Consider the following 461,373-nt stretch of genomic DNA (forward strand, 5'->3'; position numbering starts at 1 on the left):
CGTACTGCTTATCAAGCCGATATGATTTTAGGTTCTGCCAATTTTACGGCACGTAACTTGAAAAATTATAATTTAGAAACTGATTTACGCGTGATCGGTGTGAAAGATGTTCAAGTTTTTAAAGATGCATCACAGTACTTTAATACCGCTTGGTCAAATCTGGATGGTAAACAAATGAGTGTCGATTATAGTAAATATGCGGATGAATCGACCTTGAAATATGTGTTGTATCGCTTTATGGAATGGAGCGGAATATCTACTTTTTAGAATTGTCTTAATCTCCCAAATCCCTCTTTTTTAAAGAGGGGCTTTCCTCCCTTTTTTAAAGGGAGGTTAGGAGGAACTAAATCAGTTTTAATTCTTCGGTACAGGATTCGGCGGAACGATTTGATCTAAATCTTTATCTGTCATTTGATCCAATTCTTTAATATCGGTTTTGATTTTCCATTTATCGGCATCATCTACTGGTTGTGGCAAACGAGCTTCTAACCAGTCACAGATGACATCTGGTGGAAAATCGGCGTGGTTACATTGAATCACCCAAGACAAGAATTGTTTTGCTTCGCCATTCATATATGGTGGCGGAGAAACCGGTAAAAATTGAGTCGGTAAGCGTTCATTTTTAGAAATATAGTTCAATACATGGCCCAATTCTTGAACAGTTTGCCATGCTAAAGGGTGATCTACATTAATTTGAAATTTAAACCACCAAGCAGTTTTACCATCGGTTCCGTACGAGTCAATCAGTTGTTCTTGAATACTTGGAACTTTAGAAAAAAATTGATGAAGTCGGTCAAAACTTAATTCAGACACAGCGTTTGATCCACTACGAAATAAAATCAATCTTAGCATAATCCAATGAAAAACAGGCTAGCCTGAAGGTGCGATCAGCTTGGTCGGAAAATTAACAAATTCTTGCACTTGATGGATTTTTATTCATTTTTTCTCCTACAATGGAATTTATACTGAGCGTATAAACCGTCGAGGAGAGCTTAAGTGAAAACCACATTATTCTATGCGATTGCAGGTGTGATGCTGATCAGTGCTTCAGCCAGTACTTTTGCGGAAAACAAATGGGCAAACTACCAAGGTGTGGATACATCAAAACCACAACACCGCCCACCGTCGATGAATCGGCCTGGCTATCCGCAGCATGCGCCGAATTATCCTCAACATTATCCTCATTATTCAAGTCGCCCGCCGGTTTATCAGCAATATCCAAATCGACCTTATCCGCAGTATCCACAAAGTGGTATTAGTATTCAATACAATGCGCCGACCACCATTACTCAAAATTCGCAGAGCTATAGTTGGGTGAATGGTGATCCTGCCAGCGCGAGTATTTCGAGTTCGACCTATACGTTTATCAGTGATTGGCAGCGTTTAGGTTTACCTGCACCCCCAAGTGGCATGTACTGGATCTTTGAAAATGGTCGCTATGTGCTGGTGCCTAATCGATAAGGTTTATAACCTCTCCCTTGCGTAGCAGTGCTACTCATCTCCTAAAAGGAGAGGGAACGATTTAGTGTTTAAGCCAATTCATCATCTTGTGGGCGAGGGGTTTTTCCTTCAGGCAGTGGCTTTTCGGAATGCTTGTCTCGAATAACCGAAGGGTAAGTCCAAGAGGCATAGCGCACAATCAAAATGGCCACAGCAAGAATGAGGATCGAACCTGTAGTAATGACCAAGCCCATATCTGCTTTATGGTCATGTTGAATGTCCGAAATCAGTAAACGGGTCAGGGCAGTAATGGCAATATAAATCAGGAAGCGTACTGGCATGTGGTTGGTTTTAAAATAAATACCGACCATGGCACCGAGTTCAAGGTAAATAAACAATAATAAAATATCGTCAATCGTGGCGAATTGTTTAACCGTAATAATTTCAAAAATGGTATGACCCGCAGACCATAAAATCATACAGCCGATGACAAACAGCGCAAGATAATGAAAACCTTCTACAGCAATATTGCCAAGTCGGTCGAGGAGGGCTTCGATTTTTTCTACTTTGGGATCACGATGTGTCATATATATTCCTCCTGTGTAAATTGCGTGAATATTCAATGAAGAACAAGTCATTAAATACCAAGCAAATTTCATGCACATGAAGCGCATATGACAAAAATATTTTTTAGGTTCAATAAAGGTTTTAATGTTAAGTTTGAGCTTAAATTTTGTCCTATAAGAATGAAGCGACGATGTATCAACCAACGCATTTTAAACATGATGAACTCCCTGATCTGATTGATCTTATGCGTAAGTATGCTTTGGCGACAGTAATACTGACTGCACCCAATGGTGAGTTGGAAGTGAATCATTTACCACTAGAATATGACGCTGAGTCAGGCGAATTGGGCATATTGCGCGGTCATATTGCCAAGGCTAATCCAATGTTTGAATTGCTAAATCAGTCAGCGCAAGCCTATGTGATTTTTCATGCCGATGATGCATATATTTCGCCAAGCTGGTATGAGGGAAAACAGGAGCATCATCGCGTTGTACCGACATGGAATTACCGCGTGGTACATGTCAAAGGCAAGATACGTAAAGTTGACGATGAAAAATATTTACGAGGAGTTTTGGCTCGGCTGACTCGACAACATGAAGCTAGCCAACCTGTGCCATGGAAAATGGGCGATGCGCCTCATGATTTTATCGCGGAACAACTGGAAAAAATTATAGCGATTGAAATCGAAATAGACTCAATTTTGGGTAAGTTTAAAGTGAGTCAAAATCGCAGCGTTGTAGATGCAATGAATGTGGCAAAAGCTTTGGAAATGTCGAATGCTGAAATGGTTGAGTCGATCAAAAAATTTTATCCCATGAAATAACAGGCTAAATAATCATGCCCAATAGGATTGAAACTGAACGTTTATGCCTGAGAAAATATCAGTTAGGAGATGAAATTTCATTATTTGATACATATTTTTCGAATATACAAGCAACTCGTTATCTGCAGCGGTTACCACATTTAACGATTCAACAGACCAAGAGTGTTTTAGAAAAGTGGGCAGATTATTATTGGTCGATAAATAATCCTGATTTTGCATGGGTGATTAGTGATAAGAATACGCAGTTAGCGATGGGCTTACTGTATTTCTTCAATCAAGAAAACCATGGAGAAATACATTTTGGGTTAGGGGTGAATTTTCATGGTTGTGGTTATATGACTGAGGCCTTAATTGAGGTAATTAAGTATTTAAAGCAGAATCATGTCACGAAGGTTGTTTCATCGTTTTGTGCTGAGGAACATCTAGCATCACAAAATGTCTTAAATAAGGCCGGATTTAAATTAGATAAAGATAAAACGCATTGGGCGAAATTTCCAATGCTAGACGATCAGTTCCATCCTTGTTTTACATATCGAATGGAATTAGGAGATTGTGAATAAGTAAGTATGCTTATGATTTTTTGAAAAAGTTGCACTCAGTGTTTATGTAATAAGAGCAGTAAAATAAAAAAATGCCCGATAAATCGGGCATTTTTGATTTTGTACGACTAATTAAGCTTGGTTGGTAAAGTAATCTTCAGAGAAGTTCATGATCACTTCAGAACCTGCTTTTACTTTAGCAATGCGTAATGCCAATTCAGGTAAAATACGCTGCGTGAAGTAAAGAGTCAGTGCAAGTTTGTTTTGGTAGAACTCGCCATCTTTGTCTTTTGCTGCATCTGCAATGCGGGCAAACATATAGGCAAAGCTGAGTAAGCCTACAGCATGTAGGTAATCAACTGCTGCTGAGTTCGGGAACTCAATGTTTTCACGAGCAGCTTCAAGTACATATTGAGTCACCGCTTCAACTTCAGCTGCTGCATCTAATGTTGCATCTTTGATGTAGTTCAAGCTGGCATCTAAGTTATTGGCAAAATCACGAATTTCTTGGATATATTCAGCAATGAATTCACCATTGCACTTAATGGTTTTACGACCAATTAAGTCTTGCGATTGAACACCGTTGGTCCCTTCGTAAATCTGTGCAATACGCAGGTCACGGATACATTGTTCCATACCCCATTCACGAATAAAGCCGTGACCACCGAAGACCATTTGGGCATCTAGCGTTGCTTGGAAAGCTGTATCTGTTAAATACGCTTTCGCAATAGGTGTTAACAGCGCAACACGGTTATTGGCTGCTTTGACTGCTTCTGGGTCAGTAGAGAACTTGGTAATGTCCAGTTGTTGACCAACATAAACCGCAAATGCACGAGACGCTTCATTGTTGGCACGTGCGTTCAGCAACATACGACGTACATCACCATGAACTAAGATGCTGTCTGCAGGTTTTGCAGGCGATTGAACGCCAGAAGCGCTACGGCCTTGTAAACGATCAGTCGCATATTGCGCTGCATTTTGATAAGCAAATTCAGAAGCACCTAGGCCTTGAATACCCATAGACAGACGTTCGTAGTTCATCATGACGAACATCGCTGCAAGGCCTTCATTTTCTTTACCAACCAGGTAGCCTTTCGCGCCATCAAAGTTCATCACACATGTTGCAGACGCTTTGATCCCCATTTTATGTTCAATAGAACCAGGGCCTACAGCATTACGCTCTCCCAATGAACCATCTGCATTCACCAAGAATTTAGGTACGATGAATAGTGAAATTCCGCGTGAGCCCGCAGGCGCATCAGGCGTTTTCGCTAAAACTAAGTGGATGATATTTTCAGAAAGGTCGTGGTCACCGCCAGTGATGAAGATTTTCGTACCAGTAATGTTATAAGTACCGTCTTCATTACGTTCAGCTTTAGTTTTGATAATACCTAAATCTGTACCTGCATGCGGTTCAGTTAAGCACATCGTGCCTGACCATTCGCCTGTATACATTTTTGGCAAATAAGTTTCTTTTTGCTCTTGTGATGCATAGCTGTTTAATGCCATGCCTGCACCTACAGAAAGAAGCGGGTAGAGCATGAATGATGGGTTGGTTGCAAACAGCATTTCGTCAGACAGAACAGTCAGCATTTTTGGCATGCCTTGACCGCCCCATTCTTCATCTGCGCCTAGACCAATCCAGCCGCCTTCTGCATATTGTTTAAATGCTTCTTTGAAACCAGCAGGAGTCGTGACATTGCCATTGCTATAGGTTGCGCCTTCTTCATCACCTGTGCGGTTTAAAGGATGAGTGACGTTTTGCGCAAATTTTGCCATTTCTTCAAGAATGGCTTCTGCAGTTGCAGCATCAACGTGAGCAAGATTTTCGTTGTTTTGCCAGAATTGTTCTGCTTTAAAAACATCATTTAAGATGAATTTCATATCTGCAAGCGGCGCATTATAAATTGGCATGTTCGTTCACCTGTTTATTGTTTGAATCTATGGACTTGGGGCAATTTATATCGACACAAAGCGTGGAGAAAATTGACCAAAGTAAAATTATGGGACTATTTATAAAGAAAAAGGACTGCCAATGCTATGACCGTCCTTTCTCTATTTCTGCACTCAAGAGTACAATTTTTTGAATATGTTTTAGATATTCACATTAGAATGCAAAGTGTTCTGCATCCAATGCCATAAGAGGATCTAGGCCACCTGCGATCACTTCTACATGAGAGCGAACGCGCGGTAAGATTTTCTTGAAGTAGAAGCGAGCAGTCGTTACTTTCGCATTGTAGAAATCAACATCTGTTGTTCCTGCAGCTAAAGTTTCTTGTGCAACTAGCGCCATGCGAGCCCATAAATAAGCAAGCGTTACATAACCAGAGAAGTAGAGGTAATCGACTGCAGCAGCACCCACTTCTTCAGGGTTTTGCATTGCTTTCATACCAATCTGCATGGTTAAGTCGCCCCATTCTTTGTTTAGCGCAGCAAGCGGCTCAACAAATTCTTTCATGGCAGCGTTGTCTTTGTTAGCTTCAACAAATTTATGGATGATCTTGGTGAAGTCTTTCAACATTGCACCTTGAGTACCCAATACTTTACGACCTAACAAGTCAATTGCTTGAATTTCAGTCGTACCTTCGTACAAGCAAGAGATACGTGTATCACGTACGATTTGTTCCATACCATGTTCAGAAATGAAGCCGTGGCCACCAAATACTTGAACACCGTGTTTTGCAGATTCAGAACCTGTTTCAGTCAAGAATGCTTTAGCAATTGGGGTTAGTAGAGACAAGATGTTGTCAGAGAATTTACGTTCTTCTTCCGTTGCACCTTGTTCCACGATATCGGCATGGAAAGACAATAAGTAAACCAGAGCACGACCAGCTTCAGCAAATGATTTTTGCGTAAGCAGCATGTTGCGTACTGCAGGGTGCACGATAATTGGATCTGCTTCTTTTTCAGGTGCTTTAGGGCCTGAAAGTGAACGCATTGCCAAACGGTCTTTTGCGTAAGCAAGTGCACCTTGGAAAGCGCCTTCAGAAGCTGAAAGACCTTGTACAGCAGTACCGATACGTGCCGTGTTCATGAATGTGAACATGCAGTTTAGACCGCGGTTTTCAGGGCCAATCAAGAAGCCTTTTGCGTTATCAAAGTTGATGACACAAGTCGCGTTACCATGGATACCCATTTTGTGTTCAATCGAACCACAACGTACAGCATTGCGCTCACCAATTGAGCCATCAGCATTTACATTGAATTTAGGTACGATGAATAATGAAATACCTTTCGTGCCTTTTGGTGCACCTGGAAGACGAGCAAGGACGATATGGATGATGTTTTCAGCCATGTCGTGTTCACCAGCAGAGATAAAGATTTTCTCGCCAGAGATTGCGTAGCTACCGTCTGCTTGTGGTTCAGCTTTAGAACGGATAATACCTAAGTCAGAACCTGCATGAGATTCTGTTAAGCACATCGTACCGGTCCATTCACCTGAAACAAGTTTAGGAAGGTAAGTGTCTTTTTGCTCTTGAGAACCGTGATGTTCTAATGTACGGACAGCACCATGAGATAGACCAGGGTACATACCCCATGCCCAGTTCGAAGTACCCACCATTTCTGAAATGATGTTGCCTAAAGAAACCGGTAAGCCTTGACCGCCGTATTGTTCTTCAGCAGATAAAGATGGGAAACCGAGTTCGATATATTTTTGATACGCTTCTTTAAAACCAGTTGGTGTTGTTACAACGCCATCATTCCAAGTACAACCTTCACGGTCGCCGACTTGGTTAAGAGGAGACAGTTCATTTTCACAGAAGTCAGCAGCAGCTTCTAGATATTGGTCAACCAACTCACGACTTACGGTGTCAGAAAATGCAGGCAGTTGTGCGTAGTGATCTTCTGCTTTTAAAAGTTCATGCAGAACAAATTGCATATCACGTAAGGGCGCTTTGTATTGTGGCATATCGTTTTCCTCAATACTGGTTTCTACCAGCGTTAGTAATCCTAAATAACATTTGAACGTGTCTTCAATGACACGTATTGGAATGGTTCTAATCGTGCAACATCTTCTTATTGGGTACAAGCATTTCAGGGTGATTTGTTGGTGACTGTAAAGTCAAAGAAATATCCCTTGAAAAAGCTAAGTACATTGAGTGTAAACGCTTTTAGATGAAAATGAATGACACAAATAGTCAAAAAGCGTAAAAAGATATGTCCAATAAAAAAGGCACTCATGGGAGTGCCTTTTTTACGCAATGATATCGCGATCTAAGTTTGGATTATTTTACTGGTGCTGGCGTTGGGGCAACAGGGGCTTTAGGTTGGAAGCGAACTTCACATTTACCATTGATCTGCTGTTCGCCAACTTTAATCGCAACCGCGCTGCCATCGGTTTTGCCTTGGCATGCTTTCATAATCGCTTGTTGTTTGGCTTGGCGTTCCGCTAAACGCTGATCAAACTGTTTAGTCAGTTCTGTACGTTTTGCATCAGTCAGTGGCTCACCGCGTTGCATCTGACCACGCATGTCGCCACGCATTGGACGATGTTCACCGCGCATTGGTTTGTGTTCACCATGTGCTTTTTTCATGTCTTGACGATCTGCTTTGAACACCATGGTACATGTACCATCAATATTTTTATCGCCAGCTTTTACTTGAACTGTTGAACCTGTAGCCTTACCATCGCAGGCTTTTTGCATATCAGCAAACACTTGACGTTGCTCGGCACGCATTTGTTTAAAATGTTCACGTTGCTCAGGTGACATACGACGATCTTGATCACCATGATGTTGTTTCATCATACGGCCATGATCGTTATCTTTTGGTGCGGTTGTCGATTGACAGGCAGTTAATGCACCCATGCTCAGTACGCTTGCACCGATTAAAGCCATTTTGGTCATTAGTTTCATAGTCTTTACCCCACCAGATTAGATCTTTTTCCGATGGTTAAAGATTAAATAATAAAGATGTAGAAACAATGGAGAGTTTTTTAGTTGCGTGTTCGCTACAATAATGAATATAGAAGAAAAATGAGAGTTCTCGTTTGAAAATACGTCGTATCCCGATTGCCCTACGCTTGTTTCTGACTGTGCTGTTGACGACGCTCGTCATCACAACGGTAAGTCTTGGCGTTTTGCATTGGAATATGCAGCGTAATTTCACCAAATATGTGGCCGATGTCGAGATGCAAAAGCTTGACCATGTCATTGAAAATTTAGCCGATGTGTATACGGTCTATCATGATTGGGGCAATGCGATTCAGGCACAGATTCTGCAAATTGAAGGGCAGGCAGCGCCAGATGACTATGATCGTCTCTCTCGGTGGTGGTTACGTCGTCAATATGACATTGCATTGCAGCAGCGCTATTTCCAAGATCATAGTTTAAATGCAGCATCGATGCTGGCAACACCACAGCATACGGCAGAGCAAAAAATTGAAGAGCTGAAATGGCTGGAACAAAACTTACCATCTGAGTTCCAACCCTTTGAAGGTTTAAAATTTCCTTTAAGTACGAACCAAAATGTATTCCGTCCAAAAGAGTCGAACACAGATGAAAAAGATGCAGATCAATCCTCACAAAGTAACAGTAATAATGGTGGTAAGAAACAATTTATCCAAATGCCTGACCGCTTGGGCTTGAGTTCGCGTTTATCTTTATATGATGCACATCGCCAATTTGTTGTGGGTGAGCCGACAGATGAACAAATCTCTTATCGTCCGATTATGGTGAATAATCAAATCGTGGGATATTTGGGGCTCAAACCTGTCCTCGATCAAGATGATGCGATCAGTATTAACTTCTTTAGTAAGCAAAAACGTTATTTATTATTGGTTTATGCGCTTACGTTTATTGCAAGTTTGATTGCAGCATTGTTATTGGCAACATACTTTAAAAAACCGATTCAGCGTTTGTTAATGGGAACACGTGAATTAACCAAGGGCAATTATCAACATCAAGTTGCAGTGAACCGTAATGATGAGCTTGGTGATTTATCGAATGAATTGAATCAGTTGGCCGTAATTCTCGATCAGCATGAAACGTCACGTCGTCAATGGGTGGCTGATACTTCACATGAATTGAAAACGCCATTGGCCGTGTTACAGGCTCAAATTGAGGCGATGCAAGATGGCATCCGCAAACCAACGCCAGAGCATTTTACTTCGATGTTGAATCAAGTCAGTAGTCTGAAAAAATTGACCAAAGATTTGGCTGATTTGGCGCAAGCTGATGCACAGCAATTAAATTGTTATCTCACTACGATTAATCCGTGGGATGTAGTGATCCAAGAGGTTGAAAGCTTTAAGCCGAAGTTTGAGCAAGCAGATTTGAAAATTACCGCAATGGGCGAAGGGACTTCATTACAATTAGATATAGACCGTTTTAAACAGATTATGGTCAACTTATTGGGTAACAGTATTCGTTATACGGAAGCTGGTGGTGAAGTGCATGTTCATACTGAGCAAGATGAAACCCAGTGGACCGTGTATGTTGATGACAGCCCATTTGGTTTAACTGATGAACAGTTGGCACGTTTAGGTGAGCGTTTCTATCGTGTGGATGATTCACGTACGCGTGCAACTGGTGGTACAGGATTAGGATTGGCGTTATCCGTAAAAATAGCTAGAGCATTGGGTGGAGAGTTGAGTTTTGATCATTCTCCATTGGGCGGTTTGCGTTGCAAATTGACATTTCCCAAACAGATGAAATATTAAAAGGAAGCATGCATGAAACATATCATGTTGGTTGAAGATGAAGTGGAACTTGCACAGCTAGTGCGTGATTATCTAGAGGCTGCAGGCTTTGAAGTCAGCATGTTTCATGATGGTCAAGAAGCCTATGAGAGCTTCACGCAGCGTAAGCCGAGTCTAATGATTTTGGACCTAATGGTGCCACGTATGGATGGCTTAACCATTTGCCGTAAAGTCCGTGAGCAGTCTGATCTGCCAATTATTATGGTGACTGCACGAACTGAAGAAATCGACCGTGTATTGGGGTTGAATATGGGTGCTGATGATTACGTCTGTAAGCCATTTAGCCCGAAAGAATTGGTGGCACGTGTACAAGCAGTTCTGCGCCGTTTAGACCGTAAAGCAGAACCCGAAGTCAATGATTTATTCCGTATGGACAAAGCACAGCAGCGCATTTGGTATCAACAAAAAGCGTTGAGCTTAACGCCAACGGAGTTTCGTTTACTAGAGTTGTTCCTAGAGCATGTAGGGCAGGTGTATTCACGTGCGCAATTGCTAGATCATATCAACCCAGACAGTTTTGAAGTAGCGGACCGTGTGATTGACAGCCACATTAAAAACCTGCGCCGTAAAATTTCGGATGCAGCGGAAACCGGCAACCGTCATGAGTGGATTCAAGCCGTGTATGGCGTTGGTTATCGTTTTGAATATCCAGAAGATTAAAATAGATTGTAAATATTAAAAGGACAGGCTTCGGCCTGTTTTTTTTGCTACGTGTATAGCTAGTTGCATTAATTTTAAATACAAAAAGAACCGAAAGCCATAAAGGCATAAAATGCGAAACTTGCGCATTTTGTGAAAATTGGTTATTATTTTGCTGGAATATTAACCAGTATGTTTGAGCTGGCAAAGTTCAATGTGGACATAACAATTTTTAAAAATGGAACAGCCAGAGGGCAGAACAGATGAAAAATAGCGCTTTTGTAAAAATAATAATGGTAACGGGTGTCTTGGGTTTAACGGCATGTGGGGGTAGTGATCGTGATGAGACAGGGAGTGTACCGCCAGAGCCAGTTGCCGATGCTATGGTACAAAAAAGTGTAGAAGAGCTGACTTTATTAGATGTGAATAATCTTGCTTTAAATGCTGCGTCGATTCAGATTTTAAGTGATGAAGAATGGCAGAAAGTACAAGCAGGCAGTCTGAAAATAGCAACGAATACAATTACAGCAGATGATTCTGAGCAGTTCTTTCCACCGATCAATAGTTTACCGACAGCGGCACATTTTAAAGGTCAAAATTATCTTGCCAATGCTCAAGGCATCGTTAAACTGCCTAAATTGGCTGCAGGGACATATTATGTTTTGGTCACTAAAAATGGACAGTCTGCAGTTTCGGCATTCTTGATCCATCCTAAAAATACCAATAAGAGCATTGTGTTGAATGTGGTTCTCAACTGCTTAGACCAAGACTGTCAGACACTAAGTGATGCACCAGTCAATGATGCAGTGGTCGGAACATTCTCTGGTCAAGTGATTTTTAAAGGGAAACCTTTGGCGAATGCGCAAGTGTCATTGTCTGGCGGTACAGCGACCAATGGCGCATTTGTTAGTGCTTTGACTGATGCCAATGGATATTTCACGCTTTCATTTAATGTGAGCAATGATCTGCTTGAAGCATTGAAAAATGCCACGCTAACCATTAACGGTGCAGGAATTAACACTATTACGAAAAAAGTTACGGTCATTGCTTCTTCTGCATCGGGCTATCAATTTGAAGTGCTACCTGAAACAGTGTCTGCAGATGCAGTTTGGCGTGAAACTTTTGAAGTGGACTCAGCAACCCGCAATGCATGGACAAGGTCGCAACCAAGTGTGGCTAATGTCGATTGGCAGTTGCTAAACAAAGGTCACAACATTCGTAATTATCAAGTGAATCAGCGTGTACGCTTAGCGCCAAATGACCAAAGTCAAGGCAAGGTGCCTGAGCCACTGCAAGGCAATACTGCGTATTGGTATGGTGACAAAGTAAATGGCAACTTTATTGGCGCTTTAAGTGATTCATCCACGGCTCTAGAGTTTGATGGCGGCACCTCGCAGTATGACAATAGGGGTGAATTGATTTCACCTGCCATTAATCTAAGCCAGTATCAGGCGCCTTTGAGTTTAAGCTTTAAAACATGGTGGGAAATTGAGTCGGTCAATCCAAATAATCAGGGATTCGATTTGATGAATATTTTAGTTTCTACCGACGGCGGCAATAGCTTTAAGACTTTGGCTCGTTTAAACCCGCTGGCAGATCCATCCTCTGCATATGAGCGCGCGCCGATTCCATACAGTAATTTAGGCTTTAACCTCGCACCGGCTGCTGTTCAACAAGAAGCAATTTCATTAGATGAATATGCAGGCAAGGCCAATGTTCAGCTGAAATTCCAATTTAGAACGGTCGATGGACTTTATAATGGTTTCCGCGGCTGGATGATTGATGATGTGGTGATACAGAAAAAAGCCGGAACTTTCCCATTATTTGATGGTGCGAGTTTTGATGAAAATTCGGATAGTTTCTCTCAGGACTATAGTGGCTTCGCTGCAAAACAAGCGGGCGCTGTGCTGAAAAGCACGAAGAGTTATGCACGGTGGGCTGAAGTGCCACAGCGAAAATAAAGATTTACATGACACCGCAGCATGAATAAATAGGTTTAGACGTTCTGCATTCACTATCAATCATCCATCAAGTGAAGTGAATGCTAAAAAGCAGCTCTCTATTGAGGGCTGTTTATATTTAAAGGGACAATATATTCAGCCACTTTAGTATACTGGCGCCTAAAGCTTCCGGCTGTTCGAATGGAATCTTATGGCCCGTATTGTCCATCCTATCAATTTGACCAAGTGCTATGGAGAAATGCAGCTCACGCGCTGTATTCCATAATGATTCATACAGAAATGATCTGCGAATATTTGGCTGCAAAGAGCTGCACAGGCTACAATCCACTTTTTTATAAGATGAGAACGTGTTGTGAGCAGCGAAATGCCTCAACTGCAGCGCCGATTAAAGAACCGTCATATTCAGCTGATTGCAATGGGTGGCGCAATCGGGACAGGGCTATTTTTAGGCTCTGCGCATATTATTGAGTCGGCTGGACCATCGATAATTCTGGGCTATTTGATTGGTGGCTTGATTGCTTTTATGATTATGCGCCAGTTGGGCGAGATGGTTGTACAAGAGCCAGTCACAGGTTCATTCAGTCATTTTGCTTTTAAATATTGGGGCAAGTTTGCTGGCTTTTTAACGGGCTGGAACTACTGGATTCTCTACATTTTAGTGGTGATGACCGAGCTGACTGCGATAGGCAAATATATCAATTACTGGTGGCCGCATGTGCCTGCTTGGGTTTCAGTTCTGGTGTTTTTTGCTGTGATTACGCTAGCCAATTTAGCCAATGTCAAACTGTATGCAGAATCTGAATTTTGGCTGTCGATGATTAAAGTTGTGGCGATTGTTGCCATGATTATTTTTGGTATATACCTGCTACTTACAGCAGGCGCAGACTCTACCGCTTCGATTAGTAATTTATGGGTACATGGCGGCTTCTTCCCGCACGGTTTTGAAGGCTTATTCTACATGCTAGCCTTTATGATGTTTGCTTTTGGCGGCATTGAATTAATCAGCATGGCGGCGGCTGAAACTGAAAATCCTGATCAAAATATTCCCAAAGCGGTGAATCAGACCGTGATCCGCGTGTTCTTATTTTATATCTGTTCCTTGGCGGTACTGCTGTCGCTGGTGCCGTGGAATCAGTTGAAACTTGGCGGTTTGGATCATAGTCCTTTTGTGATGATTTTTAATCAGATGGGGATTGATTGGGCGGCACATTTGCTGAACTTTATTATTTTGACTGCATCCGTTTCGGTCTGTAATAGCGGCATGTATGCCAATAGCCGCATGCTGCTGGGCTTGGCAGAACAAGGCAATGCGCCAAAAGCATTTAAGCAGGTGAATAAACACGGGACACCGATTGCTGCAGTTTTATTTTCTGCTTTGCTGATTTTTGGCTGTGTGCTGTTGAATTATTTCTTACCTGAAAAAGCATTGAGTTATTTGATTTATATCGTGGTGAGCGCTGCGGTGCTGAATTGGATGCTGATCAGCTTGATTCATTTGAAGTTTAGAAAAGCGATGCAGCAACAGGGCATACTGACCAAGTTTCCTGCTTTATTTGCACCGTTCACCAACTATTTTGTTTTGGTGTTCATGCTGATGATTTTATACATCATGTGGAATCAGGGCTTTATGCTGTCGGTGCTGATGCAGCCCGTATGGATTTTACTGCTGTATGTGCTGTTTAAAGTGATGCAATTGAAGAAGGTTTAATACCATGAAGGCTTAGGGATGAGCCTTTGTTCACTGTCACTAAAAAATGATTTTGAAAAATCCTGACAAAATACGCAAATTGAGTGAATATTCATATAAAAACTGCTCTAGTGCACTCAATTCTAGGGCGAATTTATATAAGATTATGATTTATATTGGATAAAACAAATTATTTCGTATAACGTGTATTATGCTGATTTTAGAAAACTTAATCTATGTTATATGACAGAAGCTTGGAATATTAATTCAATAAAAAATTATTTAATTTTTCAAAAGTCTTCGATGATTTTTTACTTCAATAAACCTAGGTTTGTATAAATTTTCTCACGCTGAGTAGCATTTGTTTGATTACGACCATTGTTAAGATAATTTTGTTCTATAAATATGGCCGCTTCTTTCTCTGACATAGGTTTTTTCATGCTAGAAGCAGCTAATAATATGCTATATAGATTAAAGCGATCTTCAGGATATATACAAGCATTATTAACGGTATCCATTGTCATTAAGCCTCTTTCATAAATCAAAAAACGAACAGTCTCTTGCTGATTATTTGTACCGAAGAATTTTAAATATTCATGCATAATCTGCGGATGAAATATATCGATTCAAAGAAGCTTTCTGAAACACAATTTAAGCGATACACCGGCATATCATGGTCAACCTTTGATTTAATGGTTGAACAACTGAAAATGCATGTTCCTGCTAAAGGTAGACCAACTAAATTGAGCATAGAAGATCAAATCCTTCTGTGCTTAAGTTATTGGCGTGAATACCGAACCTTGTTCCATGTTGCAACAAGTTATGGTGTGTCAGAGCCGACTGCTTCAAGAATTGTCCGTCATGTAGAGGACTGCCTGATCAAGTCCAATTTATTTAATTTACCGAAGCATTTGCCTGAGGGCGAAGGCATCGACTGGAACGTGGTGATTGTTGATGCCACAGAAATTCCAATACAAAGACCTAAAAAAACAGAAGAAAAGCTATAGTGGCAAAAAGAAGGCACATACTTTCAAAGTTCAGGCCATCATTCATTATAGAACTCAGCAAATTATGAGTTTATGCACTGATCGTGGTGCTGTACATGATTTCGAACTCTTCAAACGAAACTTACATCAGATTCCGGCAGGTGCCTTTATCCTTGCAGATAAAGGCTATCAAGGGATTTACGCAGTGTATCCAAATAGCTTGTTGCCATTAAAAGCAAAAAAGCGCTGTAAATTGGATCCTGAACTAAAAATCTATAATCAAGAAATCAACAAAAGAAGAATTGGGGTTGAGCATGTATTTGGTAGTTTAAAAACTTTCAAAATCCTTGCCGAGCGATATCGTAATCGAGGAAAAAGACTGGGCTTAAGATTCAATTTAATTGCGGGAATCTATAATTTAGAGCTGAGCAAAAAATGAATTATGAAAGAAGTCTATTGCTTGATCTGCATCAGGATACATAAGCTTAAGTTTGCTTACAGTATCTTGGATGCAATATTGATATAGACCTTGGGTTTGTGCAGCACCTTCCATAATTTCAGATTCAGTTAATATTTTATCGCTGAGTTGGTTTTTGAGAATTGAAGAAATTTGATTATTTTCAGGTAATGCAGACCATGCTAATGAATTGAAGCTTAAAGTAATGCCAATGATTATTAGTAGTTTCATTTTGATTATTGGTTTAACTAAAGTAAGAGATTAAGAATTATATAGAAAAATAATATTCCAGTCTGTTAATAATACACCGATTAAACATAATTGCGATTATACTAAATTTGCAAAATCAACCAGATCGAAAGGGAAATATTATCTAAACACTTCTCAGCAATTCAATCCTCTGCCGTTGTCCTTTCTTTAACTTCGACACCACCAATTCATAAGAATTTAGCACCAAATCTTGCAGCAGTTCTTCTTCCAATTCTTCATCTGCAAATACAGAAATCCAATGCTGCTTATTCATATGCCAACCCGCACGAATAAAGGGATAAATATCTCTAAACATTGCGCCATTGTCTGGCAGCACTTTCAAATTGATCGCTGCTTTGCCTTCTAAGTGAAAACTCAGCAAAAAAACCTTATCCATCACTTTAAACACATCACAGCCTTCACCAAAAGGCTGGCTGCATGTGGTTTCAGGCAAGGCTAAGGCCGACTTAGCTGCTGCAGCGTGTAATGCAATCATAAGAAATAACCTAAAAATAAGCTTGAACGTTAAAGTCTAAGGATGAATATGAATAACGGTATCATTATTTACCAATTGCCAAATTTCATCCATATCAATATTACGCACTGCAATACAGCCCCAAGTCCAATCTTTTTGTGGGAAATACGTCATCAGTTGTGGTGCAGCTTTCATTTGTAAACTGGTCGCCGAACCATGAATCATAATGTCACCACCTGCAGAAACCCCTAGATTTTTAGCCTTCTGTTTATCGGCCGCATTGGGGTAAGAGATATGCAAAGATTTATAAAATGCGCTTTGCGGATTGCGCCAATCTATATGATAAGTTCCTTCTGGCGTCTTGCCATCACCTTCTTGAACTTTATGTCCAAGCGGTTGAAAACCCAGACGCATCGGGTAACGCCGAATGACCTGATCCTGATGTTTTAACTCTAAATAACGCTCAGCTTTATGTACCTGAATATTGTCGATCGGCGTTTCTGTGCGAATTTTTTGAATTTGCAAATCACTTAATTTAGGTGGAAAGGCCAGTGCATTGGCAGGTGTAGGTAGATATTTTTCAAATTTTTGATAGCCCGAATAGCTTGCAACAAGGCAGATTAGGATAGCGAAACTAAAGATCGTGATATTTTTTCTTGTCATTGTAATTTAGTGGATAAACTGCTTTCGCAGTCCATCGATTTCTGAATTGTGGATAATGTTTAAATTATCCACAATTTTGATTCGAGTGAAATGTGGATTTGTGGATAATTTTTTAAGACGAGCAGCTGACCATCACTTCAGGCACATCACTTGGTAAAGGTCCTAAATCTTCAGTTTTTTCTAGGTCAAGTTGTTTAGTAAATGGTTGGCTCAATAATGTAAACAAACGCTCAACTTCTGAAAAATCATTACGTTCAGCAAGCTCAATCGCCTTTTGCGCCATATGGTTACGCAAGATATATTGCGGATTGGCCTGTGCCATTTCCGCATCTAAAGCATCGGTGTCCTGATGCTCACGGATACTTTCATATTGTGCCAAGAAACCTTCAAAGGCGCGGCGGTCTAAGCAGTCATCTTTAATGGCTTCATATTCATGATTTTGCAGACGAATAAAGCTTTGCGTGTAGTCCAGCTGTTCACTTTGCAGAATACGCAAAAAGGCCATGGCGCAGTCAAAGCTGTCTTTATGGAAACTTGGCAAACCCATTTTCTGAGCTAAGCCCAATTTATAATGTTCCAAGAAGGTCAGTTCAAAATGCTCTAAGCACTTAGCTAAATCTTCTTTCCACTGTTCTTTGTCATAGTCCGTAGGGCAGAGCGGAATGAGATTATTCAGCCATTGCCATAAATTCCAATGCCCGATACTTGGCTGCTGCTGATAGGTATAGCGGCCTTGGTAATCCGAATGGTTATTGATCCAGTTTGGACGGAAGCGTTCCATAAAGCCATAAGGGCCAAAGTCCAAAGTTGAACCGGTAATATTCAGATTGTCAGTATTCATCACGCCATGTGCAAAACCAATCAGCTGCCATTTGGCAATCATCACTGCGGTACGCTGAATAACTTGAGTGGCAAAAGCCAAAATGGGCTGTTCAGCATCCAAGCATTCAGGGTAGTGCCACTCAATACATTTTTGCGTGAATTCAGGTAGTAAATCACCCTGATATTGATTGATCCATTCAAAATGTCCCAATCGGATATGACAGTCAGATGTACGCAGCATCATCGCGCCGAGCTCGAGTTTTTCGCGCTGTACACCTTGCTCAGAACTGGTAAAACCCACCGCATTGCTGGATGCAACACCTAAGCTGTTCAGCGCATGTCCTGCCAAATATTCACGAATAGTCGAGCGCAATACTGCACGACCATCGCCCATGCGTGAGTAAGGGGTCGAGCCGGCGCCTTTAAGGTGCAGGTCAATGGTTTGCCCATGTTTATCGATGATTTGCCCAATCAATAAGCCGCGTCCATCGCCCAATTGGCCGGCCCATTGTCCAAACTGGTGACCTGCATAGACCATGGCCAAAGGTTCAAATTCAGCAAAGGTTTTTTGACCGCTGCAGATTTCAACCCACGCAGCTTGATCTTCTGCCGACCATTGCAGCTCATCTGCAAGAGCCGCATTAAAATGCCCAGCTTTTGCGCCTTTTAAAGGTACAGGCTGCTGATGATGGTACAGGCGAGGTGGCAGGGTGTTATATCGGGCATTGAACAGCATAATGATCTTTAAAAATTCAAATTATGTTTAAACTATAGCAAAGACCAGATAGAAAAACTGTAGCTTAAAATCAATAAAGCCTCCACAAGGGAGGCTTTATCATTTGAGGAGCTTTAAAACAGTTAAGCGGTTTTCTTTTTCAAATTACGCATTAATTGATTCAGTGTTTCACGGTGCTGAGATAGGCGTTGTTCAACTTGCTGGAATTCAAGTTTGAGTTTGTCATCCATTTGATGAATTTTTTCAGCAACTGCTGTTTTCTTCGCTTGAATTTCCTGTTCTTTTAATTTTGCCCAGTCATTCAAAGTTTGCGAAAACGCATCATATTCTTGAGAAATACGTTGTTTTGCTGTGGCGATGTCATCGGTCATATTCAGACCATAGATCGCAAGGTCTTGTTCAGCATATTTGAACTTCATAGCCAACTCAGCTTTTTTAATATTAAAGCTAGGAATACGGCGTAAATTTTTAGCAAGACCTAATTTAGAGCAGCTCCAAATCAACCATTTAGTGGGATCGTATTGCCACCATTTCACACCATTACGGTAGTCGTATTGGAAAATGTGGTGATAGTTATGATAACCCTCACCCCAAGTAGCAATAGCTAGAACAAAGTTATCGCGTGCCGTATTTTCATCAGTATACGGACGTTTTCCCCACATATGGCAAAGTGAGTTAATAAAGAACGTCACATGATGGCTCAAGATTAGGCGCATTAAACCGCCCAATAATAGAACGCCCCACATGTCGCCAACAGCCCAACCAATTGGTAACAAAATAGCTGCGTGAACGGCAATCACTAAAGGGATGTAATATTTGTCTTGGAACATCACGACTTTATCTTTTAATAAGTCAGGTGCATTTTTATAGTTTGGTGCTGCTGCTGGATAATCACGAAGCATCCAACCAATGTGTGCATACCAAAAACCACGGTTGATTGAGTATGGATCTTGATCCACATCATCAACATGACGGTGATGTGTACGGTGGCCTGAAGCCCAAAATAAAATACTATTTTGAACTGCAAAAGTACCCATGAGCATTAAAATGATTTTTAAAGGCAAGGTTGCTTCATAAGCACGGTGTGCCCATAAGCGGTGATAACCTGCGGTAATACCTAAACTACTGACACCCAGTAAAACAAACATACTGATCCAAGCAGCGGCACTAAAATCATGATTAATGGCATATAACGGAATTACAATAACTGCGACAATAGGTAAAAACACCAATGCAAAAATGGCAATCCAGTTCATTGGGGCTTTGGGTAGGGGAGCATTCATCTCCAACAGCACTCCTGAAACCTTGGGAGGTATAGATAGGACGAATCCCATTAAACTTTTAAGGGATTTTAAACGTACAGAATAGTAGCACGGGAAAACCCGTTTTCACCACTGTTATTGTACAGTTGTATTGTTCTAGACAGTAACATAATACGACTGAAGTTATTTGACTTTTTGTGGAGTAAGAAGATGCCAAAAAAACAGCAAATTTGTCAAAATAATCTGAAATTACTTATCAAATACTGCATCTGGGGCAGCTTTCTGATCAGTTGTCTTGGACTGATGGCTTGTCAAAATTCTCCGACGCAGACGGTGACTACAAAGTCACACGAAAAATCACTGGGCAACAGTATTGAGCAGCCATTAAAAGTTATTCGCGTGAATGATGGGATACAAGATATTCCATGGGAGATTGTGCAAATTGCAGGGCAAAAAGCCAAGTTCTTTCATCATCAACCTTATCTTCAGTTCAATTCGCAATTTCGACAAATTCAGGGAAATACGGGATGTAACAATATCAGTGGCACTTATGTGATTGATACCTTAAAACACAGCGTTGATCTGAATGCCCGAGCAGGTTATTTCAGCTGTGATTCGGCTTTGGCTCAAGAGGCTGAACTTTCAGATGCCTTGCAAGCCGCAACACAATTCCAAATAAAAGGGAAACAGATGACGATGCAAAACAGTCTGGGAAAAACTGTATTGGTTTTAGAAAGAAAATAGACCGATTGAAATAGCGACGTGTTGATCGAGAAGTGAATTACACAAATCTAGGTGAATAAAGCAGCATTAAAAATGCTGCATCATTAATTTAGGATAGTCGGTAATTAAGCCGTTAATGCCCCAATCTTTAAGCTGTTTAGCACGATCAACGTCGTTGACAGTCCATACGCTCACATTTAATTTTGCCTGCTGCGTGGCCTGAATAATGTCTGAATTGGCAAGTTGGTTCATCCAACCAATTTGGATACAACCTAATTCAAGTGCTTGTTCAATCGCTTTAAATTTTACGTCCGTTTCAACTAAAAGCCCGCGTTTGAAGCCGGATTTTTTTGTTGCAAAGCAAGATGAATTTTAGGGTCAAAACTGGTGATCACCGCGGAATGTTCGAAACCTTGGAGCTGTTGTTCCAAGGTTTCAGTCAGCGCTTCAGCTTCAGTCTGTGTCTTCACTGCTTTCACTTCGACTTCAATATGATCGAAGTTATGAATAATTTTGAGCGTTTGTTCGAGCAGTGGCGTCGGCTCAACTTTATTCCATTCTGACCAAGTCACAGCATGGTTATAGGGTTCTAACTCTTGGGAACTACATTCATATAGATGTTTATCTTGACCTGTCGTTCGCATAAATTGGTCATCATGCATGATCACTAGCGCACGATCTTTCAATTGCCGAACGTCAAATTCGACAGCACGAATTCCTAAGTCTTGAATATATTGGAAACCACCTAGGGTATTTTCAGGTGCTTCACCACGAGCGCCACGGTGACCGATTATGCGCATACGAGGCCTACAAAAAAAGATGTTAAGAACATAATGTCCTGTAAGAATGACAGGGAGATGACACTGTTATTCTGATCCGATCATCCTGAAATACAAGAATGATCGGACGAAATGTTTCGATTTATTTCAATGTAAAATAGACTTTTAATTGGTCAAAGGATTTGAGCAATTTTTGAATCCAAAAATTATTGATCAATCGTGTCGTTAATATTTTTCTGCCACAGCACCTCAGAACCACCTTCAGCGCGTTGTAATGTACGCGATGCGACAAATAACCAGTCAGAGAGTCGGTTAAGTAGCTGCAATGACGGTGCTTGAATGTTCTGGTCACGGTTATGTACAGCCATTAAACGACGTTCTGCACGGCGGCAAACTGCACGCGCTTGATGGGCAAAGCTGCACACCAATGTTCCTGATGGCAGGATAAAGTCTTTGAGCATTGGCAGCGCTTCATTCATACGGTCAATGTCATTTTCCAAAAACTCAATTGACACAGGTTGTACCAAGTTGAAGTTTGGAATGCAGACTTCACCGCCAAGGTCGAATAACCAATGCTGAATCAGGCTGAGCGATTTATCCCAAGCCGCTTTGTCTTCAATACTGCTAAGTGCGATGTGCGAACGCAGAATACCAATGCTTGAATTGAGTTCATCGACATCGCCTAGGGCTTCAATACGTAAATCATCTTTGGCTACGCGTGATCCGTCGCCAAGACCTGTCGTACCTGAATCGCCTGTGCGGGTATAAATTTTACTTAAACGGTGGCCCATTTTAATTGTCCATTTTTTGATTAAAAGTTGAATAAAGTGATGTGTATTAATATTTAACAGTGACACCGATAGAGGCTAAACGCCCGCCATTCATATAATACAAACCTGAACCATACGATGAGGTTTTGTATTCGACATCACCGATATTTTGTAAATTGGTAAAGACTTTGAGTTTGGGATTGATATTCCAAAATGCACTCATATCAATAGTGGCATAACCGGGATTGCGTGCTTGATAGTCCAAGGTATCTGACTTGGCATTTAAGGTTGCATTCATGCCATAAATGTCATTGCTCCAGCCAGTAGTCAAGCTTAAGTTCTGACGTGGTCGGCGCTGTAAATCTTGTTTTTTCTCATTATCTTGAGCTTTCACATAATGATAGCTAAGTTTGCTGGACCATCCCCCATTTTGCCATTGCAGATAGGTTTCCACACCTTGATAAACCGCTGTATTTAGATTTTCTAAAGTGTAATGAGGACCATTCACAATCAGATGGTCGATTTTGGTATGGTACACGGATAGACCGGTACTTAGCCCATGATTCAGCTTTTGGTCGACGCCAATTTCATAAGAAATACTTTCTTCAGGCTTTAAGTTTGGATTGCCTGACCAGCTATTATAGCGTTCATCTAAGGTTGGCGATTTAAACGCAGTACCAATATTGGCATATACACTGGTAAGAGGCAGTGCTTGCAGACGAATTGCAGCTTGACCAATGGTATGGCTGCCATACTTCGCATCGTCTTCTAGACGAATTCCGAGTTGTGTATTAAGACCATCTTGATGATATTGATGCTGCAAGTAATAACCTGTGCTGCGGTTATCATCTTGATAAGCCGTGCCATAAGACACAATATCACCGCTGATTTTACGGTGTGTGATCCCACTTAGAAGCGTTTGTTTTGGTGTCAGATCAAATTTGGAATAGATTTCCGCTTCTTGGGTTTTATTGTGGGTGAAGTCGGTGGTTGTGACCTGATCTAGCTCATCTTTAAATTGAGAAAGTCGAGCATGTAATTCTAAAGCAGGTAAAAGTCGCATTTCACCACGTAGGTTGATCATTTCATTGTTAAAGTCTTGCGCGACATTGCTGTAGTTTAGGCAGTTATAGTCTTTATCTTCATTGCTACAACTGACATAAAAGCCGCGACCATCGTTATGACTATAGTCCAATGAATATGCATGATTTTCTTGTTTTGATCCGACTTTTGCACTCCAGCCTTTTTGGTCATAGCTTGCTGTGCTCAGTTCATCTAAATCAAAAACTTTGGTGGCATCTGATTCTAAGCGTTGCCCTCGAATCTGTGCATAATAGCCATTTTTTGCGGCATCTGTGCCAATAATACTTTTATAGGTTTTGTGTTCACCCACTTCTGTACTGGCAAAGGCGATATTTTCTGAGGGCGTCTTGGAAATAATTTGTACCACACCACCAATCGCATCTGAGCCATACAATACAGAAGCTGGCCCTTTTAAAACTTCGATTTGCTGAATATCGGTGGTGTCTAAAAACTGTAATGGCGCCATGCCTGATGTTGCTGAGTTCAAGCGCACGCCATCGCGCAGTACGAGGGTATGGTCGGATTCTGTGCCTCGCACAAAAATCGAAGCCACTTGTCCTAAACCACCGTTTTGCACCATATTGATAGAAGCATCGTTACGCAGTAAATCGCTCATTTGGGAAATAGGAGATTGCGCTACGGTTGCAGGTTCAATAATGGAAATACGCGCAGGCACATTTTCTAATTTTTCTTGTGAGCGTGTTGCCGTGACGACAATGGTATCTAATTTAGGTTGTGCAATAGAATCTGCTGCAACAGACAGTTGGGAGTTAAAAATACAAAGGGCAGATATGCCAGCTGCAAGCGCAGTCGGCTGAAAAGGAAAAGGCATACAATGCTCCATGCATTTACCCCACGTAAATGATTGAGTGATAGAACACAGTGAGCAGGTATCGGACTGGCAAGGCATTGCTTGCACACCGTTGCGGGGGCAGTGTTGTGGAAACTTCCCATGCCAACTGTTGTGAATGGCTTAAGTATAGAGAACTCCGATTTATCGAACAATCGAAACTATGGGGTATTTGAAGATAGGTACATATACAGCTTGACTTGCTGTGGAGCAGAAATTAATCTGCCTGCGCTTCAGGTGCTTCCTTAATTGAGAAGTGAAACTGGGAAGTCAGTCTAAACATTGAAAAGTGATTTGAATCTGACACTGCCCCCGCAACGGTGAATAGGCTTTATTTCGATAAATCCTTAAGTCCGGAGACCGGCCTGATGCAGACCTATACATAATGCGGCGGGCGTTATAGCGGGATTGCATCATTACGCCAATATAGGCCTTGCATTGCTGCCCCTGAATCCGCCTGCGTTATCCATTTTATTATTCGCACGGGCGGTGCGATCGGGGAATACAGCATGCATTCTTTTTCTAAGACTCTTATCGGGTCACTTTTTGTTTTATCTCCACTTTCTGCTGCGATGGCAGCAGACCAAGTTTATCAACTTCCAGTGATTACCAACACGGTTGCCAATATTGTTGAGCAAGACGCACAAAAAACTTTGGCAGCAGTCACAGTCATTAATCGTGAAGAAATTGAACGTAAGCAATTTACTTCTTTACAAGAATTGCTTCGTACAGTGCCGGGCGTAACGTATACCAACTCTGGTGGTTTAGGTCAGCCAACCAGTATTTCCATTCGTGGTACAGGTTCTACTGCGGTATTGGTATTGGTGGATGGTCAAAAACTGGGTTCGGCAACTTCAGGCCAAACTTCTTTTGAGCATTTGCCAGTTGATCAAATTGAACGTGTAGAAGTGGTCAAAGGTCCGCGCTCAAGTTTATATGGTTCTGAAGCTGTAGGCGGTGTGATTCAAATCTTTACCCGTAAAGGTACGCAAAATGGCGTAAAACCATTTGCTTCGCTCAAGTATGGTTCACATGAAACTTACGATGCGAATGTCGGTGTGAATATTCGTCAGGATAATTCTTGGGCGACGCTAAGTTTGGCTGGCTTGAAAACACAAGGTTTAGATGTAACAACTTTGCCGACTGAAATAGATAAAGACGGCTATGATAACTATTCTGCGTCAATTAAAGCGGGTCATCAGTTTAATGATCAATTTGCAGCTGATTTTAATGTTCTCTATGTAAATGGCGAAACAAATTACGATAGTCCATATAACGTAAATCCTTATAACAAGGTTGAGCAAAATGTGTATGGCGTTGGCTTTAGCTATTCTCCTGTAGAGCTTTGGAAAACGCAGCTTAAATTTGGCCATTCAGAAGATAAATACGAAACCTTTAGTGCAGATAAATCGACGGGTGTATTTGATACCACAAAAGACAGCATCAGCTGGTTAAACACATTATCTTTCAATGCAAACAACACACTATTGGTGGGTGTGGATTACTTAAATGATCAAGTCGACAGCACCACCAATTACGATGAAAAAGAGCGTGATAATGTCGGTTACTATGCGCAATATCTTGGCGATTTTGGTCGAGTGAACCTGCAAGCTGCTATTCGTTTAGATGATAACGAACAGTTTGGTGATCACACCACAGGCAATGCCGCTGTTGGTTATTCATTTAATGACAACTACAGCACTTATGTTTCATACGGTACAGCTTTCCGCTCACCGACATTTAATGACTTATATTATCCGGGTTGGTCAAATCCAAACTTAGTCCCTGAAGAGTCTGAAAACATTGAAATTGGATTCAAAGGGTCGCATTGGCTGAACTGGTCTGTTTCTGCCTTCCATAATGAAATTGATAATATGATTTCAGGCGGAACCAATATTGCAAAAGCAAAAATTAAGGGTGTGGAAGCTGAGTTCGGACAGTCACTGGACAACTTCACGTGGAACTTAAACTATACTTATCAAGAGCCTGAATATAATTCTGGGGCGACCAAAGGTAATCAAATTGCGGGTCGTGCAGGCCAATTATTAAATGTATCTGCAGATTATACGATGGATAAATGGACGCTAGGTGGCTCTGTACACGCAGAAGACCAGCGTTATAAGGATGCCGCTAATACAACAAGCTTTGGCAGTTTTGCGACAGCAGATGTACGTTTAACCTATCAAGCGACTCCTGAATTTTCTGTACAAGCCAAACTTGCCAATATGTTTGATAAAGAATATTACACTGTGTATGACTCATGGAGTGATTACTACTACCGTCAAGACGGCCGTACTGCTTGGCTAACCTTACGTTATGCAATGAAATAATCGATTCAATAATTCAAAAAGCCCTGATCATTCAGGGCTTTTTATTTTTGCGCAGTAATCATGCTGAAAATCCACGCAATGCATGAAAATTGCATTACAATGATTCGCCTTCATATTCATAGATAGGCTATGAATAGGGCGGAGTCAGAGCCAAAACAACATGCGAACCCGTGCCAAAATCTGCGGAATTACACGTATTCAAGATATTCAATCTGTCGTCCAAGCTGGTGCAGATGCGATAGGATTCGTATTTTTTGCGCCAAGCCCGCGCAGTGTAACGGCAGCGCAAGCTGCTGAGCTGATTCAGCATGTGCCGCCGTATGTGCAGACAGTGGGTTTATTCGTGAATGCATCGGCTGCAGACATACAGAATATTTTAAAAATTTCACCTGTAGATATACTGCAGTTTCATGGCGATGAAAGCCCTGAACAGTGCCAAACAATTGCGCAGACCGTTGGACGCCGCTGGTACAAAGCCATTCAAGTCAAGCCTGATTTGGACGTGATTAGCGAGATTCAAGCCTTTCAAGAAGCAGGGGCAAGTGCCGTACTATTAGATGCATGGCATCCAGAGCTGAAAGGCGGTACAGGGCATAGCTTTGACTGGGCGAAGTTCCCAAAACTCGATATTCCTTTAATCTTGGCAGGCGGTTTAAAGCCAGACAATATTGAAGATGCGATTCGAACCACAGGTGCTTACGCCGTAGATGTGAGTGGTGGTGTAGAATCGGCAAAAGGTATTAAAGACCAACAACTCATAGAACGCTTTATGCAAGGAGTCCATCGTGGATCAGCAAAATAAGATTGACTATACCCAATTCCCTGACGCACAAGGGCATTTCGGTATTCATGGCGGGCGTTTTGTGTCAGAAACTCTAATGGCAGCACTTGAGGACTTAGAAAAACTCTATTTCCGCATGAAAGATGATGCTCAGTTTTTGGCAGAATTCGACCGTGACTTGGCGTATTACGTCGGTCGTCCTAGTCCTTTGTATTATGCTGAGCGATGGTCGAAAGAGTTGGGTGGTGCGCAAATTTATTTAAAACGTGAAGACCTGAACCATACAGGTTCACATAAAGTGAATAACACCATTGGTCAGGCTTTGCTGGCTAAACTTTCAGGTAAAAAACGTATTATTGCGGAAACAGGCGCAGGTCAGCACGGCGTAGCAACGGCAACGATTGCAGCGCGTTTAGGCCTTGAGTGTGTGGTGTTTATGGGTGCTGAAGACGTAAAACGTCAAGCCATGAACGTATACCGTATGCGTTTGCTTGGCGCAACGGTCGTACCTGTGGAAAGCGGTTCAAAAACATTGAAAGATGCGATGAACGAAGCAATGCGTGACTGGGTAACCAATGTTGACTCTACTTATTATGTGATTGGTACTGTGGCTGGCCCACACCCATATCCGCAATTGGTTCGTGATTTCCAATCGATCATTGGCCGTGAAGCACGTAAACAGATTCAAGAACAAGCAGGCCGTCTGCCAGATGCCTTGGTGGCATGTGTGGGCGGCGGTTCAAATGCAATGGGCTTATTCTATCCATTCTTAAATGATGAAGATGTGAAAATGTACGGTGTTGAAGCGGCAGGCTACGGCATTGAAACGGGCAAGCATTCTGCACCATTAAACGCAGGTCATGTCGGTGTACTTCACGGTAACCGTACGTACTTGATGTCAGATGATCAGGGTCAAATCATTGAAACACATTCAATTTCTGCAGGTCTAGATTATCCAGGTGTAGGCCCTGAGCATAGTTTCCTCAAAGATATGCACCGTGTGAACTATGTGCCTATCAATGACACTGAAGCGTTACAAGGCTTCCGTGATTTAACCCAAATTGAAGGTATTATCCCTGCGTTAGAAAGCTCACATGCGATGGCTTATGTGACGAAACTTGCACCGACCATGGACAAAGACCAAATCATTATTGCGACTGTATCAGGCCGTGGCGATAAAGATTTAATGACCGTTGCCCGCATTGATGGCGTGGAAATGGTTGAGATGTAATTTCGCTTTTCAGCCTCTCCCTTTGGGATGAGAATCTCGGAATATATTCTGAGTTCGCAAGTGGAGATGGTCAAGAAAAAATCGCGCAGAAGTCATTCCGCGCGATTTTTTTTGGGCTGAAAATTTTATTGAGGCAAATCACTACAAAACAGATGCAGAATAAAAGTGTGAAATAAATCACAATACTGCGGAAATTTTATCGCTTTAGAAAGACTTTATAACAATGACGTTTACCCAATTGGTTCGTGCAGAATCCTTTCCAACCCATATTTCTTGGCAATGGCGTGATACTTTTGCGCTGTGTATTCTTCCGCTGATCTTGCTCAACAGTTATCTCTTAGACCAATTTTTTGGTGTTTCAGCTCAGGTTGCTTTGGGTGATTCGATCTTTCGCGGTATTTTATTTATTGCCGTATGTTGGCTCTATAAAACGATGCTATATACGCACTGGCAAAAGTATAAGCAGGCCTTTTGGCGCTCAAGCCTGTTGGTGGTTGTTGGTGCAGTCGCTTTACAAGTAGTGATTTCTTTTACACGCAGTCTGTTGCCCGTTGGTGAGAACATTGAAAAAGAATCGACCATTGATCCCAATACGATTGCGTTTTTTAGCTTGCTGATCATCAGTCTTGGGCCATTATTTACCGCTTTGCTTGAAGATATTATTTTCCGCTATACCTTGCTGCAAAAGCTGTTTGTACAGCCGTGGCTGTGGCGAGTGATTTTGGTCTTGCTGAACTCAATTTTATTCGGCTTGATACATTATCATAATTTTGATGGCGATTTGATTGCGACCATCAGTTTTATGGCGGCAGGCCTATTTCTCAACCTCATCTATTTGTGGACGCGTAACATTTGGCATGTCTTACTCATTCATTTCGTCAACAATGCAGTACTCTCTTTAGGCGGCGTGATTTTGTTGAAATTACTTCAGCCCTATGTGGGCAGTTGAAGTCAAAAATAGGGGGAGATTGTGTCCAGTTTATTTATGGTGATGCTCGGCGGACGCCATCCAAGAGCAAATATCGAAGTGCATGATGTCATTCTTGCAGTGGGTAACGCATTAGAAGAGGTTTATCCGCAACTGAGAACGGCATGGTTTGGTGAGCAAAAAGGCTTACATATTGATGCTTGGGCACAGGTACATACAGTCAGCACTGAAAATCGGCATTATCGTATCCAATTTTGTGATGCCGCGCCCCGAGCTGAAGATGAAAAATTATGGCTGATTAATCTCGGGGGATATGATGCCCGCGAATTTGGTGAATTACATCGTTATGTTTTGGTGACGGGACAAAATGCCAGCGTTGCAAAACAACGGGGCAAGGCTTTTTTTGAGTCACATTGGCAAAAACAACATACCGACCGAACCCTAGATGTCGATGATTGTATTGCGATTGATCATGTCTATGGGCGCTATATCGAATTGGTTGAAACCCCGCATAGCCAGCAAAATTCATGGAAAAATGATTACATCTTAATAAATGAACATTTGTGATGATTAAGAGCTGAAATGTCAGCTTTTATATTTTTTTGTGATATTCGCCTGAAATCAGATGGATTGTCTTTTCAGGCGTTAAATAATAGGCATAATAACATTCAGGATTTAGACCTTAAACCTCAATGGAATGGCGTATATGGATTTAATACGGCCGAATGGACAGCCGCATTATGGGCGTTTTAGTGAACTTCCCAATCGCATCGATTTAAGTAAGTATGAATATAAGACACCGTATGGAAAACGACTTCAAGGTTGGCGTAAGCGTTTAAAATATAAAAAATTTAAATTTTGTTGTATTCAGCATGAACATTATACGATTGGTCTAGCGATCGCCGATATCGCGTGGGCGGGGCACGGTTTTGTCTATGTGTATGATCATATTACGAATGAAGTGTTGGAATGGAATTCGATTAATTTCCTGTCACGCAATACCGTTTTAGATGAACAACCTTTATTTAATCAGAGTCATTTTATTAAGTCAGGGATTCAACTGGACATTCAGCATGCCAATGGTGTGCGATACATTCAAATGTCGAAACATGGCGAACTCAAACTGAGCGCTCGAGTGTTTTGTGCAGGGACTGATCCGCTAAGTATGTGTAGCCCCACAGGGATTAATGGTTGGACCTATACTCAAAAACTAACGACGTTAGGCTGTGAAGGTTTCTTTATCAATAAGCAAGGCAAGACCATTCAATTCCATGACCGGACATTGGTGTCTTTAGATGATACCTGTGGTTTTCTTCGTCCTGAAACCGCATGGTTCTGGCTGTCGTGTAACTTTTGGGACAGTCAAAATCGACGCGTTGGGATCAATCTTGCCTCTGGGGTAAATGAAAGCTTTGGCAATGAAAATTGTCTGTGGGTCAATGGACATCTGTATGCCATGTCTGATGTGCTGTTCCAGCAACAAGGCGATAATCAATGGAATATTAGTTCATTAGATAACAGCTTAAATTTGATCGTCACCACAGGTTGGCGGCGCTATGAAAACCTGAATTTAAGATTGGTCGGTAGTCAGTTCAGTCAATGGCAGGCAAAAATTAGCGGTACAATTCAACGTGATGGCGAAGAAATTGTATTCTTAAATGAATATGGTTTACTTGAGCAGCACTATGCCAAATGGTAAGTCTAAGCCTATAAAAAAGCCGCAATCGATGCGGCTTTTTTTTATTCAATTTTTATTTTGCAGCTTGCCAAAACACTTCAGCTGCTTGTATCGGATCATTGGTTTCTTCATAAGTTTTTAACCAAAGATCATAATTTTGCACAATGGGATGCTGACTCGGATGGAAGTCTTTTTTAAACCAATCTCGATATGGTTTGCTCATTCGGGTGAGGGTGCCATTTTTACCAAAGAACCACGGTAAGCCTTTCATATTTAATTTTAAACGTTCAGTGAAGCTGAACCCGTCATGTTTCAGCATCACATTGGCACGGTATAAGGTAAAGCCAAGCATCAATCCACTGGTCCAGACCAAAGTAAATTTCTTTAGACTTTCATCGACCTTAGCCACATCTTTCATCACATCAAAAGCCACATCGCGATGTTCCATTTCTTCTATCGCATGCCAAATAAATAATGCACGGACATAAGGATGCGCAGATTCTAGTACGGACTTTTGGCTACAAAAGGTTTCAGCCATCAATGCAGTCAAATGCTCGGCAGAAGCCGTCATGGCAATGTTGTATTCAGGTGAGCGTTTGCTCAGTTCAAATTTAAAAATTTTATTTAGACGTTTAATGAACGCATCGACAGGCATGCCTTGTTGTTTCATCAACATGTTCATTTTGTCATGCGCCATACCGTGCTGCGCTTCTTGACGAATAAAGTCAGCGACACGTTGTTGTAAATCAGGATCTTGAATTTGACTGCGGAACAGACGTACAGATTCAATAAAATAGCGCTCGCCATCAGGAAAGGTCAGGCTTAAGGCATCAAACATACGTGTTAAAAAGGGGTCTCCGCCAAACCAATAGCGCGGGATTTCTTCCAACTTAAAATTCAGCTTTGTGCGAACAATAGGTTCGACTTGATATTTGACGATAGCATTCATGATATTTTTTCTGTGCGAGTCGTGTTGATTGCAGTATGTCGGAGAAATTGCACTTTGTTTTGACAGATATTGCCAATTTTTATACATTTTACGCCATGATGAAAATATAAAATGTCAGAATTGGCAGGTCAGAAAGAGGGGCGAGATGGCTGAAATTCAGATCCCAAATGGTTACTTCCAACTGTGGAATATGGTCTTAATTGAGCGTGAATTAAACTATACACAGCTCGAATGGATTGCGCCGTATGCTGCGCAAATTCAGCATGTGCTGTCTTTGCCGATCGACTCTCAATCGCCGAATTCTTTTTTTAACAGCATCATGCAACTGACTCAGCAGCATCTGGATTGTCCGCAATTGGTTTTTGAAATGGCCAAGTATATTCGTGCGGAGCATTTTGGGGTGTTAGGCTATATGGCGACACTGAGTAATAGCGTTGCAGATGCTTTGCAATATGTGATGCGATTTAGTCGTTTGGTGATTGATGGGGCGCAAATTGTGCCAATGAATATGAGCCATCAAGATCATCAAATTATTCTGTCTTGGCCACAGCATGATGATGAATATGCTTTGGTGAATGAGTTGACCATGGCCTGTATGGCACATTTGGCCAAGCAAATTTTTCCAGATTCTTTAAAGTTACTCTGCATTCATTTTGCCCATGCGCCGCGGATGGCACGTTATCACTATGAAAAGTTTTATGGCTGCCAAATGGAATTTTCGACCCTTAAATATTCATTTGTGATTCATGCCGATAGTTTGGATTTAAAGTCAGAACTTGCTGATCCGTCACTGATGCAATTGTTATTACGTCAAGCCGAAGAGGCGATAGCTGCTCGTTCGCAACATTCAGATCCAATTCAACAGATGCAACAATGCATAGCAGATTATCTCAAATTACAGCAGCAAGCCCCTAAAATAGAATGGTTAGCAGAGGAGTTACATCTGTCAGTCAGAACCCTGCAACGACAGTTACAGGAGAAAGGCACTTCGTTTAAACGGCTTTTGGAGCTTGAACGGATGAAACGCTGTGAATATTTACTTTCACAACAAACCAATTTGACGGATATCGCGTTGCAGTTAGGATATTCAGATCAGTCTGCTTTGGCACGTGCTTTTAAGGCATATAGCGGAGAGACATTATTAGCGCGAAAAAAAGCCTTGAGATTAGAATAAAACTTGCAGATTGCTCGTTAAGAAAAGCCTTTCAAACAACATTAAAAAAAGCGGTCAAACGACCGCTTTTCTTTAAGGCCAAACTTATGCCGCAGCTTTTAATTTTGGATACCGAAGTAAAATGGCAAGGATGGCAAAGATTGCCAAGACCCAACAGTAATACACACTACCAATCAGTTCCACAGGCGAAAGTTTTGCGATCGAACAAGCCAGTAACAGCTGTGCACCATAAGGAATGAGACCTTGGACTACGCAAGAGAAAATATCCAAGAGCGCAGCAGCACGTTTAGGGTCTACACCATATTCTTTGGCGACTTCACGTGCCATGTCACCAGATAAAATAATTGCGACAGTGTTATTTGCTACAAATAGGTTGGAGAAAATCACCAAGAAACTGATACCAATTTCACCTGCGCGTTCAGCACCAACTTTAAAGCAGCGTGTCATGCTGTAAATACGTTGAATCAGCCATTCTAAACCGCCTTCTTTTTGCATAATGGCAGAAATACCACCCAAGAAAATAGAAAGCAGGGCAACTTCAAACATGCCGGTAAAGCCGTCATAAATAGAATTATTTAAGCTTAAAAAATTAAATTCAGGTTGAATCACCAAACCAATCAAACCAGACAGTAAGACACCAATAGTCAGCACAGCAAGCACGTGCAAACGTGAAAAGGCCAAAATAAATACGGCTAAATACGGCAGGATTAGCCACGCATTATAAGCTTTGTGTTCAATCGCTTGTGAACCTTGACTCATAATTAAATAGATACAAATGCTAACGATCGATGCAGGAACAGCAATCCAGACATTGACCTTAAATTTATCGCGAAGTTGAACTTTTTGACTGTTCGTTGCAGCAATGGTGGTATCTGAAATCATCGACAGATTATCACCAAACATAGCACCACCGACCACAGCACCAATGGCATACACCACTTCAATTTCGGTGACTTGTGTAAAACCAAAGGCAATTGGCGCGCAGGCTGCAATGGTGCCCATGGAGGTTCCCATCGCTGTGGCAATAAAGGCCGCAATAATAAACAGCATAGGCAGCACGAACTCAGGCGCAATTACCGATAGTCCGAATTGCACTGTTGCATCGACACTACCGATGGCACTGCTGACACTGGCAAAAGCACCAGCGAGCATAAAGACCATGAACATTAAGATCAAATTCGGGTGGCTGGCACCTTTCATAAATGTGTCAATCGCGTCATTGATCTTGCCGCGATAGAGCAAAATTGCCAATACAATTGCAGGAAGAGCAGCGACTGGGGCTTTCACTTGATAGAACGCAAACTCAGTTCCAATGATGGAATGGTAAATACCACTGCCCAAAAAAATGGTCAGAAAAACAATAAGCGGGAGCAGTGCAAATGCCCGAGCAGGCACTTTCACTTGTGAATCGGAGGACATAGGAGATAAAAAAATAAAAGTATGCGGCTAGTATAAAGCAGGTTTTGCAATTTAAGGAAAATTAAAATGTAAATGCTAAGCCTGTTATTTTTAACATTTTTTTGATGATAAAATTAAGTTAGTCTAAAACCTTATAATTTTGCCAGATCCTAAAATTAGGCATCTTTGATCATTGTGAAAAAAACTGAAATATCGGTAAATGATGCTTTCGGGTTGTTCTGGAAAATTATGTTTGCATGAGAAATGCCGACTGAGGATTGTATGCCCTGTTCAATGGGTAAAAAATAGCGTTACAATGCGATGTCTTGTATTTCGACAAAACCCACATCATAGTTTTGATTCATTCAAGGAAAGTATAACCCTATGTCACGTTTAGCCACTCGATTTGGAACGCTTAAATCTCAACAGCGTAAGGCCTTGGTTTCTTATGTTATGGCTGGTGACCCTCATCCACAAGTAACGGTACCTTTGTTACATCAAATGGTTGAGGCAGGTGTAGATGTGATCGAATTGGGTCTTCCATTTTCAGACCCAATGGCGGATGGTCCTGTTATTGCACTTGCCGCGGAGCGTGCGCTTGCTGCAGGAACCAATACTCTAGATGCCTTGAACATGGTGAAAGAGTTCCGTAAAAACGATTCAGAAACACCCGTGGTACTGATGGGCTATTTAAACCCCGTTGAAGTAATCGGCTATGAAAAGTTTGTTGCCTATGCACATGAATGCGGTGTAGATGGCGTGCTCTTGGTGGACCTTCCACCAGAAGAAGCAAAAGATCTAGATGTAGTATTGAAAAAATACGACATGGATCAAATCTTCTTACTTGCGCCAACATCCACTGATGAACGTATTCAGCATGTGGTGAAACAAGCCAGTGGATTTATCTACTATGTTTCTTTGAAAGGTGTGACAGGTGCAGCGACGTTAGACGTTGCTGAAGCTGCGGCACGTATTCAAAAAATCAAGTCGTATACTCAGGTACCTGTCGGCGTTGGCTTTGGTATTAGTGATGCAGCATCGGCGAAAGCCATGGGTGTTGCTGCAGATGCGGTGATTGTAGGTAGTGCTTTTGTTAAACAATTTGCAAACTTAGCGCCAGAACAAGCTGTAATCGAAACAGTGAATAAAGTGAAGGAGCTTCGAGCTGCGCTCGATGAGTTAGTATGAGTCAAGACGCAAAAACAGGCAAAATTCTGAGCGCATCTACGCCATGGACAGAGCGTGCGGTACCAGGTATTCATGTACCTGATGAACAGCAAGCATTAAAGGCGACATTTACTGAGCCGACGATTGAATGTCCTGAGTGTCATGCACTTGTGACTCGTACTGCAATGTCATTTAATGCCTACGTTTGTCCGCAGTGTGATGAACACTTGCGAATGAAAGCGCGAGATCGTTTGAACTGGTTCTTTGACCAAGTACAAAAAGAATTGGGTCAAGAATTTAAAGGCAAAGATCCACTTAAATTTGTAGATAGCAAAGCGTATCCAGACCGTATGTCTGAAGCGCAGAAGAAAACCGGTGAAACAGAAGCTTTAGTGGTGATGCAAGGAACGCTGAAAGGCATTCCAATGATTGCAACCGCATTTGAATTTGATTTCATGGGCGGTTCAATGGGCACTGTGGTTGGTGACCGTTTTGTTCAAGCGGCTGAACTTGCGATTAAAGCAAAACAACCGCTTATTTGCTTCGCTGCCTCTGGCGGTGCACGTATGCAAGAAGGCATGTTGTCACTCATGCAAATGGCGCGTACTTCTGCTGCCATCCAAAAAATGAAAGATGCTGGCTTGCCTTATCTAGTGGTGCTGACACATCCAGTCTATGGTGGTGTGACTGCATCATTGGCAATGCTCGGTGATGTTCACTTGGCTGAACCGAAAGCCATGATTGGTTTTGCTGGTAAGCGTGTGATTGAGCAAACTGTACGTGAAAAATTGGAAGAACCGTTCCAACGTGCAGAATACTTGCTTGATCATGGTGTAGTCGATCAAATTGTCCACCGTCATGCATTACGTGATACAGTTTATCGTATTGTAGCGAAATTGATGAACTTGCCTTGAACACAGCACCACTTGCAACTGATTCTTTAAACACATGGCTCGATTATTGGAGCCATGTTCATGTTACGGGTATTGATTTAGGACTGGAGCGGGTAATTCCTGTTGCGGAACGACTAGGTGTAACCCAGCCTGATGCGAAAGTGCTGACGGTCGCGGGAACAAACGGTAAAGGTTCAACCACGACCACTTTGGCTGCAATTTTAAATGCCCAAGGGTATAACGTGGGGCTCTACCAATCACCGCATATCTATCGATTCAATGAACGTGTAAAGCTTCAAGGTGTTGAAGTGGCTGACAAAACCCTGATTGATGCTTTTGTAGCTGTTGATCAGGCGCGTCGTGAATGTGAATTAAGTTTATCTTTTTTTGAAGCGACCACTTTGGCCGCTTTTGTTATTTTTAAACAGCAACATTGCGATGTATGGGTACTTGAAGTAGGTCTCGGTGGTCGACTTGATGTGGTCAATGTCGTCGATCCAGATGTTGCAGTGATTACCAATATTGGTTTAGACCATACCGATTGGTTGGGCGACACCATTGAAAAAATTGCTTTTGAGAAAGCAGGGATTATTCGTCCAAATATTCCCGTAATTTTTGGTGGGCAGCAAGTTTTGCCTGAAGCCATTCGTCAAAAAGCAGAAGATTGCCAAGCCGCTTTACATGTACTCAATCGTGATTATTTTTATCAGTACAGTGATGATGGACAATCTTGGATGTTTGCCTCATCAGGTTCAACCTTAAAACTACCCGTGGGTTCTTTGGCACTCGAAAATATCTCTACGGCTGTAGCGGCAATATTGGCCAGTGGTTTGGTGGTCTCTCAGCAGTCGATCGCTCAGGGGATTATCAATGCCAAGTTACAAGGCCGTTTTGAAGTTAGAGAAATTGCAGGTAAAACGGTGATTTTCGATGCGGGACATAACCCGCATGGTGTTGAATTTTTGTTAAAGCAATTGCGAAATTTCCTCCAGTACAATAAACAATACACAGAAGTGATCAGCGTTTTCTCCATGCTGACTGATAAAGACATAAATTCTGTCGTTAACTTATTGAAAGATACGGTAAGAATGTGGAAAATTGCACAATTAAATGTGCCACGTGCGGCATCTATCACACAATTGGATAGCGCACTGCAGCATCAAGTCGTAGAACATTATGACAATGTGCAATTAGCTTTTAAGTCCGCGCTGGAAGAAACAAAGAATAATCAGCTGATTCTGGTATGTGGTTCATTTCATACCTTAGAAGCGGTATGGGAGTATCTGGAAGAATGTCAATGAATAACAAACAACGCTGGATGGGTGGTGTTGTTTTATTAGGTGGTGGTGTACTGCTGGCCGCACTTTTACTTAAAGGCAAAGAAGAAATACATCAAAATCAAAGCCAAACCCCTGAAATGGCTCAAGTTGAGCAACAAGGTCAGGGTGCGGGTAAAATGTCATCATTGACTGTTGATGTTGAAACTGAAAAGCGTTTGCTCGAAGAACAACGACGTACCCGTGAAAAATCGGTTGCGGAGCAAGAAGCACGTGCAGCAGAATTTTTAGCGATGCAACAACAAGCGGAAGCGGATGCAGCACGTAAAGCAGCAGAAGAATATGCGGCTTTAAACGCACATCGTTCAGCTCAACAAAGTTCGGATAATATTCCGCCCGAATTGGTTGAAGATGAAAAAGCAAAGCAAAAGCGTTTAGCTGAGGATAAGTTGGCGGCTCAAAAAAAGTTAGAGAGTCAGTCGGCGCAGCAAAAGGCTGATCAGGCACGTATCGCAGCAGAAAAACAAAAAGCTGAAGCAAAACGTAAAGCGGACGCTCAAAAAGAAGCTGAACGTAAAGCACATGCTGAAGCTGAGAAAAAAGCTGCAGATAAGAAAGCAGCCGAAGCGAAGCAACAAGCTGAAGAAAAGCGTAAAGCCGAAGAAAAACACAAGGCGGAAGAAAAGCGTAAAGCCGAAGCCAAGAAAAAAGCTGAAGCTGAAAAGGCACGTGATCTGTTGGAAAATGGCGATAAGCAATGGATGGTACAAGTTGCTCTAGCTGCCAATGAAGCCAATGCAGATGCCGTCGCTGCAAAATTACGTGCAAAAGGCTATAAAGTGACGAAGAGTCCTACATCTAAAGGCATTCGTATTATGGTCGGCCCTTCGAAGGACCGTGATGCTGCGGACGCAACACGTAAAAAGATCAATTCAGATGCAAGTTTGAATATGAAATCGGCGTGGGTAATTGACTGGGTACCACTCGATAAACGCTAAGTTTATATGAGGAATGACCTTTAATAAGATGGATTCAGTAGTTGCTGCTGAATCCATTTTACATTTTCAGGGCTGAATAATCGGTCTATATTTTTCCAAATAGGGTGGAAGCCATAGCCACCTTGTTTCATTTCACGTTTTGCTTCCTCAATGGACCAATGCTGAAAAATAATACGGTACATGGCCACACTCACGCCTGTACGGTCTGAGCCGTGGTAGCAATGGATTAAAACTTTTTGCTGCTGTTGTTCAGCTTCTTTTATGGTTTTCATCACCGCCAGTAAATCTTCACGATCGATTTGCCATGTGTGTATCGGAATATGTACAAATTTAATCTTTTGCATATCAATAGCATTTTTTAAGCGTTCTGGGTCATGATGCCGCGAACGTAAATTTATGATCACATCGATGTGCTGTTCTCGTAGAACAGGGGCGAGATCTGCATCAGGTTGTTCACTGCGAAATACTGTTGGGCTGATTTGATAAAAATTATGCTGTTGATGAACGACTTTGCCCCAATGCTGAGGACGTTCATTTAAAGGTAATGGATTTGATGTCATGCAACCCGTGAAGATGAAGCTAACACTGAGTAGGATCATTGGTAGGATTTTAGCGGTCATAGCTTATATTCTGATAGCGAGCGAATTCTAATGGGTCATGTGCACAGATGAGATCGATGTCCGGATGCTGCGCTAACTGCTGAATCTTATGAAGGGAGTGCAGTCGCTGTGTATTGTCGGTGGCAAATAAACGCTCAAGCTGATTTAAGGCCCGCGAATGAAAATTTGGATTTAATTGATGCTGTGAGTAATAAGCATCGCCACAATATAACAACCAGCGCTGGTTATTTTTAATCGCAATACCGGCATGACCCGCGGTATGTCCCAAAAGTGGAAGCATTAAAATGTCATCTTGAAAAATAGACAGACCGGCAGTGTGTTCTAAGTTAAACCATGCTTGCGTCCCGATGCTTTCGATAAAATTCCAATAACGATGCAGTTGGAATTGCTGTGATCGATAGCGCAGTCGTGATTTTAAGCTATGAAGGTTTTGAGTGGCGTTATATTCACTGGCTAGTACATGCACGGTCGCCTGCGGAAAATCAGAGATCCCGCCAGCATGATCAAAATCTAAGTGTGACAACAAAATGTGTTGAACATCTTGAGCCTTAAAGCCTAATTTTTGAATTTGATGAATCGCACTCAGTTGCGGATTAAATTTGATCTGCGCTGTGCGTGAAATAAACCGACCTAAACGATTTTGTGGATGCAAATAATCTTGTAAGCCCAGTCCTGTATCGACTAAGACGAGCCCTTTATCGGTTTCAATGAGCAGGCAATGACAGACCAAATGTGCGCGAAAGCCTTTCTGTCCAAATAAAGGGGCACACGTTGGACAAAAACTACCACAATGTAAATGATGAATTTGATGAATCACGGTTTGTTGTTTTTAAGTTTTTCTTAGTTATAACGGAATTGTGATGTTTAACCAATCTAATCCCTGAGAGGAATTTGTAATCAAAAAAAAGCTCATCCGAAGATGAGCAGGTTGGAGAATGCCAGAACGGGCTCGTCATTCGTTCTGAGGGGAAAACTATAAGTAACTATAAGTAACTATCAGTAACTATGGTTATAATTCTGAGTTGGGTCAGGTGCTGCACTTAAAAATGGTTAAATTTGTACCTTCGCTTTGGTCACTCACAGCAGAGCTTCTTATCTTGCGCTCGGACAGTGTAATGCTCCGTTTTATCCTCACTTAGGTTGAGGCGTTAAACGAAGGTAAGGCGTAACTGCGTTATATCCTTGAGGAAAGCGTTGTTTGATTTCCTCTTCATCTTTTAATGACGGCACAATCACCACATCTTCACCTTGTTGCCAGTTGGCCGGTGTTGCAACTTTATGGTTGTCTGTCAGTTGCAAAGAGTCAATGACACGTAAAATTTCATGGAAGTTACGCCCTGTAGATGCAGGATAAGTAATGATTAAACGGACTTTTTTATGTGGATCGATGATCACCAAAGAGCGAACAGTTAATGTTTCGCTGGCATTGGGGTGAATGAAATCATAAAGGGTGGACACTTTAAGGTCTTTGTCTGCAATGATCGGGAAGTTGACCGTGGTATTTTGAGTATTATTAATGTCGTTAATCCAACCATGATGCGACTCAACATCATCAACAGACAGGGCAATGGCCTTGACACCACGTTTGCTAAATTCATCTTTTAGTTTTGCGGTAAATCCAAGTTCTGTGGTGCAGACTGGGGTGTAATCGGCAGGATGCGAAAATAAAATGCCCCAACTGTCACCTAAAAAGTCATAAAAATGAATGCTGCCTTCGCTTGAGTCTTGAGTAAAGTCTGGTGCAGTATCACCTAAACGAATCGTCATGGAATATCCCCGTATTTATTGGATTTGTTTAACTTGAAAATAAATATGAAGGATTTTTTTTATGATTAAAAATAGTGTTTTTTCATTTCTTTATGAATATATTTCATATAAAACAGTTTTATTGGGGGATAAATGCGAAATATCTCACGACAGAGTCACTATGTTGTCTGCAGAAAATTTGTTACATTAGCTTGCCTTAAGTCTCCGGGGCTAGAACCCGAGCGCAGAATATTTAAGGGGATTTTTGTGCAAAACCCTTGTACTTCGAATTTCTAGCACCATAATAACGACTAAGAAAATATATTCATTTGACAAGCAAGATTTAGAGAGTCTATTCATGTTGGCAAGTCTGATCGGAGGAATCTTCGGTACCAAAAATGAGCGCGAACTCAAACGCATGCGTAAAATCGTAGAGAAGATTAATGCGCTCGAGCCGACGATATCTGTTCTAAGCGATGCAGACTTATCTGCAAAAACTGAAGAATTCAAAGAACGTTATAAAAAAGGCGACAGCCTTGATAAATTATTACCTGAAGCGTTTGCTGTTTGTCGTGAAGCTGCAAAGCGTGTCATGGGCATGCGTCATTATGACGTACAGCTGATTGGTGGTATTACTTTACATGAAGGTAAGATCGCAGAGATGCGTACCGGTGAAGGTAAAACCCTCATGGGAACGCTTGCTTGTTACCTCAATGCGATTAGTGGTGAAGGTGTTCACGTGATTACGGTGAACGACTATCTCGCACAGCGTGATGCTGAATTAAACCGTCCATTATTCGAATTTTTAGGTTTAAGCATTGGGATTATTTACTCAATGCAAGACCCAACTGAAAAAGCTCAAGCGTATCGTGCTGACATTACTTACGGTACCAACAACGAATTCGGTTTCGATTACTTGCGTGACAACATGGTGTTTTCTGCTGCTGAGAAAAAACAGCGCAGCTTAACCTATGCCATCATCGATGAGGTCGATTCGATCCTGATTGATGAAGCACGTACACCGTTGATCATTTCTGGTCAATCAGAAGACTCATCACAGTTGTATGCTGCCATTAACAGCATTCCACCAAAACTTCATGCACAAAAAGAAGAGAAGGTACCAGATGGTGGTCACTTCTGGATTGACGAAAAACAGCGCTCTGTAGAAATGACCGAAGTCGGTTATGAAACTGTTGAAGCTGAATTGATTCAAATGGGCTTGCTTGCTGAAGGTGAAAGTCTATATTCATCTGCTAATTTAAACTTGGTACACCATGTTTCTGCGGCCATTCGTGCGCATTACCTATACCAACGCAACGTGCATTACATCATCCACGAAGGTGAAGTGATCATTGTCGATGAAAACACTGGTCGTACCATGCCGGGTCGCCGCTGGTCAGAAGGTTTGCATCAAGCGGTAGAAGCCAAAGAAGGTTTGGAAATTCAACCTGAAAACCAAACACTAGCAACCACAACATTCCAGAACTATTTCCGTCTTTACAAGAAATTATCGGGTATGACGGGTACTGCAGATACTGAAGCTGCAGAGATGAAAGAAATTTATGGCTTGGATGTTGTACTTATTCCAACCCATCGCCCAATGATTCGTAATGACCAAAACGATTTAATCTATTTAAACCGTGAAGGTAAATACAACGCCATCATTCAAGAAATTCAACGTATTCATGAAGCGGGTGTTGCGCCGATTCTGATTGGTACAGCAACCATTGAAGCCTCTGAAATTTTATCAGATAAGCTGAAAGAAGCTGGTATTCAACATGAAGTACTTAATGCGAAACAACATGAGCGCGAAGCGGATATTATTGCGCAAGCGGGTTCACCTCGTGCAGTAACCATTGCGACTAACATGGCTGGTCGTGGTACTGATATTCTGTTAGGTGGTAACTGGAAAGCGTTGCTGGCGAAGATTGAAGAGCCGACTGAAGCAGATGAAGCACGTTTGAAAGCAGAGTGGGAACAAAATCATGAAATGGTGCTGAACTCTGGTGGTTTACACATCATTGGTTCAGAACGTCATGAATCTCGTCGTATCGATAACCAGTTACGTGGTCGTGCGGGCCGTCAAGGTGACCCAGGTGTATCACGTTTCTACTTGTCGCTTGAAGATGACTTGATGCGTATCTTCGCAGGTGATCGCGTGGTTGCAATGATGCGTGCCATGGGGCTGAAAGAAGATGAAGCCATTGAGCATAAAATGGTTTCACGCTCGATTGAAAATGCACAACGTAAAGTTGAAGCACGTAACTTCGATATTCGTAAAAATCTATTGAAATACGATGACGTAAACAACGAACAACGTAAGATTATTTACTCTCAGCGTGATGAAATTCTTGTTGAACCGTCTTTACAAGATTACATCGAAACGATGATTCAGGATGTGACTAAAGGCATGATCGAAATATATATTCCACCTGAGTCTATTCACGATCAGTGGGATATAGAAGGTCTTGAAAAGGCGCTACGTGAAGATCTATCGATTGAATTGCCAATTTCGCAGTGGTTAGAGCAAGATCGTCGTTTGGATGAAGAGGCTTTGGTTGAACGTATTACTGATGAAGTTCTTCAGCACTACCGTTCACGTCGTACGCAAATGGGTGACGAAACGGCTGCAATGCTCGAACGTCACTTTATGTTGAATTCATTGGACCGCCATTGGAAAGAGCATTTGGCAGCAATGGATTACTTACGTCAGGGGATTCATTTACGTGGTTATGCGCAGAAAAATCCTGAGCAAGAATACAAAAAAGAAGCCTTTAATTTATTTGTAAACATGCTTGCTGTGATTAAGTCCGATGTCGTGACAGATTTATCTCGTATTCATGTGCCTACAGCCGAAGAACTTGCAGAAATGGAAGCTCAAAAACAGGCTCAAGCTGAATCAATGAATCTTCAATTGTCACACAATGACTTTGATAATTTGTTGGCTGAAGCCAATGGTAATGATGTTATCGATGCGCAATACACACCTGCAGAGCAAGTGATTGTTCCGCCAGAAAGTCGTAACTCGCCTTGCCCATGTGGTTCAGGTCTAAAATATAAACAATGTCACGGTAAAATCTAAACAGCATTGTTTAATTTCAAATAAATCAGAGCCTTCGCGCTCTGATTTTTTATTTACACTACTAATCTGACCTGAATAGTATTTGCAGTTCAGTAGATTAAATGTTATTTAGTTTCTATCAATAACCGTAAGACGGAAAAGACAATGAAAAAAGTACTAAAACCGTTCATGATTGCTGCTTTGGCTTTGCCAACTTTTGCCTTTGCAAACGCTCCTAAGACGACTTCTTTAGAGAAAGTTCAACAAGCAGTTGGTCCAACAACAACTCAAGTACAGGTTGGTACTGACGGTCAAGTGACTGTAGCAAGCCCGCGTACGGGTATTCGTTATACCTTTGCCAATCCAAATCGTCCAATCGTATTGCAAACTGCAAAAATTGCAGCAGCCAATGCGGCGAATGCTGACCGTATTGTGGCTGAAAACCCAGCCCTTTCTGCTGCGAGTCAACAAAAAGCGAAACAAGTGCTTCTTGATGAAGCAACTCAGCTGGCGCGTAACTAATTTACGACGAACAGCGATAAAGACCAGTCGAAAGGCTGGTTTTTTTATGTGCAAAAGAAATCCACAATAAAATTACAGCAAAACCGTGCTTCTGCTCGATTTTTTATAGATTTTGCACTAAGCTGTATTTTTTATAACTCATATAGTTGGACGTTGAAAAATGGCAGTTGGTGACGTATCTATGCCACAGATGCATGTGGTGAAAGGTGTAAAAATCGGTTCGGCTGAAGCGTATGTGCGCTATCAGAACCGACGTGACCTTGTCATTTTTGAATTTGCTGAAGGCTCTAATGTCGCAGGCGTTTTTACTCAAAATGCATTTTGTGCAGCACCGGTGCATATTTCGAAAGCGCACTTATTGGCAGGTAATCCACGTTATTTAGTGATTAACACCGGAAATGCCAATGCCGGTACTGGCAATATCGGCATGGCAAATGCTGAGGCGACGTGTGCGAAACTGGCAGAACTGACAGGTGTTCAAAATACAGAAGTTCTTCCATTTTCAACGGGTGTAATTGGCGAGCAATTACCTATTGATCGTTTGGTTCAAGGCTTGCAACCAGCATTAGATAGTTTGCAGGAAGATGCATGGTTGGATGCGGCAACGGGCATTATGACCACAGATACCACACCTAAAGGTGCATCTGAACAATTTGAGTTAGATGGCGTCCTGTATACCATGACAGGTATTTCTAAAGGCGCAGGCATGATTCGTCCAAATATGGCGACCATGTTGAGCTATGTGGCAACTGATGCACCCATTAGCCGTGAGCTGGTGCAACAGCTTTTGAAAACCACAGTTAACCTGTCGTTTAACCGTATTACGGTGGATGGTGATACCTCAACGAATGACTCATGTATTTTGATTGCAACGGGTCAAGCTGGTGGCGTAGAAATTACTTCAGAAACAGATTCACGTTATGCTGCTGTTTTAGACGTGTTAACACGTGTGATGAAACGTCTTGCACAGCTCATTGTCCGGGATGGTGAAGGTGCGACGAAGTTTATTACTGTGGCAGTAGAAGGCGGCGCAGATACTCAAGAATGTTGTGATATTGCTTATAGCATTGCACATTCACCGTTGGTTAAAACTGCAATCTTCGCATCAGATCCAAACTGGGGCCGTATTTTGGCAGCTATTGGTTATGCAGGTGTGCCAAACTTAGATGTTGAAAAAATTCAGGTCTGGTTAGGTGATGTTCAAATCTGTAAAGACGGTGGTGCCGCAGCAGATTATAACGAAGCAGCAGGGGCTGCAGAGATGGAGAAATCTGAGATCACGATCCGTGTAGATTTAGGACGTGGCAGTGCTCGAGATACTGTGTATACCTGTGACCTGTCGTATGATTATGTCAAGATTAACGCAGATTACCGTTCATAAAATATTTGATGTTTTTGAAAAGCCTCCGTTGTGAGGCTTTTTTATAAGTGGAACTTTTTAATGACCGGTAAAAAATAGCCAAGTGCCATATTTATGGGTCAGTTGTGAAGCACCTGTGTAGTAGCAGGCATTAAGGGTAGAGAAGACGTTGTGATGAATAATGCAAACAACTTAATTGCAAATGAAGCAAAATCAATTGTACAAGCGCATTTGGATCGTTTGGGTGATGTTAAAGAGCATCACTTAACGGAAGCTGCAAAGCTTGAAAAGTTTGAATTAATTAAAGCGGAACTCAAAAAACGTAACGCTGTCCTTGTTGCACACTATTATTGTGATCCTGAAGTGCAGGAACTAGCAGAACAGACCGGTGGATGCGTTTCGGATTCACTTGAAATGGCACGTTTTGGTCGGGATCATGAAGCAACGACGTTGGTGGTTGCAGGAGTGAAATTCATGGGGGAGACCTCGAAGATTTTATCTCCTGAGAAAACCGTACTGATGCCTACTCTAGAGGCAACGTGCTCACTTGATTTGGGTTGTCCTGTCGATGAATTTACCAAATTTTGCGATGCACATCCGGATCATACGGTTGTGGTATATGCCAATACCTCGGCGGCAGTGAAAGCGCGTGCAGATTGGGTGGTAACCTCGAGCTGTGCTGTTGAAATTGTTGAGCATTTAGATAGTTTAGGTGAAAAAATTATTTGGGCACCCGATCAGCATCTCGGTCGCTATATTCAAAAGAAAACCGGTGCAGACATGTTGCTATGGGATGGGGCATGTATTGTCCATGAAGAGTTCCGTGCACGTGGTATTGCCAATATGAAAGCGCTGTATCCTGATGCAGCAGTTTTGGTACATCCAGAGTCACCAGAATCTGTGGTGGATATTGCAGATGCCGTCGGTAGCACCTCGCAATTGATCAAGGCTGCACAAACCTTGCCACACGAACGTTTAATCGTGGCAACAGATCGCGGTATTTTTTATAAAATGCAGCAAGCTGTGCCGAATAAAATTCTCATCGAAGCACCGACGGCAGGTGAGGGAGCGACTTGTCGTTCATGTGCGCATTGCCCTTGGATGGCGATGAATGAATTAGATGGCATTCTCGAAGTTTTACAAAAAGGCGATCAGGAAATTTTTGTAGATCCGGCATTGGCTGAACGTGCTAAATTGCCTTTAGATCGGATGTTGAATTTCAATGCCAGTTTAAAACGTTAATTTTTGCTTGAAAAATGATTAAAGTGCTTGATAAATAATCGCTTGAAATGATTTTTTATGTTTTTTTGAAGATAGGTGTTGACGTTAATCAACGTCACGCCTAGAATGCACACCGTACCGCACGATATGCGATACAGCGAAAGCTGAGATGAAACGGAGCATAGCACAGCCTGGTAGTGCACCTGGTTTGGGACCAGGGGGTCGTAGGTTCGAATCCTACTGCTCCGACCAATTTCTCAAGGCAAAAATCGCGTGATAGTCTATGTCATCGGTAATGCGCCTGTAGCTCAGTTGGATAGAGCATCCGCCTTCTAAGCGGATGGTCACAGGTTCGAATCCTGTCAGGCGCGCCATTTTAATGGTGTTCTGATACTAGAATCTGAAACTTGTTGTGATGGTGGATGTAGCTCAGTTGGTAGAGCCCCGGATTGTGATTCCGGTTGTCGTGGGTTCGAATCCCATCATTCACCCCAATTCGGAGCATAGCACAGCCTGGTAGTGCACCTGGTTTGGGACCAGGGGGTCGTAGGTTCGAATCCTACTGCTCCGACCATTTTCTTAAAGAAAACGGTCGATAAAAGATACCGCATACAGCGGTTTTTTTATGCCTGTAATTTAAAATGCGTTATATTGGTTATTCACAAGCAAGAACATGATGGTGGATGTAGCTCAGTTGGTAGAGCCCCGGATTGTGATTCCGGTTGTCGTGGGTTCGAATCCCATCATTCACCCCAACTTTTAAAGTTGAAAGCGGAGCATAGCACAGCCTGGTAGTGCACCTGGTTTGGGACCAGGGGGTCGTAGGTTCGAATCCTACTGCTCCGACCATTTATCTCAAAAGCAATACTGTAAAAAAAGATGCCGCATTTAGCGGTTTTTTTATGCCTAAAATTTATAAACACAATAAAAAAGCCACCTTATGGTGGCTTTTTTATATTTCATTATTTAGGGAATGATCGTGACATTTACACGACGGTTTATGGCACGATTTGTTTCGGTGTCATTAGAGACAATCGGCTGTTCAGCCCCACGGCCAATAATTTGAATATTTGAACTGTTATAACCTTGCTTTAAAAAGACGTTTGCGACGCTTTGCGCACGTTTTTCTGACAGTTGTTGGTTGTAATTGGCTTGTCCAACATTATCCGTATGACCAATAAACTTAATTTTGTTTAGGTCATATTTAATCAGTTGAGTGGCAAGTGTATTTAACTTGCCTTGTTGGTGGGGTTGAATTTGATAATCATCAAAGCCAAATAAAAGTCGTTCTGGTAGGGCAAGTGTCCAACCATCATTGGTCAAGACAAAACCTTCTTTTTTAAGCATGCGTGCTTGTTTGTAGCTTAAGTTACCTAAACTCATGCAGGCTGTCATAGTGGCCGTGAATGCAAGTATAAATAAAACTTTAAATGCGTTCTTTAACATAGCAAATCCTATGAGTTGGGGCGTTGTGGTGCAATGCACCAATGATTATTCGAAAGTTTAGCATCATACATGGCACGATCCGCATCTGCGATTAGATCTTCTGGCGATTTCGCATTTTGGATCAGTGCCATACCAATATTAGCTTGTAATGTAATATTATGTTGCTCATAAACAAATGTTGAACCATAGCATTCATGTATTTTGTGACAAAAGACTTCGAGTTCTGTTAGGGAATTTAAATGATTGATAATAATTGCAAACTCATCACCACCAAGTCGCGCAACGAAAGCATCATCTGGCAGTGCTTGTTTTAAACAATGTGATGAGGCACGCAGTACTGCATCTCCAGCTAAGTGTCCATATTGGTCATTCACATGTTTAAAATTTTCAATATCGACAAAGAACACAGCAGCGTTCGCTTTTAAGTCAAATAGCTCAAACAGCTTTTCATAAAAATAATTACGATTTGGCAATTGGGTTAATGCATCATGACGTGCTAGATGAATTAGCTTGTCATTTTCTGAAATCAAGTTTTTATTTGACTGTTCAATTTCACTAAGTAAACCATTAAAGGCGGTACTGAGTGCGTGTAATTCTTGAATATCAGAGTTTGAAACCCGCATTTTATAATCTTTCTTAATACTAATGGTTTGGGCTGATTCAACAATAGAGCGAACAGATTGCATTAAGTATTGATAAACAGAATTCACCGACCAAAACACGGTAGCCAATAAAAGAATAAAACCTAAAAACAAGCCCAGCAAAATTTTATGGAAGAAACTAACTAAATCTGAAGAGTTTCCATATACGACCAGTTCGCCGTAACTTTTCTGATCATGATTAATATCTAAACGAATCGGTTGGCTAAAAAAGAAATAATCTAAAATCGCTTGGCTAGAGAATGTTGAAATTTCTTGTTGCTCAGTATGAGCAAGCGACGCATTTTGATGGTTGGTAATTTCAATCGATCGAATGGGATACAGTTGAGTGTATTCATTTAAAATTTGACGCATCGTTGTTTGGTCATTAAAGACCACAGCGGGTTGAACACGTTCGTTTATCGCATTTGATAAAATCGTTAAGCTGTTTTTTGCATAGGTATGCATAGTATAAGTGGAAATCACTAAAAAAATCGCAGAACAAATCGTAAAAGTTAAAGCAAAGATGGTGAGCTGCGAACGCGTAAATAATTGGTGTAATGTAATTGGGTTATAGAGTTGTTTCATTCAGCTGACTCCGATGACTTCGCCAGTAATAAAACGCGTGGATCAATATGTATTTGTGACTGCGTTAAGCTTTCCATATTAACTTTAAACGAATAACTCTGATTTTTTTTATACAAACAAAATGCACTGCCAGACTCACACTCACTATTGTTACTACTTAGAGAGAGGGCGGGGAAATTAACATGGTTGTTTAAAATACTTTGTTCTTCTTTTGCTGATAGATTGGAAAAAAATAAAACTTGGCAATGACTGGATTTGATGTCATTCACATTGATGGCTGTAATTTTATAAGTGCTGTGGGTTGGCGCAAGTTTTTTAAAATCATTGACTAAACTTGAATTATTAATTACGCAAAATTTGGGTGAAGTGGTTTCCCACTTGGCATAACTCAGAATAGAGAAAGTGGTTGTGAAAATATTTGCTGTGGGAGCTGCATATAATAAGGGTGAAATGGAGCACGCCATTATTAAATAGGCAGTTTTTTTAAAAACAACCATACGAAATTAAAAATGTCTTAAATTAAATGGAATGAAAATTGGGTTTATATACGTTTTATTATATGAAATAGGGCGTATATAGCCCAATAATAATACAAAAGAATGTTCATGTGTTTAAAAAAACGACATGCGTAAAATAAATCATAAAAAAGGTGTTGCAACGGATGTGAAATGCTGTAGAATGCACATCCATCGGCGGTGATGAAGATTAAAACTTCTGATAAAACAATGACTTGGTTGAATTGATTAAGTTAGGTTTTATTTGATAAGTTTAAAAATAATTTGAATTACTGGTTGACTCTTTAGAAATAAAGAGTAATATAGCCGACCTAGCTTGATGGTGACGAACCAACAAGAAGATCATTAAGAGATTATGAAGAACAACTTGTGTGGATTTTTACTGGTTGATTGATCGAAATTATTTTCATTGATTGATGGTAGAAATTACTCGAAGTTTATTTGAGCAAATTTTTGTCAGTAATTGATGAGCCAAGATTGGTACACTATATGTACTATTGATTTTAAACTGAAGAGTTTGATCATGGCTCAGATTGAACGCTGGCGGCAGGCTTAACACATGCAAGTCGAGCGGGAATAGGTAGCTTGCTACCGATTTCTAGCGGCGGACGGGTGAGTAATGCTTAGGAATCTGCCTATTAGTGGGGGACAACATTTCGAAAGGGATGCTAATACCGCATACGTCCTACGGGAGAAAGCAGGGGATCTTCGGACCTTGCGCTAATAGATGAGCCTAAGTCGGATTAGCTAGTTGGTGGGGTAAAGGCCTACCAAGGCGACGATCTGTAGCGGGTCTGAGAGGATGATCCGCCACACTGGGACTGAGACACGGCCCAGACTCCTACGGGAGGCAGCAGTGGGGAATATTGGACAATGGGGGGAACCCTGATCCAGCCATGCCGCGTGTGTGAAGAAGGCCTTTTGGTTGTAAAGCACTTTAAGCGAGGAGGAGGCTACTTTGGTTAATACCTAGAGATAGTGGACGTTACTCGCAGAATAAGCACCGGCTAACTCTGTGCCAGCAGCCGCGGTAATACAGAGGGTGCGAGCGTTAATCGGATTTACTGGGCGTAAAGCGTGCGTAGGCGGCTTTTTAAGTCGGATGTGAAATCCCCGAGCTTAACTTGGGAATTGCATTCGATACTGGGAAGCTAGAGTATGGGAGAGGATGGTAGAATTCCAGGTGTAGCGGTGAAATGCGTAGAGATCTGGAGGAATACCGATGGCGAAGGCAGCCATCTGGCCTAATACTGACGCTGAGGCACGAAAGCATGGGGAGCAAACAGGATTAGATACCCTGGTAGTCCATGCCGTAAACGATGTCTACTAGCCGTTGGGGCCTTTGAGGCTTTAGTGGCGCAGCTAACGCGATAAGTAGACCGCCTGGGGAGTACGGTCGCAAGACTAAAACTCAAATGAATTGACGGGGGCCCGCACAAGCGGTGGAGCATGTGGTTTAATTCGATGCAACGCGAAGAACCTTACCTGGTCTTGACATAGTAAGAACTTTCCAGAGATGGATTGGTGCCTTCGGGAACTTACATACAGGTGCTGCATGGCTGTCGTCAGCTCGTGTCGTGAGATGTTGGGTTAAGTCCCGCAACGAGCGCAACCCTTTTCCTTATTTGCCATCGGGTTAAGCCGGGAACTTTAAGGATACTGCCAGTGACAAACTGGAGGAAGGCGGGGACGACGTCAAGTCATCATGGCCCTTACGACCAGGGCTACACACGTGCTACAATGGTCGGTACAAAGGGTTGCTACTCCGCGAGGAGATGCTAATCTCAAAAAGCCGATCGTAGTCCGGATTGGAGTCTGCAACTCGACTCCATGAAGTCGGAATCGCTAGTAATCGCGGATCAGAATGCCGCGGTGAATACGTTCCCGGGCCTTGTACACACCGCCCGTCACACCATGGGAGTTTGTTGCACCAGAAGTAGGTAGTCTAACCGTAAGGAGGACGCTTACCACGGTGTGGCCGATGACTGGGGTGAAGTCGTAACAAGGTAGCCGTAGGGGAACCTGCGGCTGGATCACCTCCTTAACGAAAGATTGACGATTGGTAAGAATCCACAACAAGTTGTTCTTCATGACGATGTATCTGAGGGTCTGTAGCTCAGTTGGTTAGAGCACACGCTTGATAAGCGTGGGGTCACAAGTTCAAGTCTTGTCAGACCCACCATTCTGACTAACGAAGTATTTGAATAAAATACGGAAGCAAACAGAGAATCAGAAACATTGACTTATTGATAAGCTGGGGACTTAGCTTAGTTGGTAGAGCGCCTGCTTTGCACGCAGGAGGTCAGGAGTTCGACTCTCCTAGTCTCCACCATACATTCCTTCGGAATGTATAAAGAACGAAGCTAAAATAAACAATCAAGCGATTGTTAGCTTAGTCCTTAAGCGATCAAGTGCTTAGGTTATAGAGCTTAGCAACAAAGTGGCGTATGATTCGCTGCATTGTTATTAAGCTCTGTGATTTATCACAGTTTCCTGACCTGACGAAGGCTGGAAAAATCATTAACAGAATATATTTGAGTTGAAATAATTTGTTCATACTCGTTTGATTTAACTTAACAAGCAATTGTGAAAGTTGAATGAAATGAGTTACTAGCGAAATTAACTGAATCAAGCGTTTTGGTATATGAATCTAATTGAAGCTGTACAGTGATTAAATTCACGAAGCTCTAAACTGTAATGTTGGTTGATCTACTTGTAGGATCAAACGACTGTTTGGGGTTGTATAGTCAAGTAATTAAGTGCATGTGGTGGATGCCTTGGCAGTCAGAGGCGATGAAAGACGTAATAGCCTGCGATAAGCTCCGGGGAGGCGGCAAATATCCTGTGATCCGGAGATTTCTGAATGGGGAAACCCACCCGCTATAAGGCGGGTATCATAAACTGAATACATAGGTTTATGAGGCGAACGAGGGGAAGTGAAACATCTCAGTACCCTTAGGAAAAGAAATCAATTGAGATTCCCTCAGTAGCGGCGAGCGAACGGGGAAAAGCCCATTAAGTTATCTAAGCTTTAGTGGAACGCTCTGGGAAGTGCGACCATAGTAGGTGATAGTCCTGTACACGAAAGGGCTTAGATAATGATGTCGAGTAGGGCGAGGCACGTGAAACCTTGTCTGAATATGGGGGGACCATCCTCCAAGGCTAAATACTCCTGACTGACCGATAGTGAACCAGTACCGTGAGGGAAAGGCGAAAAGAACCCCTGTGAGGGGAGTGAAATAGATCCTGAAACCGCATGCATACAAGCAGTGGGAGCCAACTTGTTTGGTGACTGCGTACCTTTTGTATAATGGGTCAGCGACTTACATTCAGTAGCAAGGTTAACCGATTAGGGGAGCCGTAGAGAAATCGAGTCTTAATAGGGCGTTTAGTTGCTGGGTGTAGACCCGAAACCGGGTGATCTATCCATGAGCAGGTTGAAGGTTGGGTAACACTAACTGGAGGACCGAACCCACTGTCGTTGAAAAGCCAGGGGATGACTTGTGGATAGGGGTGAAAGGCTAATCAAACTCGGTGATAGCTGGTTCTCCCCGAAAGCTATTTAGGTAGCGCCTCGGACGAATACCATTGGGGGTAGAGCACTGTTTCGGCTAGGGGGTCATCCCGACTTACCAAACCGATGCAAACTCCGAATACCAATGAGTACTATCCGGGAGACAGACTGCGGGTGCTAACGTCCGTAGTCAAGAGGAAAACAATCCAGACCGCCAGCTAAGGCCCCAAAATTATAGTTAAGTGGGAAACGATGTGGGAAGGCATAGACAGCTAGGAGGTTGGCTTAGAAGCAGCCACCCTTTAAAGAAAGCGTAATAGCTCACTAGTCGAGTCGGCCTGCGCGGAAGATGTAACGGGGCTAAAACTATATGCCGAAGCTGCGGATTTACACATTAGTGTAAGTGGTAGGGGAGCGTTCTGTAAGCCGATGAAGGTGGATTGAGAAGTCTGCTGGAGGTATCAGAAGTGCGAATGCTGACGTGAGTAACGACAAAACGGGTGAAAAACCCGTTCGCTGAAAGACCAAGGGTTCCAGTCCAACGTTAATCGGGGCTGGGTGAGTCGACCCCTAAGGCGAGGCCGAGAGGCGTAGTCGATGGGAAATTGGTTAATATTCCAATACTTCAGTGTAATGCGATGAGAGGACGGAGAAGGTTAAGTCAGCCTGGCGTTGGTTGTCCAGGTGAAAGGAAGTAGGCATGTATCTTAGGCAAATCCGGGGTACTCTATGCTGAGATCTGACAGCAAGCTGTACTTGTACAGTGAAGTGGCTGATACCATACTTCCAGGAAAAGTCTCTAAGCTTCAGTTACACTGGAATCGTACCCGAAACCGACACAGGTGGTCAGGTCGAGTAGACCAAAGCGCTTGAGAGAACTCTGCTGAAGGAACTAGGCAAAATGGTACCGTAACTTCGGGAGAAGGTACGCTGCTTTTGGTGATGGAACTTGCTTCCTGAGCTGAGAGCAGCCACAGAAACCAGGCCCCTGCAACTGTTTATTAAAAACATAGCACTCTGCAAACACGAAAGTGGACGTATAGGGTGTGATGCCTGCCCGGTGCTGGAAGGTTAATTGATGGGGTTAGCGTAAGCGAAGCTCTTGATCGAAGCCCCAGTAAACGGCGGCCGTAACTATAACGGTCCTAAGGTAGCGAAATTCCTTGTCGGGTAAGTTCCGACCTGCACGAATGGCATAATGATGGGGGCGCTGTCTCCAGCAGAGGCTCAGTGAAATCGAAATCGCCGTGAAGATGCGGTGTACCCGCGGCTAGACGGAAAGACCCCGTGAACCTTTACTGCAGCTTGACATTGAACTTTGATCTTACTTGTGTAGGATAGGTGGGAGGCTTTGAAACCGAGACGCTAGTTTCGGTGGAGCCAATCTTGAAATACCACCCTGGTAATATTGAGGTTCTAACTCTGCTCCATTATCTGGAGCGAGGACCATGTCTGGTGGGTAGTTTGACTGGGGCGGTCTCCTCCTAAAGAGTAACGGAGGAGTACGAAGGTGCGCTCAGCGTGGTCGGAAATCACGCGTAGAGTATAAAGGCAAAAGCGCGCTTAACTGCGAGACCCACAAGTCGAGCAGGTACGAAAGTAGGTCTTAGTGATCCGGTGGTTCTGTATGGAAGGGCCATCGCTCAACGGATAAAAGGTACTCTGGGGATAACAGGCTGATACCGCCCAAGAGTTCATATCGACGGCGGTGTTTGGCACCTCGATGTCGGCTCATCTCATCCTGGGGCTGAAGCAGGTCCCAAGGGTATGGCTGTTCGCCATTTAAAGAGGTACGCGAGCTGGGTTTAGAACGTCGTGAGACAGTTCGGTCCCTATCTACCGTGGGCGCTGGAAATTTGAGAGGATCTGCTCCTAGTACGAGAGGACCAGAGTGGACGAACCTCTGGTGTACCGGTTGTGACGCCAGTCGCATCGCCGGGTAGCTATGTTCGGAAGGGATAACCGCTGAAAGCATCTAAGCGGGAAGCCTACCTCAAGATAAGATTTCCCTTGGACTTTATGTCCACTAAAGAGCCGTTGAAGACTACGACGTTGATAGGTTGGATGTGGAAGTGCGGTGACGCATGAAGCTGACCAATACTAATTGCTCGTGAGGCTTGACTATACAACACCCAAACAGTTGTATGTAAAGCATCAATTGATTCGATATTAAGCAAAATAACTTGATTTAGTTAACGCTTAAGAACAAAATACTGCAACTCAGATATGATCTGTTAATAACTCATTTGGTAGAAAACTTAGCACGAAGAGCACTGCTCTGAGATTAGACTAAGCGAGTATCCATAAACAGTTGTGCTGGCGACAATAGCAAGAGTGAACCACCTGATCCCTTCCCGAACTCAGAAGTGAAACCTCTTAGCGCTGATGGTAGTGTGGGGTTACCCATGTGAGAGTAAGTCATCGCCAGCTCATTATTCGAAAACACCCCCTGATATCTCAGGGGGTGTTTTTTTATGTCGGAAGAAAAAGGGGAAGCTGAATGGAGAGGGAATTAGAGTAAAATTAATAATAAATCTAATTAAATAATTCATTTATAAGGCGAATTGTTCCTAATAGAAGAATGAATTAGCTGAATAATGAGTCTAAAAAAGACAAAAAATCGGGCGTTCTCTTCGAAATTATGCTATAAAAAATAAAACGGCATAAAAATTGCTTATAAAGTGCGGTTAATTATAGGGGGAGTTATTAATGAAATTAGCGATGGGGTTAAAGGTTGCCAATTCCTTATCATTAACACCTCAATTACAACAAGCCATTCGTTTATTACAGCTTTCAAGTTTGGAATTGGAACAAGAAATTCAAATCCAACTCGACAGTAATCCTCTATTAGAGAAAGTTGAAGAACAAAATACCGTTGAAAGTTTAAATAGCTTACAAGAACAAGAAAGGGAAAATAAAGACTTAACCAATGAATTAAATGCCGATCATTTACCTGATGAGTTACCAGTGGATACAGAATGGGATGATGTATATACCCATCAATCCACAAGTTTAGGTGCTGCTGAATTTGAAGAGCGCGAAGATAATCGGCAGGGGCATCAAAGTTTACAAGCGCATATGCTTGAGCAAGTTAATCTTTTACACTTTTCTATGATCGATAAACTAATTGCACACTGTATTATCGATGCTTTAGATAACAAAGGTTTTTTAGATTGTGACTTAAATGAAATTACCCAATCGGTTCAGCATCTTTTAGACTCTATGGATTATGAAGAAGAAGTCGAAGATGACGAAGTTTTAGTAGTTTTAAAGCATATTCAGCGTCTAGATCCTGTGGGGGTAGGCTCACGCAATCTTGCCGAATGTTTAATGGTGCAAGTTGAAAATCTTCCTGAACATGTTGAATATCGATATGAAGCTATTTTATTATTGAAAAATTATGAGTTGCTGATTACCAATGAATTACCCAAGTTGATTAAGCAAACGGGATTAAATACAGAACAGCTCAAACTAGCCATTTCTTTGTTAAAAACATTAAAAGCGCATCCAGGGCAAGAGTTTGAAGATAAAGATTCAGACTATCAAATACCAGATGTTGTGGTCTTAAAAAAGAATGAACATTGGTTGGTTCAATTAAATCCTGATGTAATGCCAAAACTACGGGTAAATTCTTTTTATGCCAATATGATCAAGCGTGCAGATCAAAGTGACGATAATCAATATTTACGAAATCAAATGCTTGAAGCAAAGAATTTCATTAAAAGTATTGATGAACGACATAAAACATTATTAAAAGTAGCGACATGTATTGTTGAGCATCAACGAGCGTTCTTTGAACAAGGTCCTGAGGCAATGAAGCCTTTGGTACTACGAGACATTGCCGAAGAAGTCGAACTCCATGAATCCACAGTTTCCCGTGTAACCACAAATAAATATATGCTCACACCACGTGGATTATTTGAGTTGAAATATTTCTTCTCAAGTCATGTTGGAACGTCATCGGGTGGGGAAGCGTCTTCGACTGCAATTCGTGCAAAAATTAAAAAGCTGATTGCAGAAGAAAATACACGTAAGCCTTTGTCTGATAATGCAATTGCAGTTTTGCTTAATGCGGAAGGTATTGATGTTGCTCGTCGTACGGTTGCGAAGTATCGTGAATCGTTACATATTCCATCATCTTCAGAGCGAAAAGTGTTGATCTAAATTTGAAAATCTGACTATTCTAGAGATTCATTATGACGAAATAATGAATCTCTTTTTTATATAAGGAATAGCCGAAATGATCTGATCGTGTAAATGTATGCTTCGCATATTGAGTTGGATAATTCGGCTTGAACTTTTCCAGTCCTGAAAGAAGGTGAGGGATAGAATTATGCAGATTACAATTCGTGGCCACCATTTAACAATTACGCCAGCAATAGAAGAAAATATTCGTCTTAAATTTGCGGAAATGACCAAACATTTAGATCAGGTCAATAGTATGCAAGTTAAATTGACCAAAGATCATCAAGTTGATAAACGTTCAAAAAAAGGCAGTGATAATCATATTGCAGAAGCGATTATACGATTACCCGGGACCGAACTTTTTGCGCAAGCTTGCGCTGATGATATGTATACCTCGATCAAAAAATTGTCTGAAAAATTAAAAAAACAATTGCATAAACATCGAAAAATGCAGCTCATTTATATGCCTTTAACGGTTTAGATTGTACATTGTACAAAAAGAGGTTTTTTATAACCTCTTTTTTTATATATATAATGTATGTGACTAATGAATTATTTTTTAGATTTATAGTAAAATGACGGGTTTTACACCGTTAGTCCTATATGGGGTCTTGTGATGAATAGTGAACAGCTCACTGAAATTTTAAAAGCTGCTTTTCCAGAAGCTGAGGTTGCAGTTAGTGGGCAAGGCGGCAAATTTGATCTACGCATCGTCGATGATCAATTTGAAGGGAAACGTCCTGTTGCTCGTCAACAATCTGTTTATGCACCTTTGAACTCCTACATTGCCAGCGGTGAAGTACATGCAGTAACAATTCGTGCAATGACCAAAGAAGAATGGCGCAAAGCAAGCTTATTCGGAGCTTAATAATTAATGGATAAATTTCTGATTCAGGGCGGTACTAAGCTCGAAGGTGAAGTTCGTATTTCTGGTGCGAAAAATGCTGCATTGCCATTACTCGCTGCAACTATCCTTGCGGATACACCTATTACATTAACCAATGTTCCAAATCTAAAAGATGTGAACACCTTAGTGAAATTGATCGCAGGTTTAGGTGTTCAAATCAGTTATGAAGGTGATACGGTTAAGGCAGATACATCTAGCTTAGATAACCAATTTGCACCATATGAACTCGTGAAAACCATGCGTGCATCTATTTTGGTGCTTGGGCCGTTATTGGCGCGCTATGGTAGTGCAAAAGTATCTTTGCCGGGTGGATGTGCAATTGGTTCTCGCCCTGTAGATCAACATTTAAAAGCTTTAGAAGCACTTGGTGCTGAAATTGAAGTTGAAGCTGGCTATGTGCATGCCAAAGTGGATGGTCGTCTAAAAGGTGGCGAAGTTATCTTTGATATGGTCACAGTTGGTGGTACTGAAAATATTCTAACTGCTGCGGTTCTTGCAGACGGTGTCACCACGATTCGTAACGCGGCTCGTGAACCCGAGATTACTGATCTTGCTAATATGTTGATCAAGATGGGTGCAAAAATCGAAGGTTTGGACACTGATACTTTAGTTGTTACAGGTGTTGAAAGCCTACATGGCTGTGAATATGCCGTTGTTGCAGATCGTATCGAAACAGGTTCTTATCTTGCTGCTGCGGCAATAACTGGCGGTAAAATCAAAACCACGCATACAGATCCAAACTTGTTGGAGTCTGTGCTGGATAAATTTGAAGAAATGGGCGCGGAAGTTACGCGCGGTGAAGATTGGATTGAACTGGATATGATGGGTAAACGCCCGAAAGCAGTAAGTTTCCAGACTTTACCACACCCAGAATTTCCAACCGATATGCAAGCACAGCTTATGGCGGTGAATGCAATTGGTCGTGGTTTTGCCACAATTTCAGAAACGATTTTCGAAAACCGTTTCATGCATGTACCTGAATTAGCACGTATGGGTGCCAATATTCAGGTTGAAGGTAATGATGCTGTTGTTACAGGTGTAGAGAAATTATCTGCTGCACCGGTGATGGCAACTGATTTACGAGCTTCTTTCTCATTGGTTTTAGCAGCACTTGCCGCTGATGGGGAAACGTTGATTGACCGTATCTATCATATTGACCGTGGTTATGAAGATGTTGAAGCGAAGTTACAAGGTTTAGGTGCCCAAATTAAGCGAGTAAGTTAATGAGCGATATGAGAAACGATGATCCCAATTTTGACGTAATGGGCAATTTTGATCATGGTTTAACTTTAGCATTAAGTAAGGGACGTATCTTAAAAGAAACTTTGCCATTATTGGAGACAGCTGGCATTAACTTATTGGAAGATCCGGATAAATCTCGTAAGTTAATTTTTCCAACGACCCATAAGCACGTACGTATTTTAATTTTACGTGCTTCTGATGTACCAACTTATGTTGAAAATGGTGCTGCAGATATTGGGGTGGCAGGTAAAGATGTGCTGATGGAACATGGTGCACAAAATGTGTATGAACCATTGGACTTAAAAATTGCCAACTGTAAGTTAATGACGGCTGGTAAAGTTGGCATGGTTCGTCCAAACGGTCGTTTAAAGATTGCAACCAAGTATGTCAATTTAACCCGTCAATATTATGCAAGCTTAGGCGAGCAAGTTGATGTGATCAAACTGTATGGTTCTATGGAACTTGCACCATTGGTTGGTTTAGGTGATTACATCGTCGATGTTGTGGATACCGGGAATACTTTACGTGCCAATGGTTTAGAGCCTTTGGAAGAAATTTGTAAAGTGTCTTCTCGGTTAATCGTGAACAAAGCAAGCTTTAAACGTAAACAAACTTTGTTGAATCCGATTCTTGCACAGCTAGAAAAAGCCGTGGAAGAACGCGAGCAAGCAAAGAAAGCATAATTTGTTAAGTTGCTAACTATGCTGATCAAACCGCTCAAATTTGGGCGGTTTTTTTATGAAAACTAAAAAATAATGATAAAAACTGTATTTTCACCAATTTTAACGAAAGTTATTTTCAATAAAACTCCACATGAACACATGCGATAGATGTCCACAAGCTGCGCTAAAACAGGTAAACTAATCTTTTCCAATAGATTACCTTGTGGGTAAATTGATGCGACGTTTATCGACTCAAGATCAAAACTTCAAGCAAGCTTTTGCTGACTTGTTGGCTTTTGAAACTGTGAATGATCCAGAACTTTTAAAAACCGTTGACCAAATCATTGCTGATGTTCGTCAGTATGGTGATGCTCATGTTCTTAAATTGACACAGCAGTTCGATCGACATCCAGCGCATCAATTCTCAGAATTAGAGCTGACGCAAGAACAACTGAAAGCAGCATTTGAGGGTTTAAGTTCAGAAGTGCGTGAAGCCTTAGAACTTGCTGCGAACCGTGTTCGTGAATTTCACCAAGCGCAAAAGCAAGACGGCTGGACTTATGTCGATGCTTTAGGTAATACGCTTGGTCAAAAAGTCACACCGCTGGACCGTGTGGGTATCTATGTGCCGGGCGGTTTGGCTTCTTATCCGTCTTCTGTATTGATGAATGCTGTGCCTGCGCATGTCGCTGGCGTGCCTGAAATTATTATGGTGGTGCCTGCACCGAATGGTGATTTAAATCCATTGGTTTTGGCAGCAGCCTACTTAGCTGGCGTACACCGTGTTTTTACTATTGGCGGCGCGCAAGCGGTTGCAGCATTGGCTTATGGTACACAAACCATTCCATCTGTGGATAAAATCACTGGCCCGGGCAACCGTTTTGTTGCTGCAGCAAAACGTGCAGTATTCGGTCAAGTTGGCATTGATATGATTGCAGGGCCATCCGAAATTTTGGTCTATGCAGAAGGTCAAAACAACGCTGAATGGCTGGCGATGGATTTATTGTCGCAGGCGGAACATGACACAGTGGCTCAAGCGGTGTTCATTACGCCAGATGCAGATCTTTTAGATCAAGTAGAACAATGGATTGAAAAGCATTTAGAAGCTTTGCCTAAAGCAGATATTGCGCGAACTTCAATCGAAAACCGCGGCGCATTGGTTTTAGTCAAAGACCGAGCGGAAGGCGCCGAATTGATTAACCAAGTTGCGCCTGAACATTTGATGCTGTGCTTAGATGAAGCGCAGGAAATGGCTGAAGATATCCGCCATGCCGGCGCAATCTTCATGGGGCGTTATACACCAGAAGCGATTGGTGATTATTGTGCAGGTCCAAACCACGTGTTGCCAACCTCCGGCACAGCGCGTTTCTCATCGCCGCTCGGTGTTTATGATTTCCAAAAGCGCTCAAGTTTAATCATGTGTTCTGAAGATGGCGTGAAAACTTTAGCGAAAACGGCTGATACATTAGCGCAGCAGGAAAACTTAGATGCGCATGCGAGATCTGCGAGATATCGTTACCAGTAATAAAATATAGACTAGGTGAAAAACTTAGTTTTCCAAAACTATAAACCTCTCCCTAACCCTCTCCTGAAAGGAGAGGGGAAATCTCATAAAATGAATATTCCTCTCCCTGAACGAGCTTTAAGGATTCCTTTAAAGCGAAGTGCAAGAGGGGTTAGGAGAGGGTGAAAAAGAGCAAAATAAAATGCCAAATATTACCTCTGAACAAATGCGTTTTTGGAGCCCTGATGTACGTGAATTAGAACCGTACACACCGGGTGAACAGCCTAAAATCCAAAATATTTTAAAACTCAATACCAATGAAAACCCATATCCGCCATCGCCAAAAGTGGTGGACGCAGTACAAAAAGTGTTAGCAAATTCTGCTGATGTTTTACGTTTATATCCAGATCCAGATGCGTCTGAGTTAAAGCAAGCGATTGCAAAACAGCAGCATGTGCCTGTTGAACAGGTCTTTGTTGGTAATGGTTCGGACGAAGTGCTGGCGCATATTTTTAAAGCCTTTTTTGTGCAAGAGCTGCCGGTTTTGTATCCAGATATTACCTACAGTTTTTATCCGGTATATAGCCAATTTTTTGGCATTGCGGCCAATACTAAAATTTTACCCCTGAATGATGCCTTTGAAATTGTGGTGGATGACTATAAACAGCCGAATGGCGGCATCATCATTACCAATCCGAATGCGCCTACTAGCATTGCTTTAGGTTTGTCTGCAATTGAAGAAGTCCTGCAAGCCAATCCGAATTCAGTGGTTGTGATTGATGAGGCGTATGTCGATTTTGGTGCGGAATCTGCTGTGGCTTTGGTTGCCAAATATGAAAACCTTGTGGTTTGTCAAACCACGTCTAAGTCGCGTTCATTGGCCGGTTTGCGTGTCGGTTTCGCGATTGCGCAGCCGCATTTAATCGCAGCGCTTGAGGCGGTAAAAAACAGCTTTAACTCTTATCCGATGGACCGTTTTGCGATTGCAGCAGCCGTGGCGTCATTTGAGGATCAAGCCTATTTTGAAGAGCAAAATGCCAAGGTGATTGCGAGCCGTGAAAAACTTGTAGGTCAGCTGTCTGAGCTGGGCTTTAAGGTATTGCCGTCTGCGGCAAACTTTATTTTTGCCTCATTGCCAAATAAAGATGCAGGTGAGTTGGCTGCTGAATTACGCGAACGCGGGATTATTGTGCGTTACTTCAATAAGCCGCGGATTAATCAATTCCTACGTATCACCATTGGTACAGATGAACAAAATCAGCGCCTTGTGGATACGCTTAAAAACGATATTTTGGCTTGATTGCTGCAAGCTACTATAAATTTAAATCTACCCTAATCTTCCTTTCGAAAAGGTGAGAAGCACTGCTTCGCAAGGGGAGGGTTATAAAAAAGCGATTCAATTGAATCGCTTTTTTTGTTTAATCTTCCGTATACCACGTGTTTAACAAATCCAGCATCGCTTCGACTTTATCAAAGCATTCTTGATATTCAGCATCGCAATCAGACGCGATGGTGATTCCGCCACCAGCCCACAGCGAAACCTGATCTTGGTATTTTTGAATAGAGCGGATTAAAATATTCCAAGAGCCCGTGCCATCGTGATTAAAATAACCCATCGAGCCGCAATAGGCGCCGCGAGGAGCACCTTCAAGTTCATCAATGATTTGCATCGCACGAATTTTAGGCGCGCCGGTAATCGAACCGCCCGGCAGTGCTGACATCAGAACCTCAAAAGGGTTTACATCGGTTTTCAGCACGGCCTCAACTTCACTGACCATGTGATGCACCTGATTAAAGCTTTCAATATCAAAAAGTTTTGGTGTTTTTACAGAGCCTGTTTCAGCATAAACACTCAAATCATTACGCAGTAAATCGACAATCATGACATTCTCAGCCATATCTTTTTCAGATGATTTTAATCGTTGTTTTGAGTGCGCATCTAAAACTGGATCTTCATAGCGAGGCATCGTGCCCTTGATTGGCTTAGTAATAATCTTGCGTTTAGGCTTAAAATCTATAAAAAGTTCAGGCGAACAACTTAAAATTTCAAAATCATCAATACGTAAGTAGCCTGAATATGGTGCATCAGTCAGTGACCAAAATTCTTGAGCGGTATCTAAGAGTGAACCGTTTGCTTGAGCTGTGAACTCTTGGGTTAAATTAATTTGATAGCAATCGCCTGCTTTAATATATTCCTGCACTAGATCAAAGGCTTTGGAGTAGTCTGACTTGGACCATCTTGCAGTACATTTTTGCGTTAATTTAAATCGATCTTGAGCGATCTCTGTTTGAATGAACTGATCAATGTAGTCGTAAATCTTAGCTGCAGAATGATCTGAACTATAAAAATACCAACCATCATCCTCTAATTTTAAAAAACTGGAAAATTGTCCTAAAAACAAGCGAGGTTGGGCTTTGGCGTGCAAGGAAATTTGTTGCTGCGCTGCATAATCAAAGCTAATAAAACCAGCCCAGCCCCCAGAAAAACCGCTGCCTAAGTTTGAACATAAATCTTGGAAGGCAATATTTTGCAAGGGCTGAGTATCAGATTCCTCATATTGATCTAAATTGGTACGGACATAAGCTTTAAGTTCATCATTCTTCAATTGTTGATATTGATTTGCCAAAAAGCAAATAACAGGTTGGTTTTGATCTTCTAAAAAAATCACATGTGACAAGGGTGCAAGCGCTTGCAAAATTTTTTGAGCACTAACAGTTTGTTTGAGAATAATTTTTTTAAAAGAAATTGGCTTTTGCATCAACAGAAAAATTAACTTTAAAGAATAAAATGGATTTTATACCATTCCTAATTCATTTGGTTTGCAAATACCGTTTATCGGTAAGAATTAGATTGCGACCAACAACAGTTGAACAAATTTCAGCTTGGATATAATTTAATCGAGCGAGCAAACAACTCAAGGAAAGATTTAACAGTTGTCACAAAATAATATTACAGCTGAATAAATCGAGTGGTTGAAAATCAAAAAAAATAAATACTCTTGGGAGAGTACCGTATGAAAAATTTCACTAAATTAGCTCTAGTTTCTTCAATCGCATTTAGTGCGAATGCTATGGCTATGCAAGCAATGGACGATGCTGCACTTAGTTCAACCACTGGTCAAGATGGTATTAACATCGGGATTGGTATCTCTAAAATTGAAATTGAAAAACTTTTCATTCACGATAACGACGGTTTAACGGATACAGCTAAGGGCGGTACAAGTACTGCTGGTGCGATCGTTATTCAAGGTAATAAGAAAGCTGGTGATCCTTTAGAAAATAAAGGTATCGTTATTGGTGCAAACTATGATCAAAATGGTAAGTTTCTTTTAGCTTCTCGTAATTTGGCTGATTTACGTATTGATACTGATGCTGGTACTGGTGCAAATGGTGCATTCATTAACATCGCAGCGGATGTGTCTGGTTTAGATATCAAAATCGGTGAAATTGGCGTAACAGCATCTGGTACAGCGGGTACTACAGGCATTCGCCGTGGTGGTGACGATAACAACTACAATGCAATTTTATCTGGCCTTTCTCTAAAAACGGGTCCAATGACTGCAAATGTTCAGTTGGGTGCTGCTCCACAAGGTGCAATGATTAAACTGAGTACAACTATGGTTGGTGGCTTAGAAATTAAAGATCTAGGTATCCTTGATGCATCAACTAAAACGGCTACACGCGAAGCAGGTGAAATCTTTATCGAAAGCATCAAAGTTGCTGATGCTAATAAAACTGACTTAACGATTAACCAAGATGTTCGTGTTTATGGTAAAGAAGGCACAAACAATGGTTATATTCAAATGGTAAGCAACTCTGGTCCAATTGATAACTATGTGAAAGGTATTCACCTAGGTAGTAAAGATGCTGGTTCGATTGGTGACATCGAAGTTCAAGGTCTACAAACTTTCTACAGCCCAGCTATGGGTGTTTACAACCAAGGTTCTGTAATTACGATTTCAAGCAAAAACTAATTAACGGCTAGTAAAAAGCGCGTGTAGATCACGCGCTTTTTTTTACAAAAAATGCAGAATGACCGCAAATATCATAAAAAAAAGCTGTTTTTTTATAAAAAAGAAGGTATCTTGCATAATACATGGATGTAGAGCAATAGCTCTAAAAAATAATGAAAAAAGGCACATCATTGCCGATAACTAAAAGTTAGAAGATATGTTAGAGATAGCAGTAGGCTCGGCATTGATGTATTACTTTGCCAAAGAGTCCTTTGATTTAAAAGAAAAGCCAGTCGGAACAGTTCACTATACCGAAACATTGGATTCACGAAATGATTCCTTTACTCGGATGCACCGTGAATCTGTAAAAATTAAACCTGCCATAGAAGATCAATTTCGAGGCATCGTTCGGCAAGCTTATGACTACAGTTGTGGTTCAGCAGCCTTAACCACTTTATTAAATGGTTATGTAGGGACACAGCTAACTGAGCAACAGACCATGAATGGTTTGCTGAAATTTGGTGAAACTGAAAAAATCATCGAACGTCGAAGTTTCTCCTTATTAGACATGAAACGTTTTGTCGCTGCTGTGGGGCTAGACAGTGGGGGCTACAAAGGTGAGTTTTCAGATCTAGTTAAGCAAGGTCAGCCTGCGATTGTTCCTATTTCATATGCTGGTTTTAAACATTTTGTGGTTTTTAAAGCCTATAAAGATGGGCGTGTTTATGTTGCAGATCCAGCTCTGGGTAATATCAGTTTCGATGAAGTTAGATTCCAAGAAATATGGGAAAACAACACATTATTCTTAATCAACGTTGCGCCTGAGCAACGTAAAAATTTATTGGCTTTGCAAGATTCAGACTTGCGACATGTTGAAGATGCAACCGTGAACCGTTATGCATTGGTTGATATTCAATATCCGCAGTTTTACATGGAAAAAATTGCAGACAAGGCATCTACGATACGACTTGATAAAAACATGAATGAAGAGTCGGAGTCTTATGGTAAATCGAATTACAACTTTCTAAGGCTTTACTACAAGAGTAAATAATTAGATGAAAGCGTATAACAAAGTGTCAGGATTAAAAAAATAACAACGGTGGGAAGGAACATGAATCGTAAATGGATGAACAAAACACTACTAGCCATGAGTATTCAGGTGGTGATGGGGGTTGCCTATGCAGCTGAAGAGCCAAGCCTTGGAGAATATGATCCAGTTGAACAAGAGACAGTCGTAGAAGAGTCTGTATCTCCTGCTACTGTAAACCAAGCTGATACTGCACAAGAAGCTGCTGCCGAGCCTGAAATTGGACAGTATGAATCTGTTGAAGAGCCAGTACAATCTGAGGCACCACAAGTCGAAAGTGCTACTGCCACTGAAAAGGCATCGACAGCACTTCAACAGCAAGAGGGTGATGCGAGTCAAGAAGCTAACTTACAGGAAGTATTTAGCTCGAATGAACGTCAGTATTCATTGATTAAAAAAGGTGAAATATCATCTTTTTACGATATCGATTATACCTATTACCGTGATACTCAACTTGATATGGAAATGGCACAAGGCCAACTTTATCAACTCCGTGTACAAGAGAATGCCACACACTCAATGACCAATACATTTACCGTGCAATACGGTGTAATGGACAATTTGACATTCTCTGCATCTGTGCCTTTAGTGGCGAAAACTGATTTATTAAAAGATACTTCAACTGCTGGATTAGGGGATATTTCTTTAGGCGCACGTTGGGAACCCTTCCCATTGAAGCAAGGTCGTTTACCACTGATTTTATTTGGTAACTTGTCTACGAAAACAGGTGATAGTCCATACGAAGTCAATGCAGTAAATGATCTAGCAACAGGTAAAGGTTACTATTCGGCAGGTATCGGTGCGAGTACGCGTAAATATATTGACCCCGTTGTGTTGTTTGCATCTGTTTCAGCTAACTATGGTTTCAAAGAAACGGGTTTAAACCAACGTCGTGGTACGCGTGTCATTGAAGAGTTTGAACCGGGAATTAGTGGTGGTTTTGCATTCGGTTTTGCATACTCGTTTAACTACGATGTTTCCCTCACCATGTCATATCAACAAAGTTTCAACACTGGCGCAGAATTTACGTATAGCAGTGGCGAATCCTATTCACCTGCAGACCAAACCAGTTCAACTCTAGCAATTTCTTTAGGTGTACGTGTATCTCCAGATACGATTGTGAATGGTACGGTGGGGCTAGGTTTAACTGAAGATGCACCAGATGTGTCATTAGGACTTTCTTTCCCGTTAGATATTCTAGGTTTTGGAAAAAAACTTCGTTAAGAGGGCTGTCGTATGCGTAAAATTCGACTCAGCCCACTTGTTAGTGCGATCGTTTTAACGGGCTGTTCTAGTGCTGCTTTTGCACAATTGGGTACCAATCTTTCAGTTGATGTACGGTCACTTGCATTAGGGAATGCAGTAACTGCTGATCCTCCGGGGATTAGTGCCGTGCATTTTAACCCTGCAGCATTAACGAAAATTGAAGGTTTGCAAACCGATATGCAGGGGATCATTGCAAACTTTGATATTCAACGTGAATTTACCGTCCCTGCGGGTTATAACGTCTTTGGTTATTCTGATGACCCAATGGTCTGTAATGATGGCCCTGAAGTAACGGCAGATATATGTACGGACTTTAAAGATAAGGTTTCTGGTGATGTTGAATATGCATCCCTGTATGTACCTGTCTTAAAAAAAATGGTGGATTTTGGTGCTGGCCAACCCATTGCCGCACCAACGATGGGGATTGCCTACAATCCACCGGGTTCAAAAGCAACATTTGCATCAGCCGTTTATGCGCCTTTGATTGCAGGTTTTGGTGCTGAAAATGGCAACCCAGGTAATTTCATGGGGCAACAAGTTGCTCTAGAGCGTATTACTTATCTATCGCCAACTGTGGGTTATCAAGTTAGTGATGAGCTATCGATTGGTGGTGGTGTAGGGATGTCCTATCAAGCCATTGGATTGAAATCAGATCTACGATTTCCCAATGAGTTGATCGGCATGTTAAGGATGATTGATGAAGTCGTCTGTACACCATTCAAGGAAAATTCGGACATTATTACCGACATCTTGCTATTGGGGATGTGTAATACCGAAGAAGGGATGAACCCATTTGGCAAATTTGGTCAGATGGAATTGGCTTTAGAGCAGTCACTGAGCCCAAGTTATAACTTAGGGGTTTTGTGGGAGCCACGCGAAGATTTTAGTTTTGGTATGGTGTACCAAAGCGCTGCGAAAATGCGCATGAAAGGCCGTTATCGCATTCATAATGCAAAAGCGCCTCAGGAGATGATTAAGGGATTAATGTCATCACCAACAGGTCAAATTTTAGCTGCCATTTTAGGTTTCCCAAATGCCGTGCCTAACTCGGAGTCGGGTTTGGTTTCGATGGATTTTGAGTATCCCCAGCACGTACAGGCCGGGATCAAATATAAGGTCATGCCTGATTTACAAATCAATTTTGATGTGGGCTGGACCGATTATCGTGCTTGGGACAAATTCCGTTTTGAATTCGACCGTCAAATTTCAGCGCTGAAAATTGCAAAATTATTATCTGAAAATGTGACCGATAATTCTTTGGCCTTACCTTTGAAATTTACATCGCCTTGGAATTGGGGTATTGGTATTGAATATTCTGCAACAGATCGTTTGAAATTACGTGCAGGCTATGAACCACGAAGTACGTCTATTCCTGATGGTAAGCGAAATACCATGGTCCCAATTAATGGTGCGCAGCTCTTTGGTATGGGGATTGGATATCGTTTTGATGCAGATACGGATTTAGATTTATCAATCGGCTTTTTACGCAGTAAAGATAACATTCCAGCGAATACTAGTAGTCTTGCAAACTTAACCGGTGTGAATAACTTACTTTTAAACCCATATGCTGGACTGAATGTAAAAACCGATACGAAAATCACCATCCTAGGATTAAATTACAGAACTCGTTGGTAGGATAAGCAGACAGAATGAAAAGGATTTTATTCATAAAAACGTTACTTGCACTGTCTGTGGTGCAAGTGTCGTATACCAACGCTGGGGCGTTTCATACCATTATTGGGCCAGATGGGCGCCCAATGGTGGTACAAGTGCAAGAAAAACCAGCAAAGAAACCTAAAGAAAGTCCAACTGCTAAAACGATAGACTCTCAACCTGTACAACAAATTATTCAACCATCCGTAAGCATTAGTCCGTCTCAAACCAAGACACCGATGACACGTCAAATGAGTCCAACAGCACAGGCTGTTGGACCGGTGAATTCTCAACATTTAAGTATACGCGAGCCGGAAAAACGGGATGAAATTAAAGCTGTCACAGTAGATAAAATTAAAGACGTCTCAGGGGATAAAGTTCGCAAATCTGAAAAGTCAGCACAAGCGGCAGATACGACAGCAAAAGTCTTGCCTTCAACCGCATGGACAGAAAATTTACAGCAATCAGAGCTAGCCCAACCTCGTGAAGCGTATCAGTCCAAAGTTCTAGCTGGAAAAGATAAACCTGTCGTTGAGAAAAAGATCCTTGCTGAGAAAGTAGTCAGTACTGATCAATCCGTACGATCTTCAGGTGAAAACTTAGAAAATAATCCTTCAAAACAATCGGCTAAGGCAAAACAAGAGCAAGGCTTTTCGACCATGGCTGGTGAAAAGTATGTCAATAATGAATATCTTGAAGATAAAGAGTTTAACTTAGAAGGCAAAAAGCGCTTTTACACCATGCCCGAAGGCGTTATTGATAGCAAGATGGGGCAAACGCGGATGCAAACCATTGAACGTGAAAAAGGTGTCAGTCGCTCCGTCATTGATAATTTATTTAAACGTAATCAACCCGAAGATACAGGCCCAATCACTTTAGCCACATCATATTATCGGGTGTCACAAGCTGACACCATTCAAGGTTTAGGTCAGCAATGTTTTTCGAATAAAAAAATGAAGAAAGCCAAAGAGCTTGACTTGGCACAAGATATTAACTTATGGCCTCGAGCACCATTGTCTGACGAATTTGACTATGAAGTCGTAAAACTAAAATCACCATTACAAAATATTCGTATACATTCATTTGCATCCAAAGAACAAAATCCTACATTTTATTGGCCATTTGCGGTATTTTTAGACAAAAATGGATGTGTCATGGAAGGCGCAGGTGGATTCAAAAATAACCAAGGTGAAGCGGATCATCTTTACCATGAAAAAATTGAAGGCGTGATTCAAGTGCCTAAAGGTAGCCAGTACTTATTCTTAACGCCTTTAGCAACAGCAATTGACGTCGATGGCCGCGTATTAACCAATCAAGGCCAACTTAAATTAACAGCAATCCGTTAAGGACATAAGAAAGAGAATTAGGATGAAAAATAAAATTTTATTACCGTTTGCTTTAACGGCATTGGTTGCAGCGCTCAGTGGCTGTGGCGGTGAAAGTGCAAGTGTGAATCCTGAAATTTATGATACCAGTACGACCAATGGTACTTGTAAAAGTAATACCGAAGGCTGTGTTGAGTTCGTTTTAGATTATCCAATTGAAGGTCTGAATTTTAATTGTTCGAGCGACGTTAAAAATACCTACATTACTTTATTTGATCTAAAAGAAGGTGTTTCGACAGGTGCTTGTAAGATTGGCGATATGGTAACTTTCTTTATCCAAGGTGAAAAATCACGTCGAATTGATTTGGGTAAAGTAGATTTGAAGCAAATTTCCAATGTAGCCAGTGGTACGACACCTCCACGCTTGACCTTATTGGATTTGGCAGCTGGCATCGCGGGTAAACCTGCTGCAACGATTTCAAATACCGACCCAACGGTTAAAGTGGCCATGCGTTTAGCTAAAATTATTCAATCCTTGGCTTTGAAAAATAACAGCGCAGTTACAGCTACAGATATCCAAGCGGTTTATATCAACAATGCAGATAAAGTATTGATTGATCAAATCACGCGGAATGTCGCGACAGCAGATTTCAGTATCAGTTCAGATACGGAATTTAATGACCTGTTTACACCTTGGCTAGACTTGTCCGAAGTCAGTAATGAAAATGCATTTACCTTAGTTTCAAAACTCATGAATATCTCAACGGCTGCGGTTTACCAGCCAGAGTTTGCGTTGTTTTCAACTGATGGCGTGATTACCAATGCCAGTGGTTCAAATGGACTGGTCGGCTGTGACAAAAATGAATGTTCGCCGACCGATAGTTCAAAAGTCAATTTATTTGGTCATTTCATGTTAATGACTGACCGCCAAGGCATGACTTTTGGTAGTGGTTTACAGTGGAAGGGCAAAGTTGATCAACAGTTAAGTACCATTGGTGGTGTGAATGTCTTGCTCTTGACGCAGGTTCGACCAACACGTTTAACAGCAACGCCACAGGACAATTGGATTGATCCGCTTACCAAGCAAATTGATAAACCTGGCATTCTGGGTTTCCGTTTTGATGCAGAAGAAGCCAACTCTGGCCCGCTGATTATTAAACAAGGGACGCTACTTGCCGACAAAATGGTGGTTGGTACAGGTGGGAGTTTATATAAAACGTTAATGGCTAAAAAAGATGATTATGTTCTGACGGCCGATGATAAGAAAAAATTAGGTCTTTGGGAGCAAAACATTAACCAAGTGCAATTTAAAGGCACGATGGATTTATACAAGCTTTATCCGCTGTCGTATTTAGACAAAAAAGTCTTTAAGTCTGTTGAAAATGTTGCTGCTGGACAAAATTATATCTTCCCCTTGTATGCAGATTTAACCTTTAAATTTACCGATACTTCGATTAAAACAGTGAAATTGGGTGTGGTGATTGACCGTAATGGTGATATTCGCACAAATATAAAATCTGGCGTGCCAGATGATGTATTTACTCGTCAAGATAGCCAAATTGTCGACTTGTCTACACACGCGACGGAAGGCTGTAGCGGAAAAGATGTGCTTGACCCACTGTTAATGAAAGATGACAAAGGTGTACAGCAATATCGTATCGGAACGACAACCCGTACCTTTACGCCTGAAGGAAATATCAATCCAAATACCATTTCGATTCGTATGATTTTAGCTGACCCATATTTCCATACGCTTGATGGCGCGCTGATTGGAATGAACTCAAGTGTGAAAACTTCAGCGGATACATCAATGGTTGTAGGCGGTGCTTTAGTGCAGTTACATAATATGATTAATGCCAATGCAGGCACACGTCCCTCTGGCGTTGCTTTGACAGATTCGGATAATAAAGTGGTGAAGTGGGGGAATAGTTTGGCCAGCTTTAGTTATATTTACAGCTTAAAAAATCCAAATGATACTGCTGCGGCTCAAACGGCGAAGTTAAGCGGTGGTGATATTTCTTTAGAGTTGGCCCCGTGTTACACCATCAAGGCTAAATAATCGTCAAATATGAGTAAAATAAAAAAGCCCATCAGTGATGGGCTTTTTTAATATTGAGAGCAGCAAATTAACCTGTGTGATCGAGTCGCGTACCAAGGGTTTCGAGATGCATTGCAAACTGACCTGTTTTGCGGTCAGCAAAATAATGCCGCAGCGTTCTTTCCACACTTGGAAAGGCTAAATCATCCCAAGGAATATCTTCTTCACTAAACAATCGTGATTCAATGGTTTCATCACCCGCACCAAATTCACCATTGATTAATTCAGATTTGAACAAGGCATAAATTTGCCCAATACGGGGAATGTTATACATGCAATACAGTTGCTCAATGTTGACTTCTGCTTCAGCTTCTTCGCGAGTCTCACGCGCTGCACCTTGCTCCATCGTCTCATAGAGTTCCATATAGCCAGCAGGTAATGTCCACAGCCCATAACGTGGCTCAATCGCACGACGGCAAAGTAAAACTTGATTGTCCCAAACTGCTAAAGCACCACAAATGACTTTAGGATTCACATAATGAATAAACCCACATGCGGTACAAATACGGCGTATCTGATGATCTCCAAGCGGGATCGCTTCTTTTGTTTTTTGTCCGCAGTTTGAGCAAAAGTTCATATTCATCGTCATGGATTGTGTGAACCGTCAGAATAACTTAAAAATAAAACTTTGGCATCATTTCTAACCAGCTTGGCCGAAATTCAGCTATGATGACAACAAGATAATTATAAGGATGTAATGTGGATGGATGAGGGTTTATTGACTCAGCGATTGCAGCAAAGTTTACGTTTTTCTAAGCGTATTCAACCTGCGCATGCTGCTGTATTGATTGCGATTACCCAAGAAGATAATCCACGTATTTTATTGACCCGCCGCTCGCTCTATATGAATAATCATGCCGGTGAAGTGTCCTTTCCCGGTGGCAAACGTGATGCCCAAGACACCAGTAATATCGTGGTGGCGTTAAGAGAAGCTCAAGAAGAAACCGCTCTAAATCCATTTGATGTGCAACTTTTGGGTGATTTACCAATGCAAAAAGCACGGAATGGAATGTTAGTTAAACCGATCGTGGGATTGATCCCGCCTGACGTAAATTTGATACCTCAACCAACTGAAATTGATCGTATTTTTTTTGTATCATTAAGGCAGCTTTTAGAAACGCCGCCAACGCCGTATGAAGTTCGTTTTGCCCAGCAATCGCTTTATTTTCCCAGTTTAAGAGTCGAAAACGAAATCGTATGGGGCTTGACTGCACGGATGCTGATTTCCTTATTTCAATATGGTCTGAACTATCAAAAAGAATGGCCTTTTTTATTAAATTCTCCTTCATTTCATTTGGGCCGTGAGCCATAAATCATTTTTAGAAAGTCAAAATAGGATGTTTGATCATGTTGTACAAATTTCAAGGATATAGCCCGAAAGCTACGCATCAACCATGGGATGGTTGGGTTGCAGAAAATGCAACGGTCATTGGCCAAGTTGAATTAGGTCGAGAAGTGAGTGTCTGGTTCGGAGCCGTCATTCGAGGGGACAACAGTCGTATCAAACTGGGTGATTTTACCAATGTACAAGAAAATGCGGTTCTGCATACCGATGCCGGCATTGCAATGACCATTGGCGATTATGTCACGATTGGGCATCAAGCCATGCTACACGGATGTACTGTAGGTGATAATAGTCTGATTGGAATCAATGCCGTGGTCCTAAATCATGCCGTGATTGGTAAAAATTGCATCATAGGTGCGAATGCTTTAATTCCCGAAGGGAAGGTGATTCCGGATAATTCTGTTGTGATGGGTTCACCGGGTAAAGTCGTCAAGACTTTAGATGAACAAGCGGAAGCACGTCTAAAAATGAGTGCCTTGCACTATGCTGCTCATTTTAAACATTTTACTCAACTCGAAGTCGCTGAACTTTAAAACGCTATACATGGCAAGCAAAAAAGCCTCGACGTTTGTCGAGGCTTTTTTATGGATTAAATACAGAAAGCGCTGAGTCTGAGGTGGAAAATCTCGCGAACTGCGGTGGAGTGGAGTATCATATTCAACGTTTTTTAAGATTAAATTTAATTAAGGTTGCGCATGAAATTACTGGCATTGGAAACTGCCAATGAGCAGTGTTCCGTCTCGATTGTAGATGAAACTCAAGAGCTTTATTTTCAACTCGATTTACGGGCAAAAGCGCAGACGCAAACCATTCTCCCAATGATTGAGCAAGGGCTTAATCAAACTGCTATTGAGTTAGCGGGTTTAACTGCGATTGCCTTTAGTCGTGGGCCTGGCTCATTTAGTGGTGTTCGTATTAATGCAGCGGTAACACAAGCCTTGGCATGGGCCCATGACGTACCTGTTGTTCCAGTCTCGACTTTGCAAGCTTTGGCTCAAGCGGCGCATCGTGTACATGGTTTGACTGAAGTAACGGCAGTCCTTGATGCTCGCATGCAAGAAGTGTATATCGCAAGCTATCAACTCGATGCCAATGGCATTATGCAGGCTGTAGATGAAGAACAACTATTAAGCTACGCAGATGCCACACCACAGATCAAATTTACTGTCGTGGGTTCTGGTAGTGAGCTCATTCAATCAGAACAAACACAATACAAAGACTTAAGTGCAACAGCACAAGATATTGCTACTATTGCCCGCGAAGCGGCGCAAAGAAAAGCATGGGTGAGTGCTGAACTTGCATTGCCCGTATATTTACGAGATAACGCCTGGAAGAAAATTTCAGAACAAGGCAAGCCATAATTAGGGTTATATATGGATCTTTTACTGCTGCTCAAAGCGGCAATCATGGGTATTGTTGAAGGTATTACCGAATTTTTACCGATTTCAAGTACAGGGCATTTGATTCTAGCCTCAGAATTAATGAACTTTTGGACCAAAGAAAAAAGTGATGTTTTCGTGATCGCAATTCAAATGGGTGCGATTGCTGCGGTGATTTATGAATACTGGGGCCGCCTGTGGGGCGCAGCAACCGGTATGGTGACTGGTGAAGAAAAAGGGCGCCGTTTAGGTTTTGGCTTAATTCTCGCTTCGATTCCAATCGTGTTGATTGGTTTGACGTTCGGTCAGACAGTGAAAGAGCTACTGTTCAATAATATTGCGATTGCTATGGGGTTGATTATCGGTGGTTTGATCATTATTTGGATCGAAAAAAATCCACCGCAGGTGCGTGCCAAAGAAGTAGAAGATTTAACCATTAAAGATGCGATTTGGATTGGTTTAATTCAAGTTTTGTCTTTAATTCCAGGGACTTCACGTTCAGGTGCAACCATTATTGGTGCTATGTTCTTGGGTGTTTCTCGTAAAGCAGCCACTGAGTTTTCATTCTTTTTGGGTATTCCTGTTATTGTCGGTGCAGGTTTGCTGGATTTATATCAAAGCTATGATGTATTTCAAGGCACTCAAGATTGGACTGTGATTGCAGTCGGTTTGATTGTTTCGTTTGTCTCGGCATTACTTTTGATTCGTGCGCTTGTCGCTTATGTGGCAAAACGTGATTTCATGATTTTTGCGTGGTATCGAATTGTTTCAGGTTTATTGATTTTGTTGTTCGCATTTACAGGCTGGAAATTATGGTAAGCGAAATCCGCTTATACACAGAACAAGAGTTTTATGAGAAAGCACAGCAGTATTCTGCTGTGCTTTCTTCACGTGGTGTATCTGTAAATATTGAATTGATTGAAAAATTAAACGCGCGTTTTTTACGTTTAAACCCTGAACTCAGTTTGTGTGTCGATGCAGATGGTTTGTGGTTGGCGGCCAATGGCATGAAGATGCAACCCGATTGGAAAGCAGAAGTTGGACGTTTAAAGCGAGCATCTTTAAAGTCTGAGATGATTGCACGTGCGTGTAATTTGGCAGAAAAACCACAGCTTGTGGATGCAACCGCAGGGCTAGGGCACGATAGTTTATTGATGGCCCATTTGGGTGCTCATGTGACCCTTGTGGAACGTCATCCGATTTTATTTACCCTATTGGAAGACTCACATCAACGTGCGCAGCAAGATGTATTTTTAAGTTCGGTTGTGGCTCGAATTGAATTGGTCTTTTCAGATTCGGCAGATTATTTGAAACATTTATCGACGACCAATCAAATCTTTGATGTGGTTTATCTCGATCCGATGTTTCCACAGCGAGATCAAAACCAGCAAGCCGTCAAAAAGCAAGCTCAGGTCAAAAAACAAATGCAATTGTTGCATTTGCTGTTACCTGAAGATGGTGAGATGGATTTAGGTGATAATTTACTGGATTTAGCACAAAAAATTGCTAAACGTGTCGTGGTTAAACGTCCACGATTGGCGGTTTTTTTAGCGAATCAAGAGCCGCAACATCAGTGGCAAGGTGATGCTTGTCGCTTTGATGCATATTTCCAACATGATCTTGTGACTTAAAATGATATTTGCTTCAATATTGTTCAAAGATTTGTTATATAGTTAAAAAATAGCATTGCTAAAAACGACATCAGGCATAAAATTATTTGTGCAATTAAGCGAGCCAAGGCCACCATTAGAACTCTATGATTGATTTCAAACCCTCCATCAATTTTTGGCATGATTTTAAAAGCAACCAAACTGCGGGGATGTGGTTATTTTTTGGGTCTCGTCGTTCTTTACAAATCGTTCGTCCATCGATTTTACAATTGGTGTTTTGGGGGATTTTAGGTGGTTGTGCTAACAGTTTATTTAGTTGGCTGAGCACGGGGCGTATTGGTGAATTTAACGCTCAAGGTCTTATAAGTTATGCATTGTGGCCATTTATTGCTTTAATTGTGGGGATTTTCCTATCACAACGTGTAAATAATCCACGGTTAATGTTGGTCCCTGCATTGCTTTGGTTGGTGCTTGATACGCACATCATGTTGTTTCAATGTTTGATTCAATATTTGGGAGATCTCGATTTTCTCCCATACTTTCTGTATGACTACATTCCAACGTTATTCATTATTCTATTTGTTTGGCAAAGTTTGGCTGTCGTTTGGGTGTTTTCACGTGAGCTGAAATGGCCATGGTGGGAGCGTGCACTGATTATGGGTGCGACGCTATTTACTTTGGTCGTGTGGCAAGTCTCAGTCAAAGATCAGCCGATTTGGAAAGTAGAAGAAGTTCCTCCAAGCTTTGCTGAAGATGCATTTTATGCACAAAGCCGTTTACTCAATAAATCCTTGGATGCAGTGGAATATGGTGAATTTGCCCAATCCCATTGGTACTTCTTAGGGGTGGCAGGTGCGAGTTATCAAGATGTCTTTAAACTGGAAATTGAACGGATTAAAGAACAGTTTGATACACGTTTTGGCACCTATGGGCGTTCGGTTGAGCTGATCAATAACCCTGCAACGCGCACTGAAATTCCGCTGGCATCTAAAACCAGTATGGAGTTGGCGCTGCGTCGTATTGGTCAACAGATGAACCGAGAAAGTGACGTCTTATTTTTATATATGACCTCACATGGTTTACCGAATGTCTTTGAAATGGAAAATGCACCTTTGGATTTGGCGCAAGTCGATCCTAAATGGTTAAAAGAAGCCTTGGATGCATCCGGAATTCGTTGGCGTGTGATTGTCATTTCTTCATGTTATTCAGGAAGTTTTATTCCAGCACTACAAAATGATAATACTTTAATCATTACTGCATCGGCAGCTGATCGACAGTCTTTTGGCTGTTCGAATGAAGCTGAATACACCTATTTTGGTCGTGCGTTCTTTGATCAGGCGATGCGTGAGCAGACCAGTATTCAAGCGGCATTTAATGAAACCAAAGCGACTGTAGCGAAATGGGAAGCCGCGCAAGGTTTCGAACCTTCTGAACCGCAGTGGTCGATGGGGAAAAACATGGCATTAATGTTGCCTCAATTAGAACAACGATTGTTCCCGCCGACAACTACTGCACCGGCTACGACGGTTACGCCTTAAAAGATTAAAAAAGTTTAGGATAAAGATCATGGAATTAGTACAACGAAATACTTGTTTTGCGGGTGAGCAGCGCATTTATCAATTGGATTCTTTAAGTCTAAAGACCGCGACAAAGTTTGGTATTTTTTTGCCAGAAGCAGCCTTACAAGGCCAAGCGTGTCCTGCATTGTTTTATTTGGCGGGATTAACCTGTACTGAAGAAACCTTTGCCATTAAAGCGCATGCTCAGCGTTTAGCTGCCCAGCTTGGCCTGATTTTAATCAGCCCTGATACTTCTCCACGTGGGGAACAGGTAGCGCAAGGCGATCATTGGGATATTGGGCAGGGTGCGGGCTTTTATATTAATGCAACGGAACAACCTTGGGCCGAGCATTATCAAATGGAACGTTTTATCACTGAAGAATTGTATTCGCTGGTACAGGCTGAATTTCCGGTACAAAAAGGTGCGATTGGCATATTCGGACATAGTATGGGCGGTCATGGTGCATTAACTTTAGCGTTGAAGCATCCGGACCTGTTTAAATCGGTTTCTGCTTTTGCACCGATTTGTGCGCCGAGTCAGTGTCCATGGGGTGAAAAAGCCTTTAGTCAATATCTAGGTTCAGATCGTCAGCAGTGGCTTCAGCATGATGCAACAGCTTTAGTGCAAACAAAAGGGGCTTTGTTTAAAGCCATTTTGATTGACCAAGGCATTGATGATCAATTTTATAGCCAGTTAAATCCGGCGTTGTTTCAGCAAGCGTGTGAGCAAGTTGGACAGCCACTCGAACTGCGTGAACATGCAGGCTATGATCATGGTTATTATTTTATTCAAAGTTTTATGGATGATCATTTGCAATTTCACGCTGTCCAATTGCAAACAGTAGTTCATTAATTCTAAAGCCAGTGGTTAAAAGTGTTGAGGCATAGCTTGCTTTGATACACGTATAAATAAAGCATGGTGATAAGCATTGCCATGCAAATGAATAAATTCGACATACCAAAAAAAATAATTTAGGGTACTTATGCAAAATTCACAAATGGAAACGCCGCTTCCGCCAGAGCTGCCCGTGATGAATCCACCGAGTCTATTTGGTGAGACAGAACAGGCTAATGTTTTGGGACGAAATTATCATTTTAAGTTTAAAGGTAATGCATCTGAATATTTCGGTATTTGGATCGTGAATATCTTACTGACAATTGTCACGCTTGGACTTTATGCGCCTTGGGCAAAGGTCCGCCGTTTACGTTATTTTTATGGTAATACTTGGGTGTTTCAGCGTCGTTTTGATTTTACTGGTTTGCCTACAAAAATTTTAGTTGGACGAATCATTGCATTAGTGGTCTATGGTGGTTTCTCTTTTGCTATAAAGTATTCTTGGGAAGCTTTCTTAGCGGGATTTGTCCTGATTTTCTTTGCGGTTCCTTGGCTTATTCGATCTACGATTCGTTTCCGTGCTCGCAACAGTAAATTTAGTAATAGCCGATTCTTTTTTTCAGGGACAAATAAAAGCGCGTATTGGTGTTTTGTCAAATGTCTTGCGGTGGTTGTCTTTACCCTTGGTTTGTTTACACCAGTTGCGATCTGGCTATATAAACGTGAATGTCTGAATCATTTGTATCTGGGGCAGTTGAAATTTAATCTGAATAATACTTGGGGCGATTATATGCGTGCCATGTATGTGCCTTTATTTCTGTTTATGGGCTTTGGTGCATTGCTGGCGGTGATCTTTGCGATATTGTTTGGTAGTTCAGATGGTTTAAATGACGCATCTTATGTCTTCATTATTTTTGGTATGTATTTGATTGGCTACATGTTTATTTGGCCACTCACAGCTGCACGTATTTTTATTACCACATGGAATAACACCACGTTGAGCCGCAGTCAGTTTCATACGGACTGTAATCAATGGCGCTATGCATGGATTGTCTTGAGCAATTGGTTGGCTAAAGTGGTTAGCCTCGGTTTACTGACACCATGGGCAGTTGTACGACTATATAAATATCAGACTGAATCTTTACACTTAATGTTGGTCGATGATCCTGACCAATTACAAAATCAAATGCAGCAAGATCACAATGCGATTGCTGAAGAATTATCCGATATTTTTGACCTAGATATTTCCTTATAACGCAGGTGAATTACATGAAAACATCAGTAGTGAATGCAACCTATTATGATGGGAAAGTGTCAAAACCCTTTGTTGCTCAAATCAGTGCAGATGGGGAGCATGCTGTGATTGTGCGTTATGGTCAAGACCTAGAACTAACACAGCATTACACCTATCAAGATATGACGCTGATCGGTGCTTTGGGTGATATTCAGCCAGTGATCGAGTTAAAGGATGATGCTCGTTTAGAGTTTCATCAACCTTTGCCAGAGTGGTTTAATCTCGACGTAAAGTCGCGTTGGCATTCGATTTGGAAGTTAGAGCGTTCACCTTCTCTAATCATTTTTAGTGTAATTTTCGTGGTGGCATTTGCTTTTGTATTGATTAAATGGGGCATACCTGCGGCGTCGCATGTAGTGGCTAATCAACTTCCTGAGACAGCTTTAAAAAGTTGGGGCGATCAGGCGGAAAAATATATTATCGATATGACTGAACCTACAAAATTGCCACAAGCACGCCAAGATAAGTTGAAGCAAGAATATCAACAATTGGTGGCTGAAAATCGACCTGCGAAGTTGTTATTCCGTGGTGGTGGCAGTATTGGTGCAAATGCATTGGCAATACCCAATAACACCATTATCGTGACAGATGAGTTGGTTAAATTAGCGAAAAATGATTATGAGCTCATAGGTGTGCTTGCACATGAGCAGGGGCATTTAGTCCAACGCCATAGTTTGCAGCAAAGTTTGTCAGGTTTAGGCATCAGTATTATTTTGTTGATGATCACAGGGGATGGCTCTGACATTCTCACCAGTTTGCCGGTGGCTGCGGTGGGTGCGAGTTACTCACGAGACTTTGAATCTGAAGCAGATTTATATGCCTTAAAACAACTTTCAAAACATCAAATTCCAACGGCACATTTTGCAAATTTCTTACAACGTATGGAAGATGAAGCTGATGGTGAAACAGCAAAAGAGAAAGGTGAAAAGGATGAAACTGCCAAAGATCAGAGATCTTGGACAGACTTCTTTGAGTCACATCCAGCGACGAAAGCCCGTATTGATGCAGTTAGAAATTATCAATCACATCAGCATTGAGTGAAAGGCTTTGGCAACATGGCGACGTAGACTACGGTTCACGTTGCCATGTTGCACTGAGTTCTTCTTGCCCCATGCGGATCAAATGATCTAAAACCACATGTTCCAATTGATCTAGATTTGCACTTGGATCTTGGGCTGAAATCACCACATCTAAAAATGCAACTTGTGGTAAAAGACTGACCTCTGCAGAGGGCAGTTGAATCTTGAATGCAGTATTTTCTCCAATGAGCTGTTCATTGACTTCAAATTTATGTTTCCAATGATTGACTAAGCGTTTAGCAACACGTGCTGCTTGGGCGGTGGTGATTTGTGTTGAACTTTTCATAAATGCAATTTTATTATTAAGCCGTCAGTCCTTTAACTTAGCAAAGTACATAGATGCTCGTTAAGTCTAAATATGCAACGCTGTGTTTCTATCCCTGAGATCTTTATCCATATTAATCACTGATGTTACGTAAGCAAAAAATAATTTTGCATTTTTTAAAATGATATTTAAGTCAATTCGACGGAGTCTTACATCTAGGACTTAAATAAAGGGATTAGCCTTCGGCTGGAGGTACTCTACGAAACGATGTTTCTCATTAGGCAAAATGAGAAGCGAAGCTTCGCAAGGAAACCATCTTGCGGAGCAATGCTCCTCACCGCAAAACTCGCTCTCTAGCGTCTATTTATTTAAAGTATTGCAAAAAAAAAAATTTGATGAGAAGTCGTTCTATCTCAAACAATTGCGGATGACGTTACCGCGTATCGTTTTTTATTTGAATCAAATTTCGCTTCTGATATTACTGCGTAACATCAGTTCATCCTAGGTTTTTTTATTATAGAGATATCAATCATCAGTATCGAAAAAACGACTTAGGGCGTGGGCAGCGAATAGGGGGACAATTTGCTATAATGCGTCAATCACTCCCTTTTCAAAGCTAGGTTTTTCATGTCCAAGCCATTCTTAATCGCACCTTCAATTTTGTCAGCAGACTTTGCGCGCTTAGGTGAAGAAGTTGAAAACGTTCTAGAAGCAGGTGCAGATGTTGTTCATTTCGATGTCATGGATAATCATTATGTACCGAACTTAACTTTTGGTGCGGGCGTTTGTAAGGCATTGAAAAAATACGGCATTAAGGCGCCAATTGATGTACATCTAATGGTTTCACCGGTAGACCGTATGATTGGTGATTTCTTGGAAGCTGGCGCAGATATCATCACTTTCCACCCAGAAGCGACTGACCACATTGACCGCTCTTTACAGTTAATCAAATCTGGCGGTGCGCAAGCGGGCTTGGTGTTTAACCCTGCGACACCTCTGCATTATTTAGACTACGTTTTAGATAAAGTTGACCAAGTCTTGTTGATGAGTGTGAACCCAGGTTTTGGTGGTCAAAAGTTCATTCCAATGACCTTGGAAAAGCTGCGTCAAGCACGAAAAATTATTGATGCTTCAGGTCGTGATATTCGCTTAGAAGTGGATGGTGGTGTTACTCCAGCCAATATTCGTGATATTGCTGAAGCCGGTGCAGACATGTTTGTTGCAGGTTCAGCGATTTTTGGTAAGCCTGATTATAAAGCTGTGATTGATGACATGCGTTCAGAGTTGGCAAAAGTGCATGCTCAAGAGGCTTAAGCCTTTGGGTATAAGTTATTCCTCACTTGTGGATAACTATATGGATAACTGTATGGATATCTGTGTAGATAACTATATGGATAACTTGGGTAAATTATAAACGATTGTGCATCAATGGTTTAATAATTAGACGTATTAAGTATAAAAAGGACTCAATTGAGTCCTTTTTTTTATGGGGTAAAGTGTTTGAAATGCTGTATGTTTATTAATCTATGGTAAATAATTAATCAGTTTAAAAAATAACTTTTATGTTTTAACTGGAAGATATGCGCTGATTTTTATGACAGCGCAATAAATTTAAAACTGTTGTGAATAACTGCACAATTAATTATGCTGTTAGCAACTATTGAGATACGCTGTGACTGGCAAAACACATCATCGATCGCACTAGATAGTGCTTTTAGATATTTCTGAATGTATCGTTCATGATGGATAAATCGGTCGAGCTGCATGTCATGTTGATACAAATGTCATGTGATTGCATTTGAATCGTAAATAATATCTTCATGGTGTTTCATGCGGATTTCGGCTGAGCCGATCGCGTGATGTTTCTAAAGATGTGTTAATAGGGATATATTGTCACAGTGCATCATTGGGTTGAATTAGGATACTAAATTGTTTAATTTTTTGCGTAAGCATCTTGGCTTTGCTTGGCTCATGGCGTTTGTCATGGGGTGGAGCAGTGTGGTCAGTGCACAGCAAAATTTTCAACATCAACAAATGATGACTGCGAATGCCCATCAGGCATCAGTTCATGCAGCACATACTGATCCTTCACATTCAAATATAGCAAATTGCCATCAAAATCAGCGGCAAGCTGTTCCAGAGCATGCAGCACATCATGGCAAGCAGACGACACCTGAAGTCATTTCAATGATGGACTGTCATCAATCTTTAGATTCGCCATCTGCACTGCAAGATGGTCAGGTGCATCATTCAACAACACAAAGTACAGACTGTCAGGACTGTACACTCGCACATTGCCAAATCAGTACCTCTTATGTCGATAGCGCCTTGGTCGCATTGCAGACCTTCCATGTGCATCACTATGCAGAACCCCCTCGTTTCATTTTTGCTGGACAGCATTTAAAAGGCTTTTGGCAAGAAATTCTAAGACCTCCGCAAGCTTAACCTGAGTATTAAATACGTTTTTTCGTTATTTTATAAAGGTTAAGTCATGTCTAATTTATCTAAATCATGCCTCGTGCTCGGGGTGTGTCTGCTGTCTCCAACGTGGGCGTTTGCAGCCATTAAAGAATATCATCTGAATATTGATGAAAAGACCATCAATTTGACTGGTAAAGCGGTCAAGAAAATCAGTGTCAATGGTCAGTTTCCAGCGCCTATACTGGAGTTTGAAGAAGGCGATGATGCGGTCATCCATGTGCATAATCTGCTCAAAAAACAAAATACCTCGGTGCATTGGCATGGTCTATTGCTGCCCGGTTTAATGGACGGTGTACCCGGTTTTAATGGTTTTAATGAAATTCAGCCTGATGGTAGCTTTACTTACAAATTTAAAGTCCGTCAAAGCGGAACCTATTGGTATCACGCGCATTCCAAAGGCCAAGAACAAGACGGATTATATGGCGCTTTGGTAATTTATCCGAAAGGCAAACAAGCACTTGCCGCACATGAACAGACTCAACGTGATTATGTGGTCATGTTGTCGGATTTTCATGAATCATCTAGCGCTCAGATTATGGCAAATCTGAAAAAGTCTGCCGAATACTATCAAAATCAGCGTGAAACAGTTTCAGAAGTATGGACGCAAATTCAACGAACAGGTTTAAAAAGCACTTGGAAAGATCGTTCGATGTGGAATCAGATGCGTATGCTGAAAACGGATTTGTCTGATGTCACGGGTTATACGTTTTTAGTGAATGGCAAAACACCACAGCAGAACTGGACAGGGATGTTTAAGCCCAATGAAAAAGTCAGACTTCGTTTTGTAAATGCTGCGGCTATGTCGTTTTTTGATGTGCGTATTCCTCAGCTCAAAATGACGGTGGTCAGTGCAGACGGCCAAGCGGTAAAACCGGTCAATGTCGATGAATTCCGCATTGGTGCTGCGGAAACCTACGATGTGATTGTAGAGCCTAAATCTGCGCACTATCAGGTTGAAGCTGAGTCGATTGATCGGACTGGATTTGCGATTGGCACTTTACATGATGAAACGCAGCCTCAGCACTCAGGTATTCATATACCAAAAGCACGGCCACGCGCTTTGCTGACCATGGAAGATATGGGGCATGGTTCAATGTCAGGTATGGACCATAGCAATATGGGACATATGGCTACAGGTTCAACCCAAACTTCAGCAATCCAGCAAGTGAATGCTCATGAGCACAACATGCATACTGTCGATCCGTCAAAGATTCAGCCGAATCAAGCACATGATCATGCTGCAATGGGGCATGACATGGACCATTCCCCAATGCCTGCGCATACTACTATGCAGCATCCAGAGATGCATAAACAGAACATGTCTGATTCAGCGCATGCCAATATGGATCATAGTGTGATGGATCATTCATCTATGAACCACTCCTTAATAGATTCATCTATGAAACATGATACGCATGCAGCGATGGAGCATGCACAGTCTAAAGGAGAGATGCGGGCAGTTGAAAATTCAGCAACGGTTATGGGTTGGGCCAATGCTTCAACACCTGTCGGTGATAAGGCACTGCAATATAGTGATTTAAAAGCGTTAGCACCGCAGCCTGATACACGTGAACCGACGCAAGACTTGGTCATTCATTTGGGTGGAACGATGGAACGCTATATGTGGACCATGAATGGCAAAAAATTCAGTGAAGCTGAACCACTAAAGGTGAAATATGGTGAGCGAATTCGACTGAAATTTGTCAATGACAGCATGATGGCGCATCCGATGCATTTACATGGCATGTTTATGCAATTGGAAAATGGGCAAGTATCTTCTGAAATGCCAAATAAACATACGGTGATTGTGCCGCCAGGGAAAACAGTGACTGCTCTGTTAACGGCCAATGAATTAGGGGAATGGGCGATTCATTGTCACTTGCTGTATCACATGTCTGCAGGGATGATGAATAAACTTGTGGTCGCAAATGTCGCGGAGAATACGAAAACGGCATCTGTGCCGCAAAAGGAGGTGTCTTATGCGCACCATTAAACCATGCACATATACGGTACTGAGTTTAGCATTGGCATCGGTCACTCAAATGACCATGGCGCAAGATGCACATCACAGCATACCGATATCATCTCAACATGAATCGCATTCCTCACATGATTCGTCGCATCAAGTGATGCAAACAATGATCGAATCGAACAAGATGGAGCATACTGCAGAACATGCAGAACATGCAGAACATGCAGAACATGCAGAACATGCAGAACATGCAGAACATGCAGAACATGCAGAACATGCAGAACATGCAGAACATGCAGAACATGCAGAACATGCAGAACATGCAAATGCATCATCTATTGCGTCACGTGCTGCTTCTGCGCAGCATCCCATTGATCATAAGCGTGAACATGGTGGACAGATTTATCAAGCGACTGAGATAGACAATCGATGGCTCAATAATGCCGATGGCAGTGGAAGTTTAAAGACCGAAATTGAGAGTCGAATCGGGACCGATGAAAATAAGCTTTTCATCAAATTACATGCGGATAAAGCAGAATCTCAAGACGCTGATTATGCGGCTCAAGTGATGTATAGCCGTATGATCTCAGACTTTTGGGATGCGCAAATTGGTGCACGTTATCGGGTAGATGAACATCAAGTGACGGACAAAGAACAGTTAGATGCTGCGGTGGGTCTGCATGGTCTGGCACCGTATTTCTTTGAAACCGATGCTTATTTATATCTTGGTGCAGATAAACAGGTCAGTTTTTCTTTAGAAACCGAACGTGATTTGCTGCTGACGCAAAAATTGATTTTAAAACCATATTTGAACCTAGATGTGGTGCTGAGTGATGACTCTGCTTATGCACAAAAAACAGGACTCAGTTCTGTATGGCTAGGGCTAGAAACACGCTATGAAATCAATAAAAAGTTAATGCCATTTATCGATGTTGCTTACAGCTACGAAAAAGGAAATCAGCATACGGCATGGCAAGCTGAAACTGGAAGTGAAAAACAATGGTGGTATGGCGCAGGACTTCGTCTGAAGTTCTAATCGGCCAATAGACCGAATAAAGAGGGCATCATCAACAGGTTTTGCTGATGCCTTTTTTATTTATGAATCTGTCCTTTGAACAGACATGCTATGTTTTGGCGCAAATCATCTGCACTAGAGTTTTACTCAACTGAATAACGCCCTGAATTTGGTCAAAAAATGTAAAGACTGCACTAAAATTCAGCATATTTGCTATACTGAGACAATATTCGGAGGAACGACCTCCCTTACATCTTTGATCAAAGCCAGTAAGAAAAATCGTCAGGACGACCTGACTCTACTAATATGGAGGAAGGCATTATGGCCTGGGTTGTTCTGGTATTCGCTGGTATTTTTGAAATCGTTTGGGCCTATTCGATGAAGCTCTCAGAAGGCTTTACAAAACTTGGCCCAAGTTTAGTTACTTTATTTTTTATGATCCTGAGCTTTGGTTTATTGGCCTATGCCATGATAACGTTGCCTCTAGGAACGGCTTATACCATTTGGACAGGAATCGGTGCGATTGGCTCATTCCTCGTGGGTATTTTTATACTCGGTGAGCCTGCAACTGCCATGCGGATGTTAGCCGCAATACTGATCATTTCTGGTCTAATCTTGATGAAATTATCTTCAAGTTAATATGTTCTAAAGCACAGAGCTCATTGACCTCTGTGCTTTTTTTATGGGTAAAAATATGGCTTGGGTTTTATTAATTGTAGCGGGATTGCTTGAGGTGGTTTGGGCCTATTGTATGAAAGTCTCTGAAGGCTTTAGCAAACTGACGCCAAGTATTTTGACCATTGTTTTCATGATCGCAAGTTTCGCTTTATTGTCTTATGCAATGAAATCCTTACCGCTGGGTACAGCCTATACAGTGTGGACAGGCATTGGTGCAGTGGGTTCATTTATCCTCGGCATCGTTGTATTGGGTGAGCCCGCAAATGCCATGCGCATGCTAGCTGCGGTCCTGATTATTTCAGGACTAGTCTTGATGAAATTATCGTCCTCCTGAATAATGAAGTGCTGCGATTTCGAGCTTGGAGTATGTCATGCAATTTTCTTATCAGTTTTTAGATTCGCCCGTTGGACAACTAAAACTTGTTGCACATGAAACCGCATTGGTGGCCGTTCTTTGGGAAAATGAAAATCCAAATCGTGTGCGATTGGCGGCTTTGGTTGAAGATCTGCAACACCCGATTTTGCTCAAAACCGCACAGCAATTAAATGAATATTTTGCAGGTAAAAGACAGCAATTTGACTTGCCGCTAGACTTTGAAGGCACCGCATTTCAGCAACAAGTTTGGCAAGCTCTACTGACGATTCCTTTTGGAGAAACTCGCAGCTATAAACAAATTGCAGAGCAGATCGGCAATGTCAAAGCCGTACGTGCTGTCGGTGCAGCCAATAGTAAAAATCCAATTTCAATTATTGCACCCTGTCATCGTGTCGTGGGGGCGAATGGAAAATTAGTGGGTTTTGCGGGTGGTCTAGAAAATAAAGAAATATTGTTAAAAATTGAGAAATTACAATAAAATAGAAAATATAATTATTTAAAATAATGAATCAAATTAATGAATATTTCTCAAATCTTTGCACCCTTCATTTCGACGTTGTGGTGGCTAATTCCATTGTTACTGATTGTGGGGGCAATCAAAGCATTTAAACCTTATTTAAAGGGGAAAATGGGGGAGTTTGCTGTCGCCGTTCATGTCAAACTTTATTTGAAAGACCATTATATATTGTTAAATGATTTGACCTTACCAGATGGCGAAGGAGCTACAACTCAAATTGATCATCTTCTGTTAAGCCCATTTGGTGTGTTTGTGATTGAAACTAAAAACTATAAGGGCTGGATTTTTGGGAGCGATAGACAAAAACATTGGACGCAAAAAATTTATAAAAAAAGTTTTAAATTTCAAAATCCAATTCACCAAAATTATAAACATATGAAAGTGTTAGAACAGGTGTTGAGCGATATTGTGGATAAAGACAATATGCATTCTGTGATTGTTTTTATGCCTGAAGCAGTGTTTAAAACAGAGATGCCGTCGAATGTATTTCGGGGTACAGCTTGGGTGGACTATGTTCAAACCTTTCAGCAACCCGTGATCTCTGAAATGAAACTTAAACGAATACAGTTGCGTTTAGAAAAAGAAATTTTAGAAAAATCGTGGAAAACAAATCGACAGCACGTTGAAGATTTAAATCAACGGCATAATTCATAAACTTCCTGTATGCTGTGGATTGTGAACAGTATCTGACTGATAAAAATAGACGGACAATAACAATGAACGACACGCTTCAACATCTTTATGAATCGACTTTAGATCATCCTGAGCAATACCAAGACTTTTATCAGCAACTTTTAGCCAGCCAAGTATATTGTTTGGGTGAGCGTGATACAGAGCAGCATTTACATTTTCAATTGATGGAAACGGAACAGGGCGAACAAGCCATTCCATTTTTTCTGAGTCTTGCGATGCTTCAACAGGATGTTGGTGCAGATGCAGAGTTTGTCATGATCAGTGCTGAAAAATTATTTGCGATTACCAAAGGCGCAAGCTTGGTGATGAACCCGACTTCGGAACATCCTAAAGAGTTCTTGGCAGATGAGATCGACGCAATTTTAGAGTTTGCCAAACAACAAAGCCTTTGAACACTGTAGGTATAATCAAAGGCTCTGCGGCTACGCTTAGATAGGTGTTTTCACACTTTTTCGTTTTCATATTAGGCGATGTGCTTTAAAACTTACATACCGGCTTTGAGTTTTTCCACGATTTCATCAAGTGGTTTGACACGTTTTACTTCATCCCAAAGGACTTTGGCTTCTGGGTAATGTTTCGACATCATACCGAGCCATTGTTTATAACGACCGACCATATTCATTTCTTTTTTATACGAGCCGTTTAAGAAACGAATTTGTAATCCAAGTAGTTCATGCCATGTAATCAGCGGTTCATCGGTATTACGACGGATACACTGTGTAATGTCAGGAGTGGTCACCGCAGCACGACCAATCATTAGGTCTTCACAACCAGATTCGAGTTGGCACTGTTTGGCATCGGCATTATTCCAAATTTCACCGTTGGCAATCACATTGATTTTCAATGCTTCACGAATGGGTTGCAACTGATCCCAAAAGGCAGGCGGGGTATAACCATCGGCTTTGGTTCGCGCATGGACTGTAACCCATGCAGCTCCTGCATCTTCGATGGCATGCGCATTTTCCATAGTGAAGTTACGGTCCATATAGCCCAAACGCATTTTTGCCGATACAGGAATATGACTCGGAACAGCATCACGCACAGCTTTGACTAACTCATACACCACTTCAGGCTCATCTAGCAGAACTGAACCACCACGGTGGCGGTTGACGGTTTTTGCAGGACAACCAAAGTTCATATCAATCGCAGGGGCACCAAGTTCTACCGCGCGTACAGCATTTGCCGCGAGCATAGTGGGATTGTTACCTAAGAACTGCACATGAACCGGTGTTCCTGCTGCAGTTTTGCCTTCATTGTTTAGTTCAGGACAATAGCTATGATAAATATGATCGGGCAGGACAGAGTCCGTGACACGGATAAACTCGGTTACACACCAGTCAAAACTCCCCACATGCGTCAACACATCTCGCATAATTGGGTCGGTTAAGCCTTCCATCGGCGCAAGAACAAGTTTCACGGTCATACAGCCAAAAATTGAAAAACGGAGTTATACGTGGTTTTGAAAGGGATGTCTAGGTTTTGTGCTTATGGTGACGCGGAATACGAAATGACAAGATTTTATGTAACTATTTGGTGAAATTAGGACCAAAGTCGTAAAGTATTGACTGACATAAAACTTTAACAATAAAATGAGTAAATACATATGGATAGTAATAATAAGAAGATGGCTTTTACTGTTGTTTTTTAATGGAATCAACAACATATACTGTGCTTGAATCTTTTAAGATTTCATGTATGATGGCTGCAACTAGAAAAAAAGTATTGTTTCGTAAATTTTCTTTAAGTATCGCAGTGTTAGTCATAATCCTTCGTTTTTTACAGAAATGAAGTTCAATTCTTTATTATTTTCCAAGTTATAGTCAGTCATCATCCAATGGCTAAATCAACAAATTAATAGGTATTATTATGTCTAATACAGTTACTGGTACAGTTAAATGGTTCAACGAAACTAAAGGTTTCGGTTTTATTGCACAAGACAACGGTCCTGACGTTTTTGCTCACTTCAGCGAAATCACTGGTTCTGGCTTCAAAACTTTGCAAGAAGGCCAAAAGGTTTCTTTCAGCATCGCTCAAGGTCAAAAAGGCCCAAATGCTGTAAACATCGTTGCTCTATAATTTAGACGTAATGAAAAAAAAGCGCTGTATAGCGCTTTTTTTATGCCAGTTATTTCTGTGTGAATAATCAAGCTATAATAAAGAGAGCCTTAGCTCCCTTCTTAATAAAACTTAAGATAATTTCATAATCGACTTAGCGGCCCAAAACCATTTCTAAAATAAACTTAGAACCAATAAAGCCGACTGCCAAGAGACAAAAACCAATGATGGTAAAGCGAATGGCTTTTTGACCACGCCAGCCGAATCGATAATGCCCAATGAGCAAGGCACCATAGACGAACCATGAAATGATGCTAAAGGCAGTTTTATGCGCCAAATGCTGTGCAAAGAAGTTATCGATGGTGAAGAAACCAAACCCAAGCGCCACGGTCAGTAGTGCAAATCCAGCAATCAATAAATCAAATAGCAAAGATTCCATGGCTTGGAAGGATGGAAGTAGGCTCACCCATACACGCTTTTTCTGCTTGTTTTTTAGTTCACGGTCTTGTAAACGCAAAATAACCGCTTGAATTGTTGCCATCAGCAGGACGGCATATGCGGAAAGTGACAAAATAATATGGATGTCTAAACCCAGTGAATGTTGTTCTATAAATTGATTTTGTCGACTAAATGCAAAGCCCAAAATCAATCCCGTCGCTGCCACAGGAATGCCCAACAGGTTCATCGCAAGCACAGGCCGATAGGTACTAAATAATACACTGAGTAATAGCATGAGACCTGAAGTAAAAGACATCAGGTTGAACACGTCATAGTTGACACCCATAGGCGTCAACATATCGTTATATAAAACACCTGCATGCAATAACATGCCTAAACCAAGTACAACACCAATAAACCAATGGTTCGGCGCACGTTTAGACATTAAATGGCTGAATAAATACCAAAAAGACGTGGTATAAGCGATTAATGCTAGGATCGTGTAAACCAAGGGGAGACTGATCATGTCAAACCTTTTTCAGGATGTTGAATATTCATTTATATAAATTCTGCAAGAACTAAAGTATCCTATAGCATTCTATGCATAAATTTTCTATTTTAAGAAACAATTTTTTGCTCATGGCTATTTTAAGCGGATTTTGCAATGTTTGATACCTTAACAGAACGACTCACGCAGAGTTTAAGAAATGTTACTGGCTCAGGGCAGCTAACCGAAGACAATATTAAAGATACGTTACGCGAAGTACGTATGGCACTTCTTGAAGCCGATGTTGCGTTACCTGTAACTCGTGAATTCATCGCGAAAGTTAAGGAAGAAGCATTGGGCCAAGAAGTGATGACTCAGTTATCACCGGGGCAGGCTTTCGTCAAAATCGTTCATGACGAATTGACCAAAATGATGGGTGAGGCGAATGAAAGCCTAGACCTAGCGGCAAAACCACCAGTTGTTGTGCTTCTTGCAGGTTTACAAGGTGCGGGTAAAACAACCACTGCGGCAAAACTTGCACGTTTCTTACAAGAACGTCAAAAGAAAAAAGTAGCAATGGTGTCTGCCGACGTTTATCGTCCAGCAGCGATTAAACAGCTACAAACAGTTGCGGGTGAAGTTGGCGCGATTTTCTTTGAATCTAGCGCAGACGAAAAACCGATTACCATCGCAAATCGTGCGATTGAGCAAGCAAAAATTCAATTTGCTGATGTCTTGATTGTCGATACAGCAGGTCGTTTACATGTAGACGACGAAATGATGGATGAAATTAAAGAGCTTCATGCAGCGATTAAGCCGACTGAAACATTGTTCGTGGTTGATGCCATGACCGGTCAGGATGCGGCGAATACGGCAAAAGCCTTTAATGATGCCTTGCCGTTGACGGGTGTGATCCTGACAAAAACGGATGGTGATGCACGTGGTGGTGCGGCACTTTCTGTTCGTGCCATTACTGGCAAGCCAATCAAATTCTTGGGTATGGGTGAAAAACTCGATGCCCTAGAGCCATTCCATCCTGAACGTATCGCACAGCGTATTTTGGGTATGGGTGATGTACTTTCTTTGGTCGAAGAAGTTGAACGTAAAATCGACAAAGAAAAAGCCGAAAAAATGGCGAAAAAACTGCAAAAAGGCGGTAGCTTCAACTTTGAAGATATGCTTATGCAGTTTGAACAAATGAACAAAATGGGCGGCATGATGGGCTTCTTGGATAAACTTCCAGGCATGAGCAACTCAGGGATTCAAGATGCAATTGCACAAGCAAATCCTGAAAAGCAAGTGAAGAAAATGGAAGCGATTATTCAATCGATGACCATTAAAGAACGTCGTAACCCAGACTTGATGAATCCAAGCCGTAAAAAACGTATTGCAGCAGGCTGTGGTATGGATGTTGCGGAAGTGAACAAACTCATCAAACAACATGCGCAAATGGCGAAAATGATGAAGAAATTTGCCAACCCAACGGGTATGGCAAAAATGATGAAATCATTAGGTAACATGCAAAAGCAATTTGGCGGCGGTGGCATGGGTCCATTGTTCGGCAGTAAAGATCCGAAGTAATTTGGACTTAAAAAAGGCGCATTCAGCGCCTTTTTTTATGGCTAAAACTTGATAAGACCGCATTCAAAAAATTGCTACGAGAATTATAAGTAAGCACTGGATGAAGGAATTTCTATACGAACTGATAAATACCAATTGAGCTAAATCGTTACAAAAACATGCCAAATTGAGATTGAGACCGTGTTGATGACAGGCCTAAAACAGAGGTGAAAGTTTGCCTAACTGCAAATTGAAAGCTTTACCCAAAATAAGCATCAAATAATGAATACACCTCATACGCCAGAGAGCCATAACATCTATCTGATTCATGCTCATCAGGCTTCCCTTAATGAGTATTAGTTTCCTTATTGAGACAAAAGCAGCAAGGGGTAGGACATTATTCTTGGCGCATTGATATGGCAAATGCAGTATAACCAGATTTTGACCATTGTTAGAAGTTTATTTCCCTGCAAATACCTAAGCTCGATGAAAATAAAATTATTATTGTGCACAGTTTGGGTTGTCTGACAGCGCTGTATTGTTTGACAGCGCATTTCAGCCAGCGGTAAGGCAAGATTTAAGCGGGCATTTTTATTTCTAGATTTGTGTATTCCTTTAATTTTTTTCTGAATTAGGCAGCTTTATTTTAAAATGCAAATTGAACCGTCATATGCTGCATCAGCATTTGCCATTGGCCGTGCGCATGCTGTCCAGTGATGATCCTTTTGTTCCGCCACCGTTCACGCTGAAGTTATCAATAGTGATCCAAAGGTAGAACACTGAAGGGAAAATACAGGACTTTTACGGCTTCATAATGTTTCCAGAATTGCTGGATATTTTGAATCAGCTCATGAAAGTGTTCTAGCAAATAGTCAAGTTTTGCAAAAATTCACAATTGTTTACCCTCAATCTCTAATTTTTATTTCAGACTGAATTCAAAAAGAGGAATGGAGCATGAAATGGCGCAAGTAATTGTGGTGCATGGCTATACCGCGAGCCCTGAAGAGAATTGGTTTCCGTGGATCGCGCAAAAGGCAAAAAAAGCGGGCGTCAGCCTCAAGGTGCTTCGGCTTGATCCATCCGAAACACCCGTCTTAAATGTGTGGATGAAGCAAATGGATGCGCAGATTGACGCATTAAATGAAAACTCTATATTAATTGCCCATAGTTTGGGGTGTATCGCTGCACTGCATTATCTGTCGCAAAAACTGCAGCATCAGAACATAAAAGCACTTGTGCTTGCGGCCGGTTTTAATGGCCGCTTGGGACGTCTAGAGCAGGTGAATCCTTTTATTGATGCGGCTAAAATAGATTTTGACTTGCTAAAACAGCAGGTTGAGCATCGGGTAGTGATCTATTCAAAAGGCGATGAGCGAGTGCAACCCGAATTCAGCTTGGCTCAGGCAAAAAGCCTAGATGCACAGGTGATTGAAGCGCGTCATCAGGGGCATTTTATTGACTCTGAAGGCTGTACCGAATTGCCCGAAGTCTGGGATGCTGTGGAGCCGTATTTGATCCGGGCTTAATCTACGGTTGTTGGCCAATATAGCTTTGCAGGCCTTTTAAGAGCAGATCATTATGGACTTCAGGCGTAAAGCGCTGCAGGTATTTGGCAAATAGCGCAGCATCGCCCCCAGTTAAAATTAAGCGACTGGGATATTTATCAAGCACCTTTTCAATGGTGCTGACCAAACTGAGCAATATGCCATGATGAACAGCGTCGATGGTATTTTTACCAGGAGACAGCTCGTCAAAGAGGGCATCTGGTATTTTAATGCCTTTGGTGTTTTGGATGAGCGAATCACGTTGCAAATATAAATTTGGCAAAATATAGCCACCTAAATGTTGTAATCCATCCGTTAAGTCAATGGTGAGTGCTGTTCCACAGCTAATCACACAGTATTTTTGTGTAGGGTCTTTGACCACAGCCAGCATTTGCAGCCAACGGTCGATCCCGAATTTACTGGTATCTTCGTAGGCACAGCGCAAGCCCGCATATTCGGCATGAACTTTGGCAATGGTGACAGGAACGGCTAAAAATTTAAGAATTTTTTGAATCCGATCATTATTTTTCTTGTCGAGTACCGAGGAAATCCCCACCTGATCTAAGTTCAAACTTTTAAAGTGCTGGATCAAACCGAGTAGGAGTTCGGCAGGCGACTGTAAATGCAGTTCCGCAGCATGCTCTATGATTTGATCGTGTTCGGTAATCCAGTATTTCAGTCGTGTATTACCGACATCGAGCCATAATTTTTTCATCAGTAGGCCTTTGCAATCCTGTTTATGATTGATCTGCTAAACGTAAGCGACCTTGGAAATGATTTTCTAAGCGCTGCGAAGTTTGGATATTGATCGAACCATCATTTTCAATGCCGAGAAAGCGGCCTTGGCTTTTGCCTTGCAGGTGTTCAAGTTCAACGGGCTGTTGCATAAATGCAGCATAATGGTTGAATCGTGCAGCGAGGTTATAGCTGTTATGATCGAACCATTCACCTGCAAGTTGAATCGCGGCATATAGTTCAGCAATTAACTGCAAACGGTTTGGCGAGGGAAGTCCGAGTTCAGATAACGAGGTTGCGCGCTGCTCAATTCCTGCGGATGGAATCGGAAATAAGTTCATGCCCACGCCGACAATCGCTTGATGTGGCGAAATTGGTTCAATCAAAATCCCGCCCCATTTGCCTTGTGGGCTATATAGGTCATTGGGCCATTTCACTTGTAATGCGAGATTTTGCAAACTAGGCATTTGTAAGATATTTAAGGCTATTTCGAGTGCAAGCCGCCCATCTATAGCTGTCTGTAAATTCAGCAATGTGCTTAAATAGATATTACCAACGGGTGAGACCCATTGATGATCGCGTTGCCCACGCCCCTGAGTTTGCTCTTCACTGCATACCAAAACATGTTGAATGCCTTTTTTGGCAATCTCACGGACATCGTCATTGGTCGATGTTGTTATGGGCTTCAGTAATAAAACTTCAGGCGGTTGAGGTGCTGTGCTCAGCAATTGCTGTAAGTGTCTGGTCTCTAAATCCATTTGAATCTGAGAGTTGTGGAATAATATTGATGGAGTTAATCATATATTTACTGATTGGTGCAATCGCTGGTTTTGCTGCGGGGCTATTTGGTGTGGGCGGTGGTCTGATTATTGTGCCGATTTTATTCATCGTCTTTACCCAACTTCAGTATGATCCCAGTGTGATTATGCACATGGCGGTGGGCACATCTTTAGCCACGATTATTGTCACCTCACTTAGCTCGGTTTCGGCGCATCATAAAAAAGGTGCAGTGCTGTGGAATGTCTTTCGGAATTTGTCACCGGGTTTGGTGATCGGTTCATTTCTCGGTGCAGGCATTGCAGATTATTTATCAGGGCAGGGTTTACAACTGTTAATTGGCTTTTTTGCGGTCTGGGTGGCCTTTAAAATGTTTCGCGGTGCAGCGACACCAGTCGATCCGAATAAACATTTACCCTCACAAGCCATGCAAATGGCAGCAGGCGGTGGTATTGGGATTGCCTCTGCGATCTTCGGTATTGGTGGTGGTAGCTTAACCGTCCCGTATTTGAATAAAAACGGCGTCATTATGCAAAAAGCGGTCGCGACATCTGCTGCATGTGGTTTACCGATTGCGATTGCTGGGGCCCTCGGCTTTATGTGGTTTGGTTATCAAGCCGATATCCTGGTTCCCAATACCATTGGTTATATCCATATTTATGCATTTATCGGGATTAGTGTAATGAGCTTCATCACTGCGAAATTGGGTGCGAAAGTGGCTCATATGTTGTCGCCATTTATGCTAAAGCGTTGTTTTGCATGTTTATTAACAACAGTCGGCTGCTATTTTATTTACCAAGGTGTGCAAGCCTTTGGCGCTTGATTGTCCGTTTTGACTGAAAAAATTGGCTTTGTTGACACAAGATTGTCAGACAATGTCATGTTCAATTAGGTTGCTTATCGTTTCTAATGCAAATAGATTGAGTGTAAATCTGAACATTGCATCTTATAAAAAAAAGATAGGAACAGTATGCAACAACAAGAAGCGGACAGTTTGTCAGAACAAATTGCCAAACACATCGGTGAACAAATCATTCGCGGTGAGTTGGTCGAAGGCGAGCGTATTCAGGAACTCAGAATTGCGGCCGAATTGGATGTGAGCCGTGGCTCTGTTCGTGAAGCTTTATTGATTTTAGAACGGACCCAGCTCATTGAAATCTACCCGCGACGTGGCGCCTTAGTCTCTGAAATGTCGGCTTTACAAGTGCGCTCATTATTTGATATTGCAGCATTATTGTTGGGCCAAATTGTGCATCGTATGGCGGAAACGTGGCGCAGCCATGAAGCTGAGCGTATTCAGTTATTACTTGAACAATTAGACGTGGAAACTCGCCAAGGCAATACTGAAAAGTTTTATGATCTGATTTTTCAGGGCATGGCTCGTCAGCATGAAATGGTGGGAAATACTTACCTGATGCGTTATTACCAAGAATTGTTGCCATCACTCAGACGTAGTTATTTCCTGACACTGAATATTTCACGACGTGAATTACAAGAATCTTTTGATTTGTTTAAATTAGTGACTGATGCAGTTTTAATCAGAAAATCACATCAAGCCACTTTATTTATGGAAGATTTTTGTCGACACTTACGCAACCTTGTGTTGGAATCACTAACACGGATGAAACAAATCGAATTAGCGTGGGCGAGACGTTCACGCCGCTGATCAGGACATTATGCGTTTAAGCAGTTTAAAACTTTCCGGCTTCAAATCTTTTGCCGATAGCACAACTCTAAAATTTGAAGGCAACCGTAGTGCGGTTGTTGGACCGAACGGCTGTGGTAAATCCAATGTGATTGATGCCATTCGTTGGGTTATGGGGGAGTCCAGTGCCCGTCAATTGCGTGGTGGCACCATGCAAGATGTTATTTTTACCGGAACGGCAAAGCGTAAACCAGTCGGGATGGCGAGTGTTGAACTGCGTTTTGATAATACCTATGGCAAGCTAGGTGGCGCTTATAATGCCTATACTGAACTAGCAGTTCGTCGTCAGGTCAATCGTGATGGTAAATCCGAATATTTCCTCAACGGCACCAAATGCCGCCGTCGTGATATTACCGATATTTTCTTAGGTACCGGTTTAGGTCCACGTTCGTATGCGATTATTGAACAGGGCATGATCAACCGTTTGGTCGATGCCAAACCTGAAGAAATGCGTGTGTATATTGAAGAAGCAGCTGGGGTTTCTCGCTATCAAGCTCGTCGTCGTGAAACTTTACAGCATCTAGAACACACCACTCAAAACTTAGAACGTCTCGAAGACATTGCATCAGAACTGAAATCTCAGCTGAAAACCTTAAAACGCCAGTCTGAAACGGCGGTGCAATACAAAGAATTAGAAACCCAAATTCGTACTTTTAAGATCGAAGTGCTGTCTTTCCAATGTGAGCAAAGTACGCGTTTACAGCAAGAATACACGCTTCAGATGAATGAGCTCGGGGAAACTTTCAAACTGGTGCGTTCTGAGCTGAACACCTTAGAACATGATTTATCTTCCACCAGTGCTTTATTTCAACGGCTTATTCAACAGTCCACGCCATTACAAAGCGAATGGCAACAGGCGGAAAAGAAACTGTCTGAGTTGAAAATGACACTGGAGCAAAAGCAGGGTTTATTGGCACAAAATTCGGCAAGTTTGGTTGAGCTTGAGAAGCAAAAAGCTCAAACCAAAGAACGTTTACAGTTATTAGAGTTACAACTGGAAACGCTACAAGAACTGCAAGATGGATTTGTTGAACAATTACAGCGTCAAGAAAGCAGTAGTCAGGAACAGACCCAGCAGTTAGCCGATTTGAAAGCTCAGCATCAACAAGCGGTTCAACAATTTGAACAATGCCGTGGGCAAGTCGAAAAGCAGCAACAGCAAAAGCTACAGATGTTGGCGCAGAGTGAACAATTGACCAAAAATATTGGTCGAATTGAGCAACAGCGCGAGACCCTACAACAGCAACGAGGTCAAATTCAGCATCAGGCGCAGCAAGATGAGTTGGAGCAGTATCAGCAAGATAAGCAACAACTCGAACAGCAAATTGTGCAACAAGAGCTGGTGATTGCCGAAACGCAAACACTGCTTGCAGCTGCACAAGAACAGCAGGCACAGCATAAAAATATGGTGCTGCAGCTAAAGTCAGAAATACAGGTGCTGTTGTCAGAGCAGAAAAACCTAAATCAATTGATGATTAAAGCTAGTCCAAAGCAGCAAAGTCAGCGTCAACATTTAATGCAGCAGTTGCAGTTGAGCACACAAGGTAAACAGCATGCACAACTGGTCGAGAAATTTTTGTCTAAATGGCTGAGTGCCCAAGTCTTGGGACACAGTGATAATTTTCAAGACAGTGTTGCACGTCAGGTCAAAGGCAGTCACCACACCGCAGCACAAATCGTTGGATTGGATGCTTTGGCGACGTGGATTGAAGCACCACAGCTTTCAATCTGGCAGCAAGTCGCAATTGCCGAAACATTGCCGATGGCATTGAGCCATCAGGCTAAACTGGCTGCTGGTCAGTCGATACTCACGCTCGATGGTTATCATGTCGGTGCGGATTGGGTGATTGGTCTGGACTATGATGAGGACAGCCAAGCAGGGCAAGGTGCATTGAGCCACCGTATTCGTTTAGATGAATTGACTGAATTACTTGCAGAGCAGCAGCCAAAGCTGGCGCAACTAGAAGGCCAATTGCCTGAGTTGCAAAATGCCGTACAGGCTTTACAGCAAAATCTGCAACAGCAACATAGCCAATTAAAAAATTGGCAAAAAGACATTCAAAATGCTGATGTTGCCATTGCGAAGGTACAAAGTTCCAATCAGGCTTTTGCCTTACAAAAGCAGCAGTTAGAAGATCAATTGCAGCAACTTGAAGCACAGCTTGAAGAAGATGCCATGCAAAAAGACGATTTGGAAATTGATTTGCATGCGCTGACGATGAAGCTTGAGCAAGCTTTGCCCAATTATAAAACCTTGCAATTCCAAGTTGAAGAATTGAGTCTAGCACTGGAAAGTGCTCAGCAAGTGGCATTACACAGTCAGCAAGAATTGGAAATCGTGCGTCGTCAGTCTGTACAGACGAAACAACAGATTGAATTATTAGAAAAAGACACGGTCTTTTTGAAAGCGCAAACTCAGCAAATTATTGGACAGATGGAACAGGCAAAGAAATTTGTCGATCCGGTACAGTTAGAATTGCCTGCGCTTGAGTCACAGTATTCAGAGCAGGCTCAAGTCACTGAACGTTTACAAAAAACCTGGAATGACTGGCAGCTTGAACTCAATAATGTTCAGAGCAAACAACAGACATTGACGGAACAACGCCATTCACATCAACAGCAAGATGAAAAATTGCGTACGCAATTGGAAGAAAAGCGTCTGGCTTGGCAATCCGCGCAGTCTGATTTACAGCATTATTCTGAACAGCTGAAAGAAATGAACAGCGAAATGCTGACAGGTTTAAGCATTGATGTGGTATCCCATCAGCAAAAACTAGAAAAAGCACAGCAGCAGTTTGATAAATTGGGTGCAGTCAACTTGGCTGCGGCAGAAGAATATACTGAAGTTTCTAAACGCTTTGATGATTTAAGCCACCAAATTGATGACTTGCAAAAGACCGTTGAACAACTGCAAGCTGCGATGAAAAGCATTGATCAGGAAACGCGGAAGCTGTTTATGACCACTTTTGATAAGGTCAATACAGAACTTCAAGCGTTATTTCCGAAAGTATTTAATGGTGGTGAAGCAAGCTTAAGCCTTGAAGATGGTTGGCAATCGGGTGTAAAACTGATGGCACGACCACCGGGTAAACGAAATAGCTCTTTGGCATTATTGTCAGGTGGTGAAAAGGCACTGACCGCATTGGCTTTGGTTTTTGCGATTTTCCGCCTAAATCCTGCACCATTTTGCGTTTTAGACGAAGTCGATGCACCTTTAGACGATGCAAATGTAGGAAGATTTTGTAATCTTGTAAAAGAGCTTTCAGAACAAGTGCAATTTATCTACATTACACACAATAAACTGGCTATGACAATGGCAACTGACTTACTTGGTGTGACCATGCCAGAACCAGGAACTTCAAAATTAGTGACTGTGAATATAGAGCAAGCCAAAGAATACGGTTTAGCTGCGGAGGCATAACATGGAAATCACCACTATAGTTGGGATTGTAATCGCTGTAATTATCATGGTTGTGGGCATTCGAATGATGTTTCGTAAACCTGCAGATGCAGCGCCATCACTTGACACCGAATTACATATTGATCCTGATAGTCAGCAACCTGTTATTCCGCGCCATGTACGAAATCAGTTAAATACATCTGAAACCACGCAACGTGTTGAGCCGACTTTGGCTGAGGAAAAAGTCACAGCGGTTGAAGCGACTGAAACTGTTCAAGCGAATGTAACGCAAGAAGCAACGGCAGCTGAGCAGAGCGCTGAGACGACGGCAAAGACTGAGACGACTACGACGGATCCTATTTCAGTTGAAAACGCTCAAACTGCGACAGAAGACAGTACCTTGTCTACAGAAGCCACTGAATCTACGACAGATAAATCTGTAGCAGATTTAGCCAATGAAACAACGACTCCCGCGACGGATGTTCAGGCTGAAGTTGTCCCTGCAGAAAAAACGCCAGAATTTAGTGTAAATAGCGCAATTGAAAAAGCTGAAATTAGCGATTTTGATGAAGAAAGCAGTATTTTGGATGCTCATTTACATGAACAAAAAATTGTCGATGAAGAAAGTGCTTTAGCAACTGCGGAAACTTATATCGCCTTAAATGTATTCCCTGATAGCCGTGCCTTGTCGGGTGAAAAAGCATTAAAAGTGTTACTGAAATACGGTTTACGCTTTGGCGAAATGGCTTGTTTCCATCGCTATGATGAAGAAGGTACAAAGTTATTATTCTCTGTATTGCAAATGAATAATGATGGCGCTGCGCAAGGTTTTGATCTTGAAACTTTATCGACTGAAGAAGTAAAAGGTTTGGCTTTCTTCTTAGCGCTGCCACACAGCGATGTACAAAATGCCTTTGATACCATGGATAGCATTTCACGTCTAATTGCCCGTGAAATTGACGGTACTGTGTATGATCAAAATAACCAAGAATTTACACCGCAGATGCGTGAACATTGGCGTCATCAAGCGATTGATTATCGTCAAGGTCAAGCTATCGAAGTCTAAGCGTCTTTGATTGAAACTCACCGAGTGGGTTTCTATAATAGCAACAGATAATGAAATTTGAGGGCGGAGCATGAACCGCCCTTTTTTATGGTGAATGTATGACACAACAATCCACTGTCGTTGCACAGATGCGACAACTGATTCAACTCTTGGCGAAGCATAACCATGCCTACTATGTCATGGACACGCCAGAAATTGAGGACAGTGAATATGATCAACTTTTTCACCAATTAAAAGCTTTAGAAGAGCAATACCCTGATTTAGTGCAACCTGATACACCAACTACAAAAGTGGGTGGAAAGGCCTTATCTAAGTTTGAATCTGTAACCCATGCAGTGCCTATGTTGTCATTAGGTAATGTGTTTAATGCAGAAGATTTATTTGCCTTTGCCCGTCGTGCGGAAGAACGCTTACCGAATCAAAAAATTGAATATGATGTCGAATTAAAATTTGATGGACTGGCCATTTCTCTCTGGTATGAAAATGGCATTTTAGTCCGTGGTGTGACACGGGGTGATGGTGAAACTGGGGAAGACATTACCCAAAATGTAAAAACCATTCGTAATTTACCTAAAGTACTGACTTCTACACAGACTGAAATTCCAAGTCTGCTTGAAGTCCGTGGTGAAGTCCTGATGCCAAAGTCAGGTTTTGAAAAGCTTAATGCTGAAAATGAAGCCAAAGGTGAAAAAACCTTTGCCAATCCACGAAATGCAGCAGCAGGAAGCTTACGTCAACTCGATCCTGCAATTGCGGCTTCGCGTCCTTTGGCTTTTTATGCCTATGGCATTGCACAGTGTGAACCACATCATGGGCAAACCACCATGTCTGCAAGTCTTGAGTGGCTGACACAGTTTGGTTTTGCTGTCGGTGAACGTCACTTTATATGTGACAGCATTCAGGACGTACAAGCTGCGTATGAGCAAATGATCATTGATCGTCCAAGCCTGAGCGTTGAAATTGATGGCATGGTGATTAAGGTAAATAGCCTGAAGCAGCAGCAAACATTGGGTTTTTTAAGTCGTGAACCACGCTGGGCAACGGCATATAAATTCCCTGCAGTCGCAGCGCTGACGACAGTTGAAAATATTGATTGGCAAGTGGGGCGTACAGGGACTTTAACCCCAGTCGCGCGTTTAAACCCTGTGGCAGTCGGTGGCGTAACGGTTTCCAATGTCACTCTACATAATATTGGTGAAATTCACCGTTTAGATGTCCGTGTAGGCGATACCGTGAGTGTTTACCGTAGTGGTGATGTGATTCCCAAAGTGGAAAAAGTTTGGCCTGAATTTCGACCTGTAGAAACAGTTGAAGTTCAATTGCCCGAATGTTGTCCTGTCTGTTCTTCACCTGTGGTGATGCCCGAAGGTGAAGCCTTGGCACGTTGTTCAGGTGGTTTGTACTGTGCTGCACAGCGTATTGAGGCGATTCGTCACTTTGTATCGCGTAAAGCTATGGACATTGAGGGCTTAGGCGACCGTTGGGCGGAATCTCTTTTACATCTAGATCTGCTCAAAGATGTTGCTGATATTTATAGCTTGCCTGAGCATCGTGAAAAATTACTGACTATTGAAAAAATGGGTGAAAAGTCGGTTCAAAACCTCATCGATTCTATTGAAAACAGTAAGAAAACGACACTAGGTGCATTTATTTATGCACTCGGCATTCGAGGCGTGGGTGAAACCACGGCACGCATGCTCGCCAATACCTTCCAAACCTTTGATGCGATTCGTCATGCAGATCTCGAATCCTTGAAAAAAACGCCAGACGTTGGTGATATTACCGCTGAATGGATTGTCGATTTTTTCCAAGCGCCGCATAACCTCGAAGTGGTTGATCGTTTGTTGGCAGCTGGGATTCATTGGGATGCACCTATTGCACCAAGTCGTCAGCCGCTGAATGGCGAGAGTTGGGTGATTACTGGGACATTGAGTACCATGGGTCGTGATGAAGCGACGCAAATGCTTCAAGCCTTAGGCGCACGTGTCAGTGGTAGTGTTTCGGGTAAAACCAAATGTGTAGTTGCAGGTGAAAAGGCAGGTTCTAAATTAGAAAAGGCCGAAAAGCTGGGTGTACCTGTGATGAGCGAACAGGAGTTTATTTCCTTTGTACAACAGCATAATGCTTCTTAAGTATTGAAAAACTTAACCTGAAAACGTAGTTACTTTTGAACAAACGCCTGACGCATTGCATTGGGCGTTTTTATTTTTGGTGCTTAACATGATTGCGTCAGCCTATCAGTTGTTGATGATAGATCAGACATCATTCCTCAACATCACTCACGAAATATTTTGTTAAAGCGTGAATGTATTGAGATACAATTTTAGCTATAAAAAAGCAGCCCTTAGGCTGCTTATTTTTATTCAGTGATCACATTATTCTTGATCAATTTTCATTGGTTTTACATCCATTTCTTGATAGGAAACCAACTTAGTTTTGTGTTTCCACTTATAACCGAACCAAATGGCAAGGAATAAGAAAATACCAATATAGGTAGAAACAACGGCCAACCATTCACCATCTAAAACGGCTTGATAGTTCTGACCAAGGACCACGATGGCACACAAAACAAAGGCAAACCACGGTGCAAATGGGAAGAATTTTGCACGGTAAGCAAGATCTTCCAATTTATTGCCTTGAGCCAAGTAGCCTTTACGGAAGCGATAATGTGAAACTGCAATACCGAGCCACACAATAAAGCCACACATACCTGACATGTTCAGTAACCAGTTAAATACCGCTTGTTCACCGATAAAAGTGGTTAAGAAGCACAGTGCCGCAATCGCCGTTGTTGCATAAAGCGCATTCATCGGTACGCCACGTGCATCTAAGCGACCAAAGACTTTCGGCGCACTGCCTTTACGTGCCATATCAAACAGCATACGAGTAGAGGAGTACATACCAGAGTTACCCGCTGATAAAATCGCAGTTAAGATCACCGCATTCATCACCGATGCAGCAAAAGCAAAACCTGCTTTTTCATACAGTAAGGTAAATGGTGATAGTGCAATATTTTCAGTAGATGCTGCTTGTAATAAACGTGGGTCATCATAGGCAATAAGAGTGCCGATAATGAAAATACACACGATATAAAACAACAAGATACGCCAGAAAATTTGCTTGATGGCAATAGGAATGGTCTTTTCAGGATCTTTCGATTCACCTGCAGCCACACCAACCATTTCAGTCCCTTGGAAAGAGAAACCGGCAATCATGGCCACACCAATCAAGGCAGATAAACCGCCGACAAATGGGGCTTCACCCTTGGTCCAGTTGGCAAATGTTTCTACGCCCGGTGTCAGCATGATTTTGCCAATCATAAACAGGCCGATAATGATAAAGGCAACAATTGCGAGCACTTTAACAAGCGAGAAGAAGAATTCGGATTCACCGAAGCCTTTTACGGTCAGTGCATTAATGGCAAAGACGATTGCGAGGAAAATCGCACTCCAGTAGAAGCCCGGAATATCTGGAAACCAGAATTTCATAATGAATTGGACAGCAACCAATTCAAATGCTACGGTAATCGCCCAGTTATACCAATAGTTCCAACCCAAAGCGAAGCCGAAACCACCCTCGACATATTTGGTGCCGTAGGTAAAGAATGCACCCGAAGTTGGGTTATGTGTTGCAAGCTCACCTAAGCTGGTCATCAAGAAGTAAATCATGATACCAATTAAGCAGTATGCAAGCAGGGCGCCACCCGGGCCTGCATTGGCAATGGTTGCTCCAGAGGCAAGAAATAAACCTGTACCAATTGATCCACCAATTGCAATCATGTTGAGATGGCGAGCACCCAACTTACGCTGAAGCTGAGCTGGTTTTTGAGTTTCGCTCATCATTGTTCCTTAAGATTTTTTTGCGTGCTCGCAAACAAGACTTTAAATCCTTGTTGGTCGGCTTTGATTGTACATTGACCATAATGCTGCTCAATTAAAGTCGGATAATTGAGGAATCGGTTGGCAACAATCCAAAGCTCACCCCCAGACTTCAAATGTCTGCGCGAAGTTTTGCATAGATTTTCACTGGCATTGTAGTCGGTTTGAATCCCTTGATGGAAGGGTGGATTGCTGACTATGGCATGTAAAAATAGTGGTGCATCCTCGATTCCTGTGACCGCTTTAATCTCAAGTTGTTCAGGTTCAAGCAAATTTTGTTCAAATGTCATTTGTGTAGACGCCAGTGCAAAGGCATCTACATCCATGGCAAAGATACGATTTTTAGGATTTAGTTTGGCTAAATAAGCACTGATAACACCCGCACCACAGCCAAAATCTGCAATTTTGCCCGAAGTGACTTGTGATAAATAAGGCAATAACGTAGCCGTACCCACATCTAAACGGTTCTGGCTAAATACGCCAGGCAGTGCGCAAATCGTAAGCTCACCATTTGGGGTTTCAACTGGATATTTTTGCACCCAATCTTGCAATGGCTTCAGTGCGACAGTTTTTTCCAATAGGGTTTGCCACATTTGGCAGTGACGCGCGCTATCAATTTTTAGGGTTTTACCAAAGGGCTGTAATTGTTTTGCAGCGCGTTCAACACCGCCTTTTTTCTCACCCACGAGGAAAATAGACGAACCTTGAGCAAGATGACTTGCGACATTGTGTAATAAATAATTCAGCAGCTCTTTTGATTTCGGAACAAAAATAACCGCTTGATCAAACTGACCTTCAGGAAAATCGACACCAAAATGGACATTTGACTGTTGATTTTGAAAGTACTGAAAATCATTAAAATTCCAGCACCAAATCGATGGCTTAATATTGTCATTCAATTGACTGAGTAAGTCATCTGTCGGTGCATTTACGAAAAGCACGCGATCTTGTAATAAATCGATCTGTCGTATAACGACTTCACTTGTGAGATCCATAGATTTCTCCATCATAAAAAACACTGCCTAGGGCGGAACCTAGGCAGTGTTCTTTGACAAATGAACTTACTTCTTCACTTCAGGAAGAACAATATTCAAAATAAGGGCAGCGATACCACCAGTGGCAACGCCTGAACTGAAGATATTACGGAACAATTCAGGAAGATGTTCAAGGATTTGTGGTACTTGTGCAACACCTAGACCCAATGCCAATGAAATCGCAATGATTAATAGTGCGCGGCGGTCTAAATGAATGCCTGACAAGATATTAATACCCGAGGCAGCCACGGCACCGAACATGACCATTACAGCACCACCAAGCACGGCTTGTGGAACTGCCTGAATGACACCTGCTACAGCAGGAAGTAAGCCTAAAATAACCAATAGGGCAGCAATCCAAATGCCTACATAGCGGCTTGCAACACCTGTTAACTGAATGACACCGTTGTTTTGCGCGAAAACAGAACTTGGGAACGTGTTAAAGATACCGGCAAGGAATGAGTTTGCACCATTCACCAATACACCACCTTTAATACGCTTCATCCATTCAGGGCCATCTACAGCTTGATTTGAAAGCTTAGAAGTCGCGGTAATATCGCCAATCGCTTCCAAAGATGTCACAAGGTAGATAAATGCCATTGGAATAAACAAGCTCCAAGAGAAGCTTAAGCCAAAGTGCATCGGTGTTGGAATTTGAACCAGTGGCGCATCTTTTAAGCCATCAAAGTTTAAATGACCCATAAAGCCTGCAAGGATGTAACCCACGACTAAGGCAATTAGGATGGCAGAACTTTTTACCCATGTAATACGCACACGGTTCAATAAAATGATCAGTGCCAAAACGGTACATGACATGATGAGGTTGTCTGCATTGGCAAATGTTTTATCGCCCATAGCTTGATAACCACCACCCATGCTGATCAGGCCTTCTTTAATTAAAGTCAGACCAATCAATAGCACCACAATACCTGTTACCAATGGGGTAATCAGTTTTTTCACCCAAGGTAAGATCCGTGACACACCCATTTCAATGAATGAACCCGCGATCACCACACCAAAGATAGATGCCATGACTGCTTCTACAGGTGTGCCTGCCGCAACCATCGCAGAACCAATACCGATAATAGGACCAATAAAGTTAAAGCTGGTTCCTTGTACAATCAGGAGACCTGCACCAAATGGACCGACTTTTTTACATTGTAAAAAAGTTGCGATACCAGAGATCACCAATGACATCGAAAGAATCATATTGGTGTCTTCTTTTGATACACCAAGTGCTAAACAGATCAGCAGACCCGGCGTCACAATCGGGACAATAATGGCCAATAAATGTTGGAACGCAGCGAGAAAAGCAATAAAAGGTTTTGGTCGATCATTCAATCCATAGACTAAATCGAGTTGATCTTTTGCTTCGGGAGATTGGTTTAAATCAGACATGCGGCACTGAAAATTAAGGCTAGGTGGCGCTATTCTAATCTGTTTACACAGCTTTACAAAACCAAAAGCGTACCAGTCGTCAAAAAAAATGCGATTGTCAATAAACTGTCACTACTAAAATCTATATTTTTTCTGTATAATTTGCCCTCAAACTTTAGGCGTATCGAATTCACATGTCAGATATTAAAACTCTCCGTAACATTGCCATCATCGCGCACGTCGACCATGGTAAAACTACTCTTGTAGACAAACTTTTACAGCAATCAGGTGCTCTTGGCGATCGCGCAGGCGAGATCGAACGTGTAATGGATTCTGGCGCTATTGAAAGTGAACGTGGTATTACCATTCTTGCAAAAAACACTGCAATCAAATGGTTAGACAAGCGTACTAACACTGAATACCGTATCAATATCGTGGATACCCCGGGACACGCCGACTTCGGTGGTGAAGTAGAACGTGTAATGTCAATGGTTGACTGCGTACTTCTTCTTGTTGACTCTCAAGAAGGCCCAATGCCACAAACTCGTTTTGTAACGCAAAAAGCGTTCGCACGTGGTTTGAAACCAATCGTAATTATTAACAAAGTCGACAAGCCAAACGCTCGTCCAGACTGGGTAATTGACCAAGTATTCGATTTGTTCGACAACCTTGGTGGTTCTGACGAACAGTTAGACTTCCCAGTTGTATATGCTTCAGGTCTTCGTGGTGTGGCTGGTCCATCTCCAGAAGAACTTGCTGAAGACATGACTCCATTGTTCGAAACAATTGTAGACATCGTTGAACCACCAGCGGTTGACGTTGACGGTCCATTCCAAATGCAAGTGTCTTCACTTGACTATAACAGTTTTGTAGGTGTTATCGGTGTTGGTCGTATTCAACGTGGTTCAGTGAAATTAAACACTCCTGTAACTGTAATCGACAAAGACGGTAAAACACGTAACGGTCGTATCTTAAAAATCATGGGTTACCATGGTTTAGAGCGTATCGATGTTGAATCAGCTTCTGCTGGTGACATCGTTTGTGTAACGGGTATTGATGAACTTCATATCTCTGACACAATCTGTGATCCAAAAGCAGTTGAAGCTTTACCTGCACTTTCTGTAGACGAACCTACAGTATCGATGACTTTCCAAGTAAACAACTCACCGTTTGCTGGTAAAGAAGGTAAATTCGTAACTTCACGTAATATCCGTGAACGTCTAGATCGCGAATTGATTCACAACGTAGCATTACGTGTTGAAGATACTGACAGTCCTGACCGTTTCAAAGTATCTGGTCGTGGTGAGCTTCACCTTTCAGTTCTTATTGAAAACATGCGTCGTGAAGGCTTCGAAATGGGCGTATCACGTCCACAAGTAATCATCAAAGAAATTGATGGTGAAAAACAAGAGCCATACGAAAACGTAACGTTTGACGTTGAAGAGCAGCACCAAGGCGCTGTAATGGAACAAATGGGTCACCGTAAAGGTGAAATGACCAATATGGAAGTTGACGGTAAAGGCCGTATCCGTATTGAAGCAACAGTTCCTTCACGTGGTTTGATTGGTTTCCGTTCTGAATTCTTAACTATGACTTCAGGTACAGGTATCATGACTTCAAGCTTCTCGCACTACGGTCCAATGAAACAAGGTACTGTTGCGAAACGTCAAAACGGTGTGTTGATTTCTATGGTTCAAGGTACTTGCTTGGGCTATGCACTATTCAGCTTACAAGACCGTGGCCGTCTATTCGCTAAACCTCAGTTAGAAGTTTATGAAGGTATGATCGTTGGTATTAACTCACGTTCAGACGACATGACTGTTAACCCAACTAAAGCGAAACAGCTAACTAACGTACGTGCTTCTGGTACTGATGATGCGTTGACTCTTGTTCCGCACATTGAATTTACGCTTGAACAAGCGCTTGAATTCATTGAAGACGACGAATTAGTTGAAGTAACGCCTAAGTCAATCCGTATCCGTAAACGCTGGTTGACTGAAAACGAACGTAAACGTAACCGTAACGTTTAATTTTACAGTTTCAAAAAAACCGCTGACTTAGGTTAGCGGTTTTTTTATGCATGGGCGTTTTGAATAAAAATGCAAAAATTGAATGACTTTATTCATTTAATTCGACATGCATAATTTTGATAAATCCTTTTTAATAGAATGTATTACCAAAATCAAAAATGTTTTGTGTGAATTTTTATACATGGTATTTAGAATCTAATATAAACCAAGTAAATTAGGTGGAAATAGTTATACAGACATAATGTATACTTCGTCACAAAATTAAAGCTGAAAAAATTTCTGGAGATCACATGAGTATTATTCAAGAATTTAGAGAATTTGCCGTAAAAGGCAACGTGATGGACTTGGCTGTAGGTGTCATCATTGGTGGTGCTTTCGGTAAAATCATCGATTCAATGGTAAAAGACATTATCATGCCTTTTATTTCTTGGATCCTTGGTGGTGACGTTGATTATTCAAATTGGTTCTTAGTATTGGGTGATAACCCAAACAATTTAACCACGCTAAAAGCAGCACAGGATGCAGGCCTTAATGTTTTGGCTTACGGTAACTTCTTAACTATCTTAATCAACTTCTTGCTTTTGGCATGGGTCGTATTCTGGTTAGTGAAATTGATGAACAAATTGCGCCGTCAAAAAGTTGAAGAGCCAGCTCCAGAGGCGACTCCAGAAGATATCGAATTACTTCGTGAAATTCGTGATGAATTAAAACGTAAAGGTTAATCCTTTAGCAGTGAAAACGGCGCTTAAAGCGCCGTTTTTTATTGTGAATTTTGTTGAGGCGTCATTTTCATAAACTTAGGTTCTGATGTCGAAAAAACAATGCCATTTCGAATGCCTGTAAATACTTCATTTGCTTCTTCAGGTGATTCGGGTGCGCAGGCTTGTTGACCTAATATAAATAAGACTAAAGGGTGATTTTTGGATAATTTGCTAATTTGCTGTATCGCATCATACCATTTTGATTCATCGTTACGATTCCCATCTAAATCTAGTGCCAACTGGACTTCACCATGAGGGTTCATATCTTGATCATCATATAATGCTTGGATAAGAGCATGCTTTCGTTCACCTCGAATGATTGTAAAATCTGTTGTATCGACAGTGCCAAGACGAAAATAGTTGTAATAGCCCAATGGAATGTCCTTTATTTATTATTAAGTAGAATTGATTTAGTGCAATGTTATCTGGTTGCTATGATTTATATTATATGATTGAAAACCGCCAGCCAATGTTCTGAACGATTGAAAAAAATACTGGGATTATGTGCTTTAAGATGAAAAGCACATATTCACGATATACTCGTTATAGCATGTTCAATGTGGGTGCTATGTTACATCCGAAACTTAATTTCTAACAAATGCCAGCCAAACTGGCTTTTGATCGGGCCATGCAGTTCACGTTCGGGTAGGGTAAATACTGCTTTATCAATTGGGCCAACCAACTGGCCTTTTTTAATGTCGCCAAGCTCACCGCCTTTTTTACCCGAAGGGCATGTCGAATGCTGCTTTGCAATTTTGGCAAAGTCCGCACCGCCTTTGATTTTCTTTTTCAGTTGCTCACATAGTTCTTTATCTTTAACTAATATGTGGCGAACAATCGCAGACTTCATGCGTTATTTCCTTTCACGGTTTTCTTAGTCAGCATTTTAACCTTTTTTAAAGGCTGACACTCTGGGCAAAACACCGATGCACGTTGCCCTAGTTTGATATTGTGCAAGATGGTTTCACAGTTGATGCACATTTCACCGGCACGTCCGTAGGCGAGCAGAGTTTGTTGGAAATAACCATTTTCGCCCATCGCATTGGTGTAATCACGTAACGTCGAACCGCCTAAATCAATTGCCTGTTTTAAAATACGTTTGATTTCGATGACCATTTTTTCAACTTGTTCAAAACTCAAACTCGATGCTGGCTGCGCAGGGTGTATGCCGAGGTTAAACAGGCTTTCCGTTGCATAAATATTGCCCACACCGACTACGATATGATTGTCCATGATCGATACTTTGATACTGGTCTGCTTATTTTTAAATTTTTGGAATAAGTATTCAGCATTAAACGCATCACTCAGCGGTTCAGGGCCAAGCGTGTCAATCAGTTTGCTTTGAGATGATGCATCTAACCATAAAATACAGCCAAAACGGCGCGGATCATGATAGCGTAATTGCATATCTTCAAAATGAATCACCAGATGATCATGCTTTCGTAATGCTTCATCACCTTCACAAATCCGAAAACTGCCAGACATGCCCAAATGCCACAACATGCTGTCCTGTTCAAATTCAGCCAAAATATATTTTGATCGACGGCTGAGCTGAAGCAGCTTTTGTCCGACGAGTTTTTGAATGTCGTCAGGAATAGGCCAACGCAGGCTCGACTGAAAAACCTCAACTTTGAGAACCTTTTCATTCAATAATGGCAATAAACTGGTTTTAGTGGTTTCTACTTCTGGTAATTCAGGCATAAAGGTCGAAGCAATGGATCATTCAAGTTATGCATACTATTGGGTCTAGCCCTACAGAATGCAAGTTTCATCGCGGCCTAAGGGAGTATATGAATAGGTTATTGATTATTAATTGTGAGAATAATAAACCAACAAGTCACAATAATGAGTTTGAAAAAGCGATCAGAAGTTAAACAATTGAATTAATAGATATATAAGATATTGAAAAATAATCACTAAAAATATTACATAACAATAGATTTATTTAAAGTCACTTATTGATAAATTAAAGTTTTGTGAATGATAAAAATAATGCTGAGATAGAACGTGAAAAATTATGTAATTTTTCTCTGTACACGACAAATTTCACAGAACCCTTATCCTATCAGGATTCTGCTTTCTTAAAATTGCCAAAATTTCCTTAAACTCTTCTTTTTTCCCAAAACCAATTAAACGCTGAATCGCCATTTGAACATAGTCTAAACCATAGCGAAATAAACTCATTGAGAGTCGTCCATGCTTCTTTATTTTTATCGCTTTTTTTTGATTATGTTGCCATTCACCCGTTAAGTAACACCAACAGAAGCTTATAGCTAACACCGCAATCAATTTTTTCACTCGTCTAGGGTCTGTCAAGCGCGTATTTTCAAGATTAAACCCGCGTCCTTTGAGACAACTGAATAAGGTTTCAATTTCCCAGCGTAATGCATAATCCTGAATAGCATTGGCATTAAACTGAGGAGAAACGACGAGTAAAAGCTCTCCATTTTCTAACTGTAGTGCACTTATATATAGTTTCACCCGACCAACCAAAATCCGTCGTTTACGACATTCAATTTGACCAACTTTAAGATGGCGAAATAAATCACTAATTTTATGATTCTTTCCTAAATGATTGGTGACAATGAAGTTTTTTTAACACGAATGCAGAAGTTGATGTCTTGTTCAATTAACCATGTAAACCACTGCTCACCGATAAACTCTCTGTCTGCGAACACATTCACAATACGGTCTTTACCAAAAATGGCTATAAAGCGTTGAATCAAAGCAATACGCTCTTTCGTATCTGAATTTCCACGTTTATTAAGCAATGTCCAAAGGATAGGTATCGCTATTCCACGATAAACGATTGCGAGCATCAGGATATTAATATTTCGTTTTCCCCATTTCCAATTGGTTCTATCTAAAGTCAGTTGCACTTGGTCGAATGAAAACATATTGAAAATCAACTGAGAAATTTGACGATAATCAAAATACTGACCTGCAAAGAAGCGCTGCATACGTCGATAAAATGATTGTGGTAAACACTTGATGGGCAAGGCTTTAGATGCAGAAGAAAGATTACATGTTTGCTTTAAAATAATCACAAGCATGATGAGCGCAAAGCACTTTAAATGTGACTTGTTCCATTTTAGAGATTTGTTTAAGATAAGATATAACTCATTGAGATGTGTCATAGTATTCGTCGTTAGAAAACAATTATTGTGACATTATTTCAATGAGTTATCTATTTTTGTCGTGTACAGAGGTAATTTTTGTGACATTAGATTTCAAGCCATGTGGCTTGTCTAGAGACTCTCTCCAGATTTAGGTTTTACCATGAAAAAATACAGTCTAGCTCTTCTACCTGCATTTGTTGCAGCAGCCATGACACATGTTCACGCCACAGAAGCATTCGACACTAAAGGTCAGTACATGCTCGGGGATTGGGATGGTAAACGTACCGAACTTGCACAACAAGGTGTGAAGTTTGAGGCCAATATTGCTGCTGATGCTGCCTATCTTGCCGATGGCGGTCGTAATCCGGAACATTCAGCAACGGTAGCCAGCCAATTGTGGTTAGGGACACAGCTTGATATGGAAAAACTTGCAGGTTGGGATGGCGTGACTGTGCGTGCTGTAATGACTGCTCGTCAAGGTCAAAGTACCTCAGTTCGTGATTTGCAAGGGGATGTTCCTCAATTGGCAAATGCACAAGCCAATTTTGGCCGTGGTAACCAAGACAGCCGCTTAACCGAGCTTTCGATTGAAAAGAATTTCAAAGAACAAGGCATTAGTGTAAAAGCAGGTCGTTTAGGTCTAGGTATGGACTTTAACGTGATGGCATGTGACTTTGCCAGCACCGCATTTTGTGCAGCGCAAATGGGTAAATGGCAAGGCACAATTTGGATGAACACACCTGTAGCACAATGGGGTGGTCGTGTTAAATATCAAGCAACGCCAGAACTTGCTGCACAAGTCGGTGTATACGAATTCAATCCTGATAATGGTAATGGTAAAGCTGAAGGACAAGGTTGGAGTTTGGACACCGACAATGCTGATGGTGTAAGTATTCCTGTCGAATTGATTTGGACACCTAAACAAGCTGTAAATGGTTTGCCTGGTAGCTACCGTATCGGTGGTATGTATAACACGGCAGATAATGCTGAAAACCAATTTGATATTGCTAAAGGAAAGGTCGATGGAAAAGGGGTAAGCCCTGAAGATCGTACCTTTGGTGGTTGGATTGCGATTGAGCAACAGTTGACTTCTACGGGTTCAGGCCGTCAAGGCTTACATAGCTTTGCAAACTTCACTTGGCATGATCGTGTAACAACTAAAGTCGATAATTCACAACAAGTTGGTGTGAAATATATCGGTCTTGTTGATAGCCATCCAAATGATATTCTTGGTTTAGGTGTGAACCGTGTTCATGTGAATAACCGTTTGAATCAAAAAACTTTCGATGCAAGTGCTGAATATAATGTCGAGTTGAACTATAGCCATAACCCGACAAAATGGTTGATGATTCGTCCAAGTTTACAATATGTGATTAACCCAGGCTCAACAAATCGGGTTGATGATGCTTTCCTAATTGGTTTAAGCTCTAAGGTAATATTCTAATGTCAAAATAGGTGCTCTATGCAAAGTAAATTTAACGTCACATCATTTAAGACACATTTACTTTGCCTAACGGCATGTATTAGCCAGCAGCTGTATGCAGAAACAGGTTCTACGGAACCTGTTTTACTTCCTGAGATTACCATTGAAGCACCACGAACCAATACCACGTGGTTAAAAACACCGGCATCGGTATACCGTGTACAGCAAGCTGAAAATAATAACAATACGGGTGTGAATCTGTCTGAAACCTTAAAAGGTGTGCCCGGACTACAACTGAATAACCGTGAAAACTATGCACAAGACTTGCAACTGTCTATGCGAGGCTTTGGCGCTCGTTCAACATTTGGTGTGCGTGGTATCCGTTTATATGTTGATGGAATCCCTGCGACCATGCCGGATGGTCAGGGACAGACGTCAAATATCGATATGAGTAGCTTAAATCATATCGAGGTATTGGGCGGGCCATTTTCCTCTTTATACGGTAATTCTTCGGGTGGGGCAATCTTAACAACAACCAAGCAAGGTACTGGAAAAGACTCTATCGAACTCGGCTATTCAGGCGGCAGTCATCATAAAAGCCGTGCTGACATTGTGCTGCAAGGTGGCTCAGAACAGGCCAATGAACCTAGCTATGTCGTGAGTTCTTCTTATTTTGAAACTGATGGTTACCGTGATCATAGTTCCGCAAATAAGGTACTTAGCAATGCAAAACTGACTTGGGATCTGGATGATGGTTCCAAGGTCAATTGGATTGTGAATCATGTGGATATCAATGCCGATGACCCACAAGGTCTGAATCGGGAGCAATTGCGTCAAAATCTGAAACAAGTTAATGATGCCAATAATACTTATGATGTACGTAAGGAAATTAGCCAAACTCAAACTGGGTTGACGTGGAAAAAACCATTGAATGATCAGCATGAACTTAATGCAATGGTATATATGGGGCAACGTAATGTCACCCAATATCAATCAATTCCAAAATGTGCTTTAAAAATAGGTACAAAAGATTGTATCCCTAATACCATTCAATTAAATCGAAGACATGCAGGTGGTGTGATTGATTTTAGCCGTGATTATTATGGAACAGATATTCGCTGGACAGGCAAAGACCTCTTGCCGAATACGCGTTTAACTGTAGGCCTTGCCTTTGATTATATGGATGAAGACCGTAAGGGCTATGAAAATTTTGATGCCAATGGAAATTTTGGCAAGAAAGGCAATATTCGTCGAAATGAAAATAACACCTTGTGGAATTTAGACCCCTATGTCCAAGCTTCGTGGAATTTTTTACCCAATTGGACTTTAGATACAGGGCTACGATATAGCAATGTTCATTATGAATCCGACGATAAATATGTCGTGGGTTTAAATAAGGATGACAGCGGTAAAACTGACTATGACAAAGTTTTACCTTCAGCAGCAGTAAGCTGGAATATTGCGCCTCAACTGAATGCCTATGCCAGTTATGCCAAAGGTTTTGAAACACCAACCTTTACAGAAATGGCCTACTCCAAAGATGACGGCATGAATTTTGATTTAAAACCAGCCAGTAGCGATAACTACGAGCTTGGGCTTAAATCACAAAATGCATGGGGGAATTTCACTGCAGCGGTATTCCAAAGCAAAACTCAAGATGACATCGTCTCTGCAGGAAGTATCAATGGTCGTTCAACCTATAAAAATGCCGATAAAACCTTACGTGAAGGTGTTGAGCTTTCGTGGAATAAACAACTATGGCGAGATTTAAGCGCGCAAGCAAGCTACAGTTATATCGATGCCACATTTGATGCTGCAATTCCTGACAGTGATGTCGTCAAAGGCACTTATATACCGGGTATTGCCAAAAACCAAGCGTTTGCCGCACTGAATTGGCAGCCAGATATTGGCTTTAATGCCGGCCTAGATGTTCGCTATATGGATAAAGTCTATGTCGATGATGCCAACAGTGATGCCGCGTCGAGCTATACCGTGGTTTCTGCCAACGCAGGTTATGTGTGGAAACAAGCAGATTGGAAAGTCAAAACCTATGTACGTGCAGATAATTTGTTTGATGAGAACTATGTCGGTTCAGTGATCGTCAATGATGGAAACGGACGCTTCTTTGAACCCGCGGATGGGGTGAATTGGAGTGCAGGATTGAGTGTGACCAAAGCCTTCTAAAAGGAGAGTAATGTGGCGTTGTTATTTCAACCAATTCAGTTTGGAACATTGGGGCTGACTAATCGAATCGTGATTGCACCCATGTGTCAATATTCTGCCAATGAGCAAGGAGAGTTAAGCTATTGGCATGAACAACAATGGGCGAATTATGCCTTGTCAGGTGCTGGACTTTGTATCGTCGAGGCAACGGCTGTACAGGCAGAGGGGCGCATTAGCTATGCAGACCTCGGCCTTTGGAATGATATGCAACGCGCACAGATGAAGGCACTATTGGCCAAGGTGAAATCACTTTCACCTATGCCTTTTGCAATACAGCTGGCACATGCGGGTCGTAAGGCATCGACAGATAAACCTTGGGCAGGACGTGGACAATTACCCCCAGATCACCCTCAAGGATGGCAAACTGTTTCAGCAAGTGAGTTGCCCTTTAATGCCACAGATCATGCACCCCATGCTTTAAGCCGAGAAGAAATCCAGCAGATCATTCAAGACTTTGCCGATTCAGCAAAACGAGCGGTAGATGCAGGCTTTGACTTAATTGAGCTACATGCCGCACATGGTTATTTGCTGCATCAATTTATGTCGCCATTGTCGAATCAGCGTAGCGATGAATATGGTGGCAGTCTGGAAAATCGCATTCGGCTGACGCTTGAAGTGTTCCAAGCCATGAAAAATGCCGTTCCTGAAGATTATCCAATTGGGGTACGTATTTCTGCAACTGACTGGATGGAATATACTGAAGCACCGAGTTGGGATCTAGACTCGGCTGTTGGCTTGTCAAAAGCGCTTGCACAACTAGGCACAGCCTATATTCATGTTTCTAGTGGCGGCTTAGATGTTGCGCAAAAAATTCAATTACAAGCCAGTTATCAAGTGCCTTTTGCTGAAGCCATTAAGCAAGCCGTTCAGGTTCCCGTAATTGCTGTGGGTTTAATTACCGAAGCAATGCAAGCCGAAGGCATCTTACAATATGGCATGGCAGATGCGATTGGTCTTGCTCGTGCAATTCAATATGACCCGCGTTGGCCATGGCATGCCGCTGCTGAACTCGGTGAAAACCTAAAAATTTCTCCGCAGTATTTACGCTGTCAGCCGCATGCACAAAGAAGTCAATTTACGGCTTTCTAATTTTCAAAATAGAGGTCCGATCTACACTCTCAGGTTGAGGGTGTGGATGGAAGAGTCTATTACACAGGATATTTCGTATGGTCTTTGAGGTGATTGGTCCAATCTTTTTTCTTTTGGCCTTGGGATATCTGTCGGTAAAATGCAGTTTATTGAGTAAAGAACAGGTCGGAACCATTGGTGCATTTGTGATTAAAATTGCACTGCCGGCTTTGTTTTTTCAGTCATTAGCTTCTAAAGATTTGTATCAAATTTGGTATCCCGGCTATTTCTTTGTTTATACCGGAGTCACGTTTTTACTGTATGGCATGGCCTATTTGCTATTGTCGACACATTTTAAAAATAATATGTCGCAAACAGCGGTACTGTCACTAGGCGCTGGCATGTCAAATACAGGTTTAATTGGCACTGCAGTCCTAAGCTTGTTGGTCGGTCAAAATGCGATGACCTATACCTCACTAATCGTCATTATTGAAAGTGTGCTACTGATTCCAACGGTGCTGGTCCTTGCGCAATTAGGAAGTTCACAGCAAAAAGCCAATATTGGCGACATCATCAAAAATACCTTAATGACCCTGTTAAAAAATCCATTGTTTGCAGGGGTAATGTTAGGGATTGGATTTGCAATTTTCCAAATCCGTTTGCCACATCAAATCAATGATGTACTGGCGATGTTAGGTCAAACAGCTTCACCATTGGCGCTGTTTGCAATTGGTGGGGGAATTGTCGGTATGAGCTTAAAGTATGTGAATGCTCAGAGCTTCTATTTGGTGATTTCAAGCAACTTGGTGATGCCTTTACTGACTTATTTAGGCTTACGCTATTTGACCGATGTCAGCCAAGAGATGTTATATGCAGGGACGATTATTGCCGCATTACCGATGCCAACGATTTTTGCCATGCTAGGACAAGTTTATGGCTTAAATGAAAAGACCTTAACGCCTTTGTTGATGAGTACTATCTTGGGCTTTGTCGTAACAGGTGTATTAATAAGTCTGTGGTGGGCGTGATTTTGATCAGCTCAAGATTTGCTTAAATCCATGAAAAAGCCCTGCATGTGCAGGGCTTTTTTTAATACTTAATTAACTCTTTTTCGCATTGGCTTTAGGTGCTTTGGCTTGTTCAGCAATCATTTTATCCACGGTTGCTAAAGATTCTTTGGCTTGCGGAATATTTTCTTTGGCTAAGGCACTAAATATTTTTTTAGCTTCAGGCAAATTTTGTGGGATGATATTGCCATTTACAAACATATTGCCCACTGCCATCAATGCAGGGACATAGCCTTTTTTCGCTAACTCTTGAATGCTATTTAGACCTTGTTGAATAGGCTTTTCATTTTTAGCTTTAAAGCCAGCACTGATGTCATAAAGTGCTTTGGCATGAATCGCAGGGTAGTTGCCTTTTTTAATCAGCGGATCCAGTTTGCTGAGTGCCAATTTATCTGACTCAGGTTTATTTTCTGCAAAAAGTAAAATGGCATAGTCGATGGAGGCATCGTCAAACCCTGCCGAAGATGCGCGTTCTAAATATTGTTTGGCCTTATTGGTGTCTTGTTTTAAGCCCAGTGTACCCGTTGCATAATTTTTACCTAAAACATAGTTTGCAACAGGGTAGCCTTTGGCTGCAGCCTGTTCATAGAGTTGGATGGCTTTTTTCTCATCCTTCGCTACGCCTTGACCTGTTTGAGTAAGATAGCCCAAATTATAAATGGCCTGAGCATTACCTTTTGCTGCAAGCTTGCTCAGTGTTTGGTAGGCACCATTCATATCTTTGGCCTTGACCATGGCTTCCACTTTAGCAAATTCAGGATCGACGGCATCTGTTTTGGTTTCAGCAAAAGCCAATTGAGTGCTCATTGCTAAAATGCTTGCGAGTAGGATTTTTTTCATCTTAAAACCTTTTGTAAATCATGCACATAATTCCATTTATGTGTTTTGGTGGTTATTTTTGTCGGTTTTTACATCATAGGTAGATTTACGTAAATGTAAAGTGAGGAATTGTGATTTAAAGCGTTTTTATAAAATAATGTTGATTGCCCTTAGCGCTTTAAATGCCACGACTTTATTGCATCAAAAGCCTTTGCAAAAAAGCAGGACTCTGATTTAATCGCGCATTGTTATTTTCTCTGAGGCAGCGCGATGTTTATTAAAGGCATTAAACGCAATTACGATAAAATTAATGCAGATGAATCGATTGCAGATGAAGATAAAATCGATGCGCTTTTGATGAAACTGGGCGCAGAGTTTTTAGTCAGTAAAGAGGATCGTGTTTATATTTTCAAAAAAGGCGATTTAGAAGCTAAATTTGATGCCAAACATGCGCGCGCCTATCATTTTAAAGAATATGTATGCAAAGACATGAATAAGTTGTTTCATGGATTTTGATTAAAATCATGATTTAAAAACGAAGACGTGAGGGGGAATAAAGTTCCTCCTTATTTTTGACTGTTGTGTACTGCACCAGCGTATATGATTTAAAAAACCTTAATTTTCAAAAGTATAATATTTTCTAAAAATATAAATTGAATAAAATAGATACAAGGCATCTATGATGAATACAGATATACATGATTCATTGAGATGTATTTAAATATGATAAAAATAAGTGCCATCTTGATCCTTAGTTTCGTCTGTTCAATAACCAGTTGGGCTCAACAACCCAAGCTTGTTCCGCATCCAATCCATTTAAAAAATGGCAAGCAGTTTTCTTTAAATTTGCCTGCAAATTTCGAGATCATTCCTGCTGCTGAAGGTCTCAAACGGGTACGCTTTTTTGCACAAGCACCTGATCGCAGAATGTTTGTCACGGATATGTATGATCTAACAGATAATAAAAAAGGTACTGTGTATATATTGGATGATTGGAATGCTGACACCGGTAAATTTGGCAAAATCATTCCTTATCTGACCGGTTTGAGAAATCCAAATTCAGTTCAGTTTTATACTGATGCTCAAGGACAGGATTGGCTCTATTTGGCGGAAACGCACCAACTGACACGGCAAAAATTTAGTAGAGGAGAAACTCAGCCTTCGAGTAAGGCTGAAGTTTTAGCGACATTTCCAGATTATGGTTTGAGTTATAAATACGGTGGTTGGCATCTGACGCGGACGATTGCTATCGGTGGAAATGGAAAGATTTATGTGTCGGTTGGTTCGAGTTGTAACGCCTGTGTTGAAAAAGAAAAAGTACGAGCCTCCGTCATTGAGATGAATCCTGATGGTTCAGAGCAACGGATTTATGCGACAGGTTTGCGTAATGCTGTTGGGCTAAAATGGATCGGCAGATTTCTATTTGCAACTAATCAAGGTTCTGATCATTTGGGACGTAAAAAGCCAGATGAAACTTTTTATGCGCTAAAACAGGATGTCGATTATGGCTGGCCCGCATGTTATTCATGGCAGGGCAAAGTATTAGCGGATCCTAAATTTAAACGTGCATCTGGCTGTAAAAATATTCCATCGCCCTATACTTATTTCCCTTCACATTCCTCTGCATTGGGTTTTGATTATTTTGATGACCCTCATACCGATTCCACCATTAAAAATGCTTTTTTAGTGGCTTTGCATGGCTCTACCGACGAGGCGATTGGCCATGGCTATCAAATTGCAATGATGCGTAAAGGACAAAAACTTGAAACCTTTATGGATGGTTTTTTAGTCGGTAAAAAGGTGTATGGGCGACCTGCAGATATTTATAAGATCGATGAAAAATCTTTTTATTTTTCAGATGATCGGGCAGGGGTAATTTATTATGTGAGGGAAAAATGAGTGATAAAAAGCCAAAGTTTTAGGCTTTGGCTTTGAGTGCTTAGGGATGGTCAGACCAGATGTCAGAATTCTAGTTTATATACGGTCAAAAATGGCTAATCATAGCGTTTCAGTTCTAAGTCTTCATTCTTGAAATGGGCAATCGAAATATGATTATTTGCTGCAATATTCTTAAAGCGTAACCATAGAAAAAATTCAATAAGATTGATTCCAATTCCCCAAAAAGATGTATTTAAGAGGGTGAGTTGGGTGTCGTAGGCAACATGAAACTCGAAGCCTGTGCTACTGAAGCCAAAAGAGCTTTGCATAAAGAGAAAAAAGCCAGTTGTTACTTTTGGATAGTAAATGACTAAGGGTGTGATAATAATCGGGACAAGGCTTAAGCTGATCCAAAACAGTATTTTCAAGCCTAGAACATCTCTTTTCCAATATTTGATAGCGCCCATTAGCATGAAAAAGAGTTGGGCATACAGTACAAGAATAATAATCAAAACAAGTAGAGATAGCTGAATTGAAAGCAATTGATTGCCGAGTATGACCATGCCTAGAAGGGCAAAAATTCCGTAATAAAGGGCAATGATCTTGTGCTTTGGGTCTTGAAATTGTGTCTGATGCATCGTTATATAGTTTATTGTTAAAATTCGGAGTGCATTTTAGTTTAAAAATAGTCAAATTAACATGATGAATTTTAAAATTTAAAACTTAGATTTATTATAAAAGAAGATAGCTAAATGTAGCTATCTTCTGAATTTATTTAAGCTGACTGCGGACGTGCCACATCACCATTCAATGCTTCAGGCAAGGCTAAAACAGTCACATCTAACTCTTCTAAAGCTTCTGGACGAGCAACCACTAAAGCCACATAACCATTTTCTACAGCCGCGCTATTGACGACTTGTACGCCTTTATTCAGCTGTTCGCCTTGTGCAGGAGCAGTACCCGTGCCTTGAATTGCATGCAACCAAGCTTTTGGTTTGGCTTTAAACCATAAACGTGCAATCACTTCCTGACCCAAATAACAGCCTTTGTCATAGTGGACACCTTCACGCTGATGTAGACGTAACTCTTGTGGTTGGAACACATGTTCAATGGCTTGGTCGATATAGGCCTGACCCGCTTGAATCGCTTGAATTTCCCATGCTGCAACATCCGTCGGTTCCGAAGAAAATGTCGTTTCATCACCGACTAAACTTGGAAAAACTGTACCAGTTTCTTCAAGTTTCATCTTAGAAAATGCACCAAATTTTTTAATATGTTTGGCAAATTCTTCGGCTTGATCTGCTGTAGTGACAATAGAAAAACTTTCAGCACTGTGTTTGGTGAGCCATAAACCAAAATGAATACGGCCTTTGAGGTCGCAGATTGCGGTATAGCGTGTTGCATTTTCTTCAAGGCGTTCAACATGCAAAGTCACTTGCCCTTGTAGAAATTTTTGTGCATCGACACCGTTGAGAGAAAAAGATGTGAATGCCATAGACGTTGTCATGACCAGCCTCAGTATAAATTTTAGATATCATTAATCATGTTATTTTGCAGCAAGCCGCAGTGTTAGGCAAACAAAAAGCCCATATTGATATGGGCTTTTGTACAGCAGAGATCTGTCTTAGTGATTGTGTGTAGGCATATCGCTTGCAGTCATATCCATAGTGGAATGATGTGAAGGAGGCTCACTATTACAATCATATTGGTCGCCACAAATACGCACGGTTTCCATCATGCCTTGATCTTCATGGTTTAAAATATGGCAGTGCAGCACAAAGTCGCCTTCAAATTTTTCGTATTTACTGCGTACAAAGATTTTATAGCCCTGTTTGACGAAGAGCGTATCTTTCCAAACGCCTTTCATTCCATGATATTGCGAGTCAATATTTCCTGCACCATCTTTATCTGAGCTGCCGATGGCACTGACATCGACACCATTTTCATTCAATATTTTCACCACTTGGAATGGATTGACATGAATATGGAAGGGATGACTGGCAACATTACTGCTTAACTCCCACTCTTGAGTTTGCCCGATTGGAAGCTTGCGGACATAGCTATGGTGGGTATGGTCTTCATCATGGTAGGCATCGCCAAAGCTGATCAAGGTACCTTCTTCGGCATGACGAATACCAAATTTAAAGCTGCCATCTGTATTGAACAGAATGTCAAAGTTGGTGATTTGCTTCGCCATCGTTTTGAGCATTTCATCGACTTCAGCAGTCATTAAACTCGCATGCGAGATAAAGGCTGATAAATCACCCTGTTCGAGCTGTGCAATCACTTCTGGTGCCAGTTTTAGTTGGGTGGCCTGACTTTTTAAGAAGTTAAACGGCGTTTGCTGCGGTAGTTGAGTTGCTTGCACATTGACCCAACCGAGGAGCTGTGTATTGAGTTTTTCTTCTGGTGCGCGACGAAGTAACGGACTTGATTCAGGCGCATTAATTTCATCTTCTAGATTCAGCTTGGCATCGTATACACAGTATTTATTGGTGGTCGGGAAGGAGAGCATGGCATCAAAGCGATAACCTGGCTGAAAAATTTCAATCCCTTGCTTTTGGATTTTCCCCATGGTCAAGCCATCTTGTGCCAGGGTATATAACGGTAATGTTTTTAGCGTCTTAAACTGTGAAGACATCGACTTGCTTTGATACTTTTGACATTCACTCAGGGTTTGCTCTGCGGTAAAGAGCGCAGAATCAGGCAGTTCCTTAATCGTCAAACCAATGGTGTCACGGATACCGCCATGAATCATGCGCCAGCGGTGGTATTGGTTCTGATCCACCTTAATTTCACCAAACATTTTGCCATTGATACTGGTAAAACGATTTTCATCCGCCCATGAGGTTGGTATATCGAGTTTTGAATAATCTTCTAAGCTATAGATGCAGGGTGTGCCATTTACTTGGCTTAATTTGCTGTCGCAATCTTCGTTGTATTGAATCTGCTGGAACAGCATGATTTTTTCATGGTCATACTGCTGGTTTTTTTGATTTTTCCATAAAATATCCAAATCTCCAGTCTGTTGAATTTGCCCCTGACGAATGACAGGTTTCCGCTCGCCCTCAATAATCAAAGGGCCAGCCATGCCACTTGAGACCTGAATCGCGGTTGAACCATGCACATGCGAGTGATACCAAAATGTTCCCGCAGGATGATTCGGTTCGATCTTAAATTCGTAATGAAAATCTTGCTGAGGTTTTAAGCTCAAAAATACGTTGTCACTATTTCCTTGCGGGCTAACCCAAAGACCATGTGTATGTAAATTTGTGGTGTTAAAACAGTTCCCTTGGTTAATATTGGTCACTGGACTTGGACAGGTCTCCGTCGATTCAACAGGGAGATGATTAACCAGATGAATTTTTAAATTGTCACCTTGTTTCGCACGAATTTGTGGGCCAACCAACACATCCGAAACACTGCCATCGCTATTTTTCGAGTTCCAGAGTTCAGGTTTAGTCAGATAGCCTCTGACCTGTAATAGATCATTCTCACCCGTTTCAGGGTCGTATAAGGCTTGGCGTTTATACGCTATCAGTAGTTCATGTTGACCTTGTGCATTGGCTTTCAAACGTGGTGGATTCGAGACGACAGTCGGTGAGTCTACTTCCTCTTCTTGAATCGTCGAATCCGTTGTCGATTGGTCGTTGTCGCCACAGGCAATGAAGCTGAGACAGCTTAAGAGGCAGCCAGCCCCAATGATGGTTTTAAATTTTGTCATGATCTTTCCCCAAAAGCATAATGACGGTAGAACAGTAGTCGCTGATTTATTTAGCTAAGGTTTTGTAAATATTGTGATTATTTTGGCGAGTACAGCGAATTACTGTGCTTGTATGTCGTGCTTTTATTATCTGAGAGAGGGGTGATTCGACGCTATCCCTGCAAATAGGGATAAATTGAGAATTAAGATAAAATAAATAATAAAACCGTGTTTTGATTCACATTATGACTTTGAGGCGCAATGAGCTAATAAAATAATTTAATACCTTGATTATTAAATACTAAAATTGATAAGACTGATTTTTAACCAAATTGGTTGATATTTAGATTAAATATTATGCAGTGCAATTTTCCTTAGACTAAAGAATGAGGCGGATTTGCAGCTATTTTTCAAAAAAATTCACATTTAGAGCGAATATTCCAAAGTTAGTGTAACTAAATATTTCAAAAACCCCTGTTTTTGTATTTAACTCTATGAAATATATCAGATTTGGGAAATGGGTTTTCGGCAGTGTAGTATGCCTATCGAACAAAGATGAATTGTCTATGAAAAAGACAACGCAAAAAAATGAAAGACCGAGGGCAGGAACGCTATGAACAACAACTACCGTAAACCGCTGCAAGGCACCCAGCTAGAATACTTCGATGTACGCCAAGCCGTAGAAGATATTCAGCCAGGCGCATACGCAAAACTCCCATATACATCTAAAGTCCTTGCAGAGCAGTTGGTTCGTAAATGCGACCCTGCAATCTTAGAACAGTCTTTAAAAGAACTGATTAACCGCAAACAAGACCACGATTTCCCTTGGTACCCTGCACGTGTGGTGTGCCATGACATCCTCGGTCAAACCGCATTGGTTGACCTTGCAGGCTTGCGTGATGCGATTGCTGACCAAGGCGGCGACCCGTCAAAAGTCAATCCTGTTGTTCCAACGCAGCTGATTGTTGACCATTCTCTTGCTGTAGAGTTTGGTGGTTTTGATCCTGATGCATTTGAGAAAAACCGCGCGATTGAAGACCGTCGTAACGAAGACCGTTTCCATTTCATTGAATGGACCAAAACAGCCTTTGAAAATGTCGATGTGATCCCTGCGGGCAACGGTATCATGCATCAAATCAACTTGGAGAAAATGTCTCCAGTGATTCAAAACCGTGATGGTTTAGCTTTCCCTGATACTTGCGTGGGTACAGACTCACATACGCCGCATACTGATGCATTGGGTGTAATTTCTGTTGGTGTCGGAGGACTCGAAGCTGAAAATGTGATGCTTGGCCGAGCATCTTGGATGCGTCTGCCAGACATCATTGGTGTAGAACTGGTGGGCCAGCGTCAAGCAGGCATTACCGCAACTGATATCGTGTTAGCGCTTACAGAATTCTTGCGTAAAGAACGTGTCGTCGGTGCTTATTTAGAGTTCTTCGGTGAAGGTGCAGACAGCATGTCTGTAGGCGACCGTGCAACGATCTCGAATATGACCCCTGAATATGGCGCAACGGCTGCGATGTTCTACATTGACCAAAACACCATTGATTACCTGACATTGACAGGCCGTGAAGCGGATCAAGTGAAATTGGTTGAAACCTATGCCAAAGAAATTGGTCTTTGGGCGTCGGATATGACAGCGGCAGAATACCCGCGTGTACTACGTTTTGATTTATCACAAGTCACTCGTAATATTGCAGGTCCATCGAATCCACATGCACGTGTATCAACTGCTGATTTAAAAGCCAAAGGCATTGCAGGTAACTTAGAAGCGGCTAAAGCTCAGGAAGCTGAAGGTTTAATGCCTGATGGCGCAATCATCATTGCAGCAATCACCTCATGTACAAACACTTCTAACCCACGTAATACCGTGGCAGCAGGCTTACTTGCACGTAAAGCTAATGAGTTAGGACTTGTGCGTAAACCTTGGGTGAAATCATCATTTGCACCAGGTTCTAAAGCAGCAGCTTTATACCTAGAAGAAGCAGGTGTATTGGGTGATTTAGAAAAACTAGGCTTTGGTATCGTGGCATATGCATGTACCACGTGTAATGGTATGTCAGGTGCTTTAGATCCAAAAATCCAACAAGAAATTATTGATCGTGATTTGTACGCAACTGCGGTACTTTCAGGTAACCGTAACTTTGACGGCCGTATCCATCCATACGCAAAACAAGCATTCTTGGCTTCTCCACCTTTAGTTGTGGCGTATGCAATTGCAGGGACGATTCGTTTTGATATCGAAACCGATTCACTGGGCAATGACAAAGACGGTAATCCAATTTACTTAAAAGACATTTGGCCGTCTGATGCTGAAATTGATGCATTGGTGAAAAAAGCGGTGAAGCCTGAACAGTTTAAGAAAGTGTATATCCCAATGTTTGATTTGGGTGAGCGTGAAAAAGCGGCAAGCCCACTATACGACTGGCGTCCGCAAAGTACTTATATCCGCCGTCCGCCGTATTGGGAAGGGGCTTTGGCTGCACCGCGTACACTTGCAAATATGCGTCCGCTTGCGATCTTGCCTGACAATATCACCACTGACCATTTATCGCCTTCAAATGCGATCATGATGGATTCGGCAGCGGGTGAGTACCTGCATAAAATGGGCGTGCCTGAAGAAGACTTTAACTCATACGCAACCCACCGTGGCGACCATTTGACTGCACAACGTGCAACATTTGCTAACCCGAAATTGTTTAATGAAATGGTGGTTCGTTCTGACGGTACGATCAAGCAAGGTTCAAAAGCGCGCGTAGAGCCAGAAGGCGAAGTGATGCGTATGTGGGAAGCGATCGAAACTTATATGAATCGTAAGCAGCCGCTGATTATCATTGCAGGTAAGGACTACGGTCAAGGTTCGAGCCGTGACTGGGCTGCTAAAGGTGTGCGTCTTGCAGGTGTAGAAGTGATTGTGGCGGAAGGTTTTGAGCGTATTCACCGTACCAACTTGGTGGGTATGGGTGTGCTGCCGCTTGAGTTTAAAGCAGGGACTGACCGTAAAACCTTGAAGCTGGATGGTACTGAGCTGTATAGCGTGATTGGTAATATTGCACCGCGTTCTGACCTGACTTTGGTGGTTGAGCGTTCAACAGCAGACGGCAAAAATGAAATCATTAAAGTGCCTGTGACTTGCCGTTTGGATACCGAAGAAGAAGTGCATGTGTATGAAGCGGGCGGTGTATTGCAGCGTTTTGCACAGGATTTCTTGGAAGGGAATGTGGCTTGATGTAATTCTTTAAATCCTCCCCAGCCCTCCTTTTTCAAAGGAGGGAGTACCCCTCTTTTATAAAGAGGGGTTAGGGGAGATTAAAGTCATTGATATTGTTTAAAAAACGCTCTAATGTGAATTGGGGCGTTTTTTATTTATTGGAGTATAACTTTGGAAATCTATAAAGATATTGATAATGATTCTAATGTAACGCATTACGAAATTGGAGAAAATTATATTAGGGTCAAATTTAATGGTACTGCCAAAATTTATACCTATAGTTACTTTGGAAAAGCAGGAAGGCTTCACGTAGATAGAATGAAAATATTAGCCAAATCAGGTGATGGATTAAACTCATACATAATGCGAAATGTTAAGTATTTATATGATTGAAATAAAAGAGATTGTGATTAATGGGCGATAAAAATTTTGGAACATGGCTAAATAGTCTTACAGAAGCTCAAATTAATGAAATTAATGAGAAACAACACGAAGAGCACATACGTCAAGTTGATGCTTTTAAAGATGGTTATCAGAAAGAACAATGTTATCTATGTGGTAAAGATTTTAAAACAATTAGTAAAGAGCAGCCGTGCTTACACTGGTTGTTACGCCGAGGTAAATTTAAGAAAAATGATTTCAAATTAATTTATACAAAGTTTGGTTATCATAATATTGCATCTTTTTTAAGGTGGTGCGCAAATCAAGAAAAACTATTGTCGAATATTAATGATTTAGAAAGTGAAAGATCCGATAGAAAAGTTTTATCTTCGACTATTAAGTGGAAAAATATTGAATGGACTTTTGACTGTTCACAAAATGATGCTAGTGGGCATAAAGGCAGTCAAATTGAATATCCACATTATCATTTTCAAATGAGGATTGATGGCAGGCCATTTATAAATTTTAATGAATTTCATGTGCCATTTTCAACAGAAGACGTGGAAATACTAAAATTAAGAAACAACTCTAGAGTTGTGCAAAATTTTGGTGTGGCTGGTTCAGGTATGCAGGATGCTGTGAATGTTGATCCCGAGAAACTTATAGAATTGGCTTCTCCATCTGAAAATGAAGATGATGCAACTTATCACTTTTCTACTTTTGTCGATATGAGTGATCATCCAATTTCAGGAGAGGAGCCTTATGAAATTCAGATGGAAGCTCAAGCTCAGGGTAAATCATTTACTTACATGTTAAATAAAAAATTAGGTGATCGAGTGAAAATACAAACGGTTATTAGTCCAGCAGAATCGATCCCAGATATTGCTGTTAGAACAGAACATAAAAGAAGGTAGAAGCTTGGATTAAGCTATGCTAACTAATATTTTTGGTTGAAAATAATACAATAAATACCTATCATAAGATATATATCAAAACTGATGGAGTAGTACTATGACTACCGCAAAAGTTTTTATGACAGGGCGTAGTCAAGCCATACGCTTACCTAAAGAGTTTCGCTTTGAGGGTAAAGAAGTTGAAATCTTCCGCCGTGGTGATGAGGTTATACTGCGAGAAAAACCAGTCACAGCAGATCAGTTATTTAAGGTTTTGGCACAAATGCCAGACGACTTTTATGCAGAAACAAGAGTGGATGAACCACCGCAAGAACGAGAAGAGGTCTGATGCCAACACAATATTTATTGGATACAAATATTTGTATCTATATCACCAAGCATCAACCCGAAATTGTACGTCAGCATTTTGAAAGACATTTACCTGACGGCAATATTTTTATTTCAGTGATTACTTTAGGTGAACTTCGCTTTGGTGCGGAAAAAAGCCAATGGAAAGACAAAGCTTTCAAAGTGATTGATGAATTAACTTCAATCATTCCTGTTATAGAGTTAGATGAACACACCGCCGTACACTATGCTCAAATTCGAAAACAGTTAGCGCTTCAGGGGCAAATAATTGGCAATAACGATTTATGGCTAGCTGCTCATGCACGATCAAATAATTGGGTCATGGTCACAAACAATGAAAAAGAATTTCTGCGTGTAGACGAACTGCAAGTAGAAAACTGGCTCAGCAAATCGCTGTAAACCCACCAAAATTTCCATTCGAAATTATGCTTTGCCTAAATGCCATTATCAATTGTCGAAATGACCAATAGACATTCATCACAAGAGGGTTATACTGAATCTACCATTTCTAAAAACATATGGAGAACAAAAATGGTTACTGCTGGTCAAAAACCCGGAACAGGCTTCTATTTTTGTGTTCAATGCGGACACCGCGTCTACTTAGAAATTGGTACTGATCGTTTACCACCGTGTACCAAATGCCAAGGCAATCAATTTAACAATAAGAATGCCTAAGCTGCAAAACACTAACAGTTATCCGCTGTTTAGAAAGAAAAGCCCTATCACTCGATAGGGCTTTTTGCTAACGTATAACACTGCATATATAAAAACAAATTGCACATTTAACTGTTCGGAGAAGCCCATGGAAACAATATTAGGACTGTGTATTGGTATTGGCTTAAGTGCTGCTTGTGGCTTCCGTGTCTTTGTACCTTTATTGGTGATGAGTGTTGCTTCCATTTTAGGATTATTCGAACCGATGAAAGGATTCGAATGGTTGTCTATGCCTGCGGTTTGTATTGGCTTAGCAATTGCGACTGTCTGTGAAATCGCCGCGTACTATATCCCTTGGGTAGACAATGCCCTCGACACTATTTCAACACCCGCAGCTATGATTGCAGGGACGATTGCCACAATGGCAGTAAGCTCAGGTGAAATGTCACAGTTTGCCAGTTGGGCGGCAGCAATTATTGTCGGTGGTGGTACAGCAACAGCAGTGCAAATGAGTACCGTCGCTGCGCGTGGTGTATCTACCGCAACCACAGGTGGCGTTGCAAATCCGATCTTATCTACAGGGGAATGGATTGGCGCGGCTGTCTTGTCAGTATTGGCCTTTTTAGTCCCATTTTTTGTGGTGATCTTAGTGATTGCGATCGTGATCTGGTTGGTTCGCCGTATTCGCCAAAAACGAACTGTACAGGTCGACACCCCTTTATAAACCAATCAACATTTCACTCTAAAATGAATCCATCTTTTAGAGTGAATGATCTGCATTTTGTTTAATAAATATAGAAATAAAAATCCGAAACTGAGTTTTTCATTGTTTGATAAAGATTATAAAAATTATAAGAAGTGATACAAAAAAATGAACAATCAGAGGAATTTAAAAGGTTTGGGCGGGTGGCTTATTGTGTTGGGGATAAAAATTGTCCTATCACTACTATTGCTTTCATTTGATATTTATAGCCTATATCAACTTTTTCAAAATGAGGCGTTAAGTCAAATAAGTGATCAAAAATCGGAACTTTATTATCCAACTCTGATGTATTTACTCTATATAGAAAGCATCTTAAATATTGTATTTTTCTTACTTTCAGTTTGTGCTGTCTACTTATTTTTTAGTAAGCATCTTTACTTTCCAACATTCTATATTGCGTTTATGGCAAGTTTTTTATTGGTACAGTTATGTGATAGTGCCATTTTGAGTGTGCTATTCACTGATAAAAATGCATTTGATACAGAGACCATCATACAGTTAGCGACGAGTACTATGGGTTGTCTGATTTGGACGCCGTATTTGTTAATGCCAGTTCGAGTGAAAAATACCTTTACTCAACATTCCAAGCACTTGGCTTAAGCGCAAAAAAATACTATCGAGCAATTTCACCTATCCGTCCTAAAAGAGCACATCATTCTGCGATTGAGTCGTCCAAGAGGCGGCTAAAAAAATCTTTAAATTACGATTGATTTTTGAACAATAAAGGCATAATTTTATTATGTGATTATAAATCACATATTTTTTATATGGATTTATTAATCTTTTGAATTTTATAAAAAATAATGAGGGGAATGGTAGATGATTAAATTTATAGTGGATGAAAATGCCTTAACGAATGGCTCGCATTTAATTCACAATGGTACGCAAGGATGTGTAGACATGCCGCAATTTGACCAGCAAATATTGATTGGTTATTTTGCCAATTTCGAACTCGCTTATAAGCGTGCACGAATGAGCTGGCCAACAGAAAAAGTTGTTGGTTGCGATAAATGCTGTAGTCAAAGCTAGAAATTCAACATGCATTAACCTTGAAATAACGCTGTATATCCAAGAAAAATGGCGCAGAAATTGCTAACTAAAACAGGTAATCGCGTTATTAATAGGATATACAGCATGACCACAGAAACCATCCGTTCTACAAAATATCCAGCAGAGGCACATGCCTATGCAGCATGGCCTTTGATCCTGATCATCATTGGTGGTGCGATTGGACTGGTATATGCTGTGATTGCTTATTTGATCAATCTCAAAATATATGCATCAGACCTCAGCCGAATGAATAAAATTTTGGCCAATTTACTTTGTGGTATGGCGGCATATAGTGGTTGGTGGTTTAGCGCACAGTGGATACAAAGCTATTTAGCTCAATGACCAATCATGCGTTGAATAGATCAAGCCTAATATCTGCAGAACATGGATAGGCTTAGATCTCTACTCAAAGGGCGGAGTTTTGTATGAAGTTAAGGGATGAATGTTCAGCGGCGATATATTTTTAAATTTGACGCTGTGTTTGGACGTTTTGTCTGTTGTAAAAGAAAATTTTCTTATAATTGGGCAAATCTGCAGATAAAAAACGCTGAAATGAGCTGAAAAGATAAAATATCCTGCTAAACCTAAAATGGCTGAAAAAATTTGCTGAATTTGCAGAAAATTAGAAAAACTTAGGAAATTAATCCCGATCCTCTTTGGTTAAAGTATATCTCAAGGGTGTGATAGAGATTGAAAAGAGTAGCATGCTGTCAGTGGTGCAAAACACGTGTACAGTACTCACCCAAAAGGTCTCGATTCAGCTTAGGACGCTATAAACCAGAAGTTTATAGGCTATAAGATCATGACTTACAAAGTGATGATAGTTGAAGTAAACAATATTGTTTTCTCTTATACCACCCCAAAATTTTAAGCCAAAATAAAAAAGAATAATGAATCATTACTCCTTTAATCCGCATAAAACAAACCACACCAATTTAATCACCATAAGCTTAAAGATCATCAGGCATCTCCCATAAAAATAGTCCTAAGCCAAGTGTTAAATCTGAACGAATTTCATTTTCATCGCATTGAATAGCTTCTGTGCTTTTTGCTACTTTTTTCAAGCACACCTCAATTTTCAAATCTCGCTGTGGTATGCATTATTGACTCTTAATCCAATTGGAGAACTCATTTCAATACAAGTTCTCATTGGTTAAAAGTCCTGTCTAGAATTCAAATGATCCCGATGGTTTGAGTGCTAAGCTATGGCGAAAATTCTCGGGAAAAGTCATTTATCAGATGGAAAAAATGCTAAAACATGATACAAGAAGAAAATATTTTCAATATATCTTTAAATGTGAAAAATATTTTTAAAATAAGTCAAAAATAGTAATTTTCAGGGAAACAATCCCTCATCGATACCACTACTATATATCTCAAGGGTGTGATAGAGATTGAAAAGAGTAGCATGCTGTCAGTGGTGCAAAACACGTGTACAGTACTCACCCAAAAGGTCTCGATTCAGCTTAGGACGCTATAAACCAGAAGTTTATAGGCTATAAGATCATGACTTACAAAGTGATGATAGTTGAAGTAAACAATACTGTTTTCTCTTACACCCTAAAAAATTTTTAAGAATTAAATCGAATAATAAATCCTTCCATCTTTTTCAAAATTCCAAACTTCGCATTCATTCCAGACAAACTTTGATCACTGCTGATGTAATAAATATCACGTAGAACAACTCAAACTTAATCTAAGCTTCGGATTGTCCTTTTTCACAAAGTTGTTATGCTTAACTATCTAAATTTTAAATAATTTTGTTATGGGTTATCTGGATCAATTGATACAGGATTGTCTGCAGGCACAGCAGACTAAAGCTGAGCGTATATTTGAGTTTTCAAGTTTTGATCATCTTGCTCAACACGCACATTATATTTATGTGATAGAACAGGTTGGTGGCGATATACAGCAGACATATCAGGACTATGCTGCATTTAAGGCATTGAAAACCCATGCCTGTGCCAAGTTAAATCAACCCAATCACATTCTGTATGTTGGATCATCACGGACAGGTATAAAGAATCGTTTAAAACAGCATTTAGGTCTTGGGCCTAAACAAACTTATGCCTTGCATTTGTCGCAGTGGTTTCAGGGCATATATCGCATCACACTACATCAGTATCCTTTAACCACGAGTGCAAGCATCTTACAGTTACTGGAGGATGATTTATCTCATTCATTAGCACCAGCCTTTGGTAAATTGGGGACCAATAATCGTTAGGGTTAGACCTGATCGGTTAAAGTCGATTGACAGCGAATTAGTCAGTTGTTATTTTGCCGACATTCTCCCAGTACACAGTCTATCCATGCCTTTAGATCCCAACTTTGTCTATGCGCCGCCTCAAGGTCCTCTACGTATTTTGTATGAAGATGCAGACTTGGTTGTCATCGAAAAACCGGCGGAATTGCTGTCGGTTCCGGGACGTTTGCCTGAGCATCATGACAGTGCCTATCTTCGAGTTTTACAACAGTATCCGGCGGCAAAGATTACCCATCGTTTAGACATGGCAACATCAGGCATTTTGATGTTTGCGAAACACCGCGATGCAGAAGTGGCAGTGAGTAAAATGTTCCAAGCGAGGACGGTTCAAAAGCAATATGTGGCTTTGGTTCAAGGCAAACTTGAAGGTGAGGGTAGTGTTGAAGTGCCCCTCATTACGGACTGGGAAAATCGCCCACGACAGATGGTGCATTTTGAATTGGGCAAACCTTCAAAAACCTTGTATCAAGCCATCAGCTATGACGCAAGCAAGGATATTAGCCGAGTATTATTAACACCAGTGACAGGGCGTTCTCATCAGCTACGTGTACACATGATGCATATTGGGCACCCAATTACAGGGGATCAACTGTATCACCCAAATGCCAAACAGAGCTCACTCGGACGGATGGCGTTACATGCTTGCGATCTGGCATTTACCCAGCCTTTAACGCAGCAAGCTGTTCATATTCATTGCGCAGCAGAATTTTAAAGCATATTCATGTGAATGCTCACTGTTCATAAAATCTGCTGTGTTGAATTGAAATTTTTAGGCAGCTTAGCAAGCTAAGAATAATTACAGCTTTAAATAGGTTTTTCTGCTTAAAAATGAATCATGATATACACTAAATCCCCAATTCTGGGGATTTATAATTACTCCAAATATCTCTATAACATGTATGAAATATTTACAAATAATGGTATTAAGTTGATTTGTATCTTTTAGTAAATAAACACCTTTTTTAAATTATTATTCTATTTTCTAAAGTATATTGATTGATTATTTTTTATTATGAAAATTTTTATTAAATTGATTTAAAACAGTATTTTAGTTGAATTGTGTGCAAGTGTGTATTTGGTTGGATAAATACGGTTTTTGCATTTGTTCTGCTAATATGAAATGAATTATAGATTTTAACTTTTGTAACTTAGGTTTGTTTTGGGGAATAAACTTAAATTATTAAAGCTTATTTTGAGGATTAGCAAATGATCAATATTGCTTTAATCGTCCTTATCATCCTATTAATTGTGGCTCTCCTTTTTGTTTATAACCGCAAATTGAAAAATGATAAAACCCTACGTTCACTGCAGGAAAACTTCGATCGTACGCGGCTAAAACTGGCTGAAACAGAGTCCCAGCAAGATGAATTGAATTATGAAATCAGCCAATTACATATTCAAAATAGTGGGCTCAAAATCCAAGTCGATAAAGTAGCGAAATATCAACATATTGTGGATATTGAACAATATGTTGAGTATCGAACTTTACAGGCTGATGGTTTGGTGGAAGTCACCAAAGCCAATGCCGATATTATGTTGAATGATATTCGCGCACAGATCGAACAAGTGCGTCAGTATTTGAGCAAATATCAAGAAAGAGCTAAATCACAAATACAGGAACAAGCCCGTGCCGAGTTAAAGGGTTTGTATAGCCAAGCGCTGGATCAGCAGCATTTGGAAAACATCAACCGTGCTTTGGACAACAAAATACGGGGCTATCAGTCAGCATTCTTTTTACCTTTACAGAGTATTTTAGATCAGCTGATGGATGGCATGAATGAATCTGCGGCAAAGCAAAATTTGACTGCGGTACGTTGTAAAATGATTGATGCGATGGAGCAGCAATCGACTGCAAACTGTAATTATGTTGATGAAGAACGTCGTTTGGCTGCGATGCAATTATTTACATTGGTGTTTAATAGTCGTGCTGATTTGTATTTAGCCCAATTAAATACCAAAAACTTAGGTGAGTTATTGCAGGCTTTGGCGGATGATTTCACCTTGCTCAATGCGCATGGTGTACATTTTAGTCAGGCACGGGTACTCGACAGTTATCTACAATTACGCTTAGAAGAATTGAAAATGGCAGCTTTGGTTTTACATCTCAAAGAAACTCAGGCCAATATGGACGTTGCGGTTTAATTTGAATTGTTATCAGAAAGATCACTTCGGCGGTCTATTTCTGATTAAAGAGATTTAGCTAATGCAAATTGCAACAATTATCCGTTAATCTAAGTCAACAGAATAAAATTCATAAACGATAAGGGAAAGTACAATGACTCGTGATTTTAAACAATTTCCAGATGATGATAATGGCAATGTGCTGTGGCAGATGCAGCAAGATGGAGACGATCTATCTGTGCCGCACGAAATCGAATATTCAATTGCCTTTTCGAACGAAGCGCAGGCTGAACAGTGTGCATTGTATTTATTGAAAGAAGAGCAAAAAATTTCGTTGTTCCAAGATGAAGAATCAGATCGCATGGAATGGATTATCACAGTCTATGTTTATATGGAGCCTGATTATGAAGATATCGTCGATTTAGAGCAGTGGTTTATTAAAATTGCAGAACAACATTCGGGCGAATATGACGGCTGGGGTTGTATGGCTTATATCTATGAAGATGATGATCTGGATGAAGATGAAGCACAATTGAGCTAAGTCTCACTATTGCATCTTTAGCAACAAGAACCCAGTGATTCAACTGGGTTTTTTATTATTTAAATTTTATAAAAATTTTGTAAAATTTTGATTTTTAAATATTTTTAATCAAAATAAATATGAATGCAGCTCACAAAACATAACACTGCATTGCGTTAAAGTGATGGGATCAATCTGTAGGATTCGCTATAGTATTGAACAGCAATGACCTTTCTCGCACGTCTCAAAGCTGTCTCATTTAGAACGTTTCAATGTGATAAAAATGGACGATAAAGCGAGGGTGAATGCATGTGGATGATTCAGTGAAAACAATGACAAAAGGACATCATCATGAGCAATACTGTTCGTTTACATCGTGTTTTTAGTGCGCCTGTAGAGCGCGTTTATCGTGCCTTTGTGGAGCCAGATGCTTTGGTTAAATGGATGGCACCGCATGGATTTACTGCCCATGTGGAACATTCGGATGTGCGTGTAGGTGGCTCGTACCGCATGTCGTTTCAAAATTTTTCAACGGGAACCACACACGCTTTCCATGGTGATTATCATGAAGTCGTGCCGAATCATTTACTGCGCTATACAGACCAATTTGATATGCCAGAGTTGGCCGGTGAAATCGAAGTCACTGTTGAGTTTAAAGCGGTCTCAGTCGGAACCGAAGTGACGATTGTACAGGCAGGGTTGCCGAGCGTTATTCCACCTGATGCCTGTTATTTGGGTTGGCAGGAGTCTTTACAGTTGCTGGCTTTTTTAGTGAATCCAGCGATCCCCGATGAATAATCTGACGAATGATTGAAAAACTGCAAATAGGCGAAGGAGGGCTTAATGACTGTACACATTAAACGTATTTATGATGAGATAAGCCCAGACGACGGTAAACGCATATTGGTCGATCGCTTGTGGCCGCGTGGTATCAGTAAAGTGAGCGCAGAGCTAGATTTGTGGCCGAAGGCATTGACGCCATCTACAGATTTACGTCGTTGGTATCATCAAGATGAGGCAATGGCTTCTCGATGGGACGAGTTTAAACAGCGCTATTTGCAAGAAATACAGCCACATCAAGCCGAGTTGGAACAACTGCGGGCATGGGAAAAAGAGGAGCCACTAACCTTACTCACAGCGGCTAAACATACGGATAAAAATCATGCGCATATCTTAAAAGCGTTAATATTAAATACCTCATTAGAGATCTAAAATTTAAACCTTCAAGTGCTGTAGCGTTGTGAAATTTACGACCTTCACAAGGTGATTAAACCATACGAAATTTATGGTTTTTAAGTTTATGAAATACATAAAAATGTTATATTAAGTTTTTATGGATTTTTGCGTCCATCTTTTTTTGAGGTCTTTTATGTCTTTACCCAATTGTCCCCAATGTAATTCTGAATATACCTATAATGATGGTGATTTACTGATTTGTCCCGAATGTTCACATGAATGGCGTGAAGGCGAAAGCGCTGCAGATGAACAGGTAGTGATTAAAGATGCCAATGGCAATGTATTGACCGATGGTGACACGGTTACTGTGGTGAAAGACCTTAAAATTAAAGGCTCATCCTCAGTGGTGAAAGTGGGCACCAAAGTTAAAAATATCCGTCTTTTAGCCGATGCAACAGATGGTCATGACATTGATTGTAAAATTGATGGTATTGGGGCTATGAAACTCAAATCTGAATACGTGAAAAAAGTTTAAGTTTCGTTATTGTTCGCTTTAAAGCAATCTTCAATCATCCTAAGCCAAGGCCACACTTGGCTTGGGATGTCTACTTAAACATGAAATAGATAACTAATCCGCTATAGATTTTATTTTTCAGCCTGCATAATAGACGCATTACGGGTTTGAAATGTCTTTACTATGCCGCATATTCATTTGGAATATTCCAATAACCTTGAGCTTGAGGCTCGTCCTTTACTTAAAGCGCTAAACACTGCCTTATTTGAATCGGGTCATGTTAGTGCTATCAATGATATTAAAAGCCGCGCTGTCGCTCAGGAAGAGTTTGTTGTGGGTTTGGATGAACACGCTCAACATGCGTATATGCATGCCAAAGTTTCATTATTGACGGGTAGAACGGTTGAAGTTCAAAAGCAAATTTCATTGTTACTATTGGACGTGTTGAAACAACATGTCACAGCTTCAGCAGTAGAGGTGCAACTTTGTGTAGAAATTTTAGAAATGAATAAAGCGACGTATTCAAAGCAGATCCTCAGTCCTTAAGGCCTTTATTCAATACGTTGAGTAAAGCGCATCTATTCACAAATACATCATGATGAAAGAATGATGAAATCCGACTTCGGTCGGTTTTTTTTGATTGGAATTATTTATTAAAAATCTTTTTTCTAATGATTAAATTACAACCTTTTACCCTGATCAAAAAAGACATTGAAAAATGTGACTGGGTTCATTTATATTCTGTAGATCAGGTTCAATTTCCAATAATAAATCCTGATCGAATAAAACTTAAAAAATGAAAATGACGGGGTAACATATGTCGGGATGGTACGAGATCACTCAGTCTAATGATCAGCAGTTTCGTTTTCTATTAAAAGCATGGAACGGTGAAATCATTTTAACGAGTGAATTATATAAAGTGTAAGCATCATCACAAAATGGGATTGAGTCTGTACAAAACAACAGTGCAGATGATAGTCGCTTTGAACGATTGAATGTTAATAATGGTAAACCATATTTCAATCTGAAAGCGGCAAACCATCATATTATTGGGATCAGCCAATTTTATGCCAGTGAGCAATCGCGCGATAAAGGCATTTAGTCAGTTAAAACCCATGGTGCGAATACCCAAATTAGAGAATTAACAGCTTAAATTTGAAACAACCTGATTAAGACAGCCAAAGCGAGATGAAAAAACCAGAAGGCTCGTCAAAATCACAAGATCAAAAGCTATATGGTTCTCAAATAAGTGCTGTTAGGTTGGATGCTATTCAACCTAGATCAGGCTTATTTAACGGTACAAGGAAGTACCACAACTTCACTGGCTAGAGTGGTGAACGATGAATAAGCAGAATCATATTTTGTATTATGGGCTCATTGCGATCTTGATCATCGTCTTGGGTTGGATGATTGCGTCTCCGTATTGGGTGCTGTACCAAATACGTCAAGCCTATGAGCACAATCAACCTGAAAAAATTGCTCAATATATCGATTTTGCCGCAGTCAAATCGAGTCTAGAACCACAAGTTAAAGACCTCATTCAACAGAAAACTGGGATGCAGCATTTACCCGAATTCGCTCAGTCGTGGGGTGGGCAGCTCAGCACAGTCCTCAGTGCAACGCTGGTCGACAGTCTGGTCAATCCAAACAGTATCATGCTGCTTTTACAAGGCAAAGCATTAAAAGAGTCGATCCAATTACCAGAAATAACCCAACTAACCAATCCGAGCATGATTAGCTCAGGGATTGAACTATTCACTCATGCTGAAAATAAGGTCGCAGAACAACCTCATACATCAACATCATCCAAAAAGGATGCAACTCCAACTACTGTCGCTTTAAAACAAAGCCAGTCACTTAAACCCAAAGCAAGCTATAGTGCTTGGAATCGATTTGATCTGTATGTGCCGTTCCAAGGCCTTAGCGAAGCAACATATACCGTATTTAGGATGCAACGCCGAGGTTGGAGCTGGAAGATCGTTGAAATTCAACTTCCAAACGCTTTCCAGAACAATGCTTCATAAAAAATAAAAGAAATAGGTGCCAGAGATGCAAGATAAAATCAAAATAGTCGGTGACCAACAGGCCGCTGACGAAATTCTGCAATTTTTAGCCAATTGGGATGAGGTCATCTGCCAATTGAAAATTGAAAATATTGCTGAATCCTGCGCAGCAGATGTGAACTTTTTTGATGCCAGTTGTGAAATGCGCGGCTTAATGGCATATCAAAAAATGTGGGAATTTTATAGAGAGTATTTTCGTGAAGGTTTAAAGGTGTTTAGGCGGGAACTGGTCATCCATGCAGAACCTGATATTGCCTTTCTGCACTGTTATTCCAAAATTGATGATAAGAGTGGGATACCAACGCCAGGGATCTCGTGGTGTCGTAACACCATTGGGATGAAAAAAACGCAGTCTCTATGGAAGATCGTTCATCAACATATTTCTGTTCCAGTGGATATTGTGACTCATCAAAGTAAAGTAATTATCTTTTAATTCATCTCAAAACACAGTATGAAAACAGAGCCATGTCGCTCTGTTTTTTTCTTTGCAAATCATTACATGAAATGCGTATGCAGTTCTAAAACTTCAGCCTAAATTAAAAAATAATGACCATCGTTCAGGATAAGAAAATGGATCATAAAAATAATAAATTAGCGCAAGATTTTGAATCATCACCATCAGGTCAAAAGCAAGGCTTACAAGACCTGAACGCCTCGAAGCAAATGCCTCCCGCAGATTTACATAAAGTGATTCGAATCACGGCAGGATTCATCATCTGCAGTTTGCTGATTGCAGCCTTATATCTTGGTAAAGATATTTTTATTCCATTGGCACTCGCAATCTTATTGGCTTTTTTAGTTGACCCTTTGGTGATGAAACTCCGAGGTTGGGGACTACCACAGATGCCATCGATATTTATTGTGGTCGGTTTGGCTTTGGCGATTTTGTCCGGCGCGGCCTCTTATTTGGGTTATCAACTGGGGCAATTAAGCCAAGAGTTACCGCAATATCACGGTACGATTCAAAAGAAAATGGATTCTATTCGTCAATTTGCACGCGGTCCAAGTGTTTGGGATGGCGCAAAAACCACCATAGATACTGTTGAAAACTCAATAGATGATGTGGTGCCTGAAGAGAAAAATCCTAAAGTTCAGCAAGTTGAAATAGTGGGGCAACAACAAACCACGGCTGAAGCGGTCATGGCTTGGAGCGAGCGGGTGCTCAATCCTTTGGCAACAGCGGGTATTGTATTTTTGTTTGTGATTCTGATTTTGGTCAATCGGAAAGATTTGCATGACCGTTTCCTTAAGCTGCTGGGCGGCAATTTAAATATCGGAACAGACGCACTCGATGAAGCGGCCAATCGTATCGGTAAATATTTACGTATGCAGCTGATGGTCAATGTGACCTACGGTATTCCGATGGCCTTGGGACTTTGGTTTATTGGGGTGCCGGCAGCAATTATGTGGGGAATGGTGGCGATAGTGATGCGCTTTGTTCCCTATGTCGGCCCAATGATTTCTGCGATTTTCCCCATTGCATTGGCTTTTGCGGTAGATCCCACATGGAATATGGTGCTATGGACAGTGGGTTTAATTTTGCTCTTGGAATTGGTCAGTAATAATATTATTGAGCCTTGGTTATATGGGGAAAGTACCGGACTTTCAACCTTAGCCATTATTATTGCTGCCATGTTTTGGACGGCTGTGTGGGGGCCGATTGGTTTGATTTTATCGACGCCTTTAACCGCGTGTTTATTGGTGCTTTCGAGCTATGTACCATCCTTAGGTTTTATTAAAACCCTGATCGGTAGTACGCCTGCATTGGCACCGCATGAGCGCTTCTATCAAAGATTAGTCGCTGATGATGTGCAAGATGCCGTGGATGTCGCACAAAATTTTATTGCTGAAAAGTTACCGAAGGAGGCGAAGGATGAAATCAAGGCACGTCGGGTTAATGCGTTTTATGCCAAAGTCGCGATTCCAGCCATACGGATTTTTTCGAGAGGCCACAACACCGAGGCCAGTGCTGAACATCGACTACGTTTACATCAGGGATTAAAACTGTTTAATCATAGTTTTCAAAGGGCATATCCAGTAGCACAGCAGGATCAGAAAACTGGGGTTTTGTGTATCGGCGCACGTTGGGAAATTGATGTTCAAGTATCGGCTATGTTGGCGCATGGCCTAAGCTTAAGCGGTATTCAGGCTCAGGCTTTTAGCGACGTCTTAATTCAAAATCAGCATCAAAGTATAGATGATATCCAAGAGGATATTCAGATCGTATGTATTTCGATTTTTCATACAGCACCAGAAGCTCAAATTCGTCTATTAAGCCATTTTTTTAAGGCACAGTTTCCAGATAAAAAACTGATTTTTGCACTGTGGAGCTGTGATGAAGTAAAGCAATTAGATGCGATCAAAGAAAATTTTACCGTCGATGCTGTAGTCAATAATATGAATGATTTGATATTAACCATTGAAGCTTTTCAATTGACGCATGGTGAGTCTTGGTTGGATGAGCCTGATCCTAGCGTTGAAGCGCAGCGCTTAAAAGCATTAGAAGAACTGAATGTTTTGGATGATCGGAATTTACCGATTTATGAACAATATATTGAAGAAGCCCGACAAGCCTTCGATGTGAAATATGCACAAATTTCTTGGGTCAAGCAAGACTGGGTCTATACACCAGGTAGCCCTTTGGCTAAGGCTACCGAGCAACCGATGCAGGTGCGCCAGTCGAAACAAGACTCAATCTGCAGCCATTTGGTATATCAAAATGAACGCTTGATTATTGAAGACTTACAACGTGACCCACGCTTTGCGCATTTACCTGAATTGATGCATAACCGCATTCGCTTTTATGCAGGCGTTGCACTTAGAGACCGTAATGGGGTGGCATTGGGAAGTTTCTGTGTTTTAGATCGGCAGCCGAATCAAATGACCGAAGATGATATGAGTCTTTTAAAAGACCTAGCGGCAGATTTGATGAATACGCTCAGTGATGAAAATGCGAAACGAATAAAATGTGAAGAGATACAGCAACTGAATGATTCACCTCTATAAATTTAAATCATGTAGCAGATCCATTTAAACTGGAGTTTCAGTGAAAAGCATTCTAAGATGGCTCTAATATAATTATTCGAGCCAAAGACATGAACAAAAATAATGTCATCTGGCAACTTTTATTGGGCTACATTGCTGCATTGGGTTGTAGTGTGAGTTTTGCTCAAATTCAAGGAAATTATTTTTCACATAAGGATTGGGAAATCGCTTGTGATAATACGGGGACATGTCGCGTTGCAGGTTATCAAGCGGAGGGCAATCAGCCCGCTATTTCCTTGTTATTACAACGTGCCGCGGGCGCTCAAGCCCAAGTCAGCGCACGAGTGAAACTCGATCCTGAAACCTTCAATGCGGCAAAAAAACCACTTCAACTTTACATTTTAGGTAAAAATCAGGGAACTGTGCAGCTTGATGCCAAAACTGCGGAAGGTCAGTTAAGTGCAGCTCAAACTCAAAAACTGATTCAAGCCTTACAAGCCAATCAACCGATTGTGTGGAAAGGCAACAATAAAACATGGTTATTGTCTGTGCAGGGCGCAAGCGCCGTATTACTCCGTATGGATGATTTTCAAAAGCGCATAGGGACAAATTCGGCATTATTGCGTAAAGCCAATAGCAGTTCGGCCAATGTACTCAAACCGAAAAGTATTCCGAAAGTGTATATTCAAAATTATAGTAAGGGTTTACAAACGCGGTATGCCGTCAATGCGCCCACAGCCAAACAATTATTTGGATTGATAAAGAAAAAAACCATAGTGGAAGATTGTCCTCAACTCTTTGATGCAAATTTCTTAGAGGATGACCGGGTGGTGGTATTTCCAATCAATGGAAAAAATGCCTTGGTCGAAGTGCCATGTTGGCGCGGGGCATATAATAGTGGCAATGGCTATTGGTTAATGGATCGAAATTTAAAGCAAATCAAACAATCCGTGACCTTTTCTGGAAGTGGGTTTAGTGAAGGACAAATTTTCTCCAACCAACGTGGACGAGGCATTGGCGATTGTCAAAGTAAAGGGGAATGGTCGTGGAACGGTCAGCGCTTTATCCAAACTTATATGGCAAAAACCACACAGTGCAAAGGATTTGCTGGCGGTGCATGGGAAATTCCAACCTTAGTATATTGGGTTCAACTCGACTCTTAATTACAAAAAGCCCTGATATACAGGGCTTTTAAATCATATAAAGTAGTTTTTATCGGCTTAACATGAATAACCAACAATACTAAAAACGTTTTGGAATTTTTTGTCCGCCCACAACAGGTGATTCAGCGATTTTCAACACACCAAATAGCCATGTTTCGGCATGATGAACAGCCGCTTTGAGCTCATCACCTAAGGCTAAACGCCCAGCTATAAAACTCGCCAATGAGCAGCCTGAGCCGTGATATTCCCCATCTAGTCGTGGACAACGGGTTTCAGAAACTAATTCACCCTGAATGTACAACGAGTTTTGGATATAGTCTGGCGTATTTTCATGCCCACCTTTTACTAATACCGCTTGAGCGCCCATCGCAAAAAGTTTTGCTGTAGCTTTAGATATGTCGTCTTCACCTGTGAGTGCGCGTAATTCTACGGTATTAGGTGTAAGCACTGTGGCAAGTGGAATCAATTCCGCAAAGGCTTTGACCAACGTTGCTTGATCGCCCAAAGAACCACCACTATTGGCAACTAAAACGGGGTCGAGAACATAATGATATTCGGGATGTTCACGTAAAAACTCAGCGAGAGCCGCGATATTTTCAGTCGTTCCTAACATTCCTGATTTTACACAGCGAATAGGGAGGTCACCGACGACAGCATGTGCTTGGGCCAGCAATAACTCACGAGAGGTTGCTTCAAACGAATACACTTGTTGTGAGTTTTGAACGGTTAATGCTGTACACGCAATGGCAGCATGTGCACCACTTTGACCAATGGCTTCAATGTCCGCTTGCAGTCCTGCACCACCTGAAGGGTCAAGACCTGAAAAGCACAGTACAGTAGGGCGCACAATGATGTCCTTATTACACAAAATTTACGATAGTATAGGCAACTTTGAGCGAACACTCGATAGTATTTTTGCAGAAGTGAATGGATAAGGTAAAAGCTGTGATTAAGAATATATTGATCGATCTCGATGGAACATTAACAGATCCAAAAGTTGGCATTACCACTTCAGCACGCTATGGACTGGCGAAAATTGGACATCCCATTTCGGATGAGACCAATATCGATTGGATCATTGGACCACCTTTGAAAGCCTCTTTGGCCAAAATCCTCAATGTCGATGTGCATAATGTACTTGCAGATCAGGCTTTACTAGGTTATCGCGAGCGCTTTGCCGTTACCGGTTTATTTGAAAATAAAGTCTATCCTGCCGTTGCCGAAACTCTAGCAACTTTACAACAGCAAGGCTTTCACTTGTACGTCGCTACAGCAAAGCCGACGGTCTATGCTCGCCAAATTTTAGAACATTTTGATTTGGCAAAATATTTTACTGTGATCTATGGCAGTGAACTAAATGGCGAGCGCACCAACAAAGGCGATTTAATTGAATACATTTTGCAGCAAGAACAGTTGGATGCGAAGGAATGTGTGATGGTGGGAGACCGTGAGTACGATATTTTAGGCGCACGCCGTAATGCTGTGCCGAGTATTGCTGTGAGCTATGGTTATGGTAGCGCAGAAGAAATTCAAACGGCTGCACCGGCTTTGGTGATTGATCGTTTTAACGATTTGATTTCGAGTATTGAGCAATTGCAGCAGCAGAAAGTGTCATAGTTTGATTTACCCTTGCGAATGAAGCTGATTATTTAAAGATAATCAGCAAAATCAGAAAGATCACCCCACAGAAAAACCATTTGAGCAAAGGTGACTCATCATTTTTGATGGTTTCTGCTTCGAGTGCGATACCATGTTTGTCGTAAACAAATACAAAATGCGCATTTGCGCTTAGAGCCATTTCTTGAATGGCTTGTAGCTCGAGTGCGCTGACTTCTTCACTTAAGCGTTCTTTTAACTGAATAAAAATAACCGGCTGTCCAAACTCATACCACTTGAAGTGGATCTGTTGTATGAGTTGGTTGAAGCACTGTTCTGCAATATGATAGTTTCGGACAAAACTTCCGCGTTCTATAAAAGCCAAAGGGCAGTTTTGTTCAGCTACAATTTGATGATCACGCGTTAAAACTTGCATTTGATCATAATGAATCTGTACCCAAACTGCGTCAGGAAAAGACGTTAATTTTTCTTTTAACATCACTTTTAGGTTTCATTATTGTTTTTAGTGGCTAGCAGTATGTCATTAAAATTTAGAGAAAAATATAGTTGAGATATAAAAAACACATCGATCTATCGAGTTTTTGTTTAAAACATCTTTCGTAGTTTTGTCACTTTGAATTTTTACTTCCATGATTGAAATATCAAACGCTTAAGTAGGTTTTTAAAGCCATTATCCTTTTTCTAGAAAACTGTTTCTCATCTGATATATGTAATCGACCTTGTAACTATTTCAGGCTTTTGAAAAAATTCAGATAGAAAATAATAAAGCTGAATGCTATGTCCAAATCATTTTTATTCCCTAGTCAGTGGCTCAAACCATTGCACCCACGTGATCCACATGAGCATCATCGTGTTGCGACCTCTTTAGAATTGCTTTTTGACTTGATCTTTGTTGTCGCGATCGCAACAGCAGGGCAGCAACTGCATCATGCCATTGTTGAAAATCATTTGGCTCAGGGTTTAACGCTGTATGGCATGGTGTTTTTTGCTTTGTGGTGGGCGTGGATGAACTTTAGTTGGTTTGCTTCGGCGTATGATAATGATGATGCGCTCTATCGAATCTTAACTTTTGTTCAGATTATTGGCTCTTTGGTCATTGCTGCTGGTATTCCAAGCGCTTTTCAAAAGCAAGATTTTGATGTGATTGTGATTGGCTATGCCATTATGCGTCTAGGCTTAGTTACGCAGTGGTTTCGCGTTGCAAAGCATGATCTGTCCCGTCGGAAAACTGCATTACGCTATGCTTTTGGCATCATACTGGTACAAGTCGGGTGGCTGTTCTTTCATTTTTCACCGCTGCATTTCACCGTTTATCTTTTCATTTTGCTCGCAATTGCTGAACTGTCTGTGCCAGTTTTTGCAGAAGCTGCAAGCCGTACACCGTGGCATGCGCATCATATTGCTGAGCGATATTCACTGCTCACCATTATCGTTTTAGGCGAATCTATTGTCGGATGTTCGATTGCCATAACCGATGCATTAACAAATCAGCGTTTTAGTACTGAACTGATCTTTTTGATGGTAGGCGGCCTCATGATGATGTTCACCATGTGGTGGTCTTATTTTGATACCAGTATTGCAGAGCGTTTAAATAGCCGAAAAATGGCATTTACTTGGGGGTATGGACATTTCTTTGTCTTTATTAGTATTGCAGCGATTGGTGCTAGTTTAGCTGCCGCAGTCGATGTGGTTTCGCATGAGGCACTGATTAGTTCTGAAAAAGAAAGCTACTTTGTGGCGATCAGCCTCGTGATTTATACGACAAGTTTATATTTACTCCATGAATTGCATCATCAAAGTGGCTTTAGAAAACTTTTATATCCTTTAACCGTGGTGATTGTTTTGTGTATTCCGTTGTTTATCACTCCTGCAGGTTATGCGATATTTGCGATGGCAGTGGTATACGCACTGCGATTGATGTTTACAAAATGCTATTTGGCAAGATAAGTTAATGATATGACATTGATCAATAATTCGTTATATTGCTGATGAAAATAACGTCCAAGAATCATCAAATAAAGATAAAACATAGAGGATTATATGAAAGGGCAAATACTCGATTTTTCTGTTCAAAATAATACAGGCATCATCAGCGGAGATGATCAGAATCGTTATCAATTTTCTGGAAGCGATTGGAAAGGACAAACTGTTCCTGCTCGTGGACAATTTGTTGATTTTGAGACAAGTGGAATGGGTTACGCAACCGATATTTACTTAGTCGCTGTGCCGAATGCTTTAGGCACGCAATACGGTCAAAAGAGTCGAATTGTTGCTGCACTCTTAGCATTCTTCCTTGGTGGATTTGGTATCCATAAATTCTATTTGGGTCGTATTGGATGGGGGATTGTGTATCTACTATTCTGTTGGACCTTTATTCCATCCATTGTTGCTTTTATTGAATTTATTATTTATCTATGCACTTCAGATGAAGATTTTGCACGTAAATATGGCTAAATTTTTGTGTTAAAAGATAAGGCGCATTGTGCGCCTTATTTTATTGTTGCAGATCTCTAGCGGGTTGACCCCATTGGTTGTTCTCGGCTTTGGTGTCTGTAGCCCACCATATAATCAGTGGGATGATCCCAATGATTGTGAGCATTAAAAGTTGCCACCAACCCGAACGTCCCGTGTCATGTAGTCGACGTGCGCCAACAGCTAAGCTAGGAATGAGTAAAACGATATTGGTAATATTTTCTAGCCAAGGTTCACTGCCAATTACGAAATCGCAAACAGAGGCAAGTATAGTGACCAATATACAAAATAGCCAAAAGAACCAGAACTCTTTACGTCGAGCACGTCCTTCAAATTCAGCAAACTTTTTCAGTGGTTTGAATGACCACGCGAAAAAGTCATAGTTTTCCTCTTCTTCACTGTAGTTTGTTCGCGTATTGGTGGAAAAACTTTGTTGGCGTAATGCAATATAGACTTGAATCGCTTGCCCACTTTCATCCAAAGCAAAATCAACCTGTTCTCCACGTGTAGGTGGTCTTTGACCTCGCCATTCATGACCAGCAAATTGATAGTGTTTTCCATCTTCAGCACTAATCACCCCAGTATTAGTTTGAATCGAAAAATCTAGTATTTGTCCTTTCATATTTTTCCTGAGTTAATGTGCTGTTGATAGTGTGGCTAGATGAACAGTAGCCACGATTTTTTATTTATTTTGCAGGTTGTCCCCATTGGTTTACTTCAGGTTTGGTTTCCGTTGCAAGCCAAATTAGAACCAGAATTGGTCCAACGAGCGGAATCATTTGTATTAACCAATACCAACCAGATTTATTAATATCATGCAAACGGCGTACTGCAACAGAAAGGGAAGGAATAACCATTGCTAAGATGAAAATACCTGTGAATATTCCTCTGGTTCTAAGCACGGAATCTACAATTAGAGTAATAATCATTGCGATAAGATAGACCAATACAAAAAACCAATATTCTTTACGGCGTGCACGTCCAGTAAAGTTGGCATAATTTTTTAGACATTTGACAAACCAATCAATCATGTTGAATTTTGATTCAGCTTGGTCTTGGTTTGAAATTTTATCGAGTTGCTGTGAAATTTGTTGAATAGGATTACTGCTGCCAAGAGCATTGAATACTTGAACAGCTTGACCTTCTGGACTGATATCGAAATCTACATGATCGCCGCGTTTAGGTGAGTTTTGGCCACGCCATTCTGCACCTGTAAACTCATAACGGTTTTGATCATCTCCACTGATAATGCCTGAATTGGTTTGTACTGAATAATCTAAAATCTGACCTTTCATTCTGTCCTCTTTTATTATGTGATTTTTATTAATTGATGTATTTTTATACCGTTTTATATTAGCAGAATATGAATTAAATTAAATGCATAGATGAACCGTACCGGGTTTGTCGGAGACCACTTTTCTTGAGAGAATGTCCCGATGAAAAAAGTAAAATACACCCCTGAAATCAGAGATAGAGCGGTTCAATTATTGATTGAATCCGAAAAAGATTATCCATCGAATTGGGCTGCGATCACAGCAATTGCGCCTAAGATTGGTTGTACTCCTGAAACACTTCGTGTTTGGTATCAAAAATATTTAGATAAACAAAATCCAGTTAAAGTACAGCAGCTTTCAGACCAAGAACGTATCAAACAACTCGAACGCGAAAATAAAGAACTGCAACGCGCCAATGAGATTCTACGTAAAGCAGCCGCTTTTTTCGCCCAGGCGGAGCTCGACCGCCCACACAAATAATGGTGGATTTTATCCATAACAATAAAGATCGATATGGTGTTGATGCGATTTGTAGGATTTTACCGATCGCAGCTTCAACCTATTACCGAACTTTAGATCTCGCTGACAATCCAGAACATCGAGCGAAACGAGATCTACATGATGAGCATCATGCTGAACAAATTCAACGAATTTGGAAAGAAAGTTCAGGTCGATATGGTGTGCGTAAGGTCTGGCAACAATTGAAACGTGAAGGTTATGTTATCGCACGTTGTACAGTTGCTCGATTGATGCAGAAGCTAGCTATACAAGGTGTTTGGCGTGGTAAGAATAAACAAACCACCCGTAGCCGAGATGATCAAAAAAGAGCAGATGATTTAGTGAAACGTAATTTTAATGCTGATCATCCTGACCAACTGTGGGTGAGTGACTTTACGTATATTCAAACTCATTCAGGCTGGGTCTATACCGCCTTTATTATTGATGTATTCTCACGAGCAATTGTTGGATGGAAAGTATCTACACGGATGAATACAGATATGGTGCTCGATGCACTTGAGCAAGCATTGCACGATCGAGGCATGCCAAAGAATGTGATTCATCATTCCGATAGAGGTGTTCAATATCTTTCTATTCGCTATACCAATCGTTTAGAAGCTGCAAATTTACGAGCATCAGTCGGTACGACTGGTGATTCATACGATAATGCTTTGGCTGAAACGGTGAATGGCTTATACAAAACAGAGGTGATTGAATATTTAAAAGCAGATTGGCAAGGTTTAGCAGATGTACAACTTGCGACACTAAACTGGGTAGATTGGTTCAATAAAAAGCGTGTACACAGTGCACTGGGTTATGTATCGCCTTTTGAGTTCGAAGCAATGTACTATGATAAGATTGACCCGTTAGGTCAGGTGGCCTAACTTAAATAAAAAAGTCTCCGACAAACCCGGTACGGTTCATTTTAAGATATACGGACGATCTGTCAATACATTTGAGGATATTTTAGAAGCAGTAGATGCAGCTGGTCAACGCCTTTGTATACGTATTCCAATCGTAATTGATGGGCTAAGTGAATCTGAAGACCCAAGAAATTGGAGAAATGAAGTAGCTAAAGCAAATGCATTATTAGACCACTATCCAAATGTATTACTAGTGCTAACTTTGAGAAGAGAATTTCATCAAGATTGTATCCCTGAAAATATTCCAACTCTTAAGTTGAATTGATGTGTGCTTAAAAAACAGGAGGGTTTAACTTGGTAAACTATACATACTCATTAGGAGTTTACCATGAGCAAGAAACAGAAGACTTACACCGCAGAATTTAAAGCTGAAGCCATAAAAGCCATTGAAGAGAACCAAGGTAATGTATCGGAATCCGCTAGACAACTTGGCATTTCAATGCAAACCCTTTCGAACTGGAATAACAAAGCAAAGGCTGGAACTTTAGCAGGCACAAAACAGTATTCGCCCGATCTAAACGCCTTACTCGAAGAAAATAAGAAGCTTAAACAACAGCTCAAAACAGCTGAAATGGAACGTGAATTTTTAAAAAAGGCAGCAGCGTACTTTGCCAAAGAAAGTCAGTGAGGTACGCCTATATGAAATCGCAAAGCCACTTATTTCCGATTATTTTAATGGCTCGATTACTTCGTGTATCCGTTTCTCGCTTTTATGATTGGCTAAAGCGAGGCATGAGTAAAAGATCAATTCAGCGAAATCAGCAGACAATTTTGGTCAAAATAGCCCATGAAGAAACCAAACAAAGCTATGGCTATGTTCGATTAACCAAGCATTTACAAGCGCAAGGTATCAAAATAAGTACGTATGCTGTGCGCCAAATAAAAAAATCAAATCAGTTGTATTGTAAGCGCCATAAGCGTTTCAAAAGAACCACGAACAGTGATCACAACCGTTCTATTTATGACAATTTACTCAAGCAACAGTTTTCAATGACGAAGCCTAATCTTGCGTGGTCGAGTGACATTACCTACATTTGGACGGCTGAGGGCTGGTTGTACTTGGCAGCTGTCAAAGATCTTTACACGAAACAGGTTGTTGGCTATAGCTTAAATGAGCGCATGACAGCCAAGCTTGTTTGTGATGCATTGAATATGGCTATTCGCAATCAGAAACCTGCTAAAGATCTCATTGTACATTCAGATAGAGGCAGCCAATATTGCAGTAATGAATATCGAAACTTACTTGAGAAATTTGATTTTCAGGGTTCAATGAGCAAAAAAGGCGACTGCTTTGATAATGCACCGATAGAGAGTTTCTGGGGCATACTCAAAAATGAACTAGTCCATCATCGCAACTACAAAACAAGGGAAGAAGCCAAAGCGGATATTACAAAATATATAGAGTTATTTTATAATCAGCGAAGAATTCAAAAAGGCTTGGATTTTAAGACACCAAATCAAATGGCAGAAGACTTTTATCGGTTAGCTGCCTAGAATCTCCCAAGTGAAAGTCTCCTGCTAATTCAGCACACATCAAATGGATTTGGAGATAATCCAATTGAGGCGATACATAGTTACTTTGAATATTACAAAATAGATGCTTTAGATGCAGATATACCAATCGAGTTGCTTACACATCCTTTAACATTAAGACTTTACTGTGAGGCAGCAAATTCAGAAAGACGAATAGTTGTAGGTGTAGAAGCATTACCTCGTTCTCAAGTTGCTATATTTGAGAAATATTTTAAAAATGCAATTGACCGTATTGTGGCTTTATCTTCATCAAATCAAAGGCTATACCATGAGGATATTGAAGATGCTTTATTGAATATTGCTGAAGTATTATGGAAAGAAAATCGTAGAACTTTAGAGTTTAGACAGGCTCGTAGAATTGCTAATGATATTGTGGATTGGGGGAGTAGTTTAATAAAAAGTCTTGAATCTGAAGGTGTTCTATTAAGATATAGATCGCAGAGTGGTAGCCAAGAGATTGGTTTTACTTATGATTTAATGGCGGGCTTTAAAATAGCTGAATACTTATTGAAAGGCGATTTTAATAGTTGGATTACGCAAAATATAAATAAAATTCAGTATAACCAACCACACTCAAATACTTTAGCTTATGACATTTTTAACTCATTGGTTGGTTTATATCCTAAATTTAATTCTAGAAAACAATTTTGGCAATTGTTGGATGGTGATTACAGGGAGCAGGCTCTTTTAAAAACTACCCAAGAGCAAGCGGCTCTTATCAATAGAGAAACAATAGATCAATTTCAGACGTATTTATTATCCTCAGAGCAATTTACTTCTAAAGCATTTGCAAAGCTGAAAACTACTCGGTCGGCATATGCTCATCCATTTGATGCAAATTTCTTAGATAAATCTTTAAGAAATATGGGCAATACATACCGTGATTTAACATGGTCTGAATGGATAAGAAAAAATTCTAGAGAACTTAGAAATGACTTAGATGTCCTTGAAAAAAGATGGTCCCAAACAGAAATTGGTTCTACTGAGAAAGGGCGAGCTATTTGGGTTCAATGGTTATTAACAACCAACCATAGAGATTTAAGGGATCAAGCAACAAAAGTACTGTCTATATATGTAAAAAAAGATCCAAAAGCATTCTTTGAGATGGCAATTAACTCATTAGATATTACGGATCCCTATGTTCCAGAAAGAATTTTTGCTGCAGCGTATGGGGCAATTTTGAGTGCTGATTTTATTGATGCAGAAAAAATAAATGCAAATGTTTGTGAGTTTTCTAAAAAAATCATAGAAAATTGTTTTCTACCTAATGCAAAATTTTCAACTACTCATACAATTCTGAGAGAATATTTCATAGGTATTATTAATTATGCTTTAACGGTCAAGCCAAATTTTTTCAGTCAAGAATATTTGGGATATTGTCAAAAGCCTTATAAACATTTACCTAATCTGTTTGATAGTCTACCTGAGGTAAGTGAAGAAAAAATAAATGACGTCAAGAAAACAGCACTACGTATGGATTTTAATAATTACACTATTGGGAGACTAATTACCGATCGGGCTAATTATGATGATTCACATCCTGATTATATTCTGACGCGTAAGACTATTCTAAAAAGAATGATTCAACTTGGATATGAACCTAAAAAATTTCAAGAGATTGATCGAGATATAAGTTCGAATTCTTACTATAACCGTGATGAAAAAATAGATAGGTATGGAAAAAATATAGCTGGATTGCTTTCTATGAAATGTATGGATGGAAGGCTGATAGAGGGCTTTTAGATGATTGGCGTGATAATGAAAGATGTAGTGATGTAAGTATCGATCCAACGTTCCCTAAAGTTGATAATTCTTGGAGTCCTGAACTTACAGATATATTTATTGATTCTCCAAATGATATTGGTGAGTGGATTTTAAATGGACCAACCCCGAATTATTTGGATCTTTTAGAGACTCAGCAGTTTACCCAAACTGCTAGCTGGATTTTACTGAATGGATTTCTGCAAGAGGGCTCAAAAGCGGATTATCGTGAAATACTTACATTCATGAGAGGTTTTTTTGTTGCTAATGAACACGTTTCCACAATAAGTGACTTTGTTTTTAATGAAGATTATCTTGGTAATAATGCTCTGCCACAAATTCCTGAAAACCATTACAAATACGCAGGTGAAATGGTTTTGGGAAATACATTTTTGAAACTGAATTATAATGTAAGTAGTCGAATGAATTTTGATGGATCGGATGAATCTAGCTTTTTAATAGAAATTCCTGTGCAATCTTATTCTTGGGAGTCTTATCACAGTACTTTGAATCAAGCAGGAGGAATTGATTTTCCAACCCCCGAGCTATGTCAGAGACTTGGTTTAAAATATCATAATGGTGATCCAGACTTATATGATCTTAATGGAGTAGCATCTATTTTTAGAACATTCAAATCTGATAATGATAATTTACGAGGCAATTTATCATATTTAAGAAAAGATCTTTTTAAAAAATATCTGGCGGAAACTGAACAAACTTTTATGTGGATATTGTGGGGGGAGCGGAGACAAAACTATAACGGTGGTGTAGAGGTGTATGAATATTTCAGAACTAACGAACATCGGCATAAACAAGTTTATATTTGGAAAGATGATCAAATAGTTAAATTAGATTAACTCATGTGATTAAAATTTAATTTGGATTAAAGAAAAAACCGCCATTGATGGCGGTTTCTCAATGACAACTTATGTGTCGCGCAATGACATTTTATGTGTCGCAAATGACAACTTATGTGTCGCGTGACGTGAAAAATTTATTACCAGCTTAACGCACCACCAGTTTGGTAATCCGTTACGCGAGTTTCAAAGAAGTTCTTCTCTTTACGTAAGTCCATCATTTCTGACATCCACTGGAATGGGTTATTCACACCAGCAAATTGTTCAGGCAAGCCCAATTGGCTCAAACGACGGTTACAGATGAACTTCAAGTATTCTTCCATCATGCCTGCATTCATACCCAATACACCGCGTGGCATCGTGTCACGTGCATATTCGATTTCAAGCATTGTACCTTCAAGAATCATTTGAATGATTTCTTCTTGGAACTCAGCAGTCCATAGGTGAGGGTTCTCGATCTTGATTTGGTTGATCATGTCGATACCAAAGTTCAAGTGCATAGATTCATCACGTAAGATGTATTGGAATTGCTCAGCAACACCATTCATCTTGTTACGACGACCCATAGACAAGATTTGGCTGAAACCACAGTAGAAGAAGATACCTTCAAGTACGCAGTAGAACGCGATCAAGTTGCGAAGCAAGATTTGGTCGTTTTCAGGTGTACCTGTTTTGAACGTAGGATCACTTAAAGATTGTGTATATTTCAGACCCCAAGCTGCTTTACGAGCCACTGAAGGAATTTCACGGTACATGTTGAAGACTTCGCCTTCGTCCATACCTAAAGATTCGATACAGTATTGGTAAGCGTGCGTGTGAATCGCTTCTTCAAATGATTGACGTAAGATGTACTGACGGCATTCAGGGTTGGTAATGTGACGGTAGATTGCAAGAACCAAGTTGTTTGCAACCAATGAATCCGCAGTCGAGAAGAAACCTAAAGAACGCATAACAATGGTACGCTCATCTTCGGTTAAGCCATTTTCAGACTTCCAAAGTGCGATGTCATGGTTCATGTTCACTTCTTGCGGCATCCAGTGGTTTGCACAACCGTCTAGATATTTTTGCCAAGCCCATTCGTATTTGAACGGTACAAGTTGGTTTAAGTCAGCGCGGCAGTTGATCATCGCTTTATCGTCAACTTGAACACGCTGAGCACCCATTTCTAGCTCTTCTAAGCCAGGTGCAACGTCTAGATTTTCTAGAGCGTTAGATGCTCTTGCCAACGGATCGGTTGGATCTGTTGGTCGATTTGTACTGGTTCGAGCGGGTTGTGCAGCTGCCAAATTCGGCGATGAGTGCTGTGCATTAGATACCACTTGCGAATCAGTCGTTTTTTGCGGTTCGACGGGCGCAGGCTGGTGAGCTTGTGCAGCTTGTTTCGGTTCATCATCTTCGAAATCGTCCCAACTTAGGATAGACATAAACAGTTCTCTCTTCGTTGCTTTATATCTTTTATAGACATCCAGCGTCGCTGAGATGTCCTACTATACGCTCAATTTGTGTAAGCAAAATTAAGTTTTGTCGATCACTGCTCTAAAAGTGTTCGGTAGAGCAAATATCCCCACTACTTATTTTGATTACGCGATTTATATGCCTTGAACCAGAAATAGGCGATCGGGACATAAAAAGTCAAAATAAAAGAAACCACCAAAGCAATAAGCCCTAACTGATAGTTATGCGTCATATGTGGCATGGGGGTTTTCCTTTTTTCCTAATTTAATGGCAGAAGTTATGCCCCAAGTGGGGCATAACTGAATTAAACAACAATTTTTAGGGTTAATACTAAGAAGCCTGTTGAAGCTACTAATGCTGCTAACGCGTAAATAAAGTTAGATAAGTCTGCCATTTGTAAAGCTCTCCTTATTGACAAGCTTCACAATCAGGGTTGTCAATTGAACATGCCATTGGCACTGGAGCCGCTTGACCAAAACCTTCTTCTTCAGCAGCAACTTCAGCTTTAGGTTCTTCTTTTGCAACTGCAGTTACAGGTGCTGCAACAGTAGCAGGCTTAACCGCGTTCAATGCACCAGTGTTAATGGTTGATTTCTCAGCAGAAGTCGCACCCAATGCACGTAGGTAATAAGTAGTTTTTAGACCACGTAACCATGCCATTTTGTACGTCATATCAAGTTTCTTACCGTTTGCACCAGAGATGTAAAGGTTAAGAGACTGAGCTTGGTCGATCCATTTTTGACGACGTGATGCAGCATCAACAATCCAACGTGGCTCAACTTCGAACGCAGTCGCGAAGATTGCTTTAAGCTCTTCAGGAATACGTGCAATTTTTTGAACCGAACCTTCGAAGTGTTTCAGGTCGTTCACCATTACAGAATCCCAAAGACCGCGATCTTTTAACGCACGTACTAGGTACGGGTTGATCACAGTGAATTCACCAGAAAGGTTAGATTTCACATACAAGTTTTGGAATGTTGGTTCGATTGATTGCGATACGCCACAAATGTTCGAAATGGTTGCAGTCGGTGCAATCGCCATCACGTTTGAGTTACGCATACCGTCTTTTTGAACTTTAGTACGTAAAGTATCCCAGTCCAAACGTGTTGTACGGTCAACTTCGAACATACGGTCAGGACGAGCTTTTTGTACGATATCTAAAGAGTCAATTGGCAAGATACCTTGATCCCAAAGTGAACCTTTAAATGTCTCGTAAGTACCACGTTCAACTGCCAAGTCGCTAGACGTTTGGATTGCGTAGTAAGAAATCACTTCCATAGATTCGTCAGCGAACTCAACCGCAGCATCAGAACCATAAGCCAATTTCATTTCGTATAAAGCATCTTGGAAGCCCATGATACCCATACCCACTGGACGGTGTTTCAAGTTCGAGTTGCGTGCTTGAGGAACAGCGTAGTAGTTGATGTCAATCACGTTGTCGAGCATACGAACAGCAGTTTTAACTGTACGAGCAAGCTTTTCACGATCTAACACACCGCCTTGAACGTGTTGTACAAGGTTGATTGAGCCTAAGTTACATACTGCGATTTCATCTTCGTTCGTGTTCAGCGTAATTTCTGTACACAAGTTAGAAGAGTGAACTACACCCACGTGTTGTTGTGGTGAACGTAAGTTACATACGTCTTTGAATGTGATCCAAGGGTGACCAGTTTCAAACAACATAGACAACATTTTGCGCCATAAGTCTTTCGCACGGACTTTCTTATGTAGCATGTTGGTTTCTTTCGCAATGCCTTCATAGTAAGCATAGCGTTCAGCAAATTCTGCACCTGTTAGGTCATGCAAATCAGGTGTTTCAGATGGTGTGAACAGAGTCCATTCAGCATCTTCGAATACACGTTGCATAAACAAGTCAGGAACCCAGTTCGCTGTGTTCATGTCGTGTGTACGACGACGGTCATCACCTGTGTTCTTACGAAGTTCTAGGAATTCTTCGATGTCCAAGTGCCAAGTTTCAAGGTATGCACATACTGCACCTTTACGTTTACCACCTTGGTTGACTGCAACAGCAGTATCGTTGGCAACTTTAAGGAACGGTACAACACCTTGTGACTTACCATTTGTACCTTTGATGTACGAGTTAAGCGCACGAACTGGTGTCCAGTCATTACCTAAACCACCCGCCCATTTAGACAACATTGCGTTATCACGCATTGCGCCATAAATGTTGTAAAGGTCATCTGAAATCGTTGTTAAGTAACAGCTAGATAACTGTGGACGTAAAGTACCAGAGTTAAATAGAGTAGGCGTAGACGCCATGTAATCGAAGCTAGACAATAAGTTATAGAATTCGATTGCACGTTCTTCACGGTTTGCTTCGTTCAATGAAAGACCCATTGAAACACGCATGAAGAATAATTGTGGTAATTCGAAACGTACACCATCTGAGTGGATGAAGTAACGGTCAAATAAGGTTTGTAGACCTAAATAAGTAAATTGGTTTGAGCGTTCTGGTTGAATCGCAGCAGCCAATTTTGCAAGGTCAAAGTTAAGTAGTTCTGGAGAAAGAAGATCAAGCTCGATACCTTTCTTCAAGAAAGTTTCTAAAGCGTCGCCTTCATTCGTGTCACTATCTAAACCTAAGAACTCTAACCCTGTAGCAACAAGGTCGTTACGCAATAAACGCGCAGTCACATATGTATAGTTTGGTTCTTGTTCGATACGTGTACGAGTAGCCATCATCATGGTCGTTGAGATGTCTGACTCTTTTACGCCGTTATAAAGGTTTTTTACAGTCTCATCGATAATCGCTCGAACATCGATGCCTTCTAAACCTTCAGCTGCTTTAACAATATTTGCCTCAAGTGCGCCAAGATCAAGCGGTTTAAGCTGACCGTTTGAACCTGTCACTTGTAAAGTAGGGTGGTGGTGAGCACCAGTTTGTTTACGAGCTTCGGCACGTTGTTCGCGGTAAATCACGTAAGAGCGAGCAACTTTTTGCTCACCTGTACGCATAAGCGCAAGTTCAACCTGATCCTGAATTTCTTCAATATGAATGGTACCGCCAGAAGGTAAACGACGGTTAAAGGTATTCAATACCATCTCAGTTAATTGAGAGATACGGTCATGAATACGGCTGGAGTCAGCGCTTTGCTGGCCTTCAACGGCCAAGAACGCTTTACCAATCGCCACAGAGATTTTTTCTGCATCAAAAGGTGCAACGTCACCGGTGCGTTTAATCACCTGAATTTGACCAGGGGTTGAATTCGTTACGCTCATGCTAGCATAGCTCCATTTGTCATCTATTTTTATGTTAGGACCGTTTGAACTGGGCAATTTTTATGCCACAGTGTTTGAGGTTTAAACACAAGACCTAGTGGTTTAAAAATTTATTGAACACAAGATACGGGAAAATTCAGGGTATATCAATATTGACATTTTACTAAATGCTTTGAACTTTTCTGGCAGAAATCCATCTCAAAAAATCCCTATTTTTTATCTTTGTTATATATGCCTTATCCGACAAGGGCATAGCATAGCAAAGTCGAAAAAGAGTGCTTATAGATAACATTGTGGATAACTTCAGAAAGCCTAAAAAGTTGTGAATTAATCAGTCAGTTTTTATTCGATGAAAATGTATCCAAATTTATAATTGTTGGTATTGTGAGCAATAGGTCATGGAAATGATTGGTAAATACGGCTGCAAAAATGTAGCAGGTTAAAATTTATTACAAAATACGATATTGATGTATCAGTTTGGTGAATGCCATCTTGTTTACAATGTAAACGTGTGTATATTGCAAACTATGTTTAAGCGTATCTATCGGATTTCAAATAGGATACGCCCAATCAAATAAGGGGCAATCAATGAGCCAAGAAGAAAAGTTACCTAAAATTTTAATTGTTGAAGACGATGAGCGTCTTGCTCGTTTAACTCAAGAATACTTAATCCGTAACGGACTTGAAGTTGGGGTAGAACCAGACGGAAATCGTGCGATTCGCCGTATTATCGCTGAACAACCAGATATGGTATTACTCGACGTGATGCTTCCGGGTGCAGATGGTTTAACCATTTGTCGTGAAGTTCGTCCACACTACCATCAACCAATTTTAATGTTGACTGCACGTACCGAAGACATGGACCAAGTGTTGGGTCTAGAAATGGGTGCAGATGATTATGTTGCAAAACCTGTTCAACCTCGAGTTTTACTTGCGCGTATTCGTGCATTATTACGTCGTACAGACAAAGCACCAGAAGATGAAGTTGCACAGCGCATCGAATTTGATGATCTTGTAATTGATAATGGTGGTCGTTCTGTCACACTCAATAATGAGTTGGTTGACTTTACCAGTGCAGAATATGACCTTTTATGGCTGTTGGCATCTAATGCGGGTCGCATTCTTTCTCGTGAAGATATTTTTGAGCGTCTGCGTGGTATTGAATACGATGGTCAAGACCGTTCAATTGACGTGCGTATCTCGCGTATTCGTCCAAAAATTGGCGATGATCCAGAAAACCCGAAACGTATTAAGACCGTACGTAGTAAAGGTTATTTATTCGTAAAAGAAACCAACGGCATTTAATGTAAAATACCGTCCCTTAGTTTGGCAAAGTAGGACACTTTTACGTGTTTAAACACAGTATATTTTTGCGCGTTTATGCGGGGCTACTGATTTTAGTCTTTTTAGTCGCTACATTTGGCTATTTGCTGGTGCAAATCATAAACTACCAGCGCGCGCAAGAATATCGTGAATCGCTTACTGACGGTTTGGCTTTCATTATAAGTGAAGGTATTGCACGTCAGCCAAATGAACAACAAAAGTCAGATTGGGTGTCAGATGCATCCGATCTACTTGAGTTGCCTATTTATTATGTAAAAGCTAATCAGGTTGATTTAACCCGAGCGGAAACAAAACGTATAGAAGAGCGTAAAGCTGTAGTGCGTTGGGACGCACAAACCACAGCAGCTTATATTATTATTGGCTTAAAAGATGACCCTGCACATCTACTGTATATAAAAGCTGATAATATTTCAGAACGCCAAATGAAAGCATTGCCTGTATTTATACTGGATTATTTGGTGTATTACCCAGGTCAAGAAAAACAATATCTTGAAAAAATCCAACATCATTTTTCTTATCCAATTTCAATTCAAAATGTTCAAAGTTTACCTTTAGACTCTGAGCAAATCGGCCGACTACGTTTAGATCACAGCATTATTTTGTATCGTGATAGTGCGACGGAGCGCGGCACAACTATTTCGATCGTATCACCAATTCCAAGCTCAACTTCAGAAGTCTTGGTCATGGGGCCGGTACCATTATTTAATTGGATGCCTTTCCAGTTGGCAGCGGGTATTACGCTACTGAGCTTGTTTGTCTTGAGCTTGGGTGTTTATGGTCTATTGGTGCCGATGCAACGTAAGCTGCGTGCTGTAAATTATGCGTTAAATAAAATGAAGGGCGGGGACTTATCTGTACGTCTGCCTGTCGAAAGCACGGATGAGTTTGGTACCTTGGCATCCAGCTATAACTCGATGTCAGATCATATTGAGCGTTTAATTGAAGCACAGCGTGAGTTAATGCGCGCGGTATCGCATGAACTGCGGACACCGGTGGCACGTATTCGCTTTGGTGTTGAAATGATGGCGGATGAAGATGATTATGATTACCGGCAGCAACAAGTTGAACAAATCGACAAAGATATCGAAGCGCTCAACACCTTGATTGATGAAATCATGACTTATGCTAAGCTCGAACAGGGTATGCCATCTTTGGAGTTTGAAGATGTCAGCTTGTTTGAAGTTTTAGATCAGGTCCTGATTGAAACTGAAGCCTTAAAGACTGGGAAAACCTTGGAATTGCAAGCACCACCAATTGGAGTGGTTGTGGAAACCGAGCGTCGCTATTTACACCGTGTTGTACAAAACTTGGTGGGGAATGCAGTGCGATATTGTGATGATAAAGTGCTGATTAGTGGTGGTGTAAATGATGAAGGTATGGCTTATATCTGTGTTGAAGATGATGGCCCCGGTATTCCAGAAGAAGATCGTAAACGTATTTTTGATGCTTTTGCACGTTTAGATGATAGTCGCACACGTGCCTCAGGGGGCTATGGTTTAGGTTTATCGATTGTTAGTCGCATTGCATATTGGTTTGGCGGGACTATTGATATTGATGAAAGTCCAATATTAGGTGGAGCGCGTTTCACCATGACATGGCCTGCAACTCGTTTTAAGAAAAATAAACCGAAGTTAGATATTAAAGAGCCGAGTACCAATGAAAATTAAGTAAGCTTAGATATGTAGTTAAGCTGATTTTAGTGAATGATAAGTATAAAAAGCCATTCAATTTGAATGGCTTTTTGATATCAGTTTTCTACTTATTCCGTAATTGTTGCATCGGGTTCAATAATAGGTTTGCCATTTTTTAATGCGGCAAGAGCATCTGCATTAAAATCGATGAGTAAGGAGTTGTTTTTAGCATCGATAGAATAATTGCTAATAAGTTTTTGATCACCGTTTAAAGTTTCAAGTTTATATTCATCTGCAATATTCATAATCCCGTTAAGGTTGGTTGTTGCAGAAGCTAAATCTTGTCGTAACAACTCATAGATATCACGTAAATCAAAAATGGCATTTTGAGCATCAGGATGCTTATCTAAGTAGCTTTTAATATGGTGAATCACCAATTGTGCAGATAGAAAATAATCAGGTTTATGCGTAAATTCTAAAGTCATTATTGTCTCTCCGTTGTGATTGCTTTTTGTGTTTTAACTACAAATATCACACTCTTTGTGGGTCGTGTCAAAGAATTGCAAAAAAGTCACAAGAAGCTAAAAAAAGCCTTTTTTCTTTGTGCTAATTCAACTTGTTTTTCATTTTAGGGGTAAGATCAAAGCTAATAGATGGAATCAAACAGGCAACCAATTTGAAACAAGATGGAATTTATTTAATAAATGATACGGCCATGAAAATTTAATACATGAGCTAAAAGTTGAAGGATTTGTTCATGAAACTGAACAGTCATAGTTTTCTGTTAAAATTGCATAAATGTAATAATTAATAAAAAAATAAGATCTAATCTAATTAAACGATTAATCCTAAATTTAAGGGAGTAAACCCAATTTAAATGCTGAAATGATTAAAAAATCATCCTAAAGACGAATATCGATAAGCTAGCAAGAAGCCTCCTCAATCAGGTACAATTGGCGGGATTAATTTTGTGTTTGGTGTATTTGAAGGCCAATACATACATTCTTTGTTAATAAATAGGCCTGCCAGGAGTTATCCCCGCATGAGTGCCATTACTCCATACGATTGGGCAATTATTGCCTTCGTGATCGGCGTTACATTCCTTTGCGTCTTTATGCTGACCGTCCCTTTACTCCTTGGGGGTAAATCATGGGGTCGTGCTAAGCAAGAGCAGTTTGAGTCAGGTGTAGTAGGTGCTGGTGGTGCACGTATTCGCTTGTCTGCGAAATTCTATTTAGTTGCGATCTTCTTCGTGGTGTTCGATATCGAAGCACTTTACCTTTATGCATGGGCATCTTCTGTTCGTGAAACTGGGTGGGTTGGTTTTGCAGCTGCAGCAGTCTTTATTTTAGTTTTACTTGCTGGTTTGGTTTATGAATTGTCTTCTGGTGGTTTGAATTGGTCACCTTCTGACAAGCGTAAAGCGGCGGGAATTAAACCTAAAATTGGTTCGCCAAATATGGATATCGCAGAAATCACACGCTTTAACTCTATTGAAGAGTTGGTTATGGACCCTACAGGTCAAATTCCAGCGCAATCATCTGGTCGTGTGAAATCTAAGTCACCGACTGCATCATCTGACAAGGAGTAAGACGGGATGAAATATACATTAACCCGTGCGAATCCGGATGCTGATCAATATCCACTTCAAGAGCGTCAAATCGTTACCGATCCGCTTGAAGAAGAAGTGAATAAAAATGTGTTCATGACTCGTTTAGAGGATGTTGCACATACAGCAGTAAACTGGGGTCGTAAAAACTCAGTTTGGCCGTTCAACTTTGGTACATCTTGCTGCTACGTAGAGTATGCAACGACTTTAACAGGCGTGCATGACTTGTCACGTTTCGGTGCCGAGGTTATTCGTGCTTCACCACGTCAGGCTGACTTGATGATTGTTGCAGGTACATGCTTCATGAAAATGGCGCCTGTAATTCAACGTTTGTACGAGCAAATGCTTGAGCCTAAATGGGTAATCTCAATGGGCGCATGTGCAAACTCTGGTGGTATGTACGACATTTATTCAGTTGTACAAGGTGTGGATAAAATCATCCCTGTCGATGTGTATATCCCGGGTTGCCCACCACGTCCTGAAGCTTTAATTCAGGCATTGATGTTATTGCAAGACCAGATTCAACTTGAGCGCCGTCCTTTATCGGCCGTGATTGGTGATGATCTTAAGCCAGTGTATAAGCCAAAGATGATGCCAGAACGTGACCGTAAGAACGCACAGCGTATTGCAGTGAAAAACTTACGCTCAATGGATGAAATTAAATAATCACTACGACGAAATATTGATACACCCGGACTGGGTGTAATTGTCGTTTTGATTGACTGAATTTGTATTAAATAGGAAGCCAAGCCAATGGCTGAAACTGACATTGCTATGCCAGAATCAACTCCAGTTGATTCCCGCCCTGCATTTGCAATTGTAGAAGAGCTCAAAACCAAATTTGGTGAGAACTTCTACGTGCAAACGACTTTTGAAGACTTTCCAACAGTCTGGGTTGAGCGCGCACGTGTACAAGAAGTTTTAATGTTCTTGCGTACGGTGTCACGTCCATACGTGATGCTGTTTGACTTGTCTGCGGTTGATGAGCGTTTACGTACACACCGCGATGGTCTGCCTGCATCTGACTTCACTGTGTTCTATCATCTGTTATCGTTAGAGCGTAACAGTGATATTCGTATTAAAGTTGCATTGAATGAGTCAGATTTGAACATTCCAACGGCAACCAACATTTGGCCAAATGCCAACTGGTACGAACGTGAAGCTTACGACATGTTTGGTATCAACTTCGAAGGGCATCCAATGCTCCGTCGTATCTTGTTGCCAACATATTGGGAAGGTCACCCGTTACGTAAAGAATATTCTGCACGTGCGACTGAATACACGCCTTATCGCCAAAACCAAGCGAAACAGGATTACGAACAAGAACATCTTCGTTTCGTACCTGAAGATTGGGGTATGAAGCGTGGGAACGATGATGAAGACTTCATGTTCCTAAACTTGGGTCCTAACCATCCATCTGCGCACGGTGCATTCCGTGTGATCTTGCAGTTGGACGGCGAAGAAGTGAAAGACTGTGTTCCTGACATCGGCTATCACCACCGTGGCGTGGAAAAAATGGCTGAGCGTCAAACATGGCACTCATTCATCCCGTATACAGACCGTGTTGACTACTTAGGTGGTTGTGCGCAAAACATGCCTTACGTTCTTGGCGTAGAGCAAATGGCAGGGATTACCGTTCCTGATCGTGCACAATGTATCCGTGTCATGATGTCTGAATTGTTCCGTATCAATAACCACTTATTGTTCATTGGTACTGCGATTCAGGATGCCGGCGGTATGACCCCAGTATTCTATATGTTCGCTGACCGTCAAAAAATCTATGACGCGATCGAAGCGATCACGGGTTACCGTATGCACCCAGCATGGTTCCGTATCGGTGGTACAGCGCACGACTTGCCAAACAACTGGCAGCACCTCATTCGCGAAATCCTAGATTGGATGCCGAAGCGTATGAACGAGTACTACACTGCAGCACTTAAAAACTCAGTGTTTATCGGTCGTACCCGTAATGTTGCTCAGTATGATGCTAAATCTGCATTGGCTTGGGGTGTAACGGGTACTGGTCTACGTGCTACAGGTATTGATTTCGACGTTCGTAAATACCGTCCTTATAGCGGCTACGAAAACTACGACTTTGATGTGCCTTTAGAGTACGAAGGCGATGCTTATGCACGTGTTCTTGTTCACTTCCGTGAAATTGAAGAATCGCTGAAAATCATCAAGCAATGTTTAGACAACATGCCTTCTGGTGCATACAAAGCAGACCATCCACTGGCTGTTCCACCACCAAAAGATAAAACTTTACAAGACATCGAAACATTGATTACGCACTTCTTGAGCGTGTCATGGGGTCCTGTAATGCCAGCAGGCGAAAGCTCTGTAATGGCGGAAGTGGTAAAAGGTGCGTCGAACTACTACTTGACTTCAGACAAGTCAACGATGAGTTACCGTACACGTATCCGTACACCAACCTTCACGCACTTACAGCAAATGCCTTCTGTGATTAACGGCAGCTTAATGTCTGACTTAATCATTTATTTAGCGACAATTGACGTCGTAATGGCTGACGTGGATCGCTAAGGGGTAATCGCATTATGATGATTTTGACTGACAAAAAACCACGTGTGAATGTTGAAGGGATTTTAACTGCGGAAGAAATCCACGATATCGAACATCACATTGGTCACTATCCGTACCCACGCGCAGCATGTCTTGATGCTTTGAAGTGTGTACAACGCCGTAATGGCTGGGTAGATGATGCACAGATGAATGCTATTGCTCAATTGCTTAGCATGAGCCTTGCAGACCTAGAAGGTGTTGCTACTTTCTATAACCGTATTTACCGTCAACCAGTTGGTCGCCACGTAATTTTATTATGTGACTCGATTGCTTGCTTCTTGATGGGTGCGGAAACACTTGCTGAAGCATTCCAGCGTGAATTAGGCATTTCATTTGGTCAAACGACTGCAGATGGTCGCTTTACTTTATTGCCAATTTGCTGCCTAGGTAACTGTGACAAAGGTCCGACGTTAATGATTGACGAAGACACTCACGGTCTAGTTGAAGTGACTTCAATTAAACAGTTATTGGAGAAGTATGTATGAATACTGAACCAAAACCAATTTATGGCGACGGTAACCCAGAAACTCACCCATTAACTTGGCGTTTGAGCAAACAGGAACACGTTCGCAGTGCAGATGATTACGAAGCACTTGAAGGTTATGCAGGCTTTAAGAAAGCTGTTGGCATGCAACCGAAAGAAGTGCTTGAAGTGATCAAAGCTGCGACTGTAAAAGGTCGTGGTGGTGCGGGCTTCCCTGCAGGGATCAAATGGTCGCTTATGGCGCCAAATGATAACTCAGGCCCTCGTTACCTCATCTGTAATGCCGATGAAATGGAACCAGGTACCTTTAAAGACCGTCTGTTGATGGAAAAACTTCCTCATCAGTTGATCGAAGGTATGTTGATTGCTGCTTATACATTAGAAGCAACACAGGGTTATATCTTCATCCGTGGTGAATACATCGAAGCGGCTCAATACTTAAATGAAGCATTGGACCAAATTCGTGCCAAAGGTTACTTGGGTGAAAACATCTTAGGTACAGGTTGGAACTTCGAGTTACACGTGCATACTGGTGCGGGTCGTTATATCTGTGGTGAAGAAACTGCATTGATTAACTCGCTTGAAGGTCGCCGTGCGAACCCTCGTACTAAACCGCCATTCCCACAAGTTGCAGGTGCTTGGGGTCGTCCTACAATTGTTAACAACGTAGAGACTTACAACAACTTACCCGCAATTATGCTTCGTGGTCCTGAATGGTATATCGGTTTATCTGAAGGTAAGTCGAAAGATCCAGGTACTAAAATTTATGGCGCTTCAGGCAAAGTAAAATTCCCAGGTCTTTGGGAACTTCCATTTGGTACAACTGCGCGTGAAGTGATTGAAGATCATGCGGGTGGTATGCGTGATGGTTTAAAACTCAAAGCATGGTTACCGGGTGGTGCTTCTACAGACTTCCTTGCTGCTGAACATATTGACCTTCCTATGGATGCTGAAAGCATCATGAAAGCAGGTTCACGTTTAGGTACGTGTTTGCTCATGGTAGTCGATGAAACTCAGTGTATGGTTTCTGCGACACGTAACTTAGAAGAATTCTTTGCGCGTGAATCTTGCGGTTGGTGTACACCATGCCGTGATGGCTTACCTTGGGCGGTTAAAGCGCTTAAAGCCTTGGAAGATGGCACAGGTAAGAAAGAAGATATCGATCACTTACAAGAACTTACTCGTAAGCTTTGGATTGGTAAAACTTTCTGTGCGCATGCTCCAGGTGCGATGGAACCGTTAATGGGCGCACTCAAACATTTCCGTGGCGAGTTTGAAGCTAAAGTCGTAAATGCGGCAGCTCAAACTAGCAACGTAGAACAAGCTTAAGGAATTCGACTATGGCTACAATTCATGTCGATGGAAAATCGTATGAAGTCAACGGCTCAGAGAACTTGCTACAAGCATGTCTTAGCCTTGGCATCGACATCCCATACTTTTGTTGGCATCCATCCTTAGGTTCTGTCGGTTCTTGCCGTCAATGTGCTGTGACTCAATACGCGAATCCTGAAGATACTCGCGGTCGTTTAGTTATGTCATGTATGACGCCTGCATCTGACAATACCTACATCTCGATTGAAGATGACGAAGCAAAGAATTTCCGTGCTTCTGTTGTTGAATTCTTGATGACCAACCACCCACACGACTGTCCAGTGTGTGAAGAGGGTGGTCACTGTCATTTACAAGATATGACTGTAATGACTCAGCATGACCGTCGTCGTTACCGCTTCACAAAACGTACGCATTACAACCAAGAGCTAGGCTCTTTCATTTCTCATGAAATGAACCGTTGTATTGCGTGCTACCGTTGTGTGCGTTACTACAAAGATTATGCAGGTGGTACGGACTTTGGTGTGTATGCAAACGCTTCGCGTGTTTACTTTGGTCGTCCAGAATCAGGTACTTTAGAATCTGAATTCTCTGGTAACTTGACTGAAGTTTGCCCAACAGGTGTATTCACAGATAAAACACACTCTGAACGCTATAACCGTAAATGGGACATGCAGTATGCGCCAAGCGTATGCCAAGGCTGTTCTTCAGGTTGTAACATCTCTCCGGGTGAACGTTATGGCGAACTACGTCGTGTAGAAAATCGCTTTAACGGTGACGTGAACCAATACTTCCTTTGTGATAAAGGTCGTTTCGGTACAGGTTATGTGAACCGTGAAGATCGTCCACGTCAACCACAATTCCGCTCTGGTGCAAATGTGACTACAGTTTCTGTAGACCAAGCATTGGATACCGTAATTGAAAATATCCAAGGCAAAAAAGTATTGGGTATCGGTTCACCACGTGCGTCACTTGAATCAAACTTCGCGCTTCGCGAACTTGTAGGTCAAGACAACTTCTCAACAGGTATGTCTCAAAAAGAGCAAAAACTTGTTGAGCTTGCAGCTTCTATCATGCAAACCGAAGGTGTTTATAACCCTGGTATGCGTGAAATTGAAAGCTACGATGCTGTGTTGATTTTGGGTGAAGATCTGACTCAAACTGCACCACGTATGGCTCTATCTGTTCGCCAAGCTGCGAAAAATAAAGCTAAAGAAATGGCTGCAGAGCGCCGTACGCAAGAGTGGTTGGCTGAACCTGTACAACGTATTGCTCAAGATGCCAAATCTCCGATTTACATCCTTGCTGCCACTCAAACACGTTTAGCTGATGTTGCTACCGGTGAAGTTGTTGCATCACCTAACGACATTGCACGTTTAGGTTTTGCGGTCGCTGCTGCTGTGAAAGGTGAAGTGATCTTAGGTTTGGATGACGATGCAAAAGCATTTGCACAAACGATTGCTGACACTTTAAAAGCTGCGAAAAAACCATTAATCATCTCTGGTACTAGCTTACAAGACGCATCAATCATGGAAGCTGCTGCACAAGTTGCACAGAACCTTGGTAATGCGGGCTTAACATTGACTGTTCCTGAAGTGAACTCAATGGGCTTAGCGATCTTTGGTGGTCAAAGCTTAGAACAAGCATTTGCACAAGATTACGATACCGTGATCGTGGTGGAAAATGACCTTTATCGTCGTTTACCAGCCGCTCAGGTGAATGCTGCACTTTCTGGTAAAGAAGTGATTGTACTTGATCATTCTGAAACTGAAACTGTGAAAAAAGCCAACATCGTACTTTCTGCTGCTTCATTTGCTGAAGGTGACGGTACTGTGGTCTCTCAAGAAGGCCGTGCACAACGTTTCTACCAAGTGTATGACCCAAGCTACTACAAACCAGAACTTGCGATCAAAGAATCTTGGCGCTGGTTACATGCCATTGAAACTGGCGTGAAAGGCAAAGCGATTTCTTGGACAGTTCTTGATGACGTGATTGAGTCAGTAGCGAAAAACGTTCCTGCACTTGAAGCAATTCAAGACGTAGCACCAGATGCTGGCTTCCGTGTACATGGTCTGAAAGTGGCACGTGAACCACGTCGTTACTCAGGTCGTACTGCGATGCGCGCACCACTTTCTATTCATGAACCAAAACAACCAGTCGATAAAGACTCTGCGTTGACGTTCTCTATGGAAGGTTATGTAGGTAACCAAACTCCAGCTTCACTTGTACCATTTGCTTGGTCTGCAGGTTGGAACTCTCCACAAGCTTGGAACAAATTCCAAGACAACGTGGGTGGTCACTTAAAAGGTGGTGATGCAGGCGTTCGTTTATTCGATCGTTTAGCGAAACGTCCAGCACGTACTTTCGTTGCACCTGCACCTGTTGCGGTTAATGGTGAGAGCTTCCGTCTTGTGCCGATGCATCACATCTTCGCTTCTGGTGAATTTACAGTGAAAACTCCTGCGATGGAATCACGTATTCCTGAAGCAATGTTTGCTGTGGGTGAACAAGATGCAGCACGCTTAAATGTTCAAGATGGTCAACGTATCGCTGTGAAAGCAGGGGATGCTGAAATCGTCCTTCCAGTTCAAGTGATTGAATACTTACCTACAGGTTATATCGGTTACCCAGTGGGTCTAGCACCTACAGTATCGCTTGCAGAACCTGTTTCAGTCGCGGTAGGAGTGTAATTCATGGAACAAGAATTAATCCGTCAAACGCCGCTGTGGGCTGAAAATTGGCCAATCGCCTATTCAGTTCTTCAAGCAATTGTGATCTTACTGGTTGTGGTATTGATCGCTGCGTTGATGTCTTTTATTGAACGTCGTTTACTCGGCTTGTGGCAAGACCGTTACGGTCCGAACCGTGTAGGTCCGGGCGGTATGTTCCAGATTGTTGCCGACATGCTGAAAATCATGTTCAAAGAAGACTGGACACCAAAATTTGCTGACAAATTGACTTTCCGTATGGCTCCAGCAGTTGCGATGGCAACTGCTGTGCTATCGTTCATGGTTATTCCTGTTTCACCTTATTTAGGTGTTTCAGACATGAGCATCGGTCTATTGTTCTTTATGGCAATGGCTGGTATTGCGGTATACGCAGTATTGTTCGGTGGTTGGTCATCAAATAACAAATACGCATTACTTGGTGGTTTACGTTCTGCTGCTCAAACCATTTCTTATGAAGTGTTCTTGGGTATTTCACTGATGGGTGTGGTTGCGATTGCAGGCTCATTCAACATGCGTGAAATTGTTGAAGCTCAACGTGATGTTTGGTTTGTTATTCCTCAGTTCTTAGGTTTCTTAATCTTTGTGGTTGCGGGTGTTGCGGTAACTCACCGTCATCCATTTGACCAACCAGAAGCAGAACAAGAATTGGCGGAAGGTTACCATGTCGAATACGGCGGTATGAAATGGGGTATGTTCTTCGTTGCGGAATACGTCAACGTCGTACTGATCTCTGCATTAATCGTGACTTTATTCTTCGGTGGTTGGTTAGCGCCTTTCAACCTAGATATTCCATTCATTCCAGCTGCGTTCTGGTTCATTATTAAAACAGCATTCTTTGTCATCATGTTTGTCTTGGCTCGTGGTTCTTTAATGCGTCCACGTTATGACCAAGTCATGAACTTTGGTTGGAAAATTTGCTTGCCATTGGCGTTGGTTAACCTTCTGGTAACTGGTGCTGTGATTCTAATGAATCAGGCCTAAGACAGCAGGGAGAATAAAATGTTTAAATTTCTAGCTGGATTTGGGTCAATTGTACGTTCGTTGTGGATGGTATTCTCACACGCGACACGTAAACGTGACACTATTTTATATCCAGAGGTTAAAGCGGAAGACATCGTACCACCACGTTTCCGTGGTCGTATCGTGTTAACGCGTGACCCTGATGGTGAAGAGCGCTGCGTTGCATGTAACCTTTGTGCGGTTGCATGTCCAGTCGGCTGTATTTCACTACAAAAAGCTGAAAAAGAAGATGGTCGTTGGTATCCGGAGTTTTTCCGTATCAACTTCTCACGTTGTATTTTCTGCGGTATGTGTGAAGAAGCATGTCCTACGACTGCGATTCAAATGACACCTGACTTTGAGTTAGGTGAGTATGTTCGTCAGGACTTAGTATATGAGAAAGAAAACCTTCTTATCTCAGGTCCTGGTAAATACCCAGACTATAACTTCTACCGCGTAACAGGTATGGCTGTTGCTGGTAAAGATAAAGGTCAGGCTCAACGCGAAAGCACACCAGTTGATGTACGGAGTCTATTACCATGATGTGGCCATTTTATTTGATGGCGCTTGTGGCCATCGTCTCTACCGTTCGTGTTGTAACTAACACGAACCCAGTACACGCTTTATTAAGCTTGATTATCTCTTTACTTGCAGTTGCAGGTATCTTCATGATCGTGGGTGCGCCGTTTGCCGGTGCCCTCGAAATTATCGTTTACGCTGGCGCAATCATGGTGCTATTCGTATTCGTCGTGATGATGCTGAATCTTGGTCAAAATACAGTTGAACAAGAAAGCAAATGGCTGACTTCTTCAGCGTGGGCATATCCTGCGTTGATGAGCTTCCTGATGGGTCTAATCCTTGTTTGGATGTTGAAGTCAGACTACACAACTGCTGGCACTGTCATGGGTGCTCAAGTTGTCGGTCCGAAAGAAGTGGGTACTTCACTCTTTACTCAGTACTTATTGCTGGTTGAAGTTGCTGCGATGTTATTGCTTGGCGCACTTGTCGCTGCATTCCATCTTGGCAAACGTGAGCCAGGTGCAGAAGAGGACAAAGAATAATGGGCAACATCCCTTTAGAACATGGTTTGATCGTTGCAACCATTCTTTTTGCACTGGGTTTTTACGGTGTGATGGTTCGACGCAACCTACTATTTATTTTAATGAGCCTTGAAATCATGATGAACGCTGCTGCTTTAGCGTTCGTATTGGCAGGAAGCGCATGGGCACAGCCAGACGGTCAAGTGATGTTTATCTTGATCTTAACGCTTGCTGCAGCAGAGGCTTGTATCGGTCTTGCGATCGTCCTTCAGTTCTATCATCGCTTCCATCATCTGGATGTGGATGCTGCTAGTGAGATGCGCGGATGAGTTATTTATATTTAACAGTACTTTTCCCGCTAATTGGTTTTATCCTGTTGGCGGCAGGTCGTAAAAACCTTCCTGAATCAGTTGCTGCAATTATTGGTGCAGGTTCAGTTGGTCTTTCAGCTTTATTTGCATTAATTGCCGGTATCGACTTTGTTAATAATGGTTCAGTTGCAACAACTCAGCATCTTTGGACTTGGTTCAGTGCAGGTAACTTAGCACCGGGCTTCACGCTTCATTTAGATGGCTTATCATTATTGATGATGGGTATGATCACAGGTGTGGGTTTCTTAATTCACATATTTGCAACATGGTACATGCGTGGCGAAGAAGACTTTGCACGTTTCTTCTCATACTTCAACCTATTCGTGGCAAGCATGCTGCTTTTAGTGTTGGGTGACAACTTAGCGTTGTTATTCTTGGGTTGGGAAGGCGTAGGTCTATGTTCATACCTATTGATTGGTTACTACTACCAAACACCTGCAAACGGTTTTGCTGCAATTAAAGCATTCACTGTGACACGTGTGGGTGACGTATTCTTACTGATCGCGTTGTTCTTGATCTACCAACAATTCGGCACTTTAAACATTGCAGAAGTTGTAGCTGCTGCACCAACAGTTTTGGCTCAGAGTTCTTCAATTGCGATTTGGACTGCATTGATGTTGTTCTTGGGTGCTGCAGGTAAATCTGCTCAGATCCCATTACAAACATGGTTAGCAGATGCGATGGCTGGTCCTACACCAGTATCTGCATTGATCCACGCAGCAACAATGGTAACGGCGGGTGTTTACCTATGTAGCCGTATGTTCAGCGTGTTTGAACAAGCGCCAGAAGTGATGATGTTCATCTCAATCACGGGTGCGGTAACATTGTTGGTTGCGGGCTTTGCTGCATTGGTACAAACAGACATCAAACGTATTCTTGCTTACTCTACTATGAGTCAGTTGGGTTATATGTTTATGGCTGTAGGTGCTGAAGCTTACCAAGCAGGTCTATTCCACATGCTGACTCACGCATTCTTCAAGGCATTATTATTCTTGTCTTCTGGTGCAGTGATTTTGGCTTACCATCATGAACAAAACATCTTCAAGATGGGTGGTCTATTCCACAAAAACAAATTCTTGTTTGCTTGTTTCGCGATTGGTGGCGGTGCATTGGCTGCGATTCCATTCATCACGATCGGCTTCTTCTCGAAAGATGCGATTCTTGGTGCGGTATGGGTGAAAGGTCAAGCGATTGCAGTTTATGACTGCTTGTACTGGACTGGTGTAGCAGGTGCGTTCTTAACTTCAATTTATACATTCCGTCTTATTTGGGTTGTATTCTTTGGTAAAGAAAACACGCCTTACCATGAAATCAAAGGTGTTACTTACTGGGGGCCATTGGCGATTCTTGCAGTGCTTTCAACTGGTTTAGCTTATGTATTAAAAGCACCAGTAACGAATATTTTAAATGCTGCACAAATCCCAGCGTTTAATATTCCAGAAGCGCTAGAACATGGTATGCATAGCGCTGAATACACAGCTGTTGGTATTGCACTTGCAGGTCTTGTAGTCGGTGTTGTTTTATTTGCATTTGCTTATGGTGCAGTGAAATCGTTCGCGAAAACTTCACTGGGCGCGGGTCTTGCAAATATCTGTCGTAATGCACTTGGTTTCGATGCTTTGTATAACATTGTTTTCGTTAAGCCTTATTTGCTACTGGCTAAAATCTTTGGTCGTGATCCAATTGACGGCTTATGGCTTGTATTGCCTGCACTTGTTAAAGGCGGTAATAGCTTTACAAGTTCACGTCAAACAGGTTCATTGCGTGAATACGCATCTAGTATGGCATTCGGTACGTTTGCATTACTATTGATCCTGGTCGTGATTCAGGTCGTGGGGAAATAAAATGGAAACTCCAAACAATTTAATTCTACCCGCTCTGATCCTTATTCCGTTCATTGCAGGTTTTGTATGCTGGCTTGTCGATAAACTCGACAAGCACTTACCACGCTATATTGCCTTAATTGGTATGCTATTAACGTTGGTGTTAACCGTCGTTTTATGGCAAAGCGGTACTTATAACTACGAGTTGGGTACACAAGCTCCACAGTGGGCTGCTCAATTTAACCTACCGTGGATTACCACTTTAGGGATTAACATTCACCTTGCGGTGGATGGTCTTTCACTGCTTATGGTAGGTTTAACTGCATTACTGGGTGTACTTGCGGTCGGCTGTTCATGGGGTGAGATTCAAAAGAACGTTGGTTTCTTCCACTTAAACCTACTGTGGTCTTTAGGTGGTGTGATCGGTGTATTCTTAGCGATTGACATGTTCCTATTCTTCTTCTTCTGGGAGATGATGCTGGTACCAATCTACTTCTTGATCGCACTTTGGGGTCATAAAGGGGCAGAAGGTAAGTCACGCGTTTACGCTGCAACTAAATTCTTTATCTATACTCAGGTTGCGGGTCTGATCATGTTGATCGGTATCTTGGGTCTAGTGGTTGTTGGCTTCCAACTTCACGGTCAAATCAGCTTTAACTATGACTTCTTGATGAGTGTTGCACACACTGTTGAGGCAAAAGCTCCAGCACTTGCGTATGCATTCATGATCTGTATGTTTATTGGTTTTGCGGTAAAACTTCCAGTTTTCCCATTACACGGCTGGTTACCAGATGCACATGCGCAAGCACCTACAGCGGGTTCTGTCGACCTTGCAGGTATCTTGATTAAAACCGCGGCTTATGGTCTTTTACGTTTCGTTATTCCATTCTTCCCAGTAGCATCTGCTCAGTTTGCTGACATCGCGATCATTCTTGGTCTAATCGGTATTTTCTACGGTGCATGGTGTGCATTCCAACAAACAGACATGAAACGTCTGCTTGCGTACACATCTATTTCGCACATGGGCTTCGTACTTCTTGCCTTGTATGCAGGTAACATCCTGACATTCCAAGGCTTGATGATTATGATGCTTGCTCACGGTCTATCTTCTGCTGCATTGTTCATTATGTGTGGTCAAGTTTACGAACGTCTGCATACACGTGACATGCGTTTGATGGGTGGTATCCGTGGTCAGTTCCAATACCTTTCATTCTTCTTAATGTTCTTTGTTGCGGCACTTGTAGGTATTCCAGGTCTAGGTAACTTCATCGGTGAATTCCTGATCTTGATGGGTTCTTATGACAAGTTCCCTGTGTACACAATCCTTGCTGCAGTAAGCTTAGTATTTGCCGGTCTTTACGGTTTAATCCTGATCCACAAAGCGTTGTTTGGTACACCAAACGAAGAACAAAAACAGCATTACGCAAATCCGTTGAAAGACTTAAATGCGCGTGAAGTTGTGATTCTTTTAATCTGTGCTCTTGGTCTAGTATGGCTTGGTCTATTTCCACAAAGCTTCCTTGATATTTCAAATTCAAGCATGGCGTGGATTGCGAATAGCTATATCCCAGTTCAAGAAGTCGTTGATGTTGTGCAGCAGATTGCTGTACAACCTGAAAATGTGGAGATGCAATAAGCCATGGACTTCACAATGTCATTTTCTGAGCTTATGCCATTAGCTCCTGTGATGATCGTGGCTTTAACTGCGATCGTCGTGATGTTGCTAATTGCAATCAAGCGTAACCACAATTTAGTTGCAACGACTTCCGTTATCGGTCTGAACCTTGCAGCCTTTTATATTATTTTTGTTTTCGTTGCAGGGCAGTATGCACCTGCAAATGTAATGAATTTGTTCATCGTAGATCCATTTACGATGTTGTACCAATTCGTGATTTTGATTGCAGCACTTGCTTGCTGCACATTGTCACATGCGTATATCGAAACCTATAAAGATAACCGTGAAGAACTTTATATCTTGATGCTGTGCTCTGTAACAGGTGCATTGTTAATGGTTGCAAGTTCTCACTATGCGTCATTCTTTATCAGCCTTGAGTTAATGTCGATTCCTGTATACGGCCTATTGGCTTATACACACCAACGTTCACAGTCGCTTGAAGCGGGTGTGAAATATTTGGTGCTTTCAGCAACCGCTTCTGCGATGTTGTTGATGGGTATGGCTTATGTATATGCGTATACAGGTACAATGGCATTCGTTGCTGAACCAGGCAAAATGTTCACAACATTCAGCCAACCGGGTGTAGTCCTTGGTCTTGCACTAATTGTCTTTGCTGTTGCATTTAAATTGTCTCTTGCGCCATTCCACAAATGGACACCAGACGTGTATGCAGGTGCGCCAGCGCCAATCGCGACATTCTTAGCGACTGTGGCTAAAGTGGCAATGATCGGTCTATTCGTTCGTTACTTCTTGGCTTCTGGCTTAATCCTTTCTGACAGCTTCATTACAATCGTGACCATCATTGCAGTATTGTCTATCCTTGCGGGTAACTTACTAGCAGTACGTCAAGTGAACTTGAAACGTATCCTTGCATACTCTTCAATCGCTCACTTTGGTTACTTACTTGTTGCTATTGTCAGTGCACGTAATACTGACTTTGTTCAAGTACAAGGCTTTGCAACATTCAGCAGCGTCAACGTTTATGTGATTACTTATGTATTAACAACGATTGGTGCGTTCGGTGTTGTGACACTGATGTCTAGCCCTTACAACAACAAAGACGAAGCAGGTAGCCTTGCTGAGTACCGTGGTTTGTTCTGGCGTCGTCCAGTGTTGACTGCAACACTGACTGTCATGATGTTATCTCTTGCAGGTATTCCATTAACAGCGGGCTTTATTGGTAAGTTCCTTGTGATCAAAACAGCGGTTGCTGGTGGTTCATGGTTCTTAGCTGCGATGGTGATCCTTGGTTCAGGTATCGGTTTGTACTACTACCTACGTGTGATGATTGTGATGTACATGACTCCACCAGAAAACCCACGTATCGACGCTGTCGATCATTGGGGTCAAAAAGTGGGTGGTATTATGGTGCTTGGCGCAGCTGCACTTGTGTTGTTGATCGGTGTATATCCAGATCCAATCATTGCAGTATCTCAAGTGGCATACTTTGCGATCTCACCTGAATTACAACAGTTCATTTTTAGCTTAATTCAAAGTGGTTTTAACTAATGAATTAAGCAATTAATTTGCTTATTACAAAAAAGCCTCCTGTAAAGGGGGCTTTTTTATTTTTATCATTTGTTAAATAGCTTTATAATGGTTGAAATTTTATCTTAACCTTTTAGGTGTTCTCCCGTGGCTATCCATGAAATCCGTCATCCGCTTATTCGACATAAACTCGGCTTACTTCGTCGTGCAGATATTAGTACTAAAAACTTCCGTGAGCTTGCTCAAGAAGTGACTATGCTTCTGACTTATGAAGCAACGAAAGATTTACCGATGGTCGATCATGAAATTGATGGTTGGAATGGTAAAGTAACTGTAGATCGTATTGCCGGTAAAAAAATAACAGTCGTACCGATTTTACGTGCAGGTATTGGTATGTTGGATGGTTTCTTAAACCTGATTCCAAGTGCGAAAGTATCTGTATTGGGTTTAGAGCGTGATGAAGAAACTTTAGAAGCGCGTACTTACTACAAAAAATTAGTACCAGACGTACAAAACCGTTTAGCGATGATTATTGACCCAATGCTTGCAACAGGTTCATCGCTCGTTGCTGCTATTGACGTTCTAAAAGCCAGTGGTTGTAAAGATATTCGTGTCATGGTGCTTGTTGCCGCTCCAGAAGGCATTAAACGTGTGAATGAAGCTCACCCAGATGTGATCATTTACACAGCATCTGTAGACCAAGGTTTAAATGAAAACGGTTATATCGTTCCAGGTCTTGGCGATGCAGGCGATAAAATTTTCGGTTCAGTTCAAAAAGACTAATTTTTGCATCATGAACAGAAAAGGGGCTTTTATAGCCTCTTTTTTATATACTAAAGACATTGGAATAAATGGAATAGGGTACTTTATGAAGTCCGAACAATATAAAGGTAAAGTGAAGCAGTACAATCCTGAAAAGGGCTTTGGCTTTCTTTCATGTGAAGAAGGTGATGTATTTTTCCATATCTCTGACTTTCCCGCAGATGGTGTCGAGCCAAAACGTAATGATCGTGTGAAATTTAATGTGGTGAAAAATGGTGATCGTTATAAAGCCATAAACATTGAGCGTGAAGAAGACAAATCTGCAAAAGCTAAAAAATCTAAAGTAGTGGCAAATAACCAGTCAATTACTTCAGCTTTGCTTTCGAATTTGCGTAAATAATGTGATTGTAAGATTTCATGGAAATCTTTGAAATTGAAAAAGAGGTCTATAGGGCCTCTTTTTTTATTATCATAAGAGTATTAAAAGAAAAGATGAGAGACAATTTTTATGTTTAAAGAGGGGAAAATCAAAAGCTATAACGTTGAGCGCGGCTTTGGATTTATACAACAAGATCAAGCACAGGATTTATTTTTTCATATTCGTGATTTTCCTAGCCGACACATCGAACCACGTGTTGGAGAAAATCTCAAATACAGGATTGAAGCAGATCAAGGTAAATTTAAAGCGGTAAATATCATCCGTTTAGATTTGAAAAAAGAGCAGTCCACTCATGAACAGATAAATTCGTCATTTGAATCAAGGTCGGATCGAGTGAATGACCAAGCTACTCCTCACGATACAGCCAAAGGCACAGTTTGGGGCAGTAAAATCTTCAGCATGATTGGACTCATTGTAATTGTAGTATTAGCTGTGGCAATCTATGGGAAATATCAGCAGTACCAAGAACAGAAGCAGCTACATTTACAACAGCTCATGCAAGAAAATGAAAACATCGTAAAAGAACAACGTAAAGCTCAGGGGGATTTACCCGATCGGGTGCTGTCTGAGCAAGGTGAAAAAAACCTATACGGCACAGCTTCAACGCAGGCTCAGTCTGTTGTTCAATACGCTGCGCAGGCACCTTCTTCAAGTGATACGCCAAGGGCGGCAGAGAAAGCACAGTTTAGTTGTGATGGGCGTACGCATTGTAGTCAGATGAAATCTTATGAAGAAGCGGTCTATTTTCTTCAACATTGTCCAGGCACAAAAATGGACGGAAACAACGACGGAATACCTTGCGAACGACAATTTAATAAATAAAAAAAAGCGCCATTAGGCGCTTTTTTTTATTTAGACAGATTTTTCACAAAATTGCATAAAGGCTTTGAGACCCGGTCCTTGGTATTTCTGACGATGTACCAACATGAATAATGGACGGGCAAGTTGCCAAAACGGCGTATCTAAAACCACCAATTGACCTTTTTCACGTAAAGGCTCAATTGCCAGTTTAGAAATACATGACATACCAAGACCACCTGCCACGATTTTTAGAATGGCTTCGTTATGACCCAAGGTTAAACGTATATTGGCATCTGGCAGGTCTTTTAAAATTGCGTTGTCAAATACTTCACGTGTGCCTGAACCTTCTTCACGTAAGATCCATTCCACGTTATCAAAGTCAGCTGCAGTGAGTGCACGATCCAACTTCGCTAAAGGGTGCTCTGGTGAACAGCACACGGCAAGTTCATCGTCACGCCAGTGAATACATTGCAACTGTGGCAGATGGCATGAACCTTCAATTAAGGCCAAATCCAACTGAAATTGGTTTACCGCTTCAATCATTTGGCGGGTATTGCCGACTTGAAGTTGTAAATGTGCTTGAGGCTGAATTTGTAAGAAATCTGCCATGAGGTCTGGCATCAAGTAGTCACTGATGGTTAGGGTCGCACCTAAACGCAGATCAATACTTTGTAGTTCGCCTTTGGCTGCTTGTTCAAAAGCTTCGCAGCGCCCTAAAATTTCCAAAGCTTGTGGCAATAAAAAACGACCCAAGTCATTCAATTGCAAGCGTTTACCAAGTCGGTCAAACAGTGGAGCACCGAGACCATCTTCGAGGTCTGCCAATGCCATACTTGCTGCACTTTGAGTAAGTTTGACAGCATCACTGGCTTTGGTAACGGTACCTTCTTGAGCGACTGCTACAAAAACAGCCAACTGGCGTAAAGTCATGCGCATGAATCAGGCCTTAACATTTAAAAAATATTAATAAATTATGCTGTCATGCTAACATGAGCACAGTCTGTCACGCCACGTTCAAATCATGTCAATTGAAAAATTTAGCTTAGAAAAGGTTTTATCTGTACACCGTTGGACCAATACTTTGTTCAGTTTTACCATGACACGCCCTGCACATTTTAAATTCACCGCTGGTCAGTTCGCACGAATTGGTTTGAAAGTGGGCGATGAATTGGTGGTTCGTGCCTATTCTGTGGTGTCGTCACCTTTTGATGAAACTTTAGAATTTTTCTCTATCGTCGTTCCAGATGGTGCGTTTACTTCAAATTTGCAGCATCTACAAGTGGGTGATGAGCTGTATTTAGAAAAAATACCATATGGCTTCCTTACCTTGGCGCGTTATCAGTTGCCATTGCCGAAGGACTTATGGCTGTTGGGGACAGGAACGGGTCTTGCACCGTTTTTATCAATGTTACAAGACTTTGAAACGTGGTCTAAATACGAAAAAATTAATCTAGTCTACAGTGTGCGCACCGTATCAGAACTGGCTTATGTTGAGCGGATAAAAGAAATCGCCGAGAACTTTGGTGAAGGGCATACGGGCTTCAAATTTATTCCTATTGTGACACGTGATCCAAATGCACCGTTGCATGACCGTTTACCAGTTTTAATTGAAAATGGCGAGTTAGAACAGGCGGCAGGCTTAGCGTTTAATGTTGATACGACGCATGTCATGCTGTGTGGTAATCCACAAATGGTTGATGACACCAAGGCGGCCTTAAAAGCGCGTGGTTTGACCATGAACCGTCGTGGTGAAGGCAATATTGCTGTAGAAAATTATTGGTAATCTGCCATGAAAAAAAGCTCATCGATGGATGAGCTTTTTTATTTTCGGAAATTAAATAACTGATGTTATGCATGCAAAAGTAATTTTGCATTTTTAAAATGATTTTTAAGTCAATTCGATGGAGTCTTACATCAAGGGAATGAATAAAGTGATTAGCCTTCGGCTGGAGGTACTCTTACGAAGCACGCTTCTCATTAGGCAAAATGAGAAGCGTGCTTCGCAAGGAAACCATCTTGCGGTGCAATGCACCTCACCGACAAAACTCGTTCACTAGCATCTAATTATCTAAAGTATCGCAAAAACATTTTTGATTAGAAGAAGTCCTATCTCAAAACACTTGCGGATGACGTTACCGCGTATCGTACTTTTATTTGAATCAAATTACGCTTCTGATGTTACTTCGTAACATCAGTTAAATAAACGTTTTGATGTTAATGCAGAATTTTATTTAAGAACTGCTGCGCTCGTTCACCACGAGGGGCATTAAAGAAATCATCTTTACTGCAGTCTTCCACAATTTTTCCTTGATCCATAAAGATCACACGGTCCGCAACCTGACGCGCGAAACCCATCTCATGGGTTACACACATCATGGTCATACCTTCTTTGGCAAGACCCACCATCACATCAAGCACTTCGTTAATCATCTCTGGATCAAGTGCCGAAGTCGGTTCATCAAACAGCATAGCAATCGGGTCCATACTGAGCGCACGTGCAATTGCAACACGTTGTTGTTGTCCACCTGATAACTGTGCAGGGAATTTAGCGGCATGCGCACTCAAACCCACACGATCTAAATAAGCCAAGCCTTTTTTCTTGGCTTCGGCTTCTGATCGGCCCAAGACTTTGACCTGCGCAATGGTCAGGTTTTCGGTAATGGATAAATGTGGAAACAGTTCAAAGTGCTGGAACACCATACCGACACGACTACGCAATTTATTTAAATCGGTTTTTGGGTCATTAATGGAAATTCCGTCGACCAAAATCGTACCGGCTTGAAAAGGCTCAAGTCCATTAACGGTTTTAATGAGCGTCGATTTACCTGAACCTGAAGGTCCACACACGACAACCACTTCACCTTGTTTAATTTGAGTCGTGCAATCGGTAAGCACTTGAAAATCTTTATACCATTTACTGACATTTTGGAGGTCAATCATCGTTTTTTGATCGGTCATACACTTAACCTCCGTTGTAATTTTTTAACTGCATAGGTAGCGATCATACTAATAGTGAAATACACCAAACCGGCAAACAGAATGTATTGAGTTAACAATGACATGAGGTCGCCTCGAACATAGTTGGTGCGGAAAAAGTCTAACAGTCCGATGGCATAAACCATGGTTGAATCTTGGAACAGAATGATGGTTTGCTGTAAGAGTAGTGGCGTCATTTTGCGAAAGGATTGCGGCAAAATAATTAGGCGCATCGCTTGGCTATAGCTCATACCGAGAGCATAAGCTGCAGAAGTTTGACCTTTAGGAATTGATTGAATCCCTGCACGGACAATCTCTGAAAAGTAAGCCGCTTCAAATAGCATGAAGGCCACGATACTCGAAACGAGGGCAGTATCAATCGTTAGATAGTTACCGGTGATCCCTGTGTAGATAAAGGGTACTGCAAAGTAGAACCACATCAGCACCAAGAGCAAAGGAATAGAACGAAAGAGGTTCACATAGCCTTTAGCAAAAATATTAAAAGCCTTAATCGAGGACAGGCGCATCAACGCCAACAATGTCCCAATAAAGACACCACCAATGGTTGCCGTGATCACCACTTTGAGTGTGATGCTGAAACCATGCCATAGCGCAGGGCCAGACGCTTGGAGGTCTTGAATAAAAGAACTGAGCCATTCCATTATTTATCTCCTGCAATTAAGCCAGGAACGCGTAGGCGTTTTTCCAGAAAATTCATGAAACCAATTAAACAGATGTTGATCACGATGAAAATAATGGTGACGTAGGTATAAATTTCGATGGTGTTTTGCGTGTATTCACTGATGGTTTTCATCTGTGAAATGACTTCTGCAACACCGACTAAAGAGGCGACTGAGGTGTTTTTGACACAGTTGGTCAACTCAGAGCTGAGAGGTGGCAAAATCGTGCGGAATGACTGCGGTAAGATCACATAGCGGTAAAGTTGAGCCGTGCTAAATCCCATAGCATAACCTGCATTGGTTTGCCCCAAAGGAAGCGCTTCAATACCTGTCCTGACTTGCTCACAGACCCGTGCAGCTGTAAATAAACCCAAACCGACACTTGCAGAAATTAAGGCGGTCGTGTTTGCCCCAAGGTCATTCATCCACCAGCTTTTAATCGCAGCAGGGAGGAAGTTGGGTACAACATAGAACCATATAAACAGTTGAATCAATAAGGGTACATTTCTGAAAATAGTCACGTAGGCAGTACCTATACCACGTGCTACAGGACTCGGTAGGGTACGCATAATACCCAAGATGCTGCCGAGTACCATCGCAATGCTCCATGCCACCAAAGCGATGACAAACAGCCAGCCGATCCCAATTAAAATCCAATTCAGGTAGGTTGAATCACCTACACCTGTAGATTGGAACAGCACACCCCAATTCCAGCTATAATTCATAGGAACTCCCTATAATGAGCTTAAGCCAAAATCCGTTTGGCTTAAGCATCTTTAGAATGTTTAGGGAAAGTTATTCGTCACGGTCATGTGGATTGTTAATCAATGATTTTAATTGATCAGACATCGGGAAATTCAAATTGATATTTTTTGGTGGAATTGGCGTTTGGAACCATTTTTTATACATGTCATTGATTTCACCAGAGCTATAGGTCGCTTTGATTGCATCATCAACCACTTGTTTAAAACCAGTATCGCCTTTACGCAGCATACAACCATAGATTTCATGAATCGGCGCTGTACCCACGATTTCCCATTTATTTGGATCTTTGGCTTTCGATTTTTCACCCGCCAGCAAAATATCATCCATCATAAATGCCGCTGCACGACCATTTTGTAGCATGAGGAAAGACTCAGCATGGTCTTTGGCAGAAATGACTTCACCAATACCTAATTCTTTTTCATGTTGACGAATATAACGCTCAGATGTCGTTCCTGCCGTGGTGACTAACTTTTTGCCTTTTAGGTCAGCAAAGTCTTTAATCCCAGAGTCTTTTGCTGTAAGTAAGCGTGAACCGACCTCAAAGAAACCTGTTGAGAAATCTACTTGTTGTTGGCGTTCTTTATTGTTTGTGGTTGAACCACACTCTAAGTCGACTGTGCCATTAGAAACCAATGGAATACGGTTTTGGCTGGTCACTAAGTTATAACGGACTTTTAAATCGGGAAGATTTAATTGCTTTTTAACCGCCTCAACTACTTTTAATTGAAGATCGTGTGCATAACCTACAGGTTGGTTTGGATTATCTGCAATATATGAAAATGGAATCGATGAATCGCGATAGCCTAATACAATCGTGCCGGATTTTTTGATCTTATCTAAAGTCCCTGAGTCAGAAACAGCAGCTTCACTTCCTGCAGGTTTATCCGTTGTAGGTGCTTTATTGTCACTACATGCGCTAAGACCTAAAGTGAGCGCACTTGCACAGAACAAAGTTGCTAAATGTTTTTTTGACGTCATCGTTAAAACTCCTTTTACCCTGATTTAATATCCACTTTTTATGATCTTGTTTCTCGTTAGATTTTATTGCTTTGTTTTTAAGAATGTTTCAACAATAAAAAAGAGATCATTTTCTACATCTTAGGTGATATATCGAGCAAGGCTCAAGCAAAATTTATTGCCGAATTGTTACTAAGAAATGGGATAAGTTATGAACATTTTTTATAAGAAGGTTTGCTATAAGCCATTAAATATAAAATAATTTAATTTTATTGTGAAATAAATAATTAAAATAAAAGGGCATAAAAAAACCTCCAAATGGAGGTTTTCGGGATTAAACTTTAGTTTAATCTCCGTATTAATGCACAAACATATCCATAAATTCACGAATTTCTTGAATCGCTGTGTCTACGTCAGCAGTCAACCAAGTCGGTTCAAAAAAGCCAGCATAATGCTCCAGTCGATCTTGGGGGACAACTAAGCGAATCGGACATTCTTCTTCGAGCAAGCGCCAAGGAATAATAGGCACTTCATTATCTAAAAAAGCCGCAATATTTCGAATATCAATCACCATCGCATTGATGCATTCAGGGAATGGCATCACTGAAAACTCTTCAGTACGTCGGCGAAAATATTCCAAATCACCCCATTTCAACACATAACTCGGCTTACTAAATTCAATAATGCCAATAAGATGCTGATCACGAGTGTAATGAAGGGAACATTGATGAGTGACGTCAGTGTCAAGATCAAGCGTTACACCTTGTTGATGGTACGCCATAGATTTGATAACAGGTGAAAAATAAGGTGCATGATTATAGCTCATTTCATTCATCAAAAGCAGATAATTCCACCGGGCTCAAAAAAGCATTTATTTTGTAAGAGGTCATACAATAAAAAATGCTTTAGATTTAAATATTGCACTTAAATCTTTGCCCGATATTTGCGCCCTTATATATTGATTTATATTTGAAAATAACTCATCTAGCTCCAAAGGAAAGTATATTTATTAAACTTATCATTCGAGATTTATCATTCAAGTTACACGTTTTCACTGATTGTAATTGTTCTTCACACAATACAGGATATTGTATTGCTAGTATAAAAATTCAACTATGAACAACAAAATAGCGAGGGGAATATGACACACGATTTTAATAAACCACCCCATACCACCAGTACGGAAGAAACAACACAAAAAAAACGTATCCCTGTGTACATACTGATCTTAGTGGGTATCTTTTTAATCGCATTATTATTTTATATGTTTGCAGATATGAAACCTTCTGCTTCGGATGCACCGCCTGATCATCCTGCACCCAATGCACAAACTGCGACAGCCAATGATACGACTAGCGGTACAGCGGGGGATGAAGCTGTTGCTAATGATTCAAATACTGCAACTGCGACAGATCGTTGATAATAATTGATGATAAACATGAGTCAGAGTTACATGAGTGCAAGATCTGAACCTTAAGTATCTCTTCAGAGTGACACAAATAAAGCCTTGGTTGTCCCAAGGCTTTTTTACATTCAATTGTGAGCTTTTGTTGGAGTTATGCATACTTTGGTTGATTAAAAAATACACAAAAACTAAGGTGGAAAAGAAAGCTTAAGTTCAAAGCACTAATGCTGTGTGATACGCGGCATACGTAAAAATGCACATAACAACAGATCATGTATAACAATGAGGGCGAACGTATGAATGATTATCTGGGTGGTCCGCGTGGCCGTTTTGATGCCATGTATTATTGGGAACAGTTTCACCCCATTTTAAGTGCAGTAGCAATTCTCCTGATAGGTTGGGTCATTGCTTTATTGGTTGCTGCTGGCGTCAAAAAAGTTCTGCAAAAATTAGGTACAAATCAAAAACTTTCAAGTGCAACTGGGCACCGTTCCAATGTTGAAAATATAGTCTCCAGAGTTGTGTTCTGGATTATTTTGATCATTGCCGTCATTGGTGCACTCAATGTGCTGAATTTGACCAGTGTCAGCGGCCCATTCAGTAATATGATTCAGCAGTTCTTGTTATTTATTCCACAGCTTTTGGCTGCGGTAGCTGTAGGTTTTATTGGTTGGATCGTGGCAAGTTTGGTCAAAGTCGGTTCAAAGAAACTGCTGGATAAAACCCAACTCGATGAAAAACTCAGTTCTGAGGTTGGCGTCAGCCCAATCAGTCAAAATATCAGTGAAATAGTGTATTGGCTAATCTTGTTACTTTTCCTACCGATTGTTTTATCGATCTTGGGTTTGAACGGTCTCTTGTTCCCAATCCAAAATATGGTTACTGAAGTTGTTTCTTATCTTCCCAATATCTTTATTGCTGGTGTCATCGTCTTTGTGGGTTATATCTTGGCGAAGATTGTACGAGGCATCGTGGAAGGCTTGGTGAACAGTTTAAGTCTGCAGCAGCAAGTCGAAAAAGTGGGCATGTTTAAAAACGCAAAACTTGCTCAAGTTTTGGGTAATTTTGTCTTTGCTATAGTCATTATCACTGCATTAATTGTGGCTTTCGAAGCACTTGGTATCGAGGCGATTTCTCAGCCTGCAACAGCCATGTTACATGAGATCATGTATGCGATACCGAACATCATTGCCGCAGGTTTAATCTTAATCTTGGCCTATGTGGTGTCACGCTTTGTAGCGCGTCTAGTTGTGGATGTGATCTCGGGTACAGGTGTTGATACTGTGCCAGAAAAATTAGACATTCAACGCTTTTTGGGCAAAACCAAAGTGTCGGATGTTGTCGGTTGCCTCATTGTATTTTTCACCATGTTATTTGCGGTATCTGAAGCTGCTAACCGTTTAGGCTTTGAGCAAATCAGTGCCCTTATTGCTATGTTTATCCAGTTCGGTGCAAGTATTTTACTTGGTGCTGTAATCTTGGTGGTGGGTTTCTGGCTTGCCAATATTGTGGCAAATGTGGTGCAACGAGGGGAATATAACAGTTCACGTTGGTTAGGTAATTTGGTCCGTGTGCTGATTATGGGCTTGGTTGTAGCCATGGGCTTGCGTGCCATGGGTATTGCTGACTCGATCGTGAATTTGGCCTTTGGTTTAACCCTCGGTGCGGTTGCAGTTGCTTTCGCTTTGGCCTTTGGTTTAGGTGGTCGCAATCCGGCGGAACGATTGTTATCAGATCTTATCGATAAAGCGAAACGCGAAGCCAATGAACCGAATCCAGTACAGGAGCAGGCAAAGGCGAAAACCACCTTTAATACGCCTACATCGTCTGCAGCGAGTCCAACACCATCAACATCTGTGATGACTTCTGAAGTGAAAACAGATGATGGCTATCCAAACATTCAGCAAGCTGCTCCGGGCGTCAGTGAAAAAGAAACTGCTACACCAGATCGGTTGGATGTAAACCCAAGTGATCAACCACAAAATAATCCATTTGGATCGACAGGCGAGGCTGAAAAACAGGTCGATGCACCTTCGGCACCTTTAACCCCGCCAAAACCAGATGATCCAAATTAAACTATTCTGTCTTTAAAAAAATCGGCCACGTTTATGTGGTCGATTTTAATGCTTTATAAGGAATATTTGTATGGCAAAAGCACCGAATAAATTTTTAGCCCCAGTGATTATTGCAGGGATCACAGTTGGTTTTTTGGCGAGTGCACGACGCTTTATTTTTGCAAAATCAAAACGCACTGATTTGGAGCAGAAAGAACAATCACCGCTAAACAGTGAAAATAAAGATACCAATCAGTCCAAAAATAATGATTGAAATTTACCCGAAAATTGGTATTTTAAGTAATAGTGATATATGGAATATTACTTAAAATATAAAAACTTAGGATTCATATTGCTGTCATGAATGACACTTATGATCTGTGCAAAGGAATGGCAAAATGGGGGTAATTTCAATGCTCAATACTTTAGTATCGACACTCAAACAAACCGCAAGCGTGCAACCACAACATATTTCAGTTGCCGTTGAAAAAATGGATCTGACAATTCAACGAACTTCGACGTCGTCAGTATCATTATTTAAAACCGACTATCTTGAATAAGTTAGATCGGGCATAAAAAAGGGCTGAATGAATCAGCCCTTTTTTATGCAGAGTTCATCTGTACGTTATGTTTATTTAATTCTAAGTCGAGATCAGACGTATTCAGAAGCCGCATGTGCAGAAGCCCATGCCCATTGGAAGTTGTATCCACCTAAATGCCCCGTTACATCGAGCACTTCACCAATAAAGTACAAGCCTTTCTGTTTTTTACTTTCCATGGTTTTTGATGAGACTTCAGTGGTATCCACACCACCCAATGTAACTTCAGCAGTACGGTAACCTTCAGTGCCTGATGGTTTTACTTCAAAGCTTTCCAGACGGCTTGCAATGAGTTCTAGTTTTTCATCACTGATATTGCCAATGGCTAATTCAGCTTGTTCAGGCCAAATCAGATTTTGTAATTCTATAACTACACTTTTCGGTAAGTGTTCATTGAACAATGTGCGCAGTAACACTTTTGGTTGACTGGATTTTTTAGATTTGAGGAAATCTAAAACATCTAAAGTTGGCAGGAAATTGATATTAAAACGTTGACCGACATCCCAGTAGTTTGAAAGCTGCAATGAGCTTGGGCCACTTAAACCACGGTGAGTAAATAGTAAAGCCTCAGTAAAACTATTTAACTCATTCGATAACGTGGCTTCAACAGCATTGCCACTCAAGCGTGTGGTGACTTCTTTAAAACTATCGGAGAAGGTGAAGGGTACTAGGCCAGCGCGAGTGGGATAGACAGAATGACCAAATTGTTTGGCAATCTCATAGCCAATTCCTGAACCACCTAACGTTGGAATGGACAGACCACCACTGGCAATAACCACCGATTCTGCTTCAAAAAAGCCTAGATTGGTTGCCACTTGAAAGCCTTGTTCAGGTAAGGCATTGACTGCTTTTACTTCACAGTTGGTTTTAATATCCACCAAGCCCGTTTTGTCACATTCTGCCAATAGCATGGCGAGAATTTCTTTTGCACCATTTTGGGTAAATAATTGCCCATGTTTGCGCTCTTCGTACTCAATGCCATATTCGCAGACCATACCAATGAAGTCCCAGTTGGTATAGCGAGTTAATGCCGAAATAACAAAGTGCGGATTATGTGAAATATAATTTTCTGGTTCGACATACAAATTGGTGAAATTGCATTTACCACCGCCAGACATCAGGATCTTTTTGCCAACTTTATTGGCTTTTTCAACCACCAAAACTTTGCGTCCACGCTGCGCCGCTTTATATGCCGTCATTAAGCCTGATGCACCAGCACCTAAAACAAGGACATCATATTGATTTTGCGACATGGTAAGTTTCCGCGTGGAAGAAAGGACGCAGGATTATACGCTTTTTAGTGCTTCGGTTGAACCTTTCAAGCGACCTTGTAGGCCACCAGTATGGATCACTAAAACACGCTGATGGTTTTTAATCTGACCCCGCTCAATCATGCTGAAAATACCTCGCAGCATTTTAGCCGTATAAACCTGTTCTAATGGGATCGCATAGCGTTGTTCAAAGTCCTGCATAAACTGTAATAGTTCCGGCGTTATTTTGGCATAGCCACCACAGCAAAATTCATCACTGATGCTCCAATTGGTTTTCTGTGTCAACTGAGCAACATCGTCGCAAAGAAAATTGCCTTTGAGCGCTGAAAAACCTAGAACGTGTTGATGTTCAGCACTGGCTTCAATCAAGCCCGTTATGGTTCCACCTGTACCGACTGCACAGCAGATGAGATCAAAATTTTGTTGATTTTCATGGCTTAAGATTTCCGTACAGCCACGGATAGCCAATGCATTGGTTCCACCTTCAGGAATGACATAATGTTCGGGATATTGCTGTTGTAATTGCGCTAAAGCGTCAACTTGTTTCATTTCCCGATACTGTTGGCGTGTGACAAAACTGAGCTGCATACCAAACTGTTCGGCGGTGGCTAAAGTAGGATTTCGGGATTGATGTTGTAATTCTTCTCCACGAATGATGCCTAGACTATCGAATCCGAATAAATGTGCAGCATATGCAGTGGCTGCAATGTGATTTGAATAAGCGCCGCCAAAGCTAAGCACCTGTTTAAAGCCTAATTTTTGCGCCTCAATAAAATTATATTTAAGTTTATAAAATTTATTGCCCGATATTTGTGGGTGAACCAAGTCCAAACGCTTAATACACAAATCAACCCCTTGATATTGAATAGTCTGCTCAGGAATGGCATGGGCGATAGATTCAAACATGTTGGTAATCGTTATCTTGGTGGTTAGAGGTCAAATAGGTAGGCATTGTAAAACGGGAGGTGCGGAAGATGAAATCCTTTACATCTTGTTCAGCTCAACTTTACTTAATGCACTTCACTACCAGCATCCGCTAACTAGCAACATCAACGGAGGTGACGACAGACATACCGGGTCTTAAGTTTTCTAAACCTTGTTGATTAGGATCAATCGCAATTTTTACGGCAATGCGTTGCACGACTTTGGTGAAATTTCCTGTGGCATTGTCAGGTTTCAATACACTAAATTCAGAACCAGCCGCAGGGGAGATTTGCTCGACTTTGCCGTAAAATTTTTGATGTTTCATGCCATCGACGCTGAACCACGCTTTTTGACCAATATGCATATCTGCAATTTGCGTTTCTTTAAAGTTGGCAGTCACCCAGCGCTGCTGTGGAATTAAATACATCAGTTGAGAGCCTGCCGCAACATATTGACCAATCCGTGGGCTGACTTCGCCAAGTTGACCATCCATAGGTGCCACAATCGTGCTGTAGTCTTTAGTGGTCACTGCCTGATCAAATTGTGCTTTGGCACTATTCACTTGCGCTTTAAGCCCTGTCGCTGCAACTTGTGCAGTTTTGAATGATTCTTTGGCAACTAGTAAATTGGCTTCTGCTTGATGAAGTTGGGCCAAACTATTTTTAGCGTCTGCAATCGCTTTATCTTGTTCTGATTTCGATGCAGCGCCAGTATTGCCGAGTTGTTGGTAGCGCGTCATTTGTGCAAGAGCTAATTCATAGGCCGCACGTGATTGGTCCACTTTCGCTTCGGCTGCCGTAATATCTGCTCTGCGTTGTTCAATGGCCTGGCTTTGATTGGCAAGTGAGTTCTGTGCTTGTTCCACCCCAGATTCAGCCTGTGTGACTTTTTGATCATAGGTCGTTGCATCGATATGCATAAGCACTTGACCTTTTTTCACATGATCAAAATCCGTCACCAAAACATCTTTCACATAACCATTAATTTGTGATGAAAGCACCGTGGTTTTACCTTTGACATAGCTATTTTCAGTCGACTCGATACTGTCATGAAATGGACCAATCCGCCACGCCCATAAGATCAGCGCAATCCCCAACAAGAGGATGATCAACATAAAAATCAAGGTACGCTGCGGCGTAGAAATAAGCTTGCTCGATGGCGCAGGCATAGCGGTTGCTGTTTGTGGTTGCTGCGGTGCTGCTTGCTCAGTGGGTTTATGGTCTTCAGTCATGTTGTTCTCAATATCAATTAGGTCATTTGGCTGTGGCTTATGTTGTGTAAATCGAAGAAATCTAACTACTATCCGAGCGTTGCTGTTGGCGTAATTGATATTTATTTTTGCCCATCAGCAATAAACCCCAAAGCAACAATAAAACGGCGAATATGCCATTTAAAAAAATCACATCGTTATAGGCTCGAACTTGGGCTTCTCGAGTGATGGTTTGATTAAGGCTACGTATGGCTTGTTGTTGGTCTAAATTTGAGTCTAAAGAATATTGATGCGCACTTTGCGCCAATTGTTGTAGGCGCTGTTCGACTATAGGTGAGGTTTGCGATAAATCATTATAAATCTGTGCCTGATAGGTTTGGGTACGCATTTGCTGATAGGTCGAAAAGAATGATGAGCCGACGAGACCCCCAAAGGTCTGTGTCGCAGAAAACAGCACGATAAACGTCACCATGTGCGATGGGCCTTTTTGCAAAGCACTGACTATGCCTGTAAGCAAAAGAGGGCCAATAAACATGCCACTGGCAAAGCCCACCAAAAACTGACTCCAATAAAAATCATGCGGTCGTACATCACTGGTCAAGTGATAATCCAGCGCACAGGCAAAGAGCACGAGACCTGCTGCACCAAGCAGATGAAGCACAATTTTTTCTTTGGAAAAGGTCAGGGCACTAAACACTGTACCTAAGACAATCCCGATCAGCACGACGGTATAAAAGGAAACAAATTGGTCGGGTCCCATGCCCATGGTTTTCAAAAAATTCACGGCTGCATAGCTTTGTTCTGACATGAGAAAGCGAATGGCAAAGGCACCAATAATAAAACTCACGGTAGACGATGTTCCGAGCCAGCGTGTGACAATCAGTGGATTGACCCGAAAATGTTCATAGGTCAGACCAACAACTAAAAGAATCAAAGCGGCGATGAGTAAATAGGCCAACCATTCAGCCTCAAACCACCAAAGAATCGGGCCTTGAGTTAGCACGATACATAGCAAAGCAAAGCCGGGTGCCAATAATGCAAAGGTGAATAAATCTTGCTTTTCAAACACTTCGATACGTAGGCTTCGTGGCAGTTTTAGAGAGACCACCATCGCCAAACAACATAAGGCTAAACCTAATTCAAAGGTATAGAAAATAGACCAATCATTTACATCGACCAGATAGGGCGACATGATCCATGCCAGCGGTATCCCCAACTGCTGAAAGCCTAAAGCTAGATAAAGCCCACGACCGAAATGAGCACGTTTAAAGGCTTGCATGATGTAATACATCCCAAGCGAACTGAGTGGAGCTGCAAGTAAGCCGCTGATCACCCGTGCAAAAATTGCCATTTCATAGGTATGAACGAATAAATGCAGCACCATCACCGCGATAAATAATACCAAGCCAATTTCTGAAAATAGCCTAAGTCCATATTGTTGGCGGGCTTTAAATAAGATTAGGTTGGAGCTGACATTGGCCATAACAAATGCTGCAGGAATCCATGCCGCTTCTGAAGGCGTTAAGCCATATTCACCTTGTAGAAGGGGGAGATTTGCCGTGATAAATCCATTACTTAAACTCCCCGAGATCGCAACAAATAAACCGATAAAGAAGTATAAAAAACGCTTATAGGTGGGATGTGCAATGGCAGCGGGAGAGCCGGGCAGGGTTGGTTTTTCTTCGGGTGTCCAATCCGGAGCAGGTTCCAATAAACGCGGAGATTTGGACATGACGTATTACCCGCATATACCATGCAGTAAAAACTCCACGGCACGTTTGGCGAGTTTTTCTTGATCTGCTTCGGTATGGCCTTGCAAAGCTGCACGCAAAATGGAGGTGACCATGGCATAGTCCGCCGGTTTAAAGTCTGCTCGGCAGCGACCATTTTGAATGGCCTGATCAATCATCGGTTGCAATATGGCATCACGTCGTTGGTATATTTCAACTATGGCGGGATCATCCCGATCGATCACACGCCAATATTCCATTAAAGCCGTGAGATAGGGAATATTATAAATATGGTCTTGAATGAGGCGAATAAATCCATCATCGAACTGTGCATAATTAAGCGCACGCTGTTCAAGTCGGTTCAAGGCAGCTTGCATTAAGGCGAGTACCAATTCACGACGGTCATTAAAATTACGATAAAACGTCGCACGTCCAACTTGAGCCTGATCCATTATGAGTTGTAGAGGAGCATTGATTCCGTGAATACGGAATACCTCAATCGCAGCTTCTAAAAGCACTTCTCGGTTTTGTGCAGCGAGTTGTTGACGTGTGGACATTATTCTTTTGACATCATTGTAAATTTATCTAGCTATCAAACGGACAAAAGTGTCCGAAGTAAAATCGTATTCGATAGCAGTTTTGTAACTGGTTTACTATGTAGTTTTAATAAAGTTAATAAGTTTATTATTTTAAAAGGAAATATTTTTCTATTGGCATCTATTTTCATCCGCATTCGTAAGACCGTTGAGACATAATTCCTGACAATTGACCCTAAATCGGCAGATAAATAAGGTGAATATCTGCACAAAAATGCTATGCTGATTTTATAAGCAAGATAATTATAAAAATGGAGGGCATCCAATGAGCAAATTAAGTCGGGCTGTGCTGCCTATGCTGTGCCTGTGCAGTTTTTGGATGGTTGGCTGTGATACGACAGACGAATTGCATCGTCCTCAAAATGAACATCGCACCATGATCATTGGCGGTGTCCCTGTGAATGACCATGACTATAAATTACCGCTTGAAGATGTTGCACTCAATGAAGCCGCTGCGGATGACGACTAGCAGATAGATCCGTCAAAAATAGGGTGGACATACTGTCAGTACACGGTAGTGAGACGTGACATGTAAAGAGTCACAGATGCAGTGTGCTACGTCAGATGTGTGAACATTTTGAAGTAGACGTCTTACTTCTGCAGTTTAGTTTGTTGGATTAAAGCCTTACAAACATTTAAAAAGGCTCTGTACTCGCCCAGTATGCCCGAACTGGAATGAACCGTGGTTCAAATGCTTAAATCAGGTCAATCTATCAGGTCTATTTGCCAATTGGATGCCTGAATTTCTAAGTTATTTTGTCTAAGTTGCTGACTAATGCTATCGGCCTGTTTCTGTAAATCTGCCACTGCAATGGTTTTAATCCAACGGATTTCACTCGAGCTATAACGACCATTTTCACGGCGTGAGCTGTCAATCGCTTGTTGCAAGATACGATGCTGCTGGGTCAATAAATCACGTTCATTGAGCACTGAAAGCATGCAGCGTCCTGAACCGGTTTTAGCTTGTGCATTGGTGGCGTGAATCTTTTCAATTAAACCATAAAGTTCTGTATTTACTGCAAATGCTTCTTGAATTAAAGCATTTGGTTCTTCGCTAGGTACATCACCTTCTTGAATGAGCACGTTGTTATTGATTCGTTGTTGCAGCGAGGCCAATTTAGTTTGTAAGTCACTGCGTAAAAGTAGGGCTTCGGCTAATTTCATTGTCTTGATATTAATTTGTACTTTTAGCGATCATGCGATGGATTAATGCAGTATTCAAGTTATTTATAGTGAAAAATTTGGTCAATTAAAATAAACACTGCAAATTATAGGGAGAAATTCAGAGATTCTGTCTGTAAAATTGCCACGAATTTAAGTGAAAACGGTGTGACAGTGGAATCATTTTGGATATTAGGCTCGATTGCGGCAGCACTATTACTTGGTGCAATGAGCCCAGGGCCAACGTCAATTTATGTGGCGAAGAATTCCATTGCGATTTCACGTAAACACGGTTTATTTACCGCACTTGGTACAGGTTTGGGCGCTGCAATATTTGGGCTTTTAGCGGTATTGGGTTTGCAGGCATTTTTATTGGCTGTACCTTCTGCATATTTGGCTTTAAAAATTTGTGGTGGTTTATACCTGCTTTGGATGGCATTTAAAATTATAAAACATGCCAAAGAACCGATTGAAGCTGGTGATGCCAGCAGCTCGCAAATGTCACTCCGTCGTGCATTTACTACTGGTTTAATTACCCAGTTGTCGAATCCGAAAATTGCAATTGTGTTAGCCAGTATTTTTACGGCACTTTTACCGAAAGACATTCCGACTTATTTTTACTTTGTACTGCCAGTTTTGTGTTTCTTTATCGATGCAGGGTGGTGCTCATTGGTCGCTGTGGCTTTGTCAGCAGAAAAACCACGTAAAGTCTATTTGAAGTTTAAAGCGGGTTTTGATCGGGCAGCTGGGGCAGTGATGACAGTGCTGGGTTTAAAGTTGATTTTTGGGATGAAGTAAAAATAATAGATAAAGGGCCTTCATTGATGAAGGCTTTTTTATGTCGATGAGAACGTACTCAAAATTTTAAAGCGAGAATGGTATTTATCACTTAACCACAGGTTTATTAGTTGCCAATACCAAAAGTATGTTGTTAAAGAGTTGCTGTAATGGAAAATTGCCTTTAGAAAAATTGGCAACACATCATTTTAAATTTGCTGAGTTTGAAAAAGCGTATGATGTGTTTAAGCATACGGCTGATGAAAATGATGATTGAAGTGGTTTGATGTTTTAATCAATGCTTTGATTTTGTAATGAAGACTCCCTCTCCCTATGGCAGAGGGTTGGGGTGAGGGTGTTCTGATATTTAGGTACATTTGCTTTACTTTTGTCAGGGCAAAAGTAACAAAACCCCTTTGTTCGTAAGAGGTTACTTCCGTGTGCTCCTAACGAATGGGCGAAATCCATGTCGCAAGGCATTTGATTAAGTATCTTTAAGTTTTTTAAAATAACTTTGGTTCTATAAAAAGGAGTACGTTGATAATAAAAATTTACTAAAATAAGAGTAGTTTTGTTTTTAGTTAATTAAATTGAGTAAGTGAGGCTCAGTTTAGTTATAGAACGACGTATTAAGACGTGTTCTTGCCTAAAGTGCATTCAAATTATTCTTCGTACAATTACAATAAATTAATAAAAATATTAAGGTGTCGAATAATGTTAATTCAGGTGCAACAAAAAATTGAGGGAATATTTCAGCAGTTAAATAGAAGTCAAAAATTCTATTTGATAGGGTGTGTGTTAGCTTTAAATACATTTTTTTGGTATCTGATGCCAACGAATGATTTTTTCAAAATTAGTTTGTTTCTTCTAAGTGTATGTTGGGCTGGAGGTATAACATCTGACTTTTTATACTGTTATCATAAAGCATGGGGAACAATATTAGGTAAAGTTATTCTTGTTGCTATATATGCATTATTAACAAACATTACATATGGTTTTGCAGATCAACTTGTTAATCACATTGTCGGATATGAATCTAATGGATTGAATAGAGTCACGAGTTTTGTGGCTATAATGATAATTCCTATAGTTTTTATTTTAGTTACATTCATCGTATTTCTACTTCTTATATTTCTAAGTCAATTTTATATGATGTACGTAATTTGGGCTAAAGAAAGAGATGATTTAAAAGAAAGCTATTCTGTATGGAGCTGTGCAGCTAGATTTTTAATATATCCTTTTATCTTTATGCTTTTATTTACCTTTGGAGATAAATATAAAGATAAATATTCAAACTTTATTTCTGAAATGGCCCAATCATATATTTATGCTTTTGAAGCAAAGAAGTTTTCAAGATGCATCACTCCAAAAGATAGTAAAGTAATAGCAGTTTCAAGTGATGAAATTATACTTGTGACTAAAAAAGATGATAACTATAGCTTTGTGCCTATGCTTTGTGATCCAATCTTGAAGAAATAATATTTATAAAAAAGCCCCTACAACGTAGAGGCTTTTTCTTATCTTAATCTTAAAAGTTAAGACACTTTATCACCAGCTTTAGCACCAGTTTCAGGTGAAATCACCCAAACACCATCGCCATTACCCGCAGCTAAAACCATACCGTTAGAAATACCAAAACGCATCTTACGTGGTGCAAGGTTCGCAACCATTACCACCAATTTGCCTTTAAGGTCTTCAGGTTGGTAGAACTCACGAATACCGCTAAATACGTTACGTGGCTCAGCTTCACCGACATTTAACGTCAATTGAAGTAGTTTATCCGAACCTTCAACGTGAGCAGCTTCTAAAACTTCCGCTACACGTAAGTCAATTTTCATAAAGTCTTCAATGCCGATGATTTCAGCTTCGCCAACTTTAGGTTCAGGTTTCTTCTCTTTGGCTTTCTCTTTTTTCTTTTCCGCTTTTGGTGCTTCCGCAGGGGCAGCTAAAGAGTCTTTAGACGCATCAACCATAGCAGCAACCGCTTTCGGGTCCACACGTTGCATCAATGGTTGGAATTGAGCAATTTCATGATCCACTAAAATCGTTTTGCCTGAAGCAAAGTCGAAAGACTCAAGCTTCAAGAAGTCTTGAACTTGAGCAGCCAAAGTTGGAAGAACTGGAGCAAGGTAAACTGCCAATTGACGGAATAGGTTAATACCTACTGAACACACGTCATGTACTTGTTGTTCTTCACCTTCAATTTTCGCAAGTGCCCAAGGCTTTTTCTCGTCGATATATTGGTTGGCTTTGTCAGCAAGCGCCATGATTTCACGGATTGCAGCAGAGAATTCACGTGCTTCATATTGAGCAGCGATTGAAGCGCCTGCATCAATAAAGCTTTGTACCAATTCAGGTTCAGCACACGTTGCAGAAAGGTTGTTATCAAACTTGGTGTTTATGAACTTGGCACAACGGCTTGCGATATTGACCACTTTACCAACAAGGTCGGAGTTTACTTTCTGAACGAAATCATCAAGATTTAAGTCAGAATCTTCAACTTTGTCAGAAAGCTTCGACGCGAAGTAGTAACGTAAGTATTCAGGGTTTAAATGCTCAAGATACGTTTCCGCTTTAATGAAGGTACCGCGAGATTTAGACATCTTCTGACCGTTTACAGTCAAGAAACCGTTGACGAATAAGCTTGTTGGGGTGCGGTAGTTTGCACCTTCAAGCATTGCAGGCCAGAACAACGCGTGGAAGTAAACGATGTCTTTACCAATGAAGTGATAGACTTCATTTTTCGAATCTTTTTTCCAGTAATCGTCAAAGCTTAAATCTGGACGTTTAGTCTTGATGTAGTTTTCAAAGCTCGACATATAGCCGATTGGCGCATCTACCCAAACGTAGAAATATTTGTTTGGCGCATCTGGAATTTCAAAACCAAAGTAAGGTGCATCACGAGAAATATCCCAATCCGATAAACCTGCTTCAAACCATTCATCAAGTTTATTGGCAATTGACACAGGCAGACGGCCTTCGTCTCTTGTCCATTTTTGCAGGTATTCACCAAAGTTTGGCAGTTTAAAGAAGTAGTGATCTGAAGATTTTTCTACAGGTGTCGCACCGCTCAAAGTCGATTTTGGATTGAGTAACTCAGTTGCGTTGTAGGTTGTACCGCACACTTCACATGAGTCGCCGTATTGGTCTTCCGCTTTACATTTCGGGCATGTACCTTTAATGAAACGGTCAGACAAGAACATTGTTTTTTCAGGGTCAAACAATTGCGTCACAGGGCGTACTGCAATGTTGCCCGCTTCACGGTTTTTGATATAAATCTCAGAAGCACGTGCTTGGTTTTCAGGGCTATTAGTTGAGTCGTAATGGTCAAAGTCAACTCTAAAGCCAGCAAAGTCACGTTCATGTTCTTTTTGCACATTGGCAATTTGCTGTTCAGGCGAAATACCATTGGCTTCCGCACGTAGCATAATCGCTGTGCCGTGAGCATCATCCGCACATACATAAGTCACGTTATGACCCATTGCACGCATGGCACGAACCCAAATATCAGCTTGGATATAACCGAGTAAATGACCCATATGAATTGGGCCATTCGCGTATGGAAGGGCGTTAGTAACTAAAATATTACGCACGGATATGACTCTCTCATTCGTATTTATGCAATGGGCTGTAATTTTACATGAGATAGCCAGTACTTGCACAAGGGAATAGGTGAAATCTTTGCAAAAGTAAAAAAATCTATATTGCTGACACAATTACAGTGATAATAGGGCATATCTGTGATGCCTTTAGAGTGACAAGCCCATGTACGACGACGATTATGATGACGACCAGCCTGTGACCCGTATTCCGCAAAATCAACAGCGTAATAAACAACTCGGTCAGCACATTGTCAAAGAAGCACAACAATACCTTGAGCAGATTTCGGCAGATGAACATGCATTACTGATTCAGACTTTACGTGATTTGGCTACAACTGAACCTTACTTCGATGTATTGGCCGATGAGCTTGATCAACCTGTAGAAATGAAAGTGGCAAATGACGCCTTAAACTTGTTGTACTTTTGGCAATTGCTGCATCAACATGAAGATCAAAAACAGTTTCATTTACTCGATGCGATTAACACCGAGTTTTTTCAGACAGAAATGTTGAAAGCCTTTGATGCCTTAGAGATTGGTGAAAATAAAGCGCAACGTCGTTTGGTTCTACTTGAAGCTTTTAAACTGTATAAGCTGAATTTCCATGCCGGTTGTATCCCTGTCTTGTATGCACAGTTAGAAGGCATTTTAACTGATGTACTGATTCAAACGGGCTTTTTAAAGCAGAGCGGTACCAAGTTTGTCGATGTATATAAAATTGTACCCGGTCTAAAAGGCAGTGAAATTAAGAGTCTTTGGCATAAAGCAAAAATTGCCAAAGAACTGAATCATTATTTTGCCGAATTGGCAGCCTATCAAATGGATAGCAGCTCTACTGTAGCCATGACCCGCCATAATATTTTGCATGGGACCGACGTCGCGCATTTTAATCAGGGACGGAGTTTCATCCTATTTATTTGGCTGTTTTCCGCAGTAAGCTTTATGAGCACGGTCAGCAAATAATCTTTTTATGTAGCGGTAAAGTGCGTCATTAGGGGCTTTACCGTTATTCCTTTTGCTTAATTTAGATTGATGAATATCAATACAATAAAAATAGCCTTTATATTTTTCAATGATTTAATACATTTAAACTCGGATCAATTTTAACTCCTAACCTTATGCCAAAAAGCATAAATGCAACGTCATGTAGCTCAATTGTTTCTAAATGCATATTTTTAAGGTCATCCCGTCAAAGCACGTTATAACTATTGTTAGACAATAACAGAGAAGAGGCGAGAACGATGACAACTGAAAATAAAATTGATCAATTGAAAGATAAAGCGTCAGAATTGGGTGATGATCTAAAGCTCAAAGCCAAAGAAGCTCAGCTTGAAGGTGAAAAAGCCCTCGATGGTGCAAAGCATAAAGCTGAAGAGTTAAAACTCGAAGGCGAAAAAGCCTTAAATGACGCCAAACATGAACATGCAGAACAGCATGCTGAAACCAAAGACCGTCTAGAGCAGTTAAAAGCAGAAGCGAGTCATAAATTTGATGAAGCCAAAGTCAAAGCTTCCGAACTTAAACATGAGGCTGTCGAAAAATTTGATGAACTCAAAGTGCAGGCGACAGAGAAATTTGACGAGTTAAAAAAGAAAGCCACTGACACACTGAATAAGTTTAAAAAAGATGATCAAGCTTAATTGGGGCTGATCAAAAAGGCCGTTCTATCAAGAGCGGCTTTTTTAGGATTCATTGTTTTAATCCATCTAAATTTTCAGTCTTAATATTTTTGACTTGATCATCGACTACGGTAATCACGTAGCGCATATTAGCAATTTCATAGGTGTAATCTACCGCTAGTTTTGCAGGCAGATTTTTCTCTTGCAGCGGATAAGACAGCATTTTCATCGGAGAAGCTTGCATACGCGAGCGCATGAGATCGATGCTATCACCAATCGCTACAGTTTGTCGGTCAGGTGTTTGAATGGCTTCAGTCGCAATTTCTGCATAGGCTGCTGAAGTCAGGAGCATCAAGGCACATAAAGTCGTTTTATAAATATTCTTCTTATAGATAGTCTTCGGATACATCGTCATCCCCATTTTAAAAACTAAAAAGCACAAAATGTGCCTTTAGATTGCACATCCATCGCTATGATTATTCTGTTGAAACGACTGAAATATAAACTGAAATTACGCTGAAAATGTATGGTTGATATGTAATCAATTCAAATTTAAAGGCTTTGGTTTAGCCGCAAAAATCAGTTGCAGGTGCATTTTTAAGCGTCACACGTTAGAAAAATTGTTTGAAAGCTGACTAAATTACTCAACTTTATAAGTTTATAGGGATAAGTCATTCATCTCCCTCTTACTCTGGGGCAGATGAACAGGTAAACTATCGCTATTATCTTTTGATTTTCCTGTTTGGAGACAACATAATGTCGTGGCTTTCTTCTCTAAAATCTGTGTTTTCACCCTCCCAAGAGGTGAAAGAAGAGGAAATCCAACAGGTTTTACAAAACTATGTACTTCCCAATTCAAATAATGCTTTAAAAGACCGTATTACACAGGTAAATGTGCAAGGTCAGATCTTGCAGATCACGATTAATACCTTTCCTTCAGAAGCCGATGACTTACAAAAAATCCATGATGATTTGGCCGATGCATTGGAAAAATGTGGCATCACAGAATTAAATATGCACGTGATTCAGCAAAAGACTGGACATACATCGGGTGGTTGCGGTCATCACCATGCAGAAGGCGAAAGCTGTTCTAGCCAAGAAAAAGCTGAAAGTTCAGCAGCAAAAAGCCAGTTACCTCCAGTTGTGGATGCGTCTGCGAAAACACCCGAAGCACCTGCCGAAGTTGATCCGAATAACCCACCGATTCAAAAAGCCGCTCCACAACAGCGTGATGTACCGAAACACCCACGCATTCAAAATGTCATTTTGGTGTCATCTGGTAAAGGTGGTGTGGGTAAGTCAACCACGACAGTTAACTTAGCTTTGGCATTACAGAAATTGGGGCTAAAAGTTGGCGTTTTAGATGCGGATATCTATGGTCCAAGTATTCCAACGATGCTCGGTAACGCTGGCCGTACGCCGATGATTGAAGCTGAGCAATTTGTTCCTATCGAAGCATATGGTATGGCTGTACTTTCAATTGGTCACTTAACTGGAGATAACAATACGCCAGTGGCTTGGCGTGGGCCGAAAGCGACAGGGGCGTTAATGCAGCTCTTTAACCAAACGTTGTGGCCTGATCTGGATGTATTGGTCATTGATATGCCGCCAGGCACAGGTGATATTCAGTTGACGCTTGCACAGCGTATACCAGTGACAGGTGCTGTGATTGTGACGACACCACAGAACGTTGCATTAATGGATGCGACCAAAGGCATTGAGTTGTTTAACCGTGTACACATCCCAGTGATGGGTGTGGTTGAAAATATGTCGACCCATATTTGTTCGAACTGTGGGCATGAAGAGCAAATCTTTGGTACAGGTGGTGGCGACCAACTTTCAGCCCAATACGACATTCCGCTCTTAGGTCGTTTACCGCTGAATGTACAAATTCGTGAAAATGCCGATGCAGGGAAACCATCTGTGATAGCAGGTGATGATGCTGCTGAAAGCTACATGGCGATTGCACAAAAAGTTGCAGATGCATTACCTCAGGCTGAAAAAGATAAAAACCGTATTTTCTAAGGGTGAACTGAAATTTAAGTTGATCGTATTAAAATCTGGCCTCGTGCCAGATTTTTTATAACGTGGTATTGGGAGTGTTTGAAAATTATGAGTACTGAACTTTAGACATTCAACGATGTCTATGAATTACACATCTAAAAAACGATTTGCACAATTTCTTATTTTTCCTGCGATTATAAGCCGTATGCCAAGGATAAAATTCTTGAGGCATATCAAAGGATGTCGCGTTTGTACTTAGTTTTTACAAAATAGCTTTCACGATATTTCTATTATTTTGGCTAGGATCAATTCTTTGAACGGCAGTAACTGTACAAACGCATTGTGTCTTAGATTTTTTGCCAAATGTCCTCTGTTACAAAGGGCTTAGCATTGAAAAAATATAGAGGAACAAATAATTTTAAATATTATTTGAAGTCATTAAAACCCACCCATCAAATGAGGGTACGCCTTAGTCTAAGAAATTAAAAAGCCCGGTAATTACCGGGCTTTTTAATTGGTTTTTTAGGAGGAAAGAGACGGGTTTGCTTTACGTTTAGCAGTGATAATATTCACCGTAATTGCGATGATGACCATGATAATGCCTACAATATCTGTAATGGTTTCTGGAATAATCATACACAGCGCACCCACACCTAAAAAAATACGCCAGAACCAGTTGAGATAAGTCTTGAAATAACCTTCAACTGCGGAGCCTAAAGCGAGAATTCCTATCACTGAAGTGACAGTAATACTCACTATAGTTGTCCATGCAGGAAAGGCAAATTCTCGAGCATTGACTGCAACATTGGTGGTATCAATCATCAGTATGGCAGGGTTATAAACGAATAAAAATGGAACAATAAAACCAGCAAGAGATAGTTTTAAGGCCTGAAACCCAGTGCGCATTGGATCACCGCCTGCAATTCCTGCGCCCGCAAAGGCGGCAAGGGCAACTGGTGGGGTGATGTTTGCAAATAAACCAAAATAGAACACAAACATATGCGCGACTAATACAGGGATATCAAAGTTTGCGAGTGCTGGTGCTGCCATGGTGGCAGTAATGATATAGGCCGGAATAGATGGAAGCCCCATGCCTAAAATCATCGATGCAATCATGGTTAAAAATAAAGTGAGAAAGAGACTACCTGCACCTAAACTCATAATTGAAGAAGTCATTACTGAACCAAAACTTGTCAGACTTACTACGCCGATAATAATACCAACGACAGCACAAGCAGCCATCACAGATAATGATTGTTTGGCTCCATCAACGAGCGCATCTAAAATATCTTTTACACCCATTCGTGTTGATTTTCTTAAAGCTGCTACAAAGATGGTCAGGACGATGGTGTAGACAGCAGCATAGCTCACAGGAATATTTTGAAATAAGAAAAAGACCAGTGCCAAAATTGGAATAAGTAAATGTCCACGCTCTTTTAGAACTTCTTTTACTTTAGGTAAATCAGCTTTAGGTACGCCTTTCAGATCATCTTTACCCGCACGGAAATGAACTTGAGCCATGACGCCAAGGTAATACAATAAGGCAGGTAATAATGCGGCTAGTGCAATCGTGCCATAACTCACGCCAGTTGTTTCGGCCATAATGAAGGCACTCGCACCCATGACTGGCGGCAAAATTTGTCCACCGACGGATGCACTGGCTTCAACGGCACCAGCAAAATTCTTGTGATAACCAATTTTTTTCATCAATGGAATGGTAAATGAGCCTGTGCCAACAACATTGGCAACAGCAGTTCCATTAATACTGCCCATAAATCCACTTGAAATTACAGCAACTTTGGCAGGACCACCTTGTTTATGACCCGCCAATGCCATGGCAAGATCATTGAACAATTTCCCCATACCTGATTTTGCAAGAAAAGCACCAAAAAGGATAAATAAGAAAATAAAAGTGACGGATGCACCAATTGCCGAAGAATATAAGCCTTCGGTTTTTAAATACATATGTCCGAAAATGTCGCTGATGGTATAAGGGCGAGTAATTAATCGATCTGGCAACCAATCAAAGTGACTGATAAATGTATAGGTCAGGAAAATTAAACTTAAAATGGGCAGCATCCACCCCATGACCCGGCGAGTTGCTTCTATGACTAATACCACACTCATAATTGCAAACGCGATATCTAAGGTATTTGGAATACCACCTCGAGTGGTCATAATAGATTGATATTCTTTCCATAAATATAAAAAACTGAAGATGGAAAGCAAAGCCAAGAACCAATCGAGAAGTGAAATATGCTGCCGGGAGCTTGCTTGACGAGCTGGATAGAGTAAGAAAATGAGTGCTAGGCCAATAGCGACATGGGCTGCACGCTGTATTAACTCAGGTAAAGGATTAAACGTAATAAATAAATGAAATAATGAATAAAAGATCGCTACAAATGCAACAAAGTAGGTAACAGATTTGCTCATATTGATTCGAGTAACAGATTCCCGATCAAATTTTTCTAATATGGCTTGTTGTTGTTTCTCATCGAGTTGTTCTAATACAACTTTATCTTCTTTGGAATTCATAGGCATTCTCCAATCCACCAAGACTTCCATTTGGGTTGATATTGAACCGAGATGTTGACCAAACTATAGTCTGGGTAACTTTGAAAAATAGACCAAATTTTTTGGTCAGCGAGGATCGTGCCTTGCATATTTCTAGAAATCACCCAGTTGATTTCATCTATATTTTGATTGACCCGCATTCTAATCACACCATTTTTTTGAAACTCAATGGGATAATTTGAGGGTGTACCTGCACCAAATGAAATCAAATCGGTGTGGCGCAGTAAAAACTTATTCTTTTGACGCTGATATTGTTCAGACCAAGCCGTCTTTTCTACTGAATGCTTCCACTGTAAATCAAATTGATCAGTTGAAATTTTGCATATATCAGTTTCAACTCTAACCTGCGTATACAGTGTTGGATAGCTAGCATAGATTAAGAAGAACAATATAAAAAATGCAGTATAAACTGCATTTTTTTGAAGCTTATTATTTTTTAGCCACTTCATCATAGTAGCGTTTCGCGCCTGGATGTAGAGGCGCTACAAGGCCTTGTTGAGCACCTTCAAGCGTGATTTCTGTTGCTGCTTGGTGTGAAGTTGCCAATTGAGGCAAACTGTCAAAGAAAGTTTTTGTTAGTTTGTAGACATCATCATCCGATATATCTGTGCGAACAACTAATGCATTTTTAATTGCGGCAGTTTGAATGTCCGCAGTATTGCCATATGTGCCTTTTGGAATAATCATCGGTAAGAAATAACTTTGATCTTTAGCTATTTCTTTGACTTTATCTGCATTGATTGAAACTAACTGTAGATCAAAGCTTTGTTGAAGTTCCATGAGTGATGAATTTGGAATGCCACTAGTCAGGAATGCTGCATCAAGCTTGCCACCTTTTAAAGCATCAGCGGCTTCAGCATAGCCTAAATAATCAACTTTAATATCTTTATAGGTGATTCCAAAACCATTCAACAGTGTGCGTGCATTTACTTCTACACCTGAATTTTGTGCACCCACAGCGATACGTTTACCTTTCAAATCTTCGATATTTTTGATCCCTGATTTTTTAGAGGTTACGATTTGTACGTAGTTTGGATAAAGCGCTGCGACTTGGCTGACATTCTCAACTTTACCATTTGCGAAACTTCCTGCTCCGTTCAGTGCTTCTGTTAAGCTGTCACTCATAACAAATGCCATTTCAACTTTATTCTGTTTGAGAAGGTTTAAGTTTTCGACTGATGCACCTGTAGTCTGAGTCTTAGAATTTACACCAAAAGTTTTGTTATAAATTTCTGCAAGACTCGTCCCAATCACATTGTAAGGTCCTGATGCTCCGCCAGTTGCAATGGTTACGAACTTGGTTTGAAGTTTGTCAGATGTAGCAGTTTCTGCGCTTTTTCCTTCCGTGGTATTTTTTGAAGTAGATTGATCATTTGAGCAAGCAGTAATACACGCCAAAGTAACCGAGAGTAACGTGAGTTTTGTCCATTGGTTCATAGAAACGTCCTTTTACACATAAATTTTGAATATTGATTTGATGAGTTTTAATTTTAATTTCCACTACTCAATTGAACATAACTTAATCAATTATTTTTGAAAAGTATTTTTTTTTGATTTTTTAGTCTCCAATAAATAATGGTTATGCGTAAGAATGGCATGGAGCTATATCGTTTATTTTAATAATATTTTGTCACGTGTAAAAACTGTAGGGTATACATGGAATCATGTGAAATTTCTTTTATAAATATAAGTTCAAGATATTTCTTTGAATTGTAAGGTGCTCTGAATGACTGTTCAGCTAAGGTTTTGTTTTTCTATTTAAGTTACTGAATTTATAATTAAATAAGGAGTTTTTTATAAGCATTTCTATTTTTTATTTTGCTAATACGAAACAACTGAATTAATCTTCGCGGATTAAGTTTGAGGTCAAAGTATGATTTCATGGTTTTTTATTGGTCTAGTTATCAGTATTTTGTTAACGCCAGGACCAACCAATACCTTACTCGCATCTTCGGGTATTCAAGTTGGGCTACGTAAATCATTCCGACTCATTCCAGCGGAAGCCTTTGGTTATCTTATTTCGATTAGCCTATGGGGTTTTCTCATTGGTAAAATTTCCGTACATCTGCCTTTACTGCCGACCATTTTAAAACTGTTTAGTGCTGGCTATATTCTATTTTTGGCTATGCGATTATGGCGTACAGCAACTGTTGCTGAAAATTTTAATCAAAAGGGCATTCGTGCACGCGAACTCTTTGTTGCGACGTTATTAAATCCTAAAGCACTATTATTTGCATCTGCGATTTTTCCTGCATTGGCTTGGCAAAATGCGCAATATTATGTAGCTCACATGCTGATCTTTTTGTTGTTGATTGTTCCTATTGCATTCCTTTGGACCTTTCTTGGTTCAGTTTTGGCATCGAATAAAATTAGTTGGCTCAATCAAGCCAATTTACAACGAACAGCATCGCTAGTCTTGGTCAGTTTTTCGATTCCACTGAGTTATTCTGCGATTTTAAAACTCTAAATTGATTTGAAAATGACTAAATCCGCTTAGTTCGGCAAAGCTTATTTTCATTAAGTCGGATTTCAGTTAAAGTACCACGCAATAATTGATTTAAGTTTTTGGATAGAGATAAATGGCTATTAAGTCTGATCGTTGGATTCGCGAAATGAGCGAAAAACACGGCATGATTGAACCGTATGCAGAAAACCAAGTCCGTTATGATGAAAATGGCGAAAAGCTTATTTCGTATGGCGTGTCGAGCTATGGTTATGACGTGCGCTGTGCTCGTGAATTTAAAGTCTTTACCAATGTTCATTCAGCAATTGTTGACCCTAAAAACTTTGACGATAAAAGCTTTATTGATATCGAATCAGACGTTTGTATCATTCCGCCAAACTCGTTTGCACTGGCACGGACAGTCGAATATTTCCGTATTCCCCGTAATGTGTTAACCGTTTGTTTGGGTAAATCAACCTATGCGCGCTGCGGTATTATTGTCAATGTGACGCCTCTTGAACCAGAGTGGGAAGGTCACGTGACTTTAGAATTTTCGAATACAACCAACTTACCTGCACGTATATACGCGGGTGAAGGTGTCGCACAAATGTTGTTCTTCGAATCAGATGAAGTGTGTGAAACCTCTTATAAAGACCGTGGTGGTAAATACCAAGGTCAAACCGGTGTGACATTACCGAAAGCTTAATCCTTCGGATTGAGTTTAAAAAAGCGGGCGAATTAGCCCGCTTTTTTGTTGGGTCATTCATCGGAAAATAGACCATTCGGTGGGGAAGTTTTTGCAATTGAGTAATTATTCAGCATAATAAAAAGTTAAGTGACTGGTCTATCACAAGTCTCCATTTAAGGAATAAATGGACAATAACATCAAAGCCAGTTCTCAGGAATAAATATAAGAGAGATGCAGAGCATCTGATAAAAGGAAGGTCGAGATGACTCAATTCACCCAGGCTAAGTTATTCCGCCAGAGTTGCTTAGCAGCCGCAGTCAGCATGTTCGCTGCACCATCTGTTTATGCGCTTCAAGATTTATCAGATGAAGCACTTTCAGCCACAACGGGTGAAGGTGTTGCACTCACTTTAGAAAATTTCAAAATGGTCTTTCAAGGCCCAAATGACCGTTCTACAGCTTCTAGTTATGCGTCAGGTATGGTTGATCCAGGGAAAAGCGATACAGGTTTTATTCGGATTATTCCTACAGGTGAAAACTATGAACAATTAGGCCAGCGTGCTTACGATAAAATCTATAAAGCTGCATATGTTGATGCCTATCAGCAAGGCCGAGTTACGGGCTATAACGGTGTTTATGACTCCACTTTCTTAAGTTCTAAAAGCACCTATGAGACCAATAATGCTACACGTATAACCAATGAAACCATCGCAACATATTCAACAGAATATCGTGGCCGATTAGTACAGTTTTATCTTGAATCGCCAACGATGCAGGCATATTACAATCAGCGTTATGCAGATTATAAAGATGGTACTATTATTTCGGGCTTAGAAACTGATGGAACAACAAAGAATACGTTGACAGCAGGTCAGGATAATAAATCTAAAGAATATGCACTGCAAAATACGTATGAGATGATTGAGTTACTATACGGTAATAATAGTACGGGTAATTTACCGACCACTTCGACTTTTTATAAAAATTATGTCTCAGGAAAAATTACCCGTTCAAATATTATTGATACAACAAAAGATGCTCAGTTGAATGCCAAAGCTGCAGAAACCCTCAATCAGTTGGCAACGGACTATGCCAAGCTTGAAGCTCAAAAGGCAAGCGATGCAGCATTAGCAACCGTGAAGAAAAATGCTGAAATTACAGCAAAACAAATTGCTTCGACTGCGACCGTATCGAGTCTCAGATCGAAAGCAGATGTATTTATATATGGCTTAGCCCTGTCCAATAGCAAAGATAAAAATGGCAAAAGTTCATTAGCAACGCGCTATACAGACCAAGGATTTAATTGGGGTACAGCAGAAAACCCATGGCTTTTCCATGCGGGAAATCAAGATGTTGAACAATTTGCGAAAGATAATAAGGGGAATGTTGGTTACTTAGCCATTGAGGCACCATTAAAGAAAATTGCAGCAGATGATGCATCTAATAACATCAAACTTGGTTTGTGGATGGACGTATTTTCACGATCTTTGAATTCAAGTAATGTTGTTGATCCGATTACCGGTGCGCCGACAAGTGGCTTAGATAAAGACTATCGTTTACGTACTCAAATTGTTGCGAATGGCCTGAGTTTTAATGGATCACAAGTTCGAATTTTTCAAACCTTAAAATCTACAAATACAAATTACAACCAAACCTTAGGTTTAGCCAGCCTAATTCGTATTAATACCAATGATCGTGCTGAGTCACTGAGTATCAATGACGGTGATTTGGATGCTCGCGGTATGCGTATCAGTACAGCTGCACGCTCCGAACTGGATGATGGTACTGCAGCGACACCAGCGATGGATCGATCTGCAGCTCCAATCTTTCATGAAACTGAAGGTCTATATTTATATAGCCCAAATATCAATTTAGTTTTAGGAAATATGTATCAGCCCTTTATTGTGGGTTCAGAAGGTCGAAATATTATTCTGGAAGTAACTCGTATTCCAAATGTGCCTTCTATTTACAGTAAAATTTATACCTACTATACGGATATCCCGGGTAATACCACAGGTACATCGGGTTTAACCGCTGCTGACTTTAAAGGTTCAACCTGTAACGTCTATAGTTGTGGTACGGAGTTAAAAGCAAACTCTTCAGATGCGACAGCACTATATCAAGGGCGTAATGCAACACATAGTAGTATTGCAATCGGTACAGTAGAGCGCTTGCCTGGTAATCTGCTGAATGCAAAAAGTACGGATACGGCGACAGGTGTGGTCTTTAAAGGTGTCAATGGACAAAGCACGAATTTAGGATCTGTTGCCATAGATGGCGTATTGATTCAGCACTTAAAAATAAGAACAACAGGGCTGTAGGAGAAATTAAATGTATAAAATTTTATGCGCTGTTGTTTGTGCTGCACTGACACAAACTCATGCAGGCTTAGTGTCTATGGATAATACCGAACTCACTGCTGCAACCGGTCAAGGCGGTGCTGATCTCAGTTGGACACTTTCATTAAACCATCAATACGCCAATGATATGTCAAAAAACAACATATCAATCATGGATGCGAATGGTAAAACGACTCAAGCTTTTTATGGATATCAATGTTCATCCAATGAATTTTGTCGCTTAGCACTTGCACCCAATAATCATGTGGATGCAAATGGTAATAAGAAATGGTTGGTGTTTAAACAGTTTCAAGGAACGTTACAGATCGATCAATTTTCACTAGATGGTGTGACGATTATCAATCGTGAAGGTAATCCACAAACGGCTATGCAGTTGACATTTTATGATGACAAGCCATTAAAAATCAGGAATTTAGGATTTGCTACGTTGGCGGTGGAAACAGGGACGACAGGTAAGGAAGGTTATGAAAATACCAGTACTTATACAACCTATACCGAAAAGAAAGCTGATGGAACAACTTCAACTTTAGCAGTGCCTGATTTTGATCGTGGTTCAGAACAAGGATTTATGGGTGTTAATGTGCATGGCAACATGCACATGAGTGGAAAGTTAAACATCTTCAGTTTTAACTGCACTGGAAATGGTGCAGGTCGCTGTTAATCAGCTGTGACTGAATATAAGGATATAGTGATGAAAAAAATAACAACTTTAACGGCACTCGCAACCAGTATTTTACTTGCTCAATACGCCTATGCTTTTGAAGCGATGACCGATGAAAGCTTGGGTGCAGTTACTGGCCAAGATGGTATTTCGATTACCCATGAAGTTTCTAGAGTCAAAGTTGATCAGTTAAATTGGGTTGACCCAACTGACCAAAATAAGATGAAAATGGGTTTGCACAATGTACAAATAGATGGCGTTGGGCAAAGCACCATTACATCAAAATTAGATTTTGATATTGGGACTACGGATGCTGGTGTAGGCATGCGTATTGCCGCAAGTGTCAGCCCATTTACTGCTGTTGCGCAAAATATTATGCTGCTGTGTCAAGGCGCAACGTGCCAAACGCCTACGCAAAATTTAGGTTCACTTGCGATTGCAACATCTTCACCTTTAAAAGTATTACTTGAAACCAGCAATGGTCTATTTAACCGTAATGATACGGCGTATATGGAATTTCAATTGCAAAATGCCAGTATTAGTCATGGTATGAATGGACATAGCGTAACCTTAAAGGACTTTAACTTTAACTTTGCTGGTTCAGGTTATATGTATGTCGCAGCTGATGAAGGCATTGTTCTCACCACAAAATCCACAGGAAGCAAAGACCATACGGTCAATTTAGGGCGGGTAAAGGACATTTCAGATGTGCATAGTTCACGTAGCGATGCCACAAACCCCGGCGTTAATATCGATTTACGATACGGTACCGATGGTGGTGCGCAGCGCAATTTAATTCGTATGGGAGCATCGGGTGCTGTCACTAATGCACGAGTTGCCTTAAATGCCAATCAAGACGGAATCAAAGATTTTGGTCTAGCAACGAAGGCTTCTGGATATGAGTCCGTTGGTTCAGGTGGTTTACATTTAGGTGTGCGCGCGGATTTCACTTCAAAGGATGATCCTAGCCTTGTTGCAGGTCAAGCACCGACAACCTTAGAAATTGGCCATACGGGTATTGGTAGTTATGCCATTGAATTTTCTAATTTAACGTCTTTAGTTGCTGATAAAAATGCCTATATTGATTTTGGCGATATTTATATCAATACCATTCAAGCAAAAAGCCTTGATTTTCTGGTAAATGATAAATTAAAAGCAACATTAGGTTTAACCAATAATGTTTTAACCCAGAATCTGTCAAATCAAACGGCGGGCGGAAATTTTGCACTAGTGGCGATTCGTGGTATGGATTTTCAGTCCATCGCGCGTACCGCACGATTTATTTCGGATAACTCAATTGCTGCAATTGCAAGTAATGACAACAGTTGGGGGATTGGTATCCCGATTTATAATATGAATGCCAACGTTGCATTATCAGAGAAAAAATACAGTTATAAAAATGCGGCTGAAAAATCAGGTATTGGCTATAACCTTGTAATGAGCACAGATGGTTATGGTGTTGATAAAAAAACAGGAACACCAAGTACAACTTCTATTATTTTGATTGATGGTAAAAAAGGTATTAATGGTCAAGAAGTCAATTATTATGCCGGCTTAAGAAACATCAATGCACTTATTCAATCTGATGGTGTGATTGGCTATGAAAATGATGGCATCTATGTACGTGCAGATAATTTATTGATTGCAGCCAATGCCGAGTTAGCGATTGGTCAACTGCCGGGTTCAACCTATAACTGTGCGACTACAGCTTCTGCCAAATGTGGGACCACAGTACCTTTAGATAATTTCTCTAAACGTGATGATGTGTTGACGAATATTGCGTTTAAACTTGATGGTAAAGGTGAGCTATTTATAGTACCGGGTCTAAATGACACTGCAGAAAATAATTATTTATCTTTCCGTGGAAGCTTTGAATTTAAAGCATTAACTGATGCTGAAAAGAAAGATCAAAAAGTTATGGGAAGTTATTTAAGTTTGATGAATGAAGATGTAAATGCCAGCGGTGTCGTTTCAGCTTCAAGTATCAATATTAATAAAATGCAGGGCGATCTAGGCTTTGATGCTCGAATTAAAATGAAACAAGATTCGGTAGAGTTTGATAATCAGGTAAAATTCAATCCAACCAATAATATGTCTAAAGCGTTTCGTGCAGAAGTTTCGATGTTAACAAATGGCAATATGCAAAAGATGGCGGATATTGCCCTAACCGGTGGAACAATGCGAAGTACGATGGGGATTACTCCACGCTAGTAAAATTAAATCAATAACAAATAAATAAAATAACGAACAGGGAATTTGTTATGAAAAAGAAGTTAATCAGAGGTTTGATATTCTCGACATTTGCGATGAGTAGCTTATCTCATGCAATGATGGCTTTAGATGATGAAAGCTTATCAAAAGTTGATGGTCAAGCTTTACTCTCCATGGAATATACGCAGGGGTATAATTCTGTGGATGAGAGTGGACAAGCCGTTGACCAATCCAAAGTTGGCTTTTATAAACTTGGTTTGGAAGCTGAAATGGAGCTCAATGCCAATATTAAAAAGCTCCAATTGGGTTGTGGTGGTGCAAATGGCTCAGGTGCTTGTGATATTGATATTGATCATATTTCACTGAGTGGATTGCCTGCAAATAGCAATTATACGTCGGATGAACGTGCGGCAACTTCTGCTTTGCTGACCAATCCTTTTATCGAAATTGCAATTAAAGATCCGAAATCAGCGGCAACTCGTGAAGTGATGGGCTTTCGTTTGAGCGCTGAAAAAATTTCTGGATTAATGACATTAGGTACAGAAAATAGCAATACACCCAATGGTATCAATACCTTTAGTGGTTATATGAAAACCAAAGCATCTGCGGGTGTTGCAACAACTGCCGAGCGTGTGATGGACTATGCTTCTACGCAGCAATATATTGAAGGAGCAGTTAAGGGGACATTATTTGGTGCAGAAGTTGATCTACCGCTTCACTACAAATCAGATAATTATTCCTTTAATTTAAAATCAACCACAGCTCCTTTTACGATTCCAGCTACTGTTGTAAGTGGTAATCGAATGACAGATGTACAGTTAAAGGGTACAGGAACTGTTGATCGTCTAGATTTTAGTGGTCCATTAGTAGCTCAAATCTCTCTACTCGGTTTAAACATTAATTTGGATAAAGATGTGACGGGGTATCTTACTGGGCTAAAAACCGATATTACGGTAAATCAAAGTTTAGGTTTGATTCACGCACTTTATCTAAATAACCCTGCTTCGCTATCTTTACAAGCTCAAAAAATACTCTGGCCTGGTGCTGCAGTCGCAGCAGAAAGAGGGTGGTGGCTGGCGATGGAAGATGAAGTCGATTTGGGCAGTATTACACCATCAGATAAAGTGGCGATTACAGATGAAGTGTTGAAACAAACGATCGCCGGAATTAACCATGACTTAAGTACCAATGTTCGTAACTGTGGAGATTTAATCTTTGGTTGTGTTGCAGGTTCTTCTTTGGATGTTAAAGAGATTAAAAACCCGTCATTAATTGATTTCCCATTAACCAATTTAAAATTGTCTGGACAGGAGTTTCGTTCTAACTGCTTCGGGGGGCTGAAATTCTGTTAAGGCTTAAAATATTTGACATAAAAAATCCCGCACCTAGCGGGATTTTTTATGTTTAGCGCAAATTATTTTGCAAGTTTCGCTAAAAGGTCTTCTTTACTGAGGTTGCTTGATTCTTCATCACGGCGACCTTTGTACTCAAATGTACCAGCATCCAAACCTTTCTCGCCAATGACAATACGGTGTGGAATACCTGTTAACTCGATATCAGAGAATTTAACACCAGGACGCTCATTACGATCATCAAGAAGAACATCATAACCAGCAGCAGTTAATTCTGCATACAGTGCTTCAGCTGCTTCCATTGTACGTGGTGACTTATGTGCATTCATTGGCACGATAGCAACTTCGAAAGGAGCAATTGCAGACGGCCAAATAATACCTTTGTCATCGAAGTTTTGTTCAATCGCAGAAGCAACAACACGAGTTACACCAATACCGTAGCAACCCATAGTCACAACGAGAGGTTTGCCATCTTCACCTAAAACTTTGCAGCCAAGCGCTTCAGAGTATTTTTGACCCAACTGGAAGATATGACCAACTTCGATACCACGTTTAATCAAGATTGTACCTCGACCATCTGGAGAAGGGTCACCTTCAACAACATTACGCAGGTCATAAACTTCGGTGTATTGTGCATCACGTTCCCAGTTTACACCTACAGCATGTTTATCAACTTGGTTTGCACCAGCAACAAAGTCTGAAAGTACAGACGCTGCACGGTCAACAATAACGGTAATGCCTTTTTCGGTTAAGCCTTGAGGGCCACAGAAACCAGCAGTTAAGCCTAAGTCAGCTAATTGTGCTTCAGTTGCAAAAGTTAATGGAGCAGCAATTAATGGGTGTTTTTCTGCTTTAATTTCATTCAGTTCATGGTCGCCACGTAGGAATAAGGCAACCACTGGTGCAGCTTTACCTTCTTCAGCAACACCTTGAACCAATAATGCTTTGACAGATTGAGTAGGGTCTGATTTAAGGAATTCAGAAACCTCAGCAATGGTTTTTTGATTTGGTGTATCAACAATTTCAAGTGCTTTAGTCGGAGCAGCACGTTCACCTACTAATACTGCTTCCGCCATTTCTACGTTAGCAGCATAATCTGACTCTGTAGAGAATGCGATGTCATCTTCGCCGCTAGACGCAAGGACGTGGAATTCGTGTGAACCAGAACCACCAATTGAACCTGTATCCGCTTGAACTGGACGGAAATTTAAACCTAAACGCGTGAAAATCTTGCAGTAAGCTGCATACATCTTGTCATAGGTTTCTTGTAAAGAAGCTTGGTCAACATGGAAAGAATAGGCATCTTTCATGATGAATTCACGTGAACGCATCACACCGAAACGAGGGCGGATTTCGTCACGGAATTTGGTTTGTACTTGGTAGAAGTTTGCAGGCAATTGCTTATAACTTTTCAACTCATTGCGAGCAAGATCTGTAATCACTTCTTCATGTGTAGGGCCAAGTACAAAGTCATTGTTATGACGGTCTTTAAAACGTAAAAGTTCTGGACCATATTGTACGAAACGACCTGATTCTTCCCATAAAGATGCAGGTTGAGTGACAGGCATCAGGACTTGAAGTGAACCAGCACGATCCATCTCTTCGCGGATAATCGCTTCAACTTTATTTAATACGCGAACGCCCATCGGCAGCCAAGTGTATAAACCTGAAGCCAATTTACGAATCATCCCGGCACGAAGCATAAGCTGATGTGAAATAACTTCAGCATCGTTTGGGGTTTCTCTTAACGTTGCAAATAAAAAGCGACTCGCGCGCATGGAAACTGTCCTAAAAAATTAAGCGTTAAAGTGGAGAGTATACAATAAAAAATGAGGTGAACATTTTCCAAAGTCACCTCATTTTAGATTTTGTCATTATGACATGATTTTTTTGGCCTGACGTGCAAGGAAGTTTCGGAAATCATCCAAATAGGTAAAAATCACCGGCACAACCACAAGTGTTAGTAGGGTAGAGGTAATCACCCCGCCAATCACGGCATGTGCCATTGGTGCACTTTGTTCACCGCCTTCACCTAAACCAAGTGCAAGCGGAACCATACCCATCACCATTGCACTGGTAGTCATTAAAATGGGACGTAAACGGGTTTTACCTGCTTCAATAATCGCTTCATAACGATCTACACCATGATCCATGGCTTTTTTAATAAAGTCGATGAGTAGAATTGCGTTCTTTGTCACCAAGCCCATGAGCATAATAATCCCGATAATGGAAAAGAGGTTCATGGTTGAATTAAATAAGAATAAGGCTAAGAAAACCCCAATCAATGATAAGGGCAATGAAGCCATAATGGCTGCAGGGTGAATGAAGCTATTAAATTGTGAACCCAAAACAATATAAATAAATACAATAGAGAGGGTAATCGCTGTCATTGCATAACCCGCAGACTCAGCCATATCTTTATTGGCACCTTGCGTGACAAAACTATAACCTGGTGGCAAGTCGAAGTTTTTCTCTATCTCATTGATTTCGGCACCAATATCACCCGCAGGACGTCCTGCTGTGTTGGCTTCAACCATCACTTCACGTGCCAGATCACGACGGTTAATTTGTGAAGCACCAAGTGTTTCTTCAAAGCTTGCCACACTTGCCAATGGAACCAAGATAGGTAAGCCTGCAGCATCGGTTTTTTGTGATGTGATGTACATGCTTTGAATGTCAGTTGGCAGTCGACGCTGATCTTCAGTGAGTCTTAAATTTACATCATAGGTTTCGCCTTTATCATCCTTCCACGTTGTTACATTATCACCCGCAAGAAGAGGGCGTAATACATTGGCGATTTGATTGACGGATAAACCTAAATCACTGGCTAAAACGCGATTGATATGTACACCTAAGGTCGGTTTAGGTTCTTTGAGTGAGCTTTCTAAGTCGACAATACCGTCGACTTTCGAAATTTCTTTCATGAAGCGGTCAGAAATGCGTTGTAACTCATCTAAGTCTGGTCCTTTAATCGAGATCATAACCGGCTTTTGGCCGCCAGATACTGTTTCATCAGCTGAGGCAATCGAGGTAATGGTAATACCTGCTACATGTTTTAAGCGGGTACGGAATTCATTGTTGAGATCCGTTAAGGTTTGACTACGCTCCGTACGTGGTGAAACAGTGACACGAATGCTAGCATGGTTTTTACCCCGATCAGTGGCACTATTAATTGCACCATAAGTGGCTTTGACTTCTGGATGTTGGCGAATGATACGATCTACTTGCTTAAGCTTAGCCTGCGAATATTCAAGGGTTGCATCAACTGGTGTTTCAAATTTGATCCGAATTTCACCTTTGTCTGGTACGGGTACAAATTCAGTTCCGATCATTTTGGATAAACCCAATGCACCAAATAGAGACGCGACGGCGATTAAAAGGGTAATGAGCCTAAATTTTAAAGCAAGCTTGAGTAATTTTTCATAATGATGGCTTAGGTTGTCGAGCTTGCCCGAAATCCAGTTAAAAAAACGTTTAATTTTACCCGGCTTTTTATTTGGATCGTGGCGCTCTGCCCAGTGAGCAGACAACATCGGGTCAAGGGTGAAACTCACAAACATTGAAATCAGTACAGCGGTACTGACGGTTACACCAAATTGATAGAAGAAACGCCCAATAATACCGCCCATAAATGCCACAGGTAAAAATACCGCGACAATGGTCAATGTTGTGGCCAATACGGCTAAACCAATTTCTTTCGTGCCGTCGAGTGCAGCGGTGACATGGTCTTTGCCCATATCAGCATGGCGGACAATATTTTCGCGTACTACAATGGCATCATCAATCAGGAGACCGATACTCAGTGAGAGAGCTAGTAGGGTCATCATATTGATGGTAAAACCAAAAATCCAAACAAAAGTGAGGGTACCTAGTAGTGAAATCGGTAGAGTTAAACCTGTAATGGCTGTCGAACGAAATGAGCCGAGAAATAACAATACAATGAGTACCGCAAGTACTGCACCTTCAATAATCGTACGTGCCACGTCTTTAATGCTGCCACGAATACCTTTTGAAGAATCAACCACAATTTCTGCGGTCGTGCCTTTCGGCAATTGCTTTTGGATTTTACTTAAGGTTTTACGGGTATTATCAACCACCTCAATCACATTAGAGTCCGAACTTCTCAGAATGTCGACAGCGACGGCTGTTTTACCATTCAGATAAGCACTCGACTCCATTTCAGCTTGGCTATCTTCTATTTCGGCAATTTGTTTGAGATAAATCGGCGCGCCATTTTTATTGGCAACCACTAAATCACCGAATGAGTTTGGGTGAATAACCCGAGATTTAATTTCGACCACCAATTCTGAGTTCTTTTGTTTTAAAGTCCCCCCCGGAACTTCAATATTTTCAGATTTTAGGGTGTTTATAACTTGGTCTATCCCAATCCCGAAACTTTGTAATTTTTGCGGATTTACTTGAATACGAATTTGACGCTGTGCATCACCCAATAAATTGACCGTACCGACACCGGGAACTGTTCTGAGTTGTGGCACAATCCGTTGATTGAGATAGGAACTCAAATCACGTAAAGACATGTCCTTCGATTCAAAAACAATCGACATAATCGCACTGGCAGTAGGGTCGTAGCGCTCTACAATTGGGTCATCAATTTCATCACGAAATTGTGCAGTTACTGGTGCAATTTTATCTCGAATATCTTGTGCAGCTACAGAGGACGAGACATCTAGATTAAATTCGACAATGACCGTGGATAAACCTTCACTGGACTGTGAAATGACTTGCTTAAGGCCTGAAATGGTATTGATCTGATCTTCAAGTTTCTTGGTGATTTCAGATTCGACAGACTCAGGAGAAGCACCCGGATAGTTGGTGTAGACAACAACAAAAGGGAAGTCGACATCAGGAAACTCTTCAACACCCATACGTTGCCAAGAAGCGAGTCCTAGCACCATCAGACAGAACATCATCATGATGGTGAAAACAGGATATTTCACACTAATTCGGGTTAACCACATAACAACTGTCCTGCCTTATTCTTTTAATTTTGGCTGATACTTACATCTTGTTTGATATCTGAATCATTAAATTTAATTCGGCTGATCAGATCGCTATTTTGTAAGCCCTGAACAATCGCGGTGTTATTGCTATAACTCTGATTCAAAATTTGTACTGGTACTTTGGTAATTTTATTTTGACGAATGACCCAGACATAAGGTTGGTCTTTTAGACTTTGGATGGTATCGAGTGGAATTTTTTGGCCTGAAATATTATCCGTGCCTAAGATGTGACCTTCGACAAAAGCACCAATACTTAATGAAGTAATAGTTTCATTTGGGGCTGCAAAAAATTCAATTTGACGACTGGCTTGATCGGCAATCGGTGAAATCCGGCTGATTTGTGCTGTGAGTAAATTGCTATTACCTTGGATGCTATATTCAATCTTTTGTCCAATTTTCAGTGCAGCTTGCTGATCACTTGGTAATTTGGCTTGAATTTCTAATTGGTCTGGATTGACAATTTCAAAAAGGGTTTGTCCGGCAGCAACCGTTTGTCCCGGTTCAACATCACGTTTGGTTATCACGCCTTGGATAGGGCTATAAATGGTACCATCTTGATTGGCTTTTCGCGCAATATCGACATTAGCTTGTTGGGCACGAACATTTTCCATTTGAGCTTGGTAATCGACACGACTTTGTTCAAACTCTACTTTGGAAATAAAGCCTTGATTCAGCAAACGCTGTTTACGTTCCATCATCAGTTTGGCTTGATTGGCTTGAGCTTGCGTTGATGCAAGGTTTGCTTGAGATTGAGCAAGACGTGCGGCATTGTCTTGATTATTTAAACGCACCAACACTTGGCCTTTGCTGACACGTTGTCCGACTTCTGCATTAACATTGGTTGCAGTCGCAGTGACTTGGGCTTGAATACTGCTCTGATTGACCGCCCGAATGGTACCTGTAAAGGCTGTTTTTGAAATGGCGTTGCCTTGTTCGATCGTGACCAGATCTTGTTGAATCAATTCAATCTTATTTTCTGGTTTAACACTTTGCTGCGGATCTTCTTTTTGACATGCAGCCAAAGTCAGGCTTATGCAAAGCAGGCTAAGCTTTAAAAATGGGGATGATTGCTGTGCAGAGTGCATAATGGTCCTTATATCAGCGGTCTACAAAAGCAATTGAATAACAAGTTTATTCCATCGCTTTTAAACGCGTAATAATTCTGTCGTATTCAGCTTCTGTATTTCGATAGCGAGTTTGTAACGATTGAATGTATTCTTTTTTCGCTACCATATTTTTTTGATTATTATCCAACATTGTTTTTAATTTTGCCGGAACGGTTTCACCTTTTCGAAAATGTTCACGTTCTTGGCGAACAAATAATACACGATCATTTTGTAATTGTTTTAATTGTTCTTGTTCAAACACGATCTGTTTACGTATACCAGTCAGTGCATCACGCTTTTTAATGGCTGCAGTTCGGCTATTGGTATAGGCTTTTTTAAGTTTGATATCTGACGCTTGCTGACGTGCTTGGGCAGCACGCTGAGGAGCTTGTCTAATGTCAGCTTCAGCATTGTAGGGGCGGTTACGTTTAATCACTTGCATATTTTGATCAAGTGCTTCATAACCATAGCGGATGTGATTTGGTGTCACATTGGTACTGATGTTTGCTACGCCTTTACTGTCATAGTAGCGATACCAAGTCGCCTTTTGGGGTTGCTGTGTATTGGTTGGTGCAGCAAATAAAAGCGGGGTATAAGCTAGTAAACAAGTCGTCAGGATGACTTTTTTTGAGAAATGTTTAAGGCTAATCAAGTGAATTTTTTTTGTAAGCGGACTCAACCTTGTACTCCCCAGTTTAAAGTTGACTAAATTACTTATTTTAAAGTAATAATCTTGCTATAATATGCTTAATTAAGACAATTAAATACTATTCCAAGTTAAAAAAAAATCGTTGGTCATCGGAAAGTGTGAAGCAGTTAATAAAAACAAGAAATCTTGTGTGTTTGCGCAGAAAATGTTCATTGAAAACGCAAGTAAAGATATGTTAAAAATGTTCACAACTTGTAAATAATAATGCTGCTAACTTAATTGTTTGTACATCCTCAATGGGTAGGGTCAATAAATGGACGATAAATTCCAAAATCTAAAAGTCATGGTAATTGATGATTCAAAAACCATTCGTCGTACGGCCGAAACGCTGCTTCAGCGTGAAGGATGTGAAGTAGTCACTGCTGTAGATGGTTTTGAAGCACTTTCAAAAATTGCAGATGCGAATCCAGATATCGTATTTGTCGATATTATGATGCCACGTCTTGATGGCTATCAAACTTGTGCCCTGATTAAAAACTCTCAAAATTATCAAAATATTCCTGTGATTATGCTTTCAAGTAAAGATGGTTTATTTGATCAGGCGAAGGGTCGTGTTGTAGGTTCTGATGAATACTTGACTAAGCCATTCAGTAAAGATGAATTGCTGAATGCAATCCGTAATCACGTTACAGCATAATTAGATTTTTTATTTTTTGGGGAAAAAGTATGGCACGTATCCTAATCGTTGATGATTCACCAACAGAAACATTCCGTTTTAAAGAAATTTTAAGTAAACACGGTTTTGAAGTGATTGAAGCTTCAAATGGGGCAGATGGGGTGACAATGGCTCAAGCTGAGTTACCTGATTTGGTCTTAATGGATGTGGTAATGCCGGGTGTGAATGGATTCCAAGCAACACGTCAAATTGCACGTGGTGCGACCACCAAACATATCCCGATTGTCATTGTAAGTACCAAAGATCAGGCAACTGACCGTGTTTGGGGTAAACGCCAAGGTGCTTCTGATTATCTGACTAAACCTGTAGACGAAAAACAATTAATTGATGTGATTAAGCAACACCTCAATGCAGGATAAAGCTCTATGGCAGCAAATGGATTTATCGAATTACTTCGAATAGCAAAACGAGGAAACAAAAACTACGTTTCCACTGAAAATGAAGTAAACCGATGGTCAGGCATTGCTTTTGAGATGATGGGGCAATATTACGTTGCTCCTTTAGGTGAAGTAGCTGAAGTGATCTACCCACCAAAATATACGCCAGTTCCCAATACCCAACCTTGGGTGATGGGATTAGCCAATATTCGGGGACGCTTACTTTCTTTGTCTGACCTAGCACAATATATAACCGGTCATCGAAGTAGTTTTTCACCCACTCAAAAAGTTTTATGTATTAGTCATAATGACCATTATGTCGGTTTGGTAGTCGATCAAGTTTTGGGTATTCAACACTTTAATAAGAAAAGTTATTTTTCTAAAGATAATGAGTTGGATCGAAATTTGCAGGAATATTGTCAGGGGTATTTCCACCAGCATAACGAGCAGTGGAATGTATTTCTCTTCAGTCGTTTACTGCAAAATCCAAAATACATGAACGCATCTATAAAATTTATAAATTAATTGTCGCGCACGAACGAAAGAAGGCGTAATCGGGGAGAAGCTGAATGGGCTTTAAACTTAAAAAGAAAAATACGGGTGAAAGCACCAGTGGTCGTAAAGGCGGTAATGCTTTTCTGGCAAAACTGCAATCACAGACAGATCAATTATCTCGAGTTTTTGGTGATAGTGAAAAATCCAAACCATTTATTTATGGTGCGATTGGTTCATTAGTACTGGCAACGATTATTTTATTATACCTATTCTATAGCGTTCCTCGCGGTAACCAATTAACGCAAAGTTTGGGTGAACTCCGTCTTCTTTCGCAAACAATTTCGCGTCAAGCAACTGAGGCAACTGCATCAGGTACTGAAGATGCAATGAAAAAATTAATTGCCTCTCAAGATTCGTTCAAAGAAAACTTAGAAACTGTAAAAGACATTCATGCAAATACAGATGCGCTGAAATCTGTAGATACGCAGTGGGCTGAAGTTTCAAAAAGTATTGACTTGATTACTTCGCAACAAAAAATCATTAATAAATTATATGACACGAACATCGCGATTGGTGAAACCATTCCGGGGATTCAGGCGGAATATAACTTGATGGTCGACCAAATGGCACGTCAAGACATGCCTTCGAACCAGGTGGTGATTGCGAAAAACCAAGTATTCATTGCAGAACGTATTTTACGTTCGATCAGTTCGGTGCTTTCCGGTTCTGATAGTTCACGTGAGTCTGCAGATGACTTCAGTGCCGATACTGAAACCTTTGGTTTGTACTTAAATGCCCAATTGGATGGTAGTACAGAGCTTGGTGTACAACGTATTGAAAGCCCTGAATTACGTGAGTCACTTGAAGGCATTAAAGCTGAATATGACGATGTATTAAAATCAGCGGCTGCGACAATTTTGAAAAACTCAACGCAAATTGTGAACGTACGTAAAGCATCTTCACAAATTTTTGCTGAGTCAGACAAATTGTTGGACAACTTAAATCAATTGTCTTCTAGCACAGGCTTGAAAACCATTTTACCTGCGGTACTGTTGATTCTTGCTTTAACAGCCTTCTTGATCTGTGTGTTCAAACTTCTTTCTTTACGTGGTCAATCGGATAAATTCCGTGTAACCCGTCTTCAAGAAGAATATGACCGTAACCAGAACGCGATTTTACGTTTACTCGATGAAATTGCCGATCTTGCAGACGGTGACTTACGTTCGTATGCGACGGTATCTGAAGACTTTACGGGTGCGATTGCCGACTCGATTAACTTCGCAATCGACCAATTACGTGACCTTGTATCGCGTATTACAGAAACTTCTCAAGAAGTTGCGCAATATACGGCGAATACGCAGGGTATTACCAACCAGCTTGCAGAAGCATCTGAACATCAGGCGCAAGAAATTGCTGGTGCATCAGCCGCAATTAACGAAATGGCAATGTCGATTGACCAAGTATCTTCGAACGCTGAAGAATCAGCTGTTGTAGCAGAACGTTCTGTACAAATTGCTGCAAACGGTGCAGATGTCGTAAACCGTTCAATTGAAGGTATGGACACGATTCGTGAACAGATTCAGGAAACTTCAAAACGTATTAAACGTTTGGGTGAGTCTTCTCAAGAGATTGGTAACATTGTCGCACTGATTAACGATATTGCCGACCAAACAAACATCTTGGCATTAAACGCAGCAATTCAGGCGTCGATGGCGGGTGAAGCAGGTCGTGGTTTCGCCGTGGTAGCGGATGAGGTACAGCGTCTTGCGGAACGTTCAGCGTCTGCAACCAAACAGATTGAAGGCTTGGTAAAAACCATTCAAACGGATACCAACGAAGCCGTAATTTCAATGGAACAAACGACTTCGGAAGTTGTACGTGGTGCGAACTTGTCTAAGGATGCCGGCGTAGCACTGGATGAAATTCAGTCTGTATCGGGTAACTTGGCGAAACTGATTGCAAACATTTCGGATGCTGCAAAACTTCAGTCTGCTTCAGCAGGTCATATTGCGACAACGATGAACGTTGTACAAGAAATTACCTCGCAAACCACCAGTGCAACATTTGATACTGCACGTTCGGTATCTGAATTGGCGAACATGGCTGAATCATTACGTGAATCTGTATCTGACTTTAAACTCCCAGAGTAAGTCAGGCGCAAACCTGGAGTACCTTAGCTGCGGCTAGGGTACTCCACCGATTACAGATAACACATCGATAAGGTGAACTTAACGTCACAGTTAAGTCTTAGGTGATGGTTACAATTAAGTTTGAGCAACCTTCTTGGTGGCAAAACATAAGAAGCCTTAGCTATGAAAGAAATATTAAAAAATTTAGTTGAAACAACTACGCTTCCTGAAGATAGTTATCTTGATCAAGATGCAGAAATTTTAGAGATTTTTGTTGAAGAAATAGAAGAAATCTTTGAAGAACTGGCGGGTTTATTTACAACTTGGTTGGAAAATCCACAAGATAAAGACACTTTAACGACGATTCGTCGTCATTTCCATACTCTGAAAGGTTCAGGTCGTATGGTCGGGGCAAAATCGGCGGGTGAAACTGCATGGGCAGTTGAAGATACACTGAATCGTGTCATTGCGGGTTCAGTACAGTTAACGCCGACAGTTCAAAAGTTTGCACAAACAGTTTTAAATGTTTATCAATATAAGCTCTATCCACGGTTTAAAAATGTTGCCGAATTGGATGTAGACTTACGACCATTGGTTTTAATGGGGCAACAATTACAACAAAATATCAGCCTTGAGCCTGCACTCGAAGAATTATTAAAACTGGCAGATCAATTAAAATCTGAAGATGGTGTCACTGGTTTAGAACTGACTGATGTTGAAGCTACAGCACCTGTAGAAGTGCTTGAAAACACGATTGATGCGGTTGTTGAATCAGAACCTGCTCCTGAACAAGTGGATGCAGATGCATCACTAGTCGAAGAGACAGTGAGCATTTTTATTGAAGAAGCTGAAGAACATCTACAAACGATTGATCAGTTCCTTCAATCTGATGACAGTAAATCACAAGATTATAATGGTTTGATTCGCGCGCTACACACCTTGCGTGGTAGTTCGTCGATGGCGCAAATCGAAGAGATTTTTGAAGCCAGTTCAAAAGTTGAAAATTTATTCAAAACCTTATTGCAAGACGAAATCGTATCGAGCTCGAAAGAAACTGCTTTATTGATTCAATATGCTGAATTTGTTCGTGATTATTTACACTTGCTGCGTTCAGGAGATAAGGCAAATCTTGCATCTATTTATGAAACCTTCAAAGCTGCTTGGGATGATTATGGTTTTGCTAGCCAAGATCAATTGGCGCCTGAAGATAATCCACAAGGTTTGGTTTCTAAACTAATCGAATTAAATATTGATCAGTTATTGGATGCTGAATTTGAGTTTGATAAACGTGCCCTTGCTGAATTCCCAGACTATATTCAACAGCTCAGTCAACAAGCTTTAGAGTTGATCGAACATACGGATAATCGTGCGTCTGTTGGAATCCATGATTTCACAACTCAACTGCGTGCAGCGTATCAGTCTTTAGTTGAAAAGCCTAAATTACTCCATGCTGATTATGGCTATGAGTTATTTGCGCAAGCACATCAAGAGTTCATTCACTTATTTGACACTTTAGCTGCGGGTCAGCGTGTAGTGTTAAGTGAAGAGGTTCAGCGTTTCTTAAATGAGCTGACTGCATTTGTACAACAAGACATTGAAGCAGTTGCAGCGACGACAACACCAGAAGCCCATGTAGTTGCTGAACCTGTTGCCACAGTAGAAGATAAAGCCGCTGTTGCAAATACAACAGCAGTAGACTTTGCTCAATTAAGTCAGCGTATTCAACTTGATCATCAACAGATGCAAGCGGCGGATGCGAATAATGACTTTGATGAAGATCTTTTAGGGATCTTTATTGAAGAGGCTGAAGAATTATTGGTGGGGATTGACCAAGACCTTAGTACTTGGACGCACGATCAAACCAATACTTCAGCTTTGAATAATTTAATGCGCTATTTGCATACCCTAAAAGGTGGTGCAAATATGATTGCCGCGTCTCATGTGGGTTTAATTTCGCATGAATTGGAATCGATTTATGAGCGCATTATTCGTCAGCAAATTTCGATTACGCCTGCGTTAATTCAAATTATTCGTTTAGTGCAAGATGATATTTCAGATCGTATTCAAACCATTCGTGACCAAGGGATCGACTACCCTGCGAATAATGTGATCGATATTCTAAGGAATATTCAGTCAATTGTGGCAGGAGAGCGTTCAGAACCTGTTGCATTGGCTTCGGCTCCTATTTCAGCTGAAACTCTACAAGCTACAGTAGAGCCAGATGTGTCGGTGTCAGAGCCGATGGACGCTGCTGAAGACACTGCAGAAGCAGTGGTTGAAGCTCAAACGACTGCTCACACTGAGTCCGCTGTTGAACATCTTGAACATGCGGTTGCTGAACATGTTGAGCATCCAGATGATGATCTACGTTCGGTCATGGAAGAAACCTTCCTTGAAGAGTCTGAGGAAATTCTTGAACAAGCCGTTCAATTATTAAATCAATGGACTGAACAACGTAGTGACCGTAACGTATTGCTTCAATTACAACGTGCTGCCCACAGTATTAAGGGTGGTGCGCGTATGGTTGAAAATGAACCTGTTGCCGCAATTGCGTATCAACTTGAGACGACGTTTGAGCATTTTGCGGTTCATCATTTCAACTCAAATGCATATGACGGCTTACTCAAAACGACGTTGGCATGGTTAAAAGAAGCAATCTTCAACCATGACTATAGTAATTTTGACAGCATCAAATTGAGCTTAGAATCCATTCAGTATGTGGATGTTACGGTTCAATTGCCAAACCGTGTTGCAGAATTAGAACAAGGTATTGTCAGTAAAGGCTTTGAATTTATTCAAGGTGATGGTGTTGAACCGCCATCGATGTTGGGTGAGTGGACTGAAGCCAATTCTTCTGATAACAGTAATGAGATGATTCGTATCTCGGCTGATCTCGTCGAGAAGATGATTGACTTATCAGGCGAGAACTCGATTAACCGTTCACGTATTGAAATGGACTTAGGTCAGCTAGGCAATACCTTGAATGAAATGGAGTTAGCAATTAAGCGACTTGCTGACCAGTTACGTCGAATGGATGGTGAGCTTGAGTCACAAATTATTGCCAAACATGGTTCTGAAAATTCACGCTATTCGGATTTTGACCCATTGGAGATGGACCAATATTCATCGATTAACCAATTGTCAAAATCTCTAGCCGAATCTGCGTCGGATTTGGTTGACTTCAAGAGTACTTTGGCAGAAAAAATCCGTGATGCGGAAGGTCTGTTATTACAACAATCACGTATTCAGTCAGAAATTCAAGAGAGTCTAATGCGTACCCGTTTGGTACCATTTGATCGTTTATTACCACGTTTACAACGTATTGTGCGTCAAACTTCTTCGACTTTGAACCGTCCTGCGGAATTGATTGTTCAAAATACTGAAGGTGAATTAGACCGCACGATCTTAGAGCGTTTGGTGACACCATTTGAACATATGCTGCGTAATGCGGTCGACCATGGTTTAGAAGATACTGCTGACCGTTTGGCTTTGAAAAAGCCAGAAGTAGGTAGCATCGTCTTGAACATTAGTCGTCAGGGTACTGATGTACTGGTGTCTTTCAGTGATGATGGTAAAGGGATTGATGAAACCAAAATTAAAGACAAAGCCTTAAAACTTGGTTTAATCAAAGCGGATCAGTTCCTCGATAAACAAGAAATCTTGCAATTGATCTTCCATCCAGGTTTCTCAACGGCACAAGCGGTAACGCAAATTTCGGGTCGTGGTGTTGGTCTGGATGTGGTGCAAAGTGAAATTAAAGCTTTGGGGGGTCATGTTTCCGTTGAGTCTGAGTTAGGTAAAGGGACGACCTTTACCATTCGTGTACCAACCACAGTAGCGGTCAGCGATGCCTTGATGGTGAAAGCGGGCGATCAGCAATATGCGATTTCATTAGCGCAAATTGAACGTATTGTCCGTATTGCACCTACGGCACTCGAAACTTACTTCAATAGTAAGGATGACGTGTTTAAAATTGACAACACCAATTACAAACTACGTTATCTATCAGAGTTTGTGGGTAATCAGCCAATTCCACGTTTAAATAATGTCGGCCATTCATTGCCTGTACTACTAATTAAAGGCAACAGTGGTCAAACCATTGCTTTATTGGTCGATCAGCTGGTGGGTTCACGTTCTCAAATCGTGGTGAAACCAATTGGTCAACAATTTACCAGTGTAGCCGCGATTGCAGGTGCCACGATTCTAGGTGATGGTCATGTATGTTTGATTTTGGATGGGCAAAATATTGCACGTCAAATTCAAACTACGCAGCGTGTTAAACATTCAGCTGAACAGCGTGATTTGGGCCGTCAAGCCAATGCGCGTCGTTTAGTGATGATTGTCGATGACTCGGTAACTGTACGTAAAGTGACTTCACGCTTACTTGAACGTCAAGGTTATGACATTGTGACAGCGAAAGATGGTGTGGATGCAATTGAACAGCTTGAAAATGTCCGTCCAGACTTGATGCTACTCGATATTGAAATGCCACGTATGGATGGTTTCGAAGTGACAAACTTAGTCCGTCACCATGACATTCACCGTGACTTGCCAATCATTATGATTACATCGCGTACTGGTGAAAAACATCGTGAGCGTGCATTTAGCTTAGGTGTGACTCACTATATGGGTAAACCGTTCCAAGAAGCTGAATTGCTTGCCAATATTGAAGCGTTAATTGCAGAAAAGCAGGGGTAATCTATGAGCCAAAATACTGTTTCTCAGGTTGTCAGCGATAAAATTGATCAGCAGGAACTGCAACATCTCATTACGGTTTCTACCGGTTTTATCGATGCGTATATCATTAATTGTCATGGTAAAGAGCCAATGTTGTTGCCACAAAATATTGTGCTTTCAGCGCTCGATAGTGCAACCAAGGTTCCTTTTGTTGAATGGCATGAATTGAAATTGCCTGTTTTCTCGGTCAATGATCCTGCAAAAAATCAGGGCGTGGCTTTGGTGATTGAAGGCGATGATGTTGGACAGCGTTTTGCACTGATGTGTAATGAAATGCCGAAAACCATTCGTCTGCGTATTTCTGAAGTGGTTGATGAAGAAAAAGCCGTGAAAGACGCCAATATTTTCCAATATGTACGCATGGCCGATCAGGTATTTCATATTCCAAATTTAGCCAATATTCAAAACAGCATTGGGCTTCAAGCGGCTTAGTATTTGTAAAAGCGAGATATAAAAAAGGAACTCTATGGAGTTCCTTTTTTATATCTTTGCGGGAAATTCTTAAGCCAAAAGATTTTCTAAAATCTTTTCGTAAATTTCAGAAAGCGGCTCTAGTTCTGCTACATTGACGTGTTCGTTGATTTGGTGAATCGTGGCATTTAAAACACCCAGTTCAAGCACCTGCGCACCTGTAGGCGCAATGAATCGACCATCAGAAGTACCACCACTGGTCGAAAGTTCAGTTTCAGTCCCAGTAACATCTCGAATGGCATCACGTGCGGCATTTACTAACTCACCTACTGGGGTTAGGAATGGCAGACCAGATAACGTCCAAGAGATGTCATATTCAACGCCATGACGATCTAAAATTTCCAAAGTACGTGCTTTGAGTTCATCTGCTGTTACTTCTGTTGAATAACGGAAGTTAAACAGTAGATTCATCGTGCCCGGAACAACGTTGGTTGCACCTGTGCCGGCATTAATATTGGAAATTTGGAACGACGTTGCAGGGAAGTATTCGTTGCCATTATCCCACACGGTATCGCAAAGCTCGGCCAATGCTTTTGAAGCAGTATGGATTGGATTGATTGCTAGATGTGGGTAAGCAACGTGCCCTTGTTTACCCTTAACTGTTAAATTGGCATTTAGCGAACCACGACGACCATTTTTAACAATATCACCGAGTGTGTTGGTGCTAGATGGTTCACCTACCAAACACCACGTCATTTTTTCATTACGCGCTTCTAAAGTTTCAACAACTTTGACTGTCCCGTTGATCGAAGGACCTTCTTCGTCAGAGGTAATGAGAAAAGCAATAGAACCTTTATGATTTGGATGCTTCGCAACAAAACGTTCTGAAGCCACAACCATAGCTGCCAACGCAGTTTTCATATCTGCGCTGCCACGACCATACAGTTTACCGTCGCGAATTTCAGGAAGAAATGGGTCAGAACCCCATGCATCCAAGTTACCCGTAGGTACTACATCAGTATGACCTGCAAAGCAAAATACTGGTGCTTCAGTCCCTTTACGTGCCCAAAGATTATCTACATCATCAAAACGCATATTTTCAATGTTAAAGCCAATCTTGGCTAAACGTTCCGCCATAATGTTCTGGCAGGTATGGTCAATCGGTGTTACCGAAGGTTGGCGCAGTAATTCTAGGCTGAGATCAAGAGTTGCTGTTGAGGTCATGCTAAATACAGAAGTCAAAAATGTCGCAATATAATAGGCGAATCGACAAGCGAAGGGAAATTTAGACGTGAAAAAACCCTATTTAAAAAATAGGGCTCTTTTATAAATTCTTGGGAAAGAAATTAATTGCGGCGAATTTCTTCCGAAGTTTTCTCAGCAGTATTGGTTACAGCATCTCCAGCTTTAGATACGTCTTTACCAACACCTTTTACTGTATTACAGCCTGTCAGTACGAAAGCAACCATAAGTGATGCAGCTAAAATTTTTTTCATTGAATGTAATCTCCATTATGAAAGAATAATTTTTAGAAGACTAAATTATTCTGTTGTGAGATTTAGATTAAAAAATAGCCGTATCAAACAGTAGGTGGTTTTTACGGTGGTTGAGTAAATAAATGTAAATTTCTACTAAATGGGGCATTGGGTCTTAAATCGTTTGCGGCAAGATCAAGCGTGGCTGTCTATACATATAATAGCTTTCATCACTGTCTTTTTTATATAAACCATCTGTCCACCAATGTGCGGTTGTACTTGTCGGTTGCTGCTGCACGCAAATCCATTCATGTCGTTGTAGGCGATAGTAACCTTGACTTTTTGAGGGAATGATATGTCCCCATTGACCTATTCTACGCGCAGGATTGACCCAGTTTGGCAATGTGTTGGTACTCTGAATAGGTAAATATAATTGACCCTTTAAAACGCAATAGCGTTGTTGAATCTGTTGCCCAAGTGCTTCATCAAATTGGAATTGTTTTTGGGTAAAATGATTAAGCTTTCGAGCCAAAGTATCACTACGATTTAAGCCATACCAATAGGGTAATTGAAAATCGCGCTCTGCTAGATAGTATTTTAAAGCCACTTCCCAATGTTCAACTTCACCACTTTCAGTATTTTTTAAAACAAAGTCGAGTTCACCTACTGTACGAGGGCCGTCAATTTTTTGAATGTTATGTCCGAGTAACTGGTAGGGATGGTATGGGTGATCGAGAAGCCAAAACCATATAAACATTTCGAAACGTAAACCAAGGCGAGTACTTTTTAATTTTTGTAAAAATTCTACTAATTCACTTGGGTGTTGTTCGAGTTGTTTTAAACGGGGAAGGTAGGCTTCAAAATATTTATGCCAAAGCTCGTTTGGATGAAAATGAAAGGGATAACGGATTTTGAGTTCATTGGGAATTTGCTGCAGAATATTTGGGCTAGCAATACAGAAAGCCAATTGGCGAACTAAGGGCTGTTTAAATTGCAACCATGGCTCAAAATAAGACGACGTTGTCGGGGTTACAGCCATATTGAAACCTTTCGAATAATGCAGAATAACAACGGATAATTGTTAAAAACATCTTATACTACCTGAATTGAAAGTTCAGGGTAGCGGTATGAAGACGTTGTTTTGGCGAAGCTTAGTGGTTGTCTTTGTCATTTTAGGCTTTATAGGGGCTTTATTGCCGGGAATGCCCACGACAGTCTTCTTAATATTAGCGGCATGGGCAGCTTCAAAAGGCTGGCCACAAATGGATGCTTGGTTATTGAATCATCCTAAATATGGGCCAACCTTACGCGCTTGGCGCGAAAATGGCACAGTCCCACGCAAAGCAAAATGGTTTGCATCGATCATGATGTTTGTGAGTGGTCTGATTATGCTTTTTACTTCTGCACCGATTGCCGTCAAGATTTTCACTGACTTAACCATGTTGATTGTTGGCATTTGGTTATGGACACGACCAGAGCCAAATAAGATTAGGACTATTGAAACATCGCCGCAGACTAAACAAGAAGATAAAGATAAGCAGAAAGAGCAAAAGCATGTCTAAATATACCCAAGATCAAGCAGATATCCTGATTAACTTGAAAGATCAAACATTAACTTTGCCGAAGCTAAATAAGTTTTACCCCATTTCATCGGGTAAAAATGGCATTGGTGAACAGGAAAATAGTGGTAAGACCCCACGAGGTTGGCATCAAGTCGCTGAAAAGTTTGGTGGACAACAACCTCAAAATGCAGTTTTTAAAGCACGTCAGTGGACCGGAGAGGTTTACGACGAGCAACTTGCTGCATCACACCCTGATCGGGATTGGATTTTATCTCGAATATTATGGCTCAGTGGTTTAGAACCCGGCTTTAATGCAGGTGAGGGCTGTGATACTTATCAACGTTATATTTATATTCATGGCACACCAGATCGCGAGCCTATGGGGATACCGATGTCACATGGTTGTATTCGCATGCGAAACAGCGATGTTGTAGAACTTTATCAATTGATTCCATTAAATGCGCTGGTTTACATCACTGAACATTGAACACGTCGTTAAAAGTACAAGCCATGAAAACCGAAGTTCATGGCATCAAAACAAAGATTTGAAAAATTAAAGTGAGTTTGAAAGGCGTTTTTTTGTCAGGACTAATGCTCGCAAGCTAACAGAAAATCGTGTTTGAATGTATTTTGTACACTGTGGTGTTTTAGAATGTAGTGTATGTGATGAATTAATCGTCGGTTCGCTGAATGATTAGTTATGAGTCCACGCGAAAAACTGTTTTTTATGTGAATGATGCAGAATATAAGTCATATTTTTAGTAATAAATTTACAGGTTTATAGCTAAAAAATGTTCAAAAATACTGATTTTTCCGCAATATAACTTATTTTTTAATCACTCAAACAGAAAAAGTGGAAAAGAGTTAGAAAAGCGTTTGACAGACCGTGAGGATTCTCTATAATGCACCTCATCAAACGATGAACATGTTTTGAAAAGGGCGCTTAGCTCAGTTGGTAGAGCGTCTGCCTTACAAGCAGAATGTCGGCGGTTCGATCCCGTCAGCGCCCACCAAACTTTTTCAGTGTTAAGATATTTAGAGTGCAGCGGTAGTTCAGTTGGTTAGAATACCGGCCTGTCACGCCGGGGGTCGCGGGTTCGAGTCCCGTCCGCTGCGCCACTTTAAATCTTAATTCGTTTGAACCACAATAGCGACATTGTGTAAGTGCAGCGGTAGTTCAGTTGGTTAGAATACCGGCCTGTCACGCCGGGGGTCGCGGGTTCGAGTCCCGTCCGCTGCGCCATTTACATGATAGACCTTTTGAGGGCGCTTAGCTCAGTTGGTAGAGCGTCTGCCTTACAAGCAGAATGTCGGCGGTTCGATCCCGTCAGCGCCCACCATATTTTTTGCGATGCAGCGGTAGTTCAGTTGGTTAGAATACCGGCCTGTCACGCCGGGGGTCGCGGGTTCGAGTCCCGTCCGCTGCGCCATTACAAAGAATATAATTGTTGTACCCTTTAAGGGCGCTTAGCTCAGTTGGTAGAGCGTCTGCCTTACAAGCAGAATGTCGGCGGTTCGATCCCGTCAGCGCCCACCATATCTTTTAAGATATAGGTTGTGTTTCGAAAGAAACTACGTGATGCAGCGGTAGTTCAGTTGGTTAGAATACCGGCCTGTCACGCCGGGGGTCGCGGGTTCGAGTCCCGTCCGCTGCGCCATTTATCTTAAAAATCTCTGTTCAAGAGAATGCCTTTAGAAAAATCTTTGATTTTTCTCTTGCGCTCAGACAAAGCTTCGCTTTGTTACTCTTCGCTCAGGGCGCTTAGCTCAGTTGGTAGAGCGTCTGCCTTACAAGCAGAATGTCGGCGGTTCGATCCCGTCAGCGCCCACCATATTCTTTTATAGAATCTTCTTTCCCCAAAAGCTTGCCTAAATTTTCTGATTTACATAGAATCCGCTCTATAATAATTTTAATATTGTATGTGATCTATGAGAAATCCATATCAGCGCAAGGCAGCGTCTAAAACTCAAACTACAAATTACAATCCTCAAGAAACCTATAAACAATTTATTGAAAATATGGTCGCTCAAGGTGGCGTGATTGCGTTATATCAAGATGGTTGGGCACTTTGTGCGACACCTACAGGTCAGCGTTCCTTCGCCATTTGGCAAAATCGTGGTTTGGCACGTTTATTAATTAAAGACAATTGGTCCAATTATGAAATTCAGGAAATTTCATTAAAAGACTTTATCGAAAAAGTCATTCCGTTTTTACGCAGCGAGAGCACTACGGTATCTTTAGATTTGACCCCAGAAGGGCAAAATATTTTGGTTGCGCCTGAAAAGATGCTGTTAGATATTAAAAATTATTTATATCAAGTCTATCAACAGCGCCCAGAAATCTTTGAAAACCTTAAAATTCCTTTGCCACGTAACATTCGTTTAAATTAATGGTTTATTCACAGCATAAAAAGCCCTTGTTTACTGATCAAACAAGGGCTTTTTTAATATTCATTGAGTACAAAACCGCTCAAAAAGGCAAAATATTCACGTAACCAAGAGTTGTAGCGGATGTACAGCGGTGTAGGCGCTGCAATGGTATACACCTGTGTATAGCCTAACTTTTGTGCAATTGCTTTTGCACGTGGAAGGTGAAAGTCACTACTGGCAATTGCAATGGGGGCATCAAGCGAAATTTGATGTTGTTTTAAAATCATTTTACTGTTGATCAGGTTGAGCTCTGTACTGGTACTTTTGCTTTCTTCATATAGACGTGCCGCTGAAATGTCATAGTGTTGAAGTAAATAGCGCTTCATGACAGAGGATTCGGTCATTTTTTCATTAAAGCCTAAACCACCCGTCATGATCATAATAGTATTGGGTTGTTGCAAGGCATACGGTGCTGCGGCATCGAGACGCGCCTTTAAGGTCGGAGAGGGTTGACCATTTTCAATACCACTACCCAAAACGATGATGGCTTGGACGGAAGTAAATGGCTTGGATTGCTGGCTATTGAAGTGTAAATACGCAAAAAACAGTAAAAGGCTCAATAGCCAAAGCCAAAACAACCACCATGTAGCACGCCAGAGCCTTTTGAGTTTAGGGTATTGATCTAAAATATTGTGGATTTGCGTCGAAAATAGTCCGGATAAAAGAAAAATACACCCAATGACTAAGGGTAAAAGGATGCCTAAATGAATTTTATCTAATGTAAGCAACCAAATGGCATCTACACAGAGCAGCAAACCTACACAAAGCAGTAGTATTCTTTTCATGCAAAAAATTAAAGCAGTATCCGTATTTGGCCCAAGTATAGCGTGAAAAAAACCAGACACGAGGTCTGGTTTTGAGTTCGGACTATTTATTGGAAAACATCTTACTTAGTAAACATCACGACGGTAACGCCCAGCTTGACGCAGTTCAGCAACAACATCTTCACCTAGTATATCAATCAATGCGTGGTCAACGTCCGTTGCCATACCATTGATACTACCGCAGACGTAAATCACGGCACCTTGTTCTACCCATGATTTTAATAAGGTCGATTGGTCACGTAGCTCATGATGCACATAGCGTTTCTCCATTTGATCACGAGAGAAGGTGAGGTCTATGCGTTGTACTAAGCCTGTGTTTTGCCATGCTTCAATGATGTCTTGATAAAAGAAATCATGTGCGCGTTGGCGCTCACCAAAAATCAGCCAGTTTTGCGTATAGTCTTGACGAACTCGTGTATGTAACAGGCTGAGTAAACCAGCAATACCTGTACCGTTACCAATACAAATCACAGGACGATTATCTGCAATCAGATGGAATGATTCATTGGTACGAATACGCAGTTGTAGTGTGCTATTGATCGCAGCATGTTGTGTTAACCAACCAGAGCCTAAACCAAGCTCACCATCCGCATTGGATTGCTGACGCACCACTAAGCGTAATACTTGCTGACTTGGAATACTGGCAATCGAGTATTCACGAGTTGGAAGCGGTGGAAGCTGTTCAAGCAAATGATCAAGGTTGGCAAATGGTTCGACATCCGTATTTAGGTTACGATCCCATAATGCATCTTCAATGCGTTGCTGAGTAGAATCAACCACTTGCTGACTCTGAATCTGGTACTTTTGCATGAAGTTTGCAATACGTTCAGCACTATTACCCGGCTGAATCTCTGCAATATCACCCGCTTGCCAGTTGGCTTCATGTTGAGGTTTTAACTCAATATTAAATGCAGGTGCACCTAAACTGTTCGGGTTGAGTAGATCACGTTTGGTCAATGTCCATGCATCAAAAGTTTTTTCAATTTGCATGTGCTGAAGTTCAAGTTTAGTCGCTTTGGCTAAAGCACTATTCCATGCTTGAATGGCTTGGGTGTCGCCATTATTGACTTCAATCGTGTTAAACAGGGGCTTCGCAGCATTACTCTGCATCCAACGATGAATCGCATGACCAAAGCTACAGAAAGTATCAGGATATTCTTTAGAACCTAAAGCTAATACGGCAAACTGAACATGACTCAAATCGAGGCCTTGTGCCATCAGTTTACGTTCAAAGCTTGAAGCAAGGTCAGGTGCTTCCCCAGTGCCATAGGTACTTGCAACAAATAAAACCTGAGCGGCTTGCGTTAAGTCATCTGCTGAAAGTTGCTGAACAGCTTTCACTGTGACAGGCTGACGAGCCTCTTGTAAGCTTGTTGCTGTACGCCATGCCAATTGTTCAGACTGACCTGTTTGTGATGCATAGCAAATTAACCAAGGCTGTGCATTTGGGTCGATGGTAACTGGTGCTAAGCTTTGACGGGCTTGCTGTGTCAGTTTTTTCTGTTTACGACGTTTGAGATAGAGCATCCATCCTGTGACAAAGAACAGCGGCATCATGAGGGATGCAATAACCACAAAGAACTGATAAATCGGTCCGAAGAAACTACCGCGATGTACAGGCAACATGCTGGTCATGATTTTTTCATTTAGCTTTTTATCTTCGTATAACTCGATATTGGTGAGAGCAGACGTTTTGTAGTTATAAGTCGCTTTGTTGCGAGCACGTTCATGTTGAGGGACGGCATCCACAAAGTTAATTTCTAATTCACCATTGGCTTTTTTCGGAATATTAAAAGTGACACTTGAGTATTCACGACCAATATTTTGATTAAAGCCATTCCAACTTTGCGTAAGGGCAATATTCACTTGTTCTGGTTTTAGACCACGTTTTTCTCCGCGACCTTCAGCACCATGTTTATTTTCTTGAGCGCCGTGTTCAGAGGGACTCGACGTTGTAGGGTTTCTTTCAGAACGTGCTTGGTGTTCGCCATGAGTTTGTTTTGCCTCAGTGGCTTGTTTTTCACCACCTTGCTTTGCACCCGCCTGTTCAGCAGGTTGTCCATTCGGTTTTGGACCTTCTTGTAACTGGGGCTGTGGACGTTCAACGCCCATGACTTTAAACATGCCATTACGCCACCAGTCATAAGACCAGTACAGGCCTGTACATGCCAACATGAGATAGAAAATAATCACCCATGTGCCGACGACAGCATGTAGATCCCATAGGAAATTACGACCTTTAAGCTTTGGTTTTACTGCAAGCCATTGTTTAACAGAATGTCTTTTGGGCCAACGCAGATATAAACCACTCAATACAAAATAAATCAGCATGAGTGTACATGCGCCGGTAATTTGTTTACCAACAGGGCCAACAGTTAAATTACGGTGTAGCTGCTGTACAAACTGGAAGAATTTTTGACCTTTGATTTCAGGTAAAACTTCGGCTGTATAGGGGTTAACCATCATGTTATAGCCACGACGAGCACCTTCTTTGACAATATTCACGGTACTTGAGGCGGTAGCATCTGAGGCAATAGAGATGCTGTTAATTTTCATGTCAGGATCAGACTGACTAAAGTGCTGATAAAGCTCAGCAGGGGTTAGTTTAGGTTGCTGTTGAGCCTGAACCACATAACTGTCCTGATTGATTGCTTTAAGTATTTGCTGTTCATAGGAATAAATGGCACCTGTAACCCCCATGAGCGAGAGTATTAAGCCGGCACTAATCCCCAAGAACCAGTGAATCTGGAAAAGGGTTTTCTTAAACATGATGGATTTAATATTGATAAAAGGTTGCTGAATTGCGACGAATTATAAACGATGATGTAGTAGAGAATGTGGAAAAAGTAAGTAATATTCATTCTCATTATTGTAATTATCAATAATTATTCAAAAATTAAACAGATAAAAAAACCTCCAAAAAGCGGAGGTTTTTTTATACATAAATGTCTGTTTAGCTTAAATTGCTTTAGCAGGGCCTACAGTTTCATTTAAATGTTTACGAATGGTCGAAAATGGAAACTTCTTGCTATCCATACGTTTAGGCAAGATGTATGCGCCGTCTTGACCCTTTACTTTAAAGTTCAAAAGGATGAAGTCTTTGGTGTCATACCATTCATGAATGTCTTTCCAACCGACAGTCATCGTCCCCATGTTTGCACCCATACGTTGCTGCATAGAGATCCCATGCGGCTGAACACCCATACGGATGCCTTTAATTTCTTGTACAGGGACTTCGTTCAGTTTGCGTTTCGCATACCATTCGATACCGAATTTACGCACAAGGAAGTAAATCACGACACAGACAATAGCTACCCAGCAAAATACTGTTGAATAGTTCTTAATAAAGATGAGGCCCAAGAGTGCCAGTGCAAGAATTGCACCCATAATTAGCCATGCTTTTTTGCCAATTTTGAAGTTACTGCGAGACAGAACAAGTTGAGCATAACGTTGTTCTTCTTCAGAAATTTCATAAGCCACTGGCTCTAGCGTGTAGGCGTATAAATTTTTTGCGGTCATAGTGAAAGTAACAGATTTAAAACTGTAAAAAGTTTAGCATTATTTATACCAATTCAGTGAGTATATTGTTCCAAAATCATCCAAATTATAGCGAAGCCAGTTCAGTCGATGCCTGATCATGCTCATGACTGAGATTTTGTTTCAATTGGCTAAATTGGTTCAACACGTTAAACATCAAAGAAAGCTGTTGTAGCACAATTAAGGCTTTCTGATCTTCCTCACTGTTTTGTGACAAACGCTGACGGATTTCTTGCAACATATTTTGCGCAGATAAGTCTGGAACTTCGTCACGTAGCAATGCACCTTGAATGTCATCCGCAGCTTTATCCAATAAGGCTAAGACCTGTTGGTCTTGAATTTTTTCACGATGCGCACCTAAGGCCGCGATATAACTAATAAAGGTATGATTGAGGCACAAAAACTCAAAGGCTAAAGCTTTTTGAGTCGGATCGGTATCGGGTTCGGTGGCTAAGGTGGAAATCAGTGAAGCTACTTCTGCATCGGTATTATGGGCTGCACGACGGACCACACGATAATTCAACCCGTTATTACGACCAGATTTGTATTGTTCAACCACTTCGGCCAAATAATCACACTGCGCTTGAATAGAACGGCTGATGGTCCGAGGCAGGCGACGGAATTTCCAATCTGGGAAAATGAAACTCACACCAAACCATGCCAAGGCACAACCAATGAGCGTATCAATCATACGCGGCATAGCTGCAGCAAAACCCATGCCATCTAAGTTAAAGTTGATCAGCGCCAAAATGGTAATAAATGCAGTGGCTTGTGCATATTGCTTACTACGTAATTCAAAAAACAGCACGCCACTTAAAATGAGTAGCAGTAACTGACCTTCGACAGAAGGAACAAAATATAAAATCGCATAACCTAAAATAATTCCGACCAAGGTGCCAATGATACGTAAATAGAGGCGGCGCTTGGTGGCGTTAAAGTTTGGCTGGCTGACAAACAGGGCAGTCAATAAAATCCAATAGCCATAACTGATATTGGTCACTTGGACAAAAATATAACCAATAAATAAGACAGTCGATAAACGCACAGCATGACGGAACAGCACCGATTCAGGGCTCAAATGTTGTTTGAATCGAATGACGATGTCGTCCCAACCTTTTAAATCATCATCTTTTAAACGATTTTCAATCAGGGCTTGTCGGTCAATATAACGCTCGGTTTCGACATTACGTAATTGCGCATCGATGCCTTTTAGGTTTTGGTATAAAGCAAATAAAGAGTTGATCCAGACCTCATCGTATTTTTGCTCTTCACGCAGCTTTTCGAGTGACAGTTTTAGATTGTGGAACGCATGTTTAAAACGTTGATTATGATGATAGGGTTTTCGCTGTAAGATGCTGATACTTAAATCTTTACAGGCTTTGCCTTGAATCGAAAGCACACGTTGAAAGCGAAATAAAATATCACTATGTTCAAAAATACGGGTCAATTTTTGATAATCAATATGCGCGGAATCGGCACGTTCATGAATGTCTTGCGCGACAAAATAATATTGCAGGCTACGACGCGTATCTTTTTGTCCACGGTCGCCTTTTAAACGCGTTAATAAGGCCGTTTTCATATCGTTGAAAATGCCAATTAATTTGCCATTTTCTAGCGATAGCTCAATCAAACTTTGCTGATAACTTTCTGGTGTCATATCGACATCAAACAAGTTAGATTTTGCAAATAAGAAGTCACCTAGAGACGAATAGCTTTGGGCCAATTTGTCCTGAACTTGACGCACAGGAAACAGCAGAAAGCTCAAAGTCGAAAGCAGTCCGTACCACATCGCACCGATGACCAATAAACCTGCTTGTGTATACCAATTTTCAAAAAGTTCAACCCCAAGCATGGAATACACGGAGATCACCAAACAGCCATAAGAAATGGTGGCGTAGCGACGACCCAATGAACCCAAAAGAATCCAACCGATACAAGACACAATCAGGCCCAATGCAAATAAGATCGGATGCGGGAACAACAGATAAATGGATACCGCAGTAACAAAGAACCCGATATAGGTATAAATTTGATTGAGCACACGGACTGAAAAGCGGTCATCGATATCACTCAGACCTGCGGCCACCACACCCAAAGTGAGGGGAATGGTCATTAATTGCTGATCTAAAAAATATGGGACAAAGGCTGTTCCTGCGAAGGCAATGACCATGCGCAAGTTATACATAAAGGTCGTGTTATAGGTTGCTTGTTTCAGTCGTGCGAGCCAGGCGTTCAAAATTTTTCCTTTGCTAAAGCGATGGGGCAGTAAGCAATGTGTATCGTGTGAATTTTCACATTGAAGCCAAGAAATAATACTATGTGCAGTGTAAACTTGTCTGCAAAACTTGCTTGCGATAAATGAATTATTCTTATGAAAAGCGTCGAATCACAAAAGGAATTTTCTCAACGCTGGATCGTCTTGTTGGCATTGCTGACTGCTTTAGGGCCACTTTCAATCGATATGTATTTGCCGGCTTTACCTCAAATGGCCGACGATTTTGGTGTCACAACCCAACAAGTGGCCAATAGTCTTCCAGCGTATTTCTTGGGTTTGGCGATTGGGCAGTTAATTTATGGGCCAGTCAGCGACCGTATTGGGCGTAAAACACCGCTATATTTCGGTTTGGTTTTATATATTTGTGCCGGTTTTCTGTGTGTCTTTGCCAATAGTGAATGGAGTTTGATCGCTGCTCGTGTTTTGCAAGCGTTGGGTGGCTGTGTCGGTGTAGTGATTGCCCGTGCTGCAATTCGTGATCGCTTAAGTATGCAAGCTTCTGCTCAAGCGTTTGCCAGCATGATGATCGTGACAACAATTGCACCAATCATTGCACCTACTTTAGGCGCGTGGGTGTTACAGGTGTTTGAATGGCAATACATCTTTGCGGTATTAGTGCTTGTCGGTATTTTTTGTCTTTTCTGCGTACATTTTTTCTTTCAAGAAACCCTACCTGTTGAGCGGCGCTTAAAATTAAGTTTGAAACAAGTCTTAGGCTTATATAGTGCCATTTTGCAGGATGCAAGTTTCCGCAAACCGATGCTCACAGGCTGTTTTTCTGGCGCGATTTTATTTTGTTATATCAGTGGCTCATCTGCCATTTTAATGGATGGTTATGGTCTGAGCCAACAGCAATTTGCTTATGTATTTGGTGCGAATGCTTTAGGGATTATGGTGTTTTCGACCCTCAATAAGAAACTTGCAAATCGACTGGATGTTCTCCATCGATTGCACTTGGGTAATGCACTTCAATTGTGTGGTGTGCTGATCTTATTGGCGGCAGGATTATTTAATCTTCCCTCTATCATTGTTGTAATGTTGGGCATGTTCTTATGTGTTGCATCAATTGGCTTCACTGGGCCAAATGCCATGGCTTTGGCGATGTCTGAACAAGGCTCACGAGCTGGCACAGCCAGTGCAATCATGGGAAGTATGCAATTTGCCTGTGGTCTATTGGCTGGAGTGTTTTTGAACTTTTTAGTATGGTCAGCGCTGATCAATATGGCCCTGATTATGTTGCTGTTTGTGGTTATTGCAATGTTCACCATGCGTAGTTTAAAAGCTTCAGCCATGGGGTGAACTGAATGAGGGTGATGACGTTTAGCTGCTTTTGTTTATACGTCAGTCATCAATGTACGTGTATTATTGATCAAATATTCACGTCATTCATTATAAATGTTCATCATCCATAACTATGAATGATTGTGCTATTTTCCCATTGTGAGGTCAGTTTCTATTTTCTCGAAACTTATATCTAAGAAATCATCCACTTGAAAATAATTAATGAAACTGCGCATCATTGTTGTCCTAATCTAACGAAATAGAATAATTGTTAAATAAGTATTATTTGCATTAAATACATTACATTATGCTGGATAAATACATTGTGAATGTCTCTATCGGTAATATGTCGGATTTTATCATTTTTATTGCATACCTACAGGGTATGGATTTTTACCTTTAAGGTATGAATATTAAGATTTTTTGCCATCTGAATCGGCTAAGTCCGAATTTTAACTAAATATTTCAGTCTATTTTCAGTGATGGATTCAGCGGTTTTGCTTTTTGCTTTCAAGTATTTCGTTATTGGGGGCTGCAAGTTGGGGCTTTAATGCGACTAAAGCACGGATATGCAGCTTTAAATTTGTCCGCTCAAATAGCTGAATAACAAAGCACCCGGATTTAGGGTATACAACAATGACAGGACAATAGAGAGCTTAGGATGAAAACTCAAACTGTATTCCACCCAATGAAAACCCTTGTTGTTGCCATGAGTTTGGCAACGGTCTCAATGACTCATGCAGGCAGCAATACTTCTGAAATTGAACAATTACGTGCAGAAGTTGCAGAACTGAAAAGTTTGATTAAAGCGCAGCAGCAAGTTCAACAACAGCAACAAACAGAGATTCAGCAAGTTAAAGCGCGTCCTGTTGCACCGCCACCAGCTACCCCAGCTGCAAGCTTAAAATCTAAAACAGGTGCAGATGTAAGTCTTTACGGTTTTGTTCGTGGTGATGCGAACTATATTATTGAAGGTGCGGATAACGACTTTAACAACGTACATACGTCTAAAGAAGAAGCACGAGATAAACTTCGCGCAACTGCAAAAACCACACGTTTTGGTTTAGATTTTACAGCACCCGTCGGTGGTGATGATAAAGTGGGCGGTAAAATCGAGGTCGATTTCAATGGAAGTGGCGAAACTATTCGTCTACGTCATGGTTATTTAACCTTTAACAACTGGTTATTTGGTCAGACCACATCAAACTTCTTGTCTAGCCATGCACCAGAAATGATTGATTTTGCTACTAACGTGGGCGGTGGTACAACTCGTTTGCCACAAGTGCGTTACAACGTAAAACTTGCACCGCAAACACAATTATTTGTAGCTGCTGAAGAAGGTGATAGTAAGGCAACAGCTGCGGGTGATCTTTCTTACCGCGTACCAAATATCACTGCAAAATTGACCCAGGGCTTTGCTGATGGCAAAGGTACAGCATCTGCACGTGCATTAGTCGAAAATTATAAATCGAAAGCTGCAGATGATACTGAAACAGGTTTTGGTATTGCAGCTGGCGCAAGCTATGCAGTAACTGATCAGTTGAAATTGAACGGTGACGTTTCATATGCTGAAGGTAACAGCAACTACTTATATGGCGCAAACAGTGCTTATTCTGTAGTTGACGGCAATATTGAACAAAATAAGTTTACTGCGGTGCAAGTAGGCGCCACTTATAAGTTCAATGAAAAACTACGTTCAACTTTAGCGTACGGCGCATTGTTTGCTGATGATGGCAGTGCATATGCAAATGATGAGGATAACGAGAACGCAAACGAAGAAGTTCAACAAGCGTGGATTAACTTTATCTATGCACCAGTTAAGCCAGTTGAATTAGGTGTTGAATATATCAACGGTAAGCGTAAAGCATTTGATGGTAACTCGTACAATGATAACCGTGTAGGCTTAATGGCTAAATATAGCTTCTAAGCTCAAACTACTGATCTAATCAATCAAAAAAGCCTGACTCAGTTCAGGCTTTTTTGTTGAAACAGGAGATTTTTCAACGCAAATTAACCCATAGCACTAAGCAGATGGAATCACTAAATCGCCTGAGTCATGATGTCGTACTGGTTAAAGCATTCATTTAATCACGTCCTACATGGCATCATGTTCAAATCTTTAATATTTTATATAGATAAAAAATGCGAATACATTTTAGTAAAAACAAACAGATATAACTTTAAATTATAGCAAATAAAACTTTTTGTAATTAAAATTAATGAAATTTCTCTGTTCTCCACGCATAATGTGCGACTTTTCTAATCAGCATTTGATTTTATGTATTTCATCTATGATGTGAATATTGTAGTAAGTGTTGGTTTAGTAAGCATGAACTGCTTTTATGGATTTGTTTTGTCGAATTGAGTTTTCACTTCTTTTAACTCAGGCATACATATTTGAATCAGATGATGAATATTTATGATTGGCAATGAATAGCTGGTAGCCTGATTTATTAGTTAAATTTACAAATTGGAATTGTATTTTAATTAATAAACGCTACTAATTTCTATTAATTGGACTAATAAATATTCTAACCATTTTGGACAAATTATTATGGAATTTAGCTTTAACGCATTTTATACCTTAATTGCGGCGGTGTTCGTTCTTTTATTAGGACGTTTTCTGGTAAATAAAATCAGTTTTTTGAGGCGTTACAATATTCCTGAGCCCGTAGCTGGTGGTTTGGTTGCTGCAATAATTTCATTGGTTGTACATAGCATTTGGGGTTATAGCATTACTACGAGTAGTGAATTACAAACCAGTTTTATGCTGATTTTCTTCGCATCCATTGGTTTAAGCGCAAACTTTGCCAAATTGAAAGAAGGAGGAATTGGTCTTGTTATTTTTCTGGTAGCCGTTGCTTCTTTCATTGTTGTGCAGGATGTCGTTGGTATCAGTCTTGCCACTTTATTGGGTATTGATCCACTGATTGGTTTGATTGCAGGTTCAATTACGTTGACAGGTGGTCATGGTACAGCTGGTGCATGGGGTGAAATTCTTGAAGTTGAACACGGTATACAAGGTGCATTAGCTTTAGGTATGGCAAGTGCAACTTTTGGTTTAATCATTGGTGGTATTATTGGTGGCCCATTAGCTAAGTTGCTAATTAATCGTTATCGCCTAGCAACTCCGCGCACGAATGAGCAAATTGAGCGTAGTGATAACACACCACTAGCTGATATTAATTCAACAGAATATGTACCTTTTGAATATCCACATCGTGTTCGTTTAATTACCGCAGATAATGCAATTACGACTTTGGGCTTATTTGCTGGCTGTTTAGCATTTGCTGATTTTATGACGGCTTTCAGTAAAGGTACGATGTTTGAATTACCGACATTTGTATGGGCTTTAGCTGGTGGTGTCATTTTACGTAATGTATTAGAAGGTATTTTCCGCGTACAAATATTTGATCGTGCAATTGATGTATTTGGTAATGCTTCATTATCACTGTACTTAGCAATGGCACTATTATCGTTGAAACTATGGCAGCTATCAGATCTTGCAGGACCATTAGTTGTGATTTTGGGAGCCCAAACATTAACAATGGCACTATATGCTGCGTTTATCACTTTCCGTGTAATGGGCAAAAATTATGATGCTGCGGTTTTAGCGGCGGGTCATTGTGGTTTTGGTATGGGGGCAACACCTACCGCAGTTGCAAATATGCAAGCCATTACCAATATGTATGGTCCATCTCATAAGGCTTTCCTAATCGTTCCTTTATGTGGCGCATTTTTTGTTGATTTGATTAACGCAACAGTTATTCAATTAATTCTTAAATTCTTTGCTTAATTTAGAAAGGCTCTTCAGAAAAGAGCTTTTCATACTTTTGACCATTTAAAACTAGGGTTGAATATGAATGAACAATTAAATGAAACCCTGTTGGGGTGGATTAAAGTTTTTAATGACCCACTTTGGGATTTCCTTGTTGTCTTCTTGGTTGCTGTTGGTATTTTTTATACTGTAGTAACAGGTGCAGTCCAGATTCGCCTATTCATTCACAGTATGAAAGTGATGAAATCTAGCCGAAAGGAAGGTGATGATGATCATGGTATTACACCATTTCAGGCTTTTGTAACTGGTCTAGCAAGTCGTGTCGGTGTGGGTAATGTGGCCGGTGTTGCAATTGCAATCGCTATTGGTGGGCCTGGTGCAGTCTTTTGGATGTGGATGACGGCATTTTTAGGGATGAGTTCTGCATTTGTTGAATCTTCTTTGGCTCAACTTTTTAAAGTACGGGATACGCAAAATCAGCAATTCCGCGGTGGACCAGCTTATTACATTACCCAAGGCTTAAACCAAAAATGGTTGGGTGTAGTATTTGCGATTGCGCTGATTTCAACCTATGGCTTTGTGTTTAATGCAGTACAAGCCAATGCCATTACGGGTGCAACTTCACATGCTTGGGGTTGGGATAAAGCCAATCTAGTATTGAGTTTGGGCAGTTTTAGTTTTGAAATTTCATGGGTAGGGTTATTCCTTGTCTTTATAACAGCGCTGATTATTTTTGGTGGTATTAAGCGTATTGCAAAAGTGGCAGAACGTTTTGTTCCATTTATGGCATTACTTTATTTGGCAGTCGCGCTCTATATCGCTTTTGCTAACTTTGCGATCTTGCCTGATATCTTCCAGTTAATATTCAGCAAAGCATTTGAGTTTGATGCTGCGGCTGGTGGTTTCTTCGGTGCTATGGTTTCTATGGCGATGATGCAAGGCATTAAGCGTGGATTATTCTCAAACGAAGCGGGTATGGGTTCTGCTCCGAATGCTGCGGCAGCATCAGATGTTAAACACCCGGTCAATCAAGGCCTAGTTCAGATGCTCGGTGTCTTTGTCGATACATTTGTGGTGTGTACCTGTACGGCGATCATTATTTTGGCATCTGGCTTGTATGAAAATGCAGGCTTTGAGGGTGTTGCTTTGACGCAAATGGCGCTTGAAAGCCAGATTGGCGCATGGGGAGATGACTTCCTTGCCATAATCTTGTTCTTATTCGCTTATTCTTCAGTAATCGGTAACTATGCTTATGCTGAAGGTAATGTGCAGTTTATCAATAACAATCCTAAGGTCATGTTTATATTCCGCGTAGTCGTCCTCATGATGGTGTACTTTGGCTCAATCATGAGTGTGCCACTGATTTGGAACTTAGCGGATCTCTTCATGGGCGTGATGGCGAGTATTAACCTCTTTGCGATTTTATTGCTGACGCCATTCTTATTGATGCTGATGAAAGACTACACCTCACAGTTAAAACGGGGTGTAAAAGAGCCAGTATTTAAAATGGATGAACATCCAAAATATAAGGATCGCGTTAATTCCGATATTTGGTAAAGTCAAAAATTAACTTTAAAAAGCTCCGTTATCGGGGCTTTTTTTGCTAGATAAGGGCTTGAATCCTGATGTGGAAATTCTGCTAAACATTGAAACTTTGACAGCCAATGACTTTCTAGGTTGTATGTCAATATAATGTGCATCGGTCAGAGGCATTAACGAATAATAACAGTGACGTGAATGTGGACTGATTAGACTACTTTTTCTCTTCAAATCTCGAGTTGCATTTGGAATATCTCTCAATGAAAAGCATAACTGTTTTGATGACTGCATTCGCAATCAGCCTTGTGGGTTGTCAAAGTGTAGGCTCAAAAAAGGTCAGCGCTGAAATATCCACACAAATTCGAACTTATACAGCAGCACCTGCTCAAGTGGCGAATAACCGCATTGACTTTAAAAAAGTGAAAAAGCAGGAAAAGCGTCCGATTGTTGCGTTGGTTTTAGGGAGTGGTGGGGCACGTGGTTATGCACACATAGGCGCCATTCAGATACTTGAACAGCAGGGAATACACCCAGATTTTATTGTTGGAACCAGTGCGGGTAGCATTGTGGGTTCAATCTATGCTTCAGGTAAAAGTGCCAATGAGTTAAGAGATATCGCCTTAAATATGAAAGCCAATGATGTTCGAGAAATACGTTTGGACAAAAAAGGGTTTTTTGACGGTAAAAAAGTTGAAGATTATATTAATGAGCAAGTTGATGACGTGCCTTTAGAGTTGCTAAAAACCCCAATGTATGTGGTGGCAACCGAGTTAAAGGATGGCAAAAAAGTCGTGTTCAACTATGGTAATACGGGACAGGCCGTTCGTGCTTCGGTGTCGATTCCGAGCATGTTTATTCCAACGATTATTGAAGACACTGAATATGTCGATGGTGGCTTGGTCAGTCCAGTTCCTGTGGACGTTGCACGCGATTTAGGGGCAGATATTATTATTGCGGTGGATATTTTGGCACGACCAATTCATACCGAAACGTCGAATGTTTGGGGCTTGTTTAACCAAAATATCAATATTATGCAAAATCGTTTAGCTCAAGAAGAGCTCAAGCGAGCAGACATTGTGATTCAACCTGATTTACGTGAAAAAGCACATATATTTGATGTGAAAGGGCGTGAAGCGACGATGCTTGCAGGTGAAGAGGCGACCTTAGAAAAACTTGGAGAGATTTCTCGGGTTTATGCTGAACATCAATATAGCAAGGGACATCATATTCCTTATTTAGCAGCCAAAGACTAGGCTGATACGATTCGCAAATTTAAACGCATCCTGTTCACCTCTCAGGGTGCATTTTTATTTCAGCAAAGCATTTTAATTTTTGCTCTCAGCTTTTCCCATGCTCAATAGTATCTAGTAATCATTAATATCTTGGATGTTGATTGGTTTTAGGTCTTAATCAAAAGATTTGCCAAATATAAAAATCGTAATAATAAGAAAATATACAGTTAATTATTTGAAATTAATTAAGAAAATCATATTAATTGGTTTTACGTAGATTTTAAGAGTATATACCTATATTAGCGTTTTTATTCATGTGCTTACGTTTACCAATACTGTTGAAGTGTTTAGAATATCATCAGGTTATTAATACTTAAAACCAATAAATATTTTAAAGGTGGCTGTAGATGAAAACGCTTGATGTAGGACAAAAAGTAAAGCTTGCGATGATGGAAGATAACGTATTTATTGTCACTCATGTACATGTAGATAATTCTTACACGCTAGAAAGTACCAATGATGGTGGACAAAAAACCAGCTATGACAACGTATCTTTCGAGATGTTAAAAGTCTTAGAAGATTAAGTTTAATGCCGTGCTATGTTGAATCGATGAACAACGCGTTTTAATGTATATGTTTTAAATATAAAACACAGCATAGCTTGGATTAAAAAAAACTGATAGATAGCGCGATAAATACTTGTTTATCGGGTGTATATCGTTATCGATATATATTTTACTGAATGATGGTATGATCACTATAAATAATAATGATGGTTTTTTTGCCGATTTGAACATTTAATTTTGATTAAAATCTATATAATAATCACATTAATCATTGTTATATCACGAGTCTAGAGAAACAAGATGTCCCCATTAGATCAAATTGCGAATGCACTAGACGACCAGTCAGAATTATCGATGTCAGTTTTAATGACTCCTGACATGGCGAATTTTTCGGGTAATGTGCATGGTGGAACGATTCTAAAATTGTTAGACCAAGTCGCGTATGCTTGTGCAAGTCGCTATTCTGGTAGCTACGTGGTGACACTATCAGTCGATAAAGTAAATTTTAAAGAACCAATTCACGTGGGTGAGTTAGTGACTTTCCTTGCAAGTGTGAACCATGTTGGTCGTACTTCAATGGAAATTGGTATTCGTGTTGAAGCGCAGAACATTCAAAAACGTACAGTACGTCATACCAATAGTTGCTATTTCACAATGGTCGCTGTTGATGATCAAGGTAAGCCGAAACAAATTCCAGCATTGAATCTAGATAATGACTGGAAACGTTGTCGTTTCGAAGCTGCGGAACAACGTAAAGTGGCACGTTTACAGGAAAATCATCATCCTTCTTGCAGTATTTATAAAAAGTCGACACAAAGCTAATCACTTTGGTGGCTGAATATTTGAAAAGATCGCTTAGGCGATCTTTTTTATTCTGAAATTCTTTTGGATAGTGCAATAGGGATTTGAATTCCGAGTGTGCGACTAAAGTTTATCCTTCAAAGCTCAGTTAAAGATAGTCATTCAGTCCAATACTGTTTAATATAAAACGATACGTAGCGTTTCGTTTTTAAATTATGAGTGAAACTGAAAAAACTTCTCGGCGTAAGCAATGTATCTTACAAGCGGTCACAGATGCTTTAGCGGAAAGTGATTATCGAAGCATGACCATTGAAGATATTGCGGCTCGTGCAGGCGTGGGAAAATCGACGATTTACCGTTGGTGGAAGCATAAGTCCGATCTGGTTTTCGATGCTTTTAAAGCGCACACCGCGTCGGTGTTTGAACTCGATTTATCACAAAGTTTAGAGTTCAATCTAAATCAACAATTGCTCAAACTATCACGGGCTTTAAATCAGCACGTGGGTCGAGCATTGCTGGTTGTATTGGCGGAGCATCGTGAAGCAGCGGGTGAGTTTTTTAAACAGTATTTGTTACCTCGACGAGAAGCGACACGTGAGCTGATCCAATTGGCCATTCAACGAGGCGAAATTCGCGCGGATTATCCTTTCGAACTCATGTTGGACATGTTGTATGGCCCGATTCATTATCAGATCATTTTCTTTAATACCCAGCCAGATGAAGACTATATCAAGCGACTGGTGCAGTTGGCGCTAAACCCGATTTTTACGCAGTCCCAAGCCACGCGTAGCAGCGAGACAATGACCTCATGACTACTCAACATCAGGCATCGCTATGGAACAAGTCTTTCGTTTTTTGTCTGTGTAATAACTTGTTTTTATTTAGCTATTACTTTGCGCTGCTGACCATATTGCCCATTTATATTATGAAAGAATTGGGTGGTTCGATTCAGCAAGCGGGTATGGCTTTAACGCTGTTTTTGGTGTCATCCATTGCGATTCGTCCCTTTTCCGGCATGATCATTGAGCGTTTTGGTAAAGCCAATTCTGTACGTATTTCAGGCTTTATCTTTGTCGTTTTTGCGCTGAGTTATTTGTGGATTGACAGCATGTGGTCGTTGTTGTTCATTCGTTTTTTACATGGTTTTTGGTTCAGTATATTAACCACGGTCAATGTTCCCATCGTAAATGATTACATCCCAGATCATCGAAAGGGCGAAGGCATGGGCTACTTTGTCATGTCGACCAACTTAGGCGTGGTGATCGGGCCATTTTTAGCGCTGAGTATGATTCAATTCAGCAGTTTTAGTACCTTATTTGCTGTATTAGCCTTATTGGTTGCAGTGGGCTATATTTTTACGTGGTTGGTTCAAATACAAGAACACGTACAGCATAAATCAAGTGATCAAGCGAGCCAATCCGCAGCCATCCAATGGCGTGATGTGATAGAAACACGGGTACTTGCCATCAGTTTTGTGGCATTGCTGACCGCATTTGCATATTCGAGTGTGATGAGTTTTATCACCGCTTATGCAGAGTTGAAGCATTTACTCGCTTATACCAGTATCTTTTTTATTGTCTTTGCCGTATCGATGTTGATCGTCCGTCCTTGGGTTGGCAAAGTTTATGATCGCAAAGGCCCGAGCGCAGTCATCTATCCATCCTTTATTTGCTTTGCCATTGGTTTGATGGTTGTGAGTTTTCTCACGAATCAATGGGTGCTTTGGATATCGGCAGTTTTTATGGGCATCGGCTACGGTTCAGTGTTCCCATGCCTGCAAACGGTCGCGATTCAAACGGTAGAAAAAGCCCGAATAGGACATGCAATATCCACCTTTTTTGCCTTGTTTGATATTGGCCTTGCTGTCGGTTCGGTCATTATGGGTGTGCTGATTGCATACTTTGGATTTCAGGCAACCTATTTATTTTGTGCGGTGATGGTGCTGTTCACTTTGTGGATGTATCGTCTATTCGTGGCAAACCAATTTAAACGCAGTGCTTTAGGAGCTGAATAATGGAATTACGACATCTACGATATTTTGTTGCGGTTGCCGAAGAGCTAAATTTTACCAAGGCTGCGCAGCGAATGTGTACTGTGCAACCTTCTTTAAGTCAGCAAATTAAAGACCTAGAACAGGAAGTTGGGGTGCAATTATTGATGCGAACCAACCGAAAAGTTGAGCTGACTGCAGAAGGTCAGGCCTTTTTAAAAGAAGCGCGTTTGAGTTTAGAGCATGCTGAAAAAGCCATGATAGATGCGCGTCAAATCGCGCAGCTCAGTAAGGAACAACTGAATATCGGCTTTGTTCCTGTGGCTGAAATGAAGGTCTTTCCTTATATCATGCCAAATATTCGAGCTCAGTTTCCTGAGTTAAAAATTCATTTTCATAGTTTAATGGATGTCGATCAGATCAGTGCAGTGCGTAAGGGAGAGATTGATATTGCCTTTACCCGTTATGTCGAAGAAAGCCCTGATATAGAATTTGTTCAGATTTTTACTGAGCCTTTGGCGCTGATTGTACCGAAAAATTCGCCTGTTGCAGAACAGCGGCATATCAGCATTAAAAACATGAATAATCAGGATTTTATTATTAGCGATGAACACTCATCACCTGAGCTATACCGAATTATTCAAGATTTCTTTAAGCAAAATAAACTGAATGTGAACTTGGTACAGCATTCGACGAATATTTTGTTAAATGTCAATTTGGTCGGTATGGGCGTGGGATGGAGTTTGGTGCCGTCTTATGTCATTCCATTGCTCGGTGATAAAATATTGGTTAAAAGTACCGTTGAACCTTTGCCGACCATTGGTTTGTATGCGAGCTATCGAAAAGATCGTAAAAATGATGCAATCGAATTGATTTTAAAAGTCTTAAAAGAGCAGTTCTATATGGGTTTTTTCTAGGCCTTTAAATATTGCCCTAAGATTTAAACAAAAAATCCCGAATTAAGCGCTTCGGGATTTTTTATTTATCGTATTTTTAATCAAGGACTCAACGATACATAGCCTTTGTCACTTTGATTTATTTAAACCACTTTTGTAAATAAGGTTTCATCACGCGGTAGGCAATCAAACAGATAAAAATAATCAGATAGAGTGGCCAAATCGTAATGAGAACAACCAACAGGCTCAACACAAATTGCCACCCTTTTTGTATCCCGTACCATGCTCTTTGCCAGAAACTATCGCCATTTAATTGCGCTACAGCATCAAGGTTAATATCGATATGTTCACGGACAGTGGCAGGTTGAGTAAAGCCAATCACAATCGTGCTATAGCGGACACGATCTTGAACTTCTAAGCGAGTCAGGCGTGAGATTTCATTGACTTGCGCTGCTGCTACATGGTCTGGCACGACCGTTGTTTGCGACATTTTTTCTTCGAGTAGTTTTAGCTCATAGCGTTTTGCCGAATATTGCTGACGGTTCAAAAAATGCATTAGTGGTAACAGTTGATTGACGAAATGTGCAGCTTTTTCACTTGGCACACGAATGATCATTTCCGCGTTCGGATTTACTTTTTCAAAGATTTTAATTTTGCCGTCAGTAATCGGGTAGGATTGACTCTCTTGCACCATAAAGTCGATATTTTTCTGTTCAATAAAGCCGCCTAAACTTAGCGTCAGTTTTTCAATTTCTAAAGCAGTTTTAACCACATCTTTCGACTCAAAACTGACATTGGCTTCTCGAACCATTTTACGAGAGGCTTCGGCTGGGTTGACCTGCTCATTTAAAATAGTTTCAGGTTTTTGTGTTGTTGCAGGCGTGGTAGACGGCTCATTGGAAGTGCTTTCCGCTGCTTGATCTTGCTGTGTACTGACTTGAGCAGGTTGTGCATCTGCGCTGGCTTCAGTTGCCATTTCTTCGGTTTTCTTGGAACAGCCTGAAATTAAAATCACCGTTAACATGGCAATTAAATATTTATTTTTCATAGATGTAGAGCTCAATTGTTTGATTATCAGAAAGTCGGAGTAAATACTTTTTGCTTTAAATATAGATTCAAATTTAGCGTAATTATTAGTCGGGCGTATTGTATCGGAAAGTGTTTAAAGCAGGGATGAACGCAACATAATTCTACATAGAGCCGCGTATAGTCATAGATAGAACAACAAGGAAGAAAATAAGGATATCTACAATGAACCCAACAATGAAACTCTACAGCAATCCACGCTCACGCAGTAATACCATTCTGCCTTTATTGAAAGAATTAAATATCTATTGAAAGAATTAAATATCGAGTCAGAAGTTGAGATTATTGAAGTGCCATATGAAGAGATGTATCAAGCGGCATATCTCAAGATTAATCCCATGGGCAAAGTTCCCTGCTTGGTCGATGGTATTGTCGTGATTAGTGAGACCGCAGCCATCTTTAGTTATTTAGCCGATAAATTCAGTGACAAAGGTTTGGCACCCGCATTGGATGATCCCAAACGTGGTGAATATTTGAAATGGATGTTTTTCTGTCATGGTCCGCTGACTGAATACATGGACATGAAAAATGTCGGCATTAGCACTGAGTTGATGGATGAGAAACGTGGCAGTTTGAGTTTTGGTAATGAAAAAATACTTTTAGATTTTATTAAAACAGGGCTTGTGCAGGCCCAGCCATATCTGTTGGGGGATAAAATTAGCGCAGCAGATTTGTATTTAGCTTATTGGATGGTGTATGCCATTTCATTCAAAATATTGCCATATTTAGATGAATTTAAACCTTTTATTCAGCAGATTCAGCAACGTGAATCGGTAAAAGATGTGCATTGGTTTCAGTCGGTTTAACTTGGATGCTTATTTGATTGTTGGCTGAACTTGGTATTGCTATATGTCTATTCATATAACTCTTTCTTTGAGAACTAAAAAGAAAGAGTTTTAAATATCAATCACTAAGATGATAAAGCGATTTTAATTATTGCCATAAATAATGTATGGCATATATTGCGCTAAATTAAATAGACTCAATCGTTGTTGGGTCTATTTAAAAAATCATGGGCTTCATCATCAGATAGAGGTGGGCCTAAATCTCTTTCAAGTTTGGCATATATTTCGAGTAGTCTTTTTTGTTGAGGATCGATATCTAAGGCACGATGCTGCTGATATGTTAATTGATCTTCAATCCAATAATAATCCTGAATCGCAGCCCCTGCGAAACTGGTTTTCAAATGGAGTTTGTAATAACCAGAAAATTTATGTTTCTTGGTATCTAGACAGAGATACGCGAAGGTAGACCAACCACTTTCGGGAAATTTAAGGCGAGCTCGGCAGGGCTTCTTTTCTAGTGTAAATGTAGGTGAATAGACTTGGCCTTTTAGAATGATATTTTTATCTTGACCAAAATATTGAGTTTGTAATGCAAATAAAGCAAGAATCACTGTGGTGAGAAAAAAGCTGGCAATGACTGAATAAAAAAATGAAATGTATAAATGGAAGGACAAAAAATTAGATTCTTCGTTTTTGTTCACATCTTTTTCTAAGCGTAATAAATAGCAATTCAAAGAAATAAGAAAACAGAGGCAAAAAACGAAAATAGGTAACCAACTATTGGCATGAAAATGATGTATCTCTACGAAAATGAGTGAACAGATAAAAATAAAACCTAACAAACTATAAATGAATAATTTCTGAAATCTTTTTTGCATTTTGCGAAGCTTATAATTATGTATTGAACGATTATAGCATCTGATGTTTATAGTGATTATAGAAAAAAATCACCATGCTTTATGCATGGTAATTTTTAATTCTTGCAGATCTATTTGGATTATTAAGCATGCAATTTTGCAAACAATTGTTGGCTCACGCTGTCTAAAGTTTGTGGAATTGCAATCGCTGCAACAAAACGGTCTGGTCGAAGAATCGTAATAGATTCAGTGGTTTTACCAAACCAACCACGAATATCGGTACCAATATCACCAATCGTGATCACATTGTCGTACTTGGTGCGATTTTCATTGCTAAGCTGAACAGCAGGCAATACTTGGATAAATTTAACGCCCAATTTTTGCCATTTTTTCATGGTCGCATCTGACAGACCCCATTTTGGATCGACGCCCCAAGCAATGATTGCAAAGTCGTTACCGATGACTTCATCAAGTAGGACTTTCTCACCAGATTCAAGTTGAACATGTGGTTGAATGAACATTTTACCCACAGGTGAGTCTTTAACACCGTTATTGATCAACGCACCGTCGTTGTACTTCGGCATTGGCTTGAAGCGCATTTCCAATAGATATTGCTTGATCGGTTTGATGTAATTGAGCGCATAGGCAATACCATCACGCACGAAACCTTGCCATTTTTTAGGTGGCGCAAGGACATGACCCGCCATTACAGAAAGATCAATCATTGCTTTTGCATGATCTTTACGTTCAACTTGGTACGTATCTAAAAGCGCAGGGCCAGCTTTGCCTTGTACAACCATTGCAACTTTCCACGCAAGGTTGAACGCATCACGCATACCACTGTTATAGCCTTGACCTTGCCAAACTGGCATGATGTGCGCAGCATCGCCTGCAAGTAAAATACGGTCTACACGGAATTTATCTGCAATACGGGCATTGTGGGTATAAACACGCTGACGAATCACTTCAATACCGTCGGTCGTTGGAAGCACTTTCGACAATAATTTGGCAATGTTTTCAGGTTTGCTTAATTCTTCTTGAGTTTCACCAGGCATCACCATAAATTCGAAACGACGAATACCGTGTGGAAGAGCAGCAGATACATAAGGACGCACAGGGTCACAGCATAGGTAAATGTGTGGCGTTGCAAGTGGGTCATTATTGATGTCGATCACGATCCATTGGTTCGGTGCAGTTTTACCATCGAAGCCGATGTTGAGGGTACGACGTACCACTGAGTTACCACCATCACAAGCAATCAAATACTGCGCTTGAATTTTTTCAGCTTCACCGTTTTTATTTTGAATATTGAGCGTTACACCATTGGCATCTTGGCTAAAATCAGACAATTGACGAGAGAATAAAACATTTGTGGTTTCGTACTGTTTTAAACCTTGTAGTAGTACATTATCGACTTGCGGTTGAATAAAGGCATTACGACGTGAGAAACCAAATTCACGAGTGAGCGGTTGAATGTCTGCGAAACAACGACCTTTAGGGGTTAAGAAACGCATCGCGTGGTTCGGTGTTGTATGCGGTAATACTTGATCCACTAAACCTAATGATTGGATGGTACGTAATGATTCATCATCAATACCAATCGCACGTGGGTAGTCAATCAGGCTGTCCAGTTGTTCAATCACAGTGACATTGACGCCTTGCTTACTTAAGTAGTTTGCAATGGTTAAGCCGACAGGACCTGCGCCCAGAATGGCAACTTCCGTTGTGTAATTTGCTTTATTGCTCATGCGTAAACATCCAATCACTTCACATATGCCACTATTAAGTTCTAAAGCGAGGCTTTCAACAAGCTAGGCATAAGTCGAAACGATGAATCGAATTGTCGTGTTTTTTGCAGGGTTTTATTTTAAGTGAATGATATATATTTATTTATATGAAAATCATCAATCATTTTGAATGATTTATCGATCATTAAAATCTATCAATCAGTGGCTTTGAGCATAAAAATGCCGAACCATTTTTCAATGATCCGGCGACTTTAATTCATTTAGCACAACATTTTATTAGTGAGGGATAAATGTTGAGCAGCAGACTAAATGAATTTAGCGTGTGGAGTACGCTATTCGTCTATTACTGAGCAGGTTGAGCTGGTGCAGAACCTTCAGCATTTGCTTCTGAAGCAGGTTGAGCAGCAGTACCTTCAGCAGCAGTTGTTTCAGTCGCTGGCTGTTCTTGAGTGCTAACCACTACTTTTTCTTGTTCAGGTGCTTCTTGTTTATCTTTGCTCGCAGCAAAACTTGTTGCAGTTGCAGCAGCTAGAGTAGAAGCAAGTAAAATTTGAGTTAATTTCATTTTGAGCATCCTTATATATTTTAGTAAGTCCTGAAAAGATCATCACGTCCATCAGGAGAGAGCTCATGCTAAATCGAGAAAACAGAGTGATCAATGCGAGCAACAAAGTGAAACAGACTGGTTAACTGGATGAATACATAACCGTCCATCCTGTGTTTTAAATGTAAAAAAATATCGGAATCTTCATTTAACTTTGCAAGAAAAAATGATCAAATCGACTTCATGATTCATTCATTGTTTACATGATGATTACATCGATGTCGTAAATAAGCAGAATCCAGAAATTTCACTAAAATCCAAATGTAAGGATTCTTTTCGAGATAACCATTTTTTAAAATATAAGAGTTAACTTTGCCAATAAAGTGTGACCAGATATGTCATGCATTCATGCAAATGGAATAACAGGCTGTTTAACAGCCAGATCATCATTCAATGCCTCGGATACTAGGCTGATCTATGCTTTAGGAAAATGAAGACGGAGAAATGAAGACTAGGCTTGCAGCATTTTTTTGAAATCATTATGGTAAAGGCCATCAATCATTGGCTATTTATTTGAGTGAATCACTTTTGAAATTAGTTTCTACCCACGGTGCGATTCCTGTTCATATTATTTCTGGCTTTTTAGGTGCGGGTAAAACCACAGTTTTACAGCAGTTATTAAAGCAAAAGCCAGCGGGCGAAACTTGGGCCGTACTGATGAACGAGTTTGGACAAATCGGAGTCGATCAACAGATGTTGCCGCAAGATCAGGGCTTTGCGGTGAAGGAATTATTGGGTGGATGTCTATGTTGTAGTAGCCAACTGCCGATGCAAATTGCGTTGTCACGATTATTGTCAGAGGTGAAACCCGACCGACTGTTTATTGAGCCGACAGGTTTAGGTCATCCGGGACAACTTTTGGAGCAATTGACTGAGCCACATTGGCATCTGCATTTAGCGATGCGAGCATTGGTGACCGTGGTCGATGGCTCACGCTTACATGATCAAGAGTGGACGTCACAAAACCTGTATGCCGATCAACTCAAAGTGGCACAAATCGTTGTGGTGTCTCATGTCGATTGCATGAGTGATGCCGATCAAGTTGGTTTGGAACGACTCAAACAAGCGTATTTACCGTATCAGCAGCAATGGATCAATGTTGTAAAAGGTGATTTAAAACTAACAAATATTGATCTTGCCTATGTGGGAAGTCCTCGTAAAATTCAGCCTTTATTGGCGATACAAAAGCAAATGCTGGTCGATGTGCCCATAGAAATTAAACAGTTGCCTTATCATTATGTTGAATCCGCTCACGGCTATAGTGTCGCAGGTTGGAAACTCCCAAAACGATGGACCTTCGACTTTTTTGAGCTGTTAGATTTACTCTGTGAGCAGCAAGATTGGCTACGGATCAAAGGTATTTTTCAGACAGACCAAGGGTGGAAAACCTTTAACTTTAATCCCGATCAGTTTAATTATCAGTCGAGCGAGGAAAGTATCGATAATCGTGTCGAAATTATTTACCAAACTGAACGTGAATGGCTCGAATTTGAAGATCGCTTAATGCAGTGCCGTATCGATGCCGAGAAAGCTGAGAAATAAGTAAATCAGCGCAGCAAAAGCTTGCTAAATCTTATATGCTAGGCGCCAAATTTGAGGACTTTACCATGGCGCTAAAAGCTACAATTTATAAAGCAGATTTGAACATTGCCAATATGGATGTACACCAATATGGTGATTATCAATTGACGATGGCTTTGCATCCTTCTGAAACGATTGAACGTTTGATGGTGCGTGTCTTGGCATATGCACGCTATGCCGATGAAGCATTAGAATTTACCAAAGATCTTTTCGAAACAGACGAACCAGCGCTGTGGGAAAAAGATTTAACAGGTCAATTGGTGAAATGGATTGAAGTCGGTTGCCCTGACGAAGACAAAGTCAAAAAAGCCAGCGCACGTTGCCCACACGTTGCTGTGATTACCTATGGTTCTTCAGTAGACGAATGGTATAAACGTAACAGCAAACTGAAAACCCTGAAGAATGTTGAAATTTGGCAATTATCTGAAGCGAGTACAGCTGCCATTCAAGAGTTATGCGAACGAACCATGTCTTTACAATTAAACGTAATGGATGGCGAATGGACTTTGATTGGTGATAAAGCTCAAGCGGTGATTGAATGGACACAATTGCAATAAGCATTTGATGTGATTTAATTCATCACGATGGATGTGAGTTCAGGCTTGCATCCTTGTTGCTATAACTATTTTTCAGCTAATACAATTCTGTTAATTTAAAAGTTGATTTGAAACTCAGTCAATCTAAAACCAAAATAAAAATTTAATTCGGGAAATTTTCTAGCCCCCCATTTATGTAATGCCTATGGATGAATCCTCTTTATTAACTATGTAAATAGCGTTGTTCTTACCGCATAAACGCCTTCATTCAATGAACGTTCAAAGTGTTCAAGCGTTTTGATTTTTTAGTTTCGTTTTGCTCTACATATCTTGGTGATAAAGGAATACTCCTATATTTCACGGCATTTGACCTTTGCCATGTAAATGTTTTTTGCATGCTGATCTAAATCATTGTGTTCTCAACTTTGCGTCGGTAAGTTCTAACGCATTCAAGGGCATCATGTTCAGACTGATTCTGTTTATAATAGTGCTTTATTTAGATTGCGGCATTTGAGGTTGAGAGCATGAGCACGGAATTAGAAATTATTGACTTAGTGGTAGGTGAAGGTAAAGAAGCGGTTAAAGGCGCTTTGATTACAACTCACTATACAGGCTGGTTAGAAGACGGTACAAAATTTGATTCATCACTGGATCGTGGTAATTATTTTGAAACAGTGATTGGTACTGGCCGTGTGATTAAAGGTTGGGATCAGGGCATCATGGGGATGAAAGTCGGTGGTAAACGTAAGTTAATCGTGCCATCACATTTGGCTTATGGTGAACGTAAAATGGGTAATGTAATTCCTGCCAATTCAAATCTTATTTTTGAGATTGAATTGTATGATGTAAAAACTCGCGATTAAGACTTCGACTGTTTTAGATCAGTGACATGGAAGTTATTGATCAATTTGATAAAATAGTAGTTGTTATTTTTGTCTTTTACCGTAGATTAGAATAATTGCTCGAGTATAAACGCAGGAATCAAAGCCGTTGTCTTTACAGTTGCCTTGCACCAGATTGTTCTGGGTTCTTACCTTTATTATTTTTACATTGGCATTCACTGTATCGACTGCTCAGGCACAGTATGAAACTGCTCCTAAATCGTTTTATTTAAAACACCAAAACGAAGTTAACCAAATCTACTTCACGGAAGACACCAGTAGCCTCTTACAAGGCAAATGGTTGTTTTATCCAAATCAATTTTTAACGTCTCCAAGTTCAGTTCTAGTCGGTCAAACGGTCTATCTGCCTGCATCATTTAAAGACATCACAGGGGACAGTAAAGGCTTTGGGACATATACTGGACATTTCCAAATCCCCAAACAATTTATTGGCCGACGTATCGCGGTATTGATTCCAAATCAGTACGGTGCGTATCGAGTCTTTTTAAATGGTGATGTGATCGTTCGTTTGGGTGAAGTTGGGCGAACTGAAGCAGAACAAAAAACAGAAAATGCACCACGAATTGCCTATTTTGTGGCACAAGATGAATATTTCACTTTAACCATTCAGGCTTCAAGTTTTAACAGTATGCATGGCGGGTTTGAAAACCCAATGCGTATTGGTATCGCCAAGACAGTAAACCGCCAATTCCAACAACAAATGATGAGTATTGGGATGGTGTCTGGCGCCGTCTTGGGTGTGGGATTATTTACGATCCTATTTTCAGTCTTTCGAGGTTTACGCGGTCGCAATAGCCGAAGTAACTTGGTGTTTGGCTTATTTATTGTTTTTTTAGCATTCCATAATTTATTTTCAGCACCTTATGCCTATACCACTTTTACCGATATTAATTGGTTGTGGGGCACGCGATTAGAATATTTATTTACTTATTTGGTGTCGATTTTCTTTTTAAGTTATATCCACTTGCTCAGTCGTCGCTATTTATTTACCTTAAATTATCAGATCGCGATGTTGCTATTGTCTTTGAATATTTCAGTGACTTTTGTTTCGACGCCTGAGATTTTTCAGCCTTTGGCAACTTACAGTTTTGCCTATGTGATCGTTGTTCTAAGTAATTTTGCTTATGGTTTTTACCTAACACTGAAAAAGAAAGAGCCGTATTCAAAATTAAATTTAATCGCGGTTATTTTCCTGTGCATTACTTTTTTAAACGACTTTTTGCTGATGATGAATTTGATTGATTCAGTCAATTTAACGTTCATTTCAACCAGTTTATATGCCTTGTTGATCATGTTTCAGCAATCGCACCATTATGCACAGCAGTCGATGCATACCGAGCAGTTAAATAATAGTCTGCTTGAGCTAAACAGTTCACTCGATCAGAAAGTCAAAGAGCGCACCTTACAGCTCCATGAGCTGAATACAAAATTAGAGCTACAAATTCGTATTGATGCCTTAACAGGGGCATTTAACCGCCGTGCATTGAATGCTGAAATTCAACGTTTATATTCAGAAGTCCGTTTTCATAGTCACCGAACGTTGGTCTTTGCCATGCTAGATGTCGATTATTTTAAAAATTATAATGACCACTATGGACATCTCAAAGGCGATGAGGTGTTACAGCAGATCGTGAAAACCATGCAAAATACCCTGCCAAGTTCAGCCTATGTGGCTCGCTACGGTGGAGAGGAGTTTGCCATATTGATGCATGATGTTCCGTATGCGATTGCCCAAGAGCAATTACAATTGGTACTCGAAGCCATGCGTAATGAACAACTTGAACATGTTAATCGGGGTGATGAAAAAAATTATGTCACACTGAGTTTGGGCATGGCATGGATGGATAAGCAAAATGACTTCGACAGTATCGAAGCATTAATGAAGCATGCAGACCATTATTTATATATGGCCAAACAGGCAGGACGCGATCAACTTAAGCCTTGATACCTAGTTATAAACGGTTAAAACTTTGCGGTGATATTGCTAGTACCATTGCAACACTCATTTAGATTGATCTCTTTTTAAATTCACCTATCATAATCATCCTATTTGAAAATCTATCTTTTTATGAGGTTTGCCTCTCTACTAACAGAGCTGTTTAACCAATTTGAGCGGAACATCGGTAGGCTCAAAATCCTGATGTGCGACAAAGCCATATTTTTGGTAAAAGGCGAGTGCCGTATGAGTACTTTCTAGACTGATCTCGGTAATATTCTTTTTCCTGACACAGTGCATCATGTTTAACAATAACGCCTTACCAATGCCTTGGTACTGACGTTCAGGGCAAATATAGTTCAGTAAAATTTGTCCTTGATCACTGACTAAAATAAAGCCGACCACTCGATTATCACTGACGTAGACCCAACTGTCGTTGTAAAGCATCCACATTAGAATATTTGATTGATTTGCCTCCTCAAGCCAAGTTTGAATCACACTTTCATTACGTTGATGGTCCTGGATACATGAACGAATGCTGTTGTGAATCACGTGAATAATTTCGGGTATATCCTGAATTTGTGCTTCGCGTATCATAATTTTTTCTTTTTATAGAAAACTCCAACAGCCTGTCATTTCAGAAGATATCGCCTTGTGCTTAAAGAGGCTTCTTGTTGCGTTTTATGTTTTTTTGCAGCCATTGCGCCGTTGGGTTGGGTTTTTATTTCAAAATTGTTGCAAAATTTACAAATGTATATTTATAAGTTAATCGTTAAATACGGATAAATAACCACATAAATGCATCTAACTATACTGTTTTTAAAGTAATAATAGATCTTTTAGAAATGTATACATACTCAATGATTTCAGCAGGTGTAATAGTTTGAAATAAATTAGCAAAGAAAATAGGCAAGATTTCAGCTTTAAAATAGTTTTGTATGAATTTTAAACGTTATTGTGCGTTATATTAGTCCATAAAAATATTCGATGATTCAAGATGTGCATGCGCGTCATCGGCAGTAGGTTGTTATTATGGTTAATTTTCTCATTGTGATGTGTATTCTGATTGCGTTGTCTGCAGCAGGAATCGTGGTCAAAAAAATAATAAAAACAGAAAAATATCGTCAAAAATATACGCGTTACCAAGCACCAAAAAAATCGAAAAGTATCTCTTTAGCATCGAATGATGATGCTATTCGTGACGTCGATCATGTCATTGAAGTAGATGAATATGAACAGCAACTTTTTGATGATATTGCGGAAATTTTCTTTCAACAACAATACAAATTAGATTCGCTACAGGCAGCCGAACAGTTACAAGAAGTTTTTTTACGTCGCATGCCAGTCAATTGTAAAACTCAAATTCGCCAATTAGATCTGAATGAATGGTCGATTTATTGGAGTTTTTACAATCAATCGCTCGAGTATTATTTAGGCCGATACGGTGAGTTTTATACACATGTCGACCGTTTTGGCGAAGAACATAAAATTGAATATCGCTATCAAGACTCCGCAAGTTGAAGCAAAATGCGATCTTGGACTAAATCGAGATAACTCAAATCATCGGTTATTCGGGCCATTAAAATTGCGCCTTCATAATCCGCCAAGCTGATTTTGGCAAGTTGCGCGGCATGTTCGATGCTCATGCATCGCTGAAAAAACACTTCAAAGGCGAGTTGCCACTCGTGAAAGATGGACTGTAATTTCGCAAAAATCTCGGTAGGCAAATGTTGACGTTCCATACTTAATATCCCGACTAAACAACCTAATCCACCTTGGCTAAAAAACTGGATGGCCAGTTGATGGATGTGCGGGTAAGTCTGTTGAGGTGATGCAGTGGATTGCTGTAATTGCTGAAAAATACTGTGCTTTAACTTCACGTGTGTCAGGTTTAAAATTTCCATCAGCAAAGCGTCTTTATTCGGATAGTCATAATAAAACGCAGCTTTTGAGAGTCCACAGGCTTCAGCCAATTTCCCCATGCTGCAGCCCATATAGCCATAGCGTTTAAAGGCGTGTGCTGACTGTAGCAATAGATGTTCAGAGGTGTTTTTCCGTGGACGCATGTAACTCTCTATCCGAATAATTCAATATGATGTGTATGAAGTAAATTGGTCTAGGCAACTAACAGTTCGTCAAACCGTCCGATCACTTCCTGCCATAAGGGTTCAGCACCTTTGCGGAAATATCCCATATGACCAATATGTTTTAGACCATAATCTTGCGCTTCAATATTGATATAGTGCATTGACGCTTGTGCATAATGCTGCATAAAAGCATGTCTTGAATTGGGTAATGCCCAGTCATCATCGAGTGCAGCGACCGCATAGATCGGCGTTTGAACTGCAGCATATTGTTGAGACAGCTCACTCAGCTCAGGGTCGGCAAAGAAATAGGTTGGGTTTTTACACCAACGGCGCCATTGTTTATAGACATCGACAGGAAGGTCAGCGCCCATATTGAGTTTGCTCCAAGGCAAATACCCTTTGATGGCAACCATCGGCGGAAAAACGATATTCCACATTACATGAACCTTCATTTTTTCTTTAAAGGGCATATAGCCATGCCAACCTGCGCCAGTGCCAAAACAATACATGGCACGTATCTGATCGTGATTTGAGGTAAGTCCTAGTGCTTGGCCGCCATAGGAGTGTCCCACTAGAAAAGTTTCCTGACCGTGTTGTTGCATATAAGCTATGGCACCAGAAAGGTCATAACGTCCCCAGTCGAGGTAGGACATCTTAAAGCCTTTAAGTTTTGACGGTGCAGAACGTCCAATACCACGATAATCAAAAGTCAGTACTTGATAACCGAGTCCTGCGGCATATTCGGCAAAACGACGGTAAAATTGTTGAGGTACACCTGTTGCACTTGAAATAATAATATTGGCTTTAGCAGCAGAATTAGGCCGATATTCAACGCCTGAAAGCGTATAGCCATCGGTTGCTGGGAAACTCACGGGTGTAGTACGTATTTCTTGCGTTGCTTGTTCTAAATCCGTTGGCATAATTTTTCTCTGAATAGGCAGGACGGAAAGGGTTTACTCAGTTTAAATAAAGGCTTACTTGCCCTGAAAATTGGCTGCGCGACGTTGTAGCATGGCCATCACACCTTCTTGTACATCTTGTGTTTTTAGTAGTGGCTGTAAGTGCTGATCCAATTGAGCAAATGCAGCATCAGCCCCCAAATGTACACCTTGTTGTGCTGCGGCCAGTGTTGCCTGAACCGCCAGTGGTGCAGCCTGTGCAATTTGTTCTGCAAGTTCAATTGCACGAGATAAGGGCGCTTGGTCTGTGATTTCAGTCACCAAGTTCATGTCATATGCCGTTTGTGCATTGAAACGTTCACCCGTGAGTAAATAGCGCATCGCCTTATTCCAACCCGCTGCTTGCACAAAGCGAACAGTTGCACCACCAAAGGGAAGAATGCCACGTTGCACTTCCATTTGAGCAAACTCTGTCTGACGCTGAGCGATCACGACATCGGCATTCAGCATGAGTTCAATACCTGCTGTAAAACAGAATCCTTGTACCGCGACCACAACTGGTTTTTTTCGTTGCCGTGAGTTGGTTCCCCACGGATTAATTTGCTGATCAGGAAAATTAAATAGTCCACTGCCAAGTTTGGGTTGTAGTTCAACCAGATCCAGACCTGCAGTAAAATGATCACCATGTGCAAAAATCACTGCACAGCGTAAATTTGGATCATCTTCATATTCAGTGAGTGCCAGTGAAAGGTCATGAATTAAATGACTGTCAAACGCATTTCGTTTATCTGCACGGTCTAAACCGATCAAATTAAGATGACCACGGATTTCTCGACTTACACGACCTTGTTGTTCTGACATTTTAATGATTCCTTCTGATTATTCTTTAGGCATAGATAGGTTTTTAAACGATTGTTAGAAAACTGTCAAAACTGATGCGTTCAAAACATCAAAATCATCGTCTGGTGGATGAGTGGTTTGATTTAAAATTTACAGAGTTGATATGAAATAGTGTGGGATATAGCTTGCCTTTGGGCTGATTTTTTCCATAATAGCTGCAGCTTTTTTAAGGCCCAATCAACCATGTCGAACTTAGAAATATTTGCAGTTATTATTAGCTTAATCGGGGTGAGTTTAACCATTAAGCGAAATATGTGGTGTTGGTGGTTTAACTTTGCAGCTTTTTTGCTGTATGCCTACCTGTTTTATACCTACAAACTTTATGGCGAAACCATTTTGCAGTTTTTCTTTGTAGTGGTGAACTTCTACGGTTTTTATCATTGGTTGAAGGGCAAACAACAAGATCATGACATCCGTATTGAACCGATTGCGACCAAACTCGTGATCTTTCAAATGCTCTTAGCAGCGGTGGGCGGTTTGATTTTTGGTTTAAGTTTGCACTATTTTACCGATGCAGCCGTGCCAATTTTGGATGCACAATTGGCCGCGTTTAGCTTACTCGCAACGTATTGGACCAGCCGGAAACATATTGCTACTTGGGTGCTTTGGGTATTTGTCGATATAATCTATGTGGGTATGTTTATATACAAAGACCTGTATCTCACTGCGGCGTTGTATGCTGGTTTTGTGGGCTTGGCGGCATTTGGTTGGTGGCAATGGACACAAGTCAAAAATAAACAGCAGCAACAGGCGATGAAAGCTTTATCCATTTAGCCCACAGATGTTTTTTTCATTCCCAATTTGACAATTTATAAAAATATATTTACTTTGTAACCATAAAGGGCATTTCATAATCGGGCTTCACCCCGATGAGAAGTGCCTTTTTTATGCCTTAAGAAATGTGGCTGTGTTCATTTGAGTCTAAGACATGTCATAAAATCCTCTGTGAATTTATAAGCAAAATTGGGTGTCTGCGAAGCTTGATTTTAATAGCCGATGATCCGATCCCGATGAATAAGTAAAGAGCGTGCAGAGTCATGATTATCGACTTTCAACTTGAGCAGCAACTGCGTTTTGACCGACAAGCTACGGTTCTACTGCAGCAAAAGGCGAGCTTTTTTCAGTTTGAACAAATAGCAGATGTGTATAACACTGAATGGCTCAATGCATTTCCACAAGGCACGCAATGTAGCATCAGCGGTTTGGATGATGGTGCAGATGAATACGGCATCCAAATCAGTTATAAACACCAAAGCATCTTGATCGATTATTCACAACCGATCAAATTGGTACACCGTGATCGGGATGGTGTGGTGCATAGCATGCTGTTAAATTAACAACTTAAATTAAACTGAGATTTATAAAAGCAGTACCACAAAGATTTGTTATAGAAATATAAAAATAAGCGCAAGAAGAAATGAAAAGATATGGGAAGCTATTAAAGCAATGACGCAACTTGACCCAAAAGATTCAACATTTAAAATTTTTAATCAGCTATGTTTCGAACTTTTTCATGATTATGGCTCGCACTGCACGTCTTTTGAACCCAGCGCTTTGATAAGTGCAAAACCAATGCAACAGCTTCCTGAACAAGCCAGCTTTGATATTGTAAGCCTTGACTTCGGTCATTGGTACGCAAAGTTGTCCTATGCAGGGATGTATTTAAAAATCGATGCGGGCTGGGAATTTCAGCTCGAGTTTAAAGATCAGCATGGGCAAATCTATCAAAAAGTCCTTTAAGGCAGAGTCCCTCTGAATTTCAGTATGGCAATTCTGTTTTTCTAGCTTGGTTTCAGGTCAATGACAGCCACAGCGCTTTCCGATTTAATCCAAAACACAGTTATAGCAACTGTAGACTAGGCGACATAAAACAATAAAACCAATATTGACCTGAAGGATTACGAGAATGGCACATCAATTTACCGTCAATGCCACAATTCATGGCGTTTCACTTGAAGATTTTAAACGACTAGCCGCAGATATTAGCTTGCATGAAGCGGTGTGCAAACGCATCCCGGGTGAAAATCTAGAAATTTTAGAATCAAAAAAAACAGGCGATATGTATACCTTAAAACGTGCCTATAACTTGGATGTAAATATTCCAGATATTGCCAAGAAGTTTTTAAAAGATGCGTTTCGTCTGAAACGTACGGATATTAGTAATTTGGCGGCATTAACCTCTGACGTCAAACTAGATCCGAACCTACCGCTCGAAGCCAGTTGTAAACGAAGTGTCAGTGGTGATGCAACACAAGTGAGTTTCAATTTGGACTGGACGGTGAAAGTCAAAGTTCCACTGATTGGTGGATTACTTGAAAAACATGCAGAAGGTGAAATTCGTCGTTTTAGTCAGCTTGAGATTGAAATTGTAGAAGATGAATTACGTAAAAATTTAAAAGCCTGAATTGATTTGAAAGCAAGTTAAAAAAAGCGGTCATTGACCGCTTTTTTTATTTTTAGTGCGAAGTTTTTTCAAAACGTTGACGATAAAGCATCGCAGTAAAGAAGGTCACCAAACAGACAGTCCATATATAATACATAGCGCCAATGTTGCTGTATAAACTCAACCATTGAACCAATGGCAAGGTGATACCACCCGCGATGGCATAGGCCAAATTGTATGAAAATGAAATGCCCGAGAAACGAATCTGTGCAGGGAACATTTTCACCATACTATAAGACACCATACCAACTGTACCTGATGCCAAACCGAGCAGCATATAGAGCGCAAACACGGTCGATGCTGCCACATGGCCCAAGCTGTTATAGAACACGCCCGCAATTATCGCGACAAGGAGGGAACCGAACAGCATCACTTTGCCCGCACCGAAGCGATCTGCCAAAAGACCTGCCAAGATACAACCGACCATTTGCATCACAATAGCGGCACTTTGCATTTTAAAGGCATCTGCACGTTCAAAACCAAAGGTGCTCGTGAGTAGATTTGGCATCGCTAAAATCAATACAACAACGCAGCCAGTTAAGAACCATGTAAACAGCATACCAATCACAACGCCTGTTTTGTGCTGTTGCAGCACTTGTTTCACAGGAAGCTCTTTAGCCAATTGTTTCTTTTCTTGCATGGCTTTAAATACAGGCGTTTCTTTTAAATAACTGCGGAGATAGAGCGCAACAAAGCCAAAGATCCCGCCTAAAATAAATGGAATCCGCCATGCCCAATCATGGATTTCTGACTCTGTAAATTGTAATGAAATAAACAAAGACATCAGTGCGCCCAATAGGATACCTAAAGATAAGCCGGCAGTGAGTAAGCCATTGGCGATACCAATTTTTTGCTCAGGTACATGCTCTGAAACAAAAGTCCATGCAGCAGGGATTTCACCACCAATCGCGATGCCTTGAATCACACGCATCAGTAGGAGCAAAAGTGGTGCTGCATAACCAATACTTTCAAAAGTCGGCATCACACCGATCATCAGTGTAGGCAGAGCCATGAGTAAAATAGACAAACTAAATAAACGCTTACGACCAATCAAATCGCCAAAATGCGCCATTACGACACCACCCAATGGGCGGAAAAAATATCCTGCTGCAAAAATACCGTAAGTATTCAGCATCGCCCAAAATGGACTGAGTCCAGTGGGGAAAAACAGTTCCGAAATAATTTTGGCGTAGAACACATAAATGACAAAGTCATAAAACTCAAGTGCGCCACCGAGGGATGACAGTCCGAGGGTGCGTTTATCTTGACGAGTCAGGCGTGGCTGAGCTTCCATGCAAATATTTTCCAGCAGCAAATAGCATTTGACGATTTTAGTGATTCAATTTTTTATTGAATAATCAAACTTTGTTGCCTTATTAAAAACTTATAGTTATGAAAATATTATTAATTAAGAACAAAATAATATAGATAAAGTCGCATTAAGTTAAAGAATGATTGGTAATAGATAATGGCGTACCTTGATGTATAAATGATAAATATCAATGGTATAGGGTAGTATGATCTACTATTTTACTTTGTGCTCTATATAAACCACAAAAGATTCAAAGCCATAGCACGCTGTTGTTTTATACTCAGAACCGATAATAATGCATATTGCATGGTTGTTTTTTTTACGTGATTTAAGCCCGCTAGACTTAAAAGGATAAAAACATGAGTTATGTTGCTGCTGTTGCACAGCGTGGTGAAGCGATTTTGAAGCTTACGGCTGCAGAGGTGCAAGCGTCTGAAATAGGTTCTGAATGGTTAATTGCACTGAGCAAAACACTGCATGCCACCATGCTTGAGCGTCAAGGCGTAGGCATTGCCGCACCGCAAATTTATGTTTCTAAGCGGGTGATTATCGTGGCTTCACGTGCAAATTTACGCTATCCAGACGCGCCTGAAATGGAGGCGATCGTGATGGTGAATCCAGTGATTACATCACGATCAACTATGACTGTATTGGGTGAAGAAGGCTGCTTAATTGTGCCGAATGGACGAGGGCAAGTCCCGAGAGCCGAGCAAATTCACGTGCGATATTTGACCCTTCAAGGTGAAGTAAAAGAGAAAACCCTGAATGGCTTTCCTGCACGGATCGTACAACATGAGGTCGATCATCTGAACGGGATCTTATTCACCGAGCGTTTAGAATAATAAACTGTACTATTTCAAAAAGATAAAAGTGACCAATTGAGCTAAAAAAAATAGCGGAAAAGTAATTTGAATAGTGGTATAAGTGAAGTTTAAAGGCTTCAAATGTTGCACTTATAACTGTGAAAATAGGCTTTCTTTTTGAAGTTAAAACCTTGTATAACTAGCGAAATAATAAAATAAAAAAGAAGATTAATGGGGAAAAATTGGGGCAATGCTGTCTGTACGAAATGGGGCGTACAATGGCGTAAATTGAAGCATCTTTTGTTTGAGTCAGACTATCTCATCATCAATTGGTCTGACTACGATAAAGGGCGTTTACTTCTCATCTTTGGCATGCTGAGTCAAGTCAGCGTGTTGAAGTGGTGCATCATGAATTTTTATTATTCGACCAATCGGATTTGGTTTAATCCGAGTGAACTCAAGTTCAGGATCATCGTCGCTTGTATAGTCCTACTCAGTTATGGCGTATTGGCAGTACTCAGTATTTATTTCAAAAAATATTTAAATTTCAGACTGTTTTTTAGCTATTTTGCGCCCGTCCTATTTGGGATCGGCATGATCTATGGTGGCTATATGATCGGGATCTATAGTCCTGCCACTATGGCGGGGACGGTCAATCTGCTGATGGTCGGTTTGGTTTTTTATCGTCCTGCAATTATGCTCAGTATTACATTTCCGATCACACTGTTTATTGGCTACATTTGCTATCAAACTTCGATTGACCATCTAGAATATGCACCGATTTTCAGCCCGGCTTTAAAACAGAGTGAGTTTTACGACAATGCCTTTTGGCTGATGAGTATGGCGGAGTTGTATTTACCTATATTGATCGTCAGTGCAGTATTTTTTCAGATTTTGCTTTTACAGTGGCGACACCGTGAACAAAAGATGGAAGTCCTCAGCCGTGTCGATGGGCTGACCAATGTGTTTAACCGACGTTATGTTAGTCATGAACTTGATACACTCAGCAAACAGACACAGCCTGAATTTGCAGTGGTTTTACTTGATCTCGACCATTTTAAACTGATCAATGACCAATATGGACATGATGCAGGAGATGCCGTTTTACAACGTGTTGCTCAAATTTTAAATGACAATACTCGTGTACAAGATGTGGTTGGACGTTATGGCGGTGAAGAATTTATTTTAATTTTAAAAAATCAGAGTTTAGAGCAGGCGATAGAGGTCGCTGAACGCTGTCGATTGGCCATTTCTGAAGCTGAAACTATGATAGCCAACCATCAAATGTTGAAGATTAGTGCAAGTTTCGGTGTAGCAACTGCGATTGAGGGGACACCGTCTGCTGTGGTCACGCGTATGGCCGATCAAGCGCTGTACACGGCAAAGCAACAAGGTCGTAACCAAGTGCGTAGCTTTCGTGAGTTAAACTTTGCAGAAGATTAAAAACTTAAAAGATAGCGATGCAGCAATTACAATTTCAGCTCGGATTAGCGCAGCTCGACTTTCAGACCGAGCAACAGAATATTCATTTTGATCATGGCTTAGCGGCTTTGGTGCAAAAATGTGTCCGACATCAGCGCTTCGATGCTTTAGCGATTGAATATTTGATCTATGAAATTGAAGAAATTTTAGAACGAGTACAGCTTAATTATCAGACGCAGCGCTACGCTCAGTCGAATGATGCGATGCTGCATCTATTGGCGCAAACCTTTTTTGAACATGCGCCCCGCATTGACCGACAAAGCTTTGAACATGGCTTTAATGAAATGATTGAACATACCGAATATTATCAAAATCTATTTGGTGAACAGGCAATCATTCAACTCAGTTATTTCGTTTTTATTCGAGAAATGATGCACCATTTGAATATACAGCACATACAGGTTTTAGCTCAGAACGCGTCTTCACCATAAGGACTTATACAGATGGAGTTCAATTTGTTATAAATAAAAAAGCGCACAACAAAAAATAACCCTTATGAAAACGCCTGTTCCAGATTATTTACAGCATGTCCTCAATGCCTGCGATGCCAATCAGCACGGAGCTTTGGCAGATTATATTCCTGAGTTAGCTAACGCCAATCCGAATAGACTGGCTTTGGCACTGTCTACCGTAGATGGCACGATTTATTCTACAGGTGATGACGAGGTCGAGTTCACCATTCAATCGATGTCTAAACCTTTTGCTTATGCCTTGGCCATACGTCATCAAGGTTTGGATGTGGTATTAAAAAAAGTCGGGGTTGAACCCTCCGGCGAAGCCTTTAACCAAATTGCCTTAGATAAAAATACCAATCTGCCCAAGAACCCGATGATCAATTCTGGGGCAATCACCACACATTCACTTTTACCGTATGACGAGCACAGCACTCGAGCTGAAAAACTCCGTGAATTTTTAAGTGAACTGGCGGGGCGTGAGCTGAGTTTTGATGAAGCGGTTTACCAATCTGAAGTGAAGACGGCTTTTCGAAATTTGTCGATTGGTTACATGCTACGTACAGTCGGTGTGCTTGAAGAAGACCCTGAAGATGTGGTGAATGGTTACATTCGTCAGTGTGCAATATTAGTGACGGTTAAAGATTTGGCAAAAATGGCCAGTGTGCTTGCCAATGGTGGTGTGCAAGCAGCCACAGGTAAACGGTTGCTGTCACGTTCGGTGGTGCGCCAAGTGTTGAGTGTGATGATGACTTGCGGCATGTATGATGCTGCGGGTGATTGGCTGACAACGGTCGGTATTCCTGCCAAAAGTGGTGTGGCCGGTGGCATCATGGGGGCTTTGCCGGGGCAGGTTGGGCTAGCGGTCTTTAGTCCGAAACTGGATACACATGGGAATAGTGTTCGAGGCGTCGAAATATTTGAACGACTGTCTAAGGACATGGGACTGCATGTCATGGAGGGAACACCTTCAGCGCAAACGATCGTCCAAAGTCGCTATACCTGCGGGATAGATCGTTCGGTGGTGGTGTATGAACTGCGCGGCGTATTGCAATTTACTGAGTCGGAAATGTTGCTGCGGATCTTAGAGGATGAACCTGTTGCGAATAACCATATCGTTTTAGACCTGACCAATATTTCTTTGATACACGATGTTGGTGTCCGAATGCTCTTTGAAGGTGTAGATCGCTTGATTGCAGATGGTCATCGTGTGGCAGTGATCGACTCAGAACATCTCTTGGAACAAAGTCGAAGTCATGCAGGGCATGAGGTGGTTGTTCGGGAAGAGCTGAGTCAATATTTGCAACGGTTTGAGCGTTAATTGATAAAAATCCATTGTTGATTCATACAAGGTGCTCATAAGTTTAGTGCTTAGATCGGCTATAATTTTCTTTTTGCGTTAAATTTGCTTATGTCTTTTGAGTTAAAAGTCAGTTTACTCCCGAGTGTTGAAGCTTTATCGCCACAGCATAAAAAGCTGAATAAACTGATTGAGCAAATCGAACAGCAAAAGCTGGATTTAGATCTTTGGCAAAACGCCAAAAGTGAAATTCAAAGTTATATCCAACTCAAACTTGTGCCGATCTACCGTGATTTGCATGTGGTGTACTACCGTCAACTAACTCAGCTTTGGCAACATCTACAGCAAGAAGACTTAGCCAAAGCAGATTTAGCACAGCTCGATGCCAAACTCACGAAATTGGCAAAGCAGCTGAAAAAATCTAATTATTTAAATACTGCTGAACTTGAAAAAGTCTCGGAGGTTGATGCTTTTTATCAGCAGCATCATGCACATATGCAAAAGCCGAATAAAAAAGCTAAGTTAGCGCAAGCTGAACAGAGCAAAGTAGAAGGTCATGTTGATATAGAACAAGAAACTATAGAACAAAATGAGTCTTATGAAGAGTGGGACAGCGAACAATATCAACGTGAGAAAGAAGAACATCAGCGTAAACGCTTAGCGCAAAAACGTGAGCAAGCTGAAAAGTTAGTGAATCAATCGCTGAAAACCGTGTTTTTAAAAATCACCGCCATGATTCACCCTGACCGTGAGCCTGATGAAACTAAAAAAGCTGAAAAAACCGAGTTGCTGCAAGTGGTGAACCAAGCCCATGAAGCACTGGATTTGTTTTATTTATTAAAGTTGCAATTACAGCTAGAAACCAATAAGGGCAAAAGCCCCAAAGCCTTAACAGATGAACATTTAAAGTTTTATAAAATGGCTTTAGAGGCACAAAGCCAACGCCTTGCAAGTCAGATTGATGACATCACGGATAGTTTTGATGTGTGCTGAATTAGCAGGAGACTTTCACTTGGGAGATTCTAGGCAGCTAACCGATAAAAGTCTTCTGCCATTTGATTTGGTGTCTTAAAATCCAAGCCTTTTTGAATTCTTCGCTGATTATAAAATAACTCTATATATTTTGTAATATCCGCTTTGGCTTCTTCCCTTGTTTTGTAGTTGCGATGATGGACTAGTTCATTTTTGAGTATGCCCCAGAAACTCTCTATCGGTGCATTATCAAAGCAGTCGCCTTTTTTGCTCATTGAACCCTGAAAATCAAATTTCTCAAGTAAGTTTCGATATTCATTACTGCAATATTGGCTGCCTCTATCTGAATGTACAATGAGATCTTTAGCAGGTTTCTGATTGCGAATAGCCATATTCAATGCATCACAAACAAGCTTGGCTGTCATGCGCTCATTTAAGCTATAGCCAACAACCTGTTTCGTGTAAAGATCTTTGACAGCTGCCAAGTACAACCAGCCCTCAGCCGTCCAAATGTAGGTAATGTCACTCGACCACGCAAGATTAGGCTTCGTCATTGAAAACTGTTGCTTGAGTAAATTGTCATAAATAGAACGGTTGTGATCACTGTTCGTGGTTCTTTTGAAACGCTTATGGCGCTTACAATACAACTGATTTGATTTTTTTATTTGGCGCACAGCATACGTACTTATTTTGATACCTTGCGCTTGTAAATGCTTGGTTAATCGAACATAGCCATAGCTTTGTTTGGTTTCTTCATGGGCTATTTTGACCAAAATTGTCTGCTGATTTCGCTGAATTGATCTTTTACTCATGCCTCGCTTTAGCCAATCATAAAAGCGAGAAACGGATACACGAAGTAATCGAGCCATTAAAATAATCGGAAATAAGTGGCTTTGCGATTTCATATAGGCGTACCTCACTGACTTTCTTTGGCAAAGTACGCTGCTGCCTTTTTTAAAAATTCACGTTCCATTTCAGCTGTTTTGAGCTGTTGTTTAAGCTTCTTATTTTCTTCGAGTAAGGCGTTTAGATCGGGCGAATACTGTTTTGTGCCTGCTAAAGTTCCAGCCTTTGCTTTGTTATTCCAGTTCGAAAGGGTTTGCATTGAAATGCCAAGTTGTCTAGCGGATTCCGATACATTACCTTGGTTCTCTTCAATGGCTTTTATGGCTTCAGCTTTAAATTCTGCGGTGTAAGTCTTCTGTTTCTTGCTCATGGTAAACTCCTAATGAGTATGTATAGTTTACCAAGTTAAACCCTCCTGTTTTTTAAGCACACATCATTTCCACTGGAGTGAAAAGCCGAAGCCTAAAAATATGCAGGTGAAAGATGTATATAAGGTGATTGATGGCGATGTTTCAGTGCTGAAAGAGCAAGTGAAGTGGGAAAAAGAACGGCTGAAATATATGGAGAAGGTGAAAGGGTTGGAGGTGTTGCTGGAGAATGGGGTTTTATAAAAGCACCTCTCCCTAACCCTCTCCTAGGAGGAGAGGGGATTTCCATTATTGATTGAATTTTGGGTAAAATTTAGCTGTTATATTTTTTAAATTTGATAATTTAAATTAAGTGATGTCACAATGAATGTTCCCTCTCCCTATGGGGAGAGGGCTAGGGAGAGGGAAATAAAAATTAAAATTGACCCTGCATTATTAGAATTCGCCAAATCTATGCGCCACACCGCCACAGATGCAGAACACCTGATGTGGCAACTTCTCCGCGCTAAGCGTTTTATGAATCTGAAATTCCGTCGTCAGCATGTGATTGAGCCTTATATTGTGGATTTTTACTGCCATGAAATTGGTTTAGTGATTGAGTTTGATGGTAGTCAGCATGGAATGGAGGATGCTGTTGAATATGATGCTGAACGGACTAAGTTTTTAGAGGCTTTGGGTTTAACTGTTGTGCGGTATTGGAATCATGATGTTTTGGGGCGGACGGATGTGGTTTTAGAACACCTATGGTATGTATGTGCCGATTTAAAAGTAAATAAATGATGAAAGCTCCTTCTCTCTTTGGGAGAAGGCGGGGGGTGAGGGATGAAGTAATAATGAATAAAGCTAAAAGTACCTCTCCCTTGCACGGCAGTGCTGCTCATCTCCTACAAGCAGAGGAAACCTCAATATAAAATTCACATTTGCATTAAATTAAAAGATGCTCTCTCTCACTATGGAGGAGAGCTGGGGTGGATTAGCTAAGAACGTAAACTTTGGATTTCCTTTAAAATCCAAGTCTTAACTTGATCATTTTTAGATAAAGAAAACTCTAAAGCCGGTGAGTCACTTGATACGTCAACACTACCCTCATATGGTGAAATTATGAGTAATTTTTCATCGAAAAGCATAAAGAAGTTCCAGTGAAATTTAGTGCTGTAGATGATTTTTATCGTTCCTTTCTTATTCACTTTTTTATGGATGCCATCCAATTTTGTTTTACAGTTATTAATCTTAGTTTTTATATCCATAGGAGACTTATTGAAACGGCTAGCTATAATTTTAAGATGTTCATTATTGTTTTCATCAGGAAGGATAAATTCTAATTCACCTCCTTTTTTTAAAAAAGCTTCTAATGTCTTTGAATGACTAGATATCCATGAATCAAAATAATGGGTCACAACGGTAACTTTCTTATGATTTTGAAATAGAAGTTTCCAATTTTTATTCTTAAAAAAATCTTGAGTTTTCCAATCATTATTAAAATATGGCTTTACTTCATCTAGTGTTCTTCGAGCAATATCATCAATCAATTTTTCATCACGTTGATTTTCGAAGAAATCTGTTAATGATTTTAAGAGTAATAATGAAACAGATAGAATTATTAAAGTTGGAATTAATGCATTCGATACATCTTTTCCTAATGAGAAAAAAGTTTTTGACCATGAAAAAGGATCAGAACTCAGAAGATATGAGAAAAAGAGATAAAGTCCAATTAAAATTATTGCTGTAATAAAGCTAATAATTCCTAAAAATTTTTGAACTGTTTTTAAGAATTCTGAATTCATACGCCTCTTTATTAGATTGCATTTTTTTAGAGAGGCTATTTTATAGTCTTTAGTGTTTAATGCAATAAAGATTATAAAATAAAGGGCTGAATAATCAGCCCTTTATACACAAATTAGATCTAACTAACAACACATTAAAGCGCTGCAATCTGCTCCATATTCGCTTTAATCTTCGCTAACTGATCGGCAAACTCAGCAAGTTTAACTTTCTCACCCTCAACTACCGCAGCAGGCGCTTTCGCTACAAAACCTTCATTACCAAGTTTAGTGGCAATTTGGTCATGCTGTTTTTGAACCTTGTCTAAGTCTTTTTGCAGACGACCCAATTCCGCTTTAGGGTCAATTAAGCCCTTCATTGGAACGAATACAGACACGTGACCAACGACAGATGAAGAAGACAATGGCGGTTGTTCACTGTCAGCAAGGAAAGTAATGCTTTCAACTTTTGCCAATGCTTTAAACAATGGTTCAATACGTGCGATTTGTGCTTTTTCAGCATCCGTTGTATTTTGAAGAAGAACAGGCAACAAACGCGCATTACCTAAGCCCATCTCACCACGGATGTTACGTACCGCACCAATCAAACCTTGCAGCCATTGCATATCTGCTTCAGCTTGTTCGTTGATTTTCGCTTCATCCGCAACAGGGTACTGAGCCAACATGATTGTTTCGCCAGAAATGTTCAGTTTCGGCGCAAGCGTTTGCCAGATTTCTTCTGTTAGGTACGGCATCAACGGATGAGCCAAACGTAAAGATGCTTCCATTACAGCAAGAAGAACACGACGTACTTCAGCTTTACGCTCAACTGATACGTTTTCATCATTTAGAACAGGCTTAGTCAGCTCTACATACCAGTCACAGTATTCATTCCAAATGAACTCGTAAATCGCTTGTGCAGCCAAATCTAAACGGTATGTTGCAAATGCTGTTTGCACCGCTTGTTCCGCTTTTTGTAGACGGCTTACGATCCACTGTTCAGGCAATTCCCAAAGGTCTTGACGTACTTCTTGACCAATGACTTGCTCTTCGCAGTTCATCATCACGAAACGGGTAGCGTTCCAGATTTTGTTGGCAAAGTTACGATAGCCTTCAACACGTTTCATGTCGAACTTAATGTCACGGCCAGTGTTCGCAAGCGCACAGAATGTGAAACGTACAGCGTCAGTACCGTAAGATTGAATACCTTCAGGGAATTCTTTACGGGTTGATTTTTCAATCTTCGCTGCTTGTTTCGGGTTCATCAAACCTGTTGTACGTTTTTGTACTAAAGTTTCAAGATCAACACCGTCAATCAAATCTAATGGGTCAAGCACGTTGCCCTTAGATTTAGACATTTTCTGACCTTCGCCATCACGAACCAAACCGTGAACGTACACAGTTTTGAACGGAACTTGCGGTGTGCCGTCTTCATTTTTCATGAAGTGCATGGTCATCATGATCATGCGGGCAACCCAGAAGAAGATGATGTCGAAACCTGTTACTAGTACATCAGTCGGGTGGAAAGTATTTAAGAAGTAGTTTTCTTTATCTTTCGCAGCGTCACCAGTCCAACCTAAAGTTGAGAATGTCCAAAGACCAGAAGAGAACCAAGTATCGAGTACATCTTCGTCTTGTTTTAATTCAACTTCAGGTGCAATGCCGTTTTTCGCACGAACTTCAGCTTCATCACGACCTACAAATACGTTACCTTCAGCATCGTACCAAGCAGGAATACGGTGACCCCACCACAATTGACGTGAAATACACCAGTCCTGAATGTTATTCATCCAAGCCATGTACATGTTGCTGTATTGCTCAGGGACAAACTTAATTTGACCGTCTTGAACCGCTTTAATTGCAGGCTCAGCAAGTGGTGCAATTTTTACGTACCATTGGTCTGTTAGAAGTGGCTCAACGATCACGCCTGAACGGTCACCACGAGGTGGCTTCAAGGTATATGGTTGAATTTGGTCTAACCAGCCTTCAGCTTCCGCTTGAGCAACCAATTTTTTACGTGCTTCAAAACGGTCTAAACCAATGTAGTCCGCAGGTGCAGGAATGGTTTTAGAAATTTGCTCGCCCGCTTTCGCGATGTATTCAAATTCAGCAAGAACTTCAGCATTTTTGTTGAAGATGTTGATGATTGGAAGTTCACAGCGTTTGCCCACTTCATAGTCATTGAAGTCGTGCGCAGGAGTGATTTTCACACAGCCTGTACCAAATTCTTTGTCTACATATTCGTCTTTAACGATTGGAACAGTACGACCTGTAATTGGCAAGATAATGTTTTTGCCTACAAGCGCTGCATAGCGTTCATCATCAAGCGCAACCGCAACAGCTGTATCGCCAAGCAATGTTTCAGGACGTGTTGTCGCAACGACAATGTGATCTTTACCATCGTGGGTGCGGATTGATTTGTCTTCAAAGAAATATTTGAAGTGCCAAAGTGAACCTGCTTCTTCTTTATCAGACTCAACTTCTAAGTCAGAAAGGGCAGTTTGTAGTTTAGGGTCCCAGTTTACAAGGCGTTTACCACGGTAAATTAAGCCTTCTTCATGCAGCTTAACAAACACTTCTTTAACGGCATTTGAAAGACCTTCATCCATGGTGAAGCGTTCACGTGACCAGTCTACAGATGAGCCTAGACGACGAATTTGACGGGTAATGTTACCACCAGATTGTTCTTTCCATTCCCACACTTTTTCGATGAACTTTTCACGGCCTAGGTCGTGACGGCTGATGCCTTCAGCACCCAATTGACGTTCAACAACCATTTGCGTTGCGATACCTGCGTGGTCGGTACCCGGCTGCCAAAGGGTATTTTTGCCAGACATACGGTTATAACGAGTCAACGCATCCATAATGGCATTGTTGAAACCATGACCCATGTGCAAGCTACCAGTGACGTTTGGTGGCGGAATCATAATACAGAATGAATCACCTTTTTGAGATGGCTTGAAGTAGCCTCTCTCTTCCCAAGTCTTGTACCATTTTTTTTCGATCTCGGTCGGATCGTAGGTCGTAGCAATATTTTGCGCTGAATCAGTCATAGTCTAAACAGATCAAAAGTGGATAAAAAATTAGATCTATTGTAGCAAAAAAAATGGTGAATTAGGGATGTTGGGCGAATGTTAACTTTTAGGATTTGGCAGTAAATAAAAGAGTCCGTATGATAGGACCTAAGATAAGAAGTATCCATTGATCCCAAAACTAAGATAAAAGGAGCAATATCAAATGACTTATTCTATTTCGTTAAAGATTCAACCTACGACATATCAACGTTTTGAGATGATTCATCAAAAACTCAATGCAGGTGAAACAGAAAGTCAGTCCAAAGCCTTAGGGGATAATTTAGCGGATATTGCATGTGAAATTTTAGATCAAGTTTTTGGCCAAATGGCGCGCATGAATAAGTCTGGAGACAATGAATCCGAAAAAATTATTCAGCAAATACGTGAAACGACCCGTAAATATATGCCGTGGTCGGTGTCTTTTTTTGGCAATGACCGCCTTGTACCGATGGTAAATTATTTATATGGACGTTTTTACAGCGAAGATGGTCAGCATTATATGCATTATCCGATCGATGCCTCTTTAGCCACCGACTTGCTTGCCTATGTCAGTCAAATGAAAGAAGGGCAGAATCAATATGTCCCACTCGCATTGAAGGCATTTACACAAGTGGTCGATGCCGGGGTGACGCATTTGGTGCGAGAACCAAAAAAAATGCTGAAATTTAATATGGTGGTGGATAAAACTTTAACCGGTGTCATCAATCTCACCACGCAACTCGGATATAAACGCTTCGATAAACTCGGCAAAATTTATGATGCACAATCGATGAGTCAGTACTTTGATCATTTTATGGTGTTTTTGAACAATGAGCCTGTACTACGTAAAGCATAAAATACATATAAATGAATAAATTAGTTATTTAAAAGGATGTCAAAATGGCAAAACGTGATGATTTGAACGGAAAAGTGGTGTGGATTACTGGGGCATCGTCAGGTTTGGGTGAAGCTTTAGCAAAAGAATGTGCTTTGCAAGGGGCGCAGGTCATTTTGACCGCACGTCGTTTTGAAGAGTTGGAAAAAGTCCGTGTTTCATTATTACATCCAGATCAGCATCTTTCAGTGTGTGCAGATATTACCAATGAAGAACAAGTTCGCCATGCTTATGAACAAGTCCTTGCGCATAAAGGCCGAATTGACTGGCTAATCAATAATGCGGGATTGAGTCAGCGTGCATTGATTACGGATACGACTATGCAAACTGAACGTGCCATCATGGAAGTAGATTATTTTTCGCAAGTCTATTTAACCAAAACCGTTTTACCGACATTTTTAGCACAAAAGTCTGGTCGAATTGCTTTTGTTTCAAGTGTTGCAGGCTTATTAGGGACACAATACCGCGCGACCTATTCTGCTGCAAAAGCTGCCATTCATATGTGGGCGAACAGTCTACGTGCGGAAGTTGCGGATCAAGGGGTGGGCGTATCGGTGATATTCCCCGGATTTGTCAAAACCAATGTTTCATTTAATGCACTCAATGGTGCCGGCAAGCCACAAGGGCATCAGGATGAAGCCATTGAAAATGGTCTAGAAGCCAATGAGTTTGCCGAAACGGTGGTGCAATCTTTGCAACGTGGGGAAGAATACATCGTGGTGGGTGGTTCTAAAGAAAAGCTCGGTGTTTGGGTATCTCGATTATCACCGACAACGTTATATAAAATGATTCGTAAAACCAAAGTGAAGTAAGTTTTATCAAGTTTAAATAGTTTAAAAGTCACTTTTAAGAGTGACTTTTTTAATGAGTAACGAGATTATAAGAAATGAAAAAGAATAATTTTAACAAATGGGGAATAGCCATCATTTTGTGCGCAATCATTGGTGCAATCGGTACAGTGGCATATTTTTATTTTAAACAGAAAACTCAAAAAATTGAGCAGAAGTCAACGCTCGAAAAGCCTGAAAAAGAAATAGGAACTGTATCAGAACCAGTTATTGAATCTGTTGAGATTGAACCTAAAGTTGAAGCGGCGAGTGCAGAAGTTGTTATGCGAGGACCAAATGAGGGGTGGTTACCGATCGAAGCACTGTTTGATGAAAAAGGATTATTGAAGTCTGAGTATTACAGTCAAAATCCTCAAGATTCAGATGTTGATAAATTACCTTATAGCTCGAATAAAATTGGTGATTTTAAATGGCGAGCTGAATTTCATCCTGTTGATGATTTTAAAGGCGATCAGGCTAGATTCAAAGATCAATGTTTTGGATATTGTGTTTTAGTGAAAGGTAAGTTGCTGACCAGTGTTGAATCGACTGTATTTACGGGAGCATTTATTGCGAAAGATCATTTGATCGAAGTGATTGCACATAAGGGGAGTGGCGCATATATGCCTGTCAACTATAGCTTTATCAAAATCGACAAAGCTGGTAATGCAGAGTTAATCTCAGATGATCATAATTCTTACAAAGATCAATTGGCTCGTATCAATCATTCGGGACTCGAGATTGACTTAAAACCATTTAGAAAACTTCAATATTTTCTTCTAATGAATGAAAATGGTTTAAATGTGTCGATGCAAAAACCCAATAAGGTGGATGTCGAACCGACTCAGTGTAAAGAGTATTACGAAGGAACATTAGAGGCATGTCCAACTTTATATGGATGTAAAGCTGACATTGTGGTGCAAGATCTGGCACGTGCTTATGCTGGAGATGTTGCATTTAGTTATCATGATCCAAATATTGATGAAAAGAAATTTAATGAAGTTTGTTTTAAAGTTTGTCGCAATGAAAATGTGAGTTATGAAGAGTTTGAAAACACATTGTGTAAAGTAAATTAAATAGTAAAAATGAATTGGGGAGAAGTAGAGAGATCAGATGTCTCTCTTTTGAATTGCTGTTCCATACGCAAAGACTTCGACCATGCCGCCTTGCATACCAAGCTCGGTGGTGCTTAAACGCAGGCCCATAATTTGGTTTGCGCCCATCTTTTCAGCTTCTTGCTTTAAACGCACCACGGCTTCACGACGCGCCCGATCGACGATGCTTTCATAACTAGTCAAACGTCCGCCAAAAAAGTTCTGAATATTGGCAATCACATATTTAAAATAATCATGTGAAATCACTACATTACTTGAAATCAGTTGTCCGAAATGTTCAGTAGTTTTAAAGCGGTTGTTGTCTATGCGAATATGCGCCAATCGCTTTTCTTGAGCTTCGAGTTCTTTGAGATGTTTTTGTTCGATATGGCGACCAAAGCCCCAACCAATACAAAAGAGCACCACAAAGATCAGGACTTTAAAAATAAAGGCATCCATGACTTAGTCCTGAGTTGGAAATGGGTCTGGGAGTTTTGCTGAGTTGGCTTCTACGCGAACAGCCGTGCCATACACAAATAATTCAGAGGCGCCTTGAGCAATATTTGAGGTTGAAAAACGGATACCGACGACCGCATTCGCGCCTAAGGCACGTGCTTTATCAATCATACGGCTCATAGCTTCTTGACGGGATTCTTCGAGTAGTTCTGTATAACCTTTGAGTTCACCACCCACGATATTTTTTAGGCCAGCCATAAAGTCACGACCAACATGTTTACTGCGGACAGTACTGCCATAAACGACATCAAGTTGTTGTGTAATGGTATGACCCGGAACAGATTCAAGATTACTTAAAAGCATTTTTAGTTATCAATATAAAAAGGTGAATTGAAGATAGGAAACTCTTCAGCAAAAAGCAATATGTTCATTTTTATTTTGTAGCTCCGATCTAAAAATGAAAAAGCCCACCGAAGTGAGCTTTTCAAATATTACGGGCTAGGCTAAATCAAATTATTGTTTTGATGTTGCTTTACGCTCAGCAGTAGAAGGTTGGTATTGCACAGCATCAGAAGTATTGGCTTTGATACCACCACCAAGTGTTTTATACAATTCAACTTGGTTGTTGAGATTTGCTTGTTCAAGCAACAACAAACCTTGCTCAGCTGCATAAGATGCACGCTGCGCATCCAGTACAGTTAAGTAGCTATCAATACCAGCACGGAAGCGGGCATTTGATAGTTTGTACGTTGTATTGGTTGCATCAACTAAACGGCGCTGTGCTGCAATACGGTCACCAATGTTTTGGCGAACTGCAAGCGCATCATTTACTTCACGGAAAGCTGACTGAACTGATTTTTCATAATCAGACAATGCAATTTTCTGGTCAGTTTCAGAAACTTTAATATTGGCCTGACGTGTACCCCAGTCGAAGATTGGAATATCTAGGCTAGGGCCAGCAGACCATACAAAGTTGCCTGATTTAAATAGATCACCTAAGTCCGTTGAAGCATAACCCGCAGAACCTGTCAGGCTAATCGTAGGGAACAGACGTGCTTTAGCTGCACCAATGTTCGCACCGGCAGCAGACAGTTTATATTCAGCTGCACGGACATCTGGACGGTTGTTCAACAAGTCACTTGGAATACCTGAACCAATGGTATTGGTCGAAGTAATTCGATTGACACGTTGGTTCGGCAGCAAGTTCGCAGGTACTTGTTGACCCACTAATAGGTTCAATAAGTTTTGCGCTTGAGCAATTTGAGTCTTGTAGTTTGCAACATCATTACGTGCAGTTTCTACAGAAATTTGAGCCTGACGAACAGGAACTTCACTGTCAATACCGACATCAAAACGCTTTTTGTTGAGGTTGTAAGATTCAAGCTGAGCTTTTAAGGTTTGATCCGCAAGCTTCAAGTTCGAATTGGCATACGCGTAGTTTAACCATGCTTGAGCCACTTGACCGATCAACGCAATTTGTGTTGCATCACGGGCACTTGCAGTTGCAAGGTAACTGTCCAAAGCATTGTCTTTTAAGCTACGTACACGACCCCAAAAATCAAGTTCATAGGCAGTGACACCTAAACCGACATTATAAGAGGTGATAGGCTTTTGTGTATTCAACGTGTCTTGACGAAGTACACTACCACTTGCACCAATGGTTGGTAATTGACCATTGGCAGTGATTTGATACTGTTGCTGTGCACGTTCAATATTTAAAGCAGCCGTACGTAGGTCACGGTTATTGGCTAAAGCTAAGTCAAGAACTTGTACCAGACGTTGGTCAGCAAAGAAATCTTTATATCCTTGTTCAGCAACAGAAGTACCAGAAGCACTTGCTGTGTAGCTTTCGGGGATATTGGTCTGAACAACCGGCTCTGGACCACGCATGCTTTGGCAGGCAGCCAAAGCAAGCGCAAGTGAAGAAACCGCAATGCTACGACCTGCAATAGACCATACATTTTGCATCACGATAAATGCTCCTGATTATTTTGTTGTTTTGGTTTGTACTTAAAGATACTTCGGATCCATACATAGAACACAGGAATAAAGAAGATACCAAGTAGGGTAGAACTGATTACGCCACCCAATACACCATAACCTACGGAGTGCTGGCTACCTGCACCTGCACCCGAAGAAAGCGCAAGCGGAAGTACACCAAAACCGAAGGCTAAAGTGGTCATGATAATTGGACGTAGACGCATTTTAGCGGCATGCAATGTTGCGTCAAACAGATCTTCACCTTTTTCTTGAAGTTCTTTGGCGAATTCTACGATCAAGATCGCATTCTTCGCAGACAAACCAATGACGGCAATAATAGCCACCTGGAAGTAAATGTTATTCGCCAAGTTTGGATTTTTGAAGAACACCATTCCAAGGAAAGTCAGTAATAACGCACCCAATACACCTAATGGTACAACCAGTAATACTGAGAACGGAATAGACCAGCTTTCATACAAGGCAGCAAGACATAGGAAGACGATTAACAATGAAAGTGCGTATAGGAATGGTGCTTGTGCGCCAGACTCACGTTCTTCTAGAGATAGACCAGTCCATTCATAGTCAAAGCCTTGAACGCCCATCGAAGGAAGTTTTTGTACAATTTCTTCCATCGCTTTCATCGCGTCGCCCGAACTTACACCCACACCCGGTGAACCTTGAATGTTCACAGATGCGATACCGTTATAACGTTCAAGACGCGGTGAACCATAAGTCCATTCACCAGTAGCGAAGGTCGAGAATGGAACCATTGTGCCTTGGTTGTTACGGACATACCACTGGCTCAGGTCTTCAGGCATCATACGTGCCGCAGCCTCACCTTGTACATAGACTTTCTTCACACGACCACGGTCAACGAAGTCATTGATGTAAGAACCACCCCATGCCATACCCATTGTGGTGTTAATCTCAGAAATACTCACACCCATTGCACCAGCTTGAGCTTGGTCAATCGTGATTTTGTACTGTGGCGTATCTTCTTGACCGTTAGGACGAACACCCATGAGGCGTTTATCTTGAGCAGCCATACCGAGCACCATATTACGGGCATCGATAAGTTGTTGATGAGTTTGACCTGCAGAAGCTTTTAACTGCAAGTTGAAGCCGGCAGTTACACCCAATTCAGGCATTGCTGGTAATTGGATTGGCATGATGTATGAAGCATCCTTCACGATCATGTTCAATGCCATACCACGTTGAATAATCGCACCCACTTGAGATTCAGGTGATGTACGGTCTTCCCAATCTTTTAACTTGATGAATGCAAGACCTGCGTTTTGACCTACACCTGTGAACGAGAAACCGGCAACACTGAATACAGAATCGACATATTTTTCTTCGTTTTTCAGGAAGTAATCGGTCATTGCAGTGACAGTTTTATCCGTACGCTCAAGTGAGGCATTCGGTGGTAACTGTACCAGTGTCATTACAACACCTTGGTCTTCTTCAGGTAAGAATGATGATGGTAACTTTTGGAATAAAAGTACCAACAAGCCGATTACAACTGCATAAATCACACCAGAGAAAATCTTGTGGTGCGTCATGAAGTTCACGCCGCCTTGGTATTTATGCGCAACCTTATCAAAAGAGCTGTTAAACCAACGGAAGAAACGGGCAAAGATATTGTTGCTTTCTGGTTTGTTTGGATCATGTTGTTTCAACATGGTCGCACATAGGGCAGGGGTAAAGGTCAATGCCACAATCAATGACAGAATCATTGCTGTTACCAGCGTGATTGAGAACTGACGATAAATTACACCTGTCGTACCACCGAAGAATGCCATCGGCACGAATACAGCGGTTAACACAGAGGTAATACCGATAAGGGCACCCGAGATCTGTTTCATTGAGATTTCAGTTGCAGTCACTGGGTCAAGATGATCTTCAACCATGACACGTTCAACGTTCTCTACGACAACAATAGCATCATCCACGAGGAGACCAATCGCCAGTACCATCGCGAACATGGTGAGTGTGTTGATCGAGAAACCAAACATGTTAATGACAGCGAAAGTACCCAATACCACTACAGGTACAGCCAATGTCGGAATAATCGTTGCGCGCCAGTTCTGTAAGAATAAGAACATCACAAAGAATACAAGAATCACGGCTTCTACAAGGGTATGTACAACACTTTCAATCGATAACTTAATGAATGGAGTCGTATCAAATGCAAGCGTGTCTTCTAAACCTTCAGGGTAGTTTGGACGTAGTTCTTTTAAACGTGCTTCAACAGCTTCGGCTGTGTCTAATGCGTTTGCACCAGTTGCTAGTTTGATCGCTACACCACCAGCAGGTTTGTTGTTGAACTTAGAGTCGAACTGATAGTTGTCAGCACCTAATTCAACACGTGCAACATCACCTAAACGTACCTGAGCACCATCACTACTGTTACGCAGGAAAATGTTTTTAAACTGCTCTGGTGTTTGCAATAAACTTTGTGCTGTAACTGTCGCGTTCAGTACTTGACCTTCAGTTGCAGGCGCACCGCCTAACTGACCAACAGCAACCTGAGCATTCTGTGTACGGATAGCCGCAGCCACATCACTCGGTGTAACTTTCAGGTTTGCCATTTTGGCTGGATCTAGCCAAATACGCATCGCATAAGAACCACCAAATACTTGGACTTCACCTACACCTGCCACACGGCTGAGAGGTTCAGAAATATTCGAGTTTACATAGTCCTTAATGTCGTCCGCAGTCAACTTACCTGATGGTGAGTGGAATGCTACAACTTGTAGGAAGCTTGCGCCAGATTTGGTGACTTTTACACCTTGACGTTGTACGTCTTCAGGTAATAGCGCTGTCGCAGACTGGAGTTTGTTTTGGACTTGAACTTGGGCGATATCTGGATCGATCCCTTGTTCAAAGTTCAATGTAATAGATGCTTGACCGTTACCCGCACTGTTTGACGAAATATAACGTAAGCCATCCAAACCATTCATTTGTTGTTCAATGATTTGGGTTACGGTGTTTTCAACTGTTTCTGCAGACGCACCAGGGTAAGTCGCAGAGATTGAAACCGTTGGCGGCGCAATGGTCGGATACTGTGCAATTGGCATATTTGATAGCGTGAGTACACCCGCCAACATAATCACCAATGCAATCACCCATGCAAAAATGGGGCGATGAATAAAGAATTGAGCCATTCAGTCTACTCCCTATGCGTTTGAAGTAGCTTTTTGTTCAGTTTTAGGCGCTGCTTGTTCTGCGGCTTTAGCGTTTGGCTTTGCTGCAGCAGGTTGTTGCGCACCTTGAGGTGCAGCAGCCTGAGGTTGATACGGTTTGGCTACAACTTGTTGCTCTGGCTTAACTTTCGCAATACCGTCAACAATCACTTTATCGCCAGTGTTTAAGCCTTGAGTAACGATCCAATTCGAACCTTGTGTACCAACAGTGGTTACAGGGCGAGATTCAACAGCACCTTTTGCATTCACAATCATTGCCATTGCTTGACCTGTAGGAGTACGCGTAATGGCAGCTTGTGGAATCAGGTAAGCATTTGGAATCACACCTTGAACGATGCGAGCATTGGCAAACATACCTGGAAGTAATAAATGATTCGGGTTAGAAAAAACAGCACGAAGTGTAACCGTACCTGTATCTGGGTTTACACTCGCATCAGAAAATGCAAGACGACCTTCAATTGGGTATTCGCTACCATCTTCAAGACGTAATTTCACTTTGGTGTTATTACTGCTGTCCAAGTTGCCTTGGCTTAATTGTTGACGTAAGCGAAGAAGTTCAGCACTTGATTGGTTAATGTCAACGTACATTGGATCAAGACGTTGAATTGTGACTAATGGATCAGCTTGAGATGCAGTAACTAATGCACCAGCAGTCACAGTTGAACGGTTTGTTTGACCCGAAATTGGCGCACGTACAGTTGAGTAACCTAAGTTAATTTCTGCATTTTTAAGTTCTGCCTGAGATGCAGCAACGTCTGCTTCAGCCAGTTTTACTTGCGCAACAATATCGTCATATTCTTGTTTAGAAATCGCATTTGATCCCACAAGCTGACGGTAGCGACCTTCTTTAACACGTAACACGCCTAAATTTGCTTGTTGACGTCTTAAAGCAGCACGAGCACTGTCAGCTGAAGCACGGTTTGTACGCGAGTCGATCTCGTACAAGGCTTGTCCTTCGCGAACATAACTGCCTTCTGCAAATAGACGTTTCAGTACTACACCACTGGTTTGTGGACGTACTTCTGAAATTTCATAGGCAGATGTACGTCCTGAAAGTTCAACAGATTGTTCAACGCTTTGCGGTTGGGCAACAATGACACCGACTTCAGTTGGTGGCATTTGCTGTGCAGCAGCAGCTTGCTGTGCATCTTTAGGATCTTTGCTACAACCAACAAGTGCAATACTTGTTGCCAATGCGCAAGCAGTCAGGGCAGGAGCCCAAAGCTTTGCAGACATCATTGTTCCACCTCAATTAGATATTTATCTAAATTATTCATTTGTTTACGCTTTACTGATTTTGATGTAACTCAAATAAAGTAGCGCGATCCAAATAATACTTATGCTCCAACCGGATAAGACATCTGTCGGAAAATGAACCCCAACATATACTCGCGAAACACCCATACACAGCATCCATAACAATGCCAAAATGGTGATCAAGCGATGTTGAGCATGTTGTCGGCAAATCAAGATCATCAGACACGCAAGCGATGCAGCATAACAACTGTGTGCGCTTGGGAATGAACTCCCGTAAGACGCTACAAGATGGTACATTTCTGGGGGACGCGGTCTGGTGAACGTAAATTTAAGCAACCATGCAAGGCCGATACTTCCAAAGATCCCTATACTGATAAAAACAATCTCTGTGTATTTTTTATACCACGCAAAGTGTAAACACCATAGCGTGGTGAAAAATAATACAAAAGGCATGCCCCCTAGCGCGGAAAGTCCGATGGCAATTTGATTAAAAACAGCAATACGGTGTTGACTCATCCATTCCACGATACTTAAATCTAATAGATTTAAATAGCTAGAATAAAGCGACAACACACTGATAATTAATGCAAAAAAACCAACAAACAGTAGCGTTCGTGGCATATTTTATTCCTTGTCATTTTAACCGGTTTGAGCTCGGTTAATTAATGGACTAAAGTGTACTCATCAGTACACTTTATTTCAAGTATGTGTAAATCATACTGATTTTATTTTTTGTGTTCATTTACATCTTACTAAAATAAAACACAAATCTGCTAATGATTGTTCTTGCTGGCTTGTGTGCCATCTTCAACTTCAAGTGGGGTTTTCGGTGGCCAGAAAAAATCACTTGGTCGCGTTAGAAAATGAGTCATCACCAGTTTAGCCAGTGGTTTCCATTGTTCAAATCTTACGCGACGTGCCCGTAGTGCCACAATAATGGTTAACGTGAAACTGACGAATAAGTTGGTAAGACCGATCAGAATAACCCCTAAGAATGACACAATGATTAAGCCAATGTCTGGTGAACCATTAATATTGATGAGGCCTTGAATGAAGTTGGCCGAGGCGAAGGCGATATGGCGAATATCTAAAGGTAAACCAAAAATAAATCCAATTGTTCCCATACTGCCCAGCATGATCCCGAATAAGAAGTTACCTGCTAAAGCACCTAAGTTTCGCTCAATGTAAGCGGCAAGCTTATCCAGTCTCTCTTGACCCATGATGCGTTTTAACTTTGGATGTGCTTGAATCCGTGGTCCAACTTTGCGATAGATCGCCATGTTGTCAAAGTACCCAGCAAGCAAACCTGATAAAAACAAACAAACTCCAGCTATCGCAGCATGTGGCACAGCCAGTGAGGTAAATGGATTGAGGTCGTGTAAGGTTTTAGCTGCTTTTGCATGATTCATTAATGGCTCATGTAAAGCCATGTCCCAACTTAATGCGATCAATGCTGCAACAGGAATCGCAATACTGATGTTGCCTAAGATTGCAATAAACTGGGTTCGAATGATGTTAATAATTAGCGCGGCAAGTTCGGCAATCTGCGCCATTTTCGAGCCTTTACGATGCTGAACCGTCGAGGCAAGGGCGGCAGCTGTCATCGCAGGCTGTTTAGTGGCAACAGTAAAATGTAGAACATGAATCAGCATAAAGCCGAAAGAGTAGTTCAGACTATACGAAATGGCTTGCATGAGCGGTGCCATGCTGACACGGGCCATCAGCACTTTTAAAGTTGCCATACATGCAATGATCACACCGGCACCTGCCGCAGATCGGTACATGCTCATAAAGCCTTGTTTGTCCGTACTTACATAGTGTTCGCCAGTTTTACTTGCGTTTTCGGTGACTTGTAGGGCAACCAATTCGCTATTGGTGGCGAGCAAATCGCGCACACTGCGTTCGCTATAAATCGCTGACGTCACATCACTGAGTAAACTACCCATAGAAACATAGCGGACATCATCTTCTTCAACAATCAGGTTGAGTAAGATTTCTAAGCGATCTAAACACTGTTCTAAAAGCGACAATAAGTAAGTCAGGCTGACACTTACGCCAATTCGTTTGGTCGCACGCCGAATCTTCAGCACCACATCACGACATTGTTCCAGCATTACCAACGCTTGAGAAGCATCTGGCGGTAGCACAGCACTCATTTCTTCAGCACTTTGATGGAGCTTTTTATACTGCTGAATAAAATCATTTATTTCACGGTTTTGCACCAAAAAAGGTGATTCATATTCGGTCAGTTCAGGCTGTGCATTAATAAATTCAGGATATAAGCCAATACCACTTACCCGATAGGACAAAACGGTAATGGCTTTAATTAACTCACGGCGAATTTTCTTTTTTTCTTCCTGATTGCTATGACCTTGGTTAAACAGTCGAAATAGCTGCATCCATTGCTGATCATCAATACTGTCCAGCCAATATTTGTCGCTATGACGATAAAAAACTCGACGGACTAAATCTTGTAATTGAGTTTCGTCATTGATCAGAGGAAGAAAATGTGCGCCAAGCCGTTGGAACAGTTGTCCCCAAAAACCATCGAGAGACAAAATACCCGTGTCCGCATATAAACTGGTTTGTTTATATCGGCTAATGAGTTTTAGTACAAAGCTTTGCAAGGTAGAGGCTGCATCTGGCGTGATGAGTAAAGCTTGGATGAAAGCCTGAAATTTTTTCTTAATTTCGTCGGTATTTTTTGTATCTTCTGGTCGAATTCGGTTGACCAATTCGATCAGCAAGTTTTCATCCAGCACAGCCCGAGGGGTATCGAGCTGTTGCTGCATGGTCAAAAAGATATCATTGAGTTTTATATGCATAGGCAAGGGGAATTACGATGAATATTATTAATTATTGAATTCGGTGTAATGCCAAGTTTGCGAGGTTGATTAAAGCTTGACGATATTCAGTATCTGGTAGCGCTGCTAAAGCGGCTAGTGCTGCCTCAGTTTCTTCAGTCGCTCGTTGGCTACAATAATCAAGTGCCCCAGAGCTTTGTACAATCTGAATAACACGCTCTAAATCTGCCGTACCACCTGTGGCAATACTGCGGCGAATAATGTCATGTTCTTCGCCAGTGGTATTCTTTAAGGCAGAGATTAAAGGTAAAGTTGGTTTACCTTCCATCAAATCATCGCCAATATTTTTACCTAATGTTTCAGCATCTGAGGTGTAATCTAAAATATCGTCAATAATTTGAAAGGCATTTCCAAAGTGTCCGGCAAATTTTCTAAGCGGTTCACGGTACTCTGGTGTACCAGTCAGAATCGCTGCACCTTCGGTAGCGAGCTCAAATAAACGCGAAGTTTTACCGTGAATAATATCTAAGTAGGTTTGTTCAGTGGTTTCAGGTTGGTGCTGTGATTGAAGTTGTAAAACTTCACCTTCAGCAATTTCACAGGTACCCGTTGAAAAGTCTTTGAGTAAAACTTTGCTGTCTAGATCCACCAATAAATCAAAAGCGCGAGAAATCAAAAAATCACCCACTAGTACGGCAGTTTGATTATTCCATGTCGCATTTGCGGTTGGGCGACCACGGCGTAATCCCGATTCATCGACTACGTCGTCATGAACCAAGGTTGCGGTATGTAGCATTTCAATAATTGCTGCAAGTTTACGGTGTTTTTCTAAATCTTCTGCGCCACATGCCTTTGCTGCAAGTAAGCACATAATGGGACGCATGCGTTTACCGCCTGCTTCAACCACATGTTTACTGACAGCCATGACCAAGGCAACTTTAGACGTGATCCCTTCATTAATAAATTTGTCCATCGCAGCAAAGTCAGTAGCAACAGGCGCGAGAATATCTTGCTTAAAGTCGATGGTCATATGAAGAGAAACCTCAATAATTTTTGAATTACAGACGTAGTGTAGCAATTTGTTATATGAATAACAGATAAGAACTTACTCAATTGACTTAATCTTAAGTGATTTTTTTCATCAAGCGGAAGTATTGTACTTATTTTTTAACAGACTTTTATCTTTAGCATGTTGTTTGAACAGCATGTTGTTGATGTCAGTCCAGTGTATATTAGCGAATTGTTGCTAAAAATCTATGTCAAACCTTGTCAAAAGCATGATAAGTGAAATAGAGCACTCATTTTAATACTTTTAATGACACTGTTTATATAATAAACGCATACTCATCTAATATTTTACGGAAATGACTTGTTGTTTTTCGGGTTATCCCTTAAAATCTTTGCCTTTGCGAAACCCCAGTGACGATCGTTTTAAGATCGGTATATCCCTTTACCGGCACGACAACACGGGCATGTTTGGAGTACTTAAATGTACGCAGTAATCCAAAGCGGTGGTAAACAACACCGTGTAGTTGAGGGTGAAACCCTTAAAGTAGAATTATTGAAAGCTGAAACTGGCTCAACTGTTACTTTTGATGACGTGTTGATGCTTGTTAACGGTGACAGCATTCAAATTGGTGCACCAGTAGTAGCTGGCGCTAAAGTAACTGCTGAAGTAGTTAGCCATGGTCGTCACGACAAAATCCGCATCATCAAAATGCGTCGTCGTAAACACTATCGTAAACAACAAGGTCACCGTCAATGGTTCACTGAGTTGAAAATTACAGCTATTTCAGGCTAATTACGAGGAGTAAGTAGACATGGCAACTAAAAAAGCCGGTGGTTCGACTAAAAACGGTCGTGACTCGAACCCAAAAATGTTGGGTGTTAAAATCTACGGCGGTCAATCTGTGACTGCTGGTAACATCATCGTTCGTCAACGTGGTACTGAATTCCACGCTGGTGTAAATGTAGGTATGGGCCGTGACCATACTTTATTTGCAACTGCTGACGGCGTTGTGAAATTCGAAGTGAAAGGCCAATTCGGTCGTCGCTACGTATCTGTTGAAGCGTAAGCTTTAATAGAAAAAAACCCGCATTTTTGCGGGTTTTTTTTCGTCTGAATAAAATGTGAGGTATTTTTTAGATTGTTACAAATGATGTACAAATCAATAAATTCACCATAAATAGTGATTTAAATCACAAAAAAATAAAGAGCGTAATAGAGGAGTACAAATACAAAAAAAGGATAAGGACATGAATAAAATATTGAATACAGTTTTTATCAATGCTGACTATCAGAAAAGGAATTGTCCTGATAAAAGCCAACAAATTGCATTTGAAAAGACACTACAACTTGGTGAAATAACTTCAATCGCTATTAAAGCTGTACCAAAATTACTTGCTGTGAGTATTTTACTTTCTCTAGGCTCAATTGCATGGGCTGGTGGGAGTGGCTCGTTATACCTGAGCATACTTGTAATCGTTGCAATAGTGGAATTCCTGGCCCAGAAGGGCCAATAGGTCCTCAAGGTCCTGCTGGTGAAAAAGGCGATACAGGAGCAGGAGCAACAGGCGCTACTGGTAAAGATGGATTAAATGGCCGAGACGGCATCGATGGTAAGGATGGGTTGAACGGTCTGAATGGTAGCAATGGTTTAGATGGTGCAAGTGCTTATCAAGTTGCGGTGAACAATGGTTATGAAGGCAATGAAGACCAATGGTTAGAAAGTCTACGTGGTGCAGTTGGCGCACAAGAACTAACTGGTGAAAATGGTTTCAGTGCATATGAACTTGCGATAAAAAATGGATTTGTCGGTACTGAAGTTGAATGGTTGTTGAGCTTAAAAGGAACAGATCCGTACATTAAAATACAATCAAACGTTGCCAATACAGCACCTAAACCAACTGCGAATGGACAAGATGCGATTGCAGTCGGTGCAGGTAATAAAGCTGATGGTAATCAGTCTATTGCCCTCGGTGTAAACAATATAGTCAGTGGTGATGGATCTGGTGCAGTAGGTTCAAATAATACAGTCACAGGTAATAATACCTATGTGGTTGGTAACAATATCAACACCTCTGCAAATAATGCTATTGTACTTGGCAATGGTTCAAGCTCTGACCGCAATAATACGGTTTCCGTTGGCTCGGCTGGTGCAGAGCGGCAAATTATCCATGTGGCAGCTGGTACGGCAGACACCGATGCGGTGAATGTGAAACAAATGCGTCAAGCAGATCTAGAAGTGCTAAATAATTCAAAAGCATATACAGATCAGCATGGGGCAAATGTACTCAACCAAGCCAATAGTTATACCAATCAACGTGTGAATGAATTGAATCATAATTTCAATAAATTTAAAGATAATGTTTACGGTGCTGTTGCTTCAAGTATTGCAATCTCCTCCTTACCGCAACCCACAGATGCTGGATATAACATGTTTAGCGTAGGTATGGGGACTTGGGAAGGTTCACAAGGCTATGCAGTAGGTTTTAGTGGAGTAACTGAGAGCAATAAATATGTGTATAAATTGGCTGCAATAGGGAACTCTGAAGGTGACTTTGGCGCTGGTGCATCGATCGGTTGGCAATGGAAATAACTCAATATTGGATTATTAAAATTGCTAAATCGTTGTTTAACTATTTGAAAGGCATTTGAATCAAATCAAGTGCCTTTTTATTTTATATTTCTCCATCATGATGAATAAAAAACAGCAATTTGCATTAATAACCATACAAAACTTCTTTTTTTCTCTAAATTTAGTCAATGAAAGTGGTTTAAGATGGAGCCATCTAACAAATTGCGTTGATGCAAATATAAAAGGTGAATCTATGAAAATGCTTCGTAAAACCATCTGTGCTATGGCATTAGGTGCAGCGACACTGGCACCGGTTATGAGTACGACAGTATTCGCGGCACCAGTTGCAGCGTCGGAGCAGCAGGCAACTGCCAATTTGGTGAAACAATTATCGGGTATTAAAAGTTTTACAGCTAACTTTCAGCAAACTACAAAAGTGACTAACCCCAAAGCAACTCAAAAGAAAGGTTTAAGTGCGCAGCATATGAACCAGACTTTTACTGGGGTCATGAAAGTTCAGCGCCCGGGTAAATTCTATTGGGAAACAACCAGCCCATCTAAGCAAACTATTGCGACCACAGGTAAAACAGTTTGGATCTATGACCCAGACCTACAACAAGCAGTACGCCAAAGCTTAGATGACCAAGTTGCGAATACGCCTGCATTATTATTGTCAGGTAATACTGCTCAAATCATGAAGTCTTATCGTATTACACAGCCGAATAAGACCAAAACTTATTACACTTTATATCCAAAAAGTGATGATGGTGTGTTTCAAAGCTTAACCATTAGTTTTGGTGCGAAAAATGCGCCGACTTTAATGATTCTCCAAGACTCATTAGGTCAAACAACCCATGTACGTTTCAATAATGTGAAGGTGAATGCGTCTATTCCAGCGTCAACCTTTAATTTTGTACCTCCAAAAGGTACGGACATTATTGATCAATAATTCTCATAATCGAAAAAAAGCAGACATCGGTCTGCTTTTTTTATGGAGAAATGTAAAGCCAGCAAGCTGAATATAAGAGAAATTTAGTAGTATGCTGATATTCACAGTTTGCTTAAATGAAGTGACTTGTGGTTTTGACTGTTGCTATAGGGAATTTTGGGATGAAAAAAAATCATATGAATAATATAGCTTGGGCTGTTTCAGCTGTGGTTTTAGTCGGGTCATTAACGGCCTGCCATCCTCGAAATGAACCTGTTGAAGGTGAAACATCGGAACAGAAGCCAGCAGTCGTCGCTGATGCGATTCCACTTATTCAATCTAAATCAGTTGCGATGCAATTACCAAAAGCACAGGCTTGCGATGCGGAAGGCTGTACCCAATATACGATTCAAACGGTTGAAACCAATGTTGATTGGATTAATCAATATTTTACTGATCGGATTAAAAAAGCAGACCCGATTGCATTTTCAACTGAGCAGAATCAAAAAATCGATTTATCAGACAAGACGGATGCAGGCCTAAGTCAAAGTACCACTTCTGTTCGATATATTAGTCAGTGGGGACATATCGCAACTTTTGCAATCGAAAGCTATACCTACGCAGCGCATGCGGCTCATGGTATGTCCCATGTTGAATATGTCAATTTTGATTTAAAAGCCAAAAAACGTTTGGCTTTACAAGATGTCTTGGTCAAAGGTGCAGATGCGAAAGTGATTAGCGCACTTTTTGATGCCAACTATATGTGGTTAGATAGTCATGATATTGAACGTTCAAAACTTCAGTTAAGCGATAATTTTTATTATGGTGCGAACGGGATTGTATTTGCTTATCCACTGTATGAATTGGCGAGTTATGCAGAGGGCATGCCTGAGCTAAAACTTCCATATTTTACGGCTAAAGGACTATTTAAACCTGAATATTTACCAAGTTTGCCAAATTACGACACCAAATAAGACAATTTGAAGCAAGATTATTGGTCTAATAAGGGGCAGCTGTACGCTCGGTCACTGTATTTTTGAGTGTTAAGAGCTTACACTATAGCCAGTTTTTTTCTTTACTTAAGATTGGCTATGATCGACCCGAAATTACTCAGAAATAATATTGAGGCTGTAAACTTAGCCTTAGCAAAACGTGGTGTTCAACTTAACGTAGCAGAGTGGGCAGACCTTGAAGCTCGCCGTAAGGAAATTCAGTCTAAAACTGAGTCGTTACAAGCTGAACGTAATGCTGGTGCAAAACAAGTTGGTCAAATTAAAAAAGCTGGCGGTGATGCATCTGAAATCATGGCACGTATGTCTGCTATTGGCGATGAAATTAAAGCGGCTGAACTCGCACTTTCTGAGCTTCAGGCTGAACTCGAAGCCAAATCTTTATCGATTCCAAATTTACCTCATGAGTCTGTGCCAGAAGGTAAAGACGAAAATGACAATGTTGAAGTTCTAAAATGGGGTACACCACGTCAGTTTGATTTTGAAATCAAAGACCATACTGACCTAGGTGAAATGATGGGTGGTTTAGAATTTGAAACCGCAACTAAATTGACTGGTACTCGTTTTAGCGTACTCAAAGGCCCATTGGCGCGTTTACAACGTGCAATTACCCAATTTATGTTAAATACACATACCTTGGAAAATGGCTATACCGAAGCTTATGTACCGTATTTAGTTAATGCAGACTCTTTACGTGGTACAGGCCAATTGCCTAAATTTGAAGAGGATTTATTCAAACTTCAAGGCGAAAAAGAATACTACCTGATCCCGACTGCAGAAGTGCCTGTAACCAACTTCGTGCGTGATGAAATCATTGATCCAGAACGTTTGCCATTAAAATATGCAGCGCATACGCCATGTTTCCGTAGTGAAGCGGGTTCGTATGGCCGTGATACACGTGGTTTGATCCGTCAACACCAATTTGACAAAGTAGAAATGGTTCAGATTGTAAAACCTGAAACTTCGATGGATGCTTTGGAAGAATTAACGGGTCATGCCGAAGGTATTCTTCAAGCATTAGGCTTACCATACCGTAAAGTCGTTCTGTGTGGCGGAGACATGGGCTTTGGTGCAATCAAAACTTATGATTTAGAAGTTTGGGTGCCAAGTCAAAATACCTACCGTGAAATTTCATCTTGCTCATGCATGGGTGACTTCCAAGCACGCCGTATGAAAGCGCGTTACCGTGCTGACCAAAAGAAAACTGAGTTTGTACACACGCTGAATGGTTCAGGTTTGGCAGTTGGTCGTACTTTACTTGCCGTGATGGAAAACTATCAACGTGCAGACGGTTCAATTGAAATTCCAGCAGTACTTCGTCCATATATGGGCGGTGCTGAATTTATCGATTAATAGTCGATAAAGTGCATACATTTGTGCACAAAAATTGCTTAAGACAATCAGATTTAAACTATTGAGGTCGTGTGTGGATATCTTTCCAATCTCTTTGAAGTTGCAGCAGCAACCTTGTCTGATTGTTGGTGGTGGTCGAATTGCATATAGAAAGGCTGTGCTGCTTGCAAAAGCGGGCGCTCAGCTGACAGTTTGCTCACCCGAAATTGAAGATGATTTATTGACCTTGGTTAATAAAACCCAAGGTCAATATCTCAACTCGATTTATCACGAATCGGTTTATCAAGAAAATGCCATTGCGCTGCGTCAGTTTCGTTTAGTGATTGCAGCAACCAATGACAAAGCGGTCAATCAGGCGGTTTTTGAAGCCTGCGAAGCTGAAAATGTCTTGGTTAATAGTGTCGATGATCCGCCGCATTGCCGTTTTATGGTTCCTGCGATCATTGACCGTTCTCCACTGGTCATCTCCGTTGCATCTAATGGCACATCGCCAGTACTCTCGCGCCAAATACGTACCCAGTTAGAAAGCTCGATTCCGCATGGCATGGGCAAACTGGCTGAGTTCTCAGGCCAATGGCGCGCAGCCGTTAAAGCCAAAATTGTTAATCCAGATGAACGTCGTATTTTTTGGGAAGACTTGTATGCAAGCCCGCTCAAAGAGCAGGTATTCAATGACAATTTCACTGAAGCCAATCGTTTGATTGAACAGGCCTTATTGGAATGGAAACAGCCGAAAGGTGAGGTGTATTTGGTGGGTGCAGGGCCGGGTGATCCTGAACTGCTGACCTTAAAAGCCCTGCGTTTAATGCAGCAAGCGGATGTGGTGATCTATGACCGTTTGGTCTCTCAGCCGATTATGGACCTCTGCCGCCGTGATGCAGAGAAAATCTACGTAGGTAAGGCACGATCCAATCATGCTGTTCCGCAAGAAGGCATCAATGCCTTACTAGTGAAATATGCAAGTGAAGGAAAACGCGTTTGCCGCTTAAAAGGCGGAGATCCGTTCATCTTTGGCCGCGGCGGTGAAGAAATTCAGGAGCTGTTTGCGGCAGGCGTTGCCTTCCAAGTCGTTCCGGGAATTACTGCTGCCTCTGGATGTTCGGCTTATGCAGGGATTCCTTTAACGCATCGAGATTATGCGCAAAGTGTACGCTTCTTGACAGGGCATCTGAAAGAAGGTTCACCTGAGCTACCTTGGAATGAGTTGGTTTATCAAAATCAAACGCTCGTGCTGTATATGGGCTTGGTCGGTCTAGAAAAAATTTGTGAGAAACTCATCGCGCATGGGCAGCGTCCAGACATGCCTGTCGCATTGGTTTCTAAAGGGACGACTCCTGAACAAAAAGTCGTGGTCGGGACATTGGCAGATATTGCATCTAAAGTCAGTGAATACCAAATTCAGGCGCCTACATTGACCATTATTGGTGATGTGGTGAGTCTGCGTGAACAACTTCAATGGCATGAGCGAGGATAAGCAACGCAACGCGTTGCCCGAGCGCAAGGCGAAGGCTATGCCTGAGCAAAGAGGATAAGCAGGCTGCTGAATTGTCCAAATGCAAGGCGAAGGCTATGCCTGAGCAAAGAGGATAAGCAAGTTATTGTATTGTCCAATTGCAAGGCGAAAGCTAAGTACAAAGGATATGAGTAAGTGGATTGTCCTCGTGTAAAGCGAAAGCTAAGCAATGTAGATAAGCAAGCGCTTGTTGTACCATCTAAACTTATACTACAGCTATAGAAACTATAGCCTGAGCTTTAAGCCATTATTTAACTAAAGAGTAGAGAAAAAAACTGTGATCCATGTTGTTTTATACGAGCCAGAAATTCCTGCAAATACAGGGAATATCATTCGTTTATGTGCCAATACTGGAGCGCAGTTGCATTTGGTCAAACCATTAGGTTTTGAGCTGGATGATAAAAAACTCCGCCGCGCCGGTTTGGATTATCATGAATGGGCACACATGAAAGTATGGGAAAACTTTGAAGAATGCCTTGCGGGCTTAAAAGCGCAAGGTATTGAGATGGATGCCATTTATCCATTAACCACCAAAGGTTTTGAAACACCGCATACCTCTAATTTAAATCGTCCTGTGGCACTGTTGATGGGGCCAGAAACACGTGGTTTGCCGGAAGATGTCCGTATGATGTTCCCAAAAGAACATTGGATTCGCCTGCCGATGGCACCAAATTCGCGTAGTTTAAACTTGTCTAATGCTACTGCTGTGATTTTATATGAAGCTTGGCGTCAGCAAGACTTTAAAGAATTGGTCTAAGTGTGATCTGTTCAAAAAGCCGCTCTATCGAGCGGTTTTTTATTGGGAGTGAACACAGTGAACCGTTTACAGCAATGAAGTTTTGTAAAATAAGGGCTTAAAAACTTCAGCATCAATATAAAAATGTGTATAAGAACACTGTGAAGAAATAAAACGGGTACTTAAAACTTGAAATCTATAAATTTAAAAGCTTTTGGTGTCGTGATTGCGACCGGATTCATTTCATCAATGAGTTGGGCTAATCCAACCGTATCGAACACAACAGAACAGACACCAGTGACCGTCACTGCAACTACAGAAAATGTTCCAGTTGTACCGAAGGTTGAGGTGATCAAGCCTTTTACTAAGGCTGAAATCCAGCAGGGCATGCTGGAAATGCAGCAAAGACAAAATCAGCGTATTGAGGAATGGGGAAAAACACTAAAAGCCGACGATTTTGAACGTTCATGGTATGGTGGTCGTCAATTGAAAAAGTCCAAGCGTCAGGAAGTTTGCGGGATCTATCAGGGTTTAGTGAATGAAACCTATGCGTTGGCACAAAAAAATAAAGCAAGATTGAGTCAAGCGGATCAAAAACAAATATCAGACCGCAATCAATTTATTCAAAGCTTAGGTTATGAAAATAATATCGTTGATACCAAGATGGGTTTTAATTGCCGCTTAAAATAAGTGATTTTTATCACTGCTTTGATTTATGTGAATGATCCATGTCCTTGATGTAAAAAATAAAGGACATGGAAAAGCTCGAGATACCTCATGAATTAATCAATTAAATTAAAGTCACTCAGTTCTGTTTGTAGATGTTTTGGATTATTTGCAAACAGCAGTTGACCACTGGTGTATAACCAACCCAATTGACCTTGCTGCTGAAGACGTTTCAGTAAGACGTCGTTAAATGTCGACGTTGCAAAGACAGTTTCACTAAAGACTTTAAACTCACCGACATTAGTGTTTTCACTGTCTTTCATAAACAGCATGCCGTTTTTGGTGGTTGAACTCATATCTAAAGCACGGCTGACTAAGCGGTAACCGTCTTTAGCTTGCTCATCAATCAACTCCTGTAATTTTAAGCTGCGCTCTACACTATTGCTGCCGGTTGGGTAAGTTTTATAGCGATAGCTGTAGGTGCCATGGTGTGCGCTGCTATTTATACAGGTTGCAACTTTAGGACTGTTTTGATTGCCGTTCAGAATTTCAGGACGAAAACCTGTGAAATAGCTTTTGAATTGAATAATACGGCAGCCTTGGGCACCCAGTGTATTGAGCATAGTTTCCAGTTGCACTGGGTCTACGAGCGGGGAAACATAGCCGCTGTCGTAGGTATATGTCGCGGTATCATTTTCTTTTTTAATGAAATAATCTTTGAAATTCAGGGCATTGGTTGGTCTGACGCTATGCAGGTATTGATAGCCTGATTTACCTTTTTCATTTAACTGATTACGCCATGTAAAATATATGTCAGCGATAGAGGGTGCTGTACGGTCTGCCACAATATGATTGAAACGCGTATTTTCATTGGCAAGTTTCATGTAGCTATTAACATTACCATTGTCCAAAGTTTTAGAATCATAGCCAATTAACTTATAACCACTTTGTCCCATTGTATTGAGCTGAGTTAAGAAGTTTACTGTGTCGGTGGTATTAATAAAATTCTCAGACTTAAAGTCCGCAGCTGTGATTTTGGTTTTCGGTTTTAAATTGGTGAAGAATTCATTGGAATTTTTTGTATAGCAGCGGCTGTCCTTGAGTGGGTCAGTAATTAGTCCGCGTTGCATGATGATATAGCTAGGATTTGAAATCGTCGCGTTAATCACGCAGAAAGAATGATTATTTAAAAAAGTTAAGACACGGTTGCTCGTCGCGCCACCTCTGACTGGTTGAAACTTAATTGCATGATATTCAAAGTTATTTAGTGTTGCAGCCGGCTGTATTTCACTTATAACCATGTCATGAAGTAATTGATAGCGTTTGGAAATAAATTCACCGCTGCAAGTTTTACTTGAACTATTGTGTACCGCATATTTTAGTTCTTCGTTCACTGCACTGACTGAGTTTTCACTGGTTTTATGAATTGAAATTTGTGGTAAATCGCAATTATTGTTACCGAGGGCAGAGTTCCCTTGAATCCATTCTCCTGTGAATTTATCCGCTACAGTTGTTGGCGTTGGCGTTGGCGTAGGTGTAGGTGTAGGTGTAGGTGTAGGTGTAGGTGTAGGTGTAGGTGTAGGTGTAGGTGTCGCGCCACCATCATTGGAGCTTGATCCACCACAGCCCACCAATGTCGTAAATACAGCAGCGATAATGCTGATTTTGTGATTATTATTCATGACTAGTGCTCAATAGAGTAAAGTTGTTATGTACGGCTGATGCGGTTGTATAAACATTTAAAATCAAGATTTATTGAACAAGGTGTGATTCAATCCAGCCATTGCCATGTTCTGTAGTGACTTCGATCAAACCTGTTTTAGTCATGTTTCCCGCAAAAATAATATCTGCATTTTTTGACAGTTTATTAATGACTTGGCTCGATTTATCGGCAGTTTGATAAAGCGGTAGATTATTAATTTTAGGTCTGAGTTGCTGTCCCATGCTGAAACCATTTGCAACATAATTTGAGTTAGTCGTGGCCCGACTACCTGTCCATTCTTTTGCGGTATTCGATACTTCTTTGGATGTTTCATTAAATTGATTCAGCGTATTTCTTAAATCACGCATGGTATCGGCAAAACCTGCATATACCGGTATTGAAGCTAAAGACAGACTGCTAACAATGACTAAATGACGAATTTTCATGAACTTTCTCCTTTACTTTGTTATGTCATTCCGCGTGATATCTGACGGATTCATAACATTCGCGGTGTTTAAATAATTATAAAATGCGAAAATTTAGCATTTTTAAAATAGATCATTTATACTTCACTTGTAAAGAGGGTGGAGTGGTGAAGATGAATGTAGAAAGCCAGAGTGAACATCTAAAGCAAAGTAAAAATTGGTATCAATCCTTACCGACGGAATGGCAAAATTGGTTGAATGAAAATATTGAAAATGGTTGCGATGTACAGAAAATAAGTCTAATTTTACAATCACATGGATTAAGCCCAAGGGCGGATCAATACTTATTTTCTGATGTAGACCAACTTTCAGAACAGCTGCAAAATGAACTTTTGGAATACAGTCTTGAGGGCTTAGAGACAGATGAAATTTTAGAAAAAATTAAGCAAAAAAATATTTCAAATCATTTGATCATTCAGTTTTTAAAGCGTGTAAACAATAACGTAATTTTTAAAAAACTGAAGCAAGTACAGCAACAGCAGAATAAACAGCGTTGGCTATTACAGGTGATGGGTCAATTGAATCAATTGAACGACCATATTCCATCCACAATCGATTGCATAGAAACACCTGATTTTGAAACATTTATAGAGCGGTATTATAGCCAGCTGCGACCGGTCATTTTAAAAGGTGGGATACAACATTGGCCTGCACTGCATAAATGGAGTCCTGAATATTTTGCACAGCATTTTGAAAATGAGTTGGTTGAAGTCCAGATGCATCGTGAGCAGTATCAAGATTTTGAAAAAAAATCGGTACAGCTGAAACGCATTATTTTGATGCAAGATTTTGTCGCACAAATTAAAGCCTCTAAGCGTAGCAATGACATTTATTTAACTGCGAATAACGCCGCTCAAAATAAGCAGTTCATGCAAAAGATAAGTAAAGATCTAGGTGACTTCGCCAAAGGTTATTGTCAAAAAGAGATCAAAGATCGACATTTTTTATGGTTTGGCCCTGCAGGCACATTTACGCCGCTGCATTATGACTTAACCAATAACATGTTGGCACAAATCTATGGACGCAAGAAAGTGACTTTGATTCCTGCATGGCAAATGCCGTATATGTATAACGATCAGTGGGTATTTAGTGAAGTTACAGATTTAAAAAAGGCTAATTTTTCTCAATATCCATCGTTGAAAAAGGTCAGACCTATTGAGTGTACATTGAATCCAGGAGAAACCTTATTTATCCCAATTGGCTGGTGGCATAGCGTTGAAAGTTTGGATATATCGATCAGCGTGTCGTTTACGCACTTTAATGTAAAGAATGATTTTTTTACTGAATACCCTCAAGATCTCATCAGATAAAAATTGTGTAGTAGAAAGAATAATGCGAAAATTTCACTTATGCAGTCTAATTTTCATGGCAATTTAATGAGCAAACTTCTCACCAATGAGGCAGATCAAAATTTACAGCAAGTATTGGTGCTGATGAATGAGCTGAGTCGATGGCTGATTCGCTCAGGTGTGGGATATACCGAGTTTACTGCTGCATTGAAACCGGTTTTTTTCCAACAAGCTGTACAAGAGTTGGAGCGTATCGATCAAAAACCCACGATTTCTGCGATCAGTTTACTTTCAGGCCTACACCGTAAAGACGTGACAGCTTATAAAGAAGTGATTTCTGAAGGTAAGGATTTGACCGAAGCGACTGTTTCAGAGCCGATTAGTGTGCCATCACGTGTGATTGGTTTATGGTTAGCAGAAGGTTGGGGGGATTCTTTACCATTTAGCAGTGAGTCAGAAAATAGCTTTGAAATGCTGGTGAAAAGAATTTCAACAGAACGTCATCCGCGTTCAGTACTCAACGAGCTTATAAGGCTTGAAATTGCGACAGAAAAAGATGGGCAGGTATATTTACAACAGCGTCGTTTTATTCCAGATCCTTCACAATTAGAAGCACGCAAAATTTTAACGCGAAACGTTCAAGCGCATTTAGAAGCAGGTTTGCATAATTTATTGAATCCTGATGAAATGCCATACTTAGAACAAGCCATTTGTGCTGACGAATTAACAGAAGACTCGATTAATAAATTACATGAAATGAGTTTAGAGCTTTGGCAAAAATACTCACTACAACTTTTAAAACTTGCCGCGGAGCGTTGCGAAATGGATGAGGGAAATCCTGAAGCAAATCGTGTATTTCGCTTTGGAGTTTATCAACATGATACGAAAATTAAACTTTAAGACTTTAACCCTTTGTGGCTTGATCAGCGTTTTAGCGGGTTGTGACATAGAGTTTTTTCGAAGTGGTGGGGTTACAATTGAAGGTACAGGTGATCCAATCATTGATATCGGTCATGCAGGGGATGGCCGCGGAACAATTATCTTGGGGACACGATATTTAGAGTTTTCAGCTTCCGTGCAGGATTCTTGTTATGGCGTGGAACGTAAATTAGCCTTCCTCAATCCATTTGATCGTCAGTCGATTGACACAAAAACGTATGTAGAAATACCTGCTGCCCAAGCGGATCTTAATTCGCAAAATGTTCAATTGATCTTAAAAAATACCAATAGCGTACCAGTCACCATTCATTTGCAATGTGATATGCCATTAACCATGCAATTATTCGAGCAGGTTAGACCATATTTTCCAAAACAAGTATGTGATACACCTATAGATATCAAACTCTATCCACAACAACAGCATATATTTGAAGCAGCTGTAAATTTAGAGACTGTTGAAGATGGTATATGGTCACACGGTGATGGAGCATCGGTTGAATTAAAAGGCAATACACCAGACAAGTGTGAAGAAATTTCAATTCAATTTCAGCAATCTAGAAAAGCCATACAACCTTAATTGGTATATTTAGAATAACAAAAAAGGCGCTTTAAGCGCCTTTTTTGTTTAGAGATAAACTTGATTAGAATTTATCATCAAATTCGTTATGTTGCGGTGCAGGGTGTTTAAAACCTTTAGTTTTATAACCAAGGTATAAAATACCGAACATTGCCCACCACAAACCATATTTCAATGCAGTTTCTTCAATTTCTAACCACATCGCAAAGATACTGATAAAGCCAAGCATTGGAATAACCACGAAGCTAAAAATATCTTTGGCTGTTTTTGTGCGGCCATCACGAAGTGCATAACGTGAAATCACAGATAAGTTCACGAAAGTAAAGGCTGTCAATGCACCAAAACTAATCATCGAAATGACAATATCAAGATTCATAAAGCCCGCAGTTAATGCAACCGCACCTACGATCATGATGTTGTACGATGGTGTGAAGTTTTTCGGACTAATATGACCAAAAATCTTTTTGTTAATGACGCCATCACGACCCATTACATACATCAGACGTGATACGCCAGCATGTGCAGAAATACCTGATGCCATTACTGTCACAATCGCAAAAGTTAACACATAGGATTGGAACAGTGAGCCGCCGACGAGCAAGAGTATCTCTGGCTGTGTTTCAGCAATATTCTTGAAATAGTTACCCGGCTCAGCAGGGAAGAACAGCTGCATGAAGTAGGTACTAATAATGAAGATAATCCCTGCGATTAAAGCAGTTAAGAAAATCGCTTTCGGCAGTGTTTTCTCAGTATCTTTGGTTTCTTCTGCCAATGAACTTAATGAGTCAAAACCAGTGAACGAGAAGCACAGTAATGTTGCACCTGTAATCAGCGCACCCACAGACGTCAGCTCATTCCAAAATGGCTCAAGGCTCCATAATTGATAGCGTTCTGCCGCAGAAATCGGCCCATCAGCATTGAAGCCCATTTGAAGCTTGCTGTAGACCATCCACGTGAAAATACCAATTACTAATAACTGCACAAGTACAATCAGGCTGTTGAAGTTAGCAACAAAACGCGCGCCGCGTAAGTTAATTCCAGTCATGAATGCCGTTAGCACAATGACCCATACCCAGTGGTTTACTGTTGGAAATAGTGCTTCAAGGTAAATCACTGCAAGAATAATATTCACCATTGGAGATAATAGGTAGTCTAACCAAGAAGACCAACCCACCATGAAACCTACGTTCGGGTGAATAGATTTTTGGGCATAGGTATACGCAGAACCCGAAGAAGGGTAGCGACGGATCATATGACCATAACTAATCGAGGTAAACAGAATTGCAATAAGGGCAATAATGTAAGAAGTCGGCACGTGTCTATGACTTTCTTCAGATACTAAACCAAAAGTATCAAATAGAGTCATTGGTTGGATGTAAGCCAAACCAATAATAATAATGTGCCAGAGTCCAAGCGTTTTTTGCAGTTTAGCTGCCGATTGAGTCCCAGAGATATTTGTCAACGGCGTTATCCTCTTATCGTTGATCAAGGATCAGTCATATTCTAAGGATCGTTTGAGACGAACGATCCCCCCTACGTTTTAAAACAAAAGTGCGCCAATCTACTCCAAATTGGTACATTTTGTCAGTAACTTTGAAATTATTTTTAGCAGAAATTATGCCAGTTTGATTAAAAAATAACTGATATTGCGTTCCGCAAGTGAAAAGCCCGATGTTTAAAAAAACATCAGGCTTAATTTTTCGCTATATTCGCTTATTTTTCAGCAATTACCAAGCTTTTTTTAGAATAGTTTTGAGGTCTTCTAAGCTGGCTTCTTTAGGATTATAAATAATAGATCCATCATTCAGTGCTTTCTCTGCCACTTCATCTAATTGAGCTTCAGTCACTTTACCTGTTTCACTCAAAGTACGTGGTAATTTGGTCAAACTAAACAAGCGGTCACGCATGGCTAAAAGCGTTGAAATGGCTTTTTCAGCGCGGAGGTTGGCCGGTGTTTGTGCATAAATATCAGGACCAGCCAGTGGTAATAGCAATTCAGCAATCTTATCGCCATTCACTTCTTTGTTGTATTCCAACACATACGGCAAGAATAAATTCATGCATAATCCATGGGGCAGGTGAGCAACAGCACCTAAAGCATGACCCAATGAGTGGACTAATCCAACCATCGAATTCGAAAATGCAATTCCTGCCATTGTAGACGCTTGTGCAAGTTCTAAGCGCCCATGTGCATCGCTGGTATTATCTAATACACCAAATAAGCTATTGCTAATTTTCTTGATTGCGGCAGTTGCATAGGCATCTGAAATCGGGTTCGCCGCCATGCACGTATAGGCTTCAATGGCATGCGTCATCGCATCCATCGCTGTCATTGCTGTAAGATGGGGTGGCAAAGTTTGCGTCATGCGTGGGTCAAGAATTGCTGCATGTGGCATCAAATAATTCGATGCAAAAGCCATTTTGACATTCTTTTCAGGGTCAGAAACCACAGCGACCATGGTCACTTCTGAACCTGTACCCGAGGTTGTTGGAATAACAAAAAATGGTTTTAAAGGTTTTGGTAAGTTGTGCGCACCTGAGTATTTCAGTAAGTCATCACCACCTTCAGATACCAAGATGTTGGTTGCTTTAGAGGTATCAATCACTGAACCGCCACCGACGGCAATAATGGCATCACATTGGTTGTCGCGGTAAAGTTGAGCCGCTTTACGTACGGTTTCTAGACTTGAGTCTGGCGGAACATCATCAAAAATATAGCCAATCACCGTCTCAGTACTTTCAAATGCCGCTTCAATCGGTGCAAGTAATTGATTACTGCGAACGCCTTTGTCAGTAATGATCATGGGGCGTTTAGCACCCAAAGTAGACAGTTCGAATGGAATGTGTTCTAAAGCAGCATGGCCAGCAATCACTTTTACAGGACAGAAAAATTCGTAATATGGTTTAGCCATGTGTTATGCGCTCCGTTTTAAATAAGACTGGGCTACTTTTAAATAAATATTTGCAGCACCGCTCAGTTTTTCTTTTAGGCTTAAATGTGTTGGATATTCTTTGACAGCCAATTCAGCCACCAATTTAGGTAAAATTAACGCTTCCATTTTGTTGAGACAACGCACCAGTCGGATGGCATAAGACAAATCACCATCGGCGATCATGCGGTCATTGGCAAAGGCTTGTGCGGTACTTTCTTGAAATGAGAAGACCAAAAAGGCATGATTCAAATGCTTAAACGTAATGGTTAAGTCAGGCTTTTGAGTGCCGGGTGTGAGGAGTTTGAGTTGATGGTCTTCCGTGACTTGCGCGACAAATGCAGCACCATTAGGAAAAACATTCATAGATAAAATAAAATTAACTGGAAATTTAGCAACTTCTTGTTTAATTTCTTCATCGACCTGGCTCGCCATGACCAGACCTCTGCCAATCACATCCATCATGAGTTTGACATAGGCCTGCTGGAGCGCGGGTTTAACGGATTTAGTTGCAATCACGTGTACATCCCTTATCTATAATTATTAATTTAGAGCTTTTACTCTAAATTATTTTATTTGAGAAAGCAAAGTCTTTTATAGTTGTTTGACTGTTACGTCTTTAAAGTAACCACTGTTTTTCAAAGTATCAATGATATCGACGCATAAGTTTTCAAATTTAGGGTAATCTTGCACCAAATCTTGTATACGAACCATTTCTAATCCAGCATAGCCACATGGATTAATGGTATGAAAACCAAATAGATCACAATCGATATTCAGTGCCAAACCGTGATAACTGCGGCCTTTACGAATTTTAAAACCGAGAGAACCAATTTTGCGTTCTGCAACATAAACACCGGGTGCATCAGGCTTGGCATAAGCGTCGATGCCGTACTTTTTCAGCAGTTCGATCATCAAGTTTTCTGCATAGGAAACCAGCGTACGCACGTTCCAACCTAAGCGATTTAAGTCAAACATGAAATAAGCGACCAACTGACCCGGTCCATGCCAAGTGACTTGTCCACCACGGTCTGTTTGTACCACAGGGATGTTACTTTGCACCAAAATATGTTCAGGTTTGCCAGCTTGCCCCTGAGTTAATACATCGGGATGTTGCAATATCCACAGCTCATCGGGTGAGTATTCATTTCGCTGTTCAGAGAGAGTTTTCATCTCTAAAAAGCGGTCTGCATAAGGGGTAAGGTGGTTATATTGACGAATGATTAATTCGGGTTTTTGAACAGTTTCAGTCACGTATTTCGTGTCCTTTTCTATCAAAGTCATGTATGGATTATAATGAATTAGACGTACAAAAGGGGGGTTAAATACTGAATTACTTGAGGGTATTACTATTATACTTAGACATAAAAAAACACGCCCTAAAGCGTGCTTTTTTATTTAAATCAACAGAATTACAGCGCGGTACGAATGTGTTTACAAGCTGCTAAATCCGCATAGACCGCATGTACTTGTTCTAACTCTTCGAAACGTAATTGAGCAGTAATTGACTGATATTTACCTGTACGAGATGGAGTCACAGTCATTTTACTGCCATCAAAATCAGGAAAATGTTTAACAAAAATTTCATTCACTGCTAGGCGAAGTTCTTCACCTGCATTACCAATCAATTTAATTGGGTAGTCCATAGGGAAGACCCAAAGATGCTCTTGCAATTCACGTGAAGGAGCGCGATTAGTCATATCAGTCATGGGACACCTCATTAGAAAAAATACCTGCAATGAGCAGGTATTTTGTATTGTTTTGCTACATGCTCATATTATGGGGGAGAACCCCCCATATTCAAGCCTGCATTATCCTATAGATAGATTAGTCATTCTCAAGGAAAGAACGTAAGTGTTCAGAACGAGAAGGATGACGTAATTTACGCAATGCTTTCGCTTCAATCTGACGAATACGTTCACGTGTTACGTCAAACTGTTTACCCACTTCTTCCAAGGTATGGTCGGTTGGCATATCGATACCGAAACGCATTTTCAAGACTTTCGCTTCACGTTCAGTCAAGTTTTCAAGAACTTCACGTGTTGCTTCTTTTAAGCCTTCTGACGTTGCAGCGTCAATAGGAGAGGTGATATTACCGTCTTCAATGAAGTCACCAAGATGCGAATCTTCATCATCACCAATTGGTGTTTCCATTGAAATTGGTTCTTTCGCGATTTTAAGCACTTTACGAACTTTCACTTCGTCCATTTCTAGACGTTCACCTAATTCTTCTGGTGTAGGTTCACGACCCATTTCTTGAAGAAGTTGGCGAGATACACGGTTGATCTTGTTAATGGTTTCGATCATGTGTACTGGAATACGAATAGTACGTGCTTGGTCGGCAATAGAACGCGTAATCGCCTGACGAATCCACCAAGTTGCATAAGTAGAGAACTTATAACCACGACGATATTCGAATTTATCCACCGCTTTCATCAAGCCGATGTTACCTTCTTGGATCAAGTCGAGGAATTGCAAACCACGGTTGGTGTATTTTTTCGCAATCGAAATTACCAAACGTAAGTTCGCTTCAACCATTTCCTTTTTCGCACGGCGAGCTTTCGCTTCACCAATCGACATACGTTTAGAAATGTCTTTGATGCCTTTAACATCTAAACCAAGTTCTTTCTCGATGTCAGCGATTTTTTGTTGGAATGCCAGAACGTCAGGGCGGACTTTTTCAAGATAGCCTTTCATTTCTGCAGGTGCTTTAGCAATTTGTTCATCTAACCAAGCAAAGTTAGATTCTTGGCCTGGGAATGACGTACGGAATTGAGTACGGTCCATACGACCACGACGTACTGCATAGCGCATAACTTCACGTTCAGAAGTACGGATTTGGTCATGGGTATTACGAATCAAATCAGAGATGATGTCGAATAAACGTGGTGTGAATTTGAACATCATGAACACAGTTGCAAGTGCTTCAAGTGCAGCAGCAGCTTCTTTACTGTTACGACCATGTTTTTCAATTGCGGCTTTAGTGACTAACCATGCTTGTTCAAGCTCGGTGAAACGTGCTTTAGCAATTTCAGGATCTGGACCAGATTCGCCTTCAGAATCATCATCACCTTCAGACTCTTCTTCTTCATCGTCATCATCAAGTTTGACATCTTTAGTTGGCTTGTTGGTTGACGCTTCATCTTCATCGATCTCAGAATCATCTTCATCGATCACTTCTGGGATGGCTTCGTCAGATTCTGGATCTAAATAACCAGAAAGAATATCAGCTAAACGGCGTTCACCCGCTTCATAATCTTTATATTCTTGCAATACAACTTCGACTGCATTTGGCCAATAAGCAATAGAATGTAAAACGTCACGAATACCTTCTTCGATGCGTTTTGCAATGCTAATTTCGCCTTCACGTGTCAAAAGCTCAACTGTACCCATTTCGCGCATATACATACGCACAGGGTCAGTGGTACGACCGGGTTCATTTTCAACAGATGCAAGTACAGCAGCGGCTTCTTCTTCAGCAACTTCGTCAGTCGCTTCGCTGCCACCTTCAAACATTGTATCGTCAGTTTCTGGTGCACGATCATGTACCGGAATACCCACGTCATTCAACATCTGAATGATGTCTTCAATCTGTTCACTTTCAGTGATTGAGTCCGGGAGATGATCGTTAACCTCGGCGAAAGTTAGGTAACCTTGCTCTTTGCCTCGGCTAATCAGAGCCGCTACTTGAGAAGTAGGGGAAGTCATATCGCTCATCTTTGCTTACTCTTCGTTGAATCTGTGGCAGTAAAAAACCGTGCATTTTAGCACGATCGTCTCATTAAATCTTGTTAATAGCTGGCTTATCCCATTAGGACGGTACAGCATCAAGCTGTCCAATGAGATATTAAAAATTTAAATTCAGTAATTTAGGTGGGGCTGAAATTGTTGTTTTCAAGTTCATCCCATGCATCGATTATTTTACGAGTCATTTTTGACTGTCATAAAAATGAAGGACGCAGGGTGGATTATATCATGCCACAGGTTTTGGTAAGAAAAAAAGACCTATTTTTAAAGTTTAGTTGTTAAAAAAACAAATAAAACTTGACAATATTTTATATCCCATATAAATAGCGGCTAGACCCCTTCAATTTTTTTCATTATGAGGTAGTTTTGGTGTCTTCTACAGATTTTGAACTAGATGATAACTACGGTGATGATGATGTGAATTTCGATGAGGCCAGTGCAAAAACTAGCGCGAAAGAATCGTTAGAAAAGCGCCGACTTATTGATGACCTTCTGGCTCAGCGCCGTCTTGAACGTGAGCTTAAAGATTTTGATTACGACATCGACGATGACGATGATTTTGATGACGAAGAAGACTAAATAGCGATTTAGCATAGCGCTTGAAAATGCTATGCTTACGCATTAAGTTTCTAACTCTGGATTTGAAATGAGTGCTTTAGATTTAGACCTTTTGAGTGACTATCTAGACGGCGATGACAACGAGCATGGTTTAGATTTTGCAGCGACTCATGGTTTTTTATGTGCAATTGCAGTAGGCCCAGCTTTTGATAAATGGCTAGACGAACTTTTTGATAACAATCAGAAAAAAGTACCTGCTGAAATTATTGCACAAGTAAAAGCATGGCTCGAATCGATTCGTCAGAATCTTGCCAATGAAGATGGTATTGAATTTCCATTTGAAATTGAAGAAGCCGATGTTGAATCAAGTCTTGGTGACTGGAGTGTTGGCTTCGTTGATGCCATGTTCCTAAACGAAGATGCATGGTTCACCGACGAGTTTGAAGAACAATTAGTAGATTTAACTTTGCCAATCATGGTGTTCAGTGGCATTGATGAAGAAGATCCACAAATGGAATCTTTCCGTCGTAATGGTCAGTTGATGGATGAACTTGCAGAAGAAATCCCAACCAATTTGAACGAATTATATTTGATGTATCACACACCAAATTAATTTCGACGAAATTTAAAAAAAGCACCTTGGGGTGCTTTTTTTAGCGCTATACCTTTTCAATTCAAAGTTAGTCTAAAGGCTTAACTACGTTTGGCTTTTAAGAAGCTCTTTGCCATCCATCCAAAAGATAAAGCCAACATGAGATAATGGATGAATAAGGTAAAGCTGATAGCAAGCAGCCAGACCCAAGCGGGTAATTGCGTTAGCGCCATTTGAATAAAGGCTTGGGTTTCAGGGAAGATCAAGAGACAAATGACTGTAGCAACGACACTGATGAGAACCGAAGCTAAAATACAGCTCCAAATCAAAGTTCGCTTTTCTAACTTATTTGGCACTCGCTGATGGTCTTTAACAAAGCTAGATGCTGCAGCAAGACCGCCCACGATGAGACAGGTAATAGATGAACCACCGGGTAAATCAAAGAAAGATTCAATGGCTGCTACAGCAATCATGGCGAGGGCATAAGCAATGCTAAATGTGATGATGTATTTTTTCATTATTTAATGTTCATGTTTTCATTATATAAAGTGCGAGTATAACTTACCCGAAGTGTCTTTACTGAATTTTAACTTTCATTGAAGCGGTAATGTTTTAAATTTTAACGCAATACATTGAACAAACTTATAATTTTTTAGCGCAATAGTCTGCATACCAACCATAGGCAATATGAAATATTGTGCCATGAATGGCGACCAAACAAAGCATAACCACAGCAGTTAGCCCGATGCCTGCATGATCTACAGACTTCATAATGCTTTCGGCATTGGGATTCATTAGCACCAAGAACAGCACAAAAAAGCTACCAATGATGATTGCAACGGCACTGGAGCCCCAAACCAGTTGAATCTTTTCATGGTTGCTAGGCACGCGTTGTTCTTTCTTTACAAAATGCCCAACGCTGATTAATGCACATGCCACCAATGTAGGAATTAATGTAATACCACCTAGATTTAATCCAAAAATTAATACGGTAATCAAAAGCACCAAGGCGATGCTATAAACAGCAGCAAAGTGTAGGAGATAGTGTTTCATTTAAGCCCCAAAAACAAAAAATTAACGAGGTCGACGTTGATGTCGACGGTACAAAATCCAAGCAATAATGATGACTGTGATCAGAATAATCAGATGGCCAACTTTACTAAATATTTGCTGCATTAACTGCTGATTTTCACCTAAATAAAAACCCATACAAGCTAAAAAAGTGGTCCAAATAATCGTACCTAAACCACTATAAAACATAAACTTCCAAAATGGCATGCGGCTCATTCCAGCAGGAATACTAATAAGAGAACGCACAGCTGGAATCATCCGGCCGAAAAATACAATGCGGTGACCGTATTGCTCAAACCATGCTAGAGATTTTTTTACATCTGCCGATTTGATAAATAAATACTTTCCATAGCGATCGACGAAGTGAAAGATGGATTCATGCTTAAATTTATAACCAATCCAATATAGCAATGCAGCCGCCAGTAAAGAGCCGACACAACCTGAAATAATGACACCAATGAGCAGTAGTTGACCTTGGGAGGCAGAATAGCCAGCCGAGGGCATAATGATTTCTGAGGGGATTGGGGGGAAGACATTGTCAAGGAACATGAGCAGGGCAATACCGACATAACCCAATTGTTCCATGATTGAAATGATCCATTCAGTTAAAGTCATGGTAGCCAAGGCAGAGAAAAGGTGTATTTATCCTATGTTGAAAAGCGCAGTGGGTAAAGTTCCGTTTTAAATATTCCTGAAACCACCTAAGCAAAAACAACAAATATTGAGTTCATCTTGTATTAAGTAGCATGTAGGCTGAATGAGAAGGAAAAGTATGAATACGTGATGGCCTTAAGATATGCTGAATGATATAAGGCTGAATAATTGAAAGGCTTGGATCATAGTTTTTAAAGTACTGAGTGTACGCTGTTCAGTTTGGATTTTATTTAGATTTCGGAGCTTTAGCAGCTTTAAAAATCGTTTTATATACTGAACAGCGTAGGACTAGGTTGCAATAAGTGACGTTGTAAGGTGCGTAAATTAATCATCATGTTCCATATTTAACAGTGTGTGAATATAGACTTGGCGTAAGCTTAGAGATAAAGCAAATGGAATCACACACAGTCCAAGAATGTTGAGCATAGTGGGTTGTAAGTGCAATGTATAAGCAATAAATAAGGCAAAAATTGCACCAATGCATGTAGCAATACTGACTATCAAAATATGCGACTGTTGGTTAAGGAGGTGTTTTAATTCTCCTACACTTTCTTTTACACGGGGAGCGGGTAAAGCAAGGCGCCTTGAGGTTGCAATTGGAGAGTTGATTAATTTTGGCATAATGCTTTCCTTTTCAATTATCTATAATGATTTTCTCGGATCAATTGATCAGAATAAGCATAAATGCGCGAACTGATTCTCGTAAATAACCAGATATAGTTATTTTGTCAAAAAAATTAAGTCACTGTTGAGAATGCGTAAAAAAAGCCCTAAAAATAGGGCTTTTATTTATATATCGTTACAACAAATTTTCCTTAGAGACGCTTACGTTTTGCTGCCACAATTTGTGATTGACGCATACGGAAGCCTGCTTTTTGCTGTTCAGTAGTTTTGTCGATACAGTATTTGCATGATACGCCGTGTTCGTAGCTCGGAAGTTCAACTTCAGCAGGAGCCAGTGGCCAACCGCATGCGTGACATTTGATATTTTCGCCTTCTTCCATACCGTGAGTGACAGCAGTACGACCGTCAAATACGAAACATTCACCTTCCCACATGCTTTCTTCAACAGGGGTTTCTTCTAAATATTTTAAGATACCGCCTTTAAGATGATAAACCTCATTAAAGCCTTCTTGAAGTAAAAGTGAGGTTGATTTTTCACAGCGAATACCGCCTGTACAGAACATGGCAATTTTCTTATCTTTATGCTGCTCAAGCTCTTTTTTCACGTATTCAGGGAATTCACGGAAAGTCTCAGTTTTCGGGTCAATCGCACCCTTAAATGTACCTGCTTTGTATTCATAGTCGTTACGTGTATCAATTAGGATTACGTCATCACGTGCAATTAGTTCATTCCATTCTTTAGGATCAAGATAGTGACCGACTAAATCACGTGGTTTCACTTCCACACCTAAAGTCACGATTTCTTTTTTCAGTTTGATCTTCATTTTACGGAATGGTTTATCCGTACTATGCGATTCTTTGTATTCCATCGCATTAAAGCCTTCATTGAGAAGGAATTGATGGATGATATCTACAGATTTACGGTCACCGGCAACAGTACCGTTAATACCTTCACCTGCCACAATTAGAGTACCGCAAAGGTTGATGGTTTTTACCAAGTCTAAAAGACGTTGTTGAAGATCGGCAGGATCTTGAACTTCTTTGAATTGATAAAGTGCGGCAACAACCCAACCAGAGGTCGCTTGCTGTTCTACAGGTGCAAGCTGTTCTACAGTAGCGTTCATGGAGTACTCCAAATGAATAAACAGGATAAAAATTAAGGCGCACATTCTACCGTGATTTGGATGAATAAGCGAGTAAAGCGATGGCTTTTAACCACACATTTGATCATAGCTTCATTTCAGTAGTTTTAGCGTGTATAGTCATGCCGAGTTGTTTTTATCCCATAAATATTGATTGAATGGAGCCGGTTTTGAGTACTGATCATCGAATTGCCTCGTTAACCCCATGTGCAGGGCGTTGTTCTACGGTATTTGGTGATTCAGTCTGTCGTGGTTGCCGCCGCTTTAACCATGAAGTCATAAAATGGAATACCTATACAGCAGAGCAACACACGGCCATTTGGTGTCGTTTAGATGCACAATTAGATCAAATTTTAATACCGATGTTGCCGCAAGCAGATATCATCCATGTCGAAGGCTTTGTCTTGTCTAAGCGAGTTCGCTTACGTCCAGATGCAAGCAAAGGCCGTAAACTGTATCACGCACTCAAGCTCTGCGAAAAAAACCGTCATTTCACAGATGAAAGTGGACTCGGGATACATTACAAACAGGTGCGACCGTTGTGGGATGAATTTGAGCGTCGTGTTTTAGCACTCGCCACAGCCAGCTATGATTTGGCATTTTTAAGAGCAGATGCCATTCGCTTGCATTTATTGCAAAACATGGATGAAGAGGACTAAGTCCTCTTTTTTTATTTATGAAATTTATCGTGATGTAAAAAAAATAAGTGAAGGAATCTCAGCGTGAATTATTCGGAGTACTTTTTATATTGTGTGGCAGTCATCGTAATGATTGCAACACCTGGACCTGTCATGCTGTTGGTCGCAAGTTCAGGTTTACAAGGCGGATATAAAAAGGCATTTCAAACCATTGTCGGGACAAATTTTGCGTCACTGATTTTGATTGTGCTGTCAGTGTGTATTTTAAAAGGCATTTTAAATGTTAATGCGCATTGGCTCGATGGCATCAAAATACTGGGTTGTTTATATATTGCTTATATTGGATTTGATATTTTAAAAGAAGTAACTATACAGCCTACTGCACAATCTCTGCGGTTAAAAGCAGCACAAGGGGGTTTTAAGCAAGGACTAATTGTAGGGATTTCAAATCCTAAGGATATTATTTTCTTCGCGTCATTTTTTCCGCAGTTTGTAGGAATTACCCCTTATCTTAATCTGAGTTTAATTGTGTTGACCCTGAGTTGGATTGTTTTAGATTTCGCGACCTTGTCTTTGGTGTATTTGTCTTTTCATCGATTGTCGAAATCACGCTGGTATAAAAAATTGTTGGCATTGTGTGGGCTGATTTTAGTGGTGGTTGCCATCTATGGCATCTATAGCACATTCACGGCTTAATTCTTAACTTGAAACGTCTATTAAAAAAATAAAAAGGCTGATTCAATCAGCCTTTTTTATGAACGTGTAGAGCTTTAATTAATTCGCACTAGAGATTGTGCTGTAAACGATATTGCACAATCTCTTCAATGGTGAGTACAGTCAAATGATGGGTTTGTGCATACGCTAAAACTTGTACGCCATTGGCCATTGTGCCGTCTGGGTTGGTTAATTCACACAAAACACCTGCAGGTTTTAAACCGGCCAGACGTGCCAAATCAATGGTGCCTTCAGTATGTCCGCGACGGGTCAATACGCCGCCTTCACGCGCACGTAAAGGAAAAACATGACCCGGACGGTTTAAGTCACTAGCAACAGCACCATCTTTAATTGCGGCTTTGACTGTAGTTGTTCGGTCTTTTGCTGAAACGCCAGTAGTAACACCTTCCGCAGCTTCAATGGTTACGGTAAAGGCAGTTTTAAAATGGCTAGAGTTATCAGACACCATGGGTGGAAGTTCTAAATGATTGGCTTGAGCATCGGTTAAACACAGGCAGACAATTCCTGAACCGTCACGAATCATACGTGCCATGGTTTCTACAGTGAGTGTTTCTGCAGCAACAATCAGGTCGGCTTCATTTTCACGGTCAAAATCGTCCATGACTAAAACAGGCTTGCCTTGACGAATGTCTTCTAAGGCTTGCAGCATGCGCTGTTCTGCAGGTGGAAGGGCAGAAAAGAAAATTTCGGGTTGAATTAAACTAGACATTGAAACGCTCGCGTAAATTTTAGATACGGTTGAACATTTCAGGACATGTGAAATAGTGGCGTTACGATATATATTGAAAATGATCAATGATATAGAGATGTGACGTCGTCTTCTTTCATCCGGACTATACCGTCGGCTCAGGTATTGCACCTGATCTGCGAATCGCGTTTAAACGATTGGCTCGTGGGCTTTTTGCAGGGCTTTCAACCCAACAAATTTACCACCGGTGGGGAATTTCACCCCGCCCTGAAGCGATGTGTCTTTAGTATAGACCTGTTTGAGTGATGATGGGGGGATTATTGCTTAGAATCATTTGCAAAATTTTAGATAAGTAAAGTTATAAGATTGGATTTGTAAGCATTTATATAAAGTGTGTCAAAGCATGCTATCGTGCCGATAAATCAACCATGATTGCATAATGATAAAAAATGACCGTTCCTCAGCATTCTCAGCAGCAGAATATAAAGCTGCATCGTTCACAGTTAGATCAAGAGTTTTCAACAGATCTGTTCCAAGATGTACAGGTTATTCGGTATCTGCAAGTGATTGGTGTTGCACTGATAGCTGCCAGTTTCGTGTATTTGATCGCGGCAAACTGGTTGATGTTGCCAAAATTCATTCAATTGGCAATTCCAATGTTGCTGTTGCTACTGAGTGCTGTGACGAGTGTATATTTTGCAAGGCATGCTTGGATTCAGCAAAGTTTAGATGCTTTAAGTGCTTTGTTGCTCGGATTGAGTTTGGCTGTGATTGGACAGGTCTATCAAACAGGTGCAGACAGTTATCTGTTATTTTTAGTCTGGGCTTTGCTGCTTTTACCTTGGTTATATCGACCGAATATCGGAGTCTTTACGCTACTGTGTTTGATCAGTCAATTGGCATTATTTTTATATTTTAAACAAAGCTATTTAATCGTTGATCATTCATGGTGGTATTTACTTTGCATGAATATATTGACGGCAATTTGTGTGACGTTTTGTTTGAAATATTATGCTGCGCTGCGCTTTGTATTTATTGCATTCATTACACTAATATCGATGTATTGCATGTTTTTATACTGCGGAAATGGGGCAGATCAGTATCAATGGCAATATTTAATTTTTGCCTTGTTGCTTCCAATTTATCTGATTATCTATTTTTATCGACAACAGCGTGCATTAGAAACCAGTTTACAAGCTGCAGGTCTTGCCGCGAGTTTCAGTATTTTGATTTTCCAATGGGCAGAACATATTTTATCTGACTCGAGTGCAGGATTGCTGGTTTTTGCTTTGCTGATATTTGCTTGGTTTGCGGTGATCAGTTGGGCACTGATGAAATTTCTGCCACAGACTAAATTTGCGGTTATTCCTTTAGCGATTGGGGCATGGTTGGCAGGCATTATTTTATCGAGCTTATTGCTGACCTATTGGAAGGCGTTTTCGATCGTCATGGGCTTAGTTTTTGTAGCTGTGGCTTGGTGGTTGATTCGACGAGCTAAAAGTATCTTTAGTCGCCAATTTGCTTACTGCTTATGCGTATGTGGCCAATCTGCGGTCTTCATTCATACAGAGAGCTTGACCGATAGCATTGGGTTTATTTTATTGTTGCAAATTGGCGTTATATTGCTCTGTTTATTTAGTCGAATGCATTGGTTTATTGTTTTTATTCAACTCATTGCAGGATACGGCCTTGCAGTGGTTACACTATTTGATGCCGATCTTTTTATGAGCGATGAACATGTCATCTTAGCTGTGACTGGATTGAATTATATTCTACTGATTTTCTTGCTCGGGAGTGCAACAGCTTGGTTGCACTCGATGTATCGAAAAAGCATTGTGTTATGGATGTTATGCATCGTATTGGCGGGTGTAGTGTTGCAGACGTTGTCAAATAACATTCTACAGTTTGAACAGACCCAAAATGGTGTTCTTGACCTGTTTGTCGGTTACCTGCTGCCTGTGGTTTGGCTTGGCCTTTACATCGCAAATCAGCAAAAACAGGTGGGGAGCGAAAAATGGCCGTTACTGCTATTGGGCCTTGTGCTGATTGCGATGGGCTATTTTGAAATTTTCTTGTTATTGGTTTTATTGGCATGGGCGCAGGTCTATCAGCAATCTTTGGTTAAAGCCCTTTGCATCGTGTTGATCATTTTTAGCTTATGGATGCTGTATTACAATTTGGGTCTGAGTTTTTTATTGAAAAGTTTAACGATTTTGATTTCTGGTCTATTGTTGCTTGGTATCACCAAGATGTTATCTGCGATACAGCATAAACAAGGGGGAGATGTGTGATGAACATACTCAATAAAAAAATGCTTCCTATTGGTTTGGCTGTACTCAGTATTCTTTTATTTGTGCTGATGATTGCACGTCATGAATGGCATCTGGCAAACAGTCAGAGTATTTATGTAAAGCTGCAGCCTGTCGATCCACGCTCTTTGATTCAAGGTGATTATATGGCCTTGAATTATCAGCTCTATTTTGGTGGTCAGCCATCAAAAGAGCAATCTGCCAATGGGCAGGCTGCCAAAGTGAACGATGCTGAAAATTTACACCGTGACTATTTTGTCGATCAAAAAAGTATTGTGAGTTATGTGCAGTTTGATGCACAGCGTAGAGTGATTCGAACCAGTTTCAACCCAGAGTTGTTAGCGAAGTATCCAAGCTCTTCCACAAAACTGGTGCTCAAAAATCCTGACAATAGATTTGAGGGTTTATATCCCGCTGCGAGCAGCTTTTTATTTGCTGAAGGCTTGGAACCGTGCTATCGCGATGCGCAATATGCAGAGCTAAAGGTAGAAAATGGTCAGCCTTTGTTGGTGGGTTTGGTCGGAGAGCATTTACAGCCCTTTGATTGTAAACAAAACCAAGCATGGTGGAAGGGCCCGAGAGCAGGGGAGATAAGTTGAGCTGTTGAGTTGTATGTAGTGATATGCGTCTAATACTGAATTTTTGCAGTCAATAATGCATAGTTCAGCCATAAAAAAGCCCGCAAATTTTGCGGGCTTTTTTAGAATCTTTAAATGCTTGAATTAAGCAACTTGAACTGGAATACAGTTCGCTGTGTGGTTCACAGTGTTGTTTGGGTTCGCATAGACTAAACGTGGCTTATGTGCATTTGCTTCAGCTTCTGTGAAATCGCCAAAAGTTGCGATAATCATCAAGTCGCCAATATCTGCTTGGTGAGCAGCACCGCCATTTACAGAGATAATGCCAGAACCTTCTTCACCACGAATGGCATAAGTGGTAAAACGCTTACCATTAGTCACGTTCCACATATGAATTTCTTCATATTCACGGATACCGGCTAAATCTAGAAGAATACCGTCAATTGCACAAGAACCTTCATAATGTAATTCTGCTTGTGTAACGACGCAACGGTGGATTTTAGCTTTTAATAAACGAGATAGCATGGCTAGCGTCTCCTTGGTAGACCTAAGATCGTATCTTATGGTGGAACAATCTCTTGAATGCTGGGTGAGCAGTCAAATGCAAGCGCATTTTGCTCTGAAATCATTCAGATGGCAATAAGTATTGTTCAACAATTTGTGGAATTGTCAGTTCTATTTGTAAGCGTTGATCTGGTTCATGGCTTGCTGAATCTCACCACTTACCAACAATTTAGTACGTGATAAGGCATGTGCAATAGCATCATCCATTAAACCTTGTTCACTACTTGGTGCTTTACCTAAGACATGGCCTGAGACACGTTCTTTAGAACCAGGATGACCAATACCAATACGTAAACGATGGAAATTTGGACCAATATGCGGGACGATATCGCGTAAACCATTATGACCACCATGACCACCGCCAGTTTTCAGGCGAATGACACCAGGGTTCATATCAAGTTCATCGTGTGCGATAAGCATTGCTTCGGGAGCAATTTGATAGAATTTGGCGAAGGGAACAACACTTTGACCAGAGAGGTTCATAAAGGTTGTAGGTAACAGCAGACGAACGTCTTGACCTTCGATATTACCACGACCACTGATGCCTTTATATTTAGGATCAGCTTTGAGTTGGATGCCATATTGTTCTGCAAGGCGTTCTACAAACCAGAAGCCTGCATTATGGCGGGTTTGGGCATACTCAGAACCTGGGTTACCCAAACCAACAATCAGTGAAAGTTTACTCACTCATTTACACCATTTAACACTTATGCGCGTTTGAAGTCAGCGTGCATAGGAGTATTTTTAGCTGGGTGACGTTGTAAAGCTTGGATTTTAACGCTTTCAGCTTTACCGTCAATGTTGATTTCAACAACTTCTTCAAAGAATGCGTTGTTTTCTAAAGCTTTAACAAGTTCGCGAAGTTCCAAAGTAACTGCTACAGGTTCAGCTGCACCACCGTAGATGATTGCTGGTACTTTATTTTGAAGACGAAGGCGGCGGCTCGAACCTTTCCCTTGTACTGCTTCTTCACGTGCTACTGCATTTAATACGAAGTTTGCCATGATAGACATTCCTATTTAAGTTTAATTGACTAGACCTTCGACCAGTCTAGTGATAGAAAGCCCCACCAAAAGGTAGGGCTTTTAAATTTAGCGCTATATTATAGATAAGAATCGAACATTGCGCTAATAGATTCTTCGTTGTTAATACGACGAATTGTTTCAGCAACCATACTTGCAACTGAAACTTGGCGAATCTTACCAAGAGCTTGAGCTTCTTCTGAAAGCGGAATAGTGTCTGTTACAACCAATTCGTCAATCACAGAGTTTTTCAAGTTTTCTAAAGCTTTACCAGAAAGTACAGGGTGAGTTGCGTAAGCAACAACTTTGCGAGCACCAAAAGTTTTTAGTGCGTCAGCAGCTTTACACAATGTACCTGCTGTATCCACCATATCATCAACGATGACACAGTCACGGCCTTTAACGTCACCGATCAAGTGCATTACTTGAGATTCATTCGCTTTTTGACGGCGTTTGTCGATGATCGCAAGATCGATATCACCCATTTGCTTAGCTACAGCACGCGCACGTACTACACCACCAACGTCAGGAGAAACAACCATTAAGTTGTCGTGTGACTGTTGACGAAGATCTGCTAAAAGTGCAGGAGTACCGTAGATGTTGTCTACAGGAATATCGAAGAAACCTTGGATTTGGTCAGCATGAAGGTCGATCATGACAACGCGGTCAATACCAACAGTTGTGAGCATATCTGCAACAACTTTTGCTGTAATTGGCACACGGCTTGAACGTGGACGACGGTCTTGACGAGCATAACCAAAATAAGGAATGACAGCAGTGATACGACCAGCACTTGCTCGACGCAAAGCATCAGCCATAACTAAGATTTCCATAAGGTTATCGTTAGTTGGGGCACAAGTTGGTTGTACGATGAATACGTCTTTACCACGAACATTTTCAGTAATTTCGACAGCAATTTCACCGTCAGAAAATTGACCTACAGATGCAGCACCTAGAGGGATGTGAAGGTGGCTAACGACTTTTTGGGCGAATTGTGGATGTGCAGATCCACTAAAAACGACAAGATTGGGCATGAAGCACCCTTGGCGGTTGGCAAATTGGAGAATTAGATGGCAGGGGCGGCTGGATTCGAACCAACGGATGCCGAGATCAAAACCCGGTGCCTTACCACTTGGCGACGCCCCTAATGCGGCAGAACTTTAATATTTTTACGGTATTTTGTCAAGTTGAAACAACAAAGATACTGCAAATTATGCTCTGTCTTTTTTGAAGTAAATGGCAGGGGCGGCTGGATTCGAACCAACGGATGCCGAGATCAAAACCCGGTGCCTTACCACTTGGCGACGCCCCTAAATTGATGAAATAGCGAATAAAGTAAATGGCAGGGGCGGCTGGATTCGAACCAACGGATGCCGAGATCAAAACCCGGTGCCTTACCACTTGGCGACGCCCCTAATACTTTACAGCAATTACATCTACAGGTGAAAAATGATGGCAGGGGCGGCTGGATTCGAACCAACGGATGCCGAGATCAAAACCCGGTGCCTTACCACTTGGCGACGCCCCTATATCAAACTTCAAAATGACGTAATGGTGATTCTTGTAAACTGCGAACCAAGTAAGATTTACATGGTGCATTTTTCAATATGTCATCAATATTCATATTTTCAGTCACTTCAGTAAATACACAAGCACCTGTACCTGTAAGCTTTGCTGTACCGAACTGATCTAAGTACCGCATTGCTTCATCGACTTCGGGATATAAGCTTCGTGCCACAGGCTCAAAGTTATTTCCAAAATCAGATGGCGTTTCCTGATAGCCGCAAAATTTAGTGGGCTTTGAGTCTCTTGTCAACGTTTTTTGTGAAAAAAGCAGTTGAGTGCTGATAAAACAGTCAGGTTTTAACACAATGTACTGTTTTTGAGCTAAATCTATGAATGTTAAGTGTTCACCGATGCCTTCTGCCCATGCATTTAGACCATGTACAAACACGGGAACATCTGCTCCAAGTTGTAAGCCGAGCTCTGCAAGTTGTTCGGTATTTAGACCGCATTTCCATAGTTGATTAAGCACGATTAGGGTGGTGGCTGCATTGGATGAACCACCGCCGAGCCCTGCACCCATCGGAATATTTTTTTCAATGTGGATTTTTTGTGCAGTTAGTGCTTTAGCAAACGGTTTGAGTATTTGAGCAGCACGATAAATTAAATTTTGCTCTAGATTGACGCTGTTTAAGCCCTCAATTTGAATAAAATCTTCATCAGCAGAATTTGCACGTGGATGAAATTCCATCCAATCCGATAAATCGATGAGCTGAAAAATCGTTTGTAATTCGTGATATCCATTCGGACGTCGGCCAGTAATGTGCAAAAACAAATTGAGTTTTGCAGGAGAAGGTACACGAATCACAGAAGTCATAGTTCAGCTTTTAGGCAAATTAACGATTTTGAATCACCATTGTAATACGGTTTTCCTGACCGGATTCAAGTGCTTGTTTTAAAATTAACTTGTTCGGTACCGTCGCAGTCTCGTTATAACTGAGGTCAACGGTCCAACCATCTTCAATAATCTGTTGTGGGCGCTGCGCAGTATCGCGTTGAATTTTAGCTTGTGTGGTTGCAGGGCGCGCCTGTACCCAGTCGATGAGGTGGGTAATGGGAGCTTGCCAACCGGTAGCACGTTCGAGTAATTCTTCTGGTGTTGCTGCTTCAATCAAACCGGTTTTTGCACTATTGAGTTGAACTTGACCGGGTTTACCGCTGATTTGAGTTTTTCCAACACCTAATATGCCACTCAGTTCGATATCATATTCATTGCGGTCTTGAACCCAAGTAAAAAAAGCACTTCCTGACTGTTGTGGCGTGCGCACACCAATCTTACCTTGTAAGTTGAATTGATTTGCAGCGACTTCTTCAGGGCTGGGTTGATCGGGTGTTTTAACATATTGCTGACAACCGGTAAAAAATAAAGCGCAGCAGGTCAGGGCAGATACCCCAAATTTTGAAGATATTTGCATAAAGTCTTTCTAACTCTTTTTCATGGGTTGGGGTAACAATAACGAATGTAGTTGCTCTAATTGCGGATCATTCGGATGTTTTTGTTGGAGTTGTTGTAACAACGCGTCAAATTTATTCATATCACCTTGCATGAAGACTGATCGTGCATAGCGAATGCCAATTTTTAAACTATTACTCAGTTCATACGCTTTGGCCAAAACAGATGCAGATGTACTAAAATCATTTTGCAAATAACAAATATAACCGAACGTATCTAAGATTGAAGCTTGCTCAGGAGCATATTCTAAGGCATGTTCGACGTATTTTCGGGCTTCATCTAAGCGTCTATTTTGTACCGCCAATGTATAGGCATATGCATTTAAATAGGTCGGACTATTGGGTTCAATTTCGAGTAATTGTTTTAGTAATTGGTCGAGTCTGTCTTTATCTTGATGGGCGTCGAGCAGTAGAACTTCGGCATAAATAAGCTCAGGATCTTCGGGCAAGTTTTTTACCGCTTCATCAAGCAAACGGACTGCTGCTTTTTTATTGTTCATGCGTTTTAAAATATCTGCCTGAGCAAGATATAAGAAACTTGCATGTTGAGGATAATTAACCCGTTCTTGGGTTAAAAAGCGCAGTGCATCATGCAGCTTATTTTGCTGGCTAAAAATGCTGATCATATTGCGCCGTGAAACTGTATAAAGACTGCCATCAACAAGGCGATAATAGGCTTTTGCCGTTTCATAATGCTGTTTGCGTTCAGCATTTACTGCGAGATAGTAATACGCTTCATTTTGGTATTTGCTCGAATAACGTAACTCCACCAAATACTTTTCGGCTTTTTCATAAAGCTCTAAGTCAATACTGGTCAAACCTGCCATAAATAGCGGTTCTTCAGCAGATGGCCATTTCTTTAGTATATCTTCGAGTTTTTCTAGACCTAATTCTGACTGATTGATTTTAATTAAATATTTTGCTTCTGCTAAGCGAACTTCCATATTGTTGCGGTGTTTACGGCTGGATTTTTCGAACCATTTTAAGGTTTCTTCTTCATCACCTAATGACATAAGTAAATTGGCTTTCATTAAGATATAGCCAGTCACTTTCGGGCGTTTTTTCAGTGCTAAATTAATGGTGTCTAAGGCATCAGCAAAGGCACCATTTTGAGCTTGTAAACCTGCGACTAAGACCAAAATAGAAGGGTTGGTTTTTTCCTTGCTAGCGGTCAGTGCTTGAATCAGATAGGCGCGATCTTCCTCTGATTCAGGGGAAATACCCGCCAAAATTTGTTCTAAATCTGCATTTGGGTCAATGGTTAAAATTTTATCAAGTGTTTCGGCGGCAAGCTCATATTCATGGGCTTTCAAAGCAATATGTGATAAATAAAATAATGCTGGTACATCTTCAGGTTCTTGCACAACCCAATGTGTAGCAATATCTAAGGCTGCTTGTAAATCATTTTGCTCAATAGCAACGTTTAAAGCACGCTGTTTGACCATGGTGGATTTGCTTTTGATTGCAAGCACGGTGTAATTATGAAGCGCGGTTGGGATGTCGTTATAAGCTAAGGCAAATTCTGCAATCATACTTTGTTTAATTGCATCATATCCTGAATTTGCATGGTAAACTTCTCCCACGGCCCGAATTGGGGCAGTAGAAGCCATGCTACCAACAAGTAAGAATGTGGTAGAATACTGCTTTATTGTCTGGCCGTTCAGTCGGCTATTTGTTAGACGCAATTTTTCTTGATCCAAGTAATGCTTTTTATGACGCCGATAATGCACAATAGCATAAATTTAGCGAAATGATGATCTGATATGTCTTTCTTTGCATTGGGTGTCAACCATCAAACCGCCTCTGTAGAACTGCGCGAACAGATTGCATTTAACCCTGAAAAGTTAACAGCGCTGCTTGAACAGCAAAGCCATGCACCTGAACTCAATGACATGGTGGTGGTATCTACATGTAATCGTACTGAAGTCTATGCGATGTCTGAAAATGCAGACATGGTATTGAATTGGCTTGCCCAATCAAATGGTATTGATGTAAAGCAATTGTCAAATCATGTGTATCGTTATGAAAATGCACAGGCGGTGACACACCTCATGCGTGTGGCTAGCGGCTTGGATTCGCTCATGCTTGGTGAGCCTCAAATCTTAGGTCAAGTTAAAACGGCTTTGTCCTTAGCCAAAGATGCCGAAACTGTCTCCCCAAATTTAAACCGTATTTTTGAATATGCCTTTTATGCGGCAAAACGAGTGCGTTCTGAAACAGCCGTAGGAAGTCATGCGGTGTCGATGGGCTATGCCGTTGCTCAGCTAGCTTTACAGGTTTTTAGTCAGCCTGAAAAATTGACGGTCATGATTGTTGCTGCTGGTGAAATGAATAGCTTGGTTGCGAAGCATTTGGCCGAAATGGGTGTGGGTAGAATTATTATCTGTAACCGTACACGTGCTCGTGCCGAAGCTTTATCGCAAGAGATTGCTCATCGTGTAGAAGTTGAAATTATTGATTTTGCAGATTTGGCAGACAATTTACATCGCGCAGATGTAATTTCAAGTTGTACTGGGAGCTTGCATCAAGTGATTTATTTTGCGGATGTCAAAGCAGCATTGAAAAAACGCCGTTATAAACAAATGTTGTTGGTCGATTTGGCGGTACCCCGTGATATTGAAGCCAAAGTTGAAAGTTTAGATGGTGTTTATTTATATGGTGTAGATGATCTGCAAACAGTCATAGAAGAAAACTTGGCTCAGCGTCGTCAGGCGGCAGTTGAAGCCGAAGTGATGGTCAATCAGCTTGCGACAGATTTAATCACACAGCAAAAAGTGAATTTGGCTGGCTCGACGATTCATGCATACCGTGAACATGGTGAGTCATTGCGTCAAGAAGAGCTGGCTTTAGCCCTGAATCGTCTACAAAAGGGCGAAGATGCTGCGAAGATTATGCAAGAAATGTCGCATCGTTTAACCCAAAAGCTGCTGCATCCAACCTCTATCGTGCTGCGAAATGCAGCAATGGCAGAAGATCCCGCTTATTTTGAAATGATAGAACAAGATTTAGTTAATGTGGCTGAAAATCGCCGTAAACCAAAGAAATAAATAAGCTGATTCACTGAATAGCATGTCGTTCACAGCTTGAACTTAAAGTTAAAACTTAATCTTCAAGGAGCGTGAGCGATCTTTTTTTATCAATATCATAAATACGTTGTTTTAAATTACGCATTTCTGCAAGGCTAGAAAACTTATTCGACTTGATCTTGAGTTGTAAGAATTGATATTGCAATTTTGTCGATAAATCTGCCGCAAGTTTATCTGCTTGTTCAGGTGATGACGTATAATCGCTGATATTGGCATGCTCTAAAATATGTTGTAATTCATGATGATGTGCTGCACAAGCACCGAGTACATAATAGGTTGATAACTCTGGATCATCAGGCAATTCATCAAAAATCACATTGAAAATATTTAAAACATGATAAAGCAATAGGTCTTGTGAAACTAAAGCGCGTAAAGGCTCAAAATGAATGTAAAGATAAGGATGATTGATCAAAATCGCAATCACATATTCTTCAGCATCAATTTTTGTACTAAAGCTCAGAGATGCATCATTATTGACTTGAGGCTGCCACTTTCGGCTAAACCCTAATTTTTCACGGAAATATTGTTGTAGCAAATAACGATATGAACCACCTTTCGGCAACAGTTCAGTGAGCTGTCTGAGTTCACCCATCACCTGACTTTTACCCTCAGGTGAACTGACATCATGAGTTTGCGTTAAATGTGCAAAAACAAATTCAGAAAGTAGCGGTGAGGTGTGCAGTAACCGTCGAAAATTTTCAATACCTTCACGGCGGATCAATGAATCTGGGTCGTGGTCATTCGGCAAAACAAAAAATTTAAGTTCACGTCCATCATTCAGTAATGGAAGGGCAATTTCGAGCGTACGACGAGCTGCTTTTTGACCTGCGGCATCACCATCAAATGCAATGGTAATGCGGCTATTTTGCTTAAATAAAATGTTTAAATGTTCAGTATTACTGGCAGTCCCTAAAGTCGCTACAGCGCCATGAATGCCATATTGCTGTAGGGCAATGACATCCATATAACCTTCGACCATTAACCAATCTTGGGCTTTTTGTTTACGGCCTTCATATAAACCATAAAGTAACTGGTTTTTATGGAAAACTTCAGAGTCTGGAGAGTTGATGTATTTCGGTTTGATTTCATCATTTAGGGCACGACCACCAAAACCGACCACACGACCTTTCGCATCTCGAATCGGGAAAATCACCCGCTCGCGCAGTAGGTCAAAGTCACGACCACTGTCACTGGTTCGAATCAAACCGAGAAGTTTGAGTCCTTCGATATCTTGTGGAAAGGCTTTTTCCAGATGTTGCCAATCTTCAGGGGCATAGCCTAAGCGCCAATAGGCGATGGTGTCTGCACTGAGACCCCGTTGTTTAAAATAAGCTTGCCCAATTGGACTGAGCGGAAGTTGTTGCTCATAAAACTGTGCGACATTTTCCAGCAAGTCATATAAGTTTCCGTCTTGCGGCACATCTTCAAATCCATTGGTAACTTGGTCAAAGTGAGCAAACGGATCGTTCCCATAAAAGGCATCTTCGTTATTTTGAAACTCAGCAAATGGGTCGTGTTCGAAATTTACTGCAGCAGGATTTGTGTCGGTTTCGCCTGTTTTGGGTGGCAGAGCTTTTGCTTCGATTGGAGGTTTTTGTACAGGTTTGGGTTTAGATTCGCGTTTATATTTGAGTTTATTGGAATCGTTATTGTCTTTCGGTAGTTCAATACCCGTTTGGCTAGATAAATCCTTCATTACTTCGATGAAGTTACGGCTACCAATATCCATTAAAAAACGGATGGCATTACCATTGGCCTGACAACCAAAGCAGTGAAAATATTGTTTATCACGATAGACATGGAAAGATGGCGATTTTTCCTGATGGAATGGGCAGCATCCTGAGTAGGTGCGTCCAGTCTTTTTCAATTTCACAAATTGACCAATCACATCGACAATATCGGTGCGATCTAAAATTTGATCAATTGTATGTTGAGGAATGGCCATGCTGTTTTATCTGTCTATCTATTGAATTTGGGCAGTTCGTGAAATATGTTGAAATCAGCAATGCTGTAAGTTCAGGTGGAGATCCAGTACAGCATCGTCCATCGAACTATTGTATACCTTTTAATCTAACCGAATCTGTAGATCCTGAAAAGATAAAAGGGCAAGTATTCTAACTTGCCCTTTGTGAAAAATCGACCTTCGTTGCGACTATATTATTCAGCTTATTCTGACGACTCAGTTTTTTCGCTATGAGGACGATTCAATAAGCCAAAGCTTAAACGATTGGTTAAACTGCGTTTTTCTTCATCAGTTTCAACTACGTCTGTAGAGGTTTGCTCAGACATCGTCTGTGCTTCTTTACCGAAAATACCCAAAGTTGCACGGTTAAGGAAGCTGCCTTCACTACGTGCAGCACGCATATTGACCGTACCGTCTGACTTCACAAGTTTTGGATAGTTCAGTTTAAGTACTTCAATGTATTGCTGAGACGTGGTTTTATCACCAAGTTTGTCGTAACCATAGGCTACAGTCGCTAGAGCTTCTGGAACTTGCGGTGCTTGCGGATAATGTTCGATCACCCAAAGTGAACGTTCAACAGCAGCTAACCATGCTTTACGCTTCACATTAAAACGCGCCGCATTCATTTCGCTTTCAGCCAATTCTTGACTGATGAACTTCATACGTTGTGCGGCATCGACTGCATATTCGCTCGATGGATAGCGACGGATAAAGTCGACAAAGTTTTGATAAGCCACTTTGAGATAGCTCACATCACGATGCGATTGCTTTAAAGAAGTATAGCGAAGCAAACCATTGTAGTTTTGCTCCATGTTTGAAACACCACGCACGTAGTACGCATAATCAACTTGCGGATGCTGTGGGTTCATACGAATAAAACGGTCTGCAAGTGCAATCGCACCTTCATAGTCTTTTTGCTGAAACTTTACATACAATAGTTCAAGTTGTGCTTGCTGCGCATAGTTACCTGTAGGGTAGTAGGTCTCTAGAGCTTCAAGGTGTTTTGCTGCATCTGTATATTGGTTACGTTCAAGCGCTTTTTGTGCTTTTTCGATATAAATCTGTTCGCTTGATTGTGGACCTGTGTCGACCACTTCTTTCTTTGGATTACTGCTACAGCCTACCATTGCCGATGCAATGCCTATTGTTAGAGCAAGCATTGTCATTTTATATTTTGGTAGCGACATAAAAATTCCTCTGTTAATACGGGCAATGAGCTACAATTGAACTATTAAACCACTTTTGTCTGAATGAGCAAATGAGTCAAGCACAATCTTCCAATTCTAATTTCCCTGAAACTGATTTCAATTTACTTGAAGATTCTGAGGATGCAGATAACCATACTTCAGACTCAACTGCAACACGTTTATCGTTGCAATTTCAATTGGATGAAAGCTATTTAGGACAACGTATTGATCAGGTTTCAGCACTGGTTTGGACTGATTTTTCTCGTGAAAAGCTAAAACAGTGGCTCAAAGAGGGCCATTTGTTGGTCAATGGTAACACTGTGAAACCAAAGTACAAATGCGAAGGCACAGAGTTATTGACTTTAGACGTCGAGTTAGAAGCACAAACCCGTAGCTTACCTGAAGATATTCCACTTAATATTGTCTATGAAGATGACGATATTATGGTGATTAATAAACCTGTCGGTATGGTTGTACATCCGGGCGCTGGAAACAGTACAGGCACATTGGTGAATGCAATTTTGCACCATTACCCAAAATCTTCAGAGTTGACCCGTGCAGGTTTGGTGCATCGTATTGATAAAGACACCTCAGGTTTGTTGGTTGTTGCGAAAAACCTCGAATCCCAATTTTCTTTAAGTAAACAATTGGCGAAGAAATCGGTTTACCGTATTTACGATTTGATCGTATATGGCAACATTATTGCAGGCGGTACAGTGGATGAGCCAATTAAACGTCATCCTGTTGATCGCATTAAAATGGCGGTCTTGCCGGGCGGTAAAGATGCGGTAACTCACTATAATGTGAAAGAACGTTTCCAAAACTTTACCCGTGTTCAAGCACGTTTAGAAACGGGTCGTACTCATCAAATTCGTGTGCATTTTACTTATATCGGTCATGGTCTTGTGGGCGATCAAGTGTATGTACCACGTGTACGTATGCCTGCAGGCGCGTCGATGTTATTAGATGACACTTTACGTGGCTTTAAACGTCAGGCTTTACACGCGGTTAAATTGGGTCTCGTTCATCCACGTACAGGTGAAGACATGATGTTTGAAGCACCATGGCCTGAAGACTTTAATCAATTGGTTGAAGTTTTACGTAGCGAAAACAAAGCGTATTAAGTTTTAACCTGATTTACACGCCATAGATAGAAAAGGACGGCAACATGCAATTTGTTCAGGGACTTCCACAGGGTGTTTTTGTGGGACAAACTCGAGTTCATCATGATCAGACGCAACCCGCTGAACAACCTGAACTGGCAGGATTTAATCTGGCATTGCATGTGGGAGATGATGCAGCGCGTGTGCAAAAGCACCGGATGCAATTGCTCAAAGACTTTGCTAAATATGGCGTGAATAAAATCAGCTGGATGAACCAAACGCACAGTACGCTATGCCATCGCATTGATGAACAGATCAACTTTGTTGCACCCGAAGGCGATGGTATGGTCACGCAGTCTAAACATCATGCCCTGATGATGATGACCGCAGACTGCTTACCCGTGGTTTTGGGTAATGCTGACGGGACAGAAGTTGCCAATCTGCATGCAGGTTGGAAGGGCTTGGCCAACGGTATTGTGGAAAACACCATTGCAGCCATGCACACTCAGCCAACATGGGCTTGGTTGGGGGCAGCTATTTGCCAAGAGAGTTTTGAAATTGGTGCAGAAGTCAAAGCTGCCTTTTGCTCCAAATACCCAGAACTTGAAAGTGCATTTAAAGCTGGTGTAAGGGGAGGCAAATATTATGCTGATCTTTATGCGATAGCGCGTTATATTCTTGCATTACATGGGGTTAAAGCCGTAACAGGTGGCGACCAATGTACCTTTTTGCAAGCTGATGAATATTTTTCTTATCGCCGAGAAGCGAAAACAGGACGTATGGCAACATTCGTCTTTATGCTTTGAAAATGCTAAACTTGACTGAATCTATCGACTTTTAAATGTTATGTCTTTGACTGCTAAATCTCTTGCTGTTGTTTACCACAGCCCCTATGGGCACACTGCCAAAGTGGCGAATTTCATTGTACAAGGTGCAGAAAAAGCCGGTGTAAAAGTCCATCTCATGAATGTAGAGCATGTGGATTGGGATGAATTGGACAGTGCAGATGCCATCGTTTTTGGATGCCCAACCTATATGGGCAGTATGAGTGCGGCAATGAAATTATTCATGGAGCAATCATCTAAACGCTGGTTAGCACGGACATGGCAAGGCAAGTTAGCCGCTGGTTTTACCAATGGTGGCGGCTTAAGTGGAGATAAATTGGCAGTATTGCAGCAAATCAATTTATTCGCCATGCAGCACGGCATGTTGTGGAGCGGTCTTCCATTGATGCCAACTGGACGAAGCACAACAGATTTAAATCGGATGTCGAGCTTTTTAGGTTTAATGACACAATCGGATAATGCGCCTGTTGAAGTCACGCCACCTGCGGGTGATTTAGAAACCGCTATTTGGTTTGGTGAATATCTGGGACTGTTGTTAAATAAAGTTAATTAATTTGTAAATAAATCGTTTGAACTATCATTTATAAATCTTTGAAAACCCTAGTGATGGAAATGTTACTGGGGTTTTTATTGGCCTAAAATTCGTGAAAATTGGCATTTTGTATAATTGAGTTGTGATGCGTGTCACAAATTGCCATTCATTTACGCCAACGCTATTGATTTAATCTTCTCATAAATTTCACTCGGGATGAGTGACGAATATTAAAAAGGATTAAATAATCGTGAAAAAACAATAGTCGCAATGGCATTGACCTTATGTGTTTCTGACGTTGTTTTTGCAGCAGAAGGATTGGTGGGATTAGCAGATGAAGAATTGTCTGCCATCAATGGTGCTGCATTGATGAATATGTCCTATACCGATCCTATTTTGGTCAACCAACAAATGGTCGATGAAAATATTGGTTTCTACAAACTCAGTTTAGATGCCGTCATGGATCTGAACGTCAATGTCAAAAGTTTGCAACTCGGCTGTGGTGGGGTAAATGGGTCAAATGGCTGTGATATTGATATTCGTCATCTAGCGTTGAGTGGTAATGCAACGTCGACCGATGCCAACGGTAATCCCGTCTTTAATGGTGATCGAGCGTCAACCAGTGCCGAACTGAAAAATCCGTTTATTGAATTTGCAATTAAAAACCCAAAACAAGCCGCTTTACGCGAAGTTAAAGGCTTCCGTGTCAGTGCTGAATCAATTACAGGTTTATTGACCACTGGTATTCAAAATACGGGTGCGCCGACAGATGGGATTAAGTCACTGAGCGGTTATATGAAAATTGCACCGACTACAGGGACAGCAAAGACCCAAGCCGCGATCTTTGGGGATAGCACCAGTGAGACTTTATCGGGGAACTTGGTGATTAATACGATTTGGAACAATGATCGTAGCTTTGTCAGCCAACCCGAAAATAGTAAGGGTTTAAAAATTCCTTCAATGAATGTGCCATTTACCGTCCCTGAAATTACCATCAACGGAAAACGACAAACTCAAGCCGTTGCCAAAAATATCAGTGCGACTGTACCGTCGATTCAACTCAACCGTGATAGTGGTAGTTTGCAGGTCAAACTTGACCGTAATTTGTTATGGGTAGAAGGGGCGCAGTTCTTTATGGATTCGGGCTCATCAATTGATGGTTTGAAAATGAACATTACCTTTGAGCAAGCCTTAAATATGATTCATAACATTCCACTAAATGGCACAGCCGGTTATTTATCGCTTCAATCTCAAGATATTAGTTGGCCAGATGCCAATCCCGATGATATTGCACGTACAGGTTGGTGGATGTCATTTAAAGACCCGATCAATATTGGCAAATTAAATCCAACATCTGAAGTGGATATCTCAGGCGTCTTGCCACAAGTTGCTCAAAAAGTATCGCAAATTTTAACCAATGAACCGATTTATATTCCATTAGGTTCTGCTGTTGGTGCAGCATTTGGTTTACCGATTTATAAAAATGTCGGTTCAATTAACCTTAGTAATGCCGGTGCGGCCAATTTAACGTTAAAAAATCAGGTCTTGGGAAATCAGGAAGTTCGGACCAACTGTTTTGGTGGATTGAAATTCTGCTAAATCTGCAATTTAAAAATAAAAAAACCTCCAAGATGGAGGTTTTTTTATTGAACTTATTTATGAAAAATACGGGCTTTATCGCGCTGCCAATCACGGTCTTTTTCCGTTGCACGCTTGTCGTGAAGCTGTTTACCTTTTACTAGGGCGATTTCAAGTTTGGCATGAGGACCTTTCCAGTAACATGCCAAAGGCACACATGAATAACCTTTTTGGTTAATCGCACCTTGTAGTTTTTCAATTTCACGGCGGTTCAGCAATAATTTACGAGTACGTGTTGCTTCAGGCACCACATGTGTCGAAGCACTCAGTAAAGGTTGCACTTGAGCGCCGAATAAAAATGCTTCACCATTTTTAAACGTAATATAGCTCTCTACGATAGTCATACGACCCGCACGCATTGATTTGACTTCCCAGCCTTGTAATGAAAGACCCGCTTCAAATTTTTCTTCAATGAAATAATCGTGACGCGCACGCTTATTTAGGGCAATCGTACTGCTACTATTTTTTTTAACTACTGCTTTCGTCATAATCAAAAACTTCCAAACTTAGCACTATTGTACCCGAACTTTGAATAAGATGAAGTTTTTAAATTTACAAGCTGACTTCACCTATAAATCAAGATTTTGTTAAAATACCCGTCTACAAAATAACAGAGTACAACTGGATGTCTAAAACTCGTGTAATTTATCCGGGCACATTCGATCCAATTACTAATGGTCATATCGACTTAGTGACACGTGCATCACGCATGTTTGACGAAGTTGTCGTGGCAATTGCAATTGGACATCACAAAAACCCTGTGTTTAGTCTGGAAGAACGTGTTGCACTAGCGCAAGAGTCTTTAAGTCATTTGTCAAATGTTGAGTTTGTAGGTTTTGATGGGCTGTTGGTCAACTTCTTTAACGAGCAAAAAGCAACAGCTGTGTTACGTGGTTTACGTGCAGTTTCAGATTTTGAATATGAATTTCAATTGGCAAATATGAATCGCCGTTTGGACAGTAAATTTGAAGCCGTGTTCTTAACCCCATCAGAGCAATATTCGTTTATTTCATCTACGCTCGTGCGTGAAATTGCACGTTTAAATGGTGATGTCACTCAGTTTGTACCACAAGCTGTTGTGGAAGCCTTTAAGCGTAAACAACAGCAAGGTTGGTAGAGTGTCTTTATATATCACTGATGAATGCATCAACTGCGATGTCTGTGAACCTGTATGCCCCAATGAGGCGATTTTCATGGGGGAACTCATTTATGAGATTAACCCCGATTTGTGTACGGAATGCGTTGGGCATCACGATAAACCGCAGTGTCAGTTGTTCTGTCCGGTGGACTGTATTCCATTGGATCCGGCACATCCTGAAACTCAGGAACAGCTTCAACAAAAGTACGAAAAACTAACTGCTCAAAAAACATCAAGCAATTAGTTGTCAGATTTGTTAGAATGCGCCCCGAAGTGAACCAGACGATCGCTGCTGTGTATAGGTCTCCGTGACTAAACCAGGGGAGGAAAGTCCGGGCTTCATAGGGCAAGGTGCCAGGTAACGCCTGGGCGGCGTGAGCCGACGGAAAGTGCAGCAGAGAGTAGACCGCCTTCATTATGGTTTTGAGCAATCAAAATCGGAGGTAAGGGTGAAAGGGTGCGGTAAGAGCGCACCGCATGACTGGTAACAGTTCATGGCATGGTAAACCCCACCGGAAGCAAGACCAAATAGGGATCCTTTAGGCATGGCCCATGCTGGATCCGGGTAGGTCGCTTGAGCGTATGAGTGATTGTACGCCTAGAGGAATGATCGTCCTCGACAGAACCCGGCTTATCGGTTCACTTCAACAAATTTTGATCAAATACGCGCATTATGGGCTTGACGATATTTAAATATCCCTCCATAATGCGCGCACAGTTTAAGGCTATGTAGCTCAGTTGGTTAGAGCACCGCACTCATAATGCGGGGGTCACAAGTTCAAGTCTCGTCATAGCCACCATATTCAAAAAAAGACCACTCCGATTGAGTGGTCTTTTTTTACGTCTCAATTTTCCAAATTTAAAAAATTAACGATAAACAAAACGACGCATACCTGCACGTAAGGCAAATGCGCCATGCATATATACGCCCACGAGCCAATACGGCACATTAAAAACTTCTGAATAGCGATATTTGACTAAACCAAATTCAGCTAATAGTCCTTCAAAGAACATGCCGCCAATGGCAAGCATAATGGCTAATATCAGTAGCCATGTACGCTCATAGCTAAATAACCAGCGAATAAAAAAGCTAATATAGAAAATCCAGCACAATGCTTCAGGGTGGAAGTTACCAAAACCACTGAGTATGTAGACAATCGCAAAGAGTACTAAAGCCTCAACTAATGGAGCTGTACCATCGTGATGGCAACTGAGCTGAGTCATTACGTGGTGTTTAAGTAGTTGTGTAAGTTGAATATAGCTAAATGCCATGAAAGCAAAGGCAATAAAAAAGCCAGGGAATACCCACCAAGCTTGATGGAAAAATAATGGGTTGGGATAACTAAGCGTCTGGGTATAGACATGAATCGCATCGCAAAAAGTTGCGACGACTGCTGCCAGCAGGGCAAGTATAAATATGCCTGAGAATTGAGTGGTTCTCGTCATCATTCATCCTGAAAAGTGGGGTCTTTTTATTTTATGTGTTCTTTATAGTCTGTATTTGGGGAAAAGGCTATGACAAGTTACGAGATGCTTATGGGTTAAATGTTAATTTATAGCGCTACTGCTATACTCAATACATAGTTAACTTAATGAATATAAATAGAAATGATAGATAACCAATTAAACTGGCCTAAAGATAATTTTGAGAATATTGAAACTGCATGGGAAGGTGATCTTTGGGATCGCCGTCGTTTAGGAGAGCAGCTTACAAGTTATGTTGATCGCTTAAACTGCGGTGCTGTTCTTGCTTTGGATGCACGATGGGGTGAGGGTAAAACGTGGTTTGTCCGTCATTGGGCGAAGCATTTAGATGATACTCAGCATAACGTGATCTATTTGGATGCATTTGCTAATGATTATTTGGAAGATCCATTTTTAACGATTGCAGCTGAAATAAGTCAAACTTTTAAAGAGTCAGAAGAAATTGATGATGATGAAATTAAAGATTTTAATACTAAGACTGCTTCAGTATTAATATCGTTGGCGGCTGTCATACCAATGATTGCGGCTAAAGCGGGCATGCATTGGATTGGCTTGGGTGGAGCTGGAGAAGCATTTAAAGAGGTATATGAAGAAGGAAAAGCGTTGTATGACACAGCAAGTGAGGAAATAGCTGCAAAAGTTAAGGAGAAAATCGAAAAGAAAATTGAGAATCATCAGGTTGAGAAACAAACAATTCATGACTTTAAGAAAGAACTTGCTGTATTAGCTGGAAAATTAGATAAACCTTTAGTTTTTATTATTGATGAATTGGATCGTTGTCGTCCTGATTTTGCGATACGATTAATTGAAAGGGTTAAACATTTCTTTGATATTCCTAAAATTGTTTTTGTTTTGGTGATGAATAAGCCACAATTATCACAGTCAGTTCAGAATTTTTATGGTTATGAAGCAGAGATAACAGCTGATTATTTTGAAAAATTTATAGATTTAACAATTAAATTTCCAAATTTGGAACCTTATATTAACTATGAAAATGTATTGAAGGAAGAACTTTATAGAATTGGTGAGATGGAGCATAAAGAAGCTTTAAATGAATTCTTTTTTTGGGTATTAGCATTACAAAATTATAAAAACTTCAACTCACGTGAATTAAAAAGAAAAATTAATCAATATGCTATTTTGAAAACTAATGATTTTAGAAAAAACCTAATATTAATTGCGTTTGTATTTGGTGTGGAATTTTCAAAAGATTTGAAAATATTTCGTTTAGTTTTAAGTAAGTTAGTTGAAAAATTTAATTTGTCTTTTAGTGACAGTAAATTTCTTGGAAATATTATTATCAGTAAACTACGAACTGAATATTTCATTGATGAATTTCATATAGGAAATTTATATAATAAACAAGTAACATTGAATGAAAAATATGTATCAGTGGGACAGCAAGATGCCAAAGAATTGTATATGCTGGAAACTTATACTCCCTTTGCTATCCAGAAATTAAAACACTCCGATGATTTTATAATTGATTGGAAAAACTATGTTGAATCGGGATTTAATCTAGATATTTGATTAATGTATCAACATCATCCGTCTGCAATTTTTCCCGCATCTTTAAAAACTGCTTTTCATCTAAGTCATAGAGCTTGAGGGAAAGTAGTTTTTTGATATCTTCTTCAGGAAAGCGATATTTAATAATTTTAGCAGGGACTCCGCCTACTACTGCATAAGGTGGCACATCTTTAGTCACCACAGCACCTGTAGCAACGACAGCACCTTCACCCAGTGTAACACCTTGCATAATCATGGCACGTGAGCCGATCCAGCATCCATCACCAATGATTGTGTCACCCGCAGGGACAAAACTCCGTGTATCAAACGGAAAGGCTGAAATCCAGTCCGTGCGGTGGAGTTGGTTACCACCCATCATAATCACGCATTCTGCGCCAAAACAGACAAAATTACCGATATGTAGCTGGTCTATCGGCTTCTCAGTTGTTGCGGGTTTGTCGTGCAAATAACGCACCACACAGCGCTCAAAACCCTGATCCCAATATGCAGAATAATATGAATAATTACCTTTGATGTGAATATTTGGGTTCTTCACTGTTTTAGAGATGAACTCAAATTCACACCAATGATTGACAGGTGAATTAATCAATTTTTCAGACATAACTGGGATACAAAAATAGGGAATGTGCCATTATACCGAATAGATCTTTACGCTGGTGAACAATCCAATTCCACAAATGAACTGATGGCAAAACTAAGTTTTTAGGTGGTTTTAGATTGTTGAGGAATACGGGCAATGACCTTAATTTCAAAATCAAAACCCGCCAGCCAATTCACACCAATCGCTGTCCAGTTCGGATAAGGCTTTTGGGTAAATACCTGATTTTTGACTTTCATAATGCTTTCAAATTGCTGTTCAGGATCAGTATGAAAGGTGGTGACATCAACGATATCATCAAAAGTACAACCAGCAGCTGCCAATGTTGCAGCCAGGTTTTCAATAGCCCGTTCTACCTGTTTCTCAAAATCAGGTTCAGGAGAACCATCCTCACGGCTACCAACCTGACCTGATACAAAGAGTAAATCTTCCGATTTGATGGCAGCCGAGTAACCATGCTGTTCATACAAAGCATGCCGATCTTGGGGAAATATTGCAGTTCTTGTCATGACTATTCTCGCTTAATGTTAAATTTAAAAAAATATTTTTAAAAACGGCATAAGTTTTCACATACGCTTCGTATGTAAACATAATTGACATACGGGCCGTATGTCAATTAAAATTTTGGTAAGGATGAGGTAAGCAAAGCAATGTCTGTTCGTGAACAAAAAATGGCGGCAACCCGCAAGAAACTGATTGAAGTGGCACGTCGTGCATTTGCTGAGTATGGTTATGCAGACACGTCCATGGATAAACTCACGGCAGACGCGGGGCTGACCCGTGGCGCGCTGTACCATCATTTTGGCGACAAACGGGGCTTATTTGCTGCTGTGGTCGATCAAATTGATTCAGAAATGGCTTCATCTGCCCAGCAGCATCTGGAGCAGCCTGAAGATCTTTGGGAAGGGCTGATGCTTGAAGGGCAAGCCTATATTGAAAATGCTTTGAATCCTGAATTTCAGCGTATTGTACTGCGTGATGGGCCAGCTGTATTGGGAGATCCTGCACATTGGCCCAGTCAAAACAAATGTTTGCAGTCTACCCGTGAGTGCGTACAACAGTTATTGGCAGTAGATCGAATTAAAGCAGTAGATCCTGAAGCGGCTGCCGTATTTTTAAATGGCGCTGCCATGAATGCCGCACTTTGGGTCGCCTCCAGTGAGCATCCTGAACAGGCACTCCCAGAAGCATTACATGCCTTTCAAGTCTTTGCGTCAGGATTGTTAAAAGAAGGATAGAGTGGGGTTGTTGATAATCAATTGTCTGAATATAAAAAACCCCTCAAAAGAGGGGCTTAAAATTGCTTATCTTAATGAATTAAAGATATTCAACTTTAGAAATTTCATACTCAACTTCACCTTGTGGTGTGTTGATTTTTACATCGTCGCCTTCGTTTTTACCCAAAAGACCACGCGCAATTGGTGAATTCACAGAGATTTTGTTGATTTTAAAATCTGCTTCGTCATCACCAACGATTTTATAAGTCTTTTGTTCTTCAGTATCTAAGTTTTCAATGGTCACAGTCACACCGAAAACCACACGGCCATTTTGCTCAAGTGATTTAACATCAATCACTTGGCAAGCACCCAATTTACCTTCGATATCTTGGATACGGCCTTCACAGAAACCTTGTTGCTCGCGAGCAGCGTGGTATTCTGCGTTTTCTTTCAAATCCCCATGTTCACGCGCTTCAGCAATTGCTGCAGTAATACGTGGACGATCAACACTTTTAAGTTGCTGTAATTCTTTCTCTAGGGCAATTTTGCCTTCGGGAGTCATAGGATAACGTTGCATTGTTGTCCCTCATGTTTGTAAAAAGAAAAAATCAGTAAAATTTTTACTGACCTAGAAATGAAAAAAAGCCCGCCACCGAGAGGTGGCGGGACTTCTCGGTAACTTAATTAACCTTTAGTAAGGTCTTGTAAGCGGTATACATCCATTGGCAATTTGATTGCTAAAGCTTGGCATACTGCATCAGCACCGTTAAGGGTAGTTGTGTAATACACTTTACCTTGTAATGCAGAGCGGCGGATCGAGAATGAATCTTCTTGAGCCTGTTTGCCTTCAGTTGTATTGATAATGAGGTGAACTTCGCCATTTTTCAAGCGGTCAACGATATTAGGACGGCCTTCAGTCACTTTGTTCACACGTTCACATTCAATACCAGCATCTTTAATCACATCATAAGTACCGCCAGTAGCGATCACTTTAAAGCCAAGATCTGTCAACTGTTTCGCAATACCAACAGCACGAGGCTTGTCAGAATGACGAACAGATAAGAATGCATGTTTAACTTCGCCTTCCGTTGGTAGGCCTGGTAAACGGTCATTAGAGCCTAACACAGCTTTATAGAACGCTTCACCAAATGTTTTACCTACACCCATCACTTCGCCTGTAGATTTCATCTCAGGGCCAAGAATTGGGTCAACACCAGGGAATTTGTTGAATGGGAACACAGCTTCTTTTACAGAGAAGTGTTCAGGAATAATCTCTGTAGTGAATCCTTGAGATTCTAAAGATTGACCAGCCATACAACGCGCAGCAACTTTCGCTAAAGATTCACCAATGCACTTAGATACGAATGGAACAGTACGTGATGCACGTGGGTTTACTTCTAGAATGTATACGTCAGTGCCTTTAACAGCAAACTGTACGTTCATTAAACCAATTACGCCAAGCTCTTTCGCCATAGCGATGGTTTGACGGCGCATTTCGTCCTGAACTTCTTTAGATAAAGAGTAAGGAGGAATAGAACATGCTGAGTCACCTGAGTGAATACCAGCTTGTTCGATGTGCTGCATGATACCGCCGATCACAACGTCTTTACCGTCAGATACGCAGTCCACGTCAACTTCAATCGCATCATCTAGGAAGTGGTCAAGAAGTACAGGTGCTTCGTTCGATGCTTGAACCGCATCACGTAAGTAACGTTTCAATTCTTCGTCGTTGTACACGATTTCCATCGCACGACCACCAAGCACGTAAGATGGACGTACCACAAGTGGGTAGCCAACTTTAGCTGCTTCAGCCATACCTTCTTCAGCAGATTTTACAATGCTGTTGTTTGGTTGACGAAGTTGTAGACGTTGAATCATTTGTTGGAAACGTTCACGGTCTTCTGCACGGTCAATCGCATCAGGTGATGTACCAATAATTGGCGCACCAGCTTCTTCTAAAGCACGAGCCAATTTAAGCGGAGTTTGACCGCCGTACTGAACGATAATGCCTTTAGGCTTCTCGATACGTACGATTTCAAGTACATCTTCCAAAGTAATTGGTTCGAAGTACAAACGATCTGATGTGTCGTAATCTGTAGAAACTGTTTCAGGGTTACAGTTCACCATGATGGTTTCATAGCCGTCATCACGCATAGCAAGAGCCGCGTGTACACAGCAGTAATCGAACTCGATACCTTGACCAATACGGTTTGGACCACCACCGATGACCATGATTTTGTCACGGTTCGATGGGTTTGCTTCACATTCTTCATCGTAAGTTGAGTACATGTAAGCTGTGTCAGATTCAAACTCTGCAGCACATGTATCTACACGTTTGTAAACTGGAGTTACGCCCAAGTTCCAACGGTGTTTACGGAATTGTTTTTGTGAAATGCCCATCAAGTCCGCAATGCGAAGGTCAGATAAACCTTTGCGTTTGAACGAACGGATGTTGTCAGCGTTTAAGTCACCAAAACCTAAAGATTTGATTTTCTCTTCAGTTTTGATGATGTCTTCGATTTGGATCAAGAACCAACGGTCAATATTCGTCGCAGCGAACACTTCATCTAACGTGAAACCATGACGGAATGCATCGCCAACGTACCAAATACGCTCAGGACCAGGTACTTTAAGTTCTTGAAGGATTTTCTCTTTCGCACCTTCAGTACCCACTTCGATTTTTTCATCAAAGCCAGCAGCACCCACTTCAAGACCACGAAGCGCTTTTTGTACTGACTCTTGGAAGTTACGGCCAATTGCCATGACTTCACCCACAGATTTCATCTGTGTAGTTAAAGTTGCATCAGCTTGTGGGAATTTCTCGAAGTTGAAACGAGGAATCTTAGTCACAACATAGTCAATCGCAGGTTCGAATGATGCAGGAGTTGTACCGCCAGTGATGTCATTTTTCAATTCATCAAGGGTATAACCGACTGCCAATTTCGCTGCAATTTTTGCAATTGGGAAACCAGTTGCTTTAGATGCCAAAGCAGATGAACGAGAAACACGAGGGTTCATCTCGATCACAACCATACGGCCATCTTTCGGGTTTATACCGAACTGAACGTTCGAACCACCCGTTTCTACACCAATTTCACGAAGTACTGCTAAAGAGGCATTACGTAAAAGTTGGAATTCTTTGTCTGTTAATGTTTGTGCAGGGGCAACAGTGATTGAGTCACCTGTGTGCACGCCCATTGGGTCAAAGTTTTCAATGGTACATACAATGATACAGTTGTCGTTTTTGTCACGAACAACTTCCATTTCGTACTCTTTCCAACCAATCAATGATTCATCAATTAAAAGTTGGTGAGTAGGAGAAAGGTCGAAACCGCGTTCACAGATCTCGATAAATTCTTCTTTGTTGTATGCGATACCACCGCCTGAACCACCCATCGTAAATGATGGACGGATAATCACAGGGAAACCGAAGCGTGCTTGAATTTCTAACGCTTCTTCCATTGATTCAGCGATGTCAGCTTTTGGACATTCAAGACCAATTTTACGCATTGCTTGGTCGAAGAGTTTACGGTCTTCGGCTTTTTCAATTGCTTCTTTAGTCGCACCGATCAATTCAACATTGTATTTTTCTAAAATGCCGTGCTCATCAAGGGCGAGGGCACAGTTCAATGCAGTTTGACCACCCATTGTTGGAAGAACTGCATCTGGGCGTTCTTTCTCAATGATCGCTGCAACAGTTTGCCACGTAATCGGTTCGATATACGTTGCATCTGCCATTGCAGGGTCAGTCATAATCGTTGCAGGGTTAGAGTTAACAAGAATAACTCGGTAACCTTCTTCACGAAGCGCTTTACACGCTTGCGCGCCTGAATAGTCAAACTCACACGCCTGACCAATCACAATCGGACCAGCACCAATAATTAAGATGCTTTTAATGTCTGTACGTTTAGCCATGATGCTTCCTTAATTACTTCTTAGATGCTTCGATAAGTTCGATGAAATGATCGAACAGTGGTGCGCAGTCATGTGGACCAGGGCTTGCTTCTGGGTGACCTTGGAAACTGAACGCAGGTTTGTCTGTACGATGAATCCCTTGAAGGGTTTGGTCGAACAGCGATTTGTGCGTAGCTTTCAAGTTTGCAGGAAGAGTTTCTGCATCCACTGCGAAGCCGTGGTTTTGAGAAGTAATCATCACTGTACCATTTTCTAAGTTTTGTACAGGATGGTTAGCACCGTGGTGACCGTGAGGCATTTTCACAGTTTTTGCACCTGATGCAAGTGCAAGAATTTGGTGACCTAAGCAAATACCGAATACAGGTACATTACGTGCGTCTTCTACAATTGTTTTTACAGCTTCAATTGCATAATCACATGCTGCTGGATCGCCGGGGCCGTTCGATAAGAACACGCCATCTGGATTCAGCGCAAGTACATCAGCAGCAGGAGTTTGCGCAGGCACGACAGTCAATTTACAACCGCGGTCTGCGAGCATACGTAAGATGTTGGTTTTGACACCGTAGTCGTATGCTACAACATGGAATTTAAGTTCTGGTTGAGCGAAACCTTTACCAAGCGCCCAAGAGCCTTCAGTCCACTCGAAACCGGTCGGATCACAGCATTCTTTTGCAAGGTCTAAACCATTAAGACCACCAAAAGCACGTGCTTTAGCTAACGCTTCTTCTTCAGTCGCGTTTTCACCAGCAAGGATACAACCGTTTTGCGCACCTTTTGATCGCAGAATACGCGTTAATTTACGAGTATCAATATCTGCGATAGCAACAACATTGTGTTGTTTAAGGTAATCACTTAGTGATTGCTCAGCACGGAAGTTGCTATGCAATAAAGGTAGGTCACGAATGATCAATCCGTTGGCCCATACTTTATGAATTCGACCTGACTCAGCGTCTTCATCATTACAACCTGTGTTACCGATATGTGGGTAAGTTAGGGTCACAAGTTGTTGTGCATAACTTGGGTCAGTCAAAATTTCTTGATAGCCAGTCATGGCAGTGTTGAAAACGACTTCACCAGTCGTACTACCCGATGCGCCAATTGAAGTACCTTTAAAAATAGTACCATCGGCAAGGGCTAAAATTGCTGGGGTGCTCAAACCAAAGCTCCTGAAATTTAGGCTGTAAAAAAGCGAGAAGACGAAAAAAAAGGAAGGCTGCTTAAAAACCTACCCTCCTTACATCTGCTCGCTTGAACTTAACACGGCATTATACGCAGAAAGCCACTGAAAGTCCATTGTAAATATTAGGAATAAAGCAGATAAAGCGCTTGCATTTTAGAATAAAGTTTGGTTTTGCAAAATCGTAAAAAAATGTAAGCAATTAATTATTGTCAGACAAATCATAAATTAAAATTTATCAATAAGCGCTATTGTGGTTCGGTCAGCAAAAACTATAGGTACAAAGTCATGGCAACACAACAAAAACAAACAGCGGCTAAATCCTCCCTGAAAGAAGTCGTTATCGAAGGTGCTGAAAAGCTTGAACAAGTTGCAAAAGAAGCGAGTGTCCAAGCCACAGAAGCGGTCACTGAAAGCAAAGAAAAGATCGGAGCAGAGGCAAAGCAGTTGAATGCCAGTGTGCAAGATCAATTGCGTCAGTTGAAGCAAGATGTATTGAATAAACTTGATCAGTTAAAAGTTCAGTTTGGTTCATCGCAAAAAGATTTTAGTGAACTCAAAGAGTTTGTGAAAACTGAGTTTAATACGGTTATTGATGATCTTTCAAAACTAGGAAAAGAGCTGAAAGAAGATGTGACCCAAATTTCTGGAAAGCACAAAGATCATCTAACAGAAACATTTAAGCGTTCTAAGGAACATACTTTAGAAGCGTGGAAAAAAGTTTCACCACTGAAAGCTGATGTTACGGATCAAACCACAGATCTTAAAAGTTAATTGTGAATGACATGAATTTTAAAGCGCTTAAGTTAAATCTAGTCATTCCAAGGAGCTGGATTGGGTGAGAGCGAATTAAACATCAAGTTAGCACTATGCATAAGGGAGTCATTAATGGCTCCCTTATTGTGAATGGTACATTTAAGTCCAAAGCAGTTATTTAAAAATAGACAGGCAATAAAAAAGCAAAAGATCGTACTTTTGCTTTTTATCGAAGATCAAAACATTAAAAATTTAGAACTGATGTAGCCAATCACGTTTGTTGTGAAAGTCAGCATTTGGACTACTATGCTGCATGGCATAGTACTGTTCACCTTGAGAGGTTTTCAGTACTGCAGTTAGACCAATATAGAGATCTTCCCATTTAAGTTTGTACTTCAGCATAAATTCTGTCAGATCAAGACTGACATTTAAGCCATAGTGCGTCCGTTTCAACTGATTCAGTTCAATATCGTAAGCAGCTTGTGGCGGCATATCTTCTGGATAGCGATATTCTTCAAACTGGTAAACCTGCCAAGCTTGTGAAGGGGAGAGGTTGATTTCACGATAAAAGTCTTCGTTGCGTACACCAATAAAAACTTCTAGGCAGGTCTGTTCCCACAAAAAATCGATTCGTGGGTGAGCTGATACCAACTCTGGCCATTGAATCAGTTGATTTGGGTCTCGAATCCAATAACCCACATTTAAAGTATATGGGCTTTGTTGTTCGATAGCACCTACGACTGATACAGCCTGAAAGCGACGATCAAAAGCGCTGAGTTCAAAACTTGCCATAAATGTTTAGTTAGACAGGTGTGCGTAGCGAACAAGGTTAGACAGTTTTGCATTTTGTTTTGCCGCTTTGCGGTAAATCAAAGCAATCTTACCAATCGTTTGAACAACTTCAGAACCTGAAACTGTCGCAATTTCAGTAATCATTGCAGCACGTGCTTCGCGGTCTTCTGCCACAACTTTCACTTTAATTAACTCATGGTCGTTTAACGCACGGTTTAATTCTTCAACAACGCTTTCTGATAAGCCTTTGTCCGCAACCATTACAACTGGGTTTAGGGTGTGACCAATTTGACGTAAGCGTTTACGTTCTTGAATAGATAAAGCCGCCATAAATATAACCTAATTTTAAAAACGACCTAGTATAGCAAAATCAAAGTTGAAGCGCTGTATTTAATCGGCATTTTCTCGATGAAGATTATTGAAAAAAACATGATTTAAGATGCTTTTTAGATACACATGTCTACTGCAAAAGTGCTGAATTTCACGTACAATCAAGACTGAGAAGTTTTTTTTATTTAGAGAGTTATGGCTACCCGCATTACTAACCAGAAATTATCCAAAAGTAGTCGTGACTGGATGCGTGAGCATCTTGATGACCCCTTTGTGAAAAAAGCACAAAAGGAAGGATATCGTGCGCGTGCCGCTTATAAATTGCTTGAAATTCAAGAAAAATACAAATTGATCAAGCCAGGCATGACCGTTGTCGACTTAGGTGCTGCACCAGGTAGTTGGTCGCAAATTGCCGGTAAACTTGTTGGCGACAAAGGTTTGGTGATTGCTTCTGATATTTTACCCATGGATGCTTTACCCGATGTGACCTTCTTGCAAGGTGACTTTCGTGAACAAGAAGTGTTCGATGAATTGTTAAAAATTTTAGATGGACGTACTGTAGACGTTGTAATTTCAGATATGGCCCCCAATACATCAGGTAATAAGGCTGTAGATCAACCGCGTCAGATTTATCTTTGTGAATTAGCAATCGACTTTGCTCAAAAGGTTCTTGGACCAAATGGACAATTTGTTGTTAAAGTGTTCCAAGGTGTTGGATTTGATGAATACCGTAAGCAAGTTGTAGACACATTTGATGTGCTGAAAACAGCAAAACCGGCGGCTTCACGTGCTCGATCTAAAGAAGTGTTTTTAATCGGGCAGGGACGTAAGAAAGCTTTCAAGTAAAGTTTACTTGCCAACTCGTTAAAAATTGTGCATTTTGTACGTTTTTAAATTATTGCGAAGCTACTCTGCAGCGTAAGTATTAGAGTCACCCATGTAAATGGGATTGAACGAATTAGATAGAAATGGGAATAAAGCTTTGAGCGATCTTTTTAAGAATGCCGTGTTGTGGCTGGTTATCCTAGGCGTGCTGGTTTTAATCTTCAGCAACGTCAGTGACCGCAATCAACCGACCGCGATGAACTATTCTGAGTTCGTGGCAGCCGTAAATGCGGGTCAGATTAAACAAGTCACCATTGATGGCGAAAGAATTCGTGGCGAAAAATCAAACGGTTCTGAGTTTGAAAGTATCCGTCCTGCGGTTCAAGATCCTGAACTTATGCCGAACCTAATCAAGAACAATGTTGTTGTTGAAGGTACAGCGCCACAGCGTCAAAGTATTTTGATGCAACTTCTGATTGCAAGTTTCCCTGTTCTTTTAATCATTCTGTTATTCATGTTCTTTATGCGCAACATGGGTGGTGGAGCTGGTGGTAAGAATGGCCCAATGAGTTTTGGTAAGTCAAAAGCAAAAATGCTTTCTGAAGACCAAATCAAAGTGACATTTACTGATGTTGCGGGCTGTGATGAAGCTAAACAAGAAGTTGTTGAAATCGTTGACTTCCTAAAAGATCCATCTAAGTTCAAACGACTTGGTGCAAGCATTCCGAAAGGTGTGCTTATGGTTGGTCCTCCGGGTACAGGTAAAACTTTACTTGCTAAAGCGATTGCGGGTGAAGCGAAAGTACCGTTCTTTAGTATTTCGGGTTCTGACTTTGTTGAAATGTTCGTGGGTGTGGGTGCGTCTCGTGTCCGTGACATGTTTGAACAAGCAAAGCGTCATGCACCATGTATCATTTTCATCGATGAGATCGATGCCGTTGGTCGTCACCGTGGTTCAGGTACAGGTGGTGGTAATGATGAGCGTGAGCAAACATTAAACCAAATGTTGGTTGAAATGGATGGTTTTGAAGGCAACGAAGGTATTATCGTCATTGCTGCAACAAACCGTGCTGACGTATTGGATAAAGCTTTACTTCGTCCAGGTCGTTTTGACCGTCAAGTGATGGTGTCTCTACCTGATATTAAAGGTCGTGAGCAAATCCTGAATGTACATTTGAAAAAATTACCTTCTGTGACTGGTGTAGATGTCAAAGTCTTAGCACGTGGTACACCGGGCTTCTCGGGTGCACAGTTGGCTAACCTTGTAAACGAAGCGGCACTGTTTGCTGCACGTCGTAACAAGAATACGGTCGATATGCATGACTTTGAAGATGCAAAAGATAAGCTTTACATGGGTCCTGAACGTAAATCGATGGTGATTCGTGAAGAAGAACGTCGTGCGACGGCTTATCATGAAGCAGGTCATGCAATTGTTGCTGAAATATTGCCGGGTACAGACCCTGTGCATAAAGTGACAATCATGCCGCGTGGTTGGGCACTGGGTGTGACTTGGCAGTTGCCTGAACATGACCAAACCAGCCATTACAAAGACAAAATGTTGAATGAACTTTCAATTTTGTTTGGTGGTCGTATTGCAGAAGAAGTCTTCATTAACCAAATGTCGACTGGTGCTTCAAATGACTTTGAACGTGCAACGAAAATGGCACGAGCAATGGTTACTAAATACGGTATGTCCGATAAAATGGGTGTCATGGTTTACGAAGATGATTCACAGCAGTCATTCATGGGTGGTTTAGGAAGTCGTGTGATTTCTGAAGCAACGCAGCTTGAAGTTGACCGTGAAGTTCGTCGTATTTTAGATGAGCAATATAAAGTTGCTCGCGATATTCTTGAAAATAACAAAGATATTGCACATGCCATGGTGAAAGCATTGCTTGAATGGGAAACCATTGATCGTGATCAAATCCGTGACATTATGGAAGGTCGTGAACCTCAACCACCAAAAGTGTACATCGCTGAAAATCCAGTGATTGATGTCACACCAACGGATGGTCCAGATGTTCCACCACCATTACCGTCATTGCCAAAAGCATAAAATTTTAAAACCACCTTCGGGTGGTTTTTTTATATGAAAATAAATGCATGTGAGCGCAATGCTGAGCAAACTTAGCGTTAAAATAAGCGCAGCAAAATCTGGGATGTGTACTATGAAGTTGGTGTCTTTGCCTAATAAAATTTTAAACTGTGGTAATTTGCAATTAGATTTGTCAGAGCCACATGTGATGGGGATTTTAAATGTCACACCGGACTCTTTTAGTGATGGTGGCAAACATAATGGTAAAGACCAAGCTATAGCACATGCCTTACAAATGATAGTGGATGGCGCGACAGTGATTGATGTCGGTGGTGAGTCAACACGTCCGGGTGCATCTGTTGTTGAGGTTGAAGAAGAAATTCGACGGGTCGTACCCGTCGTTGAAGCATTATCCAAACACAATGTGGTGATTTCTATCGATACCTCGCAACCTGAGGTGATTGAGGCAGCGGTTCAAGCAGGTGCGCATATCTGGAATGATGTACGTGCATTAACTCGGCCGAATGCCTTAGAAACCGCTGCAAAACTGGATATTCCAGTGATCATTATGCATATGCGTGGAGAACCCACCACGATGAATAATCTAGATCAGTATCAAGATATCGTTGCTGACGTCATCGATGAATTAAAGCAACGTGTGCAAGATGCATTGGACGCAGGCGTCCGTGCAGAAAATATTATGATTGATCCGGGTTTTGGTTTTGCTAAAAATGCGCAGCAAAACTTAAAGCTTTTACAGCAATTCTATCAATTGAATAACATGGGCTATCCGATCCTGTCTGCATTATCACGTAAGCGTTTTATCGGTGAAGCACTTGGCGGTGCAGATGCACAAAATCGCGCTGTAGGCTCGGTTGCAGCGCATTTACTCAGCATTCAACAAGGTGCATGTATGGTTCGCGCACATGATGTCAAAGCGACGGTAAATGCGATTCGTGTTTGGCAAGCCATGCAGAATGCAGTGTGATTTGAAAATACTGAATCCCAATAAATTTGGTGAATTGTAGTATTTGTGTTATATAAGCGCCCTGAATGTTTTGTGATAGAGTTTCGTATGTTTGCAGATTTACTGCTACCCATGTTTGATGATGAATATTACCCAGATGTGTTGGTTGCAGAGGTGAAGTTATTGGTTGTTCAATTTGCGAAGAAAATCGCAAAAGCAGATTTAAGTTCAACTGATATCTACCATTTTGCCAATGAAACGGTTGCACAGCTCAATAAGATGAAACCTCAATTTGAAGATTTAGATTCGTCTTTGGATGATACGGCTGCAGATTATATTGCAGAAGCCATGATGATGGTGCTGCAAGACGAAGGCCATATGGATATTGAAATGGAAGAGTTAGTTGCTAACCGAGAATGGTAATTGAACTTTAAAAAAAGCCCTGTAGTGACAGGGCTTTTTTGTGTCTAGGGATTTAAAAAATTATTTAGCTTTGTCTATAAAATCTTTAAACGATGATTTGATCGATGCTGATAGTTTCTGTTCTTCTTGCATGGCTTGTAAGTGTAGGGCGTAGAAATACGTTTGATGCTCTTTTTGTTTTAAGGATTGTTGATAAGACCAAAATGCCAGTTGGCGAAGCTTTTGTAGTTTTACTCGTTCAATGGCACTGCTATCACGTTTATAAAACAATTCAGTAAATACACATAAAAAAAGACTGAAAAAAAGTCCACAGAGACTGATGAGGTTTAATACATCTGTTTGTAGATATTTAAAGTTAGTAGCGAGGATAAGTGTGAATCCCCCAAGGAGATACAGCTGTATTTGCAGACGTTGAACTGCGGACTTACTGCTAAAACGTGCTTGATAATGTGCATACCAAACATAGCAATAGATCAAAGGAAGAATAATCAATACACCAAGATTGAACGCCATTTTGGGGGCGTGAATTGAAAGTGCCGTTGAAAGTATATGCCCAAGTGCGGCGCTGCCAAGTGAGATAAAAAGTATCAGGCAAAAGCTAAAGATTAAAACGGGTGCAGTGGGCGTTAGATTGATAATTTTGAAATGCGCAAACAGCAGCCGTTGATAAAAGGCATCGGGATGCTTGAGTTGTAGTGTAGGGAGATCAAAATCTGAAGATATTGGCATTGAATAATAATAGATTTATAAATTTTAGGCATAAAAAAACCAGCAAATTGCTGGATCTTTTATTGCACCAATCTTAAAAGTATAAGAATGGTGCCCGAGGCCAGACTCGAACTGGCACGCTTTGTGGGCGGGGGATTTTAAATCCCCTGTGTCTACCGATTTCACCACTCGGGCATGTGCGCAATAATAGAGGACGAAATGGACCTTGGCAAGTGTATTTGATGGTGTTTGTTTTAAAATCAATCAATTCATGCATATAAGTTGAAAATATTCAAAAATATTGATGTATTGAATGACATTTTGAGCAGTGAATTAAAGTTTTTTTCACTACACCAAAGTCAACTTATTTCATTAACTCATCAAGATAATGTTCAACATTTTGGTGCTTTAGCTTTTTACATAGCTGATTTTCCTGATGTAGCATTTGTATGTGCAAATTTTGGAACTGTGTAAAGCGCTCAGATAACTGTTTATGATTTGCTTGATTTGGATTGCTGAGTGTTAAACGTAATTTTGCTTTAAGCATTTGTTTATACGACCAATAAGCAATACGACGTGTCTCTTGCAGAAAATAGTATTCTTGGGTGTTACTTCCACCTTTGAATAGATTTTCTTTATAAAAACGCACAAAGCCGAAACTCATGGCGAAAAAGAACAATACAGATTGAACGAAGGTGCTTTGTAAAAAGGCGATATTGAGTAATTGTAATAAAATCACGATCGCAAGTCTGAATGGCGTATTCTTCAAACTTTGATACAGGGACATTGAACTGTGTTTGATTTGCTTGATGACTAAGGGCACAACCAGCATGAAAAACAGCATAATACTCAGTACAGCAATACCATGAGCTCGAAACTCACTCATATCAGGAAAATACAGTTGCACTGCATGACCAATACTCATGCTCAAAGAAATAAAAATTATCGCCGCCAAAACCCAAGGAATGAGTTCTTTGAGTTCGTCTAAAATGCCTTGAGTTTTCAGTTGGCTATAAAATAAATAATTATGTTTAAAGGCTGCTGGATATTGCTGTTTCAGTTGTTGAAGGTAAAGCGCAGCCTGTTTCTTTTGAGTCATATTGTGACGTTAATATTAAAGCGTGAAAATAATATAGTTGATTTCGATATTTTTAACAGAACTTTTTTCTAAATCATGTTGTATATCTGAACATTATAAGAGAAATCGCAATTTCTATAGTGAAGGTCGCAGTTTTCATCCTTCTTTTATGCGAAAATACATACTTATTGAATATTAAGTTTTTATAGGCAGTTTATGACTGATCATTCTCCTGAAACATTAAGCGATATCGAAATTCTAGACATTCTTCAGTCGATGAAATCAGATGTTTTAAATACTGAAGCAAATGAAGTGATTCGTAGTGGGGGGAAAGCTGGTCGTCAAGAGGCTCATAAACAAGCTTTGGTGAAATTAAATCAAGCATTTGAAGATAAATTTGTTGAAGCTGTGACTCTGGCTTTAGGCTTAAATGAAGGCCAAAGTAAAAAAATTCGCTATAAGAAAGACCGTATCCGTATTTTGAAAGTTCGTGGAATTGATTATTTAGCGATTGATGGTGCTGAAACTGCACAAGTATTGTCACAAGTTGCACAAGCAATTGTACGTGAAGACGCAACGGTGACTCATGACCTGCATAATATTTTCCCATTTTGGAAAGAAGGCTGGCCAATGGTGCAATTCGACAATGTTTATAAAATTTTAGAAGATGATATTCGCATTCATTATGAAGCAGTTCTAGAAGCATTAATTTCAAAGCATTAATTACTACAAATGAACCTGTGAGTGTAAAGCACTGGCTAGTTCTATTGTTAAGCATAAAAAAGCACCTGATGGTGCTTTTTTATCTTTAAAATTTTAAGTTAAGCTCGAATAAAACGGAAACATTCCAAAGATTAGACCCGCTGCTAACATGACAAAACACGTGATCACAGCCCAGATAATGGTAAATTTCTGATGTTGTCCAAACTCGATACCCGCAAGTCCACAGAGTAAATAGGTCGAAGGGACAAGTGGAGAGAGTAGGTGTACAGGTTGCCCTACGATGGAGGCACGTGCCATTTCTACAGGTGCAATTCCATAATGAGCTGCTGCATCTGAAAGAATTGGCAAAACCCCAAAATAGAAAGCATCATTCGACATAAAGAAAGTCATCGGCATACTGATGACAGCGGTAATCGGTGCTAAATAGGGACCCATACTTTGAGGGATAATCGCCACAAGCTCTTTTGACATGGCTTCTACCATACCTGTTCCGGCTAAAATTCCCGTAAAAATACCTGCAGCAAAAATAATACCGACCACGTTTAAAGCACTACCTGCATGGTGTGCGATTAACTTTTTTTGCAAGTCGACATTTTTGTAGTTGACGACTAGCGCAATACATAAAGCCACCATGAATAAAATAGGCATAGGTAAAATACTAAAAACCAGACAAATCATCAGAACGACGGTTAACAGTGCATTAAACCAACGTAGATCTGCGCGGTTGGCTTCTGGATTATCGGAGATTTGAATGTTTTCACCATGACTGATATCCAATTGGACAATTCCCAGACGCTTTCTTTCCATTCGACCATACATGGTTCCCAAAAAGTACAACCAGCCGATGGCAAATAGCATCGGTAAAACCATCGGAACAAAAACATCACTTGGGTCGACATGAAGTGCGCTGGCGGCGCGGGCTGTAGGCCCACCCCAAGGTGTAAGATTCATAATTCCACTAGAGAGCATAATCAAACATGCCATAATCAGTGGGCTCATACCTAAGCGCTTATAGAGTGGCAGCATGGCCGCAACACAGATCATATATGTTGTAGAACCATCTCCATCCAAAGAGACAATTAACGTCAGGGTAATGGTTCCAAGAACGACTTTTAAGGGATCACCTTTGACCATTTTTAAAATAAATTTCACCGAAGGGTCGAACAATCCGGTATCAATCATGATGGCAAAATACAGAATCGCAAAAAGCAGCATGATGCCAGTCGGTGCAAGTTTTTTTACACCTTCAATCATCATGTCGCCAATTTCATTTATTTGTATGTGTGACAAGCTGTCAAAATAAAAACCAAGTAACCACGCAATCAAGGCAAAAAGTAGGGGGATTAAAGTCAGTGCGACAAGTGGGCTTAAGCGTTTCGACATGATCAAATACATAAAGCACAAGATCATGCCCAAACCGAGTACGGTTAACATGGTTCATTCCTTTGAAATATAAAGCTGTTTTTAAATCCAAGGGCAGAGCATAAAGAGAAATTTCATCAGTCAAAACAAAGGTGAGAAAATGTGAAATACATCACTATTTTGATGAAAAATAGTCATTAATAATGAAGGTATTAGGGAAGAGGGATTTTTTGATTTATTTTAATTTTTATTCAAAAAAGTGGTCTGTTTACATTTATTCAACATCTGTAGAGAACTGTAAATGCTGTGCAGATCCAGTTTAATCACAATAAGTCTTAAGCAAAAATAGACAGTAGCGTCCGAATCGGCCAACTAAAAAATCGGAACCAAAAAATTAAGGGATTATAAAAAAACAGACCAAAACGCATGGTTTCGTCATATTGTTGTCGACCGCGTTCATAAGGATAAGGCGTTAAAAACCAAGCAGTGACGATCAGTGCAACACCGAGCAATAGAAATAAAGGTTGCGGATGAGCTTTGAAAAAATAATAGACTAAATAAGCCCCAGTATAAAAACTAAAGCAAGTCAAAATCGCTTTAAGTGAAAAAGACATCGTTGTTATTCCATCGTATTTTTATTTTATTGTTTAAAAAAAGAAGAATCGAATTAATCCGATTCTTCTGGTGTATCCAGTTCAGTCTCAGCCTGTTGTAAGCGGGTCACTAATAATTGGTCAATTTTAAAGTGGTCTACATCCACAACTTCAAATTTGTAGCCATGATATGTAACAAAGTCCGCTGGACGTGGAATTTTACGTAGTTTAAACATCATAAAGCCCGCAAGGGTTTCATAGTTTTCTTCATCCGGCATTTCATCTAGAGCGAGTGCATGTTTTAGATCTTCGATTGGTGTACTGCCATCGATAAGCCAAGAATCTGCATCTCGTTTAATAATTTGTTGCTCTGCTTCAATCGGTGTTACCCAGTCGCCCATCACGGTAATCATAATGTCGGAGAGGGTAATAACGCCGACAACCAACGCATATTCGTTAATTACAACGGCAAATTTTTCTTTGGTTGAGCGGAAGCGGTCGAGTAACTCGGACAGTGTTAAGGTATCTGGAATCGTGAGAACATTACGAATAGTATTTTCGTTGAGCTGTAGAAGTGACTGATTGTTGAGGATTCGAACCAAAATATCTTTGGCATCCACATAGCCAATCACGTCATCAATATTTTCACTACAGACCAAAAACTTAGAATACGGAAATTCAGCGAGTTTTTGACGAATACTGGCTTCAGATTCTTTGAGGGTAAAGTACACCACGTTTTCACGTGTGGTCATACTTGAAGGGACGTTACGTTCTTCCAGCTCAAATACGTTTTCAATAAAGTGGTGTTCTTGCTTTTGAAGTACACCAGCTTGAGCACCGGCATCCATCACGGCTGAAATGTCGTCAAAGGTAATATTGTCATCACGTGTTGTATTCACTTTGAATAAACGAAATAACAAATTGGCAATGGCATTAATCACCCACGCCATTGGCTTACACACTTTAATAAAGATTTGAATCGGGTCAACAACAGCAACGGCAATTTTTTCAGGTGCGATCATCGCCAAACGTTTTGGCATCAAATCAGCAAATAGAATGAATAAGGATGTGACTAAAGTAAACGACAGGGTGAAACCGATAGTTTCAGTCCACGGGCCCTGATAAAAACGAGTGACTAAGCTAATGAAGTAAGGACGAAAAGCACCTTCACCCAAAATACCGCCAAGAATTGCCACAGCATTTAAGCCAATTTGTGATGCGGCGAAAAAGTCTGCTGAGTTGGCTTGTAAGTCAAGCACACGTTGTGCACGTGAATCTCCAGATTCAGCCAAAATTTTAAGTTTTACTTTTCGTGCACCCGCAAGGGCAATTTCTGTTAATGAAAGAAAACCCGCACCGACGATCAGGAGAATAATAATGACAATATTTTGGAAAAGGCTCACGAATACACCTGTTTGTGATTCATTCTATTTTTCTGTATTTCTAACACAAAAATGGGCAAGGTAGTAGTCTTAACTACTACCTATATAGTGACAGTATACGTTTGAATTAATAAGGAATTAAAGAATTAATTACTGATACTGTGAAAACTGAGAGTTATTCATTAAGTATTCGCGGTTTTCTTCTTCAATCATTTGACGTGCAACATACAAGATAAGTTGACGTAACCAGCGATGAGCAGGGTGATGATGAAGTAATGGACACCAAGCCATTTTTAATTCAAATTCAGGAATATAGAATGGTGGATCGCGAAGTAATAGGTTTTGACTTTTGGCTTGAAGGCGAGCGATACGGCTTGGCAGAGTCGCAACCAAATCAACATTCGAGGCCAATAAGCCAGGCATTTGATAATGACGAGTAAAAACTGAAATTTTACGTTTTTGGCCAATACGTTCTAGAGCCTGATCAATCCAACCTAGACCCGCTTGTTTTTCAGGATTGACACCAAAACCGACACCCATACCTGTTTTAGATACCCAAATGTGTTGTGCATCTAGATAGCTCTTCAGGTTTAAATTATTTGCAGCAGGATGCTTGGCATTTAAAAGGCATGAAAAACTGTCACGCCAAACCAAAACTTGGTGGAAACTTTGCGGAATTTCATTAAAGCGGTTAATCGCCAAGTCGACTTTACCTTGTTCCATATCTCGATAAGACACATCACTAGGCGTTAAAAAATCGAGAACCACATTGGGTGCTTCTGAGCGCAAAGCTTTTACTAGGCGCGGCACCAGTGTTGCTTCAGCATAATCTGAAGTCATGATGCGGAAGACACGATTTGAGGTGTAAGGGCGGAACTCGGTACGGGGTTCCAAAATCATCGAAAGGTCAGAAAGTGCATCACGGATACGTGGCTGTAATTCAAGCGCACGTTCTGTAGGTGTCATACCTTCTGAAGAACGAATAAGAAGTGGATCATTAAATAAGTTGCGTAGACGACGTAAAATATTACTCATCGCGGGCTGAGTTACACCCAGTTGCTCGGCAGCACGAGTCACATTTTTTTCACGAAGAAGTACATCAAGATAAATTAATAGATTGAGATCGACCCGCTCCAGATTCATAAAATAAATACCGACAATAAAATCATGAAATTTATCTGATTATGCCATAACTACTAAGGCTTGTGTAAAAAATGGATGAAAAAATGACGTGTACTATTGTACTAAAATTCGGCAGTTTTAAGACAAATTCGCTTAAGCGACAGCACATATTTCTTAAACACTTATTACCTGTTTAGAACGATATTTTTAAATAAATATAATAAAAATACGTAGCAATTTTGATTATGCGAAGTGATGTTCATAAAACAAAAAAATTAGATGAAATATCTCATTTGCATGATCATTTGAAGACAGAATAACCAAGTATTTAGCTCGGTAAATTTGGGCAAAAATGGCGTAAAAAATGTTGTTTTTTTTAAAAGTGAATGCTCAGTCGACTTAAGTCTAATGAAGAATAATTCATCAGAGTGTTTGTAAAATAGACAAAAAAATCAGCCAAATTTATTGATAAAATTATTTAAATACAAATACTTCTGAATATTGGTTAATTATTATAATACGACTTTAATCTACATATTTTTTAAATAAATACTGAAAATTAATGCAGAATATTGGATTAATTTTTTTAGTCAATCTACTCTGTGTCTATCGCAACGAAGTGTTCTAAATCTGAACAATCATTCGAGGGTATGATTTTAGCCTTACGTTGCAGAAAAATCCTAATATTATTACAGGAACATATCATGTCTACATACTTAACAGCGATTGATGCAATCCGTGAATTAAAAGCAAAATTCGGAAGCACTTGGCGCGATATTAGCCCAGAAGATGCTGCACGTATGCAAATGCAAAACCGTTTCAAAACTGGTTTAGACATTGCGAAATATACAGCTGCAATTATGCGTCGTGATATGGCTGCTTATGATGCTGATTCTAGCAAATACACTCAATCATTAGGTTGCTGGCACGGTTTTATCGCACAACAAAAAATGATTGCGAACAAAAAATACTTCGGTACAACTGAACGTCGTTATATCTACCTTTCTGGTTGGATGGTTGCAGCTCTTCGTTCAGAATTTGGTCCACTTCCTGACCAATCTATGCACGAAAAAACTTCAGTTCCTGCATTGATCGAAGAAATCTACACTTTCCTTCGCCAAGCTGATGCGAAAGAATTAAACGACTTATTCCGTGCGCTTAAAAAAGCAAACGAAGCAGGTGATACTGCTAAAGCTGCAGAAATCACTGCTCAAATCGACAACTTCCAAACTCACGTTGTGCCAATTATTGCGGACATCGACGCTGGTTTCGGTAACGAAGAAGCGACTTACTTACTAGCTAAGAAAATGATCGAAGCGGGTGCTTGTGCACTACAAATCGAAAACCAAGTATCTGACGCTAAACAATGTGGTCACCAAGCTGGTAAAGTTACAGTTCCACACGAAGACTTCATCGCGAAAATCCACGCTCTTCGCTATGCATTCTTAGAAATGGGTCTTGATGACGGTATCATCGTTGCTCGTACTGACTCTGAAGGTGCTGACTTGACTCAAAAAATCCCAGTGGTTAAAGAGCCAGGCGACATCGCTTCTCAATACATCAGCTACTTAGACACAACTGAAATTGACATTTCAGAAGCTCAAGAAGACGAAATCCTAATCAAGCGTAACGGTAAACTTCACCGTCCAAAACGTCTTGCTTCTGGCTTGTACCAGTTCCGTCCAGACACGCAAATCGACCGCGTTGTACTTGACTGTGTATCTAGCCTTCAAAATGGTGCGGACCTTCTTTGGATCGAAACTGCGACTCCAAACGTTGAAGAAATTGCTCACATGGTTAACCGTGTACGTGAAGTTGTTCCAAATGCGAAACTTGTTTATAACAACTCTCCATCATTCAACTGGACATTAAACTTCCGTCAACAAGCGTACGATCGTTGGGTTGCTGAAGGTAAAGACGTATCTGCATACGACCGCGCTAAATTAATGAGCGCTGAGTACGACAACTCTGAATTGGCTGCTGAAGCTGACGAAAAAGTTCGTACATTCCAAGCAGATGCTTCTCGTGAAGCGGGTGTGTTCCATCACTTAATTACACTTCCGACTTACCACACAGCTGCACTTTCTACGCATGAACTTGCTCAAGGTTACTTCGGTTCTGAAGGTATGTTGGCTTATGTTGCTGGCGTACAACGTAAAGAAATCCGCGGTGGTATTGCATGTGTGAAACACCAAGCAATGGCTGGTTCAGACATCGGTGACGACCACAAAGAAATCTTCGCTGGTGACAACGCGCTTAAAGCGGGTGACGATGCGAAAAACACAATGAACCAATTCGCTGCTCACTAAGCATTGAACTGATTCGAAAAAAAGCCCAGCGAAAGCTGGGTTTTTTTTATGGCTTTAAAATCTTCTTAAATCCATTTATTGAAGTGTGTCGATATAAAAAAGCAGGGCATAACCCCGCAAATATAATGAGACTCCCTTTATTTAAGGCAAAAGGATAATTAACCAAGTAAAAAAAATAATTGCTAAAGCGACAAATTGAGCTGCACTTCCCATATCTTTGGCAATTTTAGAAAGTGGGTGCTTGTCTAAAGATACCCGGTCGACCACGGCTTCAATAGCAGAATTGAATAACTCAACAATTAAGGCAAATAAACACACCACTACCATAAGGGCATGTTCAACACGACTCACATCGAGTAAGCAACTGGTGGGAATAAGCACAATATTCATCCAGACAATTTGTCGAAATGCAGCTTCATTTTGATAAGCAGCTTTGAATCCGTCGAGGGAATATTGCGTTGCATTAAAAATTCGTTTAAGTCCAGATTTACCTTTAAACGGGGAAATTTCACTCATAGTACTGTACAGACGTATAGATTTAAAAACTGGCGAAAATATAGCATGCCAAGCTTAAAGTTTTCTTGCATTCAGCTTTTATTTTATTAGGCCTAAAAGTTTAGGATGATTTACATATGCCTGTATCAAGTTAGTGCTAAGTTTATCCAGTATGAGACTTAAAATTTGCCTGAATTTCAGGCACAATACAGACGTTTAAAATTTTTAATTTTGAAGCATTTGCTTCATTGCATGAAATAATAAAAGTGATATAGGTCAACAATGAAAAACTTTAGTTTTGCTGTGCTTGCAGCAACACTTTTAACCAGCCAGTTTGTCAGTGCAGAGCCGGCATTTATTCAAACGGAAATCAAAACGAATGTGACTCAGCCCGTGGGATTTTATCCTTTCCAAGTGGGTGCGTATAAAGTCATTGCTTTAAAAGATGGGACACTCGAATTAAGTCCTGATTTGTTTAAACAAAACTTAACTCCAGAAGAAGTCAGTGCCTTATTTCAAAAGCTTGCGGTTGATCAGAGCAAAGGCATACAAACCAGTGTCAATGCCTACCTGATTGATGATGGACAAGGCGGCATCAGTCTTGTCGATAGTGGTGCAGCCAGTTGTTTTGGTCCGAACTTAGGTTCTATTGCACAAAATATTGAAGCCGCTGGCTATAAGCTTAATCGTGTACGCAGTGTATTCTTAACCCATTTACATCCAGATCATGCATGTGGCATTGCGAAACAAGGCAAGGCCGTGTTTCCAAATGCAACGGTTTACGTCAATGAACAAGAAAGTCAGTATTGGTTAAGTGAAAACACCGTTGACACTTTAGCTGCCGAAAAACGTGACGGTTATTTAGCAACTGTTGCAAAAATTAAAGCTGCGATTGCGCCTTATCAGACCATGCGGAGTTTTAAGACTTTTAGCGTTGGTTCGGTGATTAATGGATTAGAAGTACTACCGAGTGTTGGGCATACACCAGGGCATTATTCTTTTATCTTAAAGTCGCAAGCTAAAAGTTTTGCTATCCTCGGTGATGTGGTTCATTCGTATCATTTACAGTTTGAACAACCCAAGTTATCTGTCGATTTTGATGTCGATCCGGTCAAAGCCAGTGAAACTCGTTTAGCAATTTTTAAACGTTTTGCTCAAGAGCAAACCTTTGTTGCATTTGCACATTTACCATTTCCCGGTATTGGTAAAATAAGTGAAATGAATGATGGTCAGTTCCGTTGGAACCCGCTAAATTTAGCTCCGACAGCTCCGACAGCTCCGACAGCTCCGACAGCTCCGACAGCTCCGACAGCTCCGACAGCTCCGACAGCTCCGACAGCTCCGACAGCTCCGACAGCTCCGACAGCTCCGACAGCTCCGACAGCTCCGACAGCTCCGACAGCTCCGACAGCTCCGACAGCTCCGACAGCTCCGACAGCTCCGACAGCTCCGACAGCTCCGACAGCTCCGACAGCTCCGACAGCTCCGACAGCTCCGACAGCTCCGACAGCTCCGACAGCTCCGACAGCTCCGACAGCTCCGACAGCTCCGACAGCTCCGACAGCTCCGACAGCTCCGACAGCTCCGACAGCTCCGACAGCTCCGACAGCTCCGACAGCTCCGACAGCTCCGACAGTTCCGACAGTTCCGACAGCTCCGATAGCTTCGACAGTTCCGACAGCTCCAGCACCTCAGCCAGTGGCAACGCAGTCAGCCGCAGAATATTTGGCAAACCCACTTTAAGATTTCCGTTTAACAATAAAAAAGACGCCTTGGCGTCTTTTTTCATTTTAGGAAAATTAGGGCTTTTGCAGTTGTGTTAAGGTTTTACGCGCCAGTCCCGGATCATCTGCAAATACACCATCTACACCAGCTTTATAGAAGTTTTCAAATTCTTTGGCCGCCCCCGTATCACAGCGTTCTGTCGCCACAGAGCTACATTTTAAATAGTCAGGTAAAAAACCATTTTCAGGTCTGAGCGTATAAGGATGGACTTTCAAACCAGCAGCATGGGCATCTTTGACAAAAGTAGTTTGTTTAAATTCAGTGTTTGAAAAAATATAGGTTTTACTTGGACCTACACCATCTGCATATTTTGCCACTGATTTTAGGCCTTCTGCAGTGGCTAAACTTGCATAATTTTGAGGTGAGCTTTGTTGCTGTAAGTCACCCGGTATGGCAGTTGGGCTATCTAATAATTGAATAATTTTGCCATGTTTGAGGGTTTTCTTTTGCGTGAGTTGATCACGTAAGTATTTAAGATTGGTGGTTTCAAAAGACTGTAAATATACAGGCGCGATATCACGTGTATAACTGTATTTGGCAAGCGTGGTGAGTAAACGATCTTCCATGGCTAGATTTTGCTGTTGGAAAAATGTTGGATGCTTGGTTTCAATATATAAACCAACAATTTTTCCAGTTTTTTTATAATGAGCTTCGGCAAGTTCAATGATTTGTTCGAGCGTTGGGATGCTGTATTGATCATTATATTGAGTGTTATTAGGGCGATATTGAGCAATACGCTCACGTGCTTTTACATTTTGAGTCAGTTCATTCAAATTAAAGTCTTCCGTAAACCATCCTGTATAGTCGATACCATCGATTTTTTTGGTGGTTTTTCGATCCGCAAATTGTGACAGCGTACTAATATTGGTTGTCCCTGAAATTTCACTTTCATGGCGCGCAACCAGATAGCCATCCTTGGTTGGCACTAAATCGGGTTCGATAAAATCCGCACCATCGTCAATCGCTTTTTGATATGCGGCAAGGGTATGCTCAGGTCGCAAAGCACTGGCACCGCGATGCCCAACAATGACAAAACCTGTATCAGGCAAAACAGGGGGCTTGGTGGCATGGGTTTTATCGTCATCCGAATTACATGCAGATAAACCAAAAACGCTAAAAAGGAGCAGTGAAGACACGCCCCATGAGGATTTTACTTTACTTGTTGTCGCTATATTCAACTGCTTTGTTAATTGTTTTTGCATGGCTGCCTCGGCATCTTTTTATATAAATGAATGATGTTGCAGGCATACATTGCAGGGCAGTGGCTAAGACTTCATGACAGAGGCGGTTTTGTCACATAAATTTACTAAAATAGCTGAAATGGAGGCTCTCCATATTTTCTACATATTTCGCTTCAAGCAAGGTTTTTATGTAGTCTAGGCTTGTAATCAAGCACATTGTGATTGATTATCAATAAGATTTTTTGAAAAAATCAATCAACACATTTTATTTCATTAATTGAAAAGTGACATGGACTGATGCTGTCTAAGTTTTTTATTTATCGACCGATTTTTGCAGGTGTCTTGGCGATCATCGTCATGGCGCTCGGGCTATTTGCTGTGCTCAATTTACCGGTAGAGCGCTATCCAGATATTGCACCACCACGAATTACGGTCAGTGCAAGTTATAGCGGTGCGTCAGCAGAAACAGTCGAGGAAAGTGTCACACAAGTTCTTGAGCAACAAATTAAAGGAATTGATCATCTTTTATATTTTAGTTCAAGCAGCGACTCTTCAGGTCGAAGCCGGATCAGCATCAGTTTTGAAAATGGCACTGACCCAGATACCGCTCAAGTACAAGTACAAAATGCCATAAATGGAGTAATCAATCGGCTGCCTGAAGATGTGCAGCGCCAAGGGGTAAATGTCTATAAATCTTTGGGTGATACCCATATGGTTATCGGCCTCTATGATGAGACTGGCAAGAGTTCGAATATCGAACTTGGTGACTATATGATGACTCATCTAGAACAGGACATTGCTCGAATTGAGGGTATTGGTGAAGTCGATGTTTTTGGTTCGCAATTTGCCATGCGTATTTGGCTCAACCCACTGAAGTTAAAGCAATATAGCCTTATGCCCAGTGATATCCGTGCGGCTGTTGAATCACAAAATACGCAGGTTGCAGCCGGAGCCGTAGGTGAATTGCCGAGTGTATCGGATCAATATCTCAATGCAAAAGTCACTTCAGGTTCACGTTTAAAGTCAGTTGAAGAATTTGAAAATATTATTGTCAAATCTGCACGAGATGGCAGTTTTGTCTATTTAAAAGACGTTGCACGTGTTGAATTGGGTGCGGAAAATTATTCAGGGGTCAATACCATTAATGGATATCCATCTTCAGGGATGGGGATCTCATTGGCTTCTGGGGCAAACGCACTTGAAACCTCTGCCTTAATTAAGCAAGAAATTGAACAGTTAGCGAAGCAATTACCAGCCGGTTATAAAATTGTTTATCCTCGGGATAACACACCATTTGTACAAGAATCGATTAAAGAAGTGGTGAAAACATTATTCGAAGCCGTTTTATTGGTGGTTTTGGTGATGTTTATCTTCTTACAAAATTGGCGAGCAACGCTGATACCTGCGATTACCGTGCCTGTGGTGATTCTAGGGACTTTAGCGATTTTATATGCTTTGGGCATGACCATTAACACGCTCACATTGTTTGCATTGGTATTGGCCATCGGTCTGTTGGTCGATGATGCGATTGTTGTGGTGGAAAACGTCGAACGTTTAATGCATGAACAACAGTTAACAGCAAAACAAGCAGCCATCGAGTCGATGCATGAAATTAGTGGGGCATTAATCGGGATTACTTTGGTATTAACCGCTGTATTTATTCCCATGGCGTTCTTTGGTGGTTCAACGGGCGTGATCTATAGACAATTTTCCATCACACTTGTGGCTGCAATGGGCTTGTCACTGATGGTTGCGCTGATTTTAACCCCTGCATTATGTGCCTTAATTTTAAAACCCAATCCGAAACCACAGCGCTGGGCGATTTGGTTTAACGCCAAATTAGAGATTTTAAAAACCAAATATTTGACACTTGCAAAAGCCACGGTTCGTTATCGCTTATGGACGGTGGTTTTGTTTGCGGGGCTCATTACGGTATTTGCTTTGTTTTATCGTGCTTTGCCGACCAGTTTTATTCCTAGTGAAGACCAAGGTATTTTGAGTGTGCAACTTAAATTACAAGAAGGTGCACCGATGTCGAAAAGTCGTGAGGTCGGTGAACAAATTCGGCAGTACTTTTTAACTGAAGAAAAGCAAAATGTTGATTTGGTGATGATTCGTTATGGACGAAATTTTTCTGGTACGGGTCAAAACTTAGGGCAAGGCTTTATTGCACTGAAGCATTGGGATGAACGTTCAGGACAACACAATTCAGCGCAAGCGATTCGTGAACGTGCTATGAAACATTTTAAAAAATTTAACAATGCACAAATCAATGTCAGCATGCCGTCCTCTGTCAGTGGCCTTGGGCAAACCGATGGTCTGGAATTTTGGCTGCGAGATATGAATGGTGAAGGCCGTGCTTATCTCGATGCGCAATTTAAAAGCTTGCAAGAAAAATCTTCACAATTCAGCAGTTTCGAAAATTTAGACAAACGCTCAAACCCCGATAAAGCCGAACTAAAAGTGGATATTGATCAAAAACAAGCTATGGCCTTGGGGTTAACTCAAAATGCGATTAATAGCACCATGAGTAGTGCATGGAGCGGTAGCTATATCAACGATTTTATCGACCGTGGGCGCATTAAACGCGTCATGATGCAGGCAGATGCCGAATTCCGTTCTAAACCAGAAGATTTAGCTTATTGGCATGTACGTAATGACCAAAATGAAATGATTCCATTTAGTAATTTTTCAACCATTGGTTGGAGTGGTGGTCCAGAAGTTGTTAACCGTTTCATGGGCTATACCGCATTACAAATGGAAGCGGATACAGCCAAAAATGTCTCAAGTGGACAAGCCATGCAGGATGTTAAAGCTTTAGTTGATCAAGTGCCGGGTGTGGACGTGGCATGGAGTGGGTTATCCTTTGAAGAGCAAAAATCAAGTCATCAAGCGTTTTGGCTATATTTGGTCTCGATTGGATTTATTTTCCTCTGTCTCGCTGCCCTATATGAAAGTTGGAGTATTCCAACAGCAGTCATGAGTGCGATTCCACTTGGGATAGGTGGTAATATTTTGTTTAGCTACATGGCCGGTTTTCCAAATGACATCTATTTCCAAATTGCTCTACTGACAACAATTGGTTTGTCCTGTAAAAACGCGATCTTGATTGTAGAGTTTGCAGCGATGGCACAAGAAAAAGGCAAACATGTAATCGAAGCTGCAATGGAAGGCGCAGCACTTCGTTTACGTCCTATTTTGATGACCTCTTTGGCTTTTGGTGCGGGAGTGGTTCCTTTAGTTCTTGCTTTTGGTGCAGGTGCAGCCAGTCGCCAAGAGATTGGGGGGAGCGTACTCGGTGGGGTAATATTCGGTACGGTTTTGGTGCTGATCTTTATTCCGTTTATGTATGTATTGATACGGACTCTATTTAAGCCCAAGTCTGTTAAAAGAAACATAAGTGATTAAATTGTTTAGGTTTCATTGTAAAGGTTGAGAAATGTAACAGTTTTTCGTAGTATTGCTGCGCGTATAAGCGGTTTGATGAGGATTAAATCCCTAAATGGACAGGCACAGTTGTCAGATACACCAAATTTCAAACATATATATTTACCAACATTATTATGTGGGTTCATTCGGCAAATAAAATAAGAGCCGTTGCGGCCCTATTACATAGGTTGGGTAATAGGGGGCGAGCATGAGCTACAACAACTTTTTATATCTTTTAAATGATGCATTAAGCAAGCAAGATATTGCATTGGCATTAGACTCTGTTAAAACGTTTAAAGCCGCAGATTTGGCTGATATTTTGGCACAATTACCTTTAGAGAATAGTCAAAAGCTGCTACTGCATCTTCCTGCACGCGCCTATGTATTTTCATATCTCAAACCCGAAGAACAAGTAAAATTTGCACGCGGTTTAACGCGAACAGACTTGGCTGAAATTATGGGCGAAATGCCTTCAGACAAGCGTGTCGATTTATTTAAATGTTTAGATCACGAGCAGCAAAATACTTTATTGCCTGCATTGGCACAGGCCGAGCGAGAAGATATTCGGCAGCTCTCTTCTTATGTAGAAGGTACGGCAGGGGCCATCATGAGCTCCGAATATGCCACCCTAAAACCGAATATGTCGGTAAAAGATGCCATTAAAATGTTGCGTTATGAGGCACCGGATTCGGAAACCATTTATTTGGCCTATGTACTTGATGAAGCAAGAAAGCTGCTGGGTGTTTTATCGCTCAAACAATTAATACTTGCCGAAGAACAAAGCAATATTAGTGATTTAATGGCGACCGATATTATTTTTGCATATTTTGACAGCGATCAGAATGAAGTAGCCAAAACCATTGCTCGTTATGACTTACTGGCATTACCCATTATAGATCATGCCGGTGTGATGGTGGGTATTGTGACATATGATGATGCAATGGATGTGGCCAGTGAAGAGGCAACAGAAGATTTTTTAAAATCTGGTGCTGTCGATGCATCATCTAAATTGAGTCTTAAATCTGCCCCGATATTGCAACTCTATCAAAAACGGGTGTATTGGCTGGTATTTCTTGTTTTTGGCAGTTTGTTATCCGGGATTGGCATTGCACATTTTGAAGACGTTATTGCCGCAAATATTGTATTGGTTTTCTTTTTGCCCTTATTGGTCGGCAGTGGTGGAAATGCCGGCTCTCAATCTGCAACGCTGATGGTGCGTGCATTGGCAACGGGCGATGTACATTTTAGGGACTGGTTTTACTTGCTGGGACGTGAAAGTTTGGTTGCCCTGTGTCTGGGCGGAACCATGGCCATTGCTGTATCTATTTTAGGCTACTACCGTGGTGATGCAACCGTGGCCTTGGTCTTGGCACTGAGTATGATGGGTATCGTATTGCTCGGTTGTTTAATTGGCATGAGTTTGCCTTTCATACTCAATAAGTTAAAGTTCGATCCTGCAAGTGCTTCTGCACCCTTGGTAACCTCGATTTGTGATGCGACAGGCGTGGTGGTGTATTTGATGATTGCTTCACAATTGCTCAATTTATAGAGATTAGCATTTTGCTACAGATTGAAGACTTCTAATATGTTTTAATCTCAGTGATTTACACGGTTTTTATTGGATAAAACATGACTGAACCATTAAAACAAAAAATGTCAAAGCAAGAAGTCATTTGTCTTGAACGCGATCTCGCAAAGTTTGCCAATATGATGGACTCCGTGGTTCGGATTCCATTTACTCGACAAGGGGTAGGTGCGGACGCAGCGTTGAGTACCATTCCCGTAGCTGGTGATATCGCAGGATTTGTCTTGACCTGTTATGCCGTCTATAAAGCTAAACAGATTGGCGTACCACAAGCCAAATTAAATGGTGTGATGAAACTCGCAGTTATAGATGCTGTCGTGGGGTTTATTCCTGTTGCAGGGACGATCTTTGATGTGTTTATTCGACCGAGCCGTAAAGCTTTAGATGTTGTACATACGCACATTCGTGAAGAATATCAAATCAGTACAGATCAACATGTGGTACATCCGTTTTTACATGAAAAATTAGAACAGAAACAACAGCAATCTGCTTTTTGGCGCAACCCTGTGGTTGCATGGATATGGATCCATATCCCAGATATACTCGGGATGATTTTCTTATTAGTCTTTATCTTTGCAATTTATATGGGTGGTTCATTGCTTTGGCAATGGTTAAAGGCCAATGGAGTATTGTAGATAGAAATGCCTTGTTGCTTGTACGCGATCACTGAGAGGCTATTCAATTGAAAGATCGTTCAGCTGAAAGATTATTGATAAGACAGTAAATGTTCGGAAAAATTAGACTTAAAAAAGCCTCCATAGGGAGGCTTTTTTACGACATACATTAGATGCTCGATTATGGGCAATCTAATTGTTGTAATGCCGCAACACGTTGTTCAATCGTTGGGTGTGTTTGGAACAAAGCAGCTAAACTGAAACCTTGTTCTTGACCCGCAGAAATTGCAAAGGCTTTCATTTCTTTTGGCATTTGATCTGGCATTTCAGATTCTGCTTGTAAACGTAACAGGGCAGAAATCATCGCTTGTTTACCTGCTAAACGCGCACCAGCTTCATCGGCACGGTATTCACGGTAGCGAGAGAACCACATCACAATGGCAGACGCTGCGATACCAAAAACAATATCTAATACAATCGTAATGACAAAATATGCGATACCCGGTGCTTCACCATCTTCACGACCAAAAACATTACGGTCAATGAAGTCACCTGCTACACGCGCAAAGAACATCACAAAGGCGTTGACTACACCTTGCACCAATGCAAGGGTTACCATATCACCATTGGCTACGTGACCAATTTCGTGAGCGAGTACGGCACGGAGCTCGTCTTTGTTCATACGCTCAAGTAGACCCGTAGAAACCGCCACTAAAGCATCATTTTTGTTCCAGCCTGTTGCAAAGGCATTTGACTGGTACGATGGGAAAATACCCACTTCTGGCATTTTGATACCAGAACGTTGTGCCAGTTGCGCAACTTCGTTAAGTAACCATGCTTCAGCTTGGTTACGTGGTGCATTAGGGTCAATCAGCTCTGTACCCGTGGTTTTCTTCGCCATCCATTTTGACATGAATAGTGAGATCATTGAACCCACCATACCGAACACAAAACAGATTACGAGCAAGTTGCCTAAATTTAAGCCGCCTGCACCGTGGTAACTACCGACACCGAAGAGTGACAAGATTATGCCAGCTACAACCAGTACCGCGAGGTTGGTTAGCAAGAACAAACCAATCCGCATCATTGGGTAAATCCTCTTATTATAGAAAAATGATCTGATTTACAAATAAAAATCATTAAACTCAATATGAGGTGAAAGTCTTAAAATTTCAAGGAAAAATTAGTAAAACAGATGCAATTTTACAAAATCAGTGAATTTATTCATTGAAATAAATACGCGCTGAAGCAGACGCATTTGCTGTGGCAAATGAACCTGAAGGTGCGTCGGTAAAACTACCATTGTCTGTTTGAATAATTTGACGCGCCGATGATTTAGCAACCGTAGGGGCAGCAGCATGATAATTATCCGAACTGGCAATAATCCGACCACTATTTGAAGCGATATTGGAATTGCTCGAACCTGATACACTTAAACTACCAGCATATAGGTTGTTATAGCGGCTAGTGACACGGCGGACATAATCTTGTGTTTCGCGAAAAGGTGGGATACCACCATATTTTGCGACATTGCCTTCACCTGCGTTATAACCTGCTAAAGCAAGAGACGTATTGCCATTAAAACGTTTCAGTAGCCAAGATAAATATCGAGCACCAGCCATAATGTTCTGATGAGGATCATAAGCATTTGTTACATTGAAGCGACGTGCTGTGGCAGGCATGAGCTGCATTAAACCTTGAGCCCCAACAGGTGAACGAGCATTAGTGTTAAAGCCTGATTCGGTATGCATCACCGCTTTGATTAGACCTTCGGAAACACCATGTTGGGCCGCTGCTTGTTTAATAATATTGTCAAAGGCATTTTTATTCCGACTATAACTAGGTAAGACAGACGCTTCATTTGAGCCCCAGTTACTATAACTATGGATATTACTGTCCGGATAGTAGGTTTTTTTTTCAACTTTTAGATTGCTATAGCGGCCTTGTTTATTGGTCAGTAACGTTGTGCCATTACTTTCACGCAATTGATAAATCGTTTGGCCGGCAAAAATGCTTGGTGCAGCTAAACTGATAGCCACACTTCCACTTAATAACAGCCCCAAAGTCCAAGTAATGTTTTTCATTTTATTGTGAAGAAAAATTCTGTCCCCAAACAGTTAAAGAGAGTTTATCAAAAAATAATTAGATGAAAAGGCTTCAAGGACTGATTTCTTCTTTACTTTGTAAAAATCAAGTCATTTTGATGATTCAATAATCAAAAAAAATATTTATTTTTTTTTAATGAGCTTAACTTGACACACCTAAGCTATTGATAATTAAATATTTATAAATTGATCAAAAAATGATCAATTTAAATAAAAGCCTTAAAATAAGGGCAGCTCACCTTGTCAAGTCATTTAGAATCCACAAAGTTATCCACAGCTTTTGTGGACAACTGTGGAAAAGTCCAAAAGATAAGCATTTGGGCTAAAAAATGAACTGTACCGTATAGAATATTGCACTGAAGATTACGTGATCATGACAGTATTTCTACTTTTTTCGGAAATTACATTCTTTTGATGCGAGAAGTCTGCGAATCGGATAAAATTGCGCGGTATTTTTTTTTAGGTTTAACTCGTCTATGTTCTCGCCAGTTGAGTCCGAACAAGGATTTAATTTCAAACCAGAACTACCAACTAGCTCTGCGTATTATCGTCTATTGAAAAAGCTACGCCGTCAGGTCGGTCATGCCATTCGTGATTTTAAAATGATCGAAGAGGGTGACAAAGTGATGGTCTGTATTTCAGGCGGTAAAGACAGTTATACCTTGCTCGACATTTTGTTGCAGTTTAAGCGTATTGCGCCGATTAATTTTGATGTGGTTGCGGTCAACCTTGACCAAAAACAGCCGGGTTTCCCTGAAGACGTATTGCCACGTTATTTAGAAGAAAACAAAATTCCGTATTACATCTTAGAAAAAGATACTTACAGCATTACCAAACGTTTAACACCAGAAGGTAAAACGTACTGCGCAGTGTGCTCGCGTCTACGTCGTGGTTCGTTATACGGCTTTGCTCAAGAAATTGGGGCGACGAAAGTGGCTTTAGGTCATCACCGTGATGATATTTTGGCGACGTTCTTTTTGAACTTGTTCCATGGCGGCAGCTTAAAAGCCATGCCACCGAAATTATTGTCTTCTGACAAAAAGAACATTTTGATTCGTCCACTGGCTTATGTGGAAGAAAAAGACATTATCAAATATGCAGAAATGCGTAAGTTCCCAATTATCCCGTGTAATTTGTGTGGTTCTCAGGAAAACTTACAACGTGCGATGCTAAATGACATGCTGCGTACTTGGGATAAAGAATTTCCAAAACGTTTACACAGTATTTTTGGTGCGTTGCAAAATGTATCACCTTCACAACTGGCTGACCGTGAGTTATTCGACTTTGAAGCCCTGGATGAACAACGCGAATTTGATTTTAAAAATAACGAAAGTTGTTCAACTGAAGAAGGTGAGTCAGAAAGCAAACGCATTAATATGGTGAACTTAGGGTTTATGGCAGATTAAGCCGAAAACCTCATCACGCAAAAGGCATTCTACGGAATGCCTTTTTTATGCTTATGATTTTTCTCATTTTGTTATTAAACAGTTAAATATTGAACGGCGCGTACAAAAAACTTTAGCCTTTTCACAAATGATCATGCTATAACAAACCTCAAGCAAAATATGCTTGCACTGATGTTGTCCGGAACGTCAACACACACGAACAAAATAAATTGAGGAAAGATCATGCCTGCTTTTTTAACTGATGATTGGTTTTCAACTGTAGAAACTCTGACAGCTCAAGCTGGTGATTTAAACTTACCACCTGCATTGGCTAATCTTGCAATTAACCTTGTGGTTGCTGACGCTGCAGGCAATACTGAATTGTCATTAGACGGTGGTGCAATTAAAAAAGGTTTATCTTCAAATGCGAAAACAACTTTGAACATGGATGCCGAAACTTTACGTAAGGTATTCCTTGAGTTTGATATGGCTGCAGCGATGCAAGCGTTTATGACGGGCAAAATAAAAGTACAAGGTGATATGTCACAATTGATGGCATTACAAACAGCAAAACCAAGTGCTGAGCAAAAAGATTTGTTCAAAAAAGTACTTGAGCAAACTGCTTAAGTCTAAAACGAAAAAAGCTTACCTAAAGGTAAGCTTTTTTTTGTGCGCTCACATGTAAATGTTAGGTGGATGTATATTAGATATTCACCAGTTGTGGTGTGGATTTAATATGTTCCAAATAAGCACGAATACGCGTGACATATTGCACAGCTTGACGATAACGACCATTGCTGGCCTTGTTACGGTCTAGATAAGCATATAAATTCACCCACTTATTTGGGTTTTTACCCTGAGATTGGATGCGCTTTTGAATCTGACTTACAGCACCAGGACCCATGTTATAAGCCACTAAGGCATACCAATTACGATCTGGGTATGGAATGTTACTATAACGGTTTAGCATTTGGTCATAGTACTTTGCACCACCTTGAATGCTTTGAGTCGCATCTGTACGGTTGCTCACACCCATGGCTTTTGCTGTACTGTTGGTCAGCATCATAATGCCACGAACACCCGTTGGGGATACCGAGTCAGGTTTGAGATAAGACTCTTGATAACCAATCGCTGCCAATAAATGCCAGTCTAGGTCGTATTGCTTGGCCGTGTTTTTAAAACTTGCCTTATAGATCGGCATACGTTTACTTAAATCACGTTGAATCACATTCCAAGAATCTTGTTTGACCACATTACGGTTGTAAAACGATGCCAACTGTCCAATTGCGCCATTTTGTTTGGCACGGCAAATAAAACCACTCGCGGTTTGGCTTAGTGGATCATCTGCATTTTTAAATACCCAGTTTAAGTTGCTGTTTAAACCATTCTTTTTCAAAGAAACGGTATCACCACAACTGGCTGAAAATGACGTCAAATGCTTGGCTTCAATGGTACTCATTTCGGCAGTGGTCATAGCAAAATTGGCTTGACCTTTGGCAACCATTTTTAAAGCAGTGGCATTGTCATTCACTGTTTTAAAATCTAATTGAACATTTAAACTTTCTGCATAGTTACGTGCAAGGTCGTAACCAAAACCATGTCGATGTTTACCATCCTGAAAAACAATGGCAGGATTGGCAACTGCAACAACAGTGAGTTTATTACTGTTGACGACAGCATCATATTGATGTGCTGTTTTGCTGGCATTAATACTGTGAAAAGGAATTAAGATAGTACTAAGTGCAAGCGCTTTAAATGGGAGAGAGTTAAAAGAGTTAAGGCAAAGCCTCGACCCAGAAGTTGAACTACTGTGCATGTTGTCTCCGCTACAAGTAATTTATGCCCTAAAAAGCAAAGGCAAACAGGCCTCAGACTTTTTCAAGTTTGATAAATTCAATAAGGGTTGGGCAGTCATGACGTCATTCAAAAATGACTAGGGGTTTTTGGGAAATATGTAGAAAATCTACACTGGATAAAAATTAAACAAGCCTAAAAGATGTGCGCATAATAATGAGCAAAAAAATACTTGTCAAATTTTGTACGAAAAAATATTAAAATATGTAACATAAATAATTGATTTTGTTTGGGAATAAATTTTATATACTTTGCCTGTGTAGAAATGGAGGATAAAATAGGCATGTTTTGTAAAAATCAGCACTTGCTCAAGGCCTAAAAATCATCATGAAATCTAACTTAATTACCCGTGGTGGACACGATTTATTGGTCGCTGAACTTCAACATTTATGGCATGAAGAGCGACCTGAAATTACCAAAAAAGTGAACTGGGCGGCTAGTCTTGGAGATCGTTCGGAAAATGCGGATTATCAATATAATAAGCAATTGTTACGCAAAATTGACCGACGTGTACGCTACTTGGGAAAACGTTTGGAAGAGCTTCGTATTATCGATTACTCACCCGAACAAAAAGGGAAAGTCTATTTTGGGGCATGGGTTGATATTGAAAATGAAGACGGCGAACACAAAACGCTAAGAATCGTGGGGGTAGATGAAATTTATGATCATCATCCGCAACATATCTCAATTGATTCACCTATGGCTCGGGCACTCTTATCCAAGCAAGTGGATGATGAAGTCGAAGTCCTAACCCCGCTAGGAAAAAAATGTTGGTATATCAATTCAATTCGTTATGAAATGTGCGAAAGCACTGAAAGACAGTAAACTGCTCTTATTTTGTTCAAATGGATGTGTTTTTTACAAAATAATTTGCCATTGCTGAATTTTATTTATATGATGGCGGCCATGGAAGCGTGGCAGAGCGGTTTAATGCACCGGTCTTGAAAACCGACGAGGGCGCGAGTCCTCCGTGAGTTCGAATCTCACCGCTTCCGCCATATTCAAAAAACCCTGATGTTTTTAGCATCAGGGTTTTTTTATGTGCGTAAATTGAGGTAATGCAATTAGCCTTGACCTCAATTCAATAAATTTTGATTGAGCTTCTATTTTTCAGCTCGAAGCCAAAATTTTACAATCGCCTAAATTTTGTATGAACGATTCGCCAAGTGTTCAAAATGAGGCAAAATAATTTGCCAATCTGAATTTTTATTTATATGATAGCGGCCATGGAAGCGTGGCAGAGCGGTTTAATGCACCGGTCTTGAAAACCGACGAGGGCGCGAGTCCTCCGTGAGTTCGAATCTCACCGCTTCCGCCATATTCAAAAACCCCAATGTTTTACATTGGGGTTTTTTTATTGCCTAAATTTTTGAATAGTTTTTTTTCTACAGGCGAAGTTGATATACAGCATGAATATGACATGCTATTAATTATTCACAATAAACAGAAAACAAGATTAATCGATTTAGAAAAGGAATTCATCCATGCAAAAACCAGAGCTTATTCATGAACTGGAATGGCAAGCGCGTTGTCAATTGGCGGCACTGTATCGCTTGGTGGCTTATTATAAAATGACCGACTTAATTGATACCCATATCAGCCTGCGTTTAGGTCATGAACCTGAGCATTTTTTGATTAATCGCTATGGTGTGACCTTTGACAAAATGACAGCTTCTGATTTGGTCAAAATTGATCATGAAGGAAAAATTATTGAAACTTATGATGCAGGGAAGATGGTGAATGTCGCCGGCTTTGTAATTCATTCGGCCTTACATCATGCGCGTGCAAATATTAATTGCGTTATTCATACGCATACTGCAGATGGCGTGGCAGTTTCTGCACAGGAACATGGATTATTGCCAATCTCACAACATGCGTTAAAGTTCTATCAGAACATTGCTTATCATGAATATGAGGGTATTGCCTTTTCAACTGAAGAGCGTGAAAGACTGGTACAAGATATGGGGCATTATCGTTGCATGATTTTACGCAATCACGGCTTGCTTGCGACTGGAGATAGTGTGGCACGGGCATTTCATGAAATTTACTTTTTAGAACGGGCTTGTCAAATTCAAGTAAAAGCGTTGTCGAGTGCTACATTGCATTATCCGAGTCCGAAGGTTTGTGAACATACGTTGCAGCAGTTTGAAAATCCGATGGCCGAGCCCATTATTCAAGCGGCTTGGCAGGCGGCCTTGTCTTTAATTGAAGATCAGCACTCAGATTATTGTCGTTAATATAATTTTCTATCATTTAGCTTATAAAAAAATGGCGCTATGCTTTATGTGCAGAAGAATAGTCATGGCATGAGCAACGCGTTATCATGTTCGTAGTGGAATTATGAGATGAACTATGAAAATCGTTGCAGATGAAAATCTGGCATTTACTGAGTATTTTTTTACCGAATTTGGTGAAATAAAGCAAGCGGCAGGTCGAACATTGACCCATGAGGATGTCAAAGAAGCCGATGCATTATTGGTACGATCAGTGACTCAGGTAAATGCAGAATTAATTCAACAGACCGCACTCAAATTTGTCGGTAGTGCTACGATTGGAACAGATCATTTAGATATTAATGCTCTAGAAAAGCAGGGCATTGCTTGGTCAAATGCCGCAGGTTGTAATGCACAAGCGGTTGCTGAATATGTGATTACTGCATTGCTCTTCGTTAAACCTGAATTATTGAATGCAAATGAACAATTTACCTTGGGCATCGTTGGCTTAGGTAATGTCGGTTCACGTTTGGCCGTCATGGCAGAATTATTCGGTTGGAATGTCATTGGCTATGATCCATTTGTGCAATCTGATCATGTGAAACAAGTTGAATTTGCAGAACTGTTAAAAAAAGCAGATGCGATTAGTATCCATGTGCCACTAACTAAAGTGGGGGAATATCCAACCTATCATTTAATTAATGCTGCTGCACTTGCCGTTATGAAGCCTTCAGCGATTTTGATTAATTCCGCGCGTGGGCCCGTGGTCGAAGAAGCTGCCTTAATTGCCGATATTCAACAAACTCAGCGTAAAGTGGTCTTAGATGTTTTTGAACATGAGCCAGAGATTTCAGTAGCATTGTTGGATTTAATTTACGTGGTGACACCCCATATTGCAGGCTATAGCTTGGAAGGTAAAGCACGTGGCACACAGATGATCTATGAAGCATTCTGTCAAACTTTCAATCAACCGATAAATAAAGCTTTTGAAAGTCAGTTGCCCGTCTGTGAGCAGTATTTTACTGGTGCTGACTTTAAGACGGTATTACAGCGTTATTTAAAAGATATTTATGATATCGCTCGTGATGATGCCAACTTACGTGCTTGCCTAAAAGACGGCAAGGTGGATCAAAAAGCCTTTGATTATTTACGTAAAACCTATCCTTTACGCCGTGAATGGGCTGCGCATGGAGGCCCAGCAGCATGAGTCAGATGAACTTTCAGCCGAGTTGTGAACTCACTGCACTTCGTGCACGTGCCACGATGTATGCTCAAATTCGCCAGTTTTTTGCTGCACGTGATGTGCTTGAAGTGGAAACACCTGTGCTTTCACAAGCGGGTGTCACCGATGTGCATTTAGCATCGGTACAAGCTCAGCGTCATGTGAATGGTCAAAAGCAAACGCATTATTTGCAAACTTCACCTGAATTTGCCATGAAGCGTCTGTTGGCAAGTGGCAGTGGGCCTATCTACCAAATCTGTAAAGTTTTCCGTGATGATGAACATGGACGTAAACACAACAGTGAATTCACCATGTTGGAATGGTACCGTCCGGGTTTTAGCTTAAAAGACTTGATGTTTGAAGTGACGGATTTATTGAATGAAACTTTGAAACAGCGCTTTGGTGAAATTCGTCCGACTATTTTGAGCTATAAGCATGCCTTTATGGATCGTTTGGATTTGAACCCGTTACAAGCTTCTTTACAAGATCTAAAAGATTGCTGTCGTCGTGTGGGGCTAAGCTTAGATTTGGGTGAAGACCGTTTAGGCTATATCGATTTATTGTTTTCGCATTATGTTGAGCCGAGCCTCGGTTTTGATACGCCAGTGTTCCTTACTGATTTTCCACCGGAAATGGCTTCTTTGGCGAAAACCCGTGTGGACGAAGATGGTGAATTGGTTGCAGCACGATTTGAGCTGTATATCGAAGGTTTAGAGTTAGCGAATGCTTATGATGAACTGATTGATGCGGATGTTTTACGCAGTCGTTTTGAGGCAGATAATGCAGAGCGCGCTAAACTTGGGTTGCATGTGATGCCGATTGATGAATATTTGCTTGCTGCATTACCGCATATGAGCGAGTGTGCAGGTATAGCCTTAGGTATTGATCGATTGCTAATGGTGGCAACGAATCAGTTAAAACTTGAAAAAGTCATTAGTTTTCCAGCAGCTGTGTCATAAGTGAACTGAATAGCTGCTGTCTATAAATGCTTATACATTTTAGACAGTAGCATAACTTTCAAATTTAAAAAGGCCTATCAACGTATAGATTGTGATTTAGCGATAATATGTCTAAATATTTATAAAAGATGCAATTTAATTACAGCAGAGTAGCTCAAATTTTATATAAATTATCAATGTCACAATAATAAAAAGAGTAATAAAGGCTATTTCAAGACCTTTATTTCTTTGAATTTTTTTATGATAGAAAACAATGCTGAGTGGGGAAAGAAAAAAGGAGACAATTATCGCCCACAGCCAGTTTAAATTTGGGCTTCTATCAATACTCCCGTCATTCTGTGTAGTCCAGTCTTGATGTGGATGAATAAAATCCACAGCAGCGCTCGCCAATAGAAAAATATTAATATAAAACATAACTCCCAAAACTATATAAAAAGGAATAGAGCTTATAAATGAACGCTTAATTATTAAGGAGCCTAAGGCTAACATTCCAAAAAATATCATGATGAGCTGTGGCAAACTTTTTAAAAGGGTTTGGGTAAAGCCCATCCCTACTAGGAGTCCGCAAAAGACAATAGCAATCAATATATTGGAAAGTTGTTTCTTCATTATTTTTATTCTTTTTACCAGTCTTAAATTGGGTTGAGTATCAGTATTTAATTTTCAGAGATGACACTAGATTATTTCAATTTTTCATTTATTTCAAAATACTTCGGCAGGCTTAACAGCAATGATGAAAGTCAATCCTCTCATTTCTGAGAGGATTTATTTTAAGCTGTAGGCGTGTTATGGCCGAGTTCATGCTTGAATTGTCCGATAGCTTCAATTCGTTTCTGAATCAACATTTCACCAATATCAGGGCCTTTCACATCTGAAGGTAAGTCAGAAGCCTTAATATTACGAACCACTTGCATGGCATCTAAAACGTATTGAGCTTGCGGATAGGCACGATCCTCTAAACCTAAGCGACCACGTGAATCACATTCACAGGCTTGTACAAAGGCCTCTACGCGTTCAGGACGGCGTAATACATCCATACGTTGTAACAGACGCCATAATGTTCCCGGTTTTAAACTCAGAGCTTGATGGCATTTTAAATGCTCTTTACACACTGAGATGGCCAATTGTTTGGTATTGGTGGGAACTCGCATACGGTCACAGATTTCGGTAACAGGTTTTACACCACGTTCTTCATGCATGATATGGCGCGGTAACTCATCTACTGGAGTAAGTGCTTTGCCTAAGTCGTGTACCAGTACAGCAAAACGAACATCCAAAGAATAATTTGCACGACACGCTTGTTGTAGCGACATCATGGTATGAATGCCACAGTCTATTTCAGGATGATATTCAGGACGCTGTGGAATACCGTATAACGCATCAATTTCAGGGAACAAGACTTTTAAAGCGCCACAGGCTCTTAATACCTCAAAATATTCATCTGCGTGGTCTTCCATTAAGGCCCGAGACGTTTCCTTCCATACACGTTCAGGGGTGAGAGCTTCAAGCTCACCCGATTGAGCAAGCTCTTGCATCAGTTCCAGTGTTTCATCAGCCACTTTAAAACCTAAAGCTTTATAACGTGCCGCAAAACGTGCAATACGCAAAACCCTTAATGGATCTTCGACGAAGGCATCAGACACATGGCGAAGGATGCGTCGCTCTAAATCTTGTTGACCATGGTAGGGATCATAAATCTGACCTGCATCATCCATGGCAATCGCATTGATCGTGAGGTCACGTCGAATGAGATCTTGTTCGAGTGTGACATTGACGTCGGTATAAAATTCAAAGCCATGATACCCATGTCCAGACTTACGTTCTGTACGGGCTAAGGCATATTCGTCTTTGGTCTCTGGATGAAGAAAAACAGGGAAATCTTTACCCACAGGTTGATAACCTTGAGCAAGTAATTGTTCCGGCGTTGCACCGACAACGACATAATCTTTTTCGTGATAGGGGTGCCCGAGCAAGTGATCTCGAACTGCACCGCCTACTAAATAAACTTGCATGAAAAAACCTCTATTCTTAGAGCAATCATGCTACAGAACAGAGGTTTTCTCAAGTCACAAAGTGTGTTCAGGTCAACTAAATTAGAGTGCTAGTTTTTCGTTTTCTTGAATCTCTGCAACAGTTAATGCAGTCATATTCACTAAACGGCGAGTTGTCGCAGTTGGTGTTAAAATATGAACAGGTTTTGCAGCACCCAAAAGGATTGGGCCAATCGTCACGTTACTACCTGAAGTTGATTTCAACAAGTTGAACGAAATGTTCGCTGCATCTAGATTAGGCATAATCAGCAAGTTCGCAGAACCTTTAAAACGTGAGTTCGGGTATGCGAAATGACGAATATTTTCATCCAATGCAGCATCACCATGCATTTCACCTTCAACTTCAAGTTCAGGTGCAATTTCTGACAAAATATCATAAACCTTACGCATTTTTTGTGCGCTAGGATCATTTTGGTCAGAACCGAAACTTGAGTGAGAAAGCAATGCTACACGCGGTGTAATACCAAAACGGCGTACTTCTTCAGCCGCTAAAATAGTCATTTCAGCCAGCTGTTCAGCTGTTGGATTACGATTAATGTAAGTATCGGCAATAAACAAGTTACGATCTTCAAGCATCAATGCATTCAGCGTGAAGAAGTTATTACGGCCTTCTTTTAGTCCAATCACATTGCTGACAAAGTCTAAGTGAATGTCATAGCTAGAATAAGTACCACATAACATACCGTCAGCTACACCATGACGAACCAGCATTGCCGCGATAAGTGTTGAGCGACGACGTGCTTCACGCTGAGCGTATTCAGGCGTTACACCTTTACGCTGCATGATGCTGTAGTAATCATCTGCAAACTTATCGTAATCAGGATTTTTCTCTTGATCGACGATAGTAATGTTCACGCCGTCTTCAAGGCGAAGGCCTAATTTCTTGATGTTTGCTTCAATGACTGCTGGACGACCGACAAGAATTGGTTTTGCCAAACCTTCATCAACAGCAATTTGTACTGCGCGAAGTACACGTAAATCTTCACCTTCAGCATAGGCAATGCGTTTTGGATCAGTTTTTGCTTGCGCAAAAATTGGTTTCATCATGAATGCAGAGTTATAAACAAACTCAGACAAACGTTGACGATACGCAGAGAAGTCTTGAATTGGACGAGTTGCAACACCTGAATCCATCGCTGCTTGTGCAATTGCAGGTGCAATCTCAAGAATCAAACGTTGATCTAATGGGCGTGGAATGAGGTAATCACGACCAAATGAAGCAGATTTTTCACCATACGATGCAGCGTCTGCTTCAATGTGCGCCATGCGAGCAATCGCATGTACACACGCAATCTTCATCTCTTCATTAATCGTGGTTGCGCCCACATCGAGTGCACCACGGAAGATATACGGGAAGCAGAGCGCATTGTTCACTTGGTTTGGATAGTCTGAACGGCCTGTTGCCATAATCACGTCTGGACGCGCTTCATGTGCATGTTCAGGAAGAATTTCAGGGTCTGGGTTAGCAAGGGCAAAGATAATCGGATCTTTCGCCATAACTTTAACCATTTCTTTGGTCAAAATACCTGCTGCTGAAAGACCAAGGAACATGTCCGCACCTTCCATTACATCAGCAAGCTGAGAGCCTTCGATGTCTTGAACATATGCCTTTTTCGACTCATCCAAGCCTTCACGTTTAGTCGTCAATAAACCACGTGAATCTGCCACAACGATGTTTTCTTTTTTCGCGCCAAGTGCACAAAGTAAGTTCAAACATGAAAGGGCAGCAGCACCTGCGCCAGAAGCGACAATTTTGATTTCTTCAATTTTTTTGCCATTGAGTTGAAGTGCATTCAGTAATGCAGAACCCACAATGATTGATGTACCGTGTTGGTCATCATGGAACACAGGAATATTCATGCGTTCACGAAGTTTTTGCTCGATGTAGAAACACTCTGGGGCCTTGATGTCTTCAAGGTTGATACCACCAAAAGTTGGTTCTAATGCTGCAACGATATCTACGATTTTGTCTGGATCGTTTTCAGCAATTTCAATGTCAAAAACATCAACACCAGCGAATTTTTTGAATAGAACGCCTTTACCTTCCATAACAGGTTTTGACGCTAAAGGACCAATGTTACCTAAGCCCAGTACGGCTGTACCGTTACTGACTACAGCAACAAGATTACCGCGCGCTGTGTAAAGTGCAGCAGTAGATGGGTCGCGTTCAATTTCTAAACAAGGTGCAGCGACACCTGGCGAGTATGCGAGGGCTAAATCGTGTTGGTTGACCAATTGTTTGCTTGGTGTAACGCTGATTTTCCCCGGAGTTGGAAATTCGTGATAATACAAAGCCTGCTGTTTTAAAGATTGATCGTCCATCTGTATCTCGATTGTGTTTTGTTTATCCAATATAAAGCTGCAATGCTTGCTTTATCCGCTTGAATATAACATTAGTTGCACAGTTGGGACAGTCGAAGTCGCGTCTTTTTCAGACAATCTTATAGCTCAGGCATAGTGACTTATATTAAGTAAGTATAAGCAGGCGAAGAGATATTATTTTCAAGGAACACAGTCGCCTCTTCTTGTGGTAATGGCTTAGAGAAAAAATAGCCTTGAGCAATGTCACATTCTAAGTCTTGTAGATACTGTAACTGCTGTTCAGTTTCAATCCCTTCAGCGACTACCGTCATGCCCATCGCTTTACCCATGGCAATCATGGCACTAACGATGGCCAATTGTTTATTTTCACCAATTTTAGAGATAAAACTGCGGTCTATTTTTAAGATATCAATTGGAAAATCAGCTAGATAGGATAGAGAAGAATAGCCCGTACCAAAGTCATCAAGTGAAATATTGATCTTACGTTTTTTTATTTCATTTAACAGTTCACGTACTGAATCTAGATTTTCGACCAAAGAAGATTCTGTAATTTCCAGTTCCAGACTGGCACCATCAATCTGATTGGCATCTATCGCTTCATCGAGATCATTTAATAATTGTCCACGGCGCAGTTGCTGTGCAACAATATTGACGGATACACAAATATTTTGATAACCCAAATTATTCCAAAAGCGAATTTGCTGCGCGGTTTTTTGCAGGACAAAACGCCCGATATCCGAAATTAAACTTGTTTGTTCTGCTAAAGGAATAAATAAGCCCGGTGGTATTAAGCCTTTTTCAGGATGATTCCAACGCACCAAGGCTTCAAAACCGTAAATATTTTTATCACGGAAATTAATCTTCGGTTGGTAATACACCACCAGCTCATTATTTTGAATGGCTTTACGCAAGTCGCGTTCCAAGAAGATACCTTGTTCTAATAATGCAGTATTTTCATTGGAATAATAACGTGTAGTATTGCCTCCCAAATTTTTGGCTTCGCTCAGCGCTTGTTCTGCACAGTTATTTAGATAATCTAGCTGACGGCCATGCTCAGGGTAGAACGCGACGCCCATCGATAAAGTGATGACATGATCTTGGCCAAAAATATTAAATGGAATGCTAAAGGCTTTATTGATGCGTTCACAATGCTCTTGCACAGAAGGGCGGATGTGTGAAATTTCATACACAATCGCAAAATCATCGCCATTTAAGTGTGCGACAAACAGAGCTTCGGCATTGGTTAGACGTAAACGCTGTGCGACTTGGCGTAACAGCTCGTCACCACCGTTATTGCTGAGATATTCATTTAATGGACGGAAACGGTCGATGTTTAAACGAATGACAGCCAACTGTTTAATCGAATCTTGCTGTGAAACTAAATATTGATGCAGTTGATAGTTGTAATAAAAACGGTTCGGTAAATCCGTTAAGGTGTCATAGTTTTCTAAATAAGATAATCGTTGTTCTTGCAATTTACGTTCGGTTAAATCTGAGACAATTCCAATGTAATGGGTGACGCGGTTTTGATCATCAGTAATCGCATTAATATGCATCCACAGCGTCAGTTCTTTACCTGAAAGAAATTTTTCGTGCAATTCACCATCATACTCACCAATTTTCAGCACTTGTTTAATGATCGAGTAGTGCATACTGCGTTGAATTGATTTGTAATTTGCAGTGATATCAAAAAGATGTTTACCAATAATTTGGTCGTAGTTAAAGCCGGTTAATTGTTCGTAAAACGGATTGACTTCGATATAGCACAGCTCTTCATTTAAAATGAAAATCCCTTCAGCAGCTTGTTCGAGTACACAGGCTGCAAGTTTTAAACGTTCCTGAGATGTCCGTTCTTGATGGATATCACGTCGAATACCGACCATGCGCAATGGCTTACGATTATTTGGATCGCGTTGAATGACCCGTCCAATATCATGTACCCAACTCCATTTTCCTTGACTGTTTTGAATCCGATAGGTGGCCTCATAACGGTCTTTAAATCCACGTAGATGTTGAATCATCGCTGATTTAAAATGTGGGATATCATCAGGATGGATCACATGTTGTAACTGTTGCTGATGCTCTTTCGAATGTCTAAGGGTTTTTTCTTGCTTATAGTTGGTGACAACGATTTTACGGTCTTTGATATTCCAATCCCAAGGACGTAAACCGGCGATTTCATGCGCAAGGACTAAATTGGCTTGTTGGTTTTCTAAATCCTTGTTCATTTGCTCAATGTCGAAGGTCCGCTCTTTAACTTTCTGTTCAAGGATTTGGTTACCCAGTTGTAGCTGTAATTCGATGTCTCGTGATTTGTTGACTTCATCTTGGAGCTGCTGACACAGTTCATCAGTCCATTTGACTTGTTGCTTGGCACTATCGACCAGTAGGTTATTTTTGGCATGTAAGGTCGACACACGACGATGAATTCGATATGACGTCATGGCGCACATTAGAATCACAATGAGCCCAAAATTAATACTCAGGCTAAATAAGTGATTTGAACCATCTAAGAAAAAGAACTGTGCAATCAGATAAGGCACGATAGACGGGATAAAGGCTAAACAAAAATAATTAAGTTTTTGCGTCAAATAGGTCAAACCAAAGGTTTGCGTCACGATCAAGAGTAGGGCAGAGAGTGTCAGGGCTTGAATTGGTTCAAAGCTTTGATTGGTCGCAGGTAAATAATAAAAAATTAAAAAAATACCGCTCGCAATCAGTGTGCCGACAGAAAAACACTGAAATTGTAGCCAACGATGCGCAATCATCAGTGAATATTGTTCAGGTTTAAAATAAACGGTGCTCATCAGCCAGCATAAACTGACAAAAACTTCGGTAAAAATAAACCAAATATTAAAATACAAAGATGGCGATTTATAAAAAATTTGATATATCGAAAAAATATATAAGCAAATAATCAGGATACTGACTAAAAAATAGCGGCTATGGCGAATCGTGTTCGCAATTTGAGCAGTATGATTGTACTGCTTGATATATTCATCTTGTTTATACGTCATGAATATAAAAACCCTGCCTTAACTAAATCTAGATCGTTGTATTTGTATTGTTCCTGAGAGTATTTGTTTATTCTTGGTAACAAATCATTTGTTTTTATTGACTCTAGGGTAATTGCGTTACAAATAAAAAGCAATATCAAGGATGCCATCATTGATGCTTTCAGATGAACTATCGAGTAAAAATTAAATAAATTTATAATTTAAAATTGAAAGTGCAACTACAGGTGCAGTTTCTGTGCGAAGGACACGTTCACCGATACACCAGTTCACGAAACCTTTCTCATTTGCTGCGCTGATCTCTGCTTCGCTCAAGCCACCTTCAGGGCCAATCAGTAAGGCAACGTGCGGGTCAGCATCAGCTAATACATCAACTTCATCTTTATTGGGTGCGAGCACCAATTTTGTTGTCGGTAGGTCACTTTCCAACCATTTTTCAAGGGAAAGAGGCGGAAGTACTTTAGGAACAATGTTGAGTCCACACTGTTCGCAAGCAGCAATAGCGATGCCTTGCCAATGGTCAAGTTTCTTTTGATCACGATCGTACTTCAAACGCATCTCACAACGTTCTGAAGTGAGTAGTTGAATTTCAGAAACACCGAGTTCCACCGCTTTTTGAATCGCATAATCCATGCGGTCGCCTTTGCTCATCACTTGACCCAATAGTGCCGTAAAATGTGGTGTGCGATTGCTTGGATTGAATTGCAAAACTTGGACGGCAGCCGACTTTTTAGCGATTTCAACCAATTCAACATGGTATTCGCCACTTTGTCCATTGAACAAAGTGGCTGTTTCGCCCACTTGAGCACGTAAAACTTTTACCCAGTGATGAAACACTGTTTCCGTTAATTCAACAGTCGTATCAACAGTTAAATCAGCTTCAATATAAAAACGTGGCATTAAAGTTTTACTCTCAAAAAGGTCGAAATGTCTTATGCAAGACCGAGGTCTTTCACAAGTTGACGTGTAGGGTCAGTGGTGTTCATGGTGTAGAAGTGCAGGCTTGGCGCACCACCAGCAATCAGGCGTTCGCAAAGTTTTACAATCACTTCATGACCAAAGGCTTTGATTGACGCTGTATCGTCGCCATAAGTCGCAAGCTGTTTGCGAATCCAACGTGGAATTTCTGCACCTGTACCATCAGCAAAGCGAATTAAATTACTTGCATTGGTAATAGGCATGATGCCTGGAGCGACAGGAATGTTCACGCCTTCTTTTTGAATGCGCTCTACAAAGTAGAAGTATGCATCTGGGTTAAAGAAGAACTGTGTCAAAGCTGCGTTTGCGCCTGCATTGGCTTTGTCGCAGAAACGTTTGATGTCGAGATCAAAGCTGTCTGCTTGCGGGTGCATTTCTGGGTATGCTGCAACTTCAATTTTGAAGTGATCGCCAGTGTGCTCACGGATGAAACGCACAAGATCTGTTGCATAAGGCAATTCGCCCAAGCCCACTTGACCAGACGGCAAGTCGCCGCGCAGCGCAACAATACGGTCAATGCCTTGTGATTTATACAAATCCAGCAATTCAGCAATACGTTCTTTGCTGTCACCAATACAAGACAGGTGAGGGGCAACCGGTGTGCCTTTACCGTTGAAATCATTCAATGTAGACAAAGTGCGTTCACGGGTAGAACCGCCTGCACCGTATGTTACAGAGAAAAATTCAGGATTTAATAATTGAAGTTCTTGGTGGACAACTTTAAGTTTTTCCGCGCCCGCATCAGTTTTAGTCGGGAAAAACTCAAAGGAAATAGGAATCTGTTTTGACATGTTCAAATCCTTTTTTATAAATACTTATTAATATTTTTGACCTTTCCTAAATCCTCTCCTGAAAGGAGAGGACTTACTCTCGTGAATATCCACATTTTAATGAATATTCCCTCTCTTGCACTGAGCTTCAAAGCAGTGCTTGAAGCTCGCTCAGGAGAGGGTTAGGGAGAGGTATTTATAAAACTTAGTATTTATAAGCCTCAGCTTTGAACGGGCCTTCAACTTGAACACCGAGGTAATCCGCTTGTTCTTGAGTCAAAGTCGTTAATACGCCACCGAAACCTGCAACCATTGCTGCAGCTACTTCTTCGTCTAATTTCTTAGGAATAAGTTCTACGCGGATCGCAGCTTGTTTTTGATCTTCAGGAAGATCAGCAAATTTTTCAGCGAATAGGTGCATTTGACCCAATACTTGGTTGGCAAAAGAACCATCCATAATACGTGAAGGGTGACCGGTTGCATTACCAAGGTTCACCAAACGGCCTTCTGAAAGAAGAATAAGGTAATCATTTTCATTTTCTGAACGATACACTTGGTGAACTTGTGGCTTAACTTCAACCCACTTATAACCACGTAAGTAATTTGTGTCGATTTCAGTATCGAAATGACCGATGTTACAAACTACAGCGCCAGCTTTTAATGAATCAAGCATTGCAGCGTCACATACGTGGTAGTTACCAGTTGTTGTTACGATCAAGTCAGTATTTTGAAGAAGATCAAGGTTGATGTCTTCTTTCTTACCCGTTTGAATGCCATTTTTATACGGAGCAACAACTTCGAAACCGTCCATGCATGCTTGCATTGCACAGATAGGGTCAACTTCAGTGACACGTACAATCATGCCTTCTTGACGAAGTGATTGAGCAGAACCTTTACCTACGTCACCATAACCGATTACAAGCGCACGACGACCAGATAAAAGCATATCTGTACCACGTTTGATTGCATCGTTAAGTGAGTGACGGCAGCCGTATTTATTGTCATTTTTAGACTTGGTTACAGAGTCATTTACGTTAATCGCTGGAACTTTTAAAGTACCGTCGCGGTGCATTTCGTAAAGACGTTGAACACCTGTAGTGGTTTCTTCAGTAATACCGTGGATTTTTGCAATCACTTCTGGGTATTTTTCGTGAACAAGTGCAGTTAAGTCACCGCCATCGTCCAGAATCATGTTGGCATCCCAAGGTGTACCGTTCACATTGATTTGCTGTTCAAGACACCACATATATTCTTCTTCAGTTTCGCCTTTCCAAGCAAATACAGGAATACCCGCAGCAGCGATTGCAGCAGCAGCGTGGTCTTGAGTAGAGAAGATGTTGCAAGAAGTCCAGCGAACTTCTGCACCTAATTCAACTAGAGTTTCAATTAAAACTGCAGTTTGAATGGTCATGTGGATACAGCCAAGGATTTTCGCGCCAGCAAGCGGTTTAGCCGCTGCATAGCGTTTGCGAAGACCCATTAGGGCTGGCATTTCTGCTTCTGCAAGTTTGATTTCTTTACGGCCGTAGTCAGCTAGTGAAATGTCGGCAACTTTATAATCTGTAAATGAAGCATTAACCGCGTTCATCACGATCTCCTTAATAAAAACAATTGATCATTATGTTCGCGGATGCCGTTGTTGATTGGAGCGAGTGTCCAACCGAATCGTCGAGCCTAGCGATCTTATATTTAGTGCCTATAAGAAAGTCGCAGCATCCCTCGACTAGGGCAGTATTGTACTTGGAAATAGGGTGAGTTCCAATCAAAAATTGGTTAATATGTAGATGAATAATCTGATAATAAAAAGATAATAACGTACATATCATGAATATATTAAAATTTAATATTTTCCTAGTTTTACTCGTATCTTCACAAGCTGTCTCAGCAAGGCGAGGCGACTTTTCACCACAAGATATTTTTTTTCTGCCTTTAATTTTGATTGGGGTTTTATCCTTATTTAAATTTTCAGGCTTTATTGAAAATTATACGAAAGGCTTAAATTTAACCCTTAGAGTAGTCATAAAAGCAGTGAGTTTTATTATTTTGATTGGCATCATTGCCCTTATAATTATCGGGATAGGGCTAATTTCTGAGTATATTCCTGAAAAATGGTCGATGATATTCTAGTGCAATTTTAAATATAAAAAATTGGAAGCTAATAATGAAAAAATTAACTGCATTCATATGCTTGTGTTTTTCAGCACTAACATATGCCAACGATTCAACAGGCTATGTGGCAACGGGAGGGGTGCAGTACCTTAAAAATAAAGACATTCAAATGTTCAGTGAAGACCTATTTATTAGTAAAAAAATGATCAAGGTCGATTATCAGTTTAAAAATCTGAGCAATAAAGACGTGACTGAAACCATACTCTTTCCACTGCCAAAAGTTGAAAACTTCTTTGAATCTGATTTTGCCAATACTGAAAAATTGCTAAAAAGTTTTAAAGTTCAGGTGAATGGAAAAACGATTCAGCCTGAAATGCATGTGCGCACTTTTATTCAAAAAGATGAAAAAACAGCCCCGATTGATATGACGGAGAGTTTTAAGCAATGCGGGTTTACGGAAAAAGACATGCTGAATCCGTGGAGCAGGCAAGATGATGAATATGAAACACTCGAGACAAAGCTCAGAAACTGTAAAAATGCAGCACTGCAAAAAATCTTGCCCAAAGATCCGAGTGAAGTCATTTCATGGTCATCTCAGGTAATTTACAGCTGGAAGCAAACCTTTAAAGCCAAAGCATTTACTCGCGTACAGCATCAATATGCACCGCTGGTGGGTGGCTCTGTGGCGTTATATCCAGATGAGTATAATCAACAATTTTGTATGGATAAAAACTTTAAGGCAGGACTCAGAAAGGCCAAATCACAGCATGCACCATTTCAAGCTTTGGGTTATATCTTAAAAACAGGTGCCAATTGGGCAAAACCTATTCAAGATTTTAAACTGACTATCGAGCGTGATGCAGGAGAGCTGGTTTCTTTTTGCTGGGCAGGAAAAGTGAAGAAAATCAGCGCTACACAGTTTCAAATGGTTGAAAAGAATTTTGTACCTAAACAAGATTTGGACATTATTTTTGTACATGTGAAATCAGGTCTGGATTAAAACTTGCAGGCAAAACCACTTTGATTTGTTTATCATCGTCCATAAGCAATTTTGAGTTTTGATATATGTCGATGGAAATACCTGATGAGTTGGCAAATTTAGAAGCCAATGGTGGCATTTATGCGGTGTGGATGTTGCTGCAGCACTTAGGTATAGATGCAGATATTCAGCAACTCATCGAAGTTTGCGCTTATGACGCTGACCATGGCACAACAACCATTGGTTTAGCTGTAGGACTGAATAAGTTTGGTTTTCAAGTAAAGTTTTACACAGAGCATGATCCTGAGCTGCAGGACAGTGAAAAACGCAGTTATGCAGAAGCAGACCAATTGGAACTGCCTGTATTACCCGCAATTGGCTATGCACAAATTCAGCAGGCTTTTAAACAAAATCAGTTTGTGATTGTGTATTACGATACTCTAGAGGGTGTGGGGAACCATTCTTTGGTGTATGACATTGACGAAACAGAGATCAGTTTTTTTGACAGCTTTGAAGCCATGCCAGCAGACGTATTTGAACAGCAGCGTGGGGCAGAGGGCATTTGCCGACAAGTCATTACGGTGGATGTAAATGACTATATGGCGAGCTGAGCCATTTTGTTAAAAGTAAAAAGCCCATCATGAGATGGGCTTTATTTTTTAGAAAATAATTGGATTACTGCTCAGCCACATTGGCTTTTTCATTCCAAAAATCTGCTTTTTCTTCATCAGCGTCGATGCCTAAGCCATTGGCATAAATAAAGGCTAAGTCACGCATGGCCTGAACTTCACCTAATTTTGCAGATTGTTCAACCAGTTCAATGGATTTAGCGACATCTTTTTCCACCACATCGCCGCGACGGTAAAAATTGGCGAGTTCTAAAATTGCAGCAGGATGGTCATGTTTTGCCGCTTGTTCTAACCAGCGGTGCGCATGCTCAAAATAGGTTTTAGATTCTTCAGGATCTTCTTCGAGCATGTCTTTGGCATAGACTGCATAGCCTTCACCCAGCCAATACATTGCTTCTACATGACCTAACTGAGCTGCTTTGAGTGCCCATTCTTCAGCAAGTTCAACATGCTCATCATTTTCACTTTGCATATAAATTTCAGCCAGTTCAAATTGAGCATCTTTATTGCCTGCCATAGCGCGGTTATATAAAGCAGGAGAGATTGAAAGTTCAGACATGTGTAATCCAAAAGAGCAGAATAGGCATAGCCTAATCGGTTGGCATGAAAAAAGCCAATCCGAAGATTGGCTTTCAATGTTTAGAGAATGTTTAGAGATCGTTGTCTAATGAATTAAAATTTCAATAACACTGCTGACAATACAAATACGACAACTAATGCACCAATAATTTTCCAAAAATATTCAGCGATATAACTAATACATACCCCGACAAATAAAGCCGCAATGGTCAGCGCGCCAAACCAATAACTGATGTTATTGCTCGGCGTGCCAAGTGAGAGGCAAAGTAGTAAGGCGATGATCAATAGCGCCCAGCCGACTAGCGTGGCTAAGCGTGTTTGACCCACACTTAGTTCTTTTTTGTAGAACTGCTTTTGATGTTTAGACATGCTGCTTGCCAAGGCAAAAAAACCTAAGCTACTCAGTGCCCAAATCAGGAGAAAGAACATCATGCTTCAACCTCCTTTGTGCCACGCGCTTTTTTAACAGGCAGCCCTTTATGTTTTTTCACTTTGTAAAATGAGTAGGCAAACAAGATAGCCAAAAGCCACATTGCAAGATCAAAGGATGCAATCATCCATTGGCCATTTGCCATGGTATTCCAAAGCGGTTGACCTCCAGTCATGAAATTTACAATCGGCAGTAAGGCAAAAATTGCTGTGGCAAAAGCTAAAAGTTCTAGCCACGCTTGGCGGTGCGTACGGAACATCGCATAAACGAGCGTCAGTAGCCAAACAATAAAGAAACTACGAATTTCTAATTCCGAACGGTTTTCAAGCTGTGTGGGAATAAAACGGTTGGCATAGAAAAATGCTGCACAGGCAATGGGTAAACCAATAATCGCTGCAATATTGGTCACTTCAACCGTGCGGTAGCCAAATGATTTAAAGCCTTGTTTTTGCTGTTGCGGCGCACGTTTTACACACCACAGAATGAGACCTGTAGCGACCATCAGGGTGCCTACAATCCCTGAAATAAACAGCAGCCAACGTAGTGCTAAATCTACACCGCGTGCTTCATGTAGCGTAGTGACTACATTGTAAATACCCATCGGTACAGAAGGGTGCTTTAATTTGGCACTTTCGTCAGTTAAGTCTTTGCCTGTTACGCCATCAAATTGTTTGCTTGCATAGACATTTCGATATGCAACACTTTCACCATGTAATGCGCGTAGCTCAATTTTAGCTTGGTCTGTATTCGGTGCAATGATGCTAACGGTACTAATCGGATTAGTTTTCCATTCATTCTGAACCGCAGTCACGATCGGTGCTAAGTTGGTCAGCGGTGCAGCAACGACAGGTTGCTCTTGACGTTTAGAGCGACGTTCTCCTCGACCTTCACCACGGCTCTCAGCACGATTTTTGCCTTGGTTTTGTGCAGAATTGGCACGGGCTTGCTGTTGGCGTTCGCCACGTTCTTGAGCAGATTCACGTCCTTCAGGTTTATTTTCCTGAACTAAGGCACGATTTTGTTCTTGTAAAAATTGTCCACGGTTTTCATAAATACGCTCAATACCCCAAGGCATGATGGTAAATAACAGCAGCAACAGGCCACTAAAGGTGATCATGATGTGGAAGGGAAGTGCAAATACTGCGGTAGCATTATGTGCATCGAGCCAAGAACGTTGTCCTTTGCCTGAACGGAAGGTAAAAAAATCTTTAAAGATTTTTTTATGAGTAATCACACCACTAATAATGGCAACTAACATCAACAGTGTGGCTATCCCGACAAACCATCGCGTCCACATACGTGGCATACCATAAAGTTCGAAATGGAAACGATAGAGAAAATTACCACCACGCGTATAGCGCGGCTCAAGCACTTCACCTGTAGCACTATCAATGTAGATTTGTTTACCACCACGGCGTGCGCGAGGGTCTTCACCTTGTTCACGAACGGTAATTAAAGTGGCATTTTGACGCGTATTCGGCAGCAAAATATTCCAAGCACCTGCATTCGGATGATTTTGTTGTAAATAATTCAGTGCGACTTGAGTTTGTTGGACTTGTGAACTGGCTGGAACAGATTGATGCAGCTCAGGTGTCATCCAGACATTGATTTCATTTTTAAAGAAGCTCAGGGTTCCGGTCAGGAAAATAGCATACAGCAACCAAGCTAAGATTAGGCTAGCCCATGTATGCAGCCAAGACATGGACTGGCGAGGTCCCTCTACTTTTGCATCAACACGCATTTTAGCTTCCCATCATCATGTAAATGGCATACAAACACACCGCAGGGATCACAATGCCTAAAGTTGCTTTGAGGGTTTTATTCACCATAAAGACCCAAATAAAGGCACAGCTCCACAGGATAAATGCAATTAAAGTTGCACTCATGGCTGCACTTCCACGGTCTTCGCTAAATACATCTGCGATTACGATGGCAGATAGCATCGCGACAACATATCCGCCCACTAAAGCGAGGGCAAAGCGATAGAAAATCATCAAGCGATAGGTCAATAGAGAGGGGGTGTCTTTACGCGTTTTAGGCAGCGCAGATGTGAGGGGTGTCACGAGTGCCTCAGGTGGTGAGCTATTCATAAAATACTTAAGCGCTTGGAAATTGTATTAAAGTTAATCTAAATGATAACAATTATTATTAATAATTAGAATAATGTATTCACAAAATTATTGATTTTTCAGCATGCTGAGTAGAAATGGATTTAAAAAGAGGGGAATTAAAGGCAAAAAAAATAGCGACCGGAGTCGCTATTTTAGAATGCAAGAATGCTTAATTGTCTACATTATTGCTCTTGTTGAATGCCTGCAACTAACCAGTCTTGATCAGAACCCGCAGGTTTAACAAAATGCCATACTTCAGCAAATGGCTGTGGCAGGCTATTTAAGTCTTCACTTACCGTACCTGTAAAACGCACACTTACAACGTATTGACCATTTTCGTTAGCAGAATCGACCACCATAGCATTTAAGTTAGAAAACTCAGCAACGTCTTCATCTTTATTCGCCATAATGTCGTTATACATAGACTGGTAAAGGTCAGGCGTTAAGTAACGCTGAATTTCAGAAATGTTGCTTGCAGTATTCATCGATTGAATGTGGTTAAAACGCTGACGTGCAACACGTAAGAATGTTGCTGGCTCTGTACCATCCGGCAATTGATTGCCGCTGTTGGTATAGGCAGCACCAAAAGGCGCGTTCGTTGCTGCAGCTGCACCAAATGGAGCATTTGAAGCTGCTGAATTACCGCCTACAGAATTACCAAAAATATTCGTATTGTCATTACCTGCACGAGGTGCAGCATTTTGTTGGCCAAACGGTGCATTGTTTGCACCGCTGTTTGGCGCATAAGGATTGTTAGCGGCTAGTTTTTTTTTTGCGCCCATCTTACGGAAAATGAAGAAGGCAACAGCAGCGGCAAGTAAAATCCAGATCCAGCCTGGAATACCACCTTTCTCTTCCTGTTGTTGTGCTTGCGCTTCAGAAGCTGCTTGACCGTTATTGTCATCGGCCATCGCATTTGCAGCGACTGCACCAATAGCAGCACCAGCCACACCAGCAGCAACCATTCCGCCCACATTCGAGCCAGATTTTGCTGGAGCGCCAGCAGTTGCAGGCTGTTGAACAGGAGCAGATTGACGAGGTTGCTGATAAGACTGAGTTGGAGCAGCTTGACGGCTCATACCATGGCTTTTACCACCACCGGCACGTTTCGCTTCTGCAATCGGCGCTACCAAAAGGGCTGCTGTTAAAAGAGCAGTCATCAAACCACGCTGTCGAACTTCCATCAAATTTTCCTATATCTATATAAATTTAAAATAGCCTTCTAGTTATGCCGCCATTTGTACTGAATTTCAATAGAACATCGGTAAAAAATTGAAAATTCATTCAAAATAAACGATTCAACGTGACTAAGACTCATCGGTCAGCGTAATTGCCTGACTCAACGCCTCATGTAAACGTGCGACAGAAATAATCTCTACACCTGAAATAGGTTTTTGCGGTGCATTCCCACGCGGTAAAATAATGGTTTTAAAACCATGTTTAATGGCTTCTTTGAGTCTTTCCTGTCCATTGGGTACAGGGCGGATTTCGCCTGAAAGGCCGACTTCACCAAATACTGCCAAATGCTGCGGCAGGGCTTTAGCTCTTAAGCTAGAGGCGCAGGCTAAAAGTACCGCAAGGTCAGAACCTGTTTCTGTGATTTTTAAACCACCCACGACATTGACATAAACATCTTGTCCTGCAGTTTGTACGCCACCATGACGGTGCATAACGGCTAAAAGCATGTTTAAACGGTTTTGTTCTAAACCTAAGGCCACGCGTCGAGGTTGTCCGTGCGCATCATCTACCAAAGCCTGAACTTCAACCAAAAGTGGACGTGTACCTTCACGGCTAATCATGACAATGGAACCCGGAATGGCTTCATCATAACGACTAAGGAAAATGGCGGAAGGGTTTGATACCTCGCGCAGACCTTTATCAGTCATGCCAAATACACCAAGCTCGTTGACCGCACCAAAACGGTTTTTCACCGCCCGAATCATACGGAAGCGCGAGTCAGACTGACCTTCAAAATACAAAACACAATCGACCATGTGCTCAAGCACGCGAGGGCCTGCCAAAGAACCTTCTTTCGTTACGTGACCGACAATAAACAATGCTGTGCCACTATTTTTGGCAAAGCGGGTCAGGAGTGCAGCCGATTCACGAATTTGGGAAACACCGCCCGGCGCAGACTGGAGTGTCTCGGTGTATAGAGTTTGGATCGAATCTAAAATGGCAACGGCAGGGCGTTCATGTGCCAAAACTTCACAAATACGCTCGACACAGGTTTCTGCCATGACTTTGAGTTGATCGGTCGGCAAATCTAGGCGCTGGGCACGTAGAGCCACTTGAGACAAAGATTCCTCACCAGTGACATATAAGGCAGAACTTTTACTCGCCGCCATATAGGTTGCGGTTTGTAGCAAAATAGTGGATTTACCAATGCCGGGGTCACCACCAATCAGCACAACTGAACCTGTGACCAGTCCACCACCGAGCACACGGTCAAATTCACCAATACCTGTTGCCATTCGAGTTTCATGCGAAACGGAAACTTGATTTAAGGTAGTCACAGCAGCAGCTTGACCTGCATAGCCACCGCCCATTTTCGGCTGTGCACGGTGTGTAACGGCGGGAGCAATACTGACTTCGACTAATGAATTCCATTCACCACATTCGGTACATTGACCGGCCCATTTGGGATGATCAGCACCACATTGTTCACATCGATAGACACTTTTTGCTTTCGCCATAATATTTACTGTGCACAAACTCAAATTGAGTCACAGCATAGCGGTGAATACATCGAAAAACCAAGTTTTTATCGCATGAAATGACTGATGAAGGTCAATTGATGTCGTTTTATTTTCAAGAGCTGCACTTTTTTACATAGTAAGCACTTTATAATAGCGCATTATATTTTTTGAAATGGGTCACCACATGACTGAACTATTACGACATATCGATGCCATCGCACGTGAAAAAAATCGTGATGTGTTATTTGTGCATTTTGAAGAATATGATCATCAACATCCTGAAAAAAATACGGTGCGTAATGATGTTATGCACTGGTTTGACCTGCAAAATATAGACTATTTCCCTTGTATGGGGCTAGAAGGTGAGTCTTTAATCGATAGTTATACAGGTGATTTATACCTTGACGTGCCTTTTGATGAAAGCAGCCCTGCATATAAAACCCTCAGTGAATACCTTGAAGATGAACAAGGGAACATGAAAATTCAGGGGGTATTGTTCTTTTCTTTATCTTTGGAAATTGCCCTAGAAATCGAAGCTGATCTGATGGAAGCCAGTGCTGTAGATTCTGAATATGCTGAAAATGAGTTTGGTGACCAATTTGGTGAAGGCTTTATTGAAGATGCTGAATTAGATCCAAAAGATGAAGCGGCCAATGAAAGCAAGACGAAAAACGACAAATTTGATGATGGTCAAATTGGCACGATTCAATAAGTAAATATTGATTTTCAGTCCGAATAAAAAAGCCACGTGAATTCACGTGGCTTTTTGTTTAGCAGGGGATTAGTACAATTCACCTGATTTACGACGTTCAATAAAATCTTTCGATTCTTTTACAATGATGCCTGAGAGCAATAACAGTGCAATACAGTTTGGTGCAGCCATCAAACCGTTAAAGGTATCGGCAAATAGCCAAACGAGATCAAGTGTTACGACACAGCCGACAAAGACTGATGCGATGTAAATTAAGCGATAAATCATTACTGATTTTTCACCTAACAGGTAAGTACAGCATTTTTCACCATAATAGCTCCAACCCAGAATGGTTGAATAAGCGAAGAAAATAATACCGAAAGTCACGACCCAACCACCGAAGCCCGGAAGTAGTTTGTCAAAAACACTGATCGTTAATACGGCACCCGTTTGATCACCAAAGCTTTGTCCTGCCATGATGAAGCCCATCACCAGTACGATACCTGTAATTGAGCAAACAATGATGGTGTCTAAGAACGTACCTGTCATAGAGACAAGACCTTGACGTGCTGGGTGGTCAGTTTTTGCAGCCGCAGCGGCAATAGGTGCTGAGCCCATACCTGCTTCATTAGAGAATACACCACGTGCCACACCATAACGAATCGCAGCACCAATCGCACCACCCGCAGCAGCTTCGCCCGTAAATGCATAGCTAAAGATCATTTTTAGTGCAGGGATCACCAATTCAAGGTTGGTGAAAATAATGATTAAGCCACCCAATACATAACCTACCGCCATAATTGGAACAATAAATGAAGAGGCTTTAGAAATGGATTTGATGCCGCCTAAAATAACGAGGGCAGAGAATATGGTGATGACGATTGCAGTGGTGAGTGTGCTGATCCCTAAGCTGTTTTGCACAGCAAGCGCGACAGTATTGGACTGTACTGAGCTACCAATACCAAAGGATGCCAAAGTACCAAATAGGGCAAATACCACTGCCAACCATTTCCACTTAGGCCCAAGTCCACGTTCGATGTAATACATCGGACCACCGTTCATTTCGCCATTTTCATTTTTATGACGAAACTTTACAGCGAGTACACCTTCACCATATTTGGTTGCCATACCAAAGAGCGCGGTTATCCACATCCAAAACACTGCGCCCGGACCACCGAGCACACAAGCGGTGGCTACACCGGCAATATTACCTGTACCAATGGTGGCTGAAAGTGCGGTCATGAGTGAGGCAAAATGTGAAATATCGCCATCATGTTGATCTGCTTTAGGATGCTTGCCAAAGACTTGTTTGAATGCGAAAGGCAACATGCGAAATTGCCAGAAAAGCAGTCGGAAGGTGAGGAATACACCTGTTCCGACAATGAGGACCAACATGTACGGGCCCCAGACCCATCCACTGAGTGTTTCCATGATATTTTGAATTTCTTGCATAGTATCTTCTTCTTATCGGCCCTGAGTGAGTGAATGCTACATTTTTGATATCTGTAGCAATTGATATGCCATTGTTAGAAACTTCCATGATTTTTGGCATAAATTTTTATCGTTGATAAAATATTTTTTGCATAAAATTTAAGTTATTACAAGTAAATTGTTGTTTTATTGGTCGCTTTAAAATGTGAATTGGCGCTAAGATTTTTATATATAAGAAAAATAAATTAACTTTGTCACTTAATCCGAAAATATAGATGATGAGAAATAATTTTGTATTTTCTGAAATTTTTACGTTAATTTGTCGCAATTGGAACGCGAAGTTGAATTAAATAATGTCAAATGAAATTCATGGATCGCACGCTGATAGCGGCGATTTGAAACGAAGCTTGTCCAACCGACACCTGCAATTGATTGCGATTGGTGGTGCGATTGGTACAGGTTTATTTATGGGGTCAGGAAAGACCATCAGTTTAGCTGGTCCGTCCATCCTTATTATCTATATGATTATTGGTTTTATGGTTTTCCTCGTCATGCGTGCATTAGGCGAGTTATTACTATCAAATCTTGAATATAAATCTTTTATCGATTTTGCAACCGACTTAATCGGGCCGTGGGCAGGTTATTTTGTGGGTTGGACCTATTGGCTGTGCTGGATCACTATAGGGATTGCTGATTTATCAGCCATCATTTATTACCTGCAATTCTTTAATGGAGGTAACCCGTTCTCGCCCGAAGAAGGGGTGATGATCAGTGTTGCCGCCATTGTTTTTATCATGGGTTTAAACCTTGTTACGGTTAAACTTTTTGGTGAATTAGAGTTTTGGTTTGCACTGATTAAGATTATTGCAATCGTGGTGCTCATTGGTGTCGGTCTTTGGATGATCTTTACCGGTTTTACCTCATCGACAGGTGAAATCGCATCATTCACACATTTATGGTCACATGGTGGTCTATTCCCAACAGGAGTAACTGGCTTCTTGGCAGGTTTCCAAATCGCCATTTTTGCCTTTGTCGGCGTAGAACTCGTGGGTACTACGGCAGCAGAAACCAAAGATCCAGAACACAACTTGCCTAAAGCTGTGAACTCGATTCCGATTCGTATCATTATTTTCTATGTGCTGGCACTTGTGATTGTGATGTCCGTTACGCCATGGAATGCCATTGACCCAAGCATTTCACCATTCGTGAACTTGTTTAGCCAAGCCGGTATTGCTGCTGCTGCGATTATTATGAACTTGGTGGTGTTGTCATCAGTTATGTCATCGATGAATAGTGGTGTGTTCTCGACTTCACGTATGTTGTTTGGTTTATCTCGTGAAGAGCAAGGTCCAAAAGCGTTTGGTCGTCTAAACTCACGTGCAGTTCCTGCAAATGCGTTGTATTTCTCGGCAGTTTGTTTACTGTTGGGGGCGGCATTACAGTATTTCGTACCGAACACGGTTGAAGCCTTCACTTTAGCAACTACACTGTCTACGATTTTATTTATCTGCGTATGGCTCATGATTATCTGGAGTTATATCGTTTACTATAAAACTCGTCCTGAGTTGCATGCGAAGTCAACCTTTAAATTACCAGGTGGCTTATATACTTGCTGGCTTGTGATTATCTTCTTCATCGGCATGATTTATGTCTTGTCGCTAGAAGCAGATACCATGAAAGCGCTCATGGTGAGCCCAATTTGGTTCATCATTTTGATTATTGGTTATTTTGGTTTTTATAAGAAAAAGCACCATTAATTTACATTTTTGATCTGATGTAAAAACATAAAAAGTTGCTCCTGAGGGGGCAGCTTTTTTATTTGAATATGGATTTAATTTACACTAATACACAGTATTCATTAGTGCTAATAGAAGTATAAAACAGCATTCAAATTGATAAGCTATTTCAGTGAAATCAATAGCCTGATCGGTATAGAAAAATACACAAATGTGGTTTGAAAACAGCACCATCAAATTTTGCTTAAATTTAGTGCAGAATGGCAAAAAGCTCACTTGGAATTACAGGGCTTTTCTTTTATCCGCGGGTTGATCACGTTATACTCGGAAAAATCTTTTCATTAGGTACGTTTATGTATCGTTTTATGAATTATAAAATTATTGTATTAGCAAGTGCTGTGCTGCTGACCGCTTGTGGTCAGTCTGGTGCATTGCATTTACCTTCAGATGCAAATGCAGATAAGCGCGCAAAATATCTGATTTATCCAGATACGCCTGCACATCAAAAGCAGGAAAAACAAGCGGCTCCTGTTGCAACTGAATCGGAATCTTCAAATTCTAACCCTACACCTTAATGCTTTTATAGAAAGGATACTTTCATGAGTTTCACCCGTACGAATGGGGTATTGCATGCAGAGCAATGTTCTTTACAACAGCTTGCACAGCAATATGGCACACCGCTTTATGTTTATTCAAAAGCTACTTTTGAAAAGCATTATTCAGATATGGATCGTGCATTTAGCTTTATCGACCATCAAATTTGTTTTGCGGTAAAGTCAAACTCTAATCTTGCGGTGTTAAACGTACTTGCCAAGCAGGGCGCTGGTTTTGATATCGTGACGGGTGGTGAACTCGCACGTGTGTTAAAAGCCGGTGGTGAAGCTTCTAAAATTGTATTCTCAGGTTTGGGTAAAACTGAAGCCGATATCCAAAAAGCATTGGACGTGGGTATTGCATGTTTTAACGTAGAATCTCATGCAGAGCTAGATCGAATCCAAAAAGTTGCTGCGGCAATGGGTAAGAAAGCACCGATTTCATTGCGTGTAAATCCAGATGTGGATGCTAAAACCCATCCTTATATCTCTACGGGTTTAAAAGAAAATAAATTCGGCATTCCTTCAGACAGTGTTTTTGAAACTTATGCTTATGCGGCATCATTGCCAAATCTTGAGATTATCGGGATTGATTGTCATATCGGCTCACAGTTGACTGAAACTCAGCCTTTTGTTGATGCACTTGATCGTGTCATTGTGATGATCAATCAACTGAAAGAGATGGGTATTCATCTAAAACACATCGATATTGGTGGTGGTTTAGGCGTAACGTACAAAGACGAAGTTCCGCCAACCGTTGAAGAATATGCTCAGGCAATGCGTCCGGCATTAGAAAAATTAGGCCTTAAGGTATATATGGAGCCGGGGCGTAGTATTTCTGCAAATGCAGGGGTGTTGTTAACTAAAGTTGATTTGCTCAAACCGACCAATCATCGTAATTTTGCGATTATTGATGCTGCAATGAATGACTTAATCCGTCCCGCTTTATATGAAGCATGGATGGATATTCAGGAAGTAACGCCTCGTACAGATACAGAAAAGAAAGACTGGGATGTGGTTGGCGCGATTTGCGAAACCGGCGATTTCCTAGGAAAGCAACGTCAGTTGGCGATTCAAGAAAATGACGTGCTTGCAGTATTGGGGGCGGGTGCTTATGGTTTTGTCATGAGTTCAAACTACAACAGCCGCGGACGTGCTGCTGAAGTAATGGTTGATGGTGATCAGTCTCATTTGATTCGTGAGCGTGAAACCATCGAATCATTGTGGGAACGTGAGCGTTTATTGCCTTAAGGAGAAATTCGAGATGTTATTAGAATTTACCAAAATGCATGGCCTTGGCAATGACTTTATGGTGGTCGATCTAATTAGCCAACGGGCTTATTTAGATACAGTGACGATTCAGCGTTTGGCCGACCGTCATTTTGGTATTGGTTTTGATCAGCTTTTGATTGTAGAACCGCCTGATTTACCCAATGTTGATTTTAAATATCGTATTTTTAATGCGGATGGTTCGGAAGTTGAACAATGTGGTAATGGTGTACGTTGTTTTGCGCGCTTTGTGCATGAACGTAAGTTGACCAGCAAAACCAAAATCAAAGTACAAACCAAGTCAGGTATCGTAGAGCCTGAATTAGGTGCGAATGGTTGGGTGCGCGTTAATATGGGTTATCCACGCTTTTTGCCGCATGAAATTCCATTTATTGCGGAAGAGCCTGAAAACTTATACGACATTGCATTAGCGAATAATGAACAACTCACCATTGATGTGGTGAGTATGGGTAATCCGCATGCAGTGACGATCGTTCCTGATGTCATTACCGCAGACGTTGCTAAAATTGGTCCACAAGTCGAATCGCATGAGCGTTTTCCACAGCGTGTAAATGCTGGTTTTATGCAAATCGTAGATGAGAAACATGCACGCTTACGTGTATTTGAACGTGGTGTCGGTGAAACGATGGCCTGTGGTACAGGTGCTTGTGCAGCGGCAGTATCAGGTATGCGTCGTGGCTTATTAGCCAATTCGGTCGAAATAGAGTTGGCAGGTGGTAAGTTGCAAATTGAGTGGCAAGAAGGTGGTGTGGTCTGGATGACCGGACCAACCGCAACAGTTTACGAAGGACGCTTAGATTTAAGTTACTTCCAAGGTTAAACTCCAAGCCCTGATTCATTCAGGGCTTTTTTCATAAAATAAAAAGTGAATAAAAAATTATAATTCAATGGGATTGGAATCAACATGGAACAAATAAACGAAGAAATAAAAGAAGAAATCTTAGAGCAACTTTTTCATAAAGCTTTACATGAACCTGCGTATCGACCCGAATTTTTAGCTCAATTATTAGCGGCCAATGTGTATTGTGTGGGAACAACAGGGGGGACGTGATTCACGTATTGCCGAAGCTTTGATCTTGGATGAAGGCGACAGTGTTCAATTGAAATCATGGGAAGATGAAACTTATGATTGCGTCATCCCGTTTTTTACTTCTTTGGAAAAAATGCGGTTGGCAATATCTGAAGAGGAGTCGCATATCCGGCTACCAACCAAGGCATTATTTGAAATGACCTTGGGAGCAAGGCTTATATTGAATCCACAATCACCAGATGCAACGAAGGACTTTGTACCAGAAGAAATTCAACATTTGCTGAACGGGCAGTATATTCAGCCCTCAGAAAACTATGAAGTTACGGAAGATACGGAAGTTTTAATTGGTCAGCCAGCGGAATATCCGCAGTTTATGATTGATCAATTAAGCATTTTTTTCGGCACAGAGCGTGTGGTAAAAGCTGCCTATTTAGCGCAAATGCTGAATGAAGCTCGAGATGATTCACCAACTTTGCTGATCGGATTAGATTTAGAAGCAGGATTATCTGAACAACAAATTCAAGATTTACACAGTAAAATTGGTCGTATCACACAGGACAGTTTAAAAGAGCAATGCCCAGTGGATCTGATCCATGTCAATCCGCACAGTGTGGATGGTGTAGAAGGGTATTTGCTTAATGAAACGCAAGCTTTTTACCAACGTGTTGATGGTAAGCCTAAGGGGTTCTTTGCTAGACTCTTTTCATAAAACAGATATGTGAAATCGCTTTAGAGAACGTACTGAAACGCTAAAGCACATGTTGAAATGGGAGAAGACAGATGACGATGGATCAGAGTCAACTACTGACTATGTGGTTGAAGGAACGTGAAATTCAAAATCAGTCTAAACATACATTGCAAGCGTATGAGCGTGATGTCAGTGATTTTCTCCAATTTTGTACAATACGCAACTTGCCACTGCATGATGTTGAAAAGTCAGATCTGCGTGAATTTGTTGCTCATAAAGTGGAACAGTTTCAGCTCAGTCCAAGTAGTTTGCAGCGCATGTTATCTTCGATACGCCAATTTATGAAATGGGCAGAACAAGGAAATTATCTCAATTTTAATCCTGCAGATGATTTTCAGCTCAAACGCCAATCACGTCCTTTACCTGGATTGGTCGATATTGAAACCATTAAACAAATCATGGAACAGCCTGAGCCAGAAAGTGAAACTCAACGGCAGCTTTGGATACGTGATAAAGCGATTTTGGAGTTGCTATATTCAAGTGGTTTACGTTTGGCAGAAGTGCAGGGCTTAACCATTCGAGATATTGATTTTAATCGCCAACTGTTACGTATTACGGGTAAAGGGAATAAAACGCGCATTGTACCTTTTGGTTCTAAAGCCAAAGAGGCTGTGATGCATTGGTTGCAATTATATCCTGCATGGCATGGTGATTTTGTCCCAGAAGCCCAAGTTTTTATCACTCAAAAAGGTAATCCACTGGGGGTAAGACAAATAGAAAATCGAGTTAAATTTCAAGCTCGACGTGCAGGTGTAAATGTCGATTTACATCCGCATTTATTACGACATTGCTTCGCTAGCCATATGTTGTCCAATAGCGGCGACTTGCGTGCTGTACAAGAAATGTTGGGGCATAGTAATTTAACCACTACACAAATTTATACCCATGTGGATTTTGATCGATTGGCACAAGTTTATGATCAGGCCCATCCAAGGGCACAGCATAAAGATTTGTAACAATTGCAAAAACGACTTTGGTACTCAGTGGTCTAAATTTTGCTTAAATTCACAGGCTGGATTTCACATTTTGCATCCTAAGGTGGTCTACTTCATGAAAATTAAATAAGGATGTGAAAAAATATTGGTAAAATTGACCGACATTTTGAACTATTGTCGCATTATAAAAATTCAAATTATCGGGTATAAAAATTGTCCATTATTGAATTGACGTAAGTGCTGAAGTGAAATTCGCCATTTACTAAATTGCTGTACCGTTAAAAATATATAGGCCATACCATGATTTCAGATATTCAAGAAAAATATGACCAGTTAAATGGTCAGCAAAAAGAAATTTTTGCAGGATACGGCTTACGCCAGATCAAACACTTTGTTGAAATCAGTTTGCCTGAAGTAGAAGCTGTATTGCCTGAAGGTGCGCAGCTACAAGGGATTAATGCCGATGGTAAAGTTCAGGCGTTTAATGCGGCGACGGGCCAATACTTTATTTGGATTTCGGATAAACAATGGCAGCTTACCAATAAAGCAACTGCTAAATTTGACAGTAAAGAAGATGCCCTCACCATTTGGCGTATTTTTGATTTGGCAAAGTATGAACTTATTGACCTAAGCCACATCCATCGTGACTTTTTGGAAAATCAGCCAGCCTAAACCATTGGTCAAATAAACAACTCAAGGGCTATCTTCATTGGTTTTGGATGTTTAGCCCTTATATCACTCGCTCCATGACATGTTGAGATGCTTGCGAGCAGAGCGTTTGAGTGTTAATCTTCTTTGCATAGCTTAGTTGCTTAAACAAAAATTTCTAAATGCCAATCCGTTTTGCTGCTTAGTAATTCAATTCGTTTAATTTTGATAGCGAGAGCCTGTCAATCCAATCAATGGTTTTCCTACTTGAGCAATTGAGCTCAAAGACCTCCTAGATATTTCCCATTTAATTGCTGCAAATGTGCCCCAAATTATTATTTTTCTTTGCTTAAAATATAAGTAAATACCGCATTGCTAGGTATTTGCATTCGAGGCTGTGAAGGTAATCCGTCACTACATTGCCAAGCTTGTAGTTTCAGCCTCGTCGTTTCTAATGCTTGAGTTGTTCCTTGGCAGACCAATTTCTGTTTATAAATCTTCTAGCGGTAACTGGAAGCTTTGTTTGATGATTTGGCTTGGTAAATCAGTCTTTACACTGGTGATGCCATTTTTCTTGGTTAAGTGAGTAGACTGAAATTTGCGGTAACTTTCTAGGTCAGGCACCACTACTTTGAGCATTGCATCGCACTCACCCAAAATAATTTAGCACTCCATGACTTGAGGAAGTTCTTTCATCGCTTCGATAAAAGTATCGATGGTTTCAGCATCTTGCCCAGTCAACCAAATACGAGAGAATAAAATCAATTGAAAGCCAATCTTTTGTGGATCGACCACGGTGGTGTAATTCTGAATCACACCTGCTTCTTCGAGTAATTTGACCCGACGTAAACAAGAAGAAGGCGAGAGTCCAATTTCCTTGGCTAAGTCATTATTTTGCATGCGGCCATTATTTTGAAGTGAGCGAATGATATTTTTATCAATACGATCTAGTTTAACTAGAATTGACTTAGAAGATGTCTTCATAAAATAGAATATAATTCTAAAAATAATATCTATTATAGAATATTTGATATCCTATTTTAAAGCGATTCAAACATACTAATTTCACTTTCAGGACATAGAAAGGGAAAATTGAAATGTCTGTATTTGCTTTGTTTGCCTTAACGGTAATTCCCCTTATTTTCACACCAGGACCCGATATGCTTTTTATCCTGTCACAAGTGATGGGTAAGGATGCAAAAGCAGGCATGATGGCAACAGTGGGGGTGTGTTCAGGTTATTTGGTTCACTCGATTTTAGTGGCATTGGGTATTGCTGCGATTATCGTGTCATTTCCACTACTGTTTGAAACAATCCGCTGGTTGGGGATTGCTTATCTTTTATATTTGGCAACGCATTTACTGCGTTCAGTATTTAGCAGTAAAAAATTAAGTATTGAGAAAAAGTCGGCGTCCAACCCGATTAAAAAAGGCTTTTTTACGGCTTTACTGAACCCGAAAGGAATGTTGATATATTTTGCAATTTTGCCGCAATTTATCGATAAATCAGCGAATACCGTGAGCCAAGGTTTGATTTTGTCCTTCATTTTTATTGGGCTGATTTTTGTGGTGTATTGTAGTTTAAGTGTGGTCTTTGCACGTATTACACAAAAAACTCAAATTGATGAACGCAAACAAAAGTGGATCGATGGTACATCAGGCGGTTTATTGGCTCTTGCTGCGACGTGGTTAATTGCCAATTAAAAACAGCAAATGTAAATAGAAATAAATGCCTTAACTAAAACCTTCGTGAAAGCGAAGGTTTTTTTATATGTGCTGACTTTTGACAGATATTAAGAATGATAAATGGAGAAAAACACGCCAATTAGCTTCAGAAAAGTGAAATCAGCGCTAAATTCATTATGCTTCTATCTTAAATGACAAGTTTAGATATGTTGCCGAATGTGTAGAGGGAAAGCTCTATTTCAGAAAGATTGATCGAAAATTGATATTAAATCAGATCTTTTGATGAGCTAAATCAAGTAAAAAAATAATAAAAATCAATGCTTAAAAAATAACTGAATAATGCGTTTTTTTGGATAACTGAACCATTCTTTAAAAAATGTGAACGATAAGTTCAAGGAAATTACGCTTTTTTACAGGTCTTTCGATAATTGTGACTTGACCGAAATGCCGTACACATTGCAAGATAGGGCACCTAAAAAATTTAAAGTGAAGAGTTAATATAACTTTTCTCAACATTTACATTTGCTAAAACAGCCGAGGATTACATGAAGGCTCTTGTTGCTGTAAAACGTGTGGTTGATGCCAACGTTAAAGTTCGCGTTAAGCCGGACAACAGTGGTGTTGACTTAACGAACGTTAAAATGTCAATTAACCCATTCTGTGAAATCGCAGTGGAAGAAGCGGTTCGTTTAAAAGAAAAAGGAACTGTTTCAGAAATCGTTGTTGTTTCTATTGGTCCTAAAGAAGCTCAAGAACAAATCCGTTCTTCTATGGCGCTTGGTGCAGACCGCGGTATCCTTGTTGAAGCTGACGACAGCCAGTTAGGTGCACTTGAAGTTGCAAAAATCCTAAAAGGTGTTGTAGACGCTGAACAACCTCAATTGATCCTTCTTGGTAAACAAGCAATTGATGACGACTCTAACCAAGTTGGTCAGATGCTTGGCGCGCTTTTAGGTGCTGGCCAAGGTACTTTCGCTTCAGAAGTTAAAGTTGAAGGCGACAAAGTACAAGTGACTCGTGAAATCGACGGTGGTTTACAAACTGTTGAACTTGCACTTCCTGCAATTATCACCACTGACTTGCGTTTGAATGAGCCACGTTATGCTGCTCTTCCAAACATCATGAAAGCGCGTAAAAAACCGCTTGATACTAAGTCACCTGCTGATTATGGCGTTTCACCTGCAACTAAGCTTAAAACTGTTAAAGTTGAAGCTCCTGCAGAACGTAAAGCGGGCGTACAAGTGAAGTCTGTAGACGAGCTTGTAGATAAATTGAAAAACGAAGCGAAAGTGATCTAATACAGAAGGATAAAAAATCATGAGTATTTTAGTTATCGCTGAGCACGACAACAAAGCACTAAATGGTGCAACTCTTAACGTTGTTGCTGCAGCGCAAAAAATCGGTGGTGATATCACTGTATTAGTAGCTGGTTCAGGCGCTCAAGCAGTTGCAGACCAAGCAGCTAAAGTTGCGGGTGTAAGCAAAGTATTACTTGCTGACGATGCTGCTTATGCTAATCAATTGGCTGAAAACGTTGCTAAATTAGTTGCTTCTATCGGTGCGGGTTACACTCACATCCTTGCTGCTTCTACGACAACGGGCAAAAACGTACTTCCACGTGCTGCTGCGCTACTTGACGTAAGCATGATCACTGACATCATTGCTGTTGAAGGTCCTAAAACTTTCAAACGTCCAATCTATGCAGGCAACGCGATTGCAACTGTAGAGTCTGGCGAGTCTGTTGTAGTTGCGACTGTTCGTGGTACTGCATTTGATGCTGTCGCAAGCGAAGGCGGCTCTGCTGCAGTTGAAGCTGTTGCATCTACTGGTGATGCTGGTATTTCTAAGTTCGTTTCTGAAGAAATCGTGAAATCTGAACGTCCAGAATTAACAGCTGCGCGTATTGTTGTTTCAGGCGGTCGTGGTGTTGGTTCAGGTGAAAACTATCACACTGTTCTTGATCCATTAGCGGACAAGCTTGGTGCTGCGCAAGGCGCATCTCGTGCAGCTGTTGATGCTGGTTTCGTACCAAACGATATGCAAGTGGGTCAAACAGGTAAAATCGTTGCGCCTGAACTATACATCGCTGTAGGTATCTCAGGTGCGATTCAGCACTTGGCAGGTATGAAGGAATCTAAAGTGATCGTTGCGATCAACAAAGACGAAGAAGCGCCAATTAACTCAGTAGCTGACTACTGGTTAGTGGGTGACTTGAACACTGTAGTTCCAGAATTAGTATCTAAAATCTAATTTCTGAACGCAGTTCAAAACGCTCCTAAGCTTATGGTTTAGGGGCGTTTTTTTTGTGTGGAATGAATGCCGTTGTAGATATTCTTGATCATGCTTAATGGGATGAGGGATTCTTAATTTAGTACTTCAAAATTCATCCGAGGTATTTTCTTATTATCAGTCTTAGATACGACTGTAGCATAAGCTAAACGTATGTTGAAACTTAAATGGTAAGTAAGCAGGCGCAATCGCTTGGTAATAGGATGGAGATTAATAAATTATAAAAAATACAAAGATTTAAAATAAAATAATAAAAATTTATCCTTCAAGTTTGAATCTTAAACTTAAAGAAAGCTTAAAGGATTGTATATTTTGTGTTAACATTGCTTTTTTATTGAACTTGCCTTTAGGCGGAGTCTCCCTTTGAAATTTGATTTTCAGTTACCAATCAGTGTATTGGTGCTGATGATCTGTTGTTTACTTTTTCCTGTTTTACAAAGTATCTCTTTTCCTTTATTTGATGGAATGACTGTTACAGCAGTTGAATCGGTCCAAGCATTGTTATTGCTGTTTTTTGCGATTTTTACTTTTTTCTATATTCGACCACTTGAAATGCAAGATGGAAAGAAACAATTTTGGTTGTGGGTTGTCGCATGGTGGTTGTTGCTATTTGGTCGTAGCATTAGCTGGGGGCGTGACTATTTTCCTGATGTGCCTAAACCGTATTTTCGTTTAATTTCGGTATTCATGATTGCACCTGTCGTCTTTATGCTGTTTTCGCCTTATTTACGCCAAGAAATCGCACGTAACTTAAAAACCTTGGCTTTACCAATTTGGCCATTGGGCTTGGTGATATTGGGCTTATTTATTTCTGATGCAGTTGAGCATAGTCGAAGTCTTAGTTTTTTATTTTTGTACGATTTAGCTTATAAAGATTTCATCGAAGAAGTTTATGAATTTCCGCTTATTTTAGGTTTGTTTCTAACAGCACACCCATGGATGCAGCAGGATCATTTACCTCAAGAATTAGAGGTCATGCAATATCATAAAGAGTGATTTTTATCACATTTATGGGTCTAAATTTGAAGCTTCAAAAAGAATTTTTTTGAACAATAAATAACCTTTATTCGTAGAGGTTTTTTTCACAGCAAATAAAATCAAAATGCTTAAAATAAATACAAAAAATCATGGTTCTAGTGCAGGATGATTGGCACAAAAATCAGGGATTTTATGCTATACTGTCCGACTTGATTTTTGATATTGGTTCAGTGTTTTTTGAACTAATTTTTACAGATTTACGATATATAAATGCGGGCAGAATTCTGCTTGTATAACAAGGAGTATGCATGAGCGTATCGGAAATTAGACCGATTGCCATTGAGGATGAACTGAAGAGCTCATATCTCGATTATGCAATGAGCGTGATTGTGTCACGTGCGTTGCCAGATGTCCGAGATGGTCTCAAACCTGTTCACCGTCGTGTGCTTTTTGCAATGCACGAATTGGGCAATGACTACAACAAAGCTTACAAAAAGTCTGCCCGTGTAGTCGGTGACGTCATCGGTAAATATCACCCACATGGTGACTTAGCTGTATACGAAACCATTGTTCGTATGGCTCAAGATTTCAGCTTACGCTATCAATTGGTTGATGGTCAGGGTAACTTCGGTTCTGTCGATGGTGACAGTGCAGCAGCAATGCGTTATACCGAAGTTCGTATGCGTAAATTAACCCACGAACTTTTAGCGGATCTTGAAAAAGATACCGTAGAGTGGGAAGATAACTACGACGGTTCTGAACGTATTCCACAAGTCATGCCAACACGTGTGCCTAACTTGTTGATTAACGGTGTAGCTGGTATTGCTGTAGGTATGGCAACGAACATGGCTCCGCATAACATGACAGAAGTCATTAATGCATGTCTTGCTTATGCCAACGATCCGCACATCAGCATTGAAGGGTTAATGGAACATATTTCTGGTCCAGACTTCCCTACAGGCGGTATCATTTATGGTAAATCAGGCATTGTCGATGCGTACCGTACTGGTAAAGGTCGTTTGCATATCCGTGGTAAATATCACATTGAAGAAGACCAAAAGTCGGGCCGAAGCACGATTGTCTTCACTGAAATTCCTTATCAAGTTAACAAAGCAAAAACCATTGAACGTATTGCTGAGTTGGTTAAAGAGAAAAAACTTGAAGGTATTTCTGAACTTCGTGATGAATCAGATAAAGAAGGGATGCGTATTGCAATTGACTTGAAGCGTGGTGAAAACGCTGAAGTGATTGTAAATAACTTATTCCAAAATACCCAATTAGAAAATTCATTCAGTATTAACATGGTCTGCCTCGATAATGGTCAGCCTAAGTTAATGAACTTGAAAGATATTATTGCAGCGTTTATCCGTCACCGTCAGGAAGTGGTTACACGCCGTACCATGTTCGAATTGCGTAAAGCACGTGAACGTGGACATATCTTAGAAGGTTTGACGGTTGCACTTGCAAACATCGATGCGATCATTGAAACTATCAAAACATCTGCAAACCCAAGCGAAGCACGCGAACGTTTACAAGCGGGCGAGTGGGCAGGCGGTGGTGTTGTTGCATTACTTGAAAAAGCAGGCGCGGTATCTGTCCGTCCAGATGAAATTGAAGGCGAAGATCCAGCACGCCCATTTGGTTTAACAGGTGATATTTATCGTCTGTCTCCAACCCAAGTGGGTGCGATCTTAGAACTTCGTTTACATCGCTTAACCGGTCTAGAACAAGACAAGTTACAAGCTGAATATACAGAAATTCTTGGTCAAATTGCTGAATACACGGCAATTTTGAACGATTTCAACTTATTGATGAACGTGATTAAAGAAGAATTGGCTTTAATCCTTCAACAATATGGCGATGCACGTCGTACCGATATCGTGGAATCACGTATCGACTTCTCTCGTGAAGATTTAATCCCTGAAGAGCAAATGGTACTAACTGTTTCTAAATCAGGCTATGCAAAAACTCAACCATTGTCAGACTACGCTGCACAGCGTCGTGGTGGACGTGGTAAGTCTGCAACTTCAATGAAAGAAGACGACTACATCCAGCATTTGATCGTGACTTCAAACCACGCAACAGTGCTTTGCTTTACCAATGTGGGTAAAGTTTATCGTTTGAAAGTGTATGAAGTACCTCAAGCATCTCGTGGTGCGAAAGGTCGTCCGATGGTGAACTTATTGCCATTAGATGAAAACGAAACCATCACCGCTATTTTACCTGTGGTTGATGCGCCGAAGAAATTTAAAGAACGCTTGGCTGACTTTAAAGCATTTGTAAAAGCCAATAGTGCACAGCTACAAACCAATGAAGTGATTAATAGTCATTTTACTGGTTTAGAAGCTGCACTTGCTGAGACTGAAGACGGTGCAGATGATTTATCTGACGCACTTCGTATTCAGTTGAAACAATTGGGTCTAGAGTTATCTACGACTGATCTTGATGATGAAATTATCAATGACTTCGCACAACAAGCTGAAGCGGTTCGTAAAAACTTCTATGTATTCATGGCGACTGAATACGGCACGATTAAACGTGTTGAACTAGAACAATTCTCGAATGTTCGTTCAAACGGTCTACGCGCGATTGAACTCAATGGTGATGACACCTTAATCGGTGTTGCCATTACCGACGGCGAACAACAAATCATGTTGTTCTCAAACGAAGGTAAAGCCATTCGTTTTGCAGAAACTGACGTGCGTTCAATGGGTCGTTCTGCCAAAGGTGTTCGTGGTATGCGCGTGACCATTGGTGCAGCAGCTCAAGCTGAAGACGCTGAGGATGCGGATGTAGAGTCTGATGATGAAGATACCTCTGATTCAGCTCTCATTAGCCGTATAGTGTCATTGGTGGTTGTTCCGGAAACCGGTGAAGTACTTTGTGCTTCAGCTAATGGTTATGGTAAACGTACACCAGTAGATGACTTCCCAACCAAGAAACGTGGCGGTAAAGGTGTTATTGCAATCAAAACATCTGAACGTAACGGTGAACTTGTTGGTGCGGTAGCGATTGATGCGTCTAAAGAGCTTATGTTAATTTCAGATGGTGGTACGTTGGTTCGTACACGTGCGTCTGAAGTGGCACAAACAGGTCGTAATGCTCAAGGTGTTCGTTTGATCCGTTTAGGTGAAAGCGAAATCTTAGTCGGTGTTGTGGCGATCGAAGCAGTTGAAGAAGACGAAACTTTTGAAGAAGTGGAAGCAATCGAAACTGAGCAACTTGTAGATGACTCAACGATTATTGATCAAAATGACAATGAATCAGATTTCAATGAGCCTGAAGAAGACTAATTGAAGATTTAAAAAAGAGGGCGCTACGGCGTCCTTTTTGATAGATGAATAGTATTAACAAAAATTTATATAAACAAGAATAGTGACTTAAATGTATTTCAAAAAATTAATTAGAACCAAAGGAATAGTCATTTGTTTTGCATTAATGGGATGTAGTGAGCCGACGTCTGTAGAGTTTAATGAAGGTATAAAAAAAGAATCATCTATTCCTTATAAGCTGACACCTTTGCAACTTAAACACATTGAGCAATTGTATGTTGCTATACGTGATAAAGATTTAGATCAAATCCAGAAAATAACAGATGAGAAGTTTTATCACGCTTTGTTAGAAGATCCAACATTATTACCAGAAATATCTTCATATATTCCATATTTTGAAAAAGTTTTAGATTATAAAATGTTGGAATATAAAAGTATTAAAAATAGTGTGCATGGTGAACTAATTGAAGCAAAGCTTAAGTATGAATACGAGCAGCAAACTGTATTTTACACCGTATTATTTAAACAAGATGATCCTTTGGCTAAAATTATCGGTAGTCATCTAAAGTTGGTACTTAAATAAACCCTTAGAATTTTCAGTGGTACTTTATTTAAATACATTAAAAGTGAAGCTCATTTACCTTGCGTAAGTGAACAGAGTTTAATTTAATGTACTGTCAACAAGTTGGAAAGAGAAAAGTTAAAGAGATATCTTAATTTTAATATCAACTTTGAAGTTTTATATATACTCAAAAGCTTAAATTAGGAATAAGTGTGGTTATGAAGGCAAATTTTTTGTTACTAGGTTGTGTCATAGCGTTGTCAGGTTGTGACCAAATTGGCCAAAAAGCATTAAATGCAATACCAGACCCAAGTGTTGAACAGACTGAAGTAGCCCAAGCTGCCTATGATCAATTACGTGAAGGCAATTTTGATAAGCTGTACACTTACTTTGAACCAGAACTCAAAGCGAAGTTTGAACAGAATGAAAAAGAGCTGCGTAAATTTGCACGAGGTATTCCGAAACAAGATTACTCACGTAAAAATATAGTGGCTAAGCACATTGAAAAATCGACTGAAAAGCCGTCTTTATATACAGTTACTTATGAGTACGGTTATACCAATAAAAACCTTGTACAGTATGATGTAAGTTTTGATAAACCCGCAGGAAGTAACAAAATTCGAGATTTTAATATTTCAGTTTTTGGCGAAAAAAATAAATAAAATTAGGTAAAAATAAAACAAAGCTGTAAAAAAGGACGCCTAAGCGTCCTTTTTTATGTCATCAAATTAAGCGGCATCTTTTAGATGAGAGGCATAATTTTTTTGTTTTTCAGTATCAAATTGGCCTTCCCATTTACTGATCACCAGTACCGCAAGCGCGTTACCAATCACATTCAGTACAGTACGTGCCATATCTAAAATACGGTCAATACCTGCAATGAATGCCAGACCTTCAAGTGGAATACCGACACTACCGAGAGTCGCCAGCAAGACCACGAAAGAAACGCCAGGTACACCTGCAATCCCTTTAGAGGTAATCATCAAGGTCAGTACTAGAATCACTTGTTGGGTGATTGTCAGATCAATCCCGTAAAGCTGAGCAATAAAGATAGCTGCAATACTTTGATATAGGGTCGAACCATCGAGGTTAAATGAATAGCCAATTGGAATCACGAAACTGGTAATCGGTTTCGGAGCACCGTAAGCTTCCATTTTTTCCATAATACGGGGGAGGACGGTTTCAGAACTTGCAGTTGAATATGCGAGAATCAATTCATCTTTTAAGATCTTGATAATGGCCCAAACACTGAAGCCACAGAATTTAGCAACTGAACCTAATGCAATGAAAATAAAGAAGAATATTGCACCATAAACTAAAACTGCGAGCTTAAGCAGTGGCACAAGAGAGCTGAAGCCGAAATTCGCAACAGTCGCTGCAATCAAGCCGAATACACCAATAGGTGCAAACATCATGATCATGTGAGTAACTTTAAACATCGTTTCAGAAACAGCGGTCAACACTTTAATTAAAGGTTGTTTTACTTCTTGATCAAGCGCACCTAAACCTACACCAAACATCACAGAGAAAAAGATGATTGGGAGCATTTGACCACTCGTCAAAGCTGCAAAAAAGTTAGATGGAATAAGTGAAAGTATTGTTTGAATCAAACCATGAGAATGTTCACTGACTTCATGTGTTGTTTCTTGATACTTTGAAATATCGACTTGCGTCAATGCAGACATATCAATGCCGGCACCAGGTTGGAATACGTTGGCTGCAACTAAACCGACTAAAATAGCAACGGTGGTAATGATTTCAAAATAAATAATTGTTTTGAAACCAAGTTTACCTAAGTTACTACCGTGACTTGTATTGGCAATACCTAAAATAAGCATCGACACAACAAGCGGAATAACGATCATCTTAATGAGGTTAATAAAAATTGAACCCAAAGGCGTCAAAAAGTTATTAACTAAAGCATCACGATATTCAGGAGAATAGTGTAGGAAAGCACCAACAAATATACCTAGAATGAGAGCAATCACGATTTGCCAGGCAAGGCTCACCTTAATCTTTTTCATACATCAGCTCTTATGTCAGATTTGGGAGAAAAAAGCCCACAGTCATCCACGAACAAATGTTGCAGACAGATTGAGTCCGCCATGACAAAAAGTTCTGAATAATTTGGGAGATAAATACGACAATATTTTGCAGTTTATATGAGAATACAGCCAACGATTTTGATCAAAACCAAACTGTTTGATCGATAAATTATCATTTTTAGTTGTATAAGCGATTCGATTGTTAAATTTAATTTATAAAACGAATAAAATTGAGTTATTAATAAACACTTCACAAAATCTCTGATTTACCTAGAAAGATCGAAAAACTAAATGTGAGCCTGTATTTTTCATTTTTATATAGAAGTTTGCTTTATACTTGTGAGGCAGATAAATCAGTGAAAATTCTATAAATCACACAGATTATCCGAAATAAATTTTAACTTTATATATTTTAATAATAACCAGAGGGCTTGTACGGTGTTGAAAAAATTAGTCGTCATCATTGCTTTAATCTTACCTATAACGGCTTGTGAAAAAATCGGCGATTTCTTGATTGCAAAATTCGAATCAAGCCTACCAAGTGAGACAAGCTCACAGCGTATCAAGTCAGAAAAATTATTCGCAGCACTACACCAACCCCATCAAGATAGCTTTTTGGCATTGGTTGAAGAAAATGTTCGTGATGCGATGCTGGCAGATCCGGAGCTGTTCTCGCGTATGAAAAAGCTGATTCCAGCAGGTCAACCTAGCGCTGAGGCGGAAGTGATTCAGCGAATGGCAAATACTCGGCTGGGAGAAGGGGAGACCACAACGATTGTGTATAAATATGATTATCCGCAAAAAAAACTATATATGAGTGTGGTCTTTGCAGGTCATGATGGGGACGATAAAGTGAAAGGATTCTGGCTTGAAAACGCTGCAGAAAAAGAGTCAGATGATTTGGTTACTGAGATCACCTCAGATGTAGATGATTTTGATATTCAAGTGGATGAAGCATCGACTGTCACGCCAACTGCATACAGCTAATAGATGACAGCAAGAATTTAAATTTGAGACATGATTAGAAGCAAAGCGTTCGAGTCCATGATGAATAGGTTTGAACGCATTTCGCTTGAGACCAGACATGTCTTACAGCACAAACAGTTTTATCTTTTGGCAAACTTTAAACGCCAGACAGCAAGACATAAAAAAATCAGTCCAATACTTGTGAGGTAAAGCAGTTTAGGAATGACGATTGTTGTAGGTACACCCATCTGATTGAGTTGAATAAACATTTGAATGCCTTGAGTCGAAGGTAATGCTTGAGCAAGTATTTGCATCCATTCAGGCATAGCTGCATGTGGCCATGCCGTTCCCGAGAGTAGAAATAGCGGAATAGAACTAAAAACGATGACATGTCCTGCACGTTCTGGCAGGTCAAGAAAAGTTGCGAGATAGAGGGTCATCGCAATAATACAACTGAGGAAGATGGGCACAGCAATGAACATGCCCCAAAAATTTCCACCGCGTGGATAATCATTCAGCCAAAAGGTAAAACCAAATAAATAGAAGCACCCCAAAGTTCCAATGGTCAAAATACACAAGAAAATGCCAGCTAATTGTGTATAGCTTGGACGCCATGTGGTGTTTTGTCGATAGGTCGCAATCAGCATGCACAGACCCAATAAAATCGTCTGATGAATAATTAAGGGTGCAACCGCTGGGAAAATATAGCTGCCATAGCCTGAAAGTGGATTAAATAATGGAATCTTATGGATAGACAAAGCGGGGCTAAAATCGGATATGTTCTGGAATTTTTCTGCATATTCGACGAGGGCATTTTCCATCGAACTGGCTAAACCTAAGCCAATTTTTTGTGTCTTTAGAAAGTTTGCAGCACTGAGATATAAACCAATTCCACCGGTTTCACCACGGCGAATGCTATTTGAAAGATTACTCGGCAACAGTAAAATCCCGTCAGCTTGCTGACTTCTGAGCATATTTTCAGCCTCAGCAAAATTACCAGTCACAGCTTGAATTTCTACATTGGGACTATTGGCTACAGCACCAATAATCGTATTGGTGAGTATGCTTTGTTCCTCATCCACCACAATGATAGGGAGCGATTCTGCGTGTTCCGCTTGATAGGCAATAGGATAAAAAAAACTGTAAAGAAAAACAGAAAGCACTAAAGTGGTTAAAATCGAACTGTGCTTCACAATATCTTTAAAGGTTTGAATATAGTGTCTGAGCAAATTTGATAAAAATGACGCGATTACATTCATATGACTTGCTCCTTTAGTACTTTACGTAGAAAGAAGCTGGCAAGAACAAAATAGAACAGACAGTAAATGATCAGGGTGACAAGCGGTGTGATTGAAATGGAGATTGGGCTACCAATGACCCATTGTTCTGTTTGTAATTTGGCATAAGGCGTATAGGGAATAATATTGGCCCAAAACTTTGTAAACATCGGTGCGTTATTCAGCGGCAATGTTACCCCTGCAAAACTCAGTGATGAGCCACCATATACCGCAATAAAACCAAAAGACTTGGTGAGATCACGCGTTGCTAAAACTACGGTAGAGCTGATAAAGGCATAGGCTGTATAAAAAAACAATTGCCCGAGCAAAATTAGCAATAATGAACCCTGAACAAACCAACCTCGAAACACGATTAGCCAAAACATCCACGCCCATGTCCAAGCGGTAAAAATGAAAACATAACTGAGATTTTTAGCGATTAAAGCTTGAAAGACAGAAGTCGGTTTCACCCATTGATTTACAGTGCCATATTTGATTTCTTGACCAACCGAAAATGCGACACAGCAACACAGTAGTAAATGTAGAATCGCAGGAATCATGTAGGGCTCTAAATAGAACTCGTAATTTAAACCCGGATTGTATAAGGGTGAAATTTTGACATTGGGCGTCGGTGCATCAAGGTAGGGAATAGTATTTTCTAAATACTGATGACCACTAAAATCGGCCATGGCTTGCAGTGTACTCAGTAACATGGCTGATGAAATACTATTGCCGACACTAAAATAGCTTTGGTTATAGGCAATGCTGATTTCTGCATCTTTTGCTTGAACCAGTCGTTGCTCTGCACCAGCAGGAATATGAATATAGCCCCAAATGTGGGTTTGATTTATCAGCTTTTCAGCATCGTCCATACTAGGTGTAATGGTGGCTACTTTTAAAGTATGGTTGAGCTGCGCAAAATGAGTAATGTTATGGCTTAAACTGCTTTGATCTTGGTCTATGATCGCGATGGGTAAATGATCTGGTTTGCCTTGAGCAAACATATTAGTAAAGAGCAAAATCACAAGGGCAGGGGCAAGTGTGACCATACACAAGTCCCATTTATGCTGCATCAAATAGCGAAACTCACGCAGAATGCCCCTAAACATTATTTACGCTCTTCAATTTTAAACAAAACGCTCATACCCACTTTTAAGTCAGCAATCGGCTGAGCGGGTTTCAGTTGGATTTTAAAACTACGAATGTCATAGCCGCCCGTTTGTCGCGTGGTTTTAATCGTTGCAAATTCACCTTCGGCTTCTATGTGATCAATTTTAAAATCGGCAGATTTGTTCAGTGCGGGTATAAATCCATGCATGGTCTTGAGTTGATACACTTGAGCATACTGGTCTTCACGGACATTTAAGCTAATCCATAAGCTATCATCTTGAATCAGGCTTACAACGGGCACACCCATTGCAACTAATTCTGAAACTTTGCCATAGATTTTTGAAATAGTGCCATTGGAGGGTGCAAACAATTTGGTTTCAGCCTCAAGTGCATTGGCTTCAGCCAACGCGGCTTGCGCAATCTTGACTTGGGCATCTGCCGAGCTTTGTTGTTGCGGTGTACTGCCACGTTTTGCACGCGCATATTGTTGATAAGACGCTTCTGTCATTTGTGCAGCAGACACTGCGGCAGCTTGCATTTCATCACGGCGTTGTCGTGAAATCACACCTTCTTTATAGAGGTTTTGACCACGTTGGTATGTGGTTTGCGCCAATTGTTGCTGTGCTTTTAGACTTTGCCAATTGGCATATAAACTATCAATATTTTCTTGTTGAGAGCCACGTTCAGCTGTGGATTGCAGTGCTTGCGCAGATTGGAGTGCAGCTAAAGCCTGTTGTTTCTTTGCATCGACTTCGGGGCTGGTTAAACGAACCAGTGCTTGACCTGCTTGTACTTTTTCACCGTCATGCACATATATTTCTTCAATACGACTAGGTACTTTGGTACTAATGTGGATGGTTTCAGCCTCAACTCGACCTTGTAATTCAACCTGCTTGGGCTGATAACTTTTCCATAAGCCAAATGCAATCAATGCCAAAAGCAGAACTAAGACAATGCCAATCACGAGCTTGATCAAAGCAGATTTATTGCGACTTTGCACTGAGCTTTTTTTCGTCTCTGCATCAGTATTGGTATTCACTTTCTTTGGAGTATCCTCAGCAGTATTTGCTGTAGACGAAACGTTTGAACTCGAGACATTGGATTGGGATGTTTCAGCATTCGCAGAGGCATCTTCTTGGTGATCAGTTGGTTCCTGATTCATATTGTTTCCCCTCGGCTAAACTTAGCGAATATAGTCGGTGTGTGATTGATTGATATAGCTTTGGAACTGGTCAATGCTCCCGTGACTTTGTAGCAGTGTTGCGAGTGACATCACGTATTTATAAGCATTGAGCGCCATTTCACTTTGTAGCCCACTCAGTGCATTTTGTGCATCAATGACTTGTGTGGCTGTTCCCATATCTTCCTTAAATGAAAGTTGTTGGATTCTTAAATTTTCTTGTGCGGCTTTTAGATTTTGCTGTAACAACAGGTGACTTTGCTGAGCGCTGGTGACTTCATTAAACGAGCTATAAATCAGACTTTCAATTTCTTGTTTGGTACGTTCAGTCATTAACTCAGAAGCATAGCGTTGAAGTTCAGCGGCTTGTATGGATTTGTTTTTTTCAACACCTGAAAATAAGTTGTAGCGAGCGGCAACACCAACGATCCAGTTTTGTTTATCGTCAAGACTATATTCACCAAAGGCAAAGACGTTGGGTTTTTTTGCTGCGCTTTGGGCTTTCACATTGGCACCGGCCAATTGACTGTCCAATTGCATTTTACGTACCAAACTAGACTGATCCTGATAACTTTTCAGCAAGGCGGTTATATTTTGATTGTGTTGCTGATTGATAAATAATGGCGTTGAAAGATCAGTAATTTGGCTGCTTTGCATTAAGTTGTTTAACTTAAATAAGCTAGAGCGAAAATTCGCTTCAGTATTTTGAAAAGTTCTGAGCGCATTATTCTTCGCCACTTCAAATTGCATACGCTGGCCTTTGCTAATGAAACCCTGTTGTTCCATTTTGAGTGCATTGGTATAGTGTTGTTGCATCGCATTTAAATTGAAGCGGCTGCTTTCGACTAATTTTTTTTGTAATTGAGCATTGAAGTAGGCTTGGATTAATTCAAAACGTTGCACATCTTGTTGTTGTTCACTGCTTATCGCGCTGCGTTTGGCTTGGATATTGGCAATTTCCTTGGCGCTAGACGTTAACCCACCGGTATACAGCGGCATCATTACGGAAACGGTAGGGCGGATCACTTGATCATCTAAGACCACTTGGGAAGAATCTGGAATTAATCCGACACCATCACGGATTGGCTGTTGCAGACTGTCTTTTAATGGGTCTGCCAAATCACTCGGTAAGCTTTCATCAATTTTATTATTAATGCCATTACTCAGCGTTTGTTCTAAGTTATTTTTTAGGGCACCGAGAGGAATATCGAGTTCATTATGAAAGGCATAGGCACGGACGTTTAAATCCACACGAGGTAAACCAAGCCCTTTAATGGCCTGAGCTTGAAGTTCGGCAGATTGTTGTAGCGCTTGGTTGGCCTGAGTACTATACGAACTAGTGAGTAGACTTTGTTCTGCTTGGCTATAACTGATACTTTGCGCAAGTACGGTGGGGCTAAAAAAGCCACTGAAACAACCAAGGCCAAGCAGTAAACCTGAACGAAATGTATGTTTAATTTTTATAGAATAATCTGTTCGAGGTAACGGCATAAAAACACACTCACAGCTAGGATGGGTTCATTATAGTCATTGTGATGAAGTTGGGTAAATTCACTAAGTTGTTGTATTGTTTCATATACATATGTAAATAAATTTTATCTTTGCAGCGCACATCATTTTTCGCACATCAAGACCTTAAATTAGCATCAATTCAAGGGATAAAAAATATCAGTAAATCTAATAATTTGAATTAAGAAGAATTAATTTTGATCTTTATTGAAATTTTGACTTCAAATGTCAGACAGCATTGGAATATTTTCAGCTTTAACTACTGCAAGCACGCGTCAGATATGGTTAAATGCCATCATTTTATTGTGTTTCACTTTGAAAGGAAAACTCATGCGCGCGTACAACTTCTGTGCTGGTCCTGCTGCATTACCCACTGCCGTTTTAGAAAAAGCTCAAGCTGAAATGCTTGACTGGCAAGGCAAAGGCCTTTCGATCATGGAAATGAGCCACCGTAGTAAAGACTATGTTGCTGTGGCAGAGAAAGCAGAAGCTGATCTTCGTAAGCTGATGAATATTCCAGACAACTATAAAGTGTTATTCCTTCAAGGTGGCGCATCACTTCAATTCTCTGCGATCCCATTAAACCTATTGGGTAAAAACAGCAAAGCAGACTATATCCACACTGGTATTTGGTCTGAAAAAGCGTTGAAAGAAGCACAGCGTTATGGCGACATTAATGTCGTTGAAGCGGGTACCACCATTGACGGTAAACTTGCGATTACTGATCAAAGCACTTGGAACTTATCTGATGATGCGGCTTATGTGCATTATGCAGATAATGAAACCATTGGAGGTCTTCAGTTTGCCAACATTCCTGAAACAGACAAGCCATTGGTTGCCGATTTTTCATCAAGCATTTTATCTGCACCATTAGACGTCTCTAAGTTCGGTTTAATCTATGCAGGCGCTCAGAAAAATATCGGTCCGGCTGGTTTAACTTTAGTGATTATTCGTGATGATTTATTGGATCAAGCGAAAGCAGATATTCCAAGTATCTTGAAATATTCAGCTCAAGCGAAAAATGGTTCAATGGTGAATACACCATCAACTTATGCATGGTACTTATCTGGCCTTGTTTTTGAGTGGTTACTTGAGCAGGGTGGTGTAGACGCAATTTATAAAGCGAATATGGCAAAAGCTGAATTGCTTTATGGTTATATCGATTCAAGCGATTTCTATGCGAACCCAATTGCAAAAGAATTCCGTTCAATCATGAACGTACCATTTACTTTGGCGAACCCAGAATTGGAAAAACAATTCTTAAAAGAAGCTGAAGAAAACCACTTGCTGAATTTAGCTGGTCACCGTTCAGTGGGTGGTATGCGTGCAAGTATTTATAATGCTGTTCCGCTAGAAGGTGTTCAAGCACTGGTTAACTTTATGGAAGACTTTGCAAAACGCAACGCATAATCCTAAAGACATAAAAAAACCGGCAAATGCCGGTTTTTTTATTGAATAGATTAAAAAATAAACGTATGTAAAACGTATGCACAAATCAGCATACCTAACATAAAAAATAAGCAGGACATTGGCTCGATTTGATATCGAGATTCCATGTGATGGTCAACTTGCGATAAGTTTTCTTCTTGCACGACTTTCATAGATATTCTTTCCGATCTATTTATCGTTAATTACTATTTCTTAAACGCATTTTTAACATAATTATTTGATTAAATAAAGTACTATCTGCCGTAAACTTACTAAACTATTTAGTTTATTTAAAAATAAGCAACTGAATTGATAAATTTAGTTTCATAAATTTCCTATCTTATTTATTTATATTAGATTTTTATATTTTATCCTTTGCAGATGGATTTATTTAGCAGCATTATTTTGAATTTAATATTGTGGATAAGTTATTTTAATTTGAATTTAAAAATAGAATATATTGACTGGCTTGTGGATAAAAAATAATCAATCATTTAAATATTCAGCGAATACACATGATTAGCGAGAAATAAAAAAACCGCACTGAGGCGGCTTTTTTATGTGAAATTGGTTTTTTCAATTTAAATTAGGCAGATTTTGCGTAAATATTGGCTTGTATCCACAAGTTGCCACGAATATATTGCCCAACATTGAAATCTTTATGCTCCGGATTTCGTGTTGCAACACGAACAATCACCGCTTCTTGGTTTTCTTCGTGGATTAAGGTCACATCATACAGCGTATAGTCTTGCTCTTTAAATTGCATGGCAGTTTTGCCAACAATATGCCCTTGGAACCATGCTTCGTCTTCTTGTCCGAGGTTTTCACCATATAGGTATGCAACCATTTTAGAAAAATCGACGGTGACTGGTGCTTTGTCATCTTCAGACTTTGGTTGCCACGCTTTAATTTGTTCGTGTAAGTCTGCAGGGGCAACACCGTTGTTTGCTGCCAATATATCGTTTAAAGCACGATGATGTTTAATCGATGCAGGATCGTCAACGACAAGCTGTTCATGTTCTGCGACAGCTTCGAGTTCATAGGCCCAAGCATTGAGTTGCACACTGTAAGTTGCATCTTTTTCATATTGGTCATGATTGACGCTATATAAACTATCAAAAGCATACACACTGGTATTTGCGCCTAAGTCGAGGCAAAGCACAGCTTGTGTATTGGATTTACAGGTAATAATACGTTCAATGGTGGCTTTGGTTTTATATGGGCTATCAAAACTTGGAAATGCAGTTTTAACGGCTTTAGGTTTATTATTTTCTACCGCAATCACTTGGCACAGTTGAATCGAAGCTTTTGATGGACCTTGAATCAGCCAGGTACTTTGATCCATATCAGATTCTTGTGCGCATAAGCCCATCGGCATAATGGGTGCATCCAATGCCTGACCCAGCCAAACTGGTACATCCGTTGTCGGGTTGCCGGTGAGCAAATTCCAATGTTCAACATGACTACCAAAAGTTTGATCTTCAATAGTGATAATTTCAGGGCTATTTTGTTTTTTCATATGCACAATTGATATTGGGTTGGTTTCATAATTAATAAATCGAGGGTTATTTGAAATTTTCAAGTCACCGACGCCATATTTATCATGAAATCATGCATAAAAAATGTTTTCAGTAGGATTTAAATGTAAAAGCATTGGAAAATAAGCCCAAGTTGGACTCATTTTGCAGCTTTTCGATTCTCATGATTAGAGAAATGTAGATCCATTCAGCGGATGCAGATCCCCAAAATGTCATGTAGATTTGTTACTATGAGTCATGTTTTAAAAGTGAATGGAAATTCAGTGCTGCCATTTAAATTATGGGTGGATGCAGATGCGTTACCACGCATTTTACGTGATGTGATTATTCGGGCTTCTGATCGTTACCAGTTAGAAGTCACTTTTGTCGCCAATCAAAATGTTGGGATAACGCCTTCGGTGCGGATTAACTCGATTCAAGTCATGAGTGGGGCAGATGCAGCGGATAAAGAAATTATTCAGCGCATGAAAGAGCACGACATCGTGATGACACAGGATATTCCACTTGCTGCTGAAGTGATTGAGCGGGGCGGTATAGCGATACATCCTCGGGGTGAGATTTATACCACAGCAAATGTCAAAGCACGTCTACACTTACGCGACTTTATGGATACTTTACGGGGCGCAGGTGTGCAAACCGGTGGTCCAGCCCCGATTTCAGAACGTGATAAGCGCGAATTTTCTAGTAGCTTAGATCAAACCATTCAAAAGCAAAAACGTAAAACGGCGCAGAAGTAAAAACCATGCCATCTAAAACAAATCTAGCGACGACCTATGCGTTGTTGGTGTTCATTTGGTCGACCACGCCACTTGCCATCGTTTGGAGTGTCAGTGATATCAATGCGTTTTGGGCACTGACATTACGCTTTTTTATCGCATTACCCTTGGCTGTCGCATTATTGTTTATTTTTAAACATAAACTTCCGATGGATAAAACCTCGCTGCACAGTTATTTGGCGGGGGCATTTAGTTTTATTGGTTCTCAGATTTTTACCTATATGGCAACGGCCTATCTCAGCTCAGGCATTATTGCCCTGATGTTTGGTTTGGCACCAATTATGACGGGGCTGATCGGTCGTTTCTTCTTTCATACCTATCTGCATCGCTTGCAATGGATGGGGATGTTGATTGCCGTCTGTGGTTTAGCCATTATTTGCTTAGGCGGCAGTGATCAGCACGTACAGCCTGTTGGCATCGTCTTAATGTTAATGAGCGTATTCGTCTACTGTATGTCGATTTTTTGGGTGAAAAAAGTCAATGCGCCATTGCAGCCCATGTCTCAAGCCACGGGTTCGATTCTTATCTCAGCACTATTTTCTGCTGCAATGCTACCTTTTATTTGGCAGTATGCACCGACACAGATGCCTTCGACCAAAGCACTCATTGGCTTATTTTATGCAGTGATTATGGCTTCATTGATTGCAATGTTTTGTTATTTCAAACTGGTACAAAACATCAAGGCGACAACTTTGTCTTTAACAACGGTACTCACACCCATGCTTGCTATGCTCTTTGGTGCTTTACTGAATGATGAAAAATTATCATTGATGGTTTTACTTGGTGCTGTGATTCTATTATCAGGCTTGTTTGTTTATTTTTATAAAGATTTTCGGGCGAACAGAGAGCTCGCCCACAAATTAAAACATTGATTAAAAATCACTCTTTGTTTTGGGTCAGTGCGATACACTCTGCAAGTTTGACGCGGTCTTGAGGGAGCAGTGTGATAAAATAGGCACCCGTACGGTATAAGTTGCTTTCTTCTTCACGGCTATAAACCACTTGCGCAGTTGCCGCAATATGGAAGAAATTTTCAGGGTGGCTTAAGGTCACATGGATATAAGTACCTTCTTTAATCGCGCGTTCGCTAAAAAAGCTCAAACCAGTCTCTGAAAAATTCACATGCTCAGGCACTGGTAACATGCTTTGTACAATTGCGTCGTATAAAGAACCCGTAATAAGGTTTAACTTTTGGTTAAATAAGGATAAGATTCGAGCAATTTGTTGATCTTTCTCAGCTAATTGTTCTAATTCGTAGTTGAGTGCATGATCAAATTGATCTAATTCAGCAAGTAGTAGAAAATAGCGCGGCAATACAAAATTAGGATCGTAAGGATCATTCAGTGCAACATCATCAGAGATAATCTGATAGTTGATGCGCAAAGCAGCATCGATACGCGACATTACACGGCGTTCAGTTTGAACGCTTTGATGCTGTAAGTTTTCCATAATATATTACCTCGGACTAGATGGTTATGTTTAAACCAATCTCGCTGTATATAGGGTTGAGATACACTCGCGCTCGGCGCAGTAACCACTTTATTTCTTTTATTGCTCTGGTATCCATGATCGGCCTCACGCTTGGTGTGGCAGTCCTTATTACAGTTTTATCTGTGATGAATGGTTTCGATCGTGAGCTGAAAACTCGTGTCTTAGGAATGATACCTCAAGCCACTGTTTCTTCAACACAAATTTTAACAAATTGGCCTGAACTTGCAAAAAAAATTGAGCAACATGAGCATGTTCAAGGGGTCGCACCATTCACCCAATTACAGGGAATGTTGACGGCACAAGGTCAAGTGTCTGGCATTATGGTCAGTGGGATTGAACCGCAGTATGAAAAAAAGGTATCAATTATCCAAGACCATATGGTGGAAGGCAGTATCGATAACCTGAAAAAAGGTGAGTTTGGTATTGTGCTTGGCAAGCAAATGACAGATGCCTTGGGCTTAGGTTTAAATGACAGTGTGACCTTGGTCCTTCCTGAAGCAACTCCTTCGCCGGCTGGGGTCGTTCCGCGTTTTAAACGATTTAAAATTGTGGGTATTTTCAGTATTGGTGCAGAGGTTGATTCGATGATGGGCTATGTGGCCCTGAACGATGCGTCAACTTTATTAAGACTGCCAGATGGTGCACAAGGCATCCGTATGAAGTTGGATGATATTTTTGCAGCACCACAAGTCTCTCAAGAAATTGTGCGTGATCTACCAGCAAACTTCTATGCTTCAGATTGGACTTATACACACGGCAACCTGTTCAGTGCGATTCAAATGGAAAAGGCAATGGTAAGTTTATTGCTGTTCCTGATTGTATTGGTTGCAGCATTTAATATCGTGTCTTCATTGGTGATGGTGGTCACTGATAAAAAATCCGATATTGCCATTTTGCGTACACTAGGCGCTTCACCGGCTACAATCACACGGATCTTCATGGTGCAAGGTACAGTGATTGGGGTGATTGGTACGGTGTCTGGGGCAATTTTAGGGATTATTGCTGCATCTAGTATTAGTAATTTAGTTGGTTGGTTGAATACAACACTGGGCTTAAATATGTTTGATGCTTACTTCATCAACTATTTACCGTCTTATTTAAGATGGCAAGATGTTGTGGTGATTGTGTCCTTATCATTGGGTCTTAGCTTTATCGCGACTATTTATCCGGCTTTACGTGCAGCTAAAGTTCAACCTGCAGAGGCTCTACGCTATGAGTAATTTAGTTTTAGATGCCCAAAACATTACCAAATCTTTTACTGATGGTAAGTCTACAGTCGATGTGATTCGTGGACTTTCATTACAAGTCAAAGCAGGTGAGTTTGTTTCGATTGTGGGGTCAAGTGGTTCTGGTAAAAGTACGTTGTTGCATGTATTGGGTGGCTTAGATCGTCCAACATCGGGTCAAGTGATGATTAATGGTCAACGCTTTGACACTTTAGGTGAAGCAGAGCGTGGTTATATTCGTAATGAGCATTTAGGTTTTGTGTATCAATTCCATCACTTGTTGCCTGAATTTACCGCCTTTGAAAATGTGGCAATGCCATTGATGTTACGTAAGTCGAGTAACTTCAAAGAAGTGAAGCAGCAAGCTGAATATCTTTTGGAACGCGTAGGACTTTCCCACCGCATGACGCACAAACCTGGTGAGCTTTCAGGCGGTGAACGTCAACGTGTGGCTTTGGCTCGTGCATTGGTAGCAAGACCTAAGTTGATGATGGCTGATGAGCCAACAGGGAACTTAGACCGCAAAACCGCGGTGAAGATTTTTGAGTTGCTATCTGAGTTGCGTAAAGAATTTAACATGGCCATGTTAATCGTGACCCATGATGAATATTTAGCTCAATCTGCTGATGCGATTTTGCATATGCAAGATGGTTTATGGGTAGATGACTAAGCGCTAAATTGATTTTGTAAAAAATTAGTGGATTAAGATTGTTTGATTGAAGCTCACCTCGGTGGGCTTTATTATTGCCAGCACATAATAAAAATAATGACGACTCATGTTACAAAGTTTTTGTATTGGCTGGATTTTAGGTATTTCTTTTATGGGTTTCATGTTTTGGAATCCACAACTCTCGACAACTCAGTTGCTTTTTATTGTCCTGATTTGGCTAGTGCTACAGCTCTACATTTCACCAAAACTAAAAAGTATCTTTTCGAAAATCTTACAGCTCAGTACAAATCTTTGCATAGGTTCAATTCTCGGTTTTAGTTTCGCCAATACTCAACTCGATCAGCGTTTGGCATTGGTTGAACATCAGAGCAGACAAGGCGAGTTTATTGCGTATATTCCACAGATCAGCCAACTCAAAGACCAAGCAATTCAGCAAAAAATTGAAGTGCTCAATGTGAATCAGCAGATTCAATATTTTATGGCGTATTTACCCAAGTCAATTTTGCAAAATAATGAACAGACGATTCAGTTGGTCCCTGGACAATACTATCGTATGTATGGTGAGTTAAGACCTACCCAAAGCTATGTGACCGAAGGTGCATTTGACCAAGAAAGGTGGAGCATACAGCAAAATATACATGCCAGTTTAAAGGTGAAGTCGGTGGAATTAATACCACCTCAACATATGACTGCGATGGGCTATGGGCAGCAGTATCAACGACATCAAGGTGTGCTACACCAGTTAAAAATAAAAGTCGAACAACAACGTTTATATTTAAGAGCGTTTATATACCAACAACCTCTGCAGAATCATGGCTTGCTGTTAGCGCTGCTTACAGGTGATAAAAGTTTACTCACTGAAGGCACCAGTGAATTATTTCAACGCTTTGGGATGAGTCATTTACTGGCGATCTCTGGTCCGCATGTACTGGTTTTTGCCAGCATGCTCTGTTGGGCGATGCAGTTAAGTATCCGTAAATATTGTCCCAAAATTTATCTCAAGTGGCCCAAACAATATGTATTGGTCGTGCCCTTTATCTTCTGTGTCCTTCTATATTGTTCATTTACCGGTTTTGAAATACCGACGCTGAGAACACTGACGATTTGCCTTGTTGCAAGTAGCATGCTTTTGTTACGACAAACCATTCAGCCTTTTCAACTGCTGATTTTTAGTGCCGCTATTTTATTGCTAGTGGATCCATTTAGTATTTTATCCGCGGCATTTTGGTTGTCTTATGGTGCATGCTTTATTTTACTGCGGATTTATCAAACCTTAAGGAAGCATATACTGGCTCAAACAGAAGTCAGTTTTTGGCAAAAGTTAAAACATTCAATGTGGTTGATGGTGGAATCACAATGGAAAATCTTTGTCGCTTTATTTCCATTGATGGTGATTTTTTTCAAGCAAGTGACTTGGATTAGCTCACTAAGTAATTTATTTGCCATCCCGTGGTTAGGGGCAGTGGTGGTTCCTTTAGATATCATCGGAGGGGCACTTTCTTATATTTCGACTCCTCTGGCGCAATTGGTTTTTTTATTCAATGATCTGTGTTTAGAGATATTGCATGTATTTCTCTATGGCTTAGATCGACTCTTTGCACCACAAATGCAAGATGTCGCATTGACGTCAACTCAGATCGTACTGTTGATACTCGTCATAGTAATCTTATTTTTACCTGAAGGAATCTTGCCAAAATATTGGGCGGTCATTGCCTTTTTTACTCTGTTTATCCCATGGAAAAATTCAGCAAATTTTCAGCTTTCAATTTTAGATGTGGGGCAAGGGCAGGCGATCTATATCCGTTCTGTAGATCATCATATGATGGTGGACTTCGGTGGAAACTATGATGAAAGTCAATTTAGTGTCGGGCAAAATATCATCCGGCCATTTTTGAGTGTGAATGGAGTTCATCGACTAGATCGGGTGTTATTGACTCATTTAGATCAAGACCATAGCGGTGGCTTTTTCTCATTGGAGCAACAGCTTGATATTGGGCAGCTTTCAAGTAATGAGCGGGTACAAACCATAAACCAAGCTCCACAGCGCTTATGTCAGCGTGGTCAGCAGTGGAATTGGGATCAGCAAGTCTATTTTGAAATACTCTCGCCAAAGCCTGAAGATCTGACAGATGCCAAATGGAATGCCAATGAACGTTCTTGTGTTCTATATGTCACGGTCAAAGACGTCAATGGGCCACGACATTTTCTATTGATGGGGGATGCGGGTTGGGAGACTGAATATCAAATATTAAGTGATTATCCAGACCTAAAAGTCGATGTCTTGGTGCTCGGACACCATGGTAGTCGGCACAGTTCATCCTATGCGTTTTTAAACCATTTTAAGCCCAAGTTGGCGATTGCTTCTGCAGGGCGCTTTAATCGTTATGGACATCCTGCAAACATGACCCAAACACGCCTCAAACAATTAGACATTCCACTCTTGCAAACTGCACAAAGTGGAAGTATCCATTTCAAGCAAAATAAACAGCAAATTGAACTAATTGAAGAGCGGACAAAGTATAAATGGCTCGATCTATATCGCAGGCTATCTAAAGAATCCGAATAAAGAAACTCGCTCAAGGGCAAGGCGTGAAGATGTTATTCAGCCACTGTCATTGTTTGCTGCTGTTGATATTCCTCACGAATATCGTGGATTCGTTGAGCCGCCTCTTCGTCACTAATATTGTATAGATTTCTCAATTTTGGATTGGCTTTAAAGCGTTTATAGCTCCAGTGATAATGCTCTGGATAACGATGAATTAAATCTTCCACTGCTTTAAAGATAACCATCGAGCCATCATCTGCATTGCCTTGATAAATGTTCTCATCGATAGGTTCGATATGCATATCAAAACCATGATTATCGTTACGAATGGCATATAGTAAGAGCGCACGTGCTTTGGTTTTTTGAATTAGTTTTGCACTTAAGTTACTGGTTTTTAGTGGAATACCAAAGTATGGAATCATTTCGCCGCCGGCATTAGGGGTATGGTCTGGCAAGATCACAGTCGTCCCACCTTGTTTTAAGGCTTTGAAAATCTGACGTACACCTGATTCATCCGTAGGAACCAGTATTGCTTGCTCACGGCTTCGAGCAGCACGGACAAAATTGTTGGCAGATTCGCTTTTTACCGGCTTGTACATGATGGTCATTTGAGTGTACTGCGCAACCCATGCATTCATGATTTCCCAAGTACCAAAATGTGGTACTACGAGTACAACGCCTTTTTGTAGGGCGAGCGCTTCATGTAAATATTCAGCGCCATGTACGTGATGAATTCGTTGAATATTTTTTTCTGTACTTGCACCCCAAATGTTAAAAAATTCAAAATAAGAACAAAGTTCGTTTCGAATCGCTTGTTTAGTGAGTTGAATGCGAGCTGACTCTGATAATTCAGGCAATGCAATTTTAAGATTGCGTTGAATCGTAGAGTAGGTTTTAGAGATTTTTAAAACATTGACTAACCCAGCCAAACCTTTTGCAATTAATCTTGAAATTTGAATAGGTTGACGGCTGATAAATTTTAACAGGTGATATGTGGTGTCCTGTGAATTTTGGTCGGTCATCTTATTTAAGTCTGAAAGAAATGAAAGAAAATTTAAAATAATTATAGGGGAAAATGAATTGATTAGACAGTTATAGCGATTAGCGTGTATATAATGACTACAAATTAACGATCAAATGGGTTTTTTTATGTCCGAATGGCCACCAAAACCTGAAGAAAAACAGCAAAGTTCTTCAAACAATATTCAGCAGCCAACTGGAAATGAATGGAAAATATTAGAAAAAGCCGTGCTTTCTTCCGTTGAAGAACAACGTAGAGCACGTAGATGGGGTATATTTTTTAAATTTTTAACCTTTGCTTATTTGTTATTTATTATCATTGCGATGGCAAAAAGTTGTAGCATGTCGTCATCTGATCCAGCAGCGACAGCGGGTTCACATATTGCTGTGGTTGATATCATTGGGACCATTGCAGCGGACAAGCAAAGTGTAAACAGTGCAAATACCATCAAAGCTCTGAAAAAAGCCTATGAAAACAAACAAAGCAAAGCGATTGTTTTAAATATTAATTCACCAGGTGGTTCACCTGTTCAGTCTGATGAAATTTGGCAAGAAATTCAGTACTTGAAAAAAGCCCATACCGATAAAAAACTGTATGCCATTATTGGTGATACAGGCGCTTCAGGTGCGTACTATATTGCGTCTGCGGCAGATGAAATTATTGTCAATCCTTCAAGTTTAGTGGGTTCGATTGGCGTGATCATGCCGAATTATGGTGTTAGTGGTTTGATGCAAAAATTCGGTGTAGAAGATCGCACCATGACTTCGGGTGAGAACAAAGCCATTTTATCCATGACTCAACCTGTAGATGCAGCACAAAAAGCACATGTTCAAGGTGTACTTGATAATGTTCATGCGCATTTCATTAACGCAGTGAAGGAAGGTCGCGGTAAGAAATTAAAATCAAATGATCCAGCTATTTTCTCAGGTTTATTTTGGACGGGTGATCAGGCTGTGAAGCTAGGTATTGCTGACCGTACAGGTAGTTTAAATAGCCTGAAACGTGAATTGAAAACTGAAAAAGCCGTGAACTACACCATTGAAAATAGTCCGTTTGATTCTGTACTAGGTCGTATGGGAAGTTCATTTGGTCAAGGTTTGGCAAGCGCATTGTCACAACAGGTTCAATCTGAAAACAGCACGAAATTACAATGAAACCGTTAATTCATTTTGCGCACGCCAATGGCGTGCCATCACGGGTTTATCAAAAATTGTTTGATTTACTGAGTGATGAATATGATGTGATCTATGTGCCGTTACTTGGGCCAGATAAGCGTTACCCAATCGATAACCATTGGAAGAGCTTAACACAGCAAGTCATTGACAGTATTGTACGTCAGGCCAATGGTCGTAAGGTGATTGGATTAGGTCACTCATTAGGTTCGGTTTTAACATTTCAGGCTGCATTACAACGCCCAGAATTGTTTGAACAAGTGTTAATGATTGATCCGCCTATGATCATGGGTAAAGAGTCTTTTGCTTTGCACATCGCAAAACTCCTCAAACTTAAAGTCGTCGATAAAATGTCCCCAGCAGGTTTGTCGAAGCGTCGTCGTGATCATTGGGACAGCCGTGAACAAGCAGCAGAGCTTTTAAGGCCGAAAGGTTTTTATAAAGATTTCGATCCAGACTGTTATCAAGCTTATATTGATCATGCCTTGATGGACGATAAACTGCGTGGTGGGGTGGAATTGACGATTTCACGTGATGATGAGGTTCATATTTTTCGAACTAATCCTTCACTGTGGTGGTTACCTCATGCTCAACCACAAGTACCTGTACAGCAGTTAATTGCAGAGCAGGGACCATTTTTAGCTCGGCACTTTCCACAAAAGGTTGAGAAAAAATTTGGGATTCCATTTAAAGTTGCTGCGGGGAGTCATATGTTCCCCTTAGAACATCCTGTAGAAACTGTGGAATTGATCAAAGATTTACTTAAATCGTCTAAGCGTCATCATTGAACCTTAAAAACGACAACACAAAAAAAGCACTCTATAGAGTGCTTTTTTTATGAATGAAACATTCTACTTTTGAGATTTATTTCGCATTTTCAAATTGTAAAACAACTTTGTTGTTGGCATCTAAAAATTTCAAATGATCTTTAGAGGCATCATAATGAGTAACTTGGCTCAATGCCTGCGAAAAATGTTGAGGAATATTTGTCGCAGTCAAACATGCTCTTTGTGTTGTAGCAAGGTTTGAAAATTGGATTTTTGTGTTTTGCACAGCGTAACCACCCATGAATCGATTACAACCATCTGAACCACTTACACGAGTGTCGTCGAAAGTGATGGTGGGTACGTTCGAATTGTTAGGGTCAGCTTCAAGCTTAACGCCTTGAATTTCACTCGCAACCCAATTTTTGTTTTGTAATTTATCTAAATTACGATCAGTAGCCGGATTTGATGTCGTAGCACAACCAATCATACCCAGTGTTATACATGCACAAGTCGCCAGTGTGATGGATTTTAACATGTGATTTTCTCCACTTTTGTTTGAAGGATGTAATATTTCAAGATTTATAAGGTTTACTAATTGCAATTTAAGCTTATTATTTTAATGATGCTAAAAGCTTTAATTTAACTAAAAACTACATATTGATCATAAAGTTGAACATTCTGCAAAAATGGATTTTAGATTTTAGATTTTAGATTTTAGATTTTAGATTTTAGATTTTAGATTTTAGATTTTAGATTTTAGATTTTAGATTTTAGATTTTAGATTTTAGTAATAAATAGAGTTTTATTTGGCACTGAAAAACAAAACGCACCCTAAGATGCGTTGATTGTTAAATTATACAGTTGCTTAGAACTTACAGAATTGAACAGGTTGTTGCAAAGGCTCGCCACGATATAAAACACCGTTTTCAGTGTGTTGAATGGTGCCATTACAAATCCATTCTGCCACTTGAGGGTAAATCACATGCTCAAGCACGTGAACCCGATCTGCAAGACTTTCAGCATGATCATGCACATTGACTTTAAGTACGCCTTGAGCAAGCGCTTGACCAGCATCCAGCTCTGCAGTCACATAGTGAACTGTACAGCCATGGAAGACATCACCGGTGTTTAAAACACGTTGATGAGTATGCATTCCTTTATAATTTGGCAGCAGAGAAGGGTGGATGTTAATCATTTTTCCTTCCCATGCTTTGACAAATTTTGCGCTTAAAATGCGCATAAAGCCTGCCAAAATGACCAAATCAACATCCCAGTCGAGCAGTTGTTGATGCATCACATCATCAAAAGCTTCACGACTTGGATATTGCTTATGTTCAATGACTGCAGTTGCAATCTTTGCTTTTCTTGCACGTTGCAGTGCAAAAGCGTCAGGTCTATTGGAAATCACCCCAACGATTTGACCTGATAGATTGGCATCGATCAGGGCTTGCAGGTTAGATCCGCTGCCTGAAACAAGTACAGCAATTTTAATCATGAACGTTGCTTATGCGAAAACTACACGGATTTTTTCGTCAGCGCCTTCAACAGATTCAGCATTATCTGCAATGTGACCCATTGTGAATGCTTTTTCGCCAAGGCTAGTGAGTAATTCAACTGTTTTGTCAGCATCGGCTGCATCAACCACGAGAACCATACCTACGCCACAGTTAAATGTGCGGTACATTTCAAATTGTTCAACACCACCTTCTTTTTGAAGTAGTTTGAATAATTCTGGCCATTCCCAAGATGCTTCATTGACTACCGCTTGAGCACCATTTGGCAGTACGCGAGGTAAGTTACCCGGTAAACCGCCGCCTGTGATGTGCGCCATAGCGTGTACATCCACTTCTTTCAATAACTGAAGAATTGGTTTTACATAAATACGTGTTGGTTCCATTGCTGTATCTGCAAGTGGACGACCATCAACGATTTGAGTAAGGTCAACGTTTTTCACATCTAAAATTTTACGAAGAAGTGAGTAACCGTTTGAGTGTGCGCCAGAAGATGCAACACCAACTAAAACGTCACCCGCTTTAACTTTAGAGCCATCAATAATTTTACTTTGCTCAACTACACCTACGCAGAAACCTGCAAGGTCATAGTCTTCGCCTTCATACATACCTGGCATTTCAGCAGTTTCACCGCCAACCAATGCACAGCCTGCAAGTTCACAACCCGCACCGATACCAGTTACAACATTTGCTGCAACGTCAACGTTGAGGTGGCCAGTTGCATAGTAGTCAAGGAAGAACAGTGGTTCAGCACCACATACAAGAAGATCGTTTACGCACATTGCAACCAAGTCTTGACCAATTGTGTCATGACGGTTCAAATTCAATGCTAAACGTAATTTTGTACCAACACCATCTGTGCCAGATACGAGAACAGGTTCTTCATAACCTTTAGGAATTTTACAAAGAGCGCCAAAGCCGCCTAGGCCGCCCATTACTTCAGGACGTGCAGTACGTTTCGCGACAGATTTGATACGATCGACTAACGCGTCGCCCGCTTCAATGTCGACACCTGCATCTTTGTAGCTTAAACCAGTGTTTGGGGTAGAAGTTGAGTTGCTCATAATGAAGTCTCCGCATTCGCGCGGGGATTATAACCTGAATATGCAAAACTCTTATGCTATTTCGCACTAAAATGTTATCTTTATTAAAATATTTTCCTTTCTATAACGATTACATTGAAAAAAGGTGACTTTATATGGGTGATCGCACCTTGCACCGAATATTTATTCTTGCTGGGATAGCATTGATCATATGGGTTTTATACTTATTAAAGCCTGTAGTTGTTCCTTTTATCGGCGCATTTCTAATTGCATATTTATTTAGCCCTTTAGTCGATAAATTACATAATATTGGCTTGCCGCGCTGGTTATCTATCAGTTTGGTCTTTATTGGAATTGGTGTCGCTATATTCCTTGCAATGTGGTTCCTCGTACCACTGGTATGGGAACAGTTGATGTATGCGAAAAACAATATTCCAAACAATATTCATTGGGTCAACTATACATTCCTGCCGTGGTTATCAGAGACATTTAATCTTGTACCGATGGAAATTGATACAGAGCAAATGTCAGCAGCGATCATGGAGTATATTCAAACCAACTATAGTGCAGACAGTATCCAAGCCATGTTGTTAAAAGTGGCACAATCGGGTCTGAATTTCATACAGATTGGTGGCACGATTGTCTTAATTCCAATCATAGCTTTCTATTTCTTATTAGATTGGGAACGAATGTTAGAAAACATGCGTCGCCTTATTCCACGCAAATACGAAAAAAGCACATTAACCATCGTAGGCGAATGTCATGAAGTTCTAGGCGCGTTTGTAAAAGGCCAGTTCTTGGTAATGTTCTTATTGGGCGTTGTATATGCGGTTGGACTTCAATTGGTGGGTATTGAGGTCGGCATCATCATCGGGATGATTGCGGGTCTAGCCAGTATTATTCCGTATTTGGGTTTTGCGGTTGGTATTATTTCGGCAATTGTGGCTTGCCTGTTCCAATTCGGTTTGGATTGGGTGCATTTGGCCTTAGTACTGGTGGTATTCATGGTAGGGCAGGCAATAGAAGGTTATATTTTACAGCCTTTCTTATTAGGCGACAAAATTGGTTTGTCTCCTGTGGCAGTGGTATTTGCAGTCCTTGCAGGCGCGCAATTGGCAGGACTCCTCGGAATGCTCATTGCACTACCCGTTGCAGCGATTATTGTGGTCTTATTACGTCATGCACGCGAAAATTACGAGAAAAGTAATTTATACCGAAATGATGTACTTGTCGTAAATGATGCTGCAAGTGGCACTTTAAACGTAGAAACCAATCAAGTTGCTGTCGATATTGAGCTCAAAAATCAGTCTGCAAATTCGCTGCAAGATCCTGAAATTTCGAGTAACATTGAAAGATCAGAACATAAAGATTGATAAGGCCAAAATATAGATATGCGTCAATTGCAGCTAGATATAGAACCACAACTCGATGCTCGAATTAGTGATTTTTCTGGGCCGAGTTGGGGGCATGTAATCGATGGTGTTCGTCAGTTACATGCTGGTTTAATGAATCGTTTCTATATCTATGGTGGAGCTGGCACAGGAAAAAGCCATTTACTGTCTGCAATATGTGACTCCTATTTAGAAATTGGTAAATCAGCAATTCAAGTTTCATTGCTTGAATTGCTCGATGCTCCCACTGAAGCGATTACTTCGCTCGATCGCTATGACTTGGTGGCTTTAGACGATATTGAAGCGATTAGCGGAGTTCCACATTGGCAAAAAGCTGTTTTTCACCTGATTAATTATAATAACGAAGAAGGTGGTCAATTGGTCTTTTCATCTCGGCTGGCGCCCATTGAACTCAAACTTGAACTGCCAGATTTACAGTCTCGATTAACTCAGGCTGTCAGTGTAAAAGTACCAAATGGTAGTTTATACGCAGACCGACAAGCACTCGTAAACTCTGTTTTGGCGCGACGTGGCATCCATATGGATCAACAAATTGTAGATTATTTGTTGGCACATGGGCCGCATCAGGCATCCATTTTACTTAGATCTTTAGAACAACTGATTCAGATGTTAAAAGGTGAAAAAGTCAAATTGAGTCATGCCAATTTAAGACAAATTTTTGCCCTAATTGATGAATATCGGTAAGCAATAAAAATTCTTGAGTAATTACTCAAGCTGTGACAAAGTACATAAAAATATTTTAATGTTGCAAGGATTGTGCAACTTAAGAATAAAAAGATAAAAAATATTTAAGGAGATGGATATGCTCAAACAGAGCATAGGTATTGGCATGCTTCTCATGGCAGGTCATGCATTTAGCGCAGAAATTACCGTTACAACTACTGAAGATGTTGTAAAGGATGACAAGGAATGTTCACTTCGTGAAGCCATAGAATATATCAATAATGGTATGCCAGAAGCCGGATATAATGGTTGCGGAGGTAAAGACGCCTATGCCTCAATTTCTCTGAAAAAAAATGAAGTTTATAAACTCACTAAAAAAATTGATATTAAAGCAGAACTGAATCTGAAAACGGCGTATGACAGTAACGTCAATGAAGATGTCGTACTCGGTCTTAATAATGCCGTCATTGAAATGACGGGTAAGGATCAAATTTTTAATATTAATGATGGCGAAAAAGAACTACTTGCGATCAATTTTAAAGAAATTTCATTTAAAGGATGTAAGCAAGATCAATGTGCTGATAAAGGCGGCATCATTTTTAATAATGAAAAACTCACACTTGAAAATGTAAAGTTTGAAGATGGCTATGCACGACTAGGTGGTGCAATCTACAATGTTGGATTTTCAGAAGATGGCGCAGCTGTAGCAAGCCGTCTATATATACGAACCACGATTTTTCAAAACAACAAAGCGGTAGATGGTGGTGCAATTTACTCAGAAGCACCGGCTTATGAAATCTATACATCTTTGTTCAAAAATAATGAAAGCACTTCTGGTCGAGCGATTGTTTACAATCAAAATGGGCTCGCAGACATCAGCAAGTTGGTGTTCAGTAACCCTCAAAATATCATTGCCAATAGTACCTTTTTCAAAAACAAAGGTTTTGCTGTCAACTTACGTGATGGTTTAGCACTCAATAATATTACAGTACTGAAGAACAGTGGCGGTATCGAACTAAATAGTACCTCTGAGCATGCTTATTTAGCCAATAGTGTGGTGATTGGTAATGCGCTCAGTGGTACCGCTCAAGATTGTAAAGTCGTGAACTCAGGAACAGACCAATCTGTTTTTTATAACAACTTAGTGGCTGCGAGTTGTCCTGTTGGGCCTGCTGCAAATTTAAATGATGTATGGTCTGGGACGAGTTTAATTGCGGGTGAAGATGAAGGTAGCTGTAAAACCTTAACAGAAGATCGTAATGCACTTTTCTGTCCATTTACCACAGCAAATAACGCATTTATTGGTTATTTACGTCCTCGTATTTTATTAGATTACGAAACGATTTTCTCAAGCCCGATATTAAATAAGGGGAAGACCACAGCCGATGGCAATGAGCATCATGTGTATTGCGAGTCTTCTGATCAGCGAGGAAAAAATCGTAATTTGGATGATGTTTGGTGTGATCGTGGTGCAATCGAAATTGTGGTTCCTGTGAGCATGCCTCGATTAGGTAAAGACATTCGTACAGGTGAAGTGGCCAAGTTTAATATTTTAGATGCATTAGGTGACAGTGATTTAATTCCAAAAGAAGAATGTACAAAAGTGATGGGTATGGCAAATCCAACGGGTGAGCCATGGCAAGATGGTTGCCCAATAATTGTACAAAGCACCGAATCTAAAGGTAAATTTACACTGAATTTGAATGGTGATTTTGAATACACGCCAAATGGAAATTGGCATGGCGCAGATATTTTTGAATTGCGTGTGGTGACGTCTTCAACCCGTTTTAATACTTCGGCAAAAAATTATTTAGCTGCAGAAGTGCGTATTTTCCAAGAACCAAACAATGAAATGGAAAGTAAAACAGTTAAAACATCAGGTGGTGCTCTAGGCTGGGCAGGTATTTTTGCACTACTTGGCTTAGTTGGATTTCGTCGCTTTAAAAAATAGTCTGGATAGAATTAAGGACAGCACATGAAAAATTATAAAAAAGGATTGCTGGCGGTCATGGTCCTTGCGGCTATGTCATCTATGGCAGCGACAAGTAACATCATCAAAGTTACGACCTTTGAGGATGAAAATGGTGAAAATCTCAATCAATGTTCTTTACGTGAAGCGATTGAAACTGCACGTAAAAACAAATCTTTTGGTGGATGTAATGTCGGCAATCCAAATAATGGGCAGACCGATTATATTCAACTTGAAGCAGGTGAATATCTTCTGACCAAAGGTGAGTTAGTTCCGCTCAATCAGATCGTGATTGAGGGGAAAAGTCGCTTTAACTATGATTCAAAAAATTTACTGACGCAGAAATTTCCTGCCTATGAAGATATTAGAACGACGATTAATGCCCAAGGCAAATCGCGTATTTTTAATACTTCACGCTCAGAAGCCAACTTTATCGTCAATAATGTACGCCTTACTGGCGGGATGGCAGAAGACCGTGGTGGTGCCTTGTATTTAGGGGGAGCATTTACCTTAAATAATGGTGCAATAGAAAACTCTCAAGCTAAAGTTGCTGGCGGTGCGATCTACTCCGTTGCACATAATATGTCGAAAAAAACATTATTGGTGAGCAGTTTAGTTCAGGGTAACATCGCACCTAAAGGTAGTGTTGTCGCTATGGACTGTATCGGGAACTTGGGGGATACCCAGCCTGAAATTGTGTTCCAGCAAAGCAGTATTATTCAAAATGGTTCATCCACGAGTAATAGTGTGATGGACTTCTGTGGAAATGCCAAAGTTGAACTGACAGCAAATACGATTGCAAAAAACCAAGCAAATCCAAATACGGGTAGTATTATCCGTGCCATTTCTCAGGGAACGGAACGTTTAAGTGCTTTTTCTAGCTTCGTTTTAACCAGTAATACAATAGTCGAAAATAATGCGGCTAGTACCTATTATTATGATAACAATGGTACAAAGGCTTGGTATTTCAATGTATTGGCCTACAATACTGGTGGAAAATCTTGTCGTTATCTGAATAATGCAGTACCTGATAATGGTCAAAAATTTGTGGCAAGTAATAATGCATTTGAACTGGCAGCCGCACAGTGTGATTTACCAGAAAGTGTGCTGAATAGTACGGAAAGCTTTCTGCAAAACCATGATGTAAGTAGCTATGCTATGGGGACTTTGTTAAGCGCACTACAAACAAAATCTGCTTATAATTTGTATTTACCTTTGTATTATCCGAAAGCGATCGGCAGTGGTTTTGACTTAATCAATCTTGGCTTAGACGGCTGTAGTGATGCAGATCAACGGGGCATTTTGCGGATCACAGATGGTACTTTACAGTTATCACCTACGCAAAGAAACACATGTGATATTGGTTCGGTTGAGTTAATGAATTTAACCGCAGCAGATATGGCAGATATTACCAATGAGTCTTTAACAGCTCTGCAAGATAAGTATCAAAATACAATTGATGCTTTGAAAAAGGATATCGACGATCCAGATTATGCAGAATACAAAGTTGCCAATCAGGATGATTTAACAAAATACGAAGCGGTATTCAGTGCATTAAAAAATAACCTCAAATATCGTGCGGTTTATTTTGATCCATTCCCAGCATCATTACCTCAAGAAGAGTCTGTGAACGGAAGTGCTGAAACACGACAAATTGCCTTAAATGCTGACAACTATACCGTGACGACTTCACCAATCGGCATTGGTAGTGAAATTACGGTGTCTAGTACAGGCGAAGCAAGTATTGTGGGTAATCCACCACATGACCTGCACTGTGATTGGGATGCGGGAATAAAACAAATCGTTATATATCGCACTAGTGGAGCAACAACAGCACCTACCGAATACGGTTTTTGTAAATATACGCTAAAACAAAAGACAGGGAGTCAGGCGGAATCTTCTGGTGTAGTACGTGTGGCATTTAAAAATATGACCCCAGTGGCCAAAGCTGCGCAATATACGATTAGTCCGTCAAATAATTTGTCTGTTACCGTCAATAATTTATTAGAAAATGCTAATGATCATGGTGAAGGTCCAGTTGCATCTATGCCAGCAGGTAAATTGGTATGGCATAAAAATGAAGAAGGCCAAATTATTCCCATTCGCTTTACGAAAATCCCAGCAGGTTTAAACTTTGAAGCTGAGTATAGTGGCAGTTGCCCAGCAAGTTATTTAAAGGAAACTTGCTACGGTGGCAAGATTACCTTCTCAGTAAAAAATGGCTTTAGTCAGTTTGACTATCCTGTTGAATATAGCGTTGTCGATAGTGATGGCAT

Annotated in this window: 411 protein-coding genes, 24 tRNA genes, 3 rRNA genes, 1 other RNA gene, 9 pseudogenes, 2 riboswitches and 1 other annotated feature (2 of these 451 only partly in view); of the genes and pseudogenes, 279 read left to right on the forward strand and 169 right to left on the reverse strand. The window is 40.9% G+C overall.

Annotation, left to right across the window (positions count from 1 at the left end; all coding sequences use genetic code 11):
• Positions 1 to 267, forward strand: partial view of a phospholipase D family protein gene (locus tag MST18_RS02825; RefSeq protein WP_180133576.1) — the end only. The gene continues 1,200 nt to the left of window position 1, outside the view; the window shows 267 of its 1,467 coding nt (coding positions 1,201-1,467); the start codon falls outside the window, past its left edge; it ends in the stop codon at positions 265 to 267.
• Positions 268 to 354: 87 nt separating this feature from the next.
• Here MST18_RS02825 and MST18_RS02830 read toward each other — a convergent pair whose 3' ends face one another.
• Positions 355 to 813: a hypothetical protein gene (locus MST18_RS02830; protein ID WP_078194213.1), complete on the reverse strand. Its 459-nt coding sequence runs from the start codon at positions 811 to 813 to the stop codon at positions 355 to 357.
• A 183-nt stretch (positions 814 to 996) separates the two neighbouring features.
• Here MST18_RS02830 and MST18_RS02835 point away from each other — a divergent pair, with 183 nt between their 5' ends.
• On the forward strand, positions 997 to 1,461 hold the full coding sequence (locus tag MST18_RS02835) for an RcnB family protein (protein WP_373686675.1): 465 nt from the start codon (positions 997 to 999) through the stop codon (positions 1,459 to 1,461).
• A 68-nt stretch (positions 1,462 to 1,529) separates the two neighbouring features.
• Here the strand turns inward: MST18_RS02835 and MST18_RS02840 are convergent, their stop codons facing one another.
• Entirely contained in the window at positions 1,530 to 2,027 is a 498-nt protein-coding gene (locus MST18_RS02840) for a phosphate-starvation-inducible protein PsiE (RefSeq protein WP_078194156.1), read from the reverse strand.
• Between the two features lie 170 nt (positions 2,028 to 2,197).
• On the opposite strand from MST18_RS02840, the gene MST18_RS02845 reads away from it, so the two are divergent.
• Positions 2,198 to 2,830, forward strand: a complete 633-nt coding sequence (locus MST18_RS02845; protein ID WP_180133608.1) for an FMN-binding negative transcriptional regulator — start codon at positions 2,198 to 2,200, stop codon at positions 2,828 to 2,830.
• 14 nt (positions 2,831 to 2,844) lie between these two features.
• Positions 2,845 to 3,390 carry a GNAT family N-acetyltransferase gene (locus MST18_RS02850; RefSeq protein ID WP_180133575.1) on the forward strand — a complete coding sequence of 182 codons (546 nt, stop codon included), beginning with the start codon at positions 2,845 to 2,847 and terminating at the stop codon, positions 3,388 to 3,390.
• A gap of 111 nt (positions 3,391 to 3,501) precedes the next feature.
• Here MST18_RS02850 and MST18_RS02855 read toward each other — a convergent pair whose 3' ends face one another.
• From MST18_RS02855 to MST18_RS02865, 3 genes are all read right to left on the reverse strand, one after another.
• Positions 3,502 to 5,283, reverse strand: a complete 1,782-nt coding sequence (locus tag MST18_RS02855; protein ID WP_078194153.1) for an acyl-CoA dehydrogenase C-terminal domain-containing protein — start codon at positions 5,281 to 5,283, stop codon at positions 3,502 to 3,504.
• Positions 5,284 to 5,476: 193 nt separating this feature from the next.
• Positions 5,477 to 7,279 (reverse strand): acyl-CoA dehydrogenase C-terminal domain-containing protein, encoded by a 1,803-nt coding sequence (locus tag MST18_RS02860; RefSeq protein ID WP_078194152.1) that lies wholly within the window; start codon positions 7,277 to 7,279, stop codon positions 5,477 to 5,479.
• A gap of 316 nt (positions 7,280 to 7,595) precedes the next feature.
• Positions 7,596 to 8,225 carry a hypothetical protein gene (locus tag MST18_RS02865; protein WP_180133574.1) on the reverse strand — a complete coding sequence of 210 codons (630 nt, stop codon included), beginning with the start codon at positions 8,223 to 8,225 and terminating at the stop codon, positions 7,596 to 7,598.
• 134 nt (positions 8,226 to 8,359) lie between these two features.
• Here MST18_RS02865 and baeS point away from each other — a divergent pair, with 134 nt between their 5' ends.
• From baeS to MST18_RS02885, 4 genes are all read left to right on the forward strand, one after another.
• On the forward strand, positions 8,360 to 10,030 hold the full coding sequence (baeS, locus tag MST18_RS02870; protein ID WP_180133573.1) for a sensor histidine kinase efflux regulator BaeS: 1,671 nt from the start codon (positions 8,360 to 8,362) through the stop codon (positions 10,028 to 10,030).
• 12 nt (positions 10,031 to 10,042) lie between these two features.
• The gene (locus MST18_RS02875) at positions 10,043 to 10,729 is read left to right on the forward strand and encodes a response regulator (protein ID WP_180133572.1); all 687 of its coding nucleotides are present in this window, start codon (positions 10,043 to 10,045) and stop codon (positions 10,727 to 10,729) included.
• A gap of 242 nt (positions 10,730 to 10,971) precedes the next feature.
• A complete protein-coding gene (locus tag MST18_RS02880; protein WP_180133571.1) occupies positions 10,972 to 12,669 on the forward strand; it encodes a carboxypeptidase regulatory-like domain-containing protein in 1,698 nt (565 codons plus the stop codon).
• A gap of 352 nt (positions 12,670 to 13,021) precedes the next feature.
• On the forward strand, positions 13,022 to 14,377 hold the full coding sequence (locus MST18_RS02885; RefSeq protein WP_180133570.1) for an amino acid permease: 1,356 nt from the start codon (positions 13,022 to 13,024) through the stop codon (positions 14,375 to 14,377).
• Between the two features lie 290 nt (positions 14,378 to 14,667).
• Here MST18_RS02885 and MST18_RS02890 read toward each other — a convergent pair whose 3' ends face one another.
• On the reverse strand, positions 14,668 to 14,958 hold the full coding sequence (locus MST18_RS02890; RefSeq protein ID WP_218955372.1) for a hypothetical protein: 291 nt from the start codon (positions 14,956 to 14,958) through the stop codon (positions 14,668 to 14,670).
• A gap of 9 nt (positions 14,959 to 14,967) precedes the next feature.
• Here MST18_RS02890 and MST18_RS02895 point away from each other — a divergent pair, with 9 nt between their 5' ends.
• Both MST18_RS02895 and MST18_RS02900 read left to right on the forward strand, forming a co-directional pair.
• A complete protein-coding gene (locus MST18_RS02895) occupies positions 14,968 to 15,363 on the forward strand; it encodes a transposase family protein (RefSeq protein WP_067764127.1) in 396 nt (131 codons plus the stop codon).
• Positions 15,311 to 15,781, forward strand: a complete 471-nt coding sequence (locus MST18_RS02900; protein ID WP_213066213.1) for a transposase family protein — start codon at positions 15,311 to 15,313, stop codon at positions 15,779 to 15,781. The genes MST18_RS02895 and MST18_RS02900 overlap by 53 nt, the downstream gene beginning before the upstream one ends.
• Here MST18_RS02900 and MST18_RS02905 read toward each other — a convergent pair.
• The 5 genes from MST18_RS02905 to MST18_RS02925 all read right to left on the reverse strand — a co-directional run bounded on the left by MST18_RS02905 (position 15,761) and on the right by MST18_RS02925 (position 20,027).
• A complete protein-coding gene (locus tag MST18_RS02905) occupies positions 15,761 to 16,030 on the reverse strand; it encodes a hypothetical protein (RefSeq protein ID WP_218955383.1) in 270 nt (89 codons plus the stop codon). The genes MST18_RS02900 and MST18_RS02905 overlap by 21 nt on opposite strands.
• A 142-nt stretch (positions 16,031 to 16,172) precedes the next feature.
• Complete coding sequence (locus MST18_RS02910; protein WP_218950078.1) at positions 16,173 to 16,544, reverse strand: MmcQ/YjbR family DNA-binding protein; 372 nt, start codon at positions 16,542 to 16,544, stop codon at positions 16,173 to 16,175.
• 36 nt (positions 16,545 to 16,580) lie between these two features.
• A complete protein-coding gene (locus MST18_RS02915) occupies positions 16,581 to 17,186 on the reverse strand; it encodes a murein L,D-transpeptidase family protein (protein WP_180133942.1) in 606 nt (201 codons plus the stop codon).
• A gap of 112 nt (positions 17,187 to 17,298) precedes the next feature.
• Positions 17,299 to 18,744 carry a YdiU family protein gene (locus tag MST18_RS02920; RefSeq protein WP_180133943.1) on the reverse strand — a complete coding sequence of 482 codons (1,446 nt, stop codon included), beginning with the start codon at positions 18,742 to 18,744 and terminating at the stop codon, positions 17,299 to 17,301.
• A 122-nt stretch (positions 18,745 to 18,866) separates the two neighbouring features.
• A complete protein-coding gene (locus tag MST18_RS02925) occupies positions 18,867 to 20,027 on the reverse strand; it encodes an acyl-CoA desaturase (RefSeq protein WP_180133944.1) in 1,161 nt (386 codons plus the stop codon).
• 189 nt (positions 20,028 to 20,216) lie between these two features.
• Here MST18_RS02925 and MST18_RS02930 point away from each other — a divergent pair, with 189 nt between their 5' ends.
• Positions 20,217 to 20,750 (forward strand): META domain-containing protein, encoded by a 534-nt coding sequence (locus tag MST18_RS02930; RefSeq protein WP_180133945.1) that lies wholly within the window; start codon positions 20,217 to 20,219, stop codon positions 20,748 to 20,750.
• 66 nt (positions 20,751 to 20,816) lie between these two features.
• On the opposite strand, the pseudogene MST18_RS02935 reads toward MST18_RS02930, so the two are convergent.
• From MST18_RS02935 to MST18_RS02945, 3 genes and pseudogenes are all read right to left on the reverse strand, one after another.
• A pseudogene (locus MST18_RS02935) lies at positions 20,817 to 21,529 on the reverse strand (glycerophosphodiester phosphodiesterase).
• Positions 21,530 to 21,714: 185 nt separating this feature from the next.
• Positions 21,715 to 22,299: a cob(I)yrinic acid a,c-diamide adenosyltransferase gene (locus tag MST18_RS02940; RefSeq protein WP_111885379.1), complete on the reverse strand. Its 585-nt coding sequence runs from the start codon at positions 22,297 to 22,299 to the stop codon at positions 21,715 to 21,717.
• 46 nt (positions 22,300 to 22,345) lie between these two features.
• Positions 22,346 to 24,193 (reverse strand): TonB-dependent siderophore receptor, encoded by a 1,848-nt coding sequence (locus MST18_RS02945; RefSeq protein ID WP_257227557.1) that lies wholly within the window; start codon positions 24,191 to 24,193, stop codon positions 22,346 to 22,348.
• 236 nt (positions 24,194 to 24,429) lie between these two features.
• Positions 24,430 to 24,595, forward strand: a riboswitch (cobalamin riboswitch).
• Positions 24,596 to 24,720: 125 nt separating this feature from the next.
• On the opposite strand from MST18_RS02945, the gene MST18_RS02950 reads away from it, so the two are divergent.
• From MST18_RS02950 to MST18_RS02975, 6 genes are all read left to right on the forward strand, one after another.
• Positions 24,721 to 26,541, forward strand: a complete 1,821-nt coding sequence (locus MST18_RS02950; RefSeq protein ID WP_180133947.1) for a TonB-dependent receptor domain-containing protein — start codon at positions 24,721 to 24,723, stop codon at positions 26,539 to 26,541.
• A gap of 160 nt (positions 26,542 to 26,701) precedes the next feature.
• Complete coding sequence (locus tag MST18_RS02955; RefSeq protein ID WP_180133948.1) at positions 26,702 to 27,343, forward strand: phosphoribosylanthranilate isomerase; 642 nt, start codon at positions 26,702 to 26,704, stop codon at positions 27,341 to 27,343.
• Positions 27,327 to 28,553, forward strand: a complete 1,227-nt coding sequence (trpB, locus tag MST18_RS02960; protein WP_111885382.1) for a tryptophan synthase subunit beta — start codon at positions 27,327 to 27,329, stop codon at positions 28,551 to 28,553. The genes MST18_RS02955 and trpB overlap by 17 nt, the downstream gene beginning before the upstream one ends.
• Before the next feature lie 223 nt (positions 28,554 to 28,776).
• A complete protein-coding gene (locus tag MST18_RS02965) occupies positions 28,777 to 29,502 on the forward strand; it encodes a CPBP family intramembrane glutamic endopeptidase (RefSeq protein ID WP_180078789.1) in 726 nt (241 codons plus the stop codon).
• Positions 29,503 to 29,523: 21 nt separating this feature from the next.
• A complete protein-coding gene (locus tag MST18_RS02970; RefSeq protein WP_180055840.1) occupies positions 29,524 to 30,048 on the forward strand; it encodes a DUF1543 domain-containing protein in 525 nt (174 codons plus the stop codon).
• A gap of 139 nt (positions 30,049 to 30,187) precedes the next feature.
• On the forward strand, positions 30,188 to 31,180 hold the full coding sequence (locus MST18_RS02975) for a DUF2804 domain-containing protein (RefSeq protein WP_078194136.1): 993 nt from the start codon (positions 30,188 to 30,190) through the stop codon (positions 31,178 to 31,180).
• Between the two features lie 52 nt (positions 31,181 to 31,232).
• On the opposite strand, the gene MST18_RS02980 is transcribed toward MST18_RS02975, so the two are convergent.
• Positions 31,233 to 32,108: a metal-dependent hydrolase gene (locus tag MST18_RS02980; RefSeq protein ID WP_180108127.1), complete on the reverse strand. Its 876-nt coding sequence runs from the start codon at positions 32,106 to 32,108 to the stop codon at positions 31,233 to 31,235.
• Positions 32,109 to 32,253: 145 nt separating this feature from the next.
• On the opposite strand from MST18_RS02980, the gene MST18_RS02985 reads away from it, so the two are divergent.
• Entirely contained in the window at positions 32,254 to 33,282 is a 1,029-nt protein-coding gene (locus MST18_RS02985) for an AraC family transcriptional regulator (protein ID WP_180133949.1), read from the forward strand.
• Positions 33,283 to 33,366: 84 nt separating this feature from the next.
• Here MST18_RS02985 and MST18_RS02990 read toward each other — a convergent pair whose 3' ends face one another.
• A complete protein-coding gene (locus tag MST18_RS02990; protein ID WP_180133950.1) occupies positions 33,367 to 34,701 on the reverse strand; it encodes a Na+/H+ antiporter NhaC family protein in 1,335 nt (444 codons plus the stop codon).
• 363 nt (positions 34,702 to 35,064) lie between these two features.
• On the opposite strand from MST18_RS02990, the gene trpA reads away from it, so the two are divergent.
• The 4 genes from trpA to MST18_RS03010 are packed head-to-tail and all read left to right on the forward strand — an operon-like array spanning position 35,065 to position 39,015.
• Complete coding sequence (gene trpA, locus MST18_RS02995) at positions 35,065 to 35,868, forward strand: tryptophan synthase subunit alpha (RefSeq protein WP_180035843.1); 804 nt, start codon at positions 35,065 to 35,067, stop codon at positions 35,866 to 35,868.
• Complete coding sequence (gene accD, locus MST18_RS03000) at positions 35,865 to 36,761, forward strand: acetyl-CoA carboxylase, carboxyltransferase subunit beta (protein ID WP_180133951.1); 897 nt, start codon at positions 35,865 to 35,867, stop codon at positions 36,759 to 36,761. Before trpA ends, accD begins: the two co-directional genes overlap by 4 nt.
• Positions 36,758 to 38,041 carry a bifunctional tetrahydrofolate synthase/dihydrofolate synthase gene (gene folC, locus MST18_RS03005; protein ID WP_180133952.1) on the forward strand — a complete coding sequence of 428 codons (1,284 nt, stop codon included), beginning with the start codon at positions 36,758 to 36,760 and terminating at the stop codon, positions 38,039 to 38,041. Before accD ends, folC begins: the two co-directional genes overlap by 4 nt.
• A complete protein-coding gene (locus MST18_RS03010; RefSeq protein ID WP_180108124.1) occupies positions 38,038 to 39,015 on the forward strand; it encodes an SPOR domain-containing protein in 978 nt (325 codons plus the stop codon). The genes folC and MST18_RS03010 overlap by 4 nt, the downstream gene beginning before the upstream one ends.
• A gap of 20 nt (positions 39,016 to 39,035) precedes the next feature.
• Here MST18_RS03010 and MST18_RS03015 read toward each other — a convergent pair whose 3' ends face one another.
• The 3 genes from MST18_RS03015 to MST18_RS03025 all read right to left on the reverse strand — a co-directional run bounded on the left by MST18_RS03015 (position 39,036) and on the right by MST18_RS03025 (position 41,402).
• A complete protein-coding gene (locus MST18_RS03015; protein WP_180133953.1) occupies positions 39,036 to 39,635 on the reverse strand; it encodes a dual specificity protein phosphatase family protein in 600 nt (199 codons plus the stop codon).
• Positions 39,625 to 40,452, reverse strand: coding sequence for an MBL fold metallo-hydrolase (locus MST18_RS03020; protein WP_180133954.1), 828 nt, complete (start codon positions 40,450 to 40,452; stop codon positions 39,625 to 39,627). The genes MST18_RS03015 and MST18_RS03020 overlap by 11 nt, the downstream gene beginning before the upstream one ends.
• A gap of 314 nt (positions 40,453 to 40,766) precedes the next feature.
• Positions 40,767 to 41,402: a peroxiredoxin gene (locus MST18_RS03025; protein ID WP_180133955.1), complete on the reverse strand. Its 636-nt coding sequence runs from the start codon at positions 41,400 to 41,402 to the stop codon at positions 40,767 to 40,769.
• 337 nt (positions 41,403 to 41,739) lie between these two features.
• Here MST18_RS03025 and secA point away from each other — a divergent pair, with 337 nt between their 5' ends.
• From secA to MST18_RS03075, 10 genes are all read left to right on the forward strand, one after another.
• Positions 41,740 to 44,463: a preprotein translocase subunit SecA gene (secA, locus tag MST18_RS03030; RefSeq protein ID WP_111885392.1), complete on the forward strand. Its 2,724-nt coding sequence runs from the start codon at positions 41,740 to 41,742 to the stop codon at positions 44,461 to 44,463.
• A 144-nt stretch (positions 44,464 to 44,607) separates the two neighbouring features.
• Positions 44,608 to 44,964, forward strand: a complete 357-nt coding sequence (locus MST18_RS03035; protein WP_180133956.1) for a hypothetical protein — start codon at positions 44,608 to 44,610, stop codon at positions 44,962 to 44,964.
• A 160-nt stretch (positions 44,965 to 45,124) separates the two neighbouring features.
• Complete coding sequence (gene argJ, locus MST18_RS03040) at positions 45,125 to 46,345, forward strand: bifunctional glutamate N-acetyltransferase/amino-acid acetyltransferase ArgJ (RefSeq protein WP_180133957.1); 1,221 nt, start codon at positions 45,125 to 45,127, stop codon at positions 46,343 to 46,345.
• Between the two features lie 153 nt (positions 46,346 to 46,498).
• On the forward strand, positions 46,499 to 47,566 hold the full coding sequence (nadA, locus tag MST18_RS03045) for a quinolinate synthase NadA (protein WP_180133958.1): 1,068 nt from the start codon (positions 46,499 to 46,501) through the stop codon (positions 47,564 to 47,566).
• A 154-nt stretch (positions 47,567 to 47,720) separates the two neighbouring features.
• Positions 47,721 to 47,797: transfer RNA gene (locus tag MST18_RS03050), tRNA-Pro, on the forward strand.
• Positions 47,798 to 47,842: 45 nt separating this feature from the next.
• Positions 47,843 to 47,919 (forward strand) — tRNA-Arg (locus MST18_RS03055).
• 44 nt (positions 47,920 to 47,963) lie between these two features.
• Positions 47,964 to 48,039 (forward strand) — tRNA-His (locus MST18_RS03060).
• 3 nt (positions 48,040 to 48,042) lie between these two features.
• Positions 48,043 to 48,119: transfer RNA gene (locus MST18_RS03065), tRNA-Pro, on the forward strand.
• Between the two features lie 105 nt (positions 48,120 to 48,224).
• Positions 48,225 to 48,300: transfer RNA gene (locus MST18_RS03070), tRNA-His, on the forward strand.
• A gap of 17 nt (positions 48,301 to 48,317) precedes the next feature.
• Positions 48,318 to 48,394: transfer RNA gene (locus MST18_RS03075), tRNA-Pro, on the forward strand.
• Between the two features lie 117 nt (positions 48,395 to 48,511).
• Here the strand turns inward: MST18_RS03075 and MST18_RS03080 are convergent.
• From MST18_RS03080 to MST18_RS03090, 3 genes are read right to left on the reverse strand one after another with little or no spacing between them, the layout of a single operon-like run.
• Positions 48,512 to 48,991, reverse strand: coding sequence for an OmpA family protein (locus MST18_RS03080; RefSeq protein WP_180055832.1), 480 nt, complete (start codon positions 48,989 to 48,991; stop codon positions 48,512 to 48,514).
• 8 nt (positions 48,992 to 48,999) lie between these two features.
• The gene (locus MST18_RS03085) at positions 49,000 to 50,217 is read right to left on the reverse strand and encodes a diguanylate cyclase domain-containing protein (RefSeq protein ID WP_180133959.1); all 1,218 of its coding nucleotides are present in this window, start codon (positions 50,215 to 50,217) and stop codon (positions 49,000 to 49,002) included.
• Entirely contained in the window at positions 50,214 to 50,714 is a 501-nt protein-coding gene (locus MST18_RS03090; protein WP_180133960.1) for a YfiR family protein, read from the reverse strand. Before MST18_RS03090 ends, MST18_RS03085 begins: the two co-directional genes overlap by 4 nt.
• Positions 50,715 to 51,237: 523 nt before the next feature.
• Here MST18_RS03090 and MST18_RS03095 point away from each other — a divergent pair.
• The 12 genes from MST18_RS03095 (at position 51,238) to hisC (ending at position 64,046) form a co-directional block, all read left to right on the forward strand.
• Positions 51,238 to 52,776 (forward strand): 16S ribosomal RNA (locus MST18_RS03095).
• A gap of 61 nt (positions 52,777 to 52,837) precedes the next feature.
• A tRNA-Ile gene (locus tag MST18_RS03100) sits at positions 52,838 to 52,914 on the forward strand.
• A 74-nt stretch (positions 52,915 to 52,988) separates the two neighbouring features.
• Positions 52,989 to 53,064, forward strand: a tRNA-Ala gene (locus tag MST18_RS03105).
• 413 nt (positions 53,065 to 53,477) lie between these two features.
• A 23S ribosomal RNA gene (locus tag MST18_RS03110) occupies positions 53,478 to 56,371 on the forward strand.
• A 190-nt stretch (positions 56,372 to 56,561) separates the two neighbouring features.
• Positions 56,562 to 56,676 (forward strand): 5S ribosomal RNA (rrf, locus tag MST18_RS03115).
• Together the 16S, 23S and 5S rRNA genes with 2 tRNA genes alongside form the textbook arrangement of a ribosomal RNA operon.
• 279 nt (positions 56,677 to 56,955) lie before the next feature.
• Complete coding sequence (locus MST18_RS03120; RefSeq protein WP_180133852.1) at positions 56,956 to 58,410, forward strand: RNA polymerase factor sigma-54; 1,455 nt, start codon at positions 56,956 to 56,958, stop codon at positions 58,408 to 58,410.
• 169 nt (positions 58,411 to 58,579) lie between these two features.
• Positions 58,580 to 58,912: a ribosome hibernation-promoting factor, HPF/YfiA family gene (gene hpf / locus MST18_RS03125; protein WP_078191195.1), complete on the forward strand. Its 333-nt coding sequence runs from the start codon at positions 58,580 to 58,582 to the stop codon at positions 58,910 to 58,912.
• Positions 58,913 to 59,047: 135 nt separating this feature from the next.
• Positions 59,048 to 59,299 carry a BolA family iron metabolism protein IbaG gene (gene ibaG / locus MST18_RS03130; protein ID WP_078191194.1) on the forward strand — a complete coding sequence of 84 codons (252 nt, stop codon included), beginning with the start codon at positions 59,048 to 59,050 and terminating at the stop codon, positions 59,297 to 59,299.
• A 6-nt stretch (positions 59,300 to 59,305) separates the two neighbouring features.
• Entirely contained in the window at positions 59,306 to 60,562 is a 1,257-nt protein-coding gene (gene murA / locus MST18_RS03135) for a UDP-N-acetylglucosamine 1-carboxyvinyltransferase (RefSeq protein WP_078192377.1), read from the forward strand.
• On the forward strand, positions 60,562 to 61,263 hold the full coding sequence (gene hisG, locus MST18_RS03140) for an ATP phosphoribosyltransferase (RefSeq protein WP_078191192.1): 702 nt from the start codon (positions 60,562 to 60,564) through the stop codon (positions 61,261 to 61,263). The genes murA and hisG overlap by 1 nt, the downstream gene beginning before the upstream one ends.
• 202 nt (positions 61,264 to 61,465) lie before the next feature.
• On the forward strand, positions 61,466 to 62,767 hold the full coding sequence (hisD, locus tag MST18_RS03145; RefSeq protein WP_180079304.1) for a histidinol dehydrogenase: 1,302 nt from the start codon (positions 61,466 to 61,468) through the stop codon (positions 62,765 to 62,767).
• Positions 62,768 to 62,948: 181 nt separating this feature from the next.
• Positions 62,949 to 64,046 carry a histidinol-phosphate transaminase gene (hisC, locus tag MST18_RS03150; RefSeq protein WP_180023094.1) on the forward strand — a complete coding sequence of 366 codons (1,098 nt, stop codon included), beginning with the start codon at positions 62,949 to 62,951 and terminating at the stop codon, positions 64,044 to 64,046.
• A 118-nt stretch (positions 64,047 to 64,164) separates the two neighbouring features.
• Here hisC and MST18_RS03155 read toward each other — a convergent pair whose 3' ends face one another.
• Entirely contained in the window at positions 64,165 to 65,505 is a 1,341-nt protein-coding gene (locus MST18_RS03155) for an anthranilate synthase component I family protein (protein WP_180133851.1), read from the reverse strand.
• A 255-nt stretch (positions 65,506 to 65,760) separates the two neighbouring features.
• Here MST18_RS03155 and MST18_RS03160 point away from each other — a divergent pair, with 255 nt between their 5' ends.
• The 6 genes from MST18_RS03160 to MST18_RS03185 all read left to right on the forward strand — a co-directional run bounded on the left by MST18_RS03160 (position 65,761) and on the right by MST18_RS03185 (position 74,089).
• A complete protein-coding gene (locus MST18_RS03160) occupies positions 65,761 to 66,720 on the forward strand; it encodes a DUF6160 family protein (protein WP_180133850.1) in 960 nt (319 codons plus the stop codon).
• 196 nt (positions 66,721 to 66,916) lie between these two features.
• Entirely contained in the window at positions 66,917 to 67,750 is an 834-nt protein-coding gene (locus MST18_RS03165) for a C39 family peptidase (protein WP_111884773.1), read from the forward strand.
• A gap of 60 nt (positions 67,751 to 67,810) precedes the next feature.
• A complete protein-coding gene (locus MST18_RS03170; RefSeq protein WP_180103099.1) occupies positions 67,811 to 69,010 on the forward strand; it encodes a hypothetical protein in 1,200 nt (399 codons plus the stop codon).
• A 12-nt stretch (positions 69,011 to 69,022) separates the two neighbouring features.
• The gene (locus tag MST18_RS03175) at positions 69,023 to 70,687 is read left to right on the forward strand and encodes an OmpP1/FadL family transporter (protein WP_078192369.1); all 1,665 of its coding nucleotides are present in this window, start codon (positions 69,023 to 69,025) and stop codon (positions 70,685 to 70,687) included.
• Between the two features lie 14 nt (positions 70,688 to 70,701).
• A complete protein-coding gene (gene filE / locus MST18_RS03180) occupies positions 70,702 to 72,051 on the forward strand; it encodes a putative pilus assembly protein FilE (RefSeq protein WP_180133849.1) in 1,350 nt (449 codons plus the stop codon).
• A 22-nt stretch (positions 72,052 to 72,073) separates the two neighbouring features.
• Positions 72,074 to 74,089, forward strand: coding sequence for a hypothetical protein (locus MST18_RS03185; protein ID WP_180133848.1), 2,016 nt, complete (start codon positions 72,074 to 72,076; stop codon positions 74,087 to 74,089).
• Positions 74,090 to 74,156: 67 nt separating this feature from the next.
• On the opposite strand, the gene MST18_RS03190 is transcribed toward MST18_RS03185, so the two are convergent.
• Positions 74,157 to 74,705 carry an NUDIX hydrolase gene (locus tag MST18_RS03190; protein ID WP_180126340.1) on the reverse strand — a complete coding sequence of 183 codons (549 nt, stop codon included), beginning with the start codon at positions 74,703 to 74,705 and terminating at the stop codon, positions 74,157 to 74,159.
• Between the two features lie 126 nt (positions 74,706 to 74,831).
• Here MST18_RS03190 and MST18_RS03195 point away from each other — a divergent pair, with 126 nt between their 5' ends.
• The 9 genes from MST18_RS03195 to MST18_RS03235 all read left to right on the forward strand — a co-directional run bounded on the left by MST18_RS03195 (position 74,832) and on the right by MST18_RS03235 (position 83,187).
• Positions 74,832 to 75,440, forward strand: coding sequence for a CoA pyrophosphatase (locus MST18_RS03195; RefSeq protein WP_180040882.1), 609 nt, complete (start codon positions 74,832 to 74,834; stop codon positions 75,438 to 75,440).
• Positions 75,441 to 75,475: 35 nt separating this feature from the next.
• Complete coding sequence (locus MST18_RS03200; RefSeq protein ID WP_180133847.1) at positions 75,476 to 76,006, forward strand: gamma carbonic anhydrase family protein; 531 nt, start codon at positions 75,476 to 75,478, stop codon at positions 76,004 to 76,006.
• Between the two features lie 162 nt (positions 76,007 to 76,168).
• A complete protein-coding gene (gene tsaB / locus MST18_RS03205; RefSeq protein WP_180133846.1) occupies positions 76,169 to 76,834 on the forward strand; it encodes a tRNA (adenosine(37)-N6)-threonylcarbamoyltransferase complex dimerization subunit type 1 TsaB in 666 nt (221 codons plus the stop codon).
• A gap of 12 nt (positions 76,835 to 76,846) precedes the next feature.
• On the forward strand, positions 76,847 to 77,671 hold the full coding sequence (locus MST18_RS03210; protein ID WP_180008558.1) for an undecaprenyl-diphosphate phosphatase: 825 nt from the start codon (positions 76,847 to 76,849) through the stop codon (positions 77,669 to 77,671).
• Positions 77,665 to 78,483 carry a class I SAM-dependent methyltransferase gene (locus MST18_RS03215; protein WP_218955379.1) on the forward strand — a complete coding sequence of 273 codons (819 nt, stop codon included), beginning with the start codon at positions 77,665 to 77,667 and terminating at the stop codon, positions 78,481 to 78,483. The genes MST18_RS03210 and MST18_RS03215 overlap by 7 nt, the downstream gene beginning before the upstream one ends.
• Before the next feature lie 125 nt (positions 78,484 to 78,608).
• A complete protein-coding gene (locus tag MST18_RS03220) occupies positions 78,609 to 80,000 on the forward strand; it encodes a C13 family peptidase (RefSeq protein WP_180021433.1) in 1,392 nt (463 codons plus the stop codon).
• 28 nt (positions 80,001 to 80,028) lie between these two features.
• A complete protein-coding gene (fghA, locus tag MST18_RS03225; RefSeq protein ID WP_180133845.1) occupies positions 80,029 to 80,874 on the forward strand; it encodes an S-formylglutathione hydrolase in 846 nt (281 codons plus the stop codon).
• A gap of 130 nt (positions 80,875 to 81,004) precedes the next feature.
• Positions 81,005 to 82,111: a YjgN family protein gene (locus tag MST18_RS03230; RefSeq protein WP_180133844.1), complete on the forward strand. Its 1,107-nt coding sequence runs from the start codon at positions 81,005 to 81,007 to the stop codon at positions 82,109 to 82,111.
• Positions 82,112 to 82,125: 14 nt separating this feature from the next.
• Positions 82,126 to 83,187: a M48 family metallopeptidase gene (locus tag MST18_RS03235; protein WP_180133843.1), complete on the forward strand. Its 1,062-nt coding sequence runs from the start codon at positions 82,126 to 82,128 to the stop codon at positions 83,185 to 83,187.
• Positions 83,188 to 83,218: 31 nt separating this feature from the next.
• Here the strand turns inward: MST18_RS03235 and MST18_RS03240 are convergent, their stop codons facing one another.
• Positions 83,219 to 83,515: a DUF2218 domain-containing protein gene (locus tag MST18_RS03240; RefSeq protein WP_180109462.1), complete on the reverse strand. Its 297-nt coding sequence runs from the start codon at positions 83,513 to 83,515 to the stop codon at positions 83,219 to 83,221.
• A gap of 606 nt (positions 83,516 to 84,121) precedes the next feature.
• Here MST18_RS03240 and rpe point away from each other — a divergent pair.
• From rpe to MST18_RS03285, 9 genes are all read left to right on the forward strand, one after another.
• Positions 84,122 to 84,808, forward strand: a complete 687-nt coding sequence (gene rpe, locus MST18_RS03245) for a ribulose-phosphate 3-epimerase (protein WP_078192356.1) — start codon at positions 84,122 to 84,124, stop codon at positions 84,806 to 84,808.
• 615 nt (positions 84,809 to 85,423) lie between these two features.
• Positions 85,424 to 85,939 carry a hypothetical protein gene (locus MST18_RS03250; protein WP_180078278.1) on the forward strand — a complete coding sequence of 172 codons (516 nt, stop codon included), beginning with the start codon at positions 85,424 to 85,426 and terminating at the stop codon, positions 85,937 to 85,939.
• 46 nt (positions 85,940 to 85,985) lie between these two features.
• The gene (locus MST18_RS03255; RefSeq protein ID WP_180133842.1) at positions 85,986 to 87,968 is read left to right on the forward strand and encodes a multicopper oxidase domain-containing protein; all 1,983 of its coding nucleotides are present in this window, start codon (positions 85,986 to 85,988) and stop codon (positions 87,966 to 87,968) included.
• On the forward strand, positions 87,955 to 88,983 hold the full coding sequence (locus MST18_RS03260) for a copper resistance protein B (RefSeq protein ID WP_180133841.1): 1,029 nt from the start codon (positions 87,955 to 87,957) through the stop codon (positions 88,981 to 88,983). The genes MST18_RS03255 and MST18_RS03260 overlap by 14 nt, the downstream gene beginning before the upstream one ends.
• A 300-nt stretch (positions 88,984 to 89,283) precedes the next feature.
• The gene (locus MST18_RS03265) at positions 89,284 to 89,601 is read left to right on the forward strand and encodes a multidrug efflux SMR transporter (RefSeq protein ID WP_180133840.1); all 318 of its coding nucleotides are present in this window, start codon (positions 89,284 to 89,286) and stop codon (positions 89,599 to 89,601) included.
• A 55-nt stretch (positions 89,602 to 89,656) separates the two neighbouring features.
• Positions 89,657 to 89,974: a quaternary ammonium compound efflux SMR transporter SugE gene (gene sugE, locus MST18_RS03270; RefSeq protein WP_078191206.1), complete on the forward strand. Its 318-nt coding sequence runs from the start codon at positions 89,657 to 89,659 to the stop codon at positions 89,972 to 89,974.
• A 37-nt stretch (positions 89,975 to 90,011) separates the two neighbouring features.
• Positions 90,012 to 90,494, forward strand: a complete 483-nt coding sequence (locus tag MST18_RS03275; protein ID WP_180130268.1) for a methylated-DNA--[protein]-cysteine S-methyltransferase — start codon at positions 90,012 to 90,014, stop codon at positions 90,492 to 90,494.
• A 39-nt stretch (positions 90,495 to 90,533) separates the two neighbouring features.
• Positions 90,534 to 91,187 (forward strand): nuclease-related domain-containing protein, encoded by a 654-nt coding sequence (locus MST18_RS03280; protein ID WP_180133839.1) that lies wholly within the window; start codon positions 90,534 to 90,536, stop codon positions 91,185 to 91,187.
• Between the two features lie 62 nt (positions 91,188 to 91,249).
• A complete protein-coding gene (locus MST18_RS03285; RefSeq protein WP_180023108.1) occupies positions 91,250 to 91,618 on the forward strand; it encodes an SseB family protein in 369 nt (122 codons plus the stop codon).
• Positions 91,619 to 91,710: 92 nt separating this feature from the next.
• On the opposite strand, the gene MST18_RS03290 is transcribed toward MST18_RS03285, so the two are convergent.
• Positions 91,711 to 92,643, reverse strand: coding sequence for a tRNA-dihydrouridine synthase (locus tag MST18_RS03290; protein WP_180005012.1), 933 nt, complete (start codon positions 92,641 to 92,643; stop codon positions 91,711 to 91,713).
• Between the two features lie 449 nt (positions 92,644 to 93,092).
• Between MST18_RS03290 and MST18_RS03295 the strand changes: the two genes are divergently transcribed.
• Positions 93,093 to 93,302, forward strand: a complete 210-nt coding sequence (locus MST18_RS03295; protein WP_067761877.1) for a cold-shock protein — start codon at positions 93,093 to 93,095, stop codon at positions 93,300 to 93,302.
• Positions 93,303 to 93,435: 133 nt separating this feature from the next.
• Here the strand turns inward: MST18_RS03295 and MST18_RS03300 are convergent, their stop codons facing one another.
• Positions 93,436 to 94,245 carry an inner membrane protein YpjD gene (locus MST18_RS03300; RefSeq protein ID WP_078191164.1) on the reverse strand — a complete coding sequence of 270 codons (810 nt, stop codon included), beginning with the start codon at positions 94,243 to 94,245 and terminating at the stop codon, positions 93,436 to 93,438.
• A 138-nt stretch (positions 94,246 to 94,383) separates the two neighbouring features.
• On the opposite strand from MST18_RS03300, the gene ffh reads away from it, so the two are divergent.
• Positions 94,384 to 95,787, forward strand: coding sequence for a signal recognition particle protein (gene ffh / locus MST18_RS03305; protein WP_078191163.1), 1,404 nt, complete (start codon positions 94,384 to 94,386; stop codon positions 95,785 to 95,787).
• Between the two features lie 938 nt (positions 95,788 to 96,725).
• Positions 96,726 to 97,292: an alpha/beta hydrolase gene (locus tag MST18_RS03310; RefSeq protein WP_111884791.1), complete on the forward strand. Its 567-nt coding sequence runs from the start codon at positions 96,726 to 96,728 to the stop codon at positions 97,290 to 97,292.
• A gap of 1 nt (position 97,293) precedes the next feature.
• Here the strand turns inward: MST18_RS03310 and MST18_RS03315 are convergent, their stop codons facing one another.
• Positions 97,294 to 98,025 (reverse strand): type III pantothenate kinase, encoded by a 732-nt coding sequence (locus MST18_RS03315; RefSeq protein ID WP_180133838.1) that lies wholly within the window; start codon positions 98,023 to 98,025, stop codon positions 97,294 to 97,296.
• A gap of 22 nt (positions 98,026 to 98,047) precedes the next feature.
• Positions 98,048 to 98,803, reverse strand: a complete 756-nt coding sequence (locus MST18_RS03320) for a biotin--[acetyl-CoA-carboxylase] ligase (protein WP_180133837.1) — start codon at positions 98,801 to 98,803, stop codon at positions 98,048 to 98,050.
• A 29-nt stretch (positions 98,804 to 98,832) separates the two neighbouring features.
• Here MST18_RS03320 and MST18_RS03325 point away from each other — a divergent pair, with 29 nt between their 5' ends.
• The 5 genes from MST18_RS03325 to ligA all read left to right on the forward strand — a co-directional run bounded on the left by MST18_RS03325 (position 98,833) and on the right by ligA (position 107,125).
• Complete coding sequence (locus MST18_RS03325) at positions 98,833 to 99,645, forward strand: sulfite exporter TauE/SafE family protein (RefSeq protein WP_180133836.1); 813 nt, start codon at positions 98,833 to 98,835, stop codon at positions 99,643 to 99,645.
• Between the two features lie 147 nt (positions 99,646 to 99,792).
• The gene (locus MST18_RS03330) at positions 99,793 to 100,488 is read left to right on the forward strand and encodes a GntR family transcriptional regulator (RefSeq protein ID WP_078191157.1); all 696 of its coding nucleotides are present in this window, start codon (positions 99,793 to 99,795) and stop codon (positions 100,486 to 100,488) included.
• 10 nt (positions 100,489 to 100,498) lie between these two features.
• Positions 100,499 to 103,948 carry a chromosome segregation protein SMC gene (gene smc, locus MST18_RS03335; protein WP_180133835.1) on the forward strand — a complete coding sequence of 1,150 codons (3,450 nt, stop codon included), beginning with the start codon at positions 100,499 to 100,501 and terminating at the stop codon, positions 103,946 to 103,948.
• 1 nt (position 103,949) lies between these two features.
• On the forward strand, positions 103,950 to 104,993 hold the full coding sequence (locus MST18_RS03340) for a cell division protein ZipA C-terminal FtsZ-binding domain-containing protein (RefSeq protein ID WP_180133834.1): 1,044 nt from the start codon (positions 103,950 to 103,952) through the stop codon (positions 104,991 to 104,993).
• A gap of 98 nt (positions 104,994 to 105,091) precedes the next feature.
• Positions 105,092 to 107,125 carry an NAD-dependent DNA ligase LigA gene (gene ligA, locus MST18_RS03345; protein WP_180133833.1) on the forward strand — a complete coding sequence of 678 codons (2,034 nt, stop codon included), beginning with the start codon at positions 105,092 to 105,094 and terminating at the stop codon, positions 107,123 to 107,125.
• A gap of 243 nt (positions 107,126 to 107,368) precedes the next feature.
• Here the strand turns inward: ligA and MST18_RS03350 are convergent, their stop codons facing one another.
• From MST18_RS03350 to MST18_RS03360, 3 genes are all read right to left on the reverse strand, one after another.
• Positions 107,369 to 108,832 carry an amino acid permease gene (locus MST18_RS03350; protein WP_180133832.1) on the reverse strand — a complete coding sequence of 488 codons (1,464 nt, stop codon included), beginning with the start codon at positions 108,830 to 108,832 and terminating at the stop codon, positions 107,369 to 107,371.
• Positions 108,832 to 109,866, reverse strand: a complete 1,035-nt coding sequence (locus tag MST18_RS03355) for a methyltransferase (RefSeq protein ID WP_180133831.1) — start codon at positions 109,864 to 109,866, stop codon at positions 108,832 to 108,834. Before MST18_RS03355 ends, MST18_RS03350 begins: the two co-directional genes overlap by 1 nt.
• A gap of 66 nt (positions 109,867 to 109,932) precedes the next feature.
• On the reverse strand, positions 109,933 to 111,303 hold the full coding sequence (locus tag MST18_RS03360; protein ID WP_078191151.1) for a uracil-xanthine permease family protein: 1,371 nt from the start codon (positions 111,301 to 111,303) through the stop codon (positions 109,933 to 109,935).
• Between the two features lie 173 nt (positions 111,304 to 111,476).
• On the opposite strand from MST18_RS03360, the gene typA reads away from it, so the two are divergent.
• Together typA and mscL are read left to right on the forward strand one after the other, a co-directional pair.
• A complete protein-coding gene (gene typA / locus MST18_RS03365; protein WP_078192340.1) occupies positions 111,477 to 113,312 on the forward strand; it encodes a translational GTPase TypA in 1,836 nt (611 codons plus the stop codon).
• A gap of 290 nt (positions 113,313 to 113,602) precedes the next feature.
• On the forward strand, positions 113,603 to 114,034 hold the full coding sequence (mscL, locus tag MST18_RS03370; protein ID WP_078192339.1) for a large conductance mechanosensitive channel protein MscL: 432 nt from the start codon (positions 113,603 to 113,605) through the stop codon (positions 114,032 to 114,034).
• Between the two features lie 38 nt (positions 114,035 to 114,072).
• Here the strand turns inward: mscL and MST18_RS03375 are convergent, their stop codons facing one another.
• The 4 genes from MST18_RS03375 to MST18_RS03390 all read right to left on the reverse strand — a co-directional run bounded on the left by MST18_RS03375 (position 114,073) and on the right by MST18_RS03390 (position 117,210).
• A complete protein-coding gene (locus tag MST18_RS03375) occupies positions 114,073 to 114,447 on the reverse strand; it encodes a hypothetical protein (protein WP_005007840.1) in 375 nt (124 codons plus the stop codon).
• Between the two features lie 197 nt (positions 114,448 to 114,644).
• On the reverse strand, positions 114,645 to 114,923 hold the full coding sequence (locus tag MST18_RS03380; RefSeq protein ID WP_078192338.1) for a peptidylprolyl isomerase: 279 nt from the start codon (positions 114,921 to 114,923) through the stop codon (positions 114,645 to 114,647).
• Positions 114,920 to 115,774, reverse strand: a complete 855-nt coding sequence (gene mutM, locus MST18_RS03385) for a bifunctional DNA-formamidopyrimidine glycosylase/DNA-(apurinic or apyrimidinic site) lyase (protein WP_180133830.1) — start codon at positions 115,772 to 115,774, stop codon at positions 114,920 to 114,922. Before mutM ends, MST18_RS03380 begins: the two co-directional genes overlap by 4 nt.
• A gap of 345 nt (positions 115,775 to 116,119) precedes the next feature.
• Positions 116,120 to 117,210, reverse strand: a protein-coding gene (locus tag MST18_RS03390; RefSeq protein WP_085940648.1) for an IS4-like element ISAba1 family transposase whose coding sequence is annotated in 2 segments (ribosomal slippage) — positions 116,120 to 116,670 and positions 116,670 to 117,210 — 1,092 coding nt in all. Because the reading frame shifts where the segments join, the coding sequence is not laid out codon by codon here.
• Between the two features lie 142 nt (positions 117,211 to 117,352).
• Between MST18_RS03390 and MST18_RS03395 the strand changes: the two genes are divergently transcribed.
• From MST18_RS03395 to MST18_RS03410, 4 genes are all read left to right on the forward strand, one after another.
• The gene (locus MST18_RS03395; RefSeq protein ID WP_180133926.1) at positions 117,353 to 118,636 is read left to right on the forward strand and encodes a carbohydrate porin; all 1,284 of its coding nucleotides are present in this window, start codon (positions 117,353 to 117,355) and stop codon (positions 118,634 to 118,636) included.
• A gap of 18 nt (positions 118,637 to 118,654) precedes the next feature.
• Entirely contained in the window at positions 118,655 to 120,799 is a 2,145-nt protein-coding gene (locus tag MST18_RS03400) for a TonB-dependent receptor (RefSeq protein ID WP_180133927.1), read from the forward strand.
• A gap of 12 nt (positions 120,800 to 120,811) precedes the next feature.
• Positions 120,812 to 121,927: an NADH:flavin oxidoreductase/NADH oxidase gene (locus MST18_RS03405; protein ID WP_180133928.1), complete on the forward strand. Its 1,116-nt coding sequence runs from the start codon at positions 120,812 to 120,814 to the stop codon at positions 121,925 to 121,927.
• Between the two features lie 77 nt (positions 121,928 to 122,004).
• Positions 122,005 to 122,934, forward strand: a complete 930-nt coding sequence (locus MST18_RS03410) for an AEC family transporter (protein WP_180133929.1) — start codon at positions 122,005 to 122,007, stop codon at positions 122,932 to 122,934.
• A 72-nt stretch (positions 122,935 to 123,006) separates the two neighbouring features.
• On the opposite strand, the gene MST18_RS03415 is transcribed toward MST18_RS03410, so the two are convergent.
• Positions 123,007 to 123,813 (reverse strand): tetratricopeptide repeat protein, encoded by an 807-nt coding sequence (locus tag MST18_RS03415; protein WP_111884806.1) that lies wholly within the window; start codon positions 123,811 to 123,813, stop codon positions 123,007 to 123,009.
• A gap of 249 nt (positions 123,814 to 124,062) precedes the next feature.
• Between MST18_RS03415 and MST18_RS03420 the strand changes: the two genes are divergently transcribed.
• Together MST18_RS03420 and MST18_RS03425 are read left to right on the forward strand one after the other, a co-directional pair.
• A complete protein-coding gene (locus MST18_RS03420; protein ID WP_078191141.1) occupies positions 124,063 to 124,308 on the forward strand; it encodes a hypothetical protein in 246 nt (81 codons plus the stop codon).
• Positions 124,309 to 124,515: 207 nt separating this feature from the next.
• A complete protein-coding gene (locus MST18_RS03425; RefSeq protein WP_180133939.1) occupies positions 124,516 to 125,691 on the forward strand; it encodes a sorbosone dehydrogenase family protein in 1,176 nt (391 codons plus the stop codon).
• A gap of 95 nt (positions 125,692 to 125,786) precedes the next feature.
• Here MST18_RS03425 and MST18_RS03430 read toward each other — a convergent pair whose 3' ends face one another.
• The 3 genes from MST18_RS03430 to MST18_RS03440 all read right to left on the reverse strand — a co-directional run bounded on the left by MST18_RS03430 (position 125,787) and on the right by MST18_RS03440 (position 129,394).
• Positions 125,787 to 126,308 (reverse strand): hypothetical protein, encoded by a 522-nt coding sequence (locus MST18_RS03430; protein ID WP_078191139.1) that lies wholly within the window; start codon positions 126,306 to 126,308, stop codon positions 125,787 to 125,789.
• A gap of 137 nt (positions 126,309 to 126,445) precedes the next feature.
• Positions 126,446 to 127,177, reverse strand: coding sequence for a folate-binding protein YgfZ (locus MST18_RS03435; RefSeq protein WP_257223047.1), 732 nt, complete (start codon positions 127,175 to 127,177; stop codon positions 126,446 to 126,448).
• A 117-nt stretch (positions 127,178 to 127,294) separates the two neighbouring features.
• Positions 127,295 to 129,394: a multicopper oxidase family protein gene (locus MST18_RS03440; RefSeq protein WP_180101850.1), complete on the reverse strand. Its 2,100-nt coding sequence runs from the start codon at positions 129,392 to 129,394 to the stop codon at positions 127,295 to 127,297.
• 592 nt (positions 129,395 to 129,986) lie between these two features.
• Between MST18_RS03440 and acnD the strand changes: the two genes are divergently transcribed.
• The 23 genes and pseudogenes from acnD to MST18_RS03555 all read left to right on the forward strand — a co-directional run bounded on the left by acnD (position 129,987) and on the right by MST18_RS03555 (position 149,502).
• Entirely contained in the window at positions 129,987 to 132,605 is a 2,619-nt protein-coding gene (gene acnD, locus MST18_RS03445; protein WP_180101849.1) for a Fe/S-dependent 2-methylisocitrate dehydratase AcnD, read from the forward strand.
• Positions 132,606 to 132,758: 153 nt separating this feature from the next.
• On the forward strand, positions 132,759 to 132,980 hold the full coding sequence (locus tag MST18_RS03450; RefSeq protein WP_180021372.1) for a hypothetical protein: 222 nt from the start codon (positions 132,759 to 132,761) through the stop codon (positions 132,978 to 132,980).
• Positions 132,981 to 133,000: 20 nt separating this feature from the next.
• Complete coding sequence (locus MST18_RS03455; protein WP_180133930.1) at positions 133,001 to 133,882, forward strand: hypothetical protein; 882 nt, start codon at positions 133,001 to 133,003, stop codon at positions 133,880 to 133,882.
• 97 nt (positions 133,883 to 133,979) lie between these two features.
• The gene (locus tag MST18_RS03460; RefSeq protein ID WP_180133931.1) at positions 133,980 to 134,210 is read left to right on the forward strand and encodes an antitoxin; all 231 of its coding nucleotides are present in this window, start codon (positions 133,980 to 133,982) and stop codon (positions 134,208 to 134,210) included.
• Entirely contained in the window at positions 134,210 to 134,629 is a 420-nt protein-coding gene (locus MST18_RS03465) for a type II toxin-antitoxin system VapC family toxin (protein WP_180021368.1), read from the forward strand. Before MST18_RS03460 ends, MST18_RS03465 begins: the two co-directional genes overlap by 1 nt.
• 132 nt (positions 134,630 to 134,761) lie before the next feature.
• Positions 134,762 to 134,905 (forward strand): zinc ribbon-containing protein, encoded by a 144-nt coding sequence (locus MST18_RS03470; RefSeq protein ID WP_078191132.1) that lies wholly within the window; start codon positions 134,762 to 134,764, stop codon positions 134,903 to 134,905.
• A 127-nt stretch (positions 134,906 to 135,032) separates the two neighbouring features.
• Entirely contained in the window at positions 135,033 to 135,608 is a 576-nt protein-coding gene (locus MST18_RS03475; RefSeq protein ID WP_111884815.1) for a DUF4126 domain-containing protein, read from the forward strand.
• A gap of 147 nt (positions 135,609 to 135,755) precedes the next feature.
• Positions 135,756 to 136,247 carry a DUF2569 domain-containing protein gene (locus tag MST18_RS03480; protein ID WP_180133932.1) on the forward strand — a complete coding sequence of 164 codons (492 nt, stop codon included), beginning with the start codon at positions 135,756 to 135,758 and terminating at the stop codon, positions 136,245 to 136,247.
• A 219-nt stretch (positions 136,248 to 136,466) separates the two neighbouring features.
• Positions 136,467 to 136,676 carry a hypothetical protein gene (locus tag MST18_RS03485; protein ID WP_078191130.1) on the forward strand — a complete coding sequence of 70 codons (210 nt, stop codon included), beginning with the start codon at positions 136,467 to 136,469 and terminating at the stop codon, positions 136,674 to 136,676.
• A gap of 105 nt (positions 136,677 to 136,781) precedes the next feature.
• The gene (locus tag MST18_RS03490; protein WP_180133933.1) at positions 136,782 to 137,039 is read left to right on the forward strand and encodes a hypothetical protein; all 258 of its coding nucleotides are present in this window, start codon (positions 136,782 to 136,784) and stop codon (positions 137,037 to 137,039) included.
• A 1,423-nt stretch (positions 137,040 to 138,462) separates the two neighbouring features.
• The gene (locus MST18_RS03495) at positions 138,463 to 138,921 is read left to right on the forward strand and encodes a GIY-YIG nuclease family protein (protein WP_180133934.1); all 459 of its coding nucleotides are present in this window, start codon (positions 138,463 to 138,465) and stop codon (positions 138,919 to 138,921) included.
• Between the two features lie 85 nt (positions 138,922 to 139,006).
• Positions 139,007 to 139,672, forward strand: a complete 666-nt coding sequence (locus MST18_RS03500) for a pseudouridine synthase (protein ID WP_111884818.1) — start codon at positions 139,007 to 139,009, stop codon at positions 139,670 to 139,672.
• Between the two features lie 494 nt (positions 139,673 to 140,166).
• Positions 140,167 to 141,102 carry a hypothetical protein gene (locus MST18_RS03505; protein WP_180133935.1) on the forward strand — a complete coding sequence of 312 codons (936 nt, stop codon included), beginning with the start codon at positions 140,167 to 140,169 and terminating at the stop codon, positions 141,100 to 141,102.
• Between the two features lie 133 nt (positions 141,103 to 141,235).
• A complete protein-coding gene (locus tag MST18_RS03510) occupies positions 141,236 to 141,622 on the forward strand; it encodes a ribonuclease E inhibitor RraB (RefSeq protein ID WP_078192319.1) in 387 nt (128 codons plus the stop codon).
• 330 nt (positions 141,623 to 141,952) lie between these two features.
• A complete protein-coding gene (locus MST18_RS03515) occupies positions 141,953 to 142,399 on the forward strand; it encodes an SRPBCC family protein (RefSeq protein ID WP_078191122.1) in 447 nt (148 codons plus the stop codon).
• Between the two features lie 45 nt (positions 142,400 to 142,444).
• Positions 142,445 to 142,813, forward strand: a complete 369-nt coding sequence (locus MST18_RS03520; RefSeq protein ID WP_111884822.1) for a DUF488 domain-containing protein — start codon at positions 142,445 to 142,447, stop codon at positions 142,811 to 142,813.
• A gap of 157 nt (positions 142,814 to 142,970) precedes the next feature.
• Complete coding sequence (locus MST18_RS03525; RefSeq protein WP_180034545.1) at positions 142,971 to 143,312, forward strand: zinc ribbon domain-containing protein YjdM; 342 nt, start codon at positions 142,971 to 142,973, stop codon at positions 143,310 to 143,312.
• 162 nt (positions 143,313 to 143,474) lie between these two features.
• The gene (locus tag MST18_RS03530; RefSeq protein ID WP_180101841.1) at positions 143,475 to 143,837 is read left to right on the forward strand and encodes a 5-carboxymethyl-2-hydroxymuconate Delta-isomerase; all 363 of its coding nucleotides are present in this window, start codon (positions 143,475 to 143,477) and stop codon (positions 143,835 to 143,837) included.
• 271 nt (positions 143,838 to 144,108) lie between these two features.
• Positions 144,109 to 144,393 (forward strand): annotated as a pseudogene (locus tag MST18_RS03535) (YegP family protein).
• Between the two features lie 238 nt (positions 144,394 to 144,631).
• A complete protein-coding gene (locus MST18_RS03540) occupies positions 144,632 to 145,315 on the forward strand; it encodes a DUF2939 domain-containing protein (RefSeq protein ID WP_180133936.1) in 684 nt (227 codons plus the stop codon).
• A 25-nt stretch (positions 145,316 to 145,340) separates the two neighbouring features.
• Positions 145,341 to 145,787 (forward strand): nuclear transport factor 2 family protein, encoded by a 447-nt coding sequence (locus MST18_RS03545; RefSeq protein ID WP_218948040.1) that lies wholly within the window; start codon positions 145,341 to 145,343, stop codon positions 145,785 to 145,787.
• Between the two features lie 137 nt (positions 145,788 to 145,924).
• Positions 145,925 to 148,360 carry an AI-2E family transporter gene (locus tag MST18_RS03550; RefSeq protein ID WP_257227556.1) on the forward strand — a complete coding sequence of 812 codons (2,436 nt, stop codon included), beginning with the start codon at positions 145,925 to 145,927 and terminating at the stop codon, positions 148,358 to 148,360.
• 89 nt (positions 148,361 to 148,449) lie between these two features.
• Positions 148,450 to 149,502, forward strand: a complete 1,053-nt coding sequence (locus MST18_RS03555; protein WP_180133937.1) for a DUF1176 domain-containing protein — start codon at positions 148,450 to 148,452, stop codon at positions 149,500 to 149,502.
• Between the two features lie 79 nt (positions 149,503 to 149,581).
• On the opposite strand, the gene MST18_RS03560 is transcribed toward MST18_RS03555, so the two are convergent.
• The gene (locus tag MST18_RS03560; protein ID WP_078192312.1) at positions 149,582 to 150,349 is read right to left on the reverse strand and encodes a hydroxymethylpyrimidine/phosphomethylpyrimidine kinase; all 768 of its coding nucleotides are present in this window, start codon (positions 150,347 to 150,349) and stop codon (positions 149,582 to 149,584) included.
• 98 nt (positions 150,350 to 150,447) lie between these two features.
• Here MST18_RS03560 and MST18_RS03565 point away from each other — a divergent pair, with 98 nt between their 5' ends.
• Positions 150,448 to 151,119 carry an HAD-IA family hydrolase gene (locus tag MST18_RS03565; protein WP_180133941.1) on the forward strand — a complete coding sequence of 224 codons (672 nt, stop codon included), beginning with the start codon at positions 150,448 to 150,450 and terminating at the stop codon, positions 151,117 to 151,119.
• 28 nt (positions 151,120 to 151,147) lie between these two features.
• Here MST18_RS03565 and MST18_RS03570 read toward each other — a convergent pair whose 3' ends face one another.
• Positions 151,148 to 151,600 carry a hypothetical protein gene (locus MST18_RS03570; protein ID WP_218955382.1) on the reverse strand — a complete coding sequence of 151 codons (453 nt, stop codon included), beginning with the start codon at positions 151,598 to 151,600 and terminating at the stop codon, positions 151,148 to 151,150.
• Positions 151,601 to 151,896: 296 nt separating this feature from the next.
• Between MST18_RS03570 and MST18_RS03575 the strand changes: the two genes are divergently transcribed.
• Entirely contained in the window at positions 151,897 to 153,066 is a 1,170-nt protein-coding gene (locus MST18_RS03575) for a low temperature requirement protein A (protein ID WP_180064948.1), read from the forward strand.
• A gap of 93 nt (positions 153,067 to 153,159) precedes the next feature.
• The gene (locus MST18_RS03580) at positions 153,160 to 153,573 is read left to right on the forward strand and encodes a TM2 domain-containing protein (protein WP_228144741.1); all 414 of its coding nucleotides are present in this window, start codon (positions 153,160 to 153,162) and stop codon (positions 153,571 to 153,573) included.
• 40 nt (positions 153,574 to 153,613) lie between these two features.
• On the opposite strand, the gene MST18_RS03585 is transcribed toward MST18_RS03580, so the two are convergent.
• Together MST18_RS03585 and MST18_RS03590 are read right to left on the reverse strand one after the other, a co-directional pair.
• The gene (locus MST18_RS03585; RefSeq protein ID WP_078192310.1) at positions 153,614 to 154,213 is read right to left on the reverse strand and encodes a DUF805 domain-containing protein; all 600 of its coding nucleotides are present in this window, start codon (positions 154,211 to 154,213) and stop codon (positions 153,614 to 153,616) included.
• A gap of 64 nt (positions 154,214 to 154,277) precedes the next feature.
• The gene (locus MST18_RS03590; protein ID WP_078192309.1) at positions 154,278 to 154,886 is read right to left on the reverse strand and encodes a DUF805 domain-containing protein; all 609 of its coding nucleotides are present in this window, start codon (positions 154,884 to 154,886) and stop codon (positions 154,278 to 154,280) included.
• Positions 154,887 to 155,027: 141 nt separating this feature from the next.
• Here MST18_RS03590 and MST18_RS03595 point away from each other — a divergent pair.
• From MST18_RS03595 to MST18_RS03610, 4 genes are all read left to right on the forward strand, one after another.
• A protein-coding gene (locus MST18_RS03595) for an IS3 family transposase (protein ID WP_180134041.1) occupies positions 155,028 to 156,247 on the forward strand; the annotation gives its coding sequence in 2 pieces (ribosomal slippage) (positions 155,028 to 155,304 and positions 155,304 to 156,247; 1,221 coding nt in all).
• Positions 155,303 to 155,419 (forward strand) — a sequence feature (AL1L pseudoknot). It overlaps the preceding gene by 117 nt.
• Positions 156,248 to 156,614: 367 nt before the next feature.
• Positions 156,615 to 157,780, forward strand: a protein-coding gene (locus MST18_RS03600) for an IS3 family transposase (protein WP_119285041.1) whose coding sequence is annotated in 2 segments (ribosomal slippage) — positions 156,615 to 156,873 and positions 156,873 to 157,780 — 1,167 coding nt in all. Because the reading frame shifts where the segments join, the coding sequence is not laid out codon by codon here.
• A gap of 132 nt (positions 157,781 to 157,912) precedes the next feature.
• On the forward strand, positions 157,913 to 159,562 hold the full coding sequence (locus tag MST18_RS03605; protein WP_180133528.1) for a hypothetical protein: 1,650 nt from the start codon (positions 157,913 to 157,915) through the stop codon (positions 159,560 to 159,562).
• Positions 159,529 to 160,437: a hypothetical protein gene (locus tag MST18_RS03610; protein ID WP_180133527.1), complete on the forward strand. Its 909-nt coding sequence runs from the start codon at positions 159,529 to 159,531 to the stop codon at positions 160,435 to 160,437. The genes MST18_RS03605 and MST18_RS03610 overlap by 34 nt, the downstream gene beginning before the upstream one ends.
• A gap of 140 nt (positions 160,438 to 160,577) precedes the next feature.
• Here the strand turns inward: MST18_RS03610 and MST18_RS03615 are convergent, their stop codons facing one another.
• Positions 160,578 to 161,861: a ribonucleotide-diphosphate reductase subunit beta gene (locus MST18_RS03615; protein WP_078191110.1), complete on the reverse strand. Its 1,284-nt coding sequence runs from the start codon at positions 161,859 to 161,861 to the stop codon at positions 160,578 to 160,580.
• A 439-nt stretch (positions 161,862 to 162,300) separates the two neighbouring features.
• A complete protein-coding gene (locus tag MST18_RS03620; protein ID WP_180101836.1) occupies positions 162,301 to 165,132 on the reverse strand; it encodes a ribonucleoside-diphosphate reductase subunit alpha in 2,832 nt (943 codons plus the stop codon).
• Positions 165,133 to 165,720: 588 nt separating this feature from the next.
• On the opposite strand from MST18_RS03620, the gene bfmR reads away from it, so the two are divergent.
• Together bfmR and bfmS are read left to right on the forward strand one after the other, a co-directional pair.
• Positions 165,721 to 166,437 carry a response regulator transcription factor BfmR gene (bfmR, locus tag MST18_RS03625; RefSeq protein WP_067764711.1) on the forward strand — a complete coding sequence of 239 codons (717 nt, stop codon included), beginning with the start codon at positions 165,721 to 165,723 and terminating at the stop codon, positions 166,435 to 166,437.
• Positions 166,438 to 166,481: 44 nt separating this feature from the next.
• Positions 166,482 to 168,143: a sensor histidine kinase BfmS gene (gene bfmS / locus MST18_RS03630; RefSeq protein WP_078192297.1), complete on the forward strand. Its 1,662-nt coding sequence runs from the start codon at positions 166,482 to 166,484 to the stop codon at positions 168,141 to 168,143.
• Positions 168,144 to 168,235: 92 nt separating this feature from the next.
• On the opposite strand, the gene MST18_RS03635 is transcribed toward bfmS, so the two are convergent.
• Entirely contained in the window at positions 168,236 to 168,592 is a 357-nt protein-coding gene (locus MST18_RS03635) for a hypothetical protein (RefSeq protein WP_078192296.1), read from the reverse strand.
• Positions 168,593 to 169,149: 557 nt separating this feature from the next.
• On the opposite strand from MST18_RS03635, the gene ndhC reads away from it, so the two are divergent.
• From ndhC to MST18_RS03715, 16 genes are all read left to right on the forward strand, one after another.
• Positions 169,150 to 169,698, forward strand: a complete 549-nt coding sequence (gene ndhC / locus MST18_RS03640; RefSeq protein WP_078192295.1) for an NADH-quinone oxidoreductase subunit A — start codon at positions 169,150 to 169,152, stop codon at positions 169,696 to 169,698.
• 6 nt (positions 169,699 to 169,704) lie between these two features.
• The gene (locus MST18_RS03645; protein WP_078191105.1) at positions 169,705 to 170,382 is read left to right on the forward strand and encodes an NADH-quinone oxidoreductase subunit B family protein; all 678 of its coding nucleotides are present in this window, start codon (positions 169,705 to 169,707) and stop codon (positions 170,380 to 170,382) included.
• An 87-nt stretch (positions 170,383 to 170,469) separates the two neighbouring features.
• On the forward strand, positions 170,470 to 172,257 hold the full coding sequence (gene nuoC / locus MST18_RS03650; protein ID WP_078192294.1) for an NADH-quinone oxidoreductase subunit C/D: 1,788 nt from the start codon (positions 170,470 to 170,472) through the stop codon (positions 172,255 to 172,257).
• Between the two features lie 14 nt (positions 172,258 to 172,271).
• Complete coding sequence (nuoE, locus tag MST18_RS03655; protein ID WP_078191103.1) at positions 172,272 to 172,781, forward strand: NADH-quinone oxidoreductase subunit NuoE; 510 nt, start codon at positions 172,272 to 172,274, stop codon at positions 172,779 to 172,781.
• The gene (gene nuoF / locus MST18_RS03660; RefSeq protein WP_111884890.1) at positions 172,778 to 174,109 is read left to right on the forward strand and encodes an NADH-quinone oxidoreductase subunit NuoF; all 1,332 of its coding nucleotides are present in this window, start codon (positions 172,778 to 172,780) and stop codon (positions 174,107 to 174,109) included. Before nuoE ends, nuoF begins: the two co-directional genes overlap by 4 nt.
• Before the next feature lie 11 nt (positions 174,110 to 174,120).
• Positions 174,121 to 176,799 carry an NADH-quinone oxidoreductase subunit NuoG gene (gene nuoG, locus MST18_RS03665; RefSeq protein WP_111884891.1) on the forward strand — a complete coding sequence of 893 codons (2,679 nt, stop codon included), beginning with the start codon at positions 174,121 to 174,123 and terminating at the stop codon, positions 176,797 to 176,799.
• A 3-nt stretch (positions 176,800 to 176,802) separates the two neighbouring features.
• Positions 176,803 to 177,819, forward strand: a complete 1,017-nt coding sequence (gene nuoH, locus MST18_RS03670; RefSeq protein WP_180133526.1) for an NADH-quinone oxidoreductase subunit NuoH — start codon at positions 176,803 to 176,805, stop codon at positions 177,817 to 177,819.
• A gap of 18 nt (positions 177,820 to 177,837) precedes the next feature.
• Complete coding sequence (nuoI, locus tag MST18_RS03675; protein WP_078191099.1) at positions 177,838 to 178,380, forward strand: NADH-quinone oxidoreductase subunit NuoI; 543 nt, start codon at positions 177,838 to 177,840, stop codon at positions 178,378 to 178,380.
• On the forward strand, positions 178,380 to 178,898 hold the full coding sequence (gene nuoJ / locus MST18_RS03680; protein WP_171262661.1) for an NADH-quinone oxidoreductase subunit J: 519 nt from the start codon (positions 178,380 to 178,382) through the stop codon (positions 178,896 to 178,898). Before nuoI ends, nuoJ begins: the two co-directional genes overlap by 1 nt.
• Entirely contained in the window at positions 178,898 to 179,206 is a 309-nt protein-coding gene (gene nuoK / locus MST18_RS03685; RefSeq protein ID WP_067665227.1) for an NADH-quinone oxidoreductase subunit NuoK, read from the forward strand. The genes nuoJ and nuoK overlap by 1 nt, the downstream gene beginning before the upstream one ends.
• Positions 179,203 to 181,092 (forward strand): NADH-quinone oxidoreductase subunit L, encoded by a 1,890-nt coding sequence (nuoL, locus tag MST18_RS03690; RefSeq protein ID WP_180059312.1) that lies wholly within the window; start codon positions 179,203 to 179,205, stop codon positions 181,090 to 181,092. Before nuoK ends, nuoL begins: the two co-directional genes overlap by 4 nt.
• Before the next feature lies 1 nt (position 181,093).
• On the forward strand, positions 181,094 to 182,707 hold the full coding sequence (gene nuoM / locus MST18_RS03695; RefSeq protein ID WP_078192291.1) for an NADH-quinone oxidoreductase subunit M: 1,614 nt from the start codon (positions 181,094 to 181,096) through the stop codon (positions 182,705 to 182,707).
• Between the two features lie 3 nt (positions 182,708 to 182,710).
• The gene (gene nuoN, locus MST18_RS03700) at positions 182,711 to 184,255 is read left to right on the forward strand and encodes an NADH-quinone oxidoreductase subunit NuoN (protein ID WP_078191095.1); all 1,545 of its coding nucleotides are present in this window, start codon (positions 182,711 to 182,713) and stop codon (positions 184,253 to 184,255) included.
• 126 nt (positions 184,256 to 184,381) lie between these two features.
• Positions 184,382 to 185,017, forward strand: coding sequence for a uracil phosphoribosyltransferase (upp, locus tag MST18_RS03705; protein WP_078192289.1), 636 nt, complete (start codon positions 184,382 to 184,384; stop codon positions 185,015 to 185,017).
• A gap of 85 nt (positions 185,018 to 185,102) precedes the next feature.
• Positions 185,103 to 185,396 (forward strand): cold shock domain-containing protein, encoded by a 294-nt coding sequence (locus MST18_RS03710; protein WP_078192288.1) that lies wholly within the window; start codon positions 185,103 to 185,105, stop codon positions 185,394 to 185,396.
• A gap of 108 nt (positions 185,397 to 185,504) precedes the next feature.
• A complete protein-coding gene (locus MST18_RS03715; protein WP_078192287.1) occupies positions 185,505 to 186,257 on the forward strand; it encodes a cold shock domain-containing protein in 753 nt (250 codons plus the stop codon).
• Between the two features lie 30 nt (positions 186,258 to 186,287).
• Here the strand turns inward: MST18_RS03715 and gigC are convergent, their stop codons facing one another.
• Positions 186,288 to 187,172 carry a LysR family transcriptional regulator GigC gene (gigC, locus tag MST18_RS03720; protein WP_078191091.1) on the reverse strand — a complete coding sequence of 295 codons (885 nt, stop codon included), beginning with the start codon at positions 187,170 to 187,172 and terminating at the stop codon, positions 186,288 to 186,290.
• Positions 187,173 to 187,257: 85 nt separating this feature from the next.
• Here gigC and MST18_RS03725 point away from each other — a divergent pair, with 85 nt between their 5' ends.
• Positions 187,258 to 188,019 carry a ferredoxin--NADP reductase gene (locus MST18_RS03725; protein WP_180101834.1) on the forward strand — a complete coding sequence of 254 codons (762 nt, stop codon included), beginning with the start codon at positions 187,258 to 187,260 and terminating at the stop codon, positions 188,017 to 188,019.
• Between the two features lie 431 nt (positions 188,020 to 188,450).
• Here the strand turns inward: MST18_RS03725 and MST18_RS03730 are convergent, their stop codons facing one another.
• The 5 genes from MST18_RS03730 to MST18_RS03750 form a co-directional block, all read right to left on the reverse strand.
• On the reverse strand, positions 188,451 to 189,194 hold the full coding sequence (locus tag MST18_RS03730) for an amino acid ABC transporter ATP-binding protein (protein ID WP_078191089.1): 744 nt from the start codon (positions 189,192 to 189,194) through the stop codon (positions 188,451 to 188,453).
• Positions 189,191 to 189,874 (reverse strand): ABC transporter permease subunit, encoded by a 684-nt coding sequence (locus MST18_RS03735; protein ID WP_078191088.1) that lies wholly within the window; start codon positions 189,872 to 189,874, stop codon positions 189,191 to 189,193. The genes MST18_RS03730 and MST18_RS03735 overlap by 4 nt, the downstream gene beginning before the upstream one ends.
• On the reverse strand, positions 189,874 to 190,617 hold the full coding sequence (locus MST18_RS03740; RefSeq protein WP_180101833.1) for an amino acid ABC transporter permease: 744 nt from the start codon (positions 190,615 to 190,617) through the stop codon (positions 189,874 to 189,876). The genes MST18_RS03735 and MST18_RS03740 overlap by 1 nt, the downstream gene beginning before the upstream one ends.
• Before the next feature lie 70 nt (positions 190,618 to 190,687).
• A complete protein-coding gene (locus MST18_RS03745) occupies positions 190,688 to 191,635 on the reverse strand; it encodes a transporter substrate-binding domain-containing protein (protein ID WP_180101832.1) in 948 nt (315 codons plus the stop codon).
• A gap of 337 nt (positions 191,636 to 191,972) precedes the next feature.
• On the reverse strand, positions 191,973 to 192,395 hold the full coding sequence (locus tag MST18_RS03750; protein ID WP_078192409.1) for a hypothetical protein: 423 nt from the start codon (positions 192,393 to 192,395) through the stop codon (positions 191,973 to 191,975).
• 360 nt (positions 192,396 to 192,755) lie between these two features.
• Here MST18_RS03750 and MST18_RS03755 point away from each other — a divergent pair, with 360 nt between their 5' ends.
• From MST18_RS03755 to MST18_RS03770, 4 genes are all read left to right on the forward strand, one after another.
• Positions 192,756 to 193,034: a hypothetical protein gene (locus MST18_RS03755; RefSeq protein WP_111884899.1), complete on the forward strand. Its 279-nt coding sequence runs from the start codon at positions 192,756 to 192,758 to the stop codon at positions 193,032 to 193,034.
• Positions 193,035 to 193,315: 281 nt separating this feature from the next.
• Positions 193,316 to 195,094, forward strand: coding sequence for a mechanosensitive ion channel (locus tag MST18_RS03760; RefSeq protein WP_180133530.1), 1,779 nt, complete (start codon positions 193,316 to 193,318; stop codon positions 195,092 to 195,094).
• 70 nt (positions 195,095 to 195,164) lie between these two features.
• On the forward strand, positions 195,165 to 195,347 hold the full coding sequence (locus MST18_RS03765) for a hypothetical protein (RefSeq protein WP_180101831.1): 183 nt from the start codon (positions 195,165 to 195,167) through the stop codon (positions 195,345 to 195,347).
• A 124-nt stretch (positions 195,348 to 195,471) separates the two neighbouring features.
• A complete protein-coding gene (locus MST18_RS03770; RefSeq protein WP_162689753.1) occupies positions 195,472 to 195,633 on the forward strand; it encodes a hypothetical protein in 162 nt (53 codons plus the stop codon).
• A 92-nt stretch (positions 195,634 to 195,725) separates the two neighbouring features.
• On the opposite strand, the gene MST18_RS03775 is transcribed toward MST18_RS03770, so the two are convergent.
• The 5 genes from MST18_RS03775 to MST18_RS03795 form a co-directional block, all read right to left on the reverse strand.
• The gene (locus MST18_RS03775) at positions 195,726 to 196,925 is read right to left on the reverse strand and encodes an NAD(P)/FAD-dependent oxidoreductase (RefSeq protein WP_180133525.1); all 1,200 of its coding nucleotides are present in this window, start codon (positions 196,923 to 196,925) and stop codon (positions 195,726 to 195,728) included.
• Positions 196,926 to 196,958: 33 nt separating this feature from the next.
• Entirely contained in the window at positions 196,959 to 197,849 is an 891-nt protein-coding gene (locus tag MST18_RS03780; protein ID WP_180133524.1) for a 1-aminocyclopropane-1-carboxylate deaminase/D-cysteine desulfhydrase, read from the reverse strand.
• 130 nt (positions 197,850 to 197,979) lie between these two features.
• Positions 197,980 to 199,098, reverse strand: coding sequence for an HlyD family secretion protein (locus tag MST18_RS03785; protein WP_180101828.1), 1,119 nt, complete (start codon positions 199,096 to 199,098; stop codon positions 197,980 to 197,982).
• A 61-nt stretch (positions 199,099 to 199,159) separates the two neighbouring features.
• A complete protein-coding gene (locus MST18_RS03790) occupies positions 199,160 to 200,809 on the reverse strand; it encodes an MFS transporter (protein ID WP_180101827.1) in 1,650 nt (549 codons plus the stop codon).
• 6 nt (positions 200,810 to 200,815) lie between these two features.
• Positions 200,816 to 201,364: a TetR/AcrR family transcriptional regulator gene (locus MST18_RS03795; protein WP_180101826.1), complete on the reverse strand. Its 549-nt coding sequence runs from the start codon at positions 201,362 to 201,364 to the stop codon at positions 200,816 to 200,818.
• Positions 201,365 to 201,668: 304 nt separating this feature from the next.
• Here MST18_RS03795 and MST18_RS03800 point away from each other — a divergent pair, with 304 nt between their 5' ends.
• Positions 201,669 to 201,872 (forward strand): NF038215 family lipoprotein, encoded by a 204-nt coding sequence (locus MST18_RS03800; RefSeq protein WP_180101825.1) that lies wholly within the window; start codon positions 201,669 to 201,671, stop codon positions 201,870 to 201,872.
• A gap of 236 nt (positions 201,873 to 202,108) precedes the next feature.
• On the opposite strand, the gene MST18_RS03805 is transcribed toward MST18_RS03800, so the two are convergent.
• The gene (locus tag MST18_RS03805) at positions 202,109 to 202,567 is read right to left on the reverse strand and encodes a DIP1984 family protein (RefSeq protein ID WP_180078197.1); all 459 of its coding nucleotides are present in this window, start codon (positions 202,565 to 202,567) and stop codon (positions 202,109 to 202,111) included.
• Between the two features lie 171 nt (positions 202,568 to 202,738).
• Between MST18_RS03805 and MST18_RS03810 the strand changes: the two genes are divergently transcribed.
• Together MST18_RS03810 and MST18_RS03820 are read left to right on the forward strand one after the other, a co-directional pair.
• Positions 202,739 to 203,362 (forward strand): LysE family translocator, encoded by a 624-nt coding sequence (locus MST18_RS03810; RefSeq protein WP_078192408.1) that lies wholly within the window; start codon positions 202,739 to 202,741, stop codon positions 203,360 to 203,362.
• A 693-nt stretch (positions 203,363 to 204,055) separates the two neighbouring features.
• On the forward strand, positions 204,056 to 204,820 hold the full coding sequence (locus tag MST18_RS03820) for a hypothetical protein (RefSeq protein ID WP_180133523.1): 765 nt from the start codon (positions 204,056 to 204,058) through the stop codon (positions 204,818 to 204,820).
• Positions 204,821 to 204,876: 56 nt separating this feature from the next.
• Here the strand turns inward: MST18_RS03820 and metG are convergent, their stop codons facing one another.
• Entirely contained in the window at positions 204,877 to 206,934 is a 2,058-nt protein-coding gene (metG, locus tag MST18_RS03825; protein WP_180101823.1) for a methionine--tRNA ligase, read from the reverse strand.
• Between the two features lie 172 nt (positions 206,935 to 207,106).
• Here metG and MST18_RS03830 point away from each other — a divergent pair, with 172 nt between their 5' ends.
• Both MST18_RS03830 and MST18_RS03835 read left to right on the forward strand, forming a co-directional pair.
• Positions 207,107 to 207,904, forward strand: a complete 798-nt coding sequence (locus MST18_RS03830) for a hypothetical protein (protein WP_180133522.1) — start codon at positions 207,107 to 207,109, stop codon at positions 207,902 to 207,904.
• Between the two features lie 278 nt (positions 207,905 to 208,182).
• The gene (locus tag MST18_RS03835; protein ID WP_180101821.1) at positions 208,183 to 208,581 is read left to right on the forward strand and encodes a hypothetical protein; all 399 of its coding nucleotides are present in this window, start codon (positions 208,183 to 208,185) and stop codon (positions 208,579 to 208,581) included.
• A gap of 49 nt (positions 208,582 to 208,630) precedes the next feature.
• Here MST18_RS03835 and MST18_RS03840 read toward each other — a convergent pair whose 3' ends face one another.
• Positions 208,631 to 208,969 (reverse strand): hypothetical protein, encoded by a 339-nt coding sequence (locus MST18_RS03840; protein ID WP_180101820.1) that lies wholly within the window; start codon positions 208,967 to 208,969, stop codon positions 208,631 to 208,633.
• Positions 208,970 to 209,316: 347 nt separating this feature from the next.
• Between MST18_RS03840 and apbC the strand changes: the two genes are divergently transcribed.
• Positions 209,317 to 210,585: an iron-sulfur cluster carrier protein ApbC gene (apbC, locus tag MST18_RS03845; RefSeq protein WP_180101819.1), complete on the forward strand. Its 1,269-nt coding sequence runs from the start codon at positions 209,317 to 209,319 to the stop codon at positions 210,583 to 210,585.
• Positions 210,586 to 211,086: 501 nt separating this feature from the next.
• Here the strand turns inward: apbC and MST18_RS03850 are convergent.
• The 3 genes from MST18_RS03850 to MST18_RS03860 are packed head-to-tail and all read right to left on the reverse strand — an operon-like array spanning position 211,087 to position 214,575.
• Positions 211,087 to 213,099, reverse strand: a complete 2,013-nt coding sequence (locus MST18_RS03850) for a TRAP transporter permease (RefSeq protein WP_180133521.1) — start codon at positions 213,097 to 213,099, stop codon at positions 211,087 to 211,089.
• Positions 213,096 to 213,590, reverse strand: coding sequence for a DUF1850 domain-containing protein (locus tag MST18_RS03855; protein ID WP_227591861.1), 495 nt, complete (start codon positions 213,588 to 213,590; stop codon positions 213,096 to 213,098). The genes MST18_RS03850 and MST18_RS03855 overlap by 4 nt, the downstream gene beginning before the upstream one ends.
• A complete protein-coding gene (locus MST18_RS03860; RefSeq protein WP_067764588.1) occupies positions 213,568 to 214,575 on the reverse strand; it encodes a TAXI family TRAP transporter solute-binding subunit in 1,008 nt (335 codons plus the stop codon). The genes MST18_RS03855 and MST18_RS03860 overlap by 23 nt, the downstream gene beginning before the upstream one ends.
• A 436-nt stretch (positions 214,576 to 215,011) precedes the next feature.
• Between MST18_RS03860 and MST18_RS03865 the strand changes: the two genes are divergently transcribed.
• The 6 genes from MST18_RS03865 (at position 215,012) to MST18_RS03890 (ending at position 222,852) form a co-directional block, all read left to right on the forward strand.
• Positions 215,012 to 215,605 (forward strand): LysE family translocator, encoded by a 594-nt coding sequence (locus MST18_RS03865; protein ID WP_180133520.1) that lies wholly within the window; start codon positions 215,012 to 215,014, stop codon positions 215,603 to 215,605.
• Between the two features lie 112 nt (positions 215,606 to 215,717).
• A complete protein-coding gene (gene dcd, locus MST18_RS03870) occupies positions 215,718 to 216,287 on the forward strand; it encodes a dCTP deaminase (protein ID WP_005008040.1) in 570 nt (189 codons plus the stop codon).
• A gap of 244 nt (positions 216,288 to 216,531) precedes the next feature.
• Positions 216,532 to 218,589 (forward strand): hypothetical protein, encoded by a 2,058-nt coding sequence (locus tag MST18_RS03875; protein WP_180133519.1) that lies wholly within the window; start codon positions 216,532 to 216,534, stop codon positions 218,587 to 218,589.
• 10 nt (positions 218,590 to 218,599) lie between these two features.
• Positions 218,600 to 219,289 carry a hypothetical protein gene (locus MST18_RS03880; protein ID WP_067764582.1) on the forward strand — a complete coding sequence of 230 codons (690 nt, stop codon included), beginning with the start codon at positions 218,600 to 218,602 and terminating at the stop codon, positions 219,287 to 219,289.
• A 30-nt stretch (positions 219,290 to 219,319) separates the two neighbouring features.
• Positions 219,320 to 221,500, forward strand: coding sequence for a DUF6160 family protein (locus MST18_RS03885; RefSeq protein WP_180133518.1), 2,181 nt, complete (start codon positions 219,320 to 219,322; stop codon positions 221,498 to 221,500).
• Between the two features lie 50 nt (positions 221,501 to 221,550).
• Complete coding sequence (locus MST18_RS03890; RefSeq protein WP_180133517.1) at positions 221,551 to 222,852, forward strand: hypothetical protein; 1,302 nt, start codon at positions 221,551 to 221,553, stop codon at positions 222,850 to 222,852.
• 62 nt (positions 222,853 to 222,914) lie between these two features.
• Here the strand turns inward: MST18_RS03890 and MST18_RS03895 are convergent, their stop codons facing one another.
• From MST18_RS03895 to MST18_RS03910, 4 genes are all read right to left on the reverse strand, one after another.
• On the reverse strand, positions 222,915 to 224,630 hold the full coding sequence (locus tag MST18_RS03895) for a proline--tRNA ligase (protein ID WP_180023163.1): 1,716 nt from the start codon (positions 224,628 to 224,630) through the stop codon (positions 222,915 to 222,917).
• A gap of 96 nt (positions 224,631 to 224,726) precedes the next feature.
• Complete coding sequence (locus MST18_RS03900) at positions 224,727 to 227,831, reverse strand: efflux RND transporter permease subunit (protein WP_180133516.1); 3,105 nt, start codon at positions 227,829 to 227,831, stop codon at positions 224,727 to 224,729.
• A 23-nt stretch (positions 227,832 to 227,854) separates the two neighbouring features.
• Entirely contained in the window at positions 227,855 to 228,958 is a 1,104-nt protein-coding gene (locus tag MST18_RS03905; protein WP_180101814.1) for an efflux RND transporter periplasmic adaptor subunit, read from the reverse strand.
• Between the two features lie 46 nt (positions 228,959 to 229,004).
• A complete protein-coding gene (locus tag MST18_RS03910) occupies positions 229,005 to 229,598 on the reverse strand; it encodes a hypothetical protein (RefSeq protein WP_233945418.1) in 594 nt (197 codons plus the stop codon).
• A 343-nt stretch (positions 229,599 to 229,941) separates the two neighbouring features.
• Here MST18_RS03910 and pilG point away from each other — a divergent pair, with 343 nt between their 5' ends.
• The 6 genes from pilG (at position 229,942) to MST18_RS03940 (ending at position 238,534) form a co-directional block, all read left to right on the forward strand.
• Positions 229,942 to 230,325: a twitching motility response regulator PilG gene (pilG, locus tag MST18_RS03915; RefSeq protein ID WP_078191060.1), complete on the forward strand. Its 384-nt coding sequence runs from the start codon at positions 229,942 to 229,944 to the stop codon at positions 230,323 to 230,325.
• Between the two features lie 29 nt (positions 230,326 to 230,354).
• Positions 230,355 to 230,723, forward strand: a complete 369-nt coding sequence (locus MST18_RS03920) for a response regulator (protein ID WP_180083624.1) — start codon at positions 230,355 to 230,357, stop codon at positions 230,721 to 230,723.
• Positions 230,724 to 230,729: 6 nt separating this feature from the next.
• Positions 230,730 to 231,266 carry a chemotaxis protein CheW gene (locus MST18_RS03925; RefSeq protein WP_180101812.1) on the forward strand — a complete coding sequence of 179 codons (537 nt, stop codon included), beginning with the start codon at positions 230,730 to 230,732 and terminating at the stop codon, positions 231,264 to 231,266.
• 44 nt (positions 231,267 to 231,310) lie between these two features.
• Positions 231,311 to 233,386 carry a methyl-accepting chemotaxis protein gene (locus tag MST18_RS03930; protein WP_078192256.1) on the forward strand — a complete coding sequence of 692 codons (2,076 nt, stop codon included), beginning with the start codon at positions 231,311 to 231,313 and terminating at the stop codon, positions 233,384 to 233,386.
• 162 nt (positions 233,387 to 233,548) lie between these two features.
• Positions 233,549 to 238,063, forward strand: coding sequence for an Hpt domain-containing protein (locus MST18_RS03935; RefSeq protein WP_180133515.1), 4,515 nt, complete (start codon positions 233,549 to 233,551; stop codon positions 238,061 to 238,063).
• 3 nt (positions 238,064 to 238,066) lie between these two features.
• On the forward strand, positions 238,067 to 238,534 hold the full coding sequence (locus MST18_RS03940; RefSeq protein ID WP_180133514.1) for a hypothetical protein: 468 nt from the start codon (positions 238,067 to 238,069) through the stop codon (positions 238,532 to 238,534).
• A 69-nt stretch (positions 238,535 to 238,603) separates the two neighbouring features.
• On the opposite strand, the gene dapE is transcribed toward MST18_RS03940, so the two are convergent.
• The 3 genes from dapE to MST18_RS03955 form a co-directional block, all read right to left on the reverse strand.
• Positions 238,604 to 239,737, reverse strand: a complete 1,134-nt coding sequence (gene dapE, locus MST18_RS03945; RefSeq protein ID WP_180023170.1) for a succinyl-diaminopimelate desuccinylase — start codon at positions 239,735 to 239,737, stop codon at positions 238,604 to 238,606.
• Positions 239,738 to 239,859: 122 nt separating this feature from the next.
• The gene (locus MST18_RS03950; protein WP_078191053.1) at positions 239,860 to 240,009 is read right to left on the reverse strand and encodes an entericidin A/B family lipoprotein; all 150 of its coding nucleotides are present in this window, start codon (positions 240,007 to 240,009) and stop codon (positions 239,860 to 239,862) included.
• 154 nt (positions 240,010 to 240,163) lie between these two features.
• Complete coding sequence (locus MST18_RS03955) at positions 240,164 to 241,027, reverse strand: DUF1853 family protein (RefSeq protein ID WP_180133513.1); 864 nt, start codon at positions 241,025 to 241,027, stop codon at positions 240,164 to 240,166.
• An 88-nt stretch (positions 241,028 to 241,115) separates the two neighbouring features.
• Here MST18_RS03955 and MST18_RS03960 point away from each other — a divergent pair, with 88 nt between their 5' ends.
• The 11 genes from MST18_RS03960 to MST18_RS04010 all read left to right on the forward strand — a co-directional run bounded on the left by MST18_RS03960 (position 241,116) and on the right by MST18_RS04010 (position 243,941).
• Positions 241,116 to 241,550 (forward strand): YbaN family protein, encoded by a 435-nt coding sequence (locus MST18_RS03960; RefSeq protein ID WP_180101808.1) that lies wholly within the window; start codon positions 241,116 to 241,118, stop codon positions 241,548 to 241,550.
• Positions 241,543 to 242,037, forward strand: coding sequence for a cell wall-recycling L,D-carboxypeptidase ElsL (elsL, locus tag MST18_RS03965; protein ID WP_180101807.1), 495 nt, complete (start codon positions 241,543 to 241,545; stop codon positions 242,035 to 242,037). The genes MST18_RS03960 and elsL overlap by 8 nt, the downstream gene beginning before the upstream one ends.
• Before the next feature lie 450 nt (positions 242,038 to 242,487).
• Positions 242,488 to 242,563 (forward strand) — tRNA-Val (locus MST18_RS03970).
• A 29-nt stretch (positions 242,564 to 242,592) separates the two neighbouring features.
• A tRNA-Asp gene (locus MST18_RS03975) sits at positions 242,593 to 242,669 on the forward strand.
• A 47-nt stretch (positions 242,670 to 242,716) separates the two neighbouring features.
• Positions 242,717 to 242,793, forward strand: a tRNA-Asp gene (locus MST18_RS03980).
• 21 nt (positions 242,794 to 242,814) lie between these two features.
• Positions 242,815 to 242,890: transfer RNA gene (locus MST18_RS03985), tRNA-Val, on the forward strand.
• A 13-nt stretch (positions 242,891 to 242,903) separates the two neighbouring features.
• A tRNA-Asp gene (locus MST18_RS03990) sits at positions 242,904 to 242,980 on the forward strand.
• Between the two features lie 31 nt (positions 242,981 to 243,011).
• A tRNA-Val gene (locus MST18_RS03995) sits at positions 243,012 to 243,087 on the forward strand.
• 44 nt (positions 243,088 to 243,131) lie between these two features.
• Positions 243,132 to 243,208, forward strand: a tRNA-Asp gene (locus MST18_RS04000).
• Between the two features lie 98 nt (positions 243,209 to 243,306).
• Positions 243,307 to 243,382: transfer RNA gene (locus tag MST18_RS04005), tRNA-Val, on the forward strand.
• A 97-nt stretch (positions 243,383 to 243,479) separates the two neighbouring features.
• The gene (locus tag MST18_RS04010) at positions 243,480 to 243,941 is read left to right on the forward strand and encodes a DUF2750 domain-containing protein (protein ID WP_180023173.1); all 462 of its coding nucleotides are present in this window, start codon (positions 243,480 to 243,482) and stop codon (positions 243,939 to 243,941) included.
• 53 nt (positions 243,942 to 243,994) lie between these two features.
• Here the strand turns inward: MST18_RS04010 and MST18_RS04015 are convergent, their stop codons facing one another.
• The 4 genes from MST18_RS04015 to yccS form a co-directional block, all read right to left on the reverse strand.
• Positions 243,995 to 244,765 carry a YdcF family protein gene (locus MST18_RS04015; protein ID WP_180101806.1) on the reverse strand — a complete coding sequence of 257 codons (771 nt, stop codon included), beginning with the start codon at positions 244,763 to 244,765 and terminating at the stop codon, positions 243,995 to 243,997.
• 105 nt (positions 244,766 to 244,870) lie between these two features.
• Positions 244,871 to 247,573: a sulfite reductase flavoprotein subunit alpha gene (locus MST18_RS04020; RefSeq protein WP_180133512.1), complete on the reverse strand. Its 2,703-nt coding sequence runs from the start codon at positions 247,571 to 247,573 to the stop codon at positions 244,871 to 244,873.
• Between the two features lie 189 nt (positions 247,574 to 247,762).
• Positions 247,763 to 248,323 (reverse strand): YcxB family protein, encoded by a 561-nt coding sequence (locus tag MST18_RS04025; protein ID WP_078191438.1) that lies wholly within the window; start codon positions 248,321 to 248,323, stop codon positions 247,763 to 247,765.
• Between the two features lie 85 nt (positions 248,324 to 248,408).
• A complete protein-coding gene (gene yccS / locus MST18_RS04030; protein WP_180034501.1) occupies positions 248,409 to 250,577 on the reverse strand; it encodes a YccS family putative transporter in 2,169 nt (722 codons plus the stop codon).
• A 135-nt stretch (positions 250,578 to 250,712) separates the two neighbouring features.
• Between yccS and MST18_RS04035 the strand changes: the two genes are divergently transcribed.
• From MST18_RS04035 to MST18_RS04080, 10 genes are all read left to right on the forward strand, one after another.
• Complete coding sequence (locus MST18_RS04035) at positions 250,713 to 251,915, forward strand: multidrug effflux MFS transporter (protein ID WP_180133511.1); 1,203 nt, start codon at positions 250,713 to 250,715, stop codon at positions 251,913 to 251,915.
• Between the two features lie 643 nt (positions 251,916 to 252,558).
• Positions 252,559 to 253,824 (forward strand): DcaP family trimeric outer membrane transporter, encoded by a 1,266-nt coding sequence (locus tag MST18_RS04040; protein ID WP_180101803.1) that lies wholly within the window; start codon positions 252,559 to 252,561, stop codon positions 253,822 to 253,824.
• 627 nt (positions 253,825 to 254,451) lie between these two features.
• Complete coding sequence (gene gltS / locus MST18_RS04045; RefSeq protein WP_180101802.1) at positions 254,452 to 255,693, forward strand: sodium/glutamate symporter; 1,242 nt, start codon at positions 254,452 to 254,454, stop codon at positions 255,691 to 255,693.
• A gap of 63 nt (positions 255,694 to 255,756) precedes the next feature.
• Positions 255,757 to 257,232, forward strand: a complete 1,476-nt coding sequence (locus MST18_RS04050) for a sodium:alanine symporter family protein (protein WP_180101801.1) — start codon at positions 255,757 to 255,759, stop codon at positions 257,230 to 257,232.
• A 242-nt stretch (positions 257,233 to 257,474) separates the two neighbouring features.
• Positions 257,475 to 258,467: a patatin-like phospholipase family protein gene (locus tag MST18_RS04055; protein ID WP_078192242.1), complete on the forward strand. Its 993-nt coding sequence runs from the start codon at positions 257,475 to 257,477 to the stop codon at positions 258,465 to 258,467.
• A 386-nt stretch (positions 258,468 to 258,853) separates the two neighbouring features.
• Positions 258,854 to 259,030 (forward strand): hypothetical protein, encoded by a 177-nt coding sequence (locus MST18_RS04060; protein WP_171263721.1) that lies wholly within the window; start codon positions 258,854 to 258,856, stop codon positions 259,028 to 259,030.
• A 282-nt stretch (positions 259,031 to 259,312) separates the two neighbouring features.
• Complete coding sequence (locus tag MST18_RS04065; protein ID WP_078192241.1) at positions 259,313 to 259,834, forward strand: acyl-CoA thioesterase; 522 nt, start codon at positions 259,313 to 259,315, stop codon at positions 259,832 to 259,834.
• A 194-nt stretch (positions 259,835 to 260,028) separates the two neighbouring features.
• Positions 260,029 to 260,625: a TetR/AcrR family transcriptional regulator gene (locus tag MST18_RS04070; RefSeq protein ID WP_180107360.1), complete on the forward strand. Its 597-nt coding sequence runs from the start codon at positions 260,029 to 260,031 to the stop codon at positions 260,623 to 260,625.
• Complete coding sequence (locus tag MST18_RS04075; RefSeq protein ID WP_180133510.1) at positions 260,622 to 261,827, forward strand: MFS transporter; 1,206 nt, start codon at positions 260,622 to 260,624, stop codon at positions 261,825 to 261,827. The genes MST18_RS04070 and MST18_RS04075 overlap by 4 nt, the downstream gene beginning before the upstream one ends.
• Positions 261,827 to 262,720 (forward strand): LysR substrate-binding domain-containing protein, encoded by an 894-nt coding sequence (locus MST18_RS04080; protein ID WP_180034494.1) that lies wholly within the window; start codon positions 261,827 to 261,829, stop codon positions 262,718 to 262,720. Before MST18_RS04075 ends, MST18_RS04080 begins: the two co-directional genes overlap by 1 nt.
• A gap of 118 nt (positions 262,721 to 262,838) precedes the next feature.
• Here MST18_RS04080 and MST18_RS04085 read toward each other — a convergent pair whose 3' ends face one another.
• Positions 262,839 to 263,747, reverse strand: a complete 909-nt coding sequence (locus MST18_RS04085) for a DUF4349 domain-containing protein (protein ID WP_180133509.1) — start codon at positions 263,745 to 263,747, stop codon at positions 262,839 to 262,841.
• 215 nt (positions 263,748 to 263,962) lie between these two features.
• Between MST18_RS04085 and MST18_RS04090 the strand changes: the two are divergent.
• A pseudogene (locus MST18_RS04090) lies at positions 263,963 to 264,591 on the forward strand (glutathione S-transferase family protein).
• Positions 264,592 to 264,767: 176 nt separating this feature from the next.
• Here MST18_RS04090 and MST18_RS04095 read toward each other — a convergent pair.
• From MST18_RS04095 to MST18_RS04105, 3 genes are all read right to left on the reverse strand, one after another.
• On the reverse strand, positions 264,768 to 265,271 hold the full coding sequence (locus MST18_RS04095) for a hypothetical protein (RefSeq protein WP_180083668.1): 504 nt from the start codon (positions 265,269 to 265,271) through the stop codon (positions 264,768 to 264,770).
• 299 nt (positions 265,272 to 265,570) lie between these two features.
• Complete coding sequence (locus MST18_RS04100) at positions 265,571 to 267,175, reverse strand: bifunctional 3-(3-hydroxy-phenyl)propionate/3-hydroxycinnamic acid hydroxylase (RefSeq protein WP_180126251.1); 1,605 nt, start codon at positions 267,173 to 267,175, stop codon at positions 265,571 to 265,573.
• A gap of 343 nt (positions 267,176 to 267,518) precedes the next feature.
• On the reverse strand, positions 267,519 to 267,740 hold the full coding sequence (locus MST18_RS04105; RefSeq protein WP_180133508.1) for a hypothetical protein: 222 nt from the start codon (positions 267,738 to 267,740) through the stop codon (positions 267,519 to 267,521).
• A gap of 567 nt (positions 267,741 to 268,307) precedes the next feature.
• Here MST18_RS04105 and MST18_RS04110 point away from each other — a divergent pair.
• The 4 genes from MST18_RS04110 (at position 268,308) to MST18_RS04125 (ending at position 272,743) form a co-directional block, all read left to right on the forward strand.
• A complete protein-coding gene (locus MST18_RS04110) occupies positions 268,308 to 269,321 on the forward strand; it encodes a GTP-binding protein (RefSeq protein WP_180133507.1) in 1,014 nt (337 codons plus the stop codon).
• A 65-nt stretch (positions 269,322 to 269,386) separates the two neighbouring features.
• Positions 269,387 to 269,917 carry a YaeQ family protein gene (locus tag MST18_RS04115; protein WP_078191423.1) on the forward strand — a complete coding sequence of 177 codons (531 nt, stop codon included), beginning with the start codon at positions 269,387 to 269,389 and terminating at the stop codon, positions 269,915 to 269,917.
• 503 nt (positions 269,918 to 270,420) lie between these two features.
• A complete protein-coding gene (locus MST18_RS04120) occupies positions 270,421 to 270,759 on the forward strand; it encodes an FKBP-type peptidyl-prolyl cis-trans isomerase (RefSeq protein WP_078191421.1) in 339 nt (112 codons plus the stop codon).
• A gap of 187 nt (positions 270,760 to 270,946) precedes the next feature.
• On the forward strand, positions 270,947 to 272,743 hold the full coding sequence (locus MST18_RS04125) for a diguanylate cyclase (RefSeq protein WP_180133529.1): 1,797 nt from the start codon (positions 270,947 to 270,949) through the stop codon (positions 272,741 to 272,743).
• Positions 272,744 to 272,884: 141 nt separating this feature from the next.
• Here the strand turns inward: MST18_RS04125 and MST18_RS04130 are convergent, their stop codons facing one another.
• Positions 272,885 to 273,331 (reverse strand): GNAT family N-acetyltransferase, encoded by a 447-nt coding sequence (locus tag MST18_RS04130; RefSeq protein ID WP_180021235.1) that lies wholly within the window; start codon positions 273,329 to 273,331, stop codon positions 272,885 to 272,887.
• A 435-nt stretch (positions 273,332 to 273,766) separates the two neighbouring features.
• Between MST18_RS04130 and MST18_RS04135 the strand changes: the two genes are divergently transcribed.
• The gene (locus MST18_RS04135) at positions 273,767 to 274,255 is read left to right on the forward strand and encodes a hypothetical protein (RefSeq protein ID WP_180117594.1); all 489 of its coding nucleotides are present in this window, start codon (positions 273,767 to 273,769) and stop codon (positions 274,253 to 274,255) included.
• Here MST18_RS04135 and MST18_RS04140 read toward each other — a convergent pair.
• Genes MST18_RS04140 through MST18_RS04150 form a run of 3 tightly spaced genes read right to left on the reverse strand, consistent with a single transcriptional unit; the run spans position 274,237 to position 276,581 of the window.
• Positions 274,237 to 274,800, reverse strand: coding sequence for a TetR/AcrR family transcriptional regulator (locus tag MST18_RS04140; RefSeq protein WP_180007549.1), 564 nt, complete (start codon positions 274,798 to 274,800; stop codon positions 274,237 to 274,239). The two genes, MST18_RS04135 and MST18_RS04140, sit on opposite strands and share 19 nt — an antisense overlap.
• 50 nt (positions 274,801 to 274,850) lie before the next feature.
• The gene (locus MST18_RS04145; RefSeq protein WP_180133506.1) at positions 274,851 to 275,741 is read right to left on the reverse strand and encodes an alpha/beta fold hydrolase; all 891 of its coding nucleotides are present in this window, start codon (positions 275,739 to 275,741) and stop codon (positions 274,851 to 274,853) included.
• Positions 275,742 to 275,795: 54 nt separating this feature from the next.
• Positions 275,796 to 276,581, reverse strand: coding sequence for a crotonase/enoyl-CoA hydratase family protein (locus tag MST18_RS04150; protein ID WP_180133505.1), 786 nt, complete (start codon positions 276,579 to 276,581; stop codon positions 275,796 to 275,798).
• Positions 276,582 to 276,803: 222 nt separating this feature from the next.
• Between MST18_RS04150 and pnuC the strand changes: the two genes are divergently transcribed.
• From pnuC to MST18_RS04170, 4 genes are all read left to right on the forward strand, one after another.
• Positions 276,804 to 277,394: a nicotinamide riboside transporter PnuC gene (gene pnuC / locus MST18_RS04155; RefSeq protein WP_078192228.1), complete on the forward strand. Its 591-nt coding sequence runs from the start codon at positions 276,804 to 276,806 to the stop codon at positions 277,392 to 277,394.
• Between the two features lie 263 nt (positions 277,395 to 277,657).
• The gene (locus MST18_RS04160; RefSeq protein ID WP_180133504.1) at positions 277,658 to 277,957 is read left to right on the forward strand and encodes a hypothetical protein; all 300 of its coding nucleotides are present in this window, start codon (positions 277,658 to 277,660) and stop codon (positions 277,955 to 277,957) included.
• A gap of 235 nt (positions 277,958 to 278,192) precedes the next feature.
• Positions 278,193 to 278,360 carry a hypothetical protein gene (locus tag MST18_RS04165; RefSeq protein WP_180133503.1) on the forward strand — a complete coding sequence of 56 codons (168 nt, stop codon included), beginning with the start codon at positions 278,193 to 278,195 and terminating at the stop codon, positions 278,358 to 278,360.
• Between the two features lie 166 nt (positions 278,361 to 278,526).
• Positions 278,527 to 279,024, forward strand: coding sequence for a DUF2505 family protein (locus MST18_RS04170; protein WP_078192225.1), 498 nt, complete (start codon positions 278,527 to 278,529; stop codon positions 279,022 to 279,024).
• Between the two features lie 52 nt (positions 279,025 to 279,076).
• Here the strand turns inward: MST18_RS04170 and MST18_RS04175 are convergent, their stop codons facing one another.
• Complete coding sequence (locus tag MST18_RS04175; RefSeq protein ID WP_180133502.1) at positions 279,077 to 280,357, reverse strand: MFS transporter; 1,281 nt, start codon at positions 280,355 to 280,357, stop codon at positions 279,077 to 279,079.
• Positions 280,358 to 280,734: 377 nt separating this feature from the next.
• On the opposite strand from MST18_RS04175, the gene def reads away from it, so the two are divergent.
• The 5 genes from def (at position 280,735) to MST18_RS04200 (ending at position 285,405) form a co-directional block, all read left to right on the forward strand.
• Positions 280,735 to 281,217, forward strand: a complete 483-nt coding sequence (gene def / locus MST18_RS04180; protein WP_180133501.1) for a peptide deformylase — start codon at positions 280,735 to 280,737, stop codon at positions 281,215 to 281,217.
• Positions 281,218 to 281,409: 192 nt separating this feature from the next.
• Positions 281,410 to 282,621, forward strand: coding sequence for a GGDEF domain-containing protein (locus MST18_RS04185; protein WP_180133500.1), 1,212 nt, complete (start codon positions 281,410 to 281,412; stop codon positions 282,619 to 282,621).
• 17 nt (positions 282,622 to 282,638) lie between these two features.
• Positions 282,639 to 283,091 carry a hypothetical protein gene (locus tag MST18_RS04190; protein ID WP_180133499.1) on the forward strand — a complete coding sequence of 151 codons (453 nt, stop codon included), beginning with the start codon at positions 282,639 to 282,641 and terminating at the stop codon, positions 283,089 to 283,091.
• Between the two features lie 64 nt (positions 283,092 to 283,155).
• The gene (locus MST18_RS04195) at positions 283,156 to 284,433 is read left to right on the forward strand and encodes a glutaminase (RefSeq protein WP_180101786.1); all 1,278 of its coding nucleotides are present in this window, start codon (positions 283,156 to 283,158) and stop codon (positions 284,431 to 284,433) included.
• Positions 284,434 to 284,523: 90 nt separating this feature from the next.
• On the forward strand, positions 284,524 to 285,405 hold the full coding sequence (locus tag MST18_RS04200; RefSeq protein WP_180133498.1) for a molecular chaperone DnaJ: 882 nt from the start codon (positions 284,524 to 284,526) through the stop codon (positions 285,403 to 285,405).
• Between the two features lie 29 nt (positions 285,406 to 285,434).
• Here MST18_RS04200 and MST18_RS04205 read toward each other — a convergent pair.
• Positions 285,435 to 286,600, reverse strand: a protein-coding gene (locus MST18_RS04205; protein WP_119285041.1) for an IS3 family transposase whose coding sequence is annotated in 2 segments (ribosomal slippage) — positions 285,435 to 286,342 and positions 286,342 to 286,600 — 1,167 coding nt in all. Because the reading frame shifts where the segments join, the coding sequence is not laid out codon by codon here.
• A 109-nt stretch (positions 286,601 to 286,709) separates the two neighbouring features.
• On the opposite strand from MST18_RS04205, the pseudogene MST18_RS04210 reads away from it, so the two are divergent.
• Positions 286,710 to 286,841: pseudogene (locus tag MST18_RS04210) on the forward strand (molecular chaperone DnaJ); the annotation flags it as partial.
• Between the two features lie 171 nt (positions 286,842 to 287,012).
• Positions 287,013 to 287,378, forward strand: a complete 366-nt coding sequence (locus MST18_RS04215) for an endonuclease domain-containing protein (protein WP_180101856.1) — start codon at positions 287,013 to 287,015, stop codon at positions 287,376 to 287,378.
• 197 nt (positions 287,379 to 287,575) lie between these two features.
• Here MST18_RS04215 and MST18_RS04220 read toward each other — a convergent pair whose 3' ends face one another.
• Together MST18_RS04220 and MST18_RS04225 are read right to left on the reverse strand one after the other, a co-directional pair.
• Positions 287,576 to 288,382: a hypothetical protein gene (locus tag MST18_RS04220; RefSeq protein WP_180101784.1), complete on the reverse strand. Its 807-nt coding sequence runs from the start codon at positions 288,380 to 288,382 to the stop codon at positions 287,576 to 287,578.
• Positions 288,383 to 288,516: 134 nt separating this feature from the next.
• On the reverse strand, positions 288,517 to 291,411 hold the full coding sequence (locus MST18_RS04225) for a valine--tRNA ligase (protein WP_180132970.1): 2,895 nt from the start codon (positions 291,409 to 291,411) through the stop codon (positions 288,517 to 288,519).
• A gap of 184 nt (positions 291,412 to 291,595) precedes the next feature.
• Between MST18_RS04225 and MST18_RS04230 the strand changes: the two genes are divergently transcribed.
• The 3 genes from MST18_RS04230 to MST18_RS04240 all read left to right on the forward strand — a co-directional run bounded on the left by MST18_RS04230 (position 291,596) and on the right by MST18_RS04240 (position 294,209).
• Positions 291,596 to 292,267: a hypothetical protein gene (locus tag MST18_RS04230; protein WP_180114793.1), complete on the forward strand. Its 672-nt coding sequence runs from the start codon at positions 291,596 to 291,598 to the stop codon at positions 292,265 to 292,267.
• Between the two features lie 44 nt (positions 292,268 to 292,311).
• Positions 292,312 to 293,118, forward strand: coding sequence for an SDR family oxidoreductase (locus tag MST18_RS04235; protein ID WP_078191399.1), 807 nt, complete (start codon positions 292,312 to 292,314; stop codon positions 293,116 to 293,118).
• A 74-nt stretch (positions 293,119 to 293,192) separates the two neighbouring features.
• Positions 293,193 to 294,209, forward strand: a complete 1,017-nt coding sequence (locus MST18_RS04240) for a hypothetical protein (protein WP_180132969.1) — start codon at positions 293,193 to 293,195, stop codon at positions 294,207 to 294,209.
• A 33-nt stretch (positions 294,210 to 294,242) separates the two neighbouring features.
• Here MST18_RS04240 and MST18_RS04245 read toward each other — a convergent pair whose 3' ends face one another.
• The 8 genes from MST18_RS04245 to sdsA all read right to left on the reverse strand — a co-directional run bounded on the left by MST18_RS04245 (position 294,243) and on the right by sdsA (position 304,960).
• On the reverse strand, positions 294,243 to 294,686 hold the full coding sequence (locus MST18_RS04245) for a YbjQ family protein (protein ID WP_078192213.1): 444 nt from the start codon (positions 294,684 to 294,686) through the stop codon (positions 294,243 to 294,245).
• Between the two features lie 3 nt (positions 294,687 to 294,689).
• Positions 294,690 to 295,046 (reverse strand): YbjQ family protein, encoded by a 357-nt coding sequence (locus MST18_RS04250; RefSeq protein ID WP_078192212.1) that lies wholly within the window; start codon positions 295,044 to 295,046, stop codon positions 294,690 to 294,692.
• A 150-nt stretch (positions 295,047 to 295,196) separates the two neighbouring features.
• A complete protein-coding gene (gene adeK, locus MST18_RS04255; protein ID WP_180065938.1) occupies positions 295,197 to 296,651 on the reverse strand; it encodes a multidrug efflux RND transporter AdeIJK outer membrane channel subunit AdeK in 1,455 nt (484 codons plus the stop codon).
• Complete coding sequence (locus MST18_RS04260; RefSeq protein WP_111885287.1) at positions 296,651 to 299,830, reverse strand: efflux RND transporter permease subunit; 3,180 nt, start codon at positions 299,828 to 299,830, stop codon at positions 296,651 to 296,653. Before MST18_RS04260 ends, adeK begins: the two co-directional genes overlap by 1 nt.
• 12 nt (positions 299,831 to 299,842) lie before the next feature.
• The gene (locus tag MST18_RS04265; protein ID WP_180132968.1) at positions 299,843 to 301,108 is read right to left on the reverse strand and encodes an efflux RND transporter periplasmic adaptor subunit; all 1,266 of its coding nucleotides are present in this window, start codon (positions 301,106 to 301,108) and stop codon (positions 299,843 to 299,845) included.
• Between the two features lie 42 nt (positions 301,109 to 301,150).
• Positions 301,151 to 301,747, reverse strand: coding sequence for a phosphatase PAP2 family protein (locus tag MST18_RS04270; protein WP_180132967.1), 597 nt, complete (start codon positions 301,745 to 301,747; stop codon positions 301,151 to 301,153).
• A gap of 152 nt (positions 301,748 to 301,899) precedes the next feature.
• On the reverse strand, positions 301,900 to 303,951 hold the full coding sequence (locus MST18_RS04275; protein ID WP_078192207.1) for a site-specific recombinase: 2,052 nt from the start codon (positions 303,949 to 303,951) through the stop codon (positions 301,900 to 301,902).
• A gap of 31 nt (positions 303,952 to 303,982) precedes the next feature.
• Positions 303,983 to 304,960: an All-trans-nonaprenyl-diphosphate synthase gene (sdsA, locus tag MST18_RS04280; RefSeq protein ID WP_078191391.1), complete on the reverse strand. Its 978-nt coding sequence runs from the start codon at positions 304,958 to 304,960 to the stop codon at positions 303,983 to 303,985.
• A gap of 459 nt (positions 304,961 to 305,419) precedes the next feature.
• Between sdsA and rplU the strand changes: the two genes are divergently transcribed.
• The 10 genes from rplU (at position 305,420) to MST18_RS04330 (ending at position 313,738) form a co-directional block, all read left to right on the forward strand.
• Positions 305,420 to 305,731 carry a 50S ribosomal protein L21 gene (gene rplU / locus MST18_RS04285; protein ID WP_078191390.1) on the forward strand — a complete coding sequence of 104 codons (312 nt, stop codon included), beginning with the start codon at positions 305,420 to 305,422 and terminating at the stop codon, positions 305,729 to 305,731.
• A gap of 19 nt (positions 305,732 to 305,750) precedes the next feature.
• Positions 305,751 to 306,005 carry a 50S ribosomal protein L27 gene (gene rpmA, locus MST18_RS04290; protein WP_067764378.1) on the forward strand — a complete coding sequence of 85 codons (255 nt, stop codon included), beginning with the start codon at positions 305,751 to 305,753 and terminating at the stop codon, positions 306,003 to 306,005.
• A gap of 181 nt (positions 306,006 to 306,186) precedes the next feature.
• On the forward strand, positions 306,187 to 306,453 hold the full coding sequence (locus MST18_RS04295) for a hypothetical protein (protein ID WP_180132944.1): 267 nt from the start codon (positions 306,187 to 306,189) through the stop codon (positions 306,451 to 306,453).
• Positions 306,369 to 307,529: a YadA-like family protein gene (locus tag MST18_RS04300; protein WP_218952697.1), complete on the forward strand. Its 1,161-nt coding sequence runs from the start codon at positions 306,369 to 306,371 to the stop codon at positions 307,527 to 307,529. The genes MST18_RS04295 and MST18_RS04300 overlap by 85 nt, the downstream gene beginning before the upstream one ends.
• Before the next feature lie 232 nt (positions 307,530 to 307,761).
• On the forward strand, positions 307,762 to 308,457 hold the full coding sequence (gene lolA, locus MST18_RS04305; protein ID WP_111885313.1) for an outer membrane lipoprotein chaperone LolA: 696 nt from the start codon (positions 307,762 to 307,764) through the stop codon (positions 308,455 to 308,457).
• 161 nt (positions 308,458 to 308,618) lie between these two features.
• Positions 308,619 to 309,410: an RsiV family protein gene (locus MST18_RS04310; RefSeq protein WP_180132966.1), complete on the forward strand. Its 792-nt coding sequence runs from the start codon at positions 308,619 to 308,621 to the stop codon at positions 309,408 to 309,410.
• Positions 309,411 to 309,527: 117 nt separating this feature from the next.
• On the forward strand, positions 309,528 to 310,799 hold the full coding sequence (gene serS / locus MST18_RS04315) for a serine--tRNA ligase (RefSeq protein WP_180113759.1): 1,272 nt from the start codon (positions 309,528 to 309,530) through the stop codon (positions 310,797 to 310,799).
• 73 nt (positions 310,800 to 310,872) lie between these two features.
• Complete coding sequence (gene cysG, locus MST18_RS04320; protein ID WP_180132965.1) at positions 310,873 to 312,273, forward strand: siroheme synthase CysG; 1,401 nt, start codon at positions 310,873 to 310,875, stop codon at positions 312,271 to 312,273.
• A gap of 316 nt (positions 312,274 to 312,589) precedes the next feature.
• Positions 312,590 to 313,069: a tRNA (cytidine(34)-2'-O)-methyltransferase gene (locus tag MST18_RS04325; RefSeq protein ID WP_111885295.1), complete on the forward strand. Its 480-nt coding sequence runs from the start codon at positions 312,590 to 312,592 to the stop codon at positions 313,067 to 313,069.
• A gap of 168 nt (positions 313,070 to 313,237) precedes the next feature.
• Positions 313,238 to 313,738 (forward strand): hypothetical protein, encoded by a 501-nt coding sequence (locus MST18_RS04330; RefSeq protein WP_078192201.1) that lies wholly within the window; start codon positions 313,238 to 313,240, stop codon positions 313,736 to 313,738.
• A 92-nt stretch (positions 313,739 to 313,830) separates the two neighbouring features.
• Here the strand turns inward: MST18_RS04330 and MST18_RS04335 are convergent, their stop codons facing one another.
• Positions 313,831 to 315,396, reverse strand: a complete 1,566-nt coding sequence (locus tag MST18_RS04335; protein WP_180132964.1) for a PT dipeptide repeat lipoprotein — start codon at positions 315,394 to 315,396, stop codon at positions 313,831 to 313,833.
• Positions 315,397 to 315,466: 70 nt separating this feature from the next.
• Positions 315,467 to 315,862, reverse strand: a complete 396-nt coding sequence (locus MST18_RS04340; protein ID WP_180132963.1) for a hypothetical protein — start codon at positions 315,860 to 315,862, stop codon at positions 315,467 to 315,469.
• A 152-nt stretch (positions 315,863 to 316,014) separates the two neighbouring features.
• Between MST18_RS04340 and MST18_RS04345 the strand changes: the two genes are divergently transcribed.
• The 3 genes from MST18_RS04345 to MST18_RS04355 all read left to right on the forward strand — a co-directional run bounded on the left by MST18_RS04345 (position 316,015) and on the right by MST18_RS04355 (position 318,706).
• Positions 316,015 to 317,211 carry a cupin-like domain-containing protein gene (locus MST18_RS04345; RefSeq protein WP_180132962.1) on the forward strand — a complete coding sequence of 399 codons (1,197 nt, stop codon included), beginning with the start codon at positions 316,015 to 316,017 and terminating at the stop codon, positions 317,209 to 317,211.
• Between the two features lie 66 nt (positions 317,212 to 317,277).
• A complete protein-coding gene (locus MST18_RS04350) occupies positions 317,278 to 318,090 on the forward strand; it encodes a DUF6502 family protein (RefSeq protein ID WP_180132961.1) in 813 nt (270 codons plus the stop codon).
• Positions 318,068 to 318,706 carry a hypothetical protein gene (locus MST18_RS04355; protein ID WP_078192196.1) on the forward strand — a complete coding sequence of 213 codons (639 nt, stop codon included), beginning with the start codon at positions 318,068 to 318,070 and terminating at the stop codon, positions 318,704 to 318,706. The genes MST18_RS04350 and MST18_RS04355 overlap by 23 nt, the downstream gene beginning before the upstream one ends.
• A 64-nt stretch (positions 318,707 to 318,770) precedes the next feature.
• On the opposite strand, the gene MST18_RS04360 is transcribed toward MST18_RS04355, so the two are convergent.
• The 6 genes from MST18_RS04360 to rpoD form a co-directional block, all read right to left on the reverse strand.
• On the reverse strand, positions 318,771 to 320,168 hold the full coding sequence (locus MST18_RS04360) for an APC family permease (RefSeq protein WP_111885298.1): 1,398 nt from the start codon (positions 320,166 to 320,168) through the stop codon (positions 318,771 to 318,773).
• 265 nt (positions 320,169 to 320,433) lie between these two features.
• The gene (locus MST18_RS04365) at positions 320,434 to 321,618 is read right to left on the reverse strand and encodes an iron-containing alcohol dehydrogenase (protein WP_111885299.1); all 1,185 of its coding nucleotides are present in this window, start codon (positions 321,616 to 321,618) and stop codon (positions 320,434 to 320,436) included.
• Positions 321,619 to 321,621: 3 nt separating this feature from the next.
• The gene (locus tag MST18_RS04370) at positions 321,622 to 322,155 is read right to left on the reverse strand and encodes a hypothetical protein (RefSeq protein WP_180011534.1); all 534 of its coding nucleotides are present in this window, start codon (positions 322,153 to 322,155) and stop codon (positions 321,622 to 321,624) included.
• 75 nt (positions 322,156 to 322,230) lie between these two features.
• Positions 322,231 to 322,890 carry a lipoyl(octanoyl) transferase LipB gene (gene lipB / locus MST18_RS04375; protein ID WP_180132960.1) on the reverse strand — a complete coding sequence of 220 codons (660 nt, stop codon included), beginning with the start codon at positions 322,888 to 322,890 and terminating at the stop codon, positions 322,231 to 322,233.
• A 158-nt stretch (positions 322,891 to 323,048) separates the two neighbouring features.
• Positions 323,049 to 323,336 carry a YbeD family protein gene (locus MST18_RS04380; RefSeq protein WP_180132973.1) on the reverse strand — a complete coding sequence of 96 codons (288 nt, stop codon included), beginning with the start codon at positions 323,334 to 323,336 and terminating at the stop codon, positions 323,049 to 323,051.
• 127 nt (positions 323,337 to 323,463) lie between these two features.
• Positions 323,464 to 325,353: an RNA polymerase sigma factor RpoD gene (gene rpoD, locus MST18_RS04385; RefSeq protein ID WP_078192191.1), complete on the reverse strand. Its 1,890-nt coding sequence runs from the start codon at positions 325,351 to 325,353 to the stop codon at positions 323,464 to 323,466.
• A 399-nt stretch (positions 325,354 to 325,752) separates the two neighbouring features.
• Between rpoD and MST18_RS04390 the strand changes: the two genes are divergently transcribed.
• Positions 325,753 to 325,962 carry a PA3496 family putative envelope integrity protein gene (locus tag MST18_RS04390; protein WP_078191373.1) on the forward strand — a complete coding sequence of 70 codons (210 nt, stop codon included), beginning with the start codon at positions 325,753 to 325,755 and terminating at the stop codon, positions 325,960 to 325,962.
• Between the two features lie 67 nt (positions 325,963 to 326,029).
• Positions 326,030 to 326,554 carry a YecA family protein gene (locus tag MST18_RS04395; RefSeq protein WP_078191372.1) on the forward strand — a complete coding sequence of 175 codons (525 nt, stop codon included), beginning with the start codon at positions 326,030 to 326,032 and terminating at the stop codon, positions 326,552 to 326,554.
• 80 nt (positions 326,555 to 326,634) lie between these two features.
• On the opposite strand, the gene MST18_RS04400 is transcribed toward MST18_RS04395, so the two are convergent.
• From MST18_RS04400 to MST18_RS04420, 5 genes are all read right to left on the reverse strand, one after another.
• Positions 326,635 to 327,051 carry an ABZJ_00895 family protein gene (locus MST18_RS04400; protein ID WP_180132959.1) on the reverse strand — a complete coding sequence of 139 codons (417 nt, stop codon included), beginning with the start codon at positions 327,049 to 327,051 and terminating at the stop codon, positions 326,635 to 326,637.
• Positions 327,052 to 327,175: 124 nt separating this feature from the next.
• The gene (locus tag MST18_RS04405) at positions 327,176 to 327,586 is read right to left on the reverse strand and encodes an ABZJ_00895 family protein (protein ID WP_111885304.1); all 411 of its coding nucleotides are present in this window, start codon (positions 327,584 to 327,586) and stop codon (positions 327,176 to 327,178) included.
• A 21-nt stretch (positions 327,587 to 327,607) separates the two neighbouring features.
• Positions 327,608 to 328,219 carry a DedA family protein gene (locus MST18_RS04410; RefSeq protein WP_180114815.1) on the reverse strand — a complete coding sequence of 204 codons (612 nt, stop codon included), beginning with the start codon at positions 328,217 to 328,219 and terminating at the stop codon, positions 327,608 to 327,610.
• 363 nt (positions 328,220 to 328,582) lie between these two features.
• The gene (locus MST18_RS04415; RefSeq protein ID WP_078192186.1) at positions 328,583 to 328,879 is read right to left on the reverse strand and encodes a hypothetical protein; all 297 of its coding nucleotides are present in this window, start codon (positions 328,877 to 328,879) and stop codon (positions 328,583 to 328,585) included.
• A gap of 194 nt (positions 328,880 to 329,073) precedes the next feature.
• Complete coding sequence (locus MST18_RS04420; protein ID WP_180093757.1) at positions 329,074 to 330,006, reverse strand: rhodanese-related sulfurtransferase; 933 nt, start codon at positions 330,004 to 330,006, stop codon at positions 329,074 to 329,076.
• Positions 330,007 to 330,194: 188 nt separating this feature from the next.
• Between MST18_RS04420 and MST18_RS04425 the strand changes: the two genes are divergently transcribed.
• Complete coding sequence (locus MST18_RS04425; RefSeq protein WP_180132958.1) at positions 330,195 to 330,683, forward strand: DUF1289 domain-containing protein; 489 nt, start codon at positions 330,195 to 330,197, stop codon at positions 330,681 to 330,683.
• Between the two features lie 63 nt (positions 330,684 to 330,746).
• Positions 330,747 to 331,358: a LysE family translocator gene (locus MST18_RS04430; RefSeq protein ID WP_180093755.1), complete on the forward strand. Its 612-nt coding sequence runs from the start codon at positions 330,747 to 330,749 to the stop codon at positions 331,356 to 331,358.
• Between the two features lie 88 nt (positions 331,359 to 331,446).
• Here MST18_RS04430 and ribB read toward each other — a convergent pair whose 3' ends face one another.
• Positions 331,447 to 332,106, reverse strand: coding sequence for a 3,4-dihydroxy-2-butanone-4-phosphate synthase (gene ribB / locus MST18_RS04435; RefSeq protein WP_078191365.1), 660 nt, complete (start codon positions 332,104 to 332,106; stop codon positions 331,447 to 331,449).
• 103 nt (positions 332,107 to 332,209) lie between these two features.
• Positions 332,210 to 332,363: riboswitch (FMN riboswitch) on the reverse strand.
• A 171-nt stretch (positions 332,364 to 332,534) separates the two neighbouring features.
• On the opposite strand from ribB, the gene MST18_RS04440 reads away from it, so the two are divergent.
• Complete coding sequence (locus MST18_RS04440) at positions 332,535 to 334,376, forward strand: DUF2157 domain-containing protein (protein WP_180132957.1); 1,842 nt, start codon at positions 332,535 to 332,537, stop codon at positions 334,374 to 334,376.
• Positions 334,376 to 334,993: a GDYXXLXY domain-containing protein gene (locus MST18_RS04445; RefSeq protein ID WP_180132956.1), complete on the forward strand. Its 618-nt coding sequence runs from the start codon at positions 334,376 to 334,378 to the stop codon at positions 334,991 to 334,993. The genes MST18_RS04440 and MST18_RS04445 overlap by 1 nt, the downstream gene beginning before the upstream one ends.
• A gap of 123 nt (positions 334,994 to 335,116) precedes the next feature.
• Here the strand turns inward: MST18_RS04445 and panD are convergent, their stop codons facing one another.
• The 11 genes from panD to MST18_RS04500 all read right to left on the reverse strand — a co-directional run bounded on the left by panD (position 335,117) and on the right by MST18_RS04500 (position 341,258).
• The gene (gene panD / locus MST18_RS04450; RefSeq protein ID WP_078192181.1) at positions 335,117 to 335,497 is read right to left on the reverse strand and encodes an aspartate 1-decarboxylase; all 381 of its coding nucleotides are present in this window, start codon (positions 335,495 to 335,497) and stop codon (positions 335,117 to 335,119) included.
• A 150-nt stretch (positions 335,498 to 335,647) separates the two neighbouring features.
• The gene (gene pth / locus MST18_RS04455; RefSeq protein WP_168378106.1) at positions 335,648 to 336,223 is read right to left on the reverse strand and encodes an aminoacyl-tRNA hydrolase; all 576 of its coding nucleotides are present in this window, start codon (positions 336,221 to 336,223) and stop codon (positions 335,648 to 335,650) included.
• Positions 336,224 to 336,243: 20 nt separating this feature from the next.
• Positions 336,244 to 336,540, reverse strand: coding sequence for a 50S ribosomal protein L25 (gene rplY / locus MST18_RS04460; protein ID WP_078192179.1), 297 nt, complete (start codon positions 336,538 to 336,540; stop codon positions 336,244 to 336,246).
• Positions 336,541 to 336,638: 98 nt separating this feature from the next.
• Positions 336,639 to 337,592: a ribose-phosphate pyrophosphokinase gene (locus tag MST18_RS04465; RefSeq protein WP_078191360.1), complete on the reverse strand. Its 954-nt coding sequence runs from the start codon at positions 337,590 to 337,592 to the stop codon at positions 336,639 to 336,641.
• 37 nt (positions 337,593 to 337,629) lie between these two features.
• Positions 337,630 to 337,704, reverse strand: a tRNA-Gln gene (locus MST18_RS04470).
• A gap of 91 nt (positions 337,705 to 337,795) precedes the next feature.
• A tRNA-Gln gene (locus MST18_RS04475) sits at positions 337,796 to 337,870 on the reverse strand.
• A 28-nt stretch (positions 337,871 to 337,898) separates the two neighbouring features.
• A tRNA-Gln gene (locus tag MST18_RS04480) sits at positions 337,899 to 337,973 on the reverse strand.
• A 38-nt stretch (positions 337,974 to 338,011) separates the two neighbouring features.
• Positions 338,012 to 338,086, reverse strand: a tRNA-Gln gene (locus MST18_RS04485).
• Positions 338,087 to 338,089: 3 nt separating this feature from the next.
• Positions 338,090 to 338,929 carry a 4-(cytidine 5'-diphospho)-2-C-methyl-D-erythritol kinase gene (gene ispE, locus MST18_RS04490; protein ID WP_180129246.1) on the reverse strand — a complete coding sequence of 280 codons (840 nt, stop codon included), beginning with the start codon at positions 338,927 to 338,929 and terminating at the stop codon, positions 338,090 to 338,092.
• Positions 338,930 to 338,957: 28 nt separating this feature from the next.
• Entirely contained in the window at positions 338,958 to 339,536 is a 579-nt protein-coding gene (lolB, locus tag MST18_RS04495; RefSeq protein WP_180021952.1) for a lipoprotein insertase outer membrane protein LolB, read from the reverse strand.
• Positions 339,537 to 339,545: 9 nt separating this feature from the next.
• Positions 339,546 to 341,258 (reverse strand): hypothetical protein, encoded by a 1,713-nt coding sequence (locus MST18_RS04500; protein ID WP_180005451.1) that lies wholly within the window; start codon positions 341,256 to 341,258, stop codon positions 339,546 to 339,548.
• A gap of 78 nt (positions 341,259 to 341,336) precedes the next feature.
• Here MST18_RS04500 and hemA point away from each other — a divergent pair, with 78 nt between their 5' ends.
• Positions 341,337 to 342,620, forward strand: coding sequence for a glutamyl-tRNA reductase (hemA, locus tag MST18_RS04505; protein WP_180039557.1), 1,284 nt, complete (start codon positions 341,337 to 341,339; stop codon positions 342,618 to 342,620).
• A gap of 55 nt (positions 342,621 to 342,675) precedes the next feature.
• Here hemA and MST18_RS04510 read toward each other — a convergent pair whose 3' ends face one another.
• Positions 342,676 to 344,604 (reverse strand): DNA primase, encoded by a 1,929-nt coding sequence (locus MST18_RS04510; RefSeq protein ID WP_180132955.1) that lies wholly within the window; start codon positions 344,602 to 344,604, stop codon positions 342,676 to 342,678.
• A gap of 221 nt (positions 344,605 to 344,825) precedes the next feature.
• Positions 344,826 to 345,809, reverse strand: a complete 984-nt coding sequence (locus tag MST18_RS04515) for an outer membrane protein assembly factor BamD (RefSeq protein ID WP_180132954.1) — start codon at positions 345,807 to 345,809, stop codon at positions 344,826 to 344,828.
• A 71-nt stretch (positions 345,810 to 345,880) separates the two neighbouring features.
• Between MST18_RS04515 and rluD the strand changes: the two genes are divergently transcribed.
• From rluD to MST18_RS04535, 4 genes are all read left to right on the forward strand, one after another.
• Positions 345,881 to 346,933 carry a 23S rRNA pseudouridine(1911/1915/1917) synthase RluD gene (gene rluD / locus MST18_RS04520; RefSeq protein ID WP_078191355.1) on the forward strand — a complete coding sequence of 351 codons (1,053 nt, stop codon included), beginning with the start codon at positions 345,881 to 345,883 and terminating at the stop codon, positions 346,931 to 346,933.
• Between the two features lie 44 nt (positions 346,934 to 346,977).
• On the forward strand, positions 346,978 to 347,718 hold the full coding sequence (pgeF, locus tag MST18_RS04525; RefSeq protein WP_180132953.1) for a peptidoglycan editing factor PgeF: 741 nt from the start codon (positions 346,978 to 346,980) through the stop codon (positions 347,716 to 347,718).
• A 40-nt stretch (positions 347,719 to 347,758) separates the two neighbouring features.
• Positions 347,759 to 348,310 (forward strand): flavodoxin family protein, encoded by a 552-nt coding sequence (locus MST18_RS04530; RefSeq protein WP_078192171.1) that lies wholly within the window; start codon positions 347,759 to 347,761, stop codon positions 348,308 to 348,310.
• Between the two features lie 249 nt (positions 348,311 to 348,559).
• Positions 348,560 to 349,888 carry a hypothetical protein gene (locus tag MST18_RS04535; RefSeq protein ID WP_180132952.1) on the forward strand — a complete coding sequence of 443 codons (1,329 nt, stop codon included), beginning with the start codon at positions 348,560 to 348,562 and terminating at the stop codon, positions 349,886 to 349,888.
• 53 nt (positions 349,889 to 349,941) lie between these two features.
• Here the strand turns inward: MST18_RS04535 and smpB are convergent, their stop codons facing one another.
• Positions 349,942 to 350,415 (reverse strand): SsrA-binding protein SmpB, encoded by a 474-nt coding sequence (smpB, locus tag MST18_RS04540; protein ID WP_078191351.1) that lies wholly within the window; start codon positions 350,413 to 350,415, stop codon positions 349,942 to 349,944.
• A 137-nt stretch (positions 350,416 to 350,552) separates the two neighbouring features.
• Here smpB and coaD point away from each other — a divergent pair, with 137 nt between their 5' ends.
• The 4 genes from coaD (at position 350,553) to MST18_RS04560 (ending at position 351,865) form a co-directional block, all read left to right on the forward strand.
• Positions 350,553 to 351,044, forward strand: a complete 492-nt coding sequence (coaD, locus tag MST18_RS04545; protein WP_078191350.1) for a pantetheine-phosphate adenylyltransferase — start codon at positions 350,553 to 350,555, stop codon at positions 351,042 to 351,044.
• Between the two features lies 1 nt (position 351,045).
• A complete protein-coding gene (locus tag MST18_RS04550) occupies positions 351,046 to 351,309 on the forward strand; it encodes a YfhL family 4Fe-4S dicluster ferredoxin (protein ID WP_078191349.1) in 264 nt (87 codons plus the stop codon).
• A gap of 26 nt (positions 351,310 to 351,335) precedes the next feature.
• Positions 351,336 to 351,715: RNase P RNA component class A (gene rnpB, locus MST18_RS04555), an RNA gene on the forward strand.
• A gap of 73 nt (positions 351,716 to 351,788) precedes the next feature.
• Positions 351,789 to 351,865, forward strand: a tRNA-Met gene (locus MST18_RS04560).
• Between the two features lie 67 nt (positions 351,866 to 351,932).
• Here the strand turns inward: MST18_RS04560 and MST18_RS04565 are convergent.
• Positions 351,933 to 352,511, reverse strand: coding sequence for a hypothetical protein (locus MST18_RS04565; protein ID WP_180132951.1), 579 nt, complete (start codon positions 352,509 to 352,511; stop codon positions 351,933 to 351,935).
• A 162-nt stretch (positions 352,512 to 352,673) separates the two neighbouring features.
• On the opposite strand from MST18_RS04565, the gene MST18_RS04570 reads away from it, so the two are divergent.
• Positions 352,674 to 354,080, forward strand: a complete 1,407-nt coding sequence (locus tag MST18_RS04570; RefSeq protein ID WP_180132950.1) for a P-loop NTPase fold protein — start codon at positions 352,674 to 352,676, stop codon at positions 354,078 to 354,080.
• Here the strand turns inward: MST18_RS04570 and MST18_RS04575 are convergent.
• Positions 354,064 to 354,681 (reverse strand): CatB-related O-acetyltransferase, encoded by a 618-nt coding sequence (locus MST18_RS04575; protein ID WP_078192167.1) that lies wholly within the window; start codon positions 354,679 to 354,681, stop codon positions 354,064 to 354,066. The two genes, MST18_RS04570 and MST18_RS04575, sit on opposite strands and share 17 nt — an antisense overlap.
• Before the next feature lie 101 nt (positions 354,682 to 354,782).
• The gene (locus MST18_RS04580; protein ID WP_180132949.1) at positions 354,783 to 355,187 is read right to left on the reverse strand and encodes a RidA family protein; all 405 of its coding nucleotides are present in this window, start codon (positions 355,185 to 355,187) and stop codon (positions 354,783 to 354,785) included.
• Between the two features lie 141 nt (positions 355,188 to 355,328).
• Between MST18_RS04580 and MST18_RS04585 the strand changes: the two genes are divergently transcribed.
• A complete protein-coding gene (locus MST18_RS04585; protein WP_078192165.1) occupies positions 355,329 to 355,916 on the forward strand; it encodes a TetR/AcrR family transcriptional regulator in 588 nt (195 codons plus the stop codon).
• Positions 355,917 to 355,995: 79 nt separating this feature from the next.
• On the opposite strand, the gene greA is transcribed toward MST18_RS04585, so the two are convergent.
• The 3 genes from greA to carA all read right to left on the reverse strand — a co-directional run bounded on the left by greA (position 355,996) and on the right by carA (position 360,966).
• Complete coding sequence (gene greA, locus MST18_RS04590; protein WP_078192164.1) at positions 355,996 to 356,472, reverse strand: transcription elongation factor GreA; 477 nt, start codon at positions 356,470 to 356,472, stop codon at positions 355,996 to 355,998.
• Positions 356,473 to 356,579: 107 nt separating this feature from the next.
• The gene (carB, locus tag MST18_RS04595; protein ID WP_180132948.1) at positions 356,580 to 359,810 is read right to left on the reverse strand and encodes a carbamoyl-phosphate synthase large subunit; all 3,231 of its coding nucleotides are present in this window, start codon (positions 359,808 to 359,810) and stop codon (positions 356,580 to 356,582) included.
• Positions 359,811 to 359,823: 13 nt separating this feature from the next.
• Positions 359,824 to 360,966 (reverse strand): glutamine-hydrolyzing carbamoyl-phosphate synthase small subunit, encoded by a 1,143-nt coding sequence (carA, locus tag MST18_RS04600; protein ID WP_078192162.1) that lies wholly within the window; start codon positions 360,964 to 360,966, stop codon positions 359,824 to 359,826.
• Positions 360,967 to 361,275: 309 nt separating this feature from the next.
• On the opposite strand from carA, the gene MST18_RS04605 reads away from it, so the two are divergent.
• Complete coding sequence (locus tag MST18_RS04605; protein ID WP_180023242.1) at positions 361,276 to 361,761, forward strand: hypothetical protein; 486 nt, start codon at positions 361,276 to 361,278, stop codon at positions 361,759 to 361,761.
• 234 nt (positions 361,762 to 361,995) lie between these two features.
• Here MST18_RS04605 and MST18_RS04610 read toward each other — a convergent pair whose 3' ends face one another.
• A complete protein-coding gene (locus MST18_RS04610) occupies positions 361,996 to 362,535 on the reverse strand; it encodes a DOMON-like domain-containing protein (protein WP_180083791.1) in 540 nt (179 codons plus the stop codon).
• A 6-nt stretch (positions 362,536 to 362,541) separates the two neighbouring features.
• A complete protein-coding gene (locus MST18_RS04615; RefSeq protein WP_078191340.1) occupies positions 362,542 to 362,865 on the reverse strand; it encodes a YhbY family RNA-binding protein in 324 nt (107 codons plus the stop codon).
• A gap of 195 nt (positions 362,866 to 363,060) precedes the next feature.
• Here MST18_RS04615 and rlmE point away from each other — a divergent pair, with 195 nt between their 5' ends.
• The 4 genes from rlmE (at position 363,061) to MST18_RS04635 (ending at position 367,115) form a co-directional block, all read left to right on the forward strand.
• The gene (rlmE, locus tag MST18_RS04620; protein WP_078192159.1) at positions 363,061 to 363,711 is read left to right on the forward strand and encodes a 23S rRNA (uridine(2552)-2'-O)-methyltransferase RlmE; all 651 of its coding nucleotides are present in this window, start codon (positions 363,061 to 363,063) and stop codon (positions 363,709 to 363,711) included.
• Between the two features lie 136 nt (positions 363,712 to 363,847).
• Positions 363,848 to 365,746 (forward strand): ATP-dependent zinc metalloprotease FtsH, encoded by a 1,899-nt coding sequence (gene ftsH, locus MST18_RS04625; protein ID WP_078191443.1) that lies wholly within the window; start codon positions 363,848 to 363,850, stop codon positions 365,744 to 365,746.
• Between the two features lie 112 nt (positions 365,747 to 365,858).
• Complete coding sequence (gene folP / locus MST18_RS04630; protein ID WP_218952693.1) at positions 365,859 to 366,713, forward strand: dihydropteroate synthase; 855 nt, start codon at positions 365,859 to 365,861, stop codon at positions 366,711 to 366,713.
• A gap of 87 nt (positions 366,714 to 366,800) precedes the next feature.
• Positions 366,801 to 367,115: a DUF5713 family protein gene (locus MST18_RS04635; RefSeq protein ID WP_078191338.1), complete on the forward strand. Its 315-nt coding sequence runs from the start codon at positions 366,801 to 366,803 to the stop codon at positions 367,113 to 367,115.
• A 60-nt stretch (positions 367,116 to 367,175) separates the two neighbouring features.
• Here the strand turns inward: MST18_RS04635 and MST18_RS04640 are convergent, their stop codons facing one another.
• From MST18_RS04640 to MST18_RS04650, 3 genes are all read right to left on the reverse strand, one after another.
• Positions 367,176 to 367,844 (reverse strand): hypothetical protein, encoded by a 669-nt coding sequence (locus MST18_RS04640; protein WP_180132947.1) that lies wholly within the window; start codon positions 367,842 to 367,844, stop codon positions 367,176 to 367,178.
• Between the two features lie 88 nt (positions 367,845 to 367,932).
• Positions 367,933 to 368,018: transfer RNA gene (locus MST18_RS04645), tRNA-Leu, on the reverse strand.
• Between the two features lie 169 nt (positions 368,019 to 368,187).
• Positions 368,188 to 368,922, reverse strand: coding sequence for a hypothetical protein (locus MST18_RS04650; protein ID WP_180076754.1), 735 nt, complete (start codon positions 368,920 to 368,922; stop codon positions 368,188 to 368,190).
• A 195-nt stretch (positions 368,923 to 369,117) separates the two neighbouring features.
• Here MST18_RS04650 and MST18_RS04655 point away from each other — a divergent pair, with 195 nt between their 5' ends.
• Positions 369,118 to 369,624: a hypothetical protein gene (locus MST18_RS04655; protein ID WP_078191335.1), complete on the forward strand. Its 507-nt coding sequence runs from the start codon at positions 369,118 to 369,120 to the stop codon at positions 369,622 to 369,624.
• Positions 369,625 to 369,717: 93 nt separating this feature from the next.
• Here MST18_RS04655 and MST18_RS04660 read toward each other — a convergent pair whose 3' ends face one another.
• The 4 genes from MST18_RS04660 to MST18_RS04675 form a co-directional block, all read right to left on the reverse strand.
• Positions 369,718 to 371,058, reverse strand: coding sequence for a CitMHS family transporter (locus MST18_RS04660; RefSeq protein ID WP_180132946.1), 1,341 nt, complete (start codon positions 371,056 to 371,058; stop codon positions 369,718 to 369,720).
• Positions 371,059 to 371,321: 263 nt separating this feature from the next.
• Positions 371,322 to 371,600: a hypothetical protein gene (locus MST18_RS04665; RefSeq protein WP_078192154.1), complete on the reverse strand. Its 279-nt coding sequence runs from the start codon at positions 371,598 to 371,600 to the stop codon at positions 371,322 to 371,324.
• Between the two features lie 53 nt (positions 371,601 to 371,653).
• The gene (locus MST18_RS04670; protein ID WP_078192153.1) at positions 371,654 to 372,982 is read right to left on the reverse strand and encodes a hemolysin family protein; all 1,329 of its coding nucleotides are present in this window, start codon (positions 372,980 to 372,982) and stop codon (positions 371,654 to 371,656) included.
• A 129-nt stretch (positions 372,983 to 373,111) separates the two neighbouring features.
• A complete protein-coding gene (locus tag MST18_RS04675; RefSeq protein WP_078191331.1) occupies positions 373,112 to 374,104 on the reverse strand; it encodes a LysR family transcriptional regulator in 993 nt (330 codons plus the stop codon).
• Between the two features lie 683 nt (positions 374,105 to 374,787).
• Between MST18_RS04675 and MST18_RS04680 the strand changes: the two genes are divergently transcribed.
• Positions 374,788 to 376,392 (forward strand): isocitrate lyase, encoded by a 1,605-nt coding sequence (locus MST18_RS04680; RefSeq protein WP_078192152.1) that lies wholly within the window; start codon positions 374,788 to 374,790, stop codon positions 376,390 to 376,392.
• Positions 376,393 to 376,533: 141 nt separating this feature from the next.
• Here MST18_RS04680 and MST18_RS04685 read toward each other — a convergent pair whose 3' ends face one another.
• Positions 376,534 to 376,908 (reverse strand): diacylglycerol kinase, encoded by a 375-nt coding sequence (locus MST18_RS04685; RefSeq protein ID WP_180083798.1) that lies wholly within the window; start codon positions 376,906 to 376,908, stop codon positions 376,534 to 376,536.
• Between the two features lie 261 nt (positions 376,909 to 377,169).
• Here MST18_RS04685 and MST18_RS04690 point away from each other — a divergent pair.
• From MST18_RS04690 to MST18_RS04700, 3 pseudogenes are all read left to right on the forward strand, one after another.
• A pseudogene (locus MST18_RS04690) lies at positions 377,170 to 378,012 on the forward strand (MBL fold metallo-hydrolase); the annotation flags it as partial.
• A 138-nt stretch (positions 378,013 to 378,150) separates the two neighbouring features.
• Positions 378,151 to 378,288 (forward strand): annotated as a pseudogene (locus tag MST18_RS16615) (hypothetical protein); the annotation flags it as partial.
• Between the two features lie 96 nt (positions 378,289 to 378,384).
• Positions 378,385 to 378,525: pseudogene (locus tag MST18_RS04700) on the forward strand (hypothetical protein); the annotation flags it as partial.
• 161 nt (positions 378,526 to 378,686) lie between these two features.
• Here MST18_RS04700 and MST18_RS04705 read toward each other — a convergent pair.
• A complete protein-coding gene (locus tag MST18_RS04705; RefSeq protein WP_180132938.1) occupies positions 378,687 to 379,874 on the reverse strand; it encodes a glycerophosphodiester phosphodiesterase in 1,188 nt (395 codons plus the stop codon).
• 276 nt (positions 379,875 to 380,150) lie between these two features.
• Here MST18_RS04705 and MST18_RS04710 point away from each other — a divergent pair, with 276 nt between their 5' ends.
• The 3 genes from MST18_RS04710 (at position 380,151) to MST18_RS04720 (ending at position 385,502) form a co-directional block, all read left to right on the forward strand.
• Entirely contained in the window at positions 380,151 to 383,261 is a 3,111-nt protein-coding gene (locus MST18_RS04710) for a multidrug efflux RND transporter permease subunit (RefSeq protein ID WP_180132937.1), read from the forward strand.
• Positions 383,262 to 383,490: 229 nt separating this feature from the next.
• Positions 383,491 to 384,831, forward strand: coding sequence for a magnesium transporter (mgtE, locus tag MST18_RS04715; RefSeq protein WP_078192148.1), 1,341 nt, complete (start codon positions 383,491 to 383,493; stop codon positions 384,829 to 384,831).
• An 80-nt stretch (positions 384,832 to 384,911) separates the two neighbouring features.
• A complete protein-coding gene (locus tag MST18_RS04720) occupies positions 384,912 to 385,502 on the forward strand; it encodes a DUF4112 domain-containing protein (protein WP_180132936.1) in 591 nt (196 codons plus the stop codon).
• A 160-nt stretch (positions 385,503 to 385,662) separates the two neighbouring features.
• Here MST18_RS04720 and htpX read toward each other — a convergent pair whose 3' ends face one another.
• On the reverse strand, positions 385,663 to 386,568 hold the full coding sequence (htpX, locus tag MST18_RS04725; protein ID WP_078192146.1) for a protease HtpX: 906 nt from the start codon (positions 386,566 to 386,568) through the stop codon (positions 385,663 to 385,665).
• A gap of 133 nt (positions 386,569 to 386,701) precedes the next feature.
• A complete protein-coding gene (locus MST18_RS04730) occupies positions 386,702 to 387,565 on the reverse strand; it encodes a lytic transglycosylase domain-containing protein (protein WP_180126366.1) in 864 nt (287 codons plus the stop codon).
• Positions 387,566 to 388,062: 497 nt separating this feature from the next.
• Between MST18_RS04730 and ttcA the strand changes: the two genes are divergently transcribed.
• Both ttcA and MST18_RS04740 read left to right on the forward strand, forming a co-directional pair.
• A complete protein-coding gene (ttcA, locus tag MST18_RS04735) occupies positions 388,063 to 388,992 on the forward strand; it encodes a tRNA 2-thiocytidine(32) synthetase TtcA (RefSeq protein ID WP_180132935.1) in 930 nt (309 codons plus the stop codon).
• 222 nt (positions 388,993 to 389,214) lie between these two features.
• Positions 389,215 to 389,598, forward strand: a complete 384-nt coding sequence (locus tag MST18_RS04740; RefSeq protein ID WP_180008384.1) for an SCP2 sterol-binding domain-containing protein — start codon at positions 389,215 to 389,217, stop codon at positions 389,596 to 389,598.
• A 76-nt stretch (positions 389,599 to 389,674) separates the two neighbouring features.
• Here the strand turns inward: MST18_RS04740 and MST18_RS04745 are convergent, their stop codons facing one another.
• Positions 389,675 to 390,787: a transglycosylase SLT domain-containing protein gene (locus tag MST18_RS04745; RefSeq protein ID WP_180132934.1), complete on the reverse strand. Its 1,113-nt coding sequence runs from the start codon at positions 390,785 to 390,787 to the stop codon at positions 389,675 to 389,677.
• 365 nt (positions 390,788 to 391,152) lie between these two features.
• On the opposite strand from MST18_RS04745, the gene greB reads away from it, so the two are divergent.
• The 6 genes from greB (at position 391,153) to epmA (ending at position 395,219) form a co-directional block, all read left to right on the forward strand.
• Positions 391,153 to 391,650: a transcription elongation factor GreB gene (gene greB, locus MST18_RS04750; protein ID WP_180132933.1), complete on the forward strand. Its 498-nt coding sequence runs from the start codon at positions 391,153 to 391,155 to the stop codon at positions 391,648 to 391,650.
• Positions 391,651 to 391,733: 83 nt separating this feature from the next.
• A tRNA-Ser gene (locus tag MST18_RS04755) sits at positions 391,734 to 391,823 on the forward strand.
• Between the two features lie 230 nt (positions 391,824 to 392,053).
• Positions 392,054 to 392,143 (forward strand) — tRNA-Ser (locus tag MST18_RS04760).
• Positions 392,144 to 392,309: 166 nt separating this feature from the next.
• Complete coding sequence (locus MST18_RS04765; RefSeq protein ID WP_180074387.1) at positions 392,310 to 393,062, forward strand: class II aldolase/adducin family protein; 753 nt, start codon at positions 392,310 to 392,312, stop codon at positions 393,060 to 393,062.
• Positions 393,063 to 393,177: 115 nt separating this feature from the next.
• Complete coding sequence (locus tag MST18_RS04770; protein WP_180113920.1) at positions 393,178 to 394,245, forward strand: 4-phosphoerythronate dehydrogenase; 1,068 nt, start codon at positions 393,178 to 393,180, stop codon at positions 394,243 to 394,245.
• Positions 394,246 to 394,250: 5 nt separating this feature from the next.
• Positions 394,251 to 395,219, forward strand: coding sequence for an EF-P lysine aminoacylase EpmA (gene epmA / locus MST18_RS04775; RefSeq protein WP_373423578.1), 969 nt, complete (start codon positions 394,251 to 394,253; stop codon positions 395,217 to 395,219).
• Positions 395,220 to 395,354: 135 nt separating this feature from the next.
• Here epmA and MST18_RS04780 read toward each other — a convergent pair whose 3' ends face one another.
• The 7 genes from MST18_RS04780 to ahcY all read right to left on the reverse strand — a co-directional run bounded on the left by MST18_RS04780 (position 395,355) and on the right by ahcY (position 405,942).
• Complete coding sequence (locus MST18_RS04780) at positions 395,355 to 395,828, reverse strand: hypothetical protein (protein ID WP_111883903.1); 474 nt, start codon at positions 395,826 to 395,828, stop codon at positions 395,355 to 395,357.
• Positions 395,829 to 395,989: 161 nt separating this feature from the next.
• Positions 395,990 to 397,231, reverse strand: coding sequence for a multifunctional CCA addition/repair protein (locus tag MST18_RS04785; RefSeq protein ID WP_180076772.1), 1,242 nt, complete (start codon positions 397,229 to 397,231; stop codon positions 395,990 to 395,992).
• Positions 397,232 to 397,312: 81 nt separating this feature from the next.
• Complete coding sequence (locus tag MST18_RS04790) at positions 397,313 to 399,592, reverse strand: NADP-dependent malic enzyme (RefSeq protein ID WP_111883905.1); 2,280 nt, start codon at positions 399,590 to 399,592, stop codon at positions 397,313 to 397,315.
• 140 nt (positions 399,593 to 399,732) lie between these two features.
• A complete protein-coding gene (locus tag MST18_RS04795; protein ID WP_180132932.1) occupies positions 399,733 to 402,609 on the reverse strand; it encodes an EAL domain-containing protein in 2,877 nt (958 codons plus the stop codon).
• Between the two features lie 183 nt (positions 402,610 to 402,792).
• Positions 402,793 to 403,506, reverse strand: coding sequence for a 16S rRNA (uracil(1498)-N(3))-methyltransferase (locus MST18_RS04800; RefSeq protein ID WP_180132931.1), 714 nt, complete (start codon positions 403,504 to 403,506; stop codon positions 402,793 to 402,795).
• Positions 403,507 to 403,538: 32 nt separating this feature from the next.
• Entirely contained in the window at positions 403,539 to 404,375 is an 837-nt protein-coding gene (gene metF, locus MST18_RS04805; protein WP_168378282.1) for a methylenetetrahydrofolate reductase [NAD(P)H], read from the reverse strand.
• A 184-nt stretch (positions 404,376 to 404,559) separates the two neighbouring features.
• The gene (gene ahcY, locus MST18_RS04810; protein ID WP_078192086.1) at positions 404,560 to 405,942 is read right to left on the reverse strand and encodes an adenosylhomocysteinase; all 1,383 of its coding nucleotides are present in this window, start codon (positions 405,940 to 405,942) and stop codon (positions 404,560 to 404,562) included.
• A 236-nt stretch (positions 405,943 to 406,178) separates the two neighbouring features.
• Here ahcY and MST18_RS04815 point away from each other — a divergent pair, with 236 nt between their 5' ends.
• The 3 genes from MST18_RS04815 (at position 406,179) to MST18_RS04825 (ending at position 408,053) form a co-directional block, all read left to right on the forward strand.
• Entirely contained in the window at positions 406,179 to 406,481 is a 303-nt protein-coding gene (locus MST18_RS04815; RefSeq protein WP_111883908.1) for a hypothetical protein, read from the forward strand.
• 34 nt (positions 406,482 to 406,515) lie between these two features.
• Positions 406,516 to 407,463 (forward strand): DUF4424 family protein, encoded by a 948-nt coding sequence (locus tag MST18_RS04820; RefSeq protein WP_180132930.1) that lies wholly within the window; start codon positions 406,516 to 406,518, stop codon positions 407,461 to 407,463.
• A gap of 65 nt (positions 407,464 to 407,528) precedes the next feature.
• A complete protein-coding gene (locus tag MST18_RS04825; RefSeq protein ID WP_180132929.1) occupies positions 407,529 to 408,053 on the forward strand; it encodes a cysteine peptidase family C39 domain-containing protein in 525 nt (174 codons plus the stop codon).
• Between the two features lie 64 nt (positions 408,054 to 408,117).
• Here MST18_RS04825 and MST18_RS04830 read toward each other — a convergent pair whose 3' ends face one another.
• The 6 genes from MST18_RS04830 to radA all read right to left on the reverse strand — a co-directional run bounded on the left by MST18_RS04830 (position 408,118) and on the right by radA (position 413,887).
• A complete protein-coding gene (locus MST18_RS04830; RefSeq protein WP_180003360.1) occupies positions 408,118 to 408,630 on the reverse strand; it encodes a tetratricopeptide repeat protein in 513 nt (170 codons plus the stop codon).
• 113 nt (positions 408,631 to 408,743) lie between these two features.
• Entirely contained in the window at positions 408,744 to 409,082 is a 339-nt protein-coding gene (locus MST18_RS04835; protein WP_180132928.1) for a DUF3325 family protein, read from the reverse strand.
• Positions 409,079 to 410,821 (reverse strand): PepSY domain-containing protein, encoded by a 1,743-nt coding sequence (locus MST18_RS04840; protein ID WP_180132927.1) that lies wholly within the window; start codon positions 410,819 to 410,821, stop codon positions 409,079 to 409,081. The genes MST18_RS04835 and MST18_RS04840 overlap by 4 nt, the downstream gene beginning before the upstream one ends.
• A gap of 1 nt (position 410,822) precedes the next feature.
• Entirely contained in the window at positions 410,823 to 411,170 is a 348-nt protein-coding gene (locus tag MST18_RS04845) for a hypothetical protein (protein WP_078192079.1), read from the reverse strand.
• Between the two features lie 203 nt (positions 411,171 to 411,373).
• Complete coding sequence (locus MST18_RS04850) at positions 411,374 to 412,375, reverse strand: Tim44 domain-containing protein (RefSeq protein WP_078192078.1); 1,002 nt, start codon at positions 412,373 to 412,375, stop codon at positions 411,374 to 411,376.
• Between the two features lie 123 nt (positions 412,376 to 412,498).
• On the reverse strand, positions 412,499 to 413,887 hold the full coding sequence (radA, locus tag MST18_RS04855; RefSeq protein WP_180026689.1) for a DNA repair protein RadA: 1,389 nt from the start codon (positions 413,885 to 413,887) through the stop codon (positions 412,499 to 412,501).
• A gap of 187 nt (positions 413,888 to 414,074) precedes the next feature.
• On the opposite strand from radA, the pseudogene MST18_RS04860 reads away from it, so the two are divergent.
• Positions 414,075 to 414,431: pseudogene (locus MST18_RS04860) on the forward strand (hypothetical protein); the annotation flags it as partial.
• A gap of 240 nt (positions 414,432 to 414,671) precedes the next feature.
• Here the strand turns inward: MST18_RS04860 and MST18_RS04865 are convergent.
• The gene (locus MST18_RS04865; RefSeq protein WP_180132926.1) at positions 414,672 to 416,033 is read right to left on the reverse strand and encodes a sodium:alanine symporter family protein; all 1,362 of its coding nucleotides are present in this window, start codon (positions 416,031 to 416,033) and stop codon (positions 414,672 to 414,674) included.
• Positions 416,034 to 416,365: 332 nt separating this feature from the next.
• Between MST18_RS04865 and MST18_RS04870 the strand changes: the two genes are divergently transcribed.
• From MST18_RS04870 to MST18_RS04905, 8 genes are all read left to right on the forward strand, one after another.
• The gene (locus tag MST18_RS04870) at positions 416,366 to 417,769 is read left to right on the forward strand and encodes an amino acid permease (protein WP_078192075.1); all 1,404 of its coding nucleotides are present in this window, start codon (positions 416,366 to 416,368) and stop codon (positions 417,767 to 417,769) included.
• A 344-nt stretch (positions 417,770 to 418,113) separates the two neighbouring features.
• Positions 418,114 to 418,323: a lipoprotein gene (locus tag MST18_RS04875; RefSeq protein ID WP_373684424.1), complete on the forward strand. Its 210-nt coding sequence runs from the start codon at positions 418,114 to 418,116 to the stop codon at positions 418,321 to 418,323.
• Between the two features lie 24 nt (positions 418,324 to 418,347).
• Positions 418,348 to 419,592: a diaminopimelate decarboxylase gene (lysA, locus tag MST18_RS04880; protein WP_180126393.1), complete on the forward strand. Its 1,245-nt coding sequence runs from the start codon at positions 418,348 to 418,350 to the stop codon at positions 419,590 to 419,592.
• A 13-nt stretch (positions 419,593 to 419,605) separates the two neighbouring features.
• Positions 419,606 to 420,451, forward strand: a complete 846-nt coding sequence (gene dapF / locus MST18_RS04885; protein ID WP_111883917.1) for a diaminopimelate epimerase — start codon at positions 419,606 to 419,608, stop codon at positions 420,449 to 420,451.
• Between the two features lie 84 nt (positions 420,452 to 420,535).
• Complete coding sequence (locus MST18_RS04890; protein ID WP_180102916.1) at positions 420,536 to 420,682, forward strand: hypothetical protein; 147 nt, start codon at positions 420,536 to 420,538, stop codon at positions 420,680 to 420,682.
• On the forward strand, positions 420,657 to 421,370 hold the full coding sequence (locus tag MST18_RS04895) for an enhanced serine sensitivity protein SseB C-terminal domain-containing protein (protein WP_180132925.1): 714 nt from the start codon (positions 420,657 to 420,659) through the stop codon (positions 421,368 to 421,370). Before MST18_RS04890 ends, MST18_RS04895 begins: the two co-directional genes overlap by 26 nt.
• Before the next feature lie 71 nt (positions 421,371 to 421,441).
• Positions 421,442 to 422,365, forward strand: a complete 924-nt coding sequence (locus MST18_RS04900; protein WP_180132924.1) for a tyrosine recombinase XerC — start codon at positions 421,442 to 421,444, stop codon at positions 422,363 to 422,365.
• 279 nt (positions 422,366 to 422,644) lie between these two features.
• Complete coding sequence (locus MST18_RS04905) at positions 422,645 to 423,016, forward strand: hypothetical protein (RefSeq protein ID WP_111883920.1); 372 nt, start codon at positions 422,645 to 422,647, stop codon at positions 423,014 to 423,016.
• A gap of 465 nt (positions 423,017 to 423,481) precedes the next feature.
• Here MST18_RS04905 and MST18_RS04910 read toward each other — a convergent pair.
• Positions 423,482 to 423,976, reverse strand: a pseudogene (locus MST18_RS04910) (Lrp/AsnC family transcriptional regulator).
• A 113-nt stretch (positions 423,977 to 424,089) separates the two neighbouring features.
• Between MST18_RS04910 and MST18_RS04915 the strand changes: the two are divergent.
• The 7 genes from MST18_RS04915 to MST18_RS04945 all read left to right on the forward strand — a co-directional run bounded on the left by MST18_RS04915 (position 424,090) and on the right by MST18_RS04945 (position 432,440).
• Positions 424,090 to 424,695 (forward strand): LysE family translocator, encoded by a 606-nt coding sequence (locus MST18_RS04915; RefSeq protein ID WP_180023307.1) that lies wholly within the window; start codon positions 424,090 to 424,092, stop codon positions 424,693 to 424,695.
• A 527-nt stretch (positions 424,696 to 425,222) separates the two neighbouring features.
• The gene (locus MST18_RS04920; protein WP_078192067.1) at positions 425,223 to 425,975 is read left to right on the forward strand and encodes an electron transfer flavoprotein subunit beta/FixA family protein; all 753 of its coding nucleotides are present in this window, start codon (positions 425,223 to 425,225) and stop codon (positions 425,973 to 425,975) included.
• Positions 425,976 to 425,994: 19 nt separating this feature from the next.
• Positions 425,995 to 426,927, forward strand: a complete 933-nt coding sequence (locus MST18_RS04925; RefSeq protein ID WP_180132923.1) for an FAD-binding protein — start codon at positions 425,995 to 425,997, stop codon at positions 426,925 to 426,927.
• Between the two features lie 402 nt (positions 426,928 to 427,329).
• Positions 427,330 to 427,962 (forward strand): hypothetical protein, encoded by a 633-nt coding sequence (locus MST18_RS04930; RefSeq protein ID WP_180132922.1) that lies wholly within the window; start codon positions 427,330 to 427,332, stop codon positions 427,960 to 427,962.
• 290 nt (positions 427,963 to 428,252) lie between these two features.
• Complete coding sequence (gene gyrA / locus MST18_RS04935; protein WP_180132921.1) at positions 428,253 to 431,237, forward strand: DNA gyrase subunit A; 2,985 nt, start codon at positions 428,253 to 428,255, stop codon at positions 431,235 to 431,237.
• Between the two features lie 91 nt (positions 431,238 to 431,328).
• Positions 431,329 to 431,799: a hypothetical protein gene (locus tag MST18_RS04940; protein ID WP_180132920.1), complete on the forward strand. Its 471-nt coding sequence runs from the start codon at positions 431,329 to 431,331 to the stop codon at positions 431,797 to 431,799.
• 197 nt (positions 431,800 to 431,996) lie between these two features.
• Positions 431,997 to 432,440 carry a DUF3887 domain-containing protein gene (locus tag MST18_RS04945; protein WP_111883927.1) on the forward strand — a complete coding sequence of 148 codons (444 nt, stop codon included), beginning with the start codon at positions 431,997 to 431,999 and terminating at the stop codon, positions 432,438 to 432,440.
• Positions 432,441 to 432,506: 66 nt separating this feature from the next.
• On the opposite strand, the gene gltP is transcribed toward MST18_RS04945, so the two are convergent.
• A complete protein-coding gene (gene gltP, locus MST18_RS04950; RefSeq protein WP_180132919.1) occupies positions 432,507 to 433,802 on the reverse strand; it encodes a glutamate/aspartate:proton symporter GltP in 1,296 nt (431 codons plus the stop codon).
• Between the two features lie 459 nt (positions 433,803 to 434,261).
• On the opposite strand from gltP, the gene MST18_RS04955 reads away from it, so the two are divergent.
• The gene (locus MST18_RS04955; protein ID WP_180102921.1) at positions 434,262 to 434,810 is read left to right on the forward strand and encodes a hypothetical protein; all 549 of its coding nucleotides are present in this window, start codon (positions 434,262 to 434,264) and stop codon (positions 434,808 to 434,810) included.
• 119 nt (positions 434,811 to 434,929) lie between these two features.
• Here MST18_RS04955 and MST18_RS04960 read toward each other — a convergent pair whose 3' ends face one another.
• From MST18_RS04960 to MST18_RS04975, 4 genes are read right to left on the reverse strand one after another with little or no spacing between them, the layout of a single operon-like run.
• Positions 434,930 to 436,048, reverse strand: coding sequence for an ABC transporter permease (locus tag MST18_RS04960; protein WP_180132918.1), 1,119 nt, complete (start codon positions 436,046 to 436,048; stop codon positions 434,930 to 434,932).
• Positions 436,045 to 437,175, reverse strand: a complete 1,131-nt coding sequence (locus MST18_RS04965) for an ABC transporter permease (protein WP_180132917.1) — start codon at positions 437,173 to 437,175, stop codon at positions 436,045 to 436,047. Before MST18_RS04965 ends, MST18_RS04960 begins: the two co-directional genes overlap by 4 nt.
• On the reverse strand, positions 437,175 to 438,338 hold the full coding sequence (locus tag MST18_RS04970; RefSeq protein WP_180132916.1) for an HlyD family secretion protein: 1,164 nt from the start codon (positions 438,336 to 438,338) through the stop codon (positions 437,175 to 437,177). The genes MST18_RS04965 and MST18_RS04970 overlap by 1 nt, the downstream gene beginning before the upstream one ends.
• Positions 438,339 to 438,359: 21 nt before the next feature.
• Positions 438,360 to 439,847: a TolC family protein gene (locus MST18_RS04975; RefSeq protein WP_180132915.1), complete on the reverse strand. Its 1,488-nt coding sequence runs from the start codon at positions 439,845 to 439,847 to the stop codon at positions 438,360 to 438,362.
• Positions 439,848 to 440,195: 348 nt separating this feature from the next.
• Between MST18_RS04975 and serC the strand changes: the two genes are divergently transcribed.
• Entirely contained in the window at positions 440,196 to 441,275 is a 1,080-nt protein-coding gene (serC, locus tag MST18_RS04980) for a 3-phosphoserine/phosphohydroxythreonine transaminase (protein ID WP_180132914.1), read from the forward strand.
• A 604-nt stretch (positions 441,276 to 441,879) separates the two neighbouring features.
• Here serC and MST18_RS04985 read toward each other — a convergent pair.
• Complete coding sequence (locus MST18_RS04985; RefSeq protein WP_180132913.1) at positions 441,880 to 442,812, reverse strand: hypothetical protein; 933 nt, start codon at positions 442,810 to 442,812, stop codon at positions 441,880 to 441,882.
• Between the two features lie 249 nt (positions 442,813 to 443,061).
• Here MST18_RS04985 and MST18_RS04990 point away from each other — a divergent pair, with 249 nt between their 5' ends.
• A complete protein-coding gene (locus MST18_RS04990; RefSeq protein WP_180132912.1) occupies positions 443,062 to 443,568 on the forward strand; it encodes a YaiI/YqxD family protein in 507 nt (168 codons plus the stop codon).
• A 5-nt stretch (positions 443,569 to 443,573) separates the two neighbouring features.
• Entirely contained in the window at positions 443,574 to 444,479 is a 906-nt protein-coding gene (locus MST18_RS04995; RefSeq protein WP_111883935.1) for a DMT family transporter, read from the forward strand.
• 7 nt (positions 444,480 to 444,486) lie between these two features.
• Here the strand turns inward: MST18_RS04995 and MST18_RS05000 are convergent, their stop codons facing one another.
• Positions 444,487 to 445,056 carry a PilZ domain-containing protein gene (locus MST18_RS05000; RefSeq protein ID WP_078192054.1) on the reverse strand — a complete coding sequence of 190 codons (570 nt, stop codon included), beginning with the start codon at positions 445,054 to 445,056 and terminating at the stop codon, positions 444,487 to 444,489.
• Positions 445,057 to 445,082: 26 nt separating this feature from the next.
• Here MST18_RS05000 and MST18_RS05005 point away from each other — a divergent pair, with 26 nt between their 5' ends.
• From MST18_RS05005 to MST18_RS05015, 3 genes are all read left to right on the forward strand, one after another.
• Complete coding sequence (locus MST18_RS05005; protein WP_078190389.1) at positions 445,083 to 446,318, forward strand: lipoprotein-releasing ABC transporter permease subunit; 1,236 nt, start codon at positions 445,083 to 445,085, stop codon at positions 446,316 to 446,318.
• Positions 446,311 to 446,994 (forward strand): lipoprotein-releasing ABC transporter ATP-binding protein LolD, encoded by a 684-nt coding sequence (gene lolD / locus MST18_RS05010; RefSeq protein WP_180034388.1) that lies wholly within the window; start codon positions 446,311 to 446,313, stop codon positions 446,992 to 446,994. Before MST18_RS05005 ends, lolD begins: the two co-directional genes overlap by 8 nt.
• A 106-nt stretch (positions 446,995 to 447,100) precedes the next feature.
• A complete protein-coding gene (locus MST18_RS05015) occupies positions 447,101 to 449,560 on the forward strand; it encodes a DNA internalization-related competence protein ComEC/Rec2 (RefSeq protein WP_180132911.1) in 2,460 nt (819 codons plus the stop codon).
• A 32-nt stretch (positions 449,561 to 449,592) separates the two neighbouring features.
• On the opposite strand, the gene MST18_RS05020 is transcribed toward MST18_RS05015, so the two are convergent.
• Positions 449,593 to 450,561, reverse strand: a complete 969-nt coding sequence (locus MST18_RS05020) for a lysophospholipid acyltransferase family protein (protein WP_180132910.1) — start codon at positions 450,559 to 450,561, stop codon at positions 449,593 to 449,595.
• Positions 450,562 to 450,688: 127 nt separating this feature from the next.
• Between MST18_RS05020 and sppA the strand changes: the two genes are divergently transcribed.
• Together sppA and MST18_RS05030 are read left to right on the forward strand one after the other, a co-directional pair.
• Positions 450,689 to 451,714: a signal peptide peptidase SppA gene (sppA, locus tag MST18_RS05025; protein ID WP_078192397.1), complete on the forward strand. Its 1,026-nt coding sequence runs from the start codon at positions 450,689 to 450,691 to the stop codon at positions 451,712 to 451,714.
• The gene (locus MST18_RS05030) at positions 451,711 to 452,520 is read left to right on the forward strand and encodes an alpha/beta fold hydrolase (protein WP_180132909.1); all 810 of its coding nucleotides are present in this window, start codon (positions 451,711 to 451,713) and stop codon (positions 452,518 to 452,520) included. The genes sppA and MST18_RS05030 overlap by 4 nt, the downstream gene beginning before the upstream one ends.
• Positions 452,521 to 452,596: 76 nt before the next feature.
• On the opposite strand, the gene MST18_RS05035 is transcribed toward MST18_RS05030, so the two are convergent.
• From MST18_RS05035 to purM, 3 genes are all read right to left on the reverse strand, one after another.
• The gene (locus MST18_RS05035; protein ID WP_078192049.1) at positions 452,597 to 453,034 is read right to left on the reverse strand and encodes an META domain-containing protein; all 438 of its coding nucleotides are present in this window, start codon (positions 453,032 to 453,034) and stop codon (positions 452,597 to 452,599) included.
• 330 nt (positions 453,035 to 453,364) lie between these two features.
• A complete protein-coding gene (gene purN / locus MST18_RS05040; RefSeq protein ID WP_111883942.1) occupies positions 453,365 to 453,994 on the reverse strand; it encodes a phosphoribosylglycinamide formyltransferase in 630 nt (209 codons plus the stop codon).
• A gap of 9 nt (positions 453,995 to 454,003) precedes the next feature.
• On the reverse strand, positions 454,004 to 455,074 hold the full coding sequence (gene purM / locus MST18_RS05045) for a phosphoribosylformylglycinamidine cyclo-ligase (protein ID WP_180132908.1): 1,071 nt from the start codon (positions 455,072 to 455,074) through the stop codon (positions 454,004 to 454,006).
• Positions 455,075 to 455,208: 134 nt separating this feature from the next.
• Here purM and cxpE point away from each other — a divergent pair, with 134 nt between their 5' ends.
• From cxpE to MST18_RS05065, 4 genes are all read left to right on the forward strand, one after another.
• The gene (cxpE, locus tag MST18_RS05050) at positions 455,209 to 456,426 is read left to right on the forward strand and encodes a chloramphenicol efflux transporter CxpE (RefSeq protein WP_180132907.1); all 1,218 of its coding nucleotides are present in this window, start codon (positions 455,209 to 455,211) and stop codon (positions 456,424 to 456,426) included.
• Between the two features lie 18 nt (positions 456,427 to 456,444).
• Positions 456,445 to 457,149 (forward strand): DnaA regulatory inactivator Hda, encoded by a 705-nt coding sequence (hda, locus tag MST18_RS05055; RefSeq protein WP_078190380.1) that lies wholly within the window; start codon positions 456,445 to 456,447, stop codon positions 457,147 to 457,149.
• A 118-nt stretch (positions 457,150 to 457,267) separates the two neighbouring features.
• A complete protein-coding gene (gene rbtA / locus MST18_RS05060) occupies positions 457,268 to 459,079 on the forward strand; it encodes a rhombotarget A (protein ID WP_180132906.1) in 1,812 nt (603 codons plus the stop codon).
• 24 nt (positions 459,080 to 459,103) lie between these two features.
• On the forward strand, positions 459,104 to 461,373 hold the 5' portion of the coding sequence (locus tag MST18_RS05065) for a CSLREA domain-containing protein (RefSeq protein WP_180132905.1). It continues 145 nt past the right edge of the window; only the first 2,270 of its 2,415 coding nucleotides appear in the window; its start codon is at positions 459,104 to 459,106; its stop codon lies beyond the right edge, outside the window.

It is taken from the genome of Acinetobacter sp. YH12068_T (genome assembly GCF_024606005.1).
In the GTDB taxonomy this organism is placed as follows: Bacteria; Pseudomonadota; Gammaproteobacteria; order Pseudomonadales; family Moraxellaceae; genus Acinetobacter; species Acinetobacter amyesii.

Coding starts and splice junctions, on each gene's coding strand:
- MST18_RS02840 (WP_078194156.1), bottom strand. CDS start 2,027: ATGACACATCGTGATCCCAAAGTAGAAAAAATCGAAGCCCTCCTCGAC.
- MST18_RS02845 (WP_180133608.1), top strand. CDS start 2,198: ATGTATCAACCAACGCATTTTAAACATGATGAACTCCCTGATCTGATT.
- MST18_RS02850 (WP_180133575.1), top strand. CDS start 2,845: ATGCCCAATAGGATTGAAACTGAACGTTTATGCCTGAGAAAATATCAG.
- MST18_RS02855 (WP_078194153.1), bottom strand. CDS start 5,283: ATGCCAATTTATAATGCGCCGCTTGCAGATATGAAATTCATCTTAAAT.
- MST18_RS02860 (WP_078194152.1), bottom strand. CDS start 7,279: ATGCCACAATACAAAGCGCCCTTACGTGATATGCAATTTGTTCTGCAT.
- MST18_RS02865 (WP_180133574.1), bottom strand. CDS start 8,225: ATGAAACTAATGACCAAAATGGCTTTAATCGGTGCAAGCGTACTGAGC.
- MST18_RS02875 (WP_180133572.1), top strand. CDS start 10,043: ATGAAACATATCATGTTGGTTGAAGATGAAGTGGAACTTGCACAGCTA.
- MST18_RS02880 (WP_180133571.1), top strand. CDS start 10,972: ATGAAAAATAGCGCTTTTGTAAAAATAATAATGGTAACGGGTGTCTTG.
- MST18_RS02890 (WP_218955372.1), bottom strand. CDS start 14,958: ATGCATGAATATTTAAAATTCTTCGGTACAAATAATCAGCAAGAGACT.
- MST18_RS02895 (WP_067764127.1), top strand. CDS start 14,968: ATGAAATATATCGATTCAAAGAAGCTTTCTGAAACACAATTTAAGCGA.
- MST18_RS02900 (WP_213066213.1), top strand. CDS start 15,311: ATGCCACAGAAATTCCAATACAAAGACCTAAAAAAACAGAAGAAAAGC.
- MST18_RS02905 (WP_218955383.1), bottom strand. CDS start 16,030: ATGAAACTACTAATAATCATTGGCATTACTTTAAGCTTCAATTCATTA.
- MST18_RS02910 (WP_218950078.1), bottom strand. CDS start 16,544: ATGATTGCATTACACGCTGCAGCAGCTAAGTCGGCCTTAGCCTTGCCT.
- MST18_RS02915 (WP_180133942.1), bottom strand. CDS start 17,186: ATGACAAGAAAAAATATCACGATCTTTAGTTTCGCTATCCTAATCTGC.
- MST18_RS02920 (WP_180133943.1), bottom strand. CDS start 18,744: ATGCTGTTCAATGCCCGATATAACACCCTGCCACCTCGCCTGTACCAT.
- MST18_RS02925 (WP_180133944.1), bottom strand. CDS start 20,027: ATGAATGCTCCCCTACCCAAAGCCCCAATGAACTGGATTGCCATTTTT.
- MST18_RS02930 (WP_180133945.1), top strand. CDS start 20,217: ATGCCAAAAAAACAGCAAATTTGTCAAAATAATCTGAAATTACTTATC.
- MST18_RS02940 (WP_111885379.1), bottom strand. CDS start 22,299: ATGGGCCACCGTTTAAGTAAAATTTATACCCGCACAGGCGATTCAGGT.
- MST18_RS02945 (WP_257227557.1), bottom strand. CDS start 24,193: ATGCCTTTTCCTTTTCAGCCGACTGCGCTTGCAGCTGGCATATCTGCC.
- MST18_RS02950 (WP_180133947.1), top strand. CDS start 24,721: ATGCATTCTTTTTCTAAGACTCTTATCGGGTCACTTTTTGTTTTATCT.
- MST18_RS02955 (WP_180133948.1), top strand. CDS start 26,702: ATGCGAACCCGTGCCAAAATCTGCGGAATTACACGTATTCAAGATATT.
- MST18_RS02965 (WP_180078789.1), top strand. CDS start 28,777: ATGACGTTTACCCAATTGGTTCGTGCAGAATCCTTTCCAACCCATATT.
- MST18_RS02975 (WP_078194136.1), top strand. CDS start 30,188: ATGGATTTAATACGGCCGAATGGACAGCCGCATTATGGGCGTTTTAGT.
- MST18_RS02980 (WP_180108127.1), bottom strand. CDS start 32,108: ATGAATGCTATCGTCAAATATCAAGTCGAACCTATTGTTCGCACAAAG.
- MST18_RS02985 (WP_180133949.1), top strand. CDS start 32,254: ATGGCTGAAATTCAGATCCCAAATGGTTACTTCCAACTGTGGAATATG.
- MST18_RS02990 (WP_180133950.1), bottom strand. CDS start 34,701: ATGTCCTCCGATTCACAAGTGAAAGTGCCTGCTCGGGCATTTGCACTG.
- trpA (WP_180035843.1), top strand. CDS start 35,065: ATGTCACGTTTAGCCACTCGATTTGGAACGCTTAAATCTCAACAGCGT.
- accD (WP_180133951.1), top strand. CDS start 35,865: ATGAGTCAAGACGCAAAAACAGGCAAAATTCTGAGCGCATCTACGCCA.
- MST18_RS03010 (WP_180108124.1), top strand. CDS start 38,038: ATGAATAACAAACAACGCTGGATGGGTGGTGTTGTTTTATTAGGTGGT.
- MST18_RS03015 (WP_180133953.1), bottom strand. CDS start 39,635: ATGACCGCTAAAATCCTACCAATGATCCTACTCAGTGTTAGCTTCATC.
- MST18_RS03025 (WP_180133955.1), bottom strand. CDS start 41,402: ATGACGATTCGTTTAGGTGATACTGCACCAGACTTTACTCAAGACTCA.
- secA (WP_111885392.1), top strand. CDS start 41,740: ATGTTGGCAAGTCTGATCGGAGGAATCTTCGGTACCAAAAATGAGCGC.
- MST18_RS03035 (WP_180133956.1), top strand. CDS start 44,608: ATGAAAAAAGTACTAAAACCGTTCATGATTGCTGCTTTGGCTTTGCCA.
- argJ (WP_180133957.1), top strand. CDS start 45,125: ATGGCAGTTGGTGACGTATCTATGCCACAGATGCATGTGGTGAAAGGT.
- nadA (WP_180133958.1), top strand. CDS start 46,499: ATGAATAATGCAAACAACTTAATTGCAAATGAAGCAAAATCAATTGTA.
- MST18_RS03080 (WP_180055832.1), bottom strand. CDS start 48,991: ATGTTAAAGAACGCATTTAAAGTTTTATTTATACTTGCATTCACGGCC.
- MST18_RS03085 (WP_180133959.1), bottom strand. CDS start 50,217: ATGAAACAACTCTATAACCCAATTACATTACACCAATTATTTACGCGT.
- MST18_RS03090 (WP_180133960.1), bottom strand. CDS start 50,714: ATGGTTGTTTTTAAAAAAACTGCCTATTTAATAATGGCGTGCTCCATT.
- MST18_RS03120 (WP_180133852.1), top strand. CDS start 56,956: ATGAAATTAGCGATGGGGTTAAAGGTTGCCAATTCCTTATCATTAACA.
- hpf (WP_078191195.1), top strand. CDS start 58,580: ATGCAGATTACAATTCGTGGCCACCATTTAACAATTACGCCAGCAATA.
- ibaG (WP_078191194.1), top strand. CDS start 59,048: ATGAATAGTGAACAGCTCACTGAAATTTTAAAAGCTGCTTTTCCAGAA.
- murA (WP_078192377.1), top strand. CDS start 59,306: ATGGATAAATTTCTGATTCAGGGCGGTACTAAGCTCGAAGGTGAAGTT.
- hisG (WP_078191192.1), top strand. CDS start 60,562: ATGAGCGATATGAGAAACGATGATCCCAATTTTGACGTAATGGGCAAT.
- hisC (WP_180023094.1), top strand. CDS start 62,949: ATGCCAAATATTACCTCTGAACAAATGCGTTTTTGGAGCCCTGATGTA.
- MST18_RS03155 (WP_180133851.1), bottom strand. CDS start 65,505: ATGCAAAAGCCAATTTCTTTTAAAAAAATTATTCTCAAACAAACTGTT.
- MST18_RS03160 (WP_180133850.1), top strand. CDS start 65,761: ATGAAAAATTTCACTAAATTAGCTCTAGTTTCTTCAATCGCATTTAGT.
- MST18_RS03165 (WP_111884773.1), top strand. CDS start 66,917: ATGTTAGAGATAGCAGTAGGCTCGGCATTGATGTATTACTTTGCCAAA.
- MST18_RS03170 (WP_180103099.1), top strand. CDS start 67,811: ATGAATCGTAAATGGATGAACAAAACACTACTAGCCATGAGTATTCAG.
- MST18_RS03175 (WP_078192369.1), top strand. CDS start 69,023: ATGCGTAAAATTCGACTCAGCCCACTTGTTAGTGCGATCGTTTTAACG.
- filE (WP_180133849.1), top strand. CDS start 70,702: ATGAAAAGGATTTTATTCATAAAAACGTTACTTGCACTGTCTGTGGTG.
- MST18_RS03185 (WP_180133848.1), top strand. CDS start 72,074: ATGAAAAATAAAATTTTATTACCGTTTGCTTTAACGGCATTGGTTGCA.
- MST18_RS03190 (WP_180126340.1), bottom strand. CDS start 74,705: ATGAACTTTTGCTCAAACTGCGGACAAAAAACAAAAGAAGCGATCCCG.
- MST18_RS03195 (WP_180040882.1), top strand. CDS start 74,832: ATGGATGAGGGTTTATTGACTCAGCGATTGCAGCAAAGTTTACGTTTT.
- MST18_RS03200 (WP_180133847.1), top strand. CDS start 75,476: ATGTTGTACAAATTTCAAGGATATAGCCCGAAAGCTACGCATCAACCA.
- tsaB (WP_180133846.1), top strand. CDS start 76,169: ATGAAATTACTGGCATTGGAAACTGCCAATGAGCAGTGTTCCGTCTCG.
- MST18_RS03210 (WP_180008558.1), top strand. CDS start 76,847: ATGGATCTTTTACTGCTGCTCAAAGCGGCAATCATGGGTATTGTTGAA.
- MST18_RS03215 (WP_218955379.1), top strand. CDS start 77,665: ATGGTAAGCGAAATCCGCTTATACACAGAACAAGAGTTTTATGAGAAA.
- MST18_RS03220 (WP_180021433.1), top strand. CDS start 78,609: ATGATTGATTTCAAACCCTCCATCAATTTTTGGCATGATTTTAAAAGC.
- fghA (WP_180133845.1), top strand. CDS start 80,029: ATGGAATTAGTACAACGAAATACTTGTTTTGCGGGTGAGCAGCGCATT.
- MST18_RS03230 (WP_180133844.1), top strand. CDS start 81,005: ATGCAAAATTCACAAATGGAAACGCCGCTTCCGCCAGAGCTGCCCGTG.
- MST18_RS03235 (WP_180133843.1), top strand. CDS start 82,126: ATGAAAACATCAGTAGTGAATGCAACCTATTATGATGGGAAAGTGTCA.
- MST18_RS03240 (WP_180109462.1), bottom strand. CDS start 83,515: ATGAAAAGTTCAACACAAATCACCACCGCCCAAGCAGCACGTGTTGCT.
- rpe (WP_078192356.1), top strand. CDS start 84,122: ATGTCCAAGCCATTCTTAATCGCACCTTCAATTTTGTCAGCAGACTTT.
- MST18_RS03255 (WP_180133842.1), top strand. CDS start 85,986: ATGTCTAATTTATCTAAATCATGCCTCGTGCTCGGGGTGTGTCTGCTG.
- MST18_RS03260 (WP_180133841.1), top strand. CDS start 87,955: ATGCGCACCATTAAACCATGCACATATACGGTACTGAGTTTAGCATTG.
- MST18_RS03265 (WP_180133840.1), top strand. CDS start 89,284: ATGGCCTGGGTTGTTCTGGTATTCGCTGGTATTTTTGAAATCGTTTGG.
- sugE (WP_078191206.1), top strand. CDS start 89,657: ATGGCTTGGGTTTTATTAATTGTAGCGGGATTGCTTGAGGTGGTTTGG.
- MST18_RS03275 (WP_180130268.1), top strand. CDS start 90,012: ATGCAATTTTCTTATCAGTTTTTAGATTCGCCCGTTGGACAACTAAAA.
- MST18_RS03280 (WP_180133839.1), top strand. CDS start 90,534: ATGAATATTTCTCAAATCTTTGCACCCTTCATTTCGACGTTGTGGTGG.
- MST18_RS03285 (WP_180023108.1), top strand. CDS start 91,250: ATGAACGACACGCTTCAACATCTTTATGAATCGACTTTAGATCATCCT.
- MST18_RS03295 (WP_067761877.1), top strand. CDS start 93,093: ATGTCTAATACAGTTACTGGTACAGTTAAATGGTTCAACGAAACTAAA.
- MST18_RS03300 (WP_078191164.1), bottom strand. CDS start 94,245: ATGATCAGTCTCCCCTTGGTTTACACGATCCTAGCATTAATCGCTTAT.
- ffh (WP_078191163.1), top strand. CDS start 94,384: ATGTTTGATACCTTAACAGAACGACTCACGCAGAGTTTAAGAAATGTT.
- MST18_RS03310 (WP_111884791.1), top strand. CDS start 96,726: ATGGCGCAAGTAATTGTGGTGCATGGCTATACCGCGAGCCCTGAAGAG.
- MST18_RS03315 (WP_180133838.1), bottom strand. CDS start 98,025: ATGAAAAAATTATGGCTCGATGTCGGTAATACACGACTGAAATACTGG.
- MST18_RS03320 (WP_180133837.1), bottom strand. CDS start 98,803: ATGGATTTAGAGACCAGACACTTACAGCAATTGCTGAGCACAGCACCT.
- MST18_RS03325 (WP_180133836.1), top strand. CDS start 98,833: ATGGAGTTAATCATATATTTACTGATTGGTGCAATCGCTGGTTTTGCT.
- MST18_RS03330 (WP_078191157.1), top strand. CDS start 99,793: ATGCAACAACAAGAAGCGGACAGTTTGTCAGAACAAATTGCCAAACAC.
- smc (WP_180133835.1), top strand. CDS start 100,499: ATGCGTTTAAGCAGTTTAAAACTTTCCGGCTTCAAATCTTTTGCCGAT.
- MST18_RS03340 (WP_180133834.1), top strand. CDS start 103,950: ATGGAAATCACCACTATAGTTGGGATTGTAATCGCTGTAATTATCATG.
- ligA (WP_180133833.1), top strand. CDS start 105,092: ATGACACAACAATCCACTGTCGTTGCACAGATGCGACAACTGATTCAA.
- MST18_RS03350 (WP_180133832.1), bottom strand. CDS start 108,832: ATGAGCGAAACTCAAAAACCAGCTCAGCTTCAGCGTAAGTTGGGTGCT.
- MST18_RS03355 (WP_180133831.1), bottom strand. CDS start 109,866: ATGGATCTCACAAGTGAAGTCGTTATACGACAGATCGATTTATTACAA.
- MST18_RS03360 (WP_078191151.1), bottom strand. CDS start 111,303: ATGTCTGATTTAAACCAATCTCCCGAAGCAAAAGATCAACTCGATTTA.
- typA (WP_078192340.1), top strand. CDS start 111,477: ATGTCAGATATTAAAACTCTCCGTAACATTGCCATCATCGCGCACGTC.
- mscL (WP_078192339.1), top strand. CDS start 113,603: ATGAGTATTATTCAAGAATTTAGAGAATTTGCCGTAAAAGGCAACGTG.
- MST18_RS03380 (WP_078192338.1), bottom strand. CDS start 114,923: ATGAAGTCTGCGATTGTTCGCCACATATTAGTTAAAGATAAAGAACTA.
- mutM (WP_180133830.1), bottom strand. CDS start 115,774: ATGCCTGAATTACCAGAAGTAGAAACCACTAAAACCAGTTTATTGCCA.
- MST18_RS03395 (WP_180133926.1), top strand. CDS start 117,353: ATGAAAAAATACAGTCTAGCTCTTCTACCTGCATTTGTTGCAGCAGCC.
- MST18_RS03400 (WP_180133927.1), top strand. CDS start 118,655: ATGCAAAGTAAATTTAACGTCACATCATTTAAGACACATTTACTTTGC.
- MST18_RS03410 (WP_180133929.1), top strand. CDS start 122,005: ATGGTCTTTGAGGTGATTGGTCCAATCTTTTTTCTTTTGGCCTTGGGA.
- MST18_RS03415 (WP_111884806.1), bottom strand. CDS start 123,813: ATGAAAAAAATCCTACTCGCAAGCATTTTAGCAATGAGCACTCAATTG.
- MST18_RS03420 (WP_078191141.1), top strand. CDS start 124,063: ATGTTTATTAAAGGCATTAAACGCAATTACGATAAAATTAATGCAGAT.
- MST18_RS03425 (WP_180133939.1), top strand. CDS start 124,516: ATGATAAAAATAAGTGCCATCTTGATCCTTAGTTTCGTCTGTTCAATA.
- MST18_RS03430 (WP_078191139.1), bottom strand. CDS start 126,308: ATGCATCAGACACAATTTCAAGACCCAAAGCACAAGATCATTGCCCTT.
- MST18_RS03435 (WP_257223047.1), bottom strand. CDS start 127,177: ATGACAACGTCTATGGCATTCACATCTTTTTCTCTCAACGGTGTCGAT.
- MST18_RS03440 (WP_180101850.1), bottom strand. CDS start 129,394: ATGACAAAATTTAAAACCATCATTGGGGCTGGCTGCCTCTTAAGCTGT.
- acnD (WP_180101849.1), top strand. CDS start 129,987: ATGAACAACAACTACCGTAAACCGCTGCAAGGCACCCAGCTAGAATAC.
- MST18_RS03455 (WP_180133930.1), top strand. CDS start 133,001: ATGGGCGATAAAAATTTTGGAACATGGCTAAATAGTCTTACAGAAGCT.
- MST18_RS03460 (WP_180133931.1), top strand. CDS start 133,980: ATGACTACCGCAAAAGTTTTTATGACAGGGCGTAGTCAAGCCATACGC.
- MST18_RS03465 (WP_180021368.1), top strand. CDS start 134,210: ATGCCAACACAATATTTATTGGATACAAATATTTGTATCTATATCACC.
- MST18_RS03470 (WP_078191132.1), top strand. CDS start 134,762: ATGGTTACTGCTGGTCAAAAACCCGGAACAGGCTTCTATTTTTGTGTT.
- MST18_RS03475 (WP_111884815.1), top strand. CDS start 135,033: ATGGAAACAATATTAGGACTGTGTATTGGTATTGGCTTAAGTGCTGCT.
- MST18_RS03480 (WP_180133932.1), top strand. CDS start 135,756: ATGAACAATCAGAGGAATTTAAAAGGTTTGGGCGGGTGGCTTATTGTG.
- MST18_RS03485 (WP_078191130.1), top strand. CDS start 136,467: ATGATTAAATTTATAGTGGATGAAAATGCCTTAACGAATGGCTCGCAT.
- MST18_RS03490 (WP_180133933.1), top strand. CDS start 136,782: ATGACCACAGAAACCATCCGTTCTACAAAATATCCAGCAGAGGCACAT.
- MST18_RS03495 (WP_180133934.1), top strand. CDS start 138,463: ATGGGTTATCTGGATCAATTGATACAGGATTGTCTGCAGGCACAGCAG.
- MST18_RS03500 (WP_111884818.1), top strand. CDS start 139,007: ATGCCTTTAGATCCCAACTTTGTCTATGCGCCGCCTCAAGGTCCTCTA.
- MST18_RS03505 (WP_180133935.1), top strand. CDS start 140,167: ATGATCAATATTGCTTTAATCGTCCTTATCATCCTATTAATTGTGGCT.
- MST18_RS03510 (WP_078192319.1), top strand. CDS start 141,236: ATGACTCGTGATTTTAAACAATTTCCAGATGATGATAATGGCAATGTG.
- MST18_RS03515 (WP_078191122.1), top strand. CDS start 141,953: ATGAGCAATACTGTTCGTTTACATCGTGTTTTTAGTGCGCCTGTAGAG.
- MST18_RS03520 (WP_111884822.1), top strand. CDS start 142,445: ATGACTGTACACATTAAACGTATTTATGATGAGATAAGCCCAGACGAC.
- MST18_RS03525 (WP_180034545.1), top strand. CDS start 142,971: ATGTCTTTACCCAATTGTCCCCAATGTAATTCTGAATATACCTATAAT.
- MST18_RS03530 (WP_180101841.1), top strand. CDS start 143,475: ATGCCGCATATTCATTTGGAATATTCCAATAACCTTGAGCTTGAGGCT.
- MST18_RS03540 (WP_180133936.1), top strand. CDS start 144,632: ATGAATAAGCAGAATCATATTTTGTATTATGGGCTCATTGCGATCTTG.
- MST18_RS03545 (WP_218948040.1), top strand. CDS start 145,341: ATGCAAGATAAAATCAAAATAGTCGGTGACCAACAGGCCGCTGACGAA.
- MST18_RS03550 (WP_257227556.1), top strand. CDS start 145,925: ATGGATCATAAAAATAATAAATTAGCGCAAGATTTTGAATCATCACCA.
- MST18_RS03555 (WP_180133937.1), top strand. CDS start 148,450: ATGAACAAAAATAATGTCATCTGGCAACTTTTATTGGGCTACATTGCT.
- MST18_RS03575 (WP_180064948.1), top strand. CDS start 151,897: ATGTCCAAATCATTTTTATTCCCTAGTCAGTGGCTCAAACCATTGCAC.
- MST18_RS03580 (WP_228144741.1), top strand. CDS start 153,160: ATGAAAGGGCAAATACTCGATTTTTCTGTTCAAAATAATACAGGCATC.
- MST18_RS03585 (WP_078192310.1), bottom strand. CDS start 154,213: ATGAAAGGACAAATACTAGATTTTTCGATTCAAACTAATACTGGGGTG.
- MST18_RS03590 (WP_078192309.1), bottom strand. CDS start 154,886: ATGAAAGGTCAGATTTTAGATTATTCAGTACAAACCAATTCAGGCATT.
- MST18_RS03610 (WP_180133527.1), top strand. CDS start 159,529: ATGTATGGATGGAAGGCTGATAGAGGGCTTTTAGATGATTGGCGTGAT.
- MST18_RS03615 (WP_078191110.1), bottom strand. CDS start 161,861: ATGTCTATCCTAAGTTGGGACGATTTCGAAGATGATGAACCGAAACAA.
- MST18_RS03620 (WP_180101836.1), bottom strand. CDS start 165,132: ATGAGCGTAACGAATTCAACCCCTGGTCAAATTCAGGTGATTAAACGC.
- bfmR (WP_067764711.1), top strand. CDS start 165,721: ATGAGCCAAGAAGAAAAGTTACCTAAAATTTTAATTGTTGAAGACGAT.
- MST18_RS03635 (WP_078192296.1), bottom strand. CDS start 168,592: ATGACTTTAGAATTTACGCATAAACCTGATTATTTTCTATCTGCACAA.
- ndhC (WP_078192295.1), top strand. CDS start 169,150: ATGAGTGCCATTACTCCATACGATTGGGCAATTATTGCCTTCGTGATC.
- MST18_RS03645 (WP_078191105.1), top strand. CDS start 169,705: ATGAAATATACATTAACCCGTGCGAATCCGGATGCTGATCAATATCCA.
- nuoC (WP_078192294.1), top strand. CDS start 170,470: ATGGCTGAAACTGACATTGCTATGCCAGAATCAACTCCAGTTGATTCC.
- nuoE (WP_078191103.1), top strand. CDS start 172,272: ATGATGATTTTGACTGACAAAAAACCACGTGTGAATGTTGAAGGGATT.
- nuoF (WP_111884890.1), top strand. CDS start 172,778: ATGAATACTGAACCAAAACCAATTTATGGCGACGGTAACCCAGAAACT.
- nuoG (WP_111884891.1), top strand. CDS start 174,121: ATGGCTACAATTCATGTCGATGGAAAATCGTATGAAGTCAACGGCTCA.
- nuoH (WP_180133526.1), top strand. CDS start 176,803: ATGGAACAAGAATTAATCCGTCAAACGCCGCTGTGGGCTGAAAATTGG.
- nuoI (WP_078191099.1), top strand. CDS start 177,838: ATGTTTAAATTTCTAGCTGGATTTGGGTCAATTGTACGTTCGTTGTGG.
- nuoJ (WP_171262661.1), top strand. CDS start 178,380: ATGTGGCCATTTTATTTGATGGCGCTTGTGGCCATCGTCTCTACCGTT.
- nuoK (WP_067665227.1), top strand. CDS start 178,898: ATGGGCAACATCCCTTTAGAACATGGTTTGATCGTTGCAACCATTCTT.
- nuoL (WP_180059312.1), top strand. CDS start 179,203: ATGAGTTATTTATATTTAACAGTACTTTTCCCGCTAATTGGTTTTATC.
- nuoM (WP_078192291.1), top strand. CDS start 181,094: ATGGAAACTCCAAACAATTTAATTCTACCCGCTCTGATCCTTATTCCG.
- nuoN (WP_078191095.1), top strand. CDS start 182,711: ATGGACTTCACAATGTCATTTTCTGAGCTTATGCCATTAGCTCCTGTG.
- MST18_RS03710 (WP_078192288.1), top strand. CDS start 185,103: ATGAAGTCCGAACAATATAAAGGTAAAGTGAAGCAGTACAATCCTGAA.
- MST18_RS03715 (WP_078192287.1), top strand. CDS start 185,505: ATGTTTAAAGAGGGGAAAATCAAAAGCTATAACGTTGAGCGCGGCTTT.
- gigC (WP_078191091.1), bottom strand. CDS start 187,172: ATGCGCATGACTTTACGCCAGTTGGCTGTTTTTGTAGCAGTCGCTCAA.
- MST18_RS03725 (WP_180101834.1), top strand. CDS start 187,258: ATGTCAATTGAAAAATTTAGCTTAGAAAAGGTTTTATCTGTACACCGT.
- MST18_RS03730 (WP_078191089.1), bottom strand. CDS start 189,194: ATGACCGATCAAAAAACGATGATTGACCTCCAAAATGTCAGTAAATGG.
- MST18_RS03735 (WP_078191088.1), bottom strand. CDS start 189,874: ATGGAATGGCTCAGTTCTTTTATTCAAGACCTCCAAGCGTCTGGCCCT.
- MST18_RS03740 (WP_180101833.1), bottom strand. CDS start 190,617: ATGAATTATAGCTGGAATTGGGGTGTGCTGTTCCAATCTACAGGTGTA.
- MST18_RS03745 (WP_180101832.1), bottom strand. CDS start 191,635: ATGACGTCAAAAAAACATTTAGCAACTTTGTTCTGTGCAAGTGCGCTC.
- MST18_RS03750 (WP_078192409.1), bottom strand. CDS start 192,395: ATGGCGTACCATCAACAAGGTGTAACGCTTGATCTTGACACTGACGTC.
- MST18_RS03755 (WP_111884899.1), top strand. CDS start 192,756: ATGACACACGATTTTAATAAACCACCCCATACCACCAGTACGGAAGAA.
- MST18_RS03760 (WP_180133530.1), top strand. CDS start 193,316: ATGAATGATTATCTGGGTGGTCCGCGTGGCCGTTTTGATGCCATGTAT.
- MST18_RS03765 (WP_180101831.1), top strand. CDS start 195,165: ATGGCAAAAGCACCGAATAAATTTTTAGCCCCAGTGATTATTGCAGGG.
- MST18_RS03770 (WP_162689753.1), top strand. CDS start 195,472: ATGGGGGTAATTTCAATGCTCAATACTTTAGTATCGACACTCAAACAA.
- MST18_RS03775 (WP_180133525.1), bottom strand. CDS start 196,925: ATGTCGCAAAATCAATATGATGTCCTTGTTTTAGGTGCTGGTGCATCA.
- MST18_RS03780 (WP_180133524.1), bottom strand. CDS start 197,849: ATGTTTGAATCTATCGCCCATGCCATTCCTGAGCAGACTATTCAATAT.
- MST18_RS03785 (WP_180101828.1), bottom strand. CDS start 199,098: ATGACTGAAGACCATAAACCCACTGAGCAAGCAGCACCGCAGCAACCA.
- MST18_RS03790 (WP_180101827.1), bottom strand. CDS start 200,809: ATGTCCAAATCTCCGCGTTTATTGGAACCTGCTCCGGATTGGACACCC.
- MST18_RS03795 (WP_180101826.1), bottom strand. CDS start 201,364: ATGTCCACACGTCAACAACTCGCTGCACAAAACCGAGAAGTGCTTTTA.
- MST18_RS03800 (WP_180101825.1), top strand. CDS start 201,669: ATGAGCAAATTAAGTCGGGCTGTGCTGCCTATGCTGTGCCTGTGCAGT.
- MST18_RS03805 (WP_180078197.1), bottom strand. CDS start 202,567: ATGAAATTAGCCGAAGCCCTACTTTTACGCAGTGACTTACAAACTAAA.
- MST18_RS03820 (WP_180133523.1), top strand. CDS start 204,056: ATGTTAATTCAGGTGCAACAAAAAATTGAGGGAATATTTCAGCAGTTA.
- MST18_RS03830 (WP_180133522.1), top strand. CDS start 207,107: ATGTACGACGACGATTATGATGACGACCAGCCTGTGACCCGTATTCCG.
- MST18_RS03835 (WP_180101821.1), top strand. CDS start 208,183: ATGACAACTGAAAATAAAATTGATCAATTGAAAGATAAAGCGTCAGAA.
- MST18_RS03840 (WP_180101820.1), bottom strand. CDS start 208,969: ATGTATCCGAAGACTATCTATAAGAAGAATATTTATAAAACGACTTTA.
- apbC (WP_180101819.1), top strand. CDS start 209,317: ATGTCGTGGCTTTCTTCTCTAAAATCTGTGTTTTCACCCTCCCAAGAG.
- MST18_RS03850 (WP_180133521.1), bottom strand. CDS start 213,099: ATGAATTCCAAAGAAGATAAAGTTGTATTAGAACAACTCGATGAGAAA.
- MST18_RS03855 (WP_227591861.1), bottom strand. CDS start 213,590: ATGATGAAGTGGCTAAAAAATAATAAGCTTCAAAAAAATGCAGTTTAT.
- MST18_RS03860 (WP_067764588.1), bottom strand. CDS start 214,575: ATGAACCAATGGACAAAACTCACGTTACTCTCGGTTACTTTGGCGTGT.
- MST18_RS03865 (WP_180133520.1), top strand. CDS start 215,012: ATGATTTCATGGTTTTTTATTGGTCTAGTTATCAGTATTTTGTTAACG.
- dcd (WP_005008040.1), top strand. CDS start 215,718: ATGGCTATTAAGTCTGATCGTTGGATTCGCGAAATGAGCGAAAAACAC.
- MST18_RS03875 (WP_180133519.1), top strand. CDS start 216,532: ATGACTCAATTCACCCAGGCTAAGTTATTCCGCCAGAGTTGCTTAGCA.
- MST18_RS03880 (WP_067764582.1), top strand. CDS start 218,600: ATGTATAAAATTTTATGCGCTGTTGTTTGTGCTGCACTGACACAAACT.
- MST18_RS03885 (WP_180133518.1), top strand. CDS start 219,320: ATGAAAAAAATAACAACTTTAACGGCACTCGCAACCAGTATTTTACTT.
- MST18_RS03890 (WP_180133517.1), top strand. CDS start 221,551: ATGAAAAAGAAGTTAATCAGAGGTTTGATATTCTCGACATTTGCGATG.
- MST18_RS03895 (WP_180023163.1), bottom strand. CDS start 224,630: ATGCGCGCGAGTCGCTTTTTATTTGCAACGTTAAGAGAAACCCCAAAC.
- MST18_RS03900 (WP_180133516.1), bottom strand. CDS start 227,831: ATGTGGTTAACCCGAATTAGTGTGAAATATCCTGTTTTCACCATCATG.
- MST18_RS03905 (WP_180101814.1), bottom strand. CDS start 228,958: ATGCACTCTGCACAGCAATCATCCCCATTTTTAAAGCTTAGCCTGCTT.
- pilG (WP_078191060.1), top strand. CDS start 229,942: ATGGACGATAAATTCCAAAATCTAAAAGTCATGGTAATTGATGATTCA.
- MST18_RS03920 (WP_180083624.1), top strand. CDS start 230,355: ATGGCACGTATCCTAATCGTTGATGATTCACCAACAGAAACATTCCGT.
- MST18_RS03925 (WP_180101812.1), top strand. CDS start 230,730: ATGGCAGCAAATGGATTTATCGAATTACTTCGAATAGCAAAACGAGGA.
- MST18_RS03930 (WP_078192256.1), top strand. CDS start 231,311: ATGGGCTTTAAACTTAAAAAGAAAAATACGGGTGAAAGCACCAGTGGT.
- MST18_RS03935 (WP_180133515.1), top strand. CDS start 233,549: ATGAAAGAAATATTAAAAAATTTAGTTGAAACAACTACGCTTCCTGAA.
- MST18_RS03940 (WP_180133514.1), top strand. CDS start 238,067: ATGAGCCAAAATACTGTTTCTCAGGTTGTCAGCGATAAAATTGATCAG.
- dapE (WP_180023170.1), bottom strand. CDS start 239,737: ATGACCTCAACAGCAACTCTTGATCTCAGCCTAGAATTACTGCGCCAA.
- MST18_RS03950 (WP_078191053.1), bottom strand. CDS start 240,009: ATGAAAAAAATTTTAGCTGCATCACTTATGGTTGCTTTCGTACTGACA.
- MST18_RS03955 (WP_180133513.1), bottom strand. CDS start 241,027: ATGGCTGTAACCCCGACAACGTCGTCTTATTTTGAGCCATGGTTGCAA.
- MST18_RS03960 (WP_180101808.1), top strand. CDS start 241,116: ATGAAGACGTTGTTTTGGCGAAGCTTAGTGGTTGTCTTTGTCATTTTA.
- elsL (WP_180101807.1), top strand. CDS start 241,543: ATGTCTAAATATACCCAAGATCAAGCAGATATCCTGATTAACTTGAAA.
- MST18_RS04010 (WP_180023173.1), top strand. CDS start 243,480: ATGAGAAATCCATATCAGCGCAAGGCAGCGTCTAAAACTCAAACTACA.
- MST18_RS04015 (WP_180101806.1), bottom strand. CDS start 244,765: ATGAAAAGAATACTACTGCTTTGTGTAGGTTTGCTGCTCTGTGTAGAT.
- MST18_RS04020 (WP_180133512.1), bottom strand. CDS start 247,573: ATGTTTAAGAAAACCCTTTTCCAGATTCACTGGTTCTTGGGGATTAGT.
- MST18_RS04025 (WP_078191438.1), bottom strand. CDS start 248,323: ATGACCGCAAAAAATTTATACGCCTACACGCTAGAGCCAGTGGCTTAT.
- MST18_RS04035 (WP_180133511.1), top strand. CDS start 250,713: ATGAAAAGCGTCGAATCACAAAAGGAATTTTCTCAACGCTGGATCGTC.
- MST18_RS04040 (WP_180101803.1), top strand. CDS start 252,559: ATGAAAACTCAAACTGTATTCCACCCAATGAAAACCCTTGTTGTTGCC.
- gltS (WP_180101802.1), top strand. CDS start 254,452: ATGGAATTTAGCTTTAACGCATTTTATACCTTAATTGCGGCGGTGTTC.
- MST18_RS04050 (WP_180101801.1), top strand. CDS start 255,757: ATGAATGAACAATTAAATGAAACCCTGTTGGGGTGGATTAAAGTTTTT.
- MST18_RS04055 (WP_078192242.1), top strand. CDS start 257,475: ATGAAAAGCATAACTGTTTTGATGACTGCATTCGCAATCAGCCTTGTG.
- MST18_RS04060 (WP_171263721.1), top strand. CDS start 258,854: ATGAAAACGCTTGATGTAGGACAAAAAGTAAAGCTTGCGATGATGGAA.
- MST18_RS04065 (WP_078192241.1), top strand. CDS start 259,313: ATGTCCCCATTAGATCAAATTGCGAATGCACTAGACGACCAGTCAGAA.
- MST18_RS04070 (WP_180107360.1), top strand. CDS start 260,029: ATGAGTGAAACTGAAAAAACTTCTCGGCGTAAGCAATGTATCTTACAA.
- MST18_RS04075 (WP_180133510.1), top strand. CDS start 260,622: ATGACTACTCAACATCAGGCATCGCTATGGAACAAGTCTTTCGTTTTT.
- MST18_RS04080 (WP_180034494.1), top strand. CDS start 261,827: ATGGAATTACGACATCTACGATATTTTGTTGCGGTTGCCGAAGAGCTA.
- MST18_RS04085 (WP_180133509.1), bottom strand. CDS start 263,747: ATGAAAAATAAATATTTAATTGCCATGTTAACGGTGATTTTAATTTCA.
- MST18_RS04100 (WP_180126251.1), bottom strand. CDS start 267,175: ATGAGCAATAAAGCAAATTACACAACGGAAGTTGCCATTCTGGGCGCA.
- MST18_RS04105 (WP_180133508.1), bottom strand. CDS start 267,740: ATGAAATTAACTCAAATTTTACTTGCTTCTACTCTAGCTGCTGCAACT.
- MST18_RS04115 (WP_078191423.1), top strand. CDS start 269,387: ATGGCGCTAAAAGCTACAATTTATAAAGCAGATTTGAACATTGCCAAT.
- MST18_RS04120 (WP_078191421.1), top strand. CDS start 270,421: ATGAGCACGGAATTAGAAATTATTGACTTAGTGGTAGGTGAAGGTAAA.
- MST18_RS04130 (WP_180021235.1), bottom strand. CDS start 273,331: ATGATACGCGAAGCACAAATTCAGGATATACCCGAAATTATTCACGTG.
- MST18_RS04135 (WP_180117594.1), top strand. CDS start 273,767: ATGGTTAATTTTCTCATTGTGATGTGTATTCTGATTGCGTTGTCTGCA.
- MST18_RS04140 (WP_180007549.1), bottom strand. CDS start 274,800: ATGCGTCCACGGAAAAACACCTCTGAACATCTATTGCTACAGTCAGCA.
- MST18_RS04145 (WP_180133506.1), bottom strand. CDS start 275,741: ATGCCAACGGATTTAGAACAAGCAACGCAAGAAATACGTACTACACCC.
- MST18_RS04150 (WP_180133505.1), bottom strand. CDS start 276,581: ATGTCAGAACAACAAGGTCGTGTAAGTCGAGAAATCCGTGGTCATCTT.
- pnuC (WP_078192228.1), top strand. CDS start 276,804: ATGTCGAACTTAGAAATATTTGCAGTTATTATTAGCTTAATCGGGGTG.
- MST18_RS04160 (WP_180133504.1), top strand. CDS start 277,658: ATGATTATCGACTTTCAACTTGAGCAGCAACTGCGTTTTGACCGACAA.
- MST18_RS04165 (WP_180133503.1), top strand. CDS start 278,193: ATGCAACAGCTTCCTGAACAAGCCAGCTTTGATATTGTAAGCCTTGAC.
- MST18_RS04170 (WP_078192225.1), top strand. CDS start 278,527: ATGGCACATCAATTTACCGTCAATGCCACAATTCATGGCGTTTCACTT.
- MST18_RS04175 (WP_180133502.1), bottom strand. CDS start 280,357: ATGGAAGCTCAGCCACGCCTGACTCGTCAAGATAAACGCACCCTCGGA.
- def (WP_180133501.1), top strand. CDS start 280,735: ATGAGTTATGTTGCTGCTGTTGCACAGCGTGGTGAAGCGATTTTGAAG.
- MST18_RS04185 (WP_180133500.1), top strand. CDS start 281,410: ATGGGGAAAAATTGGGGCAATGCTGTCTGTACGAAATGGGGCGTACAA.
- MST18_RS04190 (WP_180133499.1), top strand. CDS start 282,639: ATGCAGCAATTACAATTTCAGCTCGGATTAGCGCAGCTCGACTTTCAG.
- MST18_RS04195 (WP_180101786.1), top strand. CDS start 283,156: ATGAAAACGCCTGTTCCAGATTATTTACAGCATGTCCTCAATGCCTGC.
- MST18_RS04200 (WP_180133498.1), top strand. CDS start 284,524: ATGTCTTTTGAGTTAAAAGTCAGTTTACTCCCGAGTGTTGAAGCTTTA.
- MST18_RS04220 (WP_180101784.1), bottom strand. CDS start 288,382: ATGAATTCAGAATTCTTAAAAACAGTTCAAAAATTTTTAGGAATTATT.
- MST18_RS04225 (WP_180132970.1), bottom strand. CDS start 291,411: ATGACTGATTCAGCGCAAAATATTGCTACGACCTACGATCCGACCGAG.
- MST18_RS04230 (WP_180114793.1), top strand. CDS start 291,596: ATGACTTATTCTATTTCGTTAAAGATTCAACCTACGACATATCAACGT.
- MST18_RS04235 (WP_078191399.1), top strand. CDS start 292,312: ATGGCAAAACGTGATGATTTGAACGGAAAAGTGGTGTGGATTACTGGG.
- MST18_RS04240 (WP_180132969.1), top strand. CDS start 293,193: ATGAAAAAGAATAATTTTAACAAATGGGGAATAGCCATCATTTTGTGC.
- MST18_RS04245 (WP_078192213.1), bottom strand. CDS start 294,686: ATGGATGCCTTTATTTTTAAAGTCCTGATCTTTGTGGTGCTCTTTTGT.
- MST18_RS04250 (WP_078192212.1), bottom strand. CDS start 295,046: ATGCTTTTAAGTAATCTTGAATCTGTTCCGGGTCATACCATTACACAA.
- adeK (WP_180065938.1), bottom strand. CDS start 296,651: ATGCAAAATGTATGGTCTATTGCAGGTCGTAGCATTGCGGTTTCTTCA.
- MST18_RS04260 (WP_111885287.1), bottom strand. CDS start 299,830: ATGGCTCAATTCTTTATTCATCGCCCCATTTTTGCATGGGTGATTGCA.
- MST18_RS04265 (WP_180132968.1), bottom strand. CDS start 301,108: ATGATGTCTGCAAAGCTTTGGGCTCCTGCCCTGACTGCTTGCGCATTG.
- MST18_RS04270 (WP_180132967.1), bottom strand. CDS start 301,747: ATGCCACGAACGCTACTGTTTGTTGGTTTTTTTGCATTAATTATCAGT.
- MST18_RS04275 (WP_078192207.1), bottom strand. CDS start 303,951: ATGCATATAAAACTCAATGATATCTTTTTGACCATGCAGCAACAGCTC.
- sdsA (WP_078191391.1), bottom strand. CDS start 304,960: ATGACCATCGACTTTAAGCAAGATATTCTCGCGCCTGTTGCTACTGAC.
- rplU (WP_078191390.1), top strand. CDS start 305,420: ATGTACGCAGTAATCCAAAGCGGTGGTAAACAACACCGTGTAGTTGAG.
- rpmA (WP_067764378.1), top strand. CDS start 305,751: ATGGCAACTAAAAAAGCCGGTGGTTCGACTAAAAACGGTCGTGACTCG.
- MST18_RS04295 (WP_180132944.1), top strand. CDS start 306,187: ATGAATAAAATATTGAATACAGTTTTTATCAATGCTGACTATCAGAAA.
- MST18_RS04300 (WP_218952697.1), top strand. CDS start 306,369: ATGGGCTGGTGGGAGTGGCTCGTTATACCTGAGCATACTTGTAATCGT.
- lolA (WP_111885313.1), top strand. CDS start 307,762: ATGAAAATGCTTCGTAAAACCATCTGTGCTATGGCATTAGGTGCAGCG.
- MST18_RS04310 (WP_180132966.1), top strand. CDS start 308,619: ATGAAAAAAAATCATATGAATAATATAGCTTGGGCTGTTTCAGCTGTG.
- serS (WP_180113759.1), top strand. CDS start 309,528: ATGATCGACCCGAAATTACTCAGAAATAATATTGAGGCTGTAAACTTA.
- MST18_RS04335 (WP_180132964.1), bottom strand. CDS start 315,396: ATGAATAATAATCACAAAATCAGCATTATCGCTGCTGTATTTACGACA.
- MST18_RS04340 (WP_180132963.1), bottom strand. CDS start 315,862: ATGAAAATTCGTCATTTAGTCATTGTTAGCAGTCTGTCTTTAGCTTCA.
- MST18_RS04345 (WP_180132962.1), top strand. CDS start 316,015: ATGAATGTAGAAAGCCAGAGTGAACATCTAAAGCAAAGTAAAAATTGG.
- MST18_RS04350 (WP_180132961.1), top strand. CDS start 317,278: ATGAGCAAACTTCTCACCAATGAGGCAGATCAAAATTTACAGCAAGTA.
- MST18_RS04355 (WP_078192196.1), top strand. CDS start 318,068: ATGATACGAAAATTAAACTTTAAGACTTTAACCCTTTGTGGCTTGATC.
- MST18_RS04365 (WP_111885299.1), bottom strand. CDS start 321,618: ATGGCTAAACCATATTACGAATTTTTCTGTCCTGTAAAAGTGATTGCT.
- MST18_RS04380 (WP_180132973.1), bottom strand. CDS start 323,336: ATGACTAATCGCGCTCCTTCACGTGAATTGCAAGAGCATCTTTGGGTC.
- rpoD (WP_078192191.1), bottom strand. CDS start 325,353: ATGAGCGATATGACTTCCCCTACTTCTCAAGTAGCGGCTCTGATTAGC.
- MST18_RS04395 (WP_078191372.1), top strand. CDS start 326,030: ATGAGTGCTTTAGATTTAGACCTTTTGAGTGACTATCTAGACGGCGAT.
- MST18_RS04400 (WP_180132959.1), bottom strand. CDS start 327,051: ATGAAAAAATACATCATCACATTTAGCATTGCTTATGCCCTCGCCATG.
- MST18_RS04405 (WP_111885304.1), bottom strand. CDS start 327,586: ATGAAACACTATCTCCTACACTTTGCTGCTGTTTATAGCATCGCCTTG.
- MST18_RS04410 (WP_180114815.1), bottom strand. CDS start 328,219: ATGACTTTAACTGAATGGATCATTTCAATCATGGAACAATTGGGTTAT.
- MST18_RS04415 (WP_078192186.1), bottom strand. CDS start 328,879: ATGCCAAAATTAATCAACTCTCCAATTGCAACCTCAAGGCGCCTTGCT.
- MST18_RS04420 (WP_180093757.1), bottom strand. CDS start 330,006: ATGAACGCTACTGTAGAACAGCTTGCACCTGTAGAACAGCAAGCGACC.
- ribB (WP_078191365.1), bottom strand. CDS start 332,106: ATGTCTAGTTTAATTCAACCCGAAATTTTCTTTTCTGCCCTTCCACCT.
- MST18_RS04440 (WP_180132957.1), top strand. CDS start 332,535: ATGACCGTTCCTCAGCATTCTCAGCAGCAGAATATAAAGCTGCATCGT.
- MST18_RS04445 (WP_180132956.1), top strand. CDS start 334,376: ATGAACATACTCAATAAAAAAATGCTTCCTATTGGTTTGGCTGTACTC.
- panD (WP_078192181.1), bottom strand. CDS start 335,497: ATGCTATCTCGTTTATTAAAAGCTAAAATCCACCGTTGCGTCGTTACA.
- rplY (WP_078192179.1), bottom strand. CDS start 336,540: ATGGCAAACTTCGTATTAAATGCAGTAGCACGTGAAGAAGCAGTACAA.
- MST18_RS04465 (WP_078191360.1), bottom strand. CDS start 337,592: ATGCCCAATCTTGTCGTTTTTAGTGGATCTGCACATCCACAATTCGCC.
- lolB (WP_180021952.1), bottom strand. CDS start 339,536: ATGCAAATATCTTCAAAATTTGGGGTATCTGCCCTGACCTGCTGCGCT.
- hemA (WP_180039557.1), top strand. CDS start 341,337: ATGTCTTTCTTTGCATTGGGTGTCAACCATCAAACCGCCTCTGTAGAA.
- MST18_RS04510 (WP_180132955.1), bottom strand. CDS start 344,604: ATGGCCATTCCTCAACATACAATTGATCAAATTTTAGATCGCACCGAT.
- MST18_RS04515 (WP_180132954.1), bottom strand. CDS start 345,809: ATGTCGCTACCAAAATATAAAATGACAATGCTTGCTCTAACAATAGGC.
- rluD (WP_078191355.1), top strand. CDS start 345,881: ATGAGTCAAGCACAATCTTCCAATTCTAATTTCCCTGAAACTGATTTC.
- pgeF (WP_180132953.1), top strand. CDS start 346,978: ATGCAATTTGTTCAGGGACTTCCACAGGGTGTTTTTGTGGGACAAACT.
- MST18_RS04530 (WP_078192171.1), top strand. CDS start 347,759: ATGTCTTTGACTGCTAAATCTCTTGCTGTTGTTTACCACAGCCCCTAT.
- MST18_RS04535 (WP_180132952.1), top strand. CDS start 348,560: ATGGCATTGACCTTATGTGTTTCTGACGTTGTTTTTGCAGCAGAAGGA.
- smpB (WP_078191351.1), bottom strand. CDS start 350,415: ATGACGAAAGCAGTAGTTAAAAAAAATAGTAGCAGTACGATTGCCCTA.
- coaD (WP_078191350.1), top strand. CDS start 350,553: ATGTCTAAAACTCGTGTAATTTATCCGGGCACATTCGATCCAATTACT.
- MST18_RS04565 (WP_180132951.1), bottom strand. CDS start 352,511: ATGACGAGAACCACTCAATTCTCAGGCATATTTATACTTGCCCTGCTG.
- MST18_RS04570 (WP_180132950.1), top strand. CDS start 352,674: ATGATAGATAACCAATTAAACTGGCCTAAAGATAATTTTGAGAATATT.
- MST18_RS04575 (WP_078192167.1), bottom strand. CDS start 354,681: ATGTCTGAAAAATTGATTAATTCACCTGTCAATCATTGGTGTGAATTT.
- MST18_RS04580 (WP_180132949.1), bottom strand. CDS start 355,187: ATGACAAGAACTGCAATATTTCCCCAAGATCGGCATGCTTTGTATGAA.
- MST18_RS04585 (WP_078192165.1), top strand. CDS start 355,329: ATGTCTGTTCGTGAACAAAAAATGGCGGCAACCCGCAAGAAACTGATT.
- greA (WP_078192164.1), bottom strand. CDS start 356,472: ATGCAACGTTATCCTATGACTCCCGAAGGCAAAATTGCCCTAGAGAAA.
- carB (WP_180132948.1), bottom strand. CDS start 359,810: ATGGCTAAACGTACAGACATTAAAAGCATCTTAATTATTGGTGCTGGT.
- MST18_RS04605 (WP_180023242.1), top strand. CDS start 361,276: ATGGCAACACAACAAAAACAAACAGCGGCTAAATCCTCCCTGAAAGAA.
- MST18_RS04610 (WP_180083791.1), bottom strand. CDS start 362,535: ATGGCAAGTTTTGAACTCAGCGCTTTTGATCGTCGCTTTCAGGCTGTA.
- MST18_RS04615 (WP_078191340.1), bottom strand. CDS start 362,865: ATGGCGGCTTTATCTATTCAAGAACGTAAACGCTTACGTCAAATTGGT.
- rlmE (WP_078192159.1), top strand. CDS start 363,061: ATGGCTACCCGCATTACTAACCAGAAATTATCCAAAAGTAGTCGTGAC.
- folP (WP_218952693.1), top strand. CDS start 365,859: ATGAAGTTGGTGTCTTTGCCTAATAAAATTTTAAACTGTGGTAATTTG.
- MST18_RS04635 (WP_078191338.1), top strand. CDS start 366,801: ATGTTTGCAGATTTACTGCTACCCATGTTTGATGATGAATATTACCCA.
- MST18_RS04640 (WP_180132947.1), bottom strand. CDS start 367,844: ATGCCAATATCTTCAGATTTTGATCTCCCTACACTACAACTCAAGCAT.
- MST18_RS04650 (WP_180076754.1), bottom strand. CDS start 368,922: ATGACTCAAAAGAAACAGGCTGCGCTTTACCTTCAACAACTGAAACAG.
- MST18_RS04655 (WP_078191335.1), top strand. CDS start 369,118: ATGACTGATCATTCTCCTGAAACATTAAGCGATATCGAAATTCTAGAC.
- MST18_RS04660 (WP_180132946.1), bottom strand. CDS start 371,058: ATGTTAACCGTACTCGGTTTGGGCATGATCTTGTGCTTTATGTATTTG.
- MST18_RS04665 (WP_078192154.1), bottom strand. CDS start 371,600: ATGTCTTTTTCACTTAAAGCGATTTTGACTTGCTTTAGTTTTTATACT.
- MST18_RS04675 (WP_078191331.1), bottom strand. CDS start 374,104: ATGAATCTGGAGCGGGTCGATCTCAATCTATTAATTTATCTTGATGTA.
- MST18_RS04680 (WP_078192152.1), top strand. CDS start 374,788: ATGTCTACATACTTAACAGCGATTGATGCAATCCGTGAATTAAAAGCA.
- MST18_RS04685 (WP_180083798.1), bottom strand. CDS start 376,908: ATGAGTGAAATTTCCCCGTTTAAAGGTAAATCTGGACTTAAACGAATT.
- MST18_RS04705 (WP_180132938.1), bottom strand. CDS start 379,874: ATGCAAAAACAATTAACAAAGCAGTTGAATATAGCGACAACAAGTAAA.
- MST18_RS04710 (WP_180132937.1), top strand. CDS start 380,151: ATGCTGTCTAAGTTTTTTATTTATCGACCGATTTTTGCAGGTGTCTTG.
- mgtE (WP_078192148.1), top strand. CDS start 383,491: ATGAGCTACAACAACTTTTTATATCTTTTAAATGATGCATTAAGCAAG.
- MST18_RS04720 (WP_180132936.1), top strand. CDS start 384,912: ATGACTGAACCATTAAAACAAAAAATGTCAAAGCAAGAAGTCATTTGT.
- htpX (WP_078192146.1), bottom strand. CDS start 386,568: ATGATGCGGATTGGTTTGTTCTTGCTAACCAACCTCGCGGTACTGGTT.
- MST18_RS04730 (WP_180126366.1), bottom strand. CDS start 387,565: ATGAAAAACATTACTTGGACTTTGGGGCTGTTATTAAGTGGAAGTGTG.
- ttcA (WP_180132935.1), top strand. CDS start 388,063: ATGTTCTCGCCAGTTGAGTCCGAACAAGGATTTAATTTCAAACCAGAA.
- MST18_RS04740 (WP_180008384.1), top strand. CDS start 389,215: ATGCCTGCTTTTTTAACTGATGATTGGTTTTCAACTGTAGAAACTCTG.
- MST18_RS04745 (WP_180132934.1), bottom strand. CDS start 390,787: ATGCACAGTAGTTCAACTTCTGGGTCGAGGCTTTGCCTTAACTCTTTT.
- greB (WP_180132933.1), top strand. CDS start 391,153: ATGAAATCTAACTTAATTACCCGTGGTGGACACGATTTATTGGTCGCT.
- MST18_RS04765 (WP_180074387.1), top strand. CDS start 392,310: ATGCAAAAACCAGAGCTTATTCATGAACTGGAATGGCAAGCGCGTTGT.
- MST18_RS04770 (WP_180113920.1), top strand. CDS start 393,178: ATGAAAATCGTTGCAGATGAAAATCTGGCATTTACTGAGTATTTTTTT.
- epmA (WP_373423578.1), top strand. CDS start 394,251: ATGAACTTTCAGCCGAGTTGTGAACTCACTGCACTTCGTGCACGTGCC.
- MST18_RS04780 (WP_111883903.1), bottom strand. CDS start 395,828: ATGAAGAAACAACTTTCCAATATATTGATTGCTATTGTCTTTTGCGGA.
- MST18_RS04785 (WP_180076772.1), bottom strand. CDS start 397,231: ATGCAAGTTTATTTAGTAGGCGGTGCAGTTCGAGATCACTTGCTCGGG.
- MST18_RS04790 (WP_111883905.1), bottom strand. CDS start 399,592: ATGGACGATCAATCTTTAAAACAGCAGGCTTTGTATTATCACGAATTT.
- MST18_RS04795 (WP_180132932.1), bottom strand. CDS start 402,609: ATGACGTATAAACAAGATGAATATATCAAGCAGTACAATCATACTGCT.
- MST18_RS04800 (WP_180132931.1), bottom strand. CDS start 403,506: ATGCCACGTTTTTATATTGAAGCTGATTTAACTGTTGATACGACTGTT.
- metF (WP_168378282.1), bottom strand. CDS start 404,375: ATGTCAAAACAGATTCCTATTTCCTTTGAGTTTTTCCCGACTAAAACT.
- ahcY (WP_078192086.1), bottom strand. CDS start 405,942: ATGAACGCGGTTAATGCTTCATTTACAGATTATAAAGTTGCCGACATT.
- MST18_RS04815 (WP_111883908.1), top strand. CDS start 406,179: ATGAATATATTAAAATTTAATATTTTCCTAGTTTTACTCGTATCTTCA.
- MST18_RS04820 (WP_180132930.1), top strand. CDS start 406,516: ATGAAAAAATTAACTGCATTCATATGCTTGTGTTTTTCAGCACTAACA.
- MST18_RS04825 (WP_180132929.1), top strand. CDS start 407,529: ATGTCGATGGAAATACCTGATGAGTTGGCAAATTTAGAAGCCAATGGT.
- MST18_RS04830 (WP_180003360.1), bottom strand. CDS start 408,630: ATGTCTGAACTTTCAATCTCTCCTGCTTTATATAACCGCGCTATGGCA.
- MST18_RS04835 (WP_180132928.1), bottom strand. CDS start 409,082: ATGATGTTCTTTCTCCTGATTTGGGCACTGAGTAGCTTAGGTTTTTTT.
- MST18_RS04840 (WP_180132927.1), bottom strand. CDS start 410,821: ATGCGTGTTGATGCAAAAGTAGAGGGACCTCGCCAGTCCATGTCTTGG.
- MST18_RS04845 (WP_078192079.1), bottom strand. CDS start 411,170: ATGAATAGCTCACCACCTGAGGCACTCGTGACACCCCTCACATCTGCG.
- MST18_RS04850 (WP_078192078.1), bottom strand. CDS start 412,375: ATGGAAGTTCGACAGCGTGGTTTGATGACTGCTCTTTTAACAGCAGCC.
- radA (WP_180026689.1), bottom strand. CDS start 413,887: ATGGCGAAAGCAAAAAGTGTCTATCGATGTGAACAATGTGGTGCTGAT.
- MST18_RS04865 (WP_180132926.1), bottom strand. CDS start 416,033: ATGCAAGAAATTCAAAATATCATGGAAACACTCAGTGGATGGGTCTGG.
- MST18_RS04870 (WP_078192075.1), top strand. CDS start 416,366: ATGTCAAATGAAATTCATGGATCGCACGCTGATAGCGGCGATTTGAAA.
- MST18_RS04875 (WP_373684424.1), top strand. CDS start 418,114: ATGAATTATAAAATTATTGTATTAGCAAGTGCTGTGCTGCTGACCGCT.
- lysA (WP_180126393.1), top strand. CDS start 418,348: ATGAGTTTCACCCGTACGAATGGGGTATTGCATGCAGAGCAATGTTCT.
- dapF (WP_111883917.1), top strand. CDS start 419,606: ATGTTATTAGAATTTACCAAAATGCATGGCCTTGGCAATGACTTTATG.
- MST18_RS04890 (WP_180102916.1), top strand. CDS start 420,536: ATGGAACAAATAAACGAAGAAATAAAAGAAGAAATCTTAGAGCAACTT.
- MST18_RS04900 (WP_180132924.1), top strand. CDS start 421,442: ATGACGATGGATCAGAGTCAACTACTGACTATGTGGTTGAAGGAACGT.
- MST18_RS04905 (WP_111883920.1), top strand. CDS start 422,645: ATGATTTCAGATATTCAAGAAAAATATGACCAGTTAAATGGTCAGCAA.
- MST18_RS04915 (WP_180023307.1), top strand. CDS start 424,090: ATGTCTGTATTTGCTTTGTTTGCCTTAACGGTAATTCCCCTTATTTTC.
- MST18_RS04920 (WP_078192067.1), top strand. CDS start 425,223: ATGAAGGCTCTTGTTGCTGTAAAACGTGTGGTTGATGCCAACGTTAAA.
- MST18_RS04925 (WP_180132923.1), top strand. CDS start 425,995: ATGAGTATTTTAGTTATCGCTGAGCACGACAACAAAGCACTAAATGGT.
- gyrA (WP_180132921.1), top strand. CDS start 428,253: ATGAGCGTATCGGAAATTAGACCGATTGCCATTGAGGATGAACTGAAG.
- MST18_RS04940 (WP_180132920.1), top strand. CDS start 431,329: ATGTATTTCAAAAAATTAATTAGAACCAAAGGAATAGTCATTTGTTTT.
- MST18_RS04945 (WP_111883927.1), top strand. CDS start 431,997: ATGAAGGCAAATTTTTTGTTACTAGGTTGTGTCATAGCGTTGTCAGGT.
- gltP (WP_180132919.1), bottom strand. CDS start 433,802: ATGAAAAAGATTAAGGTGAGCCTTGCCTGGCAAATCGTGATTGCTCTC.
- MST18_RS04960 (WP_180132918.1), bottom strand. CDS start 436,048: ATGAATGTAATCGCGTCATTTTTATCAAATTTGCTCAGACACTATATT.
- MST18_RS04965 (WP_180132917.1), bottom strand. CDS start 437,175: ATGTTTAGGGGCATTCTGCGTGAGTTTCGCTATTTGATGCAGCATAAA.
- MST18_RS04970 (WP_180132916.1), bottom strand. CDS start 438,338: ATGAATCAGGAACCAACTGATCACCAAGAAGATGCCTCTGCGAATGCT.
- MST18_RS04975 (WP_180132915.1), bottom strand. CDS start 439,847: ATGCCGTTACCTCGAACAGATTATTCTATAAAAATTAAACATACATTT.
- serC (WP_180132914.1), top strand. CDS start 440,196: ATGCGCGCGTACAACTTCTGTGCTGGTCCTGCTGCATTACCCACTGCC.
- MST18_RS04985 (WP_180132913.1), bottom strand. CDS start 442,812: ATGAAAAAACAAAATAGCCCTGAAATTATCACTATTGAAGATCAAACT.
- MST18_RS04990 (WP_180132912.1), top strand. CDS start 443,062: ATGAGTCATGTTTTAAAAGTGAATGGAAATTCAGTGCTGCCATTTAAA.
- MST18_RS04995 (WP_111883935.1), top strand. CDS start 443,574: ATGCCATCTAAAACAAATCTAGCGACGACCTATGCGTTGTTGGTGTTC.
- MST18_RS05000 (WP_078192054.1), bottom strand. CDS start 445,056: ATGGAAAACTTACAGCATCAAAGCGTTCAAACTGAACGCCGTGTAATG.
- MST18_RS05005 (WP_078190389.1), top strand. CDS start 445,083: ATGTTTAAACCAATCTCGCTGTATATAGGGTTGAGATACACTCGCGCT.
- lolD (WP_180034388.1), top strand. CDS start 446,311: ATGAGTAATTTAGTTTTAGATGCCCAAAACATTACCAAATCTTTTACT.
- MST18_RS05015 (WP_180132911.1), top strand. CDS start 447,101: ATGTTACAAAGTTTTTGTATTGGCTGGATTTTAGGTATTTCTTTTATG.
- MST18_RS05020 (WP_180132910.1), bottom strand. CDS start 450,561: ATGACCGACCAAAATTCACAGGACACCACATATCACCTGTTAAAATTT.
- sppA (WP_078192397.1), top strand. CDS start 450,689: ATGTCCGAATGGCCACCAAAACCTGAAGAAAAACAGCAAAGTTCTTCA.
- MST18_RS05030 (WP_180132909.1), top strand. CDS start 451,711: ATGAAACCGTTAATTCATTTTGCGCACGCCAATGGCGTGCCATCACGG.
- MST18_RS05035 (WP_078192049.1), bottom strand. CDS start 453,034: ATGTTAAAATCCATCACACTGGCGACTTGTGCATGTATAACACTGGGT.
- purN (WP_111883942.1), bottom strand. CDS start 453,994: ATGATTAAAATTGCTGTACTTGTTTCAGGCAGCGGATCTAACCTGCAA.
- purM (WP_180132908.1), bottom strand. CDS start 455,074: ATGAGCAACTCAACTTCTACCCCAAACACTGGTTTAAGCTACAAAGAT.
- cxpE (WP_180132907.1), top strand. CDS start 455,209: ATGGGTGATCGCACCTTGCACCGAATATTTATTCTTGCTGGGATAGCA.
- hda (WP_078190380.1), top strand. CDS start 456,445: ATGCGTCAATTGCAGCTAGATATAGAACCACAACTCGATGCTCGAATT.
- rbtA (WP_180132906.1), top strand. CDS start 457,268: ATGCTCAAACAGAGCATAGGTATTGGCATGCTTCTCATGGCAGGTCAT.